The sequence below is a fragment of the Arthrobacter sp. SLBN-112 genome (genome assembly GCF_030944625.1).
Classification (GTDB): domain Bacteria; phylum Actinomycetota; class Actinomycetes; order Actinomycetales; family Micrococcaceae; genus Arthrobacter.
The window spans coordinates 2,105,439-2,566,811 of the sequence record NZ_JAUSXY010000001.1 but is presented as its reverse complement, the minus strand read 5'-3'; the positions used below and the strand labels follow the sequence as shown (position 1 = coordinate 2,566,811).

Genomic DNA, 461,373 nt, shown 5'->3' with positions numbered 1-461,373 from the left:
TGTTCATGCCCAGGATGTGGCCGATGGTGCCGATGACGCCGGGGCGGTCGGTGTAGGCCACCACCACCAGGTGCTCACTGATGGGGATTTCAACTTCGAAGCCGTTGATGCCCACCAGCTTCTCCACCTGCTTGGGGCCGGTCAGGGTGCCGGCCACGGAGATCTGGCTGCCGTCGCTCAGGGCACCGCGGAGCGTCAGGACATTGCGGTACGACTCGGTGTCCGGGGTGGTGATCAGGCGGACGTTGATGCCACGCTGTTCGGCGATGACGGGTGCGTTGACGTAGGACACCTGCTCGGTCACGATGTCGGCGAAGATGCCCTTCAGCGCTGCCAGCTCCAGCACCTTGACGTCGAGGGACGAAATTTCGCCGGCCACTTCGACGTCGAACTGGGTCAGGGAGGCATGGGTCAGCGCGGTGAAGATGCGGCCCAGCTTTTCGATCAGCGGGATGCCCGGGCGGACGTCGGGTGCGATGACGCCGCCGGCAACGTTGACGGCGTCCGGCACCAGTTCGCCGGCGAGGGCCAGGCGGACAGACTTGGCCACGGAGACGCCGGCCTTTTCCTGGGCTTCATCCGTCGAGGCGCCCAGGTGCGGGGTCACCACCACGTTGTCGAGCTTGAAGAACGGCAGGTCGGTGCTGGGTTCCTTGGCAAAGACGTCGACGCCGGCACCGGCGATTTCGCCGTCCTGCAGGGCCGTGAAGAGGGCTTCCTCGTCCACGAGTCCGCCGCGGGCCACGTTGACCACGTAGGCGGTGCTCTTCATCTTCTTGAAGGCGTCTGCGCCGAGCATGCCCACGGTCTCGGGCGTCTTGGGCATGTGGATGGTGATGAAGTCGGACTGGGCAAGGAGTTCGTCCAGCGTAACCAGCTGCACACCAAGCTGCGCTGCGCGGGCGGAGGTGATGTAGGGGTCGTAGGCGAGGATCTTGGTGTCGAAGCCCTTGAGCCGGGCTGCCACGAGGGCACCGATCCGGCCGAGGCCGATGATGCCGATCTTCTTTTCGAAGAGTTCGATACCGGTGTACTTGGAGCGCTTCCACTCGCCGTCCTTGAGGGCGGCGCTGGCCTGCGGAATGTGGCGGGCCAGGCTGAGGATGTGGCCCACGGTCAGTTCGGCCGCGGAAACGATGTTGGACGTTGGGGCGTTGACCACCATGACACCGGCCTGGGTGGCGGCCTTGATGTCGACGTTGTCCAGGCCCACGCCGGCGCGGGCGATGACTTTCAGGTTCTTGGCCGCTGCGATGGCTTCGGCGTCCACCTGGGTGGCGGAGCGGACCAGGATCGCGTCTACGTCACTGATCGCCGAGAGCAGCTGGGAACGGTCGGCGCCGTCAGTCTGGCGGATTTCAAAGTCCGGGCCGAGGGCCTCGACGGTGGCGGGGGAAAGTTCTTCGGCGAGCAGTACTACGGGTTTTGACACGGCTGATCCTCTGCGTTGCAGTCCTGGGGATGGAAACAAGTCTAGGCCGACGGAAAGGCCGGGCTCACATTGTTAAGTGTGAACCCGGCCTCACCGTTGCGGTCCAAGTGGTTGGGCTGGCAGCCTTAGCGGGCTGCGGAGCCTTCCACGTAGTCCACGTCCTGCTGCTGCCAGGAGAACAGGGAGCGCAACTCGCGGCCAACAGCCTCGATGGGGTGCTGCTCTGCCTTGGCGCGCAGCGCCTTGAACTCGACTCCGCCGTTGTCCTGGTCCTCGATGAAGCGCTTGGCGAATGCACCGGACTGGATGTCGGCCAGGACGGCCTTCATGTTTTCCTTCACCTCGGGGGTGATGACGCGCGGGCCGGAGACGTAGTCGCCGTACTCGGCGGTGTCGGAAACGCTCCAGCGCTGCTTGGCGATGCCGCCTTCCCACATGAGGTCAACGATGAGCTTGAGCTCGTGCAGCACCTCGAAGTAGGCGATCTGCGGCTGGTAGCCGGCTTCGGTGAGGGTTTCGAAGCCGTACTGGATCAGCTGGGACACTCCGCCGCAGAGCACGGACTGCTCGCCGAAGAGGTCGGTTTCGGTTTCTTCGGTGAAGGTGGTCTTGATGACGCCCGCACGGGTGCCGCCGATGGCCTTGGCGTAGGACTTGGCCAGTTCCCAGGCGGAACCGGAGGCGTCCTGCTCGACGGCGATGATGTCCGGGATGCCGCGGCCGGCTTCGAACTCGCGGCGGACGGTGTGGCCCGGAGCCTTCGGGGCGATCAGGATGACGTCGACGCCCTCGGGGGCCTGGATGTAACCGAAGCGGATGTTGAAGCCGTGGGCGAAGGCGAGGGCCTTGCCGGGGGTCAGCTTGTCCTTGATGGAATCGTTGTAGATCGCGCGCTGGTGCTGGTCCGGCGCCAGGATCATGATGACGTCGGCCCATTCGGCGGCGTCGGCAACGTTCTTGACCGTGAAGCCGGCGTCTTCGGCCTTGGCGATCGACTTGGAGCCTTCCTTCAGGGCGATAACAACCTCGACGCCGGAATCGCGCAGGTTCAGCGCGTGGGCGTGGCCCTGCGAGCCGTAGCCAACGATGGCAACCTTGCGGCCCTGGATGATGGAAAGGTCGGCGTCGTCGTCGTAGAACATTTCAGTCACTTGCGTAACTCCTCTTGAGTGGTTGTAGATAGTGGTCTTGCGGTGCTGCGGTTACGGGCGTCAGGTCCCGCCCGGGCTGGTGCCTAGGCGGAACGGAGGGCCCGGTCACTCATGGAGCGGGATCCCCGTCCAACGGCCAGGGTGCCGGACTGCACGATTTCGCGGATGCCGAAGGGCTCCAGCACTGAAAGCAGGGCTGTGAGCTTTTCCGGATGGCCGGTGGCCTCAATGACGACCGAGTCGGTGGAGACGTCCACCACTGAGGCACGGAACAGGTCTGCGGCCTGGGTTACCTGCAGGCGTGTTGCGGCATCCGCACGTACCTTGACCAGGATGTGGTCGCGCTGTACGGAAGATTCTGGGGTCAGCTCAACGATCTTGATCACGTTGATCAGTTTGTTGAGCTGCTTGGTGACCTGCTCGATGAGGTCGCCGTCGGCATCGACCACCACCGTCATCCGGGACACGCCCGGTACTTCGGTGGGGCCGACGGCCAGGGAGTTGATGTTGAAGGCGCGGCGCGCGAAGAGGCTGGCCACGCGGGTCAGGACCCCGGGCTTGTCCTCAACCAGGACGGAAAGTGTGTGGCGGCTCATGCTCAGTCTTCCTCTTCCCATTCCGGGGTCATGTTTCGGGCGACCTGGATCTGGTCATTGCTCACTCCGGAGGGCACCATCGGCCACACCATGGAGTTGGGGCTCACCACGAAGTCGATGACCACGGGGCGGTCGTTGATCTCGAGTGCCTTCTGGATGGTGGCGTCGATGTCCTCTTCGCGTTCGCAGCGGAACGAGGCACAGCCGTAGGCCTCACCCAGCTTGACGAAGTCCGGGATGCGGACGGTGTCATGGCCGGTGTTGAGGTCGGTGTTGGAGTAGCGGCCCTCGTAGAACAGGGTCTGCCACTGCCGCACCATGCCCAGCGAGGAGTTGTTGATGACGGCAACCTTGATGGGGATGTTGTTGATGGCGCAGGTGGCCAGTTCCTGGTTGGTCATCTGGAAGCAGCCGTCGCCGTCGATGGCCCAGACCACCCGGTCAGGTTCGCCCACCTTGGCGCCCATGGCTGCGGGAACGGCGTAGCCCATGGTGCCGGCGCCGCCGGAGTTCAGCCAGGCGTGCGGGCGCTCGTACTTGATGAACTGGGCAGCCCACATCTGGTGCTGGCCCACCCCGGCGACGTAAACGCCTTCGGGCCCGGTCAGGGCGCCAATCCGCTGGATGACCTTCTGCGGGGCGATGAGACCGTCGTCCGGTTCCGTCCAGCCCAGCGGGTAGGTTTCCTTGAGATTGTTCAGGAAGGCCCACCAGGTGGTCAGGTCCGGCACCCCCGAGGCCTCGAACTGGCTGCGCACGGCCTCGGTCAGCTCAGGGATGATCTCCTTGACGGATCCCACGATGGGCACATCGGCGGCGCGGTTTTTGGAGATCTCAGCAGGATCGATGTCCGCGTGGATGACCTTGGCATTGGGTGCGAAGGTCTTCAGCACGCCGGTGACGCGGTCATCGAAGCGGGCGCCGAGCGTAATCAGCAGGTCGGACTGCTGAAGCGCGGTCACAGCCGAGACCGTCCCGTGCATGCCGGGCATGCCCATGTGCTGGGGGTGGGAGTCAGGGAAGGCACCCTTGGCCATCAGCGTTGTCACAACGGGGGCACCCGTGGCTTCGGCCAGGGCGAGCAGCTCCGCGGAGGCGTGCGCCTTAACCACGCCGCCACCGACGTACAGGACCGGCTTGGACGCAGCGGCGATGAGTTTCGCCGCCTCGCGCACCTGCTTGTTGTGCCCCCGGGTTACGGGACGGTAGCCGGGCAGGTCGATCTTTGGCGGCCAGGAGAACGTCATCTGGCCGACCTGGGCGTCTTTGGCAACGTCAACCAGGACGGGGCCGGGCCGGCCGGTGGAGGCGAGGTGGAAGGCCTCGGCCATGACGTGCGGGATGTCGTTGGGGTCTGTCACCAGGAACGAGTGCTTGGTGATGGGCATGGTGATGCCCACGATGTCCGCTTCCTGGAAGGCATCGGTGCCGATGACGCCGCTGGCGACCTGGCCGGTGATGGCCACCAGGGGCACGGAGTCCATGTGGGCGTCCATGATGGCGGTAACGAGGTTGGTGGCGCCGGGGCCCGAGGTGGCGATGCAGACGCCAACCCGCCCGGTGACCATGGCGTAGCCTTGCGCGGCGTGGCCGGCTCCCTGTTCGTGACGGACCAGCACGTGGTTCATGGTGGAGGCCATCAAGGGGTCGTAGGTGGGCAGGATCGCGCCACCTGGCAAACCGAAAATGTCGTCGACGCCGAGTTCTTCGAGCGAGCGGACGATTGCTTGCGAGCCGGTCATCACCGTCGGGGGTACGACGTTGTTCGGCCCAAGGACAGGAGAGACGGCAGCAAGGTCGGCGACGACGGCGGCATGTTCAGCCGTCCGGTCGGCGCGTTCCGGAGCCTTGGCGGCTCCAGCGGACTTGGTGGCCATCAGCGAGGGGCTGATGGGCGATCCTTTGCTCATCGGACTCTTCCTTGTGGATCTTCTCTGGTGTTGGAATGTGGCTGGAAAGGCAGGAAATAAAAAAACCCCTCAGCCTGGTGGCTCTGTGAGGGGTTCGCGCGTGACGGTTCGTTACCAGTGGAGGCTAATGTGCCACGCGCTTGGTAAGGACGACGACGATGCCGGTAACGAAGGTCATGCGTTCAGTTTTCCCTCTGGTGTGATGGGTGTCAACGAGCGACAACCCTATCTCACCATGTGGACCCCATTGTCCACCGGATGACCCTACCCCAAACTTCCGGCGCGGGCGCCGTCAGCCCGGGCCCCTCGGGTCAACCTTATTAAGCCCTGCCGCCTCCGGCGGGCATGTCCCGGGAGCCGGAACGCCTGTGCGGTAGGGCTTGCTAGCCGGTGTAGGCGCCTTGGCTGGCGCTGTGGACCAGCTTGGCGTACTTGGCGAGCACTCCCTTGGTGTAGCGGGCCGGGAGCGGCTCCCAGCCCACCTTGCGGGCCTCAAGTTCCGCCCCGTCCACCAGCAGGTCGAAGGTGCGCGCCGCGATGTCCACCCGTATCCGGTCGCCGTCCTTCACGAAGGCGATGGGGCCGCCGTCGACCGCTTCCGGTGCCACGTGGCCGATGCACAGGCCGGTGGTGCCGCCGGAGAAGCGGCCGTCAGTGAGGAGCAGGACATCCTTGCCAAGTCCCGCACCCTTGATGGCGCCGGTGATGGCGAGCATCTCGCGCATGCCCGGTCCACCCTTGGGACCTTCATAGCGGATGACGACGACGTCACCGGCCTTGATCTCCCCCTTGTCCAGGGCGTCCAGGGCGCCCTGCTCCCGCTCGAAGACCCGGGCGGTGCCTTCGAAGACGTCGGCGTCGAAGCCGGCACTCTTCACGACGGCGCCTTCCGGGGCCATCGAGCCGTGCAGGATGGTGATGCCGCCGGTCTTGTGGATCGGGTTGTCCAGGGCGCGCAGGATCTTGCCGTCAACGTCCGGCGGATTGATCGCCGCAAGGTTCTCCGCGACGGTCTTGCCCGTGACGGTGAGGCAGTCGCCGTGCAACAGGCCGGCGTCGAGCAGTGCCTTCATGATGACCGGCACGCCGCCGATCCTGTCGACGTCGGTCATGACGTAGCGGCCGAACGGCTTGAGGTCGCCCAGGTGCGGGATCTTGTCGCCGATGCGGTTGAAGTCGTCCAGGGTCAGCTCCACCTCGGCTTCGCGGGCAATCGCCAGCAGGTGCAGGACGGCGTTGGTGGAGCCGCCAAACGCCATGGTGACGGCGATGGCGTTCTCGAAGGCCTCCTTGGTCATGATGTCGCGCGCAGTGATGCCCTTTCGCAGCAGGTTCACCACCGCTTCACCAGACTTGCGGGCGAATTCATCACGACGGCGGTCTGCCGAGGGCGGTGCGGCGGATCCGGGGAGTGACATGCCCAGGGCCTCGCCAATGCAGGCCATGGTGTTGGCCGTGTACATGCCGCCGCAGGCACCTTCACCCGGACAGATGGCCTTTTCAATGCGGGTGAGGTCCTCCATGCTCATCTTGCCGGCAGCGCAGGCGCCCACCGCTTCGAAAGCATCAATGAGGGTGACTTCCTTTTCGGAGCCGTCCTCGAGCTTGACCCAGCCGGGCATGATGGACCCCGCGTAGAGGAAGACGCTGGCAAGGTCCAGCCGGGCGGCGGCCATAAGCATGCCCGGCAGGGATTTGTCGCAGCCGGCCAGCAGGACGGAGCCATCAATCCGCTCGGCCTGCATGACAGTCTCAACGGAGTCGGCAATGACTTCGCGGGAGACCAGGGAGAAGTGCATTCCCTCGTGTCCCATGGAAATGCCGTCCGAGACCGAGATGGTGCCGAACTGCATGGGGAACCCGCCACCTGCGTGGACGCCTTCCTTGGCGCCCTGCGCGAGGCGGTTCAGGGAGAGGTTGCAGGGGGTGATCTCGTTCCATGAACTCGCCACGCCAATCTGCGGTTTGGCAAAGTCGTCATCGCCCATGCCGACGGCCCGGAACATGCCGCGCGCGGGCGCCGCATGGATTCCATCGGTGACGACGCGGCTGCGGGGCTTGATATCAGGCGTGTTCTCGGTTGCGGTCTGGGCGTCACTCATAGGGGAAAGTCTAGGGCTCACGCCGTGACCGGACGACCGTAAATTCCGGTACCCGGTGAAATAGCGGCAAAACCCAGCCAAATAGTGGACTGGCGTCTCATATTCTGAGACGCCCGGGGACGCCGGGCAGGCTCTTACCGCTCCGCGCCCACGGCCCGGGCCTCCGCGTTCCGCCTGCTGCATCTCTGGACAGCAGTGGCCGGCCGACGTAGCGTCGGGACAGGACACCCCCGCCGCCCGGATCGAGAGGCCTGCCATGGACATTCTTTTCTGGATCATCCTCATCATCGTCATCGCGGCAGTCATTTGGTGGCTGCTGAACCGCAACAAATCGGCCAACGCGCCGGGCGCATCCGGCACGAGGTCGGATGGCGCGCTGGAGGGAGGCAGCGCCGCAGCATCGGCTGACGCTGCCGCGACCACCGGCATACCCACGGCAGCCGGCTTCGGCCGGGCCGCCGAACCGGCCGCCCCGGCAACGGCAGAGGAGTCGGCGGACTCATCGGCGTCACCACGGGCGACGCCCCCAACTGCCGAGGCACTCGACACCCCGGGCCGGGACTCTTCCGGTGCCGGCGATGGCACGGACTTTTCCGGTGCCGGCGATGAGCGCCGGCTGCAGGACGAAGCCGAATGGGAAACCCAATGGTCCGAGGCTGGGCCGTCCGGGTCACGGCCCGCACCGGCCACCGCCGGCCCTGCACCGGCAACGGCCGCAGCACCGGTGGCAGCCGCGCCCGCGGCCGGGGCTGCACCAGGGGAAACAGACACGGCGCAGCCGGGATCCGTGGAGCACGGCTCCCCCGCGCCCGTCCACGCCCTCCACCATGACGAATACACGGCACCCCACGCCCCGACGCTGCCCGGCGCCGAGACCGCCGCGGTGGAGGAAACGGCAGCGGCAGAAACGATTGACCGCGCAGAGTCCTCCGCCCTGGTTGAGGAGGCGGGAGCGCAGTATCAGGAATTGGCCCCGCTGCAAAGTGAAGCGGCAGGAGAACCGACCGGACACCTCGCCGCCGACGAACCCTACGGGGCAGGCTCGGCCTCGCCCGCTGCCGATGGAAGCGGGCCGGCGGACTACAGCGTCAAGGCAGACGCCGCTGCGATGGTCTACTACGAAGAAGGACATCCCGACTATGAGCAGACCCGGGCGGAAGTCTGGTTTGAGTCTGCAGCGCACGCCGAGGCCGCCGGTTTCCGCGCTCCGCGCCGCAAGCGGCTCCAGCAGGAGGACGGGCCGCTTTAAGGCGCCGCGCCACTGCTGGACGCTGTTCCTGGCGTTCCTGCTGGCGGCGTGCACCGGCGCGCCCCTAGCCCCAACGCCTGGCAGCAGCGCCGGCACCACGACGGAACCGTCCGTCTCCATACCCGCGGTGCAGGAGAAACTGGAGCTGCAGCTGAATGTCCCGTGGGCGGCGGTCTTCCTTCCGGACGGCACGGCCGTCATCTCCGAGCGTGGAACGGCGTTGTTGAAGGCAGTCCGCAATGGACAAGCCACCACCGTGGGGAAAGTCCCAGGCGTAGTGCCCGGTGGCGAAGGAGGCCTGCTGGGCCTGGCTCTGTCTCCGCATTTTGACGTTGACCACTACCTCTACGCCTATGTGACAGGCCAGGAGGACAACCGGGTGGTCAGGCTGACCCTCGAAAGAGACGCTACCGGGACGCTGGTCCCCGGGCCGCCGCACACCGTCTTTGTTGGCATACCGAAGGCCACGACGCACAACGGCGGGAGGATCCGGTTTGGTCCGGACGGCTTTCTCTATGTGGGCACCGGCGATGCCCAGCGCCAGGAACAGCCCCAGGACCCGAACGCTTTGGGCGGCAAGATCCTGCGGCTTGCCGAGGACGGCAGTCCCGCGCCCGGGAACCCGTTCGGCAATGCCGTCTACAGCCTTGGACACCGGAATGTCCAGGGATTGGCCTGGGACAGCAACGGCCGGCTGTGGGCCACCGAATTCGGCCCCGACGTCAATGACGAGCTCAACCTGATCCTTCCCGGCGCCAACTACGGCTGGCCCGAAGTGACAGGCGCCCCGCACCGGCCGGAATTCCAGGATGCAAAGGTCGTATGGCCGGCCACCAGCGAATCGTCGCCCAGCGGCCTGGAAATAGCCGGCGGCACCGCCTACATGGGAGCGCTTCGCGGGGAGAGGCTGTGGGCAGTCGTCCTCCATGGAACGGAGGCAGGGAACCCTGTGGCCTATTTCACAGGGATGTACGGGCGGATCAGGGATGTGATCCAGACCCCGGAGGGCGGATTGTGGCTGCTGACCAACAACGAAAACCCTGATTTCGTGCTGGTTTTGAGACTGCGGCAGTGACGGGGACACCTCCCCCCGCGCCGATTTCACTTGCATCAAAAGTTCGTGTAGAGTTTCATGTCGTTGCGGAGATCAACGGGAAAGAAAAAGCCCGAAAGATTGAAGCAAAGAAGATGCACCTCTAGCTCAATTGGCAGAGCAATTGACTCTTAATCAATGGGTTCCGGGTTCAAGTCCCGGGGGGTGCACCACTGGGAAAACAGCCTCCGGCTCGCGGTAACGCAAGCCGGGGGCTGTTTTGTTTTGCCGGCTGAATTTATCGACTGCGACGGCAATGGCCCAGCAATGGACGGAGCGGCGGGAACGTGCGACGGCAGGCGGGCCGCCGGGCACAAAAAAGCGTGGCCCCGGCAATCACTTGACGGGGCCACGCTTTAAGGCCGAGGGAAAATGCCGGTTACTTGGCCGAGTCCACCAGGGCCGAGGCGTCGCTGGGTGTTGTGGCGAACTGGCTGGCGAGTTCGCGGACCACAGCTTTGAGTTCCTGGCGCAGGACCTCGGGGTCGATCGATGCGGATGCCAATACGGAGCGCTCCATCTCCACTGCCTGGGCCACAGCTTCCTTACCCCGCTCGGTCAACGACACCACGTGGCTCCTGCGGTCCGAGGTGCTGCGCACCCGGGCAATATGGCCATGGGACTCAAGCCGGCTGAGCGTCTTGCCCATGGTCTGGGCCTGGACGCGGACGTACTGGGCGAGCTGGGCCTGGGTCATGGGACCTTGGGCGGCCAGCACTTCGATGGCGATGACACCGGCATGGGTTAGTCCGATGGCGCCAAGTTTTTCGTTCCAGGAATGTTCAACGAGGCGCGCAGCAGTGGACAGGAGGCGCCCCGTGGGCCAGTGATCCATATCAGGCATAGCAGCAAGTATAGCCAAGTGCCGATTAGCACTCGCCCCACCTGCTTACTAGGCTGTTGTGTCCGGCCCGCAACAAGGAGAAAAACAATGGCTGAAAGACTCGTCACCGGCGACAAAGCACCCGCGTTCACCTTGCAGGATTCAAGCGGCAAGGAGGTCAGCCTGGCCCCGGCATCCGGCCGCTCCACCATTGTCTACTTCTACCCGGCAGCGTCCACACCCGGCTGCACCAAGGAAGCCTGCGACTTCCGCGACAGCCTTGCCTCCCTGCAGGCGTCCGGATACGACGTCCTGGGCATTTCGCCGGACCCCGTGGAAAAGCTGGCAAAATTTGCCGCGAATGAAGCCCTGACATTCCCCCTGCTCTCGGATGAGGACCATGCAGTAGCCGAGGCTTATGGTGCTTGGGGCGAAAAAAAGAACTACGGAAAGACGTACCAGGGCCTGATCCGCTCCACCATCGTGGTGGATCCCGACGGCGCCGTGTCCCTGGCCCAGTACAACGTCAGGGCAACCGGCCACGTGGCCAAGCTGCGGCGGGACCTCAACCTGGACGCCTGACCGCGCCGTCGCGCCGGCCGGAACACCCGGCCGGCGCGACGCTACAATGGACACTGGCATCCCGCCGTCGAACGCTGTGCGTTCATGGCAGGAAGCCTGCGCGCGAGTGGTGAAATTGGCAGACACGCAGGATTTAGGTTCCTGTGCCTTCGGGCGTGGGGGTTCAAGTCCCCCCTTGCGCACATAGCGGATCCCCCGGCTTCGGCCGGGGGATCCTTTGCTTTAAGCCGCGCCCTCCCCTGCCGGTTCATGCCCCGAATCGAAAAACTCCAAAGATCCACCCATCCGCTTCCGCCCACCGGCCGAATAGCCATTGAGACACCAGCCAAGGGCAGGTGCTTACCCCCAAGTCAGACTGCAAGCCGCGGACACAATTCCAGGGCAGCAGGCGAAACGATCCAAGGAGAACTGAAATGCAGACCTTCAAGCGCACCACTTTCACCGTCGCAGGCGTTGCAGCGGCCGCTCTGCTCAGCCTCACCGCATGTGGCGGTTCAGGCAGCACGTCCGGGTCCTCGGCATCTTCGGCGCCGATGTCCTCCGCCCCCAGCTCCAGCATGGCCTCACCGTCCGCCAGCGCATCGGCAAAATCCTCCGCAAGCAGCGTGGACCCGGCAGCAAACCTGGTCGGCCCCGGCTGCGCCGCCTACGCCCAGCAGGTTCCCACCGGCGCAGGCTCGGTAGCGGGCATGGCCCTGGACCCGGTGGCCGTCGCGGCTTCCAACAACCCCATCCTCACCACGCTCACCGCGTCGGTTTCCGGCAAGCTCAACCCCAAGGTCAACCTGGTTGACACCCTCAACGGCGGCGAATTCACCGTCTTCGCACCGGTGGATGACGCCTTCAAGAAGATTGACGCCGCCACCATCGACACCCTCAAGACGGACGATGCCCTGTTGAGCAAGATCCTGACCTACCACGTTGTTCCCGGCCAGATCACCCCTGACAAGATCGCCGGCACGCACGCCACCGTCGAAGGCGGCTCCGTCACCGTGACCGGCAGCGGCAACAACCTCAAGGTGGACAACGCCAACGTCATCTGCGGCGGCGTCAAGACCAAGAACGCCACGGTCTACCTGATCGACTCCGTGCTGATGCCCAAGTAGCCGACCCAGGCAACAGGCGTTCTTCGACCAAGCCGGGTTCCGCTGGTTTTCCAGGGGCCCGGCATTGGCGTGTCCGCCTCCAGGCAACGTTCAAGTCCTGTCCACTAGACTGGGTCCCGGCCCGCAAGCGGCGGAGCCGGCAGGATCCAGAGGTGATAAACGAGTGCCCAGCAGTACATCGCGGCGGACTGCCATCAAGGCCGGCGCCGTCCTCATGGCGCTGGGCGTGACATCATGCACAGGCGCACCGTCGCCCTCTCCCGCGCCCGGCCAGAACAACTCCACACCGGCGGATCCGGCAGCAACGTTCAGCTTCGGTACGGCCGCCCAGCCATTGGGCCTTGACCCGGCGTTGTCCAACGACGTCGAATCCCAGCGGATCACGCGGCAAATCATGGAAGGCCTCGTGGGCGTGGACCAGACCACGGGCAAGCCCACACCACTGCTGGCCACCGAATGGAACGAATCCAACGAGGGCCGCACCTACACCTTTAAACTCCGGACCGGCGTCACCTTCCAGGATGGCACCCCGTTCAACGCCGACGCAGTCTGCACCAACTTCAACCGCTGGTTTGCCTTTCCCGCTGAACTGCGGAAGCAGGCACCCGGAAGCTCCTTCAAGGGCGTCTTCAAGGCGCACTCGGACGAAGCAAGCCTCTCAATCTTCAAGAGCTGCACCGCGGTGGCAGCGGACACCGTGCAGATCGACCTCACCCAGCGCTTCACCGCGTTCCTCCAGGCGTTGACCCTGCCCGCCTTCGCCATCGCCTCCCCCGCAGCCCTCGCCGCCGGCAAGGCCGACGTGCTGGACCAAAACCGTGGCGGCCAGGCCTTGTCCGTTTTCGCCACCAACCCGGTGGGCACGGGCCCCTTCTCGTTCGCCGCGTGGGGCAGCGACAGTGTCACCCTCGCCAGCAACAAGACCTACTGGGGCGACCGCGGCCAGATCGCCACCATCAATTTCCTGGCCTACAACTACCCGCAAACCCGCCTCCAGGCCCTCCTGGACGGCAAGATCGACGGCTACGACGCCGTGACGGTGGGGAATTTCGACCAGCTGGTCAAGCGCGGCAAGCAGATCGTCCAGCGCGACCCCTTCTCCGTGATGTACGTGGGCATGAACCAGGACGTCCCGGTGCTCCAGAACCAGAAGATCCGGCAGGCGGTGGAGCTCGCGATCGACAAGGAAACCCTGATCCGGAAGTTCTTCATCGACAACACCGCCAAAGCCACGCAGTTCGTCCCGCCCAAGATCAGCGGCTTCAACAACGATGCCCCGGAGCTGGGACATGATCCGGAGAAGGCCAAGAGCTACCTCAAGGACGCCGGTTACGCCGGTGAGGAATTGAAGTTCTACTATCCCCTGAACGTCACCCGCCCCTACCTTCCTACCCCCGAGAAGGTCTACGCCGAGCTCAGCCGCCAGCTCACGGCCGTCGGCTTCAATATCCGGCCCGTCCCGGTCGACTGGTCAGACGGCTACCTCCAGAAGGTCCAGTCCCCCGGCGACCACGCACTGCACATCCTCGGCTGGAACGGCTCCTACTCGGACGCAGACAACTTCGTCGGCCCGCTGTTCGGCGAGAAGAACGGCGAATTCGGGTACCAGGATCCGCAGGTCTTCTCGAAGATCAACAGGGCCCGCGGCCTGCCGGACGGCAAGGAGCGTGATGACTTGTATCACACCATCAACTCCCAGATCGCGGCGACCGTGCCGGCCGTTCCCATCGCCTTCCCCATCTCTGCCCTTGCCCTTTCAGACCGGGTCCTGAGCTACCCGGCGTCGCCGGTCTTAAATGAAGTTTTTACGAAGGTCCAACTAAAGCCTTGACGGGCCGGTCCAATTTCAGTATGTCGGCTGCGCGGGGATATTCTGTGACAGCCAGAGCCGCTGCAATCGGAGACTGATCGTGACCTTCATTTCCAAGACCCCACATGCCGACGTTGTCCTGATAGGCGGCGGCATCATGAGCGCAACGCTGGGGGCATTCCTCAAGCAGCTGGAGCCGGACTGGACCATCTCCTTGTTCGAACGGCTGGACCAGCCGGGGCTCGAAAGCTCAGATCCCTGGAACAACGCGGGAACGGGCCACGCGGCCCTCTGCGAACTGAACTACTCCCCCGCAGCCAAAGACGGCTCGGTCAGCCCCAACAAGGCGCTGCTCATCAATGAACAGTTCCAGCTTTCCCGCCAGTTCTGGTCCCATCTGGTGGACAACAGCCTGATCGGTTCCCCCAAGGGCTTCATCAACACCGTCCCGCACATGAGCTTCGTGATCGGCGAGGACCACACCCGGTTCCTGAAGACGCGGTACGAGGCCCTGAAGCCGCACACCCTGTTCCGGTCCATGGAATACTCCGAGGACCACGCACAGATCGCCAAGTGGGCGCCGCTGATCGTCAAGGGCCGCGACCCCCAGCAGCGCGTCGCCGCCACCCGGGCCGCCGAGGGAACCGACGTCGACTTCGGGGCACTGACCCGTGAGCTCACCGGCTACCTGGGGAACAACGGCGTCGAAATCAACTACGGCCACGACGTCACCGGCATCTCCCGCGCGTCCGACGGCGGCTGGGACCTGACGCTGAAGCACCCGCGTTCAGGGGAGCACGGCAAGATCCACGCCAAGTTCGTCTTCGTCGGCGCCGGCGGCGGCGCTCTGCATCTGCTCCAGGCTTCCGGCATCCCCGAAAGCAAGGGGTACGGCGGATTCCCCGTCTCCGGGCAGTTCTTCCGCTGCACGGACGAGACGATTGCCGCCCAGCACAGCGCCAAGGTGTACGGCCAGGCCTCCGTCGGCGCCCCGCCCATGTCCGTACCGCACCTGGATACCCGCTACGTCAACGGCAAGCGCTCGCTCCTGTTCGGACCGTACGCAGGCTTCTCCACGAACTTCCTCAAGAACGGCTCCTACCTGGACCTGCCGCTGTCCATCCGGCCCAGCAACATCATCCCGATGCTCGCCGTGGCCAAGGACAACATGGACCTCACGGCATACCTGGTCAAGGAAGTGGCCAAGCGGCACGACCAGAAGGTCGGGGCACTGCGCGAGTACTACCCCGAGGCAAACGGCGGAGACTGGGAACTTATCACCGCCGGCCAGCGTGTGCAGATCATCAAGAAAGATCCGCAAAAGGGCGGCATCCTTCAGTTCGGAACCGAAGTGATCGCCGGCCGCGACGGCTCCATCGGCGCGCTCCTGGGCGCGTCGCCCGGAGCCTCCACCGCTGTCCCCATCATGATTGAACTGCTGCAGAAGACGTTCCCCAGGGACTTCAAGGGCTGGCAGTCCAAGCTCAAGGACATGATGCCCGGTTACGGGGTCAAGCTGGATGAAAATCCCGACCTGGCCGCGGAGCTGGAACGGTCCACGGCCAAGTCCCTCCAGCTGGAGAGCGTTTCCGCCAGCCATTGACCCTTCCGGGGCCAGCGGCTGGCACCCAGGGCATGTACCAGTCACTCGACCCCCAGGAGGGCACCCATGTTCCGGCTGGCGCACCTTTCCCTTGCCAACAGGGCCCTGATCGCGCTGATCACCGTCTTCGCCTCGGTGTTCGGCGTGATCACCATGTCCTCGCTGAAGCAGGAGCTCATCCCATCCATTGAGTTCCCGCAGATCACCGTGCTCAGTGCCATGCCCGGCGCCTCGCCCGAAGTGGTGGACAAGCAGGTCAGCGGTCCGCTGGAGAAGGCGCTGAACGGCGTGGAGGGGCTGGAATCCACCTCCTCCACGTCGCGCACCGGCGTCTCGCAGATCACCATGGTGTTCACCTATGGTTCTAACCTGGACCGGGCCCGGAACCAGATTGACCGAGCGATCTCCAATGCCAAGCGCACCCTCCCCAGCGACGTCCAGCCGCAGGCCATCGCCGGAAGCATCAGCGATTTCCCCATTGTTTTCCTGGCGGTCTCGTCGGACAAGCCGCTGAGCGAATTGAACGCCGACCTCCAGCGCCTCACCGTGCCCCGGCTGCAGAAGATCGACGGCGTCCGCAGCGCCGACGTTACCGGAGGGGCGTCGCAGCACATCGAAATCCTGCCCAGGGCCGATGCCGTTGCAGCCGCAGGCACAAGCCTTACGGCCATCCGCGATGCCCTGTCCAACAACGGGGCGCTGGTTCCGGCCGGAACGCTCCAGGACCAGGGAAAGACCCTTTCGCTGCAGATCGGCAGCCCCGTCGATTCCCTCGACGCCATCAAGGCCCTGCCGCTGGCCGGCGCCAAGAACGCGGCCACCATCGGTTCCGTTGCCGACGTCGCGCTCAAGGACGACGAACGCACCTCCATCACCCGCACCAACGGGGTTGAGACCCTGGCCGTTTCAGTCACCAAGAAACCCGAGGGCGACACCGTGGGGATTTCCCATGCGGTGCGGGATTCCCTGCAGGCTCTGCAGGCGGAACTGGGCTCAAACGCAAAGTTCACCCCCGTCTTCGACCAGGCCCCGTTTATCGAAAAGTCCATCAAGGACCTCACCACCGAAGGCCTGTTGGGGCTGGGATTCGCGGTCGCGGTCATCCTGCTCTTCCTGATGTCGGCCCGGTCCACCCTGGTCACCGCCGTGTCCATCCCGCTGTCGCTGCTCATCACGTTCATCGGCTTGTCGGGCACCGGCTATTCGCTGAACATCCTGACGCTTGGCGCGCTCACCATCGCAATCGGCCGCGTGGTGGACGATTCCATCGTGGTCATCGAAAACATCAAGCGGCACCTGAGCTACGGCGAGGAAAAGTCCGCGGCCATCCTCACCGCCATCAGGGAGGTGGCAGGGGCCATCACTGCATCCACCCTGACCACCGTGGCGGTCTTCCTGCCGATCGCTTTCGTGGGTGAACTGGCCGGCGAGCTCTTCCGGCCGTTCGCGCTGACGGTCACCATGGCGCTGCTCGCCTCGCTCCTGGTCTCACTTACCATCGTCCCGGTTCTCGCCTACTGGTTCCTCAAGAACCCCGCAGGCGCGCCCGGCGGAGTTCCCGCCGGGTCCCCGGAGGCCCGCAGGATGGCCGACGAAGCAAAGGCAAAGGCCCACGACGCCGAGCAGCGCAGCCGGCTGCAGCGCGGGTACCTGCCCATCCTCCGGTCCACCCAGAAGCATCCGGTCATCACCCTGGTGGCCGCCGTCCTGGTGCTCGGCGCCACCGGCGCCATGACGCCGCTGCTGGCAACCAACCTGCTGGGGAATTCGGGACAGAACAGCCTGACCGTGCGCCAGGCGCTGCCGGCCGGGACCAGCCTGGCAGACACCAGCGCCGCCGCCATCCGCCTCGAGGAGGTCCTGCGCGGCATCGACGGCATCAAGGACGTCCAGGTGACGTCGGGCAACGCCCAGGCCGGCTTCGCGGCACTCACCTCCAGCGGATCCTCAAATTCGACCTTCACGGTGGTCACGGATGAAAAGGCCAACCAGGAACGGCTCCAGGACGCTGTCCGGTCCGAGCTGGCCAAGGTGCCTGATTCCGGCAAGATCTCCGTGGGCACCCAGCAGGGCGGCTTCGGCACCTCGTCCACGGTGGACATCACCCTGAAGGCCGCTACCAGCGCCGACCTCCAAGCCGCCAGCGACACCATGGTTGCGGCCATGTCCGGTGTTCCCGGCACCAGCGAGGTGGCCAGCAACCTGGCCGCCAGCAATCCCGTAGTGCAGGTCAAGGTGGACCGGGCCAAAGCAGTGGCCGCCGGACTGAATGAGGAACAGGTGGCCGGGGTCCTGGCTTCCACCATCAGCCCCATCCCTGCCGGGACGGTCCGCATCGACACCAACGACTACCCGGTCCGCATCGGCCAGGGCACCAAATTCACCAGCATCGACGCGGTACGCAACATCCCGTTGCCGGCCGGCGGCCGTCCTGTGACGCTGGGCAGTATCGCCTCCGTGGAGCAGGTGGATGTCCCCGTCTCCATTACGGCCAGCAATGGCGAGCGGACTGCCAAGGTGTCGATCACGCCGTCGGGCTCCAACCTGGGCGCGGTGAACACCGAAGTCCAAAAGCGCCTGGCGGATGTGCAGCTGCCGGCGGGCGTCACGGCCGAAATCGGCGGCGCCACCACCCAGCAGGCGGACTCCTTCCGGCAGCTGGGCCTGGCCCTCCTGGCTGCCATTGCCATCGTCTACGTGATCATGGTGGCCACGTTCAAATCCCTCATCCAGCCGCTGATCCTCCTGGTCTCCGTCCCGTTCGCGGCCACCGGGGCCGTGGCGCTCCTGCTGCTGACCGGGGTTCCGCTGGGCCTGCCGTCGCTGATCGGCATGCTGATGCTGGTGGGCATCGTGGTCACCAACGCGATTGTGCTGATCGACCTCATCAACCAGTACCGGCAGCCGCGGGATGGCAAGCCTGGAATGAATGTGGCGGACGCGATCACCAACGGCGCCCGGCAGCGCCTGCGGCCCATTCTCATGACGGCGCTGGCCACGGTCTTCGCGCTGACCCCCATGGCCCTTGGCCTCACCGGCGGCGGCGGCTTCATCTCCCAGCCGCTGGCTGTGGTGGTGATCGGCGGCCTGGTGTCCTCCACGGCGCTGACCCTGATCCTGGTCCCCGTGCTGTACCGGCTGGTGGAGGGTCGCCGGGAGAAGAAGGCCCTGCTTCGGGATCTGCAGGCCCGTCCGGCGTTCGGGCGTCCGACGTCGACGCCGAGTTCAGGGATTGGACCACCGGTCAGATTCCCAAAGTCAGCGGCCGGCGCGCGGCCCCCGGCGGCGCTGAATAGGCTCCGTAATGCCCGCAATGCCCGTTCCGCCTCGGCGGTGCGGGCATCGCTGTGTTCCGGGGCTGTCCGGGCCTTCCGTAGCTATGGGAATATTCCGTCCAGCCAGGCGTTACAGCAGGCGATAGATGCAAATGCATCTACTTTGGTTTACACTTAAACCAAGCCAGCAAGTCCAGGAACGGAAAGGCACATCATGCAGATCGGTGTTTTCAGCGTCAGCGACATCACCACGGACCCCACCACGGGCCGTACCCCCACCGAGCACGAACGCATCAAGGCCTCGGTGGCCATCGCCAAGAAGGTCGAGGAAATCGGCATGGATGTCTACGCCCTGGGCGAGCACCACAACCGGCCCTTCTTCTCCTCCTCCCCCACCACCACGCTGGCCTACATCGCAGCGCAGACCGAGCGCATCATCCTCTCGACGGCCACCACGCTGATCACCACGAACGACCCCGTGAAAATCGCCGAGGACTTCGCAATGCTCCAGCACCTGTCTGACGGACGCGTGGACCTGGTCCTGGGCCGCGGCAACACCGCCCCGGTGTATCCCTGGTTCGGCAAGAACATCCAGGACGGCGTGGAGCTGGCCATCGAAAACTACAGCCTGCTGCGCAAGCTCTGGGACGAGGACACCGTGAACTGGTCCGGCAAGTTCCGCACCCCGCTGCAGAACTTCACGTCCACGCCGCGGCCGCTTGACGGCGTGGCCCCCTTCGTGTGGCACGGTTCCATCCGCACGCCGCAGATCGCCGAGGTGGCCGCGTACTTCGGCGACGGCTTCTTCGCCAACAACATCTTCTGGCCCAAGGAGCACTACCAGCAGCTGATCAGCCTCTACCGCGAGCGGTACGAGCACTACGGCCACGGCACTGCGGACCAGGCGATCGTTGGCCTGGGCGGCCAGTTCTTCATGCGGAAGAACTCCCAGGACGCGGTAAAGGAATTCCGCCCGTACTTCGACAACGCCCCCGTGTACGGGCACGGTCCATCCCTGGAGGACTTCACCTCGCAGACGCCGCTGACGGTGGGCAGCCCGCAGGAGGTCATCGAGAAGACCCTGACCTTCCGCGAATACTTTGGCGACTACCAGCGCCAGCTGTTCCTGATCGACCACGCGGGACTGCCGCTGAAGACCGTCCTGGAGCAGCTGGACCTGTTCGGCGAGGAAGTCCTGCCCACCCTGCGCAAGGAGTACGCGGCGCGCAAGCCCGCACAGGTTCCCGAGCCGCCCACCCACGCCGGGCGGGTCGCCGCTCTGCTGGCCGCCCAGGACGTCGAAAAAGCCGCCTCGGAGGCATGATGGCCGCGAAAGGATCCGACTCGCCGGTCCGGCTGGCGGCCGAAACATGGGAGTCGCTGTTCCGGGCCCAGGTTGCGGTGATGCGCAAACTGCAGTCCGGACCGGCGTTCCGCAAACTGGCCGTCAACGAATACGACGTCCTCTTCACGCTGTCCCGCTGCCCCTCGGGCTGGCTGCGGCTCAACGAGCTCAACGACAACGTCCTGCTCAGCCAGTCCAGCCTCAGCAGACTGGTGGACCGGCTTGAAAAGCGTGGACTGGTAGCAAGGATGGCGGCACCCGACGATGGCAGGGGCGTGCTGCTGCAGCTGACGGACGAGGGGCGGGAGCTCCAGAAGGAAATCGGCCGCGAGCACGTCCGCGACATCTCCGCGCTGGTGGCGCCCGCGCTGACGGCGGCCGAACAAAAGGAACTCATGAGGCTCACCGACAAGCTCCGCGCCTCATTGGGTACCCTGCCCAGGTAGTCCCGGCGCCGGGCGGGCGTGCCCGGCGTCAGCCCAGCGCTACCAGCCGGGACGGGTCCTCAACGGGCAACCCGCCGTTGACCACGGCCGTGACGCGCAGCTGGGTCAGGGTCAGGCTGCCGCCCACGGTGGAAAGGAACGCCGTGTCCGATGAGTCCCGGCCCGCAGTGATCCGGAGCATCGATTCCCGCGGGGCCAGCCCGGTGGGGTCGATGACATGCCAGGCACCTTCCACGTAGGCTTCCGCCACCGCGTGGAAGTCCATGGGGCTCAGGCCGGGGGCGTAGACAGCCGCAAGGCGTGCCGGAATGTCCTTGGAACGCAGCAGGGCGATGGCCAGGTGCGCGAAGTCCCGGCACACGCCGCGGCGGCTCAGCAGGGTCTCCACTGCCCCGTCCGTGCCGCGGGAGGAGCCGCTGATGTACCGCAGCTCGGCGTTGACCCAGTTCCGGACCGCATGCAGCAGCCCGGCCCCGTGGATCCCGCCGAATTCGGCGTAGGCGGTTGGCAGCAGCCGATCGGATTCGGCGTAGCGGCTGGGGCGGACGTACCGGATCCGGTCCGCCAGCTCCGCCTCTTCCGGGACGGCGCGCCCGGTCACTGTAGCGGCGTATTCCACCGCGACCTCGGTGGGTTCGTCGAACTCCATGTAGTGGAGGCGGCCGCCGTGGTGATCGGATACCTCCGTGAGCGGCACGTCCGTTCCTCCTGCCATAACGGACAGGGATTCTTCAAAGGATGAGTAGCCACTGTTCCTCGCCGCGGCAATGGCCATGGCCACTTTGGTATGGGCTGTGGTCCTGAAGGCCAGGCGTGCGGAAACAGAGCGTTCCATGTCTCTCCGGGGGTGTTGGGGGCGGACGGACAGTCGCGGTCCCCGACACCTGGTGGGTGCGGGCAGCGGGACTAGTTTTTGACCTTCAGCGACATTAGCATCCGCTGTACGTTGGCGAAGTCCGAACTCTCATTGACGTACTGGGCGGCCTGGGCGAGGGTATCGAACCCCATCGCCGGGGCCACTTTCTCGTCCGGCGAGAAGGCCTTCAGTGCAACCAGGTCGCCAAAGGAGTAGTCGCCCTTGCCGGCCGGCCCGCGTACCACGTTGCGCAGCTCGCACGCCTGCCCGTCAGTTCCGCCCACCAGGTTGGTGATGCCGTAGGAGCCGAAGTAGCGGTAGCCCTGGATCACCCGGTAGACCATCCGCGGCGGGATGGTTCCCTCCCCGCCTTGGGCGGGCCAGGTCGAAGGGCACGCTGCTGATCACCGTGTAGGGGTGCCTGGCGTTGTCCGGGCAGTCGGTGGACGACGACGGCAGTCCGGTCCGCAGCGCGGCGACAAACGTTCCGTCGGGCTTCTTGACCTCGACCCTCAGGGCGCCGGGAAGGACACCTTCCTCGGGCGCCACCGACTGGGCTATCCAGTCCTGCGGCAGGTCGAAGCTCACTGCCTTGGCCGGATCCGAGTAGGTCTTCCAGGATGACGCCGTGGCGGCGGCCTGGGGTTCGGTGGCTGTGGCGGACGCCGAGGCGGGGGTGCTGCCGGCCGCGCCCGGCGATGCCGTTGCCGCGCCGGATGCGGCGGATCCGGAGGCGTCCGGCTGTGCCGTCCAGCCCGGTCCGCTGCCGGCCTGGGGTCCCGAGCACCCGGCCAGCAGGACCGCGGCGGCGACGCAGGACATCCGGGAAAGAACGGTCAATGTTGCCTTGCCTGTCATGGGAGCCAGCCTAACCGTGCTTGGCCGCCTTCCGCGGGCGGCCCGGCGGTGTTTCCGGGCCGCCGCCCCGGATGCCGCCCCGGGGTGCCACCTCGGTTCCGCGACCCGGGCGCCCTGCCTGCGTGTCGCCGTCGGACGCTCCTGCCTTGGCCGGGGACTAGGCTGGAGGCTATGGCGGAAGAGCAGCACGGCGCAGCCGAAGAGAATCCTGCGGAAATGTCCGCCCTTGACATCGCCGACTGGCGGCTGAGGACCTTTGCCCTCTATGACAACGTCCGCAAGATCTCCGCGGAGGACCCGGCCGAGGCGCACTCGTACTGGCGCCATCAACGCGACCTCATGTTCGCCACCCACCCTGCATCCGCCCTCACCGCGGCGGACAAGGCACGCTTCTCCGGGCTGAAGACGGCCGACTACGATCCGATCTACCGGTTCCACGTCCCGCTGACCAAGGAAGGCGCAGGCCGGCAAATGAGCGTGGACACCGGGACGGACGGCGTGGTCCACTTTATCCGGCTCGGCACGTTCGACCTCCCCGAAATGGGCCAACTGGGGGTCTGGAAGATCCACGGATACGGCGGCGGCATCTTCGTCCCGTTCCGGGATGCGACCGCGGGCCAGCCGGGGGGAACCTACGGGGCCGGCCGCTACCTGCTGGACACCATCAAGGGCGCGTTCCACGGCGTTCAGGGCACCGGTCCGGACGCCACGTTCGTGGTGGACTTCAACTTCGCGTACAACCCCTCCTGTGCCTACAACGAGGCCTGGGCATGTCCGCTGCCCGGTCCGTCCAACCGGCTGGCCGTGGAAATTCCCGTGGGCGAACTGTACTGACCATGGCCGGCTCCCCCACGAGCGAGCGGCACACCGTGTCCCCGCTGAATAGCCCGCGGTCCCCGGCCCGCGGCGCCAACGGCGCCCCCGGTGGAATCGCGTGACGGACGGAACGTCCGCCCCCGCCATCCAGGAAACGCCGACCCGCCGCTTGCCCGCCACCCGGCACTACCGCGGAGTGCTGCGCTTCCCGGCCATCCGGCAACTGCTCCGCTTCACCGGCGTCGGCGTCATCTGCACGGCGGCCTCTCTTGGACTGTATGCCCTGCTGCGGCCCTGGCTGGGCGCGCAGCTGGCCAACGCGGTGGCACTGGTCCTCACATCCCTGTTAAACACGGCCTTGAACCGGCGGCTGACGTTCAAGATTGCCGGCGGCCAGCGGCGGACCCGCGACCACCTCAACGGCCTGGTGGTGATCGCCGTGGCGCTGGTCATCACGGGCAGCAGCCTGGGCGTGCTGCACTGGTTCAACCCGGACGCCACGGTGGGGGATGAACTGGTGGCAACCACCCTGTCCGGCTTCCTGGCCACCGCCGTGCGGTTCAGCATGCTGCGGCATTGGATCTTCCGCCGCGCGCGGCACCGCTGATATGTAGGTTTCCGCGGATGTTCAGGCGCGCGGCCGGCAGGTGCCGTGCAGCCCGGCTAGCGGCCCTGGCCGGCGCCGAGGTTCCTGACGCCGGCGACGGCGGCCTTGACGGCTGCGGCAGCCTGGTCCAGGTCCTGCCGGGTTATGGATGCATCGAAACTGAAGCGGACAGCGGTCTGGGCAAGCTCCGCGGGCATCCCCAGGGCCGTGAGGACCGGCGACGGAGCATCTGAGCCGGCAGCACAGGCCGAGCCGCTGGAGCAGACCACTCCGCGGCGTTCCAGCTCCAGGAGGACTGACTCGCCACTGGTTCCCGGGAAGCAGAACGACGCCACTGACGGCAGCCGTTCGGAGGGATGGCCGGTGAGGACTGCATCCGGCACGCCCTCCAGCACCGCTGCGATGAACCGGTCGCGCAGGGCAGCCACCCTGTCACGCTGGTCCTCCTGCCCCGCATGGGCCAATGTCAGCGCGGTGGCCAGGCCCACCGCACCGGCCACGTTTTCGGTACCCGAGCGGCGTCCCCGTTCCTGGCCCCCGCCGTGGATCACCGGTTCGAGCCTGGTGCGGCCGCGGACGTAGAGCATCCCGCACCCCTTGGGGGCTCCCAGCTTGTGTCCGGAGATGCTCATTGCGTCCACGCCCAGCGCCCTGGTGTCCAGCGGCATCCAGCCGGCCGCCTGGACGGAGTCCGTGTGGAACGGGATGCCCTGGCTGCGGGCCAGTTCCGCCAGGGTGGCGATGGGCTGCACCGTGCCGATTTCGTTGTTGGCGTACATGACGCTGACCAGCGCTGTTTCCGGGCTGAGCACCGCGGAAAGCGCGTCCGGGCTGACCAGGCCGGACGCGTCGACGGGCACCACGTCCACTGCGAAGCCGTGGAAGCGCTCGAGGTACCGGGCGGATTCCTCCACTGCCGGGTGCTCGACGGCGCTGATCACCACCCGGTTCAGGCGCGGGTTCGTGGCCTGCCGGGCCAGGGCGATTCCTTTGACGGCGAGGTTGTCCGCTTCCGTACCGCCGGAGGTGAAGACCACTTCCCCGGGCCGGCAGCCAAGGATGCCCGCCACGGCGGACCGTGCCCCTGCGAGTGCCGCTGCCGCCGCCTCACCGAGCCCGTGGTGGCTGGAGGGGTTTCCGAACCCGCCGGTGAGGTACGGCCACATGGCGTCCAGCACCTCGCGGCGGACGGGCGTGGTGGCGGCGGCGTCAAGGAAGATCACGGGTCACCCGGCAGTCAGTTCGACATCCAGGCCCAGGTCCAGGGCGGCCACGGTGTGCGTGAGTGCCCCCACTGAGATGACGTCCACGCCGGTGGCGGCGATCGCCGCGACGGTTTCGAGGTTGACGTTGCCGCTGGCCTCAACCAGTGCCCGTCCGGAAACCAGGGCGACCCCGGCCCGCAGCTCCGGCACCGTGAAGTTGTCCAGCATGATGGTGTCCACCCCTGCCGCCAGGACGGGCTCGATCTGGTCCATCCGGTCGACTTCCACTTCGAAGTGGGTAGTGTGTCCCAGCTGTGCCTTGGCCGCCAGCAGGAGCCCGGTGAGTTTGGCCGGGTCACCGCCGGTCATCACGGCCAGGTGGTTGTCCTTGGCCAGGACAGCGTCCGACAGGCTGTACCGGTGGTTGGAACCACCCCCGCACCGGACGGCGTAGCGTTCCAGGACACGCAGCCCCGGGGTGGTTTTGCGGGTGTCGGTAATGCGTGCCCGGGTGCCTTCAGTGAGCCGCACGAACCCGGCGGTCTTGGTGGCGATCGCGGACATCCGCTGGACCAGGTTGAGCGCCACCCGTTCCGCCAGCAGCACCGAACGCGCGGTTCCGCTGACCCGGGCCAGGTGCGTGCCGGCGTCGAACGCCTGGCCGTCCGCCACGAGCAGTTCCACCCGGGTGGCGGGGTCCACGAGTTCCATGGCGTCCCGGAAGACGGTGGCCCCGCTGAGGATGCCCGGGACACGGGCATTGAGGACGGCGGTGGCGCGTGCCCCGGCGGGGATCAGCAGTTGGGAAGTGATGTCGCCGGAGGGGGCGTCCTCGGCGAAGGCCCGTTCCAGGATGTCCCGCACGGGGGCCACAGGAAGGGCCAGGTCGAGGGGATGGGCGCACGGCAGCGGCGTGGTCGATTACGGCGGGTTCAGTCATGGAGCAGGCTCGCTTTCGGGCGCGGAGGGCAGGTGTTTTCAGGTTCGGCGGCTTCATCGCTGCGGTAGTGGGCGCCCAGCGATTCGGTGCGGTTCAGTGCGGCAGCCACCAGCAGCCGGGCAGCCAGCAGGAGGTTCCGGTCCTCGTGCAACACAGGATCACAGGAGGAGGTGTCACCGTCAGGACAAACGACGCCGGCCCACCGGTCAAGCGTCCGGGCAGCCCCAGCCAACAACTCCCCGGACCGCAAAACCCCGGCATGCGACGTCATCAAAAGCCGAAGAGCATCCCGCGAGAACGGCTCCAGCGGATCGGGAGTTTCCGGCATGGTATCCGTTTCCCACACTGCAGACTTCGACTCCCGCGCGGCGGATGTGTGGGGCAGCTCCGGAGGTCCCGAAAGCGCCGTTGTTGCGTGAGCGTCCGCACCGGCCGCCGAGCTTGCGAGGAGGTCGCCGGTGCGAGGCGCGAGCGCAGGCGCCGAGGGATCTGCGGAGCTGGCTTGAAGAAAGTCTTCAACAGCGCGGCGGCCGAAGACGAGTCCCTCCAGGAGGGAGTTGCTGGCCAGCCGGTTTGCCCCTTGTACCCCGGTGCACGCAACCTCGCCGGCGGCGTAGAGGCCGGGGACGGTGGTGCGGGCGGAGAGGTCGGTGGCCACCCCGCCCATCCAGTAGTGGGCGGCGGGGGCGACGGGGACCAGTTCGCGGGTCCAGTCGATGCCGGCGTCAACGGTTTTCCGGGTGAGGGTGGGGAACCGTCGGCCCAGGAAGCCCTCGCCTTTGGCCTGTTCGACGCCGCGGGCGTCGAGGTAGACGTGGCCGTTGGGGTCGCCGAGTTTGGCCAGGTGAAGGGCGATGCTGCGTGAGACGACGTCGCGGGGCGCCAGTTCGGCGTCGGGATGGTAGGCCTGCATGAAGCGCCTGCCGCCGGCGTCCAGCAGGGTGGCCCCTTCGCCGCGGACCGCCTCGGAGATCAGCAACGGACCGTCCAGCCGGCCGGGGTGGGCGGTGGCGGAGCTGACCAGGCAGGTGGGGTGGAACTGGAAGAATTCAAGGTCTTTGACGGCTGCCCCGGCGCGGACGGCGAGCGCCAGCCCGTCGGCGGTGGCGACGCCGGGGTTGGTGGTTTGGGCGAACAGCTGGCCTGCTCCGCCGCTGGCCAGCAGGACGGCATCGGCGGCCAGGCTGGACTGCCGGCCCGCCTGGAGGTAGTCGACTCCGCTGACGTTGCCGTTCGTGGTGACCAGGGCGGTCACCTGCGCCCGGGGAAGGATGGTGAGCCTGCCCTGGTCGTGCCGGGAGAGCACGGCCTGGATGAGCGCGGCGGCCACCCGTGCACCCGTGGCGTCCCCTCCTGCGTGCAGGATGCGGGGGGCACTGTGTGCGGCTTCGAGCCCAAGCGCCGGGCCGTCGTCGTGCGTTGCGTCCCCGTCGCCAGTGCGCCCTGATCCGGCGGCCCGGGGTGTGCCCGGCGCGGCGTCGAAGCTGACCCCATACCGTTGGAGCCCGGCGATATCCCGGCGCGCCTGGGTGCACATCAGCCGGACGGCGGCCTCGTTGCAGTGGCCTGCCCCGGCCCGGAGCGTGTCGGCGATGTGTGCGGCAACAGTGTCTCCGGGCGACGGTTCGCCGAGCACCGCCGAGATGCCGCCCTGCGCGTACCAGGTGTTGCTGTCCTCCAGGGCGCCTTTAGTCAGCAGCACCACGTCCACACCGGCGTCGGCTGCAAGCAGCGCAGCATAAAGGCCGGCGATGCCGCTTCCGACGACGGCGAGGCGCCGGGCGGGCGCGCCGGGCTGGCGGGTCATTACGGCCTCGCAGCGAGCATGCGCTCGAGGGCCGTCCTGGCGTTGGCCTGAACGTCCTCGTCCACGGTGATGCGGTTGACGATCCTGCCGGCGACCAGTTCTTCCAGGACCCAGGCCAGGTAGCCGGGGTGGATGCGGTACATCGTGGAGCAGGGGCAGATGACCGGGTCGAGGCAGAAGATGGTGTGCTGCGGGTACTCGGCGGCGAGCCGGTTCACCATGTTGATCTCGGTTCCAATGGCGAACGTGGTGGGCTCGGTGGCTGCGGCGATGGCCTTTTTGATGAAGTCGGTGGAGCCGGCGGAATCGGCGGCGTCCACTACCTCCATGGGGCACTCGGGGTGCACGATCACCTGGACGCCGGGGTAGCCGGCGCGGGCCTTGTCGATCTGCGCCACGTTGAACCGCTTGTGGACGGAGCAGAATCCGTGCCAGAGGATGACGCGGGAGTCAAGGAGTTCCTGCTCCCCGTTGCCGCCGAGGTCCTTGCGCGGGTTCCACATGGGCATCTGCTCCAGGGGGACGCCGAGCGCCTTGGCGGTGTTGCGGCCCAGGTGCTGGTCCGGGAAGAACAGCACCCGCTGTGCCCGCTCGAAGGCCCACTCCAGGACGGTCCTGGCGTTAGAGGAGGTGCAGACGATGCCGCCGTGTTCGCCGCAGAACGCCTTCAGGGCTGCGGAGGAGTTCATGTAGGTGACGGGGATGACCGGAACCCGGCCGTCGGCGTCGGGCTCGGTGCCGAAGATTTCCGCCAGCTGGTCCCAGCATTCTTCAACGGAGTCCTCGTCCGCCATGTCCGCCATGGAGCAGCCGGCGGCGAGGTTGGGCAGGATGACTGCCTGCTCCGGGGTGGACAGGATATCCGCGGTCTCGGCCATGAAGTGGACCCCGCAGAAGATGATCGCTTCCGCCTCCGGCCGGGTCAGCGCTGCGTTGGCGAGCTGGAACGAGTCCCCCACGAAGTCCGCGTACTGGACCACCTCATCGCGCTGGTAGAAGTGTCCAAGGATGACGGCACGCTCACCGAGCGTGGCCTTTGCCGCCTTGATTCGTTCGCCCAGTTCGGCATCGCTGGCCAGCTTGTATTCCTCCGGCAGCTGACCCTGGCGTGGCGTGGAGGCGGGAGCGGGGTCGGCGCTTGATGCGCCGGGACCGTACGCCGGGATGCCTGCGAGCGCCTCGGCGAGGTCGTAGTCCCAGGGCCCCTTCGCCAGGGCCGGGCTGCAGGTGCTGCGTTCCGCGGCGGCGCCTTTTTCGGTCTGTTCGCGCGTGATCAGCTGGATTGCCGTGTTGACGCTGCTCATGGTGTGCTCCTGTTGTCTGGGTCAAGGCCTGGCCGGCCGGTGTAGCGGTAGAGGCGTGGCGGGCGGTGTTTGCCGCCCTGGAGGTATTCCCCGGTTTCTTCGATTTCCGGGGTGGACTTGAGTTGGCGGCGGAAATTGGCTGGATCCAGTTGGCGGTCCAGGACGGCTTCGTAGACTTCACGGACCTGGGCCAGGGTGAAGTACTCCCCCAGCAGGTGGTAGGCAATGGAGCCGTAGGCGAGCTTGTTGCGCAGGCGCCAGAGGGCGTAGTCGACGATCGCATTGTGATCGAAGGCCAGGTCCCCCAGGCGGTCGGCCCGGAACCACCTGACGTTCTCGGATTCATCCGCGAGCGCCGCCTCCGTGGGCTGGACCAGGGCCCAGTAAACGATCGAGACGACACGCTGCGTGGGCGAGCGGTGCAAGCCGCCGAAAGCGTACAGCTGCTCCAGGTAGCTGGGGCTGAGGCCCGTGGTTTCCTGCAGGTTCCTGGACGCGGCGTCCTGCAGCGACTCGTCGTGGCTCAGGGGGCCACCCGGTAAGGCCCAGAGTCCCTTGAAGGGTTCCCTGATACGGCGGACCAGCGGCAGCCACAGCGTGGGCCGTCCCGAGGTGGCGCTGGGGCGCAGGGCAAAGATCACCGTGGAGATGGCGAGCGACGGCGGCGCGGCCTGCCGCTCGGACACATTGGCTGAGCTGTAGTACATCGTCACACCGCCTTTCATTACCCGGCCATCGGGCCTGTCGACCCAGTTATAGTCACTTTGACCAAAACTAATTTTACGGCCAGCCGGACGGAAAGGGAAATGTTTCCGCGGCAGCAGCTGACGCACCGCTGCCGCGGCGGGAAGCTGCGGCCGGACGGCGGGACCCGGCGTGCGTTTTTGGCCGGCTGCCGGACGCGGTAAATTCAAGTGGTCCCAAAAGGACCTCCGGACCCCCGGGACCGGACCCCGAACCAACCCCAAGAAGGTTTACCGCCCCATGACGATGAAGTCCGCCCCGACCACATCCATCACAGCGCCACGCAAGGCTCCGGCAGGCCACAGCATGAAGCCGCGCCAGCTCACCATGATGGGGCTCGGCAGCGCCATCGGTGCGGGATTGTTCCTGGGATCGGGCGCCGGGGTGCAGGCTGCAGGCCCGGCGGTCCTCATCTCTTACCTGGTGGCAGGGACGCTCATCATCCTGGTGATGTGGGCCCTGGGTGAGATGGCAGCCGCGAACCCGAACAGCGGAGCGTTTTCGGTCTACGCCGAGCGCGCGCTGGGCCGGACCGCGGGAGCCACCATCGGGTGGCTTTGGTGGCTGCAACTGGTGGTAGTGATCGCGGCCGAGGCCCTGGGTGCGGCCGGCTTGCTGTTCTCCGTCTGGCCCGTGGTTCCGGTCTGGGCGCTGGCACTGCTGTTCATGGTGGTGTTCACCGGCATCAACCTGGCAGGCGTCCGGAACTTCGGCGAATTCGAGTTCTGGTTCGCCATCCTCAAGGTGGCCGTCATCGTCCTGTTCCTGGCAGTTGGCGCCGCCTTGCTCCTTGGCCTCCTGCCCGGCGTCGACTCCCCCGGCGCGGGCAACCTCACGTCCAACTTTGCGCCGCAGGGACTTGGAGGGGTGGCCGCGGCCCTCTTCGTGGTGATCTTCGCGTTCGGCGGCACCGAGATCGTCTCCGTCGCCGCAGCCGAGACCGAGGATCCCGAGCGCAGCGTCGGCAACGCCATCCGGACCGTAGTGTGGCGGATCCTGGTGTTCTACATCGGTTCCGTCTTCGTCATCGCAGCGGTCCTTCCCGCCACGTCCAAGGGCCTTGCCTCGCCCTTCGCCGGAGTGCTCGATGCCGCACGGATCCCCGGCGCCTCCACCGCCATCACCCAGGTGGCCGTCGTCGCCCTCCTCTCGGCGCTGAACGCCAACCTCTATGGCGCATCACGCATGGCGTACTCGCTGGCGCAGCGGGGTGAGGCGCCGCGCGTCCTCGCCCGCCTCAACGGCGCCGGCGTCCCCGTGCTTGCCGTTGCGGTCTCGGTGGCCTTCGGCTTCATCGCCACCCTGCTGGAACTGCTGTTCCCGGACCGGGTCCTGCCGGCACTGTTCCAACTTGTGGGCTCCACCTGCCTGGTGGTGTGGGGCAGCGCGCTGGTCTCCCAGCTGATCCTGCGGCGCCGCGCCGACCGCGACGGGGCCCCGTTGCCGCTGCGAATGAAGGGCTTCCCCGGGCTGACCATCCTGGGCCTGGTCCTGCTGGGCCTGATCTTCGCCGTCGGCTTCAGCGCGGAGGCCAGCCGCGTCCAACTCCTGAGCACCTTTGGCCTGATCGCCGGCATCGCGCTGGCCTGCGCTGCAGGCGCCCGGCTCACCCGTGGGAACCGGCCTGCCAACAGGTAGAGTGAAGCTACCTTTCCAAGGAAGACGCACCGACGCGCCGGGTCCGCCCGGGCGCCGTACCTGATGAGGAACTGACACCATGAGCGGCAGGCACACCGGACAGCAGCAGGCGCACACCGTCGAGGGAATCGACCCGCAACTCTACGTGGCGGTGCACGAGCCCGCCACGGACGCCGGGCTCCGGCCGGTGCTGCTGCTGCATGGCTTCTCCTCATCGTCCAAGCTCAACTGGGAGGACACCGGATGGGTGGCCGCGCTGCTCGAAGCCGGGCGCCGGGTTATCACCGTGGACCTGCCCGGCCACGGCCGCAGCGGTGCCCCCGAAGACCGGGACTCCTACTCCCCCAGCAGGATCAGGGCAGACCTGCTTCAGGCAGCGTTCGACGCCGGTGCGCGCCCGCTGCACGACGGCGACCCTTCCAGCGGGCTGGACGTGGTGGGATATTCCCTTGGTTCCCGGCTCGCCTGGGAGTTTGCCGCAACCCAGCCGGAGCTCGTCCACAGGCTGGTGCTGGGCGGCCCCAACAACACCGATCCGCTGGCGGCGTTCGACCTTCGGGCCGCCCAGGACTACCTGGCGGACGGCACGCCGATCGCCGACGAATCGACGGCCCAGCTGTTGAAGATGGCGCTGCTGCTGCCGACCAACAACATCTTTGCGCTGCTGTCGCTCGTGGAAGCCATCAAGGCAGAACCTTACGACCCCGCAGAGGCGGTGCCGCACGTACCAATGCTCCTGGTTGCCGGGGACAAGGACGAACGGGCAGGCACGCTGCCCCACCTCGCCGAGCTGGCGCGCGGTGCCGGGTCCATGGCCGAGCAATTGCTCCTCCCGGGCCGGAACCACACCAACGCCATCACCAGCAGGGCCTTCAAGCAGGCCGCCATTTCCTTCCTGGGTGTCTAGGGGCCGGTGGACGGCCGCGCCCAGGGCTTACGCTGACCTCAGGCCGGACCGGCGGGAAGGGACAGATGGCTACGCGTTTTGAGGATCGCACGGAGGCCGGCGGACGCCTGGCGGCCGCGCTTGCCACGTTCCGTGAACGGCCGGACGCCGTGGTCCTTGGCCTGGCCCGCGGCGGCATCCCGGTAGCGGCGGCCACGGCAAAAGCCCTCAGCCTTCCCCTGGGCGCTGTCCTGGTACGAAAGCTGGGCATCCCCGGCTACGAGGAAACCGCCTACGGCGCCTTGGCCTGGGCGCACGGACGGATCGTCCGGCTGATCAACAAGCCCCTGCTGGAGCGGGTTCTCCAACACGGCGTGCGCCAGGAGTGGCTGGACGACGTGGAGAACCGTGAACGCACCGAAATCCTGCGCCGGGCCGCCCTGTACCCGGGAACCATCACGGACCTGACCGGCAAGACTGTCCTGCTGGTGGATGACGGCCTGGCCACCGGCGCAACGATGCGGGCCGCCGTCGAGGCCGTGCGTGCCGATGGTGCGGCAACCGTGGTGGCCGCCGCTCCGGTGGGTTCCGTTGATGCCGAGGCCTCGCTGGAGCGCGTGTGTGACGCCGTCGTGTGCCTGCACCTGCCGGGCAAGTTCCGGGCCGTGGGCAGCTTCTACCGGCACTTCGGGCAGCTGACCGACGACGACGCCGTCAACCTGCTGAACCAACAGCAGCCCCTGCAGCACGACGCAGGCCCGGAGCAACGTCCGGGCCTGCGAGGCTGAGGTGAGGGCGGCCGGGTTGAGTGACGGCCCTAGTGGTGGCTGCTGACGCCCAGCGGCCGGCCCTTGGTTTCCTTGGCCAGCACCACGCCCACGGCCGAGATCACGCACAGGACCATGATGTAGATGCCGATCGAACCGGCCCACTTGGTGGACTGCAGCAGGGATTCGGCGATGGTGGCGGCAAAGGCTCCGCCGAGGATGGCGCCAAAGGCGTACCCGATGGAGATGCCGGAGTACCTCACGTTGGCGGGGAACATCTCGGCATACATGGCGGACATGGGGCCGTAGGAGAGGCCAAGGCCGACGGTCAGGACAAACAGGGCGACGCCGTACAGGACGATGTCCTTGGTGTCGATCAGCGCGAACATGGGGATCATCCAGGCGAAGACGATGGCGTAGCCAATCAGGAACGTCTTCACGCGGCCGATCCGGTCGGACAGCCAGCCCCCCACCAGTGTGAAGATCAGCCAGCCGAAGGATGCCAGGGTGGTGGCGAGGAGGATCTGCGGGGTGGGCATCTTCAGCGTCTTGGTGGCGTAGGAGATGAAGAAGGCGATGAGCAGGTAGCCGGCCGCGTTGTTGCCGATGAAGATCATCGTTGAATACAGGACAGGCTTTTTGTAGTTGCGGACCAGTTCACCCAGCGGCGCCTTGCTTTCCTTCTTCCGCAGGGCCATTTCCTGGAAGACCGGGCTCTCGGCCACGGCGCGGCGGATGAGGTAGCCCACCACGATCAGCACGATGGACAGCAGGAACGGCACGCGCCAGCCCCAGGCGGCGAAGTCTTCCTTGGACATTCCGGTGTTGAGGAAGAACAACAGGCCGGTGGCCAGGATCATGCCCACGGGCACCCCGATCTGCGGGTAGGCACCGAACAGGCCGCGGCGGTTCATGGGGGCGTGTTCAACGGCCATGAGGGCAGCCCCGCCCCATTCGCCGCCGGCCGAGAAGCCCTGGATGACGCGAAGCACGATCAGCAGCACGGGGGCCCAGGCGCCGATCTGCGCGTAGGTGGGCAGCACGCCGATCAGCGCGGTGGCAGCACCCATCATCACCAGGGTGAAGACCAGCATGGCCTTGCGGCCCAGGCGGTCGCCGAGGTGCCCGGCAACAACGGCGCCCAGGGGGCGGAAGAGGAAGCTGATGCCGATGAGGGCGAAGGAGAGGATCTGCGCCAGGCCCGGGTTGGACTCGTTCAGCGGAGCCAGGAACAGCGGTGACAGCAGCGTTGCGGTCAGCTGGGCAAAGATGAAGAAGTCGTACCACTCGATAGTGGTGCCCACGAGGGTGCCTGCGAGGACTTTGCGTTCCTCCGCCCGGCTGCTGGGACCGGCGGGGGTGTCCACCTTGGAAGGTGTGGTCATTTAAACTCCATTGTTTTTATTGGGCGGCGGTGCCGTCCGGACGCCTCAGGGATTACCGACAGAACGGTCAGTTAGTTAGCAGGGTACTACGAAAACGTGATGCGGAACACGGAATGGCTGGATTGGGTGGGATGCCGCCGTGGAAGGTGTGTTCTATATTGGAACTCACTGTTCGTATAAAGGACAATACCCGCACAACGCGGCGAGGACAAGAGTCCCGTGCCCGCAGTTTCGGCAACCTAGGATGGACACATGACTCCTCCCGCCCCAGCGCAGGCCGGAGCGGCCCTGCCGCAGGCTTCCCCGTCCCAGACACTGTCGCGCGGTATCCGTGCCCTTGAGATCCTGGCCGCTGCGCCGGGACCTTTGACCATCGCAGAGCTTGCGGATGCCATGGGTGTCCACCGCTCTGTCGCGTACCGGATCCTGCGGACCCTGGAAGACCATTCGCTCCTGGTGCGCGATGACGCGGGCCGGGTACAGCCCGGCCCTGGACTCGCGGTCCTGGCCCGCGGCGTGTCGCGCAACCTGCAGAGCGCCGCGCTTCCGGAACTGACCCAGCTGGCAAACTCACTGAACATGACGGCGTTCGTGGCGGTGTGGGACCACCACGATTGCATCACGCTGGTCACGGTGGAGCCTCGACACTCCGGAGCCACCGTTGCCCAGCACCCGGGGACCCGGCACCCCATCAACGCCGGCGCACCCGGGATCGCCATCCAGTCCGCCCTGACGGAGGCGGAGTGGAACAGGCTGGAGACCGGGATCCCCTACCGGCCGGAGGCCACCGAGGCACGCCGGAAGGGATACTCCGCCAGCCATGACGAGGTCATCGCCGGAGTCTCCTCCTTGGCCGCGCCTGTGCGGGTGCCCGGCGGCCGGCCGGCCGCCCTCGCCGTCGTCTACATCCGTTCGGCCCACGACCCCGACGCCGTGGGCGCCGCCATCGCCGAGAGCGCGGCCAGGATCGAGAGCCAGCTGGCCTAAGGCGGCGGACCGCCGGGCACCAGTGCGCGTCAGCGCCGCCGGCGAAGTACGACGGCGGTTCCCGCACCGAGCAGCGCCAGCGCTGCCGCCGCGCACACCGGGACCAGGAACGCCGCGCCGGACCCGTGGAGCTGTGCCAGCTGGCCGCCAACGGCTGAGCCGACCGCCGTTCCGGCGACAATGCCACTGGCCAGGCCGGTCATGACCGTGCCGAGCCGGCCCGCGGGAGCCAACGCTCCGCCGACGGCAAACACGGTGACCATGACCGGCCCCACCGGAAGTCCAAGGACCAGCAGGACTGCCGCCATCATGGGCAGGGACGACGGCAACAGCAACAGGACCGCCAACGCCGCCATGAGCACCGCGCACAGCACCCAGCGCAGCGCCAGGGCCGCCCTGCGCGGCCAGTAGGCAACCGAGAGCGCAGCGGCCGCCGAACTCAGTCCCATGACCGCGTACAGCAATCCCGCGATTTCCGCGCCCGCCAGGCTGGCGGAGAAGGCACTAAGGGCCGCCTGGGTGGAACCGAAGAACGTGCCCATGCAGACCATCGCCATAACGGGCAGCGCCACGGCCAGGGGCAGCTTTCGGGATGTCGCAGCACCCGCGCCTTTCCTGCCCCGGGCATGCCGGGTGACCGGTACGGCACGGTGGGTAGGGTGCACGGCGAAGGCCGGGACAAGCGTGATGGTCATGGCCGCTGCCAGGGCCAGCGGCAGCCAGGGAGTAACCATGCTGGCAAGTACTCCCACCAGCGCCGGCCCGAGGACAAAGGTCACTTCGTCGGCCGTGCTTTCGTAGGAGAGCGCGGTGTCCAGGTCGCGTGCGGCGCTGCCGGCAGAGGCGTCAGCGCCTCCACCGGCAGCTGTCAGCGACATCCATCGGACCCTGGCCAGCGGGCCCACCTGCGGACATGTTGCACCGGCGGCAAAGGCCGCGGCCAGGACGGCCAGCGGGAATCCGCCGTTCCTTCCGGTGGCAAGGGCGGCCAGGACCAGCACCAGCACGGCCACCGTGTTGAGGACTGCCGACACCAGCAGCACGGGACGTTGTCCCTGCCTGTCGGCCAGTGACCCAAGGACGGGCGCTCCCAGCGCCGAGCCGATGCCGACCGCGCCCGCGGCCGTCCCGCCAACGGCAAAGGAACCGCTGACCGAGGTGACCAGGGTCAGTGTGCCGACGGTCAACATGGCCAGCGGCAGCCGCGCGAAAAGTCCCAGCGGAAGAAACGCCCGGCCGGCGAGTTCAGGAAGGCGCGCGAAGCGGCCTGCTGCTGCCGTTCGTCCGGAGTCCCGGGCAGCATCGTCGCGGGCGGGAACGTCTTTGCCCCGGGCCGGGACGTCGTGGGTGGCTGAAGGGGTAGTTTGAGGTGTCAATTCCGGGCTCGTTCAGTCGGTGCGCATCGTCCCTCCTCCCGATGCGCGCAACCCGGTAACGCGGTCAAGTATATCCGCCGGGGTCAGGGAAGTGCGTCAACGCTTTCGGATATCCGCAGCGTGGAGCCGTTCCGGTTCTTGAGTACCTGGAGCTGGGTGCCGATCCGCTGTTTCATCTCGGCCACATGGCTGACCAGCCCCACTACCCTGCCGCCGTCGCGAAGGCTTTCCAGGGCGTCCATGACTTGTTCCAGGGACTGTTCGTCCAGGCTGCCAAAGCCTTCATCAACGAACAGGGTCTCGATTTCCACGCCGCCGGACTCCTGCTGGACCACGTCCGCCAGGCCCAGGGCCAGCGACAACGAGGCCATGAAGGATTCACCGCCGGACAGTGTGGAGGTGTCCCGGCGGTAGCCCGTCCACTGGTCCACCACTTCAAGGCCCAGCCCCGATTTGGCGCCGCGCGCCGCCTTGGCATCGGTATGCTGCAGCAGGTACCGGCCATCGCTCATGGCCACGAGGCGCTCGGATGCGGCGAGGGCCACCTGTTCCAGCCGCGCGGCCAGGACGTAGCTGTTCAGGCTCATCCGGTAGGTGTTCTCACCCCTGCCTGCTGCGGCTTCGGCCAGACCGGCGAGCATTTGGGCCCGCTCCGCCGGCTCCCGGGACGAGGACACCAGGTCCTCGTATTCCGCCGCGATGGAGGTAAGTGCCGCCAGGCACCGGCGTGCAAGGCCGGCAGCGAGATCGGCCTCCCGGGCATCATTGTGCGCGGCGGAAGCTTCCGTGCGTAGTGCTTCCAGCCGTTCATCATCGGCCACAAAGCCGTCGCCGGCTTCGGCCATGGCCAGCACGAGGTCTTCCGACTCGAACAGTCCGGCCACCCGGGCAGCTTCATCACGGGCCGAGCGGACGGCAGCTTCGAGTGCTGCCACATCCGCAGCTCCCAGGAGTTGGCTGCGGACGTCGCCGGCTGAGGCGAAACCTGCCTCCGGCAGGGCCAGCTCAAGGTTCTCTTGCGCCTCCGCGGCCTGCGACCTGGCGGTATCCAGCCGTGATTGCGCTTCTACGGCTTTGTCCAGCACCGCCACGGCATCCTCGAGGACCCGCAGCCGCCGGTTCAAGCTGCTGTGGTTTCCCCGCAGGCCGGCAAGGGCGGTGTCCAATGCAGCAGCCTGTTCGGCGAGGTCGGCAAGCAGGACACCGCTGTGGGACAGCTCAGCCTCCGCGTCTGACAGCGCGGCGCGGGCCTGTTCGATACCCGCATCGAATGCGTCCAGCCGTTGCCGCTTTTGCTGGAGCTCCTCCACGGCCTGCTCGGCAGCCCCGGCCGCAGCCAGCGCCTCCTCAGCCCCTGCGCGGGCCTCCGCCACGGGGGTGGTCCCTCCCTGTCCGGCGAGGACGGCCACCGTTTGCTCGGCCTCGGCACGTTCGGCGCTGACCGCCCCGTGGGCTGCCTCGGCCGCTTCATAGGCAGCATGGGCGTCTTCCTCGGCCTGGGCCAGGGCCGGGCCTCCTGTGCCGGATCCTGCCGGCCCCGGATGATCCCCGCTTCCGCATACCGGACATGGCTCGCCGGCCACCAGCTTGGCAGCAAGCTCGGACGCCGCATTGGCAAGCCGAACCTCCCGCAGGTCCAGCCAGCGGCCTTTCGCCTCCAGCAGTTTCTCCCGCGAGTCTTCGCAGCGGGCGGTGACGAGGTCCCGGCTCTTCACAGCCGTCCCGTACCGCTGGACGACGTCGAGCAGTTCCGCGGCGGCAGCTGCTTCCTTGCGGCGGAGTGCGGCCTCGGCGGCACGGGACTCCAGCTGGTCCATGGTTCCTGCCAACAGTCCCCGGTCCGCCAGCAGCTGCGCTGCGCGGTTTCCCAGTGTCTCCACCTGCAGCCTGAGTTCGTCCTGCCTGCCGGCCAGGCTGCGGTGCCGCCCACGCAGGTCCTTCAGCCTCTGCTCGTCCGGCAACCGTGCCTCAACGACGGCCAGCAGCGACCGGAGCCGGCCCAGCTCCTCTGCGGCCCCGGGCACAATCTCCCCCGCGGCGTCGCCGGCCTGGACCGGTGCGGCGGCCGCAGCCTCAGCCGCTCCCAGGCCGAGCTGGGCGAGTTCGGTGCCGTCAGCGGCAGCCATCCTGAGCAGGGTCATGGCCGACTCGGCGGCGGCCTCCGCGCTTCGCACTTTGCCGGCCGCGGCATCCACGGCCTGCAGCTGCCCTTGGAGGACCTCGGCCTCGCGGTGGCGGCTGAGCCGGGCGGCGAGTTCTTCCTGCCGGGCCGCCCCGTCCTTCACGGCTTGTTGCCGCACGGTGGCCGCCTGGAGTTTCCGGGCCCGCTCGTGCCGTGCGGTTTCCCGTTCCACGTCGCTGCGGCGGTCCTGGCTGAGGGACGTCGCGGTCGCAGCGTGCTCCGTGAGCTCTGCCAGGCGCCCCGCAACAGCGGCCTGCAACCAGTCAAGCCGCCCGGCGGTGTCTTCCACCGCCGGGGCCCCCTCCTGCGGAAGCTGGAGCGGAGCGGCCTCGGCTTCGGCGCGGGAGGCAAGGATGCCCAGCTGCCCGCCCAGGGCCGCGACGTCTTCCTTGGCCGCGCTGGCTTGCCGTGACAGTTCCTGTTCGAGCGCTTCAAACCGCTGCGTCCCGAAAAGTTTCTGCAGCAGGTCAAGGCGGTCGGCGGCCTTGGACCTGAGGAAGGCGGCGAAATCGCCCTGCGGCAGCATGACGACCCGGGTGAACTGCTCACGGTCCATGCCCAGCAAGGCCATGATCTCCGCGCCGGCCTCGTCGTTACGGGCAGATTTTTCCACCCAGGTTCCACCGACCCGTTCACGGAGCAGGGTTTTGGCCTGCTGGGTGGTGAAGCCGTTCCTGCCGCGGGCACTGGGCTTGTCCCATGCCGGCGAACGGGTCACCTCGAAGCGGCGCCCCTGGGCGGAGAATTCGCAGGTTACGGCCGGTTCCTGGCCAGGCTCGGCATGGTCGCTGCGGAGCCGTTTGCCGTCCTGCCGGGCTCCGGGAACGGATCCATAGAGGGCAAAGCAGATGGCATCGAGAACGCTGGTCTTGCCGGCGCCCGTGGGGCCGTTCAGCAGGAACAGGCCGTGGGCGCTGAGGCGGTCGAAATCGATGTCTTCGGTTCCGGCGAACGGGCCGAAGCCGGAGATGCGCAGATGATGGATCCTCACCGCGAGGCCTCCAGCAGCCGGACGTTCTCCAACGCGGCGGCGAGCGCGGCTTGCTCATCCTGGTCCGCGCTGCGTCCACGCACGTGTTCCAGGAAGCCGCAGCAGACGGCGAGGTCGTCCGGGGCGTCTGCAAGCCTGCTGCTGTAGCTGGCCTGGGCCGCGTCATTGCCGCCCTGGGGATCGAACGCCAGGACCAGGGTGTCAGGGAACCGTGCGCGGAGCCGCTCCATGGCCCGCACGGGACGCTGGGCATCGGTGAGGGTGACCTGGCAGTAGGCGGTTTCAGCCCAGGCGTGCCCGGGCTCTTCCAGGAGCTCGCCCAGGGTGCCGCGCAGCACGGCAAGGGTTCGCGGGGCCTCCCACGCGACGTCCTTCACCGACGTGACTCCGTCCGGCCCCAGGTCCACGAGCCAGGCACCTTTCCGGTGCGTGGATTCGGAGAAGGAATAGGCCAGCGGGGATCCCGAATAGCGCACGCGGTCGGACAGCTCCTGCCGTCCGTGGAGGTGGCCGAGTGCGGTGTAGGTAAATCCGTCGAACAGGTCCAGGGGAACGGCACCCACGCCGCCGATGCTGAGGTCCCGCTCGCTGTCCGAGCTGATGCCGCCGCTGGCGAAGGTGTGGGCCAGGACCACTGAATGGACGGTGGCGGCGCCTGTGCGCCGTGCGATGTCGGCCCGGATAAGGCCGGTGGCCGCCCGGGTCACCTCGAAGTGGCTTGCCGTCTCCACGCCCAGCTGGTCGGCCACGAGACGGGGTTCAAGCCAGGGAATGCCGTACACGGCCAGGACCGCTTCATGCCCGGCGGCGTCCGTTCCAAGCGGCAGCAGCAGCGGATGGTCGAGCTCGGCCACCTTGGTGCGCAGGTGCACTCCCCCGCGTTCCAGCAACCGGGAGGCGAAACCCAGCCGGATCGCGGAGTCGTGGTTGCCGCTGGTGAGGACCACCTTGGCTCCGGCGGAGGTAAGCCTGACCAGGGCGTCATCGAGCAGGTGGACGACGTCCACCCCGGGCAGTGCCCGGTCGTAGACATCGCCGGCGATCAGCACGACATCAATGCCCTCCCGCTCCACCGTTGCCACCAGCTGGTCGATGAAGGCCCGCTGGGCGTCCAGCATGCCCACGCCGTGGAAGGAACGGCCCAGGTGCCAGTCCGAGGTATGAAGTAACCGCATATTCCTACGCTATCGGCAGCCACTGACAGTGGAGGAAACCGCCGCGGCGCGGACAGCTCAGGATCGCTTGCCCTCGAAAAACTCCTGGGCCTCATTGACGTTGCGCGCCTGCTTGTCCGGTGCGGCGGTGCGGGCCGCGGGGAGGTGCGGCTCCGCCCCCGAAGCCTCGCCGCCGTCGTCGTCCCCGGCCGGAACTGACGAATCCCCGGCATCCGGGCCGGCGCCCCCGGTAGCTTCCGCGCTTGCGGCGTCTTGGTCGTGCGCAGCGGCGCCCGCCACTGCAGTGCCCTCCGTGGAGTCAGCCGTGTCTGAAATCCGGAACACCAGCCCCGCGATGGCCGCGCCGGCCAGCGGAGCCACGAGGAAGACCCACAGCTGTCCCAGGGCCGAGCCGGAGCTGAAGACGGCCGAGGCGAGGGCCCGAGCGGGGTTGAACGGCAGGTTGCCGACAGACTGGCCCACCTGGAGCAAGGCTGCGAAGGACAGGCCCACGGCAACGGCCGCCACCGTCCGGCTGTTGCCGTCCCCGCCGGCGCTGCCCCGCAGGCCGTTGTCGCGGCCGGCGGCGCCCAGGAAGATGGCCACGATGATCGCGGCTCCCAGCAGTTCCAGGAGCACCACTGCGGCGAGGGGCGCCTGGATGATGGAGTGTTCGCCGAAGCCGGCGGACACCGTATCGAAGGCGGTCCGGCTGTCGGGAATGCTGGGCAGGGTGCGCAGGATGCCGAACAGGGCAAGGGCACCCCCCAAGGCTCCCACGACCTGTGCGGCGGCGTACGCTGCTGCCGCTCCCGCCCGGATCCGTCCGGCGAGGAGGTGGCCCAGGGTGATTGCCGGGTTGAAGTGGCCACCGGAAATATGTCCGAAGGCGAGCATGGCGGCCGTGATGGCGAGGCCGGCAGCCAGGGCGGCAGGCACCGGGCTGGACTGCGGAATGCTGAACAGCGGTACGCCCAGCCCGGCAACCGCCAGGAAGAGGCTGCCAAAAGCCTCTGCTGCGAGGCGGGGCAGCAGGCCGCGACGGGCGGAATCCGTGCCGCCGGGCTGCAGTGCGTCGCGGGCTGGGACAGGGGTGCTCATGGTGGGACCTTTGCTCGTCGGGTGCTCTGGTGGGTTCCGGAGCCGCCCCGGCCGGCAGGTGCGGCAAGTGCGGCGCCAGGGAACCCGAGCAGTATTCCAGCCCAGGCTGGGCGTTTGCTGGACAACTGCTGTCCGCACCCGCCGGCTGCGCCCTGCCCTGCAGGCGGCGGCCTCAACCGTTCGCAGCGGGTCTGGACGGTAAATTTGTCTTCATGAGCATTGATCACGGCACTCCCACACCCACTCCCAAGTCCCGGATCCATGGCTCCCTGCTGGGCGGCGCGCTGGGAGATGCGCTGGGCTACGCCGTGGAGTTCGATTCCATCGACGAGATCCGCCGGCGTTTCGGCGCACGCGGCCTGACAGGCTTTGAAGACCTCTCCGGCCCCTGCCACTTCTCCGACGACACACAATTGACCCTGTACACCGTGGATGGCCTGGTGGAGGCGCTGGAGTGGGCCAACTCCGGTGTGGGCGCGGACGTCAACGCGTGCGTATGGCTGGCCTACCTGCGCTGGCTGGCCACCCAGGGTGCGGATGCCGGGCCGTCCGCACCAGCGCCCCAGCCCCGCTGGATCGACGGCAATGAGGTGCTGCGGCAGCGGCGGCATCCGGAGCAGGACTGCATCAGCGGCCTGGCCACCGGTGAGATGGGAACCTCGGTGCGGCCCGTCAACCCGGACTCGAAAGGTGCCGGTACGGTGATGCGCTCGACGCCGTTCGGGCTGATCCCGCACATCTCGCCCGAGGCCGCCTACAAGTTGAGTTCCGATGCCGCGTCACTGACGCACGGCCACCCGGCGGCACGCCAAAGCTCTGGTGTCTTCAGCCTCCTGATCCACCGGCTGGTCGCCGGAGAGGACCTGCGGGAAGCCGCCGCCGCCGTCATCGCCCACGCGGGCACCATGCCGCACGTGGCACCGGAGCTGCCCGAGCGGCTTGAGGCGGCCCTGCGGCTGGCAGACAAGGCGGTTGTTCCGCCCGAGGAGCTGGTCCAGGCGCTCGGCGACGGCTGGTTCGCGGAGGAGGCATTCGCCCTGGCGCTCTACGCCGTTCTCGCCACGCTTCCGGCAGACGGCGCACCTGTGCTGCCGGAACAGCATTTCCGGGACGCCGTCGCCGTGGCGGTGAACCACAGCGGCGGCAGCGACACCGCCGGATCCCTGGCCGGCAACATCCTGGGCGCCTGGTACGGGGAGGACTGCCTGCCCGCCCCGTGGCTGGCTGCCCTGGAAGGCCCGGAGGTGATCCGCGGGATGGCGGATCAGCTGGTGGGGGTCACGACCGGCGAAGGCTGATGTTGTTGCACGCCTCGCAGACGTCCTCGGGAATCACTCCGCGGCGCTGCAGGAACCCGAAAATCGTGCAGCCCAGGCAGAAACCGGCGAAGGCTTCAAGCGATGCCGCCACCACCAGGATCCCCAGCAGCAGCCATGCTCCCGGGCCCATGCCGGACGCGAACAGCAGCAGGGCGGCGGTGGACACGGCGGCGCCGATGCCCTGGGCAAAGCGCTTTGGCGGCCCGGGAACGAGCTTCACCTTTCCCAGCCGCGGGGTGATGACCTTCACGGAGAGGACCGCCAACGGTGAGATCCGCGGGCCGAAGAGCAGCCGGAGCCAGAACCCGACGGCGATGGCCACCAGCCCCCACACGGAACCTGTCAGGGCGGTGACCACCGCGAGCAGGACCACCAGGGCTGCGGTGGTGCGGGCCGCGTACTCGTTGACGGGGTTGGGGAACGCGAACAAGGAGCTCATCCCGCAAGGCTAGGAAGGTCCGGCCCTGCGGCCAAGCTTTGTTGCGTCAGATGAACGCCCGCATGCCAGCGCTACTGATTCAGGCGATGACGGCCGGCGCGAACGAGACGTCCGCACTGCCCACCATCTGCAGGAACTCGCCCTCGGACAACACCTCGATGGCCTGTCCGCGCTCATGGAGTTCCAGGACGCGCCGCGCCTTTCCGGTGAGCCGCCCCGAGCGCAGGTCCGAGGCCACGAAGCCGTCCCCCACCACCAGGACGGTGGTGCGGCCGGTCACCCGGCTTTCAGTGCGGGCACCGTGGTGGGCCGAGCGGAGCTTGGCATCCGGGCGGCCGATGGAAAGCTGTCCGGTGAAAACGACCGTCTGGCCATACAACGGATGGCCGGGCTCGGCGTCGATGTTTGGTTCAGGATTCAGCCCCTCCTCAGGCCAGCCGGACTGGAACCGCCGTACCAGCGCCGCGCCGTTGCCGGAAGCGCCGGACATCGCCGCCAGGCTGGGCTTCGACAGTTCACCGGTGGCAGGATCGAAGGCCTGCTGGCGCGGCATGGCCAGGCCCAGGGAGAGATACAGTTCGGCGATGCTGTTTACACCGTTTCGCGCGGCGATATCGATGAGGATGCCGGCGCAGGCGCGGGCATCCTCTGCGGCGTCGTGGTGGTTCACCAAAGGCACGCCGGCTTCCTCCGCGGCAAAAGGCAGCGAGTTTGAGACCAGGGAGTAGCAGCGGCGCGACAACATGACCGTGCAGACGTAGTCGTAGGCCGGACCGGGAAGCCCTGAGACTTCCAGCGCCGAGCGGATCACCCCAAGGTCGAAGGCGGCGTTGTGCGCGGCCAGCACGTCCTCGCCGATGAAGGCCCCGATTTCCGGGAACAGCTCACCGAAACGCGGCTGCACCGCCACGTCGGCAGGGGTGATTCCGTGGATCCGCACATTGTGGTGGTCAAAGTGGTCGAAGCCGGCCGGCGGCCGCATCAGCCAGGAGGCCTCCGCGACAATCTTCCCGCCCCTTACCTTCGTCAGGCCCACGGAGCACGGAGAGCCCCGGAAGCCGTTGGCTGTTTCGAAGTCGATCGCCGTAAAGTCCAAACCCACGGCCCCTACCTTACCGCCGCAGGGTGCCCCGGCCCGGGAGGGACAGGGCCGTCAAGTACGCTTGAGGGGTGAACTTTCCTGTGAATAACCACCTCGCTGTGTCCCTGTTGGGCGGTGCGGGCCCGGTGCAGCCGGCAATGGCCTCCTTCCTGCCCGACTGGCTGAACCCCCAGGTCTTCCTTGCCGATCCGGCGCTCGCCCCATGGGTGGTCCTGCTGGTGTGCGGCATCATCTTCGCGGAGACCGGCCTGCTGGTGGGATTCTTCCTTCCGGGTGACTCCATGCTGTTCACTGCAGGCCTGCTGGTGGCCACCGACACCATCAAGTTCAACATCTGGCTCCTGGCCCTGCTGATCGTGGTCTCCGCCATCATCGGCAACCAAGCGGGCTACCTGATCGGTTCCAAAGCGGGCCCCGCCATCTTCAACAAGCCCGACTCCAAACTGTTCAAACGCGAGAACGTCGAAAGCGCACACGCCTTCTTTGAGAAGCACGGCGGCAAGGCGCTCATCCTGGCTCGTTTCGTTCCCATCATCCGGACGTTTGTCCCCGTGATCGTCGGCGTGGCGCAGATGAGCAGGCGCAAGTTCTTCGTTTACAACGTCATCGGGGCGGTGCTCTGGGGCGGCGGGGTGACCCTGCTCGGTTTCCTGCTGGGCGACACCGTTCCGTGGGTCCGGGACAACCTGGACATCATCTTCATCGCCATCGTGCTGGTCTCGGTGGTGCCCATCGGCATCGAACTCCTGCGCGGCATGTCCGCGAAGCGCCAGGCCCAGGCCTACGGCACCGACGCCGTCGACGAATACATCGAAGAGCACGAACCGGAGCAGGAGCAGAAGACTCCGCGCAAACTCCCCGGCGGCCGGCAGGAGTAGGCAGGCCACACAGGCGAAAGAGGTGCGCACCCCGCCGGGGTGCGCACCTCTTCTGTTATGCCGGCCTGCCGCTTCCTTCAGCCTGCCGCTTCCAAGGCTGCCACGATGGAGGGAAGCAGGGCGCGGAATGCCTTGCCGCGGTGGCTGATGGCGTTCTTTTCCTCGGCGGACAGCTCGGCGCAGCTGCGGTTCCCGCCGGCCGGCTGCAGCACAGGATCGTAGCCGAAGCCGCCGGCGCCCCGGGGTTCGCGCAGGAGGACGCCCTCCAGCTGGCCGTACTCCACTACCTCGCGGCCCGGGCCGGCCGTGCCGGCGGGGACCGCCAGGGCTGCCGCGCAGACAAACGCTGCGCCGCGATGCTCGTCGGGAACGTCCGAAAGCTGGTTCAGCAGCAGTTCCAGGTTGGCGGCGTCGTCGCCGTGCCGTCCCGCCCACCGGGCGGAGAAGATGCCCGGCGCCCCGCCCATGACGTCCACGGCAAGCCCGGAGTCGTCGGCAATGGCCACCAGGCCGGTTGCCCCGGCCACCGCCCGCGCCTTCAGCAGCGAGTTCTCGGCGAAGGTCACGCCGGTTTCGACGACGTCCGGCGCACCCGCCGCCGCCGCGTCCACCACCTGGGTGTCGACGTCGAGCCCGGGCACCTGCCCGCGCAGCAGTTCACGGAGTTCGCGCAGTTTCCCTTTGTTGTGCGTGGCGAGCACGAGCCTTGGTGAGGGTGTGCTCACAGGGTGTCCGCCAGGGTCTCCCGCTGGATGGCAGCGAGCTGGGCGGTGCCCAGCAGGGCAAGGTCGAGAAGCTGGTTCAGCTCCTCCCGGTCGAACGGGGCGCCCTCGGCAGTGCCCTGCACCTCGACGAACTTGCCGGAGCCGGTGACCACAACGTTCATATCCGTCTCGGCCCGCACGTCCTCGACGTAGGGCAGGTCCAGCATGGGAACGCCGTCGATGATGCCCACGGAGACGGCCGCGATGGTGTCCACAAGGGGCTGGGCGTTTTTGGCGATGAGCTTGGTGTCGCGGGCGAACCGGATGGCGTCGGCCAGAGCCACGTAGGCGCCGGTGATCGCCGCGGTGCGTGTCCCGCCGTCGGCCTGGAGGACGTCACAGTCCAGCACGATGGTGTTTTCGCCCAGCGCCTTGGTGTCGATGATGGAGCGCAGCGAACGCCCGATCAGGCGCGAGATCTCGTGCGTGCGGCCGCCGATCTTGCCCTTGACCGATTCCCGGTCCGAGCGCGTGTTGGTGGCGCGGGGCAGCATGGCGTACTCGGCGGTGACCCAGCCGCGGCCCTCGCCCTTGAGCCAGCGCGGGACGCCGGCAGTCAGGGAGGCCGTGCACAGCACCCGGGTGTTGCCGAACTCGATCAGCGCCGATCCCTCAGCCTGGTTGGACCATCCGCGGGTGATGCTGATGGGCCGGAGCTGGTCGGGGGCACGGCCGTCGGCGCGCACAATGGGCACTGCAGTTGCTTCAGATGTCATGCCTTTAGCTTATCCAGTGCCACTGGTGCTAGATGGTGTAGTGGACACCGGCAACGGCCACGGCCACGTCGCCGGGAAACACCGGACGTGCCTCGGCCATGACGGTGGTGGGGGACGTCCAGACCGGAATGTGGGTCAGCAGGAGCCGGCGCGCCCCCGCGAGCGCCGCGGTCTCCCCCGCCCGTTTTCCGGTCAGGTGGACGTCCTTGATGCCGTCGTCGCGGCCTTCCTCGAAGGCTGCCTCGCACAGGAACAGGTCTGCGTCCTTGGCGGCTTCCTCAAGCCCGGCGCAGGAATCGGTGTCACCGGAATACGTCAGGGTCCGGGTTACGGGGACGCCGTCCTTGCCGGGTTCCACCACCTCCACCCGCAGGGCGTAGGCCTCCTCGATGGGGTGGTTGACGGCGAAGGGCGTGACCGTAAACGGCCCAACGGTCACGGCTTCGCGTTCGGTCCAGTTGCTGAAGTCGAATTCCTCGTGCATGCCGGGGTCCGGGTCCAGTCCGTAGGCGGTGGCCATCCGGTTGGCCGTCGCGGCCGGGCCCCAGACCGGGATGCGGCCGCGGCCCCAGCCACCGGGTTTCCAGCGGATGGCGACGTGCAGGCCGCACAGGTCCATGCAGTGGTCCGGGTGCAGGTGGGTGAGGAAAATCGCGTCGATGTCCTCCAGGTCGGTGTAGCGCTGGATGGCGCCCAGCGCACCGCTGCCGAGGTCCATCACCACCTTCCACGTGCGGTCGCCATCGGTGGCGGTCAGCAGGTAGCACGACGCCGGGGAGCCGGGCCCGGGGAACGAGCCCGTACACCCCACAATGGTCAGCTTCACGGGCGGGGTCCTCCGGTTCGGCCGGCGTCGGCGAATCCGCCGCCCACGAAGTTGGAGATCCTGGGGCGCCCGCCCGCTGCCTGCGCAGCGGCGATCATCTCGGGAGTGATGCGGGCCAGGCTGCCGGTGGGGTATTGCGCGGCAACGTGGTCCACGTGCCGGACCGAGAGGACCTCGGGCCCTAGGAACCTGCGGGCGAGCGCCTCAAACTGCCCGGCGTCACCGGTGGCCACGAAGTGGTGCTCGGGCGGGGTTGCGGAGGGGCGTTGCAGGTTGTGGGTTGCCAGCGCACGGTAGACGTCCTTGGCTGTTTCCTCGGCGCTGGAAACCAGGGTGACGTCCCCGCCCATCACGTAGGAGATGACGCCGGTCAGCAACGGGTAGTGTGTGCAGCCCAGAACCACCGTGTCCACCCCTGCGGCTTTGAGGGGAGCAAGGTATTCTTCCGCGACGGCCAGCAGTGCCGGCCCCGTGGTGATGCCGGCTTCGACGTAGCTGACGAATTCGGGGCATGCCACGGAGGTGATTTCCAGGTCCGGAGCTGCGGCGAAGGTGTCCTCGTAGGCGCGCGAACCCACCGTGGCGGAGGTACCGATCACGCCGACTTTTCCGCTGCGGGTGGCGGCGACGGCGCGCCGCACGGCAGGCTGGATGACCTCGATGACGGGAATGCCGTATTTGGCGGTGTACCGCTCGCGGGCATCCCGGAGGACCGCGGCCGACGCCGAGTTGCAGGCAATGGTGAGCAGCTTGACGCCGGAGTCCACCAGTTCGTCCATGACGCCCAGGGCGTTGGCCCGCACCTCGGCGATGGGCAGCGGCCCGTACGGCCCGTGCGCGGTGTCCCCGACATAAAGAATTGATTCGTTGGGCAGCTGGTCGATGATGGAGCGGGCCACCGTGAGCCCGCCAACACCGGAATCGAAGATGCCGATGGGCCGGGTTTCCGGGGCGGCCGCCGGTCGGTCACCGATGGCGGCAGGCTGCGCTTCCAACGGCGGGTCCATGCTCGAGGCTGTTGTCATGATTATTCGAGGATAGGTCTTCCCTGAAGGCTCAGCCATCATCTTGTGGCCAGCGACTCATGTCGAATGTGTCACAACCAACGGACTCCCCGGGACCGCCACAGCTCACCGGCGGGTTTCCATCGACTGCAGCATGGCCTGGACCACGGACTCCTGCAGCCAGGTGGTGAAGTTGTAGACGAGCGCCAGGTAGCTTTCCACATCCTCGGCCTGGGACCAGTCCTGCATGCGGTGGACGTGCTCGGCGTCGGCCTCGTCCCGGATGTCCAGCCTCTCTGCCAGGACAAGCCGCACATCGTTCAGTGCCATGGACCAGTGCTTGGCACCCTCGGGTGTCAGGACGATCTCGTCCTTGTCCAGGTCCAAAGCCGCCGCGCGCAGCGCCCCGATTTTTGTTTCCCGCAGCGAGCGCTCGGTGAGCTGCCGGAACTCAAGGGACGCGGCGTCGTCGTTCTTCGTAACGTTGGGGAGGAGCCGCTTGACGGCGCGGTCCGTGGGTTCGGCAACGTCCATGTCCAGGCCAATGAGGGCAGCCAGCGGATCCTGGCCGTCCCGGTCCTCCGGTTCGAGCATGGAGATGACGTCGTCGATGAGGCTGCGCAGCAGGTCCCGTTCGGCAGGTTCCAGGAAACCGGTGATGCCCTTGAGCCCGTATTTGAATGCCTTAGCCACGCTTCCCCTTACCCTGGCCCGGACCGCCGGACTTCCCGGCCTTGCTGCCCTGGCCGCCGCTGGCCTTTTCCACCGTGGCCCACAGCCCGAACCCGTGCATGGCCACGGCGTGGCGTTCCACCTGTTCCTTGCTGCCTGCGGCAACGATGGACCGGCCCTTTTTGTGGACCTCCATCATGAGCTTGTTGGCTTTGGTCTCGGAGTAGCCAAAATAGCTTTGGAAGACGTAGCTGACGTAACTCATGAGATTGACGGGATCGTTCCAGATCACCAGGTTCCAGGGGATGTCCGGCGCGGTGAGGGAGTCGGTGGACTCCGCAGTGCCGGTCCGGACGCCCTCCCGTGTATCGGGGCCGGGCGCAACGCTTATGGTCATCTGTCCATTCTATGGGGCTGGCTACTAGAGTGACTTTCGTGAGCACCTCCGCCGGCTGGGACCATCCCCGCACGTCCTTTTACACCGACCACTACGAGCTGACCATGCTGCAGGCATCCCTCCATTCGGGGGCGGCGCACCGCAAGTCTGTGTTCGAGGCATTCGCGCGGCGGCTGCCGGACGGCCGGCGCTACGGCATCGTTGCGGGCACGGGACGCCTGCTGGAGGGCATCGCAAGCTTCCGGTTCGGCGAGGCCGAGCTGGATTTCCTGGAACGTACCCGGGTGGTTAATCAGGAGACGCTGGAGTACCTGGCCAACTACAGGTTCTCCGGGGACATCTGGGGCTACGCCGAGGGCGAAGCCTACTTCCCCAACTCCCCCATCCTGATCGTCGAGGCCTCGTTCGCGGAGGCCTGCATGCTGGAGACCTACCTGCTGTCCGTCCTGAACCACGACAGCGCGATTGCCTCCGCCGCGTCCCGGATGGTCAGCGCGGCCGGCGGCAGGCCCTGCATCGAAATGGGTTCGCGCCGGACGCACGAGGAAGCCGCAGCGTCCGCCGCCCGGGCTGCGGTGATCGCCGGCTTTGACAGCACCTCCAACCTGGAAGCGGGCGCACGCTACGGCATCCGCACGGTGGGTACGGCCGCGCACTCGTTCACGCTGCTGCACGATACCGAGCGCGAGGCTTTCGAGGCCCAGATTGCTTCGCTGGGCGAGGGTACGTCCCTGCTGGTGGACACCTACGACGTCGAAAAGGCCGTCCGCACGGCCGTGGACCTGGCAGGGTCCCGGCTGGGCGCCGTCCGGCTGGACTCGGGCGACCTGGTGGCCCAGGCGCAGTGGGTGCGCCGGCTGCTGGACGACCTCGGCAACGAGCACACGAAAATCGTGGTCACGTCCGACCTCGATGAGTACGCCATCGCGGCGCTGCAGTCCGCTCCCGTTGATTCCTACGGGGTGGGGACCTCGCTGGTGACCGGCTCCGGGGCCCCCACCGCCAGCATGGTCTACAAACTGGTCAGCCGGACAGACGATGCCGGAAACTTCGTGTCCGTGGCCAAGGCGGCCAAGAACAAGGCCAGCGTGGGCGGGCGGAAATACGCGCTGCGGAAACTGGACGAGCGCGGCACCGCCACCGCCGAGGTGGTGGGGGTGGGCCACCGGCCCGAGGATGACGGCAACGACCGGCCGCTGCTGCAGCAGTTCATGAAGAACGGCGAGCTGCTGCCGGGATGGACCGGGCACGAAGGCGTGGTCCGCGCACGGCAGCGCCACGCCGACTCCATGGCGGAACTGCCTCCAGTGGTGAACCGCCTGCAGCGGGGCGAGCCCGCCATCCCCACTCTCTATGAAGACCACTGAGGAGCACTGATGTCCCGCGCAATGATCATCGTCGATGTCCAGAACGACTTCTGCGAGGGCGGCTCGCTGGCCGTTGAGGGCGGTGCGGCCGTGGCCGGCGCCATCAGCGAGTACCTGGACGCCCACCACGGCGAATTCGACCATGTGGTGGCCACCCAGGACTGGCACATCAATCCCGGCAGCCACTTCTCCGAGACGCCAGATTTCAAGGACAGCTGGCCCCGGCATTGCGTCGCCGGCACCCGCGGCGCCGAGCTTCACCCGGACCTGGACACCGAATACATCGACGCGTACTTCCGGAAGGGCCAGTTCGCGGCCGCCTATTCCGGGTTCGAGGGGCTGCTGGCGCCCGAGGATGCCGTTCCCACCGGGGAGCGCCAGGCCGGCGGAATGTCCGGCCCCGCGGGCGGGCCCGGTGTCGACGAGGACGCGATTGGCCTGGACGACTGGCTGCAGAGCCACGACGTCGAGGACGTGGTGATAGTGGGCATCGCCACCGACTACTGCGTGAAGGCCACCGCGCTCGACGCCGTCCAGGCAGGCTACGGCGTCACCGTGGTGCGGTCGCTGACGGCAGGGATTGCCGATGACCTCGAAGACGCGGCAGCCGAAATGGAACTGGGCGGCGTCGATTTCGCCTGAGCCCTATTTGCGGCCGATGAACCAGTCCTGAAGCTTCCGCAGCCTGGACTGCAACTGCTCCTCGTTGGCCTGCGCCACCGGGGGGCCGCCGCATACGGTGCGCAGCTTGGTGTGGACCACGCCGTGCGGCGTGCCTGTCCGGGCCGCCCAGGCGGCCACATTCTTGGCCAGCTCATTGCGCAGGTCCATCAGCATCCGGTGGTCCGGTACGGCCGGAACCTGGCTTTCGGCGGCAGGGGCCTTACGGTTCTTCCGGTTCAGTTGCTCGTGCTGGCGCTGGCGCAGGAGGGTCCCCACCTGCTCAGCGTCCAGCAGGCCGGGGATCCCCAGGAAGTCCATTTCGTCGTCGGACCCTACCTCGCCGCCGGTGCCAAACTCGCCGCCGTCGAACAGGACGCGGTCGAAGGAAGCCTGCGAGTCCAGTGCCTCGAATTTGCCCTTGGTGAGGCTGTCGGAGGCTTTGTCCTCCCGGTTGGCCTCCTCCATCAGCGAATCTTCCGGGTTGAAGAGGCCGTCACCGTCCTCTTTTTCGGGCCGGTCCAGCGCGTGGTCGCGTTCCATTTCCATGGAGTTGGCCAGGGCCATCAGCTGCGGCACGGAGGGCAGGAACACCGACGCCGTTTCACCCCTCTTGCGGGCACGCACGAAGCGTCCCACGGCCTGGGCAAAGAACAACGGAGTGGAGGTGGACGTCGCGTAGACACCTACGGAGAGCCGGGGCACGTCCACGCCTTCGGACACCATGCGGACGGCAACCATCCAGCGTTTCTCGCCAGCGGAAAATTCCTCGATCTTGCTGGAAGCCTTGGCGTCGTCGGACAGGATGACGGTGGGTGATTCACCGGTGATTTTCTTCAGCTGCCCGGCGTAGGCGCGTGCATCCTCGTGGTCCGTGGCGATCACCAGGCCGCCGGCGTCCGGGACGGTGCGCCGGACCTCGCTGAGCCGTTTGTCCGCGCCGGCCAGGACGGCAGGGATCCACTCGCCTGCCGGGTTCAGTGCGGTCCGCCAGGCGTGGCTGGTGATGTCCTTGGTCACTGCCGCCTCACCGAGCGAGGCGGCCATCTCTTCGCCCGCGCTGGTGCGCCAGCGCATTTGGCCGGAGTAGGCCATGAACATCACAGGCCGGACCACATGGTCCCGCAGGGCGTTGCCGTAACCGTAGGTGTAGTCCGCCTTGGAACGGCGGATGCCGTCGCGGTCCTCCGCGTACTCCACGAACGGGATAGGTGAGGTGTCGGAGCGGAAGGGAGTACCGGTCAGGGACAGCCGCCGGACGGCAGGATCGAACGCCTCGCGCAGGCCATCGCCCCAGGACAGGGCTTCGCCGCCGTGGTGGATCTCGTCGAGGATCACCAGCGTCCGGGCGGCCTCGGTCTTGGCGCGGTGCAGCATGGGCTTGCTGGCCACCTGCGCGTACGTCACGGCGACCCCGATGAACCCGCGCCCGTGCTGGCCGTCGGAGTTCTTGAAGTTGGGATCAATGGCGATGCCCACCTTGGCGGCGGCGTCGGCCCACTGCCGCTTCAGGTGGTCCGTGGGCGCCACGATGGTCACCCGGTTCACGGCGCCGGAATCGATCAGCGTCGAGGCGATCCGGAGTGCGAAGGTGGTCTTACCGGCACCTGGCGTTGCCACCGCGAGGAAGTCGCGGGGACTGTTCGCCAGGTAGAGATCGAGGGCTTGCTGCTGCCAGGCACGGAGTTTGGGAGCGGTTCCCCAGGCTGCACGTTCCGGATAAGCCGGAGGCAGGGTAGGGCCGCCAAAGAGCGTCTCCGTCACTACTTGTTGTTGCCCGAGTCTCCCGGACCCTTCCCGCCGTCGTTGCCCGGCCGGAGGCCCTCGTAGACTTCCTTGCACTCCGGGCACACCGGGAACTTCTGCGGGTCCCGGCCCGGGGTCCAGACCTTGCCGCACAGCGCGATGACGGGCTCGCCTGTCATCGCCGACTCCATGATCTTTTCCTTGCGCACGTAGTGGGCAAAACGCTCCCGGTCGCCCGGTTCCACCTCTTGGCGCAGCTCCTCGCGTTCGATGGTGGCTGTGGACGTTCCAGCCCCGGAAAGCTCGCGCATCGGGTCGTTTTCGAGAGGGTCCGTCATGCTAGTCATGGCATCCATCTTAGCCGTTCCGGCGGCCTGGCGTTCGACGGCGGCACGCCCGCGCCGGGGTACGGCACCGGCCGTCGTCGTCCCCTTTTAGCCATGCAAGGCATGGCACAGTACGCGGGCTACAGCCCCTGCCAGCCGGGCTTGTTCTCATAGGTGTGGCGGTAGAAATCCGCCAGTTTCAGGGCGGACGCGGCGGCCTCGTCCAGCAGGATCGTGGCATGCGGATGGAACTGCAGGATGGACGCCGGACAGATGGCCGCCACCGGTCCTTCCACGAAGTCGCGGACAGCTTTGGCCTTTTGCGCCCCGGTGGCGAGGAGGATCACATGCCGTGCGGCCATGATGGTGCCCAGGCCCTGGGTGAGTACGTGGTGCGGGACGTCGGCGAGGCTGTTGAAGAACCTGGCGTTGTCCCGGCGTGTCTGTTCGATCAGGCTCTTGATCCGGGTCCGTGAGGCGAAGGACGAGCCCGGTTCGTTGAAACCGATATGGCCGTCAGTTCCCACCCCCAGCAGTTGCAGGTCCACTCCGCCGGCCGCGGCGATGGCGTGCTCATAGGCATCGCAGGCCGCCGGAATGTCCTGGGCGGTTCCATCCGGCCCGTGGACGTTGTCCGGCGCGATGTTCACCCGGCTGGTGAATTCGCGGCGGATCACCTCGCGGTAGGACTCCGGGTGGCCGGCCGGCAGGCCCACGTACTCATCCAGCGCGAACCCGGAGGCGCTGCTGAAATCCAGGCCCTGCTGGTGCCGGGCAGCGAGTTCGTCATAGACCGGCAACGGTGAGGACCCGGTGGCCAGCCCAAGCACCGCACCGGGTTTGCGCCGGACCAGTTTCTCGATCGCATCGGCCGCGAGTTTTCCAACCTGGCTGCTGCCGCCGAGGATGACGATTTCCATGCTCTTCCCTCCCGGGGTTTGTCAGCGGTTGACGGAAACTTGCGCCAGCAGTTCCGGGCCCCGGACGTCAAGCCATTTGCCGCCAAGGCGGACACCGGCCGCGAAGAGGCCCAGGCCCAGGAGGATGCCAACAGCCAGGTTGATCCACCCGAACAAGGCACTGCCCGTAACAGTTTGCGCCACCAGCAGGGCTGCCTCGGGGAGCACCAGGACCAGCAGGACCAGCATGCCCACGAACTGCACGGCCAGGGTCTGCCCGACGTTCCCGGGCGGTTTCTTGAACGGGCTGTCGCCGGGCAGCGGAACCGTGACCGTGTACCGGGCCGATACCACCGAGGACAAGCCGAGGCCGCTGAAGAGGATCCCCAGGCTGAGCCCCAACTGGCCGGGCAACGCGACCCATTCGCGGGTCAGCGCGGCAGCCCCCACCGCGAACACCAGGACCACCGGCAGGGCGAACGCCAGGCACGCAAGGGACCGGCCCAGCCTGTCCGCCACGCCGCGGACTCCGGTGGCCACGTGCAGGGCGAACGCGGTGTTGTCATAGGACACGTCAGCGGAGATGGACCAGGCAAGGATGAACGCCGAGACCGGGGCAAGGAAGGCCACTCCCCCGTAGTGTCCTGTCTGCGCACCCTGGAACAGCATGATCACGGGAAGCAGCGGGATCACCACGAGGGAACCCGAATACCGCGGGTCCCGGAGCCAGTAGGTGAGGGACCTCGCCATCACAGCGCCTGCCGGGGTGGGCGGAAGCACGCCGAGCAACCCCAGGCGGCCGCGTTTCCGTTTGCCTGCACCGGCATAGGGCGGGCTGACGAGCGCCCGCTCCAGCAGCAGCTTCCAGCACCAGGCCAGGCCGGCAAGGACCGCCACCGACACCAGCAGCTTCACGGCAGCCTCACCCGGCCGGCCGGCAGCGACGTCACCGCCAAGCGCCCACGGCGCGCCGAGCGGAGTCCAGGACAGGGTCCCGGCGAAATCGGGCAGGAATCCGGTGGAGGCAGAAATCCCGCGGCCGACGCCCGCCACGATGGGACCGAGCAGGACCAGGGGCACCATGAAGGCGATGGCGCTGATGTCCTTGAACCGCCGGGACGCGGCGAGGCCCGCTGTGGCGGTAGTGACAACCTTGGCCAGCACGACGCACGTCATCACGCCCAGGCACGCGCCCACGAGGGCCGCGAGTGCCGGCAGGACACCGCGGGACCAGGTGGCTACCGTGGCCAGGGCAACGAGGGTGGTGGCAAGGCCCGGGATGCCGATCAGGCCACCCAGGGCAAGGCCTGCCAGGAGCTGCTTCATGGGGATTGCATAAGTAGTGAAGCGGGCCGGATCCAGGGTCATGTCCGTGGCGGAGGCCACCACAGGTATGACGCCCCAGCCGAGTACGGCGGCGGAGCCGCCCAGGACCACGGCCGTGTGGGCGGTTCCGATGCCGGCGTTTCTGAGCAGGACGAGGGCGATGACGAGCATGGCCACCACGCCCAGCGCATAGAGCCCCGCGATGGCCATGCCCACCAGCTGCCACGGACTGCGGCGCAGTCCGTTGCGCAGCAGCGTGAGCTTGAGCCTCAGAAGGTGCGCAACCATTCCAGCCCTTCCGTGTGGCTGTGGCCGCCCACCAGTTGCACGAACCGGTCCTCGAGGGACGCCCCTGCCCGGACCTCATCCACCGTCCCTGCTGCCAGGAGCCGGCCGCGGGCCACCACGGCAACGTGGTCGCACATGCGCTGCACCAGGTCCATCACATGGCTGGACACGATGACGGTGCCTCCCGACGCCACATACCGGTCCAGGATGGAGCGGATATTCGCTGCGGAGATTGGGTCCACCGCTTCGAAGGGTTCGTCCAGGACCAGGACCCGCGGGGCGTGGATCATGGCGGAGGCAAGGGCGATTTTCTTGGTCATGCCGGCGGAGTAATCCACCACCAGGGTCCCGGCGTCCTGGGTCAGGTCCATTGCGGCGAGCAGCTCCCCCACCCGCGCAGCCACCACTGCCTTGTCCATGCCACGCAGCAACCCGGCGTAGGTAATGAGTTGCTCTCCGGTGAGCCGGTCAAAGAGCCGTACGCCGTCGGGCAGGATCCCCATCAGCCGCTTTGCCTCCAGCGGGTGCTGCCAGACGTCCACGCCATGGACCACCGCCGTGCCAAAGTCAGGACGCAACAGGCCCGTGGCCATGGACAGTGTGGTGGTCTTGCCCGCACCGTTGGGGCCCACGATGCCGAAGAATGAACCTGCCGGAACCTCCAGGCTGATGCCGTCCACCGCGATTTTTCCGCCGAACCTCTTGGCCAGCCCGCGGATGGAAAGGGCCGCAACGGGCACTGGATTCGACACCTGGTCGGGGATCGGAGCAGTCATGGTGCCAGCCTAGCCCGCGGAGCGGCGCTGAGCGGGGTGGGAGACTATCGTCATGGACATCGCGTTGGGCCTGCTGGTGATCGTTGCCGTGGTGTGCGCCGGCAGCGCCATCGGCCGCAGATTCAATATCCCCGTGCCGCTGCTGCTGATCCTGGCCGGAGTGGCGGGCTCGTTCCTGCCTTTCATTCCACCCGTTGAGCTGAACCCTGAACTGGTGCTGGTGGGCCTGCTGCCTCCCCTGCTGTACGCGGCCTCGTTCCGGACATCGCTGTTCGACTTCAGTTCGAACCGCCGTTCCATTGGCTTGTTGTCCGTGGGATACGTCATCTTCGGCACCGTGGCCGTCGGCTTGGTGGTGTGGTGGCTGTTTCCGGAGATCCCGCTGGCCGCAGCCATTGCCTTGGGCGCAGTGGTGGCACCCCCGGATGCCGTGGCCGCGACGGCGATCGCCCGGAAAGTGGGCATGCCCCGGCGGATCGTCAACATCCTCGAGGGTGAATCCCTGCTCAACGATGCCACGGCGCTGGTCTGCCTGCGCGCCGCCGTGGCTGCGATCGCGGGGTCCGTCTCGGCCCTGGATGTGGCAGGAGGCTTCGTATTGGCTGCCGGCGGCGGCCTGGTGGTGGGCCTCGCCGCAGCGTACGTCCTCACGGAAATCCGGAAGCGGATCAGCAACGTCGCCATTAACACCTCGGCGTCGCTGATGGCACCGTTCGTTGCGTTCCTCCCCGCCGAAGCCATTCACGCGTCCGGGGTGCTCGCCGTCGTCGTCACCGGCCTGGTCATGGGCACCAAAGCGCCATCCATGCCCAACGGCGCGGCGCGGCAAAGTGCCCGGAGCAACTGGGACACCGTGCAGTTCCTGCTGGAGAACTCTGTGTTCCTGCTCATCGGCCTGCAGGTACGGACCATCATCGACAGCGTCCAGGATGATTCGCTGGGTGCAGGCCGTGTGTGGCTCGGCTGCGCCGTGATACTGCTGGCCGTGCTGGTGCTGCGCCCCATCTGGGTCTTCCCCGCCACTTACCTGCCGCGTCTTATCCCTTCCGTGCGGCGGACCGATCCCGCACCGCCCTGGCAATTTCCCGCCATCGTGTCCTGGGCCGGCATGCGCGGCGTAGTCACCCTGGCAGCCGTCCTGACGCTGCCGGATGGTCTGGAGCACCGCAACGTGCTGGTCCTGGCGGCCATGGTGGTGGTGGCCGGTACCTTGGTGCTGCAGGGATTCACGCTGCCCGCCCTGGTCCGGGCCCTGGGCGTGCCCGGACCGGACAGGCGGGAGGATGCCTTGAACCAAGCCTCTCTGATGCAGCTGGCCACAGCCGCGGGGATGGAGCGGCTGGACGAATTGCGGCGCGAGAGCGATCCCCCGGAGGTCATGGACATGCTGCGGCGGCGGACGCAGGAGCGGGGCCTGGCAGCCTGGGAACGCCTGGGCCGGCCGGCGGCGGAGTCAGCCACGCCCAGCCAGCGCTACGCCCAGCTGCGGATGGCAATGCTGGAAGCTGAACGGGACAAGGTCCTGGAGCTGCGCCGCGGCGGCGACTTCGCCCATGAAGTCCTCAGCGAAGTCCTCGAACGGCTGGATATTGAAGAGTCCATGCTGGACACTTCCCTGAACGAGCTCGATTCCGCCACGGATTCCGGCGGCGGCGAGGGATTGGCCCAGCCAGGCGGCGTCTGCGACCACCTGACGGCGGCCATGCCGTCCCCGGTCCCCGGCAACCCGTCCTGCGCAGGCTGCGAACGGGAGGGGACAACACCGGTGCACTTGCGCATGTGCCTGGCGTGCGGGCAGGTGGGCTGCTGCGATTCGTCCGCGGGGCGGCACGCCAGCCGCCACTTCAAGGAAACCGGGCACCCGGTCATGCGGAGCATCGAACCCGGCGAACAGTGGCGTTGGTGCTACGTGGATGACCTGCTGGGCTGACCTGTGCAGGACCCGAGCTCGCGGTCAACGGAGGATGGCCCGTGGTGGCCCTGCCGGTTGTCCATTAACTCAGGCGGCCATCAGAAGGAGCGCCGTGGCACTGCGCGCTCGTACTGGGGCGGCCAGGGGATGTCGTAGCCGAGTTCGAAGGCCGCGCGCAGCCACCAGTGCGGGTCCCGGAGAGCCGCCCGGGCGATGAAGACACCATCCGCCTGTCCGGTGGAAATGGCGTGCTCCGCCTGGCCCGGGGTGGTCAGGAGTCCCACCGTGCCGGTGGCCACTCCGGCCTCTTGCCTGATGGCCGCAGAAAATCCGGTTTGGTAGCCAAGCCCCGGTTTGATCTGCTGGTGCGCCACTGCCCCGCCGCTGGAAACATCCACCAGGTCCACACCATGGGCGGCGGCTTCACGGGCCAGGCGGACCGAAGCCGCCTGGTCCACCCCGCCGGGCGCCCAGTCGGTGGCCGAGATCCGCAGCAGCAACGGCATGGAATCGGGGATGACGGCCCGGACGGCGTCGACCACCGCAATCGTCAGCCGGTTTCGTCCCGCTTCGTCACCGCCCCACTCGTCGTCGCGCTCGTTGATCAGCGGGCTCTGGAACTGGTGCAGGAGATAGCCGTGCGCTGCGTGGATCTCCACGGTGTCAAAGCCGGCGTCCACGGCGCGTACCGCGGCGGCGGCGAAGTCGGAAATGACGTCCCGGATTTGTTGGACGGTCATGGCGGCAGGGGCCGCGTAGCCCTCGAAGGCGGTTTCCGACGGGCCCACGGTCGCCCAGCCGCCCTCAGGTTCCGGAACGCTGCCGTGCTTGCCCGAGAACGGCCAATACGTGGAGGCCTTCCGGCCGGCGTGGGCCAGCTGGACGCCGATCTTGGCATCGGCGGCGCCGTTCCGGTGGACGAAGGAGGTGATCCGCTGCCAGGCCCCGGCCTGCGCGTCGTTGTACAAGCCTGCGTCGCGGGGGCTGATCCGGCCCTCGGCGTTGACGGCCGCCGCCTCCGTGAGGATCAGCGCCGCGCCACCGGTGGCAAAGCCGCCCAGGTGCACCAGGTGCCAGTCGTTTGGAACCCCCGGACCGTCGTCGGGATCGCAGCTGTACTGGCACATGGGCGAAACCCACCCCCGGTGCTGCAGCTCCAGCGACCTCAACGTCAGCGGCTGGAACAGGGCGGGCACTAGAACAGCACCCGTGCGAGCGCCTGGCGCGCCTTGGCCACGCGCTCGTCTCCCGCGCCCACCACGTCGAACAGTTCCAGGAGCCGGACGCGCACTGTTTCCCGCTCCGGGCCGAAGTTCCTGCCGATGAACGCCACCAGGCGGTTCAGGGCATCCTCCACGTGGCCCCCCGCCACGTCCAGGTCCGCAACGGCAAGCTGGGTGTCAAGGTTGTCCGGTTCGTTCGCCGCCCGGGCGCGGAGCGCCTCGCTGTCCTGGGCGGACAACGGTTGCAGCCGGCCCATCAGTTCCACCTGCGCGAGCCCGGCCTTGGCGTCGTGGTCCGCTGGCATTTCCCGCAATGCCTGGCGGTAGGCCTCAGCGGCGGCGGCGTAGTCGCCGGCTTCAATGGCGTCGAAGGCGGCCTGGTGCAGCGGCGGCAGCGGCGCGGGTTCCTGTTCGCCGGCCGGTCCGCCGTCGAGGCTTCCGGTCACCCCGTTCGCGGCGGCGACTTTAAGGAGCTCGTCGAACAGGCTGCGCACCTGCTGTTCGTCCGCTGCGCCCTGGAAGAGCGGCACGGGCTGCCCCTTGAGGACGGCGACGGCGGTGGGGACCGCCTGCACCTGGAAGGCCTGGGCAAGCTGCGGGAAGGCTTCGATGTCCGCGGCGCCCAGGACCAGGCGGCCGCCAAAGGAGGCCACCACGCGTTCAAGGGTCTCCAGCATCCTGCCGGACTCCGGTGAATACGACGCCCACAAGGCGAACACCACGGGAACCTGGGCGGAGAGTTCCACCAGTTGCTGGAAGTTCGCTTCGGTGACGTTGACCGTAAGCTCCGGACCGCCTTCCGGTGCCCCCTGGCCAGGCGCCGGCGCAGGGCTCGAAGAGGCTGCCGCCGGTCCGGCAGGTGCCACGGGGCCGGCGGGAGCTGCGGGCCGCTTCAGTGCGGAAAGGTCGACGGCGCCGCGCAGGTTAAGCAGGTTGGCAGCGGCAGGAGGGACTGGGCGGGAAGCTGGCGAACTCATGTTTCCCACTCTAGCCACTCCGGCCGCTGCCGGTGGTAATACAGTCAGGGTCCTACTTGAAGCTGGCCCCCACCAGGCCGCGGGTGGCGGCAACGAGCTTCATCGGGTCCGTCGATCCGGCGGGCGGCACGTAGACGGCCATGGATTCAGCGAAGCTCAAGACCATGCCGGTGGTGGTTTCCTTGCCGCCGGCAAGGGCCGCGGCGTCGTCACCGATACTGAGCTTGTCACCGGCAGCCTTGGGGGTGCCTTCGAAGCCGAAATTGATCCGGCCAAGGACGAGTGCTCCGCCGTCAGAGGTACGGAATACCACGGTGCTTTCCGGTACCACCTTGTGGGTGAACGAGAAATTGCCGTTCTCGCCGGCCTTCACCACCTCGGCCTGGTAGGACAAGGTGTCAGCGATGTACGGCGAGGACGAACCCTCCACCAGTTTGTCCTTGAAAGGCGAGTCCGCGGAGGTGAGCCTGTCGGCCAGGCCGGACATGGCTTCCTCGCCGCTGTACAGCAGCCCGGACTTGTCCGATGGCGCCAGGGTCTGCGTACCGCCGCGACCGAGGGTCGGGAGCGTCGTGCCCGGCTGCAGGGGGGTGGTCTCCGTCAGCTTGTAGTTCTCTCGAGGGGACTTCTGGACCAGCGTCAGGATTTGCGGGACCACGTTGCCGTCTCCCTGGGTCACGGCCAGCACCGACCGCGGCCAGTCACGGCCGCTGGTGATCACCGTGGTCAGCAGCTTGGTGGAGCGGACAGGCATGCGGGGCTCGTACGAACCAACCTGGGAGCGGATCTTGTAGTTCTGGGTCCGGACCTCCAGTTCGGGTCCGGCCACGCGGTCGCCAAGCTTCGCCGCATCCTTGGCAGCATCGCCGGCATCGGTCGCGCTGGAGACCTGCTCAAGGATTCTGCGGAATTGGGCTTCAAGCACAACCGGAGAGCCGGTTCCGTCCTTGGCCGCCGGTGACGACGCACTGCCTGAAGGCTGCGGGCTGGGGCTGGCCGCCTGGGCCGCGGTGCCGGATCCAGCCAGGACCACCGCCGCCACACCTGCGGCCACCATGGTGGCCTTGGTTGGGGACTGCGCCTGCGAACGGGCGCGGGCACGCCGGGCGTAGCCGCTGCCGCCGCCTTCGCCGTCCTTGGTCCGCGCGAACATCAAGCCCAGCACGATTCCGCCCACCACCAGCAATCCGCCGATGACCATCAGCGGAACCGCCCACGGGGTGGACGTATCGTTCTGGAAGGTCATGGACACCGAAGCGGGGGCCGCTTTGGTGCCGTCAGAGGCAAGCAGGAGGCTCCAGTCGCCGTCAGCAGGCGGGGTCCAGTTGTATTCCAGTTCGCCGCTGGCATTCTCGGTGGACACCCAGAGGTCCGAACCTGCCGGGTTGGGCGCCGTGGCGTCGCCGTCGGCATGCTCGACCTGGAGGGACTTGCCATCCCCGGAAACCCCGTTGATGGTGTTGTGGGCCGTTTGGCCGACCCAGGCGCTGACGTCATCGGGCCGGCCGGTTGCCAGCATGAAGTTGCCGTCGCCCTGGACCGAGATCTTGACGGTACTGCCGTGCAGTGTGCGCAGCTTCTGGTCAATGACAGTCAGCGGCGCCGCAGCGGCGTCTGCCGGGGCGGACGCCGTGAACGTCTCGGACGGAGCCCAGATGGTTCTCTGGCCGATACCGGCCAAAAGTGTCAGGAGGCCGAGCAGCACAAGTGCGGCTGCAGTCTTTAAACGCAAGGGAAACACCTATCATCAGCGGGGGTTTACCTTCAATAGTAACCTTTTTGTTACCACGGGCCCCGAATCCAGCATTCCGCCCGGCAGCCCGCGGGCCCGCCGCCGGCGCCTTCGGCGGTTGTTGACAAGCCTGCTGATAGTGTTTGCGATGATGATCACACCGGCCCGCGAAGGCGGTGCCACGCACGGAACAGGCCCCAAAAACCAGTGACTGACAAGACGGACCCGTCCTCCCCGGCCGCCGAAAATTCCGGTAATCCGGCCAGGCCTGTCCCGGCTCCGGCTCCGGCTCCGCAGGGCATGGCAGCGGCCCGACGCCGGGGCACCGCCGCGGCAGCTCTTGGCCAGGTTGTCCGCAGGCTCCGCCAGCCGTTGCCCGGCGCCCAGCCCAGGCTTCGATTCGAAATGCCGCCGGAGTACGGCGGCCACACTCCCGAGACGGAGTACGACGGCGAGGACGAGCCGCAGTTCGGGCATCCCGGGCCGCGCATGTCCCCCCAGCACCCGCTGTACATGGGGTTCATGGGAACGGTGGGCGTGGGCCTGGCGCTGCTGGTTTACTGGATTGGTTCCCACACCACGCAACTGTTGCTGTGGATTGTTGCCGCGCTGTTCATCGCCCTGGGCTTGGAACCCGTGGTGGGCTGGCTCGAGAACCGGAAGATCCCGCGGCCCGCCGGGATCCTTGTGTCCGTGGCCGTCCTGATGGGTGCCGTCGTCGGATTCTTCGCCACCCTGATCCCCACCATCGTTGAACAGGTGTCAGAGATCGTGCGCCAGGCGCCGGACTGGGTGCGCACCTTCATGGATTCGGATTTCTTCCGCAGCCTCGATGACCAGTTCGGGGTCAGGGACCGCATTACCGAGGAACTCAACAAGTTCGTTAACGACCCCGCCGCCATGGGTGGAATTTTCGGCGGCGTGGTCGGGTTCGGTTCAACCCTGGCCAACAGCCTGTTCGGCACGCTGATCGTGCTGGTACTGAGCCTGTACTTCCTGGCGGCCCTGCCGGCCATGAAGAAGTGGGGCTACCGCCTGGCGCCGCGGTCCCGCCGGAAGCGGGTGGCCGCCCTTTCGGAGGAAATCACCCGGTCGGTGGGCAACTATGTCATCGGCCAGGCCTGCGTCGCCCTGCTCAACGCCACCTTCGCGTTCATCGTGATGTCCATTGTTGGCGTACCGTTCGCACTGCTCCTGGCGTTCGTGGTGGTTTTGCTCGCCTTCATTCCCCTGGTGGGCGGCATGATCGCGGGCATCGTGGTGACCTTGGTGTCCCTCACGCAGGGCTGGCAGACGGCGGCGGTCTACGCGTTCTGCTACTTCGCCTACCTGCAGTTCGAGGCCTACTTCATCTCGCCGCGCATTATGCAGAAGGCAGTGGCGGTCCCGGGCGCCGTGGCGGTGATCTCGGTCATCGCCGGCGGCAGCCTGCTGGGCGTCCTGGGCGCCCTGATCGCGATCCCCACCGCGGCAGCCGTGCTGCTCCTGCTCCGGGAAATCTACATCGCACGCCAGGACCAGCACTAGGGAGGCCCGGCGCCGGGATCAACCCGGCGCGCCCTCAAGCCCCGGCAGTCGCCGTCGGGCCGTCCCATTCCTGCGGAAGCGGCGTTCCCGTCCCACCGGAGGTGACCCTGGCGACGATATCGTTCAGGACCCGTGCGGCGTACTTCTCCCCCACCCACAGGTGCTTGGCACCGGCCACGCCGACGACGTGCGCCTGCGGCACCAGGCTGAAGCGCTCGGCGGCCTCGGCCGGCTGCAGGAAATCATCGTGCTCCCGGCACCAGGACAGTGAGGGGCTTGCCGGATTCCGCCCACTGCTGCAGGTGCTTGTCCGTGGCGCGGTGCAGCGGGGGCGACAGCAGCACTGCACCCTCGATCTGGCCGGCCACCGGCTCATCAGCCCCGTACATCAGCGCCAGTTCCGTTCCAAAGGACCAGCCCACCAGCCAGCGGTTGGGCAACCCGCGCTCGACGGCGAAACGCACGGCCGCCTCGACGTCGTACCGTTCTCCAATACCTTCCTCGAAGCCGCCGCTGCTGGTGCCGCGGGGTGAGGCGGTGCCGCGGGTGTTGAACCGGAGGACGGCGATGCCGGCCAGCGCGGGGAGCCGGTAGGAGGCCTTGCGGTAGACGTGGGAATCCATGAATCCGCCGTGCGTGGGCAGCGGGTGCAAGGTGATCAGCGTTGCCCTGACCGGTCCGGTCTCGGGAAGGGCAAGTTCGCCCACCAGGGTGTGGCCGTCCTCCGTCTGCAACTCGATGTTCTCCCGCCGGGCGGGCAGGACGGTGGAGGCACGGATGGGAGCGGGCCCCTTGGCCTGGGTGAACTGGAACGACGCCGGATCAAAAGTCATGATTTCCAGCTTAGCGACCACCGTGCTCCCGGATGCCGGACGGGCCGGGTGCGGGGGGCGGCGCCGCCGGCACGGTCAGCGGTAACGGTAGCTGCGGGACATCCAGCAGTTGGTGTGCCAGTGGCGCCGTTCGGCGAGGCCGGCCGCCGCCCCGAAGAGGTGGTCGTCCTTCCAGACCACCAGGTGCGCAACGCCGGGCAGGACGGCGGTGGAGCACTCAGGGCAAATGTAGGTCTTCTCCGCGTTTTTGGCGGTCATGGTACGGACCATCCATTCGCCGTCGGGGGCGCTCTCACGGCGTGCGATGCCCGCCCGGGCCCGTTCCAGGTCAAGTCCGGGGACCTCCTGGCCGCTGCGCCCCGTTCCCCTTCCGGATGAGCCCTTTCCGGAAACTGGACGGCGGGGACGGTTCGAACGCGGCATGCATCCATTCTGCCCCAGCTGCCCGCCGGCTGCCGCCTCCGCACGGGCCTGGCCGGCCGTCGTCGGCACGGCCCCTGCGGCTCCACGCGATAGTCTGTACGGCGTGCGACTTGTCATAGCCCATTGCTCCGTTGATTACGTTGGCCGGCTCAAAGCCCACCTTCCCCTCGCCACCAGGCTCCTGCTGGTCAAGGCGGACGGCTCGGTGCTGGTGCATTCCGACGGCGGTTCCTACAAGCCGCTGAACTGGATGAGCCCGCCGGCTACGCTCCGGGTTTCATCCCCCGACGAGGTGGACCTGGAACTTGGAGTGGTGGAGCAATGGACCGTTCAGTCGGCCAAGACCGATGACCGGCTCATCATCAACATCCACGAGAAGATCACCGAATCCTCCCACGACCTCGGGGTGGACCCCGGGCTGATCAAGGACGGGGTCGAGGCCGACCTGCAGCGGCTGCTCGCCGAGCAGATAGAGACGCTGGGCGAGGGATATTCGCTGATCCGGCGCGAATACTTCACGGCGATCGGACCGGTGGACATCCTGGCCCGTGACGCGGACGGCGCCACCGTGGCCGTGGAACTGAAGCGGCGCGGTGACATCGACGGCGTGGAGCAGCTGACGAGGTACCTGGAACTGCTCAACCGCGATCCCCTGCTGGCACCGGTCCGCGGGATTTTTGCGGCCCAGCAGATCAAGCCACAGGCCAAGGTCCTCGCCAACGACCGCGGCATTGCCTGCGTCACGCTGGACTATGACGCCATGCGCGGCGTGGACGACAGCGAATCCCGGCTTTTCTGACCTGTTGAGCCGTTGCTTCGGGCACCTAATAAATAGTTTGAATGCCGGAGCTGCCCTTTCACCTGGTTTTTACCTAAATTTTATGCAATTTGCTGCGCAGCCCGTTGACCTGCGGGAATGGGCATGAAATTCTTGTCTCAGTCTTTGTGTAGGTGTTTTTCATGCTCGCAAGACATGTTGCGAGCGCGAAGCTCCTGCAGCGCCGGACCTTTTCGGGCAAGGCAATCCAGGATTCTTCTCGCGGAGTGACCAAGGTCGGCACGAGGTGTGCCGGTCTTAAAAAGTTCCACAATGAGGAGAAATAAATGGCACAGGGAACCGTGAAGTGGTTCAACGCTGAAAAGGGCTTCGGCTTCATCACCCCGGATGACTCCGACGGCGATGTCTTCGTTCACTACTCCGAGATCCAGACCGGCGGCTTCAAGACCCTCGACGAGAACCAGCGCGTTCAGTTCGAGATCGGCCAGGGCGCCAAGGGTCCGCAGGCTACCGGCGTAACGCTGGTCTAGTCAGCCTGCCCGGCCGCCCGCGGCCGTCAGCGGCAAAATGATCCCCGGCAGGAATGCCGGGGATCATTTTTGTCTGCGCCTTTTTTGTTCAGCAGGACCGGCGCCGGCTGCCTCCCTTTCTCAGGTGACCAGTTTGCGGACCAGGCGTGCGCCCTGGGCAAGCGAGAGGCCGGGGAGGTAGGCCCGGGTCAGGGCCCTGCCGATGGCCGGCAGGTGGAGCGGATCCTGGTAATACAGGTAGAGCGCACGGTACTCCGGCTTGAACCGGGATTTGAATGCCGCCAGCGAGCGGAAGCCGTAGACCGGCTCCAGCGCGTGGCCCACCAGGTCCAGGATTCGCACCAGGTTTTGTGCCCCTTCGTCGGTGGTGCCGGCGTCCCCTTCGGCGTCCTCCCCACCGTCGCCCTGCCCGGCCTGCTCCTCAGGCCGGCTTGCCAACGGCGACCCGGACAGGGAGATCACGTCAACCGAGTCCTTGAGCTCCAGGACAGCGGAAGCAATCAGGAATTCCATCACGCCCGGGAATCCCTCGCTGCCGCGGCGCATCACGTCAAGCGTCCTGCTGACCAGCCGCCCGTCGTCGTACACGGGAAGCCAACTGGTCACCCCGTGGACAGTACCGTGGCCGTCCACGGCCAGGCAGCACAGCACCTCTTCGTCGTCGAGCTCGTCCACTCCCCCAAGCGTGAAGCCCCATTTCCGGAACGGACTTCCCGGCCGCCCATTCCTCCGAGACTTCGTTGAGCCGGGAGCGCAGGGCCGCAGGCAGTGAATGGTAAGAGCCCCACACGGCCTGGACGCCAAGCTTCGACGCTCGGTTCAGGGCGGTCCGGACGTTCTGCCACTCCTTGCCCTTGAACTCGAGTTCATTAAGCCTCAGCCGTGTCTCCTGTGCCACTGCCACCCGCGAGAAGCCCCGCTCCCGCAATGTCGGCCAGAGGGTGTCGTCACAAGAGTAGAGCGCGGGGATCAGCGCCTGGGCGCGGCAGTAGTCAAGGAATCCTTCGGTCACCCGTTGCTCGGCCCGGCGGTCGCCGAGGGCGCCGCCCAGGGTCAGGGCCACGGTCCCGTGCTGTTGGAACGCCATGGCGCCGTCGCCTTCCGGGCTGAACCAGTACGTGTTGGGCTCCCACAGCGCCATCCAGGACAGGGGGCCGCCGCCCCGGTGAAGCAGCTCGCGGGCACGGACCCGGTCCTGGCGGCCGAAGCCGAGGCCGTGATGCCGCCCGACGAGAACCCACCACACAGCCACCAGGGCGACAATCCAGAACACCGGGCCGGAGTAGGCGAAGAGCAGCGTCTCGGCGCTGTCCCGCTCCGCGAAGACACGGCGGAAATGCTGCGGAATGGGTACCGGCACGTACTGCCGCGCCAATTCGGCGAAGAGGCCCAGCAGCCCGCCGTCCCGGGCAAGGCCGCCGGACAGGAACCACGCCACGGTGTAGGAGCCGGCCAGGACAAGCCAGGTGCCGCAGACCACCGCCGCGAGCGTCCGCCGTGCGCCGGGCCGGGTCTGGACGCGGAACTGGCGGCGGTTGAGCCACAGGATGACCGCCAACAGCAGCGGGACGATCACCAGCGGAAGCACGTGGGCGAAGGCCGAGGACAGGGGCGTCGAATGCGTACCCTGCAGGCGCGAGGGGACCAGGGCGAACAGGGCCAGGTAGACAGCCGCCAGGGCCGTCACCGCCAGCTGGATGGCCAGGGCGATGTTGAGGGCAAGACGGCGGCCGCGGCGCATGCCGTCCGCGCAGATCAGCAGCAGGATCACCGGCACCACTGCCAGTGCCAGCCCGAACGGCCCGGCAAACCCGGCCCTGCCGGTTTCCAGGCAGGAAGCGTCCACCGTTGCCCCGCAATTGAACACCAGCTGGCTGAGCGTCGGCATCGGGCTGAGAACGACGTCGCGAAGCAGTGCAAGCGGGCCGGTGGGGGCCCGGGTGACTCCGGTCAGGATCGGCCCGACGGCGAAGACGGCAACAGTGAGCGCCAGGAGGTTCCTGGTCTCACGCCCGGTGGAGCGATGGCGGTGCAGCCGCCCCTGGTCGCCCTGGATCCACCAGCCCGCCAGGAGGCCAAGAAGGGCACCAATGAGGCCGATCACGGTTTCCGCGTGCCCAACATAGAGGACCAGCAGGATTGACACAGACAGCACCGCGGTCCGGAGCCGCCGCTGCCACAGCAGCGTGATCCGGGCACTGGCCGCCAGGCCCGCGGTCAGGATCGGGGCGTAGGGACCAATGAGGATGTCATCCGCCATTTGGTCCAGCCAGCCGTCGCCTACGTATACGGCCACCTGGGTGACCAGGAGGAAGACGGTGACTGCGGCGAACTGGCCGCCGAAATAGAGTCCGACGGCGGCGCGGCGCCCCAGCTTTCGCTCGGCCAGGCCCAGCAGCAGAATCATCATCAACGAGGCTGTGAGGTAAGCGAGCGGGTTGGTGGCAAAGAACATGCTGGTGAAAATCGACCACCACTGCCCGGCACGAAGACCGGGCCCGCTGACCGAGGCAAGTGCCAGGAGCTGTTCCGGCGGCCCGTCCAGGAAACTGCCCGTCACGGCGGCGGCTGCAAGGAACACGGCAACGATGCCCAAGGTGAACGGCATCGATTTCAGAGTGACAAGGGTTTGGTGGACAGCGGGACGGCCAACGGTAGCCCACATCAACGCCACCGTGCGGTCCGGTTTCCTCACGGCGCTCACCACTGCAGCCCCCATTGGCTGCCGAGGAATGCCAGGGCATCGCCGAAGCGCTTTGACGATGTGTCCCAGGAGTGCCCGGTGTGTTCAACCTCGTGCGCCTGCACCGTGAAGCCGGCGTCCTTGGCGGCGGCGGCGAGCGTATGGAGGTTCCTTACGAACTCCGGATCGTTCTGGCCCGCGGTCAGGTACATGCCGCTGGTATCAAACCGTTGGTGTTTCATGATCTCCAGTGGAGTCTGCTTGATGAAGTCGTCCGGGTTTCCGGGGAAGGCTGCGTCGATAGTCTTTTGCCGCTCCTTGGCAATGGCGGGTTCGGCTTCACTGGAAAACCCGAGTACGTCCGCATAGATGTCCGGGTGCCTGGTCCCCATCTGGATGGCGCACGTGCCGCCGAAGGAGAATCCACCCACGGCCCAATGGCGGTGGTTGGTGTCAACGGCCAATGTGGAACTGATCCACCGCGGCACATCCTGCGACAGGTACGTGTCGGCTTTCGCGATCTTGCTGTCCATGCACATGGTGTTGGCGGACTGTGATCCGTTGGGATCCGGGATGACCACCACAGGGGCCACTCCCCCGTGCGCCGCGGCAAACGAATCCATGTGGCCGCGGATTGAACCGCCGGTAAGCCAGTCCGCGGGGCCGCCGGGCTGGCCGGCCACCAGGACGAGCACCGGAAGGGCGGGACGGTTGGCGGCGAAATAGGCCGGCGGGAAGTAGATATAGGCGTCGCGGTTGCTCATCCCGGACAAGGTTCCCGGGATGGCGGTCTTCCGCAGGACACCGCCGGCTGGCAGGTCCCCGGCGGGCTTCCAGCCCTGGAGCGGCACGCCATCGGATTCGCCGGGGTGCCGCATGAGCTGCTGTTCCAGGACGGGTATCCGGGCAAGCGCGGTTCCCAGCAAGTCGCTGACGGTCCGGTTCAGGCCGAAGTAGGCATTGATTTGGATGGTTGAGAGCAGCATCACCAGCAGCGCCGCAACAATGCCTGTGCTACGGCGGGTCCAGCTGGTCCGCGGCATCCGGAGCAGAGCCAGTACGAGGGCGCTCAGGCCCGGCACCAGCCACAGCAGGACCGTATCCGGGATGTCCTCGGGGAAGACGGTGAGGACGTTGATCAGGATCCAATGGACAGTTGCCACCACGACGAAAGCGGTCGCGACGCCCGCAAGGACCCGGACCGCCCAGGCGCGCAGCGGGTAGGCAGGACCATCGCACGCGCGCCAAGGTGGTACCAGGAGGTAGGCCGCCCCGCCCAATCCCAATACCAGGACAGTCCCAAACAGGGGGCCGTCCGTAAGCCGGATGTCTGAAAGCCAGTCCACGTGGCTAGCGCCAGGTCCCCACGCCGATAACCGGACCGGCTTCGAGCCACGAGGAAAGACCCGTATAGGCGTCGAACTTCATGGCCAGGTGGAGGTCCTGTCCCTCGTAGCGGAGTTCGACGATTACCACGTCCGGCTGAACCTTCACGGCTTCGGCTTCAGTGGGCTTGCGCCGGCCCAGGAGCTCCAGCGAACTGCGCTTGAAGGTGTACTTCGGCCGGACGCTCAGGGAGATCAACCGGAACCACTCGAGGTCATTGTCCTGATAACGACAAACCCCCATTTGCCAGCTGTTACCAGCAACGCAAATGGAGGCGTCCACCGTGCCGAGGGCACGCCGCAAGTTGAAGCGGCGCACCCCCGAAAGGCACAGTGCAAAAATCAGCAATCCGAACACGATTGCCAGTGCGATGAACGAAATACCCGGCGCGTCCATCAAGGTCGTGCTAGCGGATCCCAGCGGTAGCCGAGCCGCCCAGCTGGGCGTTGTCAGCAACGATGACCACGCGGTTGTTGTCCACGGAGAAGAACCCGCCGTCAACATCTACCGCGATGCGGTCCCCTGACACTGGCTGGATGGCCAGTTCACCTTCGGCCAGGATCGCCAGCAGGGGCGAGTGGCCGGGCAGGATTCCGATTTCACCATCGCTGGTGCGGGCCTTGACCATCTTGGCCGCTCCGGACCACACGAAGTGGTCCGCTGCGACAATCTCAACCTCAAGCTCAGCCATATTACTTGGTCTGTTCCTGGATCTTGGCCCACTGGCGCTCAACGTCATCGAGGCCACCGACGTTGAAGAACGCCTGCTCCGCGATGTGGTCGAGTTCGCCGTCGCAGATCGCCGAGAAGCCTTCGACGGTGTCCTTGATGGAAACCGTGGAGCCCTCGACGCCGGTGAACTGCTTGGCGGTGTAGGTGTTCTGCGAGAGGAACTGCTGGATGCGGCGTGCACGCGACACGACGATCTTGTCTTCTTCCGAGAGCTCATCGACACCGAGGATGGCGATGATGTCCTGGAGTTCCTTGTTCTTCTGCAGGATCTGCTTCACGCGGACAGCCGTGTTGTAGTGGTCCTTGCCGATGTACTGGGGATCCAGGATTCGGGACGTGGACGTCAGCGGGTCAACGGCCGGGTACAGGCCACGGGAGGCGATTTCACGGGAAAAGTTCCGTGGTCGCATCCAGGTGGGCGAAGGTCGTGGCCGGAGCCGGGTCGGTGTAGTCATCTGCGGGAACGTAGATGGCCTGCATCGAGGTGATGGAGTGGCCCTTGGTGGACGTGATGCGCTCCTGGAGGAGGCCCATCTCATCGGCAAGGTTGGGCTGGTAGCCCACGGCCGAAGGCATGCGGCCCAGCAGGGTCGACACCTCGGAGCCGGCCTGGGTGAAGCGGAAGATGTTGTCGATGAAGAGCAGCACGTCCTGGTTCTGCACATCGCGGAAGTACTCCGCCATGGTCAGCGCGGACAGGGCCACGCGCAGACGCGTTCCCGGCGGCTCATCCATCTGGCCGAATACAAGGGCGGTGTCCTTGAGGACGCCTGCCTCTTCCATTTCAACCCAGAGGTCGTTGCCCTCACGGGTACGCTCGCCAACACCGGCGAACACGGAAGTACCACCGAAGTTGCGGGCAACACGGGTGATCATTTCCTGGATCAGAACGGTCTTGCCCACGCCGGCGCCGCCGAAGAGGCCGATCTTTCCACCCTTGATGTACGGGGTGAGGAGGTCGATGACCTTGATGCCGGTCTCCAGCATCTCGGTGGAGCCCTCAAGCGAGGCAAAGCTCGGGGCCTTGCGGTGGATCGGCCAGCGTTCGCTGATGTCCAGTTCCGACTCCGCAACGTCCAGGGGCTGGCCCAGGACGTTGAAGATGTGGCCCTTGACGCCGTCGCCGACGGGCACGGAAATGGGGGCACCGGTGTCCACTACGTTGGTGCCGCGGACCAGGCCGTCGGTCGCCTGCAGCGAGATCGCGCGGATAAGGTTGTCGCCGAGGTGCAGCGCAACTTCGAACGTGATGGTCTTGGTGACACCGTTGAGGGTGATCTCGGTGGTGAGGGCGTTATAAATCGACGGGATTGCGTCAGCCGGGAATTCGACGTCGACAACCGGGCCGATTACGCGCGCAATACGGCCGGTTGCACCGGACGTTGCGGCTACGTGTTCGGTAGCAGTGGCAGTCATCTCTCTCACTTCATTCAGTAGATGGCGTGGGTTAAGTTTATCTGTGGTGGTGCTGGTTACGCGGTACCGAGGCGGTGCAGGCTACGACGCGAGGGCGTCGGCACCGGCAACAATCTCGGAGAGTTCCTGCGTAATCTCGGCCTGGCGGGCCGTGTTGCGCAGACGCGTGTACTTCTTGATCAGGTCCGTTGCGTTGTCGCCTGCGGACTTCATCGCCCGCTGGCGGGCTGCAAGCTCGGAAGCTGCTGCCTGCAACATGGCTGCGAAGATACGGGATTCGATGTAGCGAGGCAGCAGGGCGTCAAGGACACGCTCCGCTTCCGGTTCGAACTCGTACAGCGGCAGGAGATCTGATTCAGATTCAGCCTGCTCTTCCACTACTTCAAGCGGGAGCAGGCGGATGACCGTCGGCTCCTGGGTGACCATGGACTTGAAGCGGGTGTAGACAACATGGATCTCGTCCACGCCGCCCTCTTCGAAGTCGGTCGCGAATTCTGCCAGCAACGCTGCGCCGATTTCACGGGCAGTAGCGAACTCGGGTGCGTCGGTTCCCCCGGTCCAGACCCGCGCGTACTCGCGGTTCCGGAAATCGAAGTAGGCCTGGGCCTTGCGGCCCACGACATAGGTCTTGACTTCCTTGCCTTCGGCCCGGAGCAGCTCGTTGAGACCTTCCGCCTGCTTGAGGACGCTGGCCGAGTACGAACCCGCCAGGCCGCGGTCCGAGGTGATTACCAGGACGGCGGCACGGCGGATCTGCTCCGGCTCAGTGGTCAGCGGGTGGTCGATTTCGCTTTGGCTGGCGACAGCAGAAACGGCGCGCGTGATCGCGTTCGCGTAAGGCAGTGAAGCTGCTACGCGCGCACGGGCCTTCCCGATGCGCGAGGTAGCGATCAGTTCCATCGCCTTGAAGATCTTGCGCATCGACGTGGTCGAGCTGATCTTCTGGCGGTAGACCCGGATCTGGGCTCCCATACTTATCCTTTCCTAACATTCCGTCGCCGGGTGTGCCGGACCTTTGCGGCCCGGCACACCCGGCGGTGCGGAACTAGCGCTTCTGCTTGACGATCTTTTCCTGGTCGACTTCGCCCTCGGAGATAGCGTCATGCTCCTCGTGGCCGGCGCCTACCAGGTGGTTGTCACCTTGGCCGAAGAAGCCCTTCTTGAAGTCCACGATCGAGGACTTCAGAGCTGCAACGGTGTCGTCGTCCAGGACGTTGGTCTGTGCCAGCGTGGTCAGGATCGAGGACTTGTGGCGCAAGTGCTCCAGGAACTCAGCCTCGAACCGGCTGATGTCCTCAACCGGAACGTCATCCAGGTAGCCGTTGGTTCCGGCCCAGATGGAGACAACCTGGTCCTCAACCGGGAACGGAGAGTACTGGCCCTGCTTCAGCAGTTCCATCAGGCGCGCACCACGGGTCAGCTGTTGGCGGGATGCAGCGTCCAGGTCCGATGCGAACATGGCGAATGCCTGCATGTCGCGGTACTGGGCCAGGTCCAGCTTCAAAGTACCGGAGACCTTCTTCATGGACTTGACCTGGGCGGCGCCGCCAACGCGGGACACCGACACACCAACGTCGACGGCAGGCCGCTGGTTGGCGTTGAAGAGGTCCGACTGGAGGAAGATCTGGCCGTCAGTAATGGAGATGACGTTGGTCGGGATGTAGGCGGACACATCGTTCGCCTTGGTCTCGATCAACGGCAGGCCCGTCATGGAGCCGGCACCGAGCTCGTCGGAGAGCTTCGCGCAACGCTCCAGCAGGCGGGAGTGCAGGTAGAAGACGTCGCCCGGGTAGGCTTCGCGTCCCGGCGGCCGGCGCAGCAGAAGTGACACTGCACGGTAGGCCTCGGCCTGCTTGGACAGGTCATCGAACACAATGAGGACGTGCTTGCCGCCGTACATCCAGTGCTGGCCGATGGCTGAACCGGCATACGGTGCCAGGTATTTGAAGCCTGCAGGGTCGGATGCGGGAGAAGCCACGATGGTGGTGTACTCCAGCGCGCCGTTGTCTTCGAGGGTCTGCCGGATGGCAGCAATCGTGGACGCCTTCTGGCCGATGGCGACGTAGATGCAGCGGACCTGCTTGGTGACATCGCCGGAAGCCCAGTTGGCCTTCTGGTTGATGATGGTGTCGATCGCGATGGCCGACTTGCCGGTCTGGCGGTCACCAATGATCAGCTGGCGCTGGCCGCGGCCGATCGGGATCATCGCGTCGATGGCCTTCAGCCCGGTCTGCATCGGTTCGTGGACGGACTTGCGCTGGGTCACCCCGGGAGCCTGGAGCTCCAGGGCACGGGTGGTCTCCGCCTTGATTTCGCCGAGGTCGTCGATGGGCATGCCCAGCGGGTCGACAACGCGGCCGAGGAAGGCGTCGCCAACGGGAACGGACAGAACCTGTCCGGTCCGGTGGACCTCCTGGCCTTCCTCGATGCCGGTGAAGTCACCGAGGATGATGACGCCGATCTCGCGCACGTCAAGGTTCTGGGCCAGGCCCAGGGTGCCGTCTTCAAAGCGAAGCAGCTCGTTCGCCATGACCGAGGGAAGGCCCTCAACACGGGCGATGCCGTCACCTGCGGTTGTTACACGGCCAACCTCTACGCGCTCTGCGTTTCCGGGTTCGTAGGACGCCGCGAACTCGTTCAACGCATTACGGACGTCGTCGGCGTTGATGGTCAATTCGGCCATCTGCAGTCCCTGCTCTCCTGTTTGTGATCACCGCACACGGTGACCGGGGTTTCTATCAGTTTGGTTGTGCTTGTCCGGCTAGCCGGCCAGCTGGCGTTGCAGTTCGCCCAGCCGGGTAATGACCGAGGCATCAAGTACCTCGTCGCCCACCTGGACGCGAATTCCGCCAATGAGTGACGGATCAACGCTGACGTTGACCTTCAGTTCCCGCCCGTACAGTGCATTCATGCCCGCCTGGAGGCGTGCCAGCTGCATCTGCGACAAGGGGCGCGTCACGCTGACCGTTGCGATCCAGCGCTGCTGCCGCTTGGCGGCCAGTTCGGCAAACCGTTCCACCAGCCGGGTGGGCTTGATGCCACGGGGCTGGCTGACAGCCTGGGTGATAAGCACCCTGGCTTCTTCACTGGCGCCGGGCGCCAACCTCTCGGCGAGGGTAGCCTTGGCTGCCACGCCGGCCTGCGGTTCGGACAGAGCACGTTGTAGCTCGTGGCTGGAGGCAACAGCCTGGTTGAAGGAAAACAAATCGTTTTCCAATTCTTCCAGGCCAGTGATTCCGGAGGCAGAAACGGCCGACTTGTTTTCAGCAACGGAAATGACCACCGTTGCGGCAAGAGTCTCGAGTGCATCGCCGATGTCGCGCGCCGATGCCCAACGTGAGCTGGCCAGTCCGCCCGCGATCTCAGCCGCATCAGCGGAGACTTTTCCGCCAACCAGCTGCCTGACCAGCGCCGATTTCTCGTCGCCGCTGCGGGAAGGGTCAGTCAGGGCACGGCGCAAACCAGCCGAGCTGTCCACCATTTCCAGAATTCCGAAGAGTTCCTTTGCCAGCTGCAGCGACGCCGTGGGAAGCTTCGCTTCCAGGGCGGCCAGGGCTTTCGCCAGCGATTCGCTCGATACGCCTGCCATTACTTAGCCGCACCTGCGTTCTGGGACTCCAGATCTGCCAGGAAGCGGTCCACAACCCGTGCCGCCCGGGCGTCGTCGTCGAGGGCTTCGCCCACGATGCGCCCCGCCAGGGTAGTGGCCAGGGTGCCTACCTCCGCACGCAGGGACACAACGGCCGCCTGGCGCTCGGATTCGATCTGTGCGTGGGCCTGCGCGGTGATGCGGGCAGACTCTGCTGCCGCCTTCTCCTTAAGATCCGCGAGGATCTGGGCACCTTCGGCGCGGGCTTCCTCACGGATGCGGTTTGCTTCGGTGCGGGCGTCGGTCAGCTGCTGCTTGTACTCTTCGAGTGCAGCAGACGCCTCAGCCTGGGCCTTTTCAGCCTTGGCGATGCCGCCTTCAATGGCCTCGGCACGCTCGGCGAAGGTCTTCTCGAACATCGGGACAACGTACTTGACCACGATGAAAAAGAGGATGGCAAAGCCAACGAAGACAACCAGCATTTCCCAGCCATTGGGAACAAGGGGGTTGACGTCGCCCTCAGCGGCGGCTGAGATGATCAGCTGATGCATATTTCACCCGTCCTTTATCTACTCGGTTCTGAATGTTCGCTGAAGTTCTAAGGGTTTACTTGAGAACGAAAGCGAAGACCAGGCCCAGGATGGCGAGTGCTTCGGTCAGCGCCAGGCCAAGGAATGCGATGGGCTGCAGGACGCGCTGGGCTTCCGGCTGGCGTGCAACGCCGTTGATGTAGGCAGCGAACACGAGACCCACACCGATACCACCGCCGATAGCCGAGAGGCCATAGCCGATGAGGTTGAGGGAGCCGTTGATGGAGCCTTCCATTTTTTTTCCTTTCAAGATGCCGCTTGTGCGGCAGGTTGTTTGGGTTGCTTCATCCCCGCGAGGGGAATTCTGTGGTGTGCCGTCAGGGCGTTGGCGCCCCGGAGGCGTGCCTAGTGGGCGTCGGCGTGGAGTGCGCCTTCGATGTAGATCGCGGTCAGCAGCGTGAAGACGTAGGCCTGCAGGACCATGATCAAGGCTTCAAGCATGTACATTGCGATGGCGCCCGCCAGGACCAGGACCGATGTTCCTTTCAGCAGGAAGTTCTCCTGCATGATCAGGTATTCGATGCCGGAGCCGGCGATCATCACGATGAGGTGGCCGGCGAGCATGGTCGCGAACAGACGGAGGCTGTGCGTGACGGGCCGGACCGCAAAGTTGGAAATGATCTCGATCGGGATGACGATCGGCAGGATGTACCACGGAACACCGGAGGGGACGGTGGCCAGCTTGAAGTAGCGAAGGCCGTTCTTCTTGATGCCGATGGAGATCCAGGTGATGTAGACCAGCCCAGCCAGAACGTAGGCTCCACCCACGTGCGAGAACGTGGGGAGCTGGAACACCGGGATGGCGCCGTAGATGTTGTTGACAAGGATGAAGAAGAACAGGCTGAACAGCAGCGGGACGTACTTCATGAAGTCCCTGCCGCCGATGATGTCCTTGGCGATTCCGTTGCGGACGAAGCCGTAGGCGGCCTCGCCGGCGAACTGGAGCTTGCCGGGTACCAACTGCTGCTTCCGTGCGGCCAGCACGAAGAAGACCGCGATAAAGACGACAGAGAGGAGGACCAGCAGCATCTGCTTGGAGAATCCTTCTGCGGCACCCCACGGCAGGATTGCCGGCAAATGCATTTCGTTAATACCAGGAGGAGTGAACTCTCCTGAATCTTGGGCCGGGAGCGCAAGCGCGATCAACGCGTTTCCTCTCTGCAGTGTCCATCATTGGGCGTTGGGCGGGGTCCGGCAGCCTGACAGCCTGCTGTTCCCCCTGTGAAATTATTTGGCATTAGTGTCGCCGTCCTGGGACGGCCCGCTGGCAGCATGGCGATCACCAGCGTTTGTGCGAGAACTGGTAAGGCCGTGCATGTGGGAAAGGTAAAAACCTCCGACGGCTCCAAGCAGAGCGCCTGCGAGCACGATCCAGCGCGTTCCCCACACGTAATCCAGTCCCCACCCTATCAAACTCCAGACGATGATTCCGCCAATGATGTAGCTGAACACAGCCATTCCAGCGTTGTAACCGCCGTCCGTCGAAGCCTCGGAATCAACGGGCGCGGAGCCGCTCGATCGGCGCTTGGCGTTTGCGGCAGCGTCGGATTTCTTCTCGTTACGCATCGGTGATTCCCTTCTCTTCTGGATCGTTGTAGATCTGGAGGCGGGCTTTGCCGAAGCCGTGGATCTCGGCGGCCTGCCAAAGCACGACGGCGACCACGGCACCGATGACGAACCAGCGGCCGTGAAGCCACGCCGGAGCCCCGACAATGAACAGGACGACCGCGAAGCCAACCACTTTGATGAAGTAGGTGGCCACGAACACGCCAATCGCGCCGGACGGATTGCGGCGTCCCACGAAGTGGCCCACCAGCAGGCTGATTCCGAAGAACAGCATCACCAGCAGGCCGCCGAGGACACTGGACAGTGCCCCGCTTGCTCCGTTGAGGAGGGCGGCGGGAACAGCGCACAGCGCAAGCCCGGCCGTGGCGGCAATCGAACTGCGCTTGAGCAGGTTCAGCCAGAGCGAGCGGGTGGGACCCGAAGAGCCAACGTGTCCGTTGCCGGACGCAGGTCCGGACTCGGCGTTGGAGGTCATTCGATCCCAATCGTCGGCACCCCATGGCTGAACGCCAGGAGGCAAAGGGTGGAGGAGCAGCTTGGGCTGCCCCTAAATTCTACACGAGATAGAACATGGCTAGGTCACCGGCAGCCGTGTGACTTTGGACCTGCGCCGCCGCCGCCCGATCAGGTCCGGGCTGGCCAGGTACAGGGCAAGCACCAGGACCGTGCCTGCTACGCACAGGGCCACCACTGGCAACGACGCGGTCGCGGCGACGAAGCCGAGGATGATGACGGCGACCGTGCAGGCGGTGACGGCAGCGGCCGACTGCAGGTGCGAGAAGCCAACGTCCGTGAGCCGCTGATAGACGTGCTCGCGGTGGGATGCGTACCAGCGCTCCCCCGCCTTGATCCGGCGAAGCAGTGTGTAACCGGTGTCCGCTGCATACACCAGGATGGGCGAGAGGACATACTCCACGTAGACACCGCCGAGGAACCCCGCCACCGCAAGGGCGGCCACCGATGCCCCCAGCATGTAGCTGCCGACGTCGCCCAGGAAGACCGAGCCCCGGCCCAGGTTCCATGGCAGGAACCCGAGGAAGGACATTGCAAGCACGGCCCCGCCGGCCGTGAGCCACGGTTGTTCCGTCAGCGCGCCGGCCAGCGCGTAGGCCCCGCCGGCGGTTACCCCGTGGAGGCCTGAGATGCCGTTGACGCCGTCCATGAAGTTGGCAATGTTGACGTACGCGGCGATCGCCAGCGCGGCGAGCGGCAGCCACCAGAACGACTGGCCCGTCAGCACGATCAGGACCACGGAGCCGGCGGCGCCGATACCGAGCTGGGCAGCTGCTCGTCCGCGGATGGACAGGCCGCGCAGGTCCTCGATCCAGCCGACGACGGCGCAGGCCAGGATGATTGCCAGGACGACCCCGGCCACGGACCGGTCAACGGTGACGACGCCCAGCAGCACAGCCGCCGCGTACCCGATCACGGTGGCGAGGGCCGCAGCGACCCCCATGCCACGGATGGTGGCTTTGACGTGCGATGAACGGGCGGACGGAACGTCCACCACCCCCATCCGCACCAGCCACGGCTTCACCGCGAACGGGAGAAGGAGGCTCGCCAGCAGGGTTGCCACTGCCACCAATAGCAGCGGCGTCATGACGCAACCCTGATGGCGCCCGCATCGTCGGCCTCGTCGTCGGGAATATCACTGATGCTGACGCCCTGTTCCGCTTCACAGCGGGCCAGCCAGACATTGAGGTCGAGCTTGTCCGGATCCTGCTCGGTTGCCCGGGTGTGTGAAATTTTGGGGTGCAGCGGGCGTTGGTCCAGTTCGCCGGTGCCCACCAGTTCCTCATGCAGCTTCTCCCCCGGCCGCAGTCCGGTGTAGATGATCTCCACGTCCTTGCCGGACATGGCGATCATGCGTTGTGCCACGTCGAGGATCCTGACCGGTTCGCCCATGTCCAGGATCAGGACATCGCCGCCGGCACCGATCGCACCGGCCTGGATGACCAGCTGGCAGGCCTCGGGAATGGTCATGAAGAACCGCGTCACATCAGGGTCGGTGACGGTGACGGGACCGCCGACGCGGATCTGTTCGGTGAAGAGCGGCAGCATGGAGCCGCGGCTGCCCATGACGTTTCCGAAGCGGACGGAGACGAACTTCCGCTGTGTCTGCCCGGCCATCCAGGCGGTCAGCTTTTCGGCAACCCGCTTGGAGTGGCCAAGGGCGGTAGTGGGGTTGGCGGCTTTGTCGGTGGAAATGTTGACGAAGTGCGAGACGCCTGCCCCGGCGGGCAGCGCGCAGCACGTTCAGCGTGCCGCATACGTTCGTCTTCCAGGCCTCGACGGGGTACTGCTGGAGCAACGGCGCATGCTTGAGTGCTGCCGCGTGGAACACCACTTCCGGCCGCCGGTCGGCAAAGATCTCCTGGAGGGCATCGCCGTCGCGAATGTTGGCCAGCACGGTGTCGCGGCCGGCCAGCAGGCCACGGCCGGTGATGGAGATCTGGGTCTGCTGCAGCCCTGTTTCGTCGTGGTCCAGCATGATCAGTTCCGCGGGATCGAACTGCACGATCTGGCGGCAAAGTTCGGAGCCGATCGATCCGCCGGCGCCGGTCACCAGCACCCGCTTGCCGGTGATGTAACCGGCTATCTCGTCAACCTTGATGTCCACCGGCCGCCTGCCGATCAGGTCTTCAACCGCCACATCGCGGAAATCCGAGAACCCTGCGGGTGCGCCGCTGCCGAGCATGTCCCGCAGCGGCGGCAGGACCAGGACACGGACGTTGAGTCCGGCCACGGCATCGGAGATGCGGCGCACCAGGCCGGCCTCGACGTTGGCGAAGGCCACCACCAGGACGGTCGCCCGGGTTCGCCGGATGATGGCGGGCAGGTCATCCCCGCGGCCCTGCACCTGGACACCGGAGAGGCGCAGGTGCTTCTTGGCAGGGTCGTCATCCACCAGGCCCACGGGGAAGTAGGGCGAGTCCGGATCCTGCAGCATCCGGGTCACCAGGGAGTTGCCCAGGAAACCCGCGCCGTAGACCAGGGTGTTTTGCGCCCCGTCCCCGGGCCGGGTCTTGCTTTCGGCGTAGAGGCGCTTGGCGTAGCGGGCGGCGCCCATGAACAGGCAGGCGAACGGGAAGGCGATCAGTCCGACGCTGCGGCCGATATTGATGGCCTCGTAGAGCACCAGCAGGCTGGCCGTGATGGAGGCGGCCACGATGACCGTGACGAACACCAGTGCCCGGGCTTCCTGGAAGCTGCCGAATGGATAGCGGCCCCGGTACAAGGCGAGCGAGTAACCTGCCAGCATCTGTACGACCACGGCGATGGCGGCGATGGCGAAGGCACCGGCGAACTGCTCCACCCGGATACCCATCTCGTAGCGCAGCAGCAGCGCCAGGACGATGGCCACGACCCACGACATGGAGTCGAGGAAGATCTGGATCCAGATCCAGAGTGCGGGCTTCTCGTCCCGTACGGCGGCAGGTGCGCTCGTTTCAGATTTTGTACTCAACAGAAGATGCAACCGACTTCCACTACCACGGCGGCCAGCGCCTTTTTCAAAATGCCCCGCCGCAAAAACCGTCGGACGGCGCCGGGACCTAGAACGATACTAATCTCTTCGGCTTCCACTTCCCGGATGCGCAGGCACCGGAGGCATGGGTTTCCACCCGGTGTCCGCGAGGATCGTGCGTGATTCGCGCCATCCGCGCCACAGCGCGCCGGCTCCCTTGAGGGTGCGTTCCACCAGGACCAGCCGGGCCATTTCCTTGAGGAACGTCAGCGCGGTCCCGGCCGCGAAGCCTGCCCGGTTGTACTTGCCGTACGCCTTCAGGTAGTGCGCAACGTGTCCGCGGTTGCGCATCACGTAGCGGCGGCTGAGGTCGGAGGAATCATTGAGGTGGCGCAGTCCCAGGTCCACCTGCCGCTGGGCACGGACCTTCTTGATGACGAAGGCGTTCACGTACACCACCGGGGTCCGCTGTGCGGCGAGCCAGCCGTAGATGAGGTCGTCCCAGGTGATGAAGAAGCGCGGGTCCGGCAGTCCGATGTCCCGGGCCACCGAGGCCTTGACCAGCATGCCCTCGAAATTTCCGACGTTGGTGCCGAACACGTCCGAATGCTTGAACACGTCCCGCGACACCGGCAGGAAGACGCCCAGCGACTCCACGAAATGGTGCTGCCAGAAGAACGGCTTGCCGTTGGCGTCGTACCGGCGTCCGATCATGCAGGAGTACTCGGGAGTGAATTTGTCCAGGGCGTCCACGGCGCCGGGGAGGACCTCGACGTCGTCGTCCATCAGCCACAGCCACTCGGCACCCGCCTCCAGCGCCAGTTCGACGCCGCGGGAAAATCCGCCGGCGCCGCCCACGTTCCGGTCCAGCTTCTCGTACCGGATGGGCGGTCCGCCGGCGGACATCGCCTGCGCCACGACGTCCGCTGTGTGGTCTGTGCTGGCGTTGTCCACCACCAGGACCTGCGCGGGCGCACTGCCCGGCAGGGTGAAGGAGTGAAGCAGGTTGCGCAGGAAGTCGGCCCGGTTATACGTGACGACGACGGCATACAGGTTGTCCACGAGCGGCCTAGTTCCTGGCGGACATCAGTTCCGCGGGCGAGCCGAAGCCCTTGCCGCGGAAGCCGGTGGAGTAGGCGCCGAACCAGTGTGCCAGGCCCTTGAAGTCACCGGTCTTCAGGAAGTAGTACGGGAAACCGACGATGTCGGCGCTGAACCAGCGCAGGTTGCGGTATTTCCGCGTCAGGTAGCCGCGGTTGCGGAAGTAGCAGTAGCGCTTGAACTCACCCTCCGGAATGACGGGGGTGATGAAGCCGCCGAAGACCGGCTTCATCTCGGTCCACGTGGCGGGGTGCTGCACGGCGACGGTGGCCAGCGTCCCGTATTTCAGGCCTGCCTTCTTCACCCGGGAGAGGAAATCCACCTCATCCCCGCGGATAAAGAACTTCACGTCGGGTATGCCGATCTTGTAGAAAACCTCGGTCCGGATCAGCGCACCGTTGAAGAAGTGGACCATGTCCGGGAGGTAGCCCATGGGCGCGAGCCTGGACCTGTCGTTGGTCAGCAGGCCGTTGATGCGGAAATTGAAGGAGAGCCGGTTGGGATCCGCAGTGGCGGCAACCAGGGGGCTGATGATGTCCAGCTGGTGCTCATCGGCGGTGCGGAGCAGTTCGGCCAGGCAGCTGGCGTCCTCCGGATGGCCGTCGTCGTCCATCATCCAGATCCACTCCGCACCGCTGGCCATGGCGGCCAGGATGGCGTAGGCGAATCCCCCGGCACCGCCGAGGTTTGCCTCGGAGCGCAGGTAGTTGATGTTGTCCGCTCCCCCGGCGTTGACGACGTCGGTAGCGGGGACGGTGCCGGAGTCCACCAGGGCGATGGAATGGATGGGAGCGGTTTGGGCGGCCAGTCCTTTCAGGAGCAGGGCCAGCTCCTCGTGGCGGTCGAAGGTGACGGCTGCTACGGCGACTTTGGGCTGCATGTCAGTTTTCCGGGGCGGTGTCGGGGTTGCCCGCAACGCCGGCGTCCGGTTCACTGGCGGTTTCGGTTTCCGGTTCTTCCGCTGCCATGGGGATTTCGCCGAGCCCCAGGACGCCGGGGACGTGCTCGCGCAGGCGGTCCAGGCTGACGGCCCCGTTACGGACTACCCGGAGGATGGGGCCGGTGGCGTCCACGATGGTTGACGGTACGCCGGCTTCACCGTCCAGTGGACGCGGCCCGCCTTCCAGGTACACCTCGACGGAGTCTGCCAACTGTTCGGCCGCCGCTGCGGCGGTCTGCGCCGGTGCCTGGCCGGTGCGGTTGGCAGAGGAGACGGCAAGCGGGCCGGTCAGGGTCAGCAGTTCCAGGGCCACCTCGTCGGCGGGCATCCGCAGCGCCACGGTGCCCTTGGTTTCGCCGAGGTCCCAGTCGAGCGAGGGCTGGGCGTGCAGGATCAGGGTCAGCCCGCCGGGCCAGAAAGCCTCGGCGAGTTTGCGCGCGTCAGCTGATACTTCGGTGGCCAGGCCGTCCAGTGCGTTGATGCGCGGAATCAGGACGGGAGGGGGCATGGTCCGGCTGCGGCCTTTTGACACCAGCAGCATGGTGACGGCCTGCGGCGAGAATGCGTCTGCGCCGATCCCGTACACCGTGTCCGTGGGGAGAACCACGCACTTCTTTTCGCTGATGGCACGCTGGGCGTGTTCCAGGCCCTGTGCCCGCTCGTCGTCGATGGTGCAGTTGTAGGTTGTGGTCACTGGCCCATTCTTTCATTCCGTGTGGTCTGGTCCGCGAGCACGGCGCTGGTGGCGCGCTCCTTGCCGTTGAGGTCCAGGTGCGTACTGATGCTTGTCCAGGCGCCGGTGCGGTCGAGCATGGCGGCAATCCAGGCGGCCTGGACTTCGGCGTGTTCCATGACGAAGTAGCCCCCGGGACGCAGGAGCCGGGCAGCCGAGGCCGCTGCCGCCGTCGGAAGTTCCATGCCGTCCGCGCCCCCGCCGTACAACGCCTCGGGCGGGTCATGCAGGGCGACTTCGGGTTCATTCGGGGTGGCGGCGGCCGGGATGTAGGGCGGGTTGGAGATGACGACGTCGACTGTTCCGTTGAGTTCCGGCAGCGCGTTGCGCAGGTCCCCCAGGACGAGGTTGACGCCGAGGGGCGCCAGGTTTTTCGCCGCCCAGGCGTGCGCGAACGGGCTGAACTCAACGGCGTGCACTTCGGCGGCGGGCACCTCGTGCGCGATGGAGCCGGCGATGGCGCCCGAGCCGGTGCCCAAGTCCACGATTCGGGGTGCGTACATGCCCTTGACGTGGTCAATGGCCAGCTGGACCACGGATTCGGTTTCCGGACGCGGGATGAACACGCCGGGACCGACCGCCAGTTCAAGGTAGCGGAAGTGCGCCACCCCGGTGATGTGCTGCAGCGGTGTGCGGCGGACGCGTTCGGCCACCAGCTCAGCATAGCCCGCGGGTGCGGGCGTGTCGCCGAGCATCAGGGCGCGGAGGCGTCCCAGCCCGACGTTGAGGAGGTGGTCCGCCAGCAGCTCGGCGTCGGCCCGCGGACTGGGGACACCGGCCTCGGCCAGGCGTTCGGCTGCCTCGCGGACCGCCGCGGCCAGGGACTGGGCGGGCACCGCCTGGGTGGGCTCAATCATGGGTTGGGGCTTCCGGTCAGTCGCCGATGGCGTCCAGCCGCGCCTGTTCGTCCATCTCGATGGCGGACTGGATGACGGGTTCGAGGTCGCCGTTCATCACCTGGTCCAGGTTGTACGCCTTGTAGCCGGTGCGGTGGTCCGCGATCCGGTTTTCCGGGTAGTTGTAGGTGCGGATGCGCTCGGAGCGGTCCATGGTGCGGATCTGCGACTTGCGCTGCGCCGAGTTCTCGGCGTCGATCTGCTCCTGCTGGTGCGCCAGGATGCGGGCGCGGAGCACGCGCATGCCGGCTTCGCGGTTCTGCAGCTGGGATTTCTCGTTCTGCATGGCCACCACGATGCCGGTGGGAAGGTGCGTGATGCGGACGGCCGAGTCCGTGGTGTTGACGGACTGGCCGCCGGGGCCGGAAGAACGGTAGACGTCTATTTTGAGGTCGTTCTGGTTGATTTCGAGTTCTTCTGGCTCATCAACCTCGGGCAGTACCAGCACGCCGGCAGCAGAGGTGTGGATCCGGCCCTGCGATTCGGTCACGGGCACGCGCTGCACGCGGTGCACACCGCCTTCAAACTTGAGCCGGGCGTAGACACCCTCTGCGGGGTCGTTGGAGTTGCCCTTGACGGCCACCTGGACGTCCTTGTAGCCGCCGAGGTCGGATTCGGTGGCGGAGATGATTTCGGTTTTCCAGCCGCGGGACTCCGCGTACCGGGTGTACATGCGCAGCAGGTCGCCGGCGAACAGGGCGGCTTCGTCGCCGCCTTCACCACCCTTGACTTCGAGTATCACGTTGCGGGCGTCGTCGGGATCGCGCGGAATGAGCAGGCGCCGCAGCTTGGCGGCAGCAGTTTCCAGCGAGGCTTCCAATTCAGGCACCTCGGCAGCGAACTCCGGATCTTCGGCAGCCATTTCCCTGGCAGCGGCAAGATCGTCCCGGATGCCTTCCCACCGGTGATAGGCCTCGACAATGCCATTAAGCTGAGCCGACCGCCGCCCGAGCTTCCGGGCAAGCCGCTGGTCAGCATAAACAGCAGGATCCCCCAGCTGCGCCTGGATAGCGTCATGCTCATCAAGCAGGCCCTGTACGGACTCAAACATTTTTCAAAACCTCTTTCGACTTGTACAAGTCTAGTAATGCCGCGCGTTAGGTGGGACGAACGCAGGTCGGGCGGTTTTTTTGCCGCCCCGGGAGTGGCATCGGGCCTGCCGGAGCGTGGTGGCCAAAGTCCGTCAGGACGTGGCCACCACGCGTAGGGGCGGGGGCGGCAAAAACCGAACGACAAAGGGGCGGGGCCGGCACAAAATGCGACGACCCCGCCCCTGATCCAGCTACTTGTCGTTATCCGACTTCGCACCAAGCGTCGTCTTCTGGACCTGCATGAGGAACTCGACGTTGCTCTGGGTTTCCCGGATCTTGTTGGTGAGCAGTTCAAGGCTCTGCTGGGTCTCGAGTCCGGACAGGACGCGGCGCAGCTTCCACATGATCTTGACTTCCTCAGGCGAGAGCAGGTTCTCCTCGCGCCGGGTGCCGGAGGCGTTGACGTCCACGGCGGGGAAGATGCGCTTGTCAGCCAGCTGGCGGGACAGTCGCAGTTCCATGTTGCCGGTGCCCTTGAACTCTTCGAAGATGACCTCGTCCATCTTGGAGCCGGTCTCGACGAGCGCGGTGGCCAGGATGGTGAGCGAGCCGCCGTTTTCGATGTTGCGGGCTGCACCGAAGAAGCGCTTGGGCGGGTAGAGCGCGGCGGAGTCGACACCACCGGACAGGATGCGGCCGGAGGCCGGTGCTGCCAGGTTGTAGGCGCGGCCCAGGCGGGTCATGGAGTCCAGGAGGACCACCACGTCCATGCCCATTTCCACGAGGCGCTTGGCGCGTTCGATGGAGAGTTCGGCCACGGTGGTGTGGTCGTCGGCGGGACGGTCGAAGGTGGAGGCGATGACCTCGCCCTTGACGGTGCGCTGCATGTCCGTCACTTCTTCAGGACGTTCGTCAACGAGCACCATCATGAGGTGGACCTCAGGGTTGTTGGTGGTGATGGCGTTGGCGATGGACTGCAGGATCAGCGTCTTGCCGGCCTTGGGCGGGGAGACGATCAGGCCGCGCTGGCCCTTGCCGATCGGGGCCACGAGGTCGATGACGCGGGGACCGATCTTCTTGGGGTCGGTCTCGAGGCGCAGGCGTTCGGACGGGTAGAGCGGCACGAGCTTGGCGAACTCGACGCGGTCCTTGAGTTCTTCGGCGGTCTTGCCGTTGACGGAGGTGACGCGGACCAGGGCGTTGAACTTCTGGCGGGTGGACTGCTGGCTGCGGTCTTCGCCGTCGCGCGGGGCGCGGATTGCGCCGACGACGGCGTCACCCTTGCGCAGGTTGTACTTCTTGACCTGGGCGAGCGAGACGTAGACGTCGTTGGGACCGGGCAGGTAGCCGGACGTGCGGATGAACGCGTAGTTCTCCAGGACATCCAGGATGCCGGCGACCGGGAGCAGGACGTCGTCTTCGGTGACCTCGACGTCGTCGACGTCCGGTCCCTGGTTGCGCCCGCGGCGGCGGTCGTTGCGGTCGCGGAATCGGTCGTTGCGGGAATTGTCGCGTTCCTGGCCGCCGGAGCGGTCGTTGCGGTCATTCCGGTCTCGGCGGTTCCGGCGGTTCCGGCGGCTGCCGCCGTCGGTGTCGTCGGTGTCGCGGTTGTCACGGCCGCCGTCGCGCTGGCCGTCACGCTGGCCGGCGTCGCGGCTGCCGGCGTTGTCCCGGCCGCCGTCGGAATCGCGCGCGGTGTTGTCACGGCCGCCGCGGGTGCGGCCGCCGTCACGGCGCTCGGTGCGCTGGCCGGCGTCGCCGGCTTCGGTTGCCGGAGCTTCGGTGCGCTGCTCGCCTGCACGCTGTTCCGTGGCCGGCTGCTCTGCCGGGGTTTCCACCGGGGCTTCCTGCACGGACGCCGCAGCGGCCTCGCTGCGGCGGCGGTTGCGGGTGCGCGGCTGGCGGCGCTCACCGGCGCCCTCCGCGGCTTCGGTGGTTTCGGCGGAAACGGCCGACGGCGCCTCAGCGGCTGCGGCGGCAGGCGCAGCAGCGGTTTCGGCAACGGGAGCCGCGGCTGCCGGGGCAACCACGCCGTCACTGACAGCGCGGCGGCTGCGGCCACGGCCACGGGCCCGGGTGCCTTCTGCGGCGGGGGCCTCTGCGGCGGGAGCTTCCGCAGCGGACGCCGGGGCAGCTGCGGTGGCCGGGGCCACGGTGCTCTCGGGTGCCTTTACGGCTGCCTTGGCCGGAGCCTTGGCGGTGAGGGTTCCGGCACGGTGGGCGGAAATGGCCGAGACCAGGTCCCCCTTCCGCATGCGGGAGCCGCCGGAGATACCGAGCTGGCTGGCGAGGGCCTGCAGCTGGGCGAGCTTCAGGCCGGCAAGGCCGCTGCTCTTGGCGGGTGCTGCCGATGATTCGGCAGCAGAAGTTGTGTGTTCCACAGCTGGTGACAGCTCAGTGGTTTCGGTCACGAAGGATCCTTCCCCCTCGACGGCGTCCAGACGAGGAGCTGGACGCGATGATTTGATCTGGGCTGCAGTTCAGATCTGCAGCCGGGATTTTTCGGCCTTGCCGGTTGGATTTCGGCCAGCAGGGCCGGATACTGATTCACCTTGCGCTGCGCTCTATGGAGCAACGCCGGGCTGACGGTTCAGGGGCAGTTGGATGCTGCAATTTCCTGCGACAGACCAAGCAGGCGGCACCGGAATACATTCACAGTCGGAAGATCAAAACAGCAACTGAATGCACGAGCAGATCAGATAGGCGGAATTACCGCCGGTGCAAGTCCACCTTAGCACCTTCAACGTCCACTGCGAGCTTCAGTACGCGCCAGCCAACATCCGGCGTGTTGTTTGCCGTGAAGGACTTGATGAAGGCAAGGGCATCGGCGGCCTGGGCTTCGCCGTTCGCCAGCACCAGGACGGTGGGGCCGGCACCGGAGACTACCGCGGCGTAGCCTGCTTTGCGCAGCGCGCCAATCAGCGCAGCACTGGGCCGCATGGCCTCTGCACGGTAGCTCTGGTGCAGGTAGTCCTCGGTTCCCGGCAACAGGAATTCAGGTTCTTGGGTGAGCGCATGGATCAGCAGCGCTGCCCGGCCGGAATTCATCGCGGCGGCGTGGTGTCCCACCGACGCCGGGAGCAGGGCCCGGGCCGCTTCCGTGGACAGTTCGAAGTCTGGAACCGCCACGATGGGAATAACATCGCCGGCCACGGTGGCACTGGTGCTGCTGTACTGCTCACTGTCCTGCCATGACAGCGCCAGTCCGCCGAATATGGCGGGTGCGACGTTGTCCGGGTGGCCTTCCAGTTCGCTGGTGAGCTGGAGGATCCAGTCCTTTCCGCGCCGGCTGCCGGCGGGCACCATGGCGTTGGCGGCAGAGACGGCGGCCACCACGGCAGACGCGGAGGAGCCGAGCCCCCGCCCGTGCGGGTTCACGTTCTCGGCAGTCACCTTCAGGCCGCCGTGGCGGTACCCCAGCCGCTCGAACGCTGCGTCCATGGCGCGGATGACCAGGTGGCTGGCATCGCGGGGCAGCGTTTCGGCACCCTCGCCGCGGAGCTCGAACAGGAGTTCGTCCGTGTCCAGGCTTTCCACGGTGAGGGTGTCGTGCAGGGCCAGCGCAAGCCCCAGGCTGTCGTAGCCGGGGCCAAGGTTGGCCGACGTCGCGGGGACGCGGACGGTGACGCGCTGGCCCGGCTCGATGAGGTGCAGCCCGACGGCGGCCTGCGAGGTGGTGTCCAAGGCTACTTTTCTTCCAGTCCCAGCTCAGCGGCTACGGTGACGACGTCGTTGGGTACCTTAACCGGCTGCACGTCGCTGCCGTCCTCGGTGCGCAGGGCCCACTGCGGGTCCTTGAGCCCGTGCCCGGTGACGGTGATGACGATGGTTTTTCCACTGGGGACTTCACCTGCGGCGTGCTTCTTGAGCAGGCCTGCCACGCCGGCTGCGGAGCCGGGCTCCACGAAGACGCCTTCCTTTGCCGACAGCCAGCGGTGCGCGTGCAGGATTTCCTCGTCCGTGACTGCGTCGATGAGGCCGCCTGACTCGTCGCGTGCACCGACAGCACCGTCCCAGGAGGCGGGGTTGCCGATCCGGATGGCGGTGGCGATCGTGTCAGGCTCCGTGATGGGGTGGCCGGCCACGAACGGGGCGGCACCGGCTGCCTGGAAACCCCACATGACGGGCGTCTTGGTGGAGACGGCGGGAAGGGTACCTGCAGTCTCGGACTCGAATGGAGCGGAGTACTCCTTGTAGCCCTTCCAGTAAGCCGTGATGTTGCCGGCGTTGCCCACCGGCAGCACGTGGATATCCGGGGCGTCGCCCAGGGCATCGACCACTTCGAACGCTCCGGTCTTCTGGCCCTGGATGCGGGCCGGGTTGACGGAGTTGACCAGGAAGACGGGGTAGGACTCCCCCAGCTTGCGGGCGATGTCCAGGCAGTTGTCGAAGTTGCCGTCTACCTGCAGCAAGGTGGCACCGTGCGCGATGGCCTGGCTGAGCTTGCCCATGGAAATCTTGCCTTCGGGCACCAGGACGGCGCACTTCAAGCCGGCGGCGGTGGCGTAGGCGGCAGCGGAGGCGGAGGTATTGCCGGTGGAGGCGCACACCACGGCCTTGGCGCCGGAGGCCACCGCCGCCGTCATGGCCATGGTCATGCCGCGGTCCTTGAAGGATCCGGTGGGGTTCATCCCCTCCACCTTCAGGTAGACCTGGGAACCGGTGAGTTCGGAGAGTTTCTGCGCGTGCACCAGCGGGGTGCCGCCCTCGCCCAGGGTGATGACCCTGGTGGACTCCGTCACGGGCAGACGGTCAGCGTATTCGCGGATGACGCCGCGCCATTGGTGAGCCACTTAGACTCCTTCTACCCGCAGAACGGATGTAACTGAATTGATGACGTCCAGGCCCTTCACGGCCTCGACGGTGGCTGCGAGGGCAGCCTCTGACGCACGGTGGGTGACAATCCGCAGCTCGGCCGACTCCACGTTGGATTCGGCATCGCGGTGGATGGTTTGCCGCATGATTTCGATGGACACGCCCTGCTCGGCAAAGAGCTGGGCGATCCGTGCCAGGACGCCAGGCTGGTCAGCGACGTCCAGGCCGATGTAGTAGCTGGTGGTTGCCGCTTCGATGGGCAGCGCCGGGACATGGCCGGTAGTGGTCTCGGTGCGCTGCGGTCCGCCCAGGACCAGGCGGCGTGCCGCGGAAACGAGGTCACCCATCACGGCGGACGCGGTGGGCGTGCCGCCGGCGCCCTGGCCGTAGAACATCAGCTCACCGGCGTTTTCGGCCTCGATGAAGACGGCGTTGAAAGCGCCGCGGACGGCGGCCAGCGGGTGTTCGCGCGGCAGGAGGGTGGGGTGGACGCGGACGGACACGCCTTCCTTGCCATCGGCATCGGTCAGTTTCTCCGCGATGGCCAGCAGCTTGATGACAAAGCCGGCGTCTTTGGCCGCGGCGATGTCCGAGGCGGTGACGGACGAAATGCCCTCGCAGTGTACGTTCTCCAGCGCGAACCGGGTGTGGAAAGACAGTGACGCCAGGATGGCGGCCTTCGCCGCGGCGTCGTGCCCTTCGACGTCGGCCGTGGGGTCCGCTTCGGCGTAGCCGAGTCGCTGGGCTTCGGCGAGGGCATCCGCGAACTGGGCGCCGGTGCTGTCCATCTGGTCAAGGATGAAGTTCGTGGTGCCGTTGACGATGCCCAGCACCCGGGTGATCCGGTCGCCCGAGAGGCTGTCGCGGATAGGGCGGAGGATCGGGATGGCTCCGGCGACGGCGGCCTCGTAGGAGAGCTGCACGCCGGCTTTGTCTGCCTCTTCGTAGAGGGTGGGGCCGTCCTGCGCCAGCAGTGCCTTGTTGCCGGTCACCACGCAGGCGCCGTTGCGCAACGCGGAGAGGATCAGCGTGCGCGCCGGTTCGATGCCGCCCATCAGTTCAATCACCAGATCCGCGTCCTTGACCAGGGTCTCGGCGTCGGTGGTGAAGAGTTCCTGGGGCAGTTCAACGTCACGGTGGGCATTGACGTTGCGCACGGCGATGCCGCTGAGCTGAAGTCGTGCCCCGGCACGGGCGGCAAGGGCATCGGCGTCCTCAAGCAGGATCCGCGCAACCTGGGCCCCTACGTTGCCACAACCCAGCAGGGCCACTTTCAGGGTTCGCATTTCCGTCATTCAGGCTCCCATGTCGCGGTTCAAAAGATCTTCTTCGGTTTCCCCGCGGACAATCAGCCGGGCAGATCCGTCGCGCACCGCGACAACGCCCGGCCGGGCCAGATAGTTGTAGTTGCTCGAGAGGGCCCAGCAATAGGCGCCGGTCCCCGGTACGGCAAGCAGATCACCGGCTGCCACGTCCCCGGGCAGATATACATCTCTAACAACTATGTCGCCGCTCTCGCAATGTTTGCCCACCACGCGGGACAGCTGCGGGGCCGCGCCGGAGGTGCGGGAGGCCAGGACAGCCGAATAATCCGCGTCGTACAGCACCGGCCGGGCGTTATCGCTCATGCCGCCATCCACCGAAACATACCGGCGCGGATACGTAACGTTGTTGCCGGTGTCACCGCCGGACCCGGCCGGAGCGTCCACGCGAACGGTCTTGAGCGTACCCACCTCGTAAAGGGTGAAGGTGGTGCTGCCCACAATGGCGCGGCCGGGTTCGATCGAGATGCGCGGCGCGCCGATGCCCAGCTCGGCGCAGGTGGAACGCACGACGGCGGCCATCGCCGTCGCGATCTCCGCTGCGGGGCGGGGGGTGTCCACCGGCGTGTAGGCGATCCCGTAGCCGCCGCCGAGGTCAAGTTCCGGCATGGTGATGGAGTATTTTTCCTGCATGGCTGCCAGGAAGCGCAGCAGTTTCTCGGCGGCCAGCGCGAAGCCGTCGGGCTCGAAGATCTGCGACCCGATGTGGCAGTGCAGGCCCAGCAACTCGATGCCGGGGTGGGCTGCCGCCGCGGCCACTGCTTCTTCGGCTGCGGAGACGCCTGCTTCCGCAGTGGTGTCCGCAGCCATGGAGAGGCCGAATTTCTGGTCCTCGTGCGCGGTGGCGATGAACTCGTGCGTGTGGGCGTGCACGCCGGGGGTTAGCCGGAGCATGACCTTGGCCTGTTCACCGCGGGCTTGCGCGAGGGGCCCCGACGCGGACCAGCTCATCCAGGCTGTCCACTACGATGCGGCCGAGGCCCATGTCCAGCGCCCGGTTGATCTCGGCGTCGGATTTGTTGTTGCCGTGCAGCGCCACCCGTTCGCCGGGAATTCCGGCGCGTGCTGCCACCGCCAGTTCACCGCCCGATGCCGTATCGAGGCGAAGCCCTTCCTCCTCCACCCATTTCACCACTGCGGTGCACAGGAAGGACTTCCCGGCGTAGTAGACGTCCACGCCGCCGCAGATATCGGCAAAGGCGGCGTCGAAGGAATCCTTGAAGGCCCGGGCGCGGGAGCGGAAGTCGGCCTCGTCCATGACGAACAGCGGCGTCCCGAACTGTTCCTTCAGGGCGTGGACGTCCACTCCCCCGACAGTGAGGGCGCCGGCGCCGTTCCGGACCACGCTGCCGGCCCACATGGGCTGGTGGAGCGCGTTCAGGTCGGCCGGGACCTGCAGCCATTCAGGGGCCAGCGGGGATGCGGTGATTGAGGATATTGACACGGTGCTCACATCCGTTCCGGCGCCGAAACGCCCAGCAGGTCAAGGCCGTTGGCGAGCACCTGGCTGGTGGCGTCGTTGAGCCACAGCCGGGTGCGGTTGAGGTCGGTCACCGGTTCCTCACCCATGGGCGCAATCCGGCACGCGTCATACCAGCGGTGGTAGGCCCCTGCGATGGCTTCGAGGTGCCGTGCCACGCGGTGCGGTTCACGCAGTTCCGCCGCCTTGGCCACGATGGAGGGGTAGCTGCCCAGGTAGGAGAGCAGTTCATTCTCCGTGGCGTGGTCCAGCAGCGAGGCCTCGAAGCTGTCCCGGCCGTCCACCTGGCGTTCGACGCCGGCGGCCACGGCGTTGCGCGCGGCACCACGGGAACGGGCGTGGGCGTACTGGACGTAGAACACCGGGTTCTCGTTGCTGTGCTTCTTCAACAGCTCCGGGTCCAGGGTCAGCGGTGAATCGGCCGGGAACCGGGCCAGCGAGTAGCGGACCGCGTCCTTGCCCAGCCATTCGATCAGGTCCTTGAGCTCGATGATGTTGCCCGCGCGCTTGGACAGCTTGGCTCCATTGACGGAGACCAGCTGGCCGATCAGGACCTCGATGTTCACCTCGGGATCGTCGCCGGCGGCCGCGGCGATCGCCTTGAGCCGGTTGATGTAGCCGTGGTGGTCGGCACCGAGCAGGTAGATCTTCTCGGTGAAGCCGCGGTCCTTCTTGGACAGGTAGTAGGCGGCGTCGGCGGCGAAGTAGGTGGGCTCGCCGTTGGCGCGGACCATGACCCGGTCCTTGTCATCGCCAAAGTCCGTGGTACGCAGCCAGACCGCACCGCCGTCGTCGAACACGTGGCCTTGTTCGCGCAGGCGCGCCACGGCACTCTCGATCGCGCCGGCGTCGTGCAGCTCCTGCTCGGAGAAGAAGACGTCGAACTCGACGCCGAAGTCCGCCAGCGTGGCCTGGATGTCCTTCATCTGGGCTTCATAGGCGGCCGCGCGGATGACCGGCAGCGCAGCAACTTCGGTGAGCTCGCGGATATCCGGGTGTGCGGTCAGCACCTCGTGGCCAAGGTCGGCGATGTACTGTCCGGGGTAACCGCCGTCGGGCACGGGCAGGCCGTGCAGGCGGGAGTACACCGAGGTGGCAAAGGTGTTCATCTGGGAACCGGCGTCGTTGATGTAGTACTCGGCCGTGACATCGGCGCCGGAAGCCCGGAGCACGCGTGCAATGGCATCCCCCAGCGCTGCCCAGCGGGTGTGGCCGATGTGCAGCGGCCCGGTGGGGTTGGCGGACACGAACTCCATGTTGACGGTGTGACCGGCGAGCGCCGTGTTGGTGCCATAGCTCCTGCCGGCCTCAACGATGGCCTTGGCCAGGGCCCCGGCGGCCGCGGCGTCGACGGTGATGTTCAGGAAGCCCGGGCCCGCGATGTCCACCGCGGAAACACCGTTGATGGACTTCAGCCGGGTGCTGAGGATGGCGGCGAATTCGCGCGGATTGGTCCCGGCCTGCTTGGCGAGCTGGAGGGCGATGTTGGTGGCCCAGTCGCCGTGGTCCCGGTTCTTGGGTCGCTCCACGCGCACCTCAGCAGGAATTGCTGATTCCGCAAGGGCGATTTCGCCGGCGGCGACGGCGTCCTTGAGGCAGGCGGATATGGCGAGGGAAAGTTCTTCGGGAGTCACCCCTCTAGCCTACCGGGGGCCAGTGACAGCAAAGAATTTGACGCCGCCCTGGCACCGGGTGAACCTTTCGGGCTGATCCGGCGTTGTCCAGAGCGTAGCCACTGCCCGCACGGCATGACCCGAGAGATGAGAGCCTTCATGAGACCCTCCCCCCGCCAAAGCCCGTCCGTACCCGCAGGCCCATCGGCACGCAGCGGAGCCGTCCGCCGGACCCTCTATGCCGGAATTGCCGGTTTGTCACTGGCCGGGACCGTCGCCGGCTGCGCACCATCGGCGGCCGAAGCCCCGCCGGCCAACACCGGCGCAGCCGGCAGCACGGCCGCCGCGCCCTCGGGCGGCTCCACCGCCCTGGCCGGCAGCGGCGGCTACAAGGACGGCACGTACAGTGCGGATGGAAACTATGTCTCGCCCAACGGCACCGAGACCGTCGGCGTGCAACTGACGGTGGCGGCGGGAAAAGTCACCGATGTGAAGATCACCCAACACCCTTCCAATCCGAATACCCGCAAGTTCCAGGGCGAGTTCGCCGGCGGCATCGCAGCGCAGGTGGTGGGCAGGAACCTCGACGAACTCAACGTTTCCAAGGTTGCCGGCTCATCACTGACCAGCGGAGGTTTCAACCAGGCCGTGGGGAAGATCAAGTCGGAGGCGCAGTAGGCGGTGCCCGTCACGGATTGGGAGGGCTTTCCGTTCCAGGGGATCGGCACCGAGTGGGAGATTTCCACTCCCCTGCCCTTGACGGCGCCGCTGCGGGCGCGCCTCCTGGACCGCGTTGAAAGGTTCGACGCCGCGTGGTCCCGATTCAGGGCCGACTCCCTGGTCGCAGAGATGGCACGCAAGCCGGGGCATTACCGGTTTCCCGACGAAGCCGCAGCGCTCGGCCGGCTGTATTCCACACTGTATGGATTGACCGGTGGTGCCATGACGCCGCTGATCGGCGCCAGCCTGGAGCGCCTGGGCTACGATCCTGCCTACTCGCTAGCGCCCGCAGGTCCGCCACTCCCGGCGCCGGCCTGGGAGTCGGTCCTCAGCTGGTCAGGGGCGGACGTGGCTGCCAGCGCGCCGGTGGTGCTGGACATCGGCGCCGCAGGCAAGGGTTTGCTGGTGGACCTGCTGGCTGCCGAACTGGAGGCCGCCGGGGCCGGCTCCTTCATTATCGATGCCAGCGGCGATCTCCTGGTCCGCGGCCCGGACCCCATCAGCGTGGCGCTCGAACACCCCTACAACCGGGCCCAGGCTATCGGCGTCGTGGAGCTGGCCGGGCGCGCCCTCTGTGCCTCCGCGGCCAACCGGCGCGCCTGGGGCGACGGACTGCACCACGTTCTCGACGGAACAACCGGGCAGCCGGTGCGGACCGCCGTCGCCACCTGGGCACTGGCGGACACCGCGATGCTGGCCGACGCCCTGGCGACGGCGCTTTTCTTCGTTCCCGGCGGCACGCTCCAGGAGGAGTTCGAGTTTTCATGGCTGACCGTCTTTTCCGACGGCAGCGCAGCCTATTCAGCCGCTTTCGAAGGGACACTGTTCTCATGAACCCCGTGGAAACGCCGCAAGCAGGTCCGCTTCCCTCGCTGGCCGGCCGGGTGGGCACAGCCGTGGGCAAACTCACCATGTACCGGCTGATCCTGCTGGTCCTGGCCGTCCTTGCCGCCTACAGCCTGCTCCTTGACGTGCTGGGCTGGCTGACGTTCGGCATTCCGGACATGCTGGCGCACCTGGCACTGTGCCTGGCGCTGACCTATGCCACCAACCGCGGGCTGGCCGCGGTATTCCGGGTGAATCCCCATTCGGAGTCGTCGCTGATCACGGGGCTCCTGCTGTACTTCCTGTTCTGGCCGTCACTGCAACTGATGGATCTGGCGGGGGTGGCGCTGGCGTGCATCCTGGCCTCGGCGTCGAAATATGCCTTGGCATGGCGGGGGCGGCACATCTTCAATCCGGCCGCGGCGGGGGCTTTCGTCACCGGACTCACCGGACTGAACATCGCCACCTGGTGGGCCGCCACTCCTGCCATGCTGTGGCTGGTGGTTCCGGGCGTGGTGTTGGTCCTGTACCGGACCCGCAAGATCCTGATGGCGTCTGTATTCACCGTGGTGGCCACGGCCATCATCACCGTTGAACTGCTCCGTGCGGGCATGACAGCCGGCATGGGCGTCTACCAGGCCCTGGCCCAGCGGCCGGTGCTGTTCTTCGTGGGATTCATGCTCACCGAACCCCTGACCCTGCCTCCGCGCCGTTGGCAGCAACTTGCCCTGGCCGCCGTGGTGGGGATTCTGTTTGCCGTCCCCTACAACCTGGGGATCTTTGCCAATTCGCCGGAAGCGGCCCTGTTGGCCGGCAACCTCCTTGCCTTCATGGCCGGCCAGCGCGGCGCGGTGAAGCTTCGGCTGGTTGGCACCCGGCCGTTGACGCCCAGCACCACCGAATTCTCGTTCGAACCGTCCCGGCTGGTCCGGTTCGTGCCCGGGCAGTACATGGAACTGGATCTTCCGCACGGGAAGCGTGACGGCAAAGGGCGGCGCCGGGTGTTCAGCCTGACGGGCTCCCCGCGCGACCGGCTCCTCCGGTTCGGGGTGCAGACGGCCGGGCCGCTCTCCGGTGCCAAGAAGGCGTTGCTGGACCTGCGCCCGGGCGATGAAGTCACGGCCACATCCGTGGGCGGCGACTTCGTCCTTCCCCGCGATCCCCGCCGGCCCGTGCTGCTGATCGCGGCGGGCATCGGCATCACGCCCTTCGTTTCGCACCTGTCCTCCGGCGGCCTGCGGGACCGGGACGCCGTGCTCCTGCTGCTGGCCCGGAGCGCCGGCGAGGTGGCGGTACGCGGACGAACTCCGGAGTTCAGGCATCCGGGTGCTGGTGCGGGTCGCGGACGGTTCCGGGCCGCCGCCGGGACTGGCTCCCGCTTCCTCCCGTCCCGAAGGTGCCGGCATCGACAACCCGGGTCAACGGCTGGATGGAGACCTGCTCACCACCCTTGTTCCGGATATCGCCGGCCGGGAAGTCTACGTGTCCGGTTCCCCGGCCAGCGTGGCGGAACTGCGCCGCGCTGCCCGAAGGGCCGGTGCGCGCCGCGTCCACACCGACTCCTTTTCCGGCTACTGAGCGGCCCACCGCGTGCCGACGGCATGCTGCCGACGACGGTTTTCCCTTGCGGGCCACCTTCCTGCTAAGCTCTAGGACGTCCCGCCGGGAACGGCAGGAAATCCGAATTGCCCTCGTAGCTCAGGGGATAGAGCGTCTGCCTCCGGAGCAGAAGGTCGTAGGTTCGAATCCTATCGAGGGCACCACAGGAAACCCCCGCCGCTTCACTGAAGCGGCGGGGGTTTTTCGGTTTTGGTCGCCTAAAAACGCAGGGCGGCCTCGTCCGGGGTCGCCAGGGTCAGCACGGCTTCCTCCACCGTCTCGTGGTCCTCGAGCTCGCGCTCGATCCGGCGCAGGGCCACCGCCACCTCGTGCTCAGGGTGGTCGCCCTCCAGGTCCACGGCCGCAACGAGGTACAGCTTCCGGGGCCCGACAAATTCAAGGTGCAGATACGTGAGCCTGGCGATGTCCTGGTGCTCCAGCATCCGCCGGGCCATGGACCGTTCGATGTCCGGGGTGACGCCCTGGCCCACGAGGAAGCGCCTGTTGCGGTCGATCAGGAGGACGGCGACGACGGCGAGCAGCACCCCCACGACGATCGAACCGATGGCATCGGGCAACGGCGACCCGGTGACTTGGTGCAGGAACACCCCAACAAACGCCACGACGAGGCCGATCAGCGCAGCCGCATCCTCCGCGAAGACGGCCCGCAGGGTGGGGTCGGAGCTGATGAGGACCTGCTCCAGCGTGTGCCGTTCCAACTCATGGGCCGCCTTCCGGGTTTCGCGGAAGGCCTGGATGAAGGAAATCCCTTCAAAAACGAATGCGACGGCCAGGACCACGTAGGCCACCATGAAGTCGGCCGCGGGCTCGGGCTGAATGATCTCCTGGACGCCGCGCATGATGGAAACCACCGCGCCGGCGGTGAAAAGCCCAAAAGCCGCGAACATCGACCATACGTAGGCTTCCCGCCCGTAGCCCATGGGGTGGCCCTTGTCGCGGGGCCGGGCGGACCGCCGCTCCGCGAAGAACAGGAACACCTGGTTTCCGGTATCCGCCCAGGAATGCGCTGCCTCCGCGGCCATCGAGGCCGACCCGGACAGCACGGCCGCCACCGATTTCGCCGCCGCCACAACGATATTGGCCGCGAACGCGATCATGACCGTCAGCAGCGTGGAACCGGGCTTGGATCGCTTTTCGGTTTGCGCCATGCGCCTACCGTACCCAACCGGCCCGCTCCTGGCCGCCGGCACGGCCGAACAACTCCGGGTGCAGTGCTGCCGCCGATTGTCAGTGCCCGCTCGTAGGCTGAAAAGACCTAACTGAGGGGGTACGCCATGCATGTTCCGTTCTGTTCCATCGTTCCGCCATACCTGTTGCGGCGGCTGGCCCGGCAGGCTGCACCGGAATATTCTTCCGCGGCGAGCGCCGCCAGGAAAGCCCTGGGACATGTCGAATCGTTCCAGGCTGCACGTGCACAGGGCGTGCCCGCCGTCCCGGAGGGCTTGCGCCAGGCAACGCCGGAACCGGTGAACCGCACCATTTACGACGCCGGAGGCGCCGAAACGCTCCCAGGCACCCTGGTCCGCACGGAAGGTGCAGCACCCACCGGCGACCCCGCCACCGATGAGGCCTATGACGGGCTGGGGCATACGCACCGGCTGTATGCCGAAGCATTCGGGCGGGACTCAGTGGACGGACGCGGCATGAAGCTTGATGCCACGGTGCACTTCGGCAAGCTGTACGACAATGCCTTTTGGAACGGCAGCCAGATGGTGTTCGGTGATGGCGACGGAAAGGTCTTCGAACGCTTCACCAAGTCCGTCAGTGTCATCGGGCATGAGCTTGCCCACGGCGTGACCCAATACTCTGCCGGGCTCGCTTACCGGAACCAGGCCGGTGCCCTGAACGAATCGATGTCCGACGTCTTCGGCGCGCTCGTTGAACAGTTCATCAGGAAACAGTCCGCCGCCCAGGCAAGCTGGTTGATCGGTGAAGGCCTCTTTACGCCCCAGGTGCAAGGAGCGGCCCTCCGCTCCATGAAGGCGCCCGGAACAGCGTACGACGACGACGTGCTCGGCAAGGACCCGCAACCGGACTCGATGGACTCCTACGTCCGGACCAGCGCGGACAACGGTGGCGTCCACATCAACTCCGGCATCCCCAACCGCGCCTTCTACCTGGTGGCCAGCGCACTCGGCGGTAATGCCTGGGACGCGCCCGGCCGGATCTGGTACGAGGCACTGACCAACGGGTCGTTGCCGGCCACAGCCACGTTCACCGTCTTTGCCCGTGCCACGGTGCGCGCTGCTGCGGACCTGTCCGGTTCCGGAACCAAGGAGCATGACGCCGTACGCGGTGCGTGGGAAACTGTGGGGGTCAAGGTTTAACCACTGTTCCGGCGTGCCGGCCTCCGGCCGCCGAAATGTCCGAAAAGCCCAGGGGCCTGCAATGAAGATCAAGGTGGAGCGCACCGGCGGGATCGCGGCCATCACCAGGGTGTGGACCGTTGACGCCCGGACGGACAGCGACCTCAGCCAGTGGCAGCCCATCCTCGAGGCCTGCCCGTGGGATGCGGTTCCCAGCACGAAGCGGGCAGCGGCCGCCGCCTTCGAGGCACCGCAGCCCGACCGCTTCATCTACTCCATCACCGCCGGCCAGCGCAGGGCGGCACTTCCGGAACAGGCCCTCACCGGTCCATGGCGGATACTGGTGGACACTGCGCGGGCCGCCGCGGAGAAATCCACTGGTGGTGCAGGTGCCGCAGAGGGGCCGGAAGGTCCGGCCTGACGGCAGGCCTCGGGCCGGCCCCTGCCGGGAGCTCCGCCGGGCCGCAGTAGACTGTCTGCAGCCATGACTTTTCATATTTCCTATCCCGCCGAGCTCCCGGTTTCCGAGCGCCGCGAGGACCTGATGGCCGCGATCGCCGCCAACCAGGTGACTATCATCGCCGGCGAGACCGGCTCCGGCAAGACCACCCAGATCCCCAAGATGTGCTTGGAACTGGGCTTGGGCGAGAAGGGCCTGATCGGGCACACCCAGCCCCGCCGGCTGGCCGCCCGCACCGTGGCCGAGCGCATCGCGGAAGAAGTGGGCGTGGAGATAGGCCAGGAGATCGGCTTCCAGGTCAGGTTCACCGGCGAGGTCAGCAAGGAAACCAAGGTCAAACTGATGACCGACGGCATCCTGCTTGCCGAGATCCAGCGCGACAAGCTGCTGCGCAAATACAGCACCATCATCATCGATGAGGCCCACGAACGAAGCCTGAACATCGACTTCATCCTGGGCTACCTCAAGCGGATCCTCCCCCAGCGGCCGGACCTGAAGGTCATCATCACCTCGGCCACCATTGACCCCGAACGGTTCGCCAACCACTTCGGCAGTTCGGACAAACCGGCTCCCATCATTGAGGTTTCGGGCCGCACGTACCCCGTCGAAGTGCGGTACCGGCCGCTGTCACAGCCGAAATCGGATGAGGACGACGTCTCGGACGACGAACTCGAGGAAGACCGCGATCCCCTGGACGCCGTGTGCGACGCCGTCGACGAACTGGCGGCGGAGGCCCCCGGCGACATCCTGGTGTTCTTTTCCGGCGAGCGCGAAATCCGTGACGCGGCCGAGGCGCTGCAGCCACGCCTCCAGGCCAACCGCAGGCTGGCCAACGCCGAGATCCTCCCCCTGTTCGCCCGCCTCAGCCTGCAGGAGCAGCACAAAGTGTTCCACCCGGGCAGCAAGCGCCGGATCATCCTGGCCACCAATGTGGCCGAAACATCGCTGACGGTTCCGGGCATCAAATATGTCGTGGATACGGGCACTGCACGTATTTCCCGGTATTCGCACCGCACCAAGGTCCAGCGCCTTCCCATCGAGCGGGTCTCGCAAGCGTCAGCCAACCAGCGCTCCGGCCGGTGTGGACGCGTGTCCGACGGCATCGCCATCCGCCTCTACTCCGAGGAAGACTTCGAGTCCCGGCCAAAGTTCACGGATCCGGAAATCCTGCGGACCAACCTTGCCGCCGTCATCCTGCAAATGACCGCCATGGGCGTGGCCAAGAGCCCCAAGGATGTCGAGGACTTCCCCTTCGTCGAACCCCCGGAAACGCGGGCCATCAACGACGGCGTCACCCTGCTCCGCGAACTGGGCGCCCTGGCCCCGCCCCGGCCCCAGCACGCAGCCGGCAGCCCGGAGGCCGGCGCCACGGGCGGGACGAGGGGCAGCGGCCTGACCGCCGTCGGGCAAAAACTCGCCCAGCTGCCGGTGGACCCCCGGCTGGGCCGGATGATCGTGGAAGCAGGGAAACGCGGCTGTGTCCGGGAAGTCATGGTCCTGGCCGCCGCCCTCACCATCCAGGATCCGCGGGAGCGGCCCACGGACAAGCAGCAGCTGGCTGCGGAAAAGCACAACCGTTTCCGCGACGAAAACTCCGATTTCACCGGCTTCCTGAACCTCTGGAATTACCTGCAGGAGAAGCAGCAGGAACTGTCGTCGTCGGCGTTCCGCCGCCTTTGCCGTGCCGAGTTCATCAACTACCTTCGGGTCAGGGAGTGGCAGGATCTCTTCGCCCAGCTTCGCCAGCTGGCCAGGCCGCTGGGCATCAGCCTGGACAACAAGCGCCTCACGGATCCGGTGGGCAACCACGATGGAATCCACATCAGCCTGCTCTCCGGGCTCCTGAGCCACATCGGAATCCTGGACGAACGCAAGCGGGAATACGCCGGTGCCCGCGGCAGCCGGTTCGCCATCTTCCCCGGCTCTGCACTGTTCAAGAAGTCCCCCACGTTCGTGATGGCGGCAGAGCTGGTGGAGACCAGCAGGCTGTGGGCACGGGTGGCCGCCAAATTCGATCCGGTATGGGCCGAACAGGTGGCGCCGGACCTGGTGAAGCGCAGCTACAGCGAACCGCACTGGTCCACCAAGCAGGGCGCCGTCATGGCCTATGAAAAGGTCACCCTCTACGGTGTGCCCATCATCGCCCAGCGCCGGATCAACTACGGCCGCGTGGACCCGGTGGTGGCAAGGGAACTGTTCATCCGGCATGCGCTGGTTGAAGGCGACTGGCGCACCCACCACAAGTTCTTCCACCGGAACCGGGCGTTGCTGCACGAGGTCGAGGAACTCGAAGCGCGCATGCGGCGCCGGGACCTGATGGTGGACGATGAGACGCTGTTCGATTTCTACGACGTCAGGATTGGCCCCGACGTGGTGTCCGAGCGGCACTTCGACAAATGGTGGAAGGACGCGCGGCGGGAGAACCCGGACCTCCTGGACTACGACAAGTCGCTGCTGCTCAGTGATGACGCCGAGGACCTGGACGAATCCGCCTATCCGAAGACCTGGCTGCACAAGGGCTTCGACCTCCCCCTGACCTACGAGTTCCATCCCGTGGCTCCCGGCGCGTCGCCCGACCCATCCGACGGCGTCACCGCCGAGGTGCCCGTCCTGTTCCTGAACCAGCTCGACGACGCCCCGTTCCGCTGGCTGATCCCGGGCCAGCGGGTGGAGCTGGTGACTGCCCTGATCAAGTCGCTGCCCAAGCAGGTCCGGAAGAATTTCGTCCCCGCCCCGGACGTTGCCCGGCAGGCGGTGGCCCTGCTCGAGTCGGACTTCGACCCCGCAACGGATGAGCTGGAGCCGTCGCTGGAGCTGGCACTGCGGCGCCTCCGCGGCGCGATCATCCCGCCCGGCTCCTGGAACTGGGATGCCGTGCCCGCGCACTTGCGCGTCAGTTTCAAGGTGGTGGACAGCACGGGGAAGCTCCTGGGCGAGGGCAAGGACCTTGCCGGCTTGCAGGAGGAACTCGCCCCCGCAACGCGGCGCGCCATCGCCGAATCCCTCGGCGCCACCCCTGCGTCCACCGTGCCCGGTGCCAGGAGCCAGGCGCATCGCCGCGGCAGTAAAGCGTCCGACGACGGCTCCGCGGCACCGCAGCAGGCCTCCGGAGTGGCGGGACAGCGGGCCACGGCAGGGTTCGTGGAGCAGGACGGCCTGACGGAGTGGAGCTTCGGCACCATCGAGCGCCAAGTCAGCAGCATGGTCAAAGGACACACCGTCACCGGGTACCCGGCGCTGGTGGACCAGGGAAAGTCCGTGTCACTGCGGGTCTTCCAAACCCCGGAGGAACAGCTCGAGGCGATGCGCGGCGGCGTCATCAGGTTGCTGGCCCTGCGTGTCCCCGCCCCGGACCGCTATGTCCTGGAGCACCTGAGCAACACGGAGAAGCTGACCTTCAGCCAGAACCCGCACGGTTCGGTCTCCGCCCTGATCGCTGACTGTGCGCTGGCGGCAATCGACAAGCTCACGCCCGTGGACCTGCCCTGGGACCGCACGGCCTTCGACGCCCTCTATGAAGTGGTGCGCGCCGAACTGATCGACACCGTGTTCACCGTCACCGCAGTCGTCGAACGCATCCTGGCCAGCACCCGAAGGATTGAAAAGCAGCTCAAGGGCACCACCAGCCTGGCCCTGATCAGCGCGTTGAACGATATTAAAAGCCAGCTGGAACAACTGGTGTACCCGGGGTTTGTAGCACGCACGGGCTACGCACAGCTCAGCCAGCTGCCGCGGTACCTGGCCGCCATCGAAAAGCGGCTGGAACGGCTGCCCGGGAACGTCCAGCGCGATGCCGTCCACATGGCCGTGGTCCAGCGACTGGAAGACGACTACGACGACGCCGTCTCAGCGCTGCTGCCCGGCCGCCGCGCCGGCCGGGAGTTAACCCAGGTGCGCTGGATGCTCGAGGAGCTCCGGGTGAGCCTGTTCGCCGTCGAGCTCGGCACCGCATACTCGGTGTCCGAGAAACGCATTCGCGCCGTGCTCAACAAGGCCCTGGCACCGGCCTAGCGGCGCCGCCCAGAGAAGAGGAACCGAATGAAGATTACGCTTGCCCAGGGTCCTGCCGGAACTGAGCTCGCCGGCCTGGGCCACGCCCAGCCCGCGCACGTCATGGACAACCATGAACTCGAAGGCATGATGGACACGAGCGACGAGTGGATCCGCCAGCGCACGGGCATCGTCACGAGGCATATTGCGGCCGAAGGCGAAACCGTGGTGGACCTCGCGGTTCCGGCGGCGCGCATGGCCCTCGCTGATTCCGGGATCGCCGCGGCGGACATCGATCTTGTGGTGGTCGCCACGACGACTGCGGCGGAGCGGTCCCCCAACACCGCAGGGCGCATCGCCGAGGCACTGGGCCTGGGCCGGGACGGCCGCGGCCCGGGGATCATGGACATCAATACGGCCTGCTCCGGCTTCGAGTACGCGCTGGGCGTGGCTGACCAGGCCATCCGGACGGGAAGCGCCACGCACGCGATCGTGGTCGGGGCGGAAACCCTTTCGGCCGTCACGGACTGGACGGACCGCGCGACGGCGGTGCTCACCGCCGACGGTGCCGGAGCCGCCGTCGTACGTCCGTCCGCCAATCCGCGGATTGGCCCGGTGGTCTGGGGTTCGGAGGCCGGCATGGCGGACGCCGTCCGGATCTCCCCGCCGTCGGGCAGGTTTTCGCAGAACGGCCGGGAGGTCCTCCGGTGGGCGCTGACCAGGGCGCCGGAGCGCGCCCGCGAGGTGGTGGCCCGTGCCGGCCTGGCGATGGACGACATCCAGGTCCTCGCCGCCCACCAGGCCAACCTGCGCATCATTGAACCGCTCGCGGAGGCTTTGGGCCTGACGGACCGGATCGTGATCACCGACGTCACCGAGTCCGGGAACACGTCCGCCGCCAGTGTGCCGCTCGGCTTGAGCAAGTGGTGGCATGCCGGGCGGATCCCGGCGGATGTGCCGGCGCTGTTGTTCGGGTTTGGCGGCGGCTTCACCTACGCCGGCATGGTGGCGATGACTCCCCGCCGGGGCTGAAGCTAACTCCCGGGCACGAACTCCCCGTAGCCCGCCGCGCGGAGGCCTTCACGGAGCTTTTCCGCGTTGGCGTCCAGTACCGCGGGGTCCGGGTTCTGGTCTGCTGAGCCGAAGTCGAAGTCGGACATGCTTTGGGACGGCCAGACGTGGACGTGCAAGTGGTTGACCTCGTAACCGGCCACGATCAGGCCGGCCCGCCGGGCCCCGAACGTCTCCACTTGCACGGCCCCGATGCGCCGCGCGACGTCCATGACCCGGGCCAGTGTTTCCGGCGATGCGTCGGTCCAGCGGTCCACTTCCTCGGTGGGAACCACCAGCGTGTGGCCATCGGCGAGCGGACCGGTGGTGAGGAACGCGGACACATCGTCCTCGCGCCACACGAACCGGCCGGGGATCTCGCCCTTCAGGATCCTGGTGAAAAGTGTACTCATGCGTCTGCCTCCTCGGCGGCTGCCTGCAGCGTGCCGGCGTCCAGCACGAACCGGTATTTTACGTCTCCCGCAACCATGCGGTCGTAGGCTTCATTCAGTTCCCCGGCCCCGACCACTTCAATGTCGGCCACCACGCCGTGATCGGCGCAGAAATCCAGCATTTCCTGGGTTTCGGCGATGCCGCCGATCAGTGATCCCGCGTAGGCGATCCGGCGCCGGATCAGGGCACCCGGGTTGACCGGCGGCATGGCCTCGGACGGCAATCCGAGCTGGAACAGCGCCCCGTCGACCCGCAGGGTCCGGAAGTAGGGGTTCAGGTCGTGCGGGGCAGCGACAGTATCGATGATGAGGTCGATGCTCCGGTCCGCTCCGGCCATGGCCGCCTCGTCCCACGAAAGCACAACCCGGTCCGCTCCCAGCTCCAGCGCGGCGGCAGTTTTCGCCTCGGACGTCGTGAAGACCACCACGGTGGCGCCCATGGCCTTGGCGAGCTTAACGGCCATGTGGCCCAGTCCGCCGAGGCCCACCACACCGACGACGTCACCTTCCTCCACATCGAAGTGCCGCAGCGGAGAGTACGTGGTGACCCCGGCGCACAGCAGGGGCGCGACGGCGGCCGGGTCCAGGGACCCGGGGACCCGGAGGACATACCGCCGGTCCACCACGATGGACGAGGAGTATCCGCCCTGGGTGATGGCGTCGCCGTTCCTCCGGTCCTTGGCCCCATAAGTGCCGGTCATCCCGTTTTCGCAGTATTGCTCAAGGCCGTCCAGGCAGCTCGCGCATTCGCGGCAGGAGTCCACCATGCAGCCCACGCCCACGCGGTCGCCGACGGCGAAGTCGGTGACATTTGTACCAACCCGGCTGACCGTTCCCACGATCTCGTGCCCGGGAACCAGGGGGTAGGCCTGCGAGCCCCATTCGCCGCGGGTGGCGTGCACATCAGAGTGGCAAGAGCCCACAATATTCAATGGCGATCTCGACGTCGTCCGGCTTGGGAGCGCGCCGGGCCACGGTCAGCGGCACCAGCCCGCTGTCGCCGGAGGTTGCGCCGTAGGCCGCGGCCAGCCGGCCGCCGGCCGCCGCCGGCGTCGCGTCGGCGGCGGGGGCAATGGATTGGGCGAGGGGCGGCGGCACAGGGCGTCCAGGTGTCATGGTTCGACGCTACCCTTGCCATCGGCGAAGTTTCCAGCCGGTGCGTCGGCGCCTCCCGGTTCCGGGCCGGTTGCCACCGGCAGTTCGGGGCGGTTGGACCATTCCGAGAAGGACCCGGGGTAGAGCGCGGCCGTGAAGCCGGCCAGTTCCAGCGCAGCCACCTGGTGGGCCGCTGTGACCCCGGACCCGCAGTAGACCGCAACGGGCACGTCGTCCTTGGCGCCGAGGGACTCGAACCTCCGGCGCAGTTCTGCCGGCGGCAGGAAGTGCCCGGCGTCGTCCACGTTGTCCGCCGTGGGTGCACTGACCGCTCCCGGAATGTGTCCGGCACGCGGATCGACGGGTTCAACCTCTCCCCGGTACCTCTCCCCCGCCCGCGCATCAAGCAACACGCCGTGCCCGGACCAGGTGGCGGCAGCACCGGCGTCGAGCACCGTCATCCCGCCGCCGCCCAGGTCCACATCACCACGCGCAGGCTGGACGGGCCCGGACTCAAGCGGCATGCCGGCCTTTCGCCAGGCGGCCAGGCCGCCGTCGAGCAGGTATGCCCCCGCGAACCCGGCGTTGCGCAGCATCCACCACAGCCTGGCGGCCGCCATGTTGGCGCTGTCGTCGTAGGCGACCACGACGTCACCGTTCCGGATCCCCCACCGGCGGGCGGCTTCCTGGAATTGCCCGGCGTCAGGCAGCGGATGCCGTCCGCGGTCCCGGATGGCAGGGTCCGCAAGCTCGGTGGCCAGGTCAACGAACACAGCTCCCGGCAGATGCTCCCGCAGGTAATGCTCGTGCCCGCGCGGGGTCCCCGAGCACCCAACGGACATCCAGCAGGACCGTGCGCTGGCCGGCGGCAAGCCGCGACTCAAGGCCTGAAACATCCATCAGCGGGTTCATTGCACTCCTTCTGCGGATCCGGGCCGCGGGGTCAAGGTGGGCATGCGGGTCATGCCAACGGAATCCACTCTAGGGGCGCCGCGGCTGCGGGCACGGGTAGGCTGGTCCGGTGAAGATCGAGGGCAGCGGAAACGCGGAAGGCAGCCGCCGCAGCGGGGCGGACCGGGAATGGGCGGACAACGCCATTCGCACCATCAGGGCGGAAAACAACCGATCGGCAGACACCCACCTCTACGCAGTGCCATTGCCGGAGCAATGGGGCATCCAGCTCTATCTCAAGGACGAGTCGACCCACCGTTCCGGCAGCCTTAAGCACCGGCTGGCGCGGTCCCTGTTCCTGTTCGGACTGGTCAACGGCTGGATCCGGGAGGACACCACCATCGTGGAGGCCTCCAGCGGCAGTACGGCGGTATCGGAGGCATATTTCGCCCGGCTGCTGGGGCTGCCCTTCGTGGCGGTGATGGCGCGCACCACCAGCCAGGAAAAGATCGCGCTGATCGAACGGTTCGGCGGCGCCTGCCTGCTGGTGGAGAACGCGTCGGATGTCTACGCCGTGGCCGAAGACGTGGCTGCCACCTGCAACGGGCACTACATGGACCAGTTCACGTATGCGGAGCGGGCCACCGACTGGCGCGGCAACAACAACATCGCCGAGTCGATCTTCGGCCAGCTGGGCTTGGAGCGGCATCCCGTGCCGGACTGGATCGTGGTGGGAGCGGGTACCGGCGGAACCAGCGCCACGATCGGCCGCTACCTGCGCTACCACAGCCATCCCACCCGGCTGCTGGTGGTGGACCCGGAAAACTCGGCGTTCTACCCCGGCTGGCTGGGGGAAACCGCAGGACAGCCCACCGGCCTGCCGTCACGGATTGAAGGCATCGGCCGGGCCCGGATGGAGCCAAGCTTCGTCCCCTCGGTCATCGACCGGATGGTCCAGGTGCCCGATGCTGCTTCCGTGGCCGCCATGCGCCACCTGGACTCCTACGCCGGCCTGCATGCCGGCCCGTCCACCGGCACCAACCTTTGGGGCGTCTGGCAAACAGTCGCCCGGATGCTGTCCGACGGCCGGCAGGGCAGTGTTGTTTCGTTGATGTGCGACGGCGGCGAGCGCTATGCGGGCAATTACTACAACCCGGACTGGCTTGCGTCGCAGGGGTTGGATCCGGCGCCGTACGAGGCTGTGATCTCGAGGTTCCTCGACACGGGCGAGTGGACCGCGGACTAAACCTCCACGGACTCGCGGGCAGCCAGATGCCGGTACTCGGTGCCGTACTTCGCGCCGATCCGCTTCACGTGGCCTTCGACGATGCCCATCCCGATCTCATTAAGCAGGCCGTCGTGGATCTGGAACGCGTGCGGCGCCCGGACTCCGATGACGAAATCCACCACCTCAGCTGACTTGCTCCACGGTGCGTGCAGCGGGACCAGCAGTGTCTTCACGTTGATGCCGTCCGGGATGATGAAGGAATCTCCGGGGTGGTAGACGTTGTGGTCCACCAGGTATCCAATGTTCGCCACCATGGGGATCTGGGGGTGGATCAGGGCGTGCTGTCCGCCGAAGCTGCGGATCTCGAAGCCGGCCGCCTGGAACGAGGACCCGGGTTCAACGGTGTGGATCCGGTCGGCGGCGCCGGCGGCTTCCCCGCGCAACCGGGTGGCCACGGACCCGGGCGCGTACAGTGCCAGGTCCTTGTTGCCAGTGAGGGCATCCACCACGGCTTTGGCGTCCAGGTGGTCCTGGTGCTCATGGGTCACCAGGACGGCGTGGGCCCCGGCAAGGGCCTCGGCTGATTCTGAGAAGGCGCCGGGATCCAGGACCAGGACGCCGGATTCCTTCTCGAGCCGGACGCAGGAGTGGGTGTACTTGGTCAGCTTCATGGCGCCAGCCTAGGGCGCGTTCCGGAACCGTGTCCACGCGGCGCCGGCTGGTAATCTTGGTGTTTGCCCCCCACGGAAGCGAGTTTGTCCATGCCGATCGGCGTCAAGGCTGATTCCGCCGCCCCGTCCCCGGCAGGAGGCGGCAAGGAACAGCGGGTCACCAAGCAGCGCAAGGCCGTCAGCGCGGCCCTGGATGACCTTGATGACTTTGTCAGCACTCAGGAGCTCTACCGGATCCTGCACAGCCAGGGCGTCTCCGTATCCCTCGCAACGGCCTACCGGATCCTCCAGTCCCTCGCGGACGAGGGCCTGGTCGATGTACTGCGCAACGGCGACGGCGAGGCAGTGTACCGGCGCTGCAACGTGACCGGGCACCACCATCACCTGCTCTGCAGGAACTGCGGCAAGGCCGTGGAGGTGGAAGCGCCCGCGGTCGAGACCTGGGCAGCGCGGACTGCGGCCGAACACGGCTTCACGGCGGTTGACCACACGGTGGAAATTTTCGGGCTGTGCCCGGACTGCACCGTCCTTAAGGCCGCCGGGCAGCTGTAAGGACCCTGCCGTTGATTCCACGGGCGGCCAGCACGGATCCGATGACGCGGCACACGACGTAGATCAGGAATGACAACGTAGTGACGTAGGGGCTGATCGGGATCCGGCCGCCCAGGGCCAGCAGGATTCCGCCCACCGTGGCGGTCACGGCGAAGACGACGCTCAGGACCACCACCAACACCGGCGATGACGTGACCCGCAGTGCAGCGGCTGCAGGGGTGATCAGCAGCGCGAGGACCAGGAGGGCCCCCACCACCTGGATGGACAGTGCCACGCTGACTCCCAGCAGGATCATGAACACGATGGCCAGGGTCCGCACGGGAACTCCCCGCGCCTCGGCGAGCTCCGGGTCGATGCTGGCGAAGTTCAGGGGCCGCCAGATGGCCACCAGTGTGAGCATGACCACCAGCGCGGCTCCGGCCAGCGCCTGGAGCTGGACGGTGTCCACCGAGACGATTTGGCCGGTGAGCAGCCCGAACTTGTTCGCTGCACGGCCTTGGTACAGGGACAGGAACAGGATTCCCAGCCCCAGCCCAAACGGCATGATCACCCCGATGATGGAGTTCTTGTCCCGGGCGCGGACCCCCATCAGGCCCAGCAGCAGGGCTGCCGCCACGGATCCGATCAGCGAGCCGAAGACCACGTCCGCGCCGATGAGCAGGGCAAAGGCCGCACCGGCGAAGGAGAGTTCGGAAATGCCATGGACTGCAAAGGCAAGATCGCGCTTCATGACGAAGGTGCCCACCAGGCCGCCGAGGAGTCCAAGGACTGCGCCGGCCCAGATCGAATTCTGGACCAGGACAAGCAGCTCGCCGTAGTTGTCGAAGTTGAAGATGGCCCCCAGGATGCTGTTGGCGTCCATCACGCCACCTCCCCGGCCAGGGCGCCCGCGTCAGCATGGTGGTGGTGGGTGGTGGCGTCCGGCAGGCCGACGACGACGATCCTGCCGTTGGCGTGGATCACCTCCACCTGGCTGCCGTACAGGTCCGAGAGCACCTCCGTGGTCATGACTTCCTCCGGCGTCCCCACGCGAAAGCGTCCGCCGGCCAGGTACAGCACCCGGTCAACGTAGTCGATGATCGGGTTGATCTCATGGGTGACGAAGACGACGGCGCTGTTCTTCTCGTGGCTTTGTTTGTTGATCAGCGCGCTGACCGCCTGCTGATGATGCAGGTCAAGGGAAAGCAGCGGCTCGTCGCACAGCAGCACCTGGGGATCCGTCGCGAGTGCCTGCGCCACCCGGAGCCGCTGCTGCTCGCCACCGGAGAGCTGGCCCACCGGCACCTTGGCGTAGTCGGAGGCTCCCACCAGTTCAAGGAGCTGGTCCACGCGCCGGTTGGTCTTCCCCGCGGAGAGCCGGACACCCCAGCGGTGGCCGTCCACGCCCAGGCCCACCAGGTCGCGGGCGCGCATGGGTGTATCCACCGGAAAGGACTTCTGCTGCGGGATGTAGCCGATCAGGCTGCTGCCGCGTTCCACGGGGCGGCCGCCCAGCGTGGCGTGCCCGGCGTGCAGCTTTTGCAGGCCGAGCAGGACTTTCAGGAAGCTGGTCTTGCCGCTGCCGTTCGGACCCAGCACGGCGAAGAACTCACCCGGCCGGATCTCCAGGTCAAGGTCGGACCAGAGCGTCCGCTGGCCGAACGCAAGCCCGGCGCCCTTGAGGCTGACAACGGAATTCACCGGTTGGCCTCCACGACTTTGCTGATGTTGTTCACGTTGTCCGTCATCCACTGGAGGTAGGTCTTGCCTTCGGGCAGGGTCTCGTTGAAATCCACCACCGGAACCCCGGCGGCCTCGGCTGCCTTCTTCAGCGCCTCGGTCTGCGGCCCTTCGGTCTGGGCGTTGTAAGCCAGCAGGCGCACGCTCTTGGACGCCACCAGGTCAGTCGCTTCCTTCAGGACGGCAGGCGGTACATCGCTTCCCTCTTCGATCGCAGCAGTGTATTGCTCCGGCGTGGCGTTCTCCAAGCCCGCGTCCTCCAGCAGGTAGAGCGGAACCGGCTCCGTGACGGCCACTTCGCCGCCTGCCGCGGCGGCTTTCACGGAGTCCAGCCGGCTGTGCAAGGCGGACAACGCCGATTTGAACGAGTCCGCGTTGGAGGTGAAGGTGGCGGCGGAGGCTGGGTCAAGCGTGCCGAGTTTTCCGGCGATGCTGTCTGCCATCCGCTCCATGGCAGGCAGGCTGTACCAGACATGTTCGTTGAAGTCGCCGTGATCATGCCCGTCGGTGGCGGCAGGAGCGGACGCCGTGGCCTGGGCCGTGGCGTCTTCCGGGTGGGCCAGGCCGGAGACGTCGACGGCGGTGAGGACAGCGGAGCTGTCCAGCTTGCTCCCCTCCACCAGGGTGTGGAGGAAGTCGTCATAGCCGCCGCCGTTCTCGATGACCAGCTGGGCTTTTGAGACGGCGAGCCGGTCCTGCGCGGTTGCCTCATAGGAGTGCGGATCCTGCGCCGTGTTGCTGATGATGGCGGTGACTTTCACCTTGTCGCCGCCGATCGTCCTGGCGATGTCCCCGTAGACGTTCGTTGACGCTACGACGTTGATGCCCGCCGCTGGGTCCGGCGCCTGCGAGGGCTGCGTGCTGCATGCACTGAGCAGGAGGCCAAGCCCTGCTAGGGCGGCAACGAAGGAGCTGGCAGCGGCTTTACGGCGCACGGGAGAAACCTCAGTTCACAGGAGGGGAAATCTAAAATGACAGCCTATACCTAAATGCGAATGATTCCTATTTAGCCTTTTGGCTGCCGTTGGGCTGGCCCAGCCGGCGGATCCCGGTGGCCTGCGTGGCGTCCCGGATTTCACCAACGAGCTGTTCGATCACATCCTCAAGGAACAGGACACCCCGCGTCCTGCCGTCCGGGCCGATCACCCTGGCAAGGTGGGACCCCGTGCGCTGCATGACGGACATGGCAGTTTCAATCTCATCGCCCAGGGCAAGGTTGGCCAGCGACCGGACACGGCCTTCGGGAATCGGCAGCTCATAGCCGGATTCCGGGATGGACAACACGTCCTTCACGTGGAGGTAGCCGTACAGCATGTCCTCGTCATCCAGCATGGGGAACCGGGAGAACCCCGTCCGGCTGACCGCCTTCTCGAACTCCACGGGGGTGGTGGTTACACCGAGCATGACCAGGTGCTCCAGCGGCACCATGATGTCCTCGGCGGTGTGCTCGGAAAACTCGAGCGCACCGTTGATGAGCCCGGCGTCGTCGTCCACCAGGCCGTGGCGGGTGGACTCCTGGACGATCGATTGGACTTCCTCAAGCGTGAATGAGGACGTTACCTCGTCCTTGGGCTCGATCCTCATGAGCTTGAGGATGTGGTTGGCGGACCAGTTCAGTGCTGAAATCACCGGGTGCACCAGCCGCGCAACGAAGAGCAGCGGTGGCGCCAGGATCAGCGCGGCTTTGTCCGCCACGGAGACGGAGATGTTCTTCGGCACCATCTCACCGAACGTGACATGCAGGAAAGTCACCAGCAGCAGCGCCACCGCGAAGGCCGCAACGCCCGCCGCCTCAGCCGACAGGCCAACCGTCTCGAGGGGAACAGCCAGCAGGTGGTGGATGGCGGGTTCGGCCACCAGCAGGATCAGCAGTGAGCAAACAGTGATGCCCAGCTGCGCGCACGCCAGCATCAGCGAGACATTCTCCATTGCCCGCAGGGTGGTCTGGGCCCGCTTGGACCCGGCATCGGCCAGCGGTTCTATCTGGCTGCGGCGGGCGGACATGATGGCGAACTCCGCAGCCACGAAGAAGGCGTTGCCCAGCAGGAGCAGGCCCAGCCACAGGATTCCGGCCCAGTCGTTCATGGCTTGCTCCTGTCACTGGCGTCCGGCGTTCCGGGCTCCTTCGCGGGCCGGAAGCAGATGCGGTCGATCCTGCGGCCGTCCATCCTGGTCACGCTGAGTGTTCCGCCGCCTACGGGAACGGTGTCCCCCACCGCCGCGATCCTGCCCAGCTTGCTCATCACATAGCCGCCCACCGTCTCGTAGGCCGCTTCGTCCGGAACGCTCAGCCCTGGAATCTGTTCGGACAGCTCGTCCGGACGGAGGAGGCCTGGGAAGTACCAGTCGCCGGAGGCGCTTTGCAGGAGCCCGGGGCGGACCTTGTCATGCTCGTCCGCCACTTCCCCGACAATCTCCTCCACGAGGTCCTCCAGTGTGGCGATGCCGGCGGTTCCGCCGTATTCGTCCAGCACGACTGCCAGCTGGAGGTTCCCCTCCCGCAACTCGGCCAGCAGGGCATCGAGGTGGATGGTCTCAGGCACCCGCAGGACATCGGTCATGATCGCGCCCGCTTCGAGGTTCTGCCGGCGTTCCCACGGGACCGCGACGGCTTTCTTGACGTGTACCAGCCCGCGGATGTCATCGGCCGAATCACCGATGACAGGGAACCGGGAGTACCCGGTCCGGCGCGCGGCATCCACGACGTCGGACACCGGCTGGTCGGCGTCGATCGTCTCCACCCGGATGCGCGGCGTCATCACATCCGCAGCCGTCCGGCTGGAAAAGTCCAGGGTGCGGGCAATGAAGTTGGCGGTTCCGGCGTTGAGCGTCCCCATGGCCGCGGAACGGCGGACCAGCGAGGCAAGCTCTGCCGGCGTCCGCGCGCCGGAAATCTCCTCTTTGGCTTCCAGCCCGAACACGTGCAGGATCCGGTTGGAGAATCCGTTGAGGACCAGGATGGCCGGTTTGAAGATGGTGGTGAAGACCAGCTGCGGGCCGGCCAGTGCGCGGCCCACCGGAAACGCCAGGGCGATCGCCATGTTCTTGGGCACCAGCTCTCCCAGGAGCATGGAGAGCAGGGTGGCCAAGACCATGGCCAGGACGAGCGAGGCCGATTCAACCACCACGGGGGGCAGTCCGACGGCGGCCAGCGGGCCCTTGAGGATATGGCCTACAGAGGGTTCCATGACGTAACCGGTAAGGAGGGTCGTCAAGGTGATGCCCAGCTGGCAGCTTGAGAGCTGGGTGGACAGTGACTTCAGGCAGGTGAGCAGCGGTACCGCGCCGGCGTCGCCGTCGTCAATGGCGCGTTGGACGGTGGGCTGGTCCAGCGCGATAAGGGAGAACTCGACGGCCACGAAAAAGCCTGTGCCGGCGATCAGCAGCAAACCTGCTGCGAGGAGGAGCCACTCCATTCAGCATCCCGCCCAATGCGCGGGAAAAGCAGTCAACCGTAGAGTGTGGAAGATATGTCGTCCCGGCGGAGGATGATCGGCCGAAACCGACGCCTGGTCCGTGCGGGTTGCGGCAAGCTGGGCCGTCTTCTGGTGATGGGCGCGTTGTCGGGGTTTGCCGGCTCTGGGGGCGGACTGCGCGGGGCTTCTCTTCGAGCTCCGCTGACAGCGCCCAGGCCGGCACCTAGATTTACTGTCCATAAGAATTTCAGTCTACAGGAGCGGCCCCGGTCAACGACGTGGCGCCAAGCAGTCCCCGGGCCCCGAATCGCGGCTGCAAGCAGTCCTCCCCGGTGTTTCGGCGGGCTCTCCTGCGCCATTGGCGGACCCCTCGTTTAGGCCGCAGATTGTCACGTCATGATTTGGGTCACCCTTATTGGCAGTTAACACACGATGCTCACTAGACTTGCAGAGGTCTGGGTTCAGAGGACGCAGAGACTGGTTCGATCGCAGTGCTGAAGCACCGGGGGGCCGGAGAGAAATCAAACTCATGGAAGAGGCGTATTTCAAGTGCCAGAGCAGCCAAGCCACCGTCTACCAGAGGAATTTGGCGGAAACGAGTGGCTCGTTGACGAACTGTACGAGCAGTACCAGCAGGACAAGAACGCTGTGGATGCCAAGTGGTGGCCGCTGTTTGAATCCTTCGACTCGGGCAACGGTTCTTCTTCCAACGGAAATACCGCACACGCAGCACACCCCGCCACCCGGGAACTCCCGGTCGTGAAGGCGGCTCCCGCCGCGCCGGCACCGTCGCCGGCAGCAGCCCCCGCCGCTCCCCCTGCAGCACCTGTTGCTGCCGCGCCCGCGGCAGCCCCGGCACCGGTCAAGAAGGCTCCTGCCACCGAGGCCCGCGACGGCGGCACCAAGACCGGCGCAGGCACCGGCGCCCAGCCCATCCCTGCCCAGCTGCCCAAGAACGTCAAGGCCCCCACGGCTCCCGAAGAGGACGTCGTCTCGATCCTTCGCGGTCCCGCCAAGGCCATCGCCACCAACATGGTAACCAGCCTGGAAGTGCCCACCGCAACCAGCGTGCGCGCCATCCCGGCCAAGCTGCTGATTGACAACCGCGTAGTCATCAACTCCAACCTTGCCCGCGCCCGTGGCGGCAAGGTTTCCTTCACGCACCTGATCGGCTACGCCGTCATCCGCGCTCTCTCCCAGTTCCCGTCCATGAACGTGTACTACGACGAAGTGGACGGCAAGCCCGTCGCCGTCCAGCCCGCGCACGTCAACTTCGGCATCGCCATCGACATGCCCAAGCCGGATGGCACCCGCCTGCTGATGGTCCCGAACATCAAGAAGGCCGAAACCCTCAACTTCGCCGAGTTCTGGCACACCTACGAGGACCTCATCAAGCGCGCCCGCAACGGCAAGCTGACGGCAGAGGACCACCAGGGCACCACGGTCTCCCTCACCAACCCGGGCGGCATCGGTACCGTCCACTCCGTACCCCGCCTTTCCAAGGGCCAGGCCGCCATCATCGGCGTCGGCGCCCTCGACTACCCGGCCGAGTTCCAGGGCGCCAGCGAAAAGATCATCGCGCAGAACGCCATCAGCAAGGTCCTCACCCTGACCTCCACCTACGATCACCGCGTGATCCAGGGCGCCGGCAGCGGCGAGTTCCTCAAGCTGGTCCACCAGCTCCTGCTCGGGGCGCAGAACTTCTACGACGAAATCTTCGAAGCCCTGCGGATCCCGTACGAGCCCGTCCGCTGGAGCCCCGATCTCCAGGTGGACCCCGCCGACGAGATCAACAAGGTGGCCCGGATCCAGCAGCTGATCCACTCGTACCGCGTCCGCGGACACCTGATGGCGGACACCGATCCGCTCGAATACGTCCAGCGCAAGCACCCCGACCTCGACGTCCTCACCTACGGGTTGACCCTGTGGGACCTGGACCGCGAATGGCCCACCGGCGGCTTCGGCGGCAAGTCGATGCTGAAGTTCCGCGACATCCTCGGCGTCCTGCGCGACGCCTACTGCCGCACCACCGGCATCGAGTACATGCACATCCAGGAGCCGGCCGAGCGCAAATGGTTCCAGGACCAGCTCGAACACCCCTACTCCAAGCCCAGCCGTGAAGAACAGATCCGGATCGTTTCCAAGCTGAACGCCGCAGAGGCCTTCGAGACGTTCCTCCAGACCAAGTTCGTCGGCCAGAAGCGCTTCTCCCTCGAGGGCGGCGAATCGCTGATCCCGCTGCTGGACGCCATCATGTCGGACGCAGCCGACGACGGCCTGGACGAAGTTGCCATCGGCATGGCCCACCGTGGCCGCCTCAACGTCCTGACGAACATCGCCGGCAAGACCTACGCCCAGGTGTTCCGCGAATTTGAAGGCACCCAGGATCCGCGCTCCGTCCAGGGTTCGGGCGATGTCAAGTACCACCTGGGCACCGAAGGCACTTTCACGTCGGACAACGGCAAGGAGACAAAGGTCTACCTCGCCGCGAACCCCTCGCACCTGGAAGCCGTCGACTCCGTCCTTGAGGGCATCGTCCGCGCCAAGCAGGACCGCCTGGACCAGGGCGAATCGTTCCCCGTGCTGCCCATCATGGTCCACGGCGACGCCGCCTTCGCCGGCCAGGGTGTCGTGGCCGAAACGCTCAACCTGTCCCAGTTGCGGGGCTACCGCACCGGTGGCACCATCCACGTGGTGGTCAACAACCAGGTGGGCTTCACTACGGCTCCGTCATCCTCGCGTTCGTCCACGTACTCCACCGACGTCGCCAAGATGATCCAGGCACCGGTCTTCCACGTGAACGGCGACGACCCCGAGGCAGTGGTCCGCATCGGCCAGCTCGCCTACGAATTCCGGCAGCGCTTCCACAAGGATGTTGTCATCGACATGGTGTGCTACCGCCGCCGCGGCCACAACGAGGGCGATGACCCCTCGATGACCCAGCCGCTGATGTACAACCTGATCGAAGCCAAGCGCTCCGTCCGCAAGCTGTACACCGAGTCGCTGATCGGCCGCGGGGACATCACCGAGGAAGAAGCCGAGCAGTTGCTCCGCGACTACCAGGAACGGCTGGAACGGGTCTTCGCCGAGACCCACGCCGCGCAGACCTCACCGATCCCGATCGTGACCGCAGACTCCGCGGCTGTGTCCGACATCGAGCGCCCCATGGCCCAGCAGTCCGACTCCAACGTCAATGCGCCGGTCTCCACCGCCATCAGCGCCGAGACCCTGGCCCGGATTGGCAAGGCCCACGTCGAAGTTCCCGAGGGCTTTACCGTCCACGCCAAGCTCAAGCAGTTGCTGGAGAAGCGCGAGCAGATGTCCCGCGAAGGCGGCATCGACTGGGGCTTCGGCGAGATCGCGGCCTTCGGCTCCCTGATTATGGAAGGCGTCCCCGTCCGCCTCGCCGGCCAGGATTCGCGCCGGGGCACGTTCGTCCAGCGCCACGCCGTCTTCCACGACCGTGCCAACGGCAAGGAATGGCTGCCCCTGGGCAACCTCTCCGATGACCAGGCCAAACTGTGGATCTACGACTCCCTGTTGTCCGAATACGCGGCCATGGGCTTCGAATACGGTTACTCGGTGGAACGGCCGGACGCCCTGGTCCTCTGGGAAGCCCAGTTCGGTGACTTCGTCAACGGTGCGCAGACCATCATCGACGAGTTCATTTCCTCGGCCGAGCAGAAATGGGGCCAGCGCTCCTCGCTGGTCCTGATGCTGCCGCACGGCTACGAAGGCCAGGGCCCGGACCACTCTTCGGCGAGGATCGAGCGCTTCCTCCAGCTGTGCGCCGAGGACAACATGGTCGTGGCGAACCCCACCACGGCTGCGTCGCACTTCCACCTGCTGCGCCGCCAGGCGTACAGCCGCCCGCGCAAGCCACTGATCATCTTCACGCCCAAGCAGCTGCTGCGCCTGAAGGCTGCAGCTTCCTCGGTGGAGGACTTCACCACCGGCGCCTTCCGCCCGGTCATCGGTGAGCATGAGCAGCTGCCCGCCACCGCCGTCGAACGCGTCCTCCTGGTCTCCGGCCGCCTGTACTACGATCTCCTGTCCACCCGCCAGAAGACCGGCGACAAGACCACCGCGATCGTCCGCGTGGAGCAGCTCTACCCGCTGCCGCACGCCGAGATCGCCGCGGAACTTGCCAAGTACCCCAACGCCGAGGTCGTGTGGGCCCAGGACGAGCCCGCCAACCAGGGTCCGTGGCCGTTTATCGGCCTGAACCTGCCGGAGGCCCTGGACCGCCGGGTACGCCTGGTGTCCCGGCCGGCGTCCGCCTCCACAGCTGCCGGTTCCATGAAGCGGCACGCCGCCGAACAGGATCTGCTCCTGAAGCAGGCATTTGCACGGAAGTAATCCGTAAGGCTGCCCGGCCGGACGTCGAAATACCAGACTCCGGCCGGGCAGTTCTGTTTAATGGTTGGACAGCGCCGCCCCGTACCTCCGCAGCCGCGGCGGCCACGGAGGCCGCGGCCGGTTCGGAAGTAAAGAGGAACGCGTGGAAGACAGGAAGCTGCGGATCGCAGCTGTAGGAGACGAACTGCTGGCCGGACTGGGCGACCCCCGGGCGCTGGGCTGGCTTGGCCGCGTCCTGGCCCGCACTCCCCAGGACGGCATGCTGCTGGAAAGCTATGCCCTCCCCTGTCCGCAGGAAGGTACCGAGGGGCTTGCAGCCCGGTGGCTGGACGAAGCCGGACGGCGTTTCAGCGACCAGGCCGAGAACAGGCTGGTCATCGGGCTGTCCGGGCGTGATATCGAATTCGGCCTTTCAACCGCGCGGAGCAGGCTGAACCTGGCCAACATCCTGGATTCGGCGTCGCAGAACCGTATCGAGGTCTTCGTCGTCGGACCGCCGCCCACGCTCGATCCGGCCCACAACCGAAGGCTGGACGAGCTGAACACCGCCTTCGCCGACGTGACCACCCGGCGCAAGCACCTTTACGTCGATACCTTCTCGCCCCTGCTGAACCATGAACAGTGGCGCCAGGACCTCGCCGCAAACGGGGGCACGCCGGGGCAGGCCGGGTATGGCCTCATGGCCTGGCTGGTGCTGCACCGGGGCTGGTTCCAGTGGCTTCGAATGGACGCGCCGCAGTAGGCCTTCACCGGGTGCCTTGACCGGCGCAGGCCGGCGACGCTAGGTTGAAGGCCAACGCGATACATCGTCTCTGGAGGGGACCATGGCTGACGGAAGCTGGAGTGTGCAAGGACCGCAAATCATCGAGATCGGAGATGCCACCGCCCTCAAGCTGGGCATGGTGCGCGGCAAGTTCACCGTAGTCCAGCACGACGAGCCTGTGGTCCGGGTGGAGATCTCGGAGGTACACGGCGATCCCGTGGCCGTCTCGGCCAACGGTGGCCGGGTGGAAGTCCGGCACCAGCTGAACGGTCCGCAGGGCTGGTTCAAGAATCTGATGGAAACCGTCAACCACAGCAGCGACAACTCGGCAGTGATCAGCATTTCCGTTCCCCGCGGCGTGGAGGTGGAGGTTGGCACCGTCAGCGGTGAGGGACTGGTCTCCGGCGTCGCCGCCCATATCCGTCTCAATACCGTGTCAGGCTCCGTCGTGGCGGACGGCACCTCCGGTAGCCTGCAGGTAAACACTGTCAGCGGCACGGCCGTCGTCCGGAACCACCGCGGCGTCCTCACGGTGAAAACCGTCTCCGGGGCGGTCACCGCGTCCGGACACTTCACCAACGTGCGTACGAACACCGTCAGCGGCCACCTCAGTTTCGAACTGTTTGGTTTCACTCACGATTTCGGTTCCAACTCCGTCTCCGGGGACCTCACCATCCGGCTGCCCCACGACGTGGGTGTTGACATCGTGGCCAAGTCAGCCGGCGGAGCGGTGGTCCTTGACGGTCAGCAGTGCTTCCTGGCCAACGGAAAAGTGGAGACGATTGCCGGGCCGGACGGGCAGCTGATGCTGGTCAGGACCAACTCGGTGTCCGGCAGGACGTCCATCCTCCACGCCCCCGCATCCGCGTCCGCATCCGGCGGCGGGGAAGCGTAAGGCTGATGCCTCCCGTCTTCGCACACGGTGCGTTGCGCTTGTACCTGCTTGCCCTCCTCGAAGGCGGACCCAAGCACGGGTACGAGCTCATCAAAGCACTCAAGGACCGGTTCGGAGGCGCCTACTCACCCAGCGCGGGAACGATCTACCCCAGGCTGGGAAAACTTGAGGCGGACGGCCTGGTGGCCACCGAACCATCCGGACGTCGCACAACGTACCTCCTTACCGCCGCCGGCCTCGCCGAGCTGAACCGGCGCAGGGTTGACCTGGCAGCCGTGGAAAAGGGCATTGCCACTTCCATGCAGCGGCTTGCCCTGGAGCTGATGCTGCAGCAGTTCCGTGATGGCATCCGCGCTGATCTGCAAGGGCAGGCCCCGCGCCGGCCGCTCAACCCGGTGGCACTGGAAAATGTCCGGACCGTCCTGGAACAAGCCCGCGTGGCGATCAGCAACACGCTCCAGCACTAGGACCGTCGCCCTGGGCGCACCGCCGCAGGTCATCCGCCCGTTCCGGTTCGCGGGCCGCCGCATCATGTGGGAGACTGGAGGGCAGCTCTTTTGAGTACCAACAGTAAGGAGGCCAGCTATGAGCAAGCGTGCACGCAAGCGTCGTGACCGTAAGCGTGGCGGCGCGAACCACGGGAAGCGCCCCAACACCTAGGCAAATGCCAGGGACTACGGTTCAAGCAAAGGACCCCGCAAGCCATTCGGCTTCCGGGGTCCTTTGCTGTCTGCGGATGTTGCCCGCTGGTGCGGCGCGTGCCTGGGCCTCCCGCGTTCCTAGGCCTCCACAGGGCGGATGGCGTGGATCCGGTCCAGGATGGCGTTCTTCAGGTTGTCCGGAGCGGACTCCGTGCAGGAGCGCTTGACCATGTTGCGGATAACGCACTCCAGGTCGTACTGCTGCGTGCACTCGGGGCAGTCGTCAAGGTGGTTCTTGATTTCGGTAAGGTCCTCGCGGGTCAGCGCCCCGTCAAGGTACTCGTAGATGCGTTGCATCCGGGCGTCGTCGCAATCGCCCAATCCCTGGCAGTCGCTCATTTCCTGTTCTCCTGTGATTTGCTTCCTGCCGCATCCGATGCATCTGCGGCTGTTTTGAATCCTCGCTCGGCGGCGTATTCCGCGAGCATGTCCCGCAACATTCTCCGGCCGCGGTGGAGCCGGGACATCACAGTGCCGATGGGCGTATTCATGATGTCTGAGATTTCCTTGTAGGCGTAGCCCTCGACGTCTGCGAAGTACACCGCCAATCGGAATTCCTCCGGAATGTCCTGGAGCGCCCGCTTGACGTCCGAATCCGGGAGGTGGTCCAACGCCTCTGCCTCGGCCGATCGAAGTCCGCTAGAGGTATGTGACTCCGCACGCGCGAGCTGCCAGTCCTCGATCGTGTCCGAGTTGGACTGAAGCGGCTCGCGCTGCCTCTTGCGGTAGAGGTTGATGTAGGTGTTGGTCAGGATCCGGTACAGCCACGCTTTGAGGTTCGTGCCCGGCTTGTACTGGTGGAACGCCGAAAATGCCTTGGTGTAGGCCTCCTGGACCAGGTCCTCTGCATCTGACGGGTTCCGTGCCATGCGCATGGCAGCAGAGTACAGCTGGTCGACGTACTGCATGGCGTCCCGTTCGAAGCGCTGGCGGCGTTCTTCGACGGTCTCCGCGGCAACGTCAAGGGCGGCGTCTTCGGTGCCCGCCCCTTCGGCAGTGGTGCGCACCTCCGGCTGCGCCGCGGATGCGGGCGGGGCCCCTGCCGAGCCGTTCGCTGCGCCAGGTGTTGCGTCATACATGGCCGCGATGGCCGGATCCAGGGTGCTCATTGCCTTCAAGTCTACTGTCAGGCTTCCCGCCCGGGGCGTGCCGTACTCCAGCGGCTCGGCAGCCAGCGCTTCCGCTGCCACCGGACCGGCCGGCCTCGTCCCGTCCAACACCTTCGCCAAGGGCCAACTCCGCTCTGTATCGGGTGGATGATCGTTTGGCCGCGTGTCAGCGACCCGTCAGCCATAACCCCTTCCCGCAGGCAAATATTCCCCAAAAGTGCAAGACTAGGACCGACTCCGCCGCGTTCCGCGGTCCGTCCAGCCAGGAGGAAATCCATGTCCTTTGTCCGCACGCTCGCACGGCCCATGCTCGCTTCCAGTTTTGTCATTGCCGGGCTGGATAAGCTCAGGAACTCCGACGATACTGCGCAGCAGCTCTCACCCTTATTGCGCAAGGCCGCGGCATCGCTTCCCTTCCAGGCCAGCGAGAAGACCCTTGCCCGTGTGATCGGCGGAACCCAGGTGGGCGCCGGCGTCCTGTTTGGCCTCGGAAAGTTTTCCAGGCTCTCCGCATCCCTGCTGACGGTGGTTTCCCTGCTGAACACGTTCGTTGAATGGCGCAGCGCGGACATCAGCAGCAAGGATGGGCGCGAGAACCGCCGGAACCAGCTGCTCAAGAACCTGTCCCTCAGCGGCGGTGCGTTGCTCGCGTCGGTGGACACCGCAGGCAAGCCGGGCCTGGCCTGGCGCGCCGAGCACCTGGCCGCAGGCGCCCGCCGGAACGCATCGCACCTGGCCGCAGACGCGCGCAAGACCACGAACAAGAAGCTGCACAAAGCAGACAAGGCCGTACGCCGCGCCGTCGATCACGCCACGGGAGCATAAGCACGAATGACCGCAGCAACTGCCGCCCGGGACGCTTCCGCAACACCTGTCCAGCACTGGGACGCACCTTTCGCATCCCGGCCCATCAATGCCACCGTGACGGTGCCCGGCTCGAAATCCCTGACCAACAGGTACCTGGTACTGGCAGCGTTGGCGGATGGACCGTCCCGCTTGCGGGCGCCCCTGCACTCCAGGGATTCCGCGCTGATGATCGATGCACTGCGGCAGCTTGGCGCCACCATCACGGAGGTCCCAGGCGACGGAACCTTCGGCCCTGACCTGGAGGTGGTTCCGCTGCCCGCGTCCGCGCCGGCAACGCTGACCAGGATCGACTGCGGGCTGGCAGGCACGGTCATGCGGTTCGTCCCGCCGCTCGCAGCGCTCCGCAACGGCGCCAGCGTGTTCGACGGCGACCCGCACGCCCGTAAGCGTCCCATGGGGACCATCATCGAGGCCCTCAAGGCCCTGGGCGTCGTTGTCTCAGCCGAAGACGGCACCGACCCGTCCTCCCTCCCGTTCGTCGTGGAGGGCACGGGCTCAGTCCGCGGCGGCCACCTGGTGATCGACGCCAGCGCTTCGTCCCAGTTTGTCTCCGCGCTCCTGCTCGTGGGGGCAAGGTTCGACGACGGCCTGCACCTTGAGCACGTCGGCAAACCGGTCCCCAGCCTGGACCACATCAACATGACGGTCGCAGTCCTGCGCGGCGCAGGCGTGTCAGTGGACGACTCCGTGCCCAACCACTGGGTGGTGGCGCCCGGACCCATCCGCGCCTTCGACCAGCGGATCGAACAGGACCTGTCCAATGCGGGCCCCTTCCTTGCGGCGGCCCTGGCCTCGCGGGGAACAGTCCGGATCCCCAACTGGCCGGCGGAAACCCAGCAGGTGGGCGACCTGTGGCGCAGCATCCTCACCAGCATGGGCGCCACCGTGACGCTGGCCGGCGGCGTCCTGACCGTCACCGGCGGCCCGGAGATCAAGGGCGGCGACTTCGCGGACACCAGCGAGCTCGCCCCGACTGTCGCTGCGCTGTGCGCCTTGGCTGCGGGACCCTCCCGGCTCACCGGGATCGCGCACCTGCGCGGACACGAAACAGACAGGCTCGCCGCGCTGGTGGCGGAGATCAACCGGCTTGGCGGTGACGCCGAGGAAACCCCCGACGGACTGCTCATCCGCCCCGCCCGGCTGCACGCCGGCGTCGTGCACAGCTACGCGGACCACCGCATGGCCACGGCCGGTGCAATCCTGGGCCTGGCGGTGCAGGGCGTCCAAGTGGAGGACATTGCCACTACCGCCAAGACCATGCCCGATTTTCCGCAGCTTTGGGCAGGCATGCTCGCCCAGGAAGGCACGTCCGCAGCCGGACCGGAAGGGCGCGGCAGTGGCGCGGAGCACTGATTCCTGGGACGAATCGGACGTCCGGATCCGCCCCAGCAAGAAAGGCTCCAGGCCGCGCACCAAAGACCGTCCCAGCCACGACGACGCCGTGACCGGCCGCATCATCACGGTGGACCGTGGCCGGTACACCGCGGTGGTGGGCGAGGACTCGGAGAATGAGCGCGTGGTCATCGCTGCACGGGCCCGCGAGCTTCGCCGCAATCCTGTCGTGGCAGGCGACTTCGTCTCCCTGGTGGGCGACGTCTCCGGAGCCCCGGACACGCTGGCACGACTGGTGAAGATCCAGGACCGCCGCACCCTCCTTCGCCGCAGCGCCGACGACACGGATCCCATAGAGCGGGCCGTCGTCGCGAACGCCGACCAACTGGTGATCGTGGTGGCAGCAGCCAACCCCGAGCCACGCACCGGGTTCATCGACCGCGCCCTGGTGGCGGCCTACGACGCCGGGATCGAGCCGATCCTGCTGGTGACCAAGGCCGACGTCAAGGACCCGGCGGAGCTGCTCTCCAACTACACGCACCTGGACTTCCCGGTGATCATCAGCAAGACCGCGGACGCACAGGCTTCGGGGATCGACGCACGGTCCGACGACGGCCTCTCCGCCCGGCTGGACAGCGCCGCGGTGGCAGCCCTCCGCGCCCACCTGGACGGCACGGTCACTGTCATGCTCGGGCACTCCGGCGTCGGCAAGTCCACCATGGTCAACGCGTTGACGGGTGCGGAGCGGGCCACCGGCGGGGTGAACGCGGTCACCGGGCGCGGCCGGCACACGTCGTCCTCGGCGCTGGCGCTGCGGCTGGCGGACGCGCCGCCCGGCAGCTGGATCATTGACACCCCCGGTATCCGTTCCTTTGGCCTTGCACACGTGGATCCGGACAGGATCCTGCGCTCATTCCCGGACCTCTCCCCCGGCATCGAAAACTGCGAGCGCGGCTGCAAACACACGGCAACGGCGGTTAACTGCGGACTGGATGATTGGGTGAACGGCGGGCACGCCGGTCCCACGGGACCGGCCCGGCTGGCGTCCCTAAGGAGGCTGCTCGGCGCGGACCCGAGGATGGAAGCACAGGAAACCAAGGAGCTCGGCAGCGTCAACTGACGCGTTCTCCCGGCAGAAACGCACGCAGACGGTAGTTTGGAACCATGATCCAACCCGCTTCGAGTTACAACGATGACCTGCGCCTGGCCCATGTCCTGGCCGACTCCGTGGATGACCAGACGATGAGCCGCTTCAAGGCCCTGGACCTCCACGTCGAGACCAAGCCGGACCTGACGCCGGTCACCGACGCCGACAAGGCGGCCGAGGAGGCCATCCGCGGCCAGCTCTCCCGCTCCCGGCCCCGCGATGCAGTCCTGGGCGAGGAATTCGGCAGCACCGGCCACGGCTCGCGGCGCTGGATCATCGATCCCATCGACGGGACCAAGAACTTCGTCCGCGGCGTCCCGGTGTGGGCCACGCTGATCGCCCTGGTGGACGAGGGCGAGCCCGTGGTGGGCGTCGTCAGCGCACCGGCCCTGGGCAAGCGCTGGTGGGCGGCCAAAGGCATGGGCGCCTACATGGGCAGGTCCCTGGCCGCCGCCACCCGGCTCCGGGTCTCCAACGTCTCCAACCTGTCCGACGCCTCCCTCTCCTACTCCAGCCTGGGCGGCTGGAAGGAACGCGGAAACCTTGACGAATTCCTGGGCCTGACGGAGGACGTCTGGCGGACCCGGGCGTACGGGGACTTCTGGTCCTACTGCATGGTGGCCGAAGGCTCGGTGGACATCGCCTGCGAACCCGAACTGAACTTGTACGACATGGCTGCCCTGGTGCCGATCGTGGTGGAGGCCGGCGGCCGCTTCACCTCCCTCGAAGGCGAGGACGGCCCGTTCGGCGGCAATGCCCTGGCCACGAACTCGATCCTGCACTCAGAGGTGCTGCACCGACTGAACCCGGAACTCGACGACCTCCTGCAGCAGGCTCCCTGACCGCGGAAGAATCGAATAATACGACGCCGGACGCCTCCTTTCGGGGGCGTCCGCGGCCGTTTCTTCGGCAGGACGTAACAAAGGCCTTAACAATTGCCGCGGCTTTAGTCCTGGCCACCCCATGTTCTACGCTTTTATCCAGGTCACGAGTGCCAGCGCAAAACCCCGGTTTGCTGGCCGGCAACCCTCCATTCGCGGTGGGGTGCCCCGGGTGACGACCAGGCCGGTCCGGAGCGGATACGGCAAGCGCGGATTCCACCATGCCGGAGTCCTGTATCCAAGTGAGGTCTCTGTGACAACTGCCACCGTCTCCCCCCAGTCCGCCATCGCCAACGCAGCCGCGCCGGATCCGCGCCAGGTCATTGCCGGCCGACCCCTCGCCGCGGTCACCGGCGCCGAAATCCAGGCGCCCCTGATTTCCGGCGGCCACGTCCGCTACGCAAACCTCGACTACGGCGCCTCCGCCCCGGCACTGTCCGTGGTGTCCGCGTACCTGAACGAGATCCTCCCCTACTACGCGAGTGTCCACCGCGGCGCCGGGTATGCATCCCAGATCAGCACCTCGGTGTATGAAAACGCACGCAGCATTGTCCGCGAGTTCGTAGGAGGTCGACCCGATGATTCGGTCATCTTCACCCGCAACACCACCGACTCGCTGAACCTGCTGGCCGGCTGCCTGCCGTTGGCCGACGGCCGCCCCGCCGGAGATGTCCTGTACCTGGACATCGAACACCACGCCAACCTCCTGCCGTGGCAGGGCGTCCCGCACCGCAGCATCGTCGCCGCGGACACCATCAGCGGCACGCTGGAGGCCGTCCGCGCTGAACTGGAGCAGGGCGGGGTCAGCCTGCTGGCCGTCACCGGCGCCTCCAACGTCACCGGCGAGATCCTCCCCATCCGGGCATTGGCCGCACTGGCGCACCAGCACGGCGCACGGATTGTGGTAGACGCCGCCCAGCTTGCGCCGCACCGGCGGGTGGACATCAGCACGGACGACGTCGATTACCTTGCGTTCTCCGGCCATAAGCTCTACGCACCGTTCGGCGCAGGCGTCCTGGTGGGACGTCCGGACTGGCTGGACGCCGGTGTCCCCCACCTTGCCGGCGGCGGCGCCGTGAAGGAAGCAAGGCTCGACGGCGTCAGCTGGGCCACCGGCCCGGCCCGCCACGAGGGCGGCTCACCCAATGTGCTTGGCGCAGCCACCCTGGCGCGCGCCACCCAGGTGATCGCCGAACTGGACCAGTCCCGGTGGCATGCCCACGAATCGGCCATCCGCTCGTTCCTGGTGGAGGGCCTGCAGGGCATCGACGGCGTGACGGTCCACCAGAATCTTCAAGGACACCAATCCGGAAACGGACACCATCGGTGTGGTCAATTTCTCGGTTGCAGGCTACGACGCCGGGCTGGTGGCCGCCTACCTTTCGGCGGAGCACGGCGTGGGCCTGCGTGACGGACGTTTCTGCGCCCACCCGCTGCTGAAGCGCCTGGGCCTGCCGAACGGATCCCTCCGGGCGAGTTTCGGCGTCGGATCCCGGCTGGAGGACGCCGAACGCCTCCTGGCCGGCATCCGCGCGCTGCGCGGCGGCGGACTGGGCTGGGACTACGTGGTGGACGCAGGCCGCTGGGTGCCCGCCAACGATTCCCGCACCTACCCGCACTGGGCCCCCAATACACCGGGTACGGCCGGCGCCGCCCCCTGCATCGACGACTAACCCAAAGCCTTCCGTTCCTGGTCGTGTGCACGGCCTTTGGCCGGGCGTGCGGTAAATTCGAGGGACATCAACAGGCGGAATCGAAGGAGTCCACGCGTGGTTCGGGGTGGCCCCAAGCTTGATCATGGTCGCCGGCGGGAACTTGGCCAGAGTTTCCAGGATGGCGGGAGGCACTACCAGCGCGTCAGGCCTGGATACCCCGAGGACTCAGCCCGATGGCTGGTACCGGCCCACGCCCGGGACGCCCTCGACGTCGGCGCCGGTACCGGAAAGTTCACTGCCTTGCTGCTGGACCTGGGCCTGGAGGTAACCGCCGTCGACCCCTCCGCGGACATGCTCAACCAACTGGCGGCGCACTGCCCCGCTGCCACGGCTGTGACCGGGACCGCGGAGGCGACGGGCCTGCCCGCCGCCCGCTTCGACGTCGTCACCGTGGCCCAGGCCTGGCACTGGTGCGACCCGTTGGCCGCGAGCACCGAACTTGCCCGCGTCCTGCGTCCGCACGGAACACTCGGCCTCATCTGGAACCAACTGGATACCTCGGTGCCGTGGGTGCACAGGCTCTCCAGGATCATGCACGCCGGCGATGTCTACCGCCCGGGCCACAGGCCGGTGGTGGGACCCGAATTCGCCGGGCTCGAAAGCCAGGTAACCCACTGGCAGGACCGGGTAACCACCACAGACCTGATGGAACTCACCAAGTCGCGAAGCTACTACCTCCGGGCCGGCGAGGCGACCCGCGCCAAGGTCCTGGCGAACCTGGACTGGTACCTGCACGAACATCTGGCCTACGGTCAGGACCAGGAACTCGAGCTTCCCTACCTCACCTTGGCGTGGCGCGCCGTGAAGGCATGAAGCCGGTAGGCTTGGACGCGTGAAGACCAGCCCGACATCCTCCTCCATCGAGGACTACGTCAAGGTCATCTATTCATTCACTGAATGGCAGGACAAGCCCATCACGTCCTCCCAACTGGCCCAGCGGCTCGGAGTGGCGAATTCTTCGGTTTCCGAGATGGTCCGCAAGCTCAAGGACCAGGGCCTGGTGGACCACAAACCGTACAGCGCGGTGACCCTGACCGATGCCGGACTGCGGCTTGCCCTGGCAATGGTACGGCGCCACCGGCTGATCGAAACCTACCTTGTGCAGCGCCTTGGCTACAGCTGGGACGAAGTGCACGATGAGGCTGAACAACTGGAACACGCGGTATCGGACACGTTCATAGAGCGCGTCGCTGCCAAGCTCGGCGACCCCAGCCGGGATCCGCACGGCGATCCCATTCCCACGGCGGACGGCCAGGTGCTGATGCCGCGCGCCCATCTCCTCGCGGAACTGGACGAGGGCCATACCGGCAGGATCACCCGGATCAGTGACGACAACCCTGAGCTGCTGCGGTACCTCGCCTCACAGGACATCGAGCTTGATGCCGGCGTGGAAGTGCTGGGACGGCGGCCCTTCGGCGGCGCCCTGGTGGTGCGGATCGGCGACTCGCGCGAGTACGACCTCGCCGATGAAATCGCGTCGGCGCTGTGGGTTTCCAGCGATGCCCCGCACCCCGGCTGCATCCTGGGCCTGCCCTGACCAGCGGCGTTGCCGGGATGGCCGGCTGACACGCTTTTGCAATGGGCCCGATTTGGCCGGCTCCCGTATGGTGGACTGTGATGATCAGCAGACGTGACGCCGCAATAGCACTGGACGTACCCCTTGAAATGGCACAGCGCCATGGCCTGCCAAAGTGGATGCCCGAGGCCGAGCTCCGCGGCATCCTGGACAATCCTCCGCCGTGGCTGGTGCAGTCACGTGCCAACCGGACAGGCAAGCGGCCGGTGTGGGTCCATCTGGAGTGCGCCGTCTGCGGGTACGAGGAGGCGGCACGGCCCAAGAAGTGGTGGCCGGACTTCACCTATGTGGTGTGCGAGCACCATTCGCCGGAAGAAATACCGCCGGTCCGACCGGGCTGGGTCCGGGGCGAGTACGACGGCGTGGGGACGCGTTTCACAGGCATCGCGGACGTCGAGGCGCCGGCCCGCGGAGTGTAGGGCTTCCAGACAGGCTTCGGGAAGGGACGCTTCCGGAAGGGACGCGGCGGCTCCAGCTCCTACGGGTTTCCGTTGCCCGTCATTTCCTCCGGAACGGCGGTGAGGTGCACTTCGGCACCGTCACGCAGCACGGCGACGTCGAGCGGTTGGCCGATGGCGTCGGCGAAGAGGAGCCGCTGCAGGCTCTCGGCATTGCTGACAGGACGGCCGCCCGCCGTCAACAGGACGTCCCCGGCCGCCAGCCCTGCCTTGTCCGCCGGAGAAGCGGGCAGCACCTCCACGACGCGGAGCCCTTCGCGCAGCCCGGTGCGGATGACGGCACTGGGAGTGAGCTGGATGGGCGTGCTCACCAAACCCAGGTAGGCACGGCGCACCCTCCCGTCCGCAAGCAGCGCAGCGATGATCCGGCGCGTGGTGGCGTTGATGGGGATTGCCAGCCCGAGCCCTGCTCCCGCCACTGCCGTATTAATGCCAACGATCCTGGAGTGCGTGTCTGCCAGTGCTCCGCCCGAATTGCCGGGGTTCAAGGCTGCATCCGTTTGGATGACGTCTTCGATGACGCGCCTGTTGCCCCCGGACCAGACCGGAATGGCCCTGCCCAGGCCGCTGACCACACCGGCGGTCACTGAGCCGGCCAGCCCCAGCGGGTTCCCGACCGCCACCACCAGTTGTCCCACCCGGAGGGATTCGGCCGCACCGAACTGAGCGGGCGGGACCTTGGGCCGCGAACCGTGGACCACTGCGAGGTCGGATAACGGGTCCGCGCCCACCAGTTCCAACTCCATCCTGCTGCCGTCGCCGAAGACGGCAAATCCCCGGTGCGTTCCGGCCACCACGTGGGAATTCGTGAGCAGGTAGCCGTCTTCGGTGAAGAGCACCGCGGAGCCGGCCCCCACCCTGGCCCGCCCGTTGCGGCGCTGCGCAGTCATTTCGATAGCCGCCACATGGGGCGTAACGGCGGCCGCCACGCGCATGACCGTCTGCGAGTACGAGTCCAGGATGTCGTCGTCCTCCGGTGGCATGAATTCCCGCGCCTGCTCCATGGCGCACCTCCAACCCTCGTGCCGGTTCACCCGGTGCGGTCTCCCTGGGCCGTTGCCGGCGGTGATACCTTCCCATCGGGATCCTTACGGAAGACAACGACGGACTGGCCGATTCAAGTCCCGGCGCTGCTACGCCGTCGGTGAACACTCCCCGGCGCCGCCCGGTATTCCCTACCCACCGGTGCGCTGGCGCTCCCCAGGCCCTAGGATCGGTACCATGACTGGTTCCCCGGCAGGGTCTCCCACGGAAATATTGGACGCTGATGAGTGCTGGCAGTATCTGAGGTCTTCCTACATCGGCCGGTTGGCGGTCATCAATGGCGACATTCCCGAGATCTTTCCGGTGAATTTCTCCGTGGCCGGCGAAACGCTGTTCTTTCGGACGGCTCCGGGAACCAAGCTTCGTGCGTTGCTCAGCGGCGCGGTGGCGGCGCTGGAGGTCGACGGGCTCAACCCGTATGCCACAGAGGTGTGGAGCGTGGTTGCCAAGGGGAAGCCTGAACCGTTCGATGAGACCCGCATGAGCCTGCCGGCGGACGACGCCGGCAGGGAACCGTGGGAGGCAGGGATCAAGGACCACCTGATCGCCATCTCCCCCACCGAACTCACGGGCCGCCGGTTCGCGGTCACGTCGCCAACCCGGTGGTGGCCGCCCGTGGATTTCTCCGCCGATTGGCTGTAGGCGGGCCAGCTCCCTTCCCGGGTTCCCACCGGTTCAGGACGTCAGGATCACCTTGAGGGCCTTGGTTTCCGCGGCCCGGGAAAACGTGTCATAAGCCTCGGGGAATTGATCGAAACTGAAATGGTGCGTGGCGAATTTCTCCGCCTTGATTTTTCCCTGGGCCACAAGCTTCAACAGCATGGGGGTGGTATTGGTGTTCACCAGCCCCATGCTGATGTTGATGTTCTGGATCCAGAGATTCTCCAGGTGCAGCTCCACCGGGTGTCCGTGCACCCCAACGTTCGCTACTGATCCCCCGGGCCGCACAATGTCGGTGCACATTGCAAACGTTGCCGGAATGCCCACTGCTTCGATGGCCACGTCGACGCCCCGCCCGTGCGTCAGGGCCAAGACCTGTTCCTTCCAGTCATCGCTGCCGGAAAGGACCGTGTCTGTTGCGCCGAATTCCTTCGCTTTTTCGAGCCGGTTCGCATCGACGTCGATGGCCACCACAGTTGCAGCTCCGTAAAGTCCTGCCGTGGTGATCGCCGCCAAGCCCACTGGACCCGCACCAACCACCGCTACGCTGTCGCCGGGCTTCACCCGGCCGTACTGGACACCAATTTCGAATCCGGTGGGAAGGATATCGGACAGCATTACGGCTTGTTCGTCGCTCACGCCCTCCGGCAACAGGTGCAGGGAGTTCTCTGCATAGGGAACACGAACGTATTCAGCCTGCGTGCCATCGATCAGGTGACCGAAGATCCATCCGGTGCCTTCCTGCCCCTCGGCCCCCAGGCAGTGCGAGTACAGGCCCGTCTTGCAGTTGGCGCAGTGTCCGCAGGATTTGATGCAGGAAATGATGACGCGGTCGTTCATGTTAAGGCCGGTCACCGAGGAACCCGTTTCGATGATGGTTCCCACCCCTTCATGGCCAAGGATCCGGCCCTTTGTCACAGCCGGCACGTCGCCTTTGAGGATGTGCAGGTCGGTACCGCAGATCGTGGTGGTATCAACCTTGACGATCACGTCGCCGGGCTGCTGGATTCCGGGATCCGGGACGTCGGTCCACGACTTGTTGCCGGGGCCGCCATAGACGAGGGCTTTCATGCGGGTTCTCCTTACTGCGGGGGTCCGGCCAGGCGAGGTGTTGCCGGCGGGCACCCATCACAGCGTCCCACCGGGTCGGGCGGCCCTAAAGGGCCATAGGTCCTTCCTTCCAGGCCGGGCCTTTGTGCCCTTTCCGGACGCGGGCGACTTCCCTACGCTGTGCCCTATGAGAGAGAACACAAACCTACCCGTAGCAGAAATCCTCGATGCGGAAGAGTGCTGGTCACTTCTTTCCCAAACCGGTGTGGGACGCCTTGCCGTCATCGCGGATGGCCATCCTGACGTCTTTCCCGTCAATTACAAGGTGGACGGCCGGACGCTTGTCTTCCGCACCGGCGGCGGCACCAAGCAGCAAGCCATCGAGTCTGACGCCGTCGTGGCCCTGGAAGCAGACGCTGTCAGTTCCCAGTTCGGCCTTGCATGGAGCGTCGTGGTCAAGGGCAAAGCCGCAGAGGCGACGCCCACGGGAACTGACCTCGACGACATCCGGCGGGCGCTGTTTCCCTGGCAGGGAGTGGGCCAGGAATACTTCATCCGCATCACGCCCGAGTCCATCACGGGCAGGCGCTTCACCGTGACAGCACCACTGCTGTGGCAGACACCGCTGGACGACGCTACCCGCGCCGGCTTCGAGTAGCCGCGGCGAACGCACAGTGCGTGCATGGTGGGTAGGCACCCCGGGCACCATAGCCACGCATCCTTTGGTACAGGGCCACCGTGACTCGCCGACGCCGGGGCCGCACGAGCTCCTGGTGGAGGTCAGTGTCTGCGGCGTTTGCCGTACCGACCTCCATCTCGCTGAAGGAGACCTGGCACCCCACCATCCGCACGTGGTCCCCGGGCACGAGGCGGTCGGCGTCGTCATGGAAACAGGCGCCGACTGCTCCCGGTTCCACGCAGGCGACAGGGTGGGCGTCGCCTGGCTTGGCGGTGTCTGCGGCCGCTGCGATTACTGCCGCCGCGGCGATGAAAACCTGTGCTCATCACCTGTGTTCACCGGGTGGGACACGGACGGTGGCTTTGCCGAGCGGCTCGCAGTCGCCGAGGACTTTGCCTACCCCATCCCGCCTGCCTTTTCCGATGAACAGGCCGCGCCGTTGCTGTGCTCCGGCATCATCGGGTACCGCGCGCTGAAGCGCACTGCGTTGCCGGTTGGCGGCCGCCTTGGCATCTATGGCTTTGGCAGCTCCGCCCACATCACCGCGCAGCTGGCCATCAAGCAGGGCGCCTCCGTGTTCGTCATGACCAGGTCCGAGCAGGCCCGTTCACTGGCGCTGGAGCTGGGCGCCGAGTACGCAGGCGACGCCTATGACCGGCCGCCCGTCCCGCTGGATTCGGCCATCCTCTTTGCGCCGGTGGGCGATCTTGTCCCGGTGGCGCTGGCGGCCCTCGACCGCGGCGGGACACTTGCCGTTGCCGGGATCCACTTGAGCGATATTCCGGCCCTGAATTACAGCAGGGAGCTCTTCTATGAACGCCAGCTGCGCAGCGTCACAGCCAATACCCGGGCGGACGGCCGGGAGTTCCTGGCCCTGGCTGCCCGGCTGCCGCTGGCCCTGACCACGACTGCCTACCCGTTCGAGGCCGCCGATAAGGCACTGGAAGACCTGGCTGCCGACAGGATCACCGGGTCTGCCGTCCTGCGCGTCCGCCCGGAGGCGCCAAGGTAAAACCCCGCCCGTGGCGGCCCGTTCGAGCCACCGGCCGCCTCACCCGAACAGGACCGCGGCTTCCCGGTAGCGGGCCTCGGGGACCCGCTTAAGTTCCCCGAGGGCCTCATCCAGGCCGACGTTCACGATGTCCGTGCCACGGAGCGAAACCATGGTGCCCCATCGTCCGGCAGCCGCCGATCCGACGGCGGCCAGGCCCAGCCTGGTGGCAAGCACCCGGTCAAAACCCGTGGGCTCGCCGCCGCGTTGGATATGGCCCAGCACGGTGGCACGGGTTTCGATTCCGGTCCGTTCCTGCAACTGTTCCTCCAGCAGCAGCCCGATTCCGCCGAGGCGCGGCCGGCCGAAGGTATCAAGTCCCCGGGGTGCATACGGTGCCTGGTTTCCCTCCGGCGCGAAGGCCTCGGCCACCACCACCAGCGGAGCCCTGCCGCGGTCGCGTGCCGAGAGAACCCAGGCGGAGACCTGCTCGATTGAGACAGGATGTTCCGGTATCAGGATGGCATGCGCACCGGAAGCCATCCCGGAATGCAGTGCTATCCAGCCCGCGTTGCGGCCCATGACCTCGGCGATCATGCACCGGTGGTGCGATTCGCCCGTGGTCCGCAACCGGTCAATCGCCTCGGTGGCTGTCTGGACGGCGGTGTCGAAGCCAAAGGTGTAATCCGTGGCGCCCAGGTCGTTGTCGATGGTTTTTGGGACACCCAGTACGTTGAGGCCTTGTCCGCACAATTCCCGGGCGGCCGCCAGGGTGCCTTCTCCCCCGATGGCGATGAGGCCTTCCAGCTGGTTGCGCTGGAAGCCGGCACGCACTGCGTCGATACCGCCACCGGCGAGCGGGTTGGTCCGCGATGTCCCCAGGATGGTCCCGCCCAGGCGCGAGATCCCGCGGACAGCAGTTCTGGGCAACGGAAGAAAATCGTCTTCCAGCACGCCCCGCCACCCGTCGCGGAAACCCAGGAATTCGTAACCGTGGGCGACGTCGCCGCCCAGCACCGCACCCCGGATGACGGCGTTCGTCCCGGGGCAGTCACCACCGCTTGTCAAGATCCCCAACCGCTTCATGATGCCGCCGCTCTCGGGGCTTTGACAGGCAACGGGAATTGACGGGTGTGGCCGGGAAGCAGGACGACGTCGGCGCCATCCACATGCACCGTGATAGGGCCGGCGTCCCCGGGGGCGGAGGCGATGCTCATCTGCCCGTCCTTGAGGTGGACCCGCAGCCGATGTCCCCGGTAGAGGACCTCGAAGGCAACGGCGCGGAGCCGTGTTGGCAGGTTGGGGGCGAACAGGATGCTGTCCCCGCTGAAGCGCAGTCCGGCAAAGCTGCGTTGAACCACGTCGATGGTTCCTCCCATGGCGCCCAAATGGATACCAGTGCGCGTGGTGCCGTGCTGGGTGTCGTCGAGGTCGGCGTCGAGCGCTTCCCGGAAACTGTCCCAGGCACGGTCGGCGTCCACCCCGGCCAGGACGGAGGCGTGGGCCACACGGCTCAACGTGGAGCCGTGCGCCGTCCTGGACAGGTAGTACTCGATGGTCCGGTTGAGTTGTTCCCTCGTGAAACCGTAGTCCAGGCGCTGGAGGATACCGCGAAGGCCTTCGTGGCCCAGGAGATAGGGAAGCATCAGGACGTCGGCCTGCTTTGCCAGCTTGTAGCCGTTCGTTCCGTCCCCTTCGGCTTCAAGGATCAGGTCCAGCCGCTCAATGTCGCCGTACGCGTCGCGGTAGTGCTCCCAGTCCAGTTCCCTCAGTTGCTCATATCCCTCGAACTGGCTGATGACGCCGTCGCCGTGGAACGGAACGTACATTCCGGCGCCCATGGCTTGCCAGCCGGCTGCCTCCTCTTCGGCAACGCCGAGTGATTCCATCAGCCCGGCGCGCTCGCTGCCGTGCAGGAACCGAAGGATTTCCGCCGCCTGAAGGCACACCCACGCCGCCATGACGTTGGTATAGGCGTTATCGTCCAGGCCCGGTTCGGTGCGGCCGGGATAGCCCGTGTGATATTCATCCGGGCCCACAACGCCACGCAGGTGATACCTGCCATCCCGTGGGTCGTGGTCCGCCAGGGACCGGAAGAAACGGGCCACTTCGATCACCAGCTCCGCACCCTTTTGGAGGAGCCAGATCCTGTCGCCGGTGGCCTGGAAGTACTGCCAGGCGTTAAAAGCCACCGCGAGGCCTGCGTGGACCTGGAGATGGGAGTAGTCCCGGACCCACCTGCCTGACCTGTCGTTGTACAACCACTTTGGCGTCTCCTCGGTCCCGTCGCTGCCGCTCTGCCACGGAAACTTCGCCCCCGCCAGCCCTTCCGCGGCGGCGGCGTGCCGGGCGGCTGGCAGCCGGCGCCATCTGTACTCAATTACGGAGCGGGCAACCACGGGAGTCCTTGACGTGAGCACCGGCAGGACGAACAGCTCGTCCCAGAAGACGTGTCCGCGATAACCTTCGCCGTGCAGTCCACGCGCGGTGACGCCGGCGTCCAGTTCGGCCGTGTGGTGCGTCAATGTCTGCAGGAGATGGAAGATATGCAGGTTGAGGACCAAGCGTACCTGGACCGGCGCGTCGATCTCCACGAGGAACGGCCGCAGTTCCCGCCGCCAGGCTTCCTCGTGGGATGCCAGGAGTCGGGGGAAGGCATCGCCGGCGCGTTCCAACACTGCGCGGGCACCGGTTTCCGGGGAGGAAATGGCCCGGTCGCGGGACGTCACCACCGCTACCGTCTTGGTCAGCCTTACAGGGATACCCGCAGTGAGGGAGAGCCGGAAGGTCCGGTAGTGGAAGGGCCCGCTGCCGCCGTCCTCAACCGCGTCCGCGTCCACGGAGATGCGCGTACGGTATGCGGCAGCGATGCGGATAAGGCTTTGGGTGGTCTCCACTTCGACGACGGAGGGCGCGTCCGGGGGCAGCTCGGCGGCGGTGCCCCGCGGTTGCGTCCGGTCTGCCAGGTGGATGTCAGAGCCTTGGGCGCGCTCGGGCAGGTTTGCGTTGCGGACGCCGGCGTTGACGCCGCTGCGCACTTCCACGGCGCCGCTCCACCCCAGGGCGGTGATGGTGGTCTCGAGGGCCAGCAGGTGGGGTTCGGCCATGGACACGAATCGGATCTGGACCACCTCCATGCGACGCCGGTCCGCGCCTTCGAGCAGCAGGCGCCGTTCCAGCACGGCGCGCCTGAGGTCCAGGACCCGGCGCTCACGCACCACCGCCAGGCCGCCGTCCGACCACCACTGCAGTCCGGCGATCCGGAGGTCCAGGGGGAGGCAGTCGGGCGCGTTGACCATGTGCTCTTCGAGCAGCGTCTCGTCGGCAGCCTTGACCGTGACCCGGTTGTATACGCCGGCCAGGTACATGCCCGCATAGCTGAAAGGGCCACCTTCGGGTGCCGCCCCCCGGACGCCCATGTAGCCGTTGCCCAGGGTGGTCAGGGCTTCCCGGTGTCCTTCGTGCCCGGCGTCGACTCCTTCGTAAACGAGGTGCCAGGCGTTGCCGATGACCAGTCCCAGGTCCAGCTCACCCACGTCATTCAGGACGGTACTGGCGCCGGCGGCCTCCAATTCGCGGCGGCTGCCGCTGCGGTCGATTCCGACCACCAGGCCGAAGCCGCCCCGGCGGCCGGCCTGCACCCCCGCCGCCGAATCCTCAATCACCACGGCGTGTGGCGGTGCGACGCCCAGCTTGGCGGCGGCGGCGAGAAAGACGTCCGGTGCCGGTTTTCCCCGTAAACCGAGCCCTGCCGCCGTCGTACCATCCATGACCACCGTGAACTGGTCCTGGATGCCTGCGGCTTCCAGGACCAGTTCGGCGTTGCGGCTTGAGGTAACCACAGCAGTGGGGACCGCCGCACCGGCAAGTCGCTGCAGCAACTGCAGCGTTCCCGGGTAGCTTTGCACCCCGTCCTGGCGCAGGCGCTGGAGGAACAATTCGTTTTTCCAGGCGCCCAGGCCAAAGCCCGTCCAGGCTCCCGGTTCATCGGTCCCGGCTCCCCTGCCGATCTCCACCCCCCTCGCGGCCAGGAACCGGACCACTCCTTCCTCCCGCGGCATGCCATCGATGAAGGTGAGGTACTCCGCCCGGGTCAGCGGGGCGCGGTTGGCGCCGGCGGGCATCCGCGGGTCCTGGAAGATGCGGTCGAACGCATCTTTCCATGCAGCCTGGTGGAGCAGTGCCGTGTTGGTGACCACTCCGTCCAGGTCGAAGATGACGGCGTCGAATGGGGGCTTGGCGGCAGCGGCGGTTGGCGACCCGATCATAGGTCAGTGGTACCAGCACGCACGGTATCCCGGACAGGGCCGTTGGGCCCGCCCGCGGTTTCCATGGCCTATGCGGTGTCCTGCCGGGTGCCGTGCCCCACATGGTTCCACCAGGTCAGCGGCGACGTGATGGTGAAGCGCCTGCCGGTCACCGAGGTGGGCACGATCCGGACGAAGTGGTCCTTCTCGCCCGCCTGCCAGGGAAACAGGGTGAGGCCCGCTCCGGCGAGGAGTTCATCTGAGGGTTCCAGGATGACGGCTTTTCCCTTGACCAGGACGCTCCAGGCTTTGACTTCGTCGTGGCCGTCGGCCTCAAGCGCGACGGCGAGTGGCCCACCGGCGGCGCGCAGCTTGGTACCTTCGCCCGTGCGGAAGACGAGCGACTGCTGGTCCACCTTGTAGTTGACCGGAAAGACCTCCGGGTAGCCATTGACGAATACGGCAAGGTGGCCAACCGAGACACCGCGGAGGAGGTCCCAGCAACTGCCTGCGTCCAGGAGTTCAGTGGGCGTCTGCGGCGGGTCGTTGTGCATACAGTCGAAGGTAGCGGCGTGCGCGGGTATGCCGCTAGAGCATTTAGGCCCGGGTGCCGTGGTGGCGGGAGGGCAACGAAAAACGCCCCGGTCCTGGGACCGCGGCGTTGCGGAAAAGGCCGGGACATCCGTTGGGATGTCCCGGCCTTTTCCGAGGGTGGAGATGGGGGGAATTGAACCCCCGTCCGATGTCGTGTTGTCAGGGCTTCTCCGGGCGCAGTTTGCGTCGGATTTTCTCGGCCCCAGCCATGCTGCAAACAGCTGGCTGATCCGGGCCCAGTCACCTAAAAGTCCCGTTTACTCCGGTGACGGGAGTAAACAGCAGTGGCTATCTAAATGACGCCAGGATCCGGGGCGATAGCAGCCTCGGGCTGACGGACTGTCTTACTGCTTAGGCAGCAAGAGCGAAGTCAGTGCGCTTAGAATTGGCACTTATTGGTTTGCAGACAGCGTTTACGAGATAATTCTGCATCCTCGGCCCGCTTCACCTGTCGCGACTAACATCGTCGAAACCGATCATCCCCGTATTTTGTTACCAAACCGGCTGGCAAGCCTGCCGGACTATCAATACTAACGCATGCCCTGCGGAAATAATTCCTAACGGCGCCGGTTGCGTTCGCGCATCTCGCGTTGGGCCTCGCGGTTGTCCTGCTGCTCCCGCAGCGTCTGCCGCTTGTCGTATTCGCGCTTGCCGCGGGCCACGCCGATTTCGACCTTTGCGCGCCCGTCCACGAAGTACAACTGCAGCGGAACAATGGTGTACCCCGATTCCCGCACCTTGTGGGAGATCTTGATGAGCTCCTCGCGGTGCAGCAGCAACTTGCGCCGGCGGCGGGCAGCATGGTTGGTCCAGCTTCCCTGGTTGTACTCGGGAATGTGGATGGCTTCCATCCACAGTTCGTCGTTGTAGAACGTGCAGAATCCGTCCACCATGGAGGCGTGGCCCTCCCGGAGGGACTTGACTTCTGTGCCCATCAGGGCGATGCCGGCCTCGTAGGTGTCCAGCACGTGGTAGTCATGCCGGGCCTTGCGATTGGTGGCCACCACCTTACGGCCACTTTCTTTAGGCACGGGGAAACTCCTCAGGTTCAGGTTTGGCTGCTCCGCGCCCGCGGCACGGAGCTATACCAGTCTACGGCAGGGGCTGGACGCCCTTAGAGCAGCCCCATGGGGTCAACGGCGCGGCCGTTAAGCCAGGTTTCAAAGTGGGCGTGGCAGCCGGTGGAGTTGCCGGTGCTGCCGGAATAGGCAATCAGCTGCCCTTGCGCGACCCTTTGTCCATTCGACACCACGATGCTGGAGTTGTGGTAGTAGATGGTGGTCAGGGTGTTGCCCTGCACCACGCCGTGGTCGATCTTGACGCGCCAGCCGCCGCCGTCGGCGGAGTTCCAGCCTGAGCTGAAGACTTCCCCGGCAGCCGCAGCGTAAACGGGGGTACCGCAGGCGGCGCCGAAGTCGATGCCGGTGTGCATATATCCGCCGGTCCCGTAAAAGTCGATGGTGCCCGGCGGGGTGGTGCGGTAGCCAAAGCCTGAGGTGATGGGGATGCTGCCATCGAAGGGATGGCGAAGACCAAAGGCCGACGGCGATCCTGCTGCGGGCGGAACGTACGGCTGGGCGGGCGGGGCAGGCCGGTTCGCTGCCGCCGCTGCGGCGGCAGCGGCGGCTGCGGCAGCCTCGGCTTGCCTGCGTTGTTCCGCTTCCCATGCCTCGCGGGCCTTCCGGTCGCGTTCAGCGATTTCGTTGGCCACCTGGTTCTGGTTGGCCTGGACGCCCGCGAGCTGGGCCTGGATGCCAGGTTTGGCCGCCTGCAGCTCCGCATCGAGGCGGGAGGTGTCGGCGATCAGCTGGTCAACCTGGGCTTTTTTGGCCGCGGCTTCGTCACGGGCGGCCTTCTCGCGTTCCAAGGCGGCGTCGGCCTTGGCCTTGAGGTCCTTGATTTCCGCTTCCACAGCCTGCAGCCGGGCCTCGGAATTGACGTTGGTGGCGTTCTGCTGGCTGAGCTTGTCCATGGCCGCATTCTGGCTGCGCATGGCCTGGTCGGCGAGGTCCATGGTGTCGGTCAGGCTGCCGCCGCCGTTGGACCCGAAGAAGAGCGAGAGGTTGGAGGGCACGCCACCGGACTTGTAGGCCTGGGTGGCGATCTGGCCGATCAGCTTCTTGGTGTCGGCGATCTTCTGCTTGTCAGTTTCGAGCTGCTGGGTGATCTTGGCCTTGTTCTGCTGTGCCATGTCAACCCGGGCAGCCAGGGCTTCCGATTCTTTCACCGCGCTGGCCACGCGGCCTTGCGCGTCAAGGAGGGCCTGCTGCGCGCCTGGCAGCTGGCCCTGGTAGATCACCAGGTCACCGGCGGCCTTGGCGATCCTGGAATCGACGAACTCAAGGGAGGCCTGGACACGGGCGGCTTCGGCCTCAAGCGCGGCCTTGCGGTCTTCAAGGTCGTCCGCGAACGCCACGGGAGTCGCGACGGCCATCCCGGCGGAAAGGATGACGGCCAGTACACCGCTGACGATCCCCATGCGGCGGGCAGACGCCCGCCCCCGGCGGAACCGGCGGCGTGGAGAGGTTTGATCGGTTACGTTCATGAGCATTCCTTGGTCGGTTTGCATAGCCTAAACGCGCAAATATCTGCGAAGGGTCAAGAGAGACGAAATTCCTGCCAAGGATCCGCCAAGGATCAGCAGCGCCGGAGCGAGGATCAGTGTCTGGCCGGAGGAAATGAAGGCGGTGTCCGGGTACTGGCGGGACATGTAGTCACCCAGGAAGAACTGCGCCACTGCCCAGAGCGTGCCGGAGGCCAGCGCAGCGCCGATGACCGCGGCGATGACCCCTTCAAGGATGAAGGGCAGCTGGATCACGGTCTTTGACGCGCCCACGAGCCGCATGATCCCGGTTTCCCGGCGCCTGCTGAATGCGGAGAGCCGGATAGTGGTGGCGATCAGCAGGATCGCGCAGACGATCATCACACCGGCGATGCTTACCGCTACGAGGGAGGCGCCGTTCATCACAGAGAAGAGGCGTTCGAGGAGCTGGCGCTGGTCGATCACGGTCTCCACGCCCGGCTGGGAGGAGAAGGTCTCGCTGATGATCTGGTATTTCTCCGGGTCCTTCATGTTGATCCGGAATGACGCCGGCAGCTGGTCCGGGGTTACGGAGTCAACAATCGGCGAGTTCGAGAACTGGTCCTTGAAGTGTTTGTAGGCCTCGTCCCGGGATTCGAACTGGAAGTCGTTGATGTACTGCGCCACGGCAGGTGACTCCAGGAGCGCGTTCAGGCCCTGCTGCTGCTCGGGGGTGACCGGCCCGGACACGCAACCCGGCGCCGTCGAACCGTCGCTGCACAGGAAGATGGCCACCTGGACCTTGTCGTACCAGTACCCCTTCATCTGGTTGATCTGCATCTGGAGCATTCCGGCGGCGCCCACAAACGTGAGGGACACGAACGTCACCAGGATGACCGAGACCACCATGGAAAGGTTGCGGCGCAGGCCGCTGCCGATCTCGGAGAGGATGAACGCAAGCCTCATTATCGTGCCTCACCTTCGGCACCGTTGCCCGGCAGGCCGTCGTCGACCGCTTCCCTGCCGCTGGCGTCCTTGAGCCGCCTGGACTGGCCGACGACGGGGATCACGGAGGTGTACAGGGCCCTGGCTTCGTCGCGGATCACCACGCCGTTCTTGAGCTCGACAACCCGCTTGCGCATCTCGTTGACGATGTCGTCGTCGTGGGTGGCCATCACCACGGTGGTTCCGTTTTGGTTGATTTTGTCCAGCACGCCCATGATGCCCATGGATGTGGTGGGGTCCAGGTTTCCGGTGGGTTCGTCGGCCAGGAGGATTCCGGGGCGGTTGACCACGGCCCGCGCTATGGCCACGCGCTGCTGCTCGCCGCCGGACAGCTCGTGCGGCATGCGGTGTTCCTTGCCTTCGAGGCCAACCGTCTTGAGGACCTCGGGGACGGTGTCGCGGATGACGCTGCGGCTCTTGCCGATGACCTGCATGGCGAACGCCACGTTGGCGAAGACATTCTTTTGCGGCAGGAGGCGGAAGTCCTGGAAGACGACGCCGATGCCGCGGCGCAGGCGCGGCACGCGCCAACTCGAAATCCTGGCGACGTTTTGGCCGGCGACGTAGACGGCGCCCTCTGTTGCACGGTCTTCCTTCAGCACCAGCCGGAGGAAGGTGGATTTTCCGGAGCCGGAGGCACCCACCAGGAAGGCGAATTCGCCCCGATCAATCTCAAGGTTGACGGAGTCCAGCGCAGGCCGGGCTTTTTGGTCGTAGACCTTGGTGACATTTTCGAATCGGATCATGGCCCTAAGTACCCTGCAGGGCATGGCTGATTGTTCTGATGCAGCCCAGTTCTGCAGCCGGTGCACGGGTTTTCGTTTGGGGGAAGTAGGGCCCCGGCCCCTCGACTATACGCAGGATGCCCGGTGCTTTGGCGGGCTTTCGGGGGCGTGTCGCCGGATCCGATTGCGGCGGGGAGGCCGTCCGCTACTTTTCGGCGTTGCGGTTGTCGGTGCGCCAGCGGATGCCGGCGTCGATGAAGTCGTCGATCTCGCCGTCGAACACGGCCGACGTGTTGCCCACCTCGTGCTCGGTACGCAGGTCTTTGACCATCTGGTACGGGTTGAGGACGTAGGAACGCATCTGGTCGCCCCAGGAGGCTTTAACGTCCCCGGCCAAGGCCTTCTTCTCCGCGTCCTCCTGTTCCTTCTTGAGGAGGAGGAGCCGGGATTGCAGCACGCGCATGGCGGCGGCCCGGTTTTGGAGCTGAGACTTCTCGTTCTGCATGGAAACGACGGTGCCCGTGGGGATATGGGTGAGGCGCACCGCGGAGTCGGTGGTGTTGACCGACTGGCCGCCGGGGCCGGACGAGCGGAATACATCGACCCTGATTTCGTTGTCCGGGATGTCGATGGAATCGGTCTGTTCGATCAGCGGGATGACTTCCACGGCCGCGAACGACGTCTGGCGCCGGCCCTGGTTGTCGAAGGGGCTGATGCGGACCAGGCGGTGGGTTCCGGCTTCAACGCTGAGGGTGCCAAAGGCGTAGGGCGCCTTGACTTCGAAGGTGGCCGATTTCAAGCCGGCTTCCTCGGCGTACGAGGTGTCCATGACCGTCGTGGGGTAACCGTGCCGCTCGGCCCAGCGAAGGTACATGCGCATCAGCATCTCGGCGAAATCTGCCGCGTCCACTCCGCCCGCGCCCGCACGAATGGAAACCACGGCTTCGCGCTCGTCGTACTCGCCGGACAGCAGGGTGACCACTTCCAGGTCCTTGAGGGCCTTCTTGATGGATTCGAGCTCGGCTGCCGCCTCCCCCATCGAGTCGGCGTCGTCCTCGTCTTGGCCGAGCTCCACCAGCACTTCAAGATCGTCGATCCGGGCGGCCAGGGAGGTGAGGCGTTCCAGCTCGGACTGTCGGTGGGAGAGCCTGGAGGTAATCTTCTGCGCGGCTGCGGGGTCGTCCCACAGGTTCGGCTCCCCTGCCCGCTCGCTGAGTTCGGCGATGTCTTCACGGAGTGCATCCACCTCGGAGACACGTTCGATGGACTCATAGGTGGCGCGAAGGGCGCGGATTTCAGCGGAAAAATCAATATTGGCCATGGTGGTTTAACCCTACGCTATCGGGGCCACACGGCCCGGCCGCTGTCGGTAGGCGGGGACTGGATCACGGGGTCAGGCATTAGCGGCTCAGCCGGGAGCGTGCCGTGGACGTCGCCTCGATGCGGATTCCGTCGGGCATCAGGAAGTTCACCACGGGCGGGTGCACGGCGGCGGTGAGGACCACGACGGCGGTCGAACCATCCGGCGAGCCCGTCCCGCCGGCGACGGCAAGGCTGGAGAACCGTTGCGAGGCGGGACTCCTGTCGAGGAAGTCGACTGCGACGTTCCGGACACGGGCGGGGTTGAGGACAGCAGATGGGGTTCCACCCTGTGATGAGACATCGCCGAGTGTGTAGCTGTCGGCTGCGGCCAGCGATGCTCCGTCCGCCAGCGACAGGAGCCGCTTGTGCTCCACGTAGACGGCGGATATTCCGATGACGACCGTTGCCACCAGCAAGGCCAGGGCCACGTAGCCGACGATCATTACCATCAGCTGGCCGCTCTCGCCATTTTGCTTTTTGGGCGTCAACGGTATCGCCCCACCAGTTGGGTGGCGGAGGCCTGCACTTCCGTGGCGGAGAGTCCGTCCGCAAAGGGGAGGAACGGCAGCGGCACGTTGAGGCTGACTGTCACCGTGACGGCACTGCCTGCAGCGTTGCAGTCTGCTGGTTCACAGCTTGTCGTCATGTTTGCCCGCCCTGGTTCATGCCCAAAATCGGAAAGAGCCAGGAATACTGCCCGCTCTGCGGCCGCCTGCGCGGTGCCGGCGTCGGGCTGGGCAACGTACACCTTTGCTGCCTGGTCTGCGGCGCCCACCACGGCGAAGGAGCCTCCCTGGATCTGACCCACGGTGATGACGAAATACACCAGCGGGACCATCAGCAGGAGTGCCAGGAATGTGAACTCGACGACCGCGCTCCCCCGTTCGAGCTCGCTTGAGTGCCGTTGCAGGCGCTCTCGGTGCAGCCGCTGCTGGATCACCAGGCCGGAGGCGTTTGCATTTCGCGGGGGCTGCCCGGCGTCCCCGGCCGGTTCCCGGCAGAGCGCTTCCGCGAGCCTTCTCCTGATGCGGAACCTGACGGGCGGCTTAGCCGGGGCGGACGAATCACCGTTGGAGTGCGGCATGCCCTTTCACCTCCAACATGTCCCGCGGACCAATCAGGCCAATCACAGGCAGTGGTGACCGGACGGTAACTTCCAGCGTGCGCATCCCTTGCAGATTCACTTCCCGGGTGCTGATCTGCTCCGCAAACCCGGAGTTCAGGGCCATCCCGATGAGGCTGCGGGTCCGTTGCTCCGCGTCGGCGGCGTTGCGGTCTGCCAAAGTCCCGTACCGGGCACCGGAGGCAGCGGCGTCGATGAGCGTGTTCCGGACGTGAAGGACCAGGGTCAGTTGGATGATCGCGAGGAAGAACATCGTGAGCAGCCCGCCGACCAGCACGAAGTCCACGACGGCCGAGCCCCGCTCCCCCTCCCGGGGCAGCCCGGGCTGCACCCCGGGCCGTGGAGCGGATCGTGCCATGGATCAGTTCCCCACTTTGTCCATTGCCTGATTGAACATGGCTTCGAGGGCCGGCCCGGCGAGCGCCAGGAGAGCCGCCACGAGGACGGCGGACATGAGTGTAATCATTACCCATCCGGGCACGTCGCCACGCTCGGGGTTATCGCTCTTGGCCCCGTCGGATCGGTGCCGGCTCCCTGGGCGCGGGCAATTTCAAACTGCCACAGGGCAGCCATTCCGATAAACAACACCACGAGCCGGTTCCCCATATTTTTCATGTTGAGTCCTTTCCTGGTTAGTACGGTGTTTTTGCGAGCTGCTGCACTGTGCATTTGGCCCGCAGCCCTCAGAAGCCCAAATTGATCGCCGCAATACCGGGGAATACGGCGAATACCACCGTCAGCGGAAGTACCCCGAAGACCAGCGGCACCATCATTGCTATTTCCTTCTTGCCCGCCGCTTCCATCAGGTCCCGCTTGGCCGAATCACGGACATCCTGGGCCTGGGCACGGAGCACTTCCGCGAGAGGGGTTCCCCTATTCACTGCGACGATGATGCCGTCAACGAACCTGACCAGCGGCGCAAGGTCAGTGCGTGCCGAAAACTCCTCCAGCGCGAGGATGAGGGGTTTGCCTGCCCTGGTCTCCGCGAGGATCTTCGCAAATTCCTTGGACAGCTCCCCGTTGGCGCTCCTGCAGACCCGGTTCCAGTGCACCCGTCGCGCTTTCTCCTGCGCTCACGGCCAGGGCCATCAGCTCCGCCAGGCTGGGAAATTCGGCCATCATGCGTGCCTCCCGGCGTCGGACCTGGGCGCCCAGCCAGTAGTCCCGCAATACAAAACCTCCCGCTGCGCTGCCAATAATTGCGGCGGCCGCAAAGATCGGGCTGAACCTGCCCACGGCGGCTCCCACGAGTATGGCTGTCAGGGCGATGGCAAAACCGGCAGCTGCCCACAGCAGTTGTTCCGCTCGGAAGTCAATGGACGACTTGGTGATCCCCGCCTGGGCCAGCCGCCGCTCCGTGGCTCCCGGCGAGGGGTTCAGACGGCCCAGCGCGGAGAACCAGTCGCGGAAGATTGGACGGAGAATCCGTTCCAGTGGGCCAAATGGTGTCAGGTTCTGTACGCCCGCGTTCAAGAGCCGCGACTCAAGGTTCTGCGATTTGAGTTGTGGCTCGATCCGTTCAGCGAGCGTCATGGCGCGCATCGGCGGAGACCTGAAGAGCACCAGCCACAATCCGATGCCCAGGCCGATCCCACAGACCACGGCTGCGGGCGGGACCACCATCATCGGAGCACCCTTTCGTCCTGGGGCAGGGCGCCGATCTTCAACATGACGGTGTAGCAAATGAGTGAGACGATCAGGCCCCCAAGCAGGACTGCCGCGCCCACCGGCGTGTTGTAGGCCTGGATCGCTTCGGGCCTGGTTGCCAGGAGGATCATCACGATCCACGGTGCGGCCACAGCAAGCCGGGCCGCGTTGATCGTCCAGGACTGCCGCGCTTCCAACTCACTGCGTGTGCGGGCGCTTTCACGGAGGAATTCTCCCAACGTGCCGAGCAGTCGGCCCAGATCGGAGCCACCCACTTCTCGGGTGAGGCGCAGGGCTTCGACGATGCGGTCTGCGACGGGATCGGCAAGGCGGTGTTTGAGCTTGTTGAGGGAGCCGTCGAATTGGCCGCCAGCACGGTAATCGGCCCCGAACTCGCGGAACAGTGGCCGGAGTTCCTCGGGTCCTTTGTCGCCAAGTTGGATGAGGGCTTCAGGCAGCGGGAGGCCAGCGCGGATTGCCGAGCGAAGGTGATCAACGACGTCGGGCCAGAGCTGGCTGAGCAGCGCAGTCCTTTTTCGTGCCCGCCAGCGGAGCAGCGTGATTGGCAGCCATGCTCCGAAAAGGCCGAAGCAGCCGGCAATTGGCCATGAACGGCTGAGCGCGAAGAAGACAAGGGCAACGAACAGTCCCAGACCCAGGCAGGTCCCGACCAAACCCCGGGCCGATACTTTTTCGACGCCGGCGGCAGCGAGCAGGTCCCCTATCCGCCCGGGCTTCCGCACCCGAAGCCTTGGGTCAGGGGTCTCCCAGCAGGACCACCAGATGAGGAACAGGCCCACCCCGGCCGCGGCTCCCAACAGCGCGGAAATCATCTTGCATCCAAAAGTGCGGCGACGTCGTATCCTGCCCGGGAGAATTTTTCCGCGGCAGGCATCGCGTTCGCCCTGGGCTGCAGGACGCCGTTCTCCAGGGAGAAGACCAGAGAGGATTCGATGATGCCGTTTTCCACACGGCGCCCCAGCGAGAGGATCTGCGTGACCTGCCGCCGCCCGTCGGTCTGTCTGCTGCAGTGCACGACGAGATCGATGCAGGACGCGACGGTGGGCACCACGAAGGCGCTGGAGATGTTCTCACCGGCCAGCAACGGCAGCGTACAAATCTTGGTGACGGCGTCGTGAGCGGAGTTTGCGTGGACGGTACACATCCCGGGTAACCCTGAATTCAGTGCGATGAGCATATCCAGGCTCTCGGCTTCGCGGACCTCCCCCACCACCAGCCGGTCGGGACGCATCCGAAGGGCTTCCTTAACAAGGCGCCGTAGCGGGATCTCGCCTTCGCCCTCCAGGTTGGGTTGCCGGCACTGGAGTCCGACGACATCGCGCAACGGAAATTGGAGTTCGAAGATTTCTTCAACCGTGATCACGCGCTCCCGGCTACCGATGCTGGCCGCCAAGCAGTTCAGCATGGTCGTCTTGCCGGCCTGTGTTGCGCCGGATACCAGGATGTTCAGGCCACTGGATACCGCAGCCCCGAGGAACCGCGCGGATTGGTGCGTCAGCGTTCCGAGCTCAACCAGGTGCTCGAGCCGGCTCGCCTTCACCACGAATTTTCGGATGTTGACCGCCCAGTGGCGGCGGGTGATGTCTGGGATGACGACGTGAAGCCTGGACCCGTCAGGCAGGGCAGCATCGACGAAGGGCGAGGACATGTCCAAGCGCCTGCCTGAGCTTTTCAGCATTTGCTCCACGAGGTCACGCACCTGCTGCTCGGTAAGGCTCAATGACGTCAGCTCGGACTCGCCATTGCGCGCAACAAAAATTTCGTTTGGCGCGTTGAGCCAGATCTCTTCTATCGACGGATCGTCGAGCAGCGGTTGGAGTACGCCGAACCCTGCAACCGCGTCGAACAGGAATCTGCGCGCTGCGTCCAGTGGCCCCGATGGGAGGAAGCGGGCCCAACAATGCGCGTTCGTCGTAGTCGGTGACCGCAGCCTCTACCAGGCGCCGGACTTCACCCACTTGCTTGAGCGGATCCAATCCGCGGCGGCGGATAAGTTCGCGGACCTCGTCCTCGACTATTCCCAGCGCGTCCATATGTTCCCCCATACAAATGCCGCCTCCGTCGGAGGCAGCGCGACTGGGATACAGCCTAGGGAGACTACACCACGCTGCCAAGTCATATGGGTGGGCCTGTGGACAACGGCGGTTCCTCAAGAATGAGCGCGGGAGACCTAAGGATTCGCCAAAGAAGAAGGCAGGATTCACATAAGCAACACTGGAATCACTGGTTCCGCCAGTAACACCAGTGCTATGGTGAGCGCGTTATTTATCGAAATAGCACTATCAGGTGACTTCCTGGGGAAGCATCTGAGCAGTATCCAAAGGGGCGCTTGGGGAAGCGCCACATTGTCTCCGGAGCAAATATGAAGCGGAACCTGTCTCAGTCCCGTCGCCCAGTCCTGAAATCGTTCGGGCTGATCATCCTCGTCTGCTCCCTGCTGGGAAGCCCAGGTCTAAGCGGAGTCGCGGTCGCCGTTGAATCCGGCCCATCGCCAACGCCATCCCCTTCCGTTAGTCCGGAGCCGGCGCAGGTGCTTCCTTCAGCGACCGCGTCTCAATCTTCATCCACACCAACTTCCACGGCCCCCATATCTGCGTCACCGACACCGTCGCCAGCTCCCGCTGGGGTCGTCTCGTCGGCACCCTCGACGGCTGACAAGTTATCTATGCAGAAGCTTCTCGCGGCCGGCGGCGCGCAAATGGGGCAGCGTTCCGCTCGGGTGCTGCGCGATTCTGCAGTCGCAGCGGGTTCCGGATTATCTACCGAATCTTTGTCCACGGAAAGCACGTGGACCCCTGCAACGGGTGTCCTTGGACTGGACGTCAGCAAATGGCAACCTAACGTAGATTGGCAAGGCGAGTGGAACAAGGGCGCCCGGTTTGCCTACGTCAAGGCGTCAGAAGGCACCTACTATACGAACGAACTGTTTAGTTCCCAGTATCAGGGAGCACGAAATGTTGGCATGATTCGAGGCGCCTACCACTTCGCCAACCCTTCATCGTCGTCCGGCGCTGACCAAGCGCGCTTCTTCGTCAACAATGGAGGCGGTTGGAGTGCAGACGGCTACACGATGCCGCCCGTATTGGATATCGAGTACAACCCGTACGGTGCCACATGTTATGGCATGACACCGAGCCAGATGACAGCTTGGATTCAAGACTTCGGGTCCACGATGGCGGCACTGACAGGACGCCTGCCGGTGATTTACTCAACCACCGACTGGTGGACACAATGCACGGATAACTCTGCTGCGTTCGGGGACTACCCCCTTTGGATCGCATCCTACTTCTTGTCGCCCTCATCGTCGCCCGGTGTACTGCCAGCCAGTTGGGGCTACCACAGCATCTGGCAGTACAGCAGTACTGGGCCATTCGCGGGAGACTCCAACGTGTGGAATGGGGACTATGCCGGCCTCAGGGCCTTTGCTTCGACTATTATTTCAGCGCCTTTCGCAATCTCAAGAGTCGGCGATTTGGATGGGGATGGTCGACCCGACCTGGTTACTCGGCGGACTGATGGGTCATTGTGGCTAAACAGTGGCACGGGCTCCGGGGGCTACCAGGCCAGCCGACTCATCGGAAATGGATGGAACATATATGACGCCATTGTGGGCATCGGCGATTCCAACCGGGACGGAAAAGCTGACCTCATCGCCCGTCGACCAGACGGGACACTTTGGTTCTATGCAGGAAACGGCGCCGGCAATTTTCAACCAGCACGACAAATAGGGACCGGCTGGCAGATCTTCGACACCATACAAGGAGCAGGAGACACCAATGCGGACGGAATACCAGACATAATCGCCCGCCAGCCAGATGGATCACTGTGGTCCTACGCAGGCGACGGCACCGGCGGTTACAGGCTCGGGCAGAAAATCGGTAGCGGCTGGCAGATCTACGACCAGCTCATCAATACCGGTGACTTCAATGGCGACACCAAGCCTGATCTCATGGCCAGGCGACCGGACGGCACACTCTGGTTCTACGCCGGTAACGGCACCAACACCTACCAAAACGCCCGGCAAGTAGGAACCGGATGGGACGTCTATGACCAGATCCTTGGAGCCGGGGACAATAACAACGACGGCAAACCCGACATCCTCGGGCGCCGTTCAGACGGCAGCCTCTGGTTCTACGCCGGTGACGGTATGAACAGGCCAACCGACGGATACACACCGGCAATGCCTCTAGGCTCGAGCCCTGACAGTCAAAATGGTCTGACGAACGTCGGCGATCTGGATGGGGACGGTCGACCCGACCTGGTTACTCGGCGGACTGATGGGTCATTGTGGCTAAACAGTGGCACGGGCTCCGGGGGCTACCAGGCCAGCCGACTCATCGGAAATGGATGGAACATATATGACGCCATTGTGGGCATCGGCGATTCCAACCGGGACGGAAAAGCTGACCTCATCGCCCGTCGACCAGACGGGACACTTTGGTTCTATGCAGGAAACGGCGCCGGCAATTTTCAACCAGCACGACAAATAGGGACCGGCTGGCAGATCTTCGACACCATACAAGGAGCAGGAGACACCAATGCGGACGGAATACCAGACATAATCGCCCGCCAGCCAGATGGATCACTGTGGTCCTACGCAGGCGACGGCACCGGCGGTTACAGGCTCGGGCAGAAAATCGGTAGCGGCTGGCAGATCTACGACCAGCTCATCAATACCGGTGACTTCAATGGCGACACCAAGCCTGATCTCATGGCCAGGCGACCGGACGGCACACTCTGGTTCTACGCCGGTAACGGCACCAACACCTACCAAAACGCCCGGCAAGTAGGAACCGGATGGGACGTCTATGACCAGATCCTTGGAGCCGGGGACAATAACAACGACGGCAAACCCGACATCCTCGGGCGCCGTTCAGACGGCAGCCTCTGGTTCTACGCCGGTGACGGTATGAACAGGCCAACCGACGGATACACACCGGCAATGATCGTGGGCAGCCTCTAGCACTTCCCCAGTGCCAAGGATATTTACTGCCTTCAAGAAGTTGCGAGTGACAGGTGAGTAGGAGGCCTCGTGTTCGGTTTCCGAGCCACAGGCTCCGGCGTGGGCTCATTTCTCTTGGAGGATTCGGTTTCTACGCGACTTTTGGGGCTATGGATCGCGCTCGTGCCGTTGATCACTTCGGCGGGGAACCGTTCGTGTCGAAGTAGACGAGGATGGGAGTCTTCCGACGCGTGCGACTTCCGGGATCGGGAACGTCGGGAATGATGCGATGATTTTGTTGACGAGTTCCTTGCCCCGCTCCGGCGTGCGTGTCTGACGGGCGGGACGTGCGTTGGGGAGGACGCGCAGATCTACCAATACGTGGCGCGCTGTTGACTATGCTGGGACGATGGCGCTCTACCAAAGTCGCAAGGCCAGGGCCGTTCGGAGACGCAAGCGCCGGAAGGATCGTGTCGAGCACGATCTCAACGACGAGCAGTGGACCGCGCTCAAGGCGGCCTGGGGTGGCTGCGCGTATTGCGGCGCGATCGACAAGCCGCTGCAGCGCGACTGCGTCCTGGCGCTCTCCCGCGGCGGGCGTTACACGCTCGACAACATCGCGCCGGCCTGCGGCTCCTGCAACGCCAGCAAGTGCAACGATGAAGTCACCGGCTGGCTGCGTCGTAAGCGGTTCGACGAGCGGGTCTTCCTGCTGCGCCACCTCGAGATCAACACGATGCTCGCACTGCAGTTCGGCGCGGCAACCCAGAAGAGGCCGCACCCACCGATTGACACGCAGCCCGAATTCCAGCCCTTGGCTATTAGGCATGGTTGAAGCCTGGCGGCTTGTTTGTCGGTAAGGTGTTCGGCCCCGATCTGCAGGGTCCGTCGGATCCCGCAGAGCGGGTCTCCCTTTCGGCCGTGGCGTCCGAGGGTGTCCTGCTGGACCCGGCGCCGGACTTCGTCAACCACGGACGATCGGAGTTTGGCGACATGAAGAGCGTCCAGGACAGTGATGGCTTCGGGGAGCTCATCACGAATCGCATTGGCGTAACCGCGAAACGGGTCCAGCGCGGCGGTCTTGATTCCTGCGGTGAACTAAAGGGCCGCGGGTTTTGAGCCATCCTCGGTGAACGTCGTTCTCGGGCAGGCGCTGTCCGGGCAGCGCCAAACACGCTTTGCCCACAATATCGACACGGGCCCGCCGAAACCCGGGATGTCATGAAGCCGAACCCGCCGGCGTCCATGGCCGACGGCGACGACTCCGCAGTCCGGACAACCGGTGACGTCCTCGCCGGTCTCGACGCCCAGGACCAGGCGCCTTCCGGTTGCCATAACAGAGCTGACGTGAACACCCTTGGTTTGCTTGGTCGCAACCAAATCAAAGAGGCCCCGGCCTCATTCTTCCCGCACCACGCCGCACGATTAGCGGCTGCATCTACGGCGTCAGCCTCAGACGGCGCTAACCATGCTCATCTGCGAAGGACACTAAATGGCATCTCGGCCGTCAGCAGCCTCACTCAACTGGATTCCTACAGCTGGATGTTTCCGACGAAACTTACGGTCGCTGAGCCGGGATATTGTCAACAGCCACTTTCTTGCCTGCACCGGACTTGAATATCCAGTGCTTGTACAAGAGAAAGTTCCAAGCCGTCGTTAGGATCGTCGCAATGACTTTCCCAATCTGGTAACCGGCACCCAGCCAGTCAGCAAAGTTGACGATGACGTCTACGGCAAAGGTATTGAATGCCACGAGGAGACAGTACTTGATAAAGCTTACGCTTCTACCGTTTTCGGCACGGAAGGTAAAAACACGCTGAAGGGCGTAATTAAATGCAAGGCTCGTGAGAAACGCTATAGGAGTAGCTATCAGGAGATCAACAAGGAATACCTCATGCAGCAGCATAAGCAGCCCAAGATCAATTACAAAAGATATGCCTCCCACTATGATGAAGCGTGCCAATTCGCTGCCTAGTAAAATTTTCGAATGCCTTCTCAGCACTTATCCTCTTAATTTCTGATCTGGCGGCATCGACGGGCCACGAACGGCGGCAATCATCACTCGCGGTAAGAGTGAGCCCGGGCGCCGGGTAGACTACATTTGCTGGAATTCCAACAGTCATTCGAGTGCAACGGCCGTGAGGCGCCCTAGGGACTAGCTAGTAGCCTACCATAGGGCGATTCGGCAGGGACCATTCCTGCGGTCCTGGAGGGCTCGAAGAAGCAAGAGTTACAACGACACCAGCCCGACCTGAGGACGCACGTTTGAGTTCAGTAGTAGCACCGCCATCTGAAAAGATGGGTAAGAGATCAACGCTTCTGGCTTACGCGGGAAGGAGTGACAATCCCCTTCGGATAGCGGTCATCCTCCTCTACGTGATCGTCGTGATCATGGGAGCTACTACCTCATCCATTGGTATGCCCACCCTGCGTCAGGACCCGGCCCATCCCTTGGGTCTTCAAATTGGAGATGCTTCTCCAATCAGGTCGGATGAGTACAACGCTTTTTCACCTATCGTTCTATCGATCATGGCCACTGGCGGAGCACCAACGACGAGCGTTTTGGCGGCGCCCGCGGACATTACGCACCGCTATCCTTCCGGCGGCTTTTTTGAGACCTTGGTCTTCTTCGACTCCACTTTGTTGCGGAGCGCGGCCTTCTTGCCCGACGCCATGGTGTTCGCTGCCCATTGGTGGCTTCCCGCGTTGCTGCTTTTCCTGTTCCTACCGACGTGGTTTTCACAGCTCGGAGCTGCCCGCCGCTGGGGATGGCTTGCAGCATTCCTAATTGCGCTGTCGCCTGCTGCCTCGTGGTGGACAATGATGCCCATACAGCTGATTGCCTACACGATTGCCGGCTCCAGCCTGCTCCTTTCTGCCTACAAGAGATTTGCCCTGGGGCAGCGCCTGGTCCCTGCACTGCAATCTCTGCTGTCCGGCATATTGCTCGCAGGCTTGCCCAGTTTCTACATTCCATGGTCGCTCGTCCTCGGCCTCCCCGTACTCGCAGCCACTTCCGCGTGGATCCTCGCATCAAGGGAAAGATGGAAGCCGAAGCTGCTTGCGCTGGGATCCGCGGGGCTTGTTTCCCTGGTCTTCTTGGCGGGAGTGCTGTGGGAAAACCGAGCCGGCTTGTCCGCGCTGCTAAATACCGTTTACCCAGGGTCCCGACGGTCAGCGGGTGCAGCCCAGTCCTTTGCGTTGCTTTTCGGCGCGCCGGCGCTCGGAGCAATGCAGGATGTGGCGCCCGTAGGAATAAATCAAAGCGAACTTTCGACTGCATTTACCATAGCTTTCGTTTGGGCTGCTCTGCTCATTGTGTTCATACGAAACCTTGGGAAGTTTCGCGACAACATGGCGATTCTCGTCATAGGAGCCTTCTCTCTCATATGGCTCGTATGGTGCACCATCAACTTTGGTGACCGGGGATCCTCAATCCCGCTCCTGAACTATGTGCAACCGGCCCGGGCCGCCCAGGTTTGCGGAATTCTGGCCTCTATTCTGGTGTGCCTACTACTCGATCGGCTCCCGGCCAAGGTGGGCTGGCGAGGTCCTGCAGTTGCAGCAGCCAGTTGTGCCCTCGTAACCGGCTACGCAGCCTCATCTCTCCAGCAGTCGTATCTGCCCACAATGCCGCGAACTCTGATTCTGATCGCCTCCTTGGCCGTAGGGGCATGCGTATTCGTCACAACCAAATTCCCGACAAAGGTTTGGCCGCTCGTTCTTACGTCGGCGCTTGCAGCTGTTCCCGTTGTTGGAGCAAACCCACTTATATTTGGCCTCGGTGATCTGCGCGTATCCGAGACAGCCACTTATCTGCGCGCGGAAGGCAGACAAGCAGCAGCGTCAAACGGCGTTTGGGCGTCTGACTTCAGCCCTTTCGACACTGTGATGACGGCAAATGGCGTGCCCTCCCTAAGCGGCCTCCAACGCTCAGGCCCAAACACCGAGGCGTGGCAGAAGCTCGATCCGCAGTCCCGACACGCCGACGCTTGGAACCGTGGAGGCGGGTTTGTCTTCTTCGAATGGACAGTGGGGCAACCTATTGATTTTGGAACTGTCGCAACAGACACAACCGTGGTGCGGGTAGATCCATGCGACCTTAAGAATCGGTGGCCGAGCCTCCAAGGCATCGCTTCATCCCACAAGTTGGATGCACCGTGCCTAGTTCCTGAACGCACCCTTACTTGGTCTGGTAAAGAATTTTCCATCTACAAATTCAAGTAACGCCAATTTCGAGCTCGCATTGTTGTCCCTGGCGCCCAGCGATGGACAAGAAATGGAATTTCCCCGGACTTTAAGGACAACTGGAACTTATTTCCTGGCGGCCGACCAGAACTACGCCTGAATTGTCGGTGAAGGCATGCAATTTCCTGATCGGAGGAATTACTTTTGGTTTCTGCAGGCACCAATTCTTTAGTTCGCCGCTTTGGCGGCTTCGCGACTTCCCTTGTGTTTTCGACCGCCGTCAATTTGCTCGCCATCCCCTTCGTTATCTCCACTCTGGGTAAAGAAGTGTGGGGTGAACTGGCTCTGGCGCAGGCCACTGCTGCCATTTTTGGGATCATCGTGGCCTTCGGCTGGGGCACAGTGGGTGCTGCCCTCGTTGCGTCGCTCCCGGCCGAGAAACGTCCTCAAATGTTTGTAGATTCACTTGTCAGCCGGGGCTACCTCTTGCTGTTTGGTGCGCCGGTGATGTTCGTGGTGATGCTGCTGATATCCAAAACAGACCCGTTTGTGGCCGCATTGGCATCGGTAGCGTACGTTCTCCCTTTCGTGGGGGCCTCTTGGTTTTTTATAGGTCAGGCAAAGCCTTGGAGACTGTTCCTATTCGACGTACTCCCCCAAGGACTCGGAACCATCGCTGGCCTCGTGTTGATCCAACTCATTCCGCATCCAATTGTTTTTGTCTTGTCGCTGTTGGTCTTCAACCTGCTGGCGGTCGTCTCTGGTGCAGCAGGCGTCCTTGCCCAGGCAGAACGGCCTCTGGAAGCCGATCTGCGAATCGGCCCGGCGATGAAACGTTTGAAGGATCAGAAGCATGGAGTGATTGCGGCCGGGACTGGCAGCCTGAACAGTAACCTGCCCATGCTTGTGGTCAACCAGGTAGTGAACGCAGCGCTCCCCCAGTACGCCTTGGCCGACAAACTGTTCCGCTTTGCCGTCGCAGGTTTTGGTCCTATTCTCCAGGTGATCCAGGGGTGGATTCCTGAGGCCGGGCGCACGCAGAGTTTGCGCAGGATAGCAACAGTGGCGAAGTTGGCCCCGGCTGCCGGGCTCATTGCCGGCGGTCTACTCGCCGTGCTGACTCCGTGGGCCAGTACGATCTTCTCGGGCGGGGCAATCGTCATTGGCTTCAGCCTCAGCATCCCTTTTGGGGCTATCCTGGCCGGCGTGCTGATAGCGCAGATCGTGGGGCTCGCGTGCCTCATTCCCCTTGGACGGGGGGCAGCCCTTGCCACGTCCACAGCGGTGGGCGCCGCCCTGAACGTTCCCCTAATGTTGGTACTGGGTTTACTGATGGGAGCGCCGGGCGTCGCATGGTCAGTAGGTCTCGCTGAATTTGTTGTAGCGGGCTACCAGCTTATGGTGGTGCGCAAATGTCTGCAGAACCGCTAGGAAATCAACGAGTCACCGTGCAGTTGCGGCCAATGGGAACAAAGCGGAACCAAATTCCCCTAAAGCCTGGAGGCCTTCGCGAAAAGCTCGACAGGAAAGCCAGCGAGAAATTCCAGGAAACATGGAAGCGCGACCTCTCCGCTTCTTAGCCCGGAAACGAGTGTCCTGATGGTACCCATCCAACGGTGGCCAGTCTCGTAGGCCGCCACCGCGTCATCTGCGGCATTGCTCAGGTCCAGGCGTTTCCGCAACGCATCGGCCATGACCCTTCTCCAACCGAAGCTCAAGTCGTTGGCAGCTTGGAGCATGGCGACAGGGCTATCGCTGCCACGGTATTTTCTTGACATGTCCCTGAGATGATTGAGGGATTGCGCCGGGCTCTTTCGACCGGCCACCTCACCCAAGACGTTTCCGCCATGTTGGACGTAGTCCTGGACTACGTCGCTGACCAGCCGTACATCTCCCGTAGCCTTGGCGCAAACAGCAAGCCAATGGTCATGAACCTGCGTTATGGTTTCAAGCCGAGGAAAAGGGAGCGCAAGGTCAAGAAGGCCCCGGCGAAATACGCACAGGCTTCCTGTCACCTGGTTTTGAGCGAGCAAGGACCCGAGCCCGACATTGCTGCGTTGTGTTGACTCAGCTACCACCTGATTGCCGGGGAGCCGCACTACTCTTGCCTGCCCGGCAACCAGACTAACGCTGTCCAGATAGGGAAGCAGGGTTTCGATCTTGGTGGGGTACCACGAGTCATCCTGGTCAGACAGTGCTACCCAAGACGCATTCTCGGGAACTTCACTGAGTACGCGCTCGAAATTGCCATAAAAGCCCAGGCGATCGGGAAAACCAAGAACCCTGAAGCGCTCATCGGCGCCCAGCTCTCGTGCGACGAAATCCTCGACCTCAGCGTCTCCCCCATCTGCGGAGATCAGGCACTGGAAGTTTGCGTGAGTCTGGGCCTGGATGGACAGCAGTTGCGTACGGAACAGGTTCCAATCCGGCTGGTAGGCCGCCAAGGCGATGATGCCAAACGAGTGGGAGTTAAAAGGCATGGTGAACCCGCTATGCCCTCGTTGTCTGCCGGGAGAGGTAGTCTTCCAGAACTTCCCGGGCAGGCCTCGGCACGAAACCGGATGCTTTGATCTTTGCCAGGTCGAGCACGCTGTTCAAAGGGCGCGGGGCGGCTTGTTTGCCTCGGAAGTACTCGGCAGTGCTGACTCCGGTAACAGCCTCACGCGAGGCCCCGGACAATTGAAAAACGTCAGAGGCAATCTGGGCCCAGGACTGCGGTTCGCCGTCATTTGTCAGGTTGTAGGTGCCGTAGCCTCCTGCCGCGAGGAGGTGCCGGATGCCTGCGGCGATGTCGTCGGTAAATGTAAGCCGCCCGACCTGGTCGTTGACCACCGAGGGCTCGACCCCACGTGCCGCGAGGGAAGCCATGGTACGGACGAAGTTGTTGCCATCGCCAATAACCCAGCTCGTCCGGATGATGAAATGTCGCGGTACGACGCTCACCAGAGCATCACCAGCAGCCTTTGTCTGGCCGTAGACACCCAGGGGTGAGAAGGGTTCTTCCTCCGAATGCAGGGCACGTGAACCGTCAAAGACGTAGTCGGACGAGACGTGCACGAGAGTCAGGTCGTGTTCGACGGCGGTTCTGGCCAAAAGTGCCACAGCCGTCACGTTATTGGCCCAGGCAGCGATGCGGCCTTCAGGGGTTTCGGCTGCATCCACGGCGGTGTAGGCGGCTGCATTAATGATGGTCGAGTAGTTCTTCCAGCTACGGGCCAGGAAGGTCCCAGCATCGGTGATATCGAAGTCACTGCGCCCGGCGAACTCAACGGACGGGTCGCCGTCGTAATGCCTCCGCAGCGCCCGGCCAAGCTGGCCGTCCGCACCCACCACCAGAATTTTCTTCGGTGGCATGGGGACGACGTCAGCCAACCGGGGGTGGGCCTTGTCCTTGTCCGATAGTTCTGCCTGGTCAAGGGAGATGGGCCACTGGATGGCTGCCGACTCATCGGCGAGATTCAGAAAGGTGTATTGCCCTTGAGCATCCGCGGACCAATGGTCGTTGACAAGATAGGTGTAAGCGGTGTTGTCTTCCAAGGTCTGAAAAGCGTTGCCTACGCCTCTTGGAATGAAAATCGCCTGACTGGGGTCCAACTCGGCGGTGAACACAGCACCGAAGGTGGGTCCCTCCCGAAGGTCTACCCAAGCCCCAAAAATCCTCCCCGTGGCAACGGAGATGAACTTGTCCCAGGGCTCCGCGTGGATACCGCGGGTAGTACCGGTTTTCTCATTGAAAGAGATGTTGTTCTGGACGGGACGAAAATCGGGCAGGCCCAGGGCAACCATCTTTTCCCGCTGCCAGTTTTCCTTAAACCATCCCCGGTTGTCCCCGTGTACGGGGAGGTCGTAAACGACGACACCGGGAATCGGGGTTTCGTGGGCGGCAAGCTTCTTCGAAAATTGGATCGACATCTTCTACTGGCCCTGCACCTTGTACTTTGCCTCCGTCAGGGCCTTCTGCGGCCGCCACCAGTCTTCGTTTTCCCTGTACCAGGCAATAGTGTCTTCGATGCCTGTGTCGAAGTTGGAAAACCTGGGCTCCCAGCCCAGTTCGTTGCGAAGCTTAGTGCAATCGATCGCGTAGCGAAGGTCGTGGCCTGGCCGGTCTACGACATGATCATAGGCATCGGGCGACTGGCCCATGTGCTTGAGGATCAATTCAACGACGTCCTTATTGTTTTTTTCGCCGTCGGCACCAATAAGGTAAGTCTCCCCGATCCTGCCCTTGGCAATGATCGCCAACACTGCAGACGAGTGATCGTTTGCGTGGATCCAGTCCCGAACGTTCTCGCCCTTGCCGTACAGCTTCGGGCGGATGCCGTCGATGATGTTAGTGATCTGGCGGGGGATGAATTTTTCCACGTGCTGGTAAGGACCGTAGTTGTTCGAGCAGTTGCTGATTGTCGCCTGCAGGCCGAAGGACCGGACCCAGGCTCGAACCAGCAGGTCCGAGCCCGCCTTCGTGGACGAGTAGGGGCTCGATGGGTTGTATGGCGTCTGCTCGGTGAACCGCGCCGGGTCATTCAGCTCAAGGTCGCCGTAGACCTCGTCCGTAGAAATGTGGTGGAACCGCTTGTCGTGCTTTCGAGCCGCCTCAATCAGCGTGTAGGTGCCGATGATGTTGGTGTCCAGGAACGGGCGGGGATCATGCAGGGAGTTGTCATTATGCGATTCAGCCGCATAGTGGACCACGACATCAGCATCAGCGACCAGCTGGTCGACCAGTCCGGAATCGGCGATGTCACCCTCAACAAACCTGAAGCGGTCTGCGGGCAGTCCCTTCAGAGATTCCAAGTTCCCGGCGTAAGTCAGCTTGTCCAGGACGGTAACACGGTCGTCAGTGTTTTCAAGAACATAGTGGACAAAATTGGAACCGATGAAGCCGGCACCGCCGGTGACAAGGAGATTCTGCATTAGGACAGCTTAGCCGCTCGACCATGCCGCTTACCGCCTTCGAAGTCTCCGGGAAGCCTCCAGAAGTAACCGTCCCAGCATGAGTCTGGCCTCGACGATCCGCCGCAGGGAACGAAAGCCGCTCGGCGTCTCGTTTTGATCGTGCAGGCGGCGCAGCAGACTGGGCGCTTCCAAGTGCACAATCGACCGGGCCACGTTGCCGCATATTGCAAACCACAGGTCGTGGGACTCGCGAACATACGCCGGAATGGGAGTAAGCACAGGGATAAGCTCGCGCCGAAATGCCATACCGCACCCGTAATAAGCTCGGTAGCCAATCATGATTCCGAGCAGGTTCGCCAGGCGTCGGGAGTCCATCGCGGATTTGAGCGGAGGTATCCATGGCCGGGGTCCGCCACCGAGCATCGCGAAGTTCGTGGCGACCATAGCTGACTTTTGCAGCCCTTCCAGCATCTGGTTAACCCGGCCGGGAACCCAGACATCGTCCTGGTCGGAGAGGAAGATGAACTCGCCCTTGCTCGCCAGCACGGCTTTTTCGAAGGTCCTGACGTAGCCCGAGTTACTTGCGTTCTGGATCAACCGAACCCGTGGATCGTTGAACTCCCTGATCACTTCAACGGTGTCATCGGGAGATGCATCGTCGACGATGACCAGTTCATCGTTCGGTCCCAGTTCCTGCAGGATGGACGAAATCTGTTCCTCGATGTAGAGGGCACCACGGTAGCTGGCCATGCAGACACTTATCCGGGGGGTAGCCGCAAATGGGGGCAGTCCACTAGTCATGGCATACGAGACTATCGGATTTCAAGGGGGCAACAAGGCCGGCTCGTGTACCGCAGCAGCCAGCGTCCGCGGGAATGCTCCGTCCTGACCTTTGAGTGCCGGTTAGCAGGACGAGGCCGCTAAAGCGTAGGATTCAATGCGCCGCCTTGCCTCACCTGCCTAGCCAGGTCCTGAAGCCTGCGCGGTCAGGAAGGCCATGGGCTGCCGCCGGCCGCCGCCGCCGCATTGGTATAGTTGGGATATTATGCGCACTTTGGAAAGCAATCGTGTCCTGGTCATCATGCCGGCATGGAATGAAGCCGCTTGCGTGGGGACTACCGTTGCCGAGGTACTCGCTCTGGATGAGCCCTACGACGTACTTGTCGTAAACGATGGGTCAACTGACCAGACGGCTTTCGAGGCAGCCGCTGCCGGCGCCTCCGTCATGAACCTTCCCTTCAATCTGGGGGTTGGCGGCGCCATGAGGGCAGGCTTCAAGTACGCCGACCGGCTTGGCTATGGTCAAGTTATCCAGGTCGACGCTGACGGCCAACATGACCCGCGCAACATCCGGGAAGTACTCAACGGATTGGAGTCGGCTGACATCTCGATCGGCGCCAGGTTTGCCGATCGCGGCGACTACGCCGTCAGCGGCCCGCGAAAGTGGGCCATGAAGCTTCTGGCTTTAGTATTGTCACGCCTCGCAAAGACTCCCCTAACGGACGTTACTTCCGGGTTCCGTGCAGCTAACCGCAGAGCGATCGCACAATACCTGGACCATTATCCTGCCGAATACCTCGGAGACACTATCGACTCCCTTGTAGTTGCGATCCGCTCAGGCTTGAAGGTCACTCAGGTTCCTGTCGAAATGCGCCCGCGGCAGGGCGGCACCCCAAGCCATCATCCTGTCAAAGCGGCTGTGTATCTCGGCCGTTCATTCTTTGCCCTTGCGTTCGCCCTCACCCGGAAACGCTCACATCTGACTCTTCCCATTCCAGCTACAGCAGGACAAAAATGATGCCCAATGTCGCCGCGTTCGTGTTGGCCCTCGCTATTGTGGGTCTCGTCGTTGAGATGTTGCGCCGCAAGAAACTACGCGAAAAGTACGCCATTTGGTGGCTCGTCGTTGGCATAGCCACTCTTGTACTGGCAGCTTTCCCACAACTGCTGGACTTGGTCGCACGCGCTGCCGGAGTGCAGTTGCCATCAAACCTGCTGTTTATTCTTAGCATTCTGATGCTCTTGGGCGTCAGTCTCCACCTGTCTTGGGAGATATCCGTGGTAGAAGACGAAACGCGGGCACTGGCAGAGGAAGTGGCAATTCTCCGGGTGCAGATTGAACATATGACTGAGCAGCTGCCAAGGGTGCAGAAGAGCCGAATTGAGAATATTGAGGGTCATCCCTAAGATGCCGGACACTTCCCTCGATATTTTCATCCCCTATTGGGGAGATCCGGGATATATGAAGCTGGCAGTTGACAGCATACTTGGACAAACTAATCCTCGTTGGCGTTTGACGGTTGTTGATGACGCCTACCCGGATTCCACGATCGCGGATTATGTGTCATCACTTGACGATTCGCGCATCACCTTCATAAAGAAAAAACAAAATGAAGGAATTACTGCCAGTTTCAGAACCTCTCTTCGGCGTGCGGAGCAGGATCTGGTTTGTTTTGTGGGGTGTGATGACTATCTGCTTCCCGACTACGTGGAAACAATCCTGCAGGCCCACAGGGAATTCCCGGAAGCAGACATCATCCAGCCTGGCGTGACAGTTATCGACGCAGATGGCAAACCGAGCAAGACGCTCGTGGACAGGGTAAAGCAACGCCTTCTCAGGCCGAGGTCTTCCGCACCTCTACTGCTTTCGGGTGAAAAACTGGCGACCAGCCTCCTGCACGGCGACTGGCTGTATTGGCCCTCCTTAACGTTCAAGACGTCTTCGGTCAGGGATTTCGATTTTCGGAACGAGTTTCCAATCATCCAGGACTTGGCCCTCGTCATCGACATGATCGTCGAGGGACATTCGCTCCTCGTAGTACCGGAGAAGTGTTTCGCATACCGCCGCCACTCCGACAGCGCTTCCTCAGTACTCATCATGAGTGGCTCACGCTTTCAGGGCGAGCGGGATTACTTTGCCCTCGCTGCAGAATTGACCCGCGCCAAGGGCTGGCGACGGGCGGAACTTGCCGCGCGTCTGCGCCTGACCTCAAGAGCCCACGCCTTGTCCCTTGTGCCGGTTCTACTGAAGACCGGCGATGCCGGGGCATTCCGAACTATGGTTCGGCACGGACTGGGAGCGTAATGCCTAACGACCATCCGGTGACGGTGGGCCTTGTTACCGCCTTCAATCCCCCCGAGGGCCTCGTCCTGAACTGCCAAGCGCTTCTGCGCGAATGCACCGGGGTTGTGGTCGTGGACGACGGCAGCGACATCACCGATAACAGCACCTTCGAAGCGCTTAGTGCACTCGGATGTTCCGTCGTTCGTTTTGAGAGCAACAGGGGAATAGCTTCCGCCCTGAATGCAGGAGTCAGGCACGCCCAATCGCTGTATCAGAGGCTCGATTTTATCCTGACGATGGATCAGGACTCGCTCGTTGAGCCTGGTTTCGTCCACGCTTTGGTGGAAGCAGCAAATGACGCGCAGTCAGTTGGACTGAAGGTCGGAATGGTCGCTCCTGCCAACGTGAGCGGCCTTCCCAAGAGGGCGCGGACCTTGTCCAGCGGCGTCACGCTCGGCGACGAACCCGTGCAGTCAGGGCTGCTGATACCCATTGAATCCCTATTGGCAATTGGCCCTTTTAACGAGCGCCTGTTCATCGACGGCGTGGACAGCGACTTTTACCTGCGGGCACATGAAGCGGGCAGGGTCTGCGTCATCGCAAAGGATGCATCGCTCAATCACTCATTGGGTCAGATGGTGCCGGCCAGCTTGGGTCCCTTTGCCATTACCTGGCAGGGCCGGCCCATGATGGTCAGGACCGCGACTTCCTGGCGTTATTACTACATCGTCCGTAACCGCATCTTTCTGTTTCGCCAATATCGAGCCACGCAACCGTGGTGGGCTGTCAGGGGGGTGCTGATGGACCTACGCCACTTGCTTCTGGTAACGGTTCTTGCGAAGGGGCGGCGTAAAAGGCTGGCAGCAGCAGTTCTTGGTGCAAGGGACGGCCTACGTGGCCGCATGGGGCCCTCTCCGTTGTTGAAGTCACAATAGATCGCCCTGTGGCAGTTTTGGTGCTGGCTGCGTAGTGGGGAATGATTGATCCCATGCGTGGAATTATTCTGGCCGGCGGAACTGGATCGCGGCTGCACCCAATTACTCTTGGCATCAGCAAGCAGCTCGTCCCGGTGTATGACAAGCCAATGATTTACTACCCGCTTTCCACGCTGATCCTTGCGGGAATCAGGGACATCCTGATCATCACCACTCCGCACGATGCAGAGCAGTTCCAACGCCTGCTTGGAGACGGTTCGCAGTTTGGGATTAGTCTCACCTACGTCCAGCAGCCTTCGCCCGATGGACTGGCCCAGGCTTTCATCCTTGGTGCCGAACACATTGGCGACGAGACGGTCGCGCTTGTTTTGGGTGACAACATCTTCTACGGCCAAGGCATGGGCACACAGCTTCGAAAGCATGCGGATATTGACGGCGGCGCCGTGTTTGGTTATTGGGTGAAAGATCCCAAGGCGTACGGAGTCGTGGAGTTTGATGACGACGGCAAAGCGCTATCGTTGGAGGAAAAGCCGGAGAAGCCCCGGAGCCACTACGCGGTGCCCGGGCTGTATTTCTATGACAACGATGTCGTCGATGTTGCGCGGAACCTCAAACCTTCTCCTCGGGGGGAACTCGAAATTACCGACGTCAACAGGACTTACCTTGAGCGGGGAAAGCTCCAAGTCGAGATCCTCCCCCGTGGTACTGCCTGGCTGGACACCGGAACCTTCAACGATCTCAGCGATGCGTCGAACTTTATACGCACGGTCGAGAACCGTCAGGGACTCAAGATCGGGGCACCGGAAGAGATCGCTTGGCGTCAGGGCTTTCTGACCGACGACGACCTCCGCCGGCGTGCAGAGCCCCTGGTGAAGAGCGGCTATGGTAGCTACCTTCTTGGACTTCTGGAGGACTAGCCCTTGGTGATGGCCATAGCGCCGCGCCCAGCCCTGTTCTCGTCGTCGTTCCTGGAGTATTAATGAGCTGGTTTTCCATCCTGCCAACAGCCATAGCATGCCTGCTGCTCTTATTTGTTCCCGGCACGCTCCTGATCTTGGCTATGGGGTTGCGAAATCCAGCTTTCCTGGCCGTTGCTCCAATCCTTACGGTAAGCGTCGTCTCGGTCAGCGCCATCGTTGCCCCATATTTGGGCGTCGGGTGGTCAATCCTGCCGGTTGCAGCCGCAACGTTCCTCCTTGCCGTTGCCCTCGTCGTTGTCCGAAGAATTCCTGCTCTCCACCAGCCGGTCCTGCCTTGGCGTGCTGCGTTGACCTGGACAAATCGAATGCCGCTCCTGGCCGGTGTCGGCTTTGGCATCGGCGCACTGTCAATAGCAATTCAACTCCGCACCGCCTTCGGCAGGCCGGACAACATTTCACAGACGTTTGACAACGTCTTTCATCTCAACGCAGTCCGTTACGTTCTGGATACCGGAAATGCGTCATCCATGACGCTGACAGCGATGACCAATGGAGACAACCCGCCATACTTCTACCCAGCTGCATGGCATGGGTTGGCCTCACTTCTCATTCAACTCACCGGCGCCCCTTTGCCGGCCGCTGTTAATGTCCTGAACCTTTGCATCGCTGCAGGCGTCTGGACCTTGGGTTGCATGTTTCTGGTGTGGACCTTGGTCGGCTCGAACCCCTACGCCGTAGGTGCGGCTGGTGTTTTGGCGGCCGGGTTCGGTTCCTTCCCAATCCTGCTGCTGGACTTTGGTGTTTTGTACCCCAACTTCCTTTCAGTCAGCATGCTTCCCGCGGCCTTGGCGTGCGTGAGCCTCTTCTTCGGTAACCGCCAGCTTCGGAACGTCGGTCCCGTTGCCAGGTACTTGTTGGCCCCCATCGCAGCCCTTGGGGTGGCGATTGCGCACCCTAACGGGGTGATGTCGCTGTTTGCCCTCTCAATCCCAATTCTGATTGCGGCCTGGGTTTGCCTTGCAGTCGAACGACGCAGGACCGGTAGATCCGTCAAGCTGACACTGGTCGCCGGACTTGGCCTGCTGGCCACACTGGGCGTCATGGCTGTGTTGTGGAAGATCATCAGGCCTCCCGCTGTGGCGGCGTTCTGGTTGCCCGTGCAGACCCAAGGCCAGGCTCTAGGTGAAATACTGACCAACTCCGCCATGCAACGTCCAGTTGCCTGGGCTGTGAGCGCTCTGGTGGTTATTGGGCTGGTCAACGTCATCAGGCGTCCTGCGACAGCTTGGTTCGCGGGATCGTTCGTCGTCATCGCCGCGCTGTTCGTGGTCGTGTCAGCCGGACCGGCAGGTCGGCTTCGGGATCTCCTGACCGGGGTGTGGTACAACGACAGCTACCGTCTTGCGGCGCTCTTGCCCGTCGTTGGGGTGCCGCTGGCGGCCCTCGGCGCTGGTTGGCTCGTTCAAATCCTGCAGGAGCGGCTGATCAGCAGGCTAGGGCACAGGGTTTCCCCTATGGGCCGTCCGGCGGTTCTGCACAGCGTCGGCCCCATCATATTGTTCGTCGTCGTCGGCATACTCCAGGCACCACCGATGGTTACCGCGGTTTTGTCCGCCCAGGCCAACTACTCGACTACCCCCGACTCCCCTTTGGTCAGTTCGGACGAGATGGCCATTATCCAGGAGCTCGACGACTTTGTCCCGTCCGATGCAACAGTCGCAGTGAATCCCTGGACGGGCGGTGCCATGGCCTTTGCCATCGCCGACCGCAACACGACTTCCAAGCACACCCTGACCACCTACACAAAAGCCATTGAACTCCTGAATGACAAGTTCCGTGAAGCAGCCACTGACCCCGCAGTGTGCTCGGCGGCACGGGCCGGCAACGTCCGGTATGTTCTCGACTTCGGCACCCGCGAGGTTCATGGCGGGAACCACGGGTTCCAGGGATTGCAAATCCCCGATGCAACTCCGGGATTCAAGCTCCTGGCCCAACACGGTGAAGCAAAGCTGTTTCAAGTCACTGCCTGTCAGTGAGTGCGGTCCATCCCAATCACTCCTTCAAAGCTCGGCGCAATTCGGGCATTGAGCCCGTCCACTCGAGGTGCTGGTCAACACCGTCACCAGAACTCAGAGTTGCAGTTTCCTTGAAAGGACAGGGGCCAAAGACTTGGCAAATGTGTTTGTGAGGTGGTTATCCCGGTATACGAGCACGTTTCCTATGACTGCCGGACACGTATCCGCCCGGCACATGTAGTCAGCGAGGTCCAGGACCTCAACGCCCGACACCTGATCTGCGGCCCTTTTCAGTGGGTCGTCGCCCCTGTCCTTCTTGGGCCGGTCCACCTGGCATTGGGGCGAGTCGGGGCTCCTGCGCGCGACACAATCGGGCACAGAAAAGGCGGGATAAGGATTGTCGAGGACAACAGCAACCCGGAGGCCCTCATTCCTAAGCGGTCTTATGAGATCAACGTAGCCTTTCACCAAGGAATCAGTCGATTCCCACCGCCAGTGAAGGGCCTGCTCATAACCCTGGGGTACCATCCCGGATATAACCACCAGGTTTGGCCGGAGGGCCAGAATCCTCTGCAACGAGACTTGGTTCTGCGCCGAACAGTTGTTGTAGACGGTGGTCTCATCGGCGGGTGGCACGGCACTGAACGGACACCCGTTACGGACCATCGCATGTACCTGCCACCCGGTCGGTTTTCCTGCGAGCACCAAAGAATCCACAAACTGTGCAGCGTGGGAGTCACCCACGATCACCATGCTTTTCGAAGGATCCGTCACGCCGTAGATGCATCGTTCCGTGCCCATAACGGCAGGATCGTAGACACCGCAATCATCTCCGGCCGTGATGGGCACGTCCTTTAGCGCCAGCGAAGGTTCCGGCCGCATCGGCATACCAGCCGGGACGGGTATTTCACGCCCGGGGTCAAATGCCATGGCACCCGGATATTCACGGATGTTGAGGAGACCCTGCAATTCCTGGGATTTGGCTTCCACGATGCCCCACGGAACCAAAGCCGACCCAGACGTTGCGACCACTACGCCCACTGCCACGAGGAATGTTGCAGCAGGGCGGAAGCGTGCCTTCTTCCCACGCGCCGAAGCAGGCTTGGGCCGATGACGAACATACCTAAACCGCTGCTCGACAAAATAATAGGAGAGTATTGCAAGAATGATACTCAGTGCCACGACGACGGCACCGTGGACCCACCCGGGCTCACGGCCGAGGAAAAAGACATAAAAAACCACGACGGGCCAATGCCACAGGTACAAAGAGTAAGAGATGTCGCCTACGAACGTGATCGGCCGGAAACTCAACAGGGAAGATACTGAGTGAAATCCCTGCGCCCTGTCCTGGCCGCCGCCCGCTGAAAGGATCAAGATCGTGGCGGCAACCGGGAGCAAGGCCACGTAGCCCGGGAAGGCAAGTGACGTGGAGAACGTGAAGGCAGCGCAGACAATGCCTGCCAGCCCGGCCCACCCAGCCAGAATCCCGACTTTCTCTCCCGGCCGGCCCTTCCGGAGGAAGAGAGCAGTCAACCCGCCGGCGCCAAGTTCCCAGATGCGGGTACTGGTGGCAAAGTAGGCAATTTCGTGGTCGGAAGCAGACAGAAAAATACTGTGGACAAAGGAACCGGCTGTGAGCGCGGCAATTACAGCAACGGAGACAGATGTTGCGTCCCTACCGAACTTCCGGGCGAGAAACGCCCCTGCAAGAAGCAGAATCGGTATGACGATGTAAAATTGTTCCTCAACGGCGAGGGACCAGTAGTGCTGGACCGGAGAGACCAAGGCCGTGGCCTGGGCATAGCTGTTTGCGCTAAACGCCTGATTCCAGTTCTGGATTTGGAGCCCTGACGCAATCACGTCCAGGCTGATCGACTGCCATCTGCTTTGCGGGAGCAGAACCACGGTGCCCAGAACGATGGCCAAGAGCACGACAGTCGCGGCAGGCAATAACCGCAGAATCCTTCGTTCGTAGAACGAATGGATATTCAGGCGGCTAGAGTTCCCTATCTCTCGAACGAGTGATCCGACGATCAGGAACCCTGAGATCACGAAAAAAACATCAACGCCGACGAAACCTCCGGGGAGCGCCGAAGGCCAAATGTGGTAGACGATGACCAAACCGACGGCAACTGCCCGGAGGCCCTGAATATCAGGGCGCGGTCCTTTTGCTGCCCCGGTGTCCGGGCTTGATCGAACGTGCCGGCCGACAAGGGTCCCAGACGTGCGGGGCATCAGGACGGCACCTTAGGTTCGGGGCAATCCTGCAGGAACCGGCCGTTGTGGACCCGCTCAGGACCGAAGTATCGCAACTGCGTCATGAATCGAGCCATCGAACTTCACGTTGCCATGCTCAAGCAGGATGCCTCGTTCGCAAATCCTCGAGACCAGATCGAGGTCGTGGCTTACCACCACCAATGTCTTGCCATCACGCGCGAGTTCCTGGATCTTATCGATGCACTTTCGCTGGAAAGGCTCGTCGCCAACGGCAAGGATCTCGTCAATGAGGAATACTTCGGGGTCGGTGTGGACCGCCACGGAAAAAGCGAGTCGCAAATACATCCCAGAGGAGTAGAACTTAACCTCAGTGTCAATGAATTGGCCGATCTCCGAAAATTCTACGATCTCGTCGAACCGGTCTTTGACCTGCTGTTCAGTCATGCCGAGGATGGCACCGTTAAGGAAGACGTTGTCCCGTCCGGACAGGTCAGGGTGGAAACCGGCACCAACCTCAATCAGCCCGGCTACCCGCCCCCTCGTCTTGACCGTGCCCGTGTCGGGCAGCATCACACCCGAAATATGTTTTAGCAAAGTAGATTTGCCAGAGCCATTGAGACCCAACAGGGCTACCGTTTCGCCGGCCTCGACCTCAACAGAAACGTTTTTCAAGGCATGGAACTTCTCGGATAAGTCGCCCTTTCGGCCCTTGGCCAGCCACACCACTGCCTCCTTCAGGGACCTGGTGTGGCGCAATACGAATTGCTTGCTGATATTCGAAACTTCTATCGCCGTGACCACTTACAGCTCCTGTGCAAAACGGCCCTCAAGGCGCCGAAAGGTGTACTGACCCAAAACAACAATGACCACCGCGACCACGAGCCCAACAGGCAGCCACAGGCTAAAGAGGTTCGGGGGCATGGCTACCGAACCGTCAGTCGTCGGAAACCAGAACGCGTAGTGGAACAACTCCACCCCAATGGTGATCGGGTTTGCTTGGTACACGGCAAATGCAGTGCTTCCAAGCTTCTGCTCAACCATGGACCATGCGTACATGACGGGGGAAGCCCAGGTGGCAACCATCAAGAGCATATCCACGAGGTTTTCCGAGTCGCGGAAGTACACGTTGGCTGCACCGAAAAGCAGACCCAAGCCTGTCGCGAGAAGTCCCACGATGATGAATCCGGCGACGGCAGCCAAGAGTTGTACGGGATTCGGATGCCATCCCGCGAAGACGCAGCCCACGACGAGAACCACGAGTTGGGGGAAGAAGTGCACTGCAGACACCCAAACGGATGCTACGGGAAACAATTCGCGCGGAAGATAGATCTTCTTGATCAGGTTTCCGTTCATCACGATGGACCTTGCCGCGTTGCCCAATGCCTCGGAAAAGAAATTGATCAGGACGATGCCGGAAAACAGGTAGACGGCATAGTTTGCCAACCCGTCCGGATTCCTGGCGCTCCGCTCCAACCCAAGGAAGATTCCCAGGGCCACATAGAAGACTATGAATTGGACGCCCGGTTTTACATAGGACCAGAGGAGGCCGAGAACAGAGCCCCGGTACCTGACTTTTAGTTCTTTCCGCACCAGCAGCTTGAGCAGGAAGCTTGATTGCTTGATGTCCCGCAGTCCCCCGCCCAGTCCAGGCGTGGTCAACTCACTGGTCGAAATTACGCTCACTTGATCTCATTCTGCGTATGCTGCTCGAACGTCTTCCTCCACGACTCGATCGACGTCAGATCGTTCACGGCTGCCTTGTACTTCGTGCTGAGCGCAGGCCATTCCTTAAGTAGCGCCGCGTGAAGGCGACCGCTTTCGGCCAGCATCTTCCTCAGCCGCTTGGGATCACGCCGATACCATGAAGCGCCGGTTCCTTCAGCATTTGAGACCACCGCACTGTCGTACTGCGCCATCCGCCACCAGCGATTGTCCTGATGCGCCACTGTGGCCTGCGGGCGCTCAGCACTGGTACCCGTGACAGGCTTGACCAACTGCCGGGCAATGGTCTTGGCAGCCCAAGGCAGGAGTGTGATCCTCGAAGGTTGGGACGGCCCGTGCCCGCGGCGGGGCGGTTTGTCCATCTTCGGGGCCGGAAAGTCTTCCGGATCCGGCCGGAACACAGCATCGGAATGCGCCGACATCATCTCTCGGATTTCCGGCAGTTTGGTCGACAACAGGCCGGGCAGGGCATCCGGCCCCTTCAACACATCTTCCAATGCCCATTGCCTGCCCTGCGCGGTGGCGTATTGCATGGAAACCATGTGCTTGACGTCGCCGTACTGGGAAGCTTTGACAACTTCACCGCCGAATTCGTACGGGCTGTGAAGCAAGGCGGCCACAACGCGGTTCCGGGAGTGGAAGTAGGCCTGCCAACCAACCAGGTCGTCCTTGTCGATCCAAGAGACGTGCCACACGGCAGATCCCGGCAGCGAAACCGTGGGGTAGCCGTGTTCCTTTGCCCGCAAACCGTATTCAGCGTCGTCCCACTTGATGAACAGCGGGAGTGAGAGCCCAATGTCGCGGATAACTTTGGTGGGGATCAAGCACATCCACCAGCCGTTGTAGTCGACGTCGCAGCGCCGGTGCAGCCACGAAGTCTGCCGCAGGTTGGACGACAGGAAGTCGTGCCCGAGGATCATATCCTCGCTGGGAAGTGCCGGTTGGAAGCGGTAGGGATTAACTACTTCGCCAAACGTGTGCAAAACAGTCCGGTTGTACAGGTCGAACATGTGTCCGCCAACAAGGGTTGGCGTCTTGCACCGGTCGGCAAAGGTGAGGAGGCGGATGATGCTTTCAGGTTCGACGACGATATCGTCGTCCATGAGCAGCACATAGTCACTGCCATTTTCGACGGCCTCAAACATCCCGCGGGCAAATCCGCCGGACCCACCCAGGTTGGACTGGTTGATGATGCGAAGCTTGCCGGCCAGGCTCGCTTTTACATCGTCGAAGCCGGGAGCGTCGGAAAGTTTCTGTGTGCCTTGATCAACGATGAGGATCTCTTGCACGTGGGCAAGGGCCTCGGCGCTGTCGGCCAAGAGACGGAGGTTGTTCAGGCAGAAGTCCGTCTTGTTGAGTGTGGTGATCTGGAGAGTTACCGACCCCGGGGTGCTCTCAACAGTGGGCCCTTGCCATTCCGCGTCAAGCATGATCAGGGGCTCAGTTCCGGCCAACAGGTCGAACCAGTACCATCCACCATCTCCGAAGGGAGCCAGCGACAGTTCAAAATGGCTTTCCGAGATTCCTTCGACACGGCGGGTATCAACGCGCTGCAGTGACCCCCGGGCATTGGACTTGTAGACAATGACAGAACCGGCACCCTGAGTCCGGACCTGCAGCCGGACGTTGTCCACCGTTGTCCACCGACGCCAATAGCTGGCCGGGAAGGCGTTGAAGTAAGTACCGAAGGAAACCCGCTCCCCCGACCGGACTGAGGTGGAGTGCCGCGAGAGGAAGTCCTCTACGTGTGCCTCTTTTGTCGGGCTGCTGATGGTCCGGGGCTTGACATCCTTCCCGTCCCCGTCGCCGATCGTCGGAAGTTGGATTCCGGTCGCCGTGCCCATGTCCATGTACAGAGGCGCCGTGTCCATCTGGCTTGCACTGGGCAAGATCACGCGCTGAAGGGTATCCCAGTTCCCGGAAATCTCTTCAGCCGCCGCAACGGCGGCCTTCTTCTGGTTCGCAGTTGACAAGCTCATGCGTCCACGCCTCCACTTTCCAGCTTCACGCCGCTTTCGTAATGCGGCCGGATCTTGTTGTCGAACATGCTCAGCGCGGATCCAATGGCCATGTGCATGTCCAGGTACTTGTAGGTGCCCAGCCTGCCGCCAAACAGGACGTCGGTTTCAGCGGCGGCAAGGTCGCGGTACTTGAGCAGGCGTTCCCTGTCCGCGGAGGTGTTGACGGGGTAGTAGGGCTCGTCGTCTTTTTCGGCGAATCGCGAAAACTCCCGCATGATGACCGTTTTTTCGGTCTGGTAGTCGCGCTCGGGGTGGAAATGGCGAGGTTCGATGACGCGGGTGTAGGAGACGTCGTCGTCGTTGTAGTTGACGACAGAGGTGCCTTGGAAATCGCCGACATCCAGGACTTCTTCTTCGAAGTCGATGGTGCGCCAGGAGAGGTCGCCCTCGGCGTAGTCGAAGTAGCGGTCCACCGGGCCGGTGTAAACCACGGGAATCTTGCCGACCACCTTGTTCTTGCTGTAGTCGTGCGACTCGTCGAAGAAGTCGGTGTTCAGGCGCACCTCGATGTTCGGGTGCTCGGCCATTTTCTCGATCCACGCGGTGTAACCGTTGGTGGGCAGGCCCTCGTACTTGTCATTGAAGTACCGGTTGTCGTAGTTGTAGCGCACGGGCAGCCGGGAGATGATGCCCGCCGGCAGGTCCTTTGGATCCGTCTGCCATTGCTTCCCCGTGTAGTGCTTGATAAAGGCCTCGTACAGAGGACGGCCAATCAGTTGGATGCCCTTGTCGTTGAGATTCTGGGGATCGGTTCCAGCCAGTTCCCCGGCCTGTTCCTGGATGAGGTCCCGTGCTTGGCCCGGGGTGAGGTTGGCCCGGAAGAACTGGTTGATAGTGGCCAGGTTGATGGGCAGGGAGAACACCTCCCCCTTGTGGACGCCGTAAACCTTGTGCACGTAGTTGGTGAAGGTGGTGAACCTGTTGACGTATTCCCACACGCGCTCGTTTGACGTGTGGAAAAGGTGGGCGCCGTACCGGTGGATTTCAATACCGGTCTGCTCTTCCTTTTCGCTGTAGGCGTTGCCGCCGATATGGTGGCGGCGGTCGAGGACGACGACCTTCAGGCCGAGCTCGCTAGCGGCCTGTTCTGCGATTGTCAGGCCAAAAAAGCCGGACCCTACAATGACGAGGTCAGCGGTCACAAAATCTCCTGGTTTGAATACGGGCAGCACAATGGAGTGCATCGTCTGCTGTTCTAGCCTACCCGAGGGACCGGAGCGTCCGTCGAATCTCCTCCGCCCCTGTGATCGGCCGCACAGGCAGTCATCACGCGGGCCGCAGCGCCCCGTCCCGTTCGATATACGAATCCCGTGTGCCGGGGCAGACCCATCGGCCGCCTTCGCTTATCAACGGTTGGCCCGCCTTACCCACCCAGCCGATGCGCCGGGCGGGGACGCCGGCCACAAGCGCGAAGTCCGGCACATCCTTGGTGACCACAGCGCCGGCAGCCACCATCGCCCATGCCCCGATGGTTACGGGCGCTATGCAGACTGCACGGGCTCCGACAGCAGCTCCCTCCCGGATCGTGACCCCCACTTTGTCCCAGTCATCCTCTGTCTTGAGGGTGCCATCCGGAGTCACAGCGCGGGGAAAGACATCATTGGTGAGGACCACTGCAGGACCAATAAAGACTCCAGCCTCCAGAACCGCAGGTTCGTATACCAGGGCGTAATTCTGCACCTTGCAGTTATCCCCGAGAACTACGCCCGGGCCGATGTAGGCGCCACGGCCCACAACGCAGTTCTCCCCCAGGCGTGCCGCCTCCCGGACCTGTGCGAGATGCCACACTTTGGCGCCTGTCCCGATGTGCGCACCTGGATCAACGTCAGCACTGTCGGCGATGGTGCCCAAAGGAGACTCCCCTGCTGCTCATGGCCCTCCTTTCGAGGGCCGGATGTAGCGATCCTAGCCGAGGCCCCCCGCCATGCAGGCAGGCCTACCGTGAGGAGTTTTCCACATAGATGCCGATGCGGCTCCACGTGGTCTCCTGACGTGGATAGCGTGACGCCATGCGCACAAAGGATTGGCACCCATGACCGTGCATTGCACATTGGTTGGTGGTCCGGGATCCGCACGACTCGGGCCCCCTCTCGAACTGTCCATTGTGGCCGCGCCCGGCACTGCTGGTGCGGAGATCAACGAGCAGTTGTCGAAGAAATTCGGCACCGGCGCGGTCACTGTGGAGGGGCAGGATCTCTGTTCGTTGGTATCAGGCATTCCGCCGCTGGTGGACGCTGCAATTCTTGTCGACGGCGGGGCCTCGCCATCGAGTCAAAGGCCGCGCCGTTCTTCGGCCGTTAGTACGGAGGCCCCGCTGGCCCTCGCCATTCACAGCGGAGCCGCCGCAGGGACAGTCGTACCAATCCGGCGTGGCAGCTACACCATCGGCCGGAGCGGCACACGCATTGTCATCCAGGATCCGGAGTTGTCCCGCGAACACGCGCGCATTGTTGTCACTGACACGGACATCATCCTGATCGACCTGGACAGTGCGAACGGCACCTACGTCGATGGTGAAAGGATCCGGAACGCCGTGATCTCCACGGATTCAGGCATCAGGTGCGGGCAGTCAACCATGTCGCTGGTGTTTTCGGACCTGCCGGAGAGAGTGCTCTCAGATGCCGGAAGATCCGTGGCCGAACCCATCGTGGTCTCCGGCCGGGCTGAACCTGGCAACCGAGTGCTGCTCCTGCTGGCCGCAGTTCTCCCGCTGGCTATCGGCGTGGGGCTGGCAGTCTTCACCGGGATGTGGATGTTTCTCGCCTTCTCGGCGGCGTCCGCTCTTTCCGTTCTCGTTCCCATCATCGGCGGCTGGCGGCAGAGGCAGCAATTGTCAGCTGCCGTAAAAACAGCGGTGAGGGAAGACCGGGAGCGCCGACGGCGGTGCGCGCCGTCCCTTGCCGTCGTTGCCTTGGCAGCGCACCGGGGAACGCAGACGCCCGTTCCCGGTTCCGCTTCCGACGGCGTGTGGCTGAGGTTGGGCGAAATGGAACAGGAGGCCAACGTCCGGGTTGAGCCGGCAGACGCCGTCCGAACGATTCCTTGGGCGGGCAGAGTCCCAGTCCTCCTTGACCCGCGCCGGCCGCTCACTGTTGTCGGCGGCTCTTCAGCGGGGGTCGACGGCGCTATCCGTTCCCTTCTCATGCAACTTGCGGGCTACCCACTGGCCGTTACAACGGGGGTGGTCATCCACGGGCAGCCGGAGAATCTGCCGTTGGCCGCACGGTACCTTCCCGGGGTAACCCTCACGGGAACAACTGACGCCGGCCTCCGGGTTATCGGCGGCGGAGGTCCGTCCGGTTCAGAGCGGACCGTCTTGTTCATTCGCAGTGCGGGGCCGGCCACAGCGGGTGACCTTGAGGTTCGTGCAGCCGCTTTGGAACGGGGGTGGCAGGTTCTTCATTTTCTTCCGGAAGAAACCGCATCTCCGGCAGCTGATGTGTTCTTGTCCGAGCGCAGGTCGGTCATGCTCCAAGACCACGGCGAGACGCTTTTTGTCGCGGATCTGGTACCGGATGAAGTGTTCACCGCGCTGTGCCGACGCCTGGCGAAGGCCCCGAAGCAGGCGGACGGGCCGGTGCGGTCAATTCCGGACACCTGCGGTCTTGGCGATGTCCTGCCCCTGACTGTGGCGGAAACCGCGCGCCGCTGGGAATCGAATGCGGCAAGGGACGGACTCCCGGTGCCGCTGGGCCTGGGTGTGGCCGGGACAAAGACCGTGGATCTCCAGGCTGACGGCCCCCATTTGCTCGTTGCGGGCACCACCGGCTCGGGAAAGTCGGAACTGCTCCGGACCCTTACCTTTGCTCTCGCCCTGAGCTACCCTCCGGAGCGCATCAACTTCTACTTCTTCGATTTCAAAGGTGGCTCGGGCTTGGGCCCGCTCAGTGGCTTGGTCCACTGCGTCGGCCTCCAAACCGACCTGTCCACCTCCGAAATGGAGCGCACTCTCGTGTCGTTGCGGGCCGAAGTCAGGCTCCGCGAAGAACACCTCTCTGCAGCGGCGGTCCCGGACATCGCAGCCTACCGCTCCTCGCCAATGGCCGAGGACTTCGTCCTCCCCCACCTTGTCATCATCATCGACGAGTTCAGGATGCTCGTTGAGGATGCTCCGGAAGTGCTCCGTGAACTGTTGCGGATCGCTTCCATAGGGCGGTCGCTGGGCATCCATCTGGTGATGGCAACGCAGAGGCCCCAAGGAGCACTGACAGCCGATATCCGGGCGAACGTCACGTCCAGCATCGCCCTTCGCGTGCAGTCCGAGATGGAGTCAATGGACATCGTCAACTCGAAGGCCGCGGCGGCCATCGGTGTTGACGCTCCTGGCCGCGCCTTCCTGGCACGCGGAACGGAACCTGCCGAAGAGTTCCAGGCCGCATGCTTGGCCTCCCAGTCCGAGGATCCGCCGCGAGATACCGTCGTCGTCCAGCCGACAGCGGTGTACCTCGCTTCCCGGGAAGCAACGGACCTTACACAAGCAGGCCCTGCGCCAACGCCTGCTAAGGCAGCGGCTCCACTGGTGGCGCTCGTCGAGTCCCTTTGCGTGGCCCAGGCGAAACGGGTTCCCCGGCGACCAGTGGCCCCTCCCCTGCCGGAATACCTGGAAGAACCGGCCGGGGACTTGTCAGCCCCTGGATCCGCGGTGGCCGGGCCCATGTCCGGTGGACCTGGAGATGACGAAGGCACTGTGGACCTGGGACTGATGGATCTGCCCCATAAGCAAAAGGCGGCGACCTTAACCTGGAGCCGCGTCAACCATGGCCACGCCGCCTTCATTGGCAGCTCCACCTCCGGCGCGACGGCAGGCCTTGAACTGACGGCCAGGAGATTGCTGGCCAGCCCGTCCGAGGCCCATTTCTATTTCCTGGACAGCACGGGGAGCCTTTTGCCCTTCGCGCAAGTCAGTCGGGTCGGAGCCCACGCCGGTGTGCACGAGCTGCGCCGCGGAGTCCGGATCCTGGAGCGGCTTACCCGTGAACTCAGCAGGCGCCTCAGCCGGCCGGCCGCCGGGGAAGTACCCCTTGTTCTCATTGTCTCGGGCTGGGGCTCATGGGTCTCAGCCCTCCGGTCCGGCCCGCTGGCCTGGGCCGAAGACTTGGTCCAGGACCTCGTCCGCGACGGAAGCAGGGCAGGGATAACAATGCTGCTTTCCGGTGAACGGGAACTGGTTACCGCCAGGTTCTACGGCTCCATCCCCAACCGCTTCTACTTTCCGTCCGGCTCCACCGAAGAGAGCCGCGCCGCCTGGCCCCGGATGCCGTCCATTCCCGCCGTCGCGGGAAGGGCTGTTGTATTTGGTCCCGCAGCGGACGGCGGCCCGGCTGTCTGCCAGTTCTACCGACAGCCATTCGTTGGCCCAGGGCAGCCCTGCGCTGGCAGGAGCGCTTACCTGCCTGCGTCATCGCCACCGTTCAGGGTGGAGCCCCTCCCGGCTAAGATCACCACCGGCGAGGTCGCAGCACGTGCGGGGGGCACCCCGTCGGGGACCGCAGGGTCACGGACCGATCCCCGGAACGGGCAACCAGGAGCCGCAAGGGCCTCCGCAGCGTCAGGACAGGCCCGGGCCGTCCTCCTGGGCGTGGCGGGCGATGAACTGGAGGCAACGGCTCTCCGGATTCCGCCCAGCGGCGTAGTGGCAGTTCTCGGCGCTCCAGAAAGCGGTAAAAGCAACGTGTTGAGCGCCATGAAAAGGCTCAATCCCGATAAAAAATGGTGCTCGAGTCCCCCGCCGCACGAGGCCGAAGGAGACTTTTGGAAGGACGTGCTTCAGCAGGCAGAAGCGGGTGCACTGCCGCCAGAAACGCTGCTGCTGGTTGACGACATTGACCTTCTTGACCCGCCGGCAGTGAAGGACCTGGGCCACCTCAACGCTTTGGGCTATTCGCTCGTGGTCACCGCCGGTTACGGCCCTGTGCTGCCGCAACGCGTTCCCTTAATCCTGAACGCGCGGGCGGCCGGCCTCGGACTTCTGTTGTGCCCGCGGTCCATGGCTGACGGTGACCTGTTTGGGGTCCGCTTTGAGGTTGAGGCCAATCCACCGCCGGGACGCGGCATCCTGATTTCCGCGGGACGGTCCTGTCCCCTTCAAGTGGGATGGGCAGGTGCCGCGGGCTGAACCAGCGAATCTTCCCCGCCGCCGTCACGCAATCCAGGCGTATCAGGCAGGGTACCAACGCGGTCAGAGGGCAGGCGGCGGACTGCCGGTACGGGATGCGTGGCTGATTACCTTGTTGGAGAACAGGAGGACGATCGCGACGCCGGCCGGAACCACCATCGCCAAGCCGGCAAGAACCAGGCCGCTGGTCAGGGTGGGAACACCAATCGTTAAGACGAACAGTTGGGCCACCAGGGCCGCCGCCCGGGTCCACCTGTACCCGCGGTAAAGGAAGACGGATACGGCGAACAGCCAGGCGGAAAAGGCCAGCAGGAGGCCCAAGGTGAAGACGGCGCCCCACAACGAGAGCACGGGGCTGCCGGTGAACAGCTCGTAGCCGTACCAGGCGGCCGCCACCAGCAGGGCGATTGCTTCGGCACCGGCAATAAGCGCCACTACTCTTGCCGCGGCAGGTGCGGCTGCGGGATGTTTACCAGCCGGACGGCCGGGCCCGTTGCAGGGGTGGTCCGGAGACGTGGGGGCACCTTCTGGGTTTACCGGGGGTCTTGACACACTGGCACCCTACCGGACATAGTCGGACACTGGTGAGGGCAGGAGCCGCCACTGTGATGTATCGCTCAGGTTTCCACTGATATCAGGCGTTATTACCCCTTGTTTACACAGCGTTAACATGACAGGCTTGATGCAGATGACCAAGGGGGCCCAGAGGGCCCCTTTCCTTTGTAGCCACTAGTGAATAATTTCACAAAGGGCACTTCCCAGAAATGGAGCAACTGATCAGCATGGATTGGCGTAACCGCGCAGCGTGTCTCGACAAGGACCCCGAACTGTTCTTCCCCGTCGGAAACACAGGCCCGGCCCTCCTGCAGATCGAGGAAGCCAAGAGCGTCTGCCGCCGGTGCCCTGTAGTGGACACGTGCCTCCAATGGGCCCTCGAATCCGGCCAGGACGCCGGCGTCTGGGGCGGCATGAGCGAAGATGAGCGCCGCGCCCTGAAGCGGCGTGCCGCCCGCGCACGCCGCGCCTCCTAGGAGGCCCCCGCCGGCACCGTCCAGCGCACCGTTGTAAACAGAGGCCCCGGGTCGATCCGCAAGGATCGGCCCGGGGCCTCTTTCGTTTTTCCTGCCACTCCATACCTGCCGGCTTACCACAGCGGCGGCTCCCGGAGTGGTCCTTCGCCTACTTCCCGTGCAGGCTGAGCCTGATTTTGACCTCGGTTCCGCCGCCCTCGCGGCGTTCCCAGGTAATGGTGCCGCCCAGTTCACTGGTGACCAAAGTCCGTACGATCTGCAATCCAAGCCCTTCAACGTGGGGTGTCTCAGGGAGCCCCACGCCGTCGTCGGCTATGGTTACGGTCAGCTCCTCGCCGTCTTCCCCCTCGGACCTGTCGGCCAGGAGCCACACTGTCCCGGCCCTGCCCTCAAGGCCGTGTTCAACTGCGTTGGTCACCAGTTCGTTGATGACCAGGGCCAGCGGCGTGGCCAGGTCGCTGGGGAGCTCACCGAACGTGCCCGAGCGTTCGGTCCTTACCTGCTGCGACGGGGACGCCACCTCAGCGGACAGCCTGAACTGGCGCCCGATCAGCTCGTCGAAATCAACGCTCTGGGTCAGGCCCTGCGACAGTGTTTCGTGCACCAGGGCGATGGTGGCCACGCGGCGCATCGCCTGCTCCAGCCCCTGCTTGGCCTCATCGCTCACCATCCGCCTGGACTGCATCCGCAGCAACGCAGCCACGGTCTGGAGATTGTTCTTGACCCGGTGGTGGATCTCGCGGATGGTGGCGTCTTTGGTCACCAGCTCCATTTCCCGCCGTCGCAGTTCCGAGACGTCCCGGCAGAGCACCAGCGCACCGAAGCGCTGCTGCTCATCGCGCAGTGGGATGGCCCGCAGGGACAGGCTGACGCCGCGGGATTCGATCTCGCTGCGCCAGGGCATCCGTCCGGTCACCACAAGGGGCAGTGTCTCGTCGACCATCCGCCGGTCCTTGAGGAGTCCGGCGGTCACCTCGGCGAGGGAGCGTCCCTCCAGGGATTCGCCATCGCCGAGGCGGCGGAACGCGGAGACACCGTTGGGGCTGGCGTACTGCACCACGCCCTCGGCATCAAGCCTGATCAGGCCGTCCCCGACCCGGGGTGCGCCCCGACGCGAACCGGTGGGTGAGGCGAAGTCCGGCCACAATCCCAGGGTGCCCATTCGCAGCAGGTCATACGCGCACTGGCGGTAGGTCAGCTCCAGCCGTGACGGCATCCGGGAACTGGACAGGTCCATATGGGTGGTGACCACCGCAAGCGTCCGCCCGTTCCGGACCATGGGGACAGCCTCCACCCGAAGCGCCATCTCACTGTTCCAGTTGGTTTCGCTGGACCGCTCAATGGAGCGGCTGTTCCAGGCCTTGTCCACCAGCGGCTGCAGGTCCGAGCGGATCCCCTCCCCCACGAAGTCGCTGTGGAACGCGGTATGCGTGGTGGAGGGGCGCACGTGTGCCAGCGCGATATAGCCAAGCTCCGGGTGGGGGAACCACAGTGCCAGGTCGGCGAACGCCAGGTCCGCGACCATCTGCCAGTCCCCCACCAGGAGGTGCAGCCATTCGGCATCGCCCGGCCCGAAATCAGCGTGTTCCCTGATGGGGTCCGTAAAGATTGCCACTGCACCTCCAGTTGCGACGCCGCATTGCTAGCGTCGGACGATTGACCTCAAGAGCCTCAATGCTACCGACAGTGAGGCCATGTCGTCGGCCTCCAAGGCGTTCACTTCGTCGAACATGCTCTTTGCCCTGCCCAGCTGTTCAGCATTTTGAGCCTCCCAGTCCTTGAGCCGCGCCTCCGGTGAGTCGGCGGCGGATGTCGCGTCCAGCACCGCCGTCGTCATGTCCGACACCGTTGAATACAGATCGTCGCGCAAGGCAGCCCGCGCCAGCGCCTGCCACCGGTCCTGCCGGGGCAGGCTGCTGATCCGTTCCAGCAGCGAATCCGCGTGGAACCGGTTGAACACGGTGTAGTAGGTGGCCGCGATCACCTCCACCGGGTCCTTGCGGGACCGGGCGATCTTGGCGACATCGAGAAGCACGAAGCTCTCAAACAGCTCGGCCCAACGCAACGCCAAACCTTCCGGCAGTTCCCATTCGCGGCCCTTCGCCAGCCAGTCGGCCACCCGTTCGCGGTCATCGCCGCGCAGGTAGTCCAGCAGGCGGGCCCGCATCGGATCCATGAGCGGCTTAAACTCCGCCACTACGTCAGCGATGGGGCGCGAAACGCTTTCCTGGCCCAGCAGCCATCGGACCGCACGATCCAGGAGCCGGCGAATATCCAAATGGACGGTGCTCCAGTGCTCCGTAGGGAACGCAGCCGGCAGGCTGTTCAGGTCCGCGACCATCGCATCCAGTTCGTACACCTCCCGCAGCGCCACGAACGCCTTGGCGACGGCCACTTCGCTGGCCGACGTTTCCTCCATGACCCGGAAGGCGAAGGTGATGCCGCCGAGGTTGATCATGTCGTTGGCCACCACGGTGGCGATGATCTCGCGTCGCAACGGATGCGTGTCCAGCTCCGCGTCAAAGCGTTCGCGCAGCTGGTGCGGGAAGTAGGATCGCAGCGTGTCCCGGAACCAGGGATCGTCGGCCAGGTCGCTGTCCCGAAGCGCCGACGCCAGCTCGATCTTGGCATAGGCGGCCAGCACCGACAGTTCAGGTGATGTCAGGCCCTGCCCCTGCTGGAGGCGCTCACGCAGGGTTTCGGTCGTCGGCAATGCCTCCAGGTCGCGCTTCAGGTCGGCGCTCTTCTCCAGCCAGTCCATGAGCCGCTCGTAGCTCGGGCTCCACTCCGCCACCCGGCTGCGGTCGTTCAGGAGCAGGATGTTCTGGTCGATGTTGTCTTCCAGGACCAGCCGGCCCACCTCGTCGGTCATGGACGCGAGGAAATCTGCCCGTTCGTCCGCCGGCAGCTTGCCCGCGGTGACCATCCGGTCAACGAAGATCTTGATGTTGACTTCGTGGTCGGAGCAGTCCACGCCCGCAGAGTTATCGATCGCGTCAGTGTTGAGGATGACTCCCTGCAGTGCCGCCTCAATGCGGCCGCGCTGGGTCATGCCGAGGTTTCCGCCTTCACCCACCACCTTGACGCGCAGGTCCCGGCCGTTGACGCGGATGGCGTCGTTGGCTTTGTCCCCCACCGTTGCGTTGGATTCGGAACTTGCTTTCACGTAGGTGCCGATGCCGCCGTTGTACAGCAGGTCGGCCGGCGCAAGCAGGATGGCCCTGAGCAGCTCCGGCGGGCTGAGTTCGGTCGTTTCGGCCGGCAACCCCAGCGCCGCCCGTACCTGCGGGGACACGGGAATGGACTTGACCTGCCGGGCGAAGACGCCGCCGCCTTCGCTGATCAACGCCTTGTCGTAGTCGTCCCAGGAGGACCTGGGCAGGTCGAACAGTCTCTGCCGTTCTGCGAACGAGGAGGTCTCATCCGGCGTGGGATCCAGGAAGATGTGCCGGTGGTCGAATGCCGCAAGCAGGCGGATGTGGCGGGACAGGAGCATCCCGTTGCCGAACACGTCACCGGACATGTCGCCCACGCCCACCACAGTGAACGGCTCGGTCTGCGTGTCGAGGTCAAGTTCGCTGAAGTGCCGCTTCACCGACTCCCAGGCGCCCCGGGCGGTGATGCCCATGGCCTTGTGGTCGTACCCCACGGAACCGCCGGAAGCGAACGCGTCCCCCAGCCAGAATCCGTACTCTGCGGACAGGCCGTTGGCAATGTCCGAGAAAGTAGCCGTTCCCTTGTCCGCCGCAACCACAAGGTAGGAATCGTCGTCGTCATGCCTAACAACGTTCGACGGCGGCACAAGCCGCTCGCCGTCACCTTCAGTGAGCAGGTTGTCAGTGAGGTCCAACAGGCCCCGAATGAACGTCTTGTAGCTTTCGACGCCTTCCGCCATCCAGGCCGCGCGGTCCGTTGCCGGATCCGGCAGCTGCTTGGCGAAAAAGCCGCCCTTTGCCCCGGTGGGAACGATGACGGCGTTCTTGACCGTCTGCGCTTTCACCAGGCCCAGGACTTCAGTACGGAAATCTTCCCGCCGGTCAGACCAGCGGAGGCCCCCACGGGCCACCTTGCCGAACCGCAGGTGCACCCCTTCAACCCTCGGAGAGTAGACCCAGATTTCGAACATGGGCCGCGGGAACGGCAGCCCCTCGATCCGGGCCGGATCCAGCTTGAAGCTCAGGTGCGGCTTGTCCTGGAAGAAGTTGGTGCGCAGGGTGGCCTCAATGAGGTTCCCGAAGGTGCGCAGCACGCGGTCGGCGTCAAGCGTGGCAACCTTCTCGATGGCGGCTGCCAGCTCCTGGCCCACGGACGCCTGGGCCCCGGCACGGCTCTCGTCGTTTATGGACGGGTCAAATCGGGCAGCGAAAAGCGCGATCAGGCCTCGGGTCACGTCCGCGTTCGCCAGGAGTGTGTCCGCCATGAACCCGAAGGAACTGCTGCTGCCCATCTGGCGCATATACCGGGCGTAAGCTCGCAGCACCGTGATCTGCCGCCAATGCAGGCCCTCCCGCAGCACCAGGCGGTCGAAGCTGTCCGACTCGGCCGCTCCCGTGACTGCCGCGCCGAAGGAATCGGCAAGGAGCTCTCCAGTGGTGAGCGGATCCACGCCGGCCGGGTATTTCAACCCAAGGTCGTAAAGGAAGAAGTCCCTGCGATCGGCGGTTTCGATCTCGAACGGGCGTTCATCCAGGACTTCCAGTCCAAGGTTGTGAAAGTACGGAAGGATCTGGCTCAGGCTCTTGGGTTCCAGCATGTAGAGCTTGACCCGGGCGTCCTCTTCCAAAGTGGCGCCTGCCCCTTCGGGCAGGTAGACGTGGACGCCGGGACGGTCCTGCCGGGCGCCGGTGCTCCGCTCGGCGGCGGCCCCGTACTTCTCGAAACGCGCAATATCCTCAAGCGCGTCCTCTACCTCATAGTCCACCCGGTAGCTGGCAGGAAACGCTTCGGCCCAGATGGCGGCAAGGTCCTTGGCCTCTGCCGCGTCCCGCCCTTCACGCAGGACCTCGGTGATGCCCTCGCTCCAGGACCTCGCTGCCCGCACAAGCCGCGTTTCCAGTTCGTCGCTGTTGACGTGGCTCACGTCGGCGTTCTTGGGCAGGCGGATGCGGAAGAACAGGCGTGCAAGGGCCGACTCGGTCATGCGCGCTTCGTAGTCGATCGAGACGGCCTGGAACGTTTCCCGCAGCTCTTGCTCAATGCGGAGGCGGACGTTGGTGGTGTACCGGTCGCGGGGCAGGTAGACGACGGCGGACATGAAGCGGCCGTAGATATCGGGCCTGAGGAACAACCGGGTGCGCCGCCGTTCCTGCAACTTCTGGATGCCCAGGGCCGTTGCCGCAAGGTCGGGGATTTCGATCTGGAACAGTTCATCGCGGGGATACGTCTCCAGGATCCCCAGCAGGTCCTTGCCCGAGTGCGAGTCCGGCGGGAAGCCCGCGGTTTGCAGCACGGCGTCGACCTTTTCGCGGACGATCGGAATGTCCCGAACCGACCCGGCGTAGGCACTGGTGGCAAAAAGTCCGATGAAGCGGCGCTCGCCGTTGACGTTGCCTGCGGCGTCGAAACTCTTGATTCCGATGTAGTCAAGGTAGGCCGAGCGGTGGACGGTCGAGCGGGAATTGGCTTTGGTAATGACCAGGGCGCGCTTTTCCCGTGCCTTCTTGCGGCCGGTGTCGGTGAGGTGCTGGATATGCGGGGAATCTGCGGCTGCCCGCAGCAGTCCGAGCCCGCTGTCTTCCCGCAACTCGAGGACGTCTTCGCCGTCAACGTTCAGGAGGTCGTATTCGCGGTAGCCCAGGAACGTGAAGTTCCCGTCATCCAGCCAGCGAAGCAGGTCCTTGGCCTGGCGCAACTCGGCGATCTGCGCGGGGTGGGCCACCTGGTCCAGGCTCCGGGCGATCTCCAAAGCTTTTTGGCGCATCTTTGGCCAGTCCTCGACGGCGGCCCGGACATCCTTGAGCACTCGGGTCAGGCCGGCAAACAGGGACGTCTTCGCTTCGTCCGAAATGCGCTGGATTTCGACGGCGATCCACGACTCCATATGGGAGGCGTTTTCACCTTGGGCGATGAGGTGGGAAAGGTTGGGCATAGCGGCCGTATCCCCGCTCGAAATACCCAAGTGGGCAGGAACCCTGTTGACCTTGACCAGCTCACCGCTTTCCCGGTTCCTGGTGGCGACGAAAAGCGGGTGGACCACAAGTTTGATGGCTGCGTGCTGCCGGACCAGTTCCGCGTTCACTGAGTCGACAAGGAAGGGCATGTCGTCGGTGACGACAAAAACCACGGTGCTGTCCTCTTCGTCGGCAATCGATCGAGATCTTTGCCTGTCCGGGCTGCCGGACCGACGCCGCCTTGTGATGCTCTTCGGCCCGGGCCGCCAGTAGCTCGCGAGGGTAGCTCCGGGCATCCTCCTCGGCCAAGTGCTGGTAGTAGTCCCCCATGAAACCCTCAAGGCCTTCAATGGAGAGGGGCTGATCCTCCACACCGGATCCAGACGACATCGACAACGCCTCCACTAGAGAAATTCGCCGCACCTTTGCAGCTCTTATGGCGAGCCTAGTCCTTTGCCCTTCGCCGTGGTGTGGAAGAAGACACAGAGGATTTCGGTTTTTGCTGGGCGGGTGCACAAACCAGTTCCCGGATCGCTTTGCGGAGTGCGGACTCCGGTGCACCTTCGTGCAGCAGGGAGCCCGCCAAGAGTGCGGCGTCCGCCGCGGCGGGGTCGTACGGCAGGAATGCGGTGAGCCCGGACGCGGGGCCGTATCTGTCCCACGCGTCCCGCAATTGGCGTTCGGGGCTTCTGCCGACGGCGGAGGCGCGCACCTTGTTCATGACGACCGTGGGTGAGGCCTGCGGAACGGCTGTTTCCAGTTCGGCGAGCGCACGCACCAGCCTTGGTACACCCACCGGATCCGCCGCCCCGACTGCATAAACCGTGTCGGCCAATTCCAATGCGCACAGTGTCGCCGCATTCCGCCGCGGCGCCATCGTGTCGAAGCTGAGCTCTTCATCGGCCTCGAGGCAGAAGCCCGTGTCGACCACCACAACATCCGCCATGTGCCTGGCCCGCTCAAGCACCGCAGCCAAGGCCGCAGCCCGGAGTTCGGTCCACCGGTCGGCGCGGGTTATTCCCGTAAGCACCTTGAACGTCCCGGACGTGGTGGCAACGGTGGAGGCCACCTTCCGAAGCGCATCAGTGTCCAGCGTCCCCTGGTCAGCGAGCCTGCACGCCTGGGCAACGCCGGCCGACTCATCGAGCAATCCCAGGACGGCCGCTACGCTTGCGCCATAGGTGTCGGCGTCGACAAGGAGGACCTCCCGGCCATCAACCGCCATCTCTCCGGCGATGTTGGCGGCAACCGTAGTCCTTCCCGGCGACCCCGCCGGACCCCAAACGGCGATGATCCTTCCGTTCCCGGCCCCGTCCGCGCCAGGCGGGGGGTCGACCGGATCGGTGGCCAGCGCAGCTCCGGTATCAGCTTCCGCGCTTAGCATGGCGGGGCGACCAAAACCGGTCAATTGGGAAACTGCGTCCGCTATCTTGTCCGAAAGCTCCGCGGACTGGACCCCTGTCAGCGCCGAGGCCACCCCGATCTTGCGGAGCCTGGCCGCTTCATCAGCGTTGTCGGTCAGGGCAATGATCGCAACACCGACAGCGCCAAGGCGGTCTACCAGGGAGGCCGTCAGCCCCTCGGAACCTTCAGCCACGACGGCGGCCCTGGCGAGCCCGCTCTGGCAGGCGGCCAGCAGTTCCGGAAGTTCCGCGCATCGCCGAACCACCGTGACGGGGCCGTGCAGCCGCTCAAGGCCGTCGACCACATCCTCCCGGCTTTGGCCCACGGTAACGACGGGAATGCTCATCGGGCGCCACCGGGGTTCCATACGACCGATATCTTTGCCTCATTGGCCTGGGCGCCGAGCAACGCCGGCATCTGATTGTCCTCCACCAAGACCATCAGCACTGTTGTCTTCGATGATCCGAGGGCCGTGGACCCCGTTGTCACCTCGCTGATCTCGGCACCAGGCAGGAGGAGCTTCGGCTCACTGAATCCGTTCTTGGCGTCCGGCTGCGCCACCCAGACGTCCACGCGGGCGCCGGCAACAGCCTGTGACGGCAACGTCTGCTCAATCGAGAGCGCTACGGGCTTCCTGTCCAGCCGGTCGACTTCACCAAGGCTTGCACGAGGAACAAGCTGGTCCTTGGCAATCCTCTGCATGGCGACCACGTCCTGTGGCAGCCCGTCCTCCACGGTGATGTAGTGCTGCTCGGTATCTCCCAGCCGGACCTTGGCGCGCACCACGTTCTCACGTGTCAGCCGTTCACCCACCGCAATGCCGTCCCGGGCGGCATAGACCTCGGTTGTCCGGTCCGCGCTGCCCACGAGAAAGACGACCCCGGCTACGGATACCAGGACCAGGAGAACGCCAACCAACAGCCGGGGGTCTTTCCACGATGGACGCTTGAGCCGCGCAGCACGAACGCTTGAATCAGGAACCATACCGTTCTCCCCCTTGGCATCCCGGACCCTCCCCACTGTGGCCGGACTCCTCATTGTTGCCGCAAGGCCCGTGGAACAAAAGTCATTTGCCCAAAACCCCCCAATATGTGGATAACGGGCACAAACTGCGCCACTTGATGGCAAAATGAGTCCATGCCAAGGTTTCTCACGCTCGCTGACGTCGCTGAGCAGCTTCAGATCAATTCGCCCGCCGCGTATGCCTTGGTGCGCAGCGGCGAGCTGAAGGCCATCCAGGTGGGCGGGAGGGGCCAGTGGCGGGTCGAAGAAAAAATGCTGGAGCAGTACATCCAGGACCGCTACGCCGAGGCCAGCCGCATGATTCAGGAGTCACGCGCAAAATCGATGTGACTGGCTTTGAGCACGCTTCAGCCCCTGCCTGCACCACAACGTACACGGCTGCCGCTACAGACTGCCCGTCTTGCGTGAGCTGATCATGGCAAGCCCGGCAAAGGGTATGGCGGACACCTGGCTTACGCCCTGGCTCCTTCGGACCTCTCCGGGCGTGACCTCCGCCAGGTCAATGTAGTCCCTTCCCACGCGGTCGATCACGCCGGCCAGGCGGACGGATCCTGCCGCACCGCCAACCGTGACCGCCAGTTCCACCCTGTCCCGCGCAAGGCCACGCAGGGAATGGGCGAGCCCAATCGACCGGCGGACCACAGAAGTCTCTGCCCGCGAGTGCCGTCCCAGACCGACGTAACGTGCCACGGCCGCATAAGGAACAAGCACCTGGTGCTGTTCTTCGTCCAGGACCAGAGCATCCGCCCCGGCATGGGTGAGTTCACCACGCGCTGATTCACCGCAGAGCAGGTGGACGCCGATGCGGCAGCCCACCGACCCCCGGAGTCTGTCTTCCAGGGCCAGGCTTACCAACTCGGCTCGTGTCCGCTCATTGATCTCGGCGTCCAGAGACAGGCGGTCAGCTTCCGCAAGTTGGCTTTCGATGTCATTGAAGAGTGCATCCCAGCGCATTCCGCCAGCGTAAGTTGCCCTTCCTCCCCGGTCAACGAAGGCTCGATTTCTCTCCAGCGTATGGACAAACGCTTCCTACAGGGTCCAAACTGAGTCAAATAACACCAAACAGCATAAAATGACATCAAAAGGATAGATAATGAATCGTTCGGCGGAAGCGCGATGGTTAGACAGCACTGCCACGATTGCCTTGCTGCTGCTCGGCGTCATGCTCTGCTTCCTCGGGTCCGGGCTTCTTGCCCAATGGCAGGCCTCCACCGCTCGCAACCAGGAATTGTCCGTGGAAGTCTTGTTGGCGGCGGCCGCAGCGACGGCCGGCGCCGGGATTCTGCTGTGGTGGGTCGTCGCGATCGCGTGCGCCGGTTCAGGTGTGCTGCTGGAGCGACTTGGCCGACGTCGGGCCGCGGCAGCCGTGCGCCGGCTCTCCCCCGCGTTCATGCAGCGGGCAGTGGTTGCAGCCCTTTCGGTCCAGCTGCTGACAGGGGTGGCCGCACATGCCGCCGGAACTGATCCAGGACCCGCTTGGACCCCAACGCCGGCCCATTCGTCATCGGCCCCCTCGGGCGCCTCGCCCACGGGGAGTATTCCGGAGTCGGGCGGCGGAACAACCGTACAGCCCGCCGCGGAACCATTAGGGGGCCAGGCGATCCACGCACCCGCGGCGCAACGCGGGACCCAACCAAGCGTCGCCCCCCTTGCACCCGGATGGCGACCAGCTCCCCAGGTGGTGGAGCCCGGCCTGCTCGCCACATCGGAGAGCCGGGCCGCACGTGAAGGAAAGTCCGGGACCGAGGCTACAACCGTGGCCGTGCTGGCCGGGGACACGCTGTGGGACATCGTGGCCACCCGTCTGGGCCCCGGAGCATCGGATGTGGACATAGCCCTCGAATGGCCGCGCTGGTACACCGCGAACCGCGAGCAAATCGGCGGGAACCCTGATGTCCTGCTGCCAGGCCAAATCCTCCAGGCGCCAAAGGCGTCCTGACTGCTCCTTTCCTGCCGGGCAGTCGAACCAGCCAATCACACTAAGGGGAACCCAATGATCGCAGTGACACCGATACGTGCCAACCAGGACAAGGCTGCCAATGCCAGGAAGCAACCGGGCGAGGCGGGGATGGCCCTCAACGGGACCAAGGCCGCGGAGCATTCCCGGGGAGAAAACCCGGCACCCTTGCGGCCTGTGGATGAGGCTGCGGAAGTCCGGGCCATCACCCGCGGGACGGTCCAGGCGTCAATGGAGGTCCTGGCCGGAATCCGGCCCATCCACCAGCTTGCGCGCCGGCTTGATCCACGGTGCCTGGCAGCACTTCAACACCGGGCAGCACTTATCAGGCGTGAACTTACCCGGACCGGCAACCCGGTTCTGGCCCGTCTCCACCGGAATTCAGTGGTCCGCTCGGTCCGCGTCTGCGAGGTGGCCGACGGTATCTATGAAGCCAGCGCCGTCGTGGTGGATGACGTGCGCGCCCGCGCCGTTGCTGTCCGGCTCGAACGCAGCAAACAAGTGTGGCGGGTGGTCGAACTTGTCATCGGGTGAAGCCGTGCGAAGATTGCCCCACCCGGGCATGCAAACAGGGCAGGGAACGCGTGGTCCCCTGCCCTGCTTGCCGACGCCGGTGGAATTAGTTCACCTCGCGGCCTAGCGCTTCTTTTTCTTTGCGGGGCGCTTGGCTGCGTCCTGGGCCGCGGCCTTGGCCGGGTTCCCGGAACGTCCTCCTGGGCGGGTTTCCACCCGGGTTTCGGTTCCACCGCCTTCGCTCGGGGCTGTGTACTGGAGCTGCGCCGGCTTCTCGGGTGCTTCCAGGCCCGCTGCCCGCAGTTGCGGGTCAACGTGTTCGGTGTGGCCGCCCGAAGCATCCTGAACCACCACGTCCTGGGCGGGTGTGACTTCCACCTCGAGGTTGAAGAGGAAGCCCACGCTTTCCTCCCGGATGGCTTCCATCATGGTCTGGAACATGGCGAAACCTTCACGCTGGTACTCCACCAGTGGATCGCGCTGGGCCATGGCACGCAGGCCGATGCCCTCCTTGAGGTAATCCATCTCGTAGAGGTGCTCCTGCCACTTGCGTCCGATGACGGACAGAACCACGCGGCGCTCGAGTTCGCGCATGCTTTCGGAGCCAATCGCCTCCTCCCGCGCCTGGTAGACCAGCCGGGCATCCGAAAGGATTTCCTCCTTCAGCAGCTCCACGGTGACCCGGGGCTTGCCGCCGGCTTCTTCGATGATGTCTTCCGCGGTGACGCTGACGGGGTAGAGCGTCTTGAGGTTCGTCCAGAGCTGGTGGAAGTCCCAGTCATCACCGTTGCCCTCCGCGGTTGCGGCATCAATCAGGGCCACGATGGTGTCCTCGACGAAGAACTGCACCTTCTCGTGCAGGTCATCGCCCTCGAGGATGCGGCGGCGGTCGCTGTAGATGGCTTCGCGCTGGCGGTTCAGGACGTCGTCGTACTTCAGCACGTTCTTGCGCTGTTCGGCGTTGCGGCCTTCCACCTGGCCCTGGGCCGAGGCGATGGCCCGCGACACAAGCTTGGATTCCAGCGCGACGTCGTCCGGGACAGAGCTGTTCATCAGCCGCTCGGCCGCCCCCGAGTTGAAAAGCCGCATCAGGTCATCCGTCAGGGACAGGTAGAAGCGGGATTCGCCGGGGTCACCCTGGCGGCCGGACCGGCCACGGAGCTGGTTGTCGATGCGCCGGGATTCGTGGCGTTCGGTGCCCAGGACGTACAGGCCCCCAAGGTCCAGGACTTCCTCGTGCTCATCCTTCACGGACTGCTTGGCCGCCTCCAGCGCTGCGGGCCACGCGGCCTCGTACTCTTCCGAGTTCTCCTCCGGGTCCAGGCCGCGCTTGGCGAGCTCGGCTACGGCGGTGAATTCGGCGTTGCCGCCCAGCATGATGTCCGTGCCGCGGCCTGCCATGTTGGTGGCCACGGTGACCGCACCCTTGCGGCCGGCCTGGGCAACGATGGCGGCTTCACGGGCATGGTTCTTGGCGTTCAGGACCTCGTGGCGGATCCCTTCCTTGGCGAGCAGCTTGGACAGGTACTCGCTCTTCTCCACGCTGGTGGTGCCCACGAGGACGGGCTGGCCCTTTTCGTGCCGTTCGGCGATGTCCCGCACGACCGCGTCGAACTTGACGACCTCGTTCTTGAAAACGAGGTCCGACTGGTCGATGCGCTGCATGTCCCGGTTGGTGGGAATCGCCACGACGCCCAGCTTGTAGGTGCTCATGAATTCGGCCGCTTCCGTCTCGGCGGTGCCGGTCATGCCGGACAGCTTGCCGTACATGCGGAAGTAGTTCTGGAGCGTCACGGTAGCCAGGGTCTGGTTTTCCGCCTTGATTTCGACGCCTTCCTTGGCCTCGATCGCTTGGTGCATGCCTTCGTTGTAGCGCCGGCCGGCCAGGATGCGTCCGGTGTGCTCATCGACGATCAGCACTTCGCCGTCCAGGATGACGTAGTCCTTGTCCCGCTTGAAGAGTTCCTTGGCTTTGATGGCGTTGTTCAGGAACCCGATCAGCGGGGTGTTCGCGGATTCGTACAGGTTCGAAATGCCGAGGTAGTCCTCGACCTTTTCGATTCCGCTCTCCAGGACGCCCACAGTGCGCTTCTTTTCGTCGACTTCGTAGTCCTTCTCGGGCTGCAGCCGGAGCACCACCTTGGCGAATTCGCTGTACCAGCGGTTGGTGTCGCCCTGCGCCGGGCCGGAGATGATCAGCGGCGTACGGGCCTCGTCGATAAGGATGGAGTCCACTTCGTCAACGATGGCGAAGTGGTGGCCACGCTGGACCAGTTCAGTCCTGTCCCACGCCATGTTGTCGCGCAGGTAGTCGAACCCGAATTCGTTGTTGGTGCCGTAGGTGATGTCGGCGGCGTACTGCTGGCGGCGTACGGCCGGATCCTGGTTGGCCAGGATGACGCCGCTGGTCAGGCCAAGGAAGCGGTAGACGCGGCCCATGAGTTCGGACTGGTATTCGGCCAGGTAGTCATTCACGGTGACCACGTGGACACCCTTGCCGGAGAGGGCGTTCAGGTAGGCGGGAGCGGTCGCCACCAGGGTCTTGCCTTCACCGGTTTTCATTTCCGCGATGTTCCCCAGGTGCAGGGCCGCGCCGCCCATGAGCTGGACGTCGAAGTGGCGCATTCCGAGGGTCCGCGAGGAGGCTTCGCGAACTGCGGCGAAGGCTTCCGGAAGCAGGTCATCGAGCTTCTCGCCGTCCTGGTGGCGTTCGCGGAGGCGGTCGGTCTCCTCCCGCAGCTCCGCGTCGGTGAACGTCTTGAACGAGTCTTCGAGGGCGTTGATGGAGTCGGCATAGTTCCGCAACTGCCGGAGTGTCTTTTTGTCACCCGTGCGGAGAATTTTTTCGATAAGTGATGCCACGTGAAGATGCTCCCAGTCTCATGCCGCCGAATTCTGGCGTGTTCAGTCTACGGGAGAGACACCAGGCCGGTGCTCCCTTTTCCCTGAGAGCGGATAGTCCTGCAGCCGCCCAAGTTCCTCTGCCAGGCCTGCGGCGAGATCACCCACCGGGCCGGCCTGGACTTCAGGCAGGCCAAGCCATTGCCCCATGAGCTTCAGCTCTGCGGCCAGTTCGACGGCGGTGTCCGCCGGAGCGTCCGGCTCGGCGAAAGCGGACCTCACCAGCAGCCGGCCCCCGTAGCGGTCCGCCTTCACGTCCACCCGGGCCACAATCCGGTCCCGCAACAGGAACGGCAGCACGTAGTACCCGAAACGCCTCATAGGCTCCGGTGTGTAGATCTCGATCCGGTAATGGAAGTCGAACAGTTCCAACAGGCGCCGCCGCTCGAAGACCAGGGAGTCGAACGGGCTCAGCAGGGCACGGCCGGTGGCACGCCGTGGCAGGGCAGCTTCCACGTGCCGGAAGAGCTCGCGATTCCAGCCGTTCACTGTGACGCGTTCGAGCCTGCCTTCGGCTACCAGTTGCTCGACAGCCAGTGCGGTCGCTTTCACGGGAGTCCGGAAATAATCGGCGAAACAGCGGACGCTTCCGATCCCGTGCGCCATGGCCGCGGCCTCGGTCAGCCGTTGGAGCGCAGCAGCGGGGTCGGGTTCCGCCGTTGTGGCGGCGGGAATCGGGAGGACCTTGGCTGCGAGGGTGTACCTGCGCTCGAACTGCCCCGTCCTGGACGCAGCGGACACCGCACCTTCCTCGAAAAGGTGTTCCAGGACCCGTTTCACGGCATTCCAGTTCCACCCCCAGTTGTCCGTCTGCCGTTCCTCGACGTGGCCGATCCTGGCTGTCAGTTCCGAAGCCGTCATGGGCCGGGACCCCGCCAGGACGGACAGGATTTTGCCCGCAATGTCATTGCGGAGCTCCGGGTCCATCCGTGAGGCACCCACCCATGACCGTTTCTGCCACAGCAGGAGGTCCCGGTAGTGCTCGGGCCGGATGTAGCTTGCCTCGTGCGCCCAGTACTCCACCATGCGGCGTGGCGGTTTCCCCGACATGCGGTGCAGGATTTCGCGGTCGTAGTTGCCAAGGCGCGAAAAGAAGGGCAGGTAGTGGCTGCGGACCAATACGTTGACGGAATCGATTTGGACGAGCTGGAGACGGGCAAAAGTACGGCCCACCGCCCGTGCTGTCACGGGGCCGGTGGGCCGTCCTTTGTGGAGTCCCTGTGCTGCCAATGCGATGCGCCGTGCCTGGTCAAGGCTCAGCGTTGCTGACATTCAGTCCTCTCAAGTGGTGGCGGAATCCACTTTAGGCGTTGGCGGGTGCGTCGTCGGAGCGGTAGGCGAGGATCTTTTCCTCCACGATGGTGTCTCCGGGCTCGCATTCGTGGTCCAGGGTGATGACCCCGTAGGTCCAGCCACGGCGGCGGTACACGACGGAGGGCGTGTTGGTGGCTTTGTCCACGAAGAGATAGAAGTCGTGCCCGACGAGTTCCATGTTGTCCACAGCATCGTCAAGGGAGAGCGATGCCGCGGGAAAGACCTTTCGCCGGATCAGCACCGGTGAGTTTCCTGCCGGGATGTCGTTGTCGACATCGTAGGGGGACTTGTTGTCCGCGGCCTGCACGGTTTCATCCCGGTGGTTCGCCTCAAGGTACAGCGGCTCGTGCGCACTGGCGGGTTCAAGCGACGCGGTGGCCTCGCGAACGGCCTTGGGGGTGTGGCGCCCGTGGTGGACCTTCTTGCGGTCCTTGGCCCGGCGAAGCCGCTCAAGCAGTTTGTTGTAGGCGAGGTCAAAGGCAGCAAATTTGTCTGCGGCGCTCGCTTCGGCACGGATTACGGGTCCGCGGCCCAGGACTGTCACCTCTACGGTCAGCTGGTCGCCGGTTTGCCGGGCATTGGTCTCCTTGGAGACTTTCGCGTCGACACGCTGGACCTTGTCACCCAGCGATTCGATTTTTGCGATCTTTTCCCCGGCATATTCGCGGAACCGGTCTGAAACGGTCAGATTTCGTCCGCTGATCATAAACTCCATGGTGCCCTCCAAATGACTTCGGTGACACGACGGCGGCACTTCCGTGGGCCGGGCTGTCTGACAGTCGAGCCCCTCTCCGAGCCGCCATCGAAAGGTACATTCTGTTCTTGGTACCCACCTTCGACGTTAGTTCATAGCCACCTGTTATTCATCCTTTCCCGGTTTATTTTTTTCTAAGTCATGGTTGCTTCGGCGGCCCCGCGCGGGAGGCGCCGGCGGGTTCCGCAGCATCGGGCGGGCGTGTCGCGGCAAGCACGACGGCGCCCCTCACCTTGGCCCCGGCCTGATGCAGCGCACGGGCTGCTTCGCCGATCGTGGCACCCGTTGTCAGGACGTCGTCGACGATGATGCAGGACCTCCCGGCAACCGCTGGACGGGAGCGGAAGCTGACCCGCATGGACCCCCTCACCCGCTGTGAGCGGGCTCCCCTGCCCAGGCCCTTCTGGCCGCCCGGCCGTCCTGGCCACACAGGCGTTTGGGCCCCCGGCGGCCGGACCTTCCGCAGGACATCGACGACGACGGCGCCCGGCAAGTGCCCGGCCGCCTCCTTGAGGAGCAAGTGGACCGGACTGAAACCCCGGTTAACGTAAGCCGCCGTGCTGGTGGGGACCGGGACCAGCAGGAACCCGTCACCGTCCCGTGTTGCCGCCCGGACTGCCGAGGCCAAAGCCCGGGCCAGGCTTTCACCGAGCTGGTGCTGGCCGTGCCGCTTGAACGAGAGCAGCCCCTGCGCCAGCTCTTCCCGATAGACGCCGGCCGCCACCACGGGGAGCAGGATGGCCCCGGCCACATCCATCAGCGCGGGGGCACCGCCCTCCGCCCGGAACGGCTGCCGGGTCAGGTGGCGGATACGGCTGCTGCAGGCTGCGCAGAGTGCCCTGTCTTCTGCCCCGCAGCACACGCAGTCCACCGGAATCGCCAGGGCCAGGAGTTCGTCCGCGGCCCCGGCCACCCAGTCGAAAAGCCGAAAGAAGGGACTGGTTTGTTCCGCCCTGTGCTTTGCCGCCCACCGCGGGGGCGGATGAAGGTCAGGATCACGCCCGGGTTCCCCGCCAAGGGACCGGGCTGCGCCGACTGGATGTGTGGGGCCGTTCACCGTTCCACTATTGCCGGCCGGTTACCGTCCGGGTAAGGCCCGGGCGGCCCCATGTGGATATCCGTAGGGCCGCGGACCGCCCGGCTTCACCCCGGGAACGAGGGATCGACCGGGCCCTTGATTTGCGGTGACCAGCCATTGCCCAGGCGCTGGAAAATCCCTTCCCCGGATTGCACGTAAATGTCATCGGCGCCGTTGCCGGCACTGATGGACACCACGCCCGGCCAGGGGGCAAGCTGCTGCGGCTGACCGGAGGTGAGGGACAGCAGCTCAGGCGTGACGTTTGAGCCGGCTGCCGCCTTCATCACGGCGATCGTGGTGCTGTTGACCCAAACCCCCTGGTCCGGATCGGTGGCGGTGACCAGGGTGATGGGCGCCGTCAGTTCGCGTGGCGTGCCATCGCTGCCGCGGATCACGCCCGCCACCTGCACTTTGGATTTGCCGTTCTGTTCGGAAATCACCAGGGCGCGCACGCCGTCGCGCGAGATCCGGAATTCCTTCACCGTGCGGCCGGCAAGCCACGACGGCGCCAGTGTCACGGAAGGGACCGGGGCGCCTTCAGCCACTCCGCCGGGGCGGAACGCCACCACCTCGGTTGCCCCGGTGGCACCAGGGCCGGCCGTCCACACCCAGTCGTTAATACTGAAGGACGGACGGCTGAGGGTGCTCCGGGTGGTCAGGGCACGGGCGGGCTGGCCCGGGGTGATGCTGTAGAGGGTGGTGCGTTCTTCATTGAGGAAGGCGGCAGCCTGGGACACCGGCGATTCTGCGGGGAACCGGGGGTTGAGGGCGGACACCGGCTGCATGTCCGGCAATGGGGAAACCCGGTTGTTCTCGTAGCGCACCAGCTCGCCGCCACTGATGGCAATCTGGCGGGACGGCACTGTCTTATCCAGCACCGGGGGAAGTACCGAACCGTTGTCCTCCACGCGCACCAGGTCCTGGTTGGCGCGCAGTTCCACATTGACCACGTCGGGCTGGGTGCGGAACGTCAGGGTCAGCTGCATCTGCATGCGGAGCCGGTCTTCGGCTGATGTTTCCGTCAGCTCCTTTGCCGCCAAATCAACCTGGGCAGCTCCGGACACCACCGGCACCGATTCACGGGCAAGCTTGATCCCGGAAGGAAAAGCGCTGACTACGGCCCCGCGCAGGTAGGGAGCAGGCCCGGCCAGCAGGGCACTGGTCATGGCCTTGACCGTCTTGTTCTTCAGGAACCACCGGACGTCCGGGACCGCATAGGTGAACGTGGGGTCGTAGAAATAGATCGGGTAGGCGCCGTAGATCACTTTGAAGGTTTCCTCGGCAATGGCGGTTCCGTCCGGGATCGCGGAGATCCGCCACTCGCCGTCCACCTGCGTCACGGTGACGGGAATCCGCTCCACGGTTCCTGGCGGTGACTGGGTGGCTATGCCGTCGGCGTCCACGGTGTAGGCAACATCGAGCTCATAGTTGTAGACGTTTTCGGCGCCTGTCGGCACGACCCGCGCTTCCCGGTACACCAGGGCCCGCTTATCGGGCTTCCAGGACACCGCCGATGCCTGGGTCAGGTACTGGCGGGCCACGGCATAGTCGTCCTCGTAGCCGCTGCCTGCCCGGTAGAAGTAGTCGATGATCGTCTCCGGCGACGCGCCTGGCTGCGGCGCTGCAGGAAGGAACACCGGTGCGCTGACGTTTCCCGCGCTGCTTTCGCTGCTCTTTCCCACCGGGCCGGACGTGGGGATCCGGGCGCACCCTGACAGGAGGACGATCAGCAGCGCCAGGAAGGCCGCCGGGTACTGCGCGTGGCGCCCTCGGCGCATCATGGTGTCTCCTCGGGTGCCCGCGACGGAGCTGGCCTGACGGTGTCTGTCCGCAGCACCAGCATGTTCTTGTTGTCCTGTTCTGCGGGAATGCTCCCTGGCGCCCCCGGAATAGTGACGTCCTTGGGCTCAAGCTGCACCGGAGACTCGGTGATCCCGTCCTCCTGGCGCAACGGCAGGGTCAGGCGGAAGTTTGCCCCGCTGCCCTTCCTGCCCCAGGCCTGCAGCCAGCCGTGGTGCAGTTTGGTGTCCTCCATGGCGATGGACAGGCCCAGTCCACTGCCTCCCGTCGTCCGGGCGCGGGCCGGATCCGCGCGCCAGAACCTGTCGAAGACGCGGGCAGCCTCCGCCGGGTCCATGCCGATGCCGTGATCCCGCACCGAAACTCCAACGGCCGTATCGTTGGCCGCGACCGTCACCGTCACCGGCCTGCCCTCACCGTGTTCCACTGCGTTCAGGATCAGGTTCCGCAAAATCCTGTCGATCCGGCGGGCATCCATTTCCACCACCATGGCGCCTTCGGGGGCGGCGAAGATGATTTCCGAACCGTACTCGGCCGCCACCGGCGCCGCGCCTTCGATGACGTGCGCAATGACCTGGAGCAGGTCCTCGGGCTCGGCGTCCAGCACTGCCACGCCGGCGTCGAAGCGGCTGATCTCAAGCAGGTCCGAGAGGAGGGACTGGAAACGCTCCACCTGGTTGTAGAGCAACTCCGCCGAACGCTTGTTGATGGGGTCGAAATCGTCGCGCGCGTCGTACAGGACTTCGGCCGCCATGCGCACCGTAGTCAGGGGAGTACGAAGCTCGTGCGAGACGTCGGAGACAAAGCGCTGCTGCATCTGCGAGAGGGTGGCCAGCTGGGTGATCTGTTCCTGCAGGCTGGCTGCCATGTGGTTGAACGAGGCGCCGAGCCGGGCCACTTCGTCCTCGCCCCGGACCACCATGCGTTCCTGCAGTTGCCCGGCTGCCAGTTTCTCCGACACCATGGCGGCGTGGCTGACCGGGCTGACCACGTTGCGGGTGACGTACCAGGCGACGGCGCCGATCAGGAGCACCAGGACCGCGCCGCCCGCCCACAGGACGCTTTGGATCTCATTCAGCGTCTGCTGAGCCGTGTTCAGGTCGTAAATAAGGTAAAGCTCATAGACGGTGCCGTTGAAGGTCACCTTGTTTCCGACGGCGATTCCTGGCCGGTCCTCGGTGCCCACCGGAATAACGGTGGACGCCCAGAACTGTTCCTTGCCCGATTCCTGGACTGCCTTGCGCAGGTCTGGCGGGATGACGCTGACGGTCAGCTGGTCAGAGGCGCGGGACTCCACCCAGCGGTTGCGGGGCTTGGTCTGGTTGGGCATCGCCTCAAAGACGTAGCGCCGCTGGATGACCGACCCCCTGCCCTCCACCGCGCTGAGCGTGTCCGAAACCAGGGTGATCACGCTGGATTGGTCGGTGACCTGCGCGCCGTCGAACGTGTCCTGCACCTGCTTGACGTTATAGCGAGTCTCCGACTCCGCCTGGGTCAGCCGCTCCTGGAAGAGGTTGTTGGCAATCTGGTTGGACAGGTAGGCGCCCACCACGGCAAATGAGGTCACGGCAAGCATCAACGTGGTCAGGACCGTCCGGAACTGCAAGGAACGGCGCCACCGCTTTTGCAGGGCCCGGCCGAGGTACCGGAGGCCGGGAAGGAACCGCACCACACCGGTACGCACCAGCCTGACCACGCGCAAGGTTACGATCAGGGCGCGCCGCTGCCAGATCCTTGCGCGGAACACCACGTGCGGCAGGCCCGGAGGTGAGGCCTCCGCGAGCCCGGACCGGCCTTCTTCGGCGCTGCCGTGCTGTCCGGCACCGGCTGCCGGCGCCTCCCCGGAGGCCGCGACGTTCCGGTCAGGCCCCCCGTCCTGCGCGGCGGGGTCAGACCCCTGCTTTGTAGCCGACACCACGCACCGTCAAAACGACTTCCGGGGCTTCCGGGTCCTGCTCGATCTTGGACCGCAACCGCTGGACATGGACGTTGACCAGGCGGGTATCAGCGGCGTGCCGGTAGCCCCAGACCTGCTCCAGCAGCAGTTCCCGCGTGAAGACCTGCCAGGGCTTGCGTGCCAGTGCCACAAGGAGGTCGAATTCCAGCGGGGTCAGCGAGATCCGGTCGCTGCCCCTGCTGACGGTGTGGCCCGCGACGTCGATGGTGATGTCCGCGATGCGAAGGGTCTCGGGCGCCTTCTGGTCCCCGGGGCGGAGGCGGGCACGCACGCGCGCCACCAGTTCGGCCGGTTTGAAGGGCTTCGGCACGTAGTCGTCAGCGCCGGATTCGAGGCCGCGGACGACGTCGGAGGTATCGGATTTAGCGGTCAGCATGACGATGGGAACGTCGGATTCGGCACGGACCTGGCGGCAAACTTCAATACCGTCCATGCCGGGAAGCATGAGGTCAAGCAGGACCAGGTCCGGCCGCGAAGACCGGAAAACGTCCAATGCCTGGGGCGCCGTCGGCGCAAAAGACCGGCTCGAAGCCGTCATTCCGGAGGACAATTCCAATCATCTCGGCCAGCGCTTCGTCATCATCTACAACCAGAATGCGTGCCTTCATAGTTATATATTCCCTTATCAGGATGGCTTTGTCCTGTTCAGCGGCTTCCGGCATGGCGGGGCACTAGGCCGTCCGACGCCGGAACTATAGTCTTGGGGTCATGCCCTGCGCTGCCCGCAGGCACCTTTCGACGGTGCAGCGCGCGGGCGGCAGGCGTACTGGTATTGGGGGAGGAAATCAGTGTCACCACAAGAGTCGGAGTCCGGAGAGCCCCGGCAGGAGCCCGGCGATGGAACTGACGACGGCGGATCAGCCGCCGGGGGCAGCCCCGGCCCGGTGCCGCCAAGTTGGCAGCAACCGCCAGGTTGGCAGCAGCCGTGGGAACCCCCGGCCGGCCGGCAGCCACCGGCAGGACAGCAGCCGCAAGCAGCGCAGCAGCCCCCGGCCTGGGAGCAGCCTCCGTCCTGGCAACAGCCGCCCCAGCCGCCCCAGTGGCAACAACACGGTCCACAGCCGGGCACCCCGCAGCACGGCAGCCCCTACCCCGGCCAACCCCCACATGGTGGCCAACCCTATGGAGCCCCCGGATACGGCGGCCCGTATAACGGGTCCCCCTACTCCGGCGCGCCCTATGGCGGCCCGCCCTACGGTCAACCGCGCTACATCGCTCCCCCCAAGCCGGGCATCATTCCCTTGCGGCCGCTGATGTTCGGCGAAGTGCTGGACGGTTCGTTCCAGGCGATGCGACGCAATGCCAAGGCAATGGTGGGGGCCGGCCTCCTGACACAGGCCCTGGCAGCGATCATCACCGCCGTGGTCACGGCCGTGAGTGCATCGTCCGCCGTCTCCCTCGGCGAGTGGGCGCGCACTGCCACCCGCGGCGATATCACGCCCATGGCCATCGGGCTGATGGCTGGCGCCGCCGTGGTGACCATCCTGTCCGTGTTCCTGTCAGCCGTCCTCCAAGGCGCCATGGTGGTGCCCGTGGCCCGGTCCGTCCTGAACCGCCCTACCGGTTTCCGTCGGATGATGTCGCTGGCACGGCCCAGGATCGGGGCCTTGATCGGGCTGGCTTCCCTGCTGGTCGCAGCGGGAATTGCGGCCCTGGTGCTGCTGGCCGTCATCCTGGCGCTCTTCTTCTCCAACGTTCGTGGCGCCGCGTCCCTTTTTGCCGTGCCCTTGGTCCTGGGCTTCGTCGCCGTCTTCGCCTGGGTGGGAATCAAGCTCATGGTGGCACCGGCCGCGGTCGTCATTGAAGAACTTGGCGTCTTCGCCGCGCTTCGGCGTTCGTGGGAGCTGACCCGGGCCAACTGGTGGCGGATCCTTGGCATCACCCTGGTGGTGTCCATCCTGGTCGGTGTCGTCAGCCAGGTGGTCCTGATTCCGGTGAGCCTCCTGCCGGCAGTCCTGGCCGGCGTCGTCTCGCCACACGGCGGCAGCGGACAAGACGCCACGCTGGCAGTGGTCCTGGGCATTGTCACCGCTGTTGTGGGCGCTTTGGTCGGCGGGGTGGGCGTCGCTTTCCAGACGTCCGTCATGGCCTTGCTCTACATGGATTTGCGGATGCGCAAGGACGGCCTTGACATTACCTTGCTGCGCCAGGCGGAGACCGGGGCGGATCCTGACGGCATCCCGGGCCGGGAACCCCGGCCGGCAGCCAACGCCCCGTACCCCGGGCACGGCGAGGCGCCGGGAGCCTGGCCTTATGGCCGCTGAGCCGCCGGTGCTTCCCGGCGCCGAAGAGGCACGGCGATGGGCGGCTGAGGAGCTGGCCAAACCGGAATACCGGGATGCCGCCCCGTCCTTGCTTGACACCCTGTGGCGGAACTTCCTGGACTGGCTGCAATCCCTGGATGGCTCCCGCGGGGACGCCCCGTCGGTCCCCGGGATCGCCATCGCCATCGTCATTGCCGCGATCATCGCGGCCTCCATCATCCTTGCGCGCCCCCGGCTGAACGCCCGCACCCGGCAGGCCGAGGGCGTCTTTGAGCAGGAAACCCCGCTGGCAGCCACGGACTACCGTGCCCGCGCCGAAGCTGCGGCCGCGGCGGGAAACTGGGGGGACGCCGTCGTCGACCGCTTCCGTGCCGTGGTCCGCAACGCCGAACACCGCACGGTACTGGACCCTCAACCCGGCAGGACGGCAGACGAAGTGGCGCGGGCTCTGTCCGTCCAGTTCGCGGCCGAAGCCGGGCCCCTGAAGTGGGCAGCGTCCACCTTTGACGGGATCCGCTACGGAAACCGGCCGGCCGGCAGCGGGCAGTACGACGAAATGGCGGGACTCGATACCAGGCTGGAGGCCATGAAGCCCGCATCCTCCGCTTCCGATGGCACGGCACCCGTGCCATGACCGGGTTGCCAGCGGCGGGCGCCGGCCGCCGAAACGCCCCGGGAGCGGGGATTGCCACCGGGCACGGTCCGCGGCGCCGCGGACCCTTCGCTTGGATCCGGAACCACCGCGGCCTGGCGGCCGCGGCGGTGGTGGCCGTTGCCGCGCTGGCACTCATCATCGGAACGCAACTGGCACCCAAGGGCGACACCGTTCCCCTCTCCGTCCACAATGCCGGACCCAACGGCGGCAAGGCGCTCGCGCAAATCCTCGGCCGCCATGGCGTGACCATCCACACCCCGGGCCGCTTCGATGCGGCGCTGGCCGACCTCCGGTCAAGCTCCTCCCCCACACTCCTGATCTACGACAGGAACGGCATCCTTGGTAAGCCTCAGCTTTCGGCCCTGGCGGCGGCGGCGGACCACGTGGTAGTCATCTCCCCCAGGCTGGACACCCTCGCCGCCCTGGACAACGGCATCCATCAGGCCGGCGTTGTGCCCGACGCCATCCCTGTCCTGGACCCGAGGTGCAGCCAGGCCGACGCCAACGCCGCGGGCCAGGTAACCGGTCAGGCTGGATTCGTGTACGACGGCGGCACCACCTGTTACCGGGCAGCGGGAACCGCCGGGATGCTCGCCATCAGCGGCGACCAGCGGACGGCGGTGCTGGGAAGTACGGCCGTCCTGGGCAACGACAAGCTCGACGACCTGGGAAACGCTGCGCTGGCGGTCAGGTTGCTCGGCCCCTCGCCGGACCTCGTTTGGTACCTGCCCTCGCTGGAGGACGTTACGGTGACAGGCCACGGGAAGACCCTGGATGACCTGGCACCCGGTTGGGCCCGGTTCCTGGGGCCCTGGCTGCTCCTGGTGGCAGTGACGGCAATCGTGTGGCGCGGCCGCAGGCATGGGCCTTTGGTATTCGAGCCGCTGCCGGTGGTGGTCAAAGCCGTTGAGACCGCGGAAGGACGCGCCAGGCTCTACCAGGACTCGCGTGCCATAGACCAGGCCCGGGACAACCTGCGGGCCGGCATGCTGGCGCGGCTTTCCACCAAACTACGGCTGGGCCCCGGCGCCGGAGCCGAGGACCTCGTAGCCGCCGCGGCCCGGCTCCTGGGCAGGGATCCCGGCCACCGTGCGCACGCTCGTGAACGAACGCCCCGCAACCGAAGCCCGCCTGGTGGCCTGGTCACAGGCCATGGACAAACTCGAGAAAGAGGTCATGACCCAATGAGCGAACACAGCAGCGGACCGCAGGTCCTCAATTCGTTGGGCGGCGGCAATTCAGAGAACGACGACGCAGCGAGGCAGGCGCTCCTCGCTGTCCGCCACGAGGTGGCAAAGGCAGTGGTGGGGCAGGACGCAACTGTCACGGGCCTCCTGATCGCCTTGCTTTCGCAGGGGCACGTGCTGCTGGAAGGCGTCCCGGGCGTGGCCAAGACCCTGCTGGTCCGGGCGTTGTCCTCGGCCTTGAGCCTGGACACCAAACGCGTGCAGTTCACGCCGGACCTGATGCCGGGCGACGTCACCGGCTCGCTGGTCTACGACGCCCACACGTCCGAATTCAGCTTCCGGGAGGGGCCGGTGTTCACCAATCTCCTGCTCGCGGACGAGATCAACCGGACGCCACCCAAGACCCAGGCCTCGCTCCTTGAAGCCATGGAGGAGCGGCAGGTGTCCGTGGACGGCCGCGCCCGGCAACTGCCGGCACCGTTCCTGGTGGCCGCCACCCAGAATCCGGTGGAGTACGAGGGGACCTATCCCCTGCCCGAGGCGCAGCTGGACCGGTTCCTGCTCAAGCTCAGCATGCCGCTGCCGCAGCGCCAGGACGAGATCGAGGTCATCCGGCGCCACGCGGCCGGGTTCGATCCCCGCGACCTGGCTGCCGCCGGCGTGCAGGCGGTGGCCGGTGCGGAGGACCTGGAACGGGCCCGCGAGGCAGTTGCCCGGGTGGCTGTCGAACCGGAAATCATCGGCTACATTGTGGACCTGGTTCGGGCCACGCGGAACGCCCCGTCATTCCACCTGGGGGTCTCCCCGCGTGGTGCCACCGCCCTGCTCAACACGTCAAGGTCCTGGGCGTGGCTCTCCGGCCGCCCCTTCGTCACCCCCGATGACGTCAAGGCACTCGCACTGCCCTGCCTGCGCCACCGCGTGGCGCTGCAACCTGAGGCGCAGATGGATGGGGTCCGGGTGGATGATGTCCTGGGCAGCATCCTGGCGTCCGTTCCCGTTCCCCGCTGATGGCCATCTCGGGGCGCTTCGTAGCGGTGGTGCTGCTTGGCCTTGTCCCGGTCCTGCTGGTTCCGAGCTGGTTGACCGTCCTGGCCACCGTCGCCGTGCTGGCGGCACTGCTGTGTACCGACCTGTTGTTCGCAGGGTCGTTGCGGCGGGTCAGCCTGGTGCGCCCGGCGCCTGGGAACGTGACGCTCAACAACCAGGTGGAGGCGGTGTTCACGGTAAGCAATGACGGCAGCCGGCCGCTGCGGGGCTCGGCCAGGGACGGTTGGCAACCGTCCGCCGGCGCCCGGAACCCGGTCCAGGAGATCGACGTGCCGGCAGGCGAAAGCCGGCGGTACACGGTCCGGCTTCGACCCGTCCGGCGCGGGGACCTCACAACGCGGCACGTAACCATCCGTTCCTTTGGCCCGCTCCGCCTCGCGGCCCGCCAGCGCACCATCGGGTGCCCCGGCTCGCTGCGGGTCCTGCCGCCCTTCCATTCCCGGCGGCACTTGCCCTCGAAGCTGAGGAAGCTGCGCGAACTCGACGGCAAGGCCGCCGTCCAGATCCGCGGCGCCGGCACCGAGTTCGACTCCCTGCGCGATTACGTCCGGGGCGACGACGTCCGCTCGATCGACTGGCGCGCCACCGCCCGCCGCTCCGCGGTGGTGGTCCGCACCTGGCGCCCAGAGCGGGACAGACGGGTGGTCATGGTCCTTGATACCTCCCGGACGTCCGCCGCGAGGATCAGCGATGAAACCCGCCTGGACACCGGAATGGAGGCAGCGCTGCTGTTGGGCGTCCTGGCCGAACGGGGCGGCGACCGGGTGGACTTTGTCGCGTTCGACCGGCGGACCAGGGCACGCGCCGCGTCCGCCGGGCAGGGAAACATCCTGGGCAGGCTGGTGCAGGCCATGGCCCCGCTGGAAGCCGAGCTGATCGAGATGGACTGGCCGGCGGTCCCGGCGCAGGTCCGGGCCCTCTCGGCGCATCGGTCCCTCGTGGTCCTGCTGACGTCACTGGACGGCGGTGCGCCGGAGGAGGGCCTGCTCCCGGCCGCCGAACGGCTGGCAAGCCAGCACGTCGTGGTGGTGGCCGCCGTCCGCGACCCGCAGCTGGGCACAATGCTCCGCGAGCGCAACGATGCCACCGGCGTGTTCCGGGCGGCTGCCGCGGAGCGCGCCCTCCTGCAGCGCGCAGCCCTGACCGCCGAGTTGCGGCGCTATGGAGTGGAAGTGGTGGACGCTGAACCCCATGAACTGCCGCCCCGGCTCGCGGACATGTACATCCGGCTCAAAGCTGCGGGTAGATTGTGAAACCGGCGGGTGCCGTCCGCCATATGCAACAGAAGGTCACCATGAGCGTCCCGATCTACCAGCAGGCCCTGGGCTCAGAGTTCTCACGCCTGCAGCCCGAACTGCAGGAGTATTTCTCGCTGGCCCCGGGATCAGGCCAGTACGGCGTGGGCGAAGGAACGTTCGACGTCGTGGGCTGCCGCCAGCGGTGGCTGCGCCCTTTGCTGCGGCTCACCAGCGGCGAAGAGGCTTTCTTTCCCGAATACGGTGAAGACGTACCGTTCCGGATCGAGAACCATGCGCACCAGGATCCGTTTGGCCGTTCCAGCCTGACCGCACGCCGCGAAATCCGCTTCCCCGGGCGTACCCGGCTCTTCCAGGACACCACGAGCGTCACCACACGCGGCGGCGGCGCCCAGCTGGTGGATTACGTTGGCCGGTACCGGCGGCTCGTAACGGACCTGAACTTGAGCGTCACCCCTGAAGGAAGGTTGCGCGGCGTATCGGAGGCTTCGCGGCTCTTCCTCGGGCCGCTCCGGGTGCCCCTCCCCCGGGCCCTGGACGCGAAAGCCTACGCGGAGCAATGGTGGGACCCTGCCGAAGGCCCCGATGGGAGGCACCGGATCCAGGTGAAAGTGATCCAGCCGCAGATCGGTCTGGTCCTGGTGTATGCGGGGGCTTTCGACTACCGGTTGCGTCCCTACTCCGGCGGCAGCTCCGCCCAGAGCTTCCTCCCCCGCTACGCCCAGCCGGACCGCTGGGAGAACAGGGTCTGAGATTTACCCCAGCACCCGCTGGTTGAGCCCGTCCGCCACCTGGGTTAGCCTGCCCAGGACTGCAGTTGCCTGGGCCGGGGTGTGTCCTGCCAGTCCCGCGGAGGGCGTCACCCGGACAGTGCTGAGCAGCTGGGCCGGGAGGCCCAGCTGGCGCCAGGGACGCCATATCGATTCCACGCAATCTTCCACCCGCGGGAGCGTGCCACCTGATACCTCCAATGCGCCGGCCCAGAATTGCTTACCGGCCTCAACGGCCCCGGCGAGCTGTTCCCATTGCCTGTTGGTCAGGGCCTTCAACGGCAAGGCAATCCCGTCGGCCCCCGCGGACAGCACCAGCTCGATGGGTGCTTCGATTTCCGGTACGGACACCACGACGTCGGCCGCTCCGGCTGCGCGGAGGGCGTCCAGGACCAGGCGCCAGGCCTCGCGTGCTTCGGAGGCCGCGACGGCCCGGAGGGTCCGGTACCCGCTGGCGGTGGGAATTGTTCCGGCCAGCACCGCCGCAATCGCCGGCTCATCGATCTGAACCACCAGACGGGTCCCCGGTACTGCAGCGGCAACGCGGCCAAGGTAGCCGCCCACCCCGGCGGCCAAGGAGGCAGCGAGGTCCCGGCGGGCACCATGGTCCAGCAAGGCGCGCTCCCCGTTGTGCAGGTATAAACCGGCGGCGAGGGTGAGCGGCCCCACCAGCTGGATCTTCAGTTCCCGGGCCGGTACGTCTTCGGCGCCGGCCACGTCGGCCAGGACGTTCAGGTCGGTGGACAGTGCCGAGGCTGCCCGCCGCATGTCCTTGCCGGGACGGTCAACCAGCCGCCATCCGTGAGGCTGGACGTCCACCGCCAGTTCCTCAAGGAGCGATGCAGTGCGGCCCAGGGCGTCGGATCCAACGCCGCGGTCCGGCAGTTCGGCCAGGAAAGGCAGGTGCGGGCTGCCAAGCTCGCCGCGGATGATCCGGGCGGCTTCGAGCGGATCATCGCCGGGCCACGGACCCAGGCCGGTGGCCGTGACTTCCTGCGGCGGAGCAACGGCCGCCTGCGGGCCCGGTCCTGGTTGGTGCTGCTCCCGGCTCACGCCAGTGCTGAGGTGTGGGGGTTGGCCTCCGCCGAAGCCTGGTGGTCCTCGGCGATGGCCTCGTGGTGGCGGATGACCTCGCCGATGATGAAGTTAAGGAACTTTTCCGCGAAGGCCGGATCGAGGTGGGCGTCCTCGGCGAGGCGCCGCAGCCGTGCGATCTGGGCGGCTTCACGTCCGGGGTCGCCTGCGGGCAACCGGTGTGCGGCCTTCAGGAAGCCCACCTTTTGCGTGGCTTTGAAACGTTCGGCCAGCAGGTACACCAAGGTGGCATCGATGTTGTCGATGCTGGAACGGATGGACAGCAGTTCAGCCATCACCGAATTATCCACGTGGCCTGCCAGTGAACTGGCGGATGGATCAAAATCGTCGGAGCCGGGAGAGCTGGGGTTGTGCTGCGTCATGGTCCCAGTCTAGGGGAGCCGATGGAATCGACGCGGGTGTGAAGCGCCGGTGCCAGCTGACTGCCGGCACCGGCGCCTCCAGTTCCGCCCGTAACTGCGCGGGGCAGGTTCAGATGCCCAGCAGCGCCCGGTGTTCCTCCCGGCGCTTGGCCTGTTCGGCCGGGTCCGGCACCGGCAGGGAGGCAATCAGGCGGCGTGTGTAGTCATGTTGGGGGTTGCCCATGACCTGGCTGCCGATCCCCTGCTCCACCAGCTTGCCCTTGTACAGCACGCCCACCCAGGAGGACAGGATGTCCACCACGGCTAGGTCGTGGCTGATGAACAGGCAGCCGAAGCCAAACTCCTCCTGGATATCCTTGAACAATTCCAGGACCTTCGCCTGTACCGAAACGTCCAGGGCCGACGTCGGCTCATCCGCAATCAGCAGGCGCGGGTTCAGGCTCAGGGCCCGGGCCAGTGACGCCCGCTGCCGCTGACCGCCGGAGAGTTCGTGCGGGTACCTGCCCGCGTATGACGCCGGCAGCTGCACCGATTCCAGCAGCTCGCTGACGCGCTTGCGGGCCTGGGCCTCGCTTGGCCGGGTGTGGATCAGCATGGGCTCCGCGATGCACTCACCGATGGTCAGTTGCGGGTTGAAGGAAGCGGCCGGATCCTGGAAGACGAACCCGATGTCCTTGCGGAGCGGTTTGAACGTGCGCTCGCGAAGGTTCAGCATTTCGTAGCCCAGAACCTTCAGGCTGCCGCCGGTGGTCCGGTTCAGCCCGGCGATGGCGCGCCCGATAGTTGTCTTGCCGGATCCTGATTCCCCTACGAGGCCGAACACCTCGCCCCTGGACAGGGTGAAGCTGACGCCGTCCACCGCCTTGAAGGCGGGGGTTCCCAGCCGTCCCGGGTACTCGATCACCAGGTTATCGGCGGACACCAGCACTTCCCCGTCCTGGTGCGGACGTTTGGTGAGGCCGGCCGACGCCGAGTTGCGGCCCAGGTGCGGCACCGCAGCGAGGAGGTTGCGGGTGTAGTCCTGGCGGGGTTCAGCGAACAACGTCTTTGCCGTGGCTTCTTCGACGATGTCGCCCCGGTACATCACCACCACCCGGTCGGCGAGATCGGCCACCACGCCCATGTTGTGGGTGATCAGGACGATCGAGGTGCCGTACTTGTCCCGCAGGTCCCGGAGGAGTTCGAGGATTTCCGCCTGGACTGTGACATCCAGGGCCGTGGTGGGTTCGTCAGCGACGATGAGGCCGGGATTCAACGCCAGGGCTGCCGCGATCACCACACGCTGCTTTTGCCCGCCGGAGAACTGGTGCGGGTAGTAGTTGACGCGGTGTTCGGGGTCCGGGATCCCCACCTTGCGCAGGGCTTCGATGGCCCGTTCCTTGGCTTCCTTCTTTGACACGCGCCCGCTGCCGTCTGCCCCGGCGTGGGCACGGATGCCTTCGGCGATCTGCCATCCCACCGTGAACACAGGGTTCAGGGCGGTGGAGGGTTCCTGGAAGACCATGGCCACATCGCGGCCGCGGATCTGGCGGAGCCGCCCGGGGCTGAGGCTGATGACGTTGGTGCCGTTGATCAGCACCGCGCCGGAACTCACAGCCGTTTCCGGAAGCAGGCCCAGGATAGTTTTGGCGGTGACAGTCTTGCCGGAGCCGGATTCACCCACGATGGCCAACACTTCGCCGGCCCGGACTTCCAGGTTCACATCCTTGACGGCATGGACGTCGCCGCCATCGGTCGCGAAGGTGACCTGCAGGTGGTCGATCTCCAGGACAGTTTTGCGGTCCTGTTCCGTGTGGTCCGAAACGGACCCCAGGTTTTCGGTCACGGGTTGCTCAATTCTGTTTCGGTGCCGGGTCCAACTGAAGCGGCAGCTGCTTTTCGGCTGATCCGCTTCCGCCCGCGGAGGCGCGGATCGTTGAGGTCGTTGATGCTTTCGCCCACGAGCGTCAGCCCCAGCACTGTCCAGACGATGGCGAGGCCTGGGAACAGACCCGTCCACCAGATGCCGGACGTGGTGTCGGCGAGCGCCTTGTTCAGGTCAAAGCCCCATTCCGCGGCTGAGCTTGGTTCGATGCCGAAGCCCAGGAAGCCCAACCCGGCGAGGGTCAGGATGGATTCGGAAGCGTTGAGCGTGAAGATCAGCGGCAGCGTGCGGGTGGCGTTGCGGTAGATGTGCCGGGTCATGATCCGGATGTTGGAGGCGCCCACCACCTTGGCCGATTCGACGAAGGGTTCCGCCTTCAGCCTGATGGTTTCGGCCCGGATCACCCGGAAGTACTGCGGGATGAACACGACGGTGATGGAGATGGCGGCAGCCAGGATCCCGCCCAGCAGGCTGGACTGGCCGCCGCTGATGACGATGGCCATGACGATTGCGACCAGCAGGGACGGAAAGGCGTAAATCGCATCGGCGACCACCACCAGGATGCGGTCCAGCCAGCCGCCGATGTAGCCGCTCACCAGGCCAAGGATGACGCCGGCGAAGATGGAGAGGATCACGGCGACGATGATGACCAGCAGTGCCGTCTGGGTGCCCCAGATGACCCGCGAGAGGACGTCATAACCGCCAACGGTGGTGCCCAAAAGGTGCTTGCCGCCGGGGGCCTGCTGGGTGGGGAAGCTGCCGTCGGCATCCGAGAGCTGGGCGAAGCCGTACGGGGCCAGCAGCGGAGCGGTCAGCGCGGTCAGCAGGAAGACGCCGGTGAGGACCATGCCTACGACCAGCATGAAGCGCTGCAGTCCGACGCTCTTGTTGAAATGGGAAACAACCGGCAGCCGCCGGAAGAAGGGTGCCCGCGGGTTGGCCACGGGTTCCAGGGTGGTCTCGGCAGTCATGTCAGTACCTCACGCGTGGGTCGATCAACGCGGCGACGATGTCCACGATGAAGTTGGTGACGGCGACGATGACGGCCAGCAGCACCACGATGCCCTGGACGGCGACGAAGTCGCGCGCCGTGAGGTAGTTGGCCAGCTGGAATCCGAGGCCTTTCCACTCAAAGGTTGTTTCGGTGAGCACGGCGCCGCCGAGCATCACAGCGATCTGCAGTCCCATGACCGTGATGATCGGGATCAGGGCAGGCTTGTACGCATGCTTGGTGACCAGCCGGAACTCACTGACGCCGCGTGAACGGCCGGCCTCGACGTAGTCCTTCCCGAGGGTGCCGATCACGTTGGTGCGGACCAGCCGCAGGAAGATTCCTGCTGTCAGGAGGCCCAAGGCCAGCGCCGGGAGGACCGCATGGGACATCACGTCGCTGAAGGCTGCCGAGTTTCCGCTGCGCAGGGCGTCGAGCCAGTAGATGCCGGTGGGCGCTCCCAGGGCAGTGAGCGACAGTTCGGTCCGCGTCCCGGCGCGGCCGGCGACCGGGAGCCAGTGCAGCCAGACCGAAAACACCAGTTTGAGCAGCATGCCGGCAAAGAACACGGGGGTGGCGTAGAAGAGGATCGCCAGGATCCGCAGCACGGCGTCCGGCAGATGGTCGCGCCGGTGGGCCGCGATCATGCCCAGCGGGATACCCACCAGCAGCGCGACGATGATGGCGTTGATGGCCAGTTCCAGGGTGGCGGAGCCGTAGGTGGTCAGCATCTCGCTGACCTTGCGGTTGTCCGAGAGCGTGGTGCCGAAGTTACCCGTGGCGAGCTGCCCCAGGTACTCGAAATACTGCACGAACAGCGGCCGGTCGTAGCCGGCGGCGTGGATGCGTTCCTGCAACTGCTCCGGAGGCAGGCGGCCGCCCATGGCGGCGGTGATGGGGTCGCCGGTGATCCGCATGAGGAAAAACACCAAGGTGACGAGGATGAGGATGGTAGGGAAGATCAGCAGGAAGCGGACCAGGATGTACTGGCCCAGCCCTCCCCCTGCAGATTTTTTCGTGGACGGAAGGAGCGCGTCGGCATCACTGGGCGGCGCGTCAATCAAAGTTGTCATCGGTACCTGGATTCGTGGTGACCGGGAGCCAGCATTCCCCTCGTTGCTGGCTGATGACCGGCAAAAGGCGGGACACCATTGCGGCGTCCCGCCTCCGGCCCGTCAGAGCCCGATGGGGGTGGACTGCTTACTTGGACAGCACGCCAAGGCGTGTCTTGAAGGAGGGGTCAAGGGTCTTCTCGACACCCTTAACGTCAGCCCCCGCCACCAGGAGCTGCGAGCCCTGCAGGAGCGGCAGGGTGGAGAGGTCCTTCGCCACTGCCGTCTGGGCATCGCCGATCAGCTTCTGGCGTTCGGTCTTGTCCGGTGTGGTCAGCTGTTTCTGGATCAGGTCCGTGACAGTCGGGTTCTCATAGTGGTTCTTGAGGAAGTTGCCCGGGATGAAGAATGGCGTGAGGTAGTTGTCCGCATCCGAGTAGTCCGGGAACCAGCCGAGCTGGTAAACGGGGTACGCGTCAGAGGTGCGCGCCTTGGAGTACGTCACCCATTCGGTGGACTGCAGGTCCACGGTGAACAGGCCGGACTTCTCCAGCTGTTCCTTGACCATGGCGTATTCGTCACCCGAGGACTTGCCGTAGTGGTCCGGGTTGTACTGCAGCTTCACGGTGACCGGACCGGTGATCCCGGCGTCACTGAGGACCTTCTTTGCCTTGTCCAGGCTCGGCTTGCCGCTGCCGTCCCCGTACAGGTCCTTCATGGGCTGGATTGCGCCGGGCAGTCCGTCCGCCACCACCGAGTAGGCGGGAACATAGGTTCCCTTGTACACCTGGTCCGAGATGGCCTGCCGGTCAACTATGTCCGCCATGGCCTGGCGAACGGCCAGGGCCTTGGCAGGGTTGGCTTCGGGCGTCTTGGCGCCGAACGGCATGGTGTCGAAGTTGAAGACGATGTAGCGCAGCTCGCCACCCGGGCCCTTGTAGACCTTGACCTTGGAGTCCTTTCCAAGGTCTGCGGCGTCCGTGGCGGTGAGGCTGCGGCCGGCAACGTCGATGTTGCCGCCCTGGACGTCCAGCTTCAGGTTGTTGGAGTCCGCGTAGTACTTGATCACGGCGCTGTCGTTGGACGGCTTGCCCAGCAGCCCGCTGTAGTCAGGATTGCTCTTGAGGCTGACGAGTTCATTCTTCTTGTAGGAATCGATGGTGTAGGGACCAGCGAAGGGCTTGGCCGCAACGATGTCCTCATCGCTCATCACCTTGTCGGCCGGAAAGACTTCCTCATCCACGATCGGACCGGTGTTGGTGCCAAGGACGCTGGGGAAGACCTGGTCATTACCTGCCTTGAGGGTGAACACCACGGTGGTGTCGTCCTTCGCGTCAACCGACTTGAGGTTGGACAGCAGCGATGCGGGACCGTTGGGATCATTGATCTTGATGACGCGGTCGTAGGAGAACTTCACGTCGGAGGCAGTCAGCGCGTGGCCGTTGGCGAACTTCAGGTTGGGCTTGAGCTTCACAGTGAACTCGGTGGGCGAGGTGAAGGACGCGGACTCAGCGATGTCCGGGCTGACCTCGGCCGAACCGGGCTTGGAGTTCATCAGGAAGGGGTAGACCTGGTTCATCACCAGGAAGGAGCCTGCGTCGTAGGAACCGGCGGGGTCGAGGGTTACGACCTTGTCCGTGGTTCCGAAAGTAATGGCACCGCCGCCGGCACTGCCGGTGGACGTTCCCCCGCCGCCGGAGGGCCCTGTGCAGGCTGTCAGGGCCAGGGCGGAGATGCCTGCCAGCGCGATGGCGCGGTGCAGGGCCGTTGTGCTCTTGATCATCTGTGAACTTCTTTCCGATGAGTACGCGCACGCCCGCGGTCACAGGTTGATAGCCCCAGACGCCGGCGTGCAGTGCTGATCCCTAGATTCAATCAGAGAGTCAGCCCTCAAGACGGCCTTTTCTGTGAGTTGCAACACAATATTTTCCCAATAGTTACCCGGCGGTGCGCAGCGGAAACGTGTACGGCAGGCACCCGGGTACAGCAAAGTACCGCCACGGCGAAACCGTGGCGGTACTGGCAACGGCTTGATTACAGCGCGGCCCGCTGGAGGGACCGTGCAGCGTCAATGGTGGCCTGGCCCAGCACGCGGCTGCCCTGGTACAGCACCACGGTCTGGCCCGGGGCCACACCGCGCAGTGGAGCCTCCAGCCGGACCACCAGCTGGCTGCCGGAAGCACCATCCAGGGCCGGCTCCGTCCATGCCTTGGCGGGTACGGGATCCCCGTGCGCGCGGACCTGGGCGTGGCAGTTGAACTCCGCCCCCGTGTCCACCTCGGGAATGGGAAGGCCTGCCCAGGAGACCTTGATGCCGCGGATCTCGTCGATGGCGAGCAGGGCTTCAGGTCCCACGACGACCTTGTTTTCCTTGGGCCGGATTTCCAGGACGAAGCGGGGCTTGCCGTCGGCCGCCGGGGTGCCCAGTTTGAGTCCGCGCCGCTGGCCCACCGTGAAGGCGTTGGCTCCCGGGTGCTCCCCCACCTTGGCGCCGGACTCGTCCACGATGTCACCGGTGGTCATCTCGATTTTTTCGGCGAGCCAGCCGGCGGTGTCACCGTCGGGAATGAAGCAGATGTCGTGGCTGTCCGGCTTGTTGGCGACGGAGAGGCCACGGCGCTCCGCTTCGGCACGGACCTCGGCCTTGGACGGGGTGTCGGCCAGCGGGAACATGGAGTGCTTGAGTTGTTCGTGCGTCAGGACACCCAGGACATAGCTCTGGTCTTTCGCCCAGTCGGCTGCCCGGTGGAGTTCCCGGTTGCCGTCGGCGTCCTCGATCACCTTGGCGTAGTGGCCGGTGCAGACGGCGTCGAAGCCCAGGGCAATGGCCTTCTCCAGCAGGGCGGCGAACTTGATGCGTTCGTTGCAGCGCATGCAGGGGTTGGGAGTCCGGCCGGCAGCGTATTCGTCGATGAAGTCCTGGACGACGTCTTCCTTGAAGCGCTCGGAAAAATCCCAGACGTAGTACGGGATGCCGAGCACATCGCAGGCACGCCATGCGTCGCGGGAGTCTTCGATGGTGCAACAGCCGCGGCTGCCGGTGCGCAGGGTTCCGGGCATGCGGGACAGGGCAAGGTGGACGCCGACGACGTCGTGCCCGGCCTCGACCGCGCGGGCGGCGGCAACGGCGGAATCAACTCCGCCGCTCATGGCTGCTAGTACTCGCATGCTGGCTTTCTGTTGGGGACGCTGGCTTACCGGGGGCCGGCCGGCAATGCCGGGCGGCGGAAACGATCTTCGCCTATCCATTCTACGGCCCCGCGCAAATCGCACCGGGGCGCCGGGATCTTCCCCGGCAAGCTCGTCCAGGCCACCTGGGTCCCGCCGGGTCAGTTGCCGTGCAGCGCCTGCCGTGCCACGGTTCCTGCGGTTTGAATGCTGGACTCATGCCCGGCCATCCCCGCTTGGCGCGCCCTCGAATACGCCTCGGGCAGCGCTGCAAGCAAGGCATCGACGTCTGCCTCGGTGGAGGTGTGTCCCAGACTGAACCGCTGGGCACCCCGCGCGGTTTCCTCGTCCAGGCCCATGGCCAGCAGCACGTGGGAGGGCCGCGGTACGCCGGCGGTGCAGGCAGAACCGGTGGACGATTCGATGCCGGCCAGGTCCAGGAGGAACAGCAGCGAGTCCCCTTCGCATCCAGGAAAGGTGAAGTGCGCGTTGCCGGGCAGCCGGCCATCGCCTGGCGCCCCACGGAGTATGGCTTCGGGAACGCGTTCGCGGACGCCGTCCACCAGGAGGTCGCGCAGCGAGGTAATTCGTACAGCTTCCTCGGGGCGCGCTGCGATGGCGGCTTCCGCGGCGGCGGCGAAGGCCGCTATGGACGCCGTGTCCAGCGTCCCGGAACGGACGTCGCGTTCCTGCCCGCCGCCGTGCTGCACGGGTGTCAGCTTGACCGAGCGGCCCAGCAGGAGCGCGCCAACCCCGACAGGACCACCGATCTTGTGCCCGGAAATGGACATCGCATCGAGGCCGGATTCCTTGAAGTCCACGGGAAGGGAGCCGAATGCCTGGACGGCGTCGGAGTGGACCGGAACGCCGGCCGCGTGGGCCAGCTCCACGATGCGGCGGACCGGCTGGATGGTGCCTACCTCGTTGTTGGCCCACATCACGGTCACCAGCGCCACACTGCCGGGGTCCCGCGCGAGCTCCGCCGCCAGGATGCCGGGATCCACCACGCCCTCGCTGTCCACGGGCAGCCAGGTAACGGCCGCGCCCTCGTGGCGCTCGAGCCATTCAACGGTGTCCAGCACGGCGTGATGTTCGACGGCGGAGCAGAGGATCCGGCGCCGCCTTGGGTCCTCTGCCACACGGGACCAGTACAAGCCCTTCACGGCGAGGTTGTCCGATTCGGTGCCGCCGGAGGTGAAGATCACTTCTGAAGGGTGTGCTCCTGCCGCCGAGGCAATGGTTTCGCGCGCGTCTTCCACGGCGCGGCGGGCGCGGCGGCCGGACCCGTGCAGTGACGAAGGGTTTCCGGTGCGTGCCAGTTCACGCGTCAGGGCGGTGAGGGCCGCACCGGTCAGTGGCGTGGTGGCGGCATGGTCGAGGTAGGCGGGCACCGTCCAATTCTAGCCCTGACTGGCGAGGCGGCCCCGGCTTCAGGAAGCAGCCGGGGGCGCCACTCATGAGGCGCCCGTGATCCTCGCGCAGCAGTGACCGGGAAGGTCGACCGGAGCTACCCGGTCCCCGGGATCGCCGCACCCGGCCGCCGCTCCCCGCAGGAATGCGCCGTTCATGTCGCACACTACTGACGCGTGCTGGCTGGAAAGCCTGTGAAAGGGGCAGTTGGGCAGCAGGTAGCCGCCGTCGCCGTCGTCCTGGGGCCGGTAGCCCGCCTGGGCCAGGAACTCCCCCATGCTCCCTGCCGCCGCCGACAGCTCGCGGCCCTTCCGGAAGGCGGCTGCGCGCAGCGCCTCGCCGACCGGCCCGCTCCCGGCCTGGGAGGCCTCGATGGCGGCCGCCATCAGCTCGCCGGCCAGGTCATAGTTGCGGTCCGGTACCGACGCCCCCACTTCCCCTCCCGCCCGCCGGTACATTTTGGCCGGCCGTCCGGAACCCGGGCCCGCCTTTCCGGGAGGCTTGTGGAACTCCACGGCCAGCAGCCCGTCCTGGACCAGCCTGTCCAGATGGAACGAGACAGTGCTCCGCGCCATGCCTGCGGACTCAGCCACCTCGTCCCGGCCCACCGGCCGCGGGGCCGCTGCGACCAGTTCGAAAAGCTGCAGCCGTTTAGCGTCGGTGAGGGAGGCGACGGCTGCAATCCTGTCCGCCCAGGGAAGTCGATACACGGGTCCGCCAATCCATAGTCAAGATCTCTTGATTATAGAACATGAAATTTCTAAAATTGGCATACCTACTTTTAGAAGGAGTGCATCATGAAATCAGCATCGGCACTGAACACCCACCATGCACCGGCCACGGAGTCGGCCACGCGGCAGGCCTTCCTGCTGCTGCGTACCGTCTTTACGGTCGCCCCGATCCTGTTTGGCCTGGACAAGTTCACGAACATCCTCACCGACTGGACCGTATACCTGGCGCCCCAGGCCACCGCCCTGGTACCCCTGGCCCCAAAGACTTTCATGTACGTGGTGGGCGTCGTGGAGATCATCGCCGGCATCGCCGTGGCAGTCCGCCCCCGCTACGGCTCACTCCTTGTGGCCGCCTGGCTGGCCGGGATCATCGTCAACCTGCTGCTCCTGGGAAGCTTCTACGATGTAGCCCTGCGTGACTTCGGCCTGCTGGTGGGCGCATTGGCTCTCAACCGGCTGTCGGCAGGCAACCGGGCCGCGCCGGATGGCCTGGCTCAGGCCGACGGCGGCACCAACGGCAAGTAGCGCGCCACGTCATTGCGCGCAGCGGCAAGCCTGCCCGGATCCGGGCAGGACACGGAAATGTAGGCCGACGAACCCGCGGTGCCGAAGACCCTCGCCAGGACCGCAGTCGACTTTCCGCCGTGTGCTGCCGGCTCCAGGGCGAGCACCTCGACGCTCTTGCCGGGCTCGTCCAGGCTGCCGCCCCACTGCAACGTTTCCGTTTTCAAGTACGAGGGCTGGATGGTGGCGTCCAGGTACTGGAACAGGGCCACGGTGGACTCCCGGTCGTCCCCGCGGACCAGCGGCCCCTGTCCGGTACTGACCCGGGCCTCAACAACGCAGCCGTCAGCCTTGGCGTATTGGCTTGCGCCGGACACGTTCTCCTTGACCGGCTTCCACCCGGGGGCCCGCTTCAGCTCATCGGAGATACCTACCGGGACGCCCGGGGCCAGGGTGCCCCCGGCCCCGAAAGGCAGGTCCCGGGCTGCCACTGCCGCCGCGTCGTGGCCCGGGGTGATCGTCGGGGTGGACAGGGCCGGCGTACTTGGCGGCGCTTGGGTGGCCGCAGGGTCACGGACATCCACGCTGCAGCCGGCCAGCAGCACAATCCCCACCCCGGCTATGGCCAGCGGCACCCCAAGGTGCCATTCCCGGCCCGCCGGCCCGGCCGTCGTCGGCAAATACATTCCCACCCCGTCGCATCCCCTCCAGCCGGTGTTCGGCTGTGCATCCACGAGTCTAAACGCCGGCCGCGGGGAACCCGCGCACCCCGGACACTCGTTGTCAGTGCAGGTCAGCCATCCGCGCTGGCTAGACTGGGCGGGCACCCCGCTTTCCCCGGGGCGCATGAAGAAGAGGAAGATTGCTTGACCGAGAGCAGCAGCTCCCACTACCAGGTCCTCCGTGTGGCTGTCACGGCCACCGAGAAAGAGATCAAAGTGGCGTACCGGCGTGCTGCCAGGACCGCCCACCCGGACCACGGCGGTGACGCCGCAACGTTCCGCCGGGTCACCGCCGCCTACGAGACCCTGATCGATCCGCAGCGCCGCAAGGCCTACGACCGGTCCTACGCGGCGGGTACCGCCGGGGCCGCTCCGTCCGACGCCGGCGCCCACTTTGATGCACCGGCGGCAGGGAGCCGGGCGTCCGCCACAGTCCGCAGGCCAGGCGGCGGCCGGAACACCGCCGGGGACCCGCCCGTTTACGTTCCGCCCTACGAAGGGAGCGGCAACGTTCCGCTGATTCCCTTCGAGCAGGCCCGCCAGCAGGTGCATGGGATGCCCCGAAAAAGGGGAATCTTCGGTGCCGAGGCCCGCATCCAGCGGGAAATGCGCACCGTGCAGCTCCTGTCACGCCAGGTGCTGCCGGCCATCCCCGCGGCCCGGCTCATCAACGGCCTGCAATCGCCGGCGGACAACAGCCACATAGACCACGCCGTACTGTCCGGTTACCGCCTCGCCCTGGTCAACTCGATGCTCCTGCCCAAGGGAGCCTATGCCTGGGACGGCCGCACGCTCAACCACGGGGGCCGCGCCGTGGCGCCGCCCCAGCTTGCCCAGGTGGTGTGGGCCATGCAGGACATCTTCCCCGAGCTGAACGTCACCGGGTGGACCGTGGTTTTCAGCCCGGACGGCAACCTCCATGAGCCAGTCATCGACCACCACCGCCGCCCGGCGGGGGCCTTGGAAACGGTCCAGATCGTCAACGCGGCGGGCCTGGTACGCGGCCTGAAGGAGTTCCTGGCAGCCGGACCCGCCCCCAACACCGTGAATGTCCCGGTCCTGGCCAGGCTGCTGCGCGGCATGCACTGACAGCGGTTGGCTAGGATGGGGAGGTGTTCCGCATCCTCTTCCATGCCCCTGAAATTCCCGGCAATACCGGCAACGCCATCCGGCTGGCCGCCATCACCGGGGCTGAACTGCATCTCGTGGAACCCTTGGGCTTCGACTTCTCAGATGCCAAGCTGCGCCGGGCAGGCCTCGACTACCATGACCTCGCCGTCGTGACGGTCCACCGGAGCATCGAAGACGCCTGGGAACACCTCAAGCCGGAGCGCGTCTACGCCTTCACCTCGGACGGTACAACCAGTTACACGGACATCCCGTACCAGCCTGGCGACGTCCTGATGTTCGGCCGCGAATCTGTCGGCCTGCCGGAAGAGCTGAAGACCGACCCCCATGTGAGCGCCACTGTGCGCCTGCCCATGCTGCCGGCGCTGCGGTCCCTCAACCTCGCCAACGCCGCGTCCATTGCCGTGTACGAGGCCTGGCGCCAGCAAGGCTTCGCCGGCGCCAGGCTCTAGCACCCCGCCAGACTGGACCGCTCGGGCGCGGCAATATGTTTTGCGTCCACCCCATCCGTTTGCTGCCCGGCTCCGAATGCCTTTTGAACACATTCGAGCGGAGCAAGGAGCGGCAGGTGACATTACTGGAGGCGCATTCCAGGCGCGGGCACCGCGACGGGACCGGCACTGCCCGGGAAGTCCCCGCCGGAGACTTATGCTTGGATGTGATGGAAACTCCCAACGCGCCGAATCCCGAGGGCTCCGCCGCGGTGACTGATCCCCCTGCCGACATCAGCCAGCGCCTGTCAGCCCTGTTGGCCGCTGTCGCCCGAGGGGACCAAGCCGCTTTTGCCGAGTTCTACCAACTCACGTCCCGCCGGGTTTTCGGCATGGCACGGCGGGTCCTGATCGATCCCGAACTCAGCGAAGACACCACGCAGGAAGTCTTCCTGCAGGTCTGGCAGAACGCGGCCAAGTTCGATCCCCAGGCCGGAAGCCCGCTGTCCTGGCTCATGACCATCTCGCACCGGCGTGCGGTGGACAAGGTCCGTTCCTCGCAGTCCTCCACGGACAGGGAAGCGAAATACGGGGCCAGCACGCAGGATATTGACCATGACAGCGTTTCTGACGAAGTAGGAAGCCGGCTCGAGGCTGAGGCGGTGGTCCGCTGTTTGGAGACGCTGACCGAAACACAACAGGAGTCCGTGCGACTGGCCTACTACGGCGGCCTGACGTACCGGGAAGTCGCAGAACGGCTGAATGCGGCTGTTCCCACCATCAAGTCCCGCATCCGCGATGGACTGATCCGATTGAAAACCTGTCTGGGGGTGAGTTGAGATGAGCGAAATGGACAGCAGCCGCAACGAGCGTTCGCGTGCTTTCGGCGACACCGTCGCCATGGACCTTGCCGCAGGCCGGGCCGTCGACCTCGCCGAACTCTACGCCCTTGACGCGGTTACGGAGCAGGAACGCGACGCCATTGACCACTACATGTCCACCGCGCCGGAGACGGAGCGCCTGGTCTTCCTTGAGCGCGTCCGCCAGTCCCGGGAGACGCTGGCCCGTACCTTCCGCGTGGAGGAGGAGCCGCCGTCGGACCTGTTCGATCGGATTGTGGCCCAGCTTCCCGCGGCCGGCGGCCGTACCGGCGCAAAGCCGGCGACGCCGGCCGCCGGAGCGGCGCAGCCGGCAGAGCCAACGGACGAGCTCGCCCAGGCCCGCAAACGCCGGGCAGAGCGCGGCCCGTCAGGCACGAGGCGCTGGCTGGTGGGAGTTGCAGCCGCGGCAGCCATTGCGCTGGGCGGCGTCGGGGTGGGCGCCTACCTGGCTGACCAGAATGATCCCGTCAACCAGGTTGTCCGCGCCGGTGACCTGCGCGAGGCTTCCGTCAACGTCCAGGGCGGCGGCAAGGCCACGGTGCTGATCTCCGCGTCGGAGGATGCCGCTGTGGTGAAAATGAGCGGCGTGCCCGCTCCACCGGCGGGCAAGGTCTACCAGATGTGGCTCATTCCCAAGGACGGATCGGCCCCCGTATCGCAGGGCCTCATGGACGAACAGGCACTCTCGAAGCCTGCCGTGGTCCAGGGCATCCATTCGGCTGCATCGCTGGGCATCACCGTAGAACCGGCCGGCGGTTCAAAGTCGCCCACGCTGCCCACCGTTGCGGCGGCACCGCTCGGAGCCTGACCCGTATTCCGGGGCCGGCAACGGCGATCAACGTGACAGCGCCCCGTTCCCATCAAGGGAACGGGGCGCTTCTTTGGTCCTAGAAGCCTGCGATGGTGCCGGGCCCGTTGACCGCCACCACGTGGAAGGCCTCGGCACTGCGCCCTTGGGGCATGCCAGCGCGTATGGCGTTGGTGCGCATACCCTGGCGCACGGTGGCTTCCATGGCCTCCACATCGGGATGCTGGCTGACGTGGACGTGGATCGCGGCGAGTTTCGCATCCACCCGGGCGGTGACATCGACGAAATGGTTTTCCCGCTCCTCCGGTCCGGCATAAAGCCAGAGCCACGGCAGCTTGTAGGCTTCCAGGCCCGCTTCCGCCAGTTCCGGGTAGGCGAACGGGTTCTCCAGCGCCGGGTACACGGCCCGGGTCACCGCCTCCCCCACCGCCAGGTGGTCCGGGTGGCTCTTTTGGATCCGCTGCCAGTTCCGTTCCGGATGCATGGACAGGACGACGTCGGGGCGGACTTCGCGGATCAGCCGCACCACGCCTTTCATCACCTCGTGCGAGGCCTCGAGGTAGCCGTCGCGCTGGTGGAGGTAGTGGATGTCAGTGACACCCACCAGCTCCGCTGCCCGGCGCTGCTCGGCGTCGCGCATGGCGATGATGCCCGCGCGGTGGGCCGGGTCGAAGCCGCCGGCATCGCCGTCGGTCATGATGCAGTAGCTCACCTCGACCCCTGCCGCCGTCCACGCGGCGATGGTGCCTGCGGCGCCGAAGTCGATGTCGTCAGGGTGGGCCGCAAAACAGAGCACCCGCCCAACCCGGTGAATGTCCGGGTTGAACGGGCTCCCTGCCTGCTCGCTGGAAGCAGTCAACGAATCAGCCTTTTCGCTTCTTGATCTCGGCCGCGGCCTGCGGCAGGACATCAAAGACGTCGCCGATAATGCCGAAGTCCGCGATTTCGAAGACGGGTGATTCGGCGTCCTTGTTGACAGCGACGATCACCTTGGACGTCTGCATGCCGGCCTTCTGCTGGATGGCGCCCGAGATGCCGGCGGAAATGTACAGCTGCGGGGAAACCGTCTTGCCGGTCTGCCCCACCTGCGCGTCGTGGCTGATCCATCCCGCATCAGTGGCGGCGCGGGAAGCACCTACGGCAGCACCGAGGGCATCGGCGAGCTCCTCCACGGGACCGAAGTCGCCGTCCATGCCGCGGCCGCCTGCCACGACGATCCGGGCGTCCGTGAGGTCCGGGCGGCCACTGGCAACCTTCTGCTCGCGGGCAGTGATGCGTGCGGCGTTTGCGACGGCGGGCACCTCCACGGTTGCCGTTTCGGGCGTGGAGGGTGCTGATGCCGGTTCCGGTGCCACGTTGTTGGCTTTGAGCGTCAGCACCGAAACGGCCGTGGTGGCCTTGCAGGCGGTGTTGTATGAACCGGCCAGGACGGACTTGTGCGCGGTGCCGTCCGGGTCCACCGCAACGACGTCGGTGATGACGCCGGCGTTGAGCCTGATGCCAAGCCGCGCCGCGATTTCCTTGCCTTCCGGTGAGTTGTCCACCAGCACGATTCCGGCGCCGGTGGTTTCTGCCGCGGCGGCCAGGTAGGCGGCCTTGGGGGCTACCAGGAAGTCGCCCAGGTCATTGGCCGAAGGGTGCAGGACGGTGCCCACACCGTATTCCGCGAAGGTGGCTGCGACGTCGTCGGAAAGGTCTCCGTTGATCGCCACGGTGCTCTCCCCCAGCGAACGTGCCAGGGTCAGCAGCTCAAGGCTGCTTTTCTTGAGCGAGGCTCCGGGGTTGTCGATGAATACGAGTACTTTTGTCATGTCGAACGTCCCTCTTAGAGCAGCTTCTGGGCGGCCAGGAAGTCAACCAGCTTGATGCCGGCGTCGCCCTCGTCGGTGATGATGGTGCCGGCAGTCCTCGGCGGCCGCTCTTCGGCGCTGGTGACGGTGGTCCATGACCCGGCAAAGCCAACCTGGGCAGGGTCCACGCCGATGTCGGCCAAGGACAGCGTGGTGATGCTCTTGCGCTTGGCCGCGATGATGCCCTTGAAGTTGGGGTACCGCGGCTCGTTGATCTGGTCCGTGACGGACACCACCGCCGGCAGCGGTGCTTCCACGGTTTCCGATGACGTGTCAGCATCGCGGCGGGCGGTGAGCCGGCCGCCGTCGACCTCCAGCGAGGAAGCGAAGGTCACCTGCGGCAGTCCGAGCCGCTCTGCCAGCTGGGCCGGGACCAGCGAGGTCTCGCCGTCGGTGGACGCCATCCCGGTGAGGACCAGGTCCACGCCGCCCAGGTGCCGGACGGCGGCCGCGAGCGCCAGCGAGGTGGCAGCGGCATCCGAGCCGGCGAGCGCGTCGTCCGTGAGGTGAACGCCTTCGGTGGCGCCCATCTGTAGCGACTTCTTCACGGCGTTGACGGCCCCGGCAGGGCCCATGCTCAGGGCGATGACCTGGTTGCCGGCCTTGCTTCCGCCTCTCGCCTCGGCAAGCTGCAGGGCAGCTTCCAGGGCGTATTCGTCGAGCTCGGACAGGATGCTCTCGTCGCGGTCCGCGGTATTGCCCTCGCCATTGAGGTGGCGGTCGAACTGGGCGTCCGGTACATGTTTGACCAGGACTACGATCTTCAATGTCTCTTCCACTGTGTTTACAGCAGCCTTCCATGCTTGTGGACAGCCAGCCGGGTGGGTCATGGCCGCGGAATGCCCGGCAGGCGGGTAGCTCCTAGCTAACCATATCGACGCGTCCGGGCGCCCTGTTCCGTTAACGCCTGTGTCAGGCTTTCTGTTGCGCCGCGAATGCCGACGGCGGCGCCCCCAGGGTGGGGACGCCGCCGTCGTGATGGCTTGGGCGTGTCAGCTGGCTGCCGCGCCGAGCGTGACGTCGAACGTCTGCTCCTTGCCGCCGCGCTGGACCGTGATCTTGACCGTGGAACCTGCCGGCTGTTCGCGGACCGCCGCGGTCAGCTGGTTCGGTTCGCCGATGCTGAGGTCGTTGAACTTGGTGATGACGTCGCCAACCTTGATCCCTGCCTTTCCTGCCGCCGAATTGGCCTCAACCGTGGCCACGTCGGCGCCCACCGAGAATTCGGAGGATGCGCCGGAGGAGGTCTTTGCCTTGACGCTGACACCCAGCTGGCCATGGGAGGCCTTGCCGCTGTCGATGATTTCCTGGGCCACGCGCTTGGCGTTATTGATCGGGATACTGAACCCGACGCCGATGTTGCCGCTCTGGGACGAAGAGGTGCCGGAGCCGGCGGAGGCGATGGCCACGTTCACACCGATGATTTCACCCTTGCTGTTGACCAGGGCGCCGCCGGAGTTACCGGGGTTGATGGCGGCATCAGTCTGGATCACGTTGATGGCGATGGATCCCTGGCTCGAGCTTTGCTGGCTTTGTCCGCCGCCCGGAGGGGCGAACTGGAATCCCTGGTCACCGCCCTGGCTGTTGTCACCGCCCTGCGGGGCTGCCGATGATGCGACGCTGATGGTCCGGTTCAGCGTGGACACTATGCCGTCCGTCACCGTCCCGGTCAGGCCAAGGGGTGAACCGATGGCGATCGCGGTGTCACCCACGTTGAGCTTGGAGGAATCCCCCAAGGTGGCGGGGGTGAGGCTCGAGGTGTCGTCCACCTTGATGACCGCGAGGTCGGACAGGGGGTCCGTACCCACCAGCTTTGCCGGGAGGACCTTACCGTCGCTGGTGCGGATTTCAAGGGTGGCGTTGGCGCTTTGGCCGTCCAGCGTGACCACGTGGGTGTTGGTCAGGATGTGTCCTTGGTCGTCAAGGACGATGCCCGAACCGGTGCCGCCGGAGCTGCCGCTGGTGGCGCTGATGGTAACGACGCTGGGAGAGGCCTTCACCGCAGCGGCAGTAATGGTGTTGACGTCGTCCTTGTTGTTCACGATGACGGTGCCCGGCTGGTTGCTGCCGCCCACCGAGGAAGTGCTGGAGCCGGTGTTTCCAAACAGTTCACCTGCGCCCACCGTTGCCACGCCGCCGCCCACGAGGCCTGCGGCGAGGATGCTGGCGATGAGGGTGCCGATGCCGAAGGTCGCCTTCCGGCGGGGGGCATCCTTGGGATTGGGCGCCAGGCCGACGCTCCCGTGCTGCATTCCGGGCCCGGTTCCCTGATTGGGCTGGCCGTTGCCTTGCATCGGCTGGCCGTGCTGCTGCTGGCCGTAGTATCCGGACTGGCCGTAGAAAGGCTGGCGCTGCGGGTACACGGGCCGCGGAGCGCCGGGCAGTTCCTGGGTGTGGTCCTGGCGCGCCTGCGGCTGGTCCAGCCGCTCCGTGGGGCTGTGCTGCTGGTCCGCGGCGCCATAGTTGCCCTGTTCGTGGCCGGCATTGCCGCCGTCCCCGGACTGAGTGGCCGCCGGGCGGTCTCCGGGCTGCTGCGGTTCCTGCTGCTGCCAGGGGTTCCGGCTGCCCGCATTGCCCTCCGGGACCGGTCCTGGCGTTTGATTCTCAGTCATGGGACTTCCTTTCATCCTTGTCTGCCATTAACTATGACCCGTCCCGCTGGAACAAGCTCGGATGTTTGCTGAAAGCTTCCTGAACGCCTGGGCCTGGACCGGAGGAGCCGCGATGCGTTTCGCTGGCGGCATATTCGGCCGCATGGACTGGCTGTGGGGTGCACCATAGAATCAAGATGAATTGCCACAGCGACCTGCGGCTTCACACCAAGCGTGGGGGCGCTGCTGGCTTCGACGACTGATTCGTCCCGAGTCGGTGTCAGGCGTGCTGAAGGGTTGCACATGCGGTCAAAGTTCAAACGTTTCCTCGCCGTGATCGGCCTTGCCGGGCTGCTCGCGGTACCCGCCGGCGCGGCCTGGGCCGAAGACCCGGTGACCATCCCTACCGGGACCAACATCGTTGACGATGCCAACGTCCTGGGCAGCCGGAAGGGCGAAGTCCAGGATGCCATCCAGAAACTGCTGAAGGACCACAAGTACAACCTGTACGTGGTCACGGTGAAGACCTTCACCAACCCAACCGACCCGGCTCAGTGGACTCAGAAAGTAGCTGAACTGAGGACCATGGGCAGGGCCGATGCCGTCCTGGCAATTGCTGTTGATGACGGCAAGTTCAATTTCGTCACGAATTCGAGCAGCCCCATACGGTCAAAGCAGGCCAACATCAGCCAAAACGCAGTCACCGCCAACCTGGCCGGGGGCAAGAAGGATTACGCGCAGGCTGCCATCGACACTGCATCAGCGATCGGCGACGCAGCCAATGGCGGCAGCGGCAGCGTGTCCTCGGGTGACGGCGCGGGCGCCGCGGTCCTGGTTGGGGCCGGTGTCGTGGTGGCCGGCGGCGGCGCCTACCTGTACTACCGGAACCGCCGGAAGAAGGCTGCCGGCCAGGCATCCACGGGCAGTTACGGCCCCAAGGGTGCCGAGCTGGACCCCCTGGCCTCGCTGAGCGTGGAGGAACTCCGCCGCAAGAGCGGCTCCCTCCTGATCGAGGCAGATGATGCCATCAAGTCCAGCGAACAGGAACTCGGCTTCGCCCAGGCCCAGTACGGCGACTCCGCGGTCGGCAACTTCACCAAAGCGCTGGAGGAAGCCAAAGCCCACATGGGCGAGTCCTTCAAATTGCAGCAGCAGCTCGATGACCACATTCCTGACACCGAGGAGCAGCAAAGGACTTGGCTGGGCGAGATCATCCGCCGGTCCGAGGCCGCCCTGGCATCCCTGCAGGAGCAGAAGGCGGACTTCGATTCCCTGCGTGAGCTTGAAAAGAACGCACCCCAGGCCCTGGCCGCCGTCAACGACGGGGCCCGCGAAGCGGATGCCAAGATTGCCAGTGCCGAGCAGTCTCTGGCAACCATGCGCTCCAAGTACGCGGACAGCGCCCTGACACAGGTTTCGGACAACATCGTCCAGGCCAAGGAGCGGCTGGCCTTCGTGCAGAACGCCTCGGGGACGGCGCAGCAAAAGCTGGACGGCGGCGAGCAAAGCCTGGCTGCCGTGGCCGTGCGAGCGGCCGAAGAGAGCCTGCACCAGACCAACGTCCTCCTGGACGCCATCTCCAAACTGTCGGCCAACCTCGACGACGCCCGCAACAGCGTCGACACGGCCGTCGTGGACACCGCCCAGGACCTGGCCCAGGCCAAGGCCATGATCCAGTCCGGAACCCACGCCGAACTGGCAGGGCCCGTGGCCGCGGTGGAAGCGGCTCTTGCCCAAGTCAAGACCGAAATCCAGGGTGGAAAAATCGATCCTGTCGCCACCCTGCAACGCGTCGAAAGCGCGCACCAGACCCTGGACCAGGCCCTGACCGGCATCCGGGACCAGCAGGACCAGGCCCGGCGGGCGCAGGCATCCCTGCAGCAAACCATCATGTCCGCGCAGGCGCAGATCAGCGCGACCTCCGACTACATCACCGCGCGGCGCGGCGGTGTCGGCACCGAGGCGCGGACCCGGCTGGCGGAATCCCAGCGGAACCTCGACTACGCCCTCTCTATCTCACGCACCGATCCGGTCACGGCGCTCACCTACGCACAGCAGGCCCACGCCCTGGCGGCGCAGGCGGCACAACTGGCCCAGGCCGACGTCGACCACTTCGACGGCTACGCCAACCAGGGCTTCGGGCGGGGCGGCATGTTCGGCGGCGGCGGAGGCGGCGGCCTGGGCGGCGCCATCCTGGGCGGCATCCTGATCAACTCCATCCTGAACGGCGGTCACGGCGGCTGGGGTGGCGGTGGCGGCTGGGGCGGAGACTCCGGCGGCGGTGGCAGCTGGGGCGGAGACTCCGGCGGCTTCGGCGGCGGAGACTTTGGCGGCGGAGACTCCGGCAGTTTCTAGACCTTCCGCCGGAACACCTCGGAAGAATCCGGCCGGCGGACAGCAGCAGTACACCACTGTGCACCGGTTCCAGTGGGTCAACACAGAGCAGGACGAAAGGGAAACACCATGGTTAAGCAGTCCATTTTCGGCCGGATCGCGCAGTTGGCAAAGGCTAACATCAACACTTTGCTGGACAACGCGGAGGATCCGCAGAAGATGCTGGACCAGATGGTCCGCGACTACACGAACAACATCGCAGAGGCAGAATCCGCCGTGGCCCAGACCATCGGCAACCTCCGGATGCTCGAGGACGACTACAACGAGGACATCAAGAACGCCCAGGACTGGGGCAACAAGGCCCTTGCTGCCTCCCGCAAGGCTGACGAATTCCGTGCGGCCGGCGATGTCACCGACGCCGAAAAGTTCGACAACCTGGCCAAGGTGGCCCTGCAGCGCCAAATGGCCGCCGAGAGTGAAGCGAAGGGCGCCGAGCCGAGCATCGCCTCCCAGCGCGAGGTCGTGGACAAGCTCAAGGTGGGCCTGGACCAGATGAAGAACAAGCTCAACCAGCTGACCAGCAAGCGCAACGAACTTGTTGCCCGGTCCAAGACTGCGGCTGCGCAATCCCAGGTCCACGATGCCATCAAGAGCATCGACATCATGGACCCCACCAGCGAAGTGGGCCGCTTCGAGGAGAAGATTCGCCGCGAAGAGGCGAAGGTCCGCGGGCAGGAGGAGCTTGCGGCGTCCAGCCTGGATGCCCAGTTCAACCAGCTGGAGGACCTGGGTGAGCAGACGGAGATCGAAGCCAGGCTGGCAGCGTTGAAGGCCGGCGGCAAGCCTGCCCTCGGCGCCGGGAGCCAGGCAACGTCCGGATCAACCGTGGACGAAGCCGACTTCGACAAGCTCTGACCCGCGGCGTATCCGCCGTTTGGACCAAGGCAATGGCCGGGACCGGTGTCCCGGCCATTGCCTTGCCTCCAGTGTGTAGCGTGGTCGTATGGCATCCACTGAAGAAATCTCCTTGGTATGGCTGCGCGACGACCTCCGCCTGGACGACAACCCGGCGCTGGACGCTGCGGCCAGCCTGGGCGGTCCCATGACGGTGGTGTACATCCTCGACGAGGAGTCCGACGGGGTACGCCCACTCGGTGGTGCCAGCCGCTGGTGGCTTCACCATTCCCTGGCGGCCCTGGCTGGTGACCTTGAAAGCCAGGGGTCCCGGCTGGTCCTGCGCCGTGGTCCCGCGGCCCGCATTATCCAGGAACTGGCGACCCGGACCAACGCCTCCCACATCTTTTGGAACCGCCGGTACGGGCTGCCCGAGCGCACCATTGACGCCGGGCTCAAGGAATGGGCGGGCGAGAACGGGATCGAGGCCGCCAGCTTCCAGGCGAACCTGCTTTTCGAGCCCTGGACCATCCATACCGGCGCGGGCGGCCCCTACAAGGTCTACTCGCCCTTCTGGCGGGCCTGCCTGGCTGCGCAGGACATCCGCGATCCCTTGGAGGCGCCCGGGACGCTGCCCGGACCTGCTTCGGCCGGACGCGGCCTGCCAGGCAGTGACACGCTCAGCAGCTGGGAACTCCTGCCCACCTCCCCGGCCTGGAGCGGCGGCCTGGCAGAGGCCTGGGAGCCCGGCGAGAAGGGCGCTGCGCACCGCCTGGAGGACTTCCTGGACGGCCCCATCGAGGACTACGGCACGGGCAGGAACCTGCCCGGCACTGACGGAACCAGCAGGTTGTCACCGTATTTGCGTTTCGGTGAGGTCAGCCCGTTCCGCGTGTGGCGCGAGATCCGCCGCCGACACCCCCGCAAAGTCCCTGCCGACGTCGGAATATTCCGTTCGGAACTGGGCTGGCGCGAATTCAACTGGCATCTGCTGTACCACAATCCGGACCTGGCCAGCCAAAACTTCCGGCCGGCGTTCGACAAGTTCCAATGGGAGTCGCCGGGCAAGCGCGAACTTGCGGCCTGGCAGCAAGGAAACACCGGATATCCCCTGGTGGACGCCGGCATGAGGCAGTTGTGGCAGACCGGCTGGATGCACAACCGGGTCCGAATGGCGGCTGCATCGTTCCTGGTCAAGAACCTCCTGACCGACTGGCGGATTGGGGAGGAATGGTTCTGGGACACCCTGGTGGACGCCGACGCCGCCAACAACCCCGCCAACTGGCAGTGGGTGGCCGGTTCGGGCGCCGATGCCTCACCGTATTACCGGATCTTCAACCCGGTGACGCAAAGCAAGAAATTCGACGCCGCCGGGCGGTACCTGCGCGAGTTCATCCCGGAACTTTCGGACCTCGACAGCAAGGCCATCCACGAGCCGTGGAAATTCGGGGTTGAAGGCTACCCGGAACCGCTCGTGGACCTGCCTGAATCGAGAGAGCGGGCGCTGAACGCCTACCAGGAGCTCAAGGACGCTGAGCCTAGCGGCTGACCTTGCCCATGAGGGACGCGATGGGCCGCAGGAAGATCGGCCGGGCCAGGAACCAGGCGGCGACCATGACCGCAACGGAGGCAAGGAAAACCCAGAAGCCTAACCAGCCGTCGTCGTCGCGGACGCCGTACATGTGGTTCAGGTTCCGCAGGGCGCCGGTGGTGAGTACCAGGAAGACGTGGACCACGATGAAGGCCACGAAGTAGATCATCACCGGGAAGTGGATGGCACGCGCCCATTCGATCGGGTAGGCCTTGTTGAGCCCGGCTGCCTTCTTGGGCCATGCGGAGGACATCCGGAGGCCGGTGATGAACGCCAGCGGCGCGGCGATGAAGACGGTCACGAAGTAGGCCAGGAGTTGCAGCGCGTTGTAGTTGATCCAGCCGTCTTCCACGGGCCAGTCCAGCGAGGCGTACTGCAGGGCGGCCGAGACGGCATTGGGGACGACATCCCAGCTCGTGGGGACGATGCGGGTCCATTGGCCGGTGGCGAACAGCAGGATCGCGAAGACCAGCCCGTTGAGAATCCACAGGGCATCGAGCGTCAGGTGGAACCAGAGCTCCAGGCTGATTTTGGTTGGCGCGTTCCTGGTGCGGATCAGGCCCTTGTTGTTCCTGGTCCAGTGCCCGCTGGGACGCGTCGTGGTCCGCACCTGCCAGCCGGTGCGGATGATCAGGAGCAGGAAGAACCCGTTCAGGAAGTGTTGCCAGGCGAGCCACGCCGGGAACCCCACGGGAGCGTTGGCAGGCAGTTCGGAGTGGCCCGGATAATCGGCAACGAAGGAGGCAACGGCCGGCAGCCCCATCAGCAGCCTGGCGATCAGCACTGCCAGGACCAGTCCCACGAGGACGGCGGGAACCGCCCAGTAGAGCCGGGACCGCTTACCCGTCGCGGCGCCGGGCTTCTTCGTGGGTGTGGCCATCGAACAACATACCTCTCAAGAATGGCTTGTGGCTGCCCACGGATCGTGGAGCCCTGCGAAAGAGAATACTAGGAACTGTGCGCATCCAAAGAAAAAAGAAGGCCCCGGCCGACGTAACTGCCGGCGGGGCCTTCATAAGTTGCGGGGACAGGATTTGAACCTGTGACCTCTGGGTTATGAGCCCAGCGAGCTACCGAACTGCTCCACCCCGCGTCGCTTGATCAACACTACCCTACTTTTGCAGCGGTCCAGACCACAGCCATCGCCCACCCGGACAGTTCGACCGAAGGGGCTGCCACCGCTGCGTGGGCAAAGCAAAAGGCCCGAACATTGTTTCCAATGTTCGGGCCTTCCTCAGTTGCGGGGACAGGATTTGAACCTGTGACCTCTGGGTTATGAGCCCAGCGAGCTACCGAACTGCTCCACCCCGCGTCGCAAGAACTACTTTACCGGGAGGTGAACCGGAGGCCAAATCGAGGAGGCGTGACGTCCGTTACGCCGGCCCGGCACCCGCCCCCGTGGAGGCTCGGATGCCGGACCGCCGTCGTCGGACTAGCGGCTCGCTGACGGAGACGGCGTCGCCGAAGGCGTGCCGGAGGCTGCCGGGGCCGGCGTGGCCTCCGGAGCGGTGGCCGGCAGCTTGGCCTCTGCATCCATCGCCTTCTGCAGTGCGGCCGCCACCTTCTTCTGCGCCTCGCCATAGGCAGCGAAGTCGCCGGCGGCAAGCGCCGTCTGCCCCGCCTGGATGGCCGAATTGGCATCGTCCAGGGCCGCCTTCAGCTGGGCCTTCGCATCGGCTTCCGCCGGCGTCGACGGCGCTGCGGGCCCTGCAGGTGCCTGCCCGTTGTTGGCCGAGTCACCGGCAGCAGCCCCCGAATCGCCGCCGAAAAGCTGTTTCAGGGCGGCGTCAAGGGTTGGCGCGAATCCCACCTTGTCACCGAACGCCACCAGCACGCGCTGCAGGGTTGGGTAGGACGTCTCGCCTGTGGACTTGAGATAGACCGGCTGGACGTACAGGATGCCGCCGCCCACGGGAAGGGTGAGCAGGTTGCCGTTCAGGACATCCGATGCGCCCTGCCGCAGCAGGTTGAGGGCCTGCGAAACCGTGGGGTCCGAGTTGAACTTGTTCTGTGCCTGCCCGGGACCGGGCACCTGCGTCTCCGGCGGAATCTGCAGAAGCCGCAGCTTGCCGTAGCCGTCCGCCTTCACGCCCGCCTGGCTTCCGGCGTCGGAATCGGCGGCCAGGAACCCATACAGCACGTTCCGTGCGTTTCCGTTGACGATCTGCGGGATGAACGACGACGTCAATTGGAACGCCGGTTTCTGCTGGTCGGGCATCTGCAGCGACATGTAGAACGGAGGCTGCTTGACATCCGTACTCACCGTCGGATCGGCCGGGGTGCTCCACGCATCGTTGTTCTTGTAGAAGCTGGTGGGGTCCGTCACGTGGTACTGCCCCAGGAGTTCACGCTGGACCTTGAAGAGGTCCTCCGGGTAGCGGACGTGGCTCATCAGGGCACCCGACATCTCGGAGTACGGCTTCAGCGAAGACGGGAAGACCTTCTGCCAGGCCTTGAGGACGGGGTCGGTGTCATCCCAGGCGTACAGGGTGACCGAGCCGTCATAAGCGTCGACGGTGGCCTTGACTGAGTTCCGGATGTAGTTCACCGTGCTGTTGGGCAGCGCCACGGCACGGCCGGAGCTGGTCTGGGAATCAGCCGTCGCATCGGACAGCTGCTTCTGCTGCGAGTAGGGGAAGTACTGGCTGGTGGTGTAGGCGTCCACGATCCACTTGACCCGGCCGTCCACCAGCGCCGGGTATGAGCCGCCGTCCACCGTCAGGTACGGAGCCACCTTCTGGACGCGGTCGCGGGGGTTCCGGTCGTAGAGGATTTGCGAGTCGGAGTTCACGCCATCCGAGAGCAGCAGGTCTGATGACTGGAACTTGATGGCGTACAGGATCTTGTTGAAGAACGAGCCGACGTTCGGGCCGCCGTTGCCCTTGAAGGTGTACTGGGTTTCGCCCTCCCCTTCCTTCCCCGAGGGGCGGTCCTGTTCGCGCGGGGTGGCACCGTCGGGAGCCCCCACGATCGAGTATTCCGGCGAGGACTCGCCGAAGTAGATCCGCGGCTCGTAGGTGGAATCACTACCAAGGACGCCGGTGGACGGAATGCCGGACTGAAGGAAGTCAGGCTTGCCGTCGACGGTAAACTTGTTGCCCTTGGCGGCCACAACGCCGTAGCCGTGCGTGTACACCACGTGCTGGTTCAGCCAGCCCTGCTGGTTGGTGGCAACGTTGGTGGGGTTCAGCTCGCGCACCGCGATCACGGTGTCCTGGACTTTGCCGTCCACCTCGTAGCGGTCCACGTTGAGGGCCTTCGGGAACTGGTAGTACGGACGGTACTGTTCCAGCTGCGCGAAGGCGTCCGAGATCAGGTTCGGATCCAGGAGCCGGATGTTCGCAGTGGTCTGGGCGTCCGGCGCCAACGCACCGGTGCTGGCCGTGTTCGTGGCGTCGTAGCGGGTCTCCTGGATGCCGTCCAGGCCATAGGCCTTGCGGGTGTTCTCAATGTTGCGCTGGATGTACTGGCTTTCAAGCGTCTGCTCGGACGGACGCACCTGGAACTGCTGGATCACCCACGGGTAGACGCCGCCGGCCAGGATGGAGGTGATGATCAGCATCGCGGTGCCGATCACCGGCAGGCGCCAGCGGCCGATCACCGCGGCAACGATGAACAGGACCGCCACCAGGGCGGCCGCGACAGCGAGGATGGACTTGGTGGGGATGACGGCGTTGACGTCGGTGTAGAGGGCACCGGCCCAGCGGCCGCCGTTGCTCTGCACGGACGAGAAGCGGTCCAGCCAGAAGTTGACGCCCAGGAGAAGCAGGAAGGCCGCACCCGTGACGGCGATGTGGATCTGTGCTGCACGGCTGGTGAACACACCGCGCTCCATGAGCCGGATGCTGCCGTAAAGGTAGTGGGTGAGGATCCCCGCAATGCCGGCAATGACCACCACGCTGATGAGGAACCCGGTCACAAATCCCAGGAACGGCAAGGTCATCAGGTAGAAGCTGATGTCCATGCCGAACTGCGGATCGTTTTGGCCGAAGCCCACCTGGTTGAAGAAGAGCAGCACCTTCTGCCACTGGCTTGCGGCGGCGCTGCCCGCAAACAGGCCGAACAGGACCGGAAGCCCCACCATGACAATCCGGCGGACCGGCTCAAGCTGGGCCTGGTACCTGTTGAGGTTGTCCCGCACCTCTGAGTCCGGCGCGTAGACCGGCCGGGCGTTGTAGGCGATCCGGATGGCGAAGAAGACGGCCGCGAACATCAGGACGAAACCCACCACGAACGTGGCGATCTTGGCCAGGTTCTCCGTGATGAAGACCTCGATGAAGCCCAGCTGCCGGTACCAGAGGACGTCGGTCCAGACGTTTGCGAAGAATATGAAGCCCACTACCACCAGGGCGACAACGATCAGGGTGGGCGTCAGGGCGCCGCGTCGTGAAGGGGGTCTGCCTGTAGGCATGGTGCTGGCGGGACGGGACAAACTGGGTACCTCATAGCTGGTCGTCAGAATATTCGAAGCGTGCGAGCGACGTACGCTACCGGCCAAAAACGGCTGGTTTGGTCCGTCATCTGTGCCACGAGTGGCGGTGGAGCTTAGTTCCTGTCGGTTCTAGTTGCGCCCAGTCTAGTTGTTTGCGCAGGTCGGCAGGCCGGATGTGTCCTGGCCGCTGCCTGCTGACTCCACCGCGTGCCGGGCCTGGGACAGGTTTTCCACGCGGACCACCTGGAGGCCGTCCGGAACGTGGCCGGCAACCTCGTCGCAGTTGCCGGCGGGCGCGAGGAAGAGGGTGGCACCGGATGAACGCGCACCGCGCATCTTCTGCGCGATGCCGCCGATGGGGCCCACCGTCCCGTCCGGGGAAATGGTGCCTGTGCCCGCAATGTGCTTACCGCCGGTGAGGTCACCCGGGGTAACGGTGTCGATAATGCCCAGCGAGAACATGAGCCCGGCGCTCGGTCCGCCCCACCTTGTCCAGGGAAATCTGCACCTGGAAGGGGAAATTGAACAGGTACTTGAGCATGACGCCGAGAATGTACCGGCCCTGGCCGTTGTCCTTGGGCGTGATGTCGAGGGTGACCGGCTGGCCTGCCCGCTCCACAGTCACGGTTGCCGGAGCACCCTTGCCCGCGGCCAGTTCATCCTGGATAACGGAAAGGGAGGTGATGTCCTTGCCGTTGATCGTCTTCAGGACGTCGCCCTGCTGGATCTTCCCGGCGGACGCCGAATCCTTTGACAGGTCCGCGGCCTGGAGCTGCTGGCTGAAAGGAATCTTGAGTTCATTCAGGGCCGAGGCAACGGCGTTCTCCTGGGAGGTGGTCATGGCCACCGCGCTTTGTTCCTGGGCCTCTTGCTTGGTGGTACCCGTGGGGTAGATCAATTCCTCCGGGTAGACGGCCTTGGAACTGTCCAGCCACGCGGAGAAGGCGCTGAGGATGCTGACGGAGCCCGTGGGACCGCCGTCGACGTACACCGTGGTCAGGTCCAGGCTTCCCGCCGCCGGGTAGGTTTCGTGGCCGCTGACATTGATGACCGGATGCCCCTGGCTCTCCCCCAGTGTGTTGTATGTGGGCCCGGGTGACTCGATGACGTATGGCACCGGAAGGGTGCCAACAGCGATGCCCAGCCCCAGCGCTGCCAGCCCGGCAACCATCATGGTGGACAGGCGCCTGACTTGCCGTCCGCCGTCGTTCGTAACTGTGCCTCCTGCGGCACCTGCCGAACCGCTGCCGTCCCGGCCCTCAAAGGAGCCGCCGGCGTCCGCTGGTTCCGGATCGGAGGAGGGGCGAAGCTCGGGAACGTGGTCCTCGGAGGAATGGCCGCCACGGGTTGTAGTCACCCCACCAACAGTACGCGGTGAAGGTGTCCCGGGCCGCTTTGCCTAGAGCGAACGACGGCGGCGGGCGGCAGACAGCCGCGCCCCACCGGGGTACCGTGAAGACTGATCAACAGTCACACCATCGATCGGCGGGACCATGACCTCCAACCCACTCAATCCGTCCAACGGCGACGACAATCCCAAGGATCCGTTGGCCGAGATGCTGCAGAACCTGATGGGCGGCAAGGGGATGGAAAACTTCGACCCCGCCGAGCTCGCCAAGGCTGCCGGCCTGCCCGATGACCCCAATCTGCTGGCCCAGATGTTCTCGCAGGTGCAGGCGATGATGAGTGCGCCGTCCGAGGGCCCCGTCAACTGGACCCTGGCCCATGACAATGCCCGCCGCGTGGCCGCCGGCAGTTCGGACCCCTCGGTCACCGCCCAGCAGTCACGGGACGTCGATGAAGCACTCCGGCTGGCGGAACTCTGGCTGGATCCGGTCACGGACCTGCCTGCCACGGGGCTGATCGGCAAGGCCTGGTCCCGTGCGGAATGGGTGGAAGCAACCCTGGGCACGTGGAAGCGGCTGACCGAACCGGTGGCCAACAGCATCGCCAACGCCCTGTCCTCCGCCATGACCGAGCAGATGCCCGAGGAAATGAAATCCATGATGGGCGGCGCCTCCTCGATGCTGCAGAACATGGGCGGCGCCATCTTCGGCATGCAACTTGGTCAGGCCATCGGCGCCCTGTCCAAGGATGTGGTCAGCTCCACCGACATCGGAGTCCCGCTCGCAGACCTCGAAATGGCGCTCCTGCCCGCGAATGTCGCCGCATTCGGTGCGGGCCTGTCGCTGCCCGAGAACGACATCCGGCTGTTCCTTGCCGTCCGGGAAGCCGCGCACGCGCGCCTCTTCGTACAGGTGCCATGGCTGCGCGGCCACCTGCTGGGCGCCATCGAGGCCTACGCCCGAGGTATCCACATCGATACCTCCCGCATCGAGGAACTCGCCCGCGACCTCGATCCGAGCAACCCGGAAGGCATCCAGGAAGCCCTGTCCCAAGGCGTGTTCATGCCGCAGCGGACCCCCGCCCAGGAGCAGGCATTGGAGAAGCTCGAGACGGCCTTGGCCCTGGTGGAAGGCTGGGTGGACGAGCTCACCGCTGCCGCCACCGAAAAGCTGTTGCCCTCCGCCGGAGCCCTCCGGGAAACGGTGCGGCGCCGCAGGGCCACCGGCGGTCCGGCCGAACACGCGTTTGCCTCCCTGGTGGGACTGGAGCTGCGGCCGCGCCGCCTGCGCGACGCCGCCACCCTGTGGGCAACATTGAAGGATGAGCGCGGCATCGAGGGCCGGGACGCCATCTGGCACCACCCCGACCTGCTGCCCACCGCCGAAGACCTCGACGACCCGAAGGGTTTCAGCTCCCGCCGGAAGCTCGCCGAGGCCAGTGACAGCGAAGTGGATGATGCACTGCAGAAATTGCTCAGCGGCGGTTTTGACGATGCCCCTGCCGCTGACGGAGGCACCGCCGCCGGCACGGACGGGGACAACGACGGCCAGGACACGGACCGCAAGGACGACGACGGCGGTACGGACCAGCCGAAGAGCTGACACTGCATGGCGCGGCCGGGTTTCCCGGCCGCGCCGCGCTTTAAGTCATGCCGGTGCTTTGAGTGCTGCCCGCGCGGTTTGGTGCGGACGCTGCGCGTCGAGTGGCGGACCCTAGTCGGCGTCGCCCGGCCAGGTGTTCCCGGCAGTGGTAGGCATGCATTCCGAGGGGGCGGCGTTTTTATCCAGGCCCCGTGACGTGGCAAACGAAACACCTTCGAGGAACGCCTTCGCTCGTTGTGTTTCCGGATAGGCCTCGAGGAGTTGCCAGAACGTTGCGTTATGGGAGGCCACCAGCAGGTGCGCCAGTTCGTGCAGCAGGACGTAATCGATGACCCATTGCGGCATGGGGCGCAGCTTGTCCGACAGGCGGATGGTTCCCTCGGCCGGGGTCGCGGAACCCCAGCGGGAGTTCTGGTTGCTGACCCAGCGAACGGATGTGGGCGTTGCCCGGCCGCCAAGGTACTTGATGGACAGGTGGGCGGCGTGGGCCGCGAGGGCCTCGTCGGTGGCGGGCCGCCGCCGGCCGGCAGCCGCGGGCCGCTCCCCCTGTTTGTGCAGCTTTGCCAGCATGCGGTGGACCCACTCGCGTTCCTGGGCCGCAGTGAACCGTGCCGGAATGGCAACCACCGCGGTCCCGTCTTCCCAGAATGCCGCCACGGTCCGGGTGCGGCGTGCCGACCGCCGTACCTCCACGGGGGCTCCACCGGTGGTTGTCAGGACGGCAGCCGCCTGCTGGTTACTGTTGCCTGGCGGGCTGCCGCGCCTCACAGGACGCTGCTTTCGGCCAGGACCTTCAGAACGTCTTCCCCGTACCGTTCAAGTTTGGAAGGACCGATACCTGCGAGCCCGGCAAGTTCCTCCAGGGACGCCGGCCGCGCTTCCGCAATCGCCGTGAGGGTGGCATCCGTGAAGACGACGAAAGCGGGCACGTCGGCGGACTGGGCGACGTCGCGCCGCCAGTTCCGGAGTGCATCAAAGGTCTGTTCCTCGTAGCTGGGGGGACACGCGTTGCAGCGGCCCACCTTGCGCTCCGCCCCGGTGGAAAGCATGCTGCCACAGACCCGGCAGACTGCCGGAGCGGCGGCCTTGCGGCGCGGAACCGTACCCTTGCTGCGGGCGCTGGAGCTTGCGACGGAATCGGGCCGCAGCCCGTCGAGGAAACGGGACGGCTTGCGGTTGGCGCGGCCGCCCGGAGTCCGTGCCGTGCTCCAGGAAAGCGAGAGGTGTTCACGGGCACGGGTGATGCCGACGTACAGCAGCCGGCGCTCCTCATCCACAGTCTCGGCCGAGTCCGCGAAGGAAATGGGCATCAGGCCTTCGCTGAGCCCCACCAGGAACACGGCATCCCATTCCAGGCCCTTGGCTGCGTGCAGGGACGCGAGCGTCACGCCCTGCACGGTGGGGGCGTGCTGGGCGAGCGAACGCTCCTGGAGCTCGTTGACGAAGTCACTGAGCCCGAATTCCGGACCGCGGTTCTGCGCAAGTTCGTCCGCCAGTGCCACCAGGGCCGCCAATGACTCCCACCGTTCGCGGAGGGCACCCCCGCTGTGGGGTGCGGAATCCGTGTAGCCGAGGGAGGAAACAATGTCCCGGACCAGTTGGCCCAGCGGTTCCGGGGAATCCGTTTCACTCACGGCCCTGGTGGCGGCGCGGAGCTGGAGGATGGCGTCCCGGACCTCCTTGCGCGCGAAGAAGCGTTCGCCGCCCCTCAGCTGGTAGCCGATTCCCGCCGCTGCCAGCGCCTGTTCGTACGCCTCGGACTGGCCGTTGGTGCGGAAAAGGACAGCGACCTCGCTGGCTGGTGTCCCGGCGTCGAGCAGCGCCTTGATCTTTTGCGCCACGGTAGCGGCTTCGGCTTCGTCGTCCGTGCATTCGGTGAACTGGGGCACGGGGCCGGCGGGTCGCTGGGCCACCAGCTGCAGTGGCGTGGCCCAGGCGGCGTCCGCGGCGGGGCCGCCGCTGCGCCGGCCGGCCAGCAGGTCATTGGCCAGCTTCACCACCTGGGGCGTGGAGCGGTAGTCCCGGATGAGCTTGACCACGTTGGCCTGCGGGTAGCGGGTTTTGAAGTCCAGCAGGTGCCGGGGCGATGCTCCGGTGAAGGAGTAAATGGTCTGGCTGGCGTCGCCCACCACGCAGAGTTCGTCGCGGCCACCGAGCCAAAGCTCCAGGAGGCGTTGCTGCAGCGGGGAAACGTCCTGGTATTCGTCCACCACGAAGTGCCGGTACTGCTCCCGGACCGTGGCAGCCACCTTCTCGTCCTCCTGCAGGATGCCCACCGTAATCAGCAACACGTCTTCGAAGTCGATCACGTTGCGGTCCGTCTTGACATCCTCGTAGGACTGGAACACGCGGGCGACCGCGGTGAGGTCGAATCCGCCGGGTGCACCCCGCCCCTGTGCGTTCTCCAGGTAGTTGGCAGGGGTCAGCATGGACACCTTGGCCCACTCAATTTCCGAGGCGAGATCGCGGATGGACGCGCGGTCGGTGCTGAGCCTCAGCCGCCTTGCGGCCTCGGCGAGGATTTGCGCCTTATGGTCCAGCAGGTTCGGCAAGGTGCCGCCAACCGCCTGCGGCCAAAAGAACTGAAGTTGGCGCAGCGCGGCGGCATGGAAGGTCCGGGCCTGGACGTTACCGGCGCCCAGGTCACGCAGACGGCTGCGCATCTCCGCCGCTGCCCGGGCGGTAAAAGTTACTGCGAGCAGTCGCTGGGGAGTGTAGACCCCCGAGTGGACGCCGTAGGCGATGCGGTGGGTGATGGCGCGGGTCTTGCCCGTACCCGCTCCCGCCAGCACACAGAGCGGACCGTTGAGGGTGCTGGCCACTTCACGCTGTTCGGCGTCCAGGCCGCCGAGGATCCGGTCCTCAAGGGAGGCTGCGCCGTCAAAATTCTCTGTAGTCACTTCTGCTGCTTTGTTTCTCGACTACCGCGTGCTGGAGTCTGGTGGATGGAATAACTTAGGCTCCGGTCAGGTCCCGGATCCGGCCGCCGTACCAGTGCTCAATCAGTGAACGGGCAATGGAAAGCCTGCTTGAAATAGTGATTTCGCCACTGAGCACGGCTTCCTGGAGTTCCTCGCGGCTGAACCAGCGCGCCCTGGTGACCTCCACGCCGTCGGGCGTTGCCTGGGTGTCCTCGGTGACGGCCGTAAATCCAAGCATAAGGGAGGCAGGGAACGGCCACGACTGGGAGCCGAGATACTGGCAGGCAGTGACGCGGACTCCCACTTCCTCCTGGATCTCGCGCACTACGGCCTGCTCCAGTGATTCGCCCGGCTCAACGAACCCGGCCAGGGTGGAGTAGTTCCTGGCATCCAGGGGACCCCCACCGCCCAGCAGCAGCCGCCCATCCGGGCCAACGACCGTGACGATGATCGCGGGATCGGTCCGCGGATAGTGTTCCGAATTATCAGCCGGGCAACGGCGGACCCAGCCGCCGGCTTCCACGTCCGTGGGCGAGCCGCAGCGGGGGCAGTGCGTGTGGCCTGCATGCCAGTTGGCGATAGCACTGGATTCCACGAACAACGCCGTGGAGGTGGCAGTCAGGCCAGTCGCAACGTCCCTGAAACCCGCCCAGGCCGCATCCGCAGGGATGCCGGCAGTACCGGGCTCGGGCGGATGGGGCAGGACGAAGAGCAACAGTTCAGTGCCCTCGGGGAGGTCCGACCCGGGCAGGGCGGATCCGAGGTACACGACGAGTTCAGGAGAGGATCCGGCCCCGTCGAGATCCGCCAGGAGATCCCTCGCGGAGGCGAGGACCATGCTGCTGTCCTGCACCAGGCCCTGCCGGCCCGACAGGACGATGGCCAGGGCATCCGGACCGGTCAGCAGGTCATCGATCATGCCGGGCCTGATGCGTGCGGCAGAGCCCCGGTCCACCAAGGCAGGCCGCACCGGGAGCAGGGTGTCCGCCAGGTGGTTCGCGGGCAACCGTGCCGGCGCAACCTGGTGAACGGGCAGGACAGACTCCGTATGGCTCATGAGTCCACCGTACTGACTGCCACGGACATTTCACATTTCACAGTGCCGGTTAACTGCGCCCGACACCCCCGGAATTCAAGCTATCTCAAGACTCGCCGCCGGCAGATCTCGGTCTGGGACAACTGGCAATCTACCGTGGAACGGTGAGAAGAAAACCGATTGAGCTGGCGGCCATTGCAACCGCGGCAGTCCCCGGACTGACGCCGACGGCCGTTAGCTCTGCACCGGATGATCCCGCGGACTTCGACTCGGCGCTGCTCCTGGATTCAGAAGGCAAGCGCTGGCGGGTCAGGTCGCCGCGGCACGCCGAGGCCAGCGCCCGGCTGGAAACGGAGTTCCTGGTGCTCCGGGCCTTCGCTCCGGCCGTGCGGGCCGAGCTGCCTTTCCTCATGCCCACGGTGGCCGGCAGCGTACGGCTGGGAACCCTGAGCACCTTCGTGTACTCGCACCTGTCGGGCACCACGCGCAGCGTCGAGGAATTGACCACGGGTCCAGGCAGTGTCGCCCGCGAGATCGGCACCGCCCTGGCTGCCATTCACGACCTGCCCCGATCCCTGGTGAGCAACGCCGATCTCCCCAGCTACACGCCCAACGAGTTCCGCCAACGGAGGCTGAACGAGCTGGACCAGGCTGCCACCACAGGAAAGATTCCGGCCGCATTGCTGCGCCGCTGGGAACATGCCATGGAGGACGTGTCCCTGTGGCGCTTCAACCCCTGCGTCGTCCACGGCGACCTGCACGAGGACAACCTGCTCATCGAGTCCGGGCGGGTCACGGCAGTAACCGGCTGGACGGACCTGCGGATCGGTGACCCCGCGGACGACTTCGCCTGGTTGGTGGCCTCCAACGAACAGGACTTCATTGATGCAGTGCTGAAGGCCTATACCGCCGGCCGCCGTGATACCCCGGACCAGCACCTCCTGCGCCGGGCCGCCCTCTCAGCGGAGTTCGCACTTGCCCAGTACCTGGTCAAGGGACTCGCCGCCGGTGATGAGGCCATGGTCCGCGAGGCTGAAGGCATGCTGGAGAGCCTGGCCAGTGACATCGCCGAGTTCGGTGGCCAGCCCATCAGCGTCGAACCGCTTCCGGACGCTTCAAGCCCGGACAACTCCGAAGCGGCTGCACAGGTGCCGGCGGAAGACTCCGCGCCGGCAGCCGCCCCCGGGCCTGCACGCTCTGGGTCCTCCCCCGCCGTCACGGTGGTCCCTGTCCCGGTGGAACCGGCAGAGCCCGCACAGCCCGCGGTGCACGTGACTCCCATCCCGGTGGACCCGCCGGCTGACGAGGCACCTGACGCCGAGGATACGGCCCCGACGGCCAAAGGCCCGGATGACACCTCCACCGCCGCCATCTCGGTCATCAACATCAAGCAGGGCTGACGGCACAATCAAGCGGGCTGATCGGCACAGAGCCGCCCGTCCGTGAGGCCGCGGTGAAGCCGCGGCCTCACGCCCGTGCGAGCGCGCGCGCTACGATTCCTTCCAACTCGGCGGCCGTCCCAAGGTCGTGCGGCCGGACCACGGCGTTGTCTGCCACATAAAAGAACGCAGCCCGCACGTCCTCCAGCGGAACGCCCTTCAGGCGCGCCCATGCAAGCCGGTACACGGCCAGCTGGATTGAACGGGTCTTCAGCTGCCCGGCCGAGGGGCGCCGGCCTGTCTTCCAGTCCACCAGGTCCCAGCGGCCGTCGGCGTCCTGGAAGACGGCGTCGACCCGTCCCCGGACAACAACTTCACCAACCCTCGTTTCAACCGGAACCTCCACGAACGCCGGGGACCTGTCGGCCCACGGGGAGGCCTTGAACGTGGCCACCATGTCGTCGAGGTCGTAGGCAGCGTCAATGTGGTCATCCGAACCCGGCGCCTCGCCGAGGTCAAGCATCCCGGCAGTTCCGAAGTATTCCTCCACCCAGGCGTGGAAAGCTGTGCCCTTCCGCGCCGACATGCCCGGTTCGCGCGGCACCGGCCTGCGCAGCCGCCCCACCACCGCCTCAGGGTCCTCCCCGAGGTCCACGAGGGTGGAGGCGGAGATATGGGTGGGCAGGTGCACCTCCTGGCCACCTGACCTTCTTGCCCGGCGTTCCAGCAACAGCGCAGCTTCCCTCGCCCAGCCGGCCGCCGCTCCCGTGAGCGGAGTCCCCTCGCCGTTCCGGGAAATGCCTGTTCCACCGGGCTTCCCGGACCCATCGGGCAGGACCACACCGGTCTTTAGCAGGTCAACCACCCGCCCCGCCGCAGCTTCCATGGCCGCCCTGCGCCCACGCGACATGCGGAGCCGCTCACCGGTCCGCGCATCCGTTGGACCTTCCAGCGGGTCATAGGGCCACATTGCCTCTTCCGTCTCAAGGGTCAACGGACTCTCGTCCGGAAGGGCAGCCTCTTCCAGCGACAACGGATGGACCAGGGCAGCAGCCTGAGGCTCGTCGTCGGCCGCTTGGGTCAGCGTTTCAAGCTCCGCCAGGAATGGGGACATCTCTGCCCGTCCGGCGCGTGAACCCACCCAGGCGGCGCTGGATACCCACAACACATGCTTGGCCCTGGTGTAGGCCACGTAGGCGAGCCGCCGTTCTTCCTCTTCACCATGGGCCTGCACCGCGGCCTTGAAATCCTTCTCGGCGTCCAGCCAGCCCTTCTGGTCCGGTTGTTCCACGTCCCACTGGGGAAGGTCGGCCCGGTCTCCGCGCAAGGGCCAGGGAAGCGCTGCCGCACCGCTGCTCCAGCGGGAGTCCCTGTCGCTCGGGAAGGCTCCCGCGTTCAGCCCGGGAACGAAGACTACATCCCATTCCAGGCCCTTGGACGCATGGACGGTCAACAACTGGACTGCTTCCCGGTTCACGTCGCTGGCAGGCGCTTCCAGGCCGTTTTCCTCAGCCGAGGCAGCCTCCAGCCATGATAGGAAGGCGAGGATATCCACCCTTTGGGAGGTTCGGAGGAATCCGGCGGCCGCATCCTGGAAGGCGTCGAGGTTGCGCCGCGCCTGGTGGATGCTGATCCCCGGCCGTGCCGCCACCTCGATATCCAGGAGCATCGCCCGCTCCACTTCACCCAGGAGCGTGGTGAGGTCATCTCCCAGGTAGCCGCGCAATTGCCGCAGTTCCGCTGACAACCGGGCAAGCCGGGAACGGGCCGCCGCCCCAAGGGTACGGCCGTTCGACGACGTCCAACCGTCGCGCGGCAGGAAGTCCAGGGCCTCCACCAGGCTGGCACCGTCGGTCAGGTCGCCTTCCAGGACCGGCCCGTCCACGGCGTCGTCACCGGCGTCGGGGACGTCGGCGTCGGACCCGGCCGGGGCTTTGCCGCGGTTTCGCGCCAACTGGCTGGACCAGTCCCGCAGGGCCATCAAGTCCGCGGGACCTATGCGCCACCGTGCACCGGCCAGGAGCCGCATGAGGGCATCGGAACGGCCAGGGTCTGCAAGGACACGGAGGGTGGCAACGAGGTCGACGATCTCGGGGGTGTCCAGGAGTCCGCCCAGGCCCACGATTTCGTAGGCGATGCCGCGGGCTTCGAACTGCCTGCGGACGGTCTCCATCTGGGCCCGCCGGCGGCACAGTACGGCCAGGGCTGGGGGAACGGCCGATCCATCGGTTTTGGATTCGAAGTCCGTCACCTTGTACCTCAGGACGTCCCCGGCGAGCGCGGCGGCCTCCTCGACGTCGCTGGCGAAACGTCCCGGTACCACGGTTCCGTCGACGGCGTATGGACTGGGCTGCAGCGGAGGCACTTCGGCAGCGGCCGCCTTGCCTCCTGCCGGGCCGCGCTTGGCCGCCGACCGGCCAAGAGACTGGGACATCACATTTGCGGCTGCGAGGATGGAGCGGCCGTTACGCCAGGCTGTGGTCAAGTAGGACGTTGGGGCGGGCGCCCAGCCCGAATCGCCTTCCGCTTCACCGGTGCGGACGGGAAATTCGCGGACGAAGTGAAACAACTGGCCGGCGGAAGCACCGCGGAACCCATAAATCGACTGGTTGGGGTCGCCGACTGCCGTGACCGCATGGCCGCCGCCGAACAGGCGGGAGAAAAGTACCAGTTGCGCGTACGACGTGTCCTGGAACTCGTCGAGCAGGACTACCTTGTACCGCTGCCTCTCCATCGTGGCCGCCAGCGGAACCTCCTGTGCAACCTTCGCTGCGAGGGCCACGAGGTCCCCGAAATCGAGGGCGCCGCGGGCACGTTTCGCCGCAGAGTAGCGGCCCACCATGTCAGCGACGCTTGCCCTGGTGCGCAGCATTCCGGCAAGCTCCGAGACTGCCTGCGGCGGGTTCTTCTTCTTGTCCGCCAGGTACGGCAGGGACTCAAACTCCGAGAGGCGCGCCATCAACCAGGCTTCGACATCCTCGGGCTCCTGGAGGTGTTCGGCACACTCCCCCGCCAACTGGATGACGGCCTTCACCAGGGTGGATTTCGCAGCACGGAAGTGGGCGTATTCGCCGTCGTAGGCCTCAACCACCTCGCTGGCAAGTTGCCATGCCTGCGCTCCACCCAGCAGCACCACATCGCGTTCCACGCCCAGCCGGAGACCGTAGTCGGAGACGATACCGCTGGCGAAGGAATGGTACGTGGACACCTTGGGTTCCAGTGCGTCGCTGCTCCGCAGGCCCTCCGGAAACATCCCGGCGCCGGTGTCCTTCGCAGCAAGTCGCTGCAGGGCCAGGAGCTTGGACCGGATCCGGGTGGCGAGTTCGCCGGCGGCCTTCCGGGTGAAGGTCACCCCCAGGACTTCCTCGGGAGTGACCCATCCGTTGGCCACGAGCCACACCACCCTGTCGGCCATGGTGGCGGTCTTCCCCGAGCCCGCCCCCGCGATCACCAGCCGGGGCGCAAGGGGCGAAGAGATGATGGCGGACTGCTCCGGCGTCGGGATGTTCTTTTCGCCGAGCAGAACGGACAGTTCTTCCGGACTGAAGCGGGGCGTGGCGGTGGCCTCCCCCGCAGGCAGGACCTCCATCGGGTGGCTCATTCGGTCACCTGCCGTCCACGCGCACACAGCGGGCAGACCTCCGGAAGCCGGCAGCCATGGCCGCCGTGGCTGCCCTTGGCCGGATCATGCCGCGCGACGAATTCGCTGCCGCCCATCACGGCGGCCGCATTCTTGACCATGTCCAACGCCCAATTCTCCTGCGGGTCCAGAGCTTCCTGCTGCTGGATGGACGGGTTCTTGGCCGCTGTCCCGAGCTGCGCCAGCACGGCACCTCCGGACAGGCCGCTGCCGTTCGAGCCGGCCTCGAACCCGCCGGCGACCACCGCCGCTTGGTACGCCCCGAGCTGGGGATGGCGCGAGAGCTCGCCCTTGCCGGGCTGCCGTTTTCCGGTCTTGAGGTCCACCACCACCAGGCGTCCCCCGTCGTCGACCTCCAGCCGGTCCACCTGCCCGCGGAGTACCGCATCACGCGGCGCGGCGGCGTCCACCACCACTTCCCCGAGCGCAACGTCAAAGTCCTTTTCCACGCCCAGCAGGCTGCGGCCTTCAGCCCTCATGGTCAACACGTATTGAGCCAACTTCCGCACCATGGACTCGGCACGCTGGAAATCCAGCCTGCCTTCCCAGTTGTCCTTCATCCCGAGCGCCGGCCAGCGCCGCACCAGCTCTGCCAGGTACTCCGAGCCGGACGCGTCCGGCATGTCCTGGGCAATGGCGTGCACGAGGGTGCCAAGGCTGCGGGCGAAGTCGGTGGCTGCCTCCCCGCCTGCCGCCTGGACGAACCAGTCCAAGGGCGACTTCTGCACGGTCTCCACCTTGGACGGGGACACAAACACGGTTGCCCCCGGCGGAACCACCGCTTCGGAGGAAGTGAGCGGGGCCAGCCCCCACCAGCTGTCCGGGTGGGCACCGGCGACCGCCGGCTCCGCCGCGGCAAGATGTGCCAGCACCTTGGCAGCCTCTTCCCTGTGGGCGGGATCGGCCGCATCGGATTGGGCATGTTGGCGAAGTTCGGCGACCAGGGCGCGCAGGGTCATCGGCCGTTCAACCTGGGTGAAAACGCGACCCTCCTGTCCGGGTTCCAGGGGTGCGACGAAGTCCAGGAAGGATGATGGTTGGTCGTCTTCCGATGAGACGGCGGTGCACACCAGGAGTTCGCGTGCCCGGGATACCGCCGTGGAGAAGCTGCGCAGTTCGTCGTAGCGGATATCCCGCAACCGGCTCAACGGGTCGCGCTGGAGCGCATACTCCGGCCCATGCTCTACGGCGTCGGCGTACAGGGTGCTGCCGAGCAGTTCGCCGCGGAGCCTGGTGTTGGGCCACACCCCCTCCTGCAAGCCGGCGATGATAACGACGGGCCATTCGCGGCCTGCGGCGCTGGCCGGCGTCATCAGTTCAACAGCGTCATCCAGCTGGGCGCGGGCCGCGAGGGTGTCCATGGGGAGCTCCTGGTTCAGGAGGTATTCCAGGAACTGCTCAGGACCCGCACCGGGCATCTGGTCCACGTAGCGTTCGGCGGTATGGAAGAGGGCCATCATCGCATCAAGGTCGCGGTCGGCCCGGGCCCCGTGCGGACCGCCGGACAAGGCAATTGCAGTCCATGCTGAGGCAAGGCCGGTGGAATTCCACAGAGCCCACAACACGGATTCCGCGTTGGCGCCGGGAAGTGCGGCTGCCTCCCGGCCCGCCTGGATCATCCGGGCCGTGCGCCGCGCTGCCCGTCCTTCAATGCCCAGGGCACCCAGCGCGCCCGGCTCGAGCAGTGCCTCGACCAGGAGCACGTCGCTGGCGCGCCCGCCGCCACCCAGGAGCTCCTCCCGGCGCAGCGATTGCCGGAGCCGCCGCAGCTCGATGGACGTGGCTCCCCCGATGCGGGACGTCAGGAGGGACACCGCGGCTTCCGGCGTCAGCAGGGCCGGATCCAAGGCAATGGCGAAGGCGTCCAGGAGCGGCCGCACCGCTACCTCGTCCCGGACCGCCGATTCAGCCACGGGAACCCGGACCGGGATGCCCTGCCCGGACAAGTATCGTTGCAGCTCGCTGACCTGGCCGCCATTGCGAACGATCACCGCCATGTCCCCGAGGCCGCGGTTGTGTTTGATGTGCTGGTCCAGGATTCGCTGTGCAACATAACGCAGTTCATGGACGGGCGTGGGGACCAAGTGTGCCTCGACCCGGCCGGGCCCGACGTCGTTCTCGGCCAGCCCTGGCGCGTCCTCCCGGGCCGACCGGTTGGGCCGCTCGAGGCGCCGCGCCAACTGGCCGCCGGCCCGCTGGGAAATGCGGCCGGCAACATTCAGCCATGACTCGGCCACCGCCGGGGCAAGACCGTGGGCGTAGCGGAGCGGACGTTCAAGGACAGGCGCCTGTGCCGCCAGCAGCCGGGGCAGTTCAGCCACGAGATCCGGCCTGGCGCCGCGGAATCCCTGGACTACGGTGTCCGGGGAGGAGGTCACGTAGCAGTCGCTGCCGGCCGCGATATCGGCCAGCAGCTCGAAGATGGCCGGATTGGCCTCCTGGATATCGTCCACCAGCACAACCTGCAGGCGGTCGCGCTCGGCCTCGAGGAAATCGGGCGCGTCCTGGAAGATCTGGCGGGCGGCCGTGATGATCCCGGCGGGATCGAAAGCTTCGGGCATCCTCAGGTCCAGGACGTCCCGGTACTCGGCGTAGAGGGCGGCTGCTGCTTTCCAGTCCGGACGGCCGCACTGGTCAGCCAACTGCGAGAGGTCCTCGGCCGTGCGGCCGGATTCAATGACGCGGTCAAAGAGCTGCCGCACCTCATGGCGGAAGCCGCGGGTCTCCAGTGCACCATCCAGATCGGCCGGCCACGGCAGTTCCAGCCCGGGGATCCTGTGTCCTTCCAGGAGTTCCTTGATGATCAGGTCCTGCTCCGGACCCGACAACAAGCGGGGTGGCCTTGAGAGCTGGATGACGCCCTCGGCCTTGGCCCGCCAGATGAGGTCGAATGCATACGATGCCCATGTCCTGGCTGGAGTGGTGCTGAGGCTCCGGTCCAAACGCGCGGTGAAGCGGTCCCTCAGGAAGTCTGCGGCAAGACGGGTGGGCGCCAGGATCAGCATGCGCTCCGGATCCACCCCGTCACGGAAGACCCGTTGGACTGCGGCCTCGACCAGGACGGTGGTCTTTCCTGTGCCTGGTGCGCCCGGTACGAGCACGGGCCCGGAGCCCTGGGTAACATCCACCGCTGCCTGCTGGTCCGGCGTCAGCTGGATTGCCTCCGCATGCACCTGGCGCGGCGGAAGCAGCCGAATGGCAGGGGCACCGCGGAATGCGGCCTCCAGGCCGTCCTCCGGCTCTTGCCGTGGGGCCAAGGGGCCATTCAAAGGGATTGCTACTGTCACAAAGTCATTCCATCATCAGGCACCGACAAACTGTGGAGCCGGCGCTCCAGCTCCGCGGCGGCGGCATCGATACGGTCGAAATCATCGTCGGTGGGGGCCCAGCGTGCTGCGGTCAAATCCACCCGCCACCTGCCTTCCCCTGTCCGCAGGTACGCGGCATGGTCTCCCCGGAGCGGCGTACCCTCTTCGAGGTAGCGGTACAAGGCCTCGGCTTCATGGCCTTCGGGGGCATGCCCGCTTGCTTTCAGGACACGCCACCACGGCACACTGCTTCCGTAGTGGCTCATCACCGCCCCCACCTGCCGGGGGCCGCCGGAGCCCAGGAGCTCGGCGATGTCCCCGTACGACACTGCGGATCCCGGAGAGACCAGCCTGACGACGGCAAGGACCGCCTGGACGTACTCATTCCGCATTGATCCAATGTAGCCGCAGTGGCGTTCCCCTAAATTGTCGGCGGGTCCCCTTAGCGTTGAACCATGAGCTCCTGGCATACCCTCCCCCGCGCAGCATTTGACCTCGAAACCACCGGCCGCAATTCGCGTGCGGCCAGGATTGTCACGGCGTCAATCACCGTGGTGGACCATGAAGGCGGGGTCATCAAGGAGCACGAGTGGCTGGCGGACCCGGGCGTGGAAATTCCCACGGAGGCCAGTGATATCCACGGCGTCACCACCGAGCAGGCCCGGCGCGACGGCAGGCCTGCCCACGAGGTAACGCGGGAGGTCGCCGCCGTCCTGCAGGAACTGTTCGACTCCGAAATCCCGGTCATCGCCTTCAACGCCAGCTACGACTTCACCGTCCTCGCAGCCGAATCGGCACGCTACGGGGTGCCGCAGCTCCACCGCTTCCCGATCTTGGACCCGTACATCATGAACAAGCAGGTGGACAGGTACCGCAAGGGCAAGCGCACGCTCACGGCCCTCTGCGAGGAATACGGCGTGAACCTGGACAATGCGCACACCTCCGCCGCCGATGCTCTCGCCACCCTGCGTGTCCTCGATGCGATGGCCGGGAAGTTCCCCAAACTGCAGATGCCGGCGGGCAACCTGCACCAGCTGCAGATCGAATGGGCCACGGCCCAGGCCGCCGACTTCCAGGACTACCTCCGGAAAACCAAGCCCGCGGCCGTGATCGAGGGAGACTGGCCGGTACTGCCGCCACAGGACGCCACCGCGGGAGGCTTCTAGGGTTCCTTTACGCATGCCGGATTGGGAGGCATGTCACAGTCACGTTACTTAATGAAAGTCCCCCCTCAGGTTGGCGGATCATTCGATATCGCGACTCCCAAGCGCTTCGGATCACCCCAGACATCGTCAAATCACTGACCATTATTCGGCCAACAGCTCCCAGAACGGCACTTTCTTCAGCTCACAGCCGATATTCGCGCTGGTGAGACAATAAAGTTTTGCGGTCACCGCCCGTCCAGCCCGGCTGGACCAGCGCCGGGAGCAGGTGCCAGACGCCACAGCGCAGCCCTGCCCGGTCGACTTAGGACTCAATGAAAGTGACAACCTGATGAAAATCAAAGCGATGAAGTGGCTCACAACCGCTCCTGTTGCCCTCGCCCTTGCGGTTTCCCTCGCGGCGTGCGGCGGCGGCTCTTCCCAGCCGAGCGGCACCCCCACCGACGCCCTGAAGGGCAGCGACCAGCAGACGCTGGACAAGTACACCACTGCGGACGTTACCCCGATCGACAAGATCGACAAGACCAAGCTCGGCCTCATCACCGAGGGCACACTGCGCGTCGGCACACTCTCCGATGCCCCGCCCAACATCTTCATTGATCCTTCCGGCAAGTTCACCGGCTACGACAACGAACTGCTGCGCGCCATCGGCGACAAGCTGGGCCTGAAGGTTGAGTTCGCCTCCACCGATTTCTCGGCCCTGCTGTCCCAGGTGGCCAACAAGCAGTTCGACGTCGGATCATCCTCGATTTCCACCACGGACAAGCGCCGTGAGACGGTCGGCTTCACCAACGGCTACGACTTCGGCTACATGGCTGTCGTCACCAAGGACGGCTCCAAGGTCAACGGCTTCGCCGACCTCAAGGACGGCGTGCGCATCGGCGTGGTACAGGGCACCGTGCAGGACGACTACGTCACGAACACCCTGGGCCTCGAGCCGGTACGGTTCCCGGATTACAACACCGTTTACGCCAACGTAAAGTCCGGCCAGGTCGACGCCTGGGTTGCCCCTTCACAGCAGGCCACCGGACAGGTCAAGGACGGCGACAACACCAAGATCGCCGAGAAGGTGGTCAACACCCAGAACTTCACCGCATACGCAGTGAACAAGGACAACAAGCCACTGATTGACGCCCTCAACGCAGGCCTCGACGCCGTCATTGCTGACGGCACCTGGACCAAGCTCACGGCCCAGTGGTACACCGACCGCCCCACGGCCGCCGAGCAGACCCCGCAGGGCTGGAAGCCGGGCAGCAAAGCCGTCCAGGTTCCCGCGAAGTAGCCCGGGCGTTCCATGGACATCCTCAAACTACTCTCCGATACCTTCCTTGACTGGAATGCCATCGGCGCCGTCCTGCCCAAAATGTTCGCCGTCGGGCTTCCGAATACGCTCGTTTTGGCCGTCTCGTCCGGCGTCATCGGAACAGTGCTTGGCATGCTGCTTGCCCTGATGGGGATTTCCCGGAACGCCGGGGCCCGCTGGGTCGCGCGAATCTACACGGACGTGCTCCGCGGGTTGCCGCCGATCCTCACCATCCTGGTGATCGGGCTGGGGTTCGGGCCGATCGTCCGGCAAATGACGGGCTCCACCAGCCCGTACCCGATGGCAATCGCCGCGCTGTCCCTGATGTCCGCCGCCTACATCGGCGAGATCTTCCGCTCAGGCATCCAGAGCGTGGACAAGGGCCAGCTCGAAGCTACCCGGGCCCTGGGGTTCGGCTACGGTCCGGCCATGCGCCTGGTGGTCGTGCCCCAGGGCGTCCGGCGGGTGCTTCCCGCGCTGGTCAACCAGTTCATCGCCCTGATCAAGGAATCCTCCTTGGTCTTCATGCTCGGGCTGCTGGCCAGCGAACGGGAGATCTTCCAGATCGGCAAGGACGCGGCGTCAACCAGCGGCAACCTCTCGCCTTACGTGGCGGCTGCAGCGTTCTACCTGGTGCTAACCGTTCCATTGACACACTTCGTGAACTGGATCGACCGGCGCCTCCGCACCGGCAGGCCGGAAAAGAAAGAACCGGATGACGCAGCAGCTGTCGTCGGGAAGGGAGCCCAGGCATGAGCGAGTTCACGTCCGGAACACTGAGCGCGAAGAACATCCACCTTTCCTTCGGAAGCAACCACGTGCTGCGGGGCATCGACCTGCACGTTCCCCAGGGCACCACGGCCTCCGTCATTGGCCCCTCCGGGTCGGGCAAGTCCACCCTGTTGCGGGTCATGAACCGGCTGATCGAGCCGGACCAGGGCGACATCCTGCTGGACGGCCGTTCGGTCCTGAAGGACAACCCGGATGAACTCCGGCGCCGGATCGGCATGGTCTTCCAGCAGTTCAACCTGTTCCCGCATAAGACGGTGGCGGAGAACGTCTCCCTCGCCTTGCGGAAACTGCGCAAGCTCTCCAAGGAGCAAGCGCAGGCCGAAGCCCTGGAACAGTTGGACCTTGTGGGGTTGAAGCACAAGGCTGATGCCCGCCCCGCCAACCTTTCGGGCGGCCAGCAGCAGCGCGTCGCCATCGCCCGCGCGCTGGCCATGAAGCCGGAGGTGATGTTCTTCGACGAAGCGACGTCCGCTCTTGACCCTGAGCTGGTCAAAGGCGTGCTGGCGCTGATGGCGGACCTCGCCAAGGGCGGCATGACCATGGTGGTTGTCACCCACGAGATGGGTTTCTCCCGGAATGTCTCCGACGCCGTGACGTTCATGGACGCCGGCGTGGTGGTGGAGTCCGGGCCGCCCGAGCAGCTCTTTACCGAGCCCAGGACAGACCGGCTTAAGGGCTTCCTCGCCGACGTCCTCTAGGCCGATAGGCAGGCACCGACCGAAAATCCCCGCCTCCTGGACTTTTCCCCCTTGCACGCAGGGGGGATTTGTCCGGGAGGCGGGGACTTTTCGTTTACGGCACGACGGCGGTCTCAGCCTTGGGCGGCAGCGGCGGCCTTGGCAGCGGCCGGAAGGGCGTCGTAGATCCGGTTCATGGCGTCGTCGTCGTGCGCGGCCGAGAGGAACCAGGCCTCGAACACCGACGGCGGCAGGTAGACCCCGGATTCCAGCATGGAGTGGAAGAACGGCGCGTAGCGGAACGCCTCCTGCGCCTGGGCGTCGGCATAGTTGTGCACGCCGTGGGCGGATGTTCCGAACGCCACCGAGAACAGATTCCCCGCGAACTGGATGGAGTGGTCCACCCCGGCGGCATCCAGGGCGGTGGAAACGGCGGAGGACAGTTCCAGCGAGCGGACGTCGATGAAGGAGTAGACATCCCGCGTGGCGTGGGTCAGGGTGGCTACGCCGGCTGCCATCGCCACCGGGTTTCCGGACAGCGTCCCGGCCTGATACACCGGGCCGGTTGGTGCGAGGTAGTCCATGACGTCGGCACGGCCGCCCAGGGCCGCCGTCGGCATTCCGCCGCCGATGACCTTGCCGAAGGTGAGCAGGTCCGGCGTCCAGGGCTGTTCGGCGTCGGGGGCGCCGCCGGTGAGGCCCCAGTAGCCGGAATAGCCGGTGCGGAAGCCGGTCAGGACCTCATCGACGATGAGGAGCGCGCCGTGCTCGCGGGTGATCCGCGACAGGCCCAGGTTGAAGCCCTCGCCCGGGGTGTGACCACGCCCATGTTGGCCGGCGCCGCCTCGGTAATGACGGCGGCGATGTTCTGTCCGTGCGCGGCGAATGCTTCCTCGACGGCCTGGAGGTCGTTGTAGGGCAGCACCAGGGTTTCGGCGGCGGTCGCTTCCGTGACGCCGGCGGACCCGGGCAGTGCGAGGGTTGCCACGCCGGAGCCAGCAGCGGCCAGAAGCCCATCGAGGTGGCCGTGGTAGCAGCCGGCGAATTTGATGATGAGGTTGCGGCCGGTGAAGCCGCGGGCCAGCCGGACCGCCGTCATGGTGGCTTCGGTGCCGGTGGACACCATCCGCAGGCGTTCGACGGCGGGCACGCGCTCCTTCACGATTTCGGCCAGGTTTGCCTCGTCCGGGGTGGACGCGCCGAAGGACAGGCCGCGATCGACGGCGGCGTGGACGGCATCCAGCACGGCCGGGTGGGCGTGGCCCAGCAAGGCCGGCCCCCAGGAGCAGACCAGGTCCACGTATTCCTTGCCGTCGGCATCGGTCAGGTAGGGGCCCTTGGCAGAGACCATGAACCGCGGTGTGCCGCCCACGGAGCCGAAGGCGCGGACCGGCGAGTTGACGCCGCCGGGCATCAGCTGGCGGGCGCGGTCGAAGAGTGCCTCGTTGCGAGGATTGCTGGAAGTCATGTTTCCTATTCTCTCAGTTAGCCGGCGAGCAGCTCGGCCACCCGGGGCGCCACCGCCGTACCCATCAATTCGATCGAGCGCATCATGGCCGAATGCGGCAATGGCCCGTTGCTGTATTTCAGGTCGAAGCGGTCCACGCCCAGGTTCCGCTTCAGCCGGACGATCTTTTGCGCCACCGTTTCCGGTGAGCCGACGTAGAGGGCGCCTTCGGCCGAACAGAGGGCATCGAACTCGCCCCGGCCGGCCGGTCCCCAGCCGCGCTCGGCACCGAGCTTGTTGCGCAGCTTCAACCAGTGCGGGAACAGCTCTTCCCGGGCCTGCTCATCGGTATCGGCCACATGGCCGGGCGAGTGCGTGGCCATCTGCTGCATCGGGTGGCCGTACTTGGCCATCGCCTCGCGGTAGAGGTCTGCGAGGGGCCGGAAGCCGCGCGGCTGGCCGCCGATGATGGCGAAGATGATGGGATAACCGTACTGGGCGCACCGGAGGACGGATTCAGGGGTGCCGCCCACGCCGATCCAGGTGGGCAGGAGGTGGTTTTCCAGCGGTGGGTAGACGCTCAGGCCGGCGAGGGCCGGACGGGTGCGGCCCTCCCAGTGCACTGGTTTCTGTGCGCGGACCTTGTCGAAAAGCTCGAGTTTCTCTTCGAAGAGGACCTCATAGTCGGCCAGGTCGAGGCCGAACAACGGGAAAGACTCAACGAACGAGCCGCGCCCGAGCATCACTTCGGCCCGGCCGTTGGAGATGGCGTCCACCGTGGAAAAGCGCTGGAAGACACGGATGGGGTCATCCGAGCTCAGGACCGTTACGGCGGAGCCCAGCCGGATGCGGGTGGTGCGTGCCGCCGCCGCCGCGAGGAAGACTTCGGGCGCGGACACGGCGTAGTCCTTGCGGTGGTGCTCCCCCACGCCAAAGGCGTGGAGCCCGACGGCGTCCGCCAGCTCTGCCTGTTCCAAGAGTTGGCGCAGTACCCGGGCATGCGGCTGCGGGCTGCCGTCCGGAGCCTCGCCAACGTCGCCGAAGGTGTTCAGGCCGAGGAGGATGCGCTCATCCCCCACCGGCGCGGTGGGTCCGGCTGCCTGCGCGTCCGTCACCGGGATTCCTTGAGCCAGCCGGCCAGTTCGGCGGCCCAGTAGGTCAGGACCATGTGGGCGCCGGCCCGGCGGATGCCGAGCACGGACTCCGTGATGGCTGCGCGGCGGTCGATCCAGCCGTTGGCGGCGGCGGCCTCGATCATCGCGTATTCGCCGGAAATCTGGTAGGCGGACACGGGCACGGGGCTCATCGCGGCAACGTCGGCCACGATGTCCAGGTAGCTCATGGCGGGTTTGACCATGATGATGTCCGCGCCCTCGGCCAGGTCCAGTTCCACTTCGCGGATGGCTTCGGTGCGGTTGCCGGCATCCATCTGGTAGGTCCGCCGGTCTCCCTTGAGCTGCGAGTCCACGGCTTCCCGGAACGGTCCGTAGAACGCGGATGCGTACTTGGCGGCGTAGGCGATCACCGAGGTGTTCAGGTGGCCCGCCTCGTCCAGGGCTGCGCGGATGGCGGCGATCTGGCCGTCCATCATGCCGGAGGGGCCCAGCATGTGGGCGCCGGCGTCGGCCTGCGCCACAGCCATCCGGGCGTAGATTTCCACGGTGCGGTCGTTGTCCACGTACCCGTCGGCGTCGAGCACTCCACAGTGGCCGTGGTCGGTGAACTCGTCCAGGCAGACGTCGCTCATGATCACCAGGTCGTCGCCCACTTCGGCGCGGACGTCCCTGATGGCTTTGTTCAGCACGCCGTCCGGGTCAAGTGATGCCGAGCCTTCGGCGTCGCGGGTTTCGGGGATGCCGAAGAGCATGATGCCGCCCAGGCCGAGTTCCACGGCTTCCGCGGCGGCCCGCTTCAGGGTGTCGGTGGTGTGCTGGACCACGCCCGGCATGGACGTAATGGGGTTTGGTTCGGTGAGGCCTTCCCGGATGAAGGCCGGGAGGATGAGTTCGGCCGGCGCCAGGCGGGTTTCGGCGGTCAAGCGGCGCATGGCGGGGGTGGTGCGCAGGCGGCGGGGGCGTTGGTTGGGGAAAGTCATGGGTCCTGTCCTTCGCGTAGTTCTTGAAGCTTTATGGAACGGGAGGCGTGCGGCCCGTCAGGGCGGGTTGAGGGCCTTCGCGACGGCGGCAACCAGCCCTGACGGCGTCGGCTCTTCCGCCACCGCAGCAACGTCCAGGCCGAGGGCCCTGGCCTGGTCCGCCGTCGAACGGCCGATAGCCACCAGCCTGCAGCCGGCCAGCGGGCCGAGGTCGGAGATCCGGCGCACGGCGCTCGGCGAGGCGGCGATCACGGCCGCTATGCGCCCAGCGAAGATATCCTCCGCGGCGGCTTCCGGCGTCAGGAGGGAATACGACGGCGGTTGCGGGCCGGCGTCGCCGTCTTCCGCCTGCACGGCGAGCCTGCGCTCCGCTGCCGCCGGATAATCCACGGTGCGGTAGGCAGTGACCGTTGTGACCTCGCCCCCTGACGCCCGCAGTCCCTCTGCAAGGTTGGCAGCGGCGATGTCGGCCTGCGGCAACAGGATCCTGCCGCCTCCCGGCCATGCGTCGAGCAAGCCGGCCGCGGACTGCTCGCCGTCCGGGGCCAGGGCCACCGTCAGGCCCCTGGACTCCAGGAGTCTGCGCGTCGCCGGTCCGATGGCTGCGATGCCCGTCCCGGCGGGGATCAGCCGGTCCAGGCCGAGACCCCGTTCTGCGGCTTTTTCCAGCAGGACGTGCACGGTGGTGGCACTGCTGACCACGAGCCAGTCAAAGGCGCCGGCCGCCAGGGCATCGCAGGCGACGTCCAGCGCGTGCTGGTCCGGTGCCCGTTCGAAGTCGATCAGCGGCAGCAGCACCGTTGTGGCGCCGGCCCGTTCGAGGGCGTCCACCAGGGCGGCGGACCGCTCCGGGCTCCGGGTGACCAGGACCCTGGCACCGGCCAGCGGCTTGCCGCCGGACTGTTGACCGCTCTGCGGCTTGTCCGGTCCGGAGCTGGGCGAAGGCTGCGTCATCGCCAGGTCAGGACGCCTGCAGGTCTGCGATGTCGGCGGCTCCGGCGGCGAGGAGGACTTCCGCCAGTTCAATGCCCAGGAGGGTGGCGCCCACTTCCGTCAGCCCGTCTGTGGCGCGCTTGTCCCGGACGGTGGCCGTGCCGTCCACGGCGCATACCACCGCTTCCAGGTGGAGCATGCTGCCCTTCCGGTAGGCGTAGGCCCCCACCGGGGCGGCACAGCCCGCTTCGAGCCGTGCCAGCAGGGCCCGTTCGGCGGTGACCGCCAGGCGGGTGTCCGGGTCATCCAAGGCTGCAAGCGCCTGGGCCAGCACCTCGCGGGAACCGTCGGTCGAACCCGGTTTTGGCGGGGCATCGGCCGTGCGGCACTCGATGGCCAATGATCCCTGCCCGGCTGCGGGCAGCATCACGTCCGTTTCAAGGTATTCGCTGACGGTGTCCAGCCTGCCGATGCGCTCCAGTCCGGCGGCGGCGAGGACCACCGCGTCCAGGTCGCAGGATTTCCCGGGCACCACCTGGTCAGTGGAGTTGCCGGGCAGGCCGGGAACGCGGCCCAGGCGGGTGTCCACGTTACCGCGGATATCGATAATGTCCAGGTCGGGCCGGGCAGCACGCAGCTGCGCCGCACGCCGGGGCGAACCGGTGCCCACCCGGGCTCCGGCGGGCAGGTCCGCCAGCTTGAATCCATTGCGGGCGCACAGGACGTCCCGCACATCCACCCGTCGTGGCGTCGCGGCCAGGCTCAGCCCCACGGCAGCACCGGTGGGCAGGTCCTTGAGCGAGTGGACGGCAACGTCGCACTCATCGCGCAGCAGGGCATCACGCAGGGCTGCGACGAAGACGCCGGTGCCGCCCATTTGCGACAACGACCCGGTGAGGACGTCGCCGTCGGTCCTGATGTGCACCAGTTCCACGGGGAAGCCCCCGACGGCGGCCAACTGGTCCGCGGTCTGCTGTGTCTGGGTCAGGGCGAGCTTGCTGGCCCGGGTGCCGATCCGGACAGTCACTGCTGCGCCGTTTCCCCGGCCGTCCCGGCGGGATAGGGATCGTGCCCGGTCCCTACGGTGGTGTCCACAGCGGCGATGGTCGGCTTTTCACCGCGGAAGTTGGCGCAGCACCCGGGCCGGCAGATGTCGTACCACGGACCAAGGTCCGTCACGGCCGGGCGGTCGCTGATGTTGTTCGCCACGGTCCGTTCGCAGATAAGGTCCACCAGTCCTTCGACGAACTTGCGGTGCGTACCGGGTGTGGGGACACGGGTGGCCGTCAGGCCGAGGTTGGCGCAGGTTTCCATGGCTTCGGTGTCCAGGTCCCATACGACTTCCATATGGTCGCTGACGAAGCCCAGCGGAACGATAACGATTCCCTTGACGCCCTGGCCCGCCAGTTCCTCGATGGCGTCATTGATGTCCGGCTCCAGCCACGGAACATGCGGGGCGCCGGAGCGGGACTGGTACACCAGGGACCACGGAGCGGCAAGGCCGGATTCCGCCTTGACCCGGCCCATGACGGCCGCGGCGTTGGCGAGGTGCTGGGCCACGTACGCTGAGCCTTCCTCGAACTCGCGCGGCTCGCCCTCGGAACGGCCGGCAGCCTCGGCGTCGCGGGTGGGAATGGAGTGGGTGGCGAACAGGACATGGACGGGAGCCTCGGGGTTGCCTGCGGCAGCCAGTTTGTCCAGCACCTCTGCCAGGCCGGCGGAGGTACCCTCCACGAACGGCTCCACGAAACCGGGGTGGTCGAAGTACTGGCGTACTTTGTCCACCTCCAGCCGGCCGTCCAGGCCGGTCTCGGTCAAGGCCATGCCGATATCCTCGCGGTACTGGCGGCAGCTGGAGTAACAGGAGTAGGCACTCGTGGTGAGCATCAGCACCCGGCGGTGGCCGGCGTCGTACGCCTCCTGGAGTGTCTGCGGAATGTACGGTGCCCAGTTGCGGTTGCCCCACAGCACAGGAAGCTCGATGCCGCGGGCAGCCAACTCGGCCTCCAGGGCTGCCTTGAGCTCGCGGTTCTGCTGGTTGATGGGGCTGGTGCCGCCGTTGGCGCGGTAGTGGTGCGAGACCTCCTCAAGCCGCTCATCCGGAATTCCGCGGCCGCGGGTCACGTTGCGGAGGAACGGAATGACGTCCTCCTGGCCTTCCGGTCCGCCGAACGAGGCGAGCAGGACGGCGTCGTAATTCTTCGGCGCCATGCGTCCGGCTTCCGTGACGGGGTTGACCGCTGCCTGCGGATCCACCAGGCTCATGCGAGGACCTCGGCCACTTCGTCGGCGGTGATCCGGCGGCCGGTGTAGAAGGGCACTTCCTCACGGACGTGGTTGCGTGCCTCGGTGGCGCGCAGGTGCCGCATCAGGTCCACGAGGTCCACGAGTTCCGGCGCTTCCAGCCCAAGGATCCATTCCCAGTCCCCCAGCGCGAACGCGGAAACCGTGTTGGAGATGACCTGCGGGAAGTCACGGCCCAGCAGGCCGTGGTCGCGGAGCATCTTGCCGCGCTCGGCGTCAGGCAGGATGTACCACTCGTAGGACCGGACGAACGGGTAAACGCACAGCCATTCAGCCGGAGCGACGCCGCGCGAGTAGGCGGGCGTGTGGTTCTTGGCGAACTCGGCTTCACGGTGGACGCCCATGGCGGACCAGACGATTTCGGTGCCGGAAAAGAGGGTGCTGCGGCGGATGTCCCGGATCGCCTGCTGCAGCGCTTCAGGCTTAGGGCCGTGGAGCCACACCATCACGTCGGCGTCGGCGCGCATGGCGGAGACGTCGTAGCTGCCCCGGTGCGTCACCCCCGCCTCGGCGAGCCGCTCCAGCAGGGCTTCGAAGTCGGCGGCAGCATCTGCGCTGCGGACCGCGGACGCCGACCGCTTGAAGACCGTCCAGAGGGTGAAGAACTGCTCGGCTGATTCCTCGGTTTTAGTGACAGATTCGGCAGAAGTGTGGCTCATGGTTACCAGTTTGCCCCTTCACCGCCGCCAAGTGGAAACCGGAGAGTTCTACAACTCGTAGAAGTGAGTAATGTCACACTTTCCGGCACCGTCGGTTGCGGTTTCCGGCCTTTACAACCGGCGCATGCGCAGGAACACCAGACCGGCGGCGGCCCCCAAGCCCACCAGTCCAACACCCAGCCACACCATGGCATCGGGAACGCCGGGCAGCGCCTCAATGGAAGAAACGGGGCGGCCGGGACTTGCCGGTACTCCGGCAGCCTGCGCGGTACGGTTTGCCAGCGAGGGCTGGGCGCCTGCCTGCAGGGACGCTCCCGTCTGCTGGGCGCTTGACGGAGCCGGACCCCCGGCTGCTTCCGGCCCGGCAGCAGCCGGGGCGGCGCCTTCGGGGTTTGCGGCAGCGCCGCCGCCGGCCGTCCCCGGCGTACCTGCTGCAGCGCTGGACCCGGTGCCGGCAGCTGTGCCAGCATCGATGGCGCTCGAAGCCGGAGGGACCGCCGCGGGAGCAGCGGCCGAGGCCGATGAGGACGGCGCCATACCGGGGCCGGGCGCCGTGCCGGCTCCCGAGGCCGTGCCGGCTCCCGAGGCCGTGGCGGGTGCGGAGGGTGTGGTGGGGGCGGGCCGGGCGGATGATGGCGGAGACGACGGCGACGGAGCAGGAGTCGTCGGGGTGGCGGTCCGCACCTGCGCCAGCGGGGTCCCGGAGGCGGTGGGGAGCGGAAGGTCGGGAAGCAGCGCGGACAGTGAGGCTCCCGCTGCGATGGATGCGGACGCGGTTGTTCCGGCGCCCAGCGACATTTGTGCCGTGGGATCCTGGGGCGGGGCTGCGTCATCGGCCAAGGACGCCTGGACGCCGGTGGAAAGAACCAGTACCACTCCGACGGCCGCTGCAGCGGTACCTCGCCGGAGTCCCCCATGGATACCGGTCCGGGACATTGAAAGCTCGGACCTTTGTTGAACCATAGTCATCGACCCTAACCAGAACGCTTGCCCGATTGAAAACCGGGAACGGCCCGGCAGAGGCTTCCGAATGGAGCCGGCAACGCGCCCCGCCGCGCTGACCAGCAGCGATGTTTCAGGCGCCGGTCAATTGGCCAATTTGTTCCCGGGTGTCGGCAACGACGGCAGCCAGGCCGTTCCCGGCCACCCAGCCGCCGACGACGGCCAGGCCGCCGGCTGCCGTGCACGCCTGCCGGATGGCTGCGGCCCGGGCGCGGTGTCCGACCGCCGCGAAGGGCAGGGAGCCGCGCCACCGGACCACGTCCCAGTCCCGGATGTCACCGGCCGTGATGGGGACGCTCAGCAGTGCTGATGCGTCCCGCAGCGCCGCCGCGAAGAGCTCGTCGTCGGAGTCGGGACCGCCCGCCTCTGCAGAGGCGCCATCCACCCGTCCGTAGGACAGCCGCACCACATGGCGGCCGGGGCCGGCAGCAGCGGCGAGCCAGTCCCATTTGCCGGTGGCATGGGTGAGCGCCTTCGCCTCGATGCCGGGGGTTTGCGGGGCCACCAGGATCCCGGTTCCGCGTGGCCGCCGGTCCAGGGCCGGCTTGTCCAGCACCAAGGTGACAAGCTTAACGTCCGGCCCCGAGGCCGGCTGCTTTCCCGCGATCGCAGGCACCGCTGCTTCAAGGAGTCCGACGGCGGCCGGACCGTCGACGGCCACGACCAGCAGGTCGCCGGTAAAGGTTGCGCCGGCGGCGTCGATGCGCCAGCCCTCGGGAGTGCGGCTGACGGCCGTCGCGGCCGTGCCCGCCAGAAGGGTCACTCCCCGACGCCGGAGATCGGCCACCAAGGCATCCACCAGGGTGTGCATGCCCCCTTCGAGGCCGGCGACGGCGGAACCTGCTTTGGCGGGTTGTCCCGGGTTCGCAGCTTGGCCCGGATTTGCCGGGTCCGCAGCGCCCGCGGGCCGTCGCTGCGCTGCTACCGCGGCAGCGAGGGAACCGTGTTTCCGCAGCCCGGCACGGAGGCCCGGCGCCACCATGTCGACGTCGAGCAGCCCGGGGTCCGCGGAGTGGACACCACCTACCACGGGCGAAACCAGGCGTTCGAGCACCCGCGCACCCATCCGCGCCCGGACGAGGGCAGCGACGCTGGTCACGCCGGCACCGGCGCCCACCGATGCCGGCAGGAGCCGGTCCAGGGAGGCTCGCAGCGAGCCCAGGGTGCCGAGTGTGCGCCGGACTTCCGGATCCCAGGGATTGGCCGGGATGCCCAGGACACCGGTCTTGGGCAATTCGCGGGGCCCGTCGGGAAGCTGGACCCAAGCACCACCCGGACGTGGGGGAACGATTCGTCCGCCAAGGCCCAGTTCGGCGGAAAGGCGGGCTACGGCGTCGGACCTGGTGGCGAAGGACTCGGCGCCGCTGTCCAGCGTAAGGCCGGCTACGGTGTGGCTGCCCACGCAGCCTCCCCAGGAGTCACCAGCCTCAAGGACGGTCACGTCATGGCCGGCTGTGGCCAGTTCCCGGGCGGACAGGAGGCCGGAAATGCCGCCGCCAACCACCAGCGCGGCGCCGGCCTTCGCCGGAGAACTACCCATGGTTTAGGCCGGCGGGATGGAGTGGATCAGCTCCACCACACGGGTCAGGACGGCAGGATCGGTTTCGGGGGGCACGCCGTGTCCGAGGTTCAGGACATGGCCGGGGGCGGCAGAACCGGCCGCGATGACCTCCCGGACATGGGCTTCGAGGATGCTCCATGGTGCTGACAGCAGCGCGGGGTCGATGTTCCCCTGCAGCGGAACGGTACCGCCCAGCCGGCGGTTCGCCTCATCAAGCGGCAGCCGGTAGTCCACCCCCACCACGTCCACGCCAACATCGCGCATGGCAACCAGGAGTTCGGACGTGCCGGTGCCGAAGTGGATGAGCGGCGCACCGAGGTGGCGGACATGGTCCAGGGCACGGGCCGACGCCGGTGCAACGTATTTGGTGTAATCGGCCAGTCCCAGCGAGCCCGCCCAGGAGTCGAAGAGCTGGGCCGCGGAGGCGCCCGCCTCAAGCTGCGCCTGGAGGAACATCCCGGAAGCGTCGGCGGCCCAGTTGGCCAGCGCGGTCCAGGTCTCGGGGTCCGCATGCATCATGGTGCGCGGGCCAAGGTGGTCGCGCGATGGCTTCCCCTCCACCATGTAGGCGGCCAGGGTGAACGGGGCGCCGGCAAAACCGATAAGGGGCGTCTTGCCCAGTTCCGCCACCGTCAGGCGGACGGCCTCGCGGATGGGCTCCAGTGCTTCCCAGGTCAGCTGGGGCAGGGCGGCAACGTCGGCGGCCGTGCGCACGGGCTTGTCCAGGACGGGCCCCACCCCTGGCACGATGTCGACGCCGACGCCGGCCAGCTTCAGCGGAATCACGATGTCGGAGAAGAAGATGCCGGCGTCAACGTCGTGGCGGCGTACGGGCTGGAGCGTGATCTCCGAGGCCAGCTCAGGCCGGAGGCAGGAGTCCAGCATGGCGATGCCCTCGCGGACCTTGAGGTATTCCGGCAACGACCGGCCCGCCTGCCGCATGAACCAGACGGGACGGCGGGAGGGTTTGCCCCCGCGGTAGGCCGTGATCAGCGGTGAGTCCGCTGTGCGGCCGTCCATCAGTGGATGGTCTGCGGCGAGGGCGCCGGCAGCGGAGACGGCAGGGCTAGGAGTCATGCTTTTGATTGTGCCCAAAAAGAGCCCCAAAAGATAACGACAACCTGTCGCTTTCAGCCGCCGGCAGCGGGAAGTGGCCCGGATCACCACACAGTGTGGCGACTATCCTTTGCGGCGGTTGTTCTACCGGGCAACGAAAAAGCTATGATTGGTCTGCTGTGGTTCTTTTCTCATTGGTGGCTACACACGCCGACATCGACCTCGAAACCGTCGCTCAGTTGAGCAACGGTTCCTCAGGGATTGCCGCGTCCACCCTCGTCGAATCCCCCGCCGTGGCCGGCGCGGTGGTCCTGGCCACCTGCAATCGCTTCGAAATCTATGGTGAAGCGGCCAACGCGGCCGACGTCGAGGCCGCCCGCTCGGCACTCGTATCCCGGATCAGCGAGGCCAGCGGCCTCGCCGAACCGCTGGTGTCGCGTTCGTTCAGCACCCGCACCGGCCCCGAAGTAACCCAGCACCTGTTCGCCGTGAGCGCCGGGCTGGACTCCGCCGTCGTCGGTGAACGCGAAATTGCCGGGCAGGTCCGGCGCGCCCTGATCACTGCCCAGCACGACGGTACTGCCAGCGCCGGACTGGTCCGGCTCTTCCAGGCCGCGTCGAAGACAGCCAAGGACGTCGGCGCCCAGACCGCCTTGGGTTCCCGCGGCCTCTCCATCGTCTCCGTGGCGTTGGACCTTGCCACCGACCTTTCCGAAAGCCCCGACTGGTCCGCCAAGAAGGTGGTCGTTTTTGGAACCGGCGCATACGCGGGCGCCACCATGGCCCTCCTCCGCGAACGCGGCTGCTCGGACATCAGCGTCTACTCGTCCTCCGGGCGTGCCGAAGGTTTCGTGGCAACACGCGGCGGCAGGGCCCTGGACGTGGAATCCCTGCGCCCGGCAGTTGCTGCCGCTGACGTCATGATTGGCTGCAGCGGTTCGGACACCCGGGTTGAAGCCGATGAACTGGCCCAGGTCCGCGCGGATTCCCCGCAACCCCTGATCGCCATCGACCTCGCCCTCACCCACGACTTCGACCCGGCGGTCGGCGAACTGGACGGCGTCGAACTGCTCACCCTGGAGTCGGTGCGCCTCGCGGCCCCGCAGGAGCAGGCCGAGTCGCTGACCCAGGCAAGTGGCATCGTCAACGGCGCCGCCAAGGCGTTTGAGCAGGAGCGTGAGGCCCGTTCGGTGGATTCCGCCATTGTTGCCCTGCGCCGCCACACCATGAACGTGCTGGACGCGGAGATGGAAAAGGTCCGTGCCCGGCACGGCTGCACCGCTGCCGCCGAAGAAGTCGAGTTCGCGCTCCGCCGGATGGTCAAGCAGCTGCTGCACGTCCCCACCGTCCGGGCCCGCGAGCTCGCCGCCAACGGCCAGCAGGATGACTACGTGGCCGCCCTGGAGGCGCTCTACGGCATCACGGTCGAACAGCCCGCCCCTGCGCCGGCAGCCGTCGAAGCCGAATGCCCGGTGGACCACGCCGGCCGCGAAACCGCCTGACAACCCCCGCGGCAACGCCCGCTCACTTCCTGCCCCTTTTGAGGCAACGCCCGCTCACTTCCTTCAAGCGAGTGAGCGGGCGTTCTTCAAATGGCTGTCAAAAGTGAGCGGGCGTTCCGGTCAGTAGACGGGCTTTTCGGGTTCCACGTCGCGCACCCACGCCAGGATGCCGCCCTCGAGGTGGCTGACCCGCTGGTAGCCTGCCTGGCGCGCCGCCGCGAGCACGTTGGCTGAGCGCGTCCCGGCCTTGCAGTGGAACACAATGTCCCGGTCCTGCGGGAGTTCTCTCCATGCCTCCCCCGCCAGGATCCGTCCCTGCGGAATGAGTTTTGCTCCGTCGATCCGGACGATGTCGTACTCGCCGGCTTCCCGCACATCAACCAGTTCGAAGTCCTTGAGCCCCGCCTTCCGCGACGCCAGCATGGTGGCCAGCTGGGTTGCGGTGATGGTGTGTTCCGTGTCTGCCGTCGGCGCCGGGGCGACCCCGCAGAACGCCTCGTAGTCCGTGAGTTCGGTGATGGGCTCCGCCGCGGGGTCCTTGGAGACCCGGATCTCCCGCCAGCTGCCGCCCAGGGCGTCGAACAGGGCCACGCGGCCCAGCAGGGAACGTCCGACGCCGGTAATCAGCTTCACTGCCTCTGTCACCATGAGCGAGCCCACGGCGGCGCACAGCATGCCAAAGACGCCACCCTCGCCGCACGAAGGCACGGAACCGGCCGGAGGGGCCTCGGGGTAGAGGTCGCGGTAGGTCGGGCCGTGCTTCTCCCAAAAAACGCTCACCTGGCCGTCGAAACGGAAAATTGAGCCCCACACGTACGGCTTGCCCAGGATGGCGGCTGCATCGTTCACCAGGTACCTGGTGGCAAAATTGTCCGCGCCGTCGAGGATGAGGTCGTACTCCGCGAACAGCTCCAGCGCGTTGCCCGAATCCAGGCGTACGTTGTGGAGCCGGACGTCCACCAGCGGGTTGAGTGCGGCGATGGTATCGCGCGCCGACTCGATCTTGGGCCTTCCCACGTCCCCCACGCCATGGATTACCTGGCGCTGCAGGTTGCTTAGGTCCACCACGTCGTCGTCAATGATGCCCAGCGTACCCACCCCTGCGGCGGCAAGGTACAGCAGCGCGGGCGAACCTAGCCCGCCGGCGCCGATGACCAGGACTTTGGCGTTCTTGAGCCGCCGCTGCCCCAGTGCGCCGATCTCGGGGATGATCAGGTGCCGGGAGTACCGTTCCACCTCGGCGGGCGTCAGGGCGGCAGCTGGTTCCACCAATGGATCCAGGGAATGGGTTGAAACATTTGCGGTGAACGTCGAAGCCATACTTCAATGTATGCCCCGGGATACCGCCGGGTCATATTACCCCGCAGTAAAGTGGATGTAACTGCAATGGAAAGAAGGACAACTGTGGTCCCTGAAGCACGGGCTGACCGCCCGCCCGCGGCCGAACCGCAAACTCCCTCCCGCCCCGCAGGCCAACGGTCCGCCCGGCTGCCCCGGGACGAGCGCCGCGCGCAGTTGCTTGCCGCCGCCCAGGAAGTATTCGTTGCCAATGGCTACCACGGGGCCGCGATGGACGAAATTGCAGAGACTGCCCATGTGAGCAAGCCCGTGCTGTACCAGCACTTCCCATCCAAGCGTGAGCTGTACCTGGCCCTGCTGGAAAGCCACCTGACGTCACTGACCGAGCTGATGCTCGGCGCCTTGAACTCCACCACTGACAACGACGAGCGCGTGCAGGCCGTCATGCGCGCCTACTTCCACTTCATCGCCAACGACGACCAGGCGCACCGCCTGGTGTTCGAATCGGACCTGATCAACGATCCCGATGTCAGCTCCAGGCTGGAGACGTTCAACCGGACCTTCGCCGACGCCATCGCCCGGGTCATTGCCGAGGACACCAAGCTCCCCCACTTGGAGGCGGAACTCCTGGGCCGCGGCCTGGCCGGGATGGCGCAGGTCAGCGCCCGGTATTGGCTGGAAACGGACGGCAACCTGGACCTCAACGTGGCCAGCGACCTCATCTACCGTTTAGCTTGGCGCGGAATCTCTCGCTTCCCCAAAGAGTCCTAGACTACAAATAAGACATCATCGACGAACTTCAAAGGCTGGGAGGCCCCCTTGGAAATTAAGATCGGCGTTCAAAACGTTGGCCGCGAAATCGTGCTGGAATCAGACCAGGATTCCGAAACGCTGGCCAAGACTGTTGGCGAGGCCATCAACGGAGGCACCCAGCTGCGCCTGAAAGATGACAAGGGACGCCTGATCATTGTTCCCGGCAACGCACTGGCTTATGTGGAAATCGGTGCCGAAGAGGTTCGCCGCGTAGGTTTCGGCCAGTTCTAGGCCGCTCCCCCGTTCCAAGGAGATCCATGCTTTCGCTGACCATCGTGGTGCTGGCCACGCTCGCCGCCGGTTTCATCGTCTGGGCCAATGACAAACGCCATGCCAGGTACGGTGCGGGTCTTCCCGCCGGTATCGCCGTTGGTGTTGCCGCGCTGGCGTGGATCATCCTTATGACGGCCGGTTTCGGCTACCTGCCGGGGCTGACGTGGCTTCCCTGGGTCCTGCCCATCGCCCTCGGCACTGCCGCGGCCATCGCCGCCGTCGTCTACCTGGGCCGCACCCGTGCGCGCCATGACACCGAGCGGCTGAACGCGGTGCTGCGGAGCTGAACGGCTCCTGCCTGCTGACAGCTGTGGCCACCACCCGGGCGGGTGGTGGCCACAGGTCTTTAAGGGCCTAGAGGAACTCTGCCCGGCCCTCCATCGCCGAAGACGCCAGGGCATGTTCCCGGCGCGGAATGCGTCCGGCAGCCCTCGCCATCCTGCCCGCGATCACGGCGTGCTTGAACGCTTCGCCCATGAGGGACGGGTTCTGCGCCCGGGTCACGGCAGTGGCCAGCAGCACGGCGTCGCACCCCAGTTCCATGGCCAGGGCGGCGTCGGAGGCCGTGCCGATGCCGGCATCCAGGACCACCGGCACCGACGCCCGGGACACGATGAGCTCGATGTTGTGCGGGTTCAGGATCCCCAGTCCGGTGCCGATCGGTGCACCGAGGGGCATCACGGCGGTGGCGCCAAGGTTCTCCAGCCGCAGCGCAAGCACGGGATCGTCGTTGGTGTAGGCAAAGACCTTGAAGCCGCGGTTGACCAGCTGCTCCGTGGCGTCCACGAGTTCCACGGCGTCCGGCAGCAGCGTCTGTTCGTCGGCGATGACTTCCAGCTTCACCCAGTCGGTTTCGAGGGCTTCCCGGGCCAGTTCCGCGGTGAGGACCGCGTCCCGGGCGGTGAAGCAGCCGGCGGTGTTAGGCAGGACCTTGATGCCGTTGTCCACCAGCAGCTGGAACAGCGAGCCGGTTTCCGCCGTGGAGTACCGCCGCATGGCCACCGTGGTCAGTGCGGTGCCGGAGGCCAGGAGTGCCGCGCCCAGGCCGTCCAGGCTGGGCGCACCACCGGTGCCCATGATGAGCCGTGATCCCAGGGCGACGCCGTCGATCACCAGTGAGTCATCGGCGTCGGCCTTGCTTGCGGTGTTGATGGTGCCGGTTTCGGTCATGGTGTCAGCCTCCCTGTACTGCTGTGACGAGTTCGATGTCGTCGCCGTCGGCGAGCGCGGTGCCGAACCATTGGCTGCGCGGCACCACCTGGGCGTTGTGCGCGACGGCGACACCCAGTTTCCTGCCGTCCGCCGCCTGGCCATTGGGAGCCAGCGGCCGCCCGGTCACCTGGCTGACGAGCGTGGTGATAGAGGCGCCGTCTGCCACCGTATGCGGGTTTCCGTTGAGGGTGATATTCACGCTGTCTCCTTCATGTGGGGGCTTGGGGCGGCAGCCGCCGGCCTGGAAAAACGGTCCGGGCTGAACGGCGCCCAGCGGGGATCGGCGGCGCCGTCGAGCAACGCCGTGCAGATGGCCGCGGCAGCGGGGGTGAGCAGCACCCCGTGCCGGAAGAACCCGGTGGCGATGATGAGCCCCGGGACGTGCCCGTCCCCGGGATCGCGGGATCCCGGGGACACCGCCACCCGGCCCAGCAAGGGTGCATTGTCGGGGGTCCCGGGCCGGGCCCGTGCGGTGCACTCCAGGAGTTCGAGTTCGGCGACGGCGGGAACCAGCGCCTGGGCGTCCCGGAGCAGCTGGTACACGCTGCCCGCGCTCACGGCGTCGGAGAGCGCGTCCTCCCGCTGGGAGGCTCCAATGACCACTGTGCCGTCCTGCCGGGGGACGATGTACACCGGGATCCCGTGGACAAGCCCGCGCACCGTGGCGGTCACCAGGGGGCGCAGGTGCTGCGGCACGGAAAGGCGCAGGATGTCGCCGTGCACTGGCCGCAGCGGCAGTTCAAGGCCATCGGGCAGGCCGTCAAGGGATCCTGCGTGCAGGCCGTTGGCCACCACCGTTTCCCCCGCAACCACAGTGCCGCCACCGGCAAGGCGCACCCCAGCCACCGCCCCGCCCTCCCACAGCAGCCCGGCCGCGCGTTCCGGTACGGCATACCCGTCACCGGCACCGGCAACCGCCAGTTCCGGGGTTGCGCGCGCCGCTCCGGCGAGGGCCAGGCGCAGGGACGCTATCAGGCGCCTCGGGTCCACCTGGTGGTCGGCCGGGGTGTCCAGCGCGCACGAGATCGCGGGACTCAGCAGTGGTTCGCGGCCGCGGGCTTCGCGCACGGTCAGCGGTTCGACTTCAAGGCCGTTGGCCTGCTGGACGGCACGCAGGTCCATCAATGCCCTCCGGTCTGCGGCGTCGATGCCCACGGCGAGAGGTCGGCGTCGTCAGGTATCCGGTCCCGGCACCGGCCGCGGTGGCGACGCCGGCGGCGAACCCCGGCCAACGCGATGATGCCTCGGTCATGAGGTCCAGGAGGTCCTCTTCCTGGTAATGCAGCTCGCTGACGGGGGCCAGCATGCCGGCAGCGGCCCAGCTGGCGCCGGCGCCGGGCGCGTCATCGATGAGCACGACGGACCGCCCGGACCGCTGGATTTCCCAGGCGATTCCGTGTCCCACCACTCCCGCGCCGATGACGGCGACGTCGGCCCGGATGGCATCGCCGGCGGACCCGGCGAGGGCGTTGCTCGCGGTAGGCATGGTGTGGTTCCTTCCCTACGCCGGTATTAGCCGGATCAGGTCAAGCGGTCGGCTCTGACGCCCTCTCAGCCCGGTGCTTTGTGACAGCTGCCGCGGGCTCCCGCAGTACCACCCCAGTTTAGAGGAACTAGGCTGGCAGGCATGAATATGTCCCCCTCATCTGTTCCTGCCCTCGAGGCGGCCCGCCTGTACCTCTGCACGGATGCGCGGCGGGACCGCGGCGACTTTGCCCGGTTCGTGGATGCCGCGTTCGCCGGCGGCGTGGACATCATCCAGTTGCGCGACAAGTCCATCGAGGCTGCAGAGGAACTGGACCTGCTGGCGGTCTTGAAGGAGACGGCGGTGCGCCATGGGCGGCTGTGGGCCGTCAATGACCGCGCGGACATCGCGGTTTTGTCCGGGGCACCGGTATTCCACATCGGCCAGAAGGACCTTCCGTTGGCGGCGGCCCGGACGCTGGTCAACGGCAACGCAGCCATCGGGCTCTCCAGCCACAGCCCCGACCAGGTGGATGCCGCCCTCACAGCAGCTGCCGGCCCTTCCCACCTGGACTACTTTTGTGTGGGCCCCGTCTGGGCCACGCCCACCAAACCCGGCCGGACCGCCGTCGGGCTGGAATTGGTGAAGTACGCCGCCCAAGCTTCCATGGAGGCGTCAGACCCGGTGCCGTGGTTCGCCATCGGCGGCATCGACCACGGGAACGTGCACCAGGTGGCGGAGGCGGGTGCCCGCAGGATCGTAGTGGTCCGCGCCGTTACCGAAGCCCCGGATCCCGCGGCCGCTGCCGCTTCCCTGCTCGACGCGCTGGACGCCGCCGCACCCGGGCCTGCATAATCCCAGGACTTGGAGTTACGCTGACTTTTGTGTCACATCATCGGTTGGCTCCCAATGTCCGCGACCATCAAAACGCCCTGGAAGAGGCTCTGGGTTCGTTGCGGACAGAACTCGAACTGCCGGGCCCCTATCCGGAAGCGGCCCTGGAAGACGCACGCGCCGCCGTGGCATCGCTGAAGCTGCCGGCCTATGACCTGACCGCTGTCGCGTTCGTGACCATTGACCCGGCCTCGTCCACGGACCTGGACCAGGCCGTGTTCATCGAACCGGGCGGGAGCGGCTACCGCGTACTGTACGCGATTGCCGATGTACCAGCCTTCGTTGCACCGGGAGGTGCGCTGGATGCCGAAACCAGGCGCCGCGGACAAACGTTCTACGCTCCGGACGGCCGTATTCCGTTGCACCCGGAAGTAATCAGTGAAGGTGCCGGGAGCCTGCTTCCGGGCCAGGAGTGTTCGGCCTTCGTCTGGGATTTCACGCTCGACGCCGACGCGGAAGTTTTGTCAGTTGGCGTCCGGCGGGCGCGGATCCGCAGCCGCGACAAGCTCAGTTACAAGGGTGCGCAAACCGACCTGGACGCCGGCACGGCTCCCCCGGTGCTGGAACTACTCCGGGAGGTAGGCCGGAAACGGGTTGCGCTGGAGCGGGGACGCGGGGGCGCCAGCCTCAATATGCCCGAGCAGGAAATCGTGCAGTTGCCCGACGGCGGCTACCGGATTGATGCGGTCCCGCAACTTCCCGTGGAGGATTGGAATGCGCAGATCTCGCTGATGACGGGTATGGCTGCCGCCAACCTCATGTTGGAGGGAAAGGTGGGCATCCTGCGCACCATGCCGGCCCCGGGATGAACGGTCGCTGAGGCATTTCCGGCTGCAGACCGAAGTGCTGGGCAGGCCGTGGGACGGAGAAGTCAGCTACGGCGAGTACCTGCGGTCGCTGGATCCCACCGATCCCCGCCAGCTGGCCATCATGCATTCGGCAGGGATGCTGTTCCGCGGCGCGTCCTATACCGCGTTCGACGGCACGGTCCCGGAAGACGGTATCCAGTCCGCCATCGGCGCCGCCTATGCCCACACCACCGCACCGCTGCGCCGGCTGGTTGACCGCTTCGTGCTGGTGATCTGCGAGGCCCTCAGCAACGGCGGGGATGTTCCCGGCTGGGCACGTGAGGCGCTGCCGCTGCTCCCGGGAATAATGGCCGGTTCCGACCAGCTTGCGTCGCGGATGGAGCGGATGGCGCTCGATACGGTGGAAGCGGCGCTCCTGGTGAACCACATCGGGCAGGAGTTCGACGCGATCGTCATTTCCGGGTCCAAGCCGCAAAACGGAAACGGTAATGGCAACGGGGCTGCCAAGAACGGGAACGGCAACGGGGCCGGAAAAATCGGCAACGGCAACGGCAGTTCCGGGATCATCCAGATCGCCGAACCGGCTGTCACGGCCCGCTGCGCCGGCGAACTGGTATCCGGCACCAAGGTCCGGGTCCGGCTGATGTCCTCCGACATCACCACCCGGCAAATCCACTTCGAACTCGTCTCCTGAGGGCCCGGCGGACGCGGCAGGGCGGACCGAAACCGCGTTTCCGCCCCTGTACGGCTAGACTGGGAAGGTAGAAATGGATGCCCGGTCGTTGATTTCCTTGATTTGAAACCAACAAGCCCGCCCCTACGCGATCTTGAGATTTGCCCGTTGGTCACCAGTGCCAGCATTAGATAGCCCGCGATCGGCTTCCACTGGATTTGCTTGCGCGCCCGAGCGTGCTCCGGAACGGCCAGGACTGGCCGGCCCGTCGAGCAGGCTGCGCCATTGCCCAAATGAATAAGGAAACTCCCCGTGAGTGAATTGCATACCCACCAACTCCTGACCGATGCGTCCGGCACCGAGACCATCGAGCCGGAAGAGACCATCATCTCGGACGAGACACCGCATGAGATCGCGGAGAAGTCTTTTGCCGACTACAACGTCCGTGAAGACATCGTGGAGTCCCTGGCCGACGCCGGGATCACGCACCCCTTCCCCATCCAGGCCATGACCTTGCCGGTGGCCCTGGCCGGGCACGACATCATTGGCCAGGCCAAGACCGGTACCGGCAAGACCCTGGGCTTCGGCATTCCGGCGCTGCAGCGGGTCATCGGCCAGGACGATCCCGGCTACGCCAAGTTGGCCGTGCCCGGCGCCCCGCAGGCCCTGGTCATTGTCCCCACCCGTGAACTGGCCGTTCAGGTGGCGAACGACCTCCAGACGGCGTCCCGCAAGCGCAACGCCCGGATCACCACCATCTACGGCGGCCGTGCCTACGAGCCGCAGGTGGAAGCGTTGAAGCAGGGCGTCGAGGTAGTGGTGGGCACCCCCGGGCGCCTGATCGACCTGTATAAGCAGAAGCACCTGAGCCTGAAGAACGTGAAGCTCGTGGTGCTGGACGAAGCCGACGAAATGCTGGACCTTGGCTTCCTGCCAGACGTTGAGACTCTCATCGCCGGAACCCCGGCCGTCCGCCAGACACTCCTGTTCTCGGCGACGATGCCCGGCCCCGTCATCGCGATGGCACGCCGCTACATGACCCAGCCCACGCACATCCGCGCCGCAGATCCCGAGGATGAGGGCCTGACCAAGCGGGACATCCGCCAGCTCATCTACCGTGCACATAGCATGGACAAGACCGAAGTCGTGGCCCGTATCCTGCAGGCACGCGGGCGCGGCCGGACCATCATCTTCACCAAGACCAAGCGCACCGCTGCCAAGGTGGCCGAGGAACTGGTGGACCGCGGCTTCGCGGCCGCAGCAATCCACGGCGACCTGGGCCAGGGCGCCCGTGAGCAGGCACTCCGGGCATTCCGCAACAACAAGGTGGATGTGCTGGTGGCAACCGACGTTGCCGCCCGCGGCATCGACGTGGACGATGTCACCCACGTGATCAACTACCAGTGCGTCGAGGACGAAAAGATCTACCTGCACCGGGTGGGCCGCACCGGCCGCGCCGGCAACAAGGGCACCGCCGTCACGTTCGTTGACTGGGACGACATGCCGCGCTGGGCGCTGATCAACAAGGCCCTGGGCCTGAGTGTCCCCGAACCGGTGGAAACCTATTCCTCTTCGCCGCACCTCTACACCGACCTTGACATCCCCGAAGGAACCAAGGGCCGCCTTCCGCGTGACAAGCGGACCCTGGCCGGCGTTGACGCCGAGGTGCTTGAGGACCTGGGTGAAACCGGCAAGAAGAACAGCCGCGGCGGCCGCGACGCTTCCCGTTCACGCGACCGGGACGGACGGGGACGAGGCAAGGACGACGCCGGCAAGACAGGCGGCCGGGACTCCGCCCGCTCGGGTGAGCGCCGTCGTCGTACCTCCGACTCCGCCGCGCCTGCCGCCGAAGCCGCCGCCCCCACAACCGACGGCGACCAGCCGTCGCGCACCCGCCGCCCCAGGACCCGCACGCGCCGCCGCAACGGCGAAGTGGTTGCCGCCGCGGACAAGGGCAACCAGCCCGGCAGCGCCGAGGGCTAACTGCGTCGATGACAGACACTGTCTGGGCGCCGGACGGCGGCAGCCTGGTGGTGCACGCGGACAACGCGGACTACCTCCCCACGCTGCCGGACGGCGCCTTCACACTGATCTATGTGGATCCGCCCTTCAACACGGGCAGGCCGCAGCAGCGGCAGGAAACCCGGATGGTGGCCAACGCCGAAGGCGGCGGGGACCGGGTGGGTTTCAAGGGCCGCTCCTATGACACCATCAAGGGCGCCCTGCACCGTTACGACGACGCCTTCAGCGACTACTGGTCCTTCCTGGAACCGCGGCTCGTGGAGGCCTGGCGCCTGCTGGCCGATGACGGCACCCTGTACCTGCACCTGGACTACCGCGAGGTGCACTACGCCAAGGTGATGCTGGATGCGATCTTTGGCCGGGAGTGCTTCCTGAACGAGATCATCTGGGCCTACGACTACGGCGCCCGGGCAAAGAACCGGTGGCCCACCAAGCACGACAACATCCTGGTGTATGTCAAGAATCCTGCGAAGTACCACTTCGACAGCGCCGAGGTTGACCGGGAACCCTACATGGCCCCCGGGCTGGTGACGCCCGCCAAGCGCGAACTGGGCAAGCTGCCTACCGACGTCTGGTGGCACACCATCGTCTCACCCACCGGCAAGGAGAAGACCGGGTACCCCACCCAGAAGCCCGAAGGCCTGGTCCGCCGGGTCGTCGCCGCCTCCAGCCGCCCTGGCGACTGGTGCCTGGACTTCTTTGCCGGGTCCGGCACCCTGGGCGCCGTGGCCGCGAAGCTCGGCCGGAAGTTCGTGTGCGTGGACCAGAACCAGCCGGCGATCGACATCATGGCCAAAAGGCTCGGTGCGCACGCCACCATGACGTCATTCCGGCCAAACTAGGGGCGGATGACGGCGGCTCCGGTGCCAAGCTCCTCGATCCGTGCCAGCATGTCGGGGGCAGTGAGGTTCTCGCCAAGCAGGTTGGGCTTGCCCGTGCCGTGGTAGTCGGAGGAGCCGGTGACCAGCAGGCCGTGCTTGGCAGCGAGCCGGCGCAAAAACGCCCGGCCCTCTTCCGGATTGTCCCGGTGGTTGATCTCCAGGCCGGCCAGGCCGGCGTCGATCATGTCGCGGTAGGTCCGCTCCCCCACGATCCGTCCTCTGGCCGTGGCAACCGGGTGGGCAAAGACGGGCACGCCGCCCGCGGCACGGACAAGTTCGACGGCGGTGGCCGGGTCCGGTGCGTAGTGCGGGATGAAGTACCGCGACCGGGAGGTGAGGATCGAGGCAAAGGCCTCGGAGCGGTCCTCCACCACGCCCGCTGCAACCAGGGCATCAGCGATGTGCGGCCGGCCGAGGGTGGCGCCGGGTGCCACGTGGTGGATCACGTCGTCCCACGTGAGCGGGTAGTCCTCGGCCAGGATGGTGACCATCCGTTCAGCGCGGGTCAGGCGGGAATCCTTCGCCTTGGTGATCTCCTCCAACAGGCCCGGATGGGTGGGGTCGTGCAGGTAGCTCAGGAGGTGGACGCTGATGCCTTCCTCCGTCCGGCAGGAAACCTCCATGCCGGGCACCAGGGCCAGCCCGTTCGAGACGGCGGCTGCGGCAGCCGCGGCCCAACCCGCTGTGGAATCATGGTCGGTCAGGGCCACCACGTCCAGGCCCGCGCGGGCGGCCGAGGCCATGACGTCGGCGGGCGACTCCGTACCATCGGAGACGTTGGAGTGGGCATGCAGGTCAATCCTCACTTGTCCAGACTAGTGGACCGCGCACCTCCGGCACCGGACCTGTTCGCTTAGCCGCGAAGCTGGTGAGACGATGGTGCCGTGAACGATGCCGATAACACCCTGAATTCTGCTTCCCAGCCGCTGGAGGAGCGCGTCAACAACCGCTCGCAGCGGCCCAGTTCCAACGCTTTCAAAGCCTTCATGGCCAGCAACTGGGCACCGTCCAGCCAGGAACTTCCCCAGCGCGACGCCGTCGCCCGCTACGCCGCAACCCGGCGCAAGGCGATCTCCGCCCAGTTCAAAGGCGAACGGCTGGTCATCCCCGCGGGACCGCCCAAGGTCCGCTCCAACGACTGCGATTACCGCTTCCGCCCGCATTCGGGATTCGCGCACCTGACCGGTCTTGGCCTGGACCACGAGCCGGACGCCGTCCTGGTCCTGGACCCGGTAGAGGAAGGAAACGGCGACGACGGCGGCAGCCACCGCGCGACGCTGTACTTCCGGCCGCTGGCCGGCAGGGACACCGAACAGTTCTACGCCGACTCCCGCTCCGGCGAGTTCTGGATCGGGGCGCGGCCCACCCTGGAAGAGTTCGAGGCCCGCCTGGGGCTGCCCACCGCCCACATCGACCAGCTCGAGACGGCCATCACCAAGGACGTTGGCGCTCCGGAGATCGGCGGCATCTCCATCCGCCTGGTCCGCAAGGTGGACGAAAATATTGACGCCCTGGTGGACACCGCCCGATATAACACCGCCAAGGACCCGGAAAACCTGGACCTTGAAGTCCTGGATGCCCTGGACGAGAAACTCAGCGAAGCGCTCTCCGAACTGCGGCTGCTCAAAGACGAGTGGGAAATCGAGCAGATGAAGACCGCCGTGTCCGCAACGGTTGAGGGGTTCGAAGAGGTTGTGAAGGCCCTGCCCCGGGCGCTCACGCATGCCCGCGGCGAGCGCGTGGTGGAGGGAGCGTTCTTCGCCCGCGCCCGCGAAGTTGGCAACGAACTGGGCTACGACACCATCGCAGCTTCCGGCAACAACGCCACCGTGCTGCACTGGACCCGCAACACCGGCCGGATCCACGCCGGCGACCTCCTGCTCCTGGACGCCGGTGTGGAGGCGGACTCGCTCTACACGGCGGACATCACCCGGACGATTCCTGCCGGCGGCACGTTCAGCGATATCCAGCGCAAAGTGTACGAAGCAGTCCTGGACGCCGCGGACGCGGGCTTCGCAGCCGCGCAGCCGGGAACGAAATTCCGCGATATCCACACGGCGGCAACCACGGTCCTGGCCGAACGCCTGGCTGAATGGGGCCTGCTGCCGGTCAGCGTGGAAGAAGCGATCAGCCCGGAGGGCCAGCAGCACCGCCGCTGGATGCCACACGGAACCAGCCACCACCTGGGCCTTGACGTGCACGACTGCGCCCAGGCCAAGCGGGAACTGTACCTGGACGGCATCCTCGCCGAAGGCATGGTCTTCACCATCGAACCGGGCCTCTACTTCAAGAAAGAAGACCTGGCCATCCCCGAGGAATACCGCGGCATCGGAGTCAGGATCGAAGACGACGTCCTGATGACGGCCGACGGCCCCCTCAACCTCAGCGCCGCCCTGCCGCGCAAACCGGAGGACATCGAGGACTGGATGGCCGGCATCTACCGGACCGAAGAGGCCTGACACAGGCGAAAATGGAAAAGAGCGTGGCCACCGGATTGGGTCCGGCGGCCACGCTCTTTTGTACGGCCCTTGTTGGTTGGGGAAGTTAGTCGCTTTGACGCTCTGCAGCGCCCGGCGGCGCTACTGTCCGCTGCCGCCGCGGCGCTGATCGTCATCCGGACCGTACTGCCCGGCAGGGTGCTCCGGGTTGTGTCCCGTGGCGGAGTGGGCGGCCGCCTCGTGGGTGTCTTCCGGGGCGGCTGAGCCGTGCTGCGCGTCGTCGGCCGCGGGGCCCTGCGGCAGCCGGACGCCATACTGCGGGCGGCCATCCGGCAGGTCGGGGTAACGCACCGCCCTGACCGGCTGCGCCGGCTGCTGCTGCCCGTCGTCGTGCTGCTGTCCAACCTGCTGCTGGCTTTCGGCGTCCGGGTAACCATGGCCTTCCTGCGCCGGCGCGGCAGGCGGCCGCTGGCCATAGGGATCGGTCCAGCCGGCAGGCCGGTCCGGGCCCTGGCCCGGGTGCTGCTCCTCACCGGGCTGGTGCTGCTGCTGGTACGGCTGGTTGTAGTAATCATGCTGTGTGTATGGGCCATGGCCGGACGCCGCGTCCGAGCGGGACATCGGCAGCTGCTGCAGCAGGCGGCGGGCCTCGTGGGCTGCCTCGGGTGCCACGATGACGTCATAGCTCGTGGCCACCACCTGGCTGGTGGAGGTGAAGTCCCGCTTGCCCCGCTGCATCGCGTACGTGACGATGCCGAAGAGCATGAAGAATGCAGCACCCATCAGCACCGACGTCATGATCGAGAAGTAGCCGGGCGAAGGAGCGAAGAAGGACAGCATGACCCCTACGAACAGGCCGAACCACATGCCGCTCAGGGCACCCGAAAGGGCCACCCTGGGGTAACTCAGGCGCCCCGTCACCCGCTCCACCATCTTCAGTTCATTGCCCACGATGGACACCATCTGGACCGGGAACTGCTGGTCCGCCAGGTAGTCAACCGCCTTCTGGGCGTCGAGATAGGAGGTGTAGGAGCCTACGGTGTCACCGGTGGGTACGGCCCGGGCGTCATCCGGTCCGTTGGGGCCGCCGGTCTTGGGAGCACCAAATATGTTGGACATACACCCATTCTTGCCCATCCAGATGGGTGCTGCCTGTAAATTCAGCTAAAAGAGAGCAGACTCGGTAGCCTGTAGTGGTGAGCACAACACCTACCCGTGTCTTCGTGGCACGCCTCCTGGGCCTGGATGTCTTCGACCCCTTGGGCGACCGCCTGGGCCGGCTGCGCGATGTTGTTGTGCTGTCCCGGGGAACCCAGGGAGCGCCGCACGTGGTGGGTATCGTGGTGGAAGTTCCGGGGAAGAAACGCGTCTTCGTGCCCATGACCCGCATCACCTCGATCGACCAGACACAGATCATCTGCACCGGCCTGGTCAACCTGCGCCGGTTCGAACAGCGCGGAGCGGAAACGCTGGTGGTGGCGGAGATGTTCGACCGGCGGGTCACGCTGCGGGACGGCAGCGGCGACGCCACGATTGAAGACATCGCCATGGACCAGCACCGGTCCCGGGACTGGTTCGTCAGCAAGCTCTTTGTCCGCCGCGGACACTCGCTGTCCCCGCTCAGCCGGCTGCGCCGCAACGAGACCCTGATCATTGACTGGGCCGACGCCCAACAGGGTCCGCGCACCGAGCCGCAGGCAGCCACCCAGTTCGTGGCCAACCACGAGGACCTCAAGCCGGCGGACTTCGCCGAGGCTCTTCAGGAGATGAGCGACAAGCGCCGCTTCGAGGTGGCAAGCGAACTTCAGGACGAGCGGCTGGCAGACGTCCTCCAGGAACTGCCGGAGGACGACCAGGTGGAAATCCTCTCCGCGCTGGATGTCCAGCGCGCCGCCGACGTCCTCGAAGAGATGGATCCTGACGACGCCGCGGACCTCCTTGGTGAGCTCCCCTCCGCCCAGGCCGAGGAACTGCTGCAGCTGATGGAACCCGAAGGCGCCGAGGACGTGCGCCGCCTGCTCGAATACGACGAGGACACCGCGGGCGGCCTGATGACGCCCGTGCCCGTTATCCTGCCGCCCGAAGCAACCGTGGCCGAGGCCCTGGCCCACGTCCGGCGCGAGGAGCTCTCCCCCGCGCTTGCGTCGTCGATCTTCATTGCCAGGCCGCCGCTGGAAACGCCCACGGGCCGTTTCCTGGGCGTGGTGCACATCCAGCAGCTGCTCCGTTTCCCGCCGTTCGAGGCGTTGGGAAACCTCGTGGACAAGAACCTTGAGCCGTTGTCAGACCAGGCCCACATCAGCGAGGTGGCCCGGACCCTGGCCACCTATAACCTGAACTCCCTCCCGGTGGTCAATGACGCCGGCCGGCTCGTGGGGGCGGTGACTGTTGATGACGTATTGGATCACTTGTTGCCGGACGACTGGCGCGCCCATGATGGCGAAGCCCCGATAAGAAGGCTCGGTGGCCGCATTGGCTGATAACAGCGCTCCGAAGAACCCCACCCAGCGGAACGTGGCCAAAGCGGAAGCGAAAGGCAGTCTTGACACGCCACTGAGCGGCCGGCAGCGGATCCTGCCAACGTTCCGCCCCGACCCTGACGCCTTCGGGCACGCCACCGAGGGTTTTGCCCGGTTCATGGGTACACCGCAGTTCCTGGTGTACATGACGATTTTCTGCATCTTCTGGCTGGGCTGGAACACCTGGGCCCCTGCGGAGTGGCAGTTCGACTCAAGGGACCTCGGCTTCACCCTGCTGACCCTGATGCTCTCGCTCCAGGCCTCCTACGCGGCGCCCCTGCTGCTGCTCGCCCAGAACCGGCAGGACGACCGTGACCGCGTATCGCTGCAGCAGGACAGGCAACGCGCGGAACGCAACCTGTCCGATACTGAATACCTCACCCGCGAACTTGCTTCCCTGCGGATCGCGCTGCGTGAGGTTGCCACCCGCGACTACGTCAGGGCAGAGCTGCGCTCACTCCTTGAGGACATGCTGGAGGCACAAGAGGAACTCCGGACGCACGACGACTCCGGCCACGGTTCGCATGAGTCGCCCCGGGACAAGGTAAAGGACAAACTGCGTGAGCAGCGGGACCGGCAGCGCGGGCCCCGTACCCAGCAGATTCCCCGGGTTAAGCCCGGCCATTCCACCAATGAACGCTAGGCCGGCCGTGACCGGCCGGCCGTCCGCCGCACCAGCCCGAAAGCCGAGGCCACTCCCGTGAGCGCCCCCATGGATCCGCCACCAGCCAGCAACTCCCCGCTGCTCCAGGACGTCAACAACGCCCTGGCAACGGTCATCGATCCTGAGCTCCGCCGCCCCATCACCGAGCTGGGCATGGTGGACTCCGTCCAGGTGTCCGACGACGGCAGGGTCACCGTGGCAGTCCTGCTCACCATCGCGGGTTGCCCGCTGCGGGACACGATCACCGCTGATTCCCGCAAGGCCCTCTTCGCCGTGCCCGGCGTCACCGCCGTCGACGTCGAACTCAAGGTCATGGACCAGGCCCAGCGGGACGCCCTGAAGGAAAAGCTGCGCGGCCCCGGCGGCGCACGGGCCATCCCGTTCAACCAGCCGGATTCGCTGACCAAGGTCTACGCGGTGGCCAGCGGCAAAGGCGGGGTGGGAAAATCCTCGGTCACCGTCAACCTGGCCACCGCCTTGGCCGCCCAGGGCCTGCGTGTGGGCATCGTGGACGCCGACGTCTACGGTTTCTCTGTTCCGGCGCTGATGGGCATCACCCAGGCCCCCACACAGGTGGATGACATGATCCTTCCCCCTGTTGCCTACGGCGTGAAGGTCATCTCCATCGGCATGTTCGTCACCGGCAACCAGCCCGTGGCCTGGCGGGGACCCATGCTGCACCGCGCGCTGGAACAGTTCCTCACCGATGTCTACTTCGGCGACCTTGACGCCCTGTTCCTGGACCTTCCCCCGGGGACCGGCGACATCGCCATCTCGGTGGCCCAGTTGCTGCCCAAGGCCGAGATCCTGGTGGTCACCACGCCCCAGGCGGCGGCGGCCGATGTGGCCGAACGCGCCGGCGCGATCGCAACCCAGACGGGCCAGAAGATCGCGGGGGTCATTGAGAACATGTCGTACCTCGACATGCCCGACGGCGGCCGGATGGAACTCTTTGGAAGCGGCGGCGGAACGGTCCTCACCGAGCGGCTCAGCGCCACGCTCGGCGTGCCGGTGCCTTTGCTGGGCCAAATTCCGCTGGACATCCAGCTCCGCGAAGGCGGCGACGCCGGGGTACCTATCGTGCTCGGCAAGCCCGATTCCGCGGCAGGTGGAGCGCTGGCCGGTATTGCGGCGCAGCTTGCCGCCAAACCTCGGGGCCTGGCCGGGATGAAGTTGGGCCTTCAGCCGCGCTGAGCGGGCGTCCTAGGTGGCTTCGGTGTCGTACGGTGCGGTTTCGCCCGGGGCGAGCCGCTCCACGATCCGTTCGGGCCGCTCGGGCGCCGGGCCTGCCACGGCTGCCGCCCCGGAAACCGCGGCCACCGCCGCCGGTGCACCGGCGCTGACGGGCTTGGTGTCGTCGTCGAACAGTGCTTCCTTGATGATGCGGCGGGGATCGTACTGGCGGGGATCGTACTTCTTCCAGTCGACATCGTCGATGTCGATGCCCACTTCTTCCTTGATCTGTTCCCGGGCTCCGGAGGCCATCCGGCGGACTTCCTTGACCAGGTTTGCCAGCTTCTGGGTATATTCGGGCAGCCGTTGGGGGCCGATCACGAGAACACCGATGATCAGCAGAATAATGAATTCCGGGCCGTTGATACCAAACACTTTAGGAAGATTACCCTCTCCGGGCTGCCAGTGACGATTCCCGTCCGGCGGACGGGGAAACAGGCCGCATCACGGGGTGAACAGCGCTGCGATCTTGTTGATTCCGCGCTCCAGCCGTGACTCCAGCGGTTCCCCGGGCTCCCCTGCGGACGGCTCGGGAACGGCCGCCGCAACACCCTCGGCGGCGGCGTCGGCCATATGTTTCAGTAGTGGAAGGGCGTCGTCGGCCTGCCCGGCGGGCAGGTCCGAGCGGTAAGTGATGGAGAGGCCGGCCGTCCGGTAGGTTGCGGACGCCGGGGAGGTGGCCCACGCCGGCGACTGGCCGGCGCCCTGGCTGGCGGGGTGCTGTTCGGTGACGGTGGCGTGATGGGCGCCGTCGGTGAGGCGCAGTTCCACCGCCGGCTGGCCTTCGACCAGCAGCGCCTTTGCGGCTTCGAGGTGGAATCCCAGGGCCTGCAGGTCCGGGCAGGCCCAGCCTTCGGCACGCAGCGAGGCAAGTTGCGCAGAATCCAGCGGACGGCCGTCAGCCGGGGTCTGCGACGAGACGTGCGAGAACGCAGCTTCCGTTCCGGACGTTTTGCCCGCCACCGGATCTCCGGCGGCGGTGAAGGCCCCCACAGCCAGCACACCGGCCGCTGCCATGGTCCCTCCTGCGGTGAAGGCCAGGGCACGGGCGGCCATCCGGCTTCCGCCGTGGCTCACGGGCGGCTCCGGCTGCGCCGCGAGTTCGTGGGTGCGCGACAGCAGCCGTGCCGTCAGGTCCTGGCTGGCCGGGGGGACGGGCGCCTGCCGGAGGCGCTCAAGGTATTGCCGTTCCCGGCGGACAGTGGCAGCGCACTCCTGGCACGCCTCAAGGTGGCTGCCGGAGCGCTGGTGCTTGCCGCCGAAAGGAATCCGGGACCTCATGCGCCGTTCAGAGGATGCCCGCGATGCGCGGCATGGAGAGCTTGCGGCGGCCCTGCTGCGGGCGCGGGTCACGGTGTGCCAGCTTTTCCCGGAGCATGGTCCTGCCGCGGTGGATACGGGAACGGACGGTGCCGAGCTTGACGCCGAGCGCCTCGGCCACCTCGTCGTAGGACAGGCCTTCGAGGTCGCACAGGACGACGGCGGCACGGAAGTCCGGCGGGAGTTCCTCCAGGGCCGCCTGGACATCGAGGTCCAGGTTGTTCAGCTCGAAGCTCTGCTCGGGGCCGGGCTCGCGGCCAGGCAGCCGGGACTCCGCATCTTCTGCCAAGGCGTCGAAGCGGATGCGCGTCTTCCGGCGCGCCTGGTCGAGGAACAGGTTGGTGGTGATGCGGTGCAGCCAGCCGTCAAGGGTGCCCGGCTTGAAGTTTTCCAGCGAGCGGAAGACACGGACGAACACCTCCTGGGTGAGGTCCTCGGCGTCGAACTTGTTCCCGGTCAGGCGGTAGGCCAGCCGGTAGACCTTCGCGGAGTGATTGGTGACCACTTCTTCCCAGGTGGGACGGACCCACTCATCATCGGGATTGTTGACTGCAGGGACAGGTGCCACTACTGAAGATGACATCGTCCACTCCCCTCGTGGAATGCTAACGCCCGGATACTGTTGACATCTCTGATTCGGCGCCGGTCACCTTTTGGATGAGCGGATACTAATCATGTCAAACTTGGCTGGGAATTTCCTGACCGCTTGGGAACTTCAGCCTTCGGCGCAACAGTTCCTTCCCCGGCCGGGAGTGCCGGACACAGTAGGCTAAAGGGGACACTCCCCCTTCACGCCCAGAAAGCGATAATTCATGAGCGCCGACAAGTCCAGCAGCTGGTCCTATGCAGAAGATCTGCCCGCTGAGGATGAGGTCATGCTTCGGGCCCGGGAACGCTCATTCGAATTAGGCGTCGGCGCCATCAGCCCCGGTGTGGGCGCCGCCCTCACCGTCCTGGCGGCGGCGTCGAAAGCCCAGACCGCCGTCGAGATCGGCACCGGCGCCGGCGTCTCCGGCGTCTGTCTTCTGCGGGGCCTTGGTCCGCACGCCGTCCTGACCACCATTGACGTTGACGTCGAACACCTGAGGGCCGCCCGCGAAGCGTTCGCCGAGTCCGGCAGTCCCGCCAACCGCACGCGCACCATCTCCGGCCGTGCGGGCGATGTCCTGCCGCGCCTCACCGACGGCGCCTATGACCTGGTCTTCATCGACGCGGACAAGCCCGGACTGCCCGGCTACGTGGAGCAGGCCATCCGCCTCCTCAAGAGGTCGGGCCTGCTGATCATCAATGACGCCCTGGACAAGGACAAGGTGGCCAATCCGGCCGGCCGCGAGGCCACCACCGTGGTGCTGCGCCAGGTGGGCCGGGCCATCCGCGACGACGACCGGCTTGCTTCGGCGATGCTTCCCACCGGCGACGGCCTGCTGGTGGCCGTCAAGAAATAGTCCGGAAACAGGACAGGGCCCGCAGCACGAGGCCGCGGACCCTGTCCGGCAGGACTATTCGGTAACGCCTACCAGGCATTCCTTGAGGTTGGCTGCCTCGGCAGCATTCAGTTCGACAACGAGGCGCCCGCCGCCTTCGAGCGGGACGCGCATGATCAGGCTGCGGCCCTCCTTGGTGACTTCCATTGGGCCGTCGCCGGTGCGTGGTTTCATAGCCGCCATGAGGAATTCCCCTCCATTTTGTTCCAGGACTAACCAGCCCGGGCGGGCTGTGTCCGCATGTCGATCAGGCCGCTGTGGCGGGGTGGTGGCCGCCAAGGCTGCGCACTTTCTGGATGCTTGTGTCCTTGCTTACCTATCATTATCGCGGAATTACCCGCGCGTAGCTAATCGATGGACATTTCCGCGCACCTGGTATTCCTGCCCTGACCTGCGCGGAAGCCCCAATTGCTAGGGCGGATAATCGCCCCCTCCCGGCAGCTGGGCCCAGGCCCAGAGCCAGACGATCCACACGACCTGCAGCAGCAGGAACATGACCACCACGGTTCCGCGGTAGGCCCTGGACCGGGACAGGAAGACAGCTCCCAAGGCCAGTGGAAACAGTGGCAGGAGCATCCTGAAGGTACTGGTCTGCGGGTGGAGGAACATCAGCAGGTATCCCATGTAGCAGGCACACCAAAGACGGAGTTCAGTACCGAGCCGCACCACCGGGGGAAGGAACAGCATCCCGGCGAACAGCGCCACGAAAACCACCGGGGCCAGCAGGCCCAGGACGGGCCCGAAAAGTTCGACGCCGGTATCGAACCATGGCTTGAACGGCACCAGGTCCTGCCCCCGCCACACGGTTTCGGTCTTGGTGTAGGCCTGCGGGTCGCCCGTCGCGGCCCACGCTGCCGCAGGCCAGACCAGCGCTGATATACCGGCGACGGCGGTGAGTCCGGTCAGTGCCGCCAGGTCCAGGACCGAATGGGCTTCTTCATCCGCAGCCCGGACGGTACCGCGCCGTCGCCCGCCCCGGACAAAGGCAACTGCGCGGAAGACCAGCAGCAGGCCTGCCATCGCCGCGAAGGGAACGCCCACAGGCCTGGACAGGCACAGCAGGAACACCACAGGGATGGCCCACAGGTACTGGCGGCGCAGCACCAGGAGCAGGGCCCATGCGAGCAGCAGGAGGGACAACGGTTCGGCGTACGGCACCTGCAGCACGGCCGATACCGGGAAGGTGGAAAAGAACGCAACGCCCCACATGGCCTGGCCGTGGTCGGCCTTCTGCCGGAAGAGGACGTAGGCCAGCAGCGCGGCTCCCCAGCCGGCCAGCATGGCGATCAGGGTGAGCGAGGCGGCCGGATTCAGGCCGGTGAGTCTGCTGAGGCCACCGGCCAGGGCGGGAAAGAGCGGGTAGAAAGCCCATGTGTTTTCCTGCACGTTTCCGGCAGCGTCCGTGGGAAGGACGGAAGGGTAGCCGTTGGCGATGACCTGGGCATACCAGCGGGCATCCCAGATGTTGATGAAGTTCCAGTAGTCCGGCTTCGGCGGGAACCAGGGGTTGACGCCCTGGTGGAGCGCCGCGGCCATGAAGATGCACGCCGACACCACGCGGCTGGCGGCATACAGGACAGTGGTTTGGATCCACCATGGCCAGCCGCGGACGGCGGAAGCAGCCCGGTGGACCGTGTCGTTGGCAGACGCCATCGGGCTGCGGCGGGCCACCGTGCTCACAGGCCGCCCGCCCCCGGCACGGCGGTGCCGTGGGCTTCCGCGGCGCCTCCGGTGGCGGCGCCCGGGTCAATCCGTGCCGGGTCCGCGGGGGTGCCCGGGCCTACGTCGGAATCCTGCGTGCCGTCGTCGGAATCCTGCGTGCCGTCGTCGGAATCCTGGTCCGGGACGCCTTGTTCCATCGCGGCCAGCCGGCTGCGGAGCTCCGCCACTTCCCGGTTCCTGACGGCAAGTTGGTCCCGCAGGTCCTCCAGGACCTGGTCCACCTGGTCCATCCGGTAGCCGCGCAGGCCGAGCGAGAACCGCAGCTGGTTCACATCCTCCGGCCCGGCGTGCGCGGGCAGCAGCACGGGCGGGAGGTTTGCGGGCGGATCTTCGAGGCCGCCGCCCAGCAATGAGGGCAGCCCGGCACCGCCGCTACCGCGGGAGCGCCGGCCCAGGCCGGCCCACAGGACCGCTGCCACCAGGATGACAGCGAGGAAAACCAGAAAGAAACTCACTGTCCCATCGTGCCAGATCCATGGCCCCTGTCCCTTGGCCCTCAGCGCGGAACCGCACCTGAGCGCGGACCCGGGGCTACTCCGGCCGCTGCTCCCCGCTCAGCGACGGGGTCACGGCGACGTGAAGCACCCGGTCCACCGCTTCCGCGGGATCGTCAACGAGCTGGATGAGGTCCAGGTCCTTCTCCGAGACCATTCCTTCGGCCACCAGGGTGCCCCGGATCCATTCGATCATGGGCCCCCAGAACTCCACGCCCAGGAGCACGATCGGGAAGGACGTCACCTTCCGCGTCTGGACCAGGACCATGGCCTCGAACAGCTCATCAAGGGTGCCCAGGCCGCCCGGCAGCACAATAAAGCCCTGCGCGTATTTGACGAACATGGTCTTGCGGGCAAAGAAGTAACGGAAGTTGATCCCCAGGTCCACCCACTGGTTCAGGCCCTGCTCGAAGGGCAGCTCGATGCCCAGGCCCACCGATACGCCGTTGCCTTCCACCGTGCCCCGGTTGGCCGCCTCCATGGACCCCGGTCCGCCGCCGGTAATGACCGCGACGCCGGCCTCGGCGAGCTTGCGCCCCACTTCCACGCCCATTTCGTAGTACTTGCTGCCGGGCTTGGTCCGGGCCGAACCAAAAACGCTGACAGCCTTTCCGATGTCCGCCAGCGCACCGAATCCTTCGACGAATTCGCTCTGGATCCGCAGGACCCGCCAGGGGTCGGTGTGGACGAACTGGCCGGGGCCCTTGGTATCGAGCAGATGCTGGTCAGACATTTCCACGGCGGCCTGCTTGCGGCGCAGCTCAAGGGGCCCCTTGCGGCGTGGCTGGGAAGTCTTGGCCGGATCTGCGTTGGTACTCATTCCCCTAGGCTAACCTCCAACTCCAGGTATCTCTTGAATCACGATCGGCATGAACTTGGGGTGATTGGCGTCATAACCCACCGTTGTTCGCTAGATTCTTTCCTATGACTACTCATGTGCCCGGCGATGCTCTCGTCTCCCTGAACGCCGTTAATAAGCATTACGGCCAGCTGCACGTTCTGAAGGACATCAACCTCCAGGTCCGCAAGGGCGAGGTTGTTGTGGTCATCGGACCCTCGGGCTCCGGTAAGTCCACCCTCTGCCGGGCGATCAACCGCCTGGAGACCATCGAGGGCGGAACCATCAGCATCGACGGGAAGGTCCTGCCGGAAGAAGGCAAGGAGCTGGCCAAGCTCCGCGCCGACGTCGGAATGGTTTTCCAGTCCTTCAACCTGTTCGCGCACAAGACCATCCTTGAAAACGTCACGCTTGGACCCATCAAGGTCAAGGGGGCGTCGAAGGCGGCGGCTGAAAAAGAGGCCATGGCCTTGCTGGAGCGCGTCGGCGTCGGCCAGCAGGCACCCAAGCTTCCGGCCCAGCTCTCCGGCGGCCAGCAGCAGCGCGTTGCTATTGCCCGCGCCTTGGCAATGAAGCCAAAGGTCATGCTTTTCGACGAGCCGACCTCCGCGCTCGACCCCGAAATGATCAACGAGGTCCTGGACGTCATGGTGCAGCTGGCCAAAGAAGGCATGACCATGATCGTGGTCACCCACGAGATGGGCTTTGCCCGCAAGGCTGCAGACCGAGTGGTTTTCATGGCCGACGGCCAGATCGTCGAAGACGAGTCGCCGGAGGAGTTCTTCACCAACCCGAAGAGCGACCGCGCCAAGGACTTCCTGTCCAAGCTCCTCACCCACTAAGCACACACACCGCACCCCTCCGGCCGCTGCGGGCGGCCGACCAATGAAAGGTATCTGATGAAGAACTTCTTTACCCGGAAGAAGCCACTGTTTGTAGCGGCAACCGCGGCGCTGGCTCTTTCCCTCAGCGCCTGTGGTGGTTCCGGAGGCGGCGGCACGGCTCCCTCCGGCTCGGACGAGGCTCCGTACAAGGTTGCTGACAACGTCACCCTGACGGGCAGCCCCACCTATGACGCCATCAAGTCCAGCGGCAAGGTCCGCATCGGCGTCAAGCAGGACCAGCCCGGCCTCGGCTTCAAGGACGCAGCGACCGGTGAGTACACCGGCTTCGACATCGAAATCGCCAAGTGGATCGCTGCATCCCTGGGCGTCAGCAAGGACAAGATCGAATTCAAGCCGATCCCGTCTGCCAACCGCGAGTCCGCCATCACCAACGGCGACATCGACTACTACGTCGGCACCTACTCCATCACGGACAAGCGCAAGCAGCTGATCGACTTCGCTGGTCCCTACTTCGTCACCGGGCAGGGCCTGTTGGTGAAGAAGGACAACTCCAGCATCAACAGCGAGAAGGACCTCTCGGGCAAGAATGTCTGCTCGGCCACGGGTTCCACTCCGATCCAGAACATCAAGGCAAACTTCCCGGACACCAAGACCACTGAGTTTGACACCTACTCGCAGTGCGTCGAGGCACTCAAGAGCGGCCAGGTTGACGCGGTAACCACCGACCAGGCCATCCTGCTCGGCTACGCTGCCCAGGAACCGGACAGCCTGAAGGTTGTCGGCCAGCCGTTCACCACTGAAAAGTACGGCGTCGGCCTGAAGAAGGGCGATACCGCACTGCGTCAGTTCATGAACAAGACGTTCACCGACGGTAACTCTGTGTGGCAGAAGATCTACGACCAGACGCTGGGCCAGTCGGGCACGAAGGTCGAACAGCCCAAGGTAGAGAACTACTAAACCAAAGTTGAGGGGGCGGCCCTGCAGCCGCCCCCTCTTCCACTGTCGAAAGCGACGATTCTGTGAATACGCTGCTGAACAATTCGGATCTCTTCGTTACGGGTTTCCGGAACACACTCATACTTTTCTTCTTCTCGGCGATCTTCGCCCTGATCCTCGGTACCGTCGTTGCCGCCCTCCGGGTCTCCCCCGTTCCCGCCATGCGCGCGACGGCAACGCTCTACGTCAACGTGGTGCGCAATACCCCGCTGACGCTGGTCCTCTTCTTCTTCGCCCTCGGGTACCCGAAGCTGGGCCTTGTGCCGATCGACTTCACGACCGCCGCCATCATTGGCCTGAGCCTGTACACCGCCACCTACGTGGCGGAGGCGGTCCGTTCCGGGATTAACACCGTGCCGGTGGGCCAGGCCGAGGCTGCCCGCGCCATCGGCTTGCCGTTTACCCAATCGCTGACCCTCGTGATCCTGCCGCAGGCTTTCCGCGCCGTCATCCCGCCGATGTTCAGTGTGTTTATCGCCCTGCTCAAGAACACCACTGTCGCCGCCGGGTTCTCGGTCTTTGAAGCCGGCGCCATCCGCGCAAACCTCTCCGAGCGCGGTGAACCCGCGCTGACCGGTCTGCTGTGGGTCGCCTTGGTGTTCATCATCCTTGTCTTCATCCTTTCCGCGCTGCAGCGAAAGCTTGAACAGAAGTGGAAGGTTTCACGATGAGTTCAATCCTTTTTGACGCTCCCGGCCCCAAGGCACGCTCCCGGTACCGGCTTCTTGGTGTCGTCACCGCCCTCGTGATCCTGCTGATCGTCGGATTCGTCGTACTGCGCTTGGCCCAGAGCGGCCAGTTCGACGCGAAGAAGTGGCAGTTGTTCACCTTCCCGCTGGTGCAGCAGACCATAGCCCAGTCCGTCGGTGCCACCCTGTCCGCCTTCGCCACCGCGGCAGTCCTGAGCCTGATCCTCGGCGTGCTGCTGGCATTTGGCCGGTTGTCCGACCGACGCTGGATCAGTGCTCCGTGTTACGGCTTCACGGAGTTGTTCCGCGCCGTTCCGCTGCTGATCCTGATGATGATCTTCTACTACGGCCTGCCCACCGTCGGGATCCAGGGAATCACGCCGTTCACCGCCGTGGTTGCCGGGCTGGTGTTGTACAACGGGTCTGTCCTTGCCGAGGTCTTCCGGGCGGGCATCGAGTCGCTGCCGAGGGGCCAGAGCGAAGCCGGGTATGCGATCGGCCTGCCCAAGAGCAAGGTCATGACCAGCATCCTGCTGCCCCAGGCCGTCCGGTCCATGCTTCCGGTGATCATTTCCCAACTCGTGGTCATCTTGAAGGACACCGCACTCGGGTTCATCGTTACCTACAACGAGATCCTCTTCCAGGCGAAGTACTTCGGCAGCCAGATCCAGTACGGATCCCCGATTATCCCGGCAGCCATTGTTGCCGCGGTGCTCTATGTGGGAATGTGCCTGATCCTGGCCGCTTTCGCCAAATGGCTGGAGCGCAGGCTCTCGCGCAAGCCCGGCGCAGCAGTCATACCAGCGGCTGCCGTTCCCGCCGAGGTATAAACAGCACCGGCTGCACCGTCGACGGGAAGGGCCCGGAACCGTAAGGTTCCGGGCCCTTCCCATGTTTCACCTCCGAGTCCGAGGCTCGTCGTCAACGGGCCGCCGTCCTAGCCGGCGAGCCACTCCTCAAGGGCGCGGAGGCACGTGCGGATGGCGTCGGCGGAAACGTGCTCGTCGTCCTTGTGCGCCAGCAGCGGATCACCAGGGCCGAAGTTCACCGCCGGGATACCCAGTTCGCTGAAGCGGGCGACGTCGGTCCAGCCGTATTTGGGCTTGGGCGCGGCTCCCACGGCGGCAACGAAGGAGGCCGCAGCCGGGTGCTGAAGGCCAGGCCTGGCGCCGGCGGCGGCATCGGTGCGGACCACGTCGAAGCCGGCAAGCAGCTCCCGGATGTGGGCTTCCGCTTGGTCCGGCGTTTTGTCCGGGGCAAACCGGTAGTTGATCTCCACCACGCATCGGTCCGGGATGACGTTGCCGGCCGTGCCGCCGTTGATCTTCACCGCATTAAGGCTTTCACGGTAATCGAGGCCGTCAACGTTGACGGTACGTGGCTCGTAGGCCGCGAGGCGGGCAAGGATGGGCGCCGCGGCGTGAATGGCGTTGCTGCCCATCCATGCGCGGGCCGAGTGGGCCGCCTCCCCCACCGTGGTGGCTTCGAACCGGCTGGTCCCGTTGCAGCCGCCCTCCACCGTGCCGTCCGTCGGCTCCAGCAGGATGGCGAAGTCACCCTGCAACAGGTCGCCATGGTTCCGGACCAGGCGTCCCAGGCCACTCTTCACCGCTTCCACTTCTTCATGGTCGTAAAACACAAACGTGACATCCCGCTTGGGCTGCCTGCCGCCGTCGAACAAGCCTGCCGCCAGGGCCAGCTGGACCGCCACGCCGCCCTTCATGTCAGTGGCGCCGCGGCCATAGAGGATGCCCTCGCCCGGAACTCCGGAGTCCCACGTTGAGGGGACGGTGCCGCGGGAGCCCTCGGTCTGGGGCAGCGGGACGGTGTCCAGGTGGCCCGCCAGGATCACGCGCTCGGCCAGGCCGAGTTCGGTGCGGGCGATGATGGCGTCGCCGTCGCGAACCACGGTCATTTGGGGGATCTCCGCCAGGGCGGCCTCCACAGCGTCCGCGAGCTGTTTCTCGTTGCCGGACACGCTGTTGATGTCCATCACTGCTGCGGTCAGCAACGCCACGTCCTGCTGCAGGTCAAGGATGGACACGGACGATTCGGGGGCGGTTTCAGCAGTCACGAAGCCAGTCTAGTTCGAACCGCCTGCCCGCCCCTCGATAGACTGGAGCACATGACTGAGACCGCTTCCTCCGCCGTGCCCGAAACCCTCACCACAGACCCCGATAACCGTTCGGCCTACGGCTTTGGTATTGCCACCATCGCCACCGGCGACGCAAGCGTCCTGGATGTCTGGTTCCCGGCGCCGGCGCTTGGTGTCGCGGCCGGGAACCTCCGTTCGGTGGAGCACGCCGACGAGGCCCTGACCCGCATTGCCGAGAACGGCGCGGACGAGGACCGCGGGACCGAGCAGAAGGTGGTCTTTGTCCAGATCAACCTCGATGAAGCCCCCGCGGACACCGCCGACACCTACCTCCGCCTGCACCTCCTCTCGCACCGGCTGGTCCAGCCCAACACCATCAACCTCGACGGCATCTTCGGCAAGCTCCCCAACGTCGTGTGGACCAACTTCGGCCCCGCCCCCGTCGAAGGCTTCGAACTGACCCGCGCCAAGCTCCGCAGGCGCGGCGCCGTCACCGTCTACGGCATCGACAAGTTCCCGCGCATGGTGGACTACGTGGTACCCACCGGAGTCCGGATTGCCGACGCCGACAGGGTCCGCCTTGGCGCACACCTCGCCGCCGGCACCACCGTCATGCACGAGGGCTTCGTCAACTACAACGCCGGAACCCTGGGCACCTCCATGGTGGAGGGCCGCATTTCCGCCGGCGTGGTGGCCGGCGACGGCAGTGACGTGGGCGGCGGGGCATCCATCATGGGCACCCTGTCCGGAGGCGGCAAGGAGAAGATCACCATCGGTGAGCGCGTCCTCCTCGGTGCCAACTCCGGCGTCGGTATCAGCATCGGCGACGACTCCGTTGTCGAAGCCGGCCTCTACGTCACGGCAGGCACCCGCGTACGCATCCCGGGGCCCAAGGACGAGGTAGGCGAAGACACCACCAAGATCGTCAAGGCCGTCGAACTCTCCGGCGTGCCCAACCTGCTGTTCCGCCGCAACTCCACCACCGGGGCCGTCGAGGCCCTCCCCCGCGCCGGCCAGACCGTTGAGTTGAACGACGCCCTGCACGCCAACTGAATCCTTCGGTGGGACGCAGACGCGGCCTGCGCCGCCTGGCGGTGCTGTTGCTTGCCCTCGCGCTGGCAGCGGGCGGCATCTATACCGCGGTGTACTTCGTGCAGCGTTCCGAAACCCTCGTTTCGGAACGCTGCACCGCCTCAGCCGGCAACCGCAGCGGTGAACTGGCTCCGGACCAGGCGGCCAACGCCGCCCTCATCACCGCTGTGGCTGTGCGGCGGGGATTGCCCGCCCGGGCTGCCACCATCGCCCTTGCCACTGCCATGCAGGAGTCAAAGCTCCGCAACATCGGCCACGGTGACCAGGCCGGACCGGATTCGCGGGGACTCTTCCAGCAGCGGCCGTCCCAGGGCTGGGGAACCGAAGCACAAATCATGGACCCGTACTACGCCGTAAACGCTTTCTACGACGCACTGGTGAAGATTCCGGGGTACGAGGCACTGGACATCACGGAGGCCGCCCAGCGGGTGCAGCACTCCGCCCATCCCGAAGCCTACGCCCAGCACGAGGATATGGGGCGGGCGTTCGCCTCCGGTCTAACGGGCCAGACCAAGGAGGGGGTCCAGTGCACGCTGCGCTCGGCCACGGCCGCAGGGGACGTGGCCGCGGTAGCCGGCGAGCTGGAGCAGGCTTACGGCGGCGTGGATTCCCAGGCTGATGGCGACACCCTGGTGGTGGAAGCCGACGGAGCGATGGCGTGGTCTATCGCCCAGTGGGCAGTTGCCAATGCAAAGGATCTGTCCGTGACCCGCGTTGACGTTGCCGGGCGCGCCTGGCAACGTTCGGGCGGCAACGGCTGGCAGGATTCGACCACGGCGGACGGGCGGGTGCGCATCACGGTGCGGCAGAACGACGGCGGCAGTTGAGGCTGCCGGGTCAGACCAGGATTTCCAGCACGGGCTGGACATAGCTGCGGAACAGCTCAGGCTGGCTCATCAGTTCCTGGCTCATGATGATCTTGTCCGGTTCAAGGTACCAGGCCCGCTGCTCGTCCAGCGGCAGTTCGATGATGGTCAGGCGGAAGTCCCTCGAATCCCGGCCGATTTCCATCAGCCTGTCATCCACCATGTCCGCAAGAAGCTGGTCCGTTCCGCTGGCGCCCCGTTCCCCCTCCAGCTCCGCATACTCGCTCCTGCGTTCCCTGGCCCAGGTGAGAGCAGAGCCGAAGTGCGCCTGCAGGACCCGCTGCAGGGCGGGGGAATTGCCGAACGCCTCAAAATCCGGCGGGGAGAGTTCGGGCGCCGTCTGCGGGTACGCCTTGAGCAGTTGCTCCCACCACGCCTCCCACTCGGTCTTCAGGGCGTTGAGCCCACCGACCTCTGAGGTGAGGTGGGTATGGTCGGCGGACCTGACCTTGGGGGCCGCGTGGGACAGCATTGGACGGCCCACTCCGTTGAGGCCGGCCGCGTCCCGGACGTAGAGAGCAATCATCATCGGCCCGGACGTATCCGTGGTGATCTGCCATCCTGAACCGCTTGCGTGGTGCATTCAAAGTCCTTCCGTGGCCGACTTCTGCCGGGCGTTGTGCTGCAGTCCGGCGTACCGGCTTTCAGTCTATTCCCGCAGGCCATCCGCGGTAGTGCCGGACATGCTCCAGGTACGGCTCAACGTGCCAGCCCGTCCAGGTGCCGCTCAAGGACATCGCCGCACATCTGCGCAGTCATCCAGCCCGGCTGCAGCAAGGCGTGCATGCATAGGCCGTCCAGCGTGGCCAGCAACCGCTCCGCCTCTACCACCAGGTTCTCCTGCGGTTCATCCGGCAGCAGCGAGGCAACCACACGCCCGATGACGGCAGCGACCTCCCGGTGGCTGCGGTCCGCAACGGCTGCAAGGAATGGCCTGATCCGCGCCGCGTTCTTGAAGGCCATCCACGCGCATGCCTCCACCGCACTTTCCTGGTCCAGGGGCAACAACCCGCCCAGCAGGGTTAAAACGGCCTGGCGGTGTTCCGGGCTGCCGTGGACGGCGCCGTCCACGGCGGGCAGCAGGCCCTGAAGCCTGCCGACGACGCGGTCTACGACTGCTCCAAATGAGAAGGCCAGGAGCTCATCGCTTCCTGCGAAGTAGTGCCGAACGGAACCGACCGCCAGGCCGGCTTCGTCGGCCACTTCGCGCAGCGAAGCGCGTTCAAGCCCGTCAACGGCGATGATGCGGAGAACCGCCTGGACCACATCCTGCCGCCGGGCACCTGCATCTACAATTTTGGGCACCATCCTTAGTAGCACACTTGTGCTTCTTTTTGCGTGTCACATCGCGCCCACCATCCGGCAAGCAGGGGCGGCCGGCACCTGCCGTGGGATAGCGTTGAGGCATGAAAATCTTGGTTACAGGTGGCACCGGCTACATCGGTTCCCACACTGTTCTTTCCCTGCAGGAAGCCGGCCACGACGTCGTTGTCATCGACAACCTCGTCAATTCGAGCGAAGAGTCGCTGCGGCGGGTTGCCGAGCTCAGCGGCAAGGCCGCCGAGTTCCACCACGTCGACCTTGTGGACGAGGCCGCCGTCGAAAAGGTCTTTGCCGGCAGCGCCATCGACGCCGTGATCCATTTCGCCGGCCTGAAGGCCGTCGGTGAGTCGGTTCGGGAGCCGCTGCACTACTACTACAACAACCTTGTAGGCACCCTGAACCTGATCCGCGTCATGGACCGGCACGACGTCCGGTCCATCGTGTTCAGCTCGTCAGCCACCGTCTACGGGGAGCACAACCCCATCCCGTACGTGGAAAAGATGGAGATCGGCGCCAACAACCCGTACGGGCGAACCAAGGAACAGATCGAGGACATCCTCTCGGACCTCGGCGCGGCGGATTCCCGCTGGCACATAGCACTCCTGCGCTACTTCAATCCGGTGGGCGCGCACCCGTCGGGCCGGATCGGCGAAGACCCCCAGGGCATTCCCAACAACCTGGTTCCGTTCATCGCCCAGGTGGCCGTGGGCCGCCGCGAGAAGCTGATGGTCTTCGGCGGCGACTACGACACCCCGGACGGCACCTGCCTGCGCGACTACATCCACGTCGTCGACCTGGCGGAAGGTCACGTGGCCGCACTGAACCACATCGCCGCACGCACCGGCGTCTTCCGCTGGAACCTGGGCTCCGGCAAGGGTTCCTCCGTCCTGGAGGTCCTGCGCTCCTTCGAAAAGGCCGTCGGCCAGCCCATCCCCTATGAGATCACCGGCCGCCGCGCGGGAGACCTTCCGGCTTTCTGGGCGGACGCCACGTCCGCGCTGGCGGATTTGAGCTGGTCCACCACCAAGACCGTGGACCAGATGTGCGAGGACCACTGGCGCTGGCAGAAGAACAACCCGCAGGGCTACGCCTCCTAGCCCCATCGAGTGCTCCGTACTTGTCGTTTTGGAGACCGAGAACGACAAGGGGCCCACGCCGGCGAGGGCCCGGCCCGAGCTTGCGAGGGCAGGGAGCCGGTGGGGAGCAATCGATTAACGCAAAAGCGGCCGCTCACCTGAGGTGGGCGGCCGCCGTCGTCATTCAGCCGGTGGGGATTCAGCGTGCCGGGTAGTCCCGCTCCGGCTCGCCGATGTACAGCTGGCGCGGGCGGCCGATCTTGGTGTTGGGGTCGCTGATCATTTCACGCCACTGCGCGATCCATCCCGGCAGGCGGCCAATGGCGAACAGGACGGTGAACATCTTTTCCGGGAAGCCCATCGCCTTGTAGATCAGGCCGGTGTAGAAGTCCACATTCGGGTAGAGCTTGCGTTGGATGAAGTAGTCATCGCTGAGCGCCTTCTCCTCCAGCCGCATGGCGATGTCCAGCAGCTCGTCGTTGCCGCCGAGCTTGCTGAGGATCTCGTGGGCCGTGGCCTTGACGATCTTGGCGCGCGGATCGTAGTTCTTGTAGACCCGGTGCCCGAAGCCCATGAGGCGGACGCCGTCTTCCTTGTTCTTGACCTTCTCCATGTAGTCCTCGGGCTTGAGGCCCTCGGCCTGGATCTGGCGGAGCATCTTCAGGACGGCTTCATTGGCGCCGCCGTGGGCGGGGCCGAAGAGTGCGTTGATGCCTGCGGAAACGGAGGCGAAGAGGTTGGCGTTGGAGGAGCCCACCAGGCGCACCGTGGAGGTGGAGCAGTTCTGCTCGTGGTCCGCGTGCAGGATGAGGAGCAGGTCCAGTGCCTTGACGATCACCGGGTCCAGCTCGTACTGCTCGGCCGGCAGGCCGAAGCTGAGGCGCAGGAAGTTCTCCACCAGGTTCATGGAGTTGTCCGGGTACAGCATGGGCTGGCCGATGGACTTCTTGTGCGCGTAAGCGGCGATGACCGGCAGCTTGGCCATCAGGCGGATGGTGGAAACCTCCACCTGTTCGGCGTTGAACGGGTCCAGCGAGTCCTGGTAGAACGTGGACAGGGCGGATACTGCGGAGGACAGCACCGGCATCGGGTGCGCGTCGCGGGGGAAGCCGCCGAAGAAGCCCTTGAGCTCCTCGTGCAGCAGGGTGTGGCGCCGGATCTTCTGGTCGAACTCGTCCAGCTCGGTGGGCGTCGGCAGGTTGCCGTAGATCAGCAGGTAGGACACCTCAAGGAAGCTGGAGTGCTGCGCCAGCTGCTCGATGGGGTATCCGCGGTAGCGCAGGATGCCCGCATCGCCATCGATGTAGGTGATTGCCGAGGTGGTTGCTGCGGTGTTCATGAAGCCGGGGTCAAAAGTCACGGCGCCGGTCTGCTTCAGCAGCTTGGAGACGTCGTAACCCTCGTTCCCTTCAACAACCTGGATGCGCGGGAGCTTCAGCTCGCCACCTGCATGGAGCAGGGTCGCAGCATTGTTGGTCTCAGTCATGGAGTCCCCTTCATGAGGCGTCTGGGCCTCTGTCGAAAGCTTGATCCAACATCAGGTGAGCCGCGCACTGATCCTGAGAAGACAGGTTCCAACACCCGGGCTGCCTTCTTGTAGAAAGCCACCATTGATAGTCACTTAAAAACTACCGCTCCTTGGCGGGTGTCACTAATCCGTGGCCTGCCGATACGGCCTAAAATGCCCCGGATGTGGGACGAGTCACACGAATATTACGTGCCCTTAGGAGCCCGCTCCTGCCAGCCTGGCCACCGCTGCGTCAATGCGCTCGTCGGAGCCGGTCAGGGCAACCCTGACAAAGCCGTTGCCGGCATCACCATAGAAGACGCCCGGGCCCACCACGATGCCCAGGTCCGCGAGCCGGGCCACCGTGTCCCAGGTGTCCTCGCCCGCGGTGGACCAGAGGTACAGTCCAGCGTCGGATTCCTTGATCTGCAGGCCAAAGTCCAGCAGCGCAGGCACCAGCCGTTCACGCCGGCCGCGGTAGAGGTCCTTCTGGGCCTCAACATGCGCGTCGTCGCCCAGCGCCACCCGCATGGCCTCCTGGACCGGGTACGGGACGATCATGCCCGCGTGCTTGCGGCTGTTGACCAGGTTGGGCATCAGACCGGGATCGCCGGCCACGAATGCCGCCCGGTAGCCGGCCAGGTTTGACTGCTTGCTCAGCGAGTAGACGGCGAGCAGGCCTTGGTGCGAGCCGCCGGCCACGCGGGGATCAAGGATGCTGGGTACCCGCCGGCCGCCGCGCTGGACGTCCCAGTCCCCCCAGCCAAGCTCTGCATAGCATTCATCGGAGGCCACCACGGCACCCAGTTCACGGGCCTGGACCACCAGCGCTTTCAGGGACTCCGCGTCCCGCACGCTGCCGGTGGGGTTGCCGGGCGAATTGACCCAGATGAGGCGCACGCGGGCGCGGGTGGCGTCGTCGAGCTCGTCCAGGTTGTCCGTGGCCACCGAGGTGACTCCGGCAAGTGTTGCTCCGATGTCGTACGTGGGGTACGCCACCTTGGGGCGTACGACGACGTCGCCGGGCTTGAGGCCCAGCAGCAGCGGAAGCCACGCAACGAGTTCCTTGGAACCCACCGTGGGCATGATATTGCGGGGATCCAGGCCGGACACTCCGCGCCGCCGTTCGAACCAGCCGGCGATGGCCTCCCGAAGCGCCGGCGTGCCATGCACAGTGGGATAGCCCGGGGCGTCGGCGGCGGCCTTCAGGGCGTCCTGGACCAGTTGCGGTGTGGGGTCGACGGGGGTTCCGATGGAAAGGTTGACCGCTCCCCCGGGATGCTCCGAGGCTTTGGCCACGTACGGCGCCATGGCCTCCCAGGGGTAATCGGGCAGGGCCAGGCCAAACGAATTCACTGCTGCTGTCACGGCTTTCGTCCGGGTCAGTGGTCTTGGTTCTGCGGCGGCAGCGCGGCGATCATGGGGTGGTCCTTGCCCGTGTTGCCGATCTTGGCTGCGCCGCCCGGGGATCCAAGGTCATCGAAGAACTCGACGTTCGCCTTGTAGTAGTCAGCCCACTCATCCGGGGTGTCATCCTCGTAGTAAATGGCCTCCACCGGGCAGACGGGTTCGCAGGCGCCGCAGTCGACGCACTCGTCCGGATGGATGTACAGCGAACGCTCGCCCTCATAGATGCAGTCCACGGGGCATTCTTCGATGCATGCCTTGTCCTTAACATCCACACACGGCTGCGCGATTACGTACGTCACGTCCCTGGCCTCTCCACGTTGGGTTCCGGCGACCCGCCGGCACTTGCATCCGGCAGCACGGCCGGACTCTTGACATCTGAGCCTATTATCTCCCAGCCCGTTCCCGCGAACCTAGCCGGCGCCCTAGTATGAACTGGTGAGTCTGCCTGATGCCGCGCCTGCCCGGTTCCTTTCCGCCGCGGCGCCCGGTACGCGTGTCGTGGTTCGCTACCGGATAGAAGGGGGCCTGACCGACGCCCTGGGCCACCTGCTGGCGTGCGACGCCGGGTCCTGCACCATCCGCACCCGCCGGGCCGACGTCGTCATTCCGCTCGGGCGTGTCGTGGCGGCAAAGGAAGTTCCACCGGCTCCCCCGCGGCGCACCGCGCGCTGAGGGCCCCGCTCGGCGCGCCGCGACTGCCCTGGCGCAATGACCCCCGGCTTCACCGCGCCGCCCCGTACAAAGCAAGCGTCCTAAGCACTATGCCAACGAACTCCGCAGGTTCATGGACCAGCATCTCGAACGTCACCCGGAGAGTTGGTACACCCCTCATGACGGTGACGTTCCAACGCCGCCTGTCTTCCCGATAGGCTTCCCGGCTGCTGTGGTGGGCATAGCCGTCAGCCTCAATGCCCAGCAGGCCGTCGACAAGAAGATCCAGATGGCCCATTCCAGGAATGTTAACCTGCAGCTCCACCGTAAGCCCCGCTTCCTCCAAGAGATACCGGGCGATGGTTTCGATTATGGAACCGGATTGGGGCCGAATTCTGCCGATCAGGTTCAGCATGGCTTTCTCACGGGCCGCCGGAAAGCGTGCCCGCAACGCCGCGAGCTGGACTTGGCCCTTTTTGACGGCGGACTCCGCGATAGTCAGCCCTTCAAGAGGGGGCAGACAGCGGAGGGACTGACAGACGATGTCCACAGGAGTCAGTGGAAGGTCGCTTCGATGTACCACACAGCCGGGGATCTGCCTGCCATGGCGGGCGGCGAGATGCGGCTTCTCCGGAGCTTTGACCACCCACAGTCCGGAGGCCAGAGCGGCCGTGACGCAACCGGGCGCCGCGTGATAGCGGGCCGCATGGATGAGCACGGGGTCCGCATGCGGCAGGGCAAACACGCCGCGGGCAACCCTTTGGACGGACCCGTCCGACAGTCCGGATTCCAGCCTTCGGCGCGAGACACCGGCCAATAACAGTGTGCGGGTGCCAGCAACGCCACCCAGGGCCACCAGTGCTTCAGAAACAGTTCGCATGTCTGAATCCTTCCCGTTGCGGGAGGCATTCGCAGGTGTTCGAAACGGCTATGTGTAGAACGGCGCCGGACACCGGAGCGGCTCCTCAGCGCGCACGCGCCGCCCCTGCGCAACGAGGCGAAAGGTGGCTGCACAGCCGTGAACTTAAAGCAGAATGCCACCGGCTTAAACCGGTGGCATTCTGTGCGTTCAGGGCGTTGTTATACCTTGGCTCGGGCGCGGTTGGCCTTGGCGCGCTCGTTGGTGTCCAGGATGACCTTGCGGATGCGGATGGATTCCGGGGTGACCTCGACGCACTCGTCTTCACGGGCGAATTCGAGGGACTCTTCGAGGGTCAGGTCGCGCGGGGGCGTCAGGTTCTCGAAGGTGTCCGAAGAAGCGGCACGCATGTTGGTGAGCTTCTTTTCCTTGGTGATATTGACGTCCATGTCGTCGGCGCGGGAGTTCTCGCCGACGATCATGCCCTCGTACACCTCGGAGGTGGGCTTGACGAAGAAGGAGCCGCGCTCCTGCAGGTTGATCATGGCGAACGGCGTCACAACACCGGCGCGGTCGGCGATCATGGAACCGTTGGTGCGGTACTCGATCGGGCCGGCCCACGGCTCGTAGCCCTCGGAGATGGAGGCGGCGATGCCGGCCCCACGGGTGTCCGTAAGGAACTTGGTACGGAAACCGATCAGGCCGCGGGCCGGAACGATGAACTCCATGCGGCACCAGCCGGTGCCGTGGTTCGCCATGTTGGTCATGCGGCCCTTGCGGGCTGCCATGAGCTGGGTGACGGCGCCGAGGTATTCTTCGGGGACGTCGATGGTCATGTGCTCCATCGGCTCGTGGATCTTGCCGTCGATGGTCTTAGTGACAACCTGCGGCTTGCCGACGGTCAGCTCGAAGCCTTCGCGACGCATCTGCTCGACCAGGATGGCCAGCGCGAGCTCGCCGCGGCCCTGGACTTCCCAGGCGTCGGGACGCTCGGTGGGGAGCACCTTGATGGAGACGTTACCGATCAGTTCCTTGTCAAGGCGGTCCTTGACCTGGCGGGCGGTGACCTTGGCGCCCTTGACCTTGCCGGCCAGCGGCGAGGTGTTGATACCGATGGTCATGGAGATCGCGGGATCGTCCACGGTGATCAGCGGCAGCGGCTGCGGGTTCTCGGCATCGGTCAGGGTCTCACCGATGGTGATTTCCTCGATGCCGGCGACGGCGACGATCTCGCCCGGTCCGGCGGATTCTGCCGGAACGCGGTCCAGCGCCTTGGTGGCCAGGAGTTCGGTGATCTTGACGTTCTTGAGTTCACCGTTGGCGCGCGCCCAGGCAACTGTCTGGCCCTTGCGCAGGGTGCCGTTGTAGATGCGCAGCAGCGCCAGGCGGCCCAGGAACGGGGACGCGTCCAGGTTGGTGACGTGAGCCTGCAGGACACCTTCGGGGTTGTAGGTGGGAGCGGGGATGTGCTCGATGATGGTCTTGAACAGCGGCTCGAGGTCCTCGTTGTCCGGGGCGGCACCGTTGGCGGGCTGCTCCAGGGATGCGCGGCCAACCTTGGCGGCGGCGTAGACAACGGGAACTTCCAGGACCTTGTCCAGGTCCAGGTCCGGAACCTCGTCGGCAAGGTCGGAGGCCAGGCCCAGGAGCAGGTCCATGGACTCGTGGACCACTTCGTCGATGCGGGCATCGGGACGGTCGGTCTTGTTGACCAGCAGGATCACGGGAAGGTGGGCGGCAAGGGCCTTGCGCAGCACGAAGCGGGTCTGGGGCAGCGGGCCCTCCGAGGCGTCAACGAGAAGGACGACGCCGTCCACCATGGACAGGCCGCGTTCCACCTCGCCGCCAAAGTCGGCGTGGCCGGGGGTGTCGATGACGTTGATGGTGATGGTCTCGCCGTTGGAGGACGGACCGTTGTAGGCCACCGTGGTGTTCTTGGCCAGGATGGTGATGCCCTTTTCACGCTCCAGGTCACCGGAGTCCATGACGCGGTCTTCGAGGTGGTTGTGCTCGGCAAAGGAGTTGGTCTGCTTGAGCATGGCGTCGACCAGGGTGGTCTTGCCGTGGTCAACGTGGGCCACAATCGCGACGTTGCGCAGGTCACTGCGCGATGCAGTGGCTACCGCGGTGTTGGTGGTGGTTTCAGACATGCGTAATGGCTCGATTCAGTGGAGTCAGCTGTTGTATCGCGACATTTCCAACTGGAACGCACGACGGACAAGGCCCTTGGCACGGGGCACCTGCATCTATTCTAGCCGGTGAGCCATTTATTGGCCTAAAATCCGCCGGGACCCGGGGCTCCCCAGGTTGCGCCCCGAAAGGGCAGTCGGAAGAGGGTGTGACGAAATTCACTGGCACTTCCGCCGGCGTGGCATGATTGCTGTGACGCAGCGCCCACCTTCAGAGCAAGTCGGAGACAACGATGCCCCGTGCCACGGCCATCGCGCCCAGCGGCGCCGCCCGGGCCGCCACCATCATGGCGTCCGGCCTCCTTGCAGCGTCCGCGGTCCTGGGGCTCGCCGGGTGCGGTTCGCCCGCCGGCAATGGCGTCAACTCAATCTCCCGGGCGGCGGCGTCCGGTGGACAAGCGCCGGCTGCCGCTGCCATGAAGGCCAACGTGGCAGCCACGTCCCGGCTGTTGAATGCCGGGAACGGGAGGCTTGAGGCGGTACTACCGGACATCAGCCGGACTGTCCTGCTGATTGGGGATTCCCAATCGGAGCCCCTGGACGGCTGGCCGCGACTGGGCCTGGCCGCAGCCGGGTACGACGTATATTTTTGCGGGCGGGGAGGCACGGGGTACGTCGCGGCAAACGGTGCCACCGGGAACTACGCTGACGCCCTGGAGCGCGGGGACTGGCTGCTCCCCTCAGGCACTCCGGCCCTGATCGTCATCGAAGGGGGCGGCAATGACGCCGCCACCAGCGCAAGCAACACCCAAATTGTCCGCAACGCCGGGCGGCTGATCGCCGATCTCAAAACCCGCTACCCCGGCACCCGGATGGCAATGATCGGAACCCTGGCACGGGGAGCAAACGACGGCGGCGGGCGGCGGAGCGAGGTGGACGCTTTGCTGGGCTCCGTGGCTGCTGCCCATGGCATGCCTTTTGTTTCCACCGGCGACTGGCTTACCCGGTACGGGCTGGCCAAGGACCTGGCTGACTCCGTCCACATGAACGCCCAAGGCCGCGTGGCCCTGGGCGTGATCCTTGAGCGCCGGCTCCGCGAGCTGGGGCTGGACCGGAAGTCGGCCGCGGACCAGGGTTCCCTGGCGGCGGCCCCTGCCGGCATCAGCCGGCTGCAGGACTGAAGGTTAAGCAAGTGGAGCCGGGACCCAAGGTCCCGGCTCCACTTGCTTGGAGGGCTACGGCCTATGCCACTTCAGGCGGCAGCATCAGCTTCGCACCGGGGATGGCGTTGAGCAGCGCCTTCGTGTAGTCCTGCTGCGGCGCCTCGAAGACATCGTCCGTAGACCCGGTTTCAACCAGCCGTCCCTTTTCCATCACGCACACATGGTCGGCAATCTGCCGCACCACGGCAAGGTCGTGGGTGATGAACAGGTAGGTCAGCCCAAGGTTGGCCTGCAGGTCTGCGAGCAGGTTCAGCACCTGCGCCTGCACCAGGACATCGAGCGCGGACACGGCCTCGTCACAGATGATGACCTCGGGATCCAGCGCCAGGGCACGCGCAATGGCAACACGCTGCCGTTGGCCACCGGAGAGTTCGTTCGGGTACCGCTGCATGGCGGACTGCGGCAATGACACCTGGTCCAGCAGAGTCCGGACTTTCTTTTCCCGGCTGGCCTGGTCCCCGATCTTGTGGACGCGGAGCGGTTCTTCGATCGTGCGGTAGATGTTGTACATCGGATCGAGGGAGCCGTACGGGTCCTGGAAGATCGGCTGGACCCGCCTGCGGAACTTGAACAGTTCAGCCGGTTTCAGCACGGAAGTGTCGACGCCGTCGAACAGGATCCTGCCATCTGTCGGCTTCTCAAGCTGGAGCACCATCTTGGCCACCGTGGACTTGCCGGACCCCGACTCCCCCACGATCGCCGTCGTGGTTCCTCGCCGAACGTCGAAGCTCACGCCGTCAACGGCCGCGAAATCCGCCGCCTTGCCCAGCCCCTGGCGGAGCTTGTACACCTTCCGCAGGTCCTGGATCTGGAGGAAGGTATCGGACTTCGCTGTTTCCGCGGCCGGCGCCAGCAGGTCCGTCGTCTCCACGCCCTGTTCCTTGGCCACCTGGATGCGGCGGCTGGCCAGGGACGGTGCGGACTCCACGAGCCGTTTGGTGTACGGGTGCTGCGGGTTGCGGAGCAGCTCCAGCGACGGTCCCGCTTCAACGACGCGGCCCTGGTACATGACCACCACCTTGTCCGCACGCTCGGCCGCCAGGCCGAGGTCGTGGGTGATCAACAGGACCGAGGTGCCCAGTTCGTTGGTCATGGTTTCCAGGTGGTCCAGGATCTGCCGCTGGACCGTGACGTCAAGGGCCGACGTTGGCTCATCCGCAATCAGCAGGCGCGGCTGGCAGGACAGGCCAATGGCGATCAGGGCACGCTGGCGCATGCCGCCCGAGAACTCGTGCGGGTACTGGTTGGCCCGGCGCTTGGCGTCCGGCAGTCCTGCCTGGGCGAGCACCTTGGCGATGTCGTCCGGCCCGCTGGGCCGGCCGTTCGCACGCAGCGTTTCCCGGACCTGGTAGCCGATCTTCCAGACCGGGTTCAGGTTGGACATGGGGTCCTGCGGGACCATGCCGATGGTGTTGCCGCGCAGTTCGATCATGCGCTGCTCACTGGCGTGGGCAATGTCCTCGCCGTCGAGCAGGATCTGGCCGCCGGATACCTTGCCGTTGTTGGGCAGGAGGCCGATGGCCGCCAACGCTGTGGTGGACTTGCCGGACCCGGACTCCCCCACGATGGCTACTGTTTCGCCGGGCATGATGGTCAGATGGGCGTCCCGGACGGCCTTGACCTCACCGCTACCTGTCTTGAAGGTGATGGCGAGGTCCCGGATTTCGAGCAGCGGCCTGACCCCGGTGGTGCCGGCCTCATCAATGCGGACGTCTGGAGTTGTCATCTCTTTATCTCTCATCGCTGACGGCTCTTCGGGTCGAGGGCGTCGCGCACGGCGTCACCCAGCATGATGAAGCTCAACACGGTGATGGACAGCGCCGCGGCCGGGTAGAGCATGATTTCCGGCCGGGTCCTGATCGATGCCTGCGCACCGGCGATGTCGTTGCCCCAGGACATGATGCTCTGAGGCAGGCCGATACCCAGGAAGGACAGGGTGGCTTCTGCCACGATGAACACGCCCAGTTCCAGGGTGGCCAGGACGATGATCGGTGCCAGGGCGTTCGGCAGGACGTGGCGGATCAGTGCTCCGAACTTTGAAACACCCAACGCGCGTGCGGCGGTGACGAAGTCCGCGTTGCGTACCTCAATCACTGCGCCGCGGGTAATTCGGGCCATCTGCGGCCACGCCAGGAGTGAGATGACGAACACTACGGTCCACACGCTCTTGTTCTCGCGGAACAAGGGAAGCTGCGTGATGACCAGCGCACCCAGCACCAGCGGCAGGGCGAAGAAGATGTCGCCCAGGCGTGCGAGCACGGCGTCGATCCAGCCACCGTAGTAGCCGGCGAGGGCGCCGAGGGTCACGCCAATGACCAGGACGCAGAGGACCGAGAGCAGGCCTACGGAGAGCGAGGCCTGCGTGCCGTGGATGACCCTGGAGTAGACGTCGCAGCCCTGGAAGGTGAAACCGAACGGGTGCCCGGAGGTGGGGCCGCCTTCGGAGTTGGCAAGTTCGCAGCCCTCGTTGGGGGGCGTGGACGTGAACAGGCCGGGGAACAGCGCAATCACGACCAGGGCAAGGATCAACAGTGCCGAGATGATGAACAGCGGACGACGGCGGAGCTTGCGCCACGCGTCTGCCCACAGGCTGAGCGGGGCCTGGTCAGTCTTGACGGCGTCCGTTGCCTGCAGTGGCGTCTCTTCAATGGGGGCCACAAAATGGCTGTTATTACTGGTCATAGCGGATCCTCGGGTCAAGCCAGGCGTACAGGAGATCGACAAGCAGGTTGGCCACCACGAACACCAGCACCAGCACGCTCACGATGGAGACGATGGTGGGGCCTTCACTGCGGAGGACTGCCTGGTAGAGCTTGTTGCCTACGCCGGGAACGTTGAAGATGCCCTCAGTAACGATGGCACCACCCATCAGGCCGCCAAGGTTCGCGCCCAGGTAGGTAACCACCGGGATCAGCGAGTTGCGCAGGATGTGCGCCAGAACCACCCTGGGGCCGCGAGAGCCCCTTGGCGGTGGCCGTCCGCACGTAATCGGCGTTCATGTTTTCGCTCACGGACGCACGCGTCAGGCGGAGAACATAGGCAAAGGAGACAAGCCCCAGGACCACTGCCGGCAGCAGGAGGGTGCCCCAGTCGGCATTGGCGCCCACAGTGGGTTTTGCCCAGCCCAACTGCACGCCAAAGACGAGCTGGAAAACGAAGCCCAGCACGAAGGTGGGAACTGCGATGACCACCAGCGAGGCCACCAGGACGGTGGAGTCGAACCAGCCGCCGCGGCGAAGGCCCGCGAAGACGCCGAATGCGACGCCAAAGACTGCCTGGATGGCCAGCGCCTCGACGGCCAGCATGGCCGTCACCGGGAAGACCCGGGCGAGGCTTGCTGCGATGGGCTGGCCGGTGAAGTCGTTGCCCAGGTTGAAGGTGAAGAGGTTCTTAAGGAACAAGCCGTACTGGACCCAGAAGGGCTGGTCCAGGTGGTACTGGCTGCGCAGGGTGTCAATGACTGCCTGCGGGGGCTGCCGGTCGCCGAACAGCGCGGCGATGGGATCGCCGGGCAGTGCGAAGACCATGTAGTACACCAAGAGGGTAGTGCCGATGAAGACAGGGATCACCTGCAGGAGTCGGCGCAAGATAAACCGGATCACAGGATCACCTGCCTTCCGGTAAAGGGAAAAACGCGTTCATGAATGCCTTCCTGCCGCTTGCAAGCCAATGGGGGCCCGGACGTAACCGGAACCCCCATCAGCCTTCGGCAAGTTAGATCTGGGCCTACTTGGCGGTGATGCCGTAGTAGAGGATTTCACCGTTCCAGCCGGTCTCGGCCTTCACGATGTTGTTGCTCCACACGATCGGCCGTGCCTGGTCCCAGAGCGGCAGGCCGGGCAGGTCCTGGAACAGGATTTCCTGAGCCTGGTTGAACTTGGCGTTGGCCTCGTCGGTGCTCTTGGCGGCAAGGCCCTCCTTGAGGAGCTTGTCGAACTCGGGGTTCGAGTACTTCTCGTAGTTGGAGGAAGCGCCCGTGGCCCAGACCGGTCCCAGGAAGTTGTAGAGCGACGGGTAGTCACCCTGCCAGCCTGCACGGGTCAGGCCCGGCAGTTGCTGGGACTTGCGCAGGTTGAGGACTTCGGCGAACTTGGCGAACGGCTGGATTTCAGCCTGGATGCCGAGGTTGTTCTTGAAGCCGTTGGCAACAGCGTCGATCCATTCCTTGTTGCCACCGTCGGTGTTGGAGGCAATCTGGAGCGGCTTGGAGGCGTCGTAAGGCTGGATCTTATCGGCCTGGGCCCACAGGTCCTTGGCCTTCGCGGGATCGAAGTTCAGGACTTCGCTGCCCTTGATGCCTTCCTTGAAGCCGTCGATGACCGGCGGCGCAAAGGCCTTGGCCGGGGTGCGGGTGCCGTTGAAGACCACCTTGGCGATTTCCTCGCGGTTGATGGCGTAGGACAGAGCCTGGCGGCGCAGCTTGCCGGCTTCACCCTGGAAGTTGGGGTTGTAGCCCGGGATGTTCAGGGTGGAATCGGTGGCAACAGCCTTGGTGGCGTTGCGGTCCGGGAAGTCGTTGACGTACGTCTTCAGGGCGTTGGACGGCAGGACGTCAGTGATGTCCAGGTTGTCCGACTGCAGGTCCGTGTATGCGGGGCCCGGATCGGTGTAGAACTTGAAGGTCACGCCGCCGTTCTTGGCCTCGCGGGTGCCCTTGTAGTCGGCATTCTTCACCAGGGTGATGGACTGGTCATGGACCCAGGAACCCTGCTTTTCGAACTTGTAGGGACCATTGCCCACCGGGTTTTCACCGTAGGTCTTGGGGTCTGCCAGAGCGGCGGAAGGAAGCGGGTAGAAGGCGGAGTAGCCAAGGCGAAGGGACCAGTCGGCCTCGGGCTGGGCGAGCTTGACCGTGATGGTGGAATCATCGGTTGCCTGCAGTCCGGACATGGTGTCGGCCTTGGGGGCCGGGGTGGTGGTGGTCTTTCCGTCAGCACCCTTGACCGAGTTAACGGCCGAGACGTCGTCGTAGCCGGCGATGGACTCGAAGAAAAAGCCGTTGTTCTGCAGGTTCTTGGAGTTCGCGGCGAAGTTCCAGGAGTCAACGAAGGTCTTGGCCGTGATGGCTTCCCCGTTGGTGAACTTGGCGCCCTGCTTGACCTTGATGGTCCAGTTCTGGGCGTCGGACGACTCGATGGAATCAGCCAGTGCGTTCACTGCCTTGCCGTTGGCGTCGTAGCTGCGAAGGCCTTCGAAAAGCAGGTTTACGACGCGGCCGCCGTAGACCTCATTGGTGTTCGCCGGCAGCAACGGGTTTTGTGGCTCATTGCTGTAAGCGGTGATGACCTTGTTCGGATCGCCGGCAGCATTGCTGGACCCGCCAGTGCTGCCACCGCCGCCGCACCCGGTCAGGGCAAGCGCGGCGATTGCCACGATGCCCAGTGCTTTGGAAGTGCGCGTGAAACGCATTCCGCCTCCTATGAGTTGTGGGAGAGAAATATTGGGGAAATCTTGTGCTTCCCCGCAGGTTGGACACAGCTGACCGCTGTGACGAAACCTACATATACGGGTTAGCCTAACCGCACGAAGTCCGAATACTGGTACTCCGTTGCCAAACCGTGACCGGAGCAGTCCAATACCCCGCGACGTGGTGGGCAGTTACGCACGTCACATGCTACTCGTCGGTACGCTGGACGGCGAATCGGCCGCGTGAGCGTTCACGTCCCGGCGCGCCTGAGCGCGGCAACCTGCCCTTCAGGCCTGGGCCAAACGCCAGTCCCAGACGTTCCACCAGACGCCCACCGGGCCCGGGCTGGTTTTCACGCCGGCCACACGGGAGTTGAACGCGGTGGTGCCCAGTGTTTGGTAAAGCGGCAGGCCGTAAGCGTCCTCCCAGATGCGCCTGTCAATCTCGGCGAGCAGCTCATCCTGTTTGCCGAGGTCCGTGGTCACGGCCAGTTGCGCCATCACTTTGTCCGCATCGGCGTCGGAATAGCCCGTGAAGTTGCTGCCGCCCCCGGTGCGGAAGATCTGCGGCACCCGGCTTACTCCCGCTTCCGTGCCGATCCACCCGGACAACGCCGCGTCATAGCCGCCCCGGCTGAGCGAAGCCGCCCAGTCGGCGCTTGCCTGGCCGCCGTCTTCCACCCGGAAGCCCGCACGTTCCGCCGAGTCCCGGATCAGGGCGAAGGCCCTGGCACGGTTGGGGTTGTCCCGGTTGTACAGGATCCGCACGGTGGGCGTGGCCCCCTTGAGGAGACTTCTGGCGGCATCGATGTCCACCTCGGCGTAATCCGAGGAACCGTTCTTCTTCACGGTGTCGGCGTACTTGGGCTGATCAGGCAGGAAGACTTGCGAGTCCAGGGGCTTGTTGTCCGGCGACTGCCCGCCCAGCACGGCATCCACGATTTCCTGCCGGGGAACCGTTTTGAGGAAGGCCTCGCGAACGTCCTTGTCCTTGAACGGCCCGGTGAAGTTCAGGTCCAGGTGGTCATAGCCGGCCTGCTTGTAGCGCTGCACGGTGATGCCCTGGCCGGACAGGCCCGTGAGCAGTGCGTCAGTGGCCGCCGACGGCTGGGGCGAGATGATGTCCGCCTGCCCGTTGCGCAGGGCATCGACGGCGGCGGGTACGGCCCCGGTGAATCTGACGTTGATCTCGTCCAGCCAGGGTTCCTGGCCCCACGTGTAATCCCGGTTCCGGACCAGTTTCATGGAGACTTCCGGCACGATGTCCCGGACGATGTACGGACCGTTGGAGAGGTACAGCGCCGGGTCGTCGGGAATCTTCTTCGTGTCGAAACCGGTGTTCCAGAAGTCGCTGATCTTTTTGAGTTCCGGGATGGTCACGGGCTTTTCCGGGTTGCCACGCGGAGTGTCCTTGAGGAGCTTGACCAGGTCCTCCTCGTCGGTGAGCCCGCTCTTGGCTGCAACCACGTGGGCCGGGAGCCCGACGTCGAACGCCACTTCCCAGTCGGCGTACGGCGCAGCGTACTCAATGGTGATGGATCTTCCGTCCGAGCCTATTTCCGGAAAGACGGTGCCTGCCAGGCCGGTGGCATTGGAGGCGGTTGCGAAGTACTTGGTGCCTTTGCCGGTGCCGGGGTCGACGTCGTCGAAGTAGCCGGACCCGGCTGCCCAGCTCAGCAGGAGGTCGGCTGAGCCCACCTGAGCCCCGTCGGACCACTTCACTCCCTCGTTCACGGTGTATTTCACCTTGAGGGGCTGGTCCGAGACTTTTTCGTAGTGCCCGAACTTGTCGTTCCGGACCACCTTGGAGCTGTCATCGAGGAAGAAGAAGCCGGAATGCGTGATGGCGCCAATCTTCGTGTTGATGTCGGTGTTGCCGTTTGCGCTAAACGGGTTGAAGGATGAGAAGGCGTTGACTTCCGCGACGGTCACGCTGCCGCCGCGCTTGGCCTCCCCCACCACCACCGACGGGGCGCCCCCGCCGGAGCATCCGGCCAGAACCAGGACAGCCGCCACGGCAGCAGTGAGCAGTTGCATCAGGCGCCTGACCGGCATGCCGTCTCCTTTGTGTTTTCCCTCTCCGGAGGGGAACGGGTCGCCACGAACACGCCCTGTAAAATCAGGATACGCGGTGCCGCTGCCCAGTCATCGAATCCTGTCCCCCTCCATATCAAACGGGGGCTTCCTGGTAGAACGGGGGCTTCCTGAGCAGTTGACCCCGGCCTCAGGCCAGGGTGTCCTGCTTGAGGCAGCCGGGAGATACCACCCTCGTCGTGCTCGGCGGATTGTTGACCAGCGCCGCCACGGGGCGGACAGGCCGTCGCTGCAAATCACCACCGCAGTTAGGACAAGCCCTGTTCGGGAAGCGCTCCACGCAGTCCGGGCACCAAGTGCATTCAAAGGTGCAGATGTAGGCAGCATCCGACGGCGCAATGTCGCGGTCGCAACATTCGCAGTTGGGGCGGATCTCAAGCATCCAACAACTCTAAGTCGACTTCCTGCACGCGAATGCCCGAACAGGCATCGAAGCGGAACTCCACCACGGACATCACTGCCCACGAGCCATCGACAGGGTGGTTAGGCTGGGTGGATGGCGACCGTTATTCTCGTGCGGCACGGCCGCACCACAGCCAATGCCACTGGACTGCTGGCCGGCCGGGCCGCCGGCGTCAGCCTGGACCAAATCGGGCGGGACCAAGCGGCCCTGACCGCGGACCGGCTGGCGTCGGTCCCGTTGGTCGGGGTGGTGTCGAGCCCGCTTGAGCGTTGTCAGCAGACCGCCCGACTCATCCTGGATCGCCAGGTTGGCGCGCCGTTCGCGCCGGTCGATCCCGATCTCACCGAGTGCGATTACGGCCAGTGGCAGGGCCGCCTGCTCAGTGATCTCGCCGCCGAGGATTTATGGCCGATTGTGCAATCCCAACCGTCCGCCGTCGTCTTTCCGGGCGGCGAATCCATGGCCGCGATGCAGGCCCGGTCAGTGGCCGCTATTCGACGCCACGACGCAGCATTCGAAGCCGAGTTCGGGCCAGGGGCCGTGTGGGTGGCGGTGAGTCACGGTGACATCATCAAGTCAATCCTCGCTGACGCGCTCGGCATGCACCTCGACCTGTTCCAGCGTATTAACGTAGGCCCGGCATCCGTCTCGATCGTGCGCTACGGTGCTGATCGGCCGAGCGTCTACGCGACCAACACCGATGCGGGTGATCTGTCCTGGCTGTCGAACGGGATCCACTCCGGCGATGCGCCGGTGGGCGGCGGTGCAGGGCAAACGGCGCCATGAACCTCATGTGCCTAGAATACTGACATGCCTACACGTGTTCACGAGTTTGACTGGCCTGATCGGGTGGTTGTTGGCACCGTTGGCGTTCCGGGGGCGCGTACGTTCTACCTGCAGGTGCGCGCAGGGACACAGGTGGTGAGTATCGCCATGGAGAAGCAGCAGTCGGCCCTGCTCGCGGAGAAGATCGACGAAATTCTCGACCAGCTCATCACCGTCGAGGGCAACCCCTTCAGCGTTCCCACGGGCACTCCCATCGAACTAGTGGACAACGACCAGCTCGAGGCCGTCCAGGAGCAGTTCCGCACCGGCGCCATGAGCTTAGGGTGGGACCCAACCACCGCCCAGGTGGTGATCGAGGCGCACCCCATCACCGATGCTGATGCTGATGGCGTCGACGAATCGCTCGATGAGGACGGGGCTGCCGAGTCCGAGATGCTTCTGGTGCGAATGCCGGTCGGCACCGCCCGTGCCTTCGCCAAGCGCACACGTGAGATCGTGGGCGCCGGGCGTCCGGCGTGCCCGCTCTGCGGTTACCCCATCGACGCCGACGGGCATACCTGCACCTTTCCCGAGGTCTGATGCCGGCGCCGGACCTGGCGACCGCCGAGCTGACGCTCACCGGCCGCATCACGACGGCCTCAAACGCCACCTTCCTAGGCAGCATCGACGGCACGACGGTCGTCTACAAGCCGATAGCCGGGGAGAAACCGCTGTGGGATTTTCCCAACGGCTTCCTTGCCCACCGCGAAGTTGCCGCGTACTTGGTCTCGGAGGTCCTCGGCTGGAACCTGGTGCCACGAACCTGGCTGCGCGATGGCCCGTTCGGGGAGGGAATGGTGCAGCTATGGCAAGAGCAAGACCCCGCCCAAAGCCCCGTGGACTTGGTCGCGACGGAGCAGGTGCCGGAGACGGGCTGGAAACACGTCCTCGAGGGTCGGGATGAGACGGGACGGATGGTCGCCCTCGTTCACGAAGACTCGCCGGCGCTCAGGCGCATGGCGGTGTTCGACGTCATCGTCAATAACGCCGACCGCAAAGGCGACCACATTCTGGCGATGGCACACGGACACCGGCACGGTGTGGACCATGGGCTCACTTTTCACAGTGACCACAAGCTGCGCACGGTGCTGTGGGGATGGGTGGGAGACGCCCTGACCGCCGAGGAAAGCGCCGGCATAGACCGTGTCAGCGAAGGACTGCACGGCGGACTGGGCACTGACCTGGCGGACTTGCTCAGCGCAGAAGAAATCGCGTCGCTCGCCGCACGCTGCGCCCGGTTGCGCCTGGCAGGGCGGTTTCCGGCTCCCAGCGGTGAGATGTCGGCGGTGCCCTGGCCGTTGTTTTAAGGGAATTGCGGCTGCTGGCTTAACAGCTCGTTGTGCAGCAAACTGCGGGCGGCATCATGCCGAATTGGCAGCGGGTAGCGGAAAGCGCAGAGCCGCCAAGAACGAGTGTTCTTGGCGGCTATCGCACTGGTCTGCTGGATCAAGAGCTAGACGTTGAAGCGGAACTCCACCACGTTCCGTAGCCGACAACCATCACGTCAGGTGGATGTTGGTGCTTATCTTTCGAGCAGGCATCTACCTCGGTATCTCCGCACGCTCCGTCACTGGCCAAGCGCCGGCGCGTCCAGGAGATGCGGGAACGCGTGCGCCATCTCCAGTGCCGCCAGGGTCCCCGCCTGGTTCTCGTTGATGGGCCGGCCGAGGAGCTCGGCGGCGCGTTTAACCCGGTACGCCACGGTGTTGGTGGCCAGATGCAGGGCTTGGGCTGCGGCGAGGCGGCTGCTTCCGGCCAGCAGGAAGTGCCGGAGGGTGTCGCGGATGTCGGTCAGTTTCTGGTCCGGACCCAGCAGCCCATCGAGCTGGACCTGGACGAACCTGGCAGCTCCCTCCGGGTCGGCGAGGAGCAGGGCCAGCATGCCGGCTTCGTCGTAGTCCCAGAATTTCTGCCGTGGCGAAAGGCGTGCGACCCGGGCAGCCTGCTGGGCCTCTAAGTAGCTGTACCGTAGCCCGGCTAGCCCGGAACCGGGCCGTCCGGCAGCGACGTGGATCCAGTCGGCACGTGGCACAGCACGTAGCCCACCTGCCACAGAAGGGTCCGGGCGGGTGTTGAACGCCCACCAGAAGAGCGTGGTGCCCTGGTACTCGAAGGTCAAAAAGCCGGCGGCGCCGAGCGCCTTTGCCGCGTCGGTGCCGAATCGCTGACGCGCCGCCTCACGGTCCGGGATGTGCCCGGTGGTGGCGGGCCACGCCAGGGGCGACCAGATGGTGCCTGCCGAGCCTGAGTCCCAGAATGCGTTCGGCGTCTTCGCCCGGCTCTTCGCCGTCGAGGATTGCGGTGATGACCCTCAACCTCTCGGCGGGCAGCCTGCCATGCCACAGGGTGAGCTCGTCCTCGTAACCGTGCATGAGGTCGACGACGTAGGAATTCACGTAGGCAAAAAGCGCCGCGTTGAGCTCGCGCACTTCGGCGACCATGCGATCGGGAGGGACTTCCTGCTCGATGACGGCGAGCAGCGCATCCTGGACTCGGGTGTGGCAGGCCCAGACGGTGCGCAGCACGGAACCGATCGGGACGCCCTGCCGCACGGACAACCGGACATTCTCCTGTGCACCGCGAGGGGCCACAATGTCCGCTGCCGCGGTGCCGCGGCGCAAACCGATCAAGGTCGTGAGGAGGGACGCTTCACAGCCCTCCCGCTCGGTGCCTGTCATCATGCCGGGCGTCCCGGCGAGGCTGAAGTCCTCATCCACCTGGCGGACTATCTCCGCGGCAGTCTCGACAGCCCATGCCGTGGCTGGAACGCCGATTTCCGCCTCGGCGCTGGCAATGATCTCTGGATCCGACGCCGGACCGTCGCCGGCGCGGTCAGCTGGCGGGTGGAGGCTCTCCATCCAGTTCATCACTGCCATAAACCCCTTTGGTCTTGCCTACCGGAAGCCAAGTATAGGGATGCGCGCACCGTCTTTGCTCCCGGGCGCCATACGGAACGGCTTTTCTTGCCGTCCGGCACCAAGAACCAACCCTGTGCCCCACACCACACTTGAACCAATCGGTGTTCGGAGTTGAACACCCGTCAAGCAACGGAGCGTGACACAGCACATGACAACCACCGCTGAACTCAAAGACTCATCGTCGGTCCTGACTGAGGCCATTGCGCGGATGACCGAGGTCCTCGGGGCCGACGCCGTCCTGCTGGATGAAAGCCAGGTCAAGGATTTCCGCGACCCCTATGAGGGCGACGACGCCAAGGACTACCAGCCCTCATTTGTGGTCCAGCCCTCCACCGTTGAGGAAATACAGGCCGTGGTCCGAATCGCCAACGAACTCCAGATCAAGCTCTGGACCTCCTCCACCGGACGCAACTACGGCTACGGCGGCTCCGCACCGGTGATCAACGGCTCCGTCGTGCTGAGCCTGCGCAGGATGAACAGGATTCTGGAAATCAATGAAGCCGCCGGCTACGCCCTGCTCGAGCCCGGAGTCAGCTTCTTCGACCTCTACAAGGAGATCAAGGCCCGCGGGCTGAAGCTCTGGATTTCGGTCCCGGACCTCGGCTGGGGCAGCATCATCGGCAACACCCTGGACCACGGCTACGGCTACACCGTCAACGGCGACCATGCAAGTGCCGTCTGCGGCATGGAGTTGGTCCTCGCCTCCGGCGAAGTGGTCCGTACCGGCCTCGGCGCAATGAGCAACAGCCCCATGTGGCAGCGGCACAAGCGCGGCTTTGGCCCGTCCCTGGACAGCCTGTTCATGCAGTCGAACTTCGGCATCGTGTCCAAGATGGGCGTCTGGCTCATGCCTGAGCCTGAGGTGTTCACCACCGGGGCGGTCATCTGCCACAAAGACGAGGATATCGCTCCGCTGATCGACGCGCTCCGCCCTCTGGTGCTGGACGGCACCATCCAGGGCCTGCCGCTGATCACCAGCTCACCGGAACCCGTGGACGGCCGGGCCAACCCGATGGAGGACACCACCGGGATGTCGAAGGCGGCGAAGCTGTCCGCGACGCTGCCCCCGGGACGCTGGCACGCCCGCATCGCCTTCTACGGCCACGAAGCCGTTGTGGAGGCACGGCGCCGCATTGTCACCGCCGCCGTCGCCCACCTTCCCGGCGTCATCGTGGACCTCAGGTCCTACCGCGGCGACGTCAGCCCGGAAGAAGTGCACCCGCTGGACCTGGTCCCGGCCGGCATCCCTAACATGTTCCTGCTGGATATGATGAAGAAGCACATCGGCGAAAACGTGGGTCACATCGACTTCTCGCCCGCGATCCCGTTCGACGGCGAATCCGCCGCTAAGCACGAGCTTATGGTCCGCACCATCCTCGAAGAAGCCGGACTGGTGGCGGGCTTCGGCTGGATCGCCAACACGCGCAGCCTCGTGGGCGCCTGCATGGTCTTCTTCGACGTGAACGACCCCTCCGAAGCGGCAGCCGCCCACGCCGCCGTCGACCTCATGTGTGAAAAGGCCGCCGAATGGGGCTGGAGCGAATACCGCGCCCACCCCTCGCTGATCGAGCACGTGGCAGGAAACTTCGACTTCAACGACCACGCCCTGAACCGGCTCTACACCTCCCTCAAGGACGCGCTGGACCCCGCCGGAACGCTCTCGCCGGGCAACCACGGCATCTGGCCCTCGCCGGCCAGGAACTCCTAGAACTCCAAGAACCCCAAGAACTCAGAGACCGAAAGGCACCACCATGTGGGAGACAGACAACAAGTTCCTCAACGGCCCCTTCACCCCCTGGCATGAGGAGACCGAAGCCTTCGACCTGGAGGTCATCGGCAAGATTCCCGATGACCTGGACGGAGCCTTGTTCCGCACCGGGTCCAACCCCAAGTTCAAGCCGCGCAACACGGACCGCTACCACTGGTTCGAAGGTGACGGCATGGTTTACGCAACGTATCTGCGTGACGGCAAGGCCGCCTACCGGAACAAATGGGTCATGACCGACGCGCTCAAAGTCGAGATGGAAGCGGGGGAGGCGGTCTACTCCGGGTTCGTCAACGGCGGCACCGCCCCATCGCTGCCGGCCGGCGCCCCGCCCATGAAGAACGTGCCCAACACCAATGTCGGCGTCCTCGCCGACCGGCTGCTCGTATTCTTCGAGGGCGGCCTGCCGCACCAGATGAATCCGCAGTCCCTGGAAACGTTCGGGACCTATGACTTCAACGGCGATGTCCCGTTCACCTGCACCGCCCACTACAAACTCGACCCGGACACCGGCAATATGCTCTTCTACTCCTACATGGGTACCAACGTCACCTGGTACGAGGCAGACCGGCACGGCAAGGTCCTCGACACCTTCGCCTTCAGCACCAGTGCCCCGTCCATGTTCCACGACTTCGCGGTGAGCAAGAACTACGCGATCTTCTTCGTCACCCCGGGGCTTTTCCTGGCTCCGAATATCGGCCAGGGCAAGCCGGGCCTCGTGTGGGACCCCGCAGCCACGAACAACGGTGTCGAGATTGTCACCATGCACCGGACGACCCACGAAGTGCGCACCTACCGGGTCGACGAGACGTTCTTCCCGACCCACTTCTTCAACGCCTACGAGCGAGGCAACGAAATCGTCATCGAAGCCCCCCGCATCAAAGAACGCTTCGGCACCCCGGCGGACCGCATCACCCGGCCCGTTGACTCCCATGAGTGGTTCATGAACGCCATCCCGTGGCGCTGGACCGTCAACACCGCCACCGGACGCGTTACCAACCAGGCCACCAGCCACATCGCGGGCGAGTTCCCGGCCATCAACCCGAACAAGGTCGGCCTGGAACACAAGTTCGGCTACTTCGCCACCACCCGTGGCCGGGACGCCGACACCATGAGCGACGGCCTGGCCAAGACCGACCTCACCAAGGAAACGGTCACGGTCATCGAAGGGCTGGATGACCTGACCAACCCCTCCGAACCGATCTTCGTGCCGCGGACCGGGGCCGTGAATGAGGACGACGGTTACCTGCTCTCCATCTGGTGGAACCGCCAGACGGAGCTATCAGAGCTGTGCATCTATGACACCGCGGATTTCGGCCGCACCCCGCTGGCCAGGGTGAAGCTGCCCGGACGCATTCCCTTCGGCTTCCACGGCAGCTGGTCCGACCGCGAGCAGATCGAAGACTCCCTCCGGGTCCTGGCCAGCGAACACACCAACTAGTCCAGCCATACTTCCCGCATAACCTGAACAGGAGCGACACCCCATGACCATCTCCACCATCGAAGCTCCGGCTACATTCGCCGGCCAGTCCACTACCCTGCAATACATCGCCGGAAAGTGGCGTGAGGGCCAGTCGGCGAAGACCCTCACCGTGACCAACCCCTACGACGACAGCGTACTGACCACCATCCGTCAGGCTTCCGTCGCAGACGTCGACGACGCCTACCGGGCCGCCGAGGCGGCCCAGACCGGGTGGGCCGCCCTGCCGCCGGCCGAGCGCCAGCAGGTGATGCGCCGTGCCGCGCAGATCCTCGAGGAACGCCGCGAAGAAATCGTGGACTGGCTGGTACGCGAGTCCGGTTCCACCTTGCTGAAGGCCAACATCGAGGTCTCCCTCGCCGTCGGAATCACGCAGGAGTCGGCATCATTTCCCACTCGGGTCCACGGCAGGATCTTTGACTCCAACACCCCCAACCGAGAGATGCGCGTCTACCGCAAGCCGATCGGGGTGGTGGGCGTGATCAGCCCCTGGAACTTCCCACTGCATCTGTCCCAGCGGTCTGTCGCCCCGGCCCTGGCCCTGGGTAACGCCGTGGTCCTCAAACCGGCCAGCGACACTCCCGTTACCGGCGCGCTCATCCTGGCACGCATCTTCGAGGAAGCAGGCCTGCCGGCAGGAGTGCTCTCCACTGTCATCGGTGCCGGCTCGGAGATCGGTGACGACTTCGTGGCCCACCCTGTGCCGGGACTGATCTCCTTCACCGGCTCCACCCCGGTTGGACAGAACGTGGGTACGGTGGCCACCAGCGGCGAACACCTGAAGAAAGTGGCCCTGGAGCTTGGCGGTAACGCCCCCTTGGTGGTCCTCGACGACGCCAACCTCGAAGCGGCCGTGGCCGCCGCCGTCCCGGGCGCTTTCCTGCACTCCGGCCAGATCTGCATGTCCGTCAACCGGATCATTGTCCAAGCCCCGGTCTACGAGGAGTTCGTCTCCCGTTTCGCCGAGGCTGCCTCGTCCGTGGCGTACGGCGACCCCACCGCCGAGGGCACCCTGGTGGGCCCTGTGGTCAACGACTCCCAGCTTGCAGGACTCAAACAGAAAATCACATGGGCCCAGGAGGCCGGCGCCCGCACCGTCGTCGAAGGCGAGATCAGCGGTCGGGTGGTGCCCCCGCACGTTTTCGCCGATGTCACCCCTGACATGGAGATCGCCCGCGAGGAGATCTTCGGCCCCATGGTCGCCATCCTGAGGGCCGAGGACGAGGATCACGCCCTTGACCTCGCCAACGACCACGCTTACGGCCTTTCCAGCGCCGTCTTTACCCAGAACCTCGACCGCGGCCTGCAGTTCGCCCACAAGGTCAAGGCCGGTATGACCTTCATCAACGAGATGACAATCCAGGATGAAGCGCACGTGGCCTTCGGCGGGCAACGCAATTCCGGGTTGGGCCGCTTTAACGGCGACTGGGCCATAGAGGAATTCACCACCGACCACACAATCGGAGTCACCCGCCTCTAAAACAAGCGGAACGATACGAAAGTAGCCTGCCGGGACAAGAATGTCCCGGCAGGCTACTTTCGTGCTGCAAAGCTGTTGGTGAGGGGTTCTGAATCAATTGGACATATTCAGGCAGGCGCCACCACCGGGTCAGGGCCTATACATTAAATCTAAATTCAACCACGTCGCCGTCGGCCATGACATATTCCTTGCCTTCGATCCGGACCTTGCCGCGGGACTTTGCCTCGGCCATGGAACCTGCGTCGATGAGGTCGTTGAAGGAGACCACCTCGGCTTTGATGAATCCGCGCTGGAAGTCAGAGTGGATCACACCGGCGGCCTGGGGAGCCGTATCGCCCCGCCGGATGGTCCAGGCGCGGGTCTCTTTCGGCCCGGCAGTGAGGTAGGTCTGCAGCCCCAGCGTGTGGAAGCCAACACGGGCCAATTGGTCGAGGCCGGATTCGTCCTGGCCGTTCATCTCGAGCATCTCTCGGGCTTCCGCCTCGTCGAGTTCAACGAGGTCTGATTCCAGCTTCGCGTCGAGGAAGATGCAGTCGGCCGGAGCCACCATGGCGCGCAGCTCCTCCTGCTTTTCCGGGCTGCCCAGGATTCCCTCGTCCGCGTTGAAGACGTAGATGAAGGGCTTGGCCGTCAGCAGGCCGAGTTCCTTCAGGTGCTCCATCTCCAGTTTGTCGCTCTTGATCGAAGAGAAGATGGTGTCCCCGCGTTCCAGCACGGCCTGGGCAGCCTTGACGGCGGCCAGTTCGGCGGCTTCGCGCTTCTTAATCTTGACTTCTTTTTCGATCCGCGGGACGGCCTTCTCGATCGTCTGGAGATCGGCGAGGATCAGCTCGGTGTTGATCGTCTCCATGTCGGACCGGGGGTCCACCTTACCGTCGACGTGGATGACGTCGGGGTCATCGAACACTCGGACCACCTGAGCGATCGCCTCAGCCTCGCGGATGTTGGCCAGGAACTGGTTGCCCAGTCCTTCGCCCTCCGAGGCGCCCTTGACGATGCCGGCGATGTCGACGAAGGACACGGCCGCGGGAAGCACTCGCTGGGATCCGAAGATGGCAGCCAGCTTCTCCAGCCGCGGATCCGGCAGGTTGACGACGCCGACGTTGGGCTCGATCGTGGCGAACGGGTAGTTCGCCGCGAGCACCTGGTTGCGGGTCAGTGCGTTGAAAAGAGTTGATTTGCCGACGTTGGGCAGTCCGACGATGCCAATAGTAAGAGCCACGAGCATTGATTCTACCCGCCGGGTCCCTGCGGCCAGTACCCGGGGATGTCACTGGCCGTGATTGTCAGAGGCCCGTGCAACAGTGAAGCCATGGATGCATTTGCCTTGATTCTGGCCCTTCTCATGTTGCTGCTCGGTGCAATCGCCGGTGCCGCCGCCACCTATGTCCTGATGCGCAGGAACTCACGCGGACTGGAAACGGACTTTGACGGAGTCTCGTCCCGGCTTTCGGAAGTGACGGCCCAGTTGGCAGCGGCCGACGCCGAAAGGCGGCTTTTAGCTGCCCAGAACCGTGAGCTGGGCGAGGCAAGGACGCAGGACGGCAGCGTGCTGCGAGCCCTGGCCCCGGTGGCCGAGAAGCTTTCCGCGGTCCAGCAGCAGGTGGCACTCCTGGAACGGGACCGGGTGGAACAGTACGGCCAGCTTGCGCAGCAATTGCAGGAAGCCCGGCTGTCCGACGAACAGCTGATCCGCTCCACGCACGCCCTGGAATCGGCCCTGCGGTCAAACAGCGCCAGGGGCCAATGGGGCGAGGTACAGCTCCGGCGCGTCGTGGAGGCCGCGGGAATGCTCCGCCACGTGGACTTCGTGGAGCAGGTCCACAGTGCGGGCCACGATTCTTCCGTCCGACCTGACCTGGTGGTGCAACTGCCGGGCGGGAAACAACTGGTGGTGGACGCCAAAGTGCCGTTGTCGTCCTATCTGGAGGCACAGGAACTGGGTACTGCGGATCCCCGCACGGTCCAGCCGTCCGGGGTGCGGGCCGGTAACGACGCCCGCAGCCAGGCGCTGCTGGCTGCCCACGCCAAGGCCTTGAGGGCCCACGTGGACGCGTTGGGCACCAAGAAATACTGGGAGATCCCCGGGAATTCCCCGGAGCTGGTGGTCTGCTTCATTCCGGCCGAATCCATCCTTGCGGCCGCGCTGACGGCAGACGCCGGTCTCCTGGACCATGCGTTGTCGCGGAACGTGGTCCTGGCCTCGCCGAGTACCCTGCTGGCGGTGCTGAAATCCGTAGCGTTCACGTGGCGCCAGGACGTCCTGACGGACAGCGCCCGCGAGTTGTTCGAGCTCGCGCGACAGCTGTACGACCGGATGGGAACCTTGGGTGAGAACGTCGGGAAACTCGGTTCTTCCCTGAAATCGTCGGTGGACCGCTACAACGCCATGGTGGGCACCTTGGAAGCCCGGATCCTGCCCACGGCGCGGAAGCTCAACACCTTGGAAGAGGCTGGCCTGGCCACGCCCTCCCTTGTGGAGGCAACGCCGCGCGCCTTGGTGGCACCCGAACTCCAGGGCGACGACGAAGCGGCCTGAGGATAGTCCTTGGATGCTGGAAGGGCCAGGCAGTTGCGAACTGCCCGGCCCTTCCTTTTGATTCCTGCTTGTCGCCTTCCCCCGCAGCGGTTGATCGTCAGCTGCGGGGCCGGCGGCCACCCAGGGCGCGGCTGACGTCGCCGGCTTCCTTGAGGGTTGCCCGGAGCTCCTTGGGCAGGGAGAACAGCAGGTCTTCCTCGGCAGTGACCACTTCCTCCACCGCACCATAGCCATAGTCGGCCAGGAGCCTCAGGACGTCCTGCACCAGGACCTCCGGAACAGAGGCGCCGGACGTGACACCCACGGTGGCCACGCCTTCAAACCAGGCTTCGTCAACCTCGTTGGCGAAGTCCACCCGGTACGAGGCCTTGGCGCCGTATTCCAGCGCCACCTCCACCAGCCGGACCGAATTGGAAGAGTTGGCGGAGCCCACCACGATCACCAGGTCAGCTTTAGGCGCGATCTTCTTGATGGCCACCTGCCGGTTTGTGGTGGCATAGCAGATGTCATCGCTGGGCGGGTCCTGCAGGGTGGGGAACCGGTCCTTGAGCAACCGGACGGTTTCCATGGTCTCGTCGACACTGAGGGTGGTCTGCGACAGCCAGATGACCTTCTCGGGATCGCGGACGGTGACCTTGTCCACTTCGTGGGGGCCATTGATGATCTGGATGTGGTCCGGCGCCTCACCGGAGGTGCCTTCCACTTCCTCATGGCCGTCATGGCCGATCAGGAGGATGTCGAAGTCGTCCTTGGCGAAGCGGACGGCTTCCTTGTGCACCTTGGTGACCAGGGGGCAGGTGGCATCGATGGTGCGCAGGCCCCGGGTCTCGGCGGATTCAACCACAGCGGGGGAAACACCGTGGGCGGAGAAGATCACCAGCGCGCCCTCGGGAACTTCGTCGGTCTCTTCCACGAAGATGGCGCCCTTTTCCTCCAGCGAGCTGACCACGTGGACATTGTGGACGATCTGCTTGCGGACGTACACGGGCGGCCCGTAGTGTTCCAGCGCCTTCTCGACGGCGATCACTGCCCGGTCAACACCGGCGCAGTAGCCGCGGGGCGCGGCCAGCAGCACCTTCTTGGTTCCGTTCACGGGGGCCGCGGCCGCCACTTCCTGGGGCGAGCGGCGCCGGCGCGGAACGGTTGGCATCGAAAGGGGTACAGCCGAGGTGGTCATCCCTCCATGCTACCGGCTGGCCCGCACCCGTTTCCGGGACGCGAACAACGTCACAATTCCCACTGCCACCAGGACGCCGCCGGTCACCGCGGTGCCGGCGATCCACGATTGGAAGTCTGCGGCTGCGGCGCCCACGAATTGGTCGCGGAACATGTTGGCCACCGCGTTGCCCGTGTCCGTGGTCACGGCCCGGGCCGATCCCAGTTGCACACCGAGCGACCACAGTCCGGCGAGGGCCAGGCCACCAATGCCTGCAGCAAACAGCACGGTCCAGCGGCGGCGGGCTGCAACGAGTGCCAACAGGAATGCAATGCCGGAGCCGATGGCGGCGATGTAGCCCACGGGCGCATAGGTGGCCAGCCGCTCCGCCCATTCGCGATGTGCGGGCTGGCCGACGTTGATCAGCGTTTGTTCGGGCGGGTTGAGTGGAAGGCGGGTGGCACGGGAGATTTCGTCCGAACCGAGCGCAACCAACGGGGCCACGTCGAGGGTCAGCGACGACGCCGGAGCGTTGCCGGAGGACTCCCCCGCGGGGCTGGCGAAGCTCAGGCGGTGGCTCCTGCGAAGGGTCTCCTCCCACGCCGCGGGGTAGCCGGGAAGCTGGGTCAGGGACTCCGCGGCTTTCTCCAGCACCGAATCGACCAGCCCCGAAAGGGCACCGGGGACCGAACCGGTATCGATCGTTCCCACGGCCGCGGCAGCGAGTTTCTTCTGGAAATCCGCGTTCTTGCCAAGCGGCGCCGCAAGCCGGACGAATCCGTCTTCCTGGATGATGTTCCGGTCCACCCACATGGCGGGTACGGCAACGGATGCCAGGAGGATGCCCAGCACGGTGGCGAGGGCGGAAATGAAAGTGCGCACGGCAGGTCCTTCGGGGTTGGGGGCCTCACTCCATCCTAGGCAGGGTGGCCGGCCTGTCCCTGTCAGCCCCCGGTGCTACACCTTATGGATAAGGTTGATTGACCGCCCCACAACAGTTGAAGGACCCCATGCCCGCAGCACCAGCCCCGCAACGGCGTCCGCATGTCTGACCAGGCATCGCTTCCGGGTACCGTGCCCACTACTTTGCCGGCCACCGCTGCGGAAACCAGCCCGGACAATCCTTGGCCGCTGCAGCTGTTGTCGCAGAAGCTGAAGGCGCATATCGACCGGACTCCCTCGGCGTGGGTGGAAGGCCAGGTCATCGAGCTGAACCGCCGCGGCACCAACGCGTACATCACACTTCGCGACGTTGATGCGGAAGTATCGCTGCCCGCGTCCGTCTGGACGAAAGTGCTGGAGCGGCAGAACCTTCCGCTGGAGCGCGGCTCGCGGGTGGTGGCACTGCTGAAGCCCGAGTTCTGGATGAAGACCGGCCGGTTGAACATGCTGGTGCGGGATATCCGGCCGGTCGGCCTGGGCGACCTTCTGGCCAGGATCGAACGGCTGCGCCAGGCCCTGGCGGCGGAGGGCCTGTTTGCCGACTCCCGGAAGAAGCCCCTGCCCTTGCTGCCGCATCGCATCGGACTGATCACCGGCCGCGACTCGGACGCGAAGAAAGACATCTTGCGCAACGCAGCATTGCGGTGGCCGGCCGTGGAGTTTGAGATCCGTGAGGTGGCCGTCCAGGGCAACACCGCGGTGTCCCAGGTGGTCCGCGCACTCCGTGAGCTGGATGAACTGCCGGAGGTGGACGTGATTGTCATTGCCCGGGGCGGCGGAGCCCTGGAAGACCTCCTGCCGTTCAACAGCGAAGACCTCGTCCGGGCCGTGGCCGCGGCAGCCACGCCGGTGGTCAGTGCCATCGGGCACGAGGCCGACCGTCCGTTGCTGGACTACGTTGCCGATCTTCGTGCCTCCACGCCCACCGACGCTGCCAAACGGATCGTTCCGGAAGTCTCCGAAGAACTGGCAGGCGTCCGACAAGCACGCGAACAGCTGCGACGCTGCATGGAACGGTTGGTGGACCGCGAGTCGGACCGGTTGGCGGCACTCCACTCAAGGCCAGTGATGGCAGCTCCCGAAGGCATGGTTTCCGTCCGTGCCGAGGAAATTGAACGGCTGCTGCGGCGCTCCTCAGCGGCAGTGAACTCCACGGTAGTGCGGGCAGCGGACCAGCTGGAGCACCTGAAGGCCCAAGTACGCGCGCTCTCCCCCCAGAAGACGCTCGACCGCGGGTACGCCGTCGTCGAACTGGCGGGTGACCAGAGCGCACGGATCGCCGCGTCCGGGCACGCCGTTGTCCGCCGCCCCGCCGAGGCACCGGCGGGCTCCGCCTTGTCCATCCGGGTGGCGGAGGGCCATTTTGGCGCCACCTCCACCGGGGTGCTGCAACCAGCAAACCCAGACCACCACCAAGGATCGGAAGAGAAGGCATGACCGAACAAAAACCGGAGTCAGACGTCGCGGGACTGAGCTACGAGGAGGCCCGGGAGCAACTCATCGCCGTGGTGGGCAGGCTGGAGGCAGGAGGGGCAAGCCTGGAGGAGTCCCTGGCGTTGTGGGAGCGCGGGGAGGCCCTGGCCGCACGCTGCGAGGAGTGGCTGGAAGGCGCACGGAAGCGGTTGGCCGCTTCCCGCGACCAACCGCTCTGAGGCCGGCGCCCCTGGCCCGGGCCGGGTCGCCGGGCTCTGGCCTTGGGGCTCCGGCCTGCACCCAGGGTCAGGACCGGGCTACCAGCTCCCGTTCAATGTCGACATCGAACTCGGCTTTGGGCCACTCCAGGCGAAGATCGGACAGCGCCGACATCACCAGTTGCTGTACGGCGATCCGGGCAAACCACTTCTTGTTGGCCGGAACCACGTACCAGGGGGCCTCGGCCGTGCTGGTTTCGTCGAAGGCAGCCTGGTAGGCCGCCATGTAGTCGTCCCAAAAGGCGCGTTCCTTCAAATCACCGCTGCTGTACTTCCAGTGCTTGGCAGGATTGTCCAGGCGGGCCAACAGCCGGGACTTTTGCTCATCCTTGCTGATTTTCAGCATCACCTTGACGATCCTGGTGCCGGCGTCGGTCTGGCGAGCCTCGAATTCGTTGATGGCCCGGTAGCGTCGGGTGATTTCGTCCGGGGTTGCCCAGTTGTGGACCCGGTGGATGAGGACGTCCTCGTAATGGGAGCGGTCGAAGATACCCACCATTCCGGCTGCCGGCACCTCCTTCTCGATGCGCCAGAGGAAATCGTAGGATTTCTCCTGCTCAGTGGGCGCCTTGAACGCCTTGAACTGGACGCCTTGGGGGTCCATGGTGGCCATCACGTGGTTGACGATTCCGCCTTTGCCTGCCGTGTCCATCGCCTGCAGGACCAGGAGGATCCGCTTTTTCCCGCCGAACCGTGACTCCGCGAACAGCTTTTCCTGCATGTCCGTGAGCTTCCCGTCCAGGTCCGCCAGCAACGCTTCGCCGTCAGCCTTGTTGCCGCTGTAGCCCGGGGTGGCGTCGGGGTCCACAGCGGCCAGGGAAAATCCCTTCCCGACGCGCAGGGTCTCAGAGGGGTGCTGGTCGAAACCGACGATGCTGGCCATGGGGGTCCTTCCACGGGAGGGTCACGGACGCGGTGCGCCCGTGACCACAGGCTAGTTCCCCTGGTACCGGCTTAGGAAGTCCCCCATCCGGCCTATGGCTTCCTCGATGTCCTTGACGTTCGGCAGCGTGACCATGCGGAAGTGGTCCGGCCGCACCCAGTTGAACGCGCGGCCGTGCGACACCAGGATCTTCTGTTCCCTCAGGAGGTCGAGGACAAACTTCTCGTCATCCCTGATGTGGTAAACCTCCGGGTCCAGACGCGGAAAGAGGTACAGGGCGCCCCTCGCCTGTTGCGTGCTGACGCCCGGAATAGCGTTCAGCATGTCGTAGGCCTTGTTGCGCTGCTCCAGCAGGCGGCCGCCCGGAAGGATGAGGTCGCTGATGCTTTGATAGCCGCCGAGTGCCGTCTGGATGGCGTGCTGGGCCGGAACGTTGGCGCAAAGGCGCATGTTCGCCAGGAGGTTGATGCCTTCGAGGTAGTCGGCGGCCTCCTTTTTCGGCCCGGAAATCGCCATCCAGCCGGCGCGGTAGCCGCAGACCCGGTATGCCTTGGACAAGCCGCTGAAGGTCAGGCAGAGGACGTGGTCGCCGGTGAGCTTGGCGAGGTTCACATGGACGGCGTCTTCGTACAGGATCTTCTCGTAGATTTCATCGGCAAATATGACCAGCCCGTGCTTTTCGGCCAGCTCCACGATGCGCTTCAGCGTGGCTTCGGGGTAGACGGCCCCGGTGGGGTTGTTCGGGTTGATGACCACGATTCCCTTGGTGCGGGGCGTGATTTTCGCTTCCATGTCCTCAAGGTCCGGCTGCCAGCCGGATTCCTCGTCGCACAGGTAGTGGACCGGCTTGCCGCCGGCGAGCGCCACGGACGCGGTCCAGAGCGGGTAGTCCGGCGTGGGAATGAGGACCTCGTCCCCGGAATCGAGCAACGCCATCAGGGACATGGTGATGAGCTCGCTGACACCGTTGCCCAGGTAGATGTCGTCCACATGGATGTTCTGGATGCCGCGGGTCTGGTAATACTGCGACACCGCGGTGCGTGCGGAGAAGATCCCGCGGGAGTCGCTGTAGCCCTGGGCGTGCGGCAAGTGGCGGATCATGTCCACCAGGATGGCGTCGGGCGCCTCGAATCCGAACGGCGCGGGGTTGCCGATGTTCAGCTTGAGGATCCGGTGGCCCTCCGCCTCCATTTGCTGGGCGGCCTGCAGGATCGGTCCACGGATGTCATATAGGACGTTGTTGAGCTTTGTGGACTGCCTGAATTCTGCCATCCCTCAAATATGCCACAGGAAGGATGCATCACCGTTGAGACCTCCGCCACACGCGCGACGGCGGCTGCCGGACCTGTGAAAGTCCGGCAGCCGCCGTCGTGATCACCTGCTGATCCCCGCCCGGGCGGGGAAGCGCGCTGCTACTTTACGATGCCCTTGTCTTTGAGCCAGGCGGCTGCTGCCGTCTTGGCATCCTGCTTCTGGCTGCCGCTGACAGCCCGGTTGAGGTTGATCAGGTCATCGGTGGTGAGGATGCTGGACACGGAGTTGAGGGCCTGCTTGGCCTTGTCCGTCATCTTCGCCTTGTTGTACAGCGGCAGGACCTGCTGGGCGATGAAGTTGTTCTTGGGGTCATCAAGAACCACCAGGTCGTTGTCGGCGATCGAAGGAGTGGTGGTGTAGATGTCGGCCACCTGCACCTTGTCCTCGAGGAGCGCCTTGAGCGTCACGGGGCCGCCGCCGTCGCTGAAGGGCTCCAGCTTCTTGGGTACGCAGTTGTAGTTCTTCTTCAGGCCCGGCAGGCCGTAGGCGCGCTCACCGAACGTGGCCGGTGCCCCCACCACGATGTCGCTGCAGACCTTGGCGAGGTCCTCGATGGACTTCAGCTGGTACTTCTCCGCTGTTGCTTTGGTGACCACCATCGCGTCCTTGTCCTCGGCCTTGGAGGCATCCAGCACGGCCAGGCCGTCCGGCAGCTTGCCCGGCAGTGCCTTGGTGATGTCGCCGGCGGAAACCTCGGTGGCTTCCTTGTTGACGTACAGCAGCAGGTTGCCGCTGTAGTCCGGCACCACGTCCACGGATCCGTCCTGGACGGCCTTGAAGTAGACCTCGCGGGAGCCGATGTTCGGTTTGGTGGTGGCGGTGATTCCGTTGGCATTAAGGGCGCCGGCGTACAGTTCGGCGATGATTTGGCTTTCCGGGAAATCGGCGGAGCCAACCACCAGGGACGTTGCCTCACCGGAGGCGCCGCCGCTGGATGCCGGTGCGTTGCTCAGCGGATTGGACGAGCCGCCGCAGGCGGACAACACCACTGCCATGCCGAGCCCGGCGGCCAGGCCACCGAAGGCCCGCCTGCCGAGGCGTGGGGAACGGCTATCTTTCATGACTTACCTCCTTGTACAACAGTCTCCGCAACCACGGGGTCTGTGAGATCAACCGCAGCCTCCAGGCTGCGGTGGGACTGCTTCGAGGCTCCTGTTGCCAGGAAAAGCCTCTGGAATAGGGACAGGACCAGGTCGACGGCGATCGCCAGCCCGGCGATGAGCAGGGAACCGCCCAGCATCTGGGGGAAGTCGCTCAGGACCAGGCCGTCGAAGAGGTAGCGGCCCAGGCCCCCGAGGTTGATGTAGGCAACCACGGAGACCGTGGCGATCACCTGCAGGACGCCGGTCCTGAAACCGCCGAACATGACCGTCAGGGCATTGGGCAGCTCGGCCCGGAACAGGACCTGCAGTTCGGTCATGCCCATGGCCCGGGCAGCGTCCACCACGTTGCGGTCCACGCTGGAAATGCCGGCGTAGGTCCCGGCCAGGAGCGGTGGGACGGTGAGGATCACCAGGGCCCAGATCGGGGGCATCAACCCAATGCCGGCCAGCAGCACGAACAGGATCAGCAGGCCCAGGGTGGGGAGGGCGCGCAGCGCACCCGCCAAGGCCACCACGGCCACCCTGCCCCTCCCGGTGTGGCCGACAAATAATCCAACGGGTACGGCTATGGCGGTGGCGATCAGCATGACCAGCCCGGTGTACTGCAGGTGCTCCCCAAGCCTGGTGGGGATGCCCATGCTTCCGGACCAGTGCGTTGGGTCGGCGAGCCAGGCAACAGTATCGGAGACGACGTTGCTCACGCGCGCCCTCCCGTCCCGGTTTCGGTCAGGGGCCGTCCCGCCGTGGCGTGCGTGCTGGTGCGGCCGGCGCCGTCCCCGCGTTCGCGCCGGGTGCCGGTCCGCTCCCACGGGGTGAGGATGCGTTCCAGCAGGACGAGGAGGGCGTCCATCAGCAGTGCCAGGACCAGGATGGCGATGATCCCCACCACCACCTCGGTGACGAAGTCGCGTTGGAGCCCATCGGTGAAGAGCATGCCCAGGTTGCCAACTCCCAGCAGGGCGGCAACGCTGACCAGGGAGATGTTGCTGACGGACACTACCCGCAAACCAGCGAACATGACCGGCAGGGAAAGCGGCAGGTCAACCTTCAGGAAACGTGCCAGCGGCTTGAACCCCATGGCCTGGGCGGCCTGGCTGACGTCGGCGTCCACGGAATCGAAAGCGTCCAAGGCCGCACGGACCAGCAGCGCCACAGCATAAATGGTGAGCGCCACCACCACGTTGAGGGGGTCCAGGATGCGGGTGCCCAGGATGGTGGGCAGGATGATGAACAGCGCCAGCGAGGGGATGGTGTAGAGAAGGGACGACGCCGTCAGCACCACGGAGCGGAGGGCACCGTTTTGCCTGGCCAGCTGGGCGAGCGGGATCGAAATCACCAGGCCCAACACCATGGGAACGAGCGCCAGCACCAGGTGCTGGCCGCCGCGCTCGAAGACCATGCCGCTGTTGGCCAGGAACCACTCCATCAGAGTGCCGCCTGCCGCAGCTGGCGCACTTCCTCGATCAGCGCCAGGACCTCGCCGCCGCGAACAACTCCCTGCACCCGGCCCTCGGGGTCCACGGCAACGCCAAGGCCGGACGGCGATGACAGGGCAGCGTCCAGGGCCCGCCGCAGGCTCTCCCCGGGACGGAACAGCGAGCCGCCGGGAACGAGTTCAGTTTCGGTGCCGGGTGCCGACCAGCCCAGCGGCCGCTTGTCCGCGTCCACCACCAGCTGCCAGCCGCCGGCGGCGCTGGGATCGGACACGTTCCCCCCGGCGCCGCGGATGATCGTAGGCACGGGGTGCAGGACCACGCCGTCGGACGGGGTGAACCCGAGGTGGCGGAAGCCTCGGTCGCGCCCCACGAAGGATGCGACGAAATTGTTGGCGGGCGCCCGCAGGATCTCCTCTGGCGTGGCGTACTGGGCCAGTTTGCCGCCGGTGGCAAAGACGGCCACCTTGTCCCCCAGGATGGTGGCCTCGTCAATATCGTGGGTGACGAAGACGATGGTCTTGGCGAGGTCCTTCTGCAGGCGCAGCAGTTCCTGCTGGAGTTCGTCACGGACAACCGGGTCCACCGCACTGAACGGCTCGTCCATCAGGAGCACGGGCGGGTCCGCTGCGAGGGCACGGGCAACGCCGACGCGCTGTTGCTGGCCGCCGGAGAGCTGCGACGGGTAGCGCCTGCCCAGGGACGATGCCAGGCCCACCACGTCCAGGAGCTCCTCCGCGCGCCTGCGCGCGTCAGCCTTGGAGACACCGTTCAGCCGGGGGACGGTGGCGATGTTGTCCAGCACCGAGCGGTGCGGCAACAGTCCCGCCGACTGCATGACGTAGCCCATGGAGCGGCGCAGTTCAGCGGCCGGCACCGTGGTGACATCCCGGCCGTCCACCGTGATGGTTCCGGAGGTGGGTTCCACCATCCGGTTGATCATCCTCAGCGACGTCGTTTTGCCGCAGCCTGAGGGACCGACGAACACGGTGACGGTGCCCTTGGCGATGGACATGGACAAACCGTCCACGGCAGGCTGGCCGCCCGGGTACTGCTTGGTGACGCTCTGGAACTCGATCATCGCCTGGTCCATGGTGCGGACTTACCTAATCTCTCAGACGGGCTGTTCTCAGCACCGCGACATTGCCATCAGCACACTGATAGTTACGGTAACCCAATCGGGGGCCGGCATCACCAGATCTGGCCGCAAACCCCGCAAAGGAATCCCTACTGTGACCATTCGGCACCCCGGCGGCCACGGATGGGTATCCGGGCGGGGCAAACGCGCATGTCCGGCCGGGACGGAGCGCGCCTAAAGTGGAGGCGTGACCAACTTGGAAGTTTCACCCCAGCAGGAAAGCTGTCCCCCGGCCCCGGCGGAAGGGAGATCCGGGCCCTGCCTGCAGTTGTGGCCCGAGCGCGAGGTGCCGCTGGGCGGGGTGCGTGCCATGAACGTCAAGCGCACGTTGCCGCAGCGCGGGTTGCCAACGATCGGGGCCTGGTGCTTCCTGGACAGTTTTGGTCCGGACCGGACAGCGATGTCGGTCCTTCCCCATCCCCACATTGGGCTGCAGACCGTGACCTGGCCCCTGGCGGGACATATCCGCCACCGGGACAGCGTGGGCAGCGACGTGGTGGTGCGGCCTGGAGAATTGAACATCATGACCGCCGGACGCGGGGTCTCGCACTCCGAGTTCGCGATGCTTCCCGCCGACGGTGGTGAGTTGCCGCTGCAGCGCGGTCTGCAGCTTTGGGTTGCCCTTCCCGACGCCGACCGGCACCGGGCGCCTGCCTTCGAACAGCACCGGGAGTTGCCCGTGGCCAGCGGCCCCGGGTTCACCGCCACGGTGATGGTGGGTGAATTTGGCGGCGTGGTGTCCCCCGCCACGATGTACTCACCGATCACGGGCGCAGACGTCGCCTGCGAAGGGGACGCGGTGCTGCCGCTGAACCCGGACTTTGAGCACGGTGTCCTGGTGCTCGACGGCGGCCTGGCGGTGGACGGGGAGGACCTGCCTGCGGGGCCGCTGGGCTACCTGGGCGCGGGCCGGAGTGAGCTGAGGGTGCAGGCACGCCCGGGCACACGGTTCCTGCTGATCGGCGGTGAGCCTTTCGGCGAGGAACTGTTGATGTGGTGGAACTTCGTGGGCCGCACCCATGAGGAAGTGGAGCAGGCGCGCGAGGACTGGGAAGCGCAGGCAGCCCTTCCGGATGCCGTGGCGGCCGGCGCCCGCTACGGCCTGGTCCGCGGACACGGGCCGGACGCCGGGGCGGAAGCCGGCCGCATCCCGGCTCCTCCCCTTCCGGGCGTCCGGCTGACGCCCAGGAAGCGCGCCGTGGACTAAGCGGGCCCCGCTACCAGCTCCAGCACACCGAAGACGGGTTCCTGGTCCAGGATCCTGACGTCAGTGATGCCTGCTTCGGAGAGGTTCCGACGGAAGGATTCCTGCACGGGCACCACGTTCATGCCCAGGCCGCCGCCCAGGATCACCGGCCCGTCGAGTCCCAACTGTCCCAGCACCTGTACGGCCAGTGCGGCAAGGTCCTTGCCGCACTGGTCCAGCAAGGCTGCGCTGTCCTGGTGTCCGGCGGCTGCCGCCTCCACCACGTGCCTGGCCTGCTGTGCCCAGAATCGCCTCCCCGTTTCCGGCGAGTGGAACAGCGCAATGAGCTTGTTCGGGTGGTCCAGGCCGCAACTCTTGAGCAGGGCCGAGGTGAGGGGATCGACCGGAAGTCCCTGGTTCATCCGGCGCAGGCTGTGCCGCACCGCTTCCCTGCCCAGCCAATAACCGCTGCCTTCGTCCCCCAGGAGGTAGCCCCAACCGCCGGCCCTGGCCTCGCCGCCGTCGGCGTTGCGTCCCCAGGCGGCCGAGCCTGTGCCCGCAATGACCGCCACTCCCGTTCCGGCCCGTCCGGCGGCGAGCAGCAGGCGCGAGTCGTGGACAACGGTGACCTTGGCTCCCGGGACGAGGGGCTGGATGAGCCCGGCCAGGGCGGCGGCGTCCTCGTCGGTGTCGATTCCACCGGATCCCGCATATACCTGTGCCACGGGACCGGCTCCGATCCGGGCGAAGAGGTCAGCCAGGTTGCGGGCCGCTTCCTCCCGGGTGACGTTCTGTACGTTGGAACTTCCGGCGGATTCGTCGGCAACGGGGATTCCGTCCTCAAAGCGGACGCCGTGCGTCTTGGTGCCGCCGATGTCCAGTCCGATCGTGATGCCGTGCAGTGGATTGGCGGGACCTGCCTGCCCGACGGGGGCGGTGGAGGGGTTCTGGGTGTTCGTCACGTCACAAGGGTACTTGCCCCGGGCCGGGTGGGACGTCGTCGCCATTCGTGGACCGCTGGAGCGCCGCACGGGCCGCCGCGGGCGCCTTGGCAGCCGTCAGCGGCCTGCCCGTGTGGTGAGGCCGGCCACCAGGCCCGGCCCTTCGGCCACCACCAGTTCGCGGAACAGTCTTGCCGGCTCGGCCTCGGCGCCGGTTTTCCGGCGCCGCCAGCTGACGCCGACCTCGCGGAAGGCCAAGAGGGAATCCAGCGGCACTTCCGCCCAGCCCAGGTTTCCTGTTTTGGGGCGCCGGGTACGGCCCGGTGCGTCAGCGGCCGGCGGCAGGATGCCGACGCCGAGGCCCGCCGAGATGAGCCCGCGGACCGTGTGGGAGTCCTGGCTTACGAAGGCGATGCGGGGCCGGAACCCTGCTTCCCGGAACAGGGCATCGGTCAGGGAGCGCAGTCCATAGCCTGGGCCGAGTGCCACGAATGGCTCGGTCCGGATGTCGGCCAGCCGGGCCATCCGCTGCCGCGCCAGCGGGTGGGCATGATGTACCACCAGCCGGAGCGGCTCACGGTACAGCGGCGCCGAATCGAGGTTGCGTCCGGGGGCCGCAACGGGCGCTGTAAGGGCCAGATCGGCTTCCCCGGCTGACAGCTCCTCCAGGCAGGTATCCCGGGCGCCTTGGCTGAGCCGGAACCCGGTACCGGGATGCCGGGCGCGGAAAGCGCTGATCAGCAGCGGCAAGGTGGCCTCGCCGAACGTGTGCTGGAAGGACACGGACACCGTGCCGCGCACCACCTCCGACTCATTGCGGACCAGGTCCAGTCCGGCCTGGAACTCCGCGAGCGCCTGCTCGATGTAGGGCAGCAGCGTGCGGGCGGCAGGGGTCAGGCGGACCCCGCGGCCGTCCCGGACCAGGAGCTCGGTGCCGACGGCGGCGCTCGCCCGGGCCAGCGCCCGGCTCACCGTCGATTGGGGCACGCCCAGGAGCTCCGCGGTTTCCGTGACGTGCTCGGTCCGGCCCAGCTCGGCCAGCACCGGAAGGAGCGGAAGGAGCTGCGCGAGTTGTTTGCGGTCCGGTTCCAATGCCACCCTTCCTTGCTTTGCCATTCGGGCAGCTCCGCCGGCGAAGGCGGAGCTCTGCTGCACCAGTCGGCGCCACGCGTGTTCACCATGATCCGTTTCTGCTATGAGTTTGCCACAAAGTATGCATTGGATGCATCAGTTGTTCCGGGGCTACGCTGGCAGGATGCCCCAGAATCAGCGCGGCGGCACTGCCGCTCCCCCACGCTGGACCGGCCATGCCAAGGGATCCAGGGCCTACGGGCGGATCCTCGCCGGGCTGTCCTGCGCCGGGGTGGCCACGTTTGCGCAGCTCTACTCGACGCAGGCCGTCCTGCCTCTCCTGGCGGCCGATCTGCACGTCACAGCCCCCGAAGCCGCCCTCACCATCTCGTTGGCCACCGTTGGACTGGCCGCCACCGTCATTCCCTGGTCTTTCCTGGCCGACAGGATCGGCCGGGTCAAAGCCATGATGTGGGGCATTTCCGCGGCCACCGTCCTGGGGCTCCTGGTTCCGCTGTCGTCCGGGTTCGCCATGCTGCTGGTCCTGCGCCTGCTCGAGGGGATGGCCCTGGGCGGCATTCCCGCGATCGCCATCGCCTACCTCAACGAGGAGGTCAGCAAAGCCCACGCGGCGCTGGCAGCAGGAAGCTATGTAGCCGGCACCACGCTGGGCGGCCTGTCCGGGCGGCTCGTGGCAGGCCCGGCCGGCGAGCTCTGGGGATGGCGGGCCGCTGCCCTGGCGGTATCCCTGCTCGCCACAGCCGCCGCCGTCGCGTTCCTGGTCCTCGTGCCCAAGGCGCAGGGCTTCGTCCCGGCCCAGGTGTCGGGACTGCGCGGGGCCCTGCGGACCCTCGGCGGACACCTGCGCAATGTCCGGCTGCTGGCCATTTATGCCCAGGCGTTCCTGATGATGGGCGGTTTCGTGGCCGTCTACAACTACCTGGGTTTCCGGTTGTCGGGCGCACCGTTCGGACTCCCGGCGACCGTTATCAGCCTGATCTTCCTGGCATACCTGTCCGGGACGTTCTCTTCCCGCTGGGCCGCCATCATGACCACCCGGTTCGGGCGTCGCAACGTCCTGTTGGCCGGGCTCGCCCTCGCCATGGCTGGACTCGCCCTGACCCTGACCTCGAACCTGGTGCTGATCCTGGCCGGCCTGGTGGTGTTTACCGGCGGCTTCTTCGCGGCCCACAGCATCGGTTCCGGCTGGACGGGCGCCATAGCCAGCACCGGCCGGGCCCAGGCGGCGTCGCTGTACAACCTCGCGTACTACCTTGGCTCCAGCCTGCTGGGCTGGGCCGGCGGCCTGGTCTTCCAGGCGTGGGGCTGGAATGCCCTGGCGGGAGCCGTCATTGTCCTGGCCTGCCTTACGGCCGCAAGTGTCGCCGTCGTCCATCCTGGAACGGACCCGGCAGCAGCCTGACAACCCCGCTCCGTACTCGAATTAACGCCTTTACACGGGCTGCCGGGAAGCTTGAATGTTCGGTGGGGCGTACTCCTGCCAGGCGGATGGCGGCGTTTCTGCGGTCTAGGATGAACAGAGGACCCTTTGGAAGGAAACGCAGTGAGCACGAATGGCAGGAACTTCAGGCCCGGCGCGCACCTGGAACCCTTGGATGCCATTGACGAGAGGCTCCTGGCAGCCCTCGTGGCCGATGCCCGGATCTCCAACAAGCAACTCGCCGAGATGGTGGGAATTGCGCCGTCGACAGCCCTGATGCGCACCCGTGCCTTGTCCGAGCGCGGCATTGTGCAGGGCTACGAGGCAAAGTTGAGCCTCTCGGCGATCGGCAGGTCCGTGCAGGCGCTGGTGGCCGTGCGACTCCGGGCCCATGACCGCGACCAGATCGACCGCTTTACGGCCCGCGTACCCCACCTGCCGGCTGTCCTCTCCACCTTCCACACGTCCGGTTCGGTGGACTACCTGCTGCACATCGCCGTCGGAAGCACCGAAGACCTGCGGGACTGGGTGCTGGACAACCTGGCTACCGACCCCGTCGTGGGCCATACCGAAACGACGCTGGTCTTCGAGCACATCCAGGGCAACCACGGCCCGCTTCCGGAGTAGCACCACCGGCCGGAAACAGGGTTGCCCTGCGATGCTGTCAGCCGGCGGCCCGCTGCTTTGCCGACCGGACGAACGTCGTGGCGGACAGGACCAGCGCGGCCGCGCCGCACAACAGCACGAAGCCCTGCACCGCAGCGGCCATTCCAACCGCTGCGCTGGCCCACCCCAGGCCAAGGACCGGAACCGCACTCCCCAAATAGGTGATGACGTAGACGGTGCTGATGATCTGGGCATGCCGGGCCGGCTCCACCCTGTCCGCGACGTCGTTGAACACGGTCCGGAACGCCAGTCCCTGGCCCAATCCGGCGGCGACGGCCGCGGCCACCAGCAGCACCGGGCTGTGCCACGCACCGGCGGCTCCCAGCATCACCACAGAGACGCCAAGGACGGCAAGGCCTGCCGGTACCGTGAACCGGCTGCGCACCGTGACCAGTTGGCTCATGGCCGACGCCCCCAGCGGCAGCCCAGCCAGGATGCCGATCAGCGGCCGGGAATCCGTGGCAAGGACCTGGGCGAAGTAGCCCGGAGCCAGCGAGAGGCTGAAGCCGAACACGGCGAAGCTGAGGAAGCCGACGCCGGAGGCCAGCCAGAAGGCTCCGCGCGCCTGGCGTGAAACGGAAGGGCGCCGGGGGGCCAGGGCGTGGAGCGGCCGGGTCGAGGCCGGGGCCACGATGGCGGGGCGTGCGCGGATCAGGTACAGCGGAACGAGGAGCCCGGCAAGCAGCACGGAGTGGACGACGTACGGGGCCGTGGTGGCGCCGGGAAGCAGCGACAGCAGGCCGCCGATGACCGGGCCTGCGGCGACGCCCCCGGAGGACGCCAGGAGCGTGAAGCGGGATGCCCACTCAGGCCGGGACGGGAGCAGCTCCCGCAGGGCGGCGGTACTGGCTCCGGTGGCAAGTGCCACAGCACTTCCCTGCAGAGCCCGGCCCGCACAGAGCGCGGCCAGCGTGTGCGCTTCCGCGAAGATCCAGCCACCGGCCAGACCCGTCAGTACAGCCACCAGGAGGGCTGCCCGCCGTCCAATATGATCCGACCAGTGGCCTGCCAGCAGCAATGTTCCCACCAGCGCGAGGACGTAGCTGGCGAACGCTGCAGTTACATCCAGGCTCGAGAGTCCAAGGCTGGACTGCAGGAGGGGGTACAGCGGCGTGGCCAGGTTGGCGCCCGCGAGGAGCATGAAAATGACCGCGCCCGAAATAACCAGCCGGACCGTGGTGGAGGCATTCCACCCGGCGTGCGTGGCCGCTGCCGGGCGCATGCGCAGTTCACTGAAGACCGTCATCGTGCCGCCTTAGGGATCGCCGCGGCGGACAGTCCTTGTGGGAGGCCGGCGCGGATACAACTCTGATGCTTCAAGAGTGGGTCACGATTGCGTGATCACACTGTTATTTGGTGAATAATTGAGCATAATCATCAATTACTGGACCAGGATGTGGTGGAGAGTGACGATCTTGAACAAGTGGGACGCTACGGACCTGAAGATCCTCCTGGCCCTCATCAGGGATCCGCGGATACAAATCGGCGAGCTCAGTGAGTCCTTGGGCATCGCGCGCAATACTGCCCAGTCCCGGGTGCGCCGTTTGCTGCGCGCGGGCGTCCTGCGTCCGGGAGGCCGCGAGGTTGACCTTGATGCGGTGGGCTATGACGTGGTGGCCTTCGTGACCATCGAAGTCTCCCACCGTGAACTGGACGGGGTGGTGGCCGCGCTCCGGCTTATCCCGCAGGTCCTGGAGGTCCACGAGATCTCCGGCCGCGGAGACGTCTGGTGCCGGGTGGTGGCCACGGATACGCACAATCTCCAGGCGTCCCTGCGTCAGGTCCTGAGGATCAAGGGCGTTATCCGGACCGAGACGGTACTGGCCCTGCACACCCATATCCCGTACCGGACCGAGCCCCTTATCAGCGGCCTGAGCAATGCCGCATCTGCGACGGCTAGGATTTCCTGAATGACCATCATCGATAACGCCGTCTATGTCAACGGCGTCCGCCACGCGGAGCCCGAAAGCCTGGAGCAGACCTTTGAAACCCTCGCCCGGCACGGGGGCATGGCGTGGATCGGGCTCTACCGGCCCACGGCGGAGGAAATGACGGCTGTGGCGGCGGAGTTCGGGCTGCATGGCCTGGCGGTCGAGGATGCCGTCTCAGCCCATCAGCGGCCCAAGCTGGAGCGGTACGACGACAACCTGTTTACCGTCCTGCGCCCTGCCCGGTACGTGGACGCCGACGAAACCGTGGAGTTCGGTGAGCTCCATGTCTTCACCGGCAAGAACTTCGTGGTAACGGTCCGCCATGCCGAAACGGCCGGGGTGGCCCGGGTGCGGCAGCGCCTGGAGGCGCGGCCCGACCTTCTCCAGCACGGGCCCGAAGCGGTGCTGTACGCCCTGCTGGACCGGGTAGTGGACGACTACGCGCCCGTGGTGGCCGGACTTGAGAACGACATCGACGAGATCGAGGACCAGCTGTTCAGCGGTGACTCCTCAGTGTCACGCCGGATTTACGAACTGGCCCGGGAAGTCATCCAGTTCCAGCGTGCCATCCATCCGCTGCCGGAGATGATGGACCAGCTGAAGCGGGGTTTCGAGAAGTACGGGGTGGAAACCGATCTGCGGCACAGCCTGCGGGACGTTGAAGACCACGTTGAACGGGTGATCTCCCGGGCAGACTCCTTCCGCGATCTGTTGCAGAACGCCCTGACCCTGGACGGAACACTGACGGCAAACCGGCAGAACGAAGCCAGCGCCGAGCAGAACGAGCAGGTGAAGAAGATCTCGTCCTGGGCGGCCATCCTGTTCGCACCATCGTTCGTTGCCGGGATCTACGGGATGAACTTTGACAACATGCCCGAGTTGCACTGGCCCCTGGGCTATCCCATGGCACTTGGCCTGATGGTGGCCACTGCGGCCCTCATGTACGGCATCTTCAAGAAGAAGGGCTGGATTTAAAGCAGGCGCCCAGGGCATCACCCTTCGTAAGAGGTGGTGCCCTGGGCGGGAAATGCGTTACAGCCGGCCGGGGTCAGGCGTTGGTCCGGCGCTTAAGCCAACCCCAGACACCCGTTGCGACGAACAGGACCAGGCCGATGATGGCGAGCCACAAGAGGCCCTTCACGACGAAGCCGACGATGGACAGAATGAGCCAAACGACAAGAAGTCCAATGATTATTCCCATGGGGCCACTCTAGGCCTGCCTGGCTGCAATGGCGCGGGCATTCGACTGCGTTTCGCCCATCAAGATGGATGGAAACTCTTTGGTGGAGCTAAGGAGATTCGAACTCCTGACCTCTTCGATGCGAACGAAGCGCTCTACCAACTGAGCTATAGCCCCGGGATTCTCCGCACCCTGCCAGGTACTGCAAGCCGGTGCGGAACCGGTGACCCTAGGCTACAAATAATCAGCGTCCAACACCAAATTGGCGCTCGCAGACACGCGCAGGACCCTTCCGGGCGCCTACGCGCGTCGGCGCTGGAGGACGTCGTCGAGGTTGCTCAAGGCGCTCTGCGCCTTGGTCAGCTGCGGGGTACCCGCCGGCTGGGCCGCAGCCTCCTGGGCTTCGGCGCCGGCAGCCCCCTGCTTCAGCAACGGCTTGCCGACCGCCTTGGGAGCGTCCGGGAGCTCAAGCGGCAATGGCGCCGGACGCTCGGCCTTGGCTGCCTCCACATACGTTGGCTTGGGAACTTCTACGGGCTCCCACGGAGTGCCTGTGGGAGCGCCAGCACCGGCTGCAGCTGCACTGGTGTCACCGGCGGCTACAGCGACGGCGAGGGCCGCCTCACGCAGTTCCATGGCAGTGAGCGGCTTGGCCTTGGCCTCACCGGCTTCTGCGTCGAACAGGGGGCTGTCCGGCCGGACGGGAGCGGCGTCGGGTTTGGGCGGAATGACCTGGTCCGGCTCCTGTCGCCGGGCAGGCGCACTCATGGCGGAGCGGAAGGCTGCGTTAACCTTCGCTTTGCGGTCTCGGACCGCGAGCCACCGGAGCACGGCCACCGATCCGAAGGCCAGCGCAAAGGCAGTGAGTGGAAGCACGGGCGATCCCACTTCGAAGGGAAGGAGCACACCCGAGATGAAGGCGGTCACCAGGCACAGCACACCCACAAGGGCCAAGGCGGTCCGGCCGTACCGGATGCGGAACCGGGCCGGGGGCGGGGTGCTGGCAGCGCCGGCAGCGGCTGCGGCACTCTTGCTGGGTTCCATGGCTTTCTCCTGCTGGGCGGCGACGTTCAAGACCTTGCCGGCGTGCTGGTCCGGCCTTTCATCGGCGGGGACGTCCGCCAGGAAGTCGCCGGCGGCCTGGACCTGGCCCCTGCGGTTCCGGAGGACGTACGGGGCTACCCAAACGATCCAAAGCGCGACGGCAACCACGAGGATCACTGAGCTGCTAAGGGGGAAGTCCACACTCAAAACCGTATGAGCATCATGCCTGCTCAGGCCGCATTAGCGTCGGTGTGTCGTGCCCCTGCCCACAAACCGATGGATTTATGACGGGCGGGACGCCAGCCACGGGGCCAGCAGGCCGTCCGGGACTTCTTCCGAGGTCAGGGCAAACGAGCGGTGATCCGCCCACCGGCCGTTAATGTGCAGGAAACGGGGCCGGTATCCTTCATCCCGGAATTTCAGCTTCTCCACCACCCGCAAGCTGGGTCCGTTCTCCGGCCGGATGTTGATCTCCATCCGGTGCAGCCCAAGTGTCCGGAAGCAGTGGTCCGTCACCAGGGCCACGGAGGTGGGCGCAATCCCCCGGCCGGCCCTGTCCCGGTCCACCCAGTACCCCAGGGTGGCCATCATGGCCGAACCCCAGACAATCGAAGACACCGTCAACTGGCCCACGATGGCCGGATTCCGAAGTCCCGGTGTCCGCTCCGTGATGACGAAGGGAAGCGCAGAGGCTTGGGCCGCCTGCGCGTTGAGTGAACGCACCATGTGCCGGTAGTCGGGCAGCCCGCCTCCCGGTTCCGGGTTGGAGGCCTCCCAAGGCGCCAGCCACTCGCTGTTCCTGGACCGAACCTCGGTCCATTCCCTTTTGTCGCGGTAGCGGATGGGCCGCAGGACAAGGTCACCGCATTCGAGGGTGACCGGCCAGATGGGACCGGTACGCACGGCGCTAGCTGGAAAGGCCGGCGGTGAAACCCGGCAGCCATTCCCGCAGGCCGGGGCCCAGGTCATCGCTGTCGACGGCCAGCTGGACGCAGGCCTTCAGGTAGCTGAGCTTGTCGCCGGTGTCATAGCGGCGGCCGCGGAACACCACGCCGTAGACCCCGTGGCCCTCGCCGTCTCCGGACGCGAGTTCCTGCAGGGCATCGGTCAGCTGGATCTCGCCGCCGCGGCCGGGTGCGGTGTGCTCGAGGACATCAAACACGGCGGGGTGCAGGACGTAGCGGCCGATCAGTGCCAGGTTGGACGGCGCTTCCTCCGGTAAGGGCTTCTCCACGAGCCGGTTGACGCGGACGTAGTCCTCCCCGTCCAGTTCCTCGACGTCGGCGCAGCCGTAAGCACTGATTTGTGCGGGCTCCACTTCAATGAGGGCGACGACGGAGCCACCGGTTTTCGCCTGCACGTCCATCATCGTACTGAGCAGTTCGTCGCGGGCATCAATGAGGTCATCGCCCAGCAGGACAGCGAAGGCTTCGTCGCCAACGTGCTGCTTTGCCCGAAGTACGGCATGGCCAAGGCCGTGGGGGTCGCCTTGCCGGACGTAGTGGATGTCTCCCAACCGGCTGGCGGCCTGGATGGAGGCGAGCTTCTCCATATCGCCCTTGTCGGCGAGCGTTGACTCGAGGGAGGGCACGCGGTCGAAGTGGTCTTCCAGTGCACGTTTGTTACGGCCCGTAATCATCAGAATGTCGTTGAGGCCCACGTGGACGGCTTCCTCCACCACATACTGGATGGCAGGTTTGTCCACGACGGGGAGCATTTCCTTGGGCATTGCCTTGGTTGCCGGCAAGAACCTGGTGCCCAGGCCCGCTGCTGGGATGACGGCTTTGCGGACTCTGGGGTTACTGGTAGTCACCGGACTAATCTAACGTCAGCGTCAAGCATTTCAGTAACCACCGGCACAGCAACCCGGTTATCAGTCCCGTGACGCCAGGGAACGCCGGACAGCGAGGAAGGACACCATGCTGCAGGAGACGAATCCCGTCAAGGACGAAATCCGGGCAGCCCATCGGCGCCGGCGCGCGGCACGGACGCCGGCGGCCCTGGAGGCCGCCGGTTCGGCCCTGGCCCGCCACGGGGAAACCTGGGCAGGATCCGTCACCACCGGACGCCCGGGCCCCGTATGCGTCTACCTGGGAGTGGGTAAAGAACCCCCCACCATGCCGCTGGTCAGCGCCCTGCATGGCAGCGGCTACGATGTCCTGCTGCCGGTGTGCGAGCCCGGCCGTGAGCTGAGCTGGGTGTTCTGGACCCCGAACACCAGCTTCGAGCGCAGCAGGTATGCGCCCATCCTGGAACCCGCCGGACGCCGCCACGGGCCCGAGGTGGCCGGCGGTGCAGCCGCACTCATCATTCCGGCCACTGCCGTGGACCTGTCGGGCAACAGGATCGGCCAGGGCGGCGGCTACTACGACACCTTCCTGGGGCACCTCGCCACCGCCGGGAAGGAAATCCCGCTTGCCGCTGTTATCTACGACGATGAACTGCTGCCCGCAGGCCGGATTCCTGCCGAGGAATTCGACCGTCCGGTTCCCGGTGTCCTGATGCCGTCCGGATACCGGCGCCTGACGGGTGGCGCCTGAGCCCGGTCCCCACCGGACGCAGTGATAGAATTAGCACTCAGGCCCTGCGACTGCTAATGGATTACCAGGTGGCAGCACGGGACCTCTCGTTTGCCCAAGAGGAGGAGCACCAGTGCCAACATATGCTTACGCCTGCAAGGATTGCGGCCACGCCTTCGACATCGTCCAGTCGTTTTCGGACAGCAGCCTGACATCCTGCCCCGAATGCGAGGGCACGTTGCGCAAGAAGTTCAACAGTGTGGGTGTGGTTTTCAAGGGTTCCGGTTTTTACCGCACCGACTCCCGCGATTCCAAGGGCAGCTCTGTCTCCCCCGCCCCGGCTGCGGCGCCGGCGCCTGCTGCAGCGCCCGCCGCGGCAGCTGCGGCCAACTAGCCCCAAGCACTGATAACGACGACGGCCGGCGCCTTATGACGCCGGCCGCCTTTGTCCACATAGCAGCCGCGCCCACCCCCTCGCCGCCTCGGCCACCACTAGCGTGGGCGCATGCCTCTATATCCACGCCGCGGCCACGATGGCCTCCGGACCCAGAGCTCCCGTAACACCGGCCGTTCTGCCAAGGCGAACCGCCCCGTCCCGGTTCGGGTTGCCGTTTTGCTGAGCCGCCACCGCCGCCTCGCCGCTGCCCTGCTGCTGTGTGCAGCGGCGGCCATCACGGTCAATCAGCTCACTCCCGCTCCGCTCTCAACCGTGACAGCGCTGGCCGCTGCACGGGATCTGCCCGCCGGAACCGCGGTGACGGAATCGGACCTGGCCAGCGTCCACGTGCCGCCCGGAATGGTGGCCGAGGGTTTCCTCCAGGACACCGCCGCAGCCGCCGGCAAGCAGCTCGCAGCACCGCTGCGAAAAGGCCAGCTCCTCACTGACGCGCAACTTTTGGGCCCGGGCCTCCTCACGGGGACGCCTCCCGGCTCGGCCGCGGTTCCGCTCCGCATGGCGGACCCGTCCTCCATCCAGCTGGTCTCACCGGGCCAGTTGGTCAACGTGGTGCTCACCTCGGCCAACGGCTTTGACCAGCAAGGCCCCTCCGAGGTGCTCGCGTCTGCGGTCCCCGTGCTGTGGACCTCGCACAAGGGCGGCCAAAGCGGTCAGTGGCTGGGCACAACGGAGACCGACGGGCTGATCGTGGTGGCCGCCAACGCGGAACAATCATCCCGGCTGGCCGGAGCATCGACCCAGGGCAGGCTCTTCTTCGTCCTGGTCGGTCCGCCGTGACACCACGGCACCCGGGACCCACCGCTGACTGCTCCACCCGCGGCCTTGCGGCACGGGTTACCCAGATGTTCGGCACCGAATGCCGGATGCCACAGCAAAGATTTCCCGGCGACCCTCTGGCTGCCCGGGGCCCGGGTCTGTTGGTCAGCCCCAGTGCGGCGGCTTCTGTTCCTTCAACCAGGCGTCGTGGTCGTCCTCCCGGTCGCCCCAGCTGCGGGCGTCGTCTTCCGCGGCCTTGCTGGGCAGGACTTCTTCGGGACCACCGGTGGCCCGCGCTGCCGGTGGAGCCGGCTGCGGCGTGCCCGCCGGGGTTACTCCGCCAGCTGCTGGTTCCGTGTTCTCGTTCTCGCGCATATCTTCCCCGGCCCGATCTTCCGCGGGCCCCTGTTCGTCGGTAACACTGTCTTCCGCGGCCATGCCACCCGCCTCCTTGGTGTCCAGGCCACCGGCGCGCCGGCCCTGGCTTGGCCGGACCCCCGCGGAGGGTTCACCGGCGTCGTTCCGGTTCCCGCCACTGCCGTGCCGGGGAAGGTACACAACCCCGGTGGCCGGTGCTGCATCAATACCATTGAGCGCCTGGTCAACGTCGTCGTCAAGGAATCCGCCCGACGGTGCGGGCCTGCCCGGCAGTGCCAGGTTCTCCAGGCCGAGGTACCCGGCGATGCGGTCGGCGCAGGACGACGGATCGGTGAACACCTCGATGGTCCACAACGGCATATAACGCCATCCCAGGCGTTCCAGCAGTTGCGGGCGCAATCTGCTGCGTTCCCGTACGCTCATGGTGCGGTACTGCCCGGTGCCGTCCGATTCGATGGCCACCGGGCGTGGCAGGTCGGCTTCGTCCTTGCCCATGGTGTTCAGCGGGTCAGCCGCGGCTACAACGTCGATGGCGCCGTCGTACTGGTGCCACACCCGGGCACCGCGCGCACGCAACCTGTCACCCAAGTCGGCTACCAGGGGATCCGCGCCGAGTGCCTGTTCGCTGGCGGCGGCCCGGGACGCGGGAGTGCCGAGGTCGGTGTTACCGGAAATTTCGCGGTTCAGCAGCGTGTACAGGTCCACAGCCCCGTGCGTGAGCCGGGTGTGGTCCAGGTCTTCGGGCCGGAAGCAGGTGAGCACATGCATGGAACGCCGCGCCCGGGTCATGGCCAGGGCAAACTTCTCCCGGCCACCCTCTGCCGAGAGGGGCCCAAAGTTGTGGAGCGCGCGGCCATGGGGAGTCCTGCCGAACCCGGGCGAGAAAATAACGTGGTCGCGGACCAGGCCCTGGGCTCGTTCCAGGTCCACAACCCTGAAGGACTCCGGACCGGCACCGAAGAAGCCGGCCATGCCGGGCTGGTTGGACAGCTGAAGGCGGATGGACTCGCCAATCCTGGCGGCGTGCCGGAGGCTGGCGGTGACCACGGCAAGCGAGGTGCGCGGACGCAGGCGGGCATGCTCGAACACGAGCTCGACCACCCGGTTGACCTCAGCCACCACGGACTCCACGCCCTCGTGATCGGCACTGGGCAGGCCGGTACCGTCAGGCAGGTACTCCACCAGCAGCGACCGGTCCAGGCCCGTGGCCGACTGGCCTTCGGGCAGCCGGCGCAGGCCGCCGTCGTAAAAGTTCTTGCTCAGCTGCAGGACGAGGTCCTCGTCCACCGCGCGGTACACCACGTTGAGCCGCCAGACGGGAAGCACCGCGGAGAGCGCGGTGAAGGCGCTTTCCACCCGGTGGTGGGCAGTCTCGCCCGCGGCGAGTCGTTCCACGCCCACGGTGAAGGTCCGCGGCGATGCGATGCGCGGGTCGCCAAAGGCAATCACCTGGCGTGCTCGGGCAATCGACGGCAGGACGGCCTGCAACGAGGTGGCCTCGGCATCCAAGATCACGACGGCGTCGAAGTGCTGTTCGGCCGGCAGCAGCCCGGTCATCAGGTAAGGGCTGACAGACCACACCGGAACCAGCGTCCCGATCAGGTCGGGGGCCTGGGCGGTCAGGGCCGGCAGCGACACCCGGCCGTCCTTGAGCAGGCTGCGCAGGAGCCCGGCCTGGCGCGGCTGTTCGGCGATGGCCCCACGCCAGCGTTCCGCCAGGTCCCAGCGCAGGCGCGCGCCGCCGCTGGCGATGTGGGCGTTGTCTGCCAACCGGTACTCGGCCTCAAGCTGGCGGAGGGCGTCGCCGTCGGACATGGCCAGGTAGTCATCACCGCTGATCATTGCCTCGAGCGCGGACTGCCACCAGGCCAGTTCCAGCTCGGCGGCAACGGACCGTTCCGGGACTTCCCGCTCCGCAAGGTCCGCGAGGAGTTCACCGAGACCGTGCTCGCGCATGTTTTCGATCAGGAGGGTGCGCTCGGGCAGCGTCTTGAGGGTGCCGGTATCCGCCACCAGGCGTTCCAGCCGTTCCATCAACTGCGCATAGGGCGCAGCGGCGAGGGATCCGCCGGCTTCCGTGTGGCGGAGCGCCTGGCCCAGCTGCGCCAGCTCCCCGTCCAGCGACCGGTACATGGCGTTCATTTCGGCCAGCCCGGACGGCACCGCCGGGTGGCGCTGGGTGGTGGCGTAACCGGCCCAGAGGGCACGCTGCTCCTGGACCAGTACCAAGGATGTGTGCAGGTCTGCGATGTGCACGCCTGGGCGCACGTATTCCTTGGCCACCCGGCGCAACCTGGAGCGCTGCATGGAAGTCATCTCGATGCCGCGCTCACGGCGCCAGGCTGACGGTGCGGTAGCGGAAATCAGGTCCGTCACGGGCCGGTCAAAGATGTCCGGCGTGAATTTGTCCAGGCTGCCGCGGACGGCAACCAGCAGCTCCAGCTGCTCGCCCCACTCGGCAAAGGACTCCCCCAGCCGGATTTCGGCGTGCTCGGCAACGGCGTCCATGCGGCCGCGCAGGACCGGGAGGCTCTCGGCCACGGAGCGGACCAGGTCCTGGGCTTCCTCGGTTTCCTTACGGGTCAGCAGCCGTGCGCCGTGCCAGGGACTGGTGGTGGCAGCCTTGCTGAAGCTGCCCAGTTCGGCAGCCCGGCGCAGCCTGCCGGCCAGTTCATCACGGTCCCGGATGCTGTCCAGGACGCTTCGCTTCAGCCGGACGGTGGTGGCCGGTGCCGGGTGGATTGAGGTGAGCTCGGCAAGTGACTGCATTGCCTGGTAGGGCGAGCAGCCCCACCGGTCGCGGACGTTATGGAGCGAGGCCACATGGTCCATGAGGGCATGCCGGTGCTCGGTCAGGGTGGTGTGGAGGTTGCCAAGCTGGGGTTCCAGGGACTTTTCGTTGCGGACGATTGCCCGCACCAGTTGGCCCTTCAGCTGCTGGGCGGTGACGTTCCCGGAGAGCTGGAAAAGGATGGATTCCAGCCCGAGGGATTCCAGCTGGCCGGACACCTCGTTCAGGCTGGCACGGCGGTCGCCCACCACCAGCACCGTCTTTCCGGCATCCACCAGGGCACCGATGGTATTGATGGCGGTCTGGGTCTGTCCGGTGCCCGGCGGGGTACTGACCACCAGCGAGTCGCCGGCCCGGGCAGCATCTATTACATACTGCTGGTCCGTGTCCGCGTCCAGGAGCAGCAACTCGTCTTGGGGGTGCCTGTTGTCCAGGTGCGGGAAACGGGAGGGGTCCGGGTCTTCGACATCCACCACTTCGCCTCCGGCGGCGGTAGCCAGAGCAGACACGATGGGATGGGAGTCGTTGATCCAGGGATCGTCCAGGTTGCCGGAGAGATCGGCGAAGGTGGAAACGAGCAGGTTGTGCTGGGTTTCCGCACCGTGGATGGGCCGGATCAGGCTTGCCAGCCGGTCCAGGACGGGCTGGGGGTCGAACCGGGCGGTGCTGTAAGCGAGGCGAGTCACGGCGTTGACGTCGAAGACGATCCCGTGGATGTTCTTCAGGTGCCGCACCAGGGCGGGGTTGATGTGCGCCTGTTCGGTGAGCTGCAGTTCGAAGTCGTCCTCCCCCGGACGGACCGTGAGGGAGATGGCAGTCAGCATGACGGGGGCGGACACGCGCTGGGGCTTACCCCCGACGGCGGACGTCCACACCACGGTGCCGGCCGACAGGTATCCGGCGTCGATGCCGCGGTCGTTGGAGAGCTCGAAGATCTTTGACCGGATGTTGCGCGACGCCCTGGCCGCCACCACGTACTGCTGGCGGTCCCGGATCAGCGTTGACAGGCGTGTGCGGCGCCCTGCCATGAGCTGGGCGAGCCCGGAAGGGTGCGCGGATGTGAGGTCGATGGAGCCTTCGGGGGTCTTGGTGAAGCGCAGCATCGTGTCCGCGCCGGTGACGGGTTTAAGCCCGGACAGCCATTTGCGAAGCTCTTCCGAGCCTTCCGGGTGGCCTTGACCAACTGACACTTCTGCCTTCTTTTCTGCGTTTGCACGTGACGCCTTGGACCATACCGGCATAGATTCGAGAGTAGCCGCTCCGGTGCCGGACTTTGGCGACCGCAACACTGGAGCACAGGAAATTGCGGGGATTCTCCCGGGAAAAACAGTGGCCGGCCTCCGCTGGCGGAGGCCGGCCACTCAAGGGGCTATTCCCATTCGATGGTTCCCGGCGGCTTGCTGGTGACGTCCAGCACCACCCGGTTGACGCCGTCCACCTCGTTGGTGATCCGGTTGGAGATCCGGGCCAGGAGATCATAGGGCAGGCGCGACCAGTCGGCCGTCATGGCGTCCTCGGAGGACACGGGACGGAGCACGATCGGGTGGCCGTAGGTGCGGCCGTCGCCCATGACGCCGACGCTGCGGACGTCGGCGAGCAGCACGACGGGCATCTGCCAGACCTCGTTGTCCAGGCCGGCGGCGGTCAGTTCGGCACGCGCAATGGCGTCCGCCTTGCGCAGCAGGTCCAGCCGTTCCTTGGTAATGTCGCCGACGATCCGGATACCCAGGCCGGGGCCCGGGAACGGTTGGCGGCCGACGATCTCCTGCGGCAGGCCGAGCTGTGCACCCACGGCACGGACCTCGTCCTTGAACAGGGCGCGCAGCGGTTCAACGAGTTCGAACTGCAGGTCCTCCGGGAGGCCGCCCACGTTGTGGTGGCTCTTGATGTTGGCAGCACCTTCGCCGCCGCCGGATTCGACGACATCCGGGTACAGCGTGCCCTGGACCAGGAATTTGATCTTCTCCCCGTGTGCAGCAGCGTCGGCGATGATGGCCAGTTCCGCTTCCTCGAAGGCGCGAATGAATTCGCGGCCGATGATCTTTCGCTTGGTTTCGGGATCGCTCACGCCCGCCAGCGCCGAAAGGAAGCGTTCCTGCTCGTTGGCGACGTACAGCTTCACGCCGGTGGCGGCGACGAAGTCGCGCTCCACCTGCTCTGCTTCGCCTTCGCGCAACAGGCCGTGGTCAACGAAGACACAGGTGAGCTGGTCGCCCACTGCACGCTGCACCAGGGCAGCGGCCACGGCCGAGTCGACACCGCCGGAGAGGCCGCAGATGACCCGCGCGTCCCCCACCTGCTGGCGGATGCGCTCCACCTGCTCTTCGAGGATATTGCCGGTGGTCCAGTTGGGTTCCAGCTTGGCGCCCTTGAAGAGGAAGTTCTCCAGGACCTGCTGGCCATAGGCGGAGTGCTTGACTTCCGGGTGCCACTGCACGCCGTACAGGCACTTTTCCTCATTGGCGAAGGCCGCGACTTCGGCGCCTGCGGTGGTGGCCAGGACATCGAAGCCTTCAGGCGCTTCATGGACGGAGTCGCCGTGGCTCATCCAGGTCTTTTGGTGCTGCGGCATCCCTTCGAGGACCGAACGCCCGTCGCCCAGGATGGTGGTTTCGGTTGAGCCGTACTCCCGCAGCCCGGTCTTATCCACCTTGCCGCCCAGGGCGTTGGCCATGGCCTGGAAGCCGTAGCAGATGCCAAAGACGGGGACGCCGGCTTCGAAGAGGTCGGCACCTACGCTCGGGGCGCCGTCGGCATAGACGCTGGAGGGGCCACCGGACAGGATGATGGCGGCGGGGTTCTTGGCCAGTAGCTGCTCGGTGGTGTAGGTATGCGGAACCACTTCCGAATACACATTCGCTTCCCGGACGCGGCGGGCAATCAGCTGCGCGTACTGGGCACCGTAATCAACAACCAGCACCGGCTTCTGGGAAGTCTGGGATGCAGTGGGAGTAGTCACCGTACTAGCCTACTTTGCGCCGTTGCACCGACGCACCTTGAGAAGCCGCCCTGTGACGGATCAGACGTCCGCGGCAGGGCGGAACTGCTCAGTAACGCTGCGGCGCCTGCGGGTTGGCGGCGAGCTCAGCCTCCACCTCGGCGTGGAACTTTTTCTCGACGATGAAGGACAGGAACGGCACCACGCCGCCGAGGGCCAGCAGGACCAGCTTCAGGAACGGCCAGCGCATGAGGGACCAGAGCCGGAAGTTGGAGATCAGGTACACCACGTACATCCAGCCGTGGACGATCAGGACTATGACGGAGACGTTGACGCCGTTCAGCACGGCCTGCGGTTCGGCGTCGGCGAATCCGAAGCCAAAGGGCTGGCCGGTGAGGGCGCTGGTGCCGCCGGCGAACAGGTACTGTCCGAAGCCGTACCGGGCCACCAGTTCCGCGCACAGCAGGAGCAGCATGGTGCCGGTGAGGTAGGCCATGACCTTGTAGAACTTCAGGGCCGACCGGATCTGCGCTTCAGTGCCGCCGAAGCGGCGCTTCTTGCCGGACGTCTTGCCGCCGGTGGCCTGCGACGAGGGGGTGGCCGGTTTCGGATCAATCATGGCTGTACCTTCTGCTGGTGCGGTTCAGGTTGCTGCTGTTCGTTCTGGTGCTGTGCGGGGGCATCGGAATCCCCGGCTTCGTCGAGGGCCTCTTCAAGGTCCCGGTGGTAGTCGTCCTTGACCAGCCGCCACCAGATGAAGAGGGCGAAGCCGGCAAAAACCACCCACTCGATGGAGTAGAAGAGGTTGAGCCAGTTGATCTGCTGCGACGGTGGCTGCGGGCCGATGTTCAGCGGAAGCAGGCTGCCAGGCACTGACGCAGCACTGACATCCTTGCCACCCACCACCTCGGCCGTGGCCGAGACGAAGCCCGGGTAGCTGCTGACACCCCAGTAATTGATGAGCTCGGCAACAGACACTGCCGAGGCCTCACCCGGCTTGGGAGCCTTGCCGGGAACAGGTGCTTCAGAGGGAATCAGGCGCCCGGTCAGTTCAACAACGCCCGACGGCGGGGCTGACGCGTCGGCGGGGTCGGCCACCCAGCCGCGTGCCACCGGGATCCAGGTTTGCGGGGACGCAGCCGCGCCCGTCAAGGTTGGGGCGCCGTTGACGGCAAAGGCGGAAACAACCCAGTAGCCGGTTTTTCCTTCATGGAGCCTCCCGGGGACCAGCACCTGTTTGTCAGGGCTGTACGTTCCTTGGGCGGTGACCATCTGGTCTGAAACGCTGCCGTGAAAGAACTCACCGGGCTGGAGGGTGCTGGTCAGCGGCTGGACCTGTTCAGTGGTGGGGTTGACCGGCGCTTCGGACTGCGTGGAACGGCCGAATTGCCACTGGCTGAGCAGCACGAAGACCCCGGAAAGTGCGATCGCGAAGATGAAGCCTGCGATCCATCGGGGCTTAAGGGCTGTTTTCCACACGTCTTAACCGTACTTCGTACTTCTGTAGAACAACTAAACGCCGGGGCGTCCGGGTCGCTGCGCGGACCGGGCCGGCTTAGTGGTCGAAGAACACCAGGCTGGAATTGATGAGCTCGGCGATCACTTCGGCGTCGTAGGCCCGCCGCAGGGATTCGCGGAAGGATTCCTTGGACAGCGACCGGGCCAGGGTGGCCAGGACTTCCAGGTGGTCCGAGAACGAGCTGGCGGGGGTGGCGATCAGCAGGATTACGGTGGCCGGGCCGTCCGCGGCACCGAAGTCCAGGGCGTGGCCGTACTTGGTGATCCCGACGGCGATCGACGTACGGGAAACGAACTCGCTGCGCGCGTGCGGCAGCCCAACTCCGCCGGGGAGGCCGGTTGCCAGCTGGTGCTCCCGGGCGTTGACGTTCTTGAGGAACCCGCCCAGGTCCGAAATCCGCCCGGCGGCGTAGAGCCGTTCTGCCAGCTGGTTGGTGGCGTCGGTTTTGTCTTTCGCCTCCAGCTCCAGGATCACCATCTCGGGGGTGGTGAGTTCGGCGTCATACGGGTCAAGTGGTTCCGCCAAGGCGTATCCCTTCAGTCGGCAGTGCGGGGCGAACGGCCCCTCAGCGCAAGGGCACGATGTCTTCCACGCCCAGGCGGGCGGCGTCCGCGGATTCGTCGTCCGGCTGTTGCTGGCTGAGGCGCTCGGCCTCCACCCGGGCAATATAGTGGCGGACTTCGTTTTCGCGCTGCGCGTCACTCCAGCCAAGAACGTCACCCATCAGTTTAGCGACAACGGGGGCGGCGGACACGCCCCGGTCCCACGCCTCGATGGAAATCCGTGTGCGGCGGGTCAGGACGTCCTGCACATGGCGGGCACCCTCATGGGTGGCAGCGTAAACGGCTTCCGCCTGCAGGTAATCATCGGCCCCGGGGATGGGCTCGGCCAGGTCCTTGTCCTGTTCGATGATCGCCAGGACCTCGGGCGTCATGGAGCCGTACCGGTTGAGCAGGTGCTCTATCCGGGCCACGTGCACGCCCGATTCCTCGGCGGTACGGTTCCTCCGGTTCCAGGCAGCCCGGAAGCCGCTGGCGCCGAGGAGCGGGATGGTTTCGGTGCAGCTGGGCGGAACGCGTTCGTCCATGGTGCGGGTGGCCTCGTCGACGGCGTCCTTGGCCATGACCCGGTAGGTGGTCCACTTTCCGCCGGCCACGACCACGAGGCCGGGGACCGGGTGTGCCACCACGTGTTCGCGGGAGAGTTTGGCCGTGGAGTCGTTTTCGCCGGCGAGCAGCGGCCGGAGCCCGGCGTAGACCCCTTCGACGTCCTCCCTGGTCAATGGCCGTTTCAGGACCGTGTTGACGTGTTCGAGGATGTAGTCGATGTCCTTGCTGGAGGCGGCCGGGTGGGCTTTGTCCAGGTGCCAGTCGGTATCGGTAGTGCCGATGATCCAGTGCCGCCCCCAGGGAATCACGAACAGCACGGACTTCTCCGTGCGGAGGATCAGCCCCACGGTTGACTGGAACCGGTCGCGGGGAACCACCAGGTGGATGCCCTTGGAGGCGCGGACTTTCAACTGGCCCCGGTCGGTGACCATGGCTTGGGTTTCATCCGTCCATACGCCGGTGGCATTGATGACCTGCCTGGCGCGGACCTTGAACGTTGTCCCGTCCTCGCGGTTGGCCACTTTGGCGCCTACCACCCGCTCCCCTTCGCGCAGGAAGTCCACTACGGCCATTTGGTTCACTGCGTGGGCGCCGTAGTAGGCGGCGGTGCGGACGAGGTTCGCCACGTACTTTGCGTCATCCACCTGGCCGTCGTAGTACCGGATGGACCCGACGAAGGCGTCGTCCTTCAGGCTGGGCGCGGCACGGAGGGTTCCGCGCCTGCTCAGGTGTTTGTGGAACGGCACGCCGCGGCTGTGTCCGCTGGAGATCGACATGACGTCGTACAGCGCAATGCCGGCGCCCACGTAGGGCCGCTCGATGAAAGGCTTGGTCAGCGGATACAGGAATGGCACCGGCCGGGCCAGGTGCGGGGCAAGTTCCGAGAGCAGGAGGCCGCGTTCCTGAAGGGCCTCTTTGACCAGAGCGAAGTCCAGCATTTCCAGGTAGCGGAGGCCACCGTGAATGAGTTTCGAAGACCGCGAGGACGTCCCGGCGGCCCAGTCGCTTGCCTCGACGATGCCAACACTCAGCCCACGGGTCACGGCATCCAGTGCTGCCCCCGCGCCAACGATGCCGCCGCCGACGATCAGGATGTCCAGCTCCTGGCCGGGTTCCGCCGTGGCGCGCAACCGCTCTATGGATGCGTCCCTGGCTTCCGGGCCGAGAACTCCGCCGTTTGCAGGAACACTCTTCATTGAACGCCTCCAGTGCCGCTAGTGCCGGTAGTAAACCCACACTACTTGCTGGCGGCGCGCTTTGGGCAGGGCGGCCGTGGCCCCTGCCCAAAGCGCAAACGGGTCAGTTCCCGGCGTAGGGGGAAACGACGACGTCGACCCGCTGGAACTCCTTCAGGTCCGAGTAGCCGGTGGTTGCCATGGAGCGGCGCAGCGCACCAATGAGGTTGGACGTACCGTTCGTGTGGTGGCCCGGGCCGAAGAGGACTTCCTCGAGCGGGCCCACGGTGCCGACGTTGGCGCGGTCGCCGCGCGGGAGCTCGGTGTGGTGCGCTTCCTGGCCCCAGTGCCATCCTTTGCCCGGCGCTTCCTCTGCCCGGGCCAGCGCACTGCCCAGCATGACGGCGTCCGCGCCCATCGCAATGGCCTTGACGATGTCACCCGAGGTGCCCATGCCGCCGTCGGCAATCACGTGCACGTATCGGCCACCGGACTCGTCCATGTAATCCCGGCGGGCGGCTGCGACGTCGGAAATGGCCGACGCCATGGGCGAGTGGATGCCCAGCGCGCGCCGCGTGGTGGTGGTTGCGCCGCCGCCGAAGCCCACCAGCACACCGGCCGCGCCGGTCCGCATCAGGTGCAGCGCCGGGGTGTAGCCGGCCGCGCCGCCCACGATGACAGGGACGTCGAGTTCGTAGATGAACTGCTTGAGGTTCAGCGGTTCGTGGTTCTTGGAGACGTGCTCGGCAGACACGGTGGTGCCGCGGATGACGAAGATGTCGACGCCGGCGGCCACGACCGTCTTGTAGTGCTCCTGGGTGCGCTGCGGCGTGAGCGATCCGGCCACGGTGACGCCGGCCTCGCGGATTTCGGCCAGTCGGGACGTGATGAGTTCCGGCTGGATGGGTGCCAGGTACAGCTCCTGCATCCGGCCCGTCACGGCGGGGCTGTTGACCTCGTCCTGCAGGGCCGCGATCTCATCCAGCACGGACTGCGGGTCCTCGTACCGGGTCCACAGGCCTTCCAGGTCGAGCACGCCCAGGCCGCCCAGGCGGCCGAGAGCGATGGCCGTCTGCGGGGACATGGCCGAGTCCATCGGGGCCGCGATCACCGGCATGTCGAACTGGTACGCGTCGATCTGCCAGGAGACGGAGACGTCCTTGGGGTCGCGGGTGCGACGGTTGGGGACGATTGCAATGTCATCCAGGGAGTAGGCACGACGCCCACGCTTGCCACGGCCGATCTCGATCTCATAAGTCACTGCTCTAGGTTATCCCAGCAGCTCCGGTGGCCCGCTCTGGGCTGCGTCCAGATGGGCAGTCCTGCCCATGGAGGACCAGCCGGACAACCACGTAGCCTTGAGCAGGGGGATTCGGTGAATGCTCCCGTGACCACCTTCCGAGGAGAACCAACCATGGCCCCTGGCCTTTACGGCGCTGACATTGAGCAGTTGCGGTCGTTGTCCAAAACCATGGACCGTTCCGGCGCCCGCCTGCTCGAGACGGAACGCCAGATCACCAGCCTGGTATCGAGCGTCGAGTGGAAGGGCATCGACGGCAGCCGCTTCCGGCGCGAATGGAGTGACACCTGGCGGCCCATGATGAAGCGGACTTCGGAGTCCCTGCTTGATGCCTCAAAGACGCTCCTTACGCAGGCTGACGAGCAGGAACAGGCAAGTACAGGTGCGGCCAGCGGCCCTTCCGGGGGGCCGGTGGGGCCTCCAGCGCCCGGGGCACCGGGCGCTAATCCGGCCGGACCGCTGGACGCCGTTCTCGCAGTTGCCGGAAGCCCTGGGTGGTGGGGCGCCAACACGGCGGTGACCGCGGCCGGGCTATATACGGATGACCTTCTGGCGACAATGGCCAAGGGTGGGCTCCTGACGAAGCTGACCAACTGGCCCTGGCTCAGCGCACAATACGCCCAGGTTCCGGGGGTTGGCTACGTACGCGGAACCCAGCTCCTCAACGGCACGTCGATGTTGGGGCGACTGTCCGGCGGCCTGGGAATCATCACGGGCGCGTTTCAAGTGGCCCATGGCATGGACACCGGCAATACGGGAATGGCGATTGACGGCGGCATCTCCACGGTCCTTGCCGCCGGCAGCTTTGTTCCCGGGGCCGGCCCATTTTTCGCTGTTGCAGGCATTGCCTGGGGCGGGATGGGCCTGCTTGCATCGAATCTCGGCTACGGGTCGGCCTCCGAGATGGTGGCAGATGCCACCAAAAAGACGGTCGATGCGGTGGCAGATGGCGCCAAAAAAACGGTCGATGCCGTGGCCGACGGTGCCAAGAAGGTATGGGGATGGCTCACCTGACCGCCCCGCTTCCCTAGACTAAGACCCGAGACCTGACGACCCTAAGGCTGCCGTGACTACTCAAGAAGACGCACCCCTGCTCATCACCGAACATGAGCTCATCGCCCTGATCGCCCTGGCCGGAACGGCTGGAGCGCTGAAATGCCAGAGCCTCTTCAGGCTTGACCACGCTGCCGGTGCACCACTCGAGCAGGCGGGGGTAGCCACGCTCCTGGAACGAGGGCTCATGACGGTCGAAGCGGAGAGCCTGGTGCCGGCTGGCCTGGCCACTGGCGTGGCAGGGGTCCTGGCGGACGCCGACGCATGGCTGGAGGTTGCGCTGGTGACGCCCGAAGCCGAACACGTCTATTTCCTGTTCGGCTCGGGTAATGGGGCCTTGATCCTAAGCCTCAGCAAGTACGGTGTCCATGAACTGCGCCCCGTGACCAACGCGGACGGAATGTTCACCACGGCAATCGAAATGGTCCGCTATTATCTCGGAACGGCCCCGGACGGACGGCCCGCTGCCGGCACGCTCCGCCGCCATCTTGCGGACGGCACCTTCCACTCCGTCCATGTCAAGGCAGCGCCGGATGGATCCCTTGAAATCGTCACCGGTGACGAACCACAGCCTGCACCCGCGCCGCTGGGCCCGGAGGACCTGGAAGACCGGATGCGCCAGGGACTGGGCCTGCTTCCGGCATGACACACCACGTTCCATTTCCCGCCGGCGCGCCCGTCCACTCCCTCGACCACTGGCTGTCCCCGGAACTGGCCGGGATCAGCCCGGCAAATGCTCCGTCCCGGCTGCGCCAACTGGCCGACGCCCAAGGGACCCGCGCCGCCGGCTGGAGCAGCGCAATCGCCGGCGGCCCCGTCTTGGCTCTGGCGGGCATCTTCTTCTCCGTCACGTCGGGGAACACTGCCGCAGTGCTCGTCCTGGTCCCGCTGGGAGCGGTCCTGATGCTTTTGGGCTTCTTTGGATGGCAGCGGGCCCGGGCCACCCTGCCCAACACAGACAGGGTCCTGATCAGCCGCGGCCCGGGATCCGCCCGTGGTGGCGTCGCCATGGTGTCCGTGCTCGCAGTCGCGCTGGGCGCGATCATGGTCCTCTATCTGCCCTCGGCCACGGCCAAGGGCAGTGGTGCGGTACAAACACTCGTGGGGGCCTTCGTACTCATCCTGCTTCTCCTGGTCGCATGCATCGTGGTCCCGTCAACGGTCATGGGAAGGGCCCGGCAGTCGTTCCGGCACCGGGTGCAAACCAACCCGGAGCTTCGCAGGGCAGTTGAAGCGGATTTGGCTCTCTGGCGCGATCCTCATGGCAATGCCGCCTACGGCCCGCTCTGACAACCGGTCAGCCGCAGGATTGTGATGGGCAGGCGCTGGATGTTCGACGGGCATATCGCGGGTATTGGCACCGCATCCGGGCTCCGCACCGTAGTGGGCATCTGGCAGGACTCCCCCTTCGGTTCGTTCGCCGATGTCATGGTGCAGCAACCCTCAGGGCATCGGGTTCTGTTGGCGTCCCGACGGGACGTGGCAGAGTTCATCGCGGCCACCTACACCTTCGATGAGGTGCGGGTGGTTGACGTTTCCGCCGTCCTGGGTGCCCGGGCACTAAGGGTCGACGCCGGTCCCTTGGCAATCCAGGCCGTCACCGGAGCGAGGACTTTCCTGGGATCAGCTTTGCGGGCCGTGCCGCGGCGCCTCGCGGTGCACCCGCGCTGGCTTTCCGCCGTCAATCCGCTCGCCGCGTTGGCGGCACCCGGAGCCCGCACCTACGGCACGGCGGGAAGCGGAAGGGCGGAGTATTACGGGGTGAGCGACCTGCACCACGTCACCTCCGCCGTCGTCAGCTGGGAAGGGGCCGACGCCGGGACGCTGGCTCCCATCCGGCCTGCCGTTACGTTCGGGTTCAGCAGCGTCCCGCCCCGGCCCAGCCTGGCGCGCGTTCGCACCACCGTGGTGGAGGCCTAGATTCCGGTGGGTTCCTCGACAGTCAACTGGGATTCAAACATCCTGAAGTACCTGCCGCGCAGGGCCACCAGTTCTTTGTGCGTGCCCTGCTCGACGATCCTGCCGTCCTCCAGCATGTACACGACGTCGGCCTTCTCGATGGTGGCCAGCCGATGGCTGATGGCAATGATGGTGCTGCTGCGGTCCGCGAAAAGGCGCGTGAAGATCCTGTGCTCGGCAAGGGCGTCGATGGCGGACGTGGGTTCGTCCATCACCATGAATGATGCGTCACGGTAGAAGTTCCTGGCCATGGCCAGCCGTTGCCATTGGCCGCCGGAGAGGCCGCTGCCCTTACGCCCGCGCGGGTCTTCCATCCAGTTGCTGACGTGGTTGTCCAGGCCGTTGGGCAGCTTGTTGATGAACTCCAAAGCTTCGGCGTCTGCTGCCGCCCGCCGGATGCGGCTCTCGTCGCGCCGGCTGTCGACGTCACCGAAGTAGATGTTCTCCGCGGCCGTGGCGAACTCATATTTGAGGAACTCCTGGCTGAGGACTGCCAGGTGCCGGTGCCAGGAGGTGACATCGACGGCGGCGAGATCCACGCCGTCGAGCAGCACCTGTCCGGAGTCCGGGCTGTAGAGGCCGGCGAGGATGCGGATCAGCGTGGACTTGCCGGCGCCGTTTTCCCCCACGATGGCGATGTGCTGGCCCCGCCTGATGGTGAGGCTGATGCCACGGATGACCTCGATATCGCTGCCCGTGTACGTAAACCGGATGTCCTTCAGTTCAACTTCCTGCGGGGCCTCCAACAGCGGCGGTGCATGTTCCGAGTGCACGGGCATTCCCATGAAGGTCTCGTAGTCCGTGAGGTTGGCCAGGTCTTCGTCAATGGAACTTAGGGAGGACACCAAATTGTTGGCGGTGGACAAAGCACGGCTGACGATCTGCTGGACGTAGAGGAACTGGCCCACGGGCTGGGCCCGGACGATGACCTGTCCCACCACCCAGATCAGCGAGACCACCTCGGCACCGTATTGCAGTGCGTCCGCGGCCAGTTGCCTGGGGATGTAGCGCCGCTGGTAATCGAGCCGCCGCCGCTCGTCCGCGTCGCGCAGGCGGGAACGAAGGTCCATGAGGAAGCCGACAATGCCGTAGAGCCGCATCTCTGCGATGTGCTGCGGGCGAAGCAGGTTGGTTTCGATCATGCGCCGCTGGCGGCGTGAATCCACCTGTGTGTTCCAGTGCGCAATCTGCTCCCTGGAGAGCTTGAACTGCAGGTACACACTGGGCACGATGGCCACCAGCACGATGACGGCGATCCACCAGCTGACCAGCAGCAGGGCACCGATAGCCAGGATGACCGAGACCAGCTGCGTGAAGATCGCGGCAATCCGGTCCAGGACGCGGGCGTACGAATCCGAGAACCTCTTGGCCCGGTCGTAGAGGTCCACGGTTTCCTTGTCGTCGTAGCGCCAGAATTCCAGCGCAAGGAAGCGCTCGTACATCTGGTCGCCCACGATGGCGCCCACCTTGAAGCTCATGAGTTGCTGGATGTAGCGGTCAACGCTGTTGAAGGCGCCCCAAAAGAGTCCCAGGGCAGCGGTGACTACGACGTAGACGATCGCAAGGCGCCCCGCTCCGGCGTCGCCGGCATATGCCGCCGCCAGTGCTGTGGTGGTGAGGGACGCAAAATAGGTGGTGACCAGGGGAAGGACGGCCGAAATCAGCGAGCCGAGCACCTTCATGATCACCGCGCCCGGGGACGCCCGGAAACTGACCCGCAGGACCTGGGCAACCGCGCGGGCGTAGGGCCGTATGGCAAGCCGCCGTTGGGGTTCCCGCTTGGGACTCAGTTCCGCCGGATGGCGTGATGGAGGCATGCCTCAAGCCTAGAGCGCGGAAGGAGCAAAGGAGGTAGCGCTGTTCGCCGAGGGCGGCTGAGCAAGCAGGTTTCAGCAAGTCCAGCCGCCGGCGTCACGGTGGGTGATCCTGCTGACGCCCCAAGTCGAAACTAGTCCGCCGGTTGCAGCCAGGTCAGGACCGAGCCGTCCTCTTCGATGTGCCGTGCCAGCTCGGCATTGAATGTGGCTCCGTAGTCGGCGGTGATGTGCTCCTGGAAAGCGTCGTCGTCCCGGTACACCTCGAACACGAAGTATTCACGCGGGTTGGACTCCCGGGTATAGGGGAGGAAATGTTCGTTGCCCGGCTCGCGGCGCACGCGCTCAGTCAGTTCCCGCATCATCTCCGCGACGCGTTCTTCGCTTCCGGGCTTGACGGTGAATTCTGCATACAGTGTTTTGGCCATGGGTTTCCTTCTTTCTGTGGTGGGTCAGTTCGAGGGCGGCAGCTCGCCCGAGCCGCGCACGATCAGTTCCGAGGGGACGACATACGTCCGGGGGGCGCTGTCGTCGCCGTCCATGCGGGCGAGCAACCGCTCAGCGGCGAGTTTCCCGATCCGGTCAGGATGCTGTGCAATGACGGTAATGCCCGGTTCCATCATGTCGGCGAGCGTGAAGTCGTCGAAGCCCACCAACGCCACCCGGTGGCTGGCTCCCCTTTCACGCAGTGCCCTCATAACGCCGAACGTCACGAGGTTCTGGCTGGAGAAGATGGCAGTAGGCGGGTTGTCGGACGCAAGGAGTTCGTGGGCAGCGAGCCGCGCTGATTCTTCGTCGTGCAGGCCATCGCGAAGCGGAACAGAAGCCGTGGCAACGCCGGCCCTGCCGAGTTCCTCCACGAAGCCCCTGCGGCGATCGCGGGCAGTCTGGATATCAGGGCGGTCCCCCAGGTAGGCAAGTTTCGTATGGCCGTGCTTGAGGAGGTGGGCCGCAGCACGGGCAGAGCCGGCAGCGTTGTCAGTTACCACGGCGTCGGCCTCGATTCCGGCCGGCTCGCGGTCGATGAAGACGAGGGGCAGGTCCCGCGAGTGCTCGGGGATCACGTAGGCCTGGCTCCTGGCAATGGGTGTCAGGACCATTCCATCCACCCTGCGCCCGAGGAACGCTCCCACCAGGGCTTTCTCCCGCTCGGCGTCGTCGTCGAGGCTTGCAGCAAACACGGCGATTCCGCGCTCGGCGAGGGCGTCTTCCAGTGCGCGATGGATTTCGCTGCTGAAAGGGTTGGCAACGCTGGGCAGCAGCAACCCGATGGACAAGGTCTTTCGGCCGGCGCGGCGCAGGCTCCCCGCTGCCATGTCCAGTTGGTAGTTCAACTGCTGGGAAGCTCCCAGGACACGCTGGCGCGTCGCCGCGGAAACGCCGGGCTCGTCATTCATCACCCGGGAAACAGTCTTGATCCCGACGCCAGCCAAGGCTGCCACATGGCGCATGGTGGGTCGGTTCATGCTGACCTCGGACTGGTAACGATTAGACATCGTTGTCAATACCTCGCTCTTCATCATCAATTCACACTTGACTCTACCCTGTGACGTTGATTACATGAGCGATGACATCGTTGTCAGGCACGGTAAGTGCCCTGAAACCAGGAGATTCAATGTTGAGTTCCAAGACCCCGCGGCAGGCCGCCATTCGTTCGCTCGCCATTGGTGCAGTCCTGACCGTGGGCGCCATGAGCCTCTCGGCCTGCGGAGGCAACTCTTCCGCAACCGGATCCACCGACGGTGCCTCGTCGGAAAAAATTGGTGTCTCTCTGATCGTGAAGACCACGTCGAACCCGTTCTTCGTCTCCATGCAGGACGGCGCGAAGAAGGCGGCCGCAACGGACGGCGTCGACCTCAAGCTTGCGGCCGGAAAAGCCGACGGAGACGAGGACACCCAGATCCAAGCGATTGAGAACGCCATCTCCAAGGGCGACAAAGGCATCCTGATCACGCCTAACGGTCCGTCCGTCGTCGATGCCCTGAAGAAAGCCAAGGACGCCGGCTTGTTCGTGATAGCCCTGGACACGCCGCCGGACCCCGCCGACGCCGCCGACATCACCTTCGCCACCGACAACTTCGCCGCCGGCGAGCTGATCGGCAAGTGGACCGCTGCCCAGCTTGGCGGCAAGAAGGCCACCATCGCGCTGATCGACCTCTTCGACGACAAGGTTGTCTCCGTTGATTACAACCGCGACCAAGGTTTCCTGACCGGCCTGGGCATCGACACCGCCGACAAGAAGAAGAACGGCGACGAAGCCAAGACCGGCAAGTACACCGGCGGCAAGGGTGGCGAGTACGAAATTGTTGGCAACCACGCCTCCCAGGGCGCCGAAGACGGCGGACGCACCGCCATGGAAACGCTGCTCTCCAAGAACCCGAACATCAACGTTGTCTACACCATCAACGAACCCGCAGCCGCCGGCGCCTTCGAAGCACTGAAGTCGGCCGGCAAGGAAAAGGACGTCCTGGTGGTTTCGGTCGACGGCGGTTGCGCCGGTGTGAACAACGTCAAGTCCGGCGTCATTGGCGCTACTGCCCAGCAGTACCCGGTAAAGATGGCCGAACTCGGAGTCAAGGCAATCGTGGAACTGGCCAAGACCGGCAAGAAGCCGGAAAACTCTCCGGGCCTCGACTTCTACAACACCGGCGTGGAACTGGTCACCGACAAGGCAGCTGACAGCGTCAAGAGCATTACGACCACGGACGCTACCCAGATCTGCTGGGGCAAGTAAGCCGGAACTGCGACAGGAGCAACGATGACCCAGCAACAAACCGCAGGGCCGCCGGTTACCGGGCCCACCGACTTGGCCGAGGAATTCCTCGATCGCCAAACTCCCCTTGGCCGCATCCGCAATGTGCTGCACCGCTACCCGGCACTGAGCCCGGCGATCGTGCTGCTGGTCGCGGTGGTGGTGTTTGGCCTCCTCAACGACCGCTTCCTGCGGTTCGAGAACCTTTCCCTGATCACCCAGCAGGTTTCCGTCGTCGGAACCCTGGCCATCGCGCAAACACTCATCATCCTCACTGCGGGCATCGACCTGTCCGTGGGCGCGGTGATGATTCTGGCCTCCATGGTGGTGGCCCAACTGTCGGTGAACAACGGGATGCCGGCGCCGCTGGCGCTGCTGGCGGGACTCGTTGTCGGGCTCGGCGCCGGGGCGCTCAACGGCTTCCTGGTGACACGGTTCAAACTCCCACCGTTCATCGTCACGCTGGGAACATTGAACATCTTCATCGCCCTGACCCTGCTGTACTCCGGCGGCTCCACCGTCCGTGGCTCCAGCATGCCGGGTCTGCTCACCTGGATGGGCAGCACCTTCCCGGTGGGCCCGGTCAGGATCTCCACGGGCGTGCTGATGATGCTCCTGCTGTATGTTGCGATCGCATTCATCCTGGGCAAGACCGCTTGGGGACGCCACGTTTACGCAGTCGGCGATGACAAGGAAGCGGCCCGCCTGGCGGGCATCCCCGTGAACCGCGTCCTGATGAGCGTGTATCTGGCAGCGGGCGCCGTCCTCGCAATGGGCGCGTGGATCCAGATCGGGCGCACCAACGCAGCAAGCCCCAATGCGGGTGTGGACCTGAACCTGGACTCCATCACCGCCGTCGTGATCGGTGGAACCAGCCTCTTCGGCGGCCGCGGTTCAGTCTGGGGCTCCCTCCTCGGTGCCCTGATCGTGGGCGTCTTCCGCAACGGGCTTTCCCTGGCCGGCCTGGACGTACTGTTCCAGACGCTTGCCGTCGGCGTCCTCATCATCATCGCTGTGTCGATCGACCAGTGGATCCGAAAGGTGAAGTCATGACCTCCACCGGGCTTGAATCCCCCGAGACCGAAACCCGGCAGCCAATCCTCCAGGCGCGGAACCTCGTCAAGACTTTCGGCAAGGTGGTTGGCCTGGACGGTGTCAGCCTTGACCTGTACCCGGGCGAGGTGCTGGCCATCATCGGCGACAACGGCGCCGGCAAGTCCACCCTCATTAAGTGCCTCACCGGTGCCGAGGTTCCGGACTCGGGCGAGCTCCTGGTTTCCGGCCAGCCAGTGCACTTCAAGCGTCCGCAGGATGCCCGTGCGCATGGAATCGAAACGGTCTACCAGAACCTTGCCGTCTCGCCCGCCCTGGACGTGGCGTCGAACCTGTTCCTGGGGCCGGGAAGAACGGGTGGCCGGCCCGCTCGGGTCCATCTTCAGGGTCCTGGACACCAAGGGCATGCGGCGAAAGGCGAAGGAGGAGCTCACCCGACTCGGAATTTCGACCCTCCAGGATGTCACCGTCCCGGTCGAGAACCTTTCCGGCGGCCAGCGTCAGGCCGTGGCCGTGGCGAGGGCAGCAGCGTTCGGTTCCAAGGTAGTAGTGCTGGACGAGCCGACCGCGGCGCTCGGCGTGAGAGAGTCCAACCAAGTCCTCCAGCTGGTCCGGGATCTCCGGGACCGCGGTCTTCCGGTCATCCTGATCAGCCACAACATGCCGCACGTGTTCGACGTTGCTGACAGGATCCACATCCAGCGTCTGGGCAAATGCGCCGCCACGATCACCCCGAAGTCGCACAGCATGACCGACGCCGTGGCCATCATGACCGGCGCGGCCACAGCCTGACCCCGTACGACCGCTTTCCTTCACTCTCCCTTCCTGTTCGCGGACCTGCTCGCCTGCCCGGGCGGCAGGTCCGCGCCCGTCTTCACGAAAGATTGCTCATATGTCCTACACCAATGGCTCCGGCGCCAGCACCTCCACTCCCGATGTCATCGTGGTTGGCGAAGCACTCGTCGACGTCGTCAGCACCTCCGAAGGCACGATGGAGCACCCCGGCGGTTCCCCGGCCAACGTGGCATACGGGCTGGCACGGTTGGGTGTGCGAACCAGCCTCCTGACCTCAATCGGCGACGACGAACGCGGCGCTCTGATCGAGCGTCACCTGGGCAGCGCCGGAGTTGCACTGCTGCCAGGGTCAAAATCACCGGGCCGCACGGCGTCCGCCACCGCCACGGTGGGCGCGGACGGGTCCGCCAGCTACGAGTTCGATGTTTCCTGGGAGCTGCCGCCGGTGCACCCCGCCCACTTCCCCAAGGTGCTGCACACCGGCTCGATCGCCAGCTTCCTGGCGCCGGGAGCCGGTTCCGTCAAGAGCCTCCTGGAACGGGCGCACCGTGAATGCCTGGTTTCCTACGATCCCAATATCCGCCCCGCACTCTTGGGCAGCCACGCGGAGGCGCTCGCTGTTTTCGAAGACCTGGCTCCCCTGGCGGACGTGCTGAAGCTTAGCGACGAGGATGCCCGGTGGCTCTACCCGGGTCTGACGTTCGAGGACGCCGCGGCGCGGATCCTGGAACTTGGCGCGGGCCTGGCTGTGATCACCATGGGTTCGGCCGGCTCGCTGCTCGCAACACCGGCCACACGGGTGCAGATTCCGTCCGTTCAAACGGTAGTGGCGGACACCATCGGGGCCGGCGATTCCTATATGGCAGCCCTGATTTACGGCCTGCTCTGCCGAAGCACCGATGGCTTGGCGCCCTCCGTCCTGGAAACCTTGGGCAGGACAGCATCGAAGGCTGCGGCGATCACGGTCAGCCGGCCGGGCGCCAATCCTCCAACCCTCGAGGAGCTTACGTCGGAACTGCAGCCGGCGGTATAGGGGATTAAATTCGGAAGGAGGTGGGGAATTTCCCCACCTCCTTCCGCAGCATTACCCCACCGGGATCAGCGCGAACCGTAGTTCGGTGCTTCCACCGTCATCTGAATGTCGTGCGGGTGCGACTCCTTCAACCCGGCGGAGGTGATCCGCACAAATTTGCCGCGCGCCTTCAGCTCAGGGATGGTCGGAGCGCCGGTGTAGAACATGGTCTGGCGCAAACCGCCCACCAACTGGTAGGCGACCGAGGACAGCGGTCCACGGTACGCCACACGGCCTTCGATGCCTTCCGGGATCAGCTTGTCGTCGCCGGAGACGTCGGCCTGGAAGTAACGGTCCTTGGAGTAGGACGTGTTCTTGCCGCGGGACTGCATGGCACCCAGGGAGCCCATGCCGCGGTAGGACTTGAACTGCTTGCCGTTGACGAAGATCAGCTCGCCCGGGGATTCGTCGCAGCCGGCGAGCAGGGAGCCGAGCATGACGGTGTCGGCACCGGCCACCAGGGCCTTGCCGATGTCGCCGGAGTACTGCAGGCCGCCGTCGGCAATGAGGGGAACGCCGGCCGGAATGGCAGCCTTGGCGGACTCGTAGATGGCGGTGATCTGCGGAACACCCACACCGGCCACAACGCGGGTGGTGCAGATCGAGCCCGGCCCAACGCCCACCTTGATGCCGTCGGCGCCGGCGTCGATCAGTGCCTGGGCGCCCTCGCGGGTGGCAGCCTGGCCGCCGATGATGTCCACGTGCGCGGCTACAGGATCGGACTTCAGCCTGCGGATCATGTCCAGCACACCCTGGGAGTGCCCGTTGGCGGTGTCCACGAACAGGGCGTCCACACCGGCGTCCACCAGGGTCATGGCGCGGTCCCAGCCGTCCCCGAAGAAGCCGATGGCTGCACCCACGCGGAGGCGGCCTTCGTCGTCCTTGGTGGCCAGCGGGTACTGCTCGGCCTTGGTGAAGTCCTTGGTGGTGATCAGGCCCTTGAGCCGGCCCTGCTCGTCCACGAGCGGGAGCTTTTCGATCTTGTTGGTGGCCAGCTTGTGGGAGGCTTCGTCCCGGCTGATGCCCACGTGACCGGTGACCAGGGGCATCTTGGTCATGACGTCACTGACCAGCCGCAGCGGGAAATCGGACTCCGGCACGAAGCGGGTGTCACGGTTGGTGACGATGCCCAGCAGGCGGTTGTCCTCGTCCACCACGGGGAGGCCCGAAACGCGGTAGTGGGCGCAGAGGTCATCCAGTTCACGCAGCGTGGCCTCGGGGCGGATGGTCAGCGGGTTGGTGATCATTCCCGACTCACTCCGCTTGACCCGGTCGACCTGGTCCGCCTGGTCGGCAATGGAGAGGTTGCGGTGCACCACGCCCAGGCCACCCTGGCGGGCCATGGCGATGGCCATACGGGACTCGGTGACGGTGTCCATGGCGGCCGACAGCAGCGGAGTCTGCACGCTGATCCGCTTGGAGATCCGCGACGAGGTGTCAGCGTCGGAAGGGATGACGTCGGTGTGGCCCGGCAGGAGCAGGACGTCGTCGTAGGTCAGGCCAATGAAGCCAAAGGGATTGTGTTCGGGCTCGGTCATGAGTGCGCCTCTTACCTTGGTTGCTGGGCGGGTAGGGGTTGCAGCCGATGACCAGCCCGTAATTACGGAACTGGCCTGTGCAGACGATCCTGCGGGACCACCGTTGGGGTACGGCGTTCCTGGGGCAGAAAGTGTTGACTAAATATTAGAACCTCCGGCCCGATCCCCCTATTCCAAGCCCGCAATGTGAGCAACCGCACTCAGCTCCATCCTGTTGCCGCCAGTAGTCGCTGCTCGAACATGGGGATCATGGTTTCCACGTACGTCCGGGTCAGGTGGTTGTCGTCCTTGTAGACGTAGACGTTACCCACCACGGCTGGGCAGACGCCCCGGGCGCAGATGAAGTCGCTCATGTCCATCAGGTGCAGGCCCGGCACCTTGCCGCGGTAGTTTTCCAGCGGCGACGGCTCAACGAGGGACTCGGCCAGTGCCGGATTGCAGGCCGGCGCGTCCGCGCCATGGCGTTGTGCGCATTGGGGCATGTTGAACGTGAACCGGGGGTTGTCCCGGATGCCCACGATCTCGATTCCCGCGTTGGCAAACGGAGCGACTCCCTGAAGGTAGCCGGGGACCTCCGTTTCGAACGGGGCTTCTTCGTGGGTCAGCGTCGCCACCGTGAAGACAGCGTCCGGAAGGTGTTCCAGGACGTAGGCGGAGCTGGCCCTGTTGTAGGCGTTGCATTCGGCGTTCCGGGCGTCCGATTCCGCGCCGAACCGGCATGCGGGCATCAGCAGTGTCACCAGTTCCCAGCCGCGTGCAGCCGCCACCGGGGCCAGCGCGGCGAGGTACTGCTGGGCATGCGAATCCCCCAGCACCACGATGCGTTTGGTGGCTGGTTCCTCCGGAATCTCCTGCCGGCACCCCTCGAGGATTGGGTCGCTGGTGGCGTTCGAACCTGTGCAGCGCGAGTCGATCCCGGCCCAGTCGTTGTCCAATGCCGTTGGCCCGGGGATGGTCCTCGCGCGCGGAGCCGGCAAGTTTTCGTTCTCCGGGGTGAGCGCCAGCGCACCCGGCGTGAGCTCGCGGGGTTGTGCCGCCGTCGCGCTTTCCTCCGCAGTGAGCGATGTCTGCCACACGGCCACGGGACCGGCCAGCAGGGCACCACAGGCAACAATGACGACGGCGGTACGCCAGGCGCGGAGCTTGGGCCAGTGCCAGTCCCGCAACGGCTTCTCCACGAAGCGGGTGGTAAGGATGGCAAGCACGACGGCGGCGGCTACGATGCCGAGGCCCTGCTTGAGGTTCGGCGCCTCCACCCCCGTGGCCGCCAGCGCCAGCACCAGGACCGGCCAGTGCCAGAGGTAAAGCGCGTAGGAGTTGTCGCCCAGGGCGACGGCCGGCCTGCTGCTCAGGAGCCTGTCCACGCCGAAGCGACTGCCGGACTGCCCGGCGACGATGATGGCGGCGGCAGCCAGCGTGGGCCAGAGGGCCACGTAGCCGGGAAAGGACCTGTCGACCGTGAGGAGCAACCCGCATGACACCATGCCTGCGAGCCCCGCCCAGCCCAGGACCACCCTCAGCGCGCGGCCGGGCCTGAGGTACGGCAACGCGAGCGCCAGCAGGGACCCGAGGGCAAACTCCCAGAGCCTGGCGCCGGTATCGAAGTATGCGTAGGCCTGGTTGGTGGCGGTCTGGTCAATGGAATAGGCCAGGGACGCGGCGAACAACGAGCCGAAAACCACAGCCAGAAATCCCCGGTAGGTGGTGCGCTCCAGCCGGGGAATCCGGCGGACGGCCCGCAGGAGCGCGGCGGTGGCGGCGAAAATGAGCGGCCAGAGGATGAAGACCTGCCCCTGGATGGACAACGACCAGAAGTGCTGCAGCGGGCTGGCTCCGGCATGGTCCTGTGCGTAATAGTCCACCGCGGCGTCTGCCAGCAGCCAGTTCTGGCTATACAACAGCGATGCCCAGGCTTGGTCCAGGACCTGCGGCCAGCGGCCTTGGGGCAGGATCAGCCAGGTGCCGGCCAGCACCCCGAGGATCACGACGACGGCGGCCGGCAGCAGGCGCTTGAAGAGGTGCAGCCAGTGCGCCATCAGCCGGAAGGGCTGGCCGGACTCTGCTTTGCGGACGAAGGAGAGCGTGAGCAGAAAGGCGGAGATCAGCAGGAAGATGTCCACACCGCCGGACACGCGGCCCAGCCAGACGTGGTAGGCCACAACCATGAGGACAGCCAGGGCCCGGAGTCCCTGGACCTCGGGCCGGAAGGTCGGTTTGCGGTTGCGGCTGGGGACGGTTCCCGCCGTTGCCGGTGCCGTCCGGATCCCCGTCATCGACACTTCGAACCCCTCACACCACCGGCCGGCCAAAGCATCCAGCCTACGCACCGGGGTTTGGAAGGGCCAATCCGGGCTCCGGCGCGAACTAAGCTGGGCCCAGGTGCGGAAGGGAGCCGGCGTGATCGTCCAATTGCGGATTTGCGTGCCCGGAGAATTGTCCGAGGTGACGTTGAAGGCCTGCCGGGACCAGGTGGGAACTGCGGGTGTCGCATTGATCTCCAGCGCGTCCGTGGTACCGCCGGGTGACGTCATCGAGGTCCAGATCGCCAGGGAGTCTGTGGAGGAACTCCTGGAGAAGCTTGAGGTCCTGAAGATCGGCGACGTGGGCTCCGTTGCCATGACCACGCCGGAATTCGTCCTGTCCAGGAATGCTGACCGGGCGGAGCACGCCGCACCGGGGGACGGTGCGGACGCGATGATCTGGGACGACGTGACGGGGCAAACTGGCGAGGATTCCAGGCTCACGTGGAACTTCCTCGCCTTCCTGGTGCTGGCAACGCAGCTCGCCGGAATCGGCATTGTGACCGATTCCCCCATCGCGATTGTGGGTGCCATGGCGGTGGGACCCGAGTTCGGGCCGCTGGCCGCCCTGGCCGTTTCGCTTGCCACCCGGCAGTGGAAGCTTGGCCGCCGCGCAGCCATTGCCCTGGGCGTCGGGTTTCCGGTCGCCATGCTTCTGGCGGCTTTGACGGCCTGGCTGTCGATCCCGCTGGGCCTCTTCCCCCGCGATGCCCTGGACAAGGGATCCGCCGTCGAATTCATCTACCATCCCGGCCCCTATTCATTGATCGTTGCCATCCTGGCGGGATTCGCGGGAATGCTGTCGATCATTGGCCGGCGGTCCGCGGCACTGATCGGGGTCTTCATCTCCGTGACCACCGTGCCGGCGGCCGGATATGTGGCGGTGGCTTTGGTCCTGGGTGAGTTCCCGAAGGCGGCTGGCTCGGCCCTGCAGTTGTTGCTGAACCTCGTGGGCATCGTCGCGGCCGCCGTCGCGGTCCTTCTTTTCTACCGGGTGGTGGCCAAGCGGCGGCCCGCGGCAGCGGCACGGAACTTGAGGCGGCAGCGCAGCGGCACCCGCGACTGACCCGCCCACCAACCATCCGTCCGCTAGGGACGCAGCAGGGCGCGGAGGGTCTGGATGGTGTCGGCTTCCGCCGGGGATTTATCGTCCCGGTAGCGTTTCACCCGGGCAAACCTCAGGGCGATTCCGCCCGGGTAGCGCGGTGACTGCTGGACGCCGTCGATCGCTATTTCGACGACGGTGACCGGCTCAACCCATACGGTGCCGGCGGTGCGCCGCACCTCGAGTTCCTGGAATTTCTCCGTCTGCCAGCGCAGCAGCTCATCGGTGAGCCCCTTGAAGGTCTTGCCCACCATCACGTAGCCGCCCGGTTCACCGAAGTCCCCTTCAGGGTCCAGTGCCCCAAGGTGCAGGTTCGAGAGCAACCCGGTCCGGCGCCCCGACCCCCATTCACAGGCAAGCACCACCAGGTCGTACGTGAGCACCGGTTTCACTTTCACCCAGTTGGATCCCCGCCGTCCGGCGGCGTAGGCGGACCCGATGGCCTTCACCACCACGCCCTCGTGACCGGCAGCCAACGCGGCCCGGGACACCCGTTCAGCCACGGCCGGGTCTGCCGTAATCCGGCCGGGGATCCGGTGTTCCGGAGCTATCCGTTCCAGCGCGTCGATGCGGGTGGACAAAGGTTCGTCGAGCAGGTCCTGCCCGTCGAGGTACAGCACGTCGAAGAACCAGGGATGCAGCACCGTTTCCCGCGCTGCATCAGCGCCGAACCGTGACATGGTTTCCTGGAACGGCCGTGGGCCACCGTCCTCGTCGAGGGCGAGGGTTTCGCCATCGAGGATCACATCCTGCACCGGCAGCCCACGCACCAGTTCCACCACCTCCGGGAGCCGGTGCGTGACATCGGCGAGGTTGCGGGTGTAGATGCTGACATCATCGCCGGCCCGGTGGACCTGGATGCGGGCGCCGTCGAGCTTGTATTCCACAGAGGCTTCCCCGGTGGTTTCCAGGGCTTCGCCCGGGCTGGCGGCCGTGGCGGCAAGCATCGGCTGCACAGGGCGGCCGACGACGAGGCCCACCGCTTCAAGCTCGGCTGCGGTCCCCGTCATGGCGAGCAGGGCGGTGCCGCCCAGATCGCCCGAGAGCATCGCCGCGCGTCGGACGGCAGCGACGGGCCTGTCCGCGGCGCGGGCGACGGCATCCGTGAGGACGCCGTCGAGGGCGCCGGTGCGCAGTTCCCCGAGCAGGACGCCGGAGATGAAGGCCTGCTCCCCCGCCGTCGCGGCCGTCATCAGGTTCCCGAGCGTGGCTGCGCGGCCTGCCGCCGAACCTGCTCCCGCGGTGGCGAGCAGCCTGTCCAGCGCAGCATCGAGGTCGGCAACGGTGAGGCTTGCCGCCAAGGCCGGTTCCGCTTTGGCCGCCGCCACGCTGCGCCATCCCGCTCCGACGCGCCCCTGCCGGGGCTTCGCCATCAGCAAGCCCACCGCCGTCGGAATCTCCGCCGGCTCAAGCCGGCGCAGCAGGTCCGCAAGCGCCTCGACCTTCGCAAGCCGGGACCGGGTGGACGCCACGGCGTCTGAGGTTTTGACGAGCTCAAGAAGCAGCATGGCATCATCCTGCCACGTACCGGCTCCGCGGCTCTGGACAGCGCAAAATCGCCCTCCCAGACTGGACGCATGGGATTCATCGTTGCCAACCTGTTCATCACCCTCGACGGCGTCTACCAGGCTCCCGGCGGCCGGGAGGAAGACACCTACGGCGAGTTCGCCTTCGGCGGCTGGCAGGCACCTGTCTCCGACGACGAGGCCGGCGCGGCCATCGCGGCGGAGATCGGCCGAATGGATGCCCTGCTCCTCGGCCGGAAGACTTATGACATCTTTTCGGCTTACTGGCCCCACCAGTCAGGGGATATTGCGGATGCACTCAACCGGGTGCCCAAGTTCGTCGTCTCGCGCACTGCGTCCACCCCGGGCTGGGGCGGAACCACGGTGCTGCCCGATGAGAGGGCTGCGGGACGGCTCCGCGACGAGTACGGGCAGGTGCACCTGTTCGGCAGCGGCGTCCTGATCCGCTCATTGCTGGCTGCGAACGTACTGGACCGCCTCCACCTCTGGCTTTACCCGGTCACGCTGGGCCAGGGCAAACGCCTGTTCGACGCCGGCACCGTTCCTGCGTCGTACCGCCTCGCCGAGCCGGCCCGCAGCTACCCGAAAGGGGCGGTGTCGCTGGTGTACGAACGCGCGGGCGGGGTTGAGACGGCGGAGATGGCCGCGACCTAGCGTCCGAACACAAGAAACCGGCCCAGCTGATGCTGGGCCGGTTTTCTGTATGGCGCCTGCCGTGGGTCCCTGTGGGTGGGCCCACGCCGTCAGGGTTCCCTGACCGAGCGAAGCGAGGTTAGGGAGACGGTGGGGACTAGTGGCTGTGGCCTGCGTGCTCGTCCTCTTCGGCGGGCTTCTCCACGACCAGGGTCTCGGTGGTGAGAACCAGTGCGGCGATGGACGCGGCATTGCGGAGGGCTGCGCGGGTGACCTTGACGGGGTCGATGACACCGGCAGCGATCAGGTCCTCGTACTCGCCCGACTTGGCGTTGAAACCGTTGTTGGTTTCCAGGTCGGCCACCTTGGAGGTGATGACGTAGCCGTCGAAGCCGGCGTTCTGGGCGATCCAGCGCAGCGGCTGAACCAGGGCACGGCGGACGATGCCCACAGCAGCGGCGGCGTCGCCTTCGAGTGCCTTGACGGACGGGTCCTCATCCAGGGCCTTGAGGGCGTGGATCAGTGCCGAGCCGCCACCGGCCACGATGCCCTCTTCCAAGGCAGCACGGGTGGAGGAAACAGCGTCCTCGATGCGGTGCTTCTTTTCCTTCAGCTCAACCTCGGTGGCAGCCCCCACCTTGATGACGCCGATGCCGCCGGCCAGCTTGGCCAGGCGCTCCTGGAGCTTTTCGCGGTCCCAGTCGGAGTCGGTGCGGGTCAGCTCGGCGCGCAGCTGGGCTACGCGGCCTGCAACATCCTCGGCCGAACCGGCGCCGTCGACGATGGTGGTGTTGTCCTTGGTGACGGTGATGCGGCGGGCGGTACCCAGCACCTCCAGGCCAACGGTGTCCAGGCTCAGGCCCAGCTCCGGGGACACAACCTGTGCGCCGGTGAGGGTGGCGATGTCCTGGAGCATGGCCTTGCGGCGGTCACCGAAGCCGGGTGCCTTGACGGCCACGACGTTCAGGGTGCCGCGGATGCGGTTGACGATCAGCGTGGACAGGGCCTCGCCGTCGACGTCCTCGGCAATGATGAACAGCGGCTTGGAGCTCTGCAACGCCTTTTCCAGCAGCGGCAGGAATTCCTGGATGGAGGAGATCTTGCCCTGGTTGATCAGGATCAGGGCGTCCTCAAGGACAGCTTCCTGGCGTTCGGCGTCGGTGACGAAGTACGGGGACAGGTAGCCCTTGTCGAACTGCATGCCCTCGGTGAGGACCAGTTCGGTCTGGGTGGTGGAGGACTCTTCGATGGTGATGACGCCATCCTTGCCCACCTTGCCGAAGGCTTCAGCGAGGAGTTCGCCGATCTCGTCGCTCTGCGCCGAAATGGCGGCCACGTTGGCAACCTGGGTGCCCTCGACGGGGCGGGCGTTCTCCAGCAGGCGGGCAGCTACGGCCTCGACCGAAACTTCGATGCCGCGCTTGATCTGGCCGGGGGCAGCGCCGGCGGCAACGTTGCGCAGGCCTTCCTTGACCAGGGCCTGCGCCAGGACGGTGGCGGTGGTGGTGCCGTCACCGGCAACATCGTTGGTCTTGGTGGCTACTTCCTTGGCCAGCTGGGCGCCAAGGTTCTCGTAGGGGTCGTCCAGTTCGACTTCGCGGGCGATCGTGACGCCGTCGTTCGTGATGGTGGGGGCGCCCCACTTCTTGTCCAGGACGACGTTGCGGCCGCGGGGGCCGAGCGTCACCTTGACTGTGTTGGCGAGCTTATCGATGCCGGCCTCGAGGGCCCGGCGGGCAGCGTCGTCAAACGCAAGCTGCTTTGCCATGGTTTTGTCCTTTCAAAGACAGAAACCCCGCACTGCCGGCCAGCAAAAGCGTGGCCGGCAGCACGGGGATCCGAAAGAGTTACTTTACGACGATCGCCAGGACGTCGCGGGCGGACAGCACGAGGTACTCGGTGCCGCCGGTCTTGACTTCGGTTCCGCCGTACTTGGAGTAGATGACGACGTCGCCAACTGCTACGTCAACCGGAACGCGGTTGCCGTCTTCGAAGCGGCCGGGGCCTACTGCAACAACTTCGCCTTCCTGCGGCTTCTCCTGCGCGGAGTCCGGGATGACCAGGCCGGAAGCCGTGGTCTGCTCGGCTTCGAGCGGGCGGACAACGATACGATCCTCAAGAGGCTTAATAGAGACCGACACTCGGACCTCTCCTTTTCGTCAGCAAATTCGTGGACTGGAAAGCTTTCCGCCGTGGCTGGCAAACCGTCGTCGCGGTGCCGGCAGCAGCCTGGCTGGCAGCTCTTCATGTGTTAGCACCCTCCGGGGGAGAGTGCTAATGAAGACTCTATGTAAGGGTTAGCACTCGGTCAAGGTGAGTGCCAACTTTTCGTCATCGGCGTACTCTGTTTCGCATCATTCCGGGACGCAGTAACGGGGTCGCGGGCAGCCTCAGCGGCCCAGATCGTCGAAGTCCACGTCTTCGCCGCCGTCAGCATCGCTGCCGCCCTGTTTCCGTCCCCGGAACAGCACCCAGCCCGCAGCGGCCGCGGCGAGCAGCGCAGCAACGAGGAAGAAGATGCTTCCGGCCCGCGCGCCGTCGTACAGCCCGCGGATATCGCGGGCTTCCTGCGTATTGTCCGCGATGTCGTTGCCGCCCACCGAGTAGACGGTGGCGTTGAACGTGTCGAGGAGGAAAATGATCACCAGGAGCGCGATGCACACTACTGCCACCACGGCGGCGGCGATCAGGACCGGGCGGGCAAACCGGGCAGGACCGCGTTCCTTGGGGTCGTGTTCGCCGGTGTCCCCGGGGGCTGCGGTTTCATCCATGGTGTCCACACTATCGGCAACCCGGCATGCGCTCCTCCATTAGGCTGGAACCCATGGCTCACGCTCCCCAGGACCAGATTGCACCGCTGCTGACCCCCGAAGGCTGGGAGCTGCTCGCGTCCCTGGGCCCCTACCGGGAAGAGGATTCCTTCGAACTCAACTCCGCGCTCCGGAAAGCCGGCCACCCTGCCGGGCTGGTCTCCGCGGTCCTGACCCAGTCGCGACTGCGCACCAAGGCTGAGGCGAAGTTCGGCGAGTTCGCCCGCCAGATGCTCTTCACCCAGGCCGGCCTGGAGCAGGCCACCCGCCTGAATGTCGCGGCGCGCCACGCGCAGCGTTTCGCCGCCGCCGGGATCAGCCACGTGGCGGACCTGGGTTGCGGCCTCGGCGCCGATTCCCTGGCCCTGGCATCCCTGGACCTCAACGTGACCGCCGTCGAGATGGATGAGACCACCGCGGCCTGCGCCACGGTGAACCTGATCCCCTTCCCCAATGCCACCGTGGTGCACGCGGACGCGGCAACGGTGCCGTTGGAGGGCGTCGACGGTGTTTGGCTGGATCCTGCCCGGCGGGTCACCTCCACGTCCGGCACCAAGCGGATCTGGGACCCCGAGGCGTTCTCACCCCCGTTGTCATTCGTTGAATCGCTCGCGGCGTCGGGGAAGGCAGTGGGCGTGAAGATGGGCCCCGGCATGCCGCACGAATCCGTGCCCGCAGGCTGCGAGGCCCAATGGGTGTCGGTAGCCGGAGACGTCACCGAGGTGACCCTGTGGTTCAACGCCGTCAGCCGGCCAGGGGTGCGCCGCGCAGCCCTGGTCCTTGGTTCCGAGGGTGCGGCCGAACTGACCAGCGGAGATGACTTCGGAGCCGGCCCCTCGGCCCCGGTGGGACCGGTGGAGGGCTACCTGTACGAACCCGACGGCGCAGTGATCCGGGCCGGCCTGGTTGCCGATGTCGCCCTGGAGCTCGGCGGCCACCTGGTGGATGAACACATCGCCTACATCTGCGCCCCGGAACTCCTGGACACCCCGTTCGCCAGGGCCTACAAGGTGCTGGACGTGATGCCCTATAACGTCAAGGCGCTCAAAGCCTGGGTAAAGCAGGGAGGGCATCACCGTGCTGGACATCAAAAAGCGTGGCACCGCGGTAACCCCGGAAGAGCTGCGGAAGCAGCTGCTGCCGGGCGGGAAGGCAGCCGGCAAGGGTTCCGGCAAGAAGGGCGCCGGCAAGGCCGCCACCCTGGTCCTGACCCGGATTGGCGAGGACCGGGTGGCCATCGTGGTCGAGCCTGCCTGACCGGCACTGGGCAGCTCCTGCCGGGTCGTGCCTACTGGGCGCGCATGAATTCCTCGGCCGCCTGCACCTGCTCCGCCGTGGGCCGCACTCCGGTGTACAGGACAAACTGCTCCAGCGCCTGGATGGTGGCCACCTCAGCACCCGTGATGACCGGCTTGCCTGCGGCACGGGCGGCACGTATCAGCGGCGTCTCGGCCGGCAGGGCCACCACGTCGAACACCAGGCGGGCCGCTTCGATGGCCTCCGCCGGGAAAGCCACGGTGTCCGCTTCCGTCCCGCCGGCCATCCCCAGCGGAGTGACGTTGATTATCAAATCAGCCGTCCCGCCGTAGAGCGCTGCACGCCACCGGAAACCGTACTGGTCCGCGAGCGCCCGGCCGGAGGCCTCGTTCCGGGACACCACCGTGACATCGGTGAAGCCGGCGTCCCGCAGGGCCGCCACCGTGGCCTTCGCCATCCCGCCTGAGCCCTGCACCACCACGGAGTAGCCGGTGGGGACCGAGTTGGTGGCCAGGAGCTGCTCGATAGCCGTGTAGTCGGTGTTGTACGCCTTGAGGTGGCCATCGGTGTTCACGATGGTGTTGACGGAGTCGATGGCTTTGGCGGAGGGGTCCATCTCGTCCACCAGGGCTATGGCGTCTTCCTTGTAGGGCATGGAGATGGCGCAGCCCCGGATGCCCAGGCCGCGGACACCGGCGATGGCCTGCTCAAGGTTGGTGGGCGCGAACGCCTTGTAGATCCAGTTCAGGTCCAATTGCCCGTAAAGGTGGTTGTGGAACCGGGTCCCGTTGTTGCTGGGACGGGCGGAGAGCGAGATGCAGAGGGTCATGTCTTTATTCAGAATGGGCACCCGACCATTAAACGCGCTCCGCCGCTAATCCCGCTCCCGGGTCACGGGCTGCAACCGGTTCCGGCAGGATAGGGCCCGACGGCGGCAGGCAGCTTTCCGGGCGCCGTCGCCTTCCCTGCCAGGACGGCGGCGAGGGCGTCGAAGGCGGTGTCATTGCGGCCGTAGAGCGCCAGCTTGATCGGGGCGCCGGAGTCCTGCAGCGGCCAGGGTGCGTCCAGGGATACCGCGATGTCACCGCCTGCCGGTTTGCCGCCGAAGCCGATGAGGTCGACCACGGGGCCGGAGCCAACTGCCAGGCCGGCACGTGCGGCAGCGGCTTCGAAGCGTTCCCGGTCCCCCGGTCCCCCGCCCTCGACGCGTAGTGCACCCGGCACCAGTGGTCCGCTGCAGGGGCCGGACAGGACTGTCACGGCGGACGCCGAGACCTTGGCCGACAACCCGGCGCCGCTCCCGGCCGGAGCACCGGCGCCGGGCGCCCCTGCAGGGGCCGCCGTCCGTGCGTGCCACACCATCATGGTGGCAACCCGGCGGGCGGCATCATCGAGCCGCGCGGCCGGGAGGGTTCCAGCGGCCAGGGCCTGCAGGATGGCGGCATGCGCCTGTTCCACGTCCTCGGGCATCAGCAGCAGGTCGGCGCCCGCGGCCAGGGCCTTCACGGCGGCAGCGCCGGCCGGGTACTGCTCTTCCACGGCGCCCATGTTGAGGGCGTCGGTCACTGCCACACCCTGGAAGCCCAGGTTCCGCAGCGCCGCGTAACTTGGCGCGGAGAGCGACGCCGGCACGCCGGGTTCCAGCGCGGGCACGGCGATGTGCCCGGTCATGACGACCGGCAGGCCGGCGGCCACGGCGGCCTGGAACGGTTTCCAGTCCCTGCCCCGAAGTTCATCAAGGGTGGCCGGCTGGACCGGGAGGCTGAGGTGGGAGTCAGTTGTCACCGAGCCGTGCCCCGGGAAGTGCTTTGACGGTGGGAAGGATGCCTGCGTCCAGCATGCCCCGGGAGAACGCCACGCCCTGCGATGCCGCCACCGCCGGATCGGCGGACATGGAGCGGGCGCCGATGGTGGGGTCCTTGGGTCCAATGGTCACATCCGTGTCGGGCGCGAAATCGAGGTCAAACCCCAACGGCACCAGCTCGGCAGCCAATGCTTTGCCGGCCTGATGGGTCAGGTCCTCGCTCCCCGCAGCGCCGTAGCTCATGGGCGCGGGCCATTCGGTGAGCGGGGCGCCCAGCCGTGCCACTGCTCCGCCTTCCTGGTCCACGCCGATGATCCCGGGCCATGGCCGGCCGTCCGCGGCCACAGCTTGCCGCAGCCGCTGGTTGACGGCACCCATGGCGGCTACGTCAACCTTCCCCTGGGGGTCGCGCGGCACGTTATCGCCCATGATGATGGACCCGGCCAGGTGCAGGCGCTGGATCAGTGCGGCGTGCGCCTCCACCTGGTTGCCTTTGAAGAACGGAAGCAGCACCTGCCCGGCCTTTTCCTCCGGCGACATCGCCGCCACAGCCGCAGCGGCGGCGTCCTGGTCGCGCTGCTCCGGGCCCCACCCCAGGGGGCGGGAGCCTGCGTCAGGTGAGGGTGAGGCGGAAGGTTCTGCCGGCGTCGTACTTTCTGCTGCGGACGCGCTGGCGGCAGGCGTGGTGGACGACGGCGGGGCCGGAGCTGGGGCCGCCGTGCAGGAGGCCAGTGCCAGGGCGGACAGGGCAACGAGGAGAGGGAAGGATTTGGCAGGACTGGATTTGGCAGTGTTGGTCCTGGCAGGGGTGTGACGCATGGGGAACGGAGCCATCAATACGATGCTACCCCTGGACTAGACTTGGACCATCCGTTCGCCAGCCGGCGCAGCCTGTGAGCGGCATCAGCCAGCGGCAAACCGGACAGTAAGGAAAAGTGTGAAGATCGACTTCGCGTCATCGAGGCAGTCAACCCTCGGTGTTGAGTGGGAGCTTGCCCTGGTGGACGGGAAGACGGGCGAGCTCGCTTCCGTGGCCAACCAGGTGCTCCGCGGCGTGGCCTCCCGGCACCCTGAACTCAATGAAGACGACGAACACCCGCACATCAAGCAGGAACTCCTGCTCAATACCGTGGAACTGGTTACCGGCATCTGCGAGACGGCCGCCGAAGCCAAAGAGGACCTCAACCGGTCCGTCGCCGCCGTCCGCGAAATCACCGACCCCATGGGCGTGGAGTTGTTCTGCGCCGGCAGCCACCCGTTCAGCCCGCCGCAGCTGCAGCCGGTCACTGACAAGGCGCGGTACGCCAAGCTCATCGACCGGACCCAGTGGTGGGGCCGGCAGATGGTCATTTACGGCGTCCACGTGCATGTGGGACTGGACCGCCGGGACAAGGCACTGCCCGTCCTGGACGGCCTGGTCAACTACTTCCCGCACTTCCAGGCACTCTCCGCGTCCAGCCCCTTCTGGGGCGGCGAGGACACCGGCTACGCCTCCCAGCGCGCACTGATGTTCCAGCAGCTTCCCACCGCAGGCCTGCCCTTCCAGTTCAAATCCTGGGAGGAATATGAGTCCTATGTGCAGGACATGACCACCACCGGCGTCATCGACACCATCTCCGAGATCCGCTGGGACATCCGGCCGGTGCCCGCGCTCGGGACCATCGAAATGCGCATCTGCGACGGCCTGGCCACGCTGGAGGAAGTGGGCGCCATCGCGGCCCTCACGCAGTGCCTGGTGGACGAGTTCTCCACCACCCTGGACAACGGCGGCACCATTCCCACCATGCCGCCGTGGCACGTGCAGGAGAACAAGTGGCGCGCCGCCCGGTACGGCATGGACGCCATCATCATCCTGGACGCGGCCGGCAAGGAGCAGCTGGTCACCGAGCACCTGCTGGAGACGCTGAACCGGCTGGAGCCGGTGGCAGCCAAGCTGCGCTGCTCCGACGAACTCGCCGACGTGGAGAAGATCATCCGCCGCGGCGCCGGGTACCAGCGCCAGCGCCGCGTGGCGGCCGAGAACGGCGGCAACCTTCAGGCCGTGGTGCTGGACCTGGTCAAGCAGATGCGGAACGGCCCCACCGCCTGACCTGGCCCCTCGGCTGACGTGGTCCCTCCCGAGACGGGGCACTTCGGCACGGACACGCCGGCCGCCGTCGTGATTTACGACGTCGAGGCGCCCAAAGTGCCCCGCGACGGTTCGCCGGGCCCACTGCCGTCAGGCCGGAAGCGACACCGAGGTGACCGGCAACGACGAATCCGGGGCGAAGCCGATCCCACTGGATTCCACTCCCGCCATCACCAGCTGCGCGCCGAGGGCCGCCACCATGGCGCCATTGTCCGTGCAGAGGTCCAGCGGCGGGACGTGCAGGCGGATACCGGCAGAGGCGCAGCGTTGCCCGGTCAGTTCCCGCAAGCGTGAATTGGCCGCCACCCCGCCGCCCAGCAGGACGTCCTTGATCCCGTGCTCGCGGCAGGCCAGCACCGCCTTGGACGAAATCACGTCCACCACGGCCTCCTGGAAAGCGGCGGCGATGTCTGCCACCGGGATCTCCTCCCCACGGGATTCGAACTGCTCCACGCACCGGGCCACGGCCGTCTTGAGGCCGCTGAAGGACCAGTCGTACCGGTGTGGCCCGGGCTCGTCCGCAGTGCCCATGTACTTGGGCTGGGTCAGGCCCCGCGGAAAGCGGATCGCTTTGGGGTTGCCGTTGCGTGCCACCTTGTCGATGGCCGGTCCGCCAGGGTAGCCCAGGCCCAGGATGCGGGCCACCTTGTCGTAGGCCTCGCCGGCGGCGTCGTCGATGGTGGAGCCCAGGAGCTCCACATCGCTGGTGATGCTGTTGATCCGCAGGATCTCCGTATGGCCGCCGGACACCAGCAGGGCGCCCAGGTTCGCCGGCAGTTCCTGCTTCCTGCCGGTTGCCCGGTCATCCAGGAGGCCAACACCAACGTGCGCCACCAAATGGTTGATCGCGTACAGCGGCTTCCCGGTGGCGACGGCGAGCGCTTTGGCAGCGCACACGCCCACCATGAGCGCGCCGGCGAGCCCGGGCCCTGACGTCACGGCGATGGCATCCACGTCCGCCAGGCGGACGCCGGCGTCCGCCAGTGCCTGCTCCAGGGTGGGTACGAACGCATCCAGGTGGGCCCGGGAGGCGATCTCCGGGATGACGCCGCCGAACCGGACGTGCTCGTCCATGGAGGATGAGACGGTGTTGGTCAGGAGGGTGGTGCCGCGGACAATTCCGACGCCGGTTTCGTCGCAGGATGATTCAATGCCCAGCACCAGGGGCTGTGTGCGGTTCATTGGCTGCCTGCTTCCGTTGCTTCGCCACCGGCGGTTTCGGCGGCCAGTTGCAGCCGCATGATCAGGGCGTCCACGCCGTCGCGGTAATAGCGGGGACGGATATGGATCTGCTCGAAGCCGAACCGCAGGTAGAGCTGTTGGGCCCGCGGGTTGTCGGCGCGGACTTCGAGCAGGACGTCGGCGGCGCCCCGGCGGCGGGCCTCCCCGATGAGCCGGGTGAGCAAGTGGCTGCCTATGCCGCGGCCTTCGTACTCCGGGACTACGGCGATGGTCTGCACATCGGCGATGGGTTCGATGCACATCAGGCCGGCGTAGCCCACGATGCCGCTGCCGGTCTCCGCCACCAGGTAGCGGCGCGTTTCCGGCTGGGACAGTTCGTCCAGGAACATCTGCACGGGCCAGGCATCGATCGGGAAGAGCTGGTGTTCGAGGAGTCCGACGGCGGGAACATCGTCCAGCGTCATGTCGCGGACCGTGATACCCGCCATCCGCGGATCGGTCAAGCTGCTCATAATGCCCTTTTCCTGGGCCCGGGGACCTGGGCGTCTGATTCGCGCAGGTACAGCGGGGTGGAGTCCAGCAGAGACTCCCCGGAGGCCAGCCTGGCGAGGGCGAACTGGCCAAGGTACAGGGCGTCCGGCTGCTCGGCTGCGAACTCCGGGTGGGCTTTCAATACGTCGCCGTACAGCCCGGCTCCGGCGCCGAACGCAGGCAGGTCCGGCAGGTCCGCGGCGAAACCGACATGCGGGCCGTCCTGGAGCAGGGGCAACTGGCCATCGGCCAGGCTGTAACGGGCCCAGTAGACCTCCTTGCGGCGGGCATCGGTGACCACCAGGAATTCCGGAACAGCAGCGGTGGATTCCGCTACTTCCAGGGCCACGGCATCCAGGCTCATCAGCCCGTGCAGGGGCTTGCCCCAGACGAACGCCAGGGTGCGGGCGGTGGCAATGCCGGAACGCAGTCCGGTGAACGGTCCCGGGCCTACGCCCACCACCAGGGCGTCCACGTCCGCGCCGCTGACTCCGGCCTCGGACAGCATGGCGTCGATCCCGGGGGCGAGTACCTCGGCATGGCTGCGGGTGTCCTCTGTCGCGAAGCTGGCGATCACGCTTTCAGGGGCATCGTCGGACACCAGGGCGGCGCTTGCCACGGCCGAGGTGTCAATGGCGAGGATCAGCATGGGAGTCCCCCTTCAAAGCCGACCAGCGCAGGTGCGGTTGCCCAGCGGGGACCGTACCCGCGCAGCACGATGGTGCGTGGTTCGTCGGTGTCGTCGTCGTCAAAGTCCAGGCTTCCGGACGGCCCGCCCGTGGTGCCCTCGTCACTGGCAGCTTCCACGGTGCTGCCAAGGCCGATGGCACGGTGCAGGTCGATCTCCAGGCGGCTGTCGCTCAGGTGCTCCACCCGGTCATGGCCCCACTCCACCACGGTCACCGACGAATCCATCGTGTTCTCGAGGTCGATGTCATCGATCTCCGCCGCAGATCCCAAACGGTAGGCGTCCACGTGCACCAGGTCCGGGCCGCCGGGACGAGGACCGTCCGCCAGGTTGGGGTGGATGCGGACCAGGACGAACGTGGGCGAGATGATGCCCGCGCGGACACCCAGCCCCTCCCCCAGCCCCTGCGTAAAGGTGGTCTTCCCGGCGCCAAGTTCACCGGAGAGCACCAACAGGTCTCCGGCCTGGAGTACCTCCGCCAAATGCCTGCCGAACGCCTGCGTCTGTTCCGCCGTCGTCGCCGTAAACGTCTTTTCCCAGGTGGCGCCCTGCTGCCCTGTCCCGCTCATGCCCCTGCCGTTCCGGGCAAGCCCGCCAGGCCGGGGCTGCTGCCGGCCTGCTGGTCCTCGTTGATGAAACGGCGCGGAACGCGGGGGCTGATGCGGGTCACGATCTCGTAGTTGATGGTCCCGGCGGCCTGCGCCCAGTCGTCAGCCGTGGGGCCGCCGTCCGCACCGTCTCCGAAAAGCTCCGCTTCGGCACCGAGCAGGCTGGAACCCACGGCCTCCGGCCCGAGGTCGATGACCATCTGGTCCATGGCGATCCGCCCCACCACCGGGTAGGTCTTCCCGGCCACGCGGACGGGGCCGCCGGTGGCGACGCGCGGGACGCCGTCGGCATAGCCCAGCGGAATCAATGCCAGGGTGCTGGCCTCCCGGGTCCGGTAGTGCAGGCCGTAGGAGACCCCCTGACCGGCGGGGACCGACTTGCACTGGGATACCAGCGTGCGCAGCGTCATGGCCGGGCGCAGGCCGAGCTCCGCGGACGTCTGCCCCTCGAACGGCGAGAGCCCGTACATGCCCAGGCCAACCCGCACCAGGTCAAAGTGGGTGTCCGGCCGGGACAAAGTGGCGGGGGTGTTGGCCAGGTGCCGGACTTCCGGGTCCACGCCCGCGTCCTCAGCGATGGCCAGCGCTTCCCGGAAAGCCGCCAATTGGTCATCCGTTTCAGGGCGCTCCGGCTCATCAGCCACGGCCAGGTGGGAGAAGATTCCCACCACGCGCAGCAGCCCCTGGTCCTGGTACTCCACGGCTTCGCCCACCAGACGGTCCCAGGCTTCGGGGGTGGCTCCGTTGCGCCCAAGCCCCGTGTCCACCTTGAGGTGGACCCGGGCCGGACGCTCCTGGTCCCTGGCTGCGGCAACGATCCGCTCCAGTTCCCACCCCGAGCAGCCAATGTCGACGCCGGCGGCAACGGCGGCCCCGAAGTTGCTGTCGGTGGTGTGCAGCCAGGCCAGCAGCGGCGCGTCGATGCCGGCGGCCCGGAGCGCGAGGGCCTCGGAGATGTGGGCCACCCCCAGCCAGGATGCGCCGGCCTGCAGGGCGGCGCGGGCCACGGGAACGGCGCCATGCCCGTAGGCGTCGGCCTTGACCACGGCCATGACTTTCGCGGGGGAAGCAGCGTCGGCGAGCCGGCGGACGTTGTGCCGGATGGCGTCCAGGTCGATCACGGCGGACCGTTCGTGGCGGGGGTCCGGCCCGGAGGCAGCACTGAATTCACCGGTTGTTGCGGGGTAAGTCACCTAAGTGATTCTAGTGCGGGCACTTCGCGCCGAATAATCGGCAGCCTCCGCACTTCAGGCGTCAGACAGGTGCGCGATGGTGGCGGCCGCCCTGCGCTGGGCAGCGAGGGGCACGTCCTGGACGATGTCCGCGAGGAATCCAAAGCGCCGCAGCCACTGGCTCGTCTGCCGTTCGGGGCGGGCATTGGCGCGTTTCCACCAGTCGGCGATGTCCCCCCAGCCCGGGGCTGCCAGGGATCCGCCCACCTCCTGGACCGCCAACGAGGCGCACAGGTTGGCAAACCGCAGCCGGTCCCCCAGCGGCCAGCCGGCCAGGGTGCCCACGATGAACGCGGCGTCGAAGCAGTCGCCGGCGCCGGTGGGGTCATGCGCCTTGACCGGAAGGGACGGCACCCATTCCTCCTCCCCGGTTTGGGAATCAACCGCCATGGCCCCTTGGGCCCCGAGCGTCACCACAGCGACCGGAACACGGTCCGCCAGGGCGTAGAGGGCACTCCAAGGGTTGTCCTTTCCGGTGAACGCCATGGCCTCGCGCTGGTTGGGCAGGAAGGCGTAGAAGTGCTGCAGGTTCTCGAGCCGCACCGGCGCCCACTCCCCGCTGGGATCCCAGCCCACGTCGCCGAACAGCCGGACTCCGGCCGCGTGGGCCGCCTTGGCCCAAGGTTCCACTTCCACGCCCAGCTCCGCGATGCCGGCGAGCGCCGGGGGCGGGTCTCCGATCAGCTCGGAGTTGGTCACCGGGGCTGAATGCCCGTGGGTGACCATTGACCGGTCCTGGTCCACGCACAGGGATACCGTCACCGGGGAATGCCAACCGGGGACGCGGCGGGAGAGGCTGAGGTCCACATGTTCCTGGCTGGACAGGATTTTCCAGTTAAAGTCCCCGTATCCGTCGTCGCCGAAAGCTGCCGCCAGCCCGGTGCGCAGGCCCAGCCTGGCAGCGGCGATGGCCTGGTTCGCCACCCCGCCGGGGCAGCTGCCCATACCGTCGCTCCAGATTTCCGTGCCGGGCTCGGGCCCGTGCGCCAGGCCGGTGAAGATGATGTCCTGGAAAACCGTCCCGGCCAGCAGCAGATCGAATCCCGGCTCGACGGGTGAACGGACGGCGGCCAGGGGGTCGAACGGGCGTGCGGGGATCGCGTCCATGTTCGGCACAATACGCCGTGGCGCCCTGCTGCGGTAGGGGCGCAGGAACGGTGTGGGCAAGCTGTCGGGGCGGGGTCCTAGACTGCATGGTATGCGGCTTCTGATTGCGGGCGGCGGGGGTTTCCGCGTGCCTTTGATATACCGGGCACTGACGTCCGGCCGCTTTTCCGGGCTGGTCACCGAGGTGGTGCTCTACGACGTCGATCCCGCCCGGCTCAGGGCCGTCAGCGCGGTCCTGGCCAGTATGCCCGCCGGCCCGGGTGCCCGCCTTCCCGTGCACGCCACCACAGATCTTGCCGGCGACTTGGCCGGCACCACCATGGTGTTCGCCGCGATCCGGCCCGGCGGCACGGCCGGCCGGATTGCCGATGAAAAGGTGGCGCAGGGCCTTGGGCTGCTGGGCCAGGAAACCACGGGAGCCGGCGGGATCTCCTACGCCCTGCGGACCATTCCGCCGATGCTGGACCTGGCCCGCCTGATGCGGGAACACTGTCCGGACGCGTGGCTGATCAATTTCACCAACCCCGCAGGGATGGTCACGGAGGCACTGCTCCCCGTGCTGGGGCACAGGGTCATCGGAATCTGCGACTCCGCCGGAGGCCTGGTGCAGCGGGCTGCCGGGGCCGCCGGTGTCCCCCTGGCGGAGGGACGGTTGGACGGGGTGGGCTACTACGGTCTGAACCACCTGGGTTGGCTGTACCGGCTGGAGTCCGGCGGCCGGGACGTGTTGCCGGACCTGCTGGCCAACGCGCCGGCCCTCCGGTCGTTCGAAGAGGGCAGGCTGTTCCCGCAGCCGTTCCTGGGCCGCCTGGGCATGCTCCCCAACGAATACCTGTACTACTACTATCGGCGCGACGCCGCACGGCAGGCGATGCAGGCCATGGCGCAGACCCGCGGCGAGGCCATCCACAACCAGCAGCAGGAGCTGTATCCCCGGCTTGCCGCGGCCGGTCCGGACGCCTACCGGCTGTGGGAGGAGGCGCGCCGGTCCCGGGAGGAAGGCTACCTGGCCGAGGCCCGGGGTGCCGGCGAGCGCCGGAACGAGGAGGACCTGGCCGGAGGCGGCTATGAGCGTGTTGCCCTCGCAGCCATGAAGGCCCTCGGGGGCGGCGGGGACACGCAGCTGATCCTCAACACCCGCAACGCCCTTCCGCCCGCCGTCGAACCCGCTGAAGCGGCCCCGGAACGCAACGCTTTCCTGCCGGCCCCGGCAGTCCCTGGTGTTCCGCAACCGGCCATACCCGGACTGCCCGCGGACGCCGTCGTCGAGGTTCCCTGCACCGTCACACCCGCCGGCGCCGCCCCGCTGCCCCAGCAGGAGCCGGGCGACCCGCAGCTCGAACTGCTCCGGCAGGTCAAGGAAGTGGAACGGCTCACGGTCCTGGCCGCGACCAGCGGCGGCCGCGAGTCCGCCCTGCAGGCCTTTGCCCGGCACCCGCTCGTGGCGTCGCCGGACCTGGCCACCGGGCTGCTGGCAGGCTACGAGGAGGCGTTTCCGGCGCTGGGGAAGATTTTGGCGGGCGGCGGGCGTTGAGCGAAGGAGTAGTGTTTTATCGAATGTGCTCTCGACCGGCTCCGCTGACGCGCGCCGGTGGCCGGAAGGAGGTCCCGTGGCGCTGATCCGCAGGGTCGCTTTACTCTCCCTCCACACCTCCCCCATGGAACAGCCGGGGTCCGGTGACGCCGGGGGGATGAACGTCTACATCCGAGAGCTGGCCTCGGCGCTGGCAGAGGCGGGTGTTGAGGTGGAGATCTTCACGCGTGCCACCTCCGCCGACCAGCCCGCCGTCGAACACCCTGATCCCGGCGTGTGCGTACACAACGTCCTGGCCGGCCCGCCCACCAAGGTCCCCAAGGAGGAGCTTCCCGGGTTGCTGCACGCCATGGTGGCGGAAATCGAGCAGATCCGCCGCCGCCAGCCGCACGGACGGTACGACGTCATCCATTCGCACTACTGGGTGTCGGGGATCGCCGGGCTGGAACTGTCGCGGCTCTGGGACGTGCCGCTGGTGCACACCATGCACACCATGGCCAAGGTGAAGAACCTGCTGCTGGAGTCCGGCGAACAGCCTGAACCCCGCCGGCGCGAGTTGGGCGAGCACCGCATCGTGGAGGGCGCGGCCAGGCTCATCGCCAACACCAGTTCCGAGGCCGCCGAACTGGTGTCCCACTACGGCGCCACCTACGACCAAATCGATATCGCGCCGCCCGGGGTGGACCTGAGCACCTTCACCCCGGCGTTCCGGTCGCGGTCCAGGGCGCAGCATGGCATCAGCCCTGATACCTTCCACCTGGTATTCGCCGGCCGCATCCAGCGGCTCAAAGGTCCACAGGTCCTGGTCAAGGCCGCGGCGCTGCTGCGGAAACGCCGCCCGGACATCGACCTTCGGGTCACCATCCTGGGTGCCTTGAGCGGCAACAAGGAATTCAACCTCCGCTGCCTGGTTGCGGAGGCGGGAATGGACAACGTCGTCACGCAGCTTCCGCCGGTGAAGGCACCTGAGCTTGCCTCCTGGTTCCGCGCGGCCGACGTCGTGGTGATGCCTTCCTTCAGTGAATCCTTCGGGCTGGTGGCGCTGGAGGCCCAAGCCTGCGGCACGCCCGTGGTGGCCACCCGCGTGGGCGGCCTGTCCCGCGCAATCTTCCACGGCCGGACCGGGCTCCTGGTGGACGGGCACCATGCCGCGGACTGGGCGGATGCACTCGAAGCCCTGTATGACGACCCCGCGACCCGCGAGGACCTGGGCCGGGCGGCCGCCATCCGTGCCCAGAGCTCCGGCTGGCAGCGCACTGCCGCCATAACGCTCGAAAGCTACCATGCCGCCGTCGACCATTACTCGGGGCACCGCCTCGCCCCGGCCGTACCCGCTTCCTGACGTCCTTCCGCTGCTCCTACGAAAGCCATTTCCCCGGGCCGCTGTTCCTCCGCAGCTTGCCCGGGTGCTGTTAGCTTAGGGGCAGGTGTCCGGCGCCGGCCGGTACAGGAAAGGACAAGGATGTCTGGTCTCCCTTCAGATCTTGAGATTGCGCGGGCTGCCCGGATCCGGCCCATCGGGGAGATCGCGGCTGCGGCGGGGATCAACGCGGACGCCCTGGAACTGTACGGGCGGTACAAGGCGAAGATCGATCCGGCCAGGCTCGAGGCCCCTGCTCCGCACGGCAAGGTGGTGCTCGTGTCCGCCATGTCCCCCACCCCGGCCGGGGAAGGCAAATCCACCACCACGGTGGGACTGGCCGATTCCTTGGCCCGGGCCGGTCACAAGGTGATGATCGCGCTGCGGGAGCCATCCCTCGGACCGGTGCTCGGGATGAAGGGCGGCGCCACGGGCGGGGGTTACTCGCAGGTGCTGCCCATGGATGAGATCAACCTGCACTTCACCGGCGACTTCCATGCCATCACCTCGGCCAACAACGCGCTCATGGCGTTGGTGGACAACCACATCTACCAGGGCAACGCCCTGAACATCGATCCGCGCCGGATGACGTTCAAGCGCGTGCTGGACATGAACGACCGGTCCCTGCGCGAGGTGGTCATCGGGCTGGGCGGTCCGACGCAGGGGGTGCCCCGGCAGGACGGGTTCGATATCACGGTGGCGTCCGAGGTCATGGCCGTCTTCTGCCTGGCCACGGACCTGTCGGATTTGCGGACGCGGCTGGGCCGGATCACGTTCGGCTACACCTATGACCGGACGCCGGTGACGGTGGCGGACCTGGGCGTGGAGGGTGCGTTGACGCTTCTCCTGAAGGAGGCGGTCAAGCCCAACCTGGTGCAGACCATCGCGGGGACTCCTGCCCTGGTGCACGGCGGTCCTTTCGCCAATATCGCGCACGGCTGCAACTCGCTCATTGCCACCCAGACGGCCCGGCGGCTCGCGGACCTGGTGGTGACGGAAGCCGGTTTCGGGGCCGACCTGGGGGCCGAGAAATTCATGGACATCAAGGCCCGGTACGGCGGCCTGGCGCCTTCCGCCGTCGTGGTGGTGGCGACGGTGCGGGCCCTCAAAATGCAGGGCGGCGTGGCCAAGGACTCGTTGACCCGCCCGGACCTGGCCGCGCTTGAGGCAGGCGTGGCCAACCTGCGCCGGCACGTCCACAACGTGGAGAAGTTCGGGGTCACGCCGGTGGTGGCCATCAACAAGTTCTCGTCCGATTCGCCGGAGGAACTCGACTGGCTGCTGGCCTGGTGCGCGGCTGAAGGTGTGCGCGCCGCTGTTGCCGACGTGTGGGGCCGGGGCGGCGGGGGCGACGGCGGTGACGAGCTCGCGGCGCTGGTGGCGCAGGCGGTTGACGCTCCCAGCAAATTCCGGCATTTGTACGCGCTGGACCTGTCGGTGGAGGACAAGATCCGGACCATTGCACAGGAAATCTACGGGGCAGACGGGGTGGACTTCTCCGTGCCGGCTTTGAAACGCCTTGCCGATATCGAACGGAACGGCTGGAGCGGGCTGCCCGTCTGCATGGCCAAGACCCAATACTCTTTCACGGATGATGCCTCCCGCCTGGGCGCCCCCAAAGGCTTTACCATCCACGTGCGCGACCTGCTGCCCAAGACCGGAGCGGGCTTCATCGTTGCGCTCACCGGCGCCGTGATGACCATGCCCGGCCTCCCACCCGTCCCGGCCGCCCTCCGGATGGACGTGGACGCCGACGGCAACCCGGTAGGCCTCACCTGACCCCTGCTCACCTTTGGCACATCTTTTGTTGACGCCCGCTCACCTTTTGCCGCCTTTTCCTGAACCCCCGCTCACCTTTTGCCGCCTTTTCCTGAACCCCCGCTCACCTTCTACCGGCCTGATGAGTGCCTGTGGATAACTTCCGACGCACATCGGCTGTTTACATGAGAATGCAGTATGCGATCCCGCCCGCCCCTGCCAGCTCACCTGGCCAGCAGCCCTTTCACTCTCGAGAGCGCCAGGGGCGCAGGGCTAAAGTACAGCCGCTTACGGCGCACAGATGTTGAGCATGTAAGCCGGAGACTCTACCGTCCGGCCGATTGGGACTTCTGTCTGGAGGAGGCCGCCCGCAGCCTGTCGGAGGCTACGCCTGGGGCGTGGGTTTCACATGTCACCGCGGCTCGCCTCCAGAGTTCCATCCTGCCTCCGTGGCTATCCGATTCCACCGAGCTGCACCTCAGCAAACCCAATGCCTTTCCCGGAGCACGGAGAAAAGGAATTCATGGCCACCGGGTCATTGTGAAGCCTGGCGAGATTGAGTTCGTGGACGGGATTCGGCTCAGCACCAGGGGCCGGACGTGGTTGGATATGGCACGGCAACTCCCATTAAACGATTTGGTGGCTATGGGAGACCAAATCATCCGGATACCCCGCCCGGAACTTGAGGGCAGAGAGGGCGCGTACTCAACGCTTGAGGAATTACGGGGTTTGGTAGCCCGACATCCAAATCTTCAGGGCGTTGTCCGTGCCCGGCAAGCACTGGACCTGATGCGGGTAGGGGCGGACTCTGCGCCGGAGACATTCCTTCGATTGTCCATGCTTGACGCTGGCCTTCCTGAACCGGAGTTGCAGATTGGGTCTTCGCCCGGGGGACCGCCGCTCACCATCAGCCGATCTCGGCTTTCGTCAGCACAGAGTTGCTATTCAGTACGACGGCGGCCATCACCTTTTGGAACCGCAGCGACGGATCGATCGGCGCAGAGACAAGGCCTTCGAACGGGCCGGTTGGGCCGTCATCATCGTAAACAAGACCGATCAGGATGACGGTTTCGCTGCTGCGCTCAAGAGAGTCAGGCAGGCCATAAGGAATTCCTACGACAATCCTGTGACTGCCTCGGGCTTCGTCAACACGAGTGACCCACGCAGGATGAAGGATCGCACCGTCAAATAAGGGCGGAAAATACGCCAAGGATGAGTGGGCGTTTGAGTAAAACAGGCCAAACGTGAGCGGGCGTTTGAGCAAAACAGGCCAAACGTGAGCGGGCGTTTGAGTAAAACAGGTCAAACGTGAGCGGGCGTGGTTAAACGGGAACGCTCCCCCACCCGTGCGGGTGAGGGAGCATCCCAGAGAGGGTTTAGCGTTCGAGGTCGCCGCGGATGAACGCCTCGACCTTTTCGCGCGCGAGGTCGTCATTGAACTGCTCCGGCGGGGACTTCATGAAGTAGCTCGACGCGGACAGCAGCGGGCCGCCAATGCCACGGTCCAAGCCGATCTTCGCCGCACGGATCGCGTCGATGATCACACCGGCCGAGTTCGGCGAGTCCCAGACCTCCAGCTTGTACTCCAGCGACACCGGGGCGTCACCAAAGTTCCGGCCCTCCAGGCGCACGAACGCCCACTTGCGGTCATCCAGCCACTGCACATAGTCCGACGGACCGATGTGCACGTCCTTGGCCGCCAGCTCCGCCTCAACGTTCGAGGTCACCGCCTGGGTCTTGGAAATCTTCTTGGACTCCAGCCGGTCACGCTCGAGCATGTTCTTGAAGTCCATGTTCCCGCCAACATTCAGCTGGTACGTCCGGTCCAGGGTCACGCCCCGGTCCTCGAACAGCTTCGCCATCACCCGGTGCGTGATGGTGGCACCAATCTGGCTCTTGATGTCATCACCGACGATCGGAACACCCGCGGCGGTGAACTTGTCCGCCCACTCCTTCGTCCCGGCAATAAAGACCGGCAGCGCGTTCACGAACGCCACGCCGGCGTCGATCGCGGCCTGGGCGTAAAACTCGGCCGCCTGCTGGGAGCCGACCGGCAGGTAGCAGACCAGGACATCAACCTTGGCGTCCTTGAGCGCCTGGACCACGTCCACGGGCTCTTCGGTGGATTCCTCGATGGTCTCGAGGTAGTACTTGCCCAGCCCGTCCAAGGTGTGGCCGCGCTGGACCGTCACACCCATGGGCGGGACGTCGGCGATCTTGATGGTGTTGTTCTCGCTGGCCAGGATGGCGTCGGAAAGGTCAACGCCGACCTTCTTGCCGTCAACATCAAACGCGGCAACGAACTCAACGTCACCCACGTGGTACTGGCCAAACTCAACGTGCATCAAGCCAGGAACGGTCTCCGCGGGATCGGCATCCTTGTAATACTGGACGCCCTGCACCAGCGAAGCGGCGCAGTTACCCACGCCAACGATTGCAACACGAATCGGATGTGAAGACACAAAACTCCTTTGGGAACAAACGTCAGCCGGCCGGGATAGCTCCGCAGGAGGTCCGACGGCGGCCGGCTGGCACGGCGCCGCGCGGCGCCTTTTCATACTACCCAACACAGCGGGACCGGCAGTTGTTCCCCCGGTCGGTCCCGCTGTGTAAGAAAACAATCCTCAGGACTGCCCGGTGCGGACAGACGTCACGACGTCTGCTTCCAGAGGTTGATGTCGGATTCCACGGCGAACTCGTCGATGGCGGTCAGTTCCTCGGCGGAAAAGTCGAGGTTGTTGATGGCGGAGAGCGTGTCCTCGAGCTGGCGGACGCTGGAGGCGCCCACCAGGGCGGAGGTGACCGGTGAGCCCTTCGGCTGGTCCCGCAGGATCCAGGCGATGGCCATCTGGGCAAGTGACTGCCCGCGGCCTTCAGCGATGCGGCGCAGCCCGCGGACCCGGTCAAGTTTCTCCTCCGTGATGGAATCTTCGGAAAGGAACCTGGCCTTGGCGGCCCGGGAGTCTTCCGGGATGCCGTGGAGGTAGCGGTCGGTGAGCATGCCCTGCGCCAGGGGCGAGAACGCGATGGAACCGGCACCCACCTGGTCCAGCGCCTCGTACAGGTTGGGCGATCCGTCCTCTGTCCAGCGGTTCAGCATGGAGTAGCTGGGCTGGTGGATGAGCAGCGGCGTCCCCATTTCCTTGAGGATCCGTGCCGCCTCGAGTGTCTGCTCGGGCGTGTAGGAGGAGATGCCCGCATAGAGTGCCTTGCCGGAGCGGACTGCGTAGTCCAAAGCGCCCATGGTTTCTTCCAGGGGCGTCTCGGGGTCGGGCCGGTGGCTGTAGAAGATGTCCACGTAGTCAAGGCCCATGCGTTGCAGCGACTGGTCAAGGCTGGAGATCAGGTACTTGCGGGAACCCCATTCGCCGTAGGGGCCCGGCCACATGTAGTAGCCGGCCTTGGTGGAAATCACCAGTTCGTCCCGGTAGGGCTTGAAGTCGTCCTTGAGGTGGCGGCCAAAGTTGGTTTCGGCGGAGCCATCGGGGGGCCCGTAGTTGTTGGCCAGGTCGAAGTGGTTCACGCCAAGGTCGAAGGCCCGCCGGAGGATGTCCCGCTGCTCTTCGAAGCGCTTGTCGTCGCCGAAGTTGTGCCAGAGGCCCAGCGAGATGGCCGGGAGTTTCAGACCGCTGCGGCCTACGCGGCGGTAGGGCATGGACTCGTAGCGGTTGTCCGCTGCTGAATAAGTCATACGTTCCATCCTGCCAGTTGTGACATGCGCTACATCAGATGTTAGCGCTCAGCAGAAAAGTTACGCCGCGGAGTTTCCCGCGGCGTAACTTCTCCAGCTAGGACGTAAGGATGGCCGCGCTCCAGGGCGCCAGAGCCAGCGAACTGCCGTCCAGCGCGGTCCCCTCGTCCGTGGCCAGCAGGACGTTCCCTGCCGCGTCGAGCCGCACCTTGGCATCAGTGAAATTCACCACCACCTCAACGGGACCGCGGCGGAACCGCAGCCAGCCGGCGTCGTCGTCGAACTCAGCCTCCGTGCCGCCGAAGCCAAGCCCTGCCAGCTCCGGATGTTCGCGGCGCAGCGCCGTCAGTGCCCGGTACAGCTCCAGGAGCCGCGCGTGGTCTCCCGTGCCGGCCTCGGTCCAGTCCAGCTTGGACCGGCGGAAGGTTTCCGGGTCCTGCGGATCGGGCACGACGGCGGGATCCCACCCCATCCGCTCGAATTCCCTGATGCGACCTTCCGCGGTGGCCTTCCCGAGCTCCGGTTCGGGGTGCGAGGTGAAAAACTGCCACGGCGTGGAGGCCCCGTATTCCTCGCCCATGAACAGCATGGGGGTGAACGGCGAGGTCAGGGTGAGGACCGCGGCCACGGCCAGCTGCCCGTAGGTCAGGGACTGCGACAGCCTGTCCCCCGTGGCCCGGTTGCCGATCTGGTCGTGGTTCTGGTTGCAGACCACCAGTGCCGCCGGGTGCACCAGCGAGGCGTTGATGGGCCGCCCGTGGTGCCGGCCCCGGAAGCTGGAGTAGCTGCCGTCGTGCAGGAACCCGTCCTTCAACACCTTGGCCAGGACGGCCAGCGATTCGAAGTCCGAGTAATAGCCGGTGGTTTCGCCGCTGACATTGACGTGCACCGCATGGTGGAAGTCATCGCTCCACTGCCCGGCCAGGCCGTACCCGTTGACGTCCCGGGGGTAGATCAGGCGCGGGTTGTTCAGGTCGGATTCGGCAATGAGGGTCTTGGGCAGACCGGTTTCCGCCGAGACGGCGTCGCCCAAAGCGCCCAACTCCTCGAGGATGTGGACTGCGCGCTCGTCCCGCAGCGCGTGCACGGCATCGAGGCGGAGGCCGTCCACGTGGTAGTCCCGCAGCCAGAGGGCGGCGTTGTCCAGGATGTATTCGCGGACGACGTCAGAGCCGGGCCCGTCCAGGTTCACCGAGTCGCCCCAGGTGTTGGCGTCGCCCTGCTTCAGGTAGGGGCCGAACTTGGGCAGGTAGTTGCCGCTGGGCCCAAGGTGGTTGTACACCACGTCCTGGATGACACCGAGCCCGGCGGCATGGGCTGCGTCAACGAACCGCTGGTACGCGGCAGGTCCGCCGTAGCCCTCGTGCACCGTGTACCACTGGACGCCGTCATAGCCCCAGTTGTGTGTTCCGTTGAACCCGTTGACCGGCAGGAGTTCGACGAAGTCGATGCCCAGGTCCGCAAGGTACCGCAGCTTCTTCGCGGCGGCGTCCAAGGTTCCTTCGGGGGTGAAGGTGCCTACGTGGAGTTCGTAGATGACACCACCCTGCAGGTCCTTGCCGCGCCAGTCGGAATCCTGCCACGCGTAGGCGTCTGGATCGTAGGTCCGGGACAGCTCGTGCACGCCGTCAGGGAGCCGGCGCGACCTGGGATCCGGGATGGGAGTGGTGTCCCCGTCCAGCAGGTACCCGTAGTCCACGTCCCTGTCGGCCGGGGCGTCAGGCGCCGTCCACCATCCTTCGGATCCCGGCACCGTGTCCTTCTTCTCCATGGGGTACTGCCGGCCGTCTGCCAGCAAAATCACCGATGAAACGTCCGGTGCCCACACATCAAACCGTTCAGGCCCAACATTGACAAGGGTCATGGCATTTCTCCGTCCACCGGTGCCAGCAGGGCCACCGGGTAGGTTCCCAGCAGGTCGGCCACCGCAACCGGACCTGGTCCATAGCCCTCTCCCGTCAGCTCGTCGCGCATCGCAGTGGAAAGGTCGACGGCGGTGTCCCGCCAGCCGCCCCCGACTTCCAGTCCGGCGGGGAACCGGGTGGCAAGCGTGAGGGCTCCGGAGGCAACATCCGTTCCGCGTGTAAATGCGAGCAGGTGCCCGGCAGCCGGGCCGGTGGCTGGCACCGGCGCGTATCCCTGGAACAGCTCCGGCCGGTCCCTGCGCAGGCGGAGGGCCCGCGAGGTGACCAAAAGCTTGCTGGCCTCTGTGCCCGCGTCCGGCAAGGTGCCGGCGTCGAGCTTTGCCAGTGCAGCCTCCCGGGCAGTAAAGTCCACCGGCCGGCGGTTGTCCGGGTCCGTCAGGGACCGTTCCCAGAATTCGCTGCCCTGGTAGACGTCCGGCACGCCGGGCATCGTCAACTGGACCAGCTTGGCGGATACCGAGTTGGAAGAGGCATAAGCATCAATGCGGGCCACGAAGTCACCCACCACCTTGGCCACCGCGGCATCGTTGAACACTGCGTCCACCGCAGCCTTGACCTTGGCCTCAAAAGCCTCGTTCGGATCCGTCCATGTCGTGGAGTTCCCGGCTTCCCGTGCCGCCTTCTCGGCATAACCCTGGAGCCGTTCCCGGCTGGCGGGCCAGGCCCCGACGATCGCCTGCCAGAGCAGGTTCTCGTACGGCCCGTCCGGGATGGGCGCCAGCCCGCGGAGCGTCTCCAAAGTTTCCGCCCATTCCTGCGGCAGCTCGGCGATGACCGAGATCCGTGCCCGGGCGTCCTCGCTGCGCTTGGTGTCGTGGGTGGACAGGGTGGTCATGGACAGCGGCAGGTCCTGCTGGCGCCGCTGCATCCGCCGGTGGAATTCCTCCGGCGCCACGGCGAATTCGGTGGGTTCGGCGCCCACCTCGGTCAGGGTGCCCAGCCGGGTGTAGCGGTAGAACGCGGTATCCTCCACGCCCTTGGCCATGACCATGCCCGAGGTCTGCTGGAACCGGACGGCGATGGGGTTGGCAGGGTCCAGGAGCAGCGGCAGGAGCGTGCCCACCGCCACGTCCAGGTCCGGCCGGTGCGCCGCGGCGGATTCGCAGGCTTCCTTGAGGACGTCGGCGCCGACCGGCAGGTAGGACCGGTATACCGGGAAGGACGCGATGATCTCGGCGATGGCGTCGGCTGCCTGGTCCACGGTGAGACCGTGGGACTCGGGAACCAGCCGGGCCAGCCGCAGCACCTCCGAACGCAGGATGCCGTCGGCAATCATGCGCTTGGTGCCGCGGATCATGGCGGCATAGTCTGCCGGTTCCGTGGTTCCACGCAGCACAGCGTCCAGGGAATCCAGAGCCTGTTGCCCCGCCGGGTCCACGAAGACCCGGTCCACGTCGGCCAGCGCGTCGTATCCGGTGGTGCCCTCGCAGGCGAACTCCTGCGGCAGCACTTCGCCGGGTTCGAGGATCTTTTCCACCAGGACATAGGCGCCGCCGCTGAGGTCCTTGAGCCAGCGGAGGTAGCCGGCAGGATCTGCGAGGCCGTCGGGATGGTCCACCCGGAGCCCGTCCACGAGGCCCTCGGTGAACCAGCGGCCCACCTCGGCATGCGCCTGTTCGAAGACGGACGGCACTTCGACCCGGATCCCGGCGAGGGTGGTCACCGCGAAGAAGCGGCGGTAGTTCAGCTCGGAATCGGCACGCCGCCAGTCCATCAGCTGGTAGTGCTGGCGGGCGTGGACGTCCTGCGGGGAATCCCCGTCGGCGTACGTGCCTTCGGCAAGGGGAAAGCGGTGGTCGTAGTAGCGGAGTTCGCCGTCCTTGACCTCCAGCTTGTCCAGGTCGGAGTCCGAGCCCAGGATGGGAAGCCGGACCTTTCCACCGCCCAGGTCCCAGTCGACGTCGAACGCCTCGGCGTAAGGGGACTCGCGGCCCTCCTTCAGCAGTGACCACCACCACGGGTTTTGCGGCGGGGAGGCCACGCCCACATGGTTGGGCACGATGTCCACCAGCACGCCCATGCCATGCTCGCGGGCCGCCTTGGAGAGCGCCAGGAGGCCTTCGGGGCCGCCCCGCTCAGGATCGACGGTGGAAGGATCGGTCACGTCATAGCCGTGGTCCGAGCCCTGCTCCGCGGTGAGGATGGGAGACAGGTACACCCAGTCCACGCCGAGGTCCTTCAGGTACGGGACCTTCTCTGCAGCGTCGAAGAGTGTGAAGCTGCTCCGGATTTGGAGCCGGTAGGTGGAAGTTGGCGTCCTCATGCGTCGGTTGCCTTTGTGGCACTCGTTTCGGTTGCCTTTGTGGCACTCGATCCGCTTGCCTTTTTGTCAGCCGCTTCGGCAGCGTCGGCGGCTTCGGTTGCCCGTGCCTCGCTCGCTTCCGCTGCCTTGGTCTGGGCTTCCACCATCTCCTCCTGGGCCTCCTCGTGCTCTGCCCTGGATGCCAGGGAAGCGGCGGCGGACGTGTCCACCTCAGCCTCGGGACCGGAGTAGGCACGCAACACCACCATGGACTTCGCGTCCAGCGTCAGTGTTGCACCGGCTTTGAGCGGTTTGTAGGCGTCCGCCTGCGCCGCAGTGTCGATCAGGACCTCCCAGTACTGGGAGTACTCCTCGTTGGGAAGGCAGAAGTCCACGTCGCCGTCGTGGGCATTGAAGGCCATGATGAAGCTGTCGTCCGTGATCCGGCGGCCACGTGAGTCCTGTTCCTGGATGCCGTCGCCGTTGTAGAACACGCCGATGGTCCGGCCGAAGCCGCTTCCCCAGTCCTCGGGCCGCATCTCGGTGCCGTCAGTCTTCAACCAGACGATGTCCGGCAGCTTTTCGCCCTCGCCACGTACCACGGGCCGGCCGTCGAAGAAGCGGCTGCGGCGGAACGTCGGGTGATCGTGCCGGAGCTTGTTGACGAAGGCCGTGAACTCCACCAGCGGCTGGTCCATGGCTTCCCAGTGGATCCAGCTGAGCTCGGAGTCCTGACAGTAGGTGTTGTTGTTGCCCTGCTGGGTGCGGCCCAGCTCGTCGCCGTGCAGCAGCATGGGCACGCCCTGGGAGAGCAGCAGCGTGGCGATGAAGTTCCGCTGCTGGCGGGCGCGCAGGGTCAGGACCTTGTCGTCGTCCGTGTCGCCTTCAACGCCGCAGTTCCAGGAACGGTTGTGCGATTCGCCGTCGTTGTTCCCTTCGCCGTTGGCCTCGTTGTGCTTCTCGTTGTAGGAGACGAGGTCGCGCATGGTGAAGCCGTCGTGGGCGGTGACAAAGTTGATCGAGGCCACGGGTCGGCGGGCGGAGCTTTCGTAGAGGTCGGCGGAGCCGGTAAGCCGGGAGGCGAACTCGCCAAGGGTGGAGGGCTCGCCACGCCAGAAGTCGCGGACGGTGTCGCGGTACTTGCCGTTCCATTCCGTCCACTGCGGCGGGAAGTTGCCCACCTGGTAGCCGCCGGGGCCCACGTCCCACGGTTCGGCGATCAGCTTGACCTGGGAAACGATCGGATCCTGCTGGATCAGTTCGAAGAAGGTTGAGAGCTTGTCGACGTCGTAGAACTCGCGGGCCAGGGTGGAGGCGAGGTCGAAGCGGAAGCCGTCCACGTGCATTTCGGTGACCCAGTAGCGCAGGGAGTCCATGAGCAGTTGCAGGGAGTGCGGGTGCCGGACGTTGAGCGAGTTACCCGTGCCGGTGTAGTCCATGTAGTGCTTGAGGTCGTTGTCCACCAGGCGGTAGTAGGCCTGGTTGTCGATGCCCTTGAAGGACAGCGTGGGGCCCAGGTGGTTGCCTTCGGCGGTGTGGTTGTAGACGACGTCGAGGATGACCTCGATGCCGGCCCGGTGGAGGTCGCGGACCATGGCCTTGAATTCCTGCACCTGGTGCCCCACGTCGCCGGTGGCGCTGTAGGTGTTCTGAGGGGCGAAGAAGCCGATGGTGTTGTAGCCCCAGTAGTTGCTGAGGCCTTTGTCCACGAGGGTGCCGTCGTTGACGAACTGGTGGACGGGCATGAGCTCGATGGCGGTCGCACCGAGTTTTTTCAGGTGTTCAATGACGGCCGGGTGGGCGACGCCGGCATAGGTGCCGCGCTGCTCTTCGGGGATCTCCGGGTGTAGCTCGGTGAGGCCTTTGACGTGGGCTTCGTAGATGACGGACTCGTGGTACGGGATCTTCAGCTGGCGGTCGCCGTCCCACTCAAAGAAGGGGTTGATGACCACGCCGTGCATGGTGTGCGGGGCGGAGTCGGCGTCGTTGCGGGAATCGGGATCGCCGAAGTTGTACGAGAACAGGGCCGGGTCCCAGTCGATCTGGCCCTGGATGGCCTTGGCGTAGGGGTCCATCAGCAGCTTGTTCGGGTTGAAACGGTTGCCGCTGGCGGGGTCGTACGGTCCGTGTACGCGGTAGCCGTACTTCTGGCCGGGCTGGATGTGCGGCAGGTAGCAGTGCCACACGTAGCCGTCCACCTCGGTCAGTTCGATCTTGGTCTCGGTCAGGTCATCGGCCAGGAGGCAGAGTTCGACCCGTTCGGCCCGCTCGCTGAACAGGGCGAAATTGGTGCCGGTGCCATCAAAGGTCGCTCCCAGCGGATAGGCAGTTCCAGGCCAGACTTCCATCGTGCTCCTCATTTTGTGTCAGCAGCAGAGGGCATCGGAACGCCCCTGCTGCTGGTGCGAACTAATGCCTACCGTAGTGGTTGGCTGTGACTATTACGTTTCCGGGCTCCATATTTACTAAGCATGCTGACTTTACCCCAACTTTCGGGTATGGCATCCGCGATGCGGCCCGCCGTGATGGGTCCGCCTGCCGCCGCTTCCGACGCCGACCTGCCCGCCCGGCCATGGAGAGCGGCTCCCAGCGCGGCCAGCGCGGCCCAGCGGCCGTCGTCGTCAAGGCCAAGCTCCCGGAAAGGCTCGACGACGGACCCCGCCTGGGCCAGCAGCGCCCCAATGACGCCGGCCAGGACGTCCCCGCTCCCGGCCGTGGCGAGCCAGGGGGTGCCGTCGGCCTGGCTGAAGGTGGCGCCTGATGGTGCGGCCACAAGCGTGGTGGCCCCCTTGAGCAGGACGGTGGCCCCGGTTCGGTCGGCCGCGTGGCGGGCGGCGGCGAGGGTGCCCGCTTCGACCGCTTCCCGGTCCTCCCCGCCGCCCAGGCGCTGGAACAGCGACGCGAGCTCTCCGGCGTGCGGGGTCAGCACCACGTGCGGTGCGAGCGTGTCCGGAAGGGCCGGCAGCGCGCCGGCGTCGGCTACTACCGGCAGCCCGGAGGTAAGGGCGTCCCGCGCGCGGGCCAGTTGTTCGTGGTCCTGCGGTCCCATGCCGGAGCCCACCAGCCAAGCCTGGACGCGGTTCCCGGACACGCTTCCCGTGCTGCAAACCACCTCGGGGCACGATTGGCGGACCAAATGGGCCACTTCCGGCGGGCCGAGGTACCGGACCATGCCCACTCCCGCGGCCAGCGCGCCCCGGCACGCGAGGACGGCGGCGCCGGGGTAATCCTCGGACCCTGCCACCACGCCGAGCACGCCCCGTGAGTACTTTTGCGCACGCCGTGCGGGGTGCGGCAAAAGTCCAGCCATGTCGGCATCTTCAAGCCTTCGCAGCACCGGCTCGGGCAAGTGTTCTTCGATCCCGATCGGCACCACCACCACGCGGCCGGCATAGTCGGCGCCGGGATCGGCCAGCAGGCCGGTCTTCGCTCCCCCGAACGTGACGGTCAGGTCCGCCGGCAACACGGGCAGGGCGGCCTCTCCGGTGTCCGCGTCGACACCGCTGGGGAGGTCGCATGCCACCACGAAGCCGTGGCCGCCTTCGGCCGCACGCGCCCTTTCGAGGGCACGCACGTAGTCTCCGGCAAGTCCCCGCAGGCCGCCTTTAGCCCCGGTTCCCAGCACGGCGTCAATCACGACGTCGGCCCGGACGGCTTGGGCCGACAGTTCCTGAAGCGATGCCCCGGTCAGCCGGAGCACCCGTCCCCCAGCCCGCTCGAACGCGTCCAGGCCGCCCGGATGGGCGGAATCGCCGGTGAGCACCGTCGTCGTCCGCATTCCGCGGGCAGCGAGGAAGGAGGCGGCGTAGAGGCCGTCGCCGCCGTTGTTCCCCTTGCCGGCCAGCACCACCACACTGGCCCCGTACAGGCGTGTGCCGCGTGATTGGAGTTCCTGGACGACGGCGCTTGCCAGGCCGTGCGCGGCGCGCTGCATGAGCGTGTCCCCCAGGCCGGCGGCCAGGAGTGGTTCCTCGGCTGCGCGGACCTGCGTTCCTGTGTAGGCAGTGATCATGCGGCGGCCGCCGGGTCAGCCTTCGGCCAGGACCGTTGCCGTGGCGATGCCGCCGTCGTGGCTGATGGACAGGTGCCAGCGCTTGACGCCTTTGGCCTCGGCAACCGCCAGGACGGTTCCCTTGACCTGGACGGTGGGGCCGTTGTGGTCGAGGCCGATCCAGCAGTCCTGCCAGTTCATGCCGGCAGGCGCCCCAAGGACCTTAGCCACGGCTTCCTTCGCCGCAAAGCGGGCAGCCAGGGACCGGGTGTTCAGTTCCCGCTCCGCAGGGACGAACAGCCGGTCCCTCAGGCCGGGTGTGCGCTCCAGTTGGCGGCCGAATCGCTCGATGTCTACTACGTCTACCCCAATGCCTACGATCATGCGGTTCATTCTACGGGGGCGGCTTCCTCCGCAAGCCCGGGTGCACCGCCGTTGGCGCAGGATCTTTCAGTTGTCCGCCAATAGCGCAATTGCGTAATTTTCGGTGCAAGAGCCGGTGTTAGCGCGAAAGCCCCGGGCTGTGGGCCCGGGGCTTCGGCGGTTCGGTGGCGAACCGCTTATTCGACTGTGACGCTCTTGGCCAGGTTGCGGGGCTGATCCACGTCGTACCCCTTGGCTGCTGCCAGCTCCGCGGCGAAGATCTGCAGCGGCACCGTGGTCAGCAGCGGCATGAGCAATGTGGGGGTCTCCGGTACGTAGAAGACGTACTCGGCGTAGGCCTTGACGGCTTCGTCGCCTTCCTCGGCGATGACCAGGGTGCGGGCCCCGCGGGCGCGGACTTCCTGGATGTTGGAGACCACCTTGGCGTGCAGTGAGTCGCGTCCGCGCGGGGACGGGACCACCACGAACACCGGCTGGCCTTCATCGATCAGGGCGATGGGGCCGTGCTTGAGCTCACCGGCGGCGAAGCCCTCGGCGTGGATGTACGCGATTTCCTTGAGCTTCAGCGCGCCTTCGAGCGCCACGGGGTAGCCCACGTGGCGGCCAAGGAACAGCACGGACTTCTCGTTGGCCATACTGCGGGCCAGTTCACGCAACGGCTCCGAGTTGTCCAGGATGGTCTGGATCTTGGCGGGGATCTTGTTCAGGTCCGCCAGGACGTCCTTGATTTGGCCGGAGAAGATGTTGCCGCGCAGCTGCGCCAGGTACAGGCCCAGCAGGTACGCGGCGGTGATCTGGGCAAGGAACGCCTTGGTGGAGGCGACGGCGATTTCCGGGCCGGCGTGCGTGTACAGCACGGCGTCGGATTCACGCGGGATGGTGGAGCCGTTGGTGTTGCAGATGGAGATGGTTTTGGCGCCCTGTTCGCGGGCGTATCGGACGGCCATCAGGGTGTCCATGGTTTCGCCGGACTGGCTGATGGACACCACCAGGGTGTTCTCGTCCAGGATCGGGTCGCGGTAGCGGAACTCGTGTGCGAGTTCCACTTCGGTGGGGATCCGGCACCAGTTCTCGATGGCGTACTTGGCCACCATGCCCGCGTAGGCGGCGGTGCCGCAGGCCAGCACGATGATCTTGTTGACCTGCTTCAGCAGTTCGGGATCGATCCGGAGCTCGTCCAGGGTCAGCTTGCCCTTGATGTCCGAGCGTCCCAGCAGGGTCTGGGCCACGGCGTCGGGCTGGTCGTTGATTTCCTTCTCCATGAAGGAGGAGAAGCCGCCCTTTTCCGCCGAGGCCGGATCCCAGTCAACGTGGTATTCCTTGCCCTGGGCCGGGTTGCCGTAAAAATCGGTGATTTCCACGGTGTCCGCGGTGATGGTCACGATCTGGTCCTGGCCCAGCTCTACCGCCCGGCGGGTGTAGTCGATGAACCCGGACACGTCCGAGCCCAGGAAGTTCTCACCGTCGCCCAGGCCCACCACCAGCGGTGAGTTGCGGCGGGCGGCCACGACGACGTCGGGCTGGTCCGCGTGCACGGCCAGCAGGGTGAAGGCGCCCTCAAGCCGCTGGCACGCCAGCTCCATGGCACGGGTCAGGCCACCGTTGGCGGTGTCGCCGCCCAACTGGTTCCGCAGGATGTCCGCCAGCAGCGCGGCAGCGACCTCGGTGTCCGTTTCGGACAGGAAGGTGACGCCCTTCTCCAGCAGCTCAAGCTTGAGCTCGGCGAAGTTTTCGATGATGCCGTTGTGGATCACGGCCAGCTTGCCACCGTCAGCCAGATGCGGGTGCGCGTTGCGGTCCGTGGGGCCGCCGTGCGTGGCCCAGCGGGTGTGCCCGATGCCGGTCATCGTTTCGGGCAGCGGCCGGGCCTCCAGCTCATTGATCAGATTGCTCAGCTTCCCGGACTTCTTCCGCGACTCGATGGCGCCGTCAGACACCACGGCCACCCCGGCAGAGTCGTACCCGCGGTACTCCAGGCGGCGCAGCCCCTCAAGGACAACGTCCAACGCGCTGTGACCGTTAATTGCACCGTCGGTCGAACGGCCTACGTAACCCACAATTCCACACATAAGCACAAGACTATCGGCAGCGTGCCGGTTGCTCTAAACCGGAAAGCGCCCGCGCGCGGCCCACGTGACGTACGTCGCCGCGCTGAACAGGACCGTCATTTCGCGATGTGCCGGGCGCGGGGCAGAATCTTTAGCGTGACTTCGCAACGCAATGAAGCGAACGGGGAGGGTGCCTCGCCGTTCGTGGAGCTGGACCGGCATACCTGGTCCCGCCTCGCAGCCCAGATGGAACAGCCCCTTAATGAAGAGGATGTGCTGCGCCTTCGCGGGCTCGGTGATCCCTTGGACATCAACGAGGTCAGGGATGTCTACCTGCCCCTGTCACGGCTCCTGCACCTGTATGTGGAGGCAGCCGGCCAGCTGCACGCAGCCACCACCACGTTCCTGGGTGAACAGACCCAGCGCACCCCCTTTGTCATCGGCGTGGCCGGGTCCGTTGCGGTGGGCAAGTCGACGATCGCCCGCGTGCTGCGCGAGATGTTGCGCCGCTGGCCAGGTACCCCCAACGTGGAACTGATTACCACCGACGGTTTCCTGTATCCCCTGGCCGAGCTCAAGCGCCGGCAGCTGCTGGACCGGAAGGGGTTCCCCGAGTCCTACGACCGCCGGGCGCTCCTGCGCTTCGTAAGCGAAATCAAGGGCGGCGCCGAGGAAGTACGGGCACCCTGGTACTCCCACGTCACCTACGACATCGTGCCGGAAAAGGAAGTGGTGGTACGCCGGCCGGACGTGCTGATTGTGGAGGGGCTGAACGTGCTGGCCCCTGCCCGGCCACGGCATGACGGACGCCAGGGGCTGGCGCTGAGCGACTTCTTCGACTTTTCCATCTACGTCGACGCCAAGACTTCCTACATCGAGGAGTGGTACGTGGACCGGTTCCGGAAACTGAGGAGCACGGCGTTCGCGCAGCCGGAGTCCTACTTCCACCGTTACGCCACCCTGTCCGATGAGGAAGCCGAGAGCACCGCGCGCGACATCTGGAAGCGGATCAATGAGCCCAACCTGGAAGAGAACGTCCTGCCCACCAGGGGGCGGGCGCAGTTGGTGCTGACCAAAGAGGCAGACCATTCCATCCGCCGCATGCTGCTGCGGAAGGTCTAGCACACGTGTGCTACCAATGCGGATCGGCCACACGCCGCAGCTTCGCCCGGTTCCTCGCGGCGGGGGCCGGGCTGACTGTCCTGGCAGCCTGCACGCCGGAGGCACCTCCGGCTGCGCCGTCGTCGTCCGCTGCTCTTTCCTCCGCTTCGCCGTCCCCCGCTGCCCCCACCGCGTCGGCCGGCCCGACGGCGGAGGCGGCCACGGTGGGCCAGTCGCCGGAAACACAGTCCCCCACGCCGTCGCCGTCCGCAACGTTAGCGCGGCAGTTTTCGCTTGACGACCCGGCCAGCCAGTGGGTCATCGTGAACAAGCACAGGCCCCTGAAGCCGGCGGACTACGTGCCGGCTGATCTGGCGCGTCCGGACGTCGCCATTTCCGCCTCGGGTGAAGCGGCACTGCTGAACAGCACGACGGCGGCAGCCGCCGAGGCGATGTTCGCGGCTGCCGCGCGGGACGGCGTGGCGATGGTCCTGGCCAGCGGCTACCGCTCGTACAGCACGCAGGTGACCACCTACAACGGGTACGTCGCCGCACGCGGGCAAGCCGACGCCGACACCGCCAGTGCGCGGCCCGGCCACTCCGAGCACCAGACGGGGTGGGCCTTCGACATCGGGGACGGCGGCGGGGCCTGCAGCTTCCAGCCGTGTTTCGCCGACCAGCCGGCGGCCGCCTGGGCGAAGGCGAACGCCTACCGGTTCGGATTCGTGGTCCGTTATCCGTGGATGCTGCACCCCATCACGGGCTACTACTACGAGCCGTGGCACCTCCGGTTCGTGGGGGTTGAGGCGGCCACGGACATGGTGAACCGGGGCATCGGCACACTGGAGGAATACTTCGGCTTGGAAGCGGCGCCAGCGTACCTGTGAGCGTGCAGCAGGCGCTTTCCGTTGCTGACACGCAAGGGGAATTTACCTCGGCGTCATCTGGCGGGCTGCTTCCGTGGGCTAGCGTGGTTCCCATGCTGACAGGATTCAAGAACTTCATCATGAAAGGCAACGTCGTTGACCTTGCCGTCGCCGTTGTCATGGGTACTGCGTTCGGGGCAGTGGTCACGGCGATGGTCAACAAGGTGCTCATGCCGTTCATTTCAGGCCTGGTGGGTGCCCCCAACTTCGACAGCTTCGCGAGGGTTGAGCTAAACGGCAACGCCATCGAGTTTGGGATCCTGCTGACGGCAATCGTCAATTTCCTGCTGATTGCGGGCGCCATCTACTTCGTTGTGGTTATGCCGATGAATCACATGATCGAGCGCCGCAACCGGCGGCTGGGCATCGACAAGGATGTGAAGAAGGAGGCCGCGGAGGATCCGCAGGTTGCACTTCTGACCGAGATCCGTGATGCACTGAAGGACCGTGTCTAGGTTTTTCCCTAACCCGCGAGTGGCCCGCTTCCCTTTGGGAGGCGGGCCACTTTTTAGTTGCGGTCTTTTGCCGGTTAGTCGGCGACGAGTTCCAGCGCGAGTTCTGCCCGGACCACTTGTGCCAGGTGTTCGGCGATTGACTGGGCGGTTTCCTCGTCCGCGGCTTCCACCATCACCCGGACCACGGGCTCAGTGCCGGAGGGACGGAGCAGGACGCGGCCGGTGTCACCGAGCGCTGCTTCCGCTGCCCCGACGGCTTGGGCGAGCACGTCATTGTTTCCCACCTTGCTGCGGTCCACGCCCTTGACGTTGATGAGGACCTGCGGGAGCTTGGTCATCACGGTGGCCAGTTCCTTAAGCGGCTTCCCGGTGAGGGCCACCTGCGCGGCGAGCTGCAGGCCGGTGAGGAGGCCGTCACCGGTGGTGGCGTAATCGGAGAAGATCACGTGGCCGGATTGTTCGCCGCCGAGGTTGTACCCGCCGTCGCGCATGCCTTCCAGGACGTAGCGGTCCCCCACCGCGGTTTCCATGATGGTGATGCCGGCGTCACGGAGGGCGAGCTTGAGCCCCAGGTTGCTCATGACGGTGGCTACGAGGACGTCGTCCTTAAGCTTGCCGGATTTCTTGAGCGCTACGGCGAGGATGGCCATGATCTGGTCGCCGTCCACTTCGTTGCCTTCGTGGTCCACGGCCAGGCAGCGGTCGGCGTCGCCGTCGTGGGCGATACCCAGGTCCGCGCCATGCTTGATGACGGCTTCCTTGAGGGGCCCAAGGTGGGTGGAGCCGACGCCGTCGTTGATGTTCAGCCCATCGGGGTCCGCGCCGATGACGATGAGGCGGGCTCCGGCGTCCTTGAAGAGTTGGGGTGAGCAGCCGCTGGCGGCACCGTTGGCGCAGTCGAGGACCACAGTCAGGCCGTCCAGGCGGTGCGGCAGCGTGCCCAGGAGGTGGACGATGTAGCGGTCCTCGGCGTCGGAGAAGCGCTGGATGCGGCCCACGTCGGCGCCGGTGGGGCGGACGGCTTCCTTGCTCATCTGGGCTTCGATGGCGTCCTCGACCTCGTCCGGAAGCTTCTGGCCGCCGCGGGCAAAGAACTTGATGCCGTTGTCCGGCCGCCGGGTTGTGGGACGCTGAAATCATGACGCCAAAGTCGGCATCCAGGTCGGCCACGAGGTACGCCGCGGCGGGGGTAGGTAGCACCCCGGCGTCGTACACGTCGATGCCCGAGCTGGAGAGTCCGGCTTCCACTGCGGCAGCGATGAATTCGCCGCTGGCTCGCGGGTCACGTGCCAGCACGGCGCGCGGGCGGGAGCCGTTGGAGTTGCGGTCATGGCCGAGCACGACGGCGGCCGCCTGGGCCAGTTGCAGGGCCAGCTCAGCTGTCAGCAAGCCGTTGGCCAACCCCCGGACACCATCAGTTCCAAATAATCTAGACACCGGTCAAGTGTAGAGGATGGGGCGTGGAGCTTCGCGGCAGGGTCCTTCCAGGGCAAGTATCAGTGGTTGAAATCAGCATCAGGACACGGAGGTACCCTATGCGGGCGCAACGGTCTTTGCCTGGCCACCCGCTCTACCCGCTATCCGTCTTCCGATCCGAACAGCAAACTGCTGGCTGGGGTTTTCGATTAGCCGGTAAAACACTTCGGCAGCGAGCAAAGATGATGGCACGGCGAGAAGTGCAATTTGGAGACTGTCGCCAGTGTGCAATACGAAAGCCCACGAGACGACTATTGGCTCGTGAACGAGATAGAGACTGAATGATCGAGAGCCCAGCCAATGGAACAGACGGCGATTTGTCCATACTTTTACGTGGCCGTGTCCGAAAAAGATGAATACCACCATGGCTGCCCCAAGCACGCTGGTGGACATCGTGCCGGCCAGGTGTGGGAATAACCAACGGGATGACAGTAGAAAAAGTGATGCAGCAATCAGCAGCCGCCAACTCCAGGATCCAAGTTTGCCAGCCCATCTTTCCAATTCATCGCGATGTCTTGCCATCAGGACGCCGATTCCGAAGATCGGAAGGCAGGCGAGCGCAGCCGACCCGGCTAATTCACCCCCAGCAGTGGCAGCAAGGAGCAGCACTATGCCTGGTAGCCACAGTCGCTTCAACGCAATTGCGGCAACACAGTAGACCGGAAGCGAAAGCGAAAAGACCAATTCCCATCGCAATGACCAGAGCGGGGAATTAAGTTGCCCGGTCCCCAAGACCAGCAACATGTCGCGGAGGGGATAAGGAGCTTCATCGTGGCCGTTCAGCCAGAGACTCAGGCTAGGTCCAGCCGTTCTCGGCGACAACCAGGCAGCTGCCAATGCGAAAACAATCGACGCCCACACGGGCAGGTAGATTCTCAGGGCCCGCTTTGCAAAGTACGATCCCCATCTGGGCTCGTTACCTCCCAAGAACGGGAGGGCGAGAACGAATCCGGAAAGGACAAAGAAAACAAATACTGCGTCCTGTCCCGCCCAAAGCAGCCGGAGAGGCGTCGCGCCAAGCCACCAAACCAGTACATCCGTGGAAGGGGGCACCCCGCCCGCGTCTGTTATGGCAAGGTCTGGAGAACTCAGGAAGCAATGGTGCAACAGCACTACTGTGGCGGCAACACCGCGCAACGCGTCCAATGAGGTGTAGCGCAAAGAGCGGTCCTGGTTCGTGAGCTCACCCATGGGCCTGAACCTACCGATCCTGCCTGTTGCAGCACCCGAGTAGCGAATACCTGTTTCCTGCGGGGCCTGTCTCCACACTTCGAAAGGGCTCCCCCATCGCCAATTCCCGCGAAAGCTGGTGATACACGGGCTCTGCGGTGACCATAAAGCACGCTAGGACGGCCTAGCTGCAGGTCTTGCCAACTACCTGCCATTCGAGCGGCATCCCTCGGGCACTACTTGGCTTCTTTCGGTGAGTACCTGTCTTTGGCCCAGAGCCTCGCCAGCCAGGGGTAAGGGCTCCTACGATCCATGCATGACACCTGGCTATGGGGGCTTGGCGCTCGAAATTGTAGTACCGGTCTTCAATGAGGAGGCGGTACTGGAAAAGAGCATCCGACGGCTCACCGAATACCTGACGAACGAAATGCCGGCGACGTGGAAAGTAACCATTGCCGACAACGCAAGCACCGACCGAACATCTGCGATTGCCACCCGGCTCAGCGAGCGGATGCCGAACGTGAATTATCGGCGCCTGGATGTGAAGGGCCGCGGACATGCACTCAGGGATGCCTGGAGCGCCTCTGACGCCAAGGTCCTCGCATACCTGGACGTCGATCTGTCGACTGACCTCGCGGCTCTTCCTCCATTGGTTGCCCCGCTACTGTCGGGTCATTCGGACATTTCGATCGGCACCAGGCTTGGTCGAGGTTCCCGGGTAAGCCGTGGACCAAAACGGGAGTTCATTTCCCGGACCTACAACTTCCTGCTGCATCAGACGATGCAAGTGCGTTTCTCCGACGCCCAGTGTGGATTCAAAGCGATTCGAGCAGAGGTGGCAAAGCGCCTCCTTCCCCATGTTGAAGACAATGGCTGGTTTTTCGACACTGAGCTGCTGATTATTGCCGAGCGTTCGGGGCTGCGAATCCACGAGATCGCCGTGGACTGGGTGGACGACCCGGACAGTCGGGTGGACATTGTGCAGACAGTCACCGACGATCTCCGTGGCATGGTCCGTGTGGCCGGCTCCCTGGTCAAGGGCGCGATTCCAGTCCAGGCAATCTATGCGGAACTGGGCCGCCGCCCGATGGTCACACCGGGACGTCCGAGCTTTTTCGGACAGGTACTGCGCTTTGGCCTGGTAGGAGCCGTGTCCACGTTGGCATTCGCGCTCCTTTATCTGGTTCTTCAGGGACCATTTGGAGCTCAGGAAGCGAACTTCCTGTCTCTCCTACTGACGGCAGTAGGTAATACCGCAGCCAATCGAAAGTTCACCTTTGGTATTAGCGGGCCAGCAAAGCTGTTTACGCAGCAATTACAAGGATTGATTGTCTTCCTTTTGGCCTGGACCATCACTTCAACGTCGCTCCTTGTACTGCACGCAGCGAACGCCGATGCATTGCCCAGCCTGGAACTTTTGGTGCTGACCGCGGCTAATGTTTTCGCAACGCTCATGAGGTTTGTTTTGCTGCGGCTGTGGGTATTCAGGGAACAGCGCGGAAGCAAGAAGGCATCCCTCGGTTCCCTGCGTCCGGCCGGAGAGGCCCTGCAATGACTAACGCGGCCACACAGCGGTCCGTTGCCGATTCTCTCAGTACTGCGGGTCCAGGGACGAAGGATGATTCCGCGGAGAGGTCCGGACATCGCGAAACGTGGGAACGCACCGCCCTTTGGTCCTTGCTGGCCGTTTCAGCTGTTCTTTACCTGTTCGGCCTCGACCGGAACGGCTGGGCCAACTCCTACTATTCAGCCGCGGTTATGTCCGGAGCCCAGGACTGGACAGCCTTTCTTTTCGGCAGCTCCGATGCGGCAAATGCGATCACCGTCGACAAGCCTCCACTGAGCCTTTGGATTATGTCGCTGTCCGCCCGGCTGTTCGGCCTGAGTTCGTGGAGCATTCTCGTTCCGCAGGCCCTCATGGGGGTTGCAAGCGTCTATCTGCTGTTTCGGATGGTTCGCACCTACACTGACGCAAGAACTGGGCTCCTTGCGGGAGCTTTCCTGGCTGTCACCCCGGTCGCGACGCTGATGTTCCGCTACAACAATCCTGACGCCTTGCTCTGCCTGCTGATGATCGGCATTGCCTGGTCTACCTTGGAGTCCATTAGACGCTCGAAGCTGCGCTGGCTCATGCTTACGGGGGCATTGATCGGTGCAGCCCTACTGACCAAACAACTGCAGGTCGGACTGATTCTTCCCGCCGTAACCTTGGCATATCTTGCCTATGCATCAGGAGCGCTCTGGCGCCGGTTGGCCCATCTTGTCCTTGCGGCAGCCACCTCGCTGGTTAGTGGCGGGTGGTGGTTCCTGCTGGTCCAGCTCACTGATCCGTCAGAGCGGCCCTTCGTAGGCGGGACCAGGCTCAACAACGTGGTTGAGCTGACGTTTGGCTACAACGGATTGGACAGGCTGACGGGGGCCGACGCAAGCCGGACAATGTCGCCAAACACTCAGGCTCTCGCGGAGCAGCTTGACGGAGGCTTTCAGCGTTTTCTTCAACCGCAATTCTCCGGACAGTTCGGCTGGTTCCTTCCCTTCGCCTTGACCGGGTTTGGAATTGCCATCTACTCCATATGGAAAAGGCGCGAAGACCGAAGCAAGCTGGCGTACCTGCTGTTCATGGCGCTCTGGTTTGCCTGCTCAGCCACGGTGCTCGCCTTCATGTCCGGAATCGTGCACCCCTACTATTCGCTGGGCGTTGTTCCCTCGCTTTGTGCGTTGGCTGCTGTCGGTTTCATGAAGCTCGCAGCATGGCGCACCGGCTGGAAACCGCGGATGCTTCTCGCCGCCACGCTCCTTTCCACCATGGTGCTGGTGTTTGCTACCGCATCACGCTCCGCCGCAGACTTTCCGGGCCTCCCCCCGATATTTCTGGGGTTGTGGGCAATAGTTGCAGCCCTGCAACTGGTCCCGGGGAGGAATCCATTCCAAGCGGTGTCATCCGCACTGTTGTTGTTCGCACTCATGCTCGGCCCCGTGATCTGGTCCGTGAACACGATCCTGAGCCCACACGTTGGGGCTGGAGTAGTAGCAGGGCCTAGCCTCCTGGGCATCCGTACCGATCATCCCGACAGACAGCAATTGGGACCTTCTGTGCCGCCGAGCTTTATCGCCGTGATGTTTGGGGATATTCCGAACGCATCCGTACTGCGCAGGCTGGAGAATGCGGGGACTACCACCACATGGGCAACGGCCACCGTAGGCTCTGAGTCGGCCGCAAATTACCAGCTTCAACTGGGGCGCCCTGTGCTGCCCATCGGAGGCTTCGACGGAACTGACCCATTCCCAAGCCTTGAACAATTCACGGCGATGGTAGCCAACAAACGGGTTGGCTCACTGACGATCCAGAACCTGCCGCCGCTGACTCTCGAGGGCCGTGGCGAGTCTGCGCGAATTGTCGATTGGGTAAGGGCGAACTTTCCCAAGGAGACCCTGGATGGGGCAGAGTTCTACGATTTGTCAAAGTAGCGCCTGATTCAGGGCACGCAAAAAGCCCGCCCCGCTGAACAGCGGGACGGGCTTCTGTGTAAGCGGATTTAGCGCTTGGAGTACTGCTGGGCCTTGCGGGCCTTCTTGAGACCGGCCTTCTTGCGCTCGATGACACGGGCGTCGCGGGACAGGTAACCGGCCTTCTTCAGGGTGGCGCGGTTGTTCTCGACGTCGATCTCGTTCAGCGAACGGGCGATGCCGAGGCGCAGGGCGCCGGCCTGGCCGGAGATGCCGCCACCGTGGATGCGGGCGATGACGTCGTAGGCGCCTTCGAGATCAAGGATCTTGAAGGGCTCGTTGACGTCCTGCTGGTGCAGCTTGTTGGGGAAGTAGTTCGCCAGCTCGCGGCCGTTGATGGTCCACTTGCCGGAGCCGGGCACAACGCGGACGCGTGCAACGGCTTCCTTGCGGCGGCCAACAGCTGCGCCAGCTACGGTCAGGGCCGGGCGTTCCTTCTTGGGAGCAGCTTCAGCAGCCGAGCTCTCAGAGGTGTAGCTGGTCAGGTTTTCCTCGGCTTCGACGGCCTCGGTGGTCTCTTCGTTCTGAGCCACGATTCTCCTTGTATAGATAAGTTGTTTGGTGGCCAGGACTACTGGGCGACCTGGGTGATTTCGAAAGTCTTGGGCTGCTGGGCGGCGTGCGGGTGCTCAGCACCGCGGTACACCTTCAGCTTGCCCAGCTGCTGTGCAGCGAGGGAGTTCTTGGGGAGCATGCCCTTGATGGCCTTCTCAACGGCGCGGACCGGGTTGCTTTCCAGCAGTTCCGCGTAGTTGACGGAGGTCAGGCCGCCCGGGTAGCCGGAGTGGCGGTATGCGCGCTTCTGCTCCAGCTTGGCGCCGGTCAGGGCAACCTTCTCAGCGTTGATGATGATGACGAAGTCGCCCATGTCCATGTGGGACGCGAAAGTGGCCTTGTGCTTGCCGCGCAGCAGGATTGCGGTCTGGCTTGCAAGACGACCAAGGACAACGTCGGTGGCGTCAATGACGTGCCACTGGCGGTTGATATCGCCGGGCTTCGGGGTGTACGTACGCACGGTGTTTGCCTCGTTCTTGTTCTGGCGTTCTTGTTTAGGTGTCGCTAGCTCGCGCACCTACTATCTGCGCGCTACCGGAACAGAGGTGAGGGCTCCATGTAACCAGTCATCCTGAGGTTCCGAATGTGCTCGTTGAGTAGTTATCCTGCAACCGGATTCTCAAGCGGGCACGCACCATCGGAATAGGACACGCACAACGACTACCTAGATTAGCGCGTCAGGTGGTTCAGGGTCAAAATGGGGTAGCCGGTGGTTGCCTCATCACCCGCCGGCCCAACCAATGTAGGGGGCGCAGTGGATTCAGCAGGGGGCGGCGGCTCGGCCAGTTGGCTCATGGCCGCCGGCATTGGCCTCTTGGGATGTCTCCTCTCCCCCATGGCTGAGATCCTGATTGCCCGGCTGCTCCCGCGGCTGGGCGGCCTCCCAGCGCTGAGCGTTCGGATTACGACGGCGGCAGTCACCGGCGCCGCATGCGTCGCCTTCGCCTTGCGCTTTGGAAATATAGCGGGACTGCCGGCATTGATACTCCTTGCCGTACTTGGCGTTCAGCTTGCAAGGGTGGATATTGCGTCGCATTTATTGCCCAACCAGCTCGTGTTGATTCTGCTCATCTTCGGCACTTTCCTTTTAGCAGCACCCTTGATATTTGGCCAGCAAGCTGATGGCTTTGTCCGCGCACTCGTTGGTGCCGTCATTTTGTTCGCTGTCTACCTTATTTTGGCGTTGATTTCGCCCGGCGGCATCGGTATGGGTGATGTGAAGCTGGCCGCACCCGTCGGCCTTTACCTGGGGTACCTAGGTTGGAGCCAGCTGCTCTACGGAGGCCTTCTGGGCTTCATCGTCAATGGCCTCACCACGGCTGTACTTCTCAGCGGAAAACGCCGGAATAGAGCGCGCGAAGTGGCACATGGCCCCGCGATGCTTGGGGCGCTTGCCCTCACCGCCCCTCCTTTTCGCATAACGGGTTTCCGTTCCGGCCGGCGCCCCGTGCCCGCCACGCGGCGCATCCATCCGAGTAGTCAAGAGAACACCCGCGTCGTGCCCTAGGTACCTTTCCGGGTATTCGAGTACGTACCTTCAGCGCGCCGCTGAAAAGTCGAGTACCACTACGCATTGTTGCCCGTTGGCGTAAATGACAATCTCTTCTTAGCGAAGTCCAGCCGCTAAGGATTTATGGGGGCAGCTGGAAATTCGTTGAAATACAAATAAATCCAATTTCACCGAATCTAAGGAAAATATAATGACTTCTCTCATGGTCTCGATGATGGCCTTCGTTGCCGGCGTCAAGGATCGCTTCTCTTCCGAAAAGGGCGCAACGGCCGTTGAGTACGGCCTGCTGGTAGCGCTGATTGCGGCAGTCATCGTCGTTGTTGTCGCCACCCTCGGCACTCAGATCAACACCGCGTTCACCACCATCTCCGGCAAGCTCTGACGAGCACGATCCACGCTGGGGGGGGAAAGAAATGTCAGCTCTCATGATCTCGCTTATCGCTCTAGTCTCAGGCGTCAAGAATCGCCTGGAATCAGAGAAGGGCGCTACCGCTGTTGAGTACGGTCTCCTGGTGGCTTTGATCGCCGCCGTGATCATCGTCGTTGTGGCTGCTTTGGGCGGCCAGATCAACACCGCGTTCAATACCGTCTCAGGCCAGCTCTGAAGCAGACCTGGAAACGGGGAGCCCAGGGGCGAGGCGAATAGGTGCAGTCACTCTTCGTCGCCGCTCCTGGGCTCCGTCCATAGTCGAACGGTATCGCCGACACGATCTCCAATTCGCTACGAATCTCATACAGCTCGCCGGCGTCTTGGGCTCCGGCCTCCCAGAATCCTGGTCATCATCATGAGTTCCCTTGTTAAACGCAGATTGCGTCCTCGAGCGAGGGAGGCTGGCGCAGTGGCCGTCGAGTTCGCGTTAGTTCTTCCGCTCTTCCTAGTCCTTGTCCTGGGCATCGGCCGAAATGGGACGGGCATTCAACATCCAGGTCTCACTCAGCGAAGCGGCACGCCAAGCCTCCCGATATGCCGCAGTCCACTGTGCCGACGCCGGCTATATGCCAACAAGCGCCCAAGCAGCAGGAGTAGCTGCTGCGCCATCTGTGGCACTGACAGCCACCAACATCGCTATCGCCTATACGGGCACTGGTACCTGCGCAGATGGCAATGACGTTTCGGTAAGCGTTAGCTACGCAACTTCGTGGATGACCGGTTTTCCTAACCTCATTCCTGGAATGCCGGCGGGCCTCAATATTCAAGGCAAAGGTGTCATGCGATGCGGCGGATGACTTCAAAAGGCTCAGAGCGTGGCGTCGTGGCACCCATGACAGCTCTCCTCATGGTCTTCCTGCTGGGAATGGCGGCCTTTGCCGTCGATGTTGCCACCATGTACTCGGAGCACGCGCAGCTTCAAAACGGCGCCGATGCCTCCGCCCTCGCTATTGCCAACCAATGCTCCAAAGCGGCGACACCCTGCGCTGCCGACCAGGCAGCAGCTGCATCGGGATATGCAAACGGCAACGCCCTGGATGCTCATAGCAATGTAGTCAGTGCTATAGCCGACGCTGGAGCAGGGACCGTGGACGTAACGATTCAGTCGCAGACGGCTGATGGCAGCAGCAACCACTTCTCCCTTCAGTTCGCCAAGGTGATCGGAATCCCGACGGCCGACATCAGCGCTTCGGCACGAGCAAAGTGGGGTTATCCCAGCAGCGGCAGCGGATTCCCGCTCGCGTTCTCGCAAAGCTGCTGGAATCTTGGCCCGGCGACGCCGACCGGCGGTGACGTCCAGAAAATCACGTGGAAGCCTGGGACGCCGTCCTGCACAAACGCGTCAGGTCTGACCATTCCCGGTGGATGGGGATGGCTGGATGACGCATCCACCGATCCATGCACGGCTGTCACCTCAGTGGGAAGCTTCACCACCAGCAATCCCGGCAACAACCCGCCGACGACTTGCCAAACTATCCTGCAGAGCTGGAAGAACACACTCACCGCCGGTGGAGTCGTGAAGGTTACGTTCCCCATTTTTGATACGGCCTCAGGCAGCGGAAACACGGGTGTATTCCACATCGTGGGTTATGCAACTTTCAGCATCATGGGCTGGCATTTCGGAAATGCTTCTGGCCCATACGAATTCCGCGACACTTCGACGGACCCCGGCATGAACGCCAACCTGGCCTGTTCGAGTGGAAATGACCGCTGCATCATCGGCCAATTTGTCGAATACAGCACCTCCATTGGAGGTTCAGGCGGATCAGATTTCGGCACATCAAGTGTCTCACTCACCAAATAGGAACCAAGTTAGGAGTTACATTGAAAACTCGCCTTCTGGGAGGCATCGTTGCGCTCGTGCTCGCTGTTGTAGGCACGCTGCTTCTCGTCTCATACGTCCAAGGTTCTGAAGCCAGGGCCCAAGCCGATCTACAACCCATCGATGTTCTGGTGGTGGATAAGCAGATCCCGCAGGGGTCAACGCTGGACCAGATCAAGTCCGCCGTAAAGCTCACCTCCCTTCCATCCGCGTCCGTTCCAAACGGAGCTTTGAAAAGCCTCGACGGTCTCGACGGCAAAGTCGCATCGGCAGATCTGGTACCGGGAGAACCCCTCCTGGGGGTCCGTCTCGTTGACCCGACAAGCCTGGCAGCTCCAGGATCCGTCCCCGTCCCCGCCGGCATGCAGGAGATATCGGTACAGCTCGACGCGCAGCGGGTGGTCGGCGGACGACTCGCAGCGGGCGACACTGTTGGCGTCGTCGCCTTGTTCGCCGGTGACAACGCAGACGGTGGGACCGCGCAGCAGATCTTCCACAAGGTTCTTGTTACCAGCGTCCAGAGGGCTGCGGCCCAAGGCTCCGCCGGCACTCAAGGGGCCTCCTCTGAGCAAGCAAACACGCAGCTGCCAACGGGCCAATTACTGGTTACGTTCGCCCGGAACGATACCGACTCTCAGAAGATCGCCTTCGCAGCCGAGTTCGGAAAACTGTGGCTGACGAAAGAACCGGCATCAGCCACTGAAAGTGCCGCGAGCATTATCAAGAAAGCCGAGCTGATCAAATGAGCAGGTTTGTTTTGATCACACCGGACAGCGCCTTCGTTCAAAAAACGAAGCAGGCTACGAGCGGACTTCACGGCACACTCCAAACACTCCAGGCAGACTATCTGCCGCCGAGTCCGGACGATATCCTTCGCGCCATCAACGGGGACCCCGCAGAAGTGATCCTTCTCGGACCCGGGCTTCCAACGGACGACGCGATCCGACTGGCGAGTCTGTTTGATCTCCAATTCCCGGAGATCAGCGTAGTCCTGGTAACCAGGGGTGGATCCGACGTTGCCTTGCCCGCCATGCGCGCCGGCATTCGTGACCTGCTTAGTCCAGAGGCCGCAGTCGATGAGATCCGGGCGATGTTGGAAAGGGCCAGCCTGGCATCCGCAGGACGTCGTCGGGGACTGGGAGCATCTGTCACCGAGGCACCTACAGGCAGACGCATCGTCGCTGTCATGTCCCCCAAGGGCGGAGTGGGCAAAACCACGGTGACCACCAACTTGGCCGTGGGCTTGGGCAAAATTGCCCCGACCGGCGTCGTGGTGGTTGACCTGGACCTGCAATTCGGTGATGTTGCGTCCGGCCTGATGCTGGAACCGGAGCGCACTTTGGCTGATGCGGTCACCGGCGCGGCGGTCCAGGACAGCATGGTGCTGAAGTCATACCTGACTCTGCATCCATCGGGCATCTATGCTCTCTGCGCACCCCTGAACCCGGCCCAGGCCGATCAAATCACCGGAGATCAGGTGGGACACCTCATCTCGCAACTGGCCAGCGAGTTTCAATACGTCGTTATCGACACCGCTCCTGGTTTGGGCGAGCACGTACTCGCAACGTTGGATCGTGCTACCGATGCAGTGTGGGTCTGCGGCATGGATATTCCCAGTATCAGGGGCCTGCGAACCGGTTTTCGGATCCTCGACGAGTTGGGCCTTGTACCGGAGAACCGCCACGTCGTGCTTAATTTTGCGGACCGCAGGAGCGGCTTGACGGTACAGGACGTTGAAGCCACGATCGGGTGCCCGGTGGACGTTGTTCTACCCCGCTCACGAGCCGTCCCCTTCTCAACTAACAAAGGCGTGCCACTCCTGCAAGACGGTAGTCGTGATGGAGCAGCGCGTGGCTTGGGCCAGTTAGTAGAGCGTCTTAAGCCTGATTGGAAGGAAAAACAGCACAAGAAACTGCACAGAAGGGCGGTAGTCCAGTGACTTTGGCACGAAGGTTAGAAGCAGCACGGGGAAACGACGAAGCAAAGAACGGTGGTCCCGTTTCGTCACCCGCGGGCCCTTGGCATCCGAACGTGGCACCGGCCGCCGACTCGTTAGCCTCGCCAAGCTACGCCAGCGAACCCAATGAAGCCCTTAGCGCCGTCAAGGACCGCGCCGGCGTTGCCTTATATGAGCGCATGGGCAGCCGGATCACGGACTCGTCCATGGACGACGCCGAACTGCAGCAGTACGTCAAGGATGAGCTGAAAAAGATCATCGAAGAGGAAGACATCCCGCTGACGCTCAGCGAGCGTAACCGCCTGGTTCAGGAGATCATCGACGACGTCCTGGGGCTCGGCCCCCTCGAGAAATTCCTCAAGGACGGCGATATTACCGAGATCATGGTCAATGGCCCGGACAAGATTTATGTCGAACGCCAAGGAAAGCTGGGGCTCACCGGATCCCGGTTCAACGATGAGGACCATCTTCGCAAGGTCATAGAACGGATCGTCACGAAGGTTGGCCGGCGAATTGACGAATCCTCGCCGCTGGTGGATGCCCGCCTCAGCGATGGTTCCCGCGTCAACGCCATCATCCCACCCCTAGCTGTCAGCGGATCATCCCTGACCATCCGCAAGTTTGGCCAGGTACCCCTGACCGTCAACAATCTCATTTCATTGGGATCGATGTCCCCGGAGATTGCGGAGCTCCTGCACGCTTGTGTCCGCGCAAGGCTGAACATCATCGTCTCCGGCGGCACGGGTACAGGTAAGACGACCATGCTCAATGTCCTGTCGTCCTTCCTGCCTTCCGACGAGCGAATTGTCACTATTGAAGACGCGGTGGAACTTCAGTTGCAGCAGGATCACGTTGTCCGGTTGGAAAGCCGCCCGCAAAACATCGAGGGCAAAGGAGAGATCACCATCAGGGATTTGGTACGTAACGCACTGCGTATGCGGCCTGATCGGATTGTGATCGGCGAAGTCCGTGGCGGGGAATCCTTGGACATGCTGCAAGCTATGAATACCGGCCACGACGGCTCGATTTCTACCGTCCACGCCAACTCACCCCGGGACGCGATCTCCAGGCTCGAGACCCTGGTCCTCATGGCAGGCATGGATCTTCCGCTCCGTGCGATCCGCGAGCAGATTGCTTCCGCGGTGAACCTGATTGTTCACATTTCCAGGCTTCGGGATGGCTCCCGACGGATTACTCACGTGACCGAAGTCCAAGGCATGGAAGGGGACATCGTCACTCTTCAGGACGCCTTTGTCTTTGATTACAGCGCGGGAGTGGACGCCAACGGGAAGTTCTTGGGCCGCCCGGTACCAACAGGGGTGCGTCCCCGCTTCGTGGATCACTTCGCTGAGCTGGGCATTTCTCTATCTCCCGCTGTTTTCGGCTCTTCGCCTGTGGGCGGTGGCTTCAGGTGACCGTTACAAACCCGGTATTCCTCGCCCTGGGAGTCACACTCTGCTTGGCTGCGGGGGCTGTGCTTTTCCTGGTCACGTTCAAAAGCGCCAGGGGAGAAATAGCAATTTCCCGACGACGCCCCGGCGTGGTCAATGGCCCCACACTGCTGACGCGGGCCACGGATTCGGCTACGTCCTTCCTGGAACGGAATGTCAGTAAGAACGCCCGGTTCGGCAGCAGGGCATCTTTGGAGCAGGCCGGCCTGAAAATGCGCCAGGCAGACTTCCTGTTACTCGTGGCCTGCAGCGCTGTCACTGCCGGCTTCGTTGGCTTCATCCTTGGGGGGCTGCTGCCCGCGCTTCTCTTCATTGTGGCGACACCCCTTTTGGCCATGGTGGTCTTGAACGTGCTGTCTTCCCGACGTCGTGCCAAGTTTGAGGCTCAGTTGGGTGACACCCTGCAGATGCTCTCAGGCGGCCTGCGTGCCGGCCACAGTCTCTTGCGTTCTGTTGACGCGGTGGCCAAGGAAGCGGACGCTCCCACTTCCGAAGAGTTCGCCAGGCTGGTCAACGAAAACAGGCTCGGACGGGATCTCAGGGACTCAATGCTCGACGCGGCACATCGGCTGCGCAGCGAGGACTTTGAATGGGTGGGGCAGGCAATCGAAATCCATCGCGAAGTGGGCGGCGACCTGGCGGAAGTCCTTGACCAGGTAGGGGAAACCATCAGGGAACGAAGCCAGATCAAGGGCCAGGTCAAGGCCCTCAGTGCCGAAGGCAAATTGTCCGCATACACTCCTCGTCGCTTTGCCGATCGGCATGTTCCTTTACATGTCGGTGGTCAATAGCTCATACATCGGCACGCTATACACCAACTTGATCGGCTGGATTTTGCTCGGCGTCGCAGTAGTGCTCCTGTGCGTTGGGTCGTTCTGGTTGAGCCGCGTCGTCAAGATCAAGTTCTAGGAGGAAATGAATGACAACCATGGCTTGGCTTATCGTTGGCCTGATCGTGTTCCCTGTTTCTTTTCTGGCGTGGTCGTTCCTCTCCGTGGATCGGAGGGGCGTCGCGGCAGTCCGCAGCAACCTTGGCAAGGGCATCCGCCTGATCGACAGCGGAGTGCCCGGGGCACTTGTTTCCGGGCAGTCTGATTCCAAGCCGGCAATCCCGCTCGGAATGAGGGTTACGCCAAAGGGCTATGTTGCTTGGCTGGATAAACTCCTCAGCCGCGCCGGACGGCCGGCACAGCTGCCCCTTCCGCGGCTCCTGATAGCCAAACCGGTCTTGGCGCTCCTCGTCGCGGTTCTAGGAATCCTCTTCATCAGCAACAATGTGACGCCCTCTGCCTCGCTGTTCGTGGTGCTGGCCGCCGCACTCGCCTATTTCGTCCCCGACATCCTGATTCATGGCAGGGGCGCGGAACGCCAAAAGGCAATCGAGCTGGAACTACCCAACACCTTGGATCAGATGCTCATTTCGGTTGAGGCAGGCTTGGGCTTTGAAGCTGCAATGGCCCGGGCCGGTCAAAATGGAAAAGGGCCATTGGCTTTTGAACTCATGCGGACCCTGCAGGACATGCAAGTTGGCCGAAGCCGGCGTGAAGCCTACGAGTCCCTGGCCACAAGGACCGACGTACCAGACCTGAGGTCCTTCGTCCGTTCCGTCGTCCAGGCTGACATCTACGGCATCGCCATCGCAAAGGTCCTCAGGACGCAGGCAAAACAAATGAGGATTAAGCGGAGGCAGCGGGCAGAAGAAAAGGCCATGAAACTGCCGGTCAAGGTGCTCTTCCCGTTGATGTTCGCCATCCTGCCGGTGCTGTTCATCGTCATTATTGGCCCGGCGGCAATCAACGTGATGAAGAGCTTCTCTGCCTGGTGACTTTAGTCGGCGCAAGCCACCCAATGCGCTATCCGGCGCCCCCAAAGACCGGACCCCCTCGGCACCCAGAACCGAGGGGGTCCATTGGGCCGTCCAGAGAGGTCCATCTTCCAGTGGCGGTGTAACGACGACGACCCGTCAGCAGAGACTCAGCAGGGCGGGTTCCGCTCCAAATCGGTTTCATGGGGAGGTGCGGCTAGCCCGGGGTTTTCATGGGGCGCTGGGCGCCGGGCGTGTTTAAGCAGGGAAAGGGTGCTCTGAGCTGGGAAAATAGTGGTTGTCGAGACCGTTATTTGCCGAGCTAGGGAGCACCCTTTCGATGTAAAAGTCTACCTTCGTCTTCCCGTCCCTGCCGGTCAGTTTCACCGGCCAGTCGCTGATTTCCCTCGCCGGGGTTTCGGTGCTCACCGGCTTCATGGACGCGCTGGGTTTCGGCAGGCTGTGCGAGGACAGGCTCGGCCAGTTTGTCCCCTCCGGAGCGAAGCACCGTCTGGACGGCTGGTTGGATCTCTGACCGCGATGCTCGCCGCCGGCGCTGAACATGCCTCGGATCTGGACATCTTCCGGTCCTCGCCCGCGCTTTTCGGTCAGCTTCCCTCGAACGCGACAGTGTCCCGGTTCTTCGAACGCACTGTCACGAACCCGGAGCTGTTCGGCTACGGCTTTGAGACCCTCACTCGGGAACTGCGCACCCGGGCCTGGAACGCCGCCGGGGCAACGAACCCGGCACTGGCCGCGACCGCCGCAGACCCGCTCGTGATCGACATCGACGCGACCCTGGTGACCTCACACTCCGATAAGGAAAACGTCGCCGGCACCTACAAACGCGGCTACGGCGTCGCCCCCTTCATCGCTTCCTGTGATTACGGTGCCGGCAACGGCTCCGGAGAGATCCTCGCCGCGGTGCTGCGGCCCGGAAACGCCGGAGCGAACAGCGCCGAGGACCACATCCGGGTCTTCCACACCGCCACAGCCCAACTTCCCGAGAGCTTCTTTACCGCGACCGGGGCCCTGGCCGGGGAGAAAGTGCTGGTCCGGACCGACAGTGCCGGGGCCTCGCGGAAGTTCCTCTGGCACCTGCACCGCCTCGGCGTGCAGTTCACCACCAGCTACACCCTCCCGTTCGGCAAGGCCCACATGGTCGACTGGATCAGCGACAAACAGTACTGGCAACCGGCCCTGGACCAGACCGGGAACGACCGCACCGATGCCTGGGTCATCAACGCCACCGACGTCATCCCGATCACTGACTACCCGCCAGGCACAAAACTGTTCCTGCGCGCCGAGCCGCTGCACCCCGGCGCGCAGCCGAGTCTGCTCGATACCGACGGGCACCGGATCACCGCGTTCCTGACCAACTCACCCCGCTGGCACGGACCCTTCCTGGACGCCAGACACCGCGCCCGGGGACGGTGCGAGAACCGGGTCAAAACCCTGAAAAACACCGGCCTGGGCAAGCTCCCGTTCGACTTCGCCGCGAACCAGGCCTGGGCGAACATTGTCGCCCTGGCCTTCAACCTGGTCTCCTGGCTCCAGCTCGCCGCCCTCCCGGACGGCCACCACGCCAAAGCCTGGGACATCAAACGCTGGCGCTACCGGCTCTTCACAACCGCAGGGAAAATCATCACCCGAGCCCGCCGCACCCAGCTCCTCCTGCCGGAAACAGCGCCCGAGAAAGACCTTCTGAAACTGCTTCTGGAAAACACCAATCGCCTTAGACAACTCCTGCTTGCCCGCTCAGGATGAGCAGTCACCACCCCAGCCCCGACGACCAGCCCCACCACCGGAAGTGGAACCGGCGCCAAACCAGGCGACCCAACAGGCCATACCACGGCGCCCGAAAACAGAAAACAACCGCAGGCCACCGCGCCTGCCCGAGTCCGCAGTCACCACCAGCCATCATGAAAAATCGAGGCTAGAGGTCGCAACCCACGAATCGATACAGGACTGCGGAGCCTTGTTGATCCACCTTGACGAACGCCGGCGAATTCGCTGGAACACTAATGCCCGGAAAATCATTGACTTCGGTTCGCAGCGGATCAATATAGTGGTCACCGAAGTCGAGGAGAAATTGAACATTTTCTCTTTTTGCGGCCGCGCAGGCCTCAGACCCGGGAGTTGCCCTGTTTAGCGTCTCAGCCAACAGTAAACGGTCCGCATTCGAACCGGTATACGCGTGCGGGAAGAGTACCCGTCGATTCGCGATAGCGTATGCCGTAGAACTCCCATCCCAAGGGTTGTTGGCCATCACGGCGCCCTCTGGCACTTCGGAACTAAGCCGTCGCATAATTTTAAGTTCATCGGGGCTCACCAATGGTGAGTCTCCTGATAGAGCGTAGGTGCGTTCCCTCCCTGGCGTCGTTTGCGAATTTGTTGGCCACATTATGGTGGCTGCTGCTACCGCCGTGATGGGAATGGCAACAAGCCATTTAACGCGGAAGCTGGAGGCGACGTTTTCAAAGAACCACGTCGCCGCTAGGCCGACAAATACGGCCCAAAACATCGGCAGGAGGGCGGCGAGCCTGGGCGGGTCCCCGTACCACGCACCAATAACAATTTGCCTCGCGAACGACTGCGGTACCGACGCCGCCACCAGGTAAAGCGCGACGGCGCCTCCGTATGCAGCCAGAAACCACCGTTCGCATGGGCGACCGAACAGGACGGCGGTTCCCAGCAGAGTGAGCGCCGCAAGGCCCCAGCTTACGTCGCCGTGCGTAGGAGCCGCTTCGAGAACACTTCCTACGGCCCCTGGAAAGGTGTCAATCGGATCCCATGTGGTGGTCCAAGGCCGCACACCGGCCCAAACTATCAAGCCAAAGAAGAATGCGCTGGTCCAAAGTGCTATCCACTGCAGGTAAGGAAAAGGGCCGGACCTCACCTGTCTGAGTTTCCGGAAAGAATGCACGGCGGCCATGGCCGTGAAACCCGATGTAAGCCCCACGAGGGCAACCAACGCCGACATGTGAGTGATAACTAATCCCGGCAGTCCGGCAAGGAGTGTTGTGAGGCCTAGGGGCCAAGGAATTGGATCGCGGCCAAATCCAAGTAACGAAGCCCATACCGTCAGCAGGGGAGCCAAGAACGTGACAGCAAGCATGTAGGGGAACAGCGGACCGAAGTCGCTCTTCTGGCTCTGCATGACAGTAAAAGGAAAAGCGAAGAACCCGGCGCTCGCAATACCGGCAGATAGCAAGGCGATCATCTTGGGACCAACAACGACCTTGACCAAGAAAAGTACACCGATCGGCCAAGCTAGGGCTACAACAGCGAAATTTAAGGCGTTCGCTGCCTCAACCACTGGTAACCCGGTTGCCTCAGCGACAAGGGCAGCAAGCGCGTGCCAGATCTGCGGGTAAAACCCTGCGGTCTCCCCCATTAGACCCCTTACAGAGAAGGGTGAACCGTCACGCGAATCGATGATCTGTTGGACGAGGTTAAGGTGAAATGGCGTGTCTATGCCTTGGTTGATGTTGGCCGGATCCTCGACAATCTGGGCATAGCGCAGAGCCAGAAAGATTGCGCTGGCGAGCAGTGCAATCCAGTATGCACGGCCTGCCCTCTCTTCTCCTCGATCCCAAGAGAAGAACTTCGGCCACAGCTTGGCCCCTGCACGGACAAGGACGAGCGCAACTCCGGCGCACACCGCTACCGATACGGTGAACGCGCCCAACTGCCAGTCAACGTGCACCCACCAGCAAACAAGGGTGGACACCGCAACAAGTGATGCCGTCAGGACTGGGGCAAGCGACATCATCCAGATCCGCCGTAACCCCAGCGCCCAGCCAAAAACCAGTCCGGGCAGCAAGAGCACCGCACTGGCGACACCAAAGCCCGGCAGGGCAGCAAGCCAAGAGATCAAGGATTCCCCAAGAAGTTCATCAGTATTCCCCAAGTTTCTACATTCGGCCCCCAAGCCGTCCATAGCATACATAGCATGAAACTTAGCCACGGGGGCCTGGCGCTTGAAATTGTCGTACCGGTCTTCAATGAGGAATCGGTACTCGAAAAAAGCATCACTGAACTCGCAAATTATCTCCATAACGAAATTTCAGTGACGTGGCAGATTACCATCGCCGACAACGCAAGCACTGACAAGACACCAGTGATCGGGGCCAGCCTGGCCGGTCGCATGCCAAACGTCGCTTACCGGCGGCTTGACGTGAAGGGCCGCGGGTGGGCCCTCCGGGACGCCTGGAGTTCTTCCGATGCGGAAGTCTTGGCTTATGTGGACGTGGACCTCTCCACGGACCTTGCGGCGCTTCCGCCACTGGTTGCCCCGTTATTGTCCGGCCACTCGGATATCTCCATTGGCACGAGGCTTGGCCAGAGCTCCCGCGTTAGCCGCGGCCCGCAGCGTGAGTTCATTTCGCGGTCCTACAACTTTCTGCTGAAGCGCACCATGCAGGTTCGATTCTCCGATGCTCAGTGCGGTTTCAAGGCCATCCGGTCTGACGTCGCGAAGAAACTCCTTCCGCATGTTGAGGACAACGGGTGGTTCTTTGACACGGAACTCCTCATCATCGCGGAGCGCTCGGGCCTTCGGATCCACGAGATCCCAGTGGACTGGGTGGACGACCCGGACAGTCGGGTGGACATCATGCAGACTGCAGCTGATGACATTCGCGGACTCATTCGCGTTGCTGGTTCCCTCGTGAAGGGGTCGATTCCCGTCCAAGCGATTTATGCAGAGCTGGGGCGGCGCCCCATGGTTCCACAGTCGAGGCCCAGCTTTTTTGGCCAAGTTATTCGGTTCGGCGTTGTCGGAGCCATCTCAACGGTGGCCTTCGCCCTGCTCTATGTGCTGTTCCAGGAGCCTCTTGGCGCACAGCCGGCCAATTTTCTCGCCCTCCTCCTGACGGCTGTGGGCAATACAGCCGCTAACCGGCGTTTTACATTCGGCATGAACGGCCCGGACAGGCTCTTCACCCAGCAGTTCCAGGGACTTGTTGTCTTTACACTGGCCTGGTCAATAACATCATCATCATTGTTGATATTGCACGCTTCTGCACCGCACTCGTCCTCTACGATGGAGCTCGTGACACTTACCGCGGCCAACATCCTCGCGACACTTATGCGCTTCGTCATGTTGCGCATCTGGGTTTTCCGAGTTCCCAGGACCGACGCAGCAGCTGGCCGCGTTGGGATCTCAGGCGCCCAAACAGCTCGGGCCTCTTGAAGCCCTTAGCACAAGATCCGTCAGACCCCTCTGAGCTTCTAGCGCGGGGGCTTCGAGTGCGCAAAAACGCCCGGGAGCCATACCCACCACACTTGGGCCGCCGGCGGGAAACTTGGATGTTGTGGGCCCTGTTGGCCCTAACCGCTGTGCTCTATCTTTGGGGCCTGGATAGAAACGGATGGGCCAATTCGTACTATTCTGCAGCAGCCATGGCAGGCTCACAGGATTGGACGGCATTCTTCTTTTCCTCCTCGGATCCAGGCAACGCCATTAGCGTCGACAAGCCTCCGCTCAGCCTCTGGGTAATGTCGGCTTCCGTCCGGGCTTTCGGTCTGAGCCCCTGGAGCATCCTGGTGCCGCAGGCACTGATGGGAGTTACCAGTGTCTACCTGCTGTACCGGATGGTTCGCACTTATGTCGGGAGCGCCGCGGGGCTCCTCGCAGCGACGTTTTTCGCCATAACCCCAGTTGCAGCTGTGATGTTCCGCTACAACAATCCAGATGCACTGCTTACCCTGCTGATGATTGGCGTGGCCTATACCGCGTTGGAGTCAATCCGCCGCAACAAGCTTCGGTGGCTGCTTTTAGCCGGCGCGCTCACGGGTGCTGCTCTGCTGACCAAGCAGCTTCAGATCGCACTGGTCCTGCCCGCTGTCGCTGTTACCTATCTTGCCTTTGCCAGCGGGCCGTTACTGAAGCGTATTCTGCACGTCTCGGTCGCCCTGCTAACTGCACTGGTTACCGGCGGCTGGTGGTTTGTCCTGGTCCAAATGGTCCCGGCGGCGAACCGGCCATTCGTCGGAGGATCCCGTCTTAACAGCGCCGTGGAATTGAGCTTGGGCTACAACGGTCTGGACCGCCTTACCGGTGAGGACGCCACCCGGACGATGTCTCCCAGCATGGAGAGCCTTGCGGAAAAACTGGATCCAGGCTTTCAGCGATTCCTTCAACCGCAGTTCTCGGGCCAGTTCGGCTGGTTCCTGCCTCTGGCCGTAGCAGGAATGTGCATTGCCCTCTGGCACATCAAGCGGCAGAGCGGTAGCCAACGATATCGGGCTTTCCTCAGTCTGTGTGTTCTTTGGTTTCTCTGCTCCTCAACGGTGTTGGCGTTCATGTCCGGGATTGTCCATCCGTATTACTGCCTAACTGTTGTACCACCGCTATGCTGCCTCGCAGGGACCGGCCTGCTGCACTTATACAGGCTTATTGAACGGCGAAACGCACGCTGGATGCTGGTTGGAACGCTCTTGGTAACAATGGTTCTGGCCTTCCTCTCCGCGAGTCGCTCAACGGCTGATTTCCCGCTAGGTCCTTTGGTGGCACTCCTGGTCTGGTCCGTGGCCATCACCTTCCTGGTGGTCCCACCTCCATTTCCAGCCCTCCGGAAAGTGACAAGAGGACTTTTGGCAGTGGCGCTATTGGTCGGTCCTTTTGTTTGGTCCATTAATACAGTTCTGAGTCCACATGAGGGTGCAGGTGTCGTGGCTGGTCCCAGTATCCTCGGCATACGCACGGATCATCCCGACCGTCAGCAGATGGGTCCCGATGTGCCAGCTAGTTTCATGGCGGTAATGTTCGGCAACCTGCCGGAATCCGGAATCGTTTCGCGCCTTCGCGCCACTCCGTCCAGTAGCAAATGGTCGGCGGCCATGGTGGGGTCGGAGACAGCCGCTAACTACCAGTTGGCCAGCATGCGACCGGTGCTGCCTCTGGGCGGTTTTGACGGCACCGATCCCTTCCCAACCTTGGAGCAGTTTCAGCGTATGGTCACCGACCATCAGGTGGCCTGTGTAGTGGTTCAGGATCTGCCGCCGCTTACCCTAGAAGGCCGCGGAGAGTCGGCAAGAATCGTGGACTGGGTAAAAGCCCATTATCGGGGCGAACAAATCGGGAGTGCCCAGTATTACAATCTGCTGCCTTAACGGGGGAAAGATTGTATTGGAGGCACGGCTTTTGTCCTTTTGGGACTGAGCCGATATCGCCTGGTCTGCTGGGTAATTGCGCAGGAAAAGTGCAGCTTGAAAAGCCTTTGCGCAGGATGCGCCAAGATACGGGCCGGAGCGCGGAACGCGTTGCTAACTTCGTCTTAGTGCTGGTGCAGGGCCAGCCAAACCTACTCGCTCAGGAGCTCATAATGCTGTCTCTCATCGCCACTTTCCAGACCCTCGGCCTCAACCTCAAGAACCGCCTCCACGACGAAAAGGGCGCAACAGCTGTCGAATACGGCATCATGGTCGGACTCATCGCAGTCGTCATCATCGTCGCCGTAAGCACCTTGGGCGGCCAGCTGAACACCATGTTCACCGGCGTCACCGCGAAGCTCTAGCTCGGACGAATGGGCTGGGACTGTCTGCTCGACGTCGCCGAAACCACCCCGTCGAAGCGACCGAAGCGGAGAATCCGTTGCGTTGCACACCTGTACTTGCGCAGGACCTTCGACCAGGAAACAGGTTCCCGCGACGAGAACGGTCCAGGCGCGGTTCCGCAGGGCGTACGCCGGCGTGACCGCAACAACAGCGGGTACAGCAGAGAACACATCCATTCCCGGTGCCCGCTTCGCCTTCCCAATCTTCAGGCCTTCCGGTTTCGCAGGGTTTTCCACGTAATTGCGCAGGAAAGGTACACCTTGAAAAGCCTTTGCACAGGATCCTGCAAGACCCGGTCAACACCGCATCAAGCCTTGCTAACTTCGTCTTAGTGCTGGTGCAGGGCCAGCCAAAAACCACTCGCTCAGGAGTTCATAATGCTTTCTCTCATCGCCACCCTTCAGACCCTCGGCTTCAACCTCAAGAACCGCCTCCACGACGAAAAGGGCGCAACAGCTGTCGAATACGGCATCATGGTCGGACTGATCGCAGTCGTCATCATCGTCGCCGTAAGCACCTTGGGTGGCCAGCTGAACACCATGTTCACCGGCGTCACAGCCAAGCTCTAGCTCGGACGAAAAGGCTGGGGCTTCCGCAGGGCGTACGCCGGCGTGACCGCAACAACAGCGGATACAGCAGAGAACGCATCCATTCCCGGCGCCCGCTTCGCCTTCCCAATCTGCAGGCCTTCCGATTTCGCAGGGATTTCCACGTAATCGCGCGGAAAAGGTACACCTTGAAAAGCCTTCGCACACGATCCTGCAAGACCCGGTCAACACCGCATCAGGCCTTGCAAACTTCGTCATAGTGCTGGTGCAGGGCCAGCCAAACCTACTCGCTCAGGAGTTCATAATGCTGTCTCTCATCGCCGCCCTCCAGACCCTTGGCCTCAACCTCAAGAACCGCCTCCACGACGAAAAGGGCGCAACAGCTGTCGAATACGGCATCATGGTCGGACTCATCGCAGTCGTCATCATCGTCGCTGTAAGCACCTTGGGTGGCCAACTGAACACCATGTTCACCGGCGTCACAGCCAATCTCTGAAGCCGGCCCCTTTAGCAAGACCCCGAGGCCCATCACGGCGGGCTGTTTGTGCGGTGCAGCTCAACTGCACCGCACAAACTGTTTCACGTGTACAAATCGATGCATCGCAACAGTGATTCGAGAGGACGCAGCACATGGTGAGGCCATCAGAACGCGGGGCGGCGGCCGTTGAGTTCGCCATCGTCGTGCCTGTCCTCATCACGCTGCTCCTTGGCATCATGGAATTCAGCCGGGCCTACAACGCACAAGCATCGCTTTCGGCCGCGGCCCGTGAGGGGGTCCGGGTAATGGCCATCACCAATGATCCGGCGGCGTCTCGGGCGGCAGCCGAAAACACGGCTGTCTCCCTAAATCCAGTTCTCGCTGATTCAAACATCACTTTCAAAAACCTCGACACGGGCACTACAACCTGCTCATCAGGCAACCGGATTGCGGTCACCATCACGTACACACTCTCCACGCTGACGGGTATCGCCGGACCATTCACTATGACTGGCCAAGGAGCCATGTTGTGCGGCGGCTGAAGAAGATCAGTAGAAATTCCCGCTCTGAACAGGGCGCCGTGAGTGTCATCGTGGCAATAATGATGGTGGCTCTGCTTGGTTTCGCCGCCGTGGCGGTTGATGTCTCGATGATGTATTCAGAACGTACTCAAGTTCGAAACGGCGCTGACGCCGCTGCGCTCGCCATCGCTCAGAAGTGCGCTAAGAGTACCGCTGACCCGGACTGCACGGGTACCTCCGCGCTGGCCGCCAGCCTTGCGAATAGCAACGCCACAGACGGGCTGAGCAACATCAAGTCCGCCGCGCCCAATACGGCCAATCAGACGGTTTCCGTTACGGCGGGATCACAGCAGACGGGGAATAGCCCAAACCAGGTCTCCCTCTTTTTCGCTCAAGTCTTCGGAATCTCTTCAGCAGAAGTGACTGCTACCGCTTCGGCGCAATGGGGTACCCCGTCCAAGGGGCCCGCTATTCTTCCCTTGGCCATTGCTTACTGCAAACTGGACATTCCACCAGCCGGAAGCCAAGGCGCCGTGCAGGTTCTCGAGCAGGCAGTGAATGGTTGTGGTGGCTTGCCGGGCGGGTTCGGGTGGATTACCACCTCGGGAACGAAATGCTCCGTCACGATGACGGCCGGCCAGTCCGACAGTGCGGGTATCTGGTTTGCGAGCGATCCCGGTGCCAGCGCCCCAACGATCTGTAGCGCTGCCGATTTCAACCAGATGAACGACCAGACAGTTCTACTCCCTCTCTATGACGTAGCCACCGGTACGGGTTCCTCCGGCAAGTACTACGTCAAAGGCTTTGCGGCATTTCATGTAACTGGCTACCACTTTGCCGACATTTCCTGGAGTACGGGCGGAAACGTCCAAAACAAAACAATCCGTGGCTACTTCGTAAAGTTCGTTTCTCTCGCCCAAGCCTTTGAACTCGGCAGCGTCCCAAATTATGGGGCCTCAGTCGTACGCCTCACCCCATAGCTAGAACCAACAGGAGCAGTCAGTGAAGTCACGTATGTTGGCCGGTGTTTCAGCAGTTGTGCTGGCCATCATCGGAGCGGTCCTCATCGTCACCTACGCGCAGGGTGCTGATCAGCGCGCAATGAAGGACATGGACCCCACCGGGGTGCTCGTGGTGACCAAGGCCGTACCGGCGGGCTCCTCCCTCGACATCGTGCAAGCGTCGGTTGCCGTTCAGCAGGTTCCGGCAACGGCCGTTTCAAAGACTGCTCTTAAAAACCTGGATGACTCAGCCGGCAAGGTCGCTGCCGTAGACCTCGTCCCCGGCGAACAACTCCTCGCTGAGCGGCTAATCGCCCCACAAGACGCCAAGTCCAGCGGTGCCGTCAAGGTGCCCACAGGCATGCAGGAAGTCACCTTCGAGCTCGAACCCAAGAGAGTGGTGGGGGGCAGGATCGAAGCCGGCGACCATGTCGGCATCGGGTTCAGCTTCGCTGCGGACAAGGCAAAAGCAGGCGAACCAACAACGCAGCTCACCCTCCGCAAGGTCCTGGTCACCGCCGTCCAGCGGGCAGCACAGGCAACACCAAGCGCGAAGCCCACCGACGGCACGAATCCCCAGGACACAACGCTTCCGCAAGGTTCTCTCATGGTCACGGTCGCCGTGAACGACATCGACGCCACCAAGATCATTTACTCCTCGAACAACGGCGATCTTTGGCTCACCAAGGAACCCCTCGACGCGCAGGACAACGGCGGCTTCATCGCCAAGAAGGACACGGTGTACAAGTGAGCCGCTTCGTCCTCCTCTCCCCCAACGGCGACTTCGACCAGAAGCTGCGCGCCGCCGTCGCCAATGGCCTGCGCGGCACCGTCCAGACCATCTCTAGCGACATCCTCCCGGCAGGCCCGGCGGAACTGTTCGCCCTCCTCAACCAGGAGCAGCCCGAGGTGCTGATCATCGGCCCGGATGTCCCGTACGAGGAAGCACTCCGGTTCGCCAAGGTCTTCGACGTCCAGCTCCCCGGCCTCAGCCTGGTCCTGGTCAGCGACGTGGACCCCGGAGGCTTGCTGCACGCCATGCGCGCGGGCATCCGGGACATCCTCAGCCCGCACGCCGACGCCGCCGAAATTAGGGTGCTGCTCGAACGTGCATGCCAGTCCTTCGCCACCCGCAACCGCACGCCCGAATCAGCGCACGTAGAGAACGGCGCCAAGGGCCTGGTCATCGGCGTCTTCTCTCCCAAGGGCGGCGTGGGCAAGACCACCCTGGCCACGAACATCGCCATTGGCCTGGGCCGAATCGCCCCCATGAGCGTGGTCATCGTGGACTTGGACCTGCAGTTCGGCGACGTCGCCTCCGGCCTCTACCTCAACCCCGAACACACAGTCACCGATGCCGTCACCCCCGCGGCAGCCCAGGACTCCCTGGTCCTCAAGGCCTTCCTCACCGTGCACCCGGCCGGAATCTACGCCCTGTGTGCCCCGCCCAACCCTGTGGACGCGGACCACATCACCCCTGACCAGGTCACCCGCCTGCTCGAACAGCTCGCCCAGGAGTTCCAGTACGTGGTAGTTGACACGGCCCCCGGGATGCCCGAAATCGGCCTCGCCGCCATGGAGCAGTGCACCGACGTTGTCTGGGTCAGCGCCATGGACATCCCCAGCCTGCGCGGCCTCCGCTCCGGCCTTGAGGTCCTCCGCCAACTCGAAATCATGCCCGAATCCCGGCACGTGGTCCTGAACATGGCGGACGCCAAAGCAGGCTTGAACGTGCAGGACGTCGAAGCCACCATCGGCGCCCCGGTTGACGTCAGCGTCCCCCGTTCCCGCGCGGTGGCACTGTCCACTAACCGTGGCATCCCCGTCCTGCAGGACTCCAAGAAGGACCCCGCCGTCAAAAGCCTCCGCCAGCTGGTGGAGCGATTCAACCCGGCTTGGCGCGCGCAGGCCCAGCGAAAGCTTCACCGAAGGGTGGTTATCTGATGAAACTCTCCGAACGCATCAACGCGGCCCAGGGCCGCAACGGATCCTCTACCAACCCAGTTGCCGGAACCGGCACCGCGCTTCTCGAGCCTCCGCTTCCGGCGGCTGCGCCTACCCCATCCCCCGCCGAACATACGGAAGCTCGACCACCGGGTCACGCCCCAGCGCATTCAACGCACGACGCCGGCACTTCCTTTGTGCCCAAGGCACCGGGCGTGGACGTCTTCGCAGCCATGAAGCTTCGGGCCGCCACCGCACTTTTCGAGCGCATGGGCGCCCGCTTCAACGACGCCGCCGTCACAGAGCAGGAACTGCGGAGCACTGCTAAAAAGGAACTCAGCCGCATCATCGACGCCGAGCAGGTGCCGCTGACGCCGGAGGAGCGCACCCGCCTGGTCCAGGACGTGGCCGACGACGTCCTGGGCTACGGCCCCCTCCAGCGCCTGCTGGACGACCCCGCCGTCACCGAAATCATGGTCAACCGGATGGACCAGATCTACGTCGAACGCAAAGGCAAGCTGACCCTCTCCGAGTCCCGCTTCAGCTCCGAAGAACACCTCCGCAAAGTCATCGAACGGATCGTCTCGAAGGTGGGCCGCCGCATCGACGAGTCCTCCCCGCTGGTGGACGCCCGGCTGGAGGACGGCTCGCGTGTCAACGCCGTCATCCCGCCCCTGGCTGTGGGCGGCTCCTCGCTGACCATCCGAAAGTTTTCCAAGACCCCGTTGACGGTCCGCAACCTCATTGACTTCGGCACGCTGACGCCGGAGATGGCCGAGCTGCTGAACGCCTGTGTTAAGGCCAAGCTCAACATCATCGTTTCTGGCGGTACAGGCACGGGCAAAACCACGCTCCTCAACGTGCTGTCCTCCTTCCTCCCGCAGGACGAACGCATTGTCACCATCGAGGACGCCGTGGAACTGCAGATCCAGCAGGACCACGTAGTGCGGCTGGAAAGCCGTCCGCCCAACACGGAAGGCAAGGGTGAGGTGACCATCCGTGAGCTCCTCCGGAACTCCCTCCGTATGCGTCCGGACCGGATCGTGGTGGGCGAGGTCCGTGGCGGCGAATCGCTGGACATGCTCCAGGCCATGAACACCGGCCACGACGGTTCCCTGTCCACGGTGCACTCCAACTCACCCCGCGATGCCGTGGCCAGGCTGGAGACGCTGGTGCTGATGGCCGGGATGGACCTTCCACTTCGGGCCATCCGCGAACAGATCGCCTCCGCCGTGAACCTGATCGTGCAGATCTCCAGGCTCCGCGACGGGTCGCGCCGCATCACGCACGTCACCGAGGTCCAAGGTATGGAGGGCGACATCGTCACCCTCCAGGACGCGTTCGTCTTCGATTACTCCGCCGGCGTGGACGCACACGGCCGCTTCCTGGGCAAGCCCGTTGCCACCGGAATCCGGCCCCGGTTCATCGACCGGTTTGAGGACCTGGGCATCCATGTGTCCCCGGCAGTGTTTGCCGGACCGCTCACCCCGGGCGCGAAGTAGGGGCGCGGATGATCATCGCCATCGGAGCCGTCATCCTCTTGGCAGCCATCTGCCTGCTCGGCGTGGCCGTCCTCCTGCCAAGCGCCCCCACGGTGCCCCTGGACCGCCGTCGTCCCTTCGAACCCGAGCCGGCATCCTCCATCACCCGACTGGCGCTGTCAGGTGTCAGGTCCTTCGAGCGGCTGCTGGGTGGCCGGAACGTCAAGCTCTTCTCCCGTGCAGAGCTGGAGAACGCGGGCCTGCGCCTCAGCCAGGCCGAATTCTTCCTGCTGGTCGGCATCGGCGCCTGCGTGGGCATGCTCGTTGGCATTGTTACCGTCGGACCCCTAATGGGGCTGCTCCTTGCCCTGATGGCACCGTTCGTCGGCAAGATCGTCCTCGGGTTCCTGGCCGGCAAGCGCCGTGCCGCTTTCGACAGCCAGCTCGGCGACACCCTGCAACTGCTCTCCGGCGGCCTGCGGGCCGGTCACAGCATCCTGCGCGCCATCGATGCCGCTGCCACGGAATCACAGAAACCGACGTCGGAAGAGATGCGGCGAGTGATCACCGAGACCAGCCTGGGCCGCGACCTGCTCGCCGCCCTCAACGACACCGCGGAACGGATGAAGAACGAGGACTTCATATGGATCTCGCAGGCCATCCAGATCAACCGGGAGGTAGGCGGCAACTTGGCGGAGGTGCTGGAGCAGGTGAACGAGACCATCCGTGAACGGGCGGAAATCAAGGGCCACATCAAAGCATTGGCAGCGGAGGGCAAGTTCTCCGCCTACATCCTCATCGCCATGCCGTTCGGCATCGTGGCCATGCTGCTGGCAGTGAGCCCCAACTACATGAATTCGATGTTCACCCACCCCCTGGGTTGGGTGATGATCGGCGCCTCCTTCGTCCTGATGACCATCGGCGCGCTGTGGATGCGCAAGATCATTGACCTGAAGTTCTGAGGACCCATGAACATGCTCGTCTTGCTCTCGATCCTCCTGGTTTGCCTGCCACTGGCGGCCCTGGCCTGGTCCGTCCTGACCGTGGACAAGCAGGGCCGTACCGCCGCCGCCGAATTGCTCTCGCGTGGCGCACCCCCTGTGGCCGTAGCTCCTGCCGGGGCCGCGCCGGGGCTTCTCGAAGCCTTGGGCAGGCGCGTGACTCCCCCGGCCTACGTCGCCTTTCTGGACCGCCTCCTCGCCCTGGCGGGCAGGCCCGTTTCCATGCCGCTGGGAAAGGTGCTGGGGTCCAAGCTGGGTCTCGGCCTGGCAGGGGTGGCCATGGGCGGCTACCTGGCGGCGGTGGGAAGCAGCCCGGTGATGAAGCTCGCGGGACTCTTCATCCTGTTCCTCGGCTATTTCATCCCGGACCTCCTGCTGTACAGCAAGGGCCAGGAACGGCAGAAGGCCATGCAGCTTGAGCTGGCCAACACCTTGGACCAGATGCTCATTTCGGTGGAGGCCGGGCTGGGCTTCGAAGGCGCCATGGCCCGGGCCGGTGAGAACGGCAAAGGGCCCCTCGCCGAAGAGCTGGTCCGTACGCTTCAAGACATGCAAGTGGGCCGCAGCCGCAGGGAGTCCTACATCGCCCTGGCCGAACGGACCAGCATTCCTGAACTCCGCAGCTTCGTCCAGGCCGTAGTCCAGGCCGACACCTACGGGATCGCCATCAGCCGCGTTCTGCGCGTCCAGGCCAAGGTCATGCGCGTCAAGCGGCGCCAGCGGGCAGAGGAGAAAGCCATGAAGCTGCCCGTCATGATCCTTTTCCCGCTGTTGTTCTTTATCTTTCCGGTCCTCTTTATTGCCATCCTGGGACCGGCGGTAATCAATACGATCGCCACTTTTACCGGCCAGTAGGGTTGCTCAGCGTGGCGGCAAGGTTGCCTCAAGGTTTACACAGAATCATCCGAAATAGGTCACCGAAGGATTTCCAGGAAGTAGCCTTGAACAATGCACAATCCCGATCCCGGTTCCAGCGGAAACAGCCCCGCTGCGGACTTCCCGCTGGCCGGGGTCGAGCCGCCATCCATTCCGGCCGCCGGTGCGGCCCATTCACTGAAGGCGGCCGCTCTCTTGCCCTTGATTGATGCAACCGTGCTGGATGAACTCGACGACGAACTCGCAGGGTCCGGACTGGCCCGGCAATTCGCCCGGGACTACGCCGCCATGTGGGACACGCGCCTGGCCCGGCTGGGAACAGCGGTGGACAGCGAGGACGAGGCCTCAGCCTTGGACGCGGTGATCAGCCTCAAAATCAGTTCCGCCATGGTGGGCGGTATCCGGCTGGCCAAGCTTGCCGAAGTCCTCGAAGCCCTGATCCGGGACGGCGATTTCGTCCAGGGGCAGGCGATGATGGCCGGCGTCGCCCAGGACGGAGCGCAGACTGTGTCCGAGCTGCAGTCAACCTTCATTTTGGGACAGAACTAGCCGATCGGTCACGCGTCGTCGGAGCGCCGCGGCGCCAGCCGGTAACCCACCCCGCGGACTGTCTGCAGCCAGCGCGGCGAGATCTGGTCCTCCTTGAGCTTGCGCCGCAGGTTTCCTACATGGACTTCGACGGCGCGCTCGTCAGCTTCGCTGATGTACGTGTCGTGGTCGTAGAACTCACCCCGGACAGCCCGCACGAGGTCAGCCCTGGTACATACGGCACCGCCGCCCTTCAGCAGCACATGCAGAAGGTCGAATTCACTGCGGGTGAGGCCCAACGGCTCACCTTTGATTTCCACCGTGCGCGTCCGGTGGTTCAGCCGGAGCCCGTTGTGCTGGAGGACTCCCGGCTCGGGCTGGCCGGCGGGAGGAGCCGGGACGTGTCCCCAAGCCGTGGGCGATGGCCCGAACCCATCCGCCTCCGGGCGGGGCCTCCGCATCATTGCCGCCACCCGGGCGCGGAGCTCCCTTGGCCTGAACGGCTTGGCGATGTAGTCGTCCGCCCCCGCGTTCAACGCCGACAATAGGTCCGGTTCCTCGGTGCGGCCCGTCAGCATCACCACATAGGCATTGCTGAAAGTCCGGATCCGCCGCAGGACCTCGAACCCGTCAATGTCCGGGAGCCCGATATCGAGCGTCACAACGTTGGCCTGCTTGCTGCGGACCACCTCTACCCCGGACCGCCCATCATCAGCTGTATGCACTTCGAAGCCCGCCTGCGTCAACACACCTTCGAGAAGGTTCCTCACATCGGCGTCATCTTCGATGACCACAGCTACACCAAGATCGTCCATTGCTATCCCTGCGCCAGGCGGAAATGGCCCCCCATTGGCCCAGCGCCAATGCCATACCCGCTCCAACCATTTATACGCTACTAGTAAGCCCGGCTGATGACATCAACAAACCGTCCTAAAATTGAAAAGTCAATTATTATGACAGGACGTGTGCATTATGGGCGGGAATGGGTACGTGCCGAAGTAGCAGGACCAATTGAATGGGCCCCCGGGCCACCGTGCTTTCCCAATGTAAAGGGGTACAAGTCAGAAACATGGCTGAGCCGTTGTTCCACCGGGGACCGGGGCGCATCTTCCGCCGGTTGGGAACCCGCGCGCAAGTGGCGTTATGCCAGCTTCCCATCACGCTCATTGTGGCCATTATTGCGTTGGCCACCCCGTACGCCTGGCCCTCGCTCACGCACAGCCCCATGTACCAGGCAGGGATTGCTTTGCACGGAATCCTGTTCCTTGCCTGTTTCCTGATCCCTTGGGAGCGGCTGGCACACCGGGCCTACCTGTTGATCCCCGTGCTGGACTTCGCAGCCATTGGCTTGCTGCGCAACGGCGCAGCGCCGCTGTTGCCGGGCCTGGCAGTACTTGTTGTCTTCCCGGTCATCTGGCTTTCCGCGTCCGGCATGCTGTCCCGAAGCAGTTTGGTCCTGAGTTTTATGGGCCCTTTCTTGATCATGGTTCCTCCGACGGCCGCCCACCTGCCCGCCATCATGGCCTCGGACCTCACCACCGTGGTCCTCTTCCCCCTCATGATGCTCGCCGTTTCCCTGGCCATCCGCTTCGCAAGCGTGAACCTGCGGCTGCAGCAGCGTGAACTCGCCGAGAAGGACCGGGAACTCCGTGAGCTGCTAAGCGAAAGCCGGGAACGGGAGAAACTGCTCGAAACCGTCCTGGACGCCACCGACGTCGGGATTGCCGCCGTCGACCGCTCAGGCCACTTCCTGGTTTCCAACAGCCGCCAACGCAACTTCCGCCGGGTCACGGGCGCCGACGAAGAAGTCCCCGGCCAAGGGCACCAGCTCATTTATGGCCAGGACCGGCGCACCCTGCTGCCCCCGGACCGGCGACCCATCAGCCGGGCGATGGCCGGGGAGTCATTCGCCGACTATCTGGTCTGGGCGGGAGAGGGCCTGGAGCAGCGGGCCGTGTCCACTGCCGCACGTCCGCTTCTCAGCGAGGATGGCCGTCTCACCGGGGCCGTGGTGGTGTACAGCGATGTGACCGGGTGGGTGGAGTCCCTGGCCGCGAACCAGGACCTGGTCTCCAACGTGTCGCATGAATTCAAGAACCCGCTCAACTCAATCCTCGGCAACGTGGACCTGGTTCTTGACGACGTCGCCGACCTCCCCCCGCACGTGGCCAAGCGGCTGTTGGTGGTGCAGCGCAACGCCGAGCGGATGCTCGACCTGGTGGCGGACCTGTCGGCCTCGGCGTCCACTGCGTTGAACGTCCACCCGAAACGGACCGACCTCGCCAGCCTGGTGGAGACCAGCCTCAGCTCCGCGCTGGCCTCGGCGCAGCGCTCGCACGTGGAGATAGCAGCCGACGTCCCGTCGCCGCTCTGGGCCTATGCCGACCCGCTCCGGATCGGGCAGGTGCTGGACAACCTGGTGTCCAACGCGATCAAGTACTCGCCCGATGGCGGGAAGGTCAGCATCAGCGCGGAAACAGACAAGCAATGGGTTAGGCTCAGCGTCAAAGACACCGGAATGGGGATGTCAGCGGAAGACGCTGCCCGGGCGTTCAACAGGTTCTTTCGCGCCGACTCCGCACAAAGGGCAGCGATCCCGGGTGCGGGGCTGGGCTTGTCCATCACGCGGATGATCGTCGAGCGGCATGGCGGTTCCATCGTTTGCGAGAGCGGCGAAGGCCAAGGCAGCGTCTTCACGGTGACGCTGCCGGCGGAAGGCCCGCCGCCGGCGTTCTAGTACTCGCGCAGGGCCCGCGTCTGTTCGGCCCGGGCCAGCAGGTCGTCGTCGGACGGGTAGGCCACTTCCTCCAGCACCAGGGGGTGCGGGGCGGCCAGGACGGACTTGGCGTCCCGTTTCTGCAGGAGCAGCCGCTCGTGCAGCCAGCCCGGTTCCTCAACGGCTTCACCCACATACAGCGCCGAGCCCACCAGGGCCCGGACCATGTTGTGGCAGAACGCATCGGCCTGCACGGTGGCCACGATGACGCCGTCGTCTCCACGGGTGAACTCGAAGCGCTGAAGCTCCCTGATGGTGGTGGCACCTTCGCGCGGCTTACAGAAGGACAGGAAGTTTTGCAGGCCCAGCAACTGCGATGCACCCTGGTTGAGCAGGTCCACGTCCAGTGGATTCTTGTGCCACAGCGTGAAGTACCGTGCGAGCGGGTCCCAGAGGGCCGGTCCGTCCGCGATCCGGTAGCTGTAGCGGCGCCAGAGGGCCGAGAAGCGGGCGTCGAAGCCCACCGGGGCCAGGGCGATGTCGTGGACTTCGACGGCACCGTGAAGGTCGCCAAGGGCACGGTTCAGCGCGCCGCGGAGCCTGCGCAGCATGGCGACGGCGGGATCGAGTTCGTGACCGCGCGGCAGTGCCAGCCATTCAGACTCGGTGAGGTCCAGGTGGACCACCTGGCCGCGGGCGTGCACGCCGGCGTCGGTGCGTCCGGCAACGGTGACGCGGACCGCGCGGCGCACCACGAGTGCGATCGCTTCCTCGAGGACGCCTTGGACGGTACGCCGGCCGGGCTGCAGGGCCCACCCGCTGAAGGGGCCGCCATCGTACGAAAGATCAAGCCGGAGACGCAAAAACCCGCCGCCCCCTAAGACGGGGGCCGCGGGTTTTTGGTGGTTCACAGACCTAAGTCTATGCGAAGCAGGTCAGCGAATTACTTCGCGTCCTTCTCCTCGGCAGCCGGAGCGTCGGCAGCTTCCTCAGCGGCCGGAGCCTCTTCGGTTGCGGCTTCTTCGGCAGCAGGTGCTTCCTCGGTGGCAGCAGCTTCCTCAGTGGCCGGAGCCTCTTCGGCAGCCGGAGCAGCAGCGGCAGCTTCCTTCTTGTCAGCGTCGCGCTTGGCGGCGGAGGTAGCCTCGGCTACGACAGCCTGCTTGGCGGAAACCGGCTCCAGGACCAGCTCGATGACAGCCATGGGAGCGTTGTCGCCCTTTCGGTTGCCGATCTTGGTGATGCGGGTGTAGCCGCCATCGCGGTTCTCCACTGCCTGGGCGATGTCGGTGAACAGCTCGTGGACGACGCCCTTGTTGCTGATCAGGCCGAGCACGCGGCGGCGGGAAGCGAGGTCGCCACGCTTGGCGAAGGTCACCAGGCGCTCTGCGTACGGCTTCAGGCGCTTGGCCTTGGTCACCGTGGTGGTGATCCGCTTGTGCTCGAACAGGGATGCTGCCAGGTTCGCGAGCATGAGGCGCTCGTGAGCCGGGCCGCCTCCGAGGCGCGGACCCTTAGTGGGGGTAGGCATAATTGTTTCTCCTCATGTGGAAGCCGTGGGCGGCACACCGTGGTGCTGCCCGCCGGCCAAGGTCTGGTTTAGAGTTCGTCGTCGCCGAAGGCGGCGTCGTCCTCTTCGATTGCTGCGGCGCGTGCTGCGAGGTCAAAACCGGGAGGCGAGTCCTTGAGGGACAGGCCCAGTTCAACCAGCTTTGCCTTGACCTCGTCAATGGACTTGGCACCGAAGTTGCGGATGTCCATCAGGTCAGCCTCGGAGCGGGCAACGAGTTCACCCACGGTGTGGATGCCCTCACGCTTGAGGCAGTTGTAGGAACGGACGGTAAGGTCCAGATCCTCGATCGGCAGTGCCATGTCGGCTGCCAGGGCAGCGTCGGTGGGCGACGGGCCGATCTCGATACCTTCAGCTGCGGTGTTCAGCTCACGGGCCAGACCGAACAGTTCCACCAGGGTGGTGCCTGCGGAAGCAACGGCATCGCGCGGGGCGATGGCCTGCTTGGTCTCGACGTCGACAATCAGCTTGTCGAAGTCGGTGCGCTGCTCAACACGGGTTGCTTCCACGCGGAAAGTAACCTTCAGGACCGGCGAGTAGATGGAGTCGACCGGGATACGGCCGATCTCTGCATCGCCGGACTTGTTCTGAGCTGCCGAAACGTAGCCGCGGCCGCGCTCGATGGTCAGTTCGAGTTCGAACTTGCCCTTCGAGTTCAGCGTGGCAATGTGCAGATCCGGGTTGTGGAATTCGACGCCGGCCGGCGGAGCGATGTCCGCGGCGGTGACGACTCCGGGGCCCTGCTTGCGCAGGTAAGCCACGACGGGCTCGTCGTGCTCGGAGGAAACCGACAGGCTCTTGATGTTAAGGATGATCTCGGTGACATCTTCCTTGACACCCGGAACCGTGGTGAACTCGTGCAGCACACCATCGATCCGGATGCTGGTTACGGCAGCACCGGGGATGGAGGAGAGCAGGGTACGGCGGAGGGAGTTTCCGAGGGTGTAGCCGAAGCCCGGTTCCAGCGGTTCGATGATGAAACGCGAACGGTTTTCGGAGACTACCTCTTCGGAGAGGGTGGGGCGCTGTGCAATGAGCACTTAGGTTTCCTTTCGGCGAGCATCCGCTATATGACGCAACACAGGTGGTGGAAATTCGGTCTGAAGACTTAACGCGCTGGGCTTGCCCGGGCCATCACTGGTCCGGGCAAGCTCCTGCTGCGGAAAAGAATTAGACGCGGCGGCGCTTCGGCGGGCGGCAGCCGTTGTGCGCTGCAGGGGTGACGTCCTGGATGGAGCCAACCTCGAGGCCTGCGGCCTGCAGCGAACGGATTGCGGTTTCGCGTCCGGAACCCGGTCCCTTGACGAAAACGTCTACCTTGCGCATGCCGTGCTCCTGCGCACGCTTGGCAGCGGCTTCGGCGGCCATCTGGGCAGCGAACGGGGTGGACTTGCGCGAGCCCTTGAAGCCAACCTCACCAGAGGAAGCCCAGGAGATAACAGCACCGTTGGGATCCGTGATGGAAACGATGGTGTTGTTAAAGGTGCTCTTGATGTGCGCCTGGCCAAGCGCGATATTCTTCTTGTCCTTCTTACGCGGCTTGCGAACCGCGCCACGAGTCTTCGGGGGCATTTTTTCTCCTACAGAAAGTTATTGGGGAAAGTCCGTAAATCCCGAGCGGGGATTTTAACGGGCCTTCTTCTTGCCGGCGACGGTACGCTTCGGGCCCTTGCGGGTACGTGCGTTGGTCTTCGTACGCTGACCGCGTACGGGCAGACCCTTGCGGTGGCGCAGGCCTTCGTAGCTGCCGATTTCAACCTTGCGGCGGATATCTGCTGCTACTTCGCGGCGAAGGTCACCCTCAACCTTGTAGTTGCCTTCAATGTAGTCACGCAGCTCAACCAGCTGGGCGTCAGTCAGGTCCTTGACGCGAACGTCAGCGCTGATGCCAGTGGCAGCCAGGGTTTCGTGTGCACGGGTCTTGCCCACGCCGTAGATGTAAGTAAGCGCAATTTCCAGCCGCTTTTCGCGGGGAATGTCTACGCCAGCGAGACGAGCCATAGTGGCAGTACTCCTTGATAAACCGGAGGTCGTAGGCAGTACACCCGCACGTTCCGTACGGCCCCAGCCTCCGACCGGGGGTTAGCTGTCCGGACTCTTTCGAGCTCAATGTTCCAGATCAGCTTGTGCTGCCTTTATTTACTTGCGTGGGTTAGCAACCCAGGAATTCCCCGTGAAGGGAATTTAGCCCTGGCGCTGCTTGTGGCGCGGGTTCTCGCAGATCACCATGACCCGGCCATTACGGCGGATCACTTTGCACTTTTCGCAGATCTGCTTGACGCTCGGCTTGACCTTCATGGCATTCCTTTGCGTGTAACAGTTGGTCAACTGGAGCGGCGTTCAGCTCGCACTGAGGCCGCCCAGCAATTTACTTGTAGCGGTAGACGATACGACCACGGGTGAGGTCGTACGGGCTCAGCTCCACCACTACGCGGTCCTCCGGGAGGATCCTGATGTAGTGCTGACGCATCTTTCCAGAGATGTGTGCCAGTACGATGTGCTTGTTGGTGAGCTCAACGCGAAACATCGCGTTAGGCAGCGCCTCGGTCACAACGCCTTCGATCTCAATGACCCCGTCCTTCTTGGCCATACCCTCCGCTAACTGTTGTTGCCGCAGTCCCGCCGGATTGCACCGGGCATGACCACGAACGTTTTTGTTGGATCGATTGTCAGATCCAGGCCCCAAAAGGGCGTGGCAGTCCAGACAACCAACAAACAACACTACCCTGTTGGCCGGTAAAAGTTAAATCGGCCATAGTAGCCTACGCAGTGGGGTACGCACCATATTCGCCGGCCGGGGTGCTCACCGCACCAGCCGCGGCCACGCCGTCCAGGATGGCCAAACGGACGACGTCGGCTGCCGCGCTTTGCAGCGTGATGAGGCTGATTTGCCGGGCAGCGTCGTCCGAACGGTCCAGTGCCAGGGCGCCGGTTGCAAGGCAGAAGACGGTGTCCCCGTCGGCGAGGGTGTGGCTAGGGTTCAGCGCCCGGGCGATCCCGGCGTGCGAGGCAGAGGCAGTCCGCTTGCACTCCGCAACATCCAGCACGGCGTTGGTGGCGACGACGACGAGGGTTGTGTTCAGCGGCGGACCCACCGAAGCGCGACTCCCGTCACCTCCTGCTTCCGGCTCGCCCGCCGAGCGAGCGGCCGAAACCCTCTGCGTGCTCGCTCCTTCGTCGCTTGGACGCACGCTGCCGGGTTCCGTCCACTCGCTCGATGTGCCCCAGCCCCAAGGCAGTCCCAGCGCATTGACTACCGCCAGCGCCGCTACCACCACCGGCCCGTCTTTTGAGATGGTGTCCAGCGTGATGGAGGCTGTGCCTACGCCGCCTTTGAACTGTCCCCTGCCGATTGCTGCTCCGGTGCCGGCGCCGACGTTGCCTCGTTCGACGTCGTGCCCTTCCTGTTGTGCCGCTGCGGCGGCTGCGGCCGCGGGGACGATGGGCACCACTCCCCCGGGCACGGCGAAACCGCGGCCATTGTCCTCGCACCAGGCCTGGGCGCCGGCGGCCGAGGCCAGCCCGTAGGCACTGCCGCCGGTCAACACCACCGCATCCACGGTGCTGACCAGGGTGGTGGGGTCGAGCGCGTCTGTTTCGTGGGTGGCCGGCCCGCCGCCCTGGACGTCCACCGACCCTACGGTGCCCGGCGGCGGCAGGACGACGGTGACGCCGGTCAGCCAGCCGTCGCCGGTCCGCTGGTGGTGGCCTACCCGGACGCCCGGGACGTCTGCAATGGTTCCCATGCCCCCTATTCTCCACTTCGCGGGCACCCCCCTGCCGCAAGGCCAAACTTTATGCGAGACTGCATCCAACACAGCGTTAACGGGCGACGAAGCCTTGGATAACAGTCCTTTGAGAAGGGCAGATGCGGGCTTCAGCCCACTGACGGTCTGGTGTAGTTAGTCCCTAGATTCAGCCAGTGCCCGCTACAAGCAGGCTCCCGACCCGGGAGAGACACGCATGACCCGTCAACTCGCCCCGCATCCGTCCGCCAAGCCCAAGCGGCCGCCCGGACCGACAGCCAAAATTCCGCACCGGCGGTGGACCGCAAGGAACCGCCGGGACTTCTTTGTTTTCCTTGCAATGGCGCTGCCCAACCTGGTGCTGATCGCCGTTTTCACCTATCGTCCGCTCATCAGCAACATGTACTACTCCACGCTGGACTGGACGCTGGGCTCCCCCACCGCCACGGTGGTGGGCCTCGCCAACTACGTCACCTTCTTCAGCAGCAATGACGCCCCCAAAGTCCTGGGGACCACCGCAGTGTTCACCGTGGTGACCGTGGGCGGATCCATGCTGCTGGGCCTGCTGGTGGCGGTGGCTTTGAACGGGACGGTCCGTGGCACAACGTTTGCCCGGTCCGCCGTGTTTGCCCCGTACGTGCTCTCCGGCGTGGGCGTCGGCCTCGTCTGGCTGTTCATTTTCGACCCCGGCTATGGCGTCCTCGCCTGGCTGCTGCGGGGCATCGGCCAACGGAGCCCGCAATGGATCAACGATCCCCAGCTGTCGCTGGTCATGGTGATCCTGGTATACGTCTGGAAGAACCTGGGCTATTGCGCAGTGGTGTACCTCGCCGGGCTCCAGTCCCTTCCGAAGGACGTGATGGAGGCGGCTTCCCTCGACGGTGCGAACGGATTCCGGCGTTTCCTCAGCATCTCGCTGCCGCTGCTGTCCCCCACCACGTTCTTCCTCCTCATCACCACCATGCTGAGTTCGCTGCAGGCCTTCGACCTCATTCGCATCATGACGCCGCTGGGCACCGGCACCAGCACCCTGATCTACGAGGCCTACCTCCAGGCGTTCGGCGCCTACAACCGGGCCGGATACTCGGCAGCCATTTCTGTAGTGCTGTTTGCGATCCTCCTGGTGATCACCGTGCTGCAGCTGCGCTTCGTGGAACGAAAGGTGCACTACTCGTGACATCGCTATCACCGGTCAACCCGGATCCGGCCGCCCCGGCGGTTGCGTCGCCGGATCCCGAACTTAGCCCTGACCGTCCCTTCTCGCGCCGAAACCTCGTCCAGACCGTTGTTGGCGGTTACCTGCCGCTGCTCGTGGCCACGCTGGTGGTGTTCCTGCCCCTGCTCTGGATGGTCCTCAGCTCCTTCAAGTCGTCAGGCGAGATTGTCACCACGGACCTCAAGATCCTCCCGGAGAGCCTGAACCTGGAGAACTACCGGACCGCCATGACCACGGTCCCGTTCGGACAGTTCTTCCTGAACAGCACCATCGTGACCCTGGCCGGGGCCACCATCAAGGTGCTGCTCGCCATCCTGACGGCTTACGCCCTGGTCTTTGTCCGCTTTCCGTTCCGGAACTTCATCTTCCTGTTGATCCTGGTGGCGCTCATGGTGCCGCCGCAGGTCTCCATCCTGCCCAACTTCATCCTGATCGCCGGGATCGGCGGAAAGAACACCCTGTGGGGCATCATCCTGCCGGGCCTCGGCACCGCATTCGGCACATTCCTTCTGCGCCAGCACTTCCGGACCCTGCCCGCCTCCATCCTGGAATCAGCAGAGATGGACGGCGCCGGGCATTGGCGCCGTCTCTGGCAGATCGTGGTTCCGGTCTCCGTTCCGTCCATCGCCACGGTGGCGCTGGTAACCATCGTGACCGAATGGAACGACTACATCTGGCCGTTGATCATCACGGACCGGCCAGAGACCATGACGCTCCCCGTGGGCCTCACCCTGCTGCAAAACAATGAGAGCAACGCGGCCGGCTGGGGCGTGCTCATGGCCGGTGCGGTCCTGGTCATCGTGCCCATCCTGATCATCTTCGCGGCCCTGCAGCGCTACATCGTGGCGGGCCTCACCCAAGGCAGCGTGACCGGCTAAGCTGCCGGTCGCCGTCGTACATCCCACTTCCACAAGGCAACAACCGAAAGGAACTCTCATGGCATTGCATCTGGACCGGAGGCATTTCCTGGGCCTGGCAGGGGCCACCGCCTCCGCAGCCGCCCTGGCAGCATGCGGCGGACCCTCAACCACTGGTGGCGGCCAGGCCACGTCCCAAGCGGCCGACATCGACTTCAACGGAGTGAAGCCCGCGGCCAAGATCGACTTCTGGTCCAGCCACCCTGGCCAGTCCCAGGACGTGGAAAAGAGCTTGATCGACAAATTCCACGCCCAGAACCCGGACATCACGGTCAACCTGGTAACGGCCGGCGCCAACTACGAGGAAATCGCCCAGAAGTTCCAGACAGCCCAGGCGGCCAAGTCGGGCCTCCCGGGCGTCGTGGTCCTGTCCGATGTCTGGTGGTTCCGCTACTACACCAACGGCAGCATCATCCCCGTGGA

The 461,373-nt window shown here is 65.4% G+C and carries 387 protein-coding genes, 6 tRNA genes, 1 other RNA gene, 26 pseudogenes and 2 riboswitches (2 of these 422 running past the window's edge); of the genes and pseudogenes, 173 read left to right on the top strand and 247 right to left on the bottom strand.

The features are described from left to right. The 5 genes from serA to ilvD form a co-directional block, all read right to left on the bottom strand. Positions 1 to 1,432, bottom strand: the 5' portion of a protein-coding gene (gene serA / locus QF050_RS12045) for a phosphoglycerate dehydrogenase (RefSeq protein WP_109045023.1). 158 nt of this gene lie to the left of the window's left edge; only the first 1,432 of its 1,590 coding nucleotides appear in the window; it begins with the start codon at positions 1,430 to 1,432; the stop codon falls past the left edge of the window. Between the two features lie 125 nt (positions 1,433 to 1,557). Next, the gene (gene ilvC / locus QF050_RS12040; RefSeq protein WP_308930628.1) at positions 1,558 to 2,583 is read right to left on the bottom strand and encodes a ketol-acid reductoisomerase; all 1,026 of its coding nucleotides are present in this window, start codon (positions 2,581 to 2,583) and stop codon (positions 1,558 to 1,560) included. Positions 2,584 to 2,666: 83 nt separating this feature from the next. Further along, positions 2,667 to 3,179 carry an acetolactate synthase small subunit gene (gene ilvN, locus QF050_RS12035; protein WP_018768340.1) on the bottom strand — a complete coding sequence of 171 codons (513 nt, stop codon included), beginning with the start codon at positions 3,177 to 3,179 and terminating at the stop codon, positions 2,667 to 2,669. Positions 3,180 to 3,181: 2 nt separating this feature from the next. Continuing rightward, positions 3,182 to 5,089, bottom strand: coding sequence for an acetolactate synthase large subunit (locus QF050_RS12030; protein ID WP_308930627.1), 1,908 nt, complete (start codon positions 5,087 to 5,089; stop codon positions 3,182 to 3,184). A 383-nt stretch (positions 5,090 to 5,472) separates the two neighbouring features. Further along, the gene (ilvD, locus tag QF050_RS12025) at positions 5,473 to 7,191 is read right to left on the bottom strand and encodes a dihydroxy-acid dehydratase (protein ID WP_308930626.1); all 1,719 of its coding nucleotides are present in this window, start codon (positions 7,189 to 7,191) and stop codon (positions 5,473 to 5,475) included. Between the two features lie 256 nt (positions 7,192 to 7,447). Here ilvD and QF050_RS12020 point away from each other — a divergent pair, with 256 nt between their 5' ends. The 3 genes from QF050_RS12020 to QF050_RS12010 all read left to right on the top strand — a co-directional run bounded on the left by QF050_RS12020 (position 7,448) and on the right by QF050_RS12010 (position 9,706). Continuing rightward, positions 7,448 to 8,440 carry a hypothetical protein gene (locus QF050_RS12020; protein WP_308930625.1) on the top strand — a complete coding sequence of 331 codons (993 nt, stop codon included), beginning with the start codon at positions 7,448 to 7,450 and terminating at the stop codon, positions 8,438 to 8,440. Between the two features lie 22 nt (positions 8,441 to 8,462). Continuing rightward, positions 8,463 to 9,515 carry a sorbosone dehydrogenase family protein gene (locus QF050_RS12015; protein ID WP_374121566.1) on the top strand — a complete coding sequence of 351 codons (1,053 nt, stop codon included), beginning with the start codon at positions 8,463 to 8,465 and terminating at the stop codon, positions 9,513 to 9,515. Between the two features lie 115 nt (positions 9,516 to 9,630). After that, positions 9,631 to 9,706 (top strand) — tRNA-Lys (locus QF050_RS12010). A 206-nt stretch (positions 9,707 to 9,912) separates the two neighbouring features. Here QF050_RS12010 and QF050_RS12005 read toward each other — a convergent pair. Further along, positions 9,913 to 10,368: a MarR family transcriptional regulator gene (locus tag QF050_RS12005; RefSeq protein WP_308932159.1), complete on the bottom strand. Its 456-nt coding sequence runs from the start codon at positions 10,366 to 10,368 to the stop codon at positions 9,913 to 9,915. Positions 10,369 to 10,464: 96 nt separating this feature from the next. On the opposite strand from QF050_RS12005, the gene bcp reads away from it, so the two are divergent. The 8 genes and pseudogenes from bcp to QF050_RS11965 all read left to right on the top strand — a co-directional run bounded on the left by bcp (position 10,465) and on the right by QF050_RS11965 (position 20,523). After that, positions 10,465 to 10,938 carry a thioredoxin-dependent thiol peroxidase gene (gene bcp, locus QF050_RS12000; protein ID WP_308930624.1) on the top strand — a complete coding sequence of 158 codons (474 nt, stop codon included), beginning with the start codon at positions 10,465 to 10,467 and terminating at the stop codon, positions 10,936 to 10,938. A gap of 100 nt (positions 10,939 to 11,038) precedes the next feature. Further along, positions 11,039 to 11,120: transfer RNA gene (locus QF050_RS11995), tRNA-Leu, on the top strand. Between the two features lie 231 nt (positions 11,121 to 11,351). After that, on the top strand, positions 11,352 to 12,044 hold the full coding sequence (locus QF050_RS11990; protein WP_308930623.1) for a fasciclin domain-containing protein: 693 nt from the start codon (positions 11,352 to 11,354) through the stop codon (positions 12,042 to 12,044). A gap of 163 nt (positions 12,045 to 12,207) precedes the next feature. Beyond that, the gene (locus QF050_RS11985) at positions 12,208 to 13,875 is read left to right on the top strand and encodes an ABC transporter substrate-binding protein (RefSeq protein ID WP_308930622.1); all 1,668 of its coding nucleotides are present in this window, start codon (positions 12,208 to 12,210) and stop codon (positions 13,873 to 13,875) included. 79 nt (positions 13,876 to 13,954) lie between these two features. Further along, positions 13,955 to 15,457 (top strand): malate:quinone oxidoreductase, encoded by a 1,503-nt coding sequence (locus QF050_RS11980; RefSeq protein WP_308930621.1) that lies wholly within the window; start codon positions 13,955 to 13,957, stop codon positions 15,455 to 15,457. 66 nt (positions 15,458 to 15,523) lie between these two features. Beyond that, positions 15,524 to 18,753: pseudogene (locus QF050_RS11975) on the top strand (efflux RND transporter permease subunit). Positions 18,754 to 18,946: 193 nt separating this feature from the next. Then, the gene (locus QF050_RS11970) at positions 18,947 to 20,056 is read left to right on the top strand and encodes an LLM class flavin-dependent oxidoreductase (RefSeq protein WP_308930620.1); all 1,110 of its coding nucleotides are present in this window, start codon (positions 18,947 to 18,949) and stop codon (positions 20,054 to 20,056) included. Then, complete coding sequence (locus QF050_RS11965; protein WP_308932158.1) at positions 20,056 to 20,523, top strand: MarR family transcriptional regulator; 468 nt, start codon at positions 20,056 to 20,058, stop codon at positions 20,521 to 20,523. Before QF050_RS11970 ends, QF050_RS11965 begins: the two co-directional genes overlap by 1 nt. Before the next feature lie 28 nt (positions 20,524 to 20,551). Here QF050_RS11965 and QF050_RS11960 read toward each other — a convergent pair whose 3' ends face one another. Further along, on the bottom strand, positions 20,552 to 21,358 hold the full coding sequence (locus tag QF050_RS11960; protein WP_308930619.1) for a transglutaminase family protein: 807 nt from the start codon (positions 21,356 to 21,358) through the stop codon (positions 20,552 to 20,554). A 71-nt stretch (positions 21,359 to 21,429) separates the two neighbouring features. Continuing rightward, positions 21,430 to 22,201: pseudogene (locus QF050_RS11950) on the bottom strand (hypothetical protein). A gap of 207 nt (positions 22,202 to 22,408) precedes the next feature. On the opposite strand from QF050_RS11950, the gene QF050_RS11945 reads away from it, so the two are divergent. Both QF050_RS11945 and QF050_RS11940 read left to right on the top strand, forming a co-directional pair. Then, a complete protein-coding gene (locus tag QF050_RS11945) occupies positions 22,409 to 23,071 on the top strand; it encodes a DUF1684 domain-containing protein (RefSeq protein WP_308930616.1) in 663 nt (220 codons plus the stop codon). A 100-nt stretch (positions 23,072 to 23,171) separates the two neighbouring features. Further along, positions 23,172 to 23,660, top strand: coding sequence for a GtrA family protein (locus QF050_RS11940; RefSeq protein WP_308930615.1), 489 nt, complete (start codon positions 23,172 to 23,174; stop codon positions 23,658 to 23,660). A gap of 56 nt (positions 23,661 to 23,716) precedes the next feature. Here QF050_RS11940 and QF050_RS11935 read toward each other — a convergent pair whose 3' ends face one another. From QF050_RS11935 to QF050_RS11915, 5 genes are all read right to left on the bottom strand, one after another. Continuing rightward, positions 23,717 to 24,883, bottom strand: a complete 1,167-nt coding sequence (locus tag QF050_RS11935; protein WP_308930614.1) for a cysteine desulfurase family protein — start codon at positions 24,881 to 24,883, stop codon at positions 23,717 to 23,719. 3 nt (positions 24,884 to 24,886) lie between these two features. Then, positions 24,887 to 25,729: a carboxylating nicotinate-nucleotide diphosphorylase gene (gene nadC / locus QF050_RS11930; protein WP_308930613.1), complete on the bottom strand. Its 843-nt coding sequence runs from the start codon at positions 25,727 to 25,729 to the stop codon at positions 24,887 to 24,889. Between the two features lie 68 nt (positions 25,730 to 25,797). Continuing rightward, entirely contained in the window at positions 25,798 to 27,612 is a 1,815-nt protein-coding gene (locus QF050_RS11925; RefSeq protein WP_308930612.1) for an FAD-binding protein, read from the bottom strand. Continuing rightward, entirely contained in the window at positions 27,612 to 28,916 is a 1,305-nt protein-coding gene (gene nadA / locus QF050_RS11920; RefSeq protein ID WP_308930611.1) for a quinolinate synthase NadA, read from the bottom strand. Before nadA ends, QF050_RS11925 begins: the two co-directional genes overlap by 1 nt. Then, positions 28,913 to 29,623, bottom strand: a complete 711-nt coding sequence (locus tag QF050_RS11915; RefSeq protein ID WP_308930610.1) for an NUDIX domain-containing protein — start codon at positions 29,621 to 29,623, stop codon at positions 28,913 to 28,915. Before QF050_RS11915 ends, nadA begins: the two co-directional genes overlap by 4 nt. A gap of 277 nt (positions 29,624 to 29,900) precedes the next feature. Here QF050_RS11915 and QF050_RS11910 point away from each other — a divergent pair, with 277 nt between their 5' ends. The 3 genes from QF050_RS11910 (at position 29,901) to QF050_RS11900 (ending at position 32,972) form a co-directional block, all read left to right on the top strand. Then, a complete protein-coding gene (locus tag QF050_RS11910) occupies positions 29,901 to 31,298 on the top strand; it encodes an amino acid permease (protein WP_308930609.1) in 1,398 nt (465 codons plus the stop codon). A 79-nt stretch (positions 31,299 to 31,377) separates the two neighbouring features. Then, positions 31,378 to 32,205 (top strand): alpha/beta fold hydrolase, encoded by an 828-nt coding sequence (locus tag QF050_RS11905; protein ID WP_308930608.1) that lies wholly within the window; start codon positions 31,378 to 31,380, stop codon positions 32,203 to 32,205. A gap of 65 nt (positions 32,206 to 32,270) precedes the next feature. Further along, on the top strand, positions 32,271 to 32,972 hold the full coding sequence (locus QF050_RS11900) for a phosphoribosyltransferase family protein (protein ID WP_308930607.1): 702 nt from the start codon (positions 32,271 to 32,273) through the stop codon (positions 32,970 to 32,972). Positions 32,973 to 33,001: 29 nt separating this feature from the next. On the opposite strand, the gene QF050_RS11895 is transcribed toward QF050_RS11900, so the two are convergent. Further along, the gene (locus QF050_RS11895) at positions 33,002 to 34,336 is read right to left on the bottom strand and encodes an MFS transporter (protein ID WP_308930606.1); all 1,335 of its coding nucleotides are present in this window, start codon (positions 34,334 to 34,336) and stop codon (positions 33,002 to 33,004) included. Between the two features lie 252 nt (positions 34,337 to 34,588). On the opposite strand from QF050_RS11895, the gene QF050_RS11890 reads away from it, so the two are divergent. After that, the gene (locus QF050_RS11890; protein ID WP_308930605.1) at positions 34,589 to 35,323 is read left to right on the top strand and encodes an IclR family transcriptional regulator; all 735 of its coding nucleotides are present in this window, start codon (positions 34,589 to 34,591) and stop codon (positions 35,321 to 35,323) included. 29 nt (positions 35,324 to 35,352) lie between these two features. On the opposite strand, the gene QF050_RS11885 is transcribed toward QF050_RS11890, so the two are convergent. The 4 genes from QF050_RS11885 to QF050_RS11870 all read right to left on the bottom strand — a co-directional run bounded on the left by QF050_RS11885 (position 35,353) and on the right by QF050_RS11870 (position 42,127). Then, a complete protein-coding gene (locus tag QF050_RS11885) occupies positions 35,353 to 36,699 on the bottom strand; it encodes an MFS transporter (RefSeq protein ID WP_308930604.1) in 1,347 nt (448 codons plus the stop codon). Between the two features lie 83 nt (positions 36,700 to 36,782). After that, positions 36,783 to 39,872, bottom strand: a complete 3,090-nt coding sequence (locus tag QF050_RS11880; protein WP_308930603.1) for an SMC family ATPase — start codon at positions 39,870 to 39,872, stop codon at positions 36,783 to 36,785. Beyond that, positions 39,869 to 41,047 (bottom strand): exonuclease SbcCD subunit D, encoded by a 1,179-nt coding sequence (locus tag QF050_RS11875; protein WP_308930602.1) that lies wholly within the window; start codon positions 41,045 to 41,047, stop codon positions 39,869 to 39,871. The genes QF050_RS11880 and QF050_RS11875 overlap by 4 nt, the downstream gene beginning before the upstream one ends. A gap of 57 nt (positions 41,048 to 41,104) precedes the next feature. Next, on the bottom strand, positions 41,105 to 42,127 hold the full coding sequence (locus QF050_RS11870; protein ID WP_308930601.1) for an aquaporin: 1,023 nt from the start codon (positions 42,125 to 42,127) through the stop codon (positions 41,105 to 41,107). A 212-nt stretch (positions 42,128 to 42,339) separates the two neighbouring features. Between QF050_RS11870 and QF050_RS11865 the strand changes: the two genes are divergently transcribed. Next, positions 42,340 to 43,425 (top strand): ADP-ribosylglycohydrolase family protein, encoded by a 1,086-nt coding sequence (locus QF050_RS11865; protein ID WP_308930600.1) that lies wholly within the window; start codon positions 42,340 to 42,342, stop codon positions 43,423 to 43,425. On the opposite strand, the gene QF050_RS11860 is transcribed toward QF050_RS11865, so the two are convergent. Together QF050_RS11860 and QF050_RS11855 are read right to left on the bottom strand one after the other, a co-directional pair. Beyond that, entirely contained in the window at positions 43,406 to 43,885 is a 480-nt protein-coding gene (locus tag QF050_RS11860) for a DUF4395 domain-containing protein (RefSeq protein WP_308930599.1), read from the bottom strand. The two genes, QF050_RS11865 and QF050_RS11860, sit on opposite strands and share 20 nt — an antisense overlap. Positions 43,886 to 43,964: 79 nt before the next feature. Beyond that, on the bottom strand, positions 43,965 to 44,987 hold the full coding sequence (locus QF050_RS11855) for an exonuclease domain-containing protein (protein ID WP_308930598.1): 1,023 nt from the start codon (positions 44,985 to 44,987) through the stop codon (positions 43,965 to 43,967). Positions 44,988 to 45,124: 137 nt separating this feature from the next. On the opposite strand from QF050_RS11855, the gene QF050_RS11850 reads away from it, so the two are divergent. Continuing rightward, on the top strand, positions 45,125 to 45,865 hold the full coding sequence (locus QF050_RS11850; RefSeq protein WP_308932157.1) for a VTT domain-containing protein: 741 nt from the start codon (positions 45,125 to 45,127) through the stop codon (positions 45,863 to 45,865). Between the two features lie 77 nt (positions 45,866 to 45,942). Here QF050_RS11850 and rdgB read toward each other — a convergent pair whose 3' ends face one another. The 6 genes from rdgB to clpS form a co-directional block, all read right to left on the bottom strand. Beyond that, positions 45,943 to 46,590 carry an RdgB/HAM1 family non-canonical purine NTP pyrophosphatase gene (gene rdgB, locus QF050_RS11845; protein ID WP_308930597.1) on the bottom strand — a complete coding sequence of 216 codons (648 nt, stop codon included), beginning with the start codon at positions 46,588 to 46,590 and terminating at the stop codon, positions 45,943 to 45,945. Then, positions 46,587 to 47,345, bottom strand: a complete 759-nt coding sequence (gene rph, locus QF050_RS11840; RefSeq protein ID WP_308930596.1) for a ribonuclease PH — start codon at positions 47,343 to 47,345, stop codon at positions 46,587 to 46,589. The genes rdgB and rph overlap by 4 nt, the downstream gene beginning before the upstream one ends. A 28-nt stretch (positions 47,346 to 47,373) precedes the next feature. Further along, a complete protein-coding gene (locus tag QF050_RS11835; RefSeq protein ID WP_308930595.1) occupies positions 47,374 to 48,171 on the bottom strand; it encodes an MBL fold metallo-hydrolase in 798 nt (265 codons plus the stop codon). Then, entirely contained in the window at positions 48,168 to 49,178 is a 1,011-nt protein-coding gene (murI, locus tag QF050_RS11830; protein WP_374121565.1) for a glutamate racemase, read from the bottom strand. The genes QF050_RS11835 and murI overlap by 4 nt, the downstream gene beginning before the upstream one ends. A 123-nt stretch (positions 49,179 to 49,301) precedes the next feature. Beyond that, on the bottom strand, positions 49,302 to 49,868 hold the full coding sequence (locus QF050_RS11825; RefSeq protein WP_308930593.1) for a DUF2017 domain-containing protein: 567 nt from the start codon (positions 49,866 to 49,868) through the stop codon (positions 49,302 to 49,304). Beyond that, a complete protein-coding gene (gene clpS / locus QF050_RS11820; RefSeq protein ID WP_308930592.1) occupies positions 49,861 to 50,244 on the bottom strand; it encodes an ATP-dependent Clp protease adapter ClpS in 384 nt (127 codons plus the stop codon). Before clpS ends, QF050_RS11825 begins: the two co-directional genes overlap by 8 nt. 38 nt (positions 50,245 to 50,282) lie before the next feature. Here clpS and QF050_RS11815 point away from each other — a divergent pair, with 38 nt between their 5' ends. Beyond that, positions 50,283 to 51,611: a nicotinate phosphoribosyltransferase gene (locus QF050_RS11815; RefSeq protein ID WP_308930591.1), complete on the top strand. Its 1,329-nt coding sequence runs from the start codon at positions 50,283 to 50,285 to the stop codon at positions 51,609 to 51,611. Positions 51,612 to 51,620: 9 nt separating this feature from the next. Then, a complete protein-coding gene (locus QF050_RS11810; RefSeq protein WP_308930590.1) occupies positions 51,621 to 52,253 on the top strand; it encodes an isochorismatase family protein in 633 nt (210 codons plus the stop codon). A gap of 3 nt (positions 52,254 to 52,256) precedes the next feature. Here the strand turns inward: QF050_RS11810 and QF050_RS11805 are convergent, their stop codons facing one another. From QF050_RS11805 to QF050_RS11785, 5 genes are all read right to left on the bottom strand, one after another. Continuing rightward, positions 52,257 to 54,035 (bottom strand): DEAD/DEAH box helicase, encoded by a 1,779-nt coding sequence (locus QF050_RS11805; protein ID WP_308930589.1) that lies wholly within the window; start codon positions 54,033 to 54,035, stop codon positions 52,257 to 52,259. After that, complete coding sequence (locus tag QF050_RS11800) at positions 54,035 to 54,373, bottom strand: DUF3039 domain-containing protein (protein ID WP_110541018.1); 339 nt, start codon at positions 54,371 to 54,373, stop codon at positions 54,035 to 54,037. Before QF050_RS11800 ends, QF050_RS11805 begins: the two co-directional genes overlap by 1 nt. A 110-nt stretch (positions 54,374 to 54,483) precedes the next feature. Beyond that, complete coding sequence (gene nagB, locus QF050_RS11795) at positions 54,484 to 55,263, bottom strand: glucosamine-6-phosphate deaminase (protein ID WP_308930588.1); 780 nt, start codon at positions 55,261 to 55,263, stop codon at positions 54,484 to 54,486. 21 nt (positions 55,264 to 55,284) lie between these two features. After that, on the bottom strand, positions 55,285 to 56,856 hold the full coding sequence (locus QF050_RS11790; protein ID WP_308930587.1) for a transporter: 1,572 nt from the start codon (positions 56,854 to 56,856) through the stop codon (positions 55,285 to 55,287). Beyond that, on the bottom strand, positions 56,838 to 57,632 hold the full coding sequence (locus QF050_RS11785) for an ABC transporter ATP-binding protein (RefSeq protein WP_308930586.1): 795 nt from the start codon (positions 57,630 to 57,632) through the stop codon (positions 56,838 to 56,840). Before QF050_RS11785 ends, QF050_RS11790 begins: the two co-directional genes overlap by 19 nt. Before the next feature lie 52 nt (positions 57,633 to 57,684). On the opposite strand from QF050_RS11785, the gene QF050_RS11780 reads away from it, so the two are divergent. Continuing rightward, a complete protein-coding gene (locus QF050_RS11780) occupies positions 57,685 to 59,562 on the top strand; it encodes a Na+/H+ antiporter (protein WP_308930585.1) in 1,878 nt (625 codons plus the stop codon). 80 nt (positions 59,563 to 59,642) lie between these two features. On the opposite strand, the gene QF050_RS11775 is transcribed toward QF050_RS11780, so the two are convergent. From QF050_RS11775 to QF050_RS11765, 3 genes are read right to left on the bottom strand one after another with little or no spacing between them, the layout of a single operon-like run. Then, positions 59,643 to 60,740: an NADH:flavin oxidoreductase/NADH oxidase gene (locus QF050_RS11775; RefSeq protein WP_308930584.1), complete on the bottom strand. Its 1,098-nt coding sequence runs from the start codon at positions 60,738 to 60,740 to the stop codon at positions 59,643 to 59,645. Then, a complete protein-coding gene (locus tag QF050_RS11770; RefSeq protein ID WP_308930583.1) occupies positions 60,740 to 61,744 on the bottom strand; it encodes a tetratricopeptide repeat protein in 1,005 nt (334 codons plus the stop codon). Before QF050_RS11770 ends, QF050_RS11775 begins: the two co-directional genes overlap by 1 nt. A gap of 52 nt (positions 61,745 to 61,796) precedes the next feature. Continuing rightward, the gene (locus tag QF050_RS11765; RefSeq protein ID WP_308932156.1) at positions 61,797 to 63,449 is read right to left on the bottom strand and encodes a hypothetical protein; all 1,653 of its coding nucleotides are present in this window, start codon (positions 63,447 to 63,449) and stop codon (positions 61,797 to 61,799) included. Positions 63,450 to 63,683: 234 nt separating this feature from the next. Here QF050_RS11765 and QF050_RS11760 point away from each other — a divergent pair, with 234 nt between their 5' ends. Further along, entirely contained in the window at positions 63,684 to 65,003 is a 1,320-nt protein-coding gene (locus QF050_RS11760) for an AI-2E family transporter (protein ID WP_308930582.1), read from the top strand. A 34-nt stretch (positions 65,004 to 65,037) separates the two neighbouring features. Here QF050_RS11760 and QF050_RS11755 read toward each other — a convergent pair. Further along, positions 65,038 to 65,836, bottom strand: a pseudogene (locus QF050_RS11755) (alpha/beta hydrolase). Positions 65,837 to 65,911: 75 nt separating this feature from the next. Beyond that, positions 65,912 to 66,259, bottom strand: a complete 348-nt coding sequence (locus QF050_RS11750) for an ATP/GTP-binding protein (protein ID WP_308930581.1) — start codon at positions 66,257 to 66,259, stop codon at positions 65,912 to 65,914. Positions 66,260 to 66,362: 103 nt separating this feature from the next. Between QF050_RS11750 and nucS the strand changes: the two genes are divergently transcribed. Together nucS and QF050_RS11740 are read left to right on the top strand one after the other, a co-directional pair. Continuing rightward, positions 66,363 to 67,058: an endonuclease NucS gene (gene nucS / locus QF050_RS11745; protein WP_026264238.1), complete on the top strand. Its 696-nt coding sequence runs from the start codon at positions 66,363 to 66,365 to the stop codon at positions 67,056 to 67,058. Between the two features lie 305 nt (positions 67,059 to 67,363). Next, entirely contained in the window at positions 67,364 to 67,567 is a 204-nt protein-coding gene (locus QF050_RS11740; protein ID WP_011692441.1) for a cold-shock protein, read from the top strand. Between the two features lie 120 nt (positions 67,568 to 67,687). Here the strand turns inward: QF050_RS11740 and QF050_RS11735 are convergent. The 27 genes and pseudogenes from QF050_RS11735 to argS form a co-directional block, all read right to left on the bottom strand. Further along, positions 67,688 to 70,286 (bottom strand): annotated as a pseudogene (locus QF050_RS11735) (phosphatidylglycerol lysyltransferase domain-containing protein). Then, on the bottom strand, positions 70,268 to 71,596 hold the full coding sequence (locus QF050_RS11730) for an alpha/beta hydrolase-fold protein (protein WP_308930580.1): 1,329 nt from the start codon (positions 71,594 to 71,596) through the stop codon (positions 70,268 to 70,270). Before QF050_RS11730 ends, QF050_RS11735 begins: the two are co-directional and overlap by 19 nt. Before the next feature lie 4 nt (positions 71,597 to 71,600). Beyond that, complete coding sequence (locus QF050_RS11725) at positions 71,601 to 72,032, bottom strand: DUF2550 domain-containing protein (RefSeq protein ID WP_109045054.1); 432 nt, start codon at positions 72,030 to 72,032, stop codon at positions 71,601 to 71,603. Between the two features lie 10 nt (positions 72,033 to 72,042). Further along, complete coding sequence (locus QF050_RS11720) at positions 72,043 to 72,327, bottom strand: F0F1 ATP synthase subunit epsilon (protein WP_018760117.1); 285 nt, start codon at positions 72,325 to 72,327, stop codon at positions 72,043 to 72,045. Position 72,328: 1 nt separating this feature from the next. Further along, a pseudogene (gene atpD, locus QF050_RS11715) lies at positions 72,329 to 73,784 on the bottom strand (F0F1 ATP synthase subunit beta). Positions 73,785 to 73,865: 81 nt separating this feature from the next. Beyond that, complete coding sequence (locus QF050_RS11710) at positions 73,866 to 74,756, bottom strand: F0F1 ATP synthase subunit gamma (RefSeq protein WP_308930579.1); 891 nt, start codon at positions 74,754 to 74,756, stop codon at positions 73,866 to 73,868. 73 nt (positions 74,757 to 74,829) lie between these two features. Further along, complete coding sequence (gene atpA / locus QF050_RS11705) at positions 74,830 to 76,467, bottom strand: F0F1 ATP synthase subunit alpha (protein WP_308930578.1); 1,638 nt, start codon at positions 76,465 to 76,467, stop codon at positions 74,830 to 74,832. 78 nt (positions 76,468 to 76,545) lie between these two features. Beyond that, positions 76,546 to 77,373 (bottom strand): F0F1 ATP synthase subunit delta, encoded by an 828-nt coding sequence (locus QF050_RS11700; RefSeq protein ID WP_308930577.1) that lies wholly within the window; start codon positions 77,371 to 77,373, stop codon positions 76,546 to 76,548. After that, the gene (locus QF050_RS11695; protein ID WP_308930576.1) at positions 77,373 to 77,924 is read right to left on the bottom strand and encodes a F0F1 ATP synthase subunit B; all 552 of its coding nucleotides are present in this window, start codon (positions 77,922 to 77,924) and stop codon (positions 77,373 to 77,375) included. The genes QF050_RS11700 and QF050_RS11695 overlap by 1 nt, the downstream gene beginning before the upstream one ends. A gap of 55 nt (positions 77,925 to 77,979) precedes the next feature. Next, positions 77,980 to 78,198, bottom strand: a complete 219-nt coding sequence (gene atpE / locus QF050_RS11690; protein ID WP_003804776.1) for an ATP synthase F0 subunit C — start codon at positions 78,196 to 78,198, stop codon at positions 77,980 to 77,982. 110 nt (positions 78,199 to 78,308) lie between these two features. Continuing rightward, positions 78,309 to 79,109 (bottom strand): F0F1 ATP synthase subunit A, encoded by an 801-nt coding sequence (atpB, locus tag QF050_RS11685; RefSeq protein ID WP_308930575.1) that lies wholly within the window; start codon positions 79,107 to 79,109, stop codon positions 78,309 to 78,311. Positions 79,110 to 79,190: 81 nt separating this feature from the next. Continuing rightward, positions 79,191 to 79,529 (bottom strand): hypothetical protein, encoded by a 339-nt coding sequence (locus QF050_RS11680; protein WP_308930574.1) that lies wholly within the window; start codon positions 79,527 to 79,529, stop codon positions 79,191 to 79,193. Further along, on the bottom strand, positions 79,522 to 80,004 hold the full coding sequence (locus tag QF050_RS11675; RefSeq protein ID WP_308930573.1) for a hypothetical protein: 483 nt from the start codon (positions 80,002 to 80,004) through the stop codon (positions 79,522 to 79,524). The genes QF050_RS11680 and QF050_RS11675 overlap by 8 nt, the downstream gene beginning before the upstream one ends. Positions 80,005 to 80,103: 99 nt before the next feature. After that, positions 80,104 to 81,129, bottom strand: coding sequence for a glycosyltransferase family 4 protein (locus QF050_RS11670; protein WP_308930572.1), 1,026 nt, complete (start codon positions 81,127 to 81,129; stop codon positions 80,104 to 80,106). Continuing rightward, on the bottom strand, positions 81,126 to 81,737 hold the full coding sequence (locus QF050_RS11665; RefSeq protein ID WP_308932155.1) for a polysaccharide biosynthesis protein: 612 nt from the start codon (positions 81,735 to 81,737) through the stop codon (positions 81,126 to 81,128). The genes QF050_RS11670 and QF050_RS11665 overlap by 4 nt, the downstream gene beginning before the upstream one ends. 82 nt (positions 81,738 to 81,819) lie before the next feature. After that, positions 81,820 to 82,791, bottom strand: a pseudogene (locus QF050_RS11660) (polysaccharide biosynthesis protein); the annotation flags it as partial. Between the two features lie 303 nt (positions 82,792 to 83,094). Further along, a complete protein-coding gene (locus QF050_RS11655; protein WP_308930571.1) occupies positions 83,095 to 84,057 on the bottom strand; it encodes a glycosyltransferase in 963 nt (320 codons plus the stop codon). Between the two features lie 7 nt (positions 84,058 to 84,064). Continuing rightward, positions 84,065 to 84,976 carry a glycosyltransferase gene (locus QF050_RS11650; protein WP_308930570.1) on the bottom strand — a complete coding sequence of 304 codons (912 nt, stop codon included), beginning with the start codon at positions 84,974 to 84,976 and terminating at the stop codon, positions 84,065 to 84,067. Position 84,977: 1 nt separating this feature from the next. Beyond that, positions 84,978 to 85,730, bottom strand: a complete 753-nt coding sequence (locus tag QF050_RS11645) for an L-threonylcarbamoyladenylate synthase (RefSeq protein WP_308930569.1) — start codon at positions 85,728 to 85,730, stop codon at positions 84,978 to 84,980. Beyond that, complete coding sequence (prmC, locus tag QF050_RS11640; RefSeq protein WP_308930568.1) at positions 85,727 to 86,626, bottom strand: peptide chain release factor N(5)-glutamine methyltransferase; 900 nt, start codon at positions 86,624 to 86,626, stop codon at positions 85,727 to 85,729. Before prmC ends, QF050_RS11645 begins: the two co-directional genes overlap by 4 nt. A gap of 16 nt (positions 86,627 to 86,642) precedes the next feature. After that, positions 86,643 to 87,716 (bottom strand): peptide chain release factor 1, encoded by a 1,074-nt coding sequence (gene prfA / locus QF050_RS11635; RefSeq protein ID WP_308930567.1) that lies wholly within the window; start codon positions 87,714 to 87,716, stop codon positions 86,643 to 86,645. 231 nt (positions 87,717 to 87,947) lie between these two features. After that, entirely contained in the window at positions 87,948 to 90,107 is a 2,160-nt protein-coding gene (rho, locus tag QF050_RS11630; RefSeq protein ID WP_308930566.1) for a transcription termination factor Rho, read from the bottom strand. A gap of 298 nt (positions 90,108 to 90,405) precedes the next feature. Next, positions 90,406 to 91,380: a homoserine kinase gene (gene thrB / locus QF050_RS11625; RefSeq protein ID WP_308930565.1), complete on the bottom strand. Its 975-nt coding sequence runs from the start codon at positions 91,378 to 91,380 to the stop codon at positions 90,406 to 90,408. A 2-nt stretch (positions 91,381 to 91,382) separates the two neighbouring features. Next, entirely contained in the window at positions 91,383 to 92,489 is a 1,107-nt protein-coding gene (thrC, locus tag QF050_RS11620) for a threonine synthase (RefSeq protein WP_308930564.1), read from the bottom strand. Continuing rightward, on the bottom strand, positions 92,490 to 93,806 hold the full coding sequence (locus QF050_RS11615; RefSeq protein WP_308930563.1) for a homoserine dehydrogenase: 1,317 nt from the start codon (positions 93,804 to 93,806) through the stop codon (positions 92,490 to 92,492). It lies immediately after the preceding gene. Then, a pseudogene (lysA, locus tag QF050_RS11610) lies at positions 93,807 to 95,286 on the bottom strand (diaminopimelate decarboxylase). It lies immediately after the preceding gene. Further along, on the bottom strand, positions 95,283 to 96,947 hold the full coding sequence (argS, locus tag QF050_RS11605; protein WP_308930562.1) for an arginine--tRNA ligase: 1,665 nt from the start codon (positions 96,945 to 96,947) through the stop codon (positions 95,283 to 95,285). The pseudogene lysA and the gene argS overlap by 4 nt, the downstream one beginning before the upstream one ends. Before the next feature lie 138 nt (positions 96,948 to 97,085). Here argS and QF050_RS11600 point away from each other — a divergent pair, with 138 nt between their 5' ends. The 4 genes and pseudogenes from QF050_RS11600 to QF050_RS11585 all read left to right on the top strand — a co-directional run bounded on the left by QF050_RS11600 (position 97,086) and on the right by QF050_RS11585 (position 100,234). Then, complete coding sequence (locus QF050_RS11600) at positions 97,086 to 97,604, top strand: hypothetical protein (RefSeq protein WP_308930561.1); 519 nt, start codon at positions 97,086 to 97,088, stop codon at positions 97,602 to 97,604. Between the two features lie 3 nt (positions 97,605 to 97,607). Next, positions 97,608 to 98,480 carry an FAD:protein FMN transferase gene (locus QF050_RS11595; protein WP_308930560.1) on the top strand — a complete coding sequence of 291 codons (873 nt, stop codon included), beginning with the start codon at positions 97,608 to 97,610 and terminating at the stop codon, positions 98,478 to 98,480. Then, positions 98,477 to 100,049, top strand: a pseudogene (locus QF050_RS11590) (ferredoxin--NADP reductase). Before QF050_RS11595 ends, QF050_RS11590 begins: the two are co-directional and overlap by 4 nt. A gap of 109 nt (positions 100,050 to 100,158) precedes the next feature. Further along, positions 100,159 to 100,234 (top strand) — tRNA-Arg (locus tag QF050_RS11585). Between the two features lie 54 nt (positions 100,235 to 100,288). On the opposite strand, the gene QF050_RS11580 is transcribed toward QF050_RS11585, so the two are convergent. Beyond that, positions 100,289 to 101,239, bottom strand: a complete 951-nt coding sequence (locus QF050_RS11580) for a cation transporter (RefSeq protein WP_308930559.1) — start codon at positions 101,237 to 101,239, stop codon at positions 100,289 to 100,291. A 126-nt stretch (positions 101,240 to 101,365) separates the two neighbouring features. On the opposite strand from QF050_RS11580, the gene QF050_RS11575 reads away from it, so the two are divergent. From QF050_RS11575 to QF050_RS11560, 4 genes are all read left to right on the top strand, one after another. Then, the gene (locus QF050_RS11575) at positions 101,366 to 102,418 is read left to right on the top strand and encodes a M4 family metallopeptidase (RefSeq protein ID WP_308930558.1); all 1,053 of its coding nucleotides are present in this window, start codon (positions 101,366 to 101,368) and stop codon (positions 102,416 to 102,418) included. Positions 102,419 to 102,479: 61 nt separating this feature from the next. Then, the gene (locus QF050_RS11570; RefSeq protein WP_308930557.1) at positions 102,480 to 102,818 is read left to right on the top strand and encodes a protealysin inhibitor emfourin; all 339 of its coding nucleotides are present in this window, start codon (positions 102,480 to 102,482) and stop codon (positions 102,816 to 102,818) included. 63 nt (positions 102,819 to 102,881) lie between these two features. Then, on the top strand, positions 102,882 to 106,868 hold the full coding sequence (gene hrpA / locus QF050_RS11565) for an ATP-dependent RNA helicase HrpA (protein WP_308930556.1): 3,987 nt from the start codon (positions 102,882 to 102,884) through the stop codon (positions 106,866 to 106,868). Positions 106,869 to 106,895: 27 nt separating this feature from the next. After that, positions 106,896 to 107,879, top strand: coding sequence for a beta-ketoacyl-ACP synthase III (locus QF050_RS11560; protein WP_308930555.1), 984 nt, complete (start codon positions 106,896 to 106,898; stop codon positions 107,877 to 107,879). Between the two features lie 2 nt (positions 107,880 to 107,881). On the opposite strand, the gene QF050_RS11555 is transcribed toward QF050_RS11560, so the two are convergent. From QF050_RS11555 to QF050_RS11545, 3 genes and pseudogenes are all read right to left on the bottom strand, one after another. Continuing rightward, a complete protein-coding gene (locus QF050_RS11555; protein ID WP_308930554.1) occupies positions 107,882 to 108,310 on the bottom strand; it encodes an HIT family protein in 429 nt (142 codons plus the stop codon). Continuing rightward, positions 108,307 to 109,465, bottom strand: a pseudogene (locus QF050_RS11550) (NAD(P)-dependent alcohol dehydrogenase). Before QF050_RS11550 ends, QF050_RS11555 begins: the two are co-directional and overlap by 4 nt. Further along, a pseudogene (locus tag QF050_RS11545) lies at positions 109,462 to 110,356 on the bottom strand (sulfurtransferase). The pseudogenes QF050_RS11550 and QF050_RS11545 overlap by 4 nt, the downstream one beginning before the upstream one ends. A gap of 109 nt (positions 110,357 to 110,465) precedes the next feature. Here QF050_RS11545 and QF050_RS11540 point away from each other — a divergent pair. Beyond that, positions 110,466 to 111,581 carry a PLP-dependent cysteine synthase family protein gene (locus QF050_RS11540; protein WP_308930553.1) on the top strand — a complete coding sequence of 372 codons (1,116 nt, stop codon included), beginning with the start codon at positions 110,466 to 110,468 and terminating at the stop codon, positions 111,579 to 111,581. On the opposite strand, the gene QF050_RS11535 is transcribed toward QF050_RS11540, so the two are convergent. Beyond that, a complete protein-coding gene (locus tag QF050_RS11535) occupies positions 111,578 to 112,234 on the bottom strand; it encodes an MBL fold metallo-hydrolase (protein ID WP_308930552.1) in 657 nt (218 codons plus the stop codon). The genes QF050_RS11540 and QF050_RS11535 overlap by 4 nt on opposite strands. A 90-nt stretch (positions 112,235 to 112,324) precedes the next feature. Between QF050_RS11535 and QF050_RS11530 the strand changes: the two genes are divergently transcribed. Beyond that, positions 112,325 to 112,786: a Fur family transcriptional regulator gene (locus QF050_RS11530; RefSeq protein WP_308932154.1), complete on the top strand. Its 462-nt coding sequence runs from the start codon at positions 112,325 to 112,327 to the stop codon at positions 112,784 to 112,786. Here the strand turns inward: QF050_RS11530 and QF050_RS11525 are convergent. From QF050_RS11525 to QF050_RS11505, 5 genes are all read right to left on the bottom strand, one after another. Then, positions 112,764 to 113,648, bottom strand: coding sequence for a metal ABC transporter permease (locus QF050_RS11525; protein ID WP_308930551.1), 885 nt, complete (start codon positions 113,646 to 113,648; stop codon positions 112,764 to 112,766). The genes QF050_RS11530 and QF050_RS11525 overlap by 23 nt on opposite strands. Continuing rightward, the gene (locus tag QF050_RS11520; RefSeq protein WP_308930550.1) at positions 113,648 to 114,466 is read right to left on the bottom strand and encodes a metal ABC transporter ATP-binding protein; all 819 of its coding nucleotides are present in this window, start codon (positions 114,464 to 114,466) and stop codon (positions 113,648 to 113,650) included. Before QF050_RS11520 ends, QF050_RS11525 begins: the two co-directional genes overlap by 1 nt. Beyond that, on the bottom strand, positions 114,463 to 115,440 hold the full coding sequence (locus QF050_RS11515) for a metal ABC transporter solute-binding protein, Zn/Mn family (RefSeq protein ID WP_308930549.1): 978 nt from the start codon (positions 115,438 to 115,440) through the stop codon (positions 114,463 to 114,465). The genes QF050_RS11520 and QF050_RS11515 overlap by 4 nt, the downstream gene beginning before the upstream one ends. 67 nt (positions 115,441 to 115,507) lie before the next feature. Then, entirely contained in the window at positions 115,508 to 116,590 is a 1,083-nt protein-coding gene (locus QF050_RS11510) for a hemolysin family protein (RefSeq protein ID WP_308930548.1), read from the bottom strand. Continuing rightward, entirely contained in the window at positions 116,587 to 117,921 is a 1,335-nt protein-coding gene (locus QF050_RS11505) for a hemolysin family protein (RefSeq protein ID WP_308930547.1), read from the bottom strand. The genes QF050_RS11510 and QF050_RS11505 overlap by 4 nt, the downstream gene beginning before the upstream one ends. 549 nt (positions 117,922 to 118,470) lie before the next feature. On the opposite strand from QF050_RS11505, the gene QF050_RS11500 reads away from it, so the two are divergent. From QF050_RS11500 to QF050_RS20340, 5 genes are all read left to right on the top strand, one after another. Then, positions 118,471 to 122,280: a multifunctional oxoglutarate decarboxylase/oxoglutarate dehydrogenase thiamine pyrophosphate-binding subunit/dihydrolipoyllysine-residue succinyltransferase subunit gene (locus QF050_RS11500; RefSeq protein ID WP_308930546.1), complete on the top strand. Its 3,810-nt coding sequence runs from the start codon at positions 118,471 to 118,473 to the stop codon at positions 122,278 to 122,280. A gap of 142 nt (positions 122,281 to 122,422) precedes the next feature. Next, on the top strand, positions 122,423 to 123,022 hold the full coding sequence (locus tag QF050_RS11495; protein ID WP_308930545.1) for a GDSL-type esterase/lipase family protein: 600 nt from the start codon (positions 122,423 to 122,425) through the stop codon (positions 123,020 to 123,022). A gap of 82 nt (positions 123,023 to 123,104) precedes the next feature. Further along, positions 123,105 to 123,938, top strand: coding sequence for a DUF4097 family beta strand repeat-containing protein (locus QF050_RS11490; RefSeq protein WP_308930544.1), 834 nt, complete (start codon positions 123,105 to 123,107; stop codon positions 123,936 to 123,938). 5 nt (positions 123,939 to 123,943) lie between these two features. Next, the gene (locus QF050_RS11485) at positions 123,944 to 124,405 is read left to right on the top strand and encodes a PadR family transcriptional regulator (protein WP_308930543.1); all 462 of its coding nucleotides are present in this window, start codon (positions 123,944 to 123,946) and stop codon (positions 124,403 to 124,405) included. A gap of 118 nt (positions 124,406 to 124,523) precedes the next feature. Continuing rightward, a complete protein-coding gene (locus tag QF050_RS20340) occupies positions 124,524 to 124,598 on the top strand; it encodes a 50S ribosomal protein bL37 (protein WP_369299106.1) in 75 nt (24 codons plus the stop codon). 119 nt (positions 124,599 to 124,717) lie between these two features. Here QF050_RS20340 and rsrA read toward each other — a convergent pair whose 3' ends face one another. Both rsrA and QF050_RS11475 read right to left on the bottom strand, forming a co-directional pair. Beyond that, positions 124,718 to 124,978: a mycothiol system anti-sigma-R factor gene (rsrA, locus tag QF050_RS11480; RefSeq protein ID WP_308930542.1), complete on the bottom strand. Its 261-nt coding sequence runs from the start codon at positions 124,976 to 124,978 to the stop codon at positions 124,718 to 124,720. Next, positions 124,975 to 125,748 (bottom strand): sigma-70 family RNA polymerase sigma factor, encoded by a 774-nt coding sequence (locus tag QF050_RS11475; RefSeq protein ID WP_308930541.1) that lies wholly within the window; start codon positions 125,746 to 125,748, stop codon positions 124,975 to 124,977. The genes rsrA and QF050_RS11475 overlap by 4 nt, the downstream gene beginning before the upstream one ends. A gap of 276 nt (positions 125,749 to 126,024) precedes the next feature. On the opposite strand from QF050_RS11475, the gene QF050_RS11470 reads away from it, so the two are divergent. The 8 genes and pseudogenes from QF050_RS11470 to QF050_RS11435 all read left to right on the top strand — a co-directional run bounded on the left by QF050_RS11470 (position 126,025) and on the right by QF050_RS11435 (position 133,685). Continuing rightward, positions 126,025 to 126,573 carry a DoxX family protein gene (locus QF050_RS11470; protein ID WP_308930540.1) on the top strand — a complete coding sequence of 183 codons (549 nt, stop codon included), beginning with the start codon at positions 126,025 to 126,027 and terminating at the stop codon, positions 126,571 to 126,573. A gap of 6 nt (positions 126,574 to 126,579) precedes the next feature. Next, positions 126,580 to 127,968, top strand: a complete 1,389-nt coding sequence (aroA, locus tag QF050_RS11465) for a 3-phosphoshikimate 1-carboxyvinyltransferase (protein ID WP_308930539.1) — start codon at positions 126,580 to 126,582, stop codon at positions 127,966 to 127,968. Then, the gene (rsgA, locus tag QF050_RS11460) at positions 127,952 to 129,067 is read left to right on the top strand and encodes a ribosome small subunit-dependent GTPase A (protein WP_308930538.1); all 1,116 of its coding nucleotides are present in this window, start codon (positions 127,952 to 127,954) and stop codon (positions 129,065 to 129,067) included. Before aroA ends, rsgA begins: the two co-directional genes overlap by 17 nt. Before the next feature lie 44 nt (positions 129,068 to 129,111). Next, on the top strand, positions 129,112 to 129,936 hold the full coding sequence (hisN, locus tag QF050_RS11455) for a histidinol-phosphatase (protein WP_308930537.1): 825 nt from the start codon (positions 129,112 to 129,114) through the stop codon (positions 129,934 to 129,936). Between the two features lie 141 nt (positions 129,937 to 130,077). Continuing rightward, a riboswitch (SAM riboswitch) is annotated at positions 130,078 to 130,191 on the top strand. Positions 130,192 to 130,228: 37 nt separating this feature from the next. Further along, positions 130,229 to 131,648, top strand: a pseudogene (locus QF050_RS11450) (aminotransferase class V-fold PLP-dependent enzyme). A gap of 96 nt (positions 131,649 to 131,744) precedes the next feature. Then, positions 131,745 to 132,503, top strand: coding sequence for a class I SAM-dependent methyltransferase (locus QF050_RS11445; RefSeq protein WP_308930536.1), 759 nt, complete (start codon positions 131,745 to 131,747; stop codon positions 132,501 to 132,503). A gap of 19 nt (positions 132,504 to 132,522) precedes the next feature. Next, on the top strand, positions 132,523 to 133,227 hold the full coding sequence (locus QF050_RS11440) for a metal-dependent transcriptional regulator (RefSeq protein ID WP_308930535.1): 705 nt from the start codon (positions 132,523 to 132,525) through the stop codon (positions 133,225 to 133,227). 80 nt (positions 133,228 to 133,307) lie between these two features. Then, a complete protein-coding gene (locus QF050_RS11435; RefSeq protein ID WP_308930534.1) occupies positions 133,308 to 133,685 on the top strand; it encodes a hypothetical protein in 378 nt (125 codons plus the stop codon). A gap of 59 nt (positions 133,686 to 133,744) precedes the next feature. Here the strand turns inward: QF050_RS11435 and QF050_RS11430 are convergent, their stop codons facing one another. Next, positions 133,745 to 134,728: a trypsin-like peptidase domain-containing protein gene (locus QF050_RS11430; RefSeq protein ID WP_308930533.1), complete on the bottom strand. Its 984-nt coding sequence runs from the start codon at positions 134,726 to 134,728 to the stop codon at positions 133,745 to 133,747. A gap of 217 nt (positions 134,729 to 134,945) precedes the next feature. Here QF050_RS11430 and QF050_RS11425 point away from each other — a divergent pair, with 217 nt between their 5' ends. Next, positions 134,946 to 135,410 carry a pyridoxamine 5'-phosphate oxidase family protein gene (locus tag QF050_RS11425; protein WP_308930532.1) on the top strand — a complete coding sequence of 155 codons (465 nt, stop codon included), beginning with the start codon at positions 134,946 to 134,948 and terminating at the stop codon, positions 135,408 to 135,410. Between the two features lie 33 nt (positions 135,411 to 135,443). On the opposite strand, the gene QF050_RS11420 is transcribed toward QF050_RS11425, so the two are convergent. Then, positions 135,444 to 136,499, bottom strand: a complete 1,056-nt coding sequence (locus tag QF050_RS11420) for a zinc-dependent alcohol dehydrogenase family protein (protein ID WP_308930531.1) — start codon at positions 136,497 to 136,499, stop codon at positions 135,444 to 135,446. A gap of 166 nt (positions 136,500 to 136,665) precedes the next feature. On the opposite strand from QF050_RS11420, the gene QF050_RS11415 reads away from it, so the two are divergent. After that, a complete protein-coding gene (locus QF050_RS11415; protein ID WP_308930530.1) occupies positions 136,666 to 137,136 on the top strand; it encodes a pyridoxamine 5'-phosphate oxidase family protein in 471 nt (156 codons plus the stop codon). Between the two features lie 16 nt (positions 137,137 to 137,152). Next, positions 137,153 to 138,169: a zinc-dependent alcohol dehydrogenase family protein gene (locus QF050_RS11410; protein ID WP_308930529.1), complete on the top strand. Its 1,017-nt coding sequence runs from the start codon at positions 137,153 to 137,155 to the stop codon at positions 138,167 to 138,169. A 39-nt stretch (positions 138,170 to 138,208) separates the two neighbouring features. On the opposite strand, the gene QF050_RS11405 is transcribed toward QF050_RS11410, so the two are convergent. The 15 genes and pseudogenes from QF050_RS11405 to QF050_RS11335 form a co-directional block, all read right to left on the bottom strand. Then, positions 138,209 to 139,234, bottom strand: coding sequence for an ATP-dependent 6-phosphofructokinase (locus tag QF050_RS11405; protein WP_308930528.1), 1,026 nt, complete (start codon positions 139,232 to 139,234; stop codon positions 138,209 to 138,211). Next, positions 139,231 to 142,416, bottom strand: coding sequence for an HAD-IA family hydrolase (locus QF050_RS11400; protein ID WP_308930527.1), 3,186 nt, complete (start codon positions 142,414 to 142,416; stop codon positions 139,231 to 139,233). The genes QF050_RS11405 and QF050_RS11400 overlap by 4 nt, the downstream gene beginning before the upstream one ends. Positions 142,417 to 142,484: 68 nt before the next feature. Further along, positions 142,485 to 142,949: a pyridoxamine 5'-phosphate oxidase family protein gene (locus QF050_RS11395; protein WP_308930526.1), complete on the bottom strand. Its 465-nt coding sequence runs from the start codon at positions 142,947 to 142,949 to the stop codon at positions 142,485 to 142,487. 155 nt (positions 142,950 to 143,104) lie between these two features. After that, positions 143,105 to 143,473, bottom strand: a transfer-messenger RNA (tmRNA) gene (ssrA, locus tag QF050_RS11390). A 73-nt stretch (positions 143,474 to 143,546) separates the two neighbouring features. After that, positions 143,547 to 144,020: an SsrA-binding protein SmpB gene (smpB, locus tag QF050_RS11385; RefSeq protein WP_050054575.1), complete on the bottom strand. Its 474-nt coding sequence runs from the start codon at positions 144,018 to 144,020 to the stop codon at positions 143,547 to 143,549. Positions 144,021 to 144,103: 83 nt separating this feature from the next. After that, positions 144,104 to 145,534, bottom strand: a complete 1,431-nt coding sequence (locus tag QF050_RS11380) for a peptidoglycan DD-metalloendopeptidase family protein (protein WP_308930525.1) — start codon at positions 145,532 to 145,534, stop codon at positions 144,104 to 144,106. 27 nt (positions 145,535 to 145,561) lie between these two features. Next, complete coding sequence (ftsX, locus tag QF050_RS11375) at positions 145,562 to 146,476, bottom strand: permease-like cell division protein FtsX (RefSeq protein ID WP_308930524.1); 915 nt, start codon at positions 146,474 to 146,476, stop codon at positions 145,562 to 145,564. Then, positions 146,476 to 147,261, bottom strand: coding sequence for a cell division ATP-binding protein FtsE (ftsE, locus tag QF050_RS11370; RefSeq protein ID WP_308930523.1), 786 nt, complete (start codon positions 147,259 to 147,261; stop codon positions 146,476 to 146,478). The genes ftsX and ftsE overlap by 1 nt, the downstream gene beginning before the upstream one ends. A gap of 184 nt (positions 147,262 to 147,445) precedes the next feature. Further along, positions 147,446 to 148,561 (bottom strand): peptide chain release factor 2, encoded by a 1,116-nt coding sequence (gene prfB / locus QF050_RS11365; protein ID WP_308930522.1) that lies wholly within the window; start codon positions 148,559 to 148,561, stop codon positions 147,446 to 147,448. 79 nt (positions 148,562 to 148,640) lie between these two features. After that, positions 148,641 to 149,051: a pilus assembly protein TadG-related protein gene (locus tag QF050_RS11360; protein WP_308930521.1), complete on the bottom strand. Its 411-nt coding sequence runs from the start codon at positions 149,049 to 149,051 to the stop codon at positions 148,641 to 148,643. Positions 149,052 to 149,086: 35 nt separating this feature from the next. Continuing rightward, the gene (locus QF050_RS11355; protein WP_308930520.1) at positions 149,087 to 149,686 is read right to left on the bottom strand and encodes a hypothetical protein; all 600 of its coding nucleotides are present in this window, start codon (positions 149,684 to 149,686) and stop codon (positions 149,087 to 149,089) included. Beyond that, the gene (locus QF050_RS11350) at positions 149,667 to 150,083 is read right to left on the bottom strand and encodes a pilus assembly protein (RefSeq protein ID WP_308930519.1); all 417 of its coding nucleotides are present in this window, start codon (positions 150,081 to 150,083) and stop codon (positions 149,667 to 149,669) included. Before QF050_RS11350 ends, QF050_RS11355 begins: the two co-directional genes overlap by 20 nt. A gap of 325 nt (positions 150,084 to 150,408) precedes the next feature. Then, positions 150,409 to 151,351 (bottom strand): annotated as a pseudogene (locus QF050_RS11345) (type II secretion system F family protein). Beyond that, positions 151,348 to 152,205: a type II secretion system F family protein gene (locus QF050_RS11340; RefSeq protein ID WP_308930518.1), complete on the bottom strand. Its 858-nt coding sequence runs from the start codon at positions 152,203 to 152,205 to the stop codon at positions 151,348 to 151,350. Before QF050_RS11340 ends, QF050_RS11345 begins: the two are co-directional and overlap by 4 nt. Beyond that, positions 152,202 to 153,426, bottom strand: a pseudogene (locus QF050_RS11335) (CpaF family protein). The gene QF050_RS11340 and the pseudogene QF050_RS11335 overlap by 4 nt, the downstream one beginning before the upstream one ends. Before the next feature lie 632 nt (positions 153,427 to 154,058). Between QF050_RS11335 and QF050_RS11330 the strand changes: the two are divergent. After that, positions 154,059 to 156,356, top strand: coding sequence for a GH25 family lysozyme (locus QF050_RS11330; RefSeq protein ID WP_308930517.1), 2,298 nt, complete (start codon positions 154,059 to 154,061; stop codon positions 156,354 to 156,356). A 388-nt stretch (positions 156,357 to 156,744) separates the two neighbouring features. Then, entirely contained in the window at positions 156,745 to 157,170 is a 426-nt protein-coding gene (locus QF050_RS11325) for an HNH endonuclease signature motif containing protein (protein WP_308930516.1), read from the top strand. Between the two features lie 53 nt (positions 157,171 to 157,223). Here the strand turns inward: QF050_RS11325 and QF050_RS11320 are convergent. The 3 genes and pseudogenes from QF050_RS11320 to QF050_RS11310 all read right to left on the bottom strand — a co-directional run. Next, positions 157,224 to 157,376 (bottom strand): annotated as a pseudogene (locus QF050_RS11320) (transposase); the annotation flags it as partial. Between the two features lie 57 nt (positions 157,377 to 157,433). After that, positions 157,434 to 157,670 carry a transposase family protein gene (locus QF050_RS11315; protein ID WP_308930515.1) on the bottom strand — a complete coding sequence of 79 codons (237 nt, stop codon included), beginning with the start codon at positions 157,668 to 157,670 and terminating at the stop codon, positions 157,434 to 157,436. Between the two features lie 223 nt (positions 157,671 to 157,893). After that, on the bottom strand, positions 157,894 to 158,298 hold the full coding sequence (locus QF050_RS11310; protein ID WP_308930514.1) for a GtrA family protein: 405 nt from the start codon (positions 158,296 to 158,298) through the stop codon (positions 157,894 to 157,896). A 413-nt stretch (positions 158,299 to 158,711) separates the two neighbouring features. Between QF050_RS11310 and QF050_RS11305 the strand changes: the two genes are divergently transcribed. Both QF050_RS11305 and QF050_RS11300 read left to right on the top strand, forming a co-directional pair. Then, positions 158,712 to 160,562 carry a hypothetical protein gene (locus QF050_RS11305; RefSeq protein ID WP_308930513.1) on the top strand — a complete coding sequence of 617 codons (1,851 nt, stop codon included), beginning with the start codon at positions 158,712 to 158,714 and terminating at the stop codon, positions 160,560 to 160,562. A 165-nt stretch (positions 160,563 to 160,727) separates the two neighbouring features. Beyond that, entirely contained in the window at positions 160,728 to 161,954 is a 1,227-nt protein-coding gene (locus tag QF050_RS11300; RefSeq protein WP_308930512.1) for a hypothetical protein, read from the top strand. A gap of 59 nt (positions 161,955 to 162,013) precedes the next feature. On the opposite strand, the gene QF050_RS11295 is transcribed toward QF050_RS11300, so the two are convergent. Genes QF050_RS11295 through QF050_RS11280 form a run of 4 tightly spaced genes read right to left on the bottom strand, consistent with a single transcriptional unit; the run spans position 162,014 to position 166,220 of the window. Continuing rightward, entirely contained in the window at positions 162,014 to 163,003 is a 990-nt protein-coding gene (locus QF050_RS11295) for a glycosyltransferase (protein WP_308930511.1), read from the bottom strand. Between the two features lie 10 nt (positions 163,004 to 163,013). Further along, complete coding sequence (locus QF050_RS11290) at positions 163,014 to 164,435, bottom strand: bifunctional dTDP-4-dehydrorhamnose 3,5-epimerase family protein/NAD(P)-dependent oxidoreductase (protein WP_308930510.1); 1,422 nt, start codon at positions 164,433 to 164,435, stop codon at positions 163,014 to 163,016. 3 nt (positions 164,436 to 164,438) lie between these two features. Continuing rightward, positions 164,439 to 165,437 (bottom strand): dTDP-glucose 4,6-dehydratase, encoded by a 999-nt coding sequence (gene rfbB, locus QF050_RS11285; protein ID WP_308930509.1) that lies wholly within the window; start codon positions 165,435 to 165,437, stop codon positions 164,439 to 164,441. 30 nt (positions 165,438 to 165,467) lie between these two features. After that, positions 165,468 to 166,220, bottom strand: a complete 753-nt coding sequence (locus QF050_RS11280; RefSeq protein ID WP_308930508.1) for a glycosyltransferase — start codon at positions 166,218 to 166,220, stop codon at positions 165,468 to 165,470. A 244-nt stretch (positions 166,221 to 166,464) separates the two neighbouring features. Here QF050_RS11280 and QF050_RS11275 point away from each other — a divergent pair, with 244 nt between their 5' ends. The 6 genes from QF050_RS11275 (at position 166,465) to QF050_RS11250 (ending at position 172,374) form a co-directional block, all read left to right on the top strand. Then, positions 166,465 to 167,217, top strand: a complete 753-nt coding sequence (locus tag QF050_RS11275; protein ID WP_308930507.1) for a glycosyltransferase family 2 protein — start codon at positions 166,465 to 166,467, stop codon at positions 167,215 to 167,217. Beyond that, positions 167,217 to 167,606 carry a DUF2304 domain-containing protein gene (locus QF050_RS11270; protein WP_308930506.1) on the top strand — a complete coding sequence of 130 codons (390 nt, stop codon included), beginning with the start codon at positions 167,217 to 167,219 and terminating at the stop codon, positions 167,604 to 167,606. The genes QF050_RS11275 and QF050_RS11270 overlap by 1 nt, the downstream gene beginning before the upstream one ends. Before the next feature lies 1 nt (position 167,607). Next, positions 167,608 to 168,504 (top strand): glycosyltransferase, encoded by an 897-nt coding sequence (locus QF050_RS11265; RefSeq protein WP_308930505.1) that lies wholly within the window; start codon positions 167,608 to 167,610, stop codon positions 168,502 to 168,504. Then, entirely contained in the window at positions 168,504 to 169,418 is a 915-nt protein-coding gene (locus QF050_RS11260) for a glycosyltransferase (protein WP_308930504.1), read from the top strand. The genes QF050_RS11265 and QF050_RS11260 overlap by 1 nt, the downstream gene beginning before the upstream one ends. Before the next feature lie 53 nt (positions 169,419 to 169,471). Next, a complete protein-coding gene (gene rfbA / locus QF050_RS11255; RefSeq protein ID WP_308930503.1) occupies positions 169,472 to 170,335 on the top strand; it encodes a glucose-1-phosphate thymidylyltransferase RfbA in 864 nt (287 codons plus the stop codon). A 62-nt stretch (positions 170,336 to 170,397) separates the two neighbouring features. Continuing rightward, positions 170,398 to 172,374, top strand: a complete 1,977-nt coding sequence (locus tag QF050_RS11250; protein ID WP_308930502.1) for a DUF6541 family protein — start codon at positions 170,398 to 170,400, stop codon at positions 172,372 to 172,374. A 93-nt stretch (positions 172,375 to 172,467) separates the two neighbouring features. Here QF050_RS11250 and QF050_RS11245 read toward each other — a convergent pair whose 3' ends face one another. The 6 genes from QF050_RS11245 to QF050_RS11220 all read right to left on the bottom strand — a co-directional run bounded on the left by QF050_RS11245 (position 172,468) and on the right by QF050_RS11220 (position 180,164). Further along, positions 172,468 to 174,588: an acyltransferase family protein gene (locus QF050_RS11245; RefSeq protein ID WP_308930501.1), complete on the bottom strand. Its 2,121-nt coding sequence runs from the start codon at positions 174,586 to 174,588 to the stop codon at positions 172,468 to 172,470. Positions 174,589 to 174,645: 57 nt separating this feature from the next. Beyond that, a complete protein-coding gene (locus tag QF050_RS11240; protein WP_308930500.1) occupies positions 174,646 to 175,371 on the bottom strand; it encodes an ABC transporter ATP-binding protein in 726 nt (241 codons plus the stop codon). After that, the gene (locus tag QF050_RS11235; RefSeq protein WP_374121522.1) at positions 175,372 to 176,253 is read right to left on the bottom strand and encodes an ABC transporter permease; all 882 of its coding nucleotides are present in this window, start codon (positions 176,251 to 176,253) and stop codon (positions 175,372 to 175,374) included. It abuts the gene before it with no gap. After that, positions 176,250 to 178,271, bottom strand: coding sequence for a glycosyltransferase (locus QF050_RS11230; protein WP_308930499.1), 2,022 nt, complete (start codon positions 178,269 to 178,271; stop codon positions 176,250 to 176,252). The genes QF050_RS11235 and QF050_RS11230 overlap by 4 nt, the downstream gene beginning before the upstream one ends. Beyond that, a complete protein-coding gene (glf, locus tag QF050_RS11225; RefSeq protein WP_308930498.1) occupies positions 178,268 to 179,455 on the bottom strand; it encodes a UDP-galactopyranose mutase in 1,188 nt (395 codons plus the stop codon). The genes QF050_RS11230 and glf overlap by 4 nt, the downstream gene beginning before the upstream one ends. Positions 179,456 to 179,579: 124 nt before the next feature. Next, entirely contained in the window at positions 179,580 to 180,164 is a 585-nt protein-coding gene (locus tag QF050_RS11220; RefSeq protein ID WP_308930497.1) for an acyltransferase, read from the bottom strand. Between the two features lie 181 nt (positions 180,165 to 180,345). Between QF050_RS11220 and QF050_RS11215 the strand changes: the two genes are divergently transcribed. After that, positions 180,346 to 184,428, top strand: coding sequence for an FtsK/SpoIIIE domain-containing protein (locus QF050_RS11215; protein ID WP_308930496.1), 4,083 nt, complete (start codon positions 180,346 to 180,348; stop codon positions 184,426 to 184,428). A 63-nt stretch (positions 184,429 to 184,491) separates the two neighbouring features. Here the strand turns inward: QF050_RS11215 and QF050_RS11210 are convergent, their stop codons facing one another. Continuing rightward, on the bottom strand, positions 184,492 to 184,863 hold the full coding sequence (locus QF050_RS11210; RefSeq protein ID WP_308930495.1) for a hypothetical protein: 372 nt from the start codon (positions 184,861 to 184,863) through the stop codon (positions 184,492 to 184,494). Between the two features lie 347 nt (positions 184,864 to 185,210). Here QF050_RS11210 and QF050_RS11205 point away from each other — a divergent pair, with 347 nt between their 5' ends. Beyond that, positions 185,211 to 185,459 carry a WhiB family transcriptional regulator gene (locus QF050_RS11205; RefSeq protein WP_003804966.1) on the top strand — a complete coding sequence of 83 codons (249 nt, stop codon included), beginning with the start codon at positions 185,211 to 185,213 and terminating at the stop codon, positions 185,457 to 185,459. Positions 185,460 to 185,607: 148 nt separating this feature from the next. Here the strand turns inward: QF050_RS11205 and QF050_RS11200 are convergent, their stop codons facing one another. From QF050_RS11200 to QF050_RS11185, 4 genes and pseudogenes are all read right to left on the bottom strand, one after another. After that, positions 185,608 to 187,074 (bottom strand): PAS domain-containing sensor histidine kinase, encoded by a 1,467-nt coding sequence (locus QF050_RS11200; RefSeq protein WP_308930494.1) that lies wholly within the window; start codon positions 187,072 to 187,074, stop codon positions 185,608 to 185,610. Between the two features lie 27 nt (positions 187,075 to 187,101). Further along, positions 187,102 to 191,959 (bottom strand): annotated as a pseudogene (locus tag QF050_RS11195) (NAD-glutamate dehydrogenase). 55 nt (positions 191,960 to 192,014) lie between these two features. After that, on the bottom strand, positions 192,015 to 193,319 hold the full coding sequence (locus QF050_RS11190; RefSeq protein ID WP_308930493.1) for a P-loop NTPase: 1,305 nt from the start codon (positions 193,317 to 193,319) through the stop codon (positions 192,015 to 192,017). Further along, positions 193,316 to 193,957, bottom strand: coding sequence for a hypothetical protein (locus QF050_RS11185; RefSeq protein ID WP_308930492.1), 642 nt, complete (start codon positions 193,955 to 193,957; stop codon positions 193,316 to 193,318). Before QF050_RS11185 ends, QF050_RS11190 begins: the two co-directional genes overlap by 4 nt. 153 nt (positions 193,958 to 194,110) lie before the next feature. Here QF050_RS11185 and QF050_RS11180 point away from each other — a divergent pair, with 153 nt between their 5' ends. Next, the gene (locus QF050_RS11180) at positions 194,111 to 194,326 is read left to right on the top strand and encodes a helix-turn-helix domain-containing protein (RefSeq protein ID WP_308930491.1); all 216 of its coding nucleotides are present in this window, start codon (positions 194,111 to 194,113) and stop codon (positions 194,324 to 194,326) included. A 54-nt stretch (positions 194,327 to 194,380) separates the two neighbouring features. Here QF050_RS11180 and QF050_RS11175 read toward each other — a convergent pair whose 3' ends face one another. Next, positions 194,381 to 194,950 (bottom strand): hypothetical protein, encoded by a 570-nt coding sequence (locus QF050_RS11175; protein ID WP_308930490.1) that lies wholly within the window; start codon positions 194,948 to 194,950, stop codon positions 194,381 to 194,383. Positions 194,951 to 195,089: 139 nt separating this feature from the next. Here QF050_RS11175 and QF050_RS11170 point away from each other — a divergent pair, with 139 nt between their 5' ends. Together QF050_RS11170 and QF050_RS11165 are read left to right on the top strand one after the other, a co-directional pair. Continuing rightward, complete coding sequence (locus tag QF050_RS11170; RefSeq protein WP_308930489.1) at positions 195,090 to 195,935, top strand: hypothetical protein; 846 nt, start codon at positions 195,090 to 195,092, stop codon at positions 195,933 to 195,935. Between the two features lie 54 nt (positions 195,936 to 195,989). Continuing rightward, positions 195,990 to 196,487: an Rv3235 family protein gene (locus tag QF050_RS11165; RefSeq protein ID WP_308930488.1), complete on the top strand. Its 498-nt coding sequence runs from the start codon at positions 195,990 to 195,992 to the stop codon at positions 196,485 to 196,487. Between the two features lie 102 nt (positions 196,488 to 196,589). Here the strand turns inward: QF050_RS11165 and secA are convergent, their stop codons facing one another. The 7 genes and pseudogenes from secA to mtrA all read right to left on the bottom strand — a co-directional run bounded on the left by secA (position 196,590) and on the right by mtrA (position 206,878). After that, the gene (secA, locus tag QF050_RS11160; protein WP_308930487.1) at positions 196,590 to 199,328 is read right to left on the bottom strand and encodes a preprotein translocase subunit SecA; all 2,739 of its coding nucleotides are present in this window, start codon (positions 199,326 to 199,328) and stop codon (positions 196,590 to 196,592) included. Between the two features lie 42 nt (positions 199,329 to 199,370). Next, a complete protein-coding gene (locus QF050_RS11155) occupies positions 199,371 to 200,639 on the bottom strand; it encodes a DNA glycosylase AlkZ-like family protein (protein ID WP_308930486.1) in 1,269 nt (422 codons plus the stop codon). 31 nt (positions 200,640 to 200,670) lie between these two features. Further along, positions 200,671 to 201,396 carry a ribosome hibernation-promoting factor, HPF/YfiA family gene (gene hpf, locus QF050_RS11150; RefSeq protein ID WP_285248809.1) on the bottom strand — a complete coding sequence of 242 codons (726 nt, stop codon included), beginning with the start codon at positions 201,394 to 201,396 and terminating at the stop codon, positions 200,671 to 200,673. 178 nt (positions 201,397 to 201,574) lie between these two features. Next, entirely contained in the window at positions 201,575 to 202,492 is a 918-nt protein-coding gene (locus QF050_RS11145) for a phosphoribosyltransferase family protein (RefSeq protein WP_308930485.1), read from the bottom strand. Between the two features lie 86 nt (positions 202,493 to 202,578). Then, complete coding sequence (locus QF050_RS11140; protein WP_308930484.1) at positions 202,579 to 204,294, bottom strand: LpqB family beta-propeller domain-containing protein; 1,716 nt, start codon at positions 204,292 to 204,294, stop codon at positions 202,579 to 202,581. Continuing rightward, the gene (mtrB, locus tag QF050_RS11135) at positions 204,291 to 206,231 is read right to left on the bottom strand and encodes an MtrAB system histidine kinase MtrB (RefSeq protein WP_308930483.1); all 1,941 of its coding nucleotides are present in this window, start codon (positions 206,229 to 206,231) and stop codon (positions 204,291 to 204,293) included. The genes QF050_RS11140 and mtrB overlap by 4 nt, the downstream gene beginning before the upstream one ends. Continuing rightward, positions 206,203 to 206,878, bottom strand: a pseudogene (gene mtrA / locus QF050_RS11130) (MtrAB system response regulator MtrA). Before mtrA ends, mtrB begins: the two are co-directional and overlap by 29 nt. A 645-nt stretch (positions 206,879 to 207,523) precedes the next feature. Between mtrA and QF050_RS11125 the strand changes: the two are divergent. From QF050_RS11125 to QF050_RS11100, 6 genes and pseudogenes are all read left to right on the top strand, one after another. Next, positions 207,524 to 208,534: a glycerophosphoryl diester phosphodiesterase membrane domain-containing protein gene (locus QF050_RS11125; protein ID WP_308930482.1), complete on the top strand. Its 1,011-nt coding sequence runs from the start codon at positions 207,524 to 207,526 to the stop codon at positions 208,532 to 208,534. Further along, the gene (locus QF050_RS11120) at positions 208,524 to 209,168 is read left to right on the top strand and encodes a DUF4129 domain-containing protein (protein ID WP_308930481.1); all 645 of its coding nucleotides are present in this window, start codon (positions 208,524 to 208,526) and stop codon (positions 209,166 to 209,168) included. The genes QF050_RS11125 and QF050_RS11120 overlap by 11 nt, the downstream gene beginning before the upstream one ends. Further along, positions 209,165 to 209,827: pseudogene (locus QF050_RS11115) on the top strand (DUF4350 domain-containing protein); the annotation flags it as partial. The gene QF050_RS11120 and the pseudogene QF050_RS11115, both read left to right, overlap by 4 nt. Positions 209,828 to 210,373: 546 nt before the next feature. Further along, positions 210,374 to 211,387 carry a MoxR family ATPase gene (locus tag QF050_RS11110; protein WP_308932152.1) on the top strand — a complete coding sequence of 338 codons (1,014 nt, stop codon included), beginning with the start codon at positions 210,374 to 210,376 and terminating at the stop codon, positions 211,385 to 211,387. Continuing rightward, a complete protein-coding gene (locus QF050_RS11105) occupies positions 211,387 to 212,679 on the top strand; it encodes a DUF58 domain-containing protein (protein ID WP_308930480.1) in 1,293 nt (430 codons plus the stop codon). The genes QF050_RS11110 and QF050_RS11105 overlap by 1 nt, the downstream gene beginning before the upstream one ends. A gap of 41 nt (positions 212,680 to 212,720) precedes the next feature. Further along, positions 212,721 to 213,434 (top strand): DUF4166 domain-containing protein, encoded by a 714-nt coding sequence (locus QF050_RS11100; protein ID WP_308930479.1) that lies wholly within the window; start codon positions 212,721 to 212,723, stop codon positions 213,432 to 213,434. Positions 213,435 to 213,437: 3 nt separating this feature from the next. Here the strand turns inward: QF050_RS11100 and QF050_RS11095 are convergent, their stop codons facing one another. The 9 genes from QF050_RS11095 to QF050_RS11055 all read right to left on the bottom strand — a co-directional run bounded on the left by QF050_RS11095 (position 213,438) and on the right by QF050_RS11055 (position 224,104). Further along, positions 213,438 to 214,505 (bottom strand): hypothetical protein, encoded by a 1,068-nt coding sequence (locus QF050_RS11095; RefSeq protein ID WP_308930478.1) that lies wholly within the window; start codon positions 214,503 to 214,505, stop codon positions 213,438 to 213,440. Continuing rightward, the gene (locus QF050_RS11090; RefSeq protein ID WP_308930477.1) at positions 214,502 to 214,909 is read right to left on the bottom strand and encodes a chorismate mutase; all 408 of its coding nucleotides are present in this window, start codon (positions 214,907 to 214,909) and stop codon (positions 214,502 to 214,504) included. The genes QF050_RS11095 and QF050_RS11090 overlap by 4 nt, the downstream gene beginning before the upstream one ends. 109 nt (positions 214,910 to 215,018) lie before the next feature. Next, complete coding sequence (locus QF050_RS11085; RefSeq protein ID WP_308930476.1) at positions 215,019 to 216,734, bottom strand: ABC transporter ATP-binding protein; 1,716 nt, start codon at positions 216,732 to 216,734, stop codon at positions 215,019 to 215,021. Then, positions 216,731 to 217,744: an ABC transporter permease gene (locus QF050_RS11080; protein WP_308930475.1), complete on the bottom strand. Its 1,014-nt coding sequence runs from the start codon at positions 217,742 to 217,744 to the stop codon at positions 216,731 to 216,733. Before QF050_RS11080 ends, QF050_RS11085 begins: the two co-directional genes overlap by 4 nt. Before the next feature lies 1 nt (position 217,745). Beyond that, entirely contained in the window at positions 217,746 to 218,837 is a 1,092-nt protein-coding gene (locus QF050_RS11075) for an ABC transporter permease (protein ID WP_308930474.1), read from the bottom strand. Between the two features lie 127 nt (positions 218,838 to 218,964). Further along, entirely contained in the window at positions 218,965 to 220,599 is a 1,635-nt protein-coding gene (locus QF050_RS11070; protein WP_308930473.1) for an ABC transporter substrate-binding protein, read from the bottom strand. Between the two features lie 251 nt (positions 220,600 to 220,850). After that, a complete protein-coding gene (gene mnmA, locus QF050_RS11065) occupies positions 220,851 to 221,984 on the bottom strand; it encodes a tRNA 2-thiouridine(34) synthase MnmA (RefSeq protein WP_308930472.1) in 1,134 nt (377 codons plus the stop codon). A 161-nt stretch (positions 221,985 to 222,145) separates the two neighbouring features. Next, on the bottom strand, positions 222,146 to 223,375 hold the full coding sequence (locus QF050_RS11060; RefSeq protein WP_308930471.1) for a cysteine desulfurase family protein: 1,230 nt from the start codon (positions 223,373 to 223,375) through the stop codon (positions 222,146 to 222,148). 63 nt (positions 223,376 to 223,438) lie between these two features. Continuing rightward, complete coding sequence (locus QF050_RS11055; RefSeq protein ID WP_308930470.1) at positions 223,439 to 224,104, bottom strand: helix-turn-helix domain-containing protein; 666 nt, start codon at positions 224,102 to 224,104, stop codon at positions 223,439 to 223,441. An 87-nt stretch (positions 224,105 to 224,191) separates the two neighbouring features. Here QF050_RS11055 and QF050_RS11050 point away from each other — a divergent pair, with 87 nt between their 5' ends. Then, positions 224,192 to 224,650 (top strand): hypothetical protein, encoded by a 459-nt coding sequence (locus QF050_RS11050; RefSeq protein WP_308930469.1) that lies wholly within the window; start codon positions 224,192 to 224,194, stop codon positions 224,648 to 224,650. Here QF050_RS11050 and QF050_RS11045 read toward each other — a convergent pair. Continuing rightward, on the bottom strand, positions 224,620 to 225,315 hold the full coding sequence (locus tag QF050_RS11045) for a hypothetical protein (RefSeq protein ID WP_308930468.1): 696 nt from the start codon (positions 225,313 to 225,315) through the stop codon (positions 224,620 to 224,622). The two genes, QF050_RS11050 and QF050_RS11045, sit on opposite strands and share 31 nt — an antisense overlap. Before the next feature lie 180 nt (positions 225,316 to 225,495). Between QF050_RS11045 and QF050_RS11040 the strand changes: the two genes are divergently transcribed. The 4 genes from QF050_RS11040 to QF050_RS11025 all read left to right on the top strand — a co-directional run bounded on the left by QF050_RS11040 (position 225,496) and on the right by QF050_RS11025 (position 228,599). Continuing rightward, positions 225,496 to 226,440 (top strand): J domain-containing protein, encoded by a 945-nt coding sequence (locus QF050_RS11040; RefSeq protein ID WP_308930467.1) that lies wholly within the window; start codon positions 225,496 to 225,498, stop codon positions 226,438 to 226,440. 23 nt (positions 226,441 to 226,463) lie between these two features. After that, on the top strand, positions 226,464 to 226,931 hold the full coding sequence (locus tag QF050_RS11035; protein WP_308930466.1) for a tRNA (cytidine(34)-2'-O)-methyltransferase: 468 nt from the start codon (positions 226,464 to 226,466) through the stop codon (positions 226,929 to 226,931). Positions 226,932 to 227,140: 209 nt separating this feature from the next. Beyond that, positions 227,141 to 227,749 (top strand): sigma-70 family RNA polymerase sigma factor, encoded by a 609-nt coding sequence (locus QF050_RS11030; RefSeq protein WP_308930465.1) that lies wholly within the window; start codon positions 227,141 to 227,143, stop codon positions 227,747 to 227,749. Between the two features lie 10 nt (positions 227,750 to 227,759). Next, a complete protein-coding gene (locus tag QF050_RS11025) occupies positions 227,760 to 228,599 on the top strand; it encodes an anti-sigma factor (protein ID WP_308932151.1) in 840 nt (279 codons plus the stop codon). A gap of 79 nt (positions 228,600 to 228,678) precedes the next feature. On the opposite strand, the gene QF050_RS11020 is transcribed toward QF050_RS11025, so the two are convergent. The 4 genes from QF050_RS11020 to QF050_RS11005 form a co-directional block, all read right to left on the bottom strand. Beyond that, positions 228,679 to 229,458: a PIG-L deacetylase family protein gene (locus QF050_RS11020; RefSeq protein WP_308930464.1), complete on the bottom strand. Its 780-nt coding sequence runs from the start codon at positions 229,456 to 229,458 to the stop codon at positions 228,679 to 228,681. A gap of 4 nt (positions 229,459 to 229,462) precedes the next feature. Next, on the bottom strand, positions 229,463 to 230,410 hold the full coding sequence (locus QF050_RS11015) for an electron transfer flavoprotein subunit alpha/FixB family protein (protein WP_308930463.1): 948 nt from the start codon (positions 230,408 to 230,410) through the stop codon (positions 229,463 to 229,465). A gap of 14 nt (positions 230,411 to 230,424) precedes the next feature. After that, positions 230,425 to 231,216, bottom strand: coding sequence for an electron transfer flavoprotein subunit beta/FixA family protein (locus QF050_RS11010; protein ID WP_308930462.1), 792 nt, complete (start codon positions 231,214 to 231,216; stop codon positions 230,425 to 230,427). Between the two features lie 225 nt (positions 231,217 to 231,441). Then, positions 231,442 to 233,061 (bottom strand): trypsin-like peptidase domain-containing protein, encoded by a 1,620-nt coding sequence (locus tag QF050_RS11005; RefSeq protein ID WP_308930461.1) that lies wholly within the window; start codon positions 233,059 to 233,061, stop codon positions 231,442 to 231,444. A 282-nt stretch (positions 233,062 to 233,343) separates the two neighbouring features. Between QF050_RS11005 and QF050_RS11000 the strand changes: the two genes are divergently transcribed. The 3 genes from QF050_RS11000 to QF050_RS10990 all read left to right on the top strand — a co-directional run bounded on the left by QF050_RS11000 (position 233,344) and on the right by QF050_RS10990 (position 237,817). Next, positions 233,344 to 235,395, top strand: coding sequence for a TPM domain-containing protein (locus QF050_RS11000; RefSeq protein WP_308930460.1), 2,052 nt, complete (start codon positions 233,344 to 233,346; stop codon positions 235,393 to 235,395). Between the two features lie 108 nt (positions 235,396 to 235,503). Continuing rightward, positions 235,504 to 236,289, top strand: coding sequence for a PspA/IM30 family protein (locus QF050_RS10995; protein WP_308930459.1), 786 nt, complete (start codon positions 235,504 to 235,506; stop codon positions 236,287 to 236,289). Between the two features lie 88 nt (positions 236,290 to 236,377). After that, a complete protein-coding gene (locus QF050_RS10990) occupies positions 236,378 to 237,817 on the top strand; it encodes a deoxyribodipyrimidine photo-lyase (RefSeq protein ID WP_308930458.1) in 1,440 nt (479 codons plus the stop codon). Here the strand turns inward: QF050_RS10990 and QF050_RS10985 are convergent. The 5 genes and pseudogenes from QF050_RS10985 to QF050_RS10965 form a co-directional block, all read right to left on the bottom strand. After that, positions 237,807 to 238,739, bottom strand: a complete 933-nt coding sequence (locus tag QF050_RS10985; protein WP_308930457.1) for a cytochrome b/b6 domain-containing protein — start codon at positions 238,737 to 238,739, stop codon at positions 237,807 to 237,809. The two genes, QF050_RS10990 and QF050_RS10985, sit on opposite strands and share 11 nt — an antisense overlap. 139 nt (positions 238,740 to 238,878) lie before the next feature. After that, a tRNA-Met gene (locus tag QF050_RS10980) sits at positions 238,879 to 238,952 on the bottom strand. 145 nt (positions 238,953 to 239,097) lie between these two features. Continuing rightward, positions 239,098 to 239,171 (bottom strand) — tRNA-Met (locus QF050_RS10975). A 120-nt stretch (positions 239,172 to 239,291) separates the two neighbouring features. Beyond that, positions 239,292 to 242,270 carry a UPF0182 family protein gene (locus tag QF050_RS10970; RefSeq protein WP_308930456.1) on the bottom strand — a complete coding sequence of 993 codons (2,979 nt, stop codon included), beginning with the start codon at positions 242,268 to 242,270 and terminating at the stop codon, positions 239,292 to 239,294. A gap of 165 nt (positions 242,271 to 242,435) precedes the next feature. Then, a pseudogene (locus QF050_RS10965) lies at positions 242,436 to 243,465 on the bottom strand (PDZ domain-containing protein). Between the two features lie 319 nt (positions 243,466 to 243,784). Here QF050_RS10965 and QF050_RS10960 point away from each other — a divergent pair. Further along, complete coding sequence (locus QF050_RS10960) at positions 243,785 to 245,239, top strand: zinc-dependent metalloprotease (RefSeq protein ID WP_308930455.1); 1,455 nt, start codon at positions 243,785 to 243,787, stop codon at positions 245,237 to 245,239. Positions 245,240 to 245,350: 111 nt separating this feature from the next. Here the strand turns inward: QF050_RS10960 and QF050_RS10955 are convergent, their stop codons facing one another. The 3 genes from QF050_RS10955 to nudC are packed head-to-tail and all read right to left on the bottom strand — an operon-like array spanning position 245,351 to position 249,217. After that, a complete protein-coding gene (locus QF050_RS10955) occupies positions 245,351 to 246,007 on the bottom strand; it encodes a YgjP-like metallopeptidase domain-containing protein (RefSeq protein ID WP_374121521.1) in 657 nt (218 codons plus the stop codon). Then, complete coding sequence (locus tag QF050_RS10950) at positions 246,004 to 248,139, bottom strand: ATP-dependent DNA helicase UvrD2 (protein ID WP_308930453.1); 2,136 nt, start codon at positions 248,137 to 248,139, stop codon at positions 246,004 to 246,006. The genes QF050_RS10955 and QF050_RS10950 overlap by 4 nt, the downstream gene beginning before the upstream one ends. A 55-nt stretch (positions 248,140 to 248,194) precedes the next feature. Next, positions 248,195 to 249,217 (bottom strand): NAD(+) diphosphatase, encoded by a 1,023-nt coding sequence (nudC, locus tag QF050_RS10945; protein WP_308930452.1) that lies wholly within the window; start codon positions 249,215 to 249,217, stop codon positions 248,195 to 248,197. Positions 249,218 to 249,360: 143 nt separating this feature from the next. Between nudC and QF050_RS10940 the strand changes: the two genes are divergently transcribed. Continuing rightward, positions 249,361 to 250,596 carry a macrolide 2'-phosphotransferase gene (locus QF050_RS10940; RefSeq protein WP_308930451.1) on the top strand — a complete coding sequence of 412 codons (1,236 nt, stop codon included), beginning with the start codon at positions 249,361 to 249,363 and terminating at the stop codon, positions 250,594 to 250,596. Between the two features lie 67 nt (positions 250,597 to 250,663). Here QF050_RS10940 and QF050_RS10935 read toward each other — a convergent pair whose 3' ends face one another. The 3 genes from QF050_RS10935 to QF050_RS10925 are packed head-to-tail and all read right to left on the bottom strand — an operon-like array spanning position 250,664 to position 257,915. Beyond that, complete coding sequence (locus QF050_RS10935) at positions 250,664 to 254,176, bottom strand: UvrD-helicase domain-containing protein (RefSeq protein ID WP_308930450.1); 3,513 nt, start codon at positions 254,174 to 254,176, stop codon at positions 250,664 to 250,666. Then, positions 254,173 to 257,472 (bottom strand): ATP-dependent DNA helicase, encoded by a 3,300-nt coding sequence (locus tag QF050_RS10930; protein WP_308930449.1) that lies wholly within the window; start codon positions 257,470 to 257,472, stop codon positions 254,173 to 254,175. Before QF050_RS10930 ends, QF050_RS10935 begins: the two co-directional genes overlap by 4 nt. Positions 257,473 to 257,498: 26 nt before the next feature. Further along, positions 257,499 to 257,915 (bottom strand): MGMT family protein, encoded by a 417-nt coding sequence (locus QF050_RS10925; protein ID WP_308930448.1) that lies wholly within the window; start codon positions 257,913 to 257,915, stop codon positions 257,499 to 257,501. A 63-nt stretch (positions 257,916 to 257,978) separates the two neighbouring features. Here QF050_RS10925 and QF050_RS10920 point away from each other — a divergent pair, with 63 nt between their 5' ends. Next, positions 257,979 to 258,689, top strand: a complete 711-nt coding sequence (locus tag QF050_RS10920; RefSeq protein WP_308930447.1) for a 3'-5' exonuclease — start codon at positions 257,979 to 257,981, stop codon at positions 258,687 to 258,689. Between the two features lie 141 nt (positions 258,690 to 258,830). Here the strand turns inward: QF050_RS10920 and QF050_RS10915 are convergent, their stop codons facing one another. Then, entirely contained in the window at positions 258,831 to 259,046 is a 216-nt protein-coding gene (locus tag QF050_RS10915; protein WP_308932230.1) for a hypothetical protein, read from the bottom strand. On the opposite strand from QF050_RS10915, the gene QF050_RS10910 reads away from it, so the two are divergent. Genes QF050_RS10910 through QF050_RS10900 form a run of 3 tightly spaced genes read left to right on the top strand, consistent with a single transcriptional unit; the run spans position 259,018 to position 261,479 of the window. Beyond that, the gene (locus QF050_RS10910) at positions 259,018 to 259,968 is read left to right on the top strand and encodes an ABC transporter substrate-binding protein (RefSeq protein ID WP_308930446.1); all 951 of its coding nucleotides are present in this window, start codon (positions 259,018 to 259,020) and stop codon (positions 259,966 to 259,968) included. The genes QF050_RS10915 and QF050_RS10910 overlap by 29 nt on opposite strands. A 12-nt stretch (positions 259,969 to 259,980) precedes the next feature. Next, on the top strand, positions 259,981 to 260,745 hold the full coding sequence (locus tag QF050_RS10905; protein WP_308930445.1) for an amino acid ABC transporter permease: 765 nt from the start codon (positions 259,981 to 259,983) through the stop codon (positions 260,743 to 260,745). Next, complete coding sequence (locus tag QF050_RS10900) at positions 260,742 to 261,479, top strand: amino acid ABC transporter ATP-binding protein (RefSeq protein ID WP_308930444.1); 738 nt, start codon at positions 260,742 to 260,744, stop codon at positions 261,477 to 261,479. Before QF050_RS10905 ends, QF050_RS10900 begins: the two co-directional genes overlap by 4 nt. A gap of 113 nt (positions 261,480 to 261,592) precedes the next feature. Here the strand turns inward: QF050_RS10900 and hemL are convergent. The 10 genes and pseudogenes from hemL to hemE all read right to left on the bottom strand — a co-directional run bounded on the left by hemL (position 261,593) and on the right by hemE (position 272,536). Further along, a pseudogene (gene hemL / locus QF050_RS10895) lies at positions 261,593 to 262,926 on the bottom strand (glutamate-1-semialdehyde 2,1-aminomutase). A 17-nt stretch (positions 262,927 to 262,943) separates the two neighbouring features. Further along, positions 262,944 to 264,020 (bottom strand): LLM class flavin-dependent oxidoreductase, encoded by a 1,077-nt coding sequence (locus tag QF050_RS10890; RefSeq protein WP_308930443.1) that lies wholly within the window; start codon positions 264,018 to 264,020, stop codon positions 262,944 to 262,946. Continuing rightward, entirely contained in the window at positions 264,017 to 265,000 is a 984-nt protein-coding gene (hemB, locus tag QF050_RS10885; protein ID WP_308930442.1) for a porphobilinogen synthase, read from the bottom strand. Before hemB ends, QF050_RS10890 begins: the two co-directional genes overlap by 4 nt. Positions 265,001 to 265,057: 57 nt before the next feature. Continuing rightward, complete coding sequence (locus tag QF050_RS10880) at positions 265,058 to 265,954, bottom strand: uroporphyrinogen-III synthase (protein WP_308930441.1); 897 nt, start codon at positions 265,952 to 265,954, stop codon at positions 265,058 to 265,060. A 7-nt stretch (positions 265,955 to 265,961) separates the two neighbouring features. Next, a complete protein-coding gene (gene hemC, locus QF050_RS10875; RefSeq protein WP_308930440.1) occupies positions 265,962 to 266,960 on the bottom strand; it encodes a hydroxymethylbilane synthase in 999 nt (332 codons plus the stop codon). After that, a complete protein-coding gene (locus tag QF050_RS10870; RefSeq protein WP_308930439.1) occupies positions 266,957 to 268,198 on the bottom strand; it encodes a ferrochelatase in 1,242 nt (413 codons plus the stop codon). The genes hemC and QF050_RS10870 overlap by 4 nt, the downstream gene beginning before the upstream one ends. Beyond that, positions 268,195 to 268,896, bottom strand: a complete 702-nt coding sequence (gene hemQ, locus QF050_RS10865) for a hydrogen peroxide-dependent heme synthase (protein ID WP_308930438.1) — start codon at positions 268,894 to 268,896, stop codon at positions 268,195 to 268,197. The genes QF050_RS10870 and hemQ overlap by 4 nt, the downstream gene beginning before the upstream one ends. 111 nt (positions 268,897 to 269,007) lie before the next feature. Then, entirely contained in the window at positions 269,008 to 269,832 is an 825-nt protein-coding gene (locus QF050_RS10860) for a hypothetical protein (RefSeq protein ID WP_308930437.1), read from the bottom strand. A 139-nt stretch (positions 269,833 to 269,971) separates the two neighbouring features. Further along, a complete protein-coding gene (gene hemG / locus QF050_RS10855) occupies positions 269,972 to 271,438 on the bottom strand; it encodes a protoporphyrinogen oxidase (protein ID WP_308930436.1) in 1,467 nt (488 codons plus the stop codon). 3 nt (positions 271,439 to 271,441) lie between these two features. After that, positions 271,442 to 272,536, bottom strand: a complete 1,095-nt coding sequence (gene hemE, locus QF050_RS10850) for a uroporphyrinogen decarboxylase (protein WP_308930435.1) — start codon at positions 272,534 to 272,536, stop codon at positions 271,442 to 271,444. Between the two features lie 158 nt (positions 272,537 to 272,694). On the opposite strand from hemE, the gene QF050_RS10845 reads away from it, so the two are divergent. Beyond that, positions 272,695 to 274,017 carry a glutamyl-tRNA reductase gene (locus tag QF050_RS10845; protein ID WP_308930434.1) on the top strand — a complete coding sequence of 441 codons (1,323 nt, stop codon included), beginning with the start codon at positions 272,695 to 272,697 and terminating at the stop codon, positions 274,015 to 274,017. Between the two features lie 120 nt (positions 274,018 to 274,137). On the opposite strand, the gene moeB is transcribed toward QF050_RS10845, so the two are convergent. Beyond that, a complete protein-coding gene (moeB, locus tag QF050_RS10840; RefSeq protein WP_308930433.1) occupies positions 274,138 to 275,337 on the bottom strand; it encodes a molybdopterin-synthase adenylyltransferase MoeB in 1,200 nt (399 codons plus the stop codon). 84 nt (positions 275,338 to 275,421) lie between these two features. Here moeB and QF050_RS10835 point away from each other — a divergent pair, with 84 nt between their 5' ends. From QF050_RS10835 to QF050_RS10825, 3 genes are read left to right on the top strand one after another with little or no spacing between them, the layout of a single operon-like run. Continuing rightward, the gene (locus QF050_RS10835; protein ID WP_018760283.1) at positions 275,422 to 276,087 is read left to right on the top strand and encodes a TetR/AcrR family transcriptional regulator; all 666 of its coding nucleotides are present in this window, start codon (positions 275,422 to 275,424) and stop codon (positions 276,085 to 276,087) included. 48 nt (positions 276,088 to 276,135) lie between these two features. Continuing rightward, the gene (locus tag QF050_RS10830; protein ID WP_308930432.1) at positions 276,136 to 276,360 is read left to right on the top strand and encodes a DUF3107 domain-containing protein; all 225 of its coding nucleotides are present in this window, start codon (positions 276,136 to 276,138) and stop codon (positions 276,358 to 276,360) included. A 26-nt stretch (positions 276,361 to 276,386) separates the two neighbouring features. Then, complete coding sequence (locus tag QF050_RS10825; RefSeq protein WP_308930431.1) at positions 276,387 to 276,689, top strand: hypothetical protein; 303 nt, start codon at positions 276,387 to 276,389, stop codon at positions 276,687 to 276,689. 67 nt (positions 276,690 to 276,756) lie between these two features. On the opposite strand, the gene QF050_RS10820 is transcribed toward QF050_RS10825, so the two are convergent. The 3 genes and pseudogenes from QF050_RS10820 to thiO form a co-directional block, all read right to left on the bottom strand. After that, on the bottom strand, positions 276,757 to 277,572 hold the full coding sequence (locus tag QF050_RS10820) for a thiazole synthase (RefSeq protein WP_308930430.1): 816 nt from the start codon (positions 277,570 to 277,572) through the stop codon (positions 276,757 to 276,759). Positions 277,573 to 277,576: 4 nt separating this feature from the next. Beyond that, the gene (gene thiS / locus QF050_RS10815) at positions 277,577 to 277,813 is read right to left on the bottom strand and encodes a sulfur carrier protein ThiS (protein WP_308930429.1); all 237 of its coding nucleotides are present in this window, start codon (positions 277,811 to 277,813) and stop codon (positions 277,577 to 277,579) included. After that, positions 277,810 to 279,100, bottom strand: a pseudogene (gene thiO / locus QF050_RS10810) (glycine oxidase ThiO). The gene thiS and the pseudogene thiO overlap by 4 nt, the downstream one beginning before the upstream one ends. Then, positions 279,095 to 279,214: riboswitch (TPP riboswitch) on the bottom strand. Its footprint overlaps the pseudogene before it by 6 nt. 33 nt (positions 279,215 to 279,247) lie before the next feature. On the opposite strand from thiO, the gene thiE reads away from it, so the two are divergent. The 4 genes and pseudogenes from thiE to QF050_RS10790 all read left to right on the top strand — a co-directional run bounded on the left by thiE (position 279,248) and on the right by QF050_RS10790 (position 284,319). Beyond that, positions 279,248 to 279,934 (top strand): thiamine phosphate synthase, encoded by a 687-nt coding sequence (thiE, locus tag QF050_RS10805; RefSeq protein ID WP_308932150.1) that lies wholly within the window; start codon positions 279,248 to 279,250, stop codon positions 279,932 to 279,934. 29 nt (positions 279,935 to 279,963) lie between these two features. Beyond that, a pseudogene (locus tag QF050_RS10800) lies at positions 279,964 to 281,476 on the top strand (RNB domain-containing ribonuclease). Between the two features lie 291 nt (positions 281,477 to 281,767). Next, the gene (locus QF050_RS10795; RefSeq protein ID WP_308930428.1) at positions 281,768 to 283,438 is read left to right on the top strand and encodes a DEAD/DEAH box helicase; all 1,671 of its coding nucleotides are present in this window, start codon (positions 281,768 to 281,770) and stop codon (positions 283,436 to 283,438) included. Between the two features lie 8 nt (positions 283,439 to 283,446). Further along, positions 283,447 to 284,319, top strand: a complete 873-nt coding sequence (locus tag QF050_RS10790) for a DNA methyltransferase (protein ID WP_308930427.1) — start codon at positions 283,447 to 283,449, stop codon at positions 284,317 to 284,319. On the opposite strand, the gene QF050_RS10785 is transcribed toward QF050_RS10790, so the two are convergent. Next, positions 284,316 to 285,164: a PHP domain-containing protein gene (locus tag QF050_RS10785; RefSeq protein ID WP_308930426.1), complete on the bottom strand. Its 849-nt coding sequence runs from the start codon at positions 285,162 to 285,164 to the stop codon at positions 284,316 to 284,318. The two genes, QF050_RS10790 and QF050_RS10785, sit on opposite strands and share 4 nt — an antisense overlap. A 78-nt stretch (positions 285,165 to 285,242) precedes the next feature. Here QF050_RS10785 and QF050_RS10780 point away from each other — a divergent pair, with 78 nt between their 5' ends. Beyond that, positions 285,243 to 286,817, top strand: a complete 1,575-nt coding sequence (locus tag QF050_RS10780) for an aminopeptidase P family protein (protein ID WP_308930425.1) — start codon at positions 285,243 to 285,245, stop codon at positions 286,815 to 286,817. 120 nt (positions 286,818 to 286,937) lie between these two features. Here QF050_RS10780 and QF050_RS10775 read toward each other — a convergent pair whose 3' ends face one another. Beyond that, entirely contained in the window at positions 286,938 to 287,915 is a 978-nt protein-coding gene (locus QF050_RS10775) for a general stress protein (protein WP_308930424.1), read from the bottom strand. A 77-nt stretch (positions 287,916 to 287,992) separates the two neighbouring features. On the opposite strand from QF050_RS10775, the gene QF050_RS10770 reads away from it, so the two are divergent. The 3 genes from QF050_RS10770 to QF050_RS10760 all read left to right on the top strand — a co-directional run bounded on the left by QF050_RS10770 (position 287,993) and on the right by QF050_RS10760 (position 291,173). Continuing rightward, complete coding sequence (locus QF050_RS10770) at positions 287,993 to 289,276, top strand: magnesium transporter MgtE N-terminal domain-containing protein (RefSeq protein ID WP_308930423.1); 1,284 nt, start codon at positions 287,993 to 287,995, stop codon at positions 289,274 to 289,276. Then, complete coding sequence (locus QF050_RS10765; protein WP_308930422.1) at positions 289,260 to 289,958, top strand: DUF1003 domain-containing protein; 699 nt, start codon at positions 289,260 to 289,262, stop codon at positions 289,956 to 289,958. The genes QF050_RS10770 and QF050_RS10765 overlap by 17 nt, the downstream gene beginning before the upstream one ends. Before the next feature lie 69 nt (positions 289,959 to 290,027). Then, positions 290,028 to 291,173 (top strand): Mrp/NBP35 family ATP-binding protein, encoded by a 1,146-nt coding sequence (locus QF050_RS10760; RefSeq protein WP_308932149.1) that lies wholly within the window; start codon positions 290,028 to 290,030, stop codon positions 291,171 to 291,173. Positions 291,174 to 291,182: 9 nt separating this feature from the next. Here the strand turns inward: QF050_RS10760 and QF050_RS10755 are convergent, their stop codons facing one another. From QF050_RS10755 to sigE, 3 genes are all read right to left on the bottom strand, one after another. Further along, positions 291,183 to 291,587 (bottom strand): Sec-independent protein translocase TatB, encoded by a 405-nt coding sequence (locus QF050_RS10755; protein ID WP_308930421.1) that lies wholly within the window; start codon positions 291,585 to 291,587, stop codon positions 291,183 to 291,185. Between the two features lie 69 nt (positions 291,588 to 291,656). Further along, positions 291,657 to 292,493: an anti-sigma factor gene (locus QF050_RS10750; RefSeq protein WP_308930420.1), complete on the bottom strand. Its 837-nt coding sequence runs from the start codon at positions 292,491 to 292,493 to the stop codon at positions 291,657 to 291,659. Between the two features lie 7 nt (positions 292,494 to 292,500). Next, entirely contained in the window at positions 292,501 to 293,115 is a 615-nt protein-coding gene (sigE, locus tag QF050_RS10745) for an RNA polymerase sigma factor SigE (protein WP_285244300.1), read from the bottom strand. A 229-nt stretch (positions 293,116 to 293,344) separates the two neighbouring features. Between sigE and QF050_RS10740 the strand changes: the two genes are divergently transcribed. Next, positions 293,345 to 293,977 (top strand): O-methyltransferase, encoded by a 633-nt coding sequence (locus QF050_RS10740; protein WP_308930419.1) that lies wholly within the window; start codon positions 293,345 to 293,347, stop codon positions 293,975 to 293,977. 54 nt (positions 293,978 to 294,031) lie between these two features. Here QF050_RS10740 and QF050_RS10735 read toward each other — a convergent pair whose 3' ends face one another. The 4 genes from QF050_RS10735 to QF050_RS10720 form a co-directional block, all read right to left on the bottom strand. Then, entirely contained in the window at positions 294,032 to 294,199 is a 168-nt protein-coding gene (locus tag QF050_RS10735) for a DUF3117 domain-containing protein (protein WP_009357720.1), read from the bottom strand. 228 nt (positions 294,200 to 294,427) lie between these two features. Continuing rightward, a complete protein-coding gene (locus tag QF050_RS10730) occupies positions 294,428 to 295,696 on the bottom strand; it encodes a hypothetical protein (protein ID WP_308930418.1) in 1,269 nt (422 codons plus the stop codon). Next, entirely contained in the window at positions 295,693 to 296,193 is a 501-nt protein-coding gene (locus QF050_RS10725; protein WP_308930417.1) for a DivIVA domain-containing protein, read from the bottom strand. The genes QF050_RS10730 and QF050_RS10725 overlap by 4 nt, the downstream gene beginning before the upstream one ends. A 76-nt stretch (positions 296,194 to 296,269) precedes the next feature. Beyond that, positions 296,270 to 297,052 (bottom strand): TIGR00730 family Rossman fold protein, encoded by a 783-nt coding sequence (locus tag QF050_RS10720; RefSeq protein ID WP_308930416.1) that lies wholly within the window; start codon positions 297,050 to 297,052, stop codon positions 296,270 to 296,272. Between the two features lie 104 nt (positions 297,053 to 297,156). Between QF050_RS10720 and QF050_RS10715 the strand changes: the two genes are divergently transcribed. The 4 genes from QF050_RS10715 to QF050_RS10700 all read left to right on the top strand — a co-directional run bounded on the left by QF050_RS10715 (position 297,157) and on the right by QF050_RS10700 (position 300,430). Next, on the top strand, positions 297,157 to 297,912 hold the full coding sequence (locus QF050_RS10715; RefSeq protein WP_308930415.1) for an amino acid ABC transporter ATP-binding protein: 756 nt from the start codon (positions 297,157 to 297,159) through the stop codon (positions 297,910 to 297,912). A 57-nt stretch (positions 297,913 to 297,969) separates the two neighbouring features. Continuing rightward, positions 297,970 to 298,872, top strand: a complete 903-nt coding sequence (locus QF050_RS10710; RefSeq protein ID WP_308930414.1) for a glutamate ABC transporter substrate-binding protein — start codon at positions 297,970 to 297,972, stop codon at positions 298,870 to 298,872. Positions 298,873 to 298,934: 62 nt separating this feature from the next. Beyond that, positions 298,935 to 299,582 carry an amino acid ABC transporter permease gene (locus tag QF050_RS10705; protein WP_308930413.1) on the top strand — a complete coding sequence of 216 codons (648 nt, stop codon included), beginning with the start codon at positions 298,935 to 298,937 and terminating at the stop codon, positions 299,580 to 299,582. Then, on the top strand, positions 299,579 to 300,430 hold the full coding sequence (locus QF050_RS10700) for an amino acid ABC transporter permease (protein WP_308930412.1): 852 nt from the start codon (positions 299,579 to 299,581) through the stop codon (positions 300,428 to 300,430). The genes QF050_RS10705 and QF050_RS10700 overlap by 4 nt, the downstream gene beginning before the upstream one ends. Before the next feature lie 107 nt (positions 300,431 to 300,537). On the opposite strand, the gene dapE is transcribed toward QF050_RS10700, so the two are convergent. After that, on the bottom strand, positions 300,538 to 301,674 hold the full coding sequence (dapE, locus tag QF050_RS10695) for a succinyl-diaminopimelate desuccinylase (RefSeq protein WP_308930411.1): 1,137 nt from the start codon (positions 301,672 to 301,674) through the stop codon (positions 300,538 to 300,540). 51 nt (positions 301,675 to 301,725) lie between these two features. On the opposite strand from dapE, the gene dapD reads away from it, so the two are divergent. After that, complete coding sequence (dapD, locus tag QF050_RS10690; protein ID WP_308930410.1) at positions 301,726 to 302,748, top strand: 2,3,4,5-tetrahydropyridine-2,6-dicarboxylate N-succinyltransferase; 1,023 nt, start codon at positions 301,726 to 301,728, stop codon at positions 302,746 to 302,748. A gap of 8 nt (positions 302,749 to 302,756) precedes the next feature. Then, positions 302,757 to 303,614 carry a hypothetical protein gene (locus QF050_RS10685; protein ID WP_308930409.1) on the top strand — a complete coding sequence of 286 codons (858 nt, stop codon included), beginning with the start codon at positions 302,757 to 302,759 and terminating at the stop codon, positions 303,612 to 303,614. Positions 303,615 to 303,624: 10 nt separating this feature from the next. Here QF050_RS10685 and QF050_RS10680 read toward each other — a convergent pair whose 3' ends face one another. Both QF050_RS10680 and QF050_RS10675 read right to left on the bottom strand, forming a co-directional pair. Next, complete coding sequence (locus tag QF050_RS10680) at positions 303,625 to 304,236, bottom strand: hypothetical protein (protein ID WP_308930408.1); 612 nt, start codon at positions 304,234 to 304,236, stop codon at positions 303,625 to 303,627. A 116-nt stretch (positions 304,237 to 304,352) separates the two neighbouring features. Further along, positions 304,353 to 304,958 (bottom strand): TetR family transcriptional regulator C-terminal domain-containing protein, encoded by a 606-nt coding sequence (locus QF050_RS10675; protein WP_308930407.1) that lies wholly within the window; start codon positions 304,956 to 304,958, stop codon positions 304,353 to 304,355. Between the two features lie 101 nt (positions 304,959 to 305,059). Here QF050_RS10675 and galE point away from each other — a divergent pair, with 101 nt between their 5' ends. Continuing rightward, the gene (galE, locus tag QF050_RS10670) at positions 305,060 to 306,073 is read left to right on the top strand and encodes a UDP-glucose 4-epimerase GalE (RefSeq protein WP_308930406.1); all 1,014 of its coding nucleotides are present in this window, start codon (positions 305,060 to 305,062) and stop codon (positions 306,071 to 306,073) included. 178 nt (positions 306,074 to 306,251) lie between these two features. On the opposite strand, the gene QF050_RS10665 is transcribed toward galE, so the two are convergent. The 3 genes from QF050_RS10665 to fdxA form a co-directional block, all read right to left on the bottom strand. Continuing rightward, positions 306,252 to 307,538, bottom strand: a complete 1,287-nt coding sequence (locus tag QF050_RS10665) for a citrate synthase (RefSeq protein ID WP_056334606.1) — start codon at positions 307,536 to 307,538, stop codon at positions 306,252 to 306,254. A gap of 237 nt (positions 307,539 to 307,775) precedes the next feature. Continuing rightward, a complete protein-coding gene (gene dapC / locus QF050_RS10660) occupies positions 307,776 to 308,927 on the bottom strand; it encodes a succinyldiaminopimelate transaminase (protein ID WP_308930405.1) in 1,152 nt (383 codons plus the stop codon). 14 nt (positions 308,928 to 308,941) lie between these two features. Continuing rightward, positions 308,942 to 309,268 carry a ferredoxin gene (fdxA, locus tag QF050_RS10655; RefSeq protein ID WP_009356972.1) on the bottom strand — a complete coding sequence of 109 codons (327 nt, stop codon included), beginning with the start codon at positions 309,266 to 309,268 and terminating at the stop codon, positions 308,942 to 308,944. 136 nt (positions 309,269 to 309,404) lie between these two features. Between fdxA and QF050_RS10650 the strand changes: the two genes are divergently transcribed. Next, entirely contained in the window at positions 309,405 to 309,641 is a 237-nt protein-coding gene (locus tag QF050_RS10650; RefSeq protein ID WP_308930404.1) for a hypothetical protein, read from the top strand. A gap of 49 nt (positions 309,642 to 309,690) precedes the next feature. Here the strand turns inward: QF050_RS10650 and QF050_RS10645 are convergent, their stop codons facing one another. Together QF050_RS10645 and typA are read right to left on the bottom strand one after the other, a co-directional pair. Then, entirely contained in the window at positions 309,691 to 310,365 is a 675-nt protein-coding gene (locus QF050_RS10645; RefSeq protein WP_308930403.1) for a hypothetical protein, read from the bottom strand. A 335-nt stretch (positions 310,366 to 310,700) separates the two neighbouring features. Continuing rightward, entirely contained in the window at positions 310,701 to 312,629 is a 1,929-nt protein-coding gene (typA, locus tag QF050_RS10640) for a translational GTPase TypA (protein WP_308930402.1), read from the bottom strand. A gap of 272 nt (positions 312,630 to 312,901) precedes the next feature. On the opposite strand from typA, the gene QF050_RS10635 reads away from it, so the two are divergent. Next, a complete protein-coding gene (locus QF050_RS10635; protein WP_308930401.1) occupies positions 312,902 to 313,789 on the top strand; it encodes an SGNH/GDSL hydrolase family protein in 888 nt (295 codons plus the stop codon). Positions 313,790 to 313,850: 61 nt separating this feature from the next. Here the strand turns inward: QF050_RS10635 and QF050_RS10630 are convergent, their stop codons facing one another. The 6 genes and pseudogenes from QF050_RS10630 to QF050_RS10605 all read right to left on the bottom strand — a co-directional run bounded on the left by QF050_RS10630 (position 313,851) and on the right by QF050_RS10605 (position 321,713). Next, positions 313,851 to 315,557 carry an ABC transporter ATP-binding protein gene (locus tag QF050_RS10630; RefSeq protein ID WP_308930400.1) on the bottom strand — a complete coding sequence of 569 codons (1,707 nt, stop codon included), beginning with the start codon at positions 315,555 to 315,557 and terminating at the stop codon, positions 313,851 to 313,853. A gap of 11 nt (positions 315,558 to 315,568) precedes the next feature. Continuing rightward, a complete protein-coding gene (locus QF050_RS10625; RefSeq protein ID WP_308930399.1) occupies positions 315,569 to 316,513 on the bottom strand; it encodes an ABC transporter permease in 945 nt (314 codons plus the stop codon). Continuing rightward, a pseudogene (locus tag QF050_RS10620) lies at positions 316,503 to 317,433 on the bottom strand (ABC transporter permease). Before QF050_RS10620 ends, QF050_RS10625 begins: the two are co-directional and overlap by 11 nt. Positions 317,434 to 317,557: 124 nt before the next feature. Further along, on the bottom strand, positions 317,558 to 319,240 hold the full coding sequence (locus QF050_RS10615) for an ABC transporter substrate-binding protein (protein ID WP_308930398.1): 1,683 nt from the start codon (positions 319,238 to 319,240) through the stop codon (positions 317,558 to 317,560). Positions 319,241 to 319,525: 285 nt separating this feature from the next. Then, a complete protein-coding gene (locus tag QF050_RS10610; RefSeq protein ID WP_308930397.1) occupies positions 319,526 to 321,292 on the bottom strand; it encodes an ABC transporter family substrate-binding protein in 1,767 nt (588 codons plus the stop codon). 169 nt (positions 321,293 to 321,461) lie between these two features. Beyond that, positions 321,462 to 321,713, bottom strand: coding sequence for a DUF1272 domain-containing protein (locus tag QF050_RS10605; RefSeq protein WP_308930396.1), 252 nt, complete (start codon positions 321,711 to 321,713; stop codon positions 321,462 to 321,464). A gap of 114 nt (positions 321,714 to 321,827) precedes the next feature. On the opposite strand from QF050_RS10605, the gene QF050_RS10600 reads away from it, so the two are divergent. The 3 genes from QF050_RS10600 to QF050_RS10590 are packed head-to-tail and all read left to right on the top strand — an operon-like array spanning position 321,828 to position 323,866. Then, complete coding sequence (locus tag QF050_RS10600; RefSeq protein ID WP_308930395.1) at positions 321,828 to 322,520, top strand: histidine phosphatase family protein; 693 nt, start codon at positions 321,828 to 321,830, stop codon at positions 322,518 to 322,520. A gap of 24 nt (positions 322,521 to 322,544) precedes the next feature. Next, positions 322,545 to 323,099 (top strand): DUF3090 family protein, encoded by a 555-nt coding sequence (locus QF050_RS10595; protein ID WP_308930394.1) that lies wholly within the window; start codon positions 322,545 to 322,547, stop codon positions 323,097 to 323,099. After that, positions 323,099 to 323,866, top strand: coding sequence for an SCO1664 family protein (locus tag QF050_RS10590; RefSeq protein WP_308930393.1), 768 nt, complete (start codon positions 323,099 to 323,101; stop codon positions 323,864 to 323,866). Before QF050_RS10595 ends, QF050_RS10590 begins: the two co-directional genes overlap by 1 nt. Before the next feature lie 260 nt (positions 323,867 to 324,126). On the opposite strand, the gene QF050_RS10585 is transcribed toward QF050_RS10590, so the two are convergent. Together QF050_RS10585 and QF050_RS10580 are read right to left on the bottom strand one after the other, a co-directional pair. Continuing rightward, positions 324,127 to 324,750, bottom strand: coding sequence for a helix-turn-helix domain-containing protein (locus QF050_RS10585; protein ID WP_308932148.1), 624 nt, complete (start codon positions 324,748 to 324,750; stop codon positions 324,127 to 324,129). Then, positions 324,737 to 325,435, bottom strand: coding sequence for a hypothetical protein (locus QF050_RS10580; protein WP_308930392.1), 699 nt, complete (start codon positions 325,433 to 325,435; stop codon positions 324,737 to 324,739). Before QF050_RS10580 ends, QF050_RS10585 begins: the two co-directional genes overlap by 14 nt. A 178-nt stretch (positions 325,436 to 325,613) precedes the next feature. Here QF050_RS10580 and QF050_RS10575 point away from each other — a divergent pair, with 178 nt between their 5' ends. From QF050_RS10575 to QF050_RS10565, 3 genes are read left to right on the top strand one after another with little or no spacing between them, the layout of a single operon-like run. Next, on the top strand, positions 325,614 to 327,185 hold the full coding sequence (locus tag QF050_RS10575; protein WP_308930391.1) for an FAD-binding oxidoreductase: 1,572 nt from the start codon (positions 325,614 to 325,616) through the stop codon (positions 327,183 to 327,185). Positions 327,186 to 327,228: 43 nt separating this feature from the next. Then, a complete protein-coding gene (locus tag QF050_RS10570) occupies positions 327,229 to 328,683 on the top strand; it encodes a carotenoid oxygenase family protein (RefSeq protein WP_308930390.1) in 1,455 nt (484 codons plus the stop codon). A gap of 43 nt (positions 328,684 to 328,726) precedes the next feature. Further along, entirely contained in the window at positions 328,727 to 330,202 is a 1,476-nt protein-coding gene (locus QF050_RS10565) for an aldehyde dehydrogenase family protein (protein ID WP_308930389.1), read from the top strand. A 136-nt stretch (positions 330,203 to 330,338) separates the two neighbouring features. On the opposite strand, the gene ychF is transcribed toward QF050_RS10565, so the two are convergent. Then, positions 330,339 to 331,424: a redox-regulated ATPase YchF gene (gene ychF / locus QF050_RS10560; RefSeq protein ID WP_308930388.1), complete on the bottom strand. Its 1,086-nt coding sequence runs from the start codon at positions 331,422 to 331,424 to the stop codon at positions 330,339 to 330,341. A 90-nt stretch (positions 331,425 to 331,514) separates the two neighbouring features. Between ychF and QF050_RS10555 the strand changes: the two genes are divergently transcribed. After that, the gene (locus QF050_RS10555; protein WP_308930387.1) at positions 331,515 to 332,741 is read left to right on the top strand and encodes a DNA recombination protein RmuC; all 1,227 of its coding nucleotides are present in this window, start codon (positions 331,515 to 331,517) and stop codon (positions 332,739 to 332,741) included. A gap of 97 nt (positions 332,742 to 332,838) precedes the next feature. On the opposite strand, the gene QF050_RS10550 is transcribed toward QF050_RS10555, so the two are convergent. Next, the gene (locus QF050_RS10550; protein WP_308930386.1) at positions 332,839 to 333,918 is read right to left on the bottom strand and encodes a 4-hydroxy-3-methylbut-2-enyl diphosphate reductase; all 1,080 of its coding nucleotides are present in this window, start codon (positions 333,916 to 333,918) and stop codon (positions 332,839 to 332,841) included. 9 nt (positions 333,919 to 333,927) lie between these two features. Continuing rightward, the gene (locus tag QF050_RS10545) at positions 333,928 to 334,779 is read right to left on the bottom strand and encodes a hypothetical protein (RefSeq protein ID WP_308930385.1); all 852 of its coding nucleotides are present in this window, start codon (positions 334,777 to 334,779) and stop codon (positions 333,928 to 333,930) included. Positions 334,780 to 334,941: 162 nt separating this feature from the next. Between QF050_RS10545 and xseA the strand changes: the two genes are divergently transcribed. Next, entirely contained in the window at positions 334,942 to 336,276 is a 1,335-nt protein-coding gene (gene xseA / locus QF050_RS10540; protein ID WP_308930384.1) for an exodeoxyribonuclease VII large subunit, read from the top strand. Beyond that, entirely contained in the window at positions 336,273 to 336,491 is a 219-nt protein-coding gene (locus QF050_RS10535; protein WP_308930383.1) for an exodeoxyribonuclease VII small subunit, read from the top strand. The genes xseA and QF050_RS10535 overlap by 4 nt, the downstream gene beginning before the upstream one ends. A gap of 67 nt (positions 336,492 to 336,558) precedes the next feature. Here QF050_RS10535 and QF050_RS10530 read toward each other — a convergent pair whose 3' ends face one another. From QF050_RS10530 to QF050_RS10505, 6 genes are all read right to left on the bottom strand, one after another. Next, positions 336,559 to 337,413 carry a polyphosphate kinase 2 family protein gene (locus QF050_RS10530; protein WP_308930382.1) on the bottom strand — a complete coding sequence of 285 codons (855 nt, stop codon included), beginning with the start codon at positions 337,411 to 337,413 and terminating at the stop codon, positions 336,559 to 336,561. A 51-nt stretch (positions 337,414 to 337,464) separates the two neighbouring features. Then, a complete protein-coding gene (locus tag QF050_RS10525; RefSeq protein ID WP_308930381.1) occupies positions 337,465 to 338,685 on the bottom strand; it encodes a pyridoxal phosphate-dependent aminotransferase in 1,221 nt (406 codons plus the stop codon). Positions 338,686 to 338,825: 140 nt separating this feature from the next. Beyond that, entirely contained in the window at positions 338,826 to 339,788 is a 963-nt protein-coding gene (locus tag QF050_RS10520) for an ABC transporter substrate-binding protein (protein ID WP_308930380.1), read from the bottom strand. Beyond that, positions 339,785 to 340,531, bottom strand: coding sequence for an ABC transporter permease (locus QF050_RS10515; protein ID WP_308930379.1), 747 nt, complete (start codon positions 340,529 to 340,531; stop codon positions 339,785 to 339,787). Before QF050_RS10515 ends, QF050_RS10520 begins: the two co-directional genes overlap by 4 nt. Continuing rightward, positions 340,528 to 341,256, bottom strand: a complete 729-nt coding sequence (locus QF050_RS10510) for an ABC transporter permease (RefSeq protein ID WP_308930378.1) — start codon at positions 341,254 to 341,256, stop codon at positions 340,528 to 340,530. The genes QF050_RS10515 and QF050_RS10510 overlap by 4 nt, the downstream gene beginning before the upstream one ends. Beyond that, positions 341,256 to 342,356, bottom strand: a complete 1,101-nt coding sequence (locus tag QF050_RS10505; RefSeq protein ID WP_308930377.1) for an ATP-binding cassette domain-containing protein — start codon at positions 342,354 to 342,356, stop codon at positions 341,256 to 341,258. Before QF050_RS10505 ends, QF050_RS10510 begins: the two co-directional genes overlap by 1 nt. Positions 342,357 to 342,588: 232 nt before the next feature. Between QF050_RS10505 and QF050_RS10500 the strand changes: the two genes are divergently transcribed. Continuing rightward, on the top strand, positions 342,589 to 343,608 hold the full coding sequence (locus QF050_RS10500; RefSeq protein WP_308930376.1) for a pirin family protein: 1,020 nt from the start codon (positions 342,589 to 342,591) through the stop codon (positions 343,606 to 343,608). Here the strand turns inward: QF050_RS10500 and QF050_RS10495 are convergent. Together QF050_RS10495 and QF050_RS10490 are read right to left on the bottom strand one after the other, a co-directional pair. Next, positions 343,605 to 344,549, bottom strand: coding sequence for a BadF/BadG/BcrA/BcrD ATPase family protein (locus QF050_RS10495; protein WP_308930375.1), 945 nt, complete (start codon positions 344,547 to 344,549; stop codon positions 343,605 to 343,607). The two genes, QF050_RS10500 and QF050_RS10495, sit on opposite strands and share 4 nt — an antisense overlap. Positions 344,550 to 344,645: 96 nt before the next feature. Then, complete coding sequence (locus QF050_RS10490) at positions 344,646 to 345,620, bottom strand: LysR family transcriptional regulator (protein WP_308932147.1); 975 nt, start codon at positions 345,618 to 345,620, stop codon at positions 344,646 to 344,648. A gap of 163 nt (positions 345,621 to 345,783) precedes the next feature. On the opposite strand from QF050_RS10490, the gene QF050_RS10485 reads away from it, so the two are divergent. Together QF050_RS10485 and QF050_RS10480 are read left to right on the top strand one after the other, a co-directional pair. Then, positions 345,784 to 347,022, top strand: coding sequence for an MFS transporter (locus QF050_RS10485; RefSeq protein ID WP_308930374.1), 1,239 nt, complete (start codon positions 345,784 to 345,786; stop codon positions 347,020 to 347,022). Between the two features lie 141 nt (positions 347,023 to 347,163). Next, complete coding sequence (locus QF050_RS10480) at positions 347,164 to 347,667, top strand: Lrp/AsnC family transcriptional regulator (RefSeq protein ID WP_308930373.1); 504 nt, start codon at positions 347,164 to 347,166, stop codon at positions 347,665 to 347,667. A 37-nt stretch (positions 347,668 to 347,704) separates the two neighbouring features. On the opposite strand, the gene QF050_RS10475 is transcribed toward QF050_RS10480, so the two are convergent. Then, a complete protein-coding gene (locus QF050_RS10475) occupies positions 347,705 to 348,952 on the bottom strand; it encodes an MFS transporter (protein ID WP_308930372.1) in 1,248 nt (415 codons plus the stop codon). Between the two features lie 160 nt (positions 348,953 to 349,112). On the opposite strand from QF050_RS10475, the gene QF050_RS10470 reads away from it, so the two are divergent. Next, positions 349,113 to 349,616: an Lrp/AsnC family transcriptional regulator gene (locus QF050_RS10470; protein WP_308930371.1), complete on the top strand. Its 504-nt coding sequence runs from the start codon at positions 349,113 to 349,115 to the stop codon at positions 349,614 to 349,616. Further along, positions 349,617 to 350,612: a magnesium/cobalt transporter CorA gene (gene corA, locus QF050_RS10465; protein WP_308930370.1), complete on the top strand. Its 996-nt coding sequence runs from the start codon at positions 349,617 to 349,619 to the stop codon at positions 350,610 to 350,612. It begins immediately after the preceding gene. A gap of 73 nt (positions 350,613 to 350,685) precedes the next feature. On the opposite strand, the gene QF050_RS10460 is transcribed toward corA, so the two are convergent. From QF050_RS10460 to galU, 5 genes are all read right to left on the bottom strand, one after another. After that, positions 350,686 to 350,838, bottom strand: coding sequence for a hypothetical protein (locus QF050_RS10460; RefSeq protein ID WP_308930369.1), 153 nt, complete (start codon positions 350,836 to 350,838; stop codon positions 350,686 to 350,688). A gap of 80 nt (positions 350,839 to 350,918) precedes the next feature. Continuing rightward, a tRNA-Ala gene (locus QF050_RS10455) sits at positions 350,919 to 350,994 on the bottom strand. A 123-nt stretch (positions 350,995 to 351,117) separates the two neighbouring features. Then, entirely contained in the window at positions 351,118 to 352,038 is a 921-nt protein-coding gene (locus tag QF050_RS10450) for a hypothetical protein (RefSeq protein ID WP_308932146.1), read from the bottom strand. A 105-nt stretch (positions 352,039 to 352,143) separates the two neighbouring features. Beyond that, positions 352,144 to 352,764, bottom strand: a complete 621-nt coding sequence (locus tag QF050_RS10445) for a GNAT family protein (protein WP_308930368.1) — start codon at positions 352,762 to 352,764, stop codon at positions 352,144 to 352,146. Positions 352,765 to 352,768: 4 nt separating this feature from the next. Next, complete coding sequence (gene galU / locus QF050_RS10440; RefSeq protein ID WP_308930367.1) at positions 352,769 to 353,674, bottom strand: UTP--glucose-1-phosphate uridylyltransferase GalU; 906 nt, start codon at positions 353,672 to 353,674, stop codon at positions 352,769 to 352,771. Between the two features lie 106 nt (positions 353,675 to 353,780). Between galU and QF050_RS10435 the strand changes: the two genes are divergently transcribed. From QF050_RS10435 to QF050_RS10425, 3 genes are all read left to right on the top strand, one after another. Further along, positions 353,781 to 354,401 (top strand): 5-formyltetrahydrofolate cyclo-ligase, encoded by a 621-nt coding sequence (locus tag QF050_RS10435; RefSeq protein ID WP_374121520.1) that lies wholly within the window; start codon positions 353,781 to 353,783, stop codon positions 354,399 to 354,401. 112 nt (positions 354,402 to 354,513) lie between these two features. Next, positions 354,514 to 354,774 carry an FmdB family zinc ribbon protein gene (locus QF050_RS10430; protein WP_308930366.1) on the top strand — a complete coding sequence of 87 codons (261 nt, stop codon included), beginning with the start codon at positions 354,514 to 354,516 and terminating at the stop codon, positions 354,772 to 354,774. A 111-nt stretch (positions 354,775 to 354,885) separates the two neighbouring features. Next, the gene (locus QF050_RS10425) at positions 354,886 to 355,614 is read left to right on the top strand and encodes an RcpC/CpaB family pilus assembly protein (RefSeq protein ID WP_308930365.1); all 729 of its coding nucleotides are present in this window, start codon (positions 354,886 to 354,888) and stop codon (positions 355,612 to 355,614) included. A gap of 144 nt (positions 355,615 to 355,758) precedes the next feature. On the opposite strand, the gene QF050_RS10420 is transcribed toward QF050_RS10425, so the two are convergent. From QF050_RS10420 to QF050_RS10390, 7 genes are all read right to left on the bottom strand, one after another. Continuing rightward, on the bottom strand, positions 355,759 to 360,003 hold the full coding sequence (locus QF050_RS10420; RefSeq protein ID WP_308930364.1) for an AAA family ATPase: 4,245 nt from the start codon (positions 360,001 to 360,003) through the stop codon (positions 355,759 to 355,761). A 128-nt stretch (positions 360,004 to 360,131) separates the two neighbouring features. Next, a complete protein-coding gene (guaA, locus tag QF050_RS10415) occupies positions 360,132 to 361,721 on the bottom strand; it encodes a glutamine-hydrolyzing GMP synthase (protein ID WP_308930363.1) in 1,590 nt (529 codons plus the stop codon). An 88-nt stretch (positions 361,722 to 361,809) separates the two neighbouring features. Further along, positions 361,810 to 362,319, bottom strand: a complete 510-nt coding sequence (locus QF050_RS10410) for a DUF3817 domain-containing protein (RefSeq protein ID WP_308930362.1) — start codon at positions 362,317 to 362,319, stop codon at positions 361,810 to 361,812. Then, complete coding sequence (locus QF050_RS10405) at positions 362,316 to 363,179, bottom strand: SURF1 family protein (protein WP_308930361.1); 864 nt, start codon at positions 363,177 to 363,179, stop codon at positions 362,316 to 362,318. Before QF050_RS10405 ends, QF050_RS10410 begins: the two co-directional genes overlap by 4 nt. A 76-nt stretch (positions 363,180 to 363,255) precedes the next feature. Beyond that, positions 363,256 to 363,744: a PTS sugar transporter subunit IIA gene (locus QF050_RS10400; protein WP_308930360.1), complete on the bottom strand. Its 489-nt coding sequence runs from the start codon at positions 363,742 to 363,744 to the stop codon at positions 363,256 to 363,258. Positions 363,745 to 363,784: 40 nt separating this feature from the next. Then, complete coding sequence (locus QF050_RS10395; protein ID WP_308930359.1) at positions 363,785 to 365,524, bottom strand: glycerol-3-phosphate dehydrogenase/oxidase; 1,740 nt, start codon at positions 365,522 to 365,524, stop codon at positions 363,785 to 363,787. Positions 365,525 to 365,627: 103 nt separating this feature from the next. Continuing rightward, entirely contained in the window at positions 365,628 to 366,764 is a 1,137-nt protein-coding gene (locus tag QF050_RS10390; RefSeq protein ID WP_308930358.1) for a GuaB3 family IMP dehydrogenase-related protein, read from the bottom strand. Positions 366,765 to 366,917: 153 nt separating this feature from the next. Here QF050_RS10390 and QF050_RS10385 point away from each other — a divergent pair, with 153 nt between their 5' ends. Genes QF050_RS10385 through QF050_RS10370 form a run of 4 tightly spaced genes read left to right on the top strand, consistent with a single transcriptional unit; the run spans position 366,918 to position 369,776 of the window. After that, a complete protein-coding gene (locus tag QF050_RS10385; RefSeq protein ID WP_308930357.1) occupies positions 366,918 to 367,817 on the top strand; it encodes a WXG100 family type VII secretion target in 900 nt (299 codons plus the stop codon). A 52-nt stretch (positions 367,818 to 367,869) separates the two neighbouring features. Next, positions 367,870 to 368,502 carry a hypothetical protein gene (locus QF050_RS10380; RefSeq protein ID WP_308930356.1) on the top strand — a complete coding sequence of 211 codons (633 nt, stop codon included), beginning with the start codon at positions 367,870 to 367,872 and terminating at the stop codon, positions 368,500 to 368,502. After that, on the top strand, positions 368,499 to 369,146 hold the full coding sequence (locus QF050_RS10375; protein ID WP_308930355.1) for a hypothetical protein: 648 nt from the start codon (positions 368,499 to 368,501) through the stop codon (positions 369,144 to 369,146). The genes QF050_RS10380 and QF050_RS10375 overlap by 4 nt, the downstream gene beginning before the upstream one ends. 24 nt (positions 369,147 to 369,170) lie before the next feature. Beyond that, positions 369,171 to 369,776 (top strand): hypothetical protein, encoded by a 606-nt coding sequence (locus tag QF050_RS10370; RefSeq protein WP_308930354.1) that lies wholly within the window; start codon positions 369,171 to 369,173, stop codon positions 369,774 to 369,776. On the opposite strand, the gene QF050_RS10365 is transcribed toward QF050_RS10370, so the two are convergent. From QF050_RS10365 to QF050_RS10355, 3 genes are all read right to left on the bottom strand, one after another. After that, positions 369,773 to 371,632 (bottom strand): ABC transporter ATP-binding protein, encoded by a 1,860-nt coding sequence (locus tag QF050_RS10365; protein ID WP_308930353.1) that lies wholly within the window; start codon positions 371,630 to 371,632, stop codon positions 369,773 to 369,775. The two genes, QF050_RS10370 and QF050_RS10365, sit on opposite strands and share 4 nt — an antisense overlap. Before the next feature lie 131 nt (positions 371,633 to 371,763). After that, positions 371,764 to 372,057 carry an antibiotic biosynthesis monooxygenase gene (locus QF050_RS10360; protein WP_308930352.1) on the bottom strand — a complete coding sequence of 98 codons (294 nt, stop codon included), beginning with the start codon at positions 372,055 to 372,057 and terminating at the stop codon, positions 371,764 to 371,766. Positions 372,058 to 372,081: 24 nt separating this feature from the next. Next, entirely contained in the window at positions 372,082 to 373,080 is a 999-nt protein-coding gene (locus QF050_RS10355) for a LacI family DNA-binding transcriptional regulator (protein WP_308932145.1), read from the bottom strand. A 164-nt stretch (positions 373,081 to 373,244) separates the two neighbouring features. On the opposite strand from QF050_RS10355, the gene QF050_RS10350 reads away from it, so the two are divergent. The 4 genes and pseudogenes from QF050_RS10350 (at position 373,245) to QF050_RS10335 (ending at position 377,262) form a co-directional block, all read left to right on the top strand. Further along, positions 373,245 to 374,363 (top strand): substrate-binding domain-containing protein, encoded by a 1,119-nt coding sequence (locus QF050_RS10350; protein ID WP_308930351.1) that lies wholly within the window; start codon positions 373,245 to 373,247, stop codon positions 374,361 to 374,363. Positions 374,364 to 374,387: 24 nt separating this feature from the next. Next, positions 374,388 to 375,434: an ABC transporter permease gene (locus QF050_RS10345; RefSeq protein WP_308930350.1), complete on the top strand. Its 1,047-nt coding sequence runs from the start codon at positions 374,388 to 374,390 to the stop codon at positions 375,432 to 375,434. Then, positions 375,431 to 376,226: pseudogene (locus QF050_RS10340) on the top strand (ATP-binding cassette domain-containing protein). Before QF050_RS10345 ends, QF050_RS10340 begins: the two are co-directional and overlap by 4 nt. A 100-nt stretch (positions 376,227 to 376,326) precedes the next feature. Further along, entirely contained in the window at positions 376,327 to 377,262 is a 936-nt protein-coding gene (locus QF050_RS10335) for a carbohydrate kinase (protein ID WP_308930349.1), read from the top strand. A gap of 65 nt (positions 377,263 to 377,327) precedes the next feature. On the opposite strand, the gene guaB is transcribed toward QF050_RS10335, so the two are convergent. Next, entirely contained in the window at positions 377,328 to 378,839 is a 1,512-nt protein-coding gene (gene guaB / locus QF050_RS10330) for an IMP dehydrogenase (protein ID WP_308930348.1), read from the bottom strand. 200 nt (positions 378,840 to 379,039) lie between these two features. After that, positions 379,040 to 381,112 carry an acyltransferase family protein gene (locus QF050_RS10325; RefSeq protein WP_308932144.1) on the bottom strand — a complete coding sequence of 691 codons (2,073 nt, stop codon included), beginning with the start codon at positions 381,110 to 381,112 and terminating at the stop codon, positions 379,040 to 379,042. A 124-nt stretch (positions 381,113 to 381,236) separates the two neighbouring features. Here QF050_RS10325 and QF050_RS10320 point away from each other — a divergent pair, with 124 nt between their 5' ends. Beyond that, a complete protein-coding gene (locus QF050_RS10320; protein WP_308930347.1) occupies positions 381,237 to 382,205 on the top strand; it encodes a DUF389 domain-containing protein in 969 nt (322 codons plus the stop codon). A 23-nt stretch (positions 382,206 to 382,228) separates the two neighbouring features. Here the strand turns inward: QF050_RS10320 and QF050_RS10315 are convergent, their stop codons facing one another. Next, positions 382,229 to 383,752 (bottom strand): ATP-dependent DNA ligase, encoded by a 1,524-nt coding sequence (locus QF050_RS10315; protein ID WP_308930346.1) that lies wholly within the window; start codon positions 383,750 to 383,752, stop codon positions 382,229 to 382,231. A 69-nt stretch (positions 383,753 to 383,821) separates the two neighbouring features. Here QF050_RS10315 and QF050_RS10310 point away from each other — a divergent pair, with 69 nt between their 5' ends. Then, complete coding sequence (locus tag QF050_RS10310) at positions 383,822 to 384,424, top strand: dihydrofolate reductase family protein (protein WP_308930345.1); 603 nt, start codon at positions 383,822 to 383,824, stop codon at positions 384,422 to 384,424. Between the two features lie 136 nt (positions 384,425 to 384,560). Here QF050_RS10310 and groL read toward each other — a convergent pair whose 3' ends face one another. The 3 genes from groL to QF050_RS10295 all read right to left on the bottom strand — a co-directional run bounded on the left by groL (position 384,561) and on the right by QF050_RS10295 (position 387,174). Continuing rightward, the gene (gene groL / locus QF050_RS10305) at positions 384,561 to 386,171 is read right to left on the bottom strand and encodes a chaperonin GroEL (RefSeq protein ID WP_308930344.1); all 1,611 of its coding nucleotides are present in this window, start codon (positions 386,169 to 386,171) and stop codon (positions 384,561 to 384,563) included. Positions 386,172 to 386,250: 79 nt separating this feature from the next. Beyond that, positions 386,251 to 386,544: a co-chaperone GroES gene (gene groES / locus QF050_RS10300; RefSeq protein ID WP_003805290.1), complete on the bottom strand. Its 294-nt coding sequence runs from the start codon at positions 386,542 to 386,544 to the stop codon at positions 386,251 to 386,253. A gap of 249 nt (positions 386,545 to 386,793) precedes the next feature. Then, positions 386,794 to 387,174: a hypothetical protein gene (locus QF050_RS10295; RefSeq protein WP_308930343.1), complete on the bottom strand. Its 381-nt coding sequence runs from the start codon at positions 387,172 to 387,174 to the stop codon at positions 386,794 to 386,796. 53 nt (positions 387,175 to 387,227) lie between these two features. Between QF050_RS10295 and QF050_RS10290 the strand changes: the two are divergent. Continuing rightward, positions 387,228 to 388,470, top strand: a pseudogene (locus QF050_RS10290) (SAM-dependent methyltransferase). Between the two features lie 31 nt (positions 388,471 to 388,501). Here the strand turns inward: QF050_RS10290 and QF050_RS10285 are convergent. Together QF050_RS10285 and QF050_RS10280 are read right to left on the bottom strand one after the other, a co-directional pair. Continuing rightward, positions 388,502 to 389,299 carry a shikimate 5-dehydrogenase gene (locus QF050_RS10285; protein ID WP_308932143.1) on the bottom strand — a complete coding sequence of 266 codons (798 nt, stop codon included), beginning with the start codon at positions 389,297 to 389,299 and terminating at the stop codon, positions 388,502 to 388,504. A 62-nt stretch (positions 389,300 to 389,361) separates the two neighbouring features. Further along, positions 389,362 to 390,814, bottom strand: a pseudogene (locus QF050_RS10280) (glycoside hydrolase family 3 N-terminal domain-containing protein). A gap of 397 nt (positions 390,815 to 391,211) precedes the next feature. Here QF050_RS10280 and QF050_RS10275 point away from each other — a divergent pair. After that, positions 391,212 to 392,363 carry a glutamate--cysteine ligase gene (locus QF050_RS10275; protein ID WP_308930342.1) on the top strand — a complete coding sequence of 384 codons (1,152 nt, stop codon included), beginning with the start codon at positions 391,212 to 391,214 and terminating at the stop codon, positions 392,361 to 392,363. 129 nt (positions 392,364 to 392,492) lie between these two features. Here QF050_RS10275 and tsaD read toward each other — a convergent pair whose 3' ends face one another. From tsaD to QF050_RS10245, 6 genes are read right to left on the bottom strand one after another with little or no spacing between them, the layout of a single operon-like run. Continuing rightward, on the bottom strand, positions 392,493 to 393,584 hold the full coding sequence (gene tsaD, locus QF050_RS10270; RefSeq protein ID WP_308930341.1) for a tRNA (adenosine(37)-N6)-threonylcarbamoyltransferase complex transferase subunit TsaD: 1,092 nt from the start codon (positions 393,582 to 393,584) through the stop codon (positions 392,493 to 392,495). After that, entirely contained in the window at positions 393,581 to 394,096 is a 516-nt protein-coding gene (gene rimI / locus QF050_RS10265; protein WP_308930340.1) for a ribosomal protein S18-alanine N-acetyltransferase, read from the bottom strand. The genes tsaD and rimI overlap by 4 nt, the downstream gene beginning before the upstream one ends. Next, positions 394,093 to 394,764, bottom strand: coding sequence for a tRNA (adenosine(37)-N6)-threonylcarbamoyltransferase complex dimerization subunit type 1 TsaB (gene tsaB / locus QF050_RS10260; RefSeq protein WP_308930339.1), 672 nt, complete (start codon positions 394,762 to 394,764; stop codon positions 394,093 to 394,095). Before tsaB ends, rimI begins: the two co-directional genes overlap by 4 nt. Next, entirely contained in the window at positions 394,758 to 395,372 is a 615-nt protein-coding gene (tsaE, locus tag QF050_RS10255; protein ID WP_308930338.1) for a tRNA (adenosine(37)-N6)-threonylcarbamoyltransferase complex ATPase subunit type 1 TsaE, read from the bottom strand. Before tsaE ends, tsaB begins: the two co-directional genes overlap by 7 nt. After that, positions 395,369 to 396,604, bottom strand: coding sequence for an alanine racemase (gene alr / locus QF050_RS10250; RefSeq protein ID WP_308930337.1), 1,236 nt, complete (start codon positions 396,602 to 396,604; stop codon positions 395,369 to 395,371). Before alr ends, tsaE begins: the two co-directional genes overlap by 4 nt. Before the next feature lie 54 nt (positions 396,605 to 396,658). Next, on the bottom strand, positions 396,659 to 397,750 hold the full coding sequence (locus QF050_RS10245; protein WP_308930336.1) for a carbohydrate kinase family protein: 1,092 nt from the start codon (positions 397,748 to 397,750) through the stop codon (positions 396,659 to 396,661). A gap of 91 nt (positions 397,751 to 397,841) precedes the next feature. Between QF050_RS10245 and QF050_RS10240 the strand changes: the two genes are divergently transcribed. From QF050_RS10240 to QF050_RS10230, 3 genes are all read left to right on the top strand, one after another. Beyond that, the gene (locus QF050_RS10240; RefSeq protein ID WP_308930335.1) at positions 397,842 to 399,284 is read left to right on the top strand and encodes a 6-phospho-beta-glucosidase; all 1,443 of its coding nucleotides are present in this window, start codon (positions 397,842 to 397,844) and stop codon (positions 399,282 to 399,284) included. A 76-nt stretch (positions 399,285 to 399,360) separates the two neighbouring features. Then, positions 399,361 to 400,626 (top strand): D-inositol-3-phosphate glycosyltransferase, encoded by a 1,266-nt coding sequence (gene mshA / locus QF050_RS10235; RefSeq protein ID WP_308930334.1) that lies wholly within the window; start codon positions 399,361 to 399,363, stop codon positions 400,624 to 400,626. Between the two features lie 120 nt (positions 400,627 to 400,746). Continuing rightward, positions 400,747 to 402,423 (top strand): formate--tetrahydrofolate ligase, encoded by a 1,677-nt coding sequence (locus QF050_RS10230; protein ID WP_308930333.1) that lies wholly within the window; start codon positions 400,747 to 400,749, stop codon positions 402,421 to 402,423. Positions 402,424 to 403,309: 886 nt separating this feature from the next. Here QF050_RS10230 and QF050_RS10225 read toward each other — a convergent pair. From QF050_RS10225 to glmS, 9 genes are all read right to left on the bottom strand, one after another. Further along, positions 403,310 to 403,666 (bottom strand): hypothetical protein, encoded by a 357-nt coding sequence (locus QF050_RS10225; protein WP_308930332.1) that lies wholly within the window; start codon positions 403,664 to 403,666, stop codon positions 403,310 to 403,312. A 112-nt stretch (positions 403,667 to 403,778) separates the two neighbouring features. Beyond that, a complete protein-coding gene (locus tag QF050_RS10220) occupies positions 403,779 to 404,864 on the bottom strand; it encodes an inositol-3-phosphate synthase (RefSeq protein WP_308930331.1) in 1,086 nt (361 codons plus the stop codon). A gap of 188 nt (positions 404,865 to 405,052) precedes the next feature. Beyond that, positions 405,053 to 406,093, bottom strand: coding sequence for an L-glyceraldehyde 3-phosphate reductase (gene mgrA / locus QF050_RS10215; RefSeq protein ID WP_308930330.1), 1,041 nt, complete (start codon positions 406,091 to 406,093; stop codon positions 405,053 to 405,055). Positions 406,094 to 406,190: 97 nt separating this feature from the next. Next, the gene (gene treZ / locus QF050_RS10210; RefSeq protein ID WP_308930329.1) at positions 406,191 to 407,957 is read right to left on the bottom strand and encodes a malto-oligosyltrehalose trehalohydrolase; all 1,767 of its coding nucleotides are present in this window, start codon (positions 407,955 to 407,957) and stop codon (positions 406,191 to 406,193) included. Beyond that, positions 407,954 to 410,281 (bottom strand): malto-oligosyltrehalose synthase, encoded by a 2,328-nt coding sequence (gene treY, locus QF050_RS10205; protein WP_308930328.1) that lies wholly within the window; start codon positions 410,279 to 410,281, stop codon positions 407,954 to 407,956. The genes treZ and treY overlap by 4 nt, the downstream gene beginning before the upstream one ends. Then, positions 410,278 to 412,608 carry a glycogen debranching protein GlgX gene (gene glgX / locus QF050_RS10200; RefSeq protein WP_308930327.1) on the bottom strand — a complete coding sequence of 777 codons (2,331 nt, stop codon included), beginning with the start codon at positions 412,606 to 412,608 and terminating at the stop codon, positions 410,278 to 410,280. The genes treY and glgX overlap by 4 nt, the downstream gene beginning before the upstream one ends. A gap of 68 nt (positions 412,609 to 412,676) precedes the next feature. Further along, positions 412,677 to 414,272 carry an NAD(P)H-hydrate epimerase gene (locus tag QF050_RS10195; protein ID WP_308930326.1) on the bottom strand — a complete coding sequence of 532 codons (1,596 nt, stop codon included), beginning with the start codon at positions 414,270 to 414,272 and terminating at the stop codon, positions 412,677 to 412,679. A 15-nt stretch (positions 414,273 to 414,287) separates the two neighbouring features. Then, a complete protein-coding gene (locus tag QF050_RS10190; protein ID WP_013601780.1) occupies positions 414,288 to 414,635 on the bottom strand; it encodes a holo-ACP synthase in 348 nt (115 codons plus the stop codon). 176 nt (positions 414,636 to 414,811) lie between these two features. Further along, positions 414,812 to 416,704: a glutamine--fructose-6-phosphate transaminase (isomerizing) gene (glmS, locus tag QF050_RS10185; protein WP_308930325.1), complete on the bottom strand. Its 1,893-nt coding sequence runs from the start codon at positions 416,702 to 416,704 to the stop codon at positions 414,812 to 414,814. A 105-nt stretch (positions 416,705 to 416,809) separates the two neighbouring features. Between glmS and coaA the strand changes: the two genes are divergently transcribed. The 3 genes from coaA to mscL all read left to right on the top strand — a co-directional run bounded on the left by coaA (position 416,810) and on the right by mscL (position 419,165). Further along, positions 416,810 to 417,805 (top strand): type I pantothenate kinase, encoded by a 996-nt coding sequence (gene coaA / locus QF050_RS10180; protein ID WP_308930324.1) that lies wholly within the window; start codon positions 416,810 to 416,812, stop codon positions 417,803 to 417,805. 5 nt (positions 417,806 to 417,810) lie between these two features. Next, entirely contained in the window at positions 417,811 to 418,671 is an 861-nt protein-coding gene (locus QF050_RS10175) for a M15 family metallopeptidase (protein WP_308930323.1), read from the top strand. A 92-nt stretch (positions 418,672 to 418,763) separates the two neighbouring features. Then, complete coding sequence (gene mscL, locus QF050_RS10170; protein ID WP_308930322.1) at positions 418,764 to 419,165, top strand: large conductance mechanosensitive channel protein MscL; 402 nt, start codon at positions 418,764 to 418,766, stop codon at positions 419,163 to 419,165. 74 nt (positions 419,166 to 419,239) lie between these two features. Here mscL and glmM read toward each other — a convergent pair. Beyond that, positions 419,240 to 420,602: pseudogene (gene glmM / locus QF050_RS10165) on the bottom strand (phosphoglucosamine mutase). 96 nt (positions 420,603 to 420,698) lie between these two features. Then, positions 420,699 to 421,832 (bottom strand): acyltransferase, encoded by a 1,134-nt coding sequence (locus tag QF050_RS10160; protein WP_308930321.1) that lies wholly within the window; start codon positions 421,830 to 421,832, stop codon positions 420,699 to 420,701. Between the two features lie 295 nt (positions 421,833 to 422,127). Here QF050_RS10160 and QF050_RS10155 point away from each other — a divergent pair, with 295 nt between their 5' ends. Both QF050_RS10155 and QF050_RS10150 read left to right on the top strand, forming a co-directional pair. Next, the gene (locus QF050_RS10155; protein WP_308930320.1) at positions 422,128 to 423,366 is read left to right on the top strand and encodes a bifunctional glycosyltransferase family 2/GtrA family protein; all 1,239 of its coding nucleotides are present in this window, start codon (positions 422,128 to 422,130) and stop codon (positions 423,364 to 423,366) included. Beyond that, entirely contained in the window at positions 423,363 to 425,279 is a 1,917-nt protein-coding gene (locus tag QF050_RS10150; RefSeq protein ID WP_308930319.1) for a glycosyltransferase family 39 protein, read from the top strand. Before QF050_RS10155 ends, QF050_RS10150 begins: the two co-directional genes overlap by 4 nt. A gap of 68 nt (positions 425,280 to 425,347) precedes the next feature. On the opposite strand, the gene rpsI is transcribed toward QF050_RS10150, so the two are convergent. Continuing rightward, complete coding sequence (rpsI, locus tag QF050_RS10145) at positions 425,348 to 425,851, bottom strand: 30S ribosomal protein S9 (RefSeq protein ID WP_308930318.1); 504 nt, start codon at positions 425,849 to 425,851, stop codon at positions 425,348 to 425,350. Between the two features lie 38 nt (positions 425,852 to 425,889). Then, on the bottom strand, positions 425,890 to 426,333 hold the full coding sequence (gene rplM / locus QF050_RS10140; protein WP_015937805.1) for a 50S ribosomal protein L13: 444 nt from the start codon (positions 426,331 to 426,333) through the stop codon (positions 425,890 to 425,892). A 375-nt stretch (positions 426,334 to 426,708) separates the two neighbouring features. Between rplM and QF050_RS10135 the strand changes: the two genes are divergently transcribed. The 11 genes from QF050_RS10135 (at position 426,709) to QF050_RS10090 (ending at position 436,614) form a co-directional block, all read left to right on the top strand. After that, entirely contained in the window at positions 426,709 to 427,380 is a 672-nt protein-coding gene (locus tag QF050_RS10135; RefSeq protein ID WP_308930317.1) for an A24 family peptidase, read from the top strand. Positions 427,381 to 427,573: 193 nt separating this feature from the next. After that, complete coding sequence (locus tag QF050_RS10130) at positions 427,574 to 427,765, top strand: Flp family type IVb pilin (protein WP_134163718.1); 192 nt, start codon at positions 427,574 to 427,576, stop codon at positions 427,763 to 427,765. Positions 427,766 to 427,796: 31 nt separating this feature from the next. Further along, positions 427,797 to 427,988, top strand: a complete 192-nt coding sequence (locus tag QF050_RS10125) for a Flp family type IVb pilin (RefSeq protein WP_308930316.1) — start codon at positions 427,797 to 427,799, stop codon at positions 427,986 to 427,988. 180 nt (positions 427,989 to 428,168) lie between these two features. Continuing rightward, complete coding sequence (locus tag QF050_RS20335) at positions 428,169 to 428,492, top strand: TadE/TadG family type IV pilus assembly protein (protein ID WP_374121519.1); 324 nt, start codon at positions 428,169 to 428,171, stop codon at positions 428,490 to 428,492. A gap of 105 nt (positions 428,493 to 428,597) precedes the next feature. Then, positions 428,598 to 429,617, top strand: coding sequence for a pilus assembly protein TadG-related protein (locus QF050_RS10120; protein WP_308930315.1), 1,020 nt, complete (start codon positions 428,598 to 428,600; stop codon positions 429,615 to 429,617). 20 nt (positions 429,618 to 429,637) lie between these two features. After that, complete coding sequence (cpaB, locus tag QF050_RS10115; protein ID WP_308930314.1) at positions 429,638 to 430,381, top strand: Flp pilus assembly protein CpaB; 744 nt, start codon at positions 429,638 to 429,640, stop codon at positions 430,379 to 430,381. Beyond that, on the top strand, positions 430,378 to 431,574 hold the full coding sequence (locus tag QF050_RS10110) for an AAA family ATPase (protein WP_308930313.1): 1,197 nt from the start codon (positions 430,378 to 430,380) through the stop codon (positions 431,572 to 431,574). Before cpaB (QF050_RS10115) ends, QF050_RS10110 begins: the two co-directional genes overlap by 4 nt. Before the next feature lie 92 nt (positions 431,575 to 431,666). Further along, positions 431,667 to 433,007: a CpaF family protein gene (locus QF050_RS10105; RefSeq protein WP_374121518.1), complete on the top strand. Its 1,341-nt coding sequence runs from the start codon at positions 431,667 to 431,669 to the stop codon at positions 433,005 to 433,007. A 59-nt stretch (positions 433,008 to 433,066) separates the two neighbouring features. Next, positions 433,067 to 433,834 carry a type II secretion system F family protein gene (locus tag QF050_RS10100; RefSeq protein WP_308930311.1) on the top strand — a complete coding sequence of 256 codons (768 nt, stop codon included), beginning with the start codon at positions 433,067 to 433,069 and terminating at the stop codon, positions 433,832 to 433,834. A 128-nt stretch (positions 433,835 to 433,962) separates the two neighbouring features. Next, complete coding sequence (locus QF050_RS10095) at positions 433,963 to 434,868, top strand: type II secretion system F family protein (RefSeq protein WP_374121517.1); 906 nt, start codon at positions 433,963 to 433,965, stop codon at positions 434,866 to 434,868. A 273-nt stretch (positions 434,869 to 435,141) separates the two neighbouring features. Then, positions 435,142 to 436,614: an IS1380 family transposase gene (locus QF050_RS10090; protein WP_308930309.1), complete on the top strand. Its 1,473-nt coding sequence runs from the start codon at positions 435,142 to 435,144 to the stop codon at positions 436,612 to 436,614. A gap of 169 nt (positions 436,615 to 436,783) precedes the next feature. Here QF050_RS10090 and QF050_RS10085 read toward each other — a convergent pair whose 3' ends face one another. Continuing rightward, the gene (locus QF050_RS10085; protein WP_308930308.1) at positions 436,784 to 438,799 is read right to left on the bottom strand and encodes a DUF6541 family protein; all 2,016 of its coding nucleotides are present in this window, start codon (positions 438,797 to 438,799) and stop codon (positions 436,784 to 436,786) included. Positions 438,800 to 438,802: 3 nt separating this feature from the next. On the opposite strand from QF050_RS10085, the gene QF050_RS10080 reads away from it, so the two are divergent. The 13 genes from QF050_RS10080 (at position 438,803) to QF050_RS10020 (ending at position 450,809) form a co-directional block, all read left to right on the top strand. Further along, the gene (locus tag QF050_RS10080) at positions 438,803 to 440,044 is read left to right on the top strand and encodes a bifunctional glycosyltransferase family 2/GtrA family protein (protein WP_308930307.1); all 1,242 of its coding nucleotides are present in this window, start codon (positions 438,803 to 438,805) and stop codon (positions 440,042 to 440,044) included. Positions 440,045 to 440,253: 209 nt separating this feature from the next. Continuing rightward, positions 440,254 to 441,966, top strand: a complete 1,713-nt coding sequence (locus QF050_RS10075) for a glycosyltransferase family 39 protein (RefSeq protein WP_308930306.1) — start codon at positions 440,254 to 440,256, stop codon at positions 441,964 to 441,966. 212 nt (positions 441,967 to 442,178) lie between these two features. After that, positions 442,179 to 442,370 (top strand): Flp family type IVb pilin, encoded by a 192-nt coding sequence (locus tag QF050_RS10070; protein ID WP_308930305.1) that lies wholly within the window; start codon positions 442,179 to 442,181, stop codon positions 442,368 to 442,370. Positions 442,371 to 442,787: 417 nt separating this feature from the next. Next, the gene (locus QF050_RS10065; RefSeq protein ID WP_308930304.1) at positions 442,788 to 442,979 is read left to right on the top strand and encodes a Flp family type IVb pilin; all 192 of its coding nucleotides are present in this window, start codon (positions 442,788 to 442,790) and stop codon (positions 442,977 to 442,979) included. Between the two features lie 283 nt (positions 442,980 to 443,262). Continuing rightward, the gene (locus QF050_RS10060) at positions 443,263 to 443,454 is read left to right on the top strand and encodes a Flp family type IVb pilin (RefSeq protein WP_308930303.1); all 192 of its coding nucleotides are present in this window, start codon (positions 443,263 to 443,265) and stop codon (positions 443,452 to 443,454) included. 134 nt (positions 443,455 to 443,588) lie between these two features. Continuing rightward, positions 443,589 to 443,978 carry a TadE/TadG family type IV pilus assembly protein gene (locus tag QF050_RS10055; RefSeq protein ID WP_308930302.1) on the top strand — a complete coding sequence of 130 codons (390 nt, stop codon included), beginning with the start codon at positions 443,589 to 443,591 and terminating at the stop codon, positions 443,976 to 443,978. Further along, positions 443,966 to 444,937: a pilus assembly protein TadG-related protein gene (locus tag QF050_RS10050; RefSeq protein WP_308930301.1), complete on the top strand. Its 972-nt coding sequence runs from the start codon at positions 443,966 to 443,968 to the stop codon at positions 444,935 to 444,937. Before QF050_RS10055 ends, QF050_RS10050 begins: the two co-directional genes overlap by 13 nt. Positions 444,938 to 444,959: 22 nt before the next feature. Then, entirely contained in the window at positions 444,960 to 445,709 is a 750-nt protein-coding gene (gene cpaB / locus QF050_RS10045; RefSeq protein ID WP_308930300.1) for a Flp pilus assembly protein CpaB, read from the top strand. Further along, positions 445,706 to 446,902 (top strand): AAA family ATPase, encoded by a 1,197-nt coding sequence (locus QF050_RS10040; protein WP_308930299.1) that lies wholly within the window; start codon positions 445,706 to 445,708, stop codon positions 446,900 to 446,902. The genes cpaB (QF050_RS10045) and QF050_RS10040 overlap by 4 nt, the downstream gene beginning before the upstream one ends. Beyond that, positions 446,902 to 448,404 carry a CpaF family protein gene (locus QF050_RS10035; protein ID WP_308930298.1) on the top strand — a complete coding sequence of 501 codons (1,503 nt, stop codon included), beginning with the start codon at positions 446,902 to 446,904 and terminating at the stop codon, positions 448,402 to 448,404. The genes QF050_RS10040 and QF050_RS10035 overlap by 1 nt, the downstream gene beginning before the upstream one ends. A gap of 8 nt (positions 448,405 to 448,412) precedes the next feature. After that, a complete protein-coding gene (locus QF050_RS10030; RefSeq protein WP_308930297.1) occupies positions 448,413 to 449,345 on the top strand; it encodes a type II secretion system F family protein in 933 nt (310 codons plus the stop codon). A 6-nt stretch (positions 449,346 to 449,351) separates the two neighbouring features. Then, entirely contained in the window at positions 449,352 to 450,239 is an 888-nt protein-coding gene (locus QF050_RS10025; RefSeq protein WP_308930296.1) for a type II secretion system F family protein, read from the top strand. 93 nt (positions 450,240 to 450,332) lie between these two features. Continuing rightward, positions 450,333 to 450,809 carry an Hpt domain-containing protein gene (locus QF050_RS10020; RefSeq protein WP_308930295.1) on the top strand — a complete coding sequence of 159 codons (477 nt, stop codon included), beginning with the start codon at positions 450,333 to 450,335 and terminating at the stop codon, positions 450,807 to 450,809. Between the two features lie 8 nt (positions 450,810 to 450,817). On the opposite strand, the gene QF050_RS10015 is transcribed toward QF050_RS10020, so the two are convergent. Then, positions 450,818 to 451,603: a response regulator transcription factor gene (locus QF050_RS10015; protein WP_308930294.1), complete on the bottom strand. Its 786-nt coding sequence runs from the start codon at positions 451,601 to 451,603 to the stop codon at positions 450,818 to 450,820. 254 nt (positions 451,604 to 451,857) lie between these two features. Here QF050_RS10015 and QF050_RS10010 point away from each other — a divergent pair, with 254 nt between their 5' ends. Then, positions 451,858 to 453,525, top strand: coding sequence for an ATP-binding protein (locus QF050_RS10010; protein ID WP_308930293.1), 1,668 nt, complete (start codon positions 451,858 to 451,860; stop codon positions 453,523 to 453,525). Here QF050_RS10010 and QF050_RS10005 read toward each other — a convergent pair. From QF050_RS10005 to QF050_RS09970, 8 genes are all read right to left on the bottom strand, one after another. Beyond that, positions 453,522 to 454,415, bottom strand: a complete 894-nt coding sequence (locus QF050_RS10005) for a tRNA pseudouridine synthase A (protein ID WP_308930292.1) — start codon at positions 454,413 to 454,415, stop codon at positions 453,522 to 453,524. The two genes, QF050_RS10010 and QF050_RS10005, sit on opposite strands and share 4 nt — an antisense overlap. 32 nt (positions 454,416 to 454,447) lie before the next feature. Beyond that, positions 454,448 to 455,032, bottom strand: coding sequence for a 50S ribosomal protein L17 (gene rplQ, locus QF050_RS10000; RefSeq protein ID WP_308930291.1), 585 nt, complete (start codon positions 455,030 to 455,032; stop codon positions 454,448 to 454,450). A 68-nt stretch (positions 455,033 to 455,100) separates the two neighbouring features. Next, entirely contained in the window at positions 455,101 to 456,111 is a 1,011-nt protein-coding gene (locus tag QF050_RS09995) for a DNA-directed RNA polymerase subunit alpha (protein ID WP_013601812.1), read from the bottom strand. Between the two features lie 130 nt (positions 456,112 to 456,241). After that, on the bottom strand, positions 456,242 to 456,643 hold the full coding sequence (gene rpsK / locus QF050_RS09990) for a 30S ribosomal protein S11 (RefSeq protein ID WP_018769149.1): 402 nt from the start codon (positions 456,641 to 456,643) through the stop codon (positions 456,242 to 456,244). A gap of 54 nt (positions 456,644 to 456,697) precedes the next feature. Continuing rightward, positions 456,698 to 457,072 (bottom strand): 30S ribosomal protein S13, encoded by a 375-nt coding sequence (rpsM, locus tag QF050_RS09985; RefSeq protein ID WP_003803743.1) that lies wholly within the window; start codon positions 457,070 to 457,072, stop codon positions 456,698 to 456,700. 183 nt (positions 457,073 to 457,255) lie between these two features. Beyond that, positions 457,256 to 457,369: a 50S ribosomal protein L36 gene (gene rpmJ / locus QF050_RS09980; RefSeq protein ID WP_009358722.1), complete on the bottom strand. Its 114-nt coding sequence runs from the start codon at positions 457,367 to 457,369 to the stop codon at positions 457,256 to 457,258. A gap of 70 nt (positions 457,370 to 457,439) precedes the next feature. Further along, complete coding sequence (gene infA, locus QF050_RS09975; RefSeq protein ID WP_009358723.1) at positions 457,440 to 457,661, bottom strand: translation initiation factor IF-1; 222 nt, start codon at positions 457,659 to 457,661, stop codon at positions 457,440 to 457,442. A gap of 172 nt (positions 457,662 to 457,833) precedes the next feature. Beyond that, a complete protein-coding gene (locus QF050_RS09970) occupies positions 457,834 to 458,817 on the bottom strand; it encodes a P1 family peptidase (protein WP_308930290.1) in 984 nt (327 codons plus the stop codon). 217 nt (positions 458,818 to 459,034) lie between these two features. Between QF050_RS09970 and QF050_RS09965 the strand changes: the two genes are divergently transcribed. The 3 genes in view from QF050_RS09965 to QF050_RS09955 are tightly spaced (at most 58 nt apart) and all read left to right on the top strand, a layout consistent with a single transcriptional unit that may run on beyond the window. Then, positions 459,035 to 459,994, top strand: coding sequence for a sugar ABC transporter permease (locus QF050_RS09965; RefSeq protein ID WP_308930289.1), 960 nt, complete (start codon positions 459,035 to 459,037; stop codon positions 459,992 to 459,994). Then, the gene (locus tag QF050_RS09960; protein ID WP_308930288.1) at positions 459,991 to 460,911 is read left to right on the top strand and encodes a carbohydrate ABC transporter permease; all 921 of its coding nucleotides are present in this window, start codon (positions 459,991 to 459,993) and stop codon (positions 460,909 to 460,911) included. Before QF050_RS09965 ends, QF050_RS09960 begins: the two co-directional genes overlap by 4 nt. Positions 460,912 to 460,969: 58 nt before the next feature. Then, positions 460,970 to 461,373, top strand: partial view of an ABC transporter substrate-binding protein gene (locus QF050_RS09955; RefSeq protein WP_308930287.1) — the beginning only. It continues 946 nt past the right edge of the window; only the first 404 of its 1,350 coding nucleotides appear in the window; it begins with the start codon at positions 460,970 to 460,972; the stop codon falls past the right edge of the window.

Bases quoted from the DNA above. Each gene is read 5' to 3' on its own strand.
- QF050_RS10335 (WP_308930349.1), top strand. From the start codon at position 376,327: ATGTCCTACACCAATGGCTCCGGCGCCAGCACCTCCACTCCCGATGTC.
- galE (WP_308930406.1), top strand. From the start codon at position 305,060: ATGAAAATCTTGGTTACAGGTGGCACCGGCTACATCGGTTCCCACACT.
- QF050_RS11850 (WP_308932157.1), top strand. From the start codon at position 45,125: ATGGCCTCCTTCCTGCCCGACTGGCTGAACCCCCAGGTCTTCCTTGCC.
- QF050_RS20335 (WP_374121519.1), top strand. From the start codon at position 428,169: ATGAGTTCCCTTGTTAAACGCAGATTGCGTCCTCGAGCGAGGGAGGCT.
- QF050_RS11380 (WP_308930525.1), bottom strand. From the start codon at position 145,534: ATGAACGTAACCGATCAAACCTCTCCACGCCGCCGGTTCCGCCGGGGG.
- QF050_RS10070 (WP_308930305.1), top strand. From the start codon at position 442,179: ATGCTGTCTCTCATCGCCACTTTCCAGACCCTCGGCCTCAACCTCAAG.
- QF050_RS10735 (WP_009357720.1), bottom strand. From the start codon at position 294,199: ATGGCGGCTATGAAACCACGCACCGGCGACGGCCCAATGGAAGTCACC.
- rpmJ (WP_009358722.1), bottom strand. From the start codon at position 457,369: ATGAAGGTCAAGCCGAGCGTCAAGCAGATCTGCGAAAAGTGCAAAGTG.
- QF050_RS10350 (WP_308930351.1), top strand. From the start codon at position 373,245: ATGTTGAGTTCCAAGACCCCGCGGCAGGCCGCCATTCGTTCGCTCGCC.
- QF050_RS10135 (WP_308930317.1), top strand. From the start codon at position 426,709: ATGGCTGAGATCCTGATTGCCCGGCTGCTCCCGCGGCTGGGCGGCCTC.
- QF050_RS10680 (WP_308930408.1), bottom strand. From the start codon at position 304,236: ATGCACCACGCAAGCGGTTCAGGATGGCAGATCACCACGGATACGTCC.
- QF050_RS10550 (WP_308930386.1), bottom strand. From the start codon at position 333,918: ATGACCACCTCGGCTGTACCCCTTTCGATGCCAACCGTTCCGCGCCGG.
- QF050_RS11180 (WP_308930491.1), top strand. From the start codon at position 194,111: ATGCCAAGGTTTCTCACGCTCGCTGACGTCGCTGAGCAGCTTCAGATC.
- QF050_RS10960 (WP_308930455.1), top strand. From the start codon at position 243,785: ATGACCTCCAACCCACTCAATCCGTCCAACGGCGACGACAATCCCAAG.
- QF050_RS10825 (WP_308930431.1), top strand. From the start codon at position 276,387: ATGCTTTCGCTGACCATCGTGGTGCTGGCCACGCTCGCCGCCGGTTTC.
- nadA (WP_308930611.1), bottom strand. From the start codon at position 28,916: ATGAGCAGCGTCAACACGGCAATCCAGCTGATCACGCGCGAACAGACC.
- QF050_RS11650 (WP_308930570.1), bottom strand. From the start codon at position 84,976: ATGCAGCCCAAAGTCGCCGTAGCAGCCGTCACCTTCGACCGCCACGAG.
- QF050_RS11405 (WP_308930528.1), bottom strand. From the start codon at position 139,234: ATGAAGCGGTTGGGGATCTTGACAAGCGGTGGTGACTGCCCCGGGACG.
- QF050_RS10535 (WP_308930383.1), top strand. From the start codon at position 336,273: ATGACCGAACAAAAACCGGAGTCAGACGTCGCGGGACTGAGCTACGAG.
- QF050_RS10905 (WP_308930445.1), top strand. From the start codon at position 259,981: ATGGACATCCTCAAACTACTCTCCGATACCTTCCTTGACTGGAATGCC.
- QF050_RS11215 (WP_308930496.1), top strand. From the start codon at position 180,346: ATGACCGTGCATTGCACATTGGTTGGTGGTCCGGGATCCGCACGACTC.
- QF050_RS11110 (WP_308932152.1), top strand. From the start codon at position 210,374: ATGAGCGAACACAGCAGCGGACCGCAGGTCCTCAATTCGTTGGGCGGC.
- QF050_RS11905 (WP_308930608.1), top strand. From the start codon at position 31,378: ATGAGCGGCAGGCACACCGGACAGCAGCAGGCGCACACCGTCGAGGGA.
- QF050_RS10565 (WP_308930389.1), top strand. From the start codon at position 328,727: ATGACCATCTCCACCATCGAAGCTCCGGCTACATTCGCCGGCCAGTCC.
- QF050_RS11400 (WP_308930527.1), bottom strand. From the start codon at position 142,416: ATGATCGGGTCGCCAACCGCCGCTGCCGCCAAGCCCCCATTCGACGCC.
- QF050_RS11120 (WP_308930481.1), top strand. From the start codon at position 208,524: ATGGCCGCTGAGCCGCCGGTGCTTCCCGGCGCCGAAGAGGCACGGCGA.
- QF050_RS11710 (WP_308930579.1), bottom strand. From the start codon at position 74,756: ATGGGAGCCCAGATCCGGGTCTACCGCCAGAAGATCAGCTCGACCACG.
- QF050_RS10055 (WP_308930302.1), top strand. From the start codon at position 443,589: ATGGTGAGGCCATCAGAACGCGGGGCGGCGGCCGTTGAGTTCGCCATC.
- nagB (WP_308930588.1), bottom strand. From the start codon at position 55,263: ATGGAAATCGTCATCCTCGGCGGCAGCAGCCAGGTTGGAAAACTCGCG.
- QF050_RS10120 (WP_308930315.1), top strand. From the start codon at position 428,598: ATGCGGCGGATGACTTCAAAAGGCTCAGAGCGTGGCGTCGTGGCACCC.
- QF050_RS11560 (WP_308930555.1), top strand. From the start codon at position 106,896: ATGAAGATTACGCTTGCCCAGGGTCCTGCCGGAACTGAGCTCGCCGGC.
- QF050_RS11355 (WP_308930520.1), bottom strand. From the start codon at position 149,686: ATGCCGCACTCCAACGGTGATTCGTCCGCCCCGGCTAAGCCGCCCGTC.
- QF050_RS10075 (WP_308930306.1), top strand. From the start codon at position 440,254: ATGGCAGGCTCACAGGATTGGACGGCATTCTTCTTTTCCTCCTCGGAT.
- QF050_RS11740 (WP_011692441.1), top strand. From the start codon at position 67,364: ATGGCACAGGGAACCGTGAAGTGGTTCAACGCTGAAAAGGGCTTCGGC.
- hisN (WP_308930537.1), top strand. From the start codon at position 129,112: ATGATCCAACCCGCTTCGAGTTACAACGATGACCTGCGCCTGGCCCAT.
- QF050_RS11750 (WP_308930581.1), bottom strand. From the start codon at position 66,259: ATGCCGCGTTCGAACCGTCCCCGCCGTCCAGTTTCCGGAAAGGGCTCA.
- QF050_RS10605 (WP_308930396.1), bottom strand. From the start codon at position 321,713: ATGCTTGAGATCCGCCCCAACTGCGAATGTTGCGACCGCGACATTGCG.
- QF050_RS10065 (WP_308930304.1), top strand. From the start codon at position 442,788: ATGCTTTCTCTCATCGCCACCCTTCAGACCCTCGGCTTCAACCTCAAG.
- QF050_RS11600 (WP_308930561.1), top strand. From the start codon at position 97,086: ATGAGACCCTCCCCCCGCCAAAGCCCGTCCGTACCCGCAGGCCCATCG.
- bcp (WP_308930624.1), top strand. From the start codon at position 10,465: ATGGCTGAAAGACTCGTCACCGGCGACAAAGCACCCGCGTTCACCTTG.
- QF050_RS11680 (WP_308930574.1), bottom strand. From the start codon at position 79,529: ATGCGTAACGAGAAGAAATCCGACGCTGCCGCAAACGCCAAGCGCCGA.
- QF050_RS12020 (WP_308930625.1), top strand. From the start codon at position 7,448: ATGGACATTCTTTTCTGGATCATCCTCATCATCGTCATCGCGGCAGTC.
- QF050_RS10920 (WP_308930447.1), top strand. From the start codon at position 257,979: ATGAGCTCCTGGCATACCCTCCCCCGCGCAGCATTTGACCTCGAAACC.
- QF050_RS11395 (WP_308930526.1), bottom strand. From the start codon at position 142,949: ATGCACAACGACCCGCCGCAGACGCCCACTGAACTCCTGGACGCAGGC.
- QF050_RS10395 (WP_308930359.1), bottom strand. From the start codon at position 365,524: ATGAAGAGTGTTCCTGCAAACGGCGGAGTTCTCGGCCCGGAAGCCAGG.
- QF050_RS11350 (WP_308930519.1), bottom strand. From the start codon at position 150,083: ATGGCACGATCCGCTCCACGGCCCGGGGTGCAGCCCGGGCTGCCCCGG.
- QF050_RS11340 (WP_308930518.1), bottom strand. From the start codon at position 152,205: ATGATTTCCGCGCTGTTGGGAGCCGCGGCCGGGGTGGGCCTGTTCCTC.
- QF050_RS10035 (WP_308930298.1), top strand. From the start codon at position 446,902: ATGAAACTCTCCGAACGCATCAACGCGGCCCAGGGCCGCAACGGATCC.
- QF050_RS12005 (WP_308932159.1), bottom strand. From the start codon at position 10,368: ATGGATCACTGGCCCACGGGGCGCCTCCTGTCCACTGCTGCGCGCCTC.
- QF050_RS11575 (WP_308930558.1), top strand. From the start codon at position 101,366: ATGCATGTTCCGTTCTGTTCCATCGTTCCGCCATACCTGTTGCGGCGG.
- QF050_RS11800 (WP_110541018.1), bottom strand. From the start codon at position 54,373: ATGGATGCCATGACTAGCATGACGGACCCTCTCGAAAACGACCCGATG.
- QF050_RS10990 (WP_308930458.1), top strand. From the start codon at position 236,378: ATGGCATCCACTGAAGAAATCTCCTTGGTATGGCTGCGCGACGACCTC.
- aroA (WP_308930539.1), top strand. From the start codon at position 126,580: ATGACCGCAGCAACTGCCGCCCGGGACGCTTCCGCAACACCTGTCCAG.
- mscL (WP_308930322.1), top strand. From the start codon at position 418,764: ATGCTGACAGGATTCAAGAACTTCATCATGAAAGGCAACGTCGTTGAC.
- QF050_RS11530 (WP_308932154.1), top strand. From the start codon at position 112,325: ATGCCGATCGGCGTCAAGGCTGATTCCGCCGCCCCGTCCCCGGCAGGA.
- ftsX (WP_308930524.1), bottom strand. From the start codon at position 146,476: ATGAGGCTTGCGTTCATCCTCTCCGAGATCGGCAGCGGCCTGCGCCGC.
- QF050_RS10245 (WP_308930336.1), bottom strand. From the start codon at position 397,750: ATGGACGCGATCCCCGCACGCCCGTTCGACCCCCTGGCCGCCGTCCGT.
- QF050_RS10110 (WP_308930313.1), top strand. From the start codon at position 430,378: ATGAGCAGGTTTGTTTTGATCACACCGGACAGCGCCTTCGTTCAAAAA.
- QF050_RS10150 (WP_308930319.1), top strand. From the start codon at position 423,363: ATGACTAACGCGGCCACACAGCGGTCCGTTGCCGATTCTCTCAGTACT.
- QF050_RS10310 (WP_308930345.1), top strand. From the start codon at position 383,822: ATGGGATTCATCGTTGCCAACCTGTTCATCACCCTCGACGGCGTCTAC.
- QF050_RS11315 (WP_308930515.1), bottom strand. From the start codon at position 157,670: ATGGCAACCGGAAGGCGCCTGGTCCTGGGCGTCGAGACCGGCGAGGAC.
- QF050_RS10295 (WP_308930343.1), bottom strand. From the start codon at position 387,174: ATGGATGAAACCGCAGCCCCCGGGGACACCGGCGAACACGACCCCAAG.
- hemQ (WP_308930438.1), bottom strand. From the start codon at position 268,896: ATGAGCCACACTTCTGCCGAATCTGTCACTAAAACCGAGGAATCAGCC.
- QF050_RS10360 (WP_308930352.1), bottom strand. From the start codon at position 372,057: ATGGCCAAAACACTGTATGCAGAATTCACCGTCAAGCCCGGAAGCGAA.
- rph (WP_308930596.1), bottom strand. From the start codon at position 47,345: ATGACATCTGAAGCAACTGCAGTGCCCATTGTGCGCGCCGACGGCCGT.
- guaB (WP_308930348.1), bottom strand. From the start codon at position 378,839: ATGACCGAGCCCGAACACAATCCCTTTGGCTTCATTGGCCTGACCTAC.
- QF050_RS10610 (WP_308930397.1), bottom strand. From the start codon at position 321,292: ATGCCGGTCAGGCGCCTGATGCAACTGCTCACTGCTGCCGTGGCGGCT.
- xseA (WP_308930384.1), top strand. From the start codon at position 334,942: ATGTCTGACCAGGCATCGCTTCCGGGTACCGTGCCCACTACTTTGCCG.
- QF050_RS11970 (WP_308930620.1), top strand. From the start codon at position 18,947: ATGCAGATCGGTGTTTTCAGCGTCAGCGACATCACCACGGACCCCACC.
- QF050_RS10155 (WP_308930320.1), top strand. From the start codon at position 422,128: ATGACACCTGGCTATGGGGGCTTGGCGCTCGAAATTGTAGTACCGGTC.
- QF050_RS11165 (WP_308930488.1), top strand. From the start codon at position 195,990: ATGATCGCAGTGACACCGATACGTGCCAACCAGGACAAGGCTGCCAAT.
- QF050_RS10525 (WP_308930381.1), bottom strand. From the start codon at position 338,685: ATGGCAGAATTCAGGCAGTCCACAAAGCTCAACAACGTCCTATATGAC.
- QF050_RS10820 (WP_308930430.1), bottom strand. From the start codon at position 277,572: ATGACCGAAACCGGCACCATCAACACCGCAAGCAAGGCCGACGCCGAT.
- QF050_RS11415 (WP_308930530.1), top strand. From the start codon at position 136,666: ATGAGAGAGAACACAAACCTACCCGTAGCAGAAATCCTCGATGCGGAA.
- QF050_RS11170 (WP_308930489.1), top strand. From the start codon at position 195,090: ATGAATCGTTCGGCGGAAGCGCGATGGTTAGACAGCACTGCCACGATT.
- QF050_RS10750 (WP_308930420.1), bottom strand. From the start codon at position 292,493: ATGAGGTCCCGGATTCCTTTCGGCGGCAAGCACCAGCGCTCCGGCAGC.
- nudC (WP_308930452.1), bottom strand. From the start codon at position 249,217: ATGAGCCATACGGAGTCTGTCCTGCCCGTTCACCAGGTTGCGCCGGCA.
- QF050_RS11505 (WP_308930547.1), bottom strand. From the start codon at position 117,921: ATGGAGTGGCTCCTCCTCGCAGCAGGTTTGCTGCTGATCGCCGGCACA.
- QF050_RS11025 (WP_308932151.1), top strand. From the start codon at position 227,760: ATGGACAGCAGCCGCAACGAGCGTTCGCGTGCTTTCGGCGACACCGTC.
- QF050_RS10410 (WP_308930362.1), bottom strand. From the start codon at position 362,319: ATGATTGATCCGAAACCGGCCACCCCCTCGTCGCAGGCCACCGGCGGC.
- ilvN (WP_018768340.1), bottom strand. From the start codon at position 3,179: ATGAGCCGCCACACACTTTCCGTCCTGGTTGAGGACAAGCCCGGGGTC.
- QF050_RS10240 (WP_308930335.1), top strand. From the start codon at position 397,842: ATGCGGCTTCTGATTGCGGGCGGCGGGGGTTTCCGCGTGCCTTTGATA.
- QF050_RS10900 (WP_308930444.1), top strand. From the start codon at position 260,742: ATGAGCGAGTTCACGTCCGGAACACTGAGCGCGAAGAACATCCACCTT.
- QF050_RS11725 (WP_109045054.1), bottom strand. From the start codon at position 72,032: ATGGACGCGCCGGGTATTTCGTTCATCGCACTGGCAATCGTGTTCGGA.
- QF050_RS10635 (WP_308930401.1), top strand. From the start codon at position 312,902: ATGCCCCGTGCCACGGCCATCGCGCCCAGCGGCGCCGCCCGGGCCGCC.
- QF050_RS11510 (WP_308930548.1), bottom strand. From the start codon at position 116,590: ATGAACGACTGGGCCGGAATCCTGTGGCTGGGCCTGCTCCTGCTGGGC.
- QF050_RS11245 (WP_308930501.1), bottom strand. From the start codon at position 174,588: ATGCCCCGCACGTCTGGGACCCTTGTCGGCCGGCACGTTCGATCAAGC.
- QF050_RS11695 (WP_308930576.1), bottom strand. From the start codon at position 77,924: ATGCATCAGCTGATCATCTCAGCCGCCGCTGAGGGCGACGTCAACCCC.
- QF050_RS11785 (WP_308930586.1), bottom strand. From the start codon at position 57,632: ATGACTGCTCCGATCCCCGACCAGGTGTCGAATCCAGTGCCCGTTGCG.
- QF050_RS10970 (WP_308930456.1), bottom strand. From the start codon at position 242,270: ATGCCTACAGGCAGACCCCCTTCACGACGCGGCGCCCTGACGCCCACC.
- QF050_RS11265 (WP_308930505.1), top strand. From the start codon at position 167,608: ATGCCGGACACTTCCCTCGATATTTTCATCCCCTATTGGGGAGATCCG.
- QF050_RS11030 (WP_308930465.1), top strand. From the start codon at position 227,141: ATGGAAACTCCCAACGCGCCGAATCCCGAGGGCTCCGCCGCGGTGACT.
- tsaD (WP_308930341.1), bottom strand. From the start codon at position 393,584: ATGAACCGCACACAGCCCCTGGTGCTGGGCATTGAATCATCCTGCGAC.
- rimI (WP_308930340.1), bottom strand. From the start codon at position 394,096: ATGAGCAGCTTGACCGATCCGCGGATGGCGGGTATCACGGTCCGCGAC.
- hpf (WP_285248809.1), bottom strand. From the start codon at position 201,396: ATGGAGTTTATGATCAGCGGACGAAATCTGACCGTTTCAGACCGGTTC.
- QF050_RS11260 (WP_308930504.1), top strand. From the start codon at position 168,504: ATGCCTAACGACCATCCGGTGACGGTGGGCCTTGTTACCGCCTTCAAT.
- QF050_RS10860 (WP_308930437.1), bottom strand. From the start codon at position 269,832: ATGTCCCGGACCGGTATCCATGGGGGACTCCGGCGAGGTACCGCTGCA.
- QF050_RS10880 (WP_308930441.1), bottom strand. From the start codon at position 265,954: ATGACGCAGCCTTCGCCCAGCTCCGGACCGGACAAGCCGCAGAGCGGT.
- atpA (WP_308930578.1), bottom strand. From the start codon at position 76,467: ATGGCCGAATTGACCATCAACGCCGACGACGTCCGTAATGCGTTGAAC.
- QF050_RS11045 (WP_308930468.1), bottom strand. From the start codon at position 225,315: ATGTATTTGCCGACGACGGCCGGGCCGGCGGGCCGGGAATGGCACCTT.
- QF050_RS10625 (WP_308930399.1), bottom strand. From the start codon at position 316,513: ATGACCAGTAATAACAGCCATTTTGTGGCCCCCATTGAAGAGACGCCA.
- QF050_RS11790 (WP_308930587.1), bottom strand. From the start codon at position 56,856: ATGGTTGCGCACCTTCTGAGGCTCAAGCTCACGCTGCTGCGCAACGGA.
- QF050_RS10435 (WP_374121520.1), top strand. From the start codon at position 353,781: ATGCTGCAGGAGACGAATCCCGTCAAGGACGAAATCCGGGCAGCCCAT.
- QF050_RS10345 (WP_308930350.1), top strand. From the start codon at position 374,388: ATGACCCAGCAACAAACCGCAGGGCCGCCGGTTACCGGGCCCACCGAC.
- QF050_RS10460 (WP_308930369.1), bottom strand. From the start codon at position 350,838: ATGGGAATAATCATTGGACTTCTTGTCGTTTGGCTCATTCTGTCCATC.
- QF050_RS11295 (WP_308930511.1), bottom strand. From the start codon at position 163,003: ATGCCTTTTAACTCCCACTCGTTTGGCATCATCGCCTTGGCGGCCTAC.
- QF050_RS10985 (WP_308930457.1), bottom strand. From the start codon at position 238,739: ATGGCCACACCCACGAAGAAGCCCGGCGCCGCGACGGGTAAGCGGTCC.
- QF050_RS11230 (WP_308930499.1), bottom strand. From the start codon at position 178,271: ATGAGCTTGTCAACTGCGAACCAGAAGAAGGCCGCCGTTGCGGCGGCT.
- QF050_RS10790 (WP_308930427.1), top strand. From the start codon at position 283,447: ATGACAGACACTGTCTGGGCGCCGGACGGCGGCAGCCTGGTGGTGCAC.
- atpE (WP_003804776.1), bottom strand. From the start codon at position 78,198: ATGGAAGGCTCCATCAACGGCTCCCTCAACCTCATCGGCTATGGCCTC.
- rfbB (WP_308930509.1), bottom strand. From the start codon at position 165,437: ATGCAGAATCTCCTTGTCACCGGCGGTGCCGGCTTCATCGGTTCCAAT.
- QF050_RS11280 (WP_308930508.1), bottom strand. From the start codon at position 166,220: ATGACTAGTGGACTGCCCCCATTTGCGGCTACCCCCCGGATAAGTGTC.
- QF050_RS11425 (WP_308930532.1), top strand. From the start codon at position 134,946: ATGACTGGTTCCCCGGCAGGGTCTCCCACGGAAATATTGGACGCTGAT.
- QF050_RS10160 (WP_308930321.1), bottom strand. From the start codon at position 421,832: ATGGGTGAGCTCACGAACCAGGACCGCTCTTTGCGCTACACCTCATTG.
- QF050_RS11250 (WP_308930502.1), top strand. From the start codon at position 170,398: ATGAGCTGGTTTTCCATCCTGCCAACAGCCATAGCATGCCTGCTGCTC.
- QF050_RS11900 (WP_308930607.1), top strand. From the start codon at position 32,271: ATGGCTACGCGTTTTGAGGATCGCACGGAGGCCGGCGGACGCCTGGCG.
- QF050_RS10870 (WP_308930439.1), bottom strand. From the start codon at position 268,198: ATGAGCCTGGTGGATCCGCAGGCAGCGGTCAACCCCGTCACGGAAGCC.
- QF050_RS11185 (WP_308930492.1), bottom strand. From the start codon at position 193,957: ATGGTTCCTGATTCAAGCGTTCGTGCTGCGCGGCTCAAGCGTCCATCG.
- QF050_RS12030 (WP_308930627.1), bottom strand. From the start codon at position 5,089: ATGAGCAAAGGATCGCCCATCAGCCCCTCGCTGATGGCCACCAAGTCC.
- QF050_RS10530 (WP_308930382.1), bottom strand. From the start codon at position 337,413: ATGGCCAGCATCGTCGGTTTCGACCAGCACCCCTCTGAGACCCTGCGC.
- QF050_RS10030 (WP_308930297.1), top strand. From the start codon at position 448,413: ATGATCATCGCCATCGGAGCCGTCATCCTCTTGGCAGCCATCTGCCTG.
- QF050_RS10325 (WP_308932144.1), bottom strand. From the start codon at position 381,112: ATGACGGGGATCCGGACGGCACCGGCAACGGCGGGAACCGTCCCCAGC.
- ilvD (WP_308930626.1), bottom strand. From the start codon at position 7,191: ATGAGTGACGCCCAGACCGCAACCGAGAACACGCCTGATATCAAGCCC.
- QF050_RS11140 (WP_308930484.1), bottom strand. From the start codon at position 204,294: ATGATGCGCCGAGGGCGCCACGCGCAGTACCCGGCGGCCTTCCTGGCG.
- QF050_RS11100 (WP_308930479.1), top strand. From the start codon at position 212,721: ATGAGCGTCCCGATCTACCAGCAGGCCCTGGGCTCAGAGTTCTCACGC.
- QF050_RS11005 (WP_308930461.1), bottom strand. From the start codon at position 233,061: ATGACTGAGAATCAAACGCCAGGACCGGTCCCGGAGGGCAATGCGGGC.
- mgrA (WP_308930330.1), bottom strand. From the start codon at position 406,093: ATGACTTATTCAGCAGCGGACAACCGCTACGAGTCCATGCCCTACCGC.
- QF050_RS10555 (WP_308930387.1), top strand. From the start codon at position 331,515: ATGGATGCATTTGCCTTGATTCTGGCCCTTCTCATGTTGCTGCTCGGT.
- QF050_RS11470 (WP_308930540.1), top strand. From the start codon at position 126,025: ATGTCCTTTGTCCGCACGCTCGCACGGCCCATGCTCGCTTCCAGTTTT.
- QF050_RS10125 (WP_308930316.1), top strand. From the start codon at position 427,797: ATGTCAGCTCTCATGATCTCGCTTATCGCTCTAGTCTCAGGCGTCAAG.
- QF050_RS10425 (WP_308930365.1), top strand. From the start codon at position 354,886: ATGCCTCTATATCCACGCCGCGGCCACGATGGCCTCCGGACCCAGAGC.
- QF050_RS11720 (WP_018760117.1), bottom strand. From the start codon at position 72,327: ATGGCTGAGCTTGAGGTTGAGATTGTCGCAGCGGACCACTTCGTGTGG.
- QF050_RS10025 (WP_308930296.1), top strand. From the start codon at position 449,352: ATGAACATGCTCGTCTTGCTCTCGATCCTCCTGGTTTGCCTGCCACTG.
- QF050_RS10385 (WP_308930357.1), top strand. From the start codon at position 366,918: ATGGCCCCTGGCCTTTACGGCGCTGACATTGAGCAGTTGCGGTCGTTG.
- rpsK (WP_018769149.1), bottom strand. From the start codon at position 456,643: ATGCCCCCGAAGACTCGTGGCGCGGTTCGCAAGCCGCGTAAGAAGGAC.
- QF050_RS11360 (WP_308930521.1), bottom strand. From the start codon at position 149,051: ATGGTAATGATCGTCGGCTACGTGGCCCTGGCCTTGCTGGTGGCAACG.
- QF050_RS10935 (WP_308930450.1), bottom strand. From the start codon at position 254,176: ATGAGCCACCCGATGGAGGTCCTGCCTGCGGGGGAGGCCACCGCCACG.
- QF050_RS10665 (WP_056334606.1), bottom strand. From the start codon at position 307,538: ATGACTGAGACCAACAATGCTGCGACCCTGCTCCATGCAGGTGGCGAG.
- prfA (WP_308930567.1), bottom strand. From the start codon at position 87,716: ATGTTTGAGTCCGTACAGGGCCTGCTTGATGAGCATGACGCTATCCAG.
- QF050_RS11330 (WP_308930517.1), top strand. From the start codon at position 154,059: ATGCAGAAGCTTCTCGCGGCCGGCGGCGCGCAAATGGGGCAGCGTTCC.
- QF050_RS10060 (WP_308930303.1), top strand. From the start codon at position 443,263: ATGCTGTCTCTCATCGCCGCCCTCCAGACCCTTGGCCTCAACCTCAAG.
- QF050_RS11990 (WP_308930623.1), top strand. From the start codon at position 11,352: ATGCAGACCTTCAAGCGCACCACTTTCACCGTCGCAGGCGTTGCAGCG.
- QF050_RS10595 (WP_308930394.1), top strand. From the start codon at position 322,545: ATGCCTACACGTGTTCACGAGTTTGACTGGCCTGATCGGGTGGTTGTT.
- rsrA (WP_308930542.1), bottom strand. From the start codon at position 124,978: ATGAGCGACTGCCAGGGATTGGGCGATTGCGACGACGCCCGGATGCAA.
- ftsE (WP_308930523.1), bottom strand. From the start codon at position 147,261: ATGATCCGATTCGAAAATGTCACCAAGGTCTACGACCAAAAAGCCCGG.
- QF050_RS10615 (WP_308930398.1), bottom strand. From the start codon at position 319,240: ATGCGTTTCACGCGCACTTCCAAAGCACTGGGCATCGTGGCAATCGCC.
- QF050_RS10510 (WP_308930378.1), bottom strand. From the start codon at position 341,256: ATGGAGTGGTTCCTGGCCAACAGCGGCATGGTCTTCGAGCGCGGCGGC.
- clpS (WP_308930592.1), bottom strand. From the start codon at position 50,244: ATGACCATAAGCGTTGCGCCCGGCCCCGATACACGGGAGGGCGTCCGG.
- QF050_RS11270 (WP_308930506.1), top strand. From the start codon at position 167,217: ATGCCCAATGTCGCCGCGTTCGTGTTGGCCCTCGCTATTGTGGGTCTC.
- QF050_RS11555 (WP_308930554.1), bottom strand. From the start codon at position 108,310: ATGAGTACACTTTTCACCAGGATCCTGAAGGGCGAGATCCCCGGCCGG.
- QF050_RS10315 (WP_308930346.1), bottom strand. From the start codon at position 383,752: ATGCTGCTTCTTGAGCTCGTCAAAACCTCAGACGCCGTGGCGTCCACC.
- QF050_RS10020 (WP_308930295.1), top strand. From the start codon at position 450,333: ATGCACAATCCCGATCCCGGTTCCAGCGGAAACAGCCCCGCTGCGGAC.
- murI (WP_374121565.1), bottom strand. From the start codon at position 49,178: ATGGACCCGCCGTTGGAAGCGCAGCCTGCCGCCATCGGTGACCGACCG.
- QF050_RS10720 (WP_308930416.1), bottom strand. From the start codon at position 297,052: ATGAGTACCAACGCAGATCCGGCCAAGACTTCCCAGCCACGCCGCAAG.
- groL (WP_308930344.1), bottom strand. From the start codon at position 386,171: ATGGCAAAGCAGCTTGCGTTTGACGACGCTGCCCGCCGGGCCCTCGAG.
- QF050_RS11070 (WP_308930473.1), bottom strand. From the start codon at position 220,599: ATGATCAAGAGCACAACGGCCCTGCACCGCGCCATCGCGCTGGCAGGC.
- QF050_RS10370 (WP_308930354.1), top strand. From the start codon at position 369,171: ATGGGCAGGCGCTGGATGTTCGACGGGCATATCGCGGGTATTGGCACC.
- QF050_RS11490 (WP_308930544.1), top strand. From the start codon at position 123,105: ATGGCTGACGGAAGCTGGAGTGTGCAAGGACCGCAAATCATCGAGATC.
- QF050_RS10570 (WP_308930390.1), top strand. From the start codon at position 327,229: ATGTGGGAGACAGACAACAAGTTCCTCAACGGCCCCTTCACCCCCTGG.
- QF050_RS11870 (WP_308930601.1), bottom strand. From the start codon at position 42,127: ATGAGCACCCCTGTCCCAGCCCGCGACGCACTGCAGCCCGGCGGCACG.
- QF050_RS11780 (WP_308930585.1), top strand. From the start codon at position 57,685: ATGGACATCGCGTTGGGCCTGCTGGTGATCGTTGCCGTGGTGTGCGCC.
- QF050_RS11050 (WP_308930469.1), top strand. From the start codon at position 224,192: ATGAAATCAGCATCGGCACTGAACACCCACCATGCACCGGCCACGGAG.
- QF050_RS10630 (WP_308930400.1), bottom strand. From the start codon at position 315,557: ATGACAACTCCAGACGTCCGCATTGATGAGGCCGGCACCACCGGGGTC.
- QF050_RS10995 (WP_308930459.1), top strand. From the start codon at position 235,504: ATGGTTAAGCAGTCCATTTTCGGCCGGATCGCGCAGTTGGCAAAGGCT.
- QF050_RS11090 (WP_308930477.1), bottom strand. From the start codon at position 214,909: ATGACGCAGCACAACCCCAGCTCTCCCGGCTCCGACGATTTTGATCCA.
- QF050_RS10925 (WP_308930448.1), bottom strand. From the start codon at position 257,915: ATGCGGAATGAGTACGTCCAGGCGGTCCTTGCCGTCGTCAGGCTGGTC.
- QF050_RS10775 (WP_308930424.1), bottom strand. From the start codon at position 287,915: ATGTCCAACATATTTGGTGCTCCCAAGACCGGCGGCCCCAACGGACCG.
- QF050_RS11875 (WP_308930602.1), bottom strand. From the start codon at position 41,047: ATGCGGTTACTTCATACCTCGGACTGGCACCTGGGCCGTTCCTTCCAC.
- QF050_RS11435 (WP_308930534.1), top strand. From the start codon at position 133,308: ATGATCAGCAGACGTGACGCCGCAATAGCACTGGACGTACCCCTTGAA.
- QF050_RS10095 (WP_374121517.1), top strand. From the start codon at position 433,963: ATGACAACCATGGCTTGGCTTATCGTTGGCCTGATCGTGTTCCCTGTT.
- QF050_RS11475 (WP_308930541.1), bottom strand. From the start codon at position 125,748: ATGAGCACCCTGGATCCGGCCATCGCGGCCATGTATGACGCAACACCT.
- QF050_RS10520 (WP_308930380.1), bottom strand. From the start codon at position 339,788: ATGAAAGATAGCCGTTCCCCACGCCTCGGCAGGCGGGCCTTCGGTGGC.
- QF050_RS10710 (WP_308930414.1), top strand. From the start codon at position 297,970: ATGAAGAACTTCTTTACCCGGAAGAAGCCACTGTTTGTAGCGGCAACC.
- QF050_RS11945 (WP_308930616.1), top strand. From the start codon at position 22,409: ATGGCGGAAGAGCAGCACGGCGCAGCCGAAGAGAATCCTGCGGAAATG.
- QF050_RS10910 (WP_308930446.1), top strand. From the start codon at position 259,018: ATGAAAATCAAAGCGATGAAGTGGCTCACAACCGCTCCTGTTGCCCTC.
- QF050_RS10580 (WP_308930392.1), bottom strand. From the start codon at position 325,435: ATGGCAGTGATGAACTGGATGGAGAGCCTCCACCCGCCAGCTGACCGC.
- treY (WP_308930328.1), bottom strand. From the start codon at position 410,281: ATGAGGACGCCAACTTCCACCTACCGGCTCCAAATCCGGAGCAGCTTC.
- QF050_RS11080 (WP_308930475.1), bottom strand. From the start codon at position 217,744: ATGACTGCCGAGACCACCCTGGAACCCGTGGCCAACCCGCGGGCACCC.
- dapD (WP_308930410.1), top strand. From the start codon at position 301,726: ATGACTGAGACCGCTTCCTCCGCCGTGCCCGAAACCCTCACCACAGAC.
- QF050_RS11615 (WP_308930563.1), bottom strand. From the start codon at position 93,806: ATGACGGAAATGCGAACCCTGAAAGTGGCCCTGCTGGGTTGTGGCAAC.
- prfB (WP_308930522.1), bottom strand. From the start codon at position 148,561: ATGGCCAATATTGATTTTTCCGCTGAAATCCGCGCCCTTCGCGCCACC.
- rpsM (WP_003803743.1), bottom strand. From the start codon at position 457,072: ATGGCTCGTCTCGCTGGCGTAGACATTCCCCGCGAAAAGCGGCTGGAA.
- infA (WP_009358723.1), bottom strand. From the start codon at position 457,661: ATGGCCAAGAAGGACGGGGTCATTGAGATCGAAGGCGTTGTGACCGAG.
- QF050_RS10740 (WP_308930419.1), top strand. From the start codon at position 293,345: ATGAGCGCCGACAAGTCCAGCAGCTGGTCCTATGCAGAAGATCTGCCC.
- QF050_RS10355 (WP_308932145.1), bottom strand. From the start codon at position 373,080: ATGCGCCATGTGGCAGCCTTGGCTGGCGTCGGGATCAAGACTGTTTCC.
- treZ (WP_308930329.1), bottom strand. From the start codon at position 407,957: ATGACCCTTGTCAATGTTGGGCCTGAACGGTTTGATGTGTGGGCACCG.
- QF050_RS11960 (WP_308930619.1), bottom strand. From the start codon at position 21,358: ATGGAACGCTCTGTTTCCGCACGCCTGGCCTTCAGGACCACAGCCCAT.
- QF050_RS11125 (WP_308930482.1), top strand. From the start codon at position 207,524: ATGTTCGGCGAAGTGCTGGACGGTTCGTTCCAGGCGATGCGACGCAAT.
- QF050_RS11190 (WP_308930493.1), bottom strand. From the start codon at position 193,319: ATGAGCATTCCCGTCGTTACCGTGGGCCAAAGCCGGGAGGATGTGGTC.
- QF050_RS11525 (WP_308930551.1), bottom strand. From the start codon at position 113,648: ATGGACGCCAACAGCATCCTGGGGGCCATCTTCAACTTCGACAACTAC.
- QF050_RS11910 (WP_308930609.1), top strand. From the start codon at position 29,901: ATGACGATGAAGTCCGCCCCGACCACATCCATCACAGCGCCACGCAAG.
- hrpA (WP_308930556.1), top strand. From the start codon at position 102,882: ATGACTTTTCATATTTCCTATCCCGCCGAGCTCCCGGTTTCCGAGCGC.
- moeB (WP_308930433.1), bottom strand. From the start codon at position 275,337: ATGGCTTCGACGTTCACCGCAAATGTTTCAACCCATTCCCTGGATCCA.
- glmS (WP_308930325.1), bottom strand. From the start codon at position 416,704: ATGTGTGGAATTGTGGGTTACGTAGGCCGTTCGACCGACGGTGCAATT.
- QF050_RS10590 (WP_308930393.1), top strand. From the start codon at position 323,099: ATGCCGGCGCCGGACCTGGCGACCGCCGAGCTGACGCTCACCGGCCGC.
- QF050_RS10700 (WP_308930412.1), top strand. From the start codon at position 299,579: ATGAGTTCAATCCTTTTTGACGCTCCCGGCCCCAAGGCACGCTCCCGG.
- QF050_RS10365 (WP_308930353.1), bottom strand. From the start codon at position 371,632: ATGCCTCCATCACGCCATCCGGCGGAACTGAGTCCCAAGCGGGAACCC.
- QF050_RS11000 (WP_308930460.1), top strand. From the start codon at position 233,344: ATGCGGTCAAAGTTCAAACGTTTCCTCGCCGTGATCGGCCTTGCCGGG.
- QF050_RS10190 (WP_013601780.1), bottom strand. From the start codon at position 414,635: ATGATCGTAGGCATTGGGGTAGACGTAGTAGACATCGAGCGATTCGGC.
- QF050_RS11155 (WP_308930486.1), bottom strand. From the start codon at position 200,639: ATGTCAGCAACGCTGAGCCTTGACCAGGCACGGCGCATCGCATTGGCA.
- QF050_RS10375 (WP_308930355.1), top strand. From the start codon at position 368,499: ATGACACACCACGTTCCATTTCCCGCCGGCGCGCCCGTCCACTCCCTC.
- QF050_RS10085 (WP_308930308.1), bottom strand. From the start codon at position 438,799: ATGTATGCTATGGACGGCTTGGGGGCCGAATGTAGAAACTTGGGGAAT.
- QF050_RS11965 (WP_308932158.1), top strand. From the start codon at position 20,056: ATGGCCGCGAAAGGATCCGACTCGCCGGTCCGGCTGGCGGCCGAAACA.
- QF050_RS11275 (WP_308930507.1), top strand. From the start codon at position 166,465: ATGCGCACTTTGGAAAGCAATCGTGTCCTGGTCATCATGCCGGCATGG.
- QF050_RS09970 (WP_308930290.1), bottom strand. From the start codon at position 458,817: ATGGGAACCATTGCAGACGTCCCGGGCGTCCGGGTAGGCCACCACCAG.
- glgX (WP_308930327.1), bottom strand. From the start codon at position 412,608: ATGGAAGTCTGGCCTGGAACTGCCTATCCGCTGGGAGCGACCTTTGAT.
- QF050_RS10475 (WP_308930372.1), bottom strand. From the start codon at position 348,952: ATGACGGTCTTCAGTGAACTGCGCATGCGCCCGGCAGCGGCCACGCAC.
- QF050_RS11915 (WP_308930610.1), bottom strand. From the start codon at position 29,623: ATGTACTACAGCTCAGCCAATGTGTCCGAGCGGCAGGCCGCGCCGCCG.
- QF050_RS09965 (WP_308930289.1), top strand. From the start codon at position 459,035: ATGACCCGTCAACTCGCCCCGCATCCGTCCGCCAAGCCCAAGCGGCCG.
- QF050_RS10420 (WP_308930364.1), bottom strand. From the start codon at position 360,003: ATGCCGGTATGGTCCAAGGCGTCACGTGCAAACGCAGAAAAGAAGGCA.
- tsaE (WP_308930338.1), bottom strand. From the start codon at position 395,372: ATGAGCGGGACAGGGCAGCAGGGCGCCACCTGGGAAAAGACGTTTACG.
- QF050_RS10130 (WP_134163718.1), top strand. From the start codon at position 427,574: ATGACTTCTCTCATGGTCTCGATGATGGCCTTCGTTGCCGGCGTCAAG.
- rplQ (WP_308930291.1), bottom strand. From the start codon at position 455,032: ATGCCTACCCCCACTAAGGGTCCGCGCCTCGGAGGCGGCCCGGCTCAC.
- thiE (WP_308932150.1), top strand. From the start codon at position 279,248: ATGTCCCCCTCATCTGTTCCTGCCCTCGAGGCGGCCCGCCTGTACCTC.
- QF050_RS10600 (WP_308930395.1), top strand. From the start codon at position 321,828: ATGGCGACCGTTATTCTCGTGCGGCACGGCCGCACCACAGCCAATGCC.
- QF050_RS10015 (WP_308930294.1), bottom strand. From the start codon at position 451,603: ATGGACGATCTTGGTGTAGCTGTGGTCATCGAAGATGACGCCGATGTG.
- typA (WP_308930402.1), bottom strand. From the start codon at position 312,629: ATGTCTGAAACCACCACCAACACCGCGGTAGCCACTGCATCGCGCAGT.
- QF050_RS11670 (WP_308930572.1), bottom strand. From the start codon at position 81,129: ATGACGCCGCTGCTATTGGTGGCAGTGGCAACCCTGCTGGCGAGCCTC.
- corA (WP_308930370.1), top strand. From the start codon at position 349,617: ATGACCATCATCGATAACGCCGTCTATGTCAACGGCGTCCGCCACGCG.
- QF050_RS11890 (WP_308930605.1), top strand. From the start codon at position 34,589: ATGACTCCTCCCGCCCCAGCGCAGGCCGGAGCGGCCCTGCCGCAGGCT.
- QF050_RS11865 (WP_308930600.1), top strand. From the start codon at position 42,340: ATGAGCATTGATCACGGCACTCCCACACCCACTCCCAAGTCCCGGATC.
- QF050_RS11570 (WP_308930557.1), top strand. From the start codon at position 102,480: ATGAAGATCAAGGTGGAGCGCACCGGCGGGATCGCGGCCATCACCAGG.
- QF050_RS11420 (WP_308930531.1), bottom strand. From the start codon at position 136,499: ATGAAAGCCCTCGTCTATGGCGGCCCCGGCAACAAGTCGTGGACCGAC.
- QF050_RS11430 (WP_308930533.1), bottom strand. From the start codon at position 134,728: ATGGAGCAGGCGCGGGAATTCATGCCACCGGAGGACGACGACATCCTG.
- QF050_RS10230 (WP_308930333.1), top strand. From the start codon at position 400,747: ATGTCTGGTCTCCCTTCAGATCTTGAGATTGCGCGGGCTGCCCGGATC.
- QF050_RS11485 (WP_308930543.1), top strand. From the start codon at position 123,944: ATGCCTCCCGTCTTCGCACACGGTGCGTTGCGCTTGTACCTGCTTGCC.
- hemE (WP_308930435.1), bottom strand. From the start codon at position 272,536: ATGACTCCTAGCCCTGCCGTCTCCGCTGCCGGCGCCCTCGCCGCAGAC.
- hemG (WP_308930436.1), bottom strand. From the start codon at position 271,438: ATGGGTAGTTCTCCGGCGAAGGCCGGCGCCGCGCTGGTGGTTGGCGGC.
- tsaB (WP_308930339.1), bottom strand. From the start codon at position 394,764: ATGCTGATCCTCGCCATTGACACCTCGGCCGTGGCAAGCGCCGCCCTG.
- QF050_RS10195 (WP_308930326.1), bottom strand. From the start codon at position 414,272: ATGATCACTGCCTACACAGGAACGCAGGTCCGCGCAGCCGAGGAACCA.
- QF050_RS11075 (WP_308930474.1), bottom strand. From the start codon at position 218,837: ATGACAACTTTGATTGACGCGCCGCCCAGTGATGCCGACGCGCTCCTT.
- rfbA (WP_308930503.1), top strand. From the start codon at position 169,472: ATGCGTGGAATTATTCTGGCCGGCGGAACTGGATCGCGGCTGCACCCA.
- hemB (WP_308930442.1), bottom strand. From the start codon at position 265,000: ATGACTTTCCCCAACCAACGCCCCCGCCGCCTGCGCACCACCCCCGCC.
- QF050_RS11325 (WP_308930516.1), top strand. From the start codon at position 156,745: ATGGCGCTCTACCAAAGTCGCAAGGCCAGGGCCGTTCGGAGACGCAAG.
- QF050_RS10285 (WP_308932143.1), bottom strand. From the start codon at position 389,299: ATGACCCTCTGCATCTCGCTCTCCGCCCGTCCCAGCAACAACGGGACC.
- QF050_RS11175 (WP_308930490.1), bottom strand. From the start codon at position 194,950: ATGCGCTGGGATGCACTCTTCAATGACATCGAAAGCCAACTTGCGGAA.
- QF050_RS11105 (WP_308930480.1), top strand. From the start codon at position 211,387: ATGGCCATCTCGGGGCGCTTCGTAGCGGTGGTGCTGCTTGGCCTTGTC.
- QF050_RS11895 (WP_308930606.1), bottom strand. From the start codon at position 34,336: ATGACCACACCTTCCAAGGTGGACACCCCCGCCGGTCCCAGCAGCCGG.
- QF050_RS11205 (WP_003804966.1), top strand. From the start codon at position 185,211: ATGGATTGGCGTAACCGCGCAGCGTGTCTCGACAAGGACCCCGAACTG.
- QF050_RS10080 (WP_308930307.1), top strand. From the start codon at position 438,803: ATGAAACTTAGCCACGGGGGCCTGGCGCTTGAAATTGTCGTACCGGTC.
- QF050_RS11860 (WP_308930599.1), bottom strand. From the start codon at position 43,885: ATGAGCTCCTTGTTCGCGTTCCCCAACCCCGTCAACGAGTACGCGGCC.
- QF050_RS11535 (WP_308930552.1), bottom strand. From the start codon at position 112,234: ATGAAGCTGACCAAGTACACCCACTCCTGCGTCCGGCTCGAGAAGGAA.
- mnmA (WP_308930472.1), bottom strand. From the start codon at position 221,984: ATGCGAGTACTAGCAGCCATGAGCGGCGGAGTTGATTCCGCCGTTGCC.
- QF050_RS11925 (WP_308930612.1), bottom strand. From the start codon at position 27,612: ATGACCCGCCAGCCCGGCGCGCCCGCCCGGCGCCTCGCCGTCGTCGGA.
- prmC (WP_308930568.1), bottom strand. From the start codon at position 86,626: ATGATTGAGCCCACCCAGGCGGTGCCCGCCCAGTCCCTGGCCGCGGCG.
- coaA (WP_308930324.1), top strand. From the start codon at position 416,810: ATGTGCCGGGCGCGGGGCAGAATCTTTAGCGTGACTTCGCAACGCAAT.
- QF050_RS11580 (WP_308930559.1), bottom strand. From the start codon at position 101,239: ATGGCGCAAACCGAAAAGCGATCCAAGCCCGGTTCCACGCTGCTGACG.
- QF050_RS11290 (WP_308930510.1), bottom strand. From the start codon at position 164,435: ATGTCGATCCAATTTTCGAAGAAGCTTGCCGCCCACGAAACCCCGATT.
- sigE (WP_285244300.1), bottom strand. From the start codon at position 293,115: ATGTCATCTTCAGTAGTGGCACCTGTCCCTGCAGTCAACAATCCCGAT.
- QF050_RS10715 (WP_308930415.1), top strand. From the start codon at position 297,157: ATGACTACTCATGTGCCCGGCGATGCTCTCGTCTCCCTGAACGCCGTT.
- QF050_RS11700 (WP_308930577.1), bottom strand. From the start codon at position 77,373: ATGGCAGGCGTATCGAGCGAATCGCTGGCGAAAGCCCTGGCCGCCCTG.
- QF050_RS10505 (WP_308930377.1), bottom strand. From the start codon at position 342,356: ATGGACCAGGCGATGATCGAGTTCCAGAGCGTCACCAAGCAGTACCCG.
- QF050_RS11015 (WP_308930463.1), bottom strand. From the start codon at position 230,410: ATGACAAAAGTACTCGTATTCATCGACAACCCCGGAGCCTCGCTCAAG.
- QF050_RS11770 (WP_308930583.1), bottom strand. From the start codon at position 61,744: ATGAGTTCGCCAGCTTCCCGCCCAGTCCCTCCTGCCGCTGCCAACCTG.
- QF050_RS10485 (WP_308930374.1), top strand. From the start codon at position 345,784: ATGCCCCAGAATCAGCGCGGCGGCACTGCCGCTCCCCCACGCTGGACC.
- QF050_RS10010 (WP_308930293.1), top strand. From the start codon at position 451,858: ATGGCTGAGCCGTTGTTCCACCGGGGACCGGGGCGCATCTTCCGCCGG.
- QF050_RS10760 (WP_308932149.1), top strand. From the start codon at position 290,028: ATGGATCCGCCACCAGCCAGCAACTCCCCGCTGCTCCAGGACGTCAAC.
- QF050_RS11810 (WP_308930590.1), top strand. From the start codon at position 51,621: ATGTCCCGCGCAATGATCATCGTCGATGTCCAGAACGACTTCTGCGAG.
- QF050_RS11675 (WP_308930573.1), bottom strand. From the start codon at position 80,004: ATGACCTCCAACGCCGAGTCCGGACCTGCGTCCGGCAACGGACACGTT.